This is a genomic window from Paenibacillus psychroresistens (genome assembly GCF_009728935.1).
Classification (GTDB): Bacteria; Bacillota; Bacilli; order Paenibacillales; family NBRC-103111; genus Paenibacillus_AC; species Paenibacillus_AC psychroresistens.
This window is the reverse complement of sequence record NZ_CP034235.1, coordinates 4244167-4705539: the sequence shown is the minus strand read 5'-3', so window position 1 is coordinate 4705539 and position 461373 is coordinate 4244167. Positions and strand designations below refer to the sequence as shown.

472 protein-coding genes, 1 tRNA gene, 2 pseudogenes, 1 riboswitch and 3 other annotated features (2 of these 479 cut by a window edge) are annotated in these 461373 nt (G+C 40.7%); of the genes and pseudogenes, 406 read left to right on the top strand and 69 right to left on the bottom strand.

Annotated elements, in window-relative coordinates; translation table 11 throughout:
- The 6 genes in view from zwf to glpX are tightly spaced (at most 56 nt apart) and all read left to right on the top strand, a layout consistent with a single transcriptional unit that may run on beyond the window.
- Window positions 1-121, top strand: the end of a protein-coding gene (zwf, locus tag EHS13_RS21575) for a glucose-6-phosphate dehydrogenase (protein ID WP_155702373.1). The gene continues 1406 nt to the left of window position 1, outside the view; the window shows 121 of its 1527 coding nt (coding positions 1407-1527); the start codon falls outside the window, past its left edge; it ends in the stop codon at window positions 119-121.
- Window positions 105-2117 (top strand): transketolase, encoded by a 2013-nt coding sequence (gene tkt / locus EHS13_RS21570; protein WP_155705465.1) that lies wholly within the window; start codon window positions 105-107, stop codon window positions 2115-2117. Before zwf ends, tkt begins: the two co-directional genes overlap by 17 nt.
- Before the next feature lie 2 nt (window positions 2118-2119).
- Entirely contained in the window at window positions 2120-2782 is a 663-nt protein-coding gene (gene fsa / locus EHS13_RS21565; protein WP_155702372.1) for a fructose-6-phosphate aldolase, read from the top strand.
- Window positions 2779-4125 (top strand): glucose-6-phosphate isomerase, encoded by a 1347-nt coding sequence (locus EHS13_RS21560; RefSeq protein WP_155702371.1) that lies wholly within the window; start codon window positions 2779-2781, stop codon window positions 4123-4125. Before fsa ends, EHS13_RS21560 begins: the two co-directional genes overlap by 4 nt.
- Before the next feature lie 42 nt (window positions 4126-4167).
- A complete protein-coding gene (gndA, locus tag EHS13_RS21555) occupies window positions 4168-5577 on the top strand; it encodes an NADP-dependent phosphogluconate dehydrogenase (RefSeq protein ID WP_155702370.1) in 1410 nt (469 codons plus the stop codon).
- 56 nt (window positions 5578-5633) lie between these two features.
- Window positions 5634-6611, top strand: coding sequence for a class II fructose-bisphosphatase (gene glpX, locus EHS13_RS21550; RefSeq protein WP_155702369.1), 978 nt, complete (start codon window positions 5634-5636; stop codon window positions 6609-6611).
- Window positions 6612-6721: 110 nt separating this feature from the next.
- On the opposite strand, the gene serS is transcribed toward glpX, so the two are convergent.
- Entirely contained in the window at window positions 6722-7999 is a 1278-nt protein-coding gene (gene serS, locus EHS13_RS21545; protein ID WP_155702368.1) for a serine--tRNA ligase, read from the bottom strand.
- Window positions 8000-8360: 361 nt separating this feature from the next.
- Between serS and EHS13_RS21540 the strand changes: the two genes are divergently transcribed.
- The 8 genes from EHS13_RS21540 to EHS13_RS21505 all read left to right on the top strand — a co-directional run bounded on the left by EHS13_RS21540 (window position 8361) and on the right by EHS13_RS21505 (window position 19049).
- The gene (locus EHS13_RS21540; RefSeq protein ID WP_155702367.1) at window positions 8361-10391 is read left to right on the top strand and encodes a Na+/H+ antiporter; all 2031 of its coding nucleotides are present in this window, start codon (window positions 8361-8363) and stop codon (window positions 10389-10391) included.
- 15 nt (window positions 10392-10406) lie between these two features.
- Window positions 10407-12128 (top strand): sensor histidine kinase, encoded by a 1722-nt coding sequence (locus tag EHS13_RS21535; RefSeq protein ID WP_155702366.1) that lies wholly within the window; start codon window positions 10407-10409, stop codon window positions 12126-12128.
- Window positions 12121-13155: a response regulator gene (locus EHS13_RS21530; RefSeq protein ID WP_162463191.1), complete on the top strand. Its 1035-nt coding sequence runs from the start codon at window positions 12121-12123 to the stop codon at window positions 13153-13155. Before EHS13_RS21535 ends, EHS13_RS21530 begins: the two co-directional genes overlap by 8 nt.
- 174 nt (window positions 13156-13329) lie before the next feature.
- Window positions 13330-15036, top strand: a complete 1707-nt coding sequence (locus EHS13_RS21525; protein WP_227013467.1) for an extracellular solute-binding protein — start codon at window positions 13330-13332, stop codon at window positions 15034-15036.
- Window positions 15037-15077: 41 nt separating this feature from the next.
- Complete coding sequence (locus EHS13_RS21520) at window positions 15078-15977, top strand: ABC transporter permease (protein ID WP_155702363.1); 900 nt, start codon at window positions 15078-15080, stop codon at window positions 15975-15977.
- A gap of 25 nt (window positions 15978-16002) precedes the next feature.
- On the top strand, window positions 16003-16887 hold the full coding sequence (locus tag EHS13_RS21515) for a carbohydrate ABC transporter permease (RefSeq protein WP_155702362.1): 885 nt from the start codon (window positions 16003-16005) through the stop codon (window positions 16885-16887).
- A gap of 40 nt (window positions 16888-16927) precedes the next feature.
- Entirely contained in the window at window positions 16928-18226 is a 1299-nt protein-coding gene (gene melA, locus EHS13_RS21510) for an alpha-glucosidase/alpha-galactosidase (protein WP_155702361.1), read from the top strand.
- 160 nt (window positions 18227-18386) lie between these two features.
- Window positions 18387-19049 (top strand): NAD-dependent epimerase/dehydratase family protein, encoded by a 663-nt coding sequence (locus EHS13_RS21505; RefSeq protein ID WP_155702360.1) that lies wholly within the window; start codon window positions 18387-18389, stop codon window positions 19047-19049.
- On the opposite strand, the gene EHS13_RS21500 is transcribed toward EHS13_RS21505, so the two are convergent.
- Window positions 19039-19434 (bottom strand): winged helix-turn-helix transcriptional regulator, encoded by a 396-nt coding sequence (locus tag EHS13_RS21500; protein ID WP_155702359.1) that lies wholly within the window; start codon window positions 19432-19434, stop codon window positions 19039-19041. The genes EHS13_RS21505 and EHS13_RS21500 overlap by 11 nt on opposite strands.
- 127 nt (window positions 19435-19561) lie before the next feature.
- Here EHS13_RS21500 and EHS13_RS21495 point away from each other — a divergent pair, with 127 nt between their 5' ends.
- The gene (locus EHS13_RS21495; RefSeq protein WP_405083515.1) at window positions 19562-20797 is read left to right on the top strand and encodes an MFS transporter; all 1236 of its coding nucleotides are present in this window, start codon (window positions 19562-19564) and stop codon (window positions 20795-20797) included.
- On the top strand, window positions 20794-21639 hold the full coding sequence (locus EHS13_RS21490; protein ID WP_155702357.1) for an aldo/keto reductase: 846 nt from the start codon (window positions 20794-20796) through the stop codon (window positions 21637-21639). Before EHS13_RS21495 ends, EHS13_RS21490 begins: the two co-directional genes overlap by 4 nt.
- 63 nt (window positions 21640-21702) lie before the next feature.
- On the opposite strand, the gene EHS13_RS21485 is transcribed toward EHS13_RS21490, so the two are convergent.
- Together EHS13_RS21485 and EHS13_RS21480 are read right to left on the bottom strand one after the other, a co-directional pair.
- Window positions 21703-22449, bottom strand: coding sequence for an SDR family oxidoreductase (locus EHS13_RS21485; protein WP_155702356.1), 747 nt, complete (start codon window positions 22447-22449; stop codon window positions 21703-21705).
- 32 nt (window positions 22450-22481) lie between these two features.
- Window positions 22482-23069: a TetR/AcrR family transcriptional regulator gene (locus tag EHS13_RS21480; protein ID WP_155702355.1), complete on the bottom strand. Its 588-nt coding sequence runs from the start codon at window positions 23067-23069 to the stop codon at window positions 22482-22484.
- Between the two features lie 197 nt (window positions 23070-23266).
- On the opposite strand from EHS13_RS21480, the gene EHS13_RS21475 reads away from it, so the two are divergent.
- The 19 genes from EHS13_RS21475 (at window position 23267) to EHS13_RS21385 (ending at window position 51779) form a co-directional block, all read left to right on the top strand.
- Window positions 23267-24034, top strand: coding sequence for a pirin family protein (locus EHS13_RS21475; protein WP_155702354.1), 768 nt, complete (start codon window positions 23267-23269; stop codon window positions 24032-24034).
- An 11-nt stretch (window positions 24035-24045) separates the two neighbouring features.
- Complete coding sequence (locus EHS13_RS21470) at window positions 24046-24501, top strand: MarR family winged helix-turn-helix transcriptional regulator (RefSeq protein ID WP_155702353.1); 456 nt, start codon at window positions 24046-24048, stop codon at window positions 24499-24501.
- Window positions 24502-24516: 15 nt separating this feature from the next.
- The gene (locus tag EHS13_RS21465; protein WP_155702352.1) at window positions 24517-25215 is read left to right on the top strand and encodes a pirin family protein; all 699 of its coding nucleotides are present in this window, start codon (window positions 24517-24519) and stop codon (window positions 25213-25215) included.
- Window positions 25216-25236: 21 nt separating this feature from the next.
- Window positions 25237-25560, top strand: coding sequence for a hypothetical protein (locus tag EHS13_RS21460; RefSeq protein WP_155702351.1), 324 nt, complete (start codon window positions 25237-25239; stop codon window positions 25558-25560).
- 101 nt (window positions 25561-25661) lie between these two features.
- Entirely contained in the window at window positions 25662-27968 is a 2307-nt protein-coding gene (locus EHS13_RS21455) for a helix-turn-helix domain-containing protein (protein ID WP_227013466.1), read from the top strand.
- A gap of 298 nt (window positions 27969-28266) precedes the next feature.
- The gene (locus EHS13_RS21450; RefSeq protein ID WP_155705464.1) at window positions 28267-29172 is read left to right on the top strand and encodes an ABC transporter permease; all 906 of its coding nucleotides are present in this window, start codon (window positions 28267-28269) and stop codon (window positions 29170-29172) included.
- A gap of 15 nt (window positions 29173-29187) precedes the next feature.
- Complete coding sequence (locus tag EHS13_RS21445) at window positions 29188-30093, top strand: carbohydrate ABC transporter permease (protein ID WP_155702349.1); 906 nt, start codon at window positions 29188-29190, stop codon at window positions 30091-30093.
- A gap of 123 nt (window positions 30094-30216) precedes the next feature.
- Window positions 30217-31914: an extracellular solute-binding protein gene (locus EHS13_RS21440; protein ID WP_227013465.1), complete on the top strand. Its 1698-nt coding sequence runs from the start codon at window positions 30217-30219 to the stop codon at window positions 31912-31914.
- Window positions 31915-32039: 125 nt separating this feature from the next.
- Window positions 32040-34502 (top strand): glycoside hydrolase family 27 protein, encoded by a 2463-nt coding sequence (locus tag EHS13_RS21435; RefSeq protein ID WP_227013464.1) that lies wholly within the window; start codon window positions 32040-32042, stop codon window positions 34500-34502.
- Between the two features lie 76 nt (window positions 34503-34578).
- Window positions 34579-39837: a X2-like carbohydrate binding domain-containing protein gene (locus tag EHS13_RS21430; protein WP_155702348.1), complete on the top strand. Its 5259-nt coding sequence runs from the start codon at window positions 34579-34581 to the stop codon at window positions 39835-39837.
- 115 nt (window positions 39838-39952) lie between these two features.
- Window positions 39953-40630 carry a GntR family transcriptional regulator gene (locus EHS13_RS21425; RefSeq protein WP_155702347.1) on the top strand — a complete coding sequence of 226 codons (678 nt, stop codon included), beginning with the start codon at window positions 39953-39955 and terminating at the stop codon, window positions 40628-40630.
- Window positions 40631-40633: 3 nt separating this feature from the next.
- Complete coding sequence (locus tag EHS13_RS21420) at window positions 40634-41404, top strand: SDR family NAD(P)-dependent oxidoreductase (protein ID WP_155702346.1); 771 nt, start codon at window positions 40634-40636, stop codon at window positions 41402-41404.
- A gap of 98 nt (window positions 41405-41502) precedes the next feature.
- A complete protein-coding gene (locus EHS13_RS21415) occupies window positions 41503-42600 on the top strand; it encodes a mandelate racemase/muconate lactonizing enzyme family protein (RefSeq protein WP_155702345.1) in 1098 nt (365 codons plus the stop codon).
- Window positions 42601-42644: 44 nt separating this feature from the next.
- Window positions 42645-44966 carry a glycoside hydrolase family 95 protein gene (locus tag EHS13_RS21410; protein WP_155702344.1) on the top strand — a complete coding sequence of 774 codons (2322 nt, stop codon included), beginning with the start codon at window positions 42645-42647 and terminating at the stop codon, window positions 44964-44966.
- A gap of 111 nt (window positions 44967-45077) precedes the next feature.
- Window positions 45078-46883 carry a cache domain-containing sensor histidine kinase gene (locus EHS13_RS21405; RefSeq protein WP_155702343.1) on the top strand — a complete coding sequence of 602 codons (1806 nt, stop codon included), beginning with the start codon at window positions 45078-45080 and terminating at the stop codon, window positions 46881-46883.
- Window positions 46876-48459 carry a response regulator transcription factor gene (locus EHS13_RS21400; RefSeq protein ID WP_155702342.1) on the top strand — a complete coding sequence of 528 codons (1584 nt, stop codon included), beginning with the start codon at window positions 46876-46878 and terminating at the stop codon, window positions 48457-48459. The genes EHS13_RS21405 and EHS13_RS21400 overlap by 8 nt, the downstream gene beginning before the upstream one ends.
- A 137-nt stretch (window positions 48460-48596) precedes the next feature.
- Window positions 48597-49952 carry an ABC transporter substrate-binding protein gene (locus EHS13_RS21395; protein WP_155702341.1) on the top strand — a complete coding sequence of 452 codons (1356 nt, stop codon included), beginning with the start codon at window positions 48597-48599 and terminating at the stop codon, window positions 49950-49952.
- Window positions 49953-50034: 82 nt separating this feature from the next.
- The gene (locus EHS13_RS21390) at window positions 50035-50910 is read left to right on the top strand and encodes a carbohydrate ABC transporter permease (RefSeq protein WP_155702340.1); all 876 of its coding nucleotides are present in this window, start codon (window positions 50035-50037) and stop codon (window positions 50908-50910) included.
- A 32-nt stretch (window positions 50911-50942) separates the two neighbouring features.
- The gene (locus EHS13_RS21385) at window positions 50943-51779 is read left to right on the top strand and encodes a carbohydrate ABC transporter permease (protein ID WP_155702339.1); all 837 of its coding nucleotides are present in this window, start codon (window positions 50943-50945) and stop codon (window positions 51777-51779) included.
- A gap of 70 nt (window positions 51780-51849) precedes the next feature.
- On the opposite strand, the gene EHS13_RS21380 is transcribed toward EHS13_RS21385, so the two are convergent.
- Together EHS13_RS21380 and EHS13_RS21375 are read right to left on the bottom strand one after the other, a co-directional pair.
- Complete coding sequence (locus tag EHS13_RS21380) at window positions 51850-53064, bottom strand: MFS transporter (RefSeq protein WP_155702338.1); 1215 nt, start codon at window positions 53062-53064, stop codon at window positions 51850-51852.
- Between the two features lie 164 nt (window positions 53065-53228).
- Window positions 53229-53822 carry a TetR/AcrR family transcriptional regulator gene (locus tag EHS13_RS21375; protein WP_155702337.1) on the bottom strand — a complete coding sequence of 198 codons (594 nt, stop codon included), beginning with the start codon at window positions 53820-53822 and terminating at the stop codon, window positions 53229-53231.
- Between the two features lie 393 nt (window positions 53823-54215).
- On the opposite strand from EHS13_RS21375, the gene EHS13_RS21370 reads away from it, so the two are divergent.
- The 27 genes and pseudogenes from EHS13_RS21370 (at window position 54216) to EHS13_RS21245 (ending at window position 82290) form a co-directional block, all read left to right on the top strand.
- Window positions 54216-54908: a TerC family protein gene (locus EHS13_RS21370; protein WP_155702336.1), complete on the top strand. Its 693-nt coding sequence runs from the start codon at window positions 54216-54218 to the stop codon at window positions 54906-54908.
- A gap of 86 nt (window positions 54909-54994) precedes the next feature.
- Window positions 54995-55510: a DUF1003 domain-containing protein gene (locus EHS13_RS21365; RefSeq protein WP_193571438.1), complete on the top strand. Its 516-nt coding sequence runs from the start codon at window positions 54995-54997 to the stop codon at window positions 55508-55510.
- A gap of 646 nt (window positions 55511-56156) precedes the next feature.
- Window positions 56157-56912, top strand: a complete 756-nt coding sequence (locus EHS13_RS21360) for a YveK family protein (RefSeq protein WP_155702334.1) — start codon at window positions 56157-56159, stop codon at window positions 56910-56912.
- Window positions 56896-57552: a CpsD/CapB family tyrosine-protein kinase gene (locus EHS13_RS21355; RefSeq protein ID WP_155702333.1), complete on the top strand. Its 657-nt coding sequence runs from the start codon at window positions 56896-56898 to the stop codon at window positions 57550-57552. Before EHS13_RS21360 ends, EHS13_RS21355 begins: the two co-directional genes overlap by 17 nt.
- The gene (gene galU / locus EHS13_RS21350; RefSeq protein WP_155702332.1) at window positions 57549-58439 is read left to right on the top strand and encodes a UTP--glucose-1-phosphate uridylyltransferase GalU; all 891 of its coding nucleotides are present in this window, start codon (window positions 57549-57551) and stop codon (window positions 58437-58439) included. The genes EHS13_RS21355 and galU (EHS13_RS21350) overlap by 4 nt, the downstream gene beginning before the upstream one ends.
- Before the next feature lie 65 nt (window positions 58440-58504).
- On the top strand, window positions 58505-59200 hold the full coding sequence (locus EHS13_RS21345) for a sugar transferase (RefSeq protein ID WP_155702331.1): 696 nt from the start codon (window positions 58505-58507) through the stop codon (window positions 59198-59200).
- A gap of 13 nt (window positions 59201-59213) precedes the next feature.
- Window positions 59214-60131, top strand: a complete 918-nt coding sequence (locus EHS13_RS21340; RefSeq protein ID WP_155702330.1) for a glycosyltransferase — start codon at window positions 59214-59216, stop codon at window positions 60129-60131.
- Window positions 60132-60157: 26 nt separating this feature from the next.
- Complete coding sequence (locus EHS13_RS21335; protein ID WP_155702329.1) at window positions 60158-61519, top strand: O-antigen ligase family protein; 1362 nt, start codon at window positions 60158-60160, stop codon at window positions 61517-61519.
- The gene (locus EHS13_RS21330) at window positions 61516-62289 is read left to right on the top strand and encodes a WecB/TagA/CpsF family glycosyltransferase (RefSeq protein WP_155702328.1); all 774 of its coding nucleotides are present in this window, start codon (window positions 61516-61518) and stop codon (window positions 62287-62289) included. The genes EHS13_RS21335 and EHS13_RS21330 overlap by 4 nt, the downstream gene beginning before the upstream one ends.
- Window positions 62286-63773: an O-antigen ligase family protein gene (locus EHS13_RS21325; protein WP_155702327.1), complete on the top strand. Its 1488-nt coding sequence runs from the start codon at window positions 62286-62288 to the stop codon at window positions 63771-63773. Before EHS13_RS21330 ends, EHS13_RS21325 begins: the two co-directional genes overlap by 4 nt.
- On the top strand, window positions 63733-65076 hold the full coding sequence (locus EHS13_RS21320) for a lipopolysaccharide biosynthesis protein (RefSeq protein WP_155702326.1): 1344 nt from the start codon (window positions 63733-63735) through the stop codon (window positions 65074-65076). The genes EHS13_RS21325 and EHS13_RS21320 overlap by 41 nt, the downstream gene beginning before the upstream one ends.
- Window positions 65073-65906, top strand: a complete 834-nt coding sequence (locus EHS13_RS21315) for a glycosyltransferase family 2 protein (protein ID WP_155702325.1) — start codon at window positions 65073-65075, stop codon at window positions 65904-65906. Before EHS13_RS21320 ends, EHS13_RS21315 begins: the two co-directional genes overlap by 4 nt.
- A complete protein-coding gene (locus EHS13_RS21310) occupies window positions 65893-67086 on the top strand; it encodes a glycosyltransferase family 4 protein (protein ID WP_155702324.1) in 1194 nt (397 codons plus the stop codon). Before EHS13_RS21315 ends, EHS13_RS21310 begins: the two co-directional genes overlap by 14 nt.
- Window positions 67083-68225, top strand: coding sequence for a glycosyltransferase family 4 protein (locus EHS13_RS21305; RefSeq protein WP_155702323.1), 1143 nt, complete (start codon window positions 67083-67085; stop codon window positions 68223-68225). Before EHS13_RS21310 ends, EHS13_RS21305 begins: the two co-directional genes overlap by 4 nt.
- 192 nt (window positions 68226-68417) lie before the next feature.
- Window positions 68418-69530, top strand: a complete 1113-nt coding sequence (locus tag EHS13_RS21300) for a glycosyltransferase (protein ID WP_155702322.1) — start codon at window positions 68418-68420, stop codon at window positions 69528-69530.
- Window positions 69530-70861: a UDP-glucose dehydrogenase family protein gene (locus EHS13_RS21295; protein WP_155705461.1), complete on the top strand. Its 1332-nt coding sequence runs from the start codon at window positions 69530-69532 to the stop codon at window positions 70859-70861. The genes EHS13_RS21300 and EHS13_RS21295 overlap by 1 nt, the downstream gene beginning before the upstream one ends.
- Before the next feature lie 80 nt (window positions 70862-70941).
- A complete protein-coding gene (locus EHS13_RS21290) occupies window positions 70942-72330 on the top strand; it encodes a sugar phosphate nucleotidyltransferase (protein ID WP_155702321.1) in 1389 nt (462 codons plus the stop codon).
- A gap of 11 nt (window positions 72331-72341) precedes the next feature.
- Window positions 72342-73514 (top strand): acyltransferase family protein, encoded by a 1173-nt coding sequence (locus EHS13_RS21285; protein WP_162463190.1) that lies wholly within the window; start codon window positions 72342-72344, stop codon window positions 73512-73514.
- A 200-nt stretch (window positions 73515-73714) separates the two neighbouring features.
- On the top strand, window positions 73715-74827 hold the full coding sequence (locus EHS13_RS21280; RefSeq protein WP_155702319.1) for a glycosyl hydrolase: 1113 nt from the start codon (window positions 73715-73717) through the stop codon (window positions 74825-74827).
- A gap of 83 nt (window positions 74828-74910) precedes the next feature.
- Window positions 74911-77472 (top strand): discoidin domain-containing protein, encoded by a 2562-nt coding sequence (locus EHS13_RS21275; RefSeq protein WP_227013463.1) that lies wholly within the window; start codon window positions 74911-74913, stop codon window positions 77470-77472.
- A 26-nt stretch (window positions 77473-77498) separates the two neighbouring features.
- Window positions 77499-78536, top strand: coding sequence for an acyltransferase family protein (locus EHS13_RS21270; RefSeq protein ID WP_155702317.1), 1038 nt, complete (start codon window positions 77499-77501; stop codon window positions 78534-78536).
- A gap of 40 nt (window positions 78537-78576) precedes the next feature.
- Window positions 78577-78972, top strand: coding sequence for a hypothetical protein (locus tag EHS13_RS21265; protein WP_155702316.1), 396 nt, complete (start codon window positions 78577-78579; stop codon window positions 78970-78972).
- 193 nt (window positions 78973-79165) lie between these two features.
- A complete protein-coding gene (locus EHS13_RS21260; RefSeq protein ID WP_155702315.1) occupies window positions 79166-79804 on the top strand; it encodes an HD domain-containing protein in 639 nt (212 codons plus the stop codon).
- A 52-nt stretch (window positions 79805-79856) separates the two neighbouring features.
- Entirely contained in the window at window positions 79857-80741 is an 885-nt protein-coding gene (locus EHS13_RS21255) for a LysR family transcriptional regulator (protein WP_155702314.1), read from the top strand.
- Between the two features lie 362 nt (window positions 80742-81103).
- Window positions 81104-81256, top strand: a pseudogene (locus tag EHS13_RS37575) (hypothetical protein); the annotation flags it as partial.
- Entirely contained in the window at window positions 81230-81643 is a 414-nt protein-coding gene (locus EHS13_RS37570; RefSeq protein WP_405083589.1) for a tetratricopeptide repeat protein, read from the top strand. The pseudogene EHS13_RS37575 and the gene EHS13_RS37570, both read left to right, overlap by 27 nt.
- Window positions 81640-82290: a pentapeptide repeat-containing protein gene (locus EHS13_RS21245; RefSeq protein ID WP_227013462.1), complete on the top strand. Its 651-nt coding sequence runs from the start codon at window positions 81640-81642 to the stop codon at window positions 82288-82290. The genes EHS13_RS37570 and EHS13_RS21245 overlap by 4 nt, the downstream gene beginning before the upstream one ends.
- Window positions 82291-82374: 84 nt before the next feature.
- On the opposite strand, the gene EHS13_RS21240 is transcribed toward EHS13_RS21245, so the two are convergent.
- The gene (locus EHS13_RS21240) at window positions 82375-83973 is read right to left on the bottom strand and encodes a response regulator (protein WP_155702312.1); all 1599 of its coding nucleotides are present in this window, start codon (window positions 83971-83973) and stop codon (window positions 82375-82377) included.
- Window positions 83974-85806: a sensor histidine kinase gene (locus EHS13_RS21235; RefSeq protein WP_162463187.1), complete on the bottom strand. Its 1833-nt coding sequence runs from the start codon at window positions 85804-85806 to the stop codon at window positions 83974-83976.
- A 192-nt stretch (window positions 85807-85998) separates the two neighbouring features.
- On the opposite strand from EHS13_RS21235, the gene EHS13_RS21230 reads away from it, so the two are divergent.
- The 3 genes from EHS13_RS21230 (at window position 85999) to EHS13_RS21220 (ending at window position 89171) form a co-directional block, all read left to right on the top strand.
- Complete coding sequence (locus EHS13_RS21230) at window positions 85999-87369, top strand: ABC transporter substrate-binding protein (protein WP_155702310.1); 1371 nt, start codon at window positions 85999-86001, stop codon at window positions 87367-87369.
- A gap of 76 nt (window positions 87370-87445) precedes the next feature.
- Window positions 87446-88333 (top strand): carbohydrate ABC transporter permease, encoded by an 888-nt coding sequence (locus EHS13_RS21225; protein WP_155702309.1) that lies wholly within the window; start codon window positions 87446-87448, stop codon window positions 88331-88333.
- A gap of 13 nt (window positions 88334-88346) precedes the next feature.
- Window positions 88347-89171: a carbohydrate ABC transporter permease gene (locus EHS13_RS21220; protein ID WP_155702308.1), complete on the top strand. Its 825-nt coding sequence runs from the start codon at window positions 88347-88349 to the stop codon at window positions 89169-89171.
- 128 nt (window positions 89172-89299) lie between these two features.
- Here the strand turns inward: EHS13_RS21220 and EHS13_RS21215 are convergent, their stop codons facing one another.
- The gene (locus tag EHS13_RS21215) at window positions 89300-90187 is read right to left on the bottom strand and encodes a bifunctional 5,10-methylenetetrahydrofolate dehydrogenase/5,10-methenyltetrahydrofolate cyclohydrolase (RefSeq protein ID WP_405083514.1); all 888 of its coding nucleotides are present in this window, start codon (window positions 90185-90187) and stop codon (window positions 89300-89302) included.
- Between the two features lie 61 nt (window positions 90188-90248).
- A riboswitch (ZMP/ZTP riboswitch) is annotated at window positions 90249-90326 on the bottom strand.
- Between the two features lie 179 nt (window positions 90327-90505).
- Here EHS13_RS21215 and EHS13_RS21210 point away from each other — a divergent pair.
- A complete protein-coding gene (locus tag EHS13_RS21210; protein WP_155702307.1) occupies window positions 90506-91744 on the top strand; it encodes a winged helix-turn-helix domain-containing protein in 1239 nt (412 codons plus the stop codon).
- A 131-nt stretch (window positions 91745-91875) separates the two neighbouring features.
- On the opposite strand, the gene EHS13_RS21205 is transcribed toward EHS13_RS21210, so the two are convergent.
- Window positions 91876-92448 carry a biotin transporter BioY gene (locus EHS13_RS21205; RefSeq protein WP_155702306.1) on the bottom strand — a complete coding sequence of 191 codons (573 nt, stop codon included), beginning with the start codon at window positions 92446-92448 and terminating at the stop codon, window positions 91876-91878.
- A gap of 104 nt (window positions 92449-92552) precedes the next feature.
- Between EHS13_RS21205 and EHS13_RS21200 the strand changes: the two genes are divergently transcribed.
- The gene (locus EHS13_RS21200) at window positions 92553-93398 is read left to right on the top strand and encodes an ATP-binding cassette domain-containing protein (protein ID WP_162463186.1); all 846 of its coding nucleotides are present in this window, start codon (window positions 92553-92555) and stop codon (window positions 93396-93398) included.
- Window positions 93388-95160: an ATP-binding cassette domain-containing protein gene (locus EHS13_RS21195; protein ID WP_155702304.1), complete on the top strand. Its 1773-nt coding sequence runs from the start codon at window positions 93388-93390 to the stop codon at window positions 95158-95160. The genes EHS13_RS21200 and EHS13_RS21195 overlap by 11 nt, the downstream gene beginning before the upstream one ends.
- 5 nt (window positions 95161-95165) lie before the next feature.
- Here the strand turns inward: EHS13_RS21195 and EHS13_RS21190 are convergent, their stop codons facing one another.
- Window positions 95166-96023: a helix-turn-helix domain-containing protein gene (locus EHS13_RS21190; protein WP_155702303.1), complete on the bottom strand. Its 858-nt coding sequence runs from the start codon at window positions 96021-96023 to the stop codon at window positions 95166-95168.
- Between the two features lie 172 nt (window positions 96024-96195).
- Between EHS13_RS21190 and EHS13_RS21185 the strand changes: the two genes are divergently transcribed.
- The gene (locus tag EHS13_RS21185) at window positions 96196-97062 is read left to right on the top strand and encodes a phytanoyl-CoA dioxygenase family protein (protein WP_155702302.1); all 867 of its coding nucleotides are present in this window, start codon (window positions 96196-96198) and stop codon (window positions 97060-97062) included.
- Window positions 97063-97123: 61 nt separating this feature from the next.
- Here the strand turns inward: EHS13_RS21185 and EHS13_RS21180 are convergent, their stop codons facing one another.
- Together EHS13_RS21180 and EHS13_RS21175 are read right to left on the bottom strand one after the other, a co-directional pair.
- The gene (locus EHS13_RS21180) at window positions 97124-97651 is read right to left on the bottom strand and encodes an ankyrin repeat domain-containing protein (RefSeq protein ID WP_155702301.1); all 528 of its coding nucleotides are present in this window, start codon (window positions 97649-97651) and stop codon (window positions 97124-97126) included.
- A 19-nt stretch (window positions 97652-97670) separates the two neighbouring features.
- The gene (locus EHS13_RS21175) at window positions 97671-98261 is read right to left on the bottom strand and encodes a TetR/AcrR family transcriptional regulator (RefSeq protein ID WP_155702300.1); all 591 of its coding nucleotides are present in this window, start codon (window positions 98259-98261) and stop codon (window positions 97671-97673) included.
- Window positions 98262-98417: 156 nt separating this feature from the next.
- Here EHS13_RS21175 and EHS13_RS21170 point away from each other — a divergent pair, with 156 nt between their 5' ends.
- Window positions 98418-100082, top strand: coding sequence for an MFS transporter (locus EHS13_RS21170; RefSeq protein WP_162463185.1), 1665 nt, complete (start codon window positions 98418-98420; stop codon window positions 100080-100082).
- A gap of 11 nt (window positions 100083-100093) precedes the next feature.
- Here the strand turns inward: EHS13_RS21170 and EHS13_RS21165 are convergent, their stop codons facing one another.
- Window positions 100094-100966 carry a helix-turn-helix domain-containing protein gene (locus EHS13_RS21165; protein WP_155702298.1) on the bottom strand — a complete coding sequence of 291 codons (873 nt, stop codon included), beginning with the start codon at window positions 100964-100966 and terminating at the stop codon, window positions 100094-100096.
- Between the two features lie 160 nt (window positions 100967-101126).
- Here EHS13_RS21165 and EHS13_RS21160 point away from each other — a divergent pair, with 160 nt between their 5' ends.
- On the top strand, window positions 101127-103103 hold the full coding sequence (locus EHS13_RS21160) for an alpha-amylase family protein (RefSeq protein ID WP_155702297.1): 1977 nt from the start codon (window positions 101127-101129) through the stop codon (window positions 103101-103103).
- A 57-nt stretch (window positions 103104-103160) separates the two neighbouring features.
- Here EHS13_RS21160 and EHS13_RS21155 read toward each other — a convergent pair whose 3' ends face one another.
- On the bottom strand, window positions 103161-103838 hold the full coding sequence (locus EHS13_RS21155) for a ThuA domain-containing protein (protein WP_155702296.1): 678 nt from the start codon (window positions 103836-103838) through the stop codon (window positions 103161-103163).
- A gap of 13 nt (window positions 103839-103851) precedes the next feature.
- Entirely contained in the window at window positions 103852-104889 is a 1038-nt protein-coding gene (locus EHS13_RS21150) for a Gfo/Idh/MocA family protein (RefSeq protein ID WP_155702295.1), read from the bottom strand.
- Between the two features lie 284 nt (window positions 104890-105173).
- Between EHS13_RS21150 and EHS13_RS21145 the strand changes: the two genes are divergently transcribed.
- The 3 genes from EHS13_RS21145 to EHS13_RS21135 are packed head-to-tail and all read left to right on the top strand — an operon-like array spanning window position 105174 to window position 109628.
- Window positions 105174-108446: an S-layer homology domain-containing protein gene (locus EHS13_RS21145; protein WP_155702294.1), complete on the top strand. Its 3273-nt coding sequence runs from the start codon at window positions 105174-105176 to the stop codon at window positions 108444-108446.
- Window positions 108447-108500: 54 nt separating this feature from the next.
- Window positions 108501-109400, top strand: coding sequence for an AraC family transcriptional regulator (locus tag EHS13_RS21140; RefSeq protein WP_155702293.1), 900 nt, complete (start codon window positions 108501-108503; stop codon window positions 109398-109400).
- A 27-nt stretch (window positions 109401-109427) separates the two neighbouring features.
- On the top strand, window positions 109428-109628 hold the full coding sequence (locus EHS13_RS21135) for a hypothetical protein (protein WP_227013461.1): 201 nt from the start codon (window positions 109428-109430) through the stop codon (window positions 109626-109628).
- On the opposite strand, the gene EHS13_RS21130 is transcribed toward EHS13_RS21135, so the two are convergent.
- Window positions 109625-109912, bottom strand: a complete 288-nt coding sequence (locus EHS13_RS21130) for a hypothetical protein (protein ID WP_155702291.1) — start codon at window positions 109910-109912, stop codon at window positions 109625-109627. The genes EHS13_RS21135 and EHS13_RS21130 overlap by 4 nt on opposite strands.
- A 168-nt stretch (window positions 109913-110080) precedes the next feature.
- On the opposite strand from EHS13_RS21130, the gene EHS13_RS21125 reads away from it, so the two are divergent.
- From EHS13_RS21125 to EHS13_RS21095, 7 genes are all read left to right on the top strand, one after another.
- Complete coding sequence (locus EHS13_RS21125; RefSeq protein WP_155702290.1) at window positions 110081-110416, top strand: hypothetical protein; 336 nt, start codon at window positions 110081-110083, stop codon at window positions 110414-110416.
- Window positions 110417-110832: 416 nt separating this feature from the next.
- Complete coding sequence (locus tag EHS13_RS21120; RefSeq protein WP_155702289.1) at window positions 110833-112545, top strand: efflux RND transporter periplasmic adaptor subunit; 1713 nt, start codon at window positions 110833-110835, stop codon at window positions 112543-112545.
- A 28-nt stretch (window positions 112546-112573) separates the two neighbouring features.
- Window positions 112574-113293 carry an ABC transporter ATP-binding protein gene (locus EHS13_RS21115; RefSeq protein ID WP_155705458.1) on the top strand — a complete coding sequence of 240 codons (720 nt, stop codon included), beginning with the start codon at window positions 112574-112576 and terminating at the stop codon, window positions 113291-113293.
- Complete coding sequence (locus EHS13_RS21110; RefSeq protein ID WP_155702288.1) at window positions 113290-114468, top strand: ABC transporter permease; 1179 nt, start codon at window positions 113290-113292, stop codon at window positions 114466-114468. The genes EHS13_RS21115 and EHS13_RS21110 overlap by 4 nt, the downstream gene beginning before the upstream one ends.
- 125 nt (window positions 114469-114593) lie before the next feature.
- The gene (locus EHS13_RS21105; protein WP_155702287.1) at window positions 114594-117545 is read left to right on the top strand and encodes a hypothetical protein; all 2952 of its coding nucleotides are present in this window, start codon (window positions 114594-114596) and stop codon (window positions 117543-117545) included.
- Window positions 117546-117794: 249 nt separating this feature from the next.
- Window positions 117795-118835 (top strand): S-layer homology domain-containing protein, encoded by a 1041-nt coding sequence (locus EHS13_RS21100; protein ID WP_155702286.1) that lies wholly within the window; start codon window positions 117795-117797, stop codon window positions 118833-118835.
- A 23-nt stretch (window positions 118836-118858) separates the two neighbouring features.
- Window positions 118859-122221: an Ig-like domain-containing protein gene (locus EHS13_RS21095; protein ID WP_155702285.1), complete on the top strand. Its 3363-nt coding sequence runs from the start codon at window positions 118859-118861 to the stop codon at window positions 122219-122221.
- A gap of 83 nt (window positions 122222-122304) precedes the next feature.
- Here EHS13_RS21095 and EHS13_RS21090 read toward each other — a convergent pair whose 3' ends face one another.
- Window positions 122305-123756, bottom strand: coding sequence for a sensor histidine kinase (locus EHS13_RS21090; RefSeq protein ID WP_405083513.1), 1452 nt, complete (start codon window positions 123754-123756; stop codon window positions 122305-122307).
- Window positions 123757-123854: 98 nt separating this feature from the next.
- Window positions 123855-124538 (bottom strand): response regulator transcription factor, encoded by a 684-nt coding sequence (locus tag EHS13_RS21085; protein WP_155702283.1) that lies wholly within the window; start codon window positions 124536-124538, stop codon window positions 123855-123857.
- A gap of 230 nt (window positions 124539-124768) precedes the next feature.
- Here EHS13_RS21085 and EHS13_RS21080 point away from each other — a divergent pair, with 230 nt between their 5' ends.
- The 3 genes from EHS13_RS21080 to EHS13_RS21070 are packed head-to-tail and all read left to right on the top strand — an operon-like array spanning window position 124769 to window position 126666.
- The gene (locus EHS13_RS21080; RefSeq protein WP_155702282.1) at window positions 124769-125062 is read left to right on the top strand and encodes a hypothetical protein; all 294 of its coding nucleotides are present in this window, start codon (window positions 124769-124771) and stop codon (window positions 125060-125062) included.
- Between the two features lie 28 nt (window positions 125063-125090).
- Entirely contained in the window at window positions 125091-126077 is a 987-nt protein-coding gene (locus tag EHS13_RS21075) for an FAD:protein FMN transferase (protein WP_155702281.1), read from the top strand.
- Window position 126078: 1 nt separating this feature from the next.
- Window positions 126079-126666, top strand: a complete 588-nt coding sequence (locus EHS13_RS21070) for a ferric reductase (RefSeq protein WP_193571437.1) — start codon at window positions 126079-126081, stop codon at window positions 126664-126666.
- On the opposite strand, the gene EHS13_RS21065 is transcribed toward EHS13_RS21070, so the two are convergent.
- Window positions 126663-126821 (bottom strand): hypothetical protein, encoded by a 159-nt coding sequence (locus tag EHS13_RS21065; protein WP_155702280.1) that lies wholly within the window; start codon window positions 126819-126821, stop codon window positions 126663-126665. The two genes, EHS13_RS21070 and EHS13_RS21065, sit on opposite strands and share 4 nt — an antisense overlap.
- 103 nt (window positions 126822-126924) lie before the next feature.
- Here EHS13_RS21065 and EHS13_RS21060 point away from each other — a divergent pair, with 103 nt between their 5' ends.
- Both EHS13_RS21060 and EHS13_RS21055 read left to right on the top strand, forming a co-directional pair.
- Window positions 126925-128733, top strand: coding sequence for an ABC transporter substrate-binding protein (locus tag EHS13_RS21060; protein ID WP_155702279.1), 1809 nt, complete (start codon window positions 126925-126927; stop codon window positions 128731-128733).
- Between the two features lie 95 nt (window positions 128734-128828).
- Complete coding sequence (locus EHS13_RS21055) at window positions 128829-129125, top strand: DUF6509 family protein (protein WP_155702278.1); 297 nt, start codon at window positions 128829-128831, stop codon at window positions 129123-129125.
- A gap of 116 nt (window positions 129126-129241) precedes the next feature.
- Here the strand turns inward: EHS13_RS21055 and EHS13_RS21050 are convergent, their stop codons facing one another.
- Complete coding sequence (locus EHS13_RS21050) at window positions 129242-130612, bottom strand: transposase (protein ID WP_155702277.1); 1371 nt, start codon at window positions 130610-130612, stop codon at window positions 129242-129244.
- Window positions 130613-130766: 154 nt separating this feature from the next.
- Window positions 130767-131036 (top strand) — a binding site (T-box leader).
- A gap of 51 nt (window positions 131037-131087) precedes the next feature.
- Window positions 131088-131359, top strand: a binding site (T-box leader).
- Window positions 131360-131423: 64 nt separating this feature from the next.
- Here EHS13_RS21050 and ilvB point away from each other — a divergent pair.
- Complete coding sequence (gene ilvB, locus EHS13_RS21045) at window positions 131424-133142, top strand: biosynthetic-type acetolactate synthase large subunit (RefSeq protein ID WP_155702276.1); 1719 nt, start codon at window positions 131424-131426, stop codon at window positions 133140-133142.
- Between the two features lie 15 nt (window positions 133143-133157).
- Here ilvB and EHS13_RS21040 read toward each other — a convergent pair whose 3' ends face one another.
- Window positions 133158-134000, bottom strand: coding sequence for an NAD-dependent epimerase/dehydratase family protein (locus tag EHS13_RS21040; RefSeq protein WP_155702275.1), 843 nt, complete (start codon window positions 133998-134000; stop codon window positions 133158-133160).
- A 135-nt stretch (window positions 134001-134135) separates the two neighbouring features.
- Here EHS13_RS21040 and EHS13_RS21035 point away from each other — a divergent pair, with 135 nt between their 5' ends.
- From EHS13_RS21035 to EHS13_RS20970, 15 genes are all read left to right on the top strand, one after another.
- Entirely contained in the window at window positions 134136-134960 is an 825-nt protein-coding gene (locus tag EHS13_RS21035; protein ID WP_227013460.1) for a helix-turn-helix transcriptional regulator, read from the top strand.
- A gap of 26 nt (window positions 134961-134986) precedes the next feature.
- A complete protein-coding gene (locus EHS13_RS21030) occupies window positions 134987-135601 on the top strand; it encodes a trimeric intracellular cation channel family protein (RefSeq protein ID WP_155705456.1) in 615 nt (204 codons plus the stop codon).
- Window positions 135602-135608: 7 nt separating this feature from the next.
- Window positions 135609-136856 (top strand): APC family permease, encoded by a 1248-nt coding sequence (locus EHS13_RS21025; protein WP_155702274.1) that lies wholly within the window; start codon window positions 135609-135611, stop codon window positions 136854-136856.
- A gap of 12 nt (window positions 136857-136868) precedes the next feature.
- The gene (locus EHS13_RS21020; protein ID WP_227013459.1) at window positions 136869-137372 is read left to right on the top strand and encodes an LURP-one-related family protein; all 504 of its coding nucleotides are present in this window, start codon (window positions 136869-136871) and stop codon (window positions 137370-137372) included.
- A gap of 115 nt (window positions 137373-137487) precedes the next feature.
- On the top strand, window positions 137488-141108 hold the full coding sequence (locus EHS13_RS21015) for a response regulator (protein WP_162463184.1): 3621 nt from the start codon (window positions 137488-137490) through the stop codon (window positions 141106-141108).
- Between the two features lie 5 nt (window positions 141109-141113).
- On the top strand, window positions 141114-141938 hold the full coding sequence (locus tag EHS13_RS21010; protein ID WP_193571436.1) for a CheR family methyltransferase: 825 nt from the start codon (window positions 141114-141116) through the stop codon (window positions 141936-141938).
- 8 nt (window positions 141939-141946) lie between these two features.
- On the top strand, window positions 141947-142528 hold the full coding sequence (locus EHS13_RS21005; RefSeq protein ID WP_155702271.1) for a chemotaxis protein CheB: 582 nt from the start codon (window positions 141947-141949) through the stop codon (window positions 142526-142528).
- Window positions 142525-143655 carry an ATP-binding protein gene (locus EHS13_RS21000; RefSeq protein ID WP_155702270.1) on the top strand — a complete coding sequence of 377 codons (1131 nt, stop codon included), beginning with the start codon at window positions 142525-142527 and terminating at the stop codon, window positions 143653-143655. The genes EHS13_RS21005 and EHS13_RS21000 overlap by 4 nt, the downstream gene beginning before the upstream one ends.
- Before the next feature lie 17 nt (window positions 143656-143672).
- Window positions 143673-144668: a diguanylate cyclase gene (locus EHS13_RS20995; RefSeq protein WP_162463183.1), complete on the top strand. Its 996-nt coding sequence runs from the start codon at window positions 143673-143675 to the stop codon at window positions 144666-144668.
- 206 nt (window positions 144669-144874) lie between these two features.
- Entirely contained in the window at window positions 144875-145948 is a 1074-nt protein-coding gene (locus EHS13_RS20990) for a hypothetical protein (protein WP_155702268.1), read from the top strand.
- A gap of 30 nt (window positions 145949-145978) precedes the next feature.
- Window positions 145979-147565 (top strand): hypothetical protein, encoded by a 1587-nt coding sequence (locus EHS13_RS20985; RefSeq protein WP_155702267.1) that lies wholly within the window; start codon window positions 145979-145981, stop codon window positions 147563-147565.
- A gap of 287 nt (window positions 147566-147852) precedes the next feature.
- Window positions 147853-148185, top strand: a complete 333-nt coding sequence (locus EHS13_RS20980; protein ID WP_155702266.1) for a metal-sensitive transcriptional regulator — start codon at window positions 147853-147855, stop codon at window positions 148183-148185.
- Between the two features lie 17 nt (window positions 148186-148202).
- Entirely contained in the window at window positions 148203-148406 is a 204-nt protein-coding gene (locus EHS13_RS36865; protein WP_227013458.1) for a cation transporter, read from the top strand.
- A gap of 54 nt (window positions 148407-148460) precedes the next feature.
- Window positions 148461-150665, top strand: coding sequence for a heavy metal translocating P-type ATPase (locus EHS13_RS20975; RefSeq protein ID WP_227013457.1), 2205 nt, complete (start codon window positions 148461-148463; stop codon window positions 150663-150665).
- Between the two features lie 25 nt (window positions 150666-150690).
- The gene (locus EHS13_RS20970) at window positions 150691-151614 is read left to right on the top strand and encodes an AEC family transporter (protein ID WP_155702265.1); all 924 of its coding nucleotides are present in this window, start codon (window positions 150691-150693) and stop codon (window positions 151612-151614) included.
- A 58-nt stretch (window positions 151615-151672) separates the two neighbouring features.
- Here the strand turns inward: EHS13_RS20970 and EHS13_RS20965 are convergent, their stop codons facing one another.
- Both EHS13_RS20965 and EHS13_RS20960 read right to left on the bottom strand, forming a co-directional pair.
- Complete coding sequence (locus EHS13_RS20965) at window positions 151673-152023, bottom strand: DUF4870 domain-containing protein (protein WP_319633385.1); 351 nt, start codon at window positions 152021-152023, stop codon at window positions 151673-151675.
- Window positions 152024-152131: 108 nt separating this feature from the next.
- Window positions 152132-153355 carry an MFS transporter gene (locus tag EHS13_RS20960; protein WP_162463182.1) on the bottom strand — a complete coding sequence of 408 codons (1224 nt, stop codon included), beginning with the start codon at window positions 153353-153355 and terminating at the stop codon, window positions 152132-152134.
- A gap of 157 nt (window positions 153356-153512) precedes the next feature.
- On the opposite strand from EHS13_RS20960, the gene EHS13_RS20955 reads away from it, so the two are divergent.
- The 8 genes from EHS13_RS20955 to EHS13_RS20920 all read left to right on the top strand — a co-directional run bounded on the left by EHS13_RS20955 (window position 153513) and on the right by EHS13_RS20920 (window position 165925).
- Entirely contained in the window at window positions 153513-154145 is a 633-nt protein-coding gene (locus EHS13_RS20955) for a 50S ribosomal protein L25 (protein ID WP_155702263.1), read from the top strand.
- Between the two features lie 125 nt (window positions 154146-154270).
- On the top strand, window positions 154271-155293 hold the full coding sequence (locus EHS13_RS20950) for a LacI family DNA-binding transcriptional regulator (protein WP_155702262.1): 1023 nt from the start codon (window positions 154271-154273) through the stop codon (window positions 155291-155293).
- Window positions 155290-157050: a sensor histidine kinase gene (locus tag EHS13_RS20945; RefSeq protein WP_155702261.1), complete on the top strand. Its 1761-nt coding sequence runs from the start codon at window positions 155290-155292 to the stop codon at window positions 157048-157050. The genes EHS13_RS20950 and EHS13_RS20945 overlap by 4 nt, the downstream gene beginning before the upstream one ends.
- Window positions 157043-158671: a response regulator transcription factor gene (locus tag EHS13_RS20940; RefSeq protein ID WP_155702260.1), complete on the top strand. Its 1629-nt coding sequence runs from the start codon at window positions 157043-157045 to the stop codon at window positions 158669-158671. Before EHS13_RS20945 ends, EHS13_RS20940 begins: the two co-directional genes overlap by 8 nt.
- 222 nt (window positions 158672-158893) lie before the next feature.
- Window positions 158894-159796: an ABC transporter permease gene (locus EHS13_RS20935; protein WP_227014052.1), complete on the top strand. Its 903-nt coding sequence runs from the start codon at window positions 158894-158896 to the stop codon at window positions 159794-159796.
- Between the two features lie 22 nt (window positions 159797-159818).
- Entirely contained in the window at window positions 159819-160706 is an 888-nt protein-coding gene (locus EHS13_RS20930; RefSeq protein ID WP_155702259.1) for a carbohydrate ABC transporter permease, read from the top strand.
- A 55-nt stretch (window positions 160707-160761) separates the two neighbouring features.
- Window positions 160762-162330 (top strand): ABC transporter substrate-binding protein, encoded by a 1569-nt coding sequence (locus EHS13_RS20925; protein ID WP_155702258.1) that lies wholly within the window; start codon window positions 160762-160764, stop codon window positions 162328-162330.
- Window positions 162331-162415: 85 nt separating this feature from the next.
- A complete protein-coding gene (locus EHS13_RS20920; protein ID WP_155702257.1) occupies window positions 162416-165925 on the top strand; it encodes a glycoside hydrolase family 31 protein in 3510 nt (1169 codons plus the stop codon).
- Between the two features lie 85 nt (window positions 165926-166010).
- Here EHS13_RS20920 and EHS13_RS20915 read toward each other — a convergent pair whose 3' ends face one another.
- The gene (locus tag EHS13_RS20915; protein ID WP_155702256.1) at window positions 166011-167513 is read right to left on the bottom strand and encodes an extracellular solute-binding protein; all 1503 of its coding nucleotides are present in this window, start codon (window positions 167511-167513) and stop codon (window positions 166011-166013) included.
- The gene (locus tag EHS13_RS20910; protein ID WP_227013456.1) at window positions 167510-168076 is read right to left on the bottom strand and encodes an RNA polymerase sigma factor; all 567 of its coding nucleotides are present in this window, start codon (window positions 168074-168076) and stop codon (window positions 167510-167512) included. The genes EHS13_RS20915 and EHS13_RS20910 overlap by 4 nt, the downstream gene beginning before the upstream one ends.
- 162 nt (window positions 168077-168238) lie before the next feature.
- Here EHS13_RS20910 and EHS13_RS20905 point away from each other — a divergent pair, with 162 nt between their 5' ends.
- The 25 genes from EHS13_RS20905 (at window position 168239) to EHS13_RS20785 (ending at window position 194394) form a co-directional block, all read left to right on the top strand.
- A complete protein-coding gene (locus tag EHS13_RS20905; RefSeq protein WP_155702255.1) occupies window positions 168239-169561 on the top strand; it encodes a 5'-deoxyadenosine deaminase in 1323 nt (440 codons plus the stop codon).
- An 18-nt stretch (window positions 169562-169579) separates the two neighbouring features.
- On the top strand, window positions 169580-170668 hold the full coding sequence (locus tag EHS13_RS20900; protein ID WP_162463181.1) for an XdhC family protein: 1089 nt from the start codon (window positions 169580-169582) through the stop codon (window positions 170666-170668).
- Window positions 170613-171191, top strand: coding sequence for a nucleotidyltransferase family protein (locus EHS13_RS20895; protein ID WP_162463180.1), 579 nt, complete (start codon window positions 170613-170615; stop codon window positions 171189-171191). The genes EHS13_RS20900 and EHS13_RS20895 overlap by 56 nt, the downstream gene beginning before the upstream one ends.
- 263 nt (window positions 171192-171454) lie before the next feature.
- Window positions 171455-172582 (top strand): BMP family ABC transporter substrate-binding protein, encoded by a 1128-nt coding sequence (locus tag EHS13_RS20890; protein WP_193571544.1) that lies wholly within the window; start codon window positions 171455-171457, stop codon window positions 172580-172582.
- A gap of 103 nt (window positions 172583-172685) precedes the next feature.
- Window positions 172686-174221, top strand: a complete 1536-nt coding sequence (locus EHS13_RS20885; RefSeq protein ID WP_155702251.1) for an ABC transporter ATP-binding protein — start codon at window positions 172686-172688, stop codon at window positions 174219-174221.
- On the top strand, window positions 174218-175303 hold the full coding sequence (locus EHS13_RS20880; RefSeq protein WP_155702250.1) for an ABC transporter permease: 1086 nt from the start codon (window positions 174218-174220) through the stop codon (window positions 175301-175303). The genes EHS13_RS20885 and EHS13_RS20880 overlap by 4 nt, the downstream gene beginning before the upstream one ends.
- Window positions 175304-175326: 23 nt before the next feature.
- Window positions 175327-176256: an ABC transporter permease gene (locus EHS13_RS20875; RefSeq protein WP_155702249.1), complete on the top strand. Its 930-nt coding sequence runs from the start codon at window positions 175327-175329 to the stop codon at window positions 176254-176256.
- Window positions 176257-176268: 12 nt separating this feature from the next.
- Entirely contained in the window at window positions 176269-177186 is a 918-nt protein-coding gene (locus EHS13_RS20870; RefSeq protein ID WP_155702248.1) for an FAD binding domain-containing protein, read from the top strand.
- Between the two features lie 60 nt (window positions 177187-177246).
- Window positions 177247-179544 carry a xanthine dehydrogenase subunit D gene (pucD, locus tag EHS13_RS20865; RefSeq protein WP_155702247.1) on the top strand — a complete coding sequence of 766 codons (2298 nt, stop codon included), beginning with the start codon at window positions 177247-177249 and terminating at the stop codon, window positions 179542-179544.
- A gap of 2 nt (window positions 179545-179546) precedes the next feature.
- The gene (locus tag EHS13_RS20860; RefSeq protein WP_155702246.1) at window positions 179547-180041 is read left to right on the top strand and encodes a (2Fe-2S)-binding protein; all 495 of its coding nucleotides are present in this window, start codon (window positions 179547-179549) and stop codon (window positions 180039-180041) included.
- A complete protein-coding gene (locus EHS13_RS20855; RefSeq protein WP_155702245.1) occupies window positions 180038-180517 on the top strand; it encodes a nucleoside deaminase in 480 nt (159 codons plus the stop codon). Before EHS13_RS20860 ends, EHS13_RS20855 begins: the two co-directional genes overlap by 4 nt.
- A 10-nt stretch (window positions 180518-180527) precedes the next feature.
- Window positions 180528-181031, top strand: a complete 504-nt coding sequence (uraD, locus tag EHS13_RS20850) for a 2-oxo-4-hydroxy-4-carboxy-5-ureidoimidazoline decarboxylase (RefSeq protein ID WP_155702244.1) — start codon at window positions 180528-180530, stop codon at window positions 181029-181031.
- A 23-nt stretch (window positions 181032-181054) separates the two neighbouring features.
- Complete coding sequence (gene pucL, locus EHS13_RS20845) at window positions 181055-182008, top strand: factor-independent urate hydroxylase (RefSeq protein WP_155702243.1); 954 nt, start codon at window positions 181055-181057, stop codon at window positions 182006-182008.
- Between the two features lie 9 nt (window positions 182009-182017).
- Complete coding sequence (gene uraH, locus EHS13_RS20840) at window positions 182018-182377, top strand: hydroxyisourate hydrolase (RefSeq protein ID WP_155702242.1); 360 nt, start codon at window positions 182018-182020, stop codon at window positions 182375-182377.
- 13 nt (window positions 182378-182390) lie between these two features.
- Complete coding sequence (locus tag EHS13_RS20835) at window positions 182391-183770, top strand: allantoinase (RefSeq protein ID WP_155702241.1); 1380 nt, start codon at window positions 182391-182393, stop codon at window positions 183768-183770.
- 42 nt (window positions 183771-183812) lie between these two features.
- A complete protein-coding gene (allC, locus tag EHS13_RS20830) occupies window positions 183813-185093 on the top strand; it encodes an allantoate deiminase (RefSeq protein ID WP_227013455.1) in 1281 nt (426 codons plus the stop codon).
- The gene (locus EHS13_RS20825) at window positions 185080-186315 is read left to right on the top strand and encodes a pyridoxal-phosphate-dependent aminotransferase family protein (RefSeq protein WP_155702240.1); all 1236 of its coding nucleotides are present in this window, start codon (window positions 185080-185082) and stop codon (window positions 186313-186315) included. Before allC ends, EHS13_RS20825 begins: the two co-directional genes overlap by 14 nt.
- An 11-nt stretch (window positions 186316-186326) precedes the next feature.
- On the top strand, window positions 186327-186725 hold the full coding sequence (locus EHS13_RS20820; RefSeq protein WP_155702239.1) for a hypothetical protein: 399 nt from the start codon (window positions 186327-186329) through the stop codon (window positions 186723-186725).
- 574 nt (window positions 186726-187299) lie between these two features.
- Window positions 187300-188097, top strand: a complete 798-nt coding sequence (locus EHS13_RS20815; RefSeq protein ID WP_155702238.1) for a DeoR/GlpR family DNA-binding transcription regulator — start codon at window positions 187300-187302, stop codon at window positions 188095-188097.
- Between the two features lie 27 nt (window positions 188098-188124).
- Window positions 188125-189078, top strand: coding sequence for an ROK family protein (locus EHS13_RS20810; protein WP_155702237.1), 954 nt, complete (start codon window positions 188125-188127; stop codon window positions 189076-189078).
- A gap of 13 nt (window positions 189079-189091) precedes the next feature.
- A complete protein-coding gene (fba, locus tag EHS13_RS20805; protein ID WP_193571435.1) occupies window positions 189092-189958 on the top strand; it encodes a class II fructose-1,6-bisphosphate aldolase in 867 nt (288 codons plus the stop codon).
- A 27-nt stretch (window positions 189959-189985) separates the two neighbouring features.
- Entirely contained in the window at window positions 189986-190933 is a 948-nt protein-coding gene (gene pfkB / locus EHS13_RS20800; RefSeq protein ID WP_155702236.1) for a 1-phosphofructokinase, read from the top strand.
- A gap of 109 nt (window positions 190934-191042) precedes the next feature.
- Window positions 191043-191279 (top strand): membrane protein insertion efficiency factor YidD, encoded by a 237-nt coding sequence (gene yidD, locus EHS13_RS20795; RefSeq protein ID WP_155702235.1) that lies wholly within the window; start codon window positions 191043-191045, stop codon window positions 191277-191279.
- A gap of 355 nt (window positions 191280-191634) precedes the next feature.
- The gene (gene metG, locus EHS13_RS20790) at window positions 191635-193653 is read left to right on the top strand and encodes a methionine--tRNA ligase (protein ID WP_155702234.1); all 2019 of its coding nucleotides are present in this window, start codon (window positions 191635-191637) and stop codon (window positions 193651-193653) included.
- Between the two features lie 27 nt (window positions 193654-193680).
- On the top strand, window positions 193681-194394 hold the full coding sequence (locus EHS13_RS20785) for a cytochrome c biogenesis CcdA family protein (RefSeq protein WP_155702233.1): 714 nt from the start codon (window positions 193681-193683) through the stop codon (window positions 194392-194394).
- On the opposite strand, the gene splB is transcribed toward EHS13_RS20785, so the two are convergent.
- A complete protein-coding gene (gene splB / locus EHS13_RS20780) occupies window positions 194391-195458 on the bottom strand; it encodes a spore photoproduct lyase (protein ID WP_155705449.1) in 1068 nt (355 codons plus the stop codon). The genes EHS13_RS20785 and splB overlap by 4 nt on opposite strands.
- A 176-nt stretch (window positions 195459-195634) precedes the next feature.
- On the opposite strand from splB, the gene mntR reads away from it, so the two are divergent.
- The 4 genes from mntR to EHS13_RS20760 all read left to right on the top strand — a co-directional run bounded on the left by mntR (window position 195635) and on the right by EHS13_RS20760 (window position 200091).
- A complete protein-coding gene (gene mntR, locus EHS13_RS20775) occupies window positions 195635-196057 on the top strand; it encodes a transcriptional regulator MntR (RefSeq protein ID WP_155702232.1) in 423 nt (140 codons plus the stop codon).
- Window positions 196058-196095: 38 nt separating this feature from the next.
- Complete coding sequence (locus EHS13_RS20770) at window positions 196096-196464, top strand: response regulator (protein ID WP_155702231.1); 369 nt, start codon at window positions 196096-196098, stop codon at window positions 196462-196464.
- A gap of 17 nt (window positions 196465-196481) precedes the next feature.
- Window positions 196482-198152, top strand: a complete 1671-nt coding sequence (locus EHS13_RS20765) for a diguanylate cyclase (RefSeq protein ID WP_155702230.1) — start codon at window positions 196482-196484, stop codon at window positions 198150-198152.
- Between the two features lie 139 nt (window positions 198153-198291).
- Window positions 198292-200091, top strand: coding sequence for an ATP-binding response regulator (locus tag EHS13_RS20760; protein WP_155702229.1), 1800 nt, complete (start codon window positions 198292-198294; stop codon window positions 200089-200091).
- Here the strand turns inward: EHS13_RS20760 and EHS13_RS20755 are convergent.
- Together EHS13_RS20755 and EHS13_RS20750 are read right to left on the bottom strand one after the other, a co-directional pair.
- A complete protein-coding gene (locus EHS13_RS20755) occupies window positions 200078-200368 on the bottom strand; it encodes a hypothetical protein (RefSeq protein WP_155702228.1) in 291 nt (96 codons plus the stop codon). The genes EHS13_RS20760 and EHS13_RS20755 overlap by 14 nt on opposite strands.
- 70 nt (window positions 200369-200438) lie before the next feature.
- On the bottom strand, window positions 200439-201356 hold the full coding sequence (locus EHS13_RS20750) for a DUF1385 domain-containing protein (RefSeq protein WP_405083510.1): 918 nt from the start codon (window positions 201354-201356) through the stop codon (window positions 200439-200441).
- A gap of 147 nt (window positions 201357-201503) precedes the next feature.
- Between EHS13_RS20750 and EHS13_RS20745 the strand changes: the two genes are divergently transcribed.
- The 8 genes from EHS13_RS20745 (at window position 201504) to EHS13_RS20710 (ending at window position 209303) form a co-directional block, all read left to right on the top strand.
- Window positions 201504-203036, top strand: coding sequence for a spore germination protein (locus EHS13_RS20745; RefSeq protein ID WP_227013454.1), 1533 nt, complete (start codon window positions 201504-201506; stop codon window positions 203034-203036).
- Window positions 203029-204198: a Ger(x)C family spore germination protein gene (locus EHS13_RS20740; RefSeq protein ID WP_155702226.1), complete on the top strand. Its 1170-nt coding sequence runs from the start codon at window positions 203029-203031 to the stop codon at window positions 204196-204198. The genes EHS13_RS20745 and EHS13_RS20740 overlap by 8 nt, the downstream gene beginning before the upstream one ends.
- A gap of 2 nt (window positions 204199-204200) precedes the next feature.
- Entirely contained in the window at window positions 204201-204383 is a 183-nt protein-coding gene (locus tag EHS13_RS20735) for a hypothetical protein (protein WP_155702225.1), read from the top strand.
- A gap of 39 nt (window positions 204384-204422) precedes the next feature.
- A complete protein-coding gene (locus EHS13_RS20730) occupies window positions 204423-205718 on the top strand; it encodes a GerAB/ArcD/ProY family transporter (protein WP_155702224.1) in 1296 nt (431 codons plus the stop codon).
- A 105-nt stretch (window positions 205719-205823) separates the two neighbouring features.
- Entirely contained in the window at window positions 205824-206273 is a 450-nt protein-coding gene (gene aroQ / locus EHS13_RS20725) for a type II 3-dehydroquinate dehydratase (protein ID WP_155702223.1), read from the top strand.
- A 42-nt stretch (window positions 206274-206315) separates the two neighbouring features.
- Window positions 206316-207389, top strand: coding sequence for a M24 family metallopeptidase (locus EHS13_RS20720; protein ID WP_155702222.1), 1074 nt, complete (start codon window positions 206316-206318; stop codon window positions 207387-207389).
- 28 nt (window positions 207390-207417) lie between these two features.
- The gene (gene efp / locus EHS13_RS20715; RefSeq protein ID WP_155702221.1) at window positions 207418-207975 is read left to right on the top strand and encodes an elongation factor P; all 558 of its coding nucleotides are present in this window, start codon (window positions 207418-207420) and stop codon (window positions 207973-207975) included.
- A gap of 71 nt (window positions 207976-208046) precedes the next feature.
- A complete protein-coding gene (locus EHS13_RS20710) occupies window positions 208047-209303 on the top strand; it encodes an aspartate kinase (RefSeq protein ID WP_155702220.1) in 1257 nt (418 codons plus the stop codon).
- Between the two features lie 506 nt (window positions 209304-209809).
- Here the strand turns inward: EHS13_RS20710 and EHS13_RS20705 are convergent.
- The 3 genes from EHS13_RS20705 to EHS13_RS20695 form a co-directional block, all read right to left on the bottom strand.
- Entirely contained in the window at window positions 209810-210268 is a 459-nt protein-coding gene (locus EHS13_RS20705) for a DUF441 domain-containing protein (protein ID WP_155702219.1), read from the bottom strand.
- A gap of 78 nt (window positions 210269-210346) precedes the next feature.
- Window positions 210347-211033 (bottom strand): 2-phosphosulfolactate phosphatase, encoded by a 687-nt coding sequence (locus tag EHS13_RS20700; protein WP_227013453.1) that lies wholly within the window; start codon window positions 211031-211033, stop codon window positions 210347-210349.
- 66 nt (window positions 211034-211099) lie between these two features.
- A complete protein-coding gene (locus EHS13_RS20695) occupies window positions 211100-211939 on the bottom strand; it encodes a phosphosulfolactate synthase (protein ID WP_155702217.1) in 840 nt (279 codons plus the stop codon).
- A 155-nt stretch (window positions 211940-212094) separates the two neighbouring features.
- Here EHS13_RS20695 and EHS13_RS20690 point away from each other — a divergent pair, with 155 nt between their 5' ends.
- From EHS13_RS20690 to EHS13_RS20520, 35 genes are all read left to right on the top strand, one after another.
- The gene (locus tag EHS13_RS20690) at window positions 212095-212361 is read left to right on the top strand and encodes a YqhV family protein (protein ID WP_155702216.1); all 267 of its coding nucleotides are present in this window, start codon (window positions 212095-212097) and stop codon (window positions 212359-212361) included.
- Between the two features lie 72 nt (window positions 212362-212433).
- Window positions 212434-213396 carry a stage III sporulation protein AA gene (gene spoIIIAA / locus EHS13_RS20685; protein WP_405083509.1) on the top strand — a complete coding sequence of 321 codons (963 nt, stop codon included), beginning with the start codon at window positions 212434-212436 and terminating at the stop codon, window positions 213394-213396.
- Window positions 213390-213908 (top strand): stage III sporulation protein SpoIIIAB, encoded by a 519-nt coding sequence (gene spoIIIAB / locus EHS13_RS20680; protein ID WP_155702215.1) that lies wholly within the window; start codon window positions 213390-213392, stop codon window positions 213906-213908. Before spoIIIAA ends, spoIIIAB begins: the two co-directional genes overlap by 7 nt.
- A 19-nt stretch (window positions 213909-213927) precedes the next feature.
- Window positions 213928-214131, top strand: coding sequence for a stage III sporulation protein AC (spoIIIAC, locus tag EHS13_RS20675; RefSeq protein ID WP_155702214.1), 204 nt, complete (start codon window positions 213928-213930; stop codon window positions 214129-214131).
- A 52-nt stretch (window positions 214132-214183) separates the two neighbouring features.
- Window positions 214184-214573, top strand: coding sequence for a stage III sporulation protein AD (gene spoIIIAD, locus EHS13_RS20670; protein ID WP_155702213.1), 390 nt, complete (start codon window positions 214184-214186; stop codon window positions 214571-214573).
- 11 nt (window positions 214574-214584) lie between these two features.
- Window positions 214585-215775 carry a stage III sporulation protein AE gene (gene spoIIIAE, locus EHS13_RS20665; RefSeq protein WP_155702212.1) on the top strand — a complete coding sequence of 397 codons (1191 nt, stop codon included), beginning with the start codon at window positions 214585-214587 and terminating at the stop codon, window positions 215773-215775.
- 26 nt (window positions 215776-215801) lie between these two features.
- On the top strand, window positions 215802-216533 hold the full coding sequence (gene spoIIIAF, locus EHS13_RS20660) for a stage III sporulation protein AF (RefSeq protein WP_155702211.1): 732 nt from the start codon (window positions 215802-215804) through the stop codon (window positions 216531-216533).
- A 119-nt stretch (window positions 216534-216652) separates the two neighbouring features.
- Window positions 216653-217300, top strand: coding sequence for a stage III sporulation protein AG (gene spoIIIAG / locus EHS13_RS20655; RefSeq protein WP_155702210.1), 648 nt, complete (start codon window positions 216653-216655; stop codon window positions 217298-217300).
- A 27-nt stretch (window positions 217301-217327) separates the two neighbouring features.
- The gene (locus EHS13_RS20650; protein WP_155702209.1) at window positions 217328-217996 is read left to right on the top strand and encodes a SpoIIIAH-like family protein; all 669 of its coding nucleotides are present in this window, start codon (window positions 217328-217330) and stop codon (window positions 217994-217996) included.
- 137 nt (window positions 217997-218133) lie between these two features.
- Window positions 218134-218628, top strand: a complete 495-nt coding sequence (gene accB, locus EHS13_RS20645; protein WP_155702208.1) for an acetyl-CoA carboxylase biotin carboxyl carrier protein — start codon at window positions 218134-218136, stop codon at window positions 218626-218628.
- Window positions 218629-218734: 106 nt separating this feature from the next.
- On the top strand, window positions 218735-220093 hold the full coding sequence (gene accC, locus EHS13_RS20640) for an acetyl-CoA carboxylase biotin carboxylase subunit (protein WP_155702207.1): 1359 nt from the start codon (window positions 218735-218737) through the stop codon (window positions 220091-220093).
- Between the two features lie 89 nt (window positions 220094-220182).
- The gene (locus EHS13_RS20635; protein ID WP_155702206.1) at window positions 220183-220599 is read left to right on the top strand and encodes an Asp23/Gls24 family envelope stress response protein; all 417 of its coding nucleotides are present in this window, start codon (window positions 220183-220185) and stop codon (window positions 220597-220599) included.
- A gap of 76 nt (window positions 220600-220675) precedes the next feature.
- A complete protein-coding gene (amaP, locus tag EHS13_RS20630) occupies window positions 220676-221236 on the top strand; it encodes an alkaline shock response membrane anchor protein AmaP (protein ID WP_155702205.1) in 561 nt (186 codons plus the stop codon).
- Window positions 221237-221250: 14 nt separating this feature from the next.
- The gene (locus EHS13_RS20625; RefSeq protein WP_155702204.1) at window positions 221251-221478 is read left to right on the top strand and encodes a DUF2273 domain-containing protein; all 228 of its coding nucleotides are present in this window, start codon (window positions 221251-221253) and stop codon (window positions 221476-221478) included.
- Window positions 221479-221551: 73 nt separating this feature from the next.
- Complete coding sequence (gene nusB / locus EHS13_RS20620; protein ID WP_155702203.1) at window positions 221552-222019, top strand: transcription antitermination factor NusB; 468 nt, start codon at window positions 221552-221554, stop codon at window positions 222017-222019.
- Window positions 222020-222040: 21 nt separating this feature from the next.
- On the top strand, window positions 222041-222907 hold the full coding sequence (folD, locus tag EHS13_RS20615; protein WP_155702202.1) for a bifunctional methylenetetrahydrofolate dehydrogenase/methenyltetrahydrofolate cyclohydrolase FolD: 867 nt from the start codon (window positions 222041-222043) through the stop codon (window positions 222905-222907).
- Between the two features lie 12 nt (window positions 222908-222919).
- Entirely contained in the window at window positions 222920-224281 is a 1362-nt protein-coding gene (gene xseA / locus EHS13_RS20610; RefSeq protein ID WP_155702201.1) for an exodeoxyribonuclease VII large subunit, read from the top strand.
- The gene (gene xseB / locus EHS13_RS20605; RefSeq protein ID WP_155702200.1) at window positions 224268-224519 is read left to right on the top strand and encodes an exodeoxyribonuclease VII small subunit; all 252 of its coding nucleotides are present in this window, start codon (window positions 224268-224270) and stop codon (window positions 224517-224519) included. Before xseA ends, xseB begins: the two co-directional genes overlap by 14 nt.
- 33 nt (window positions 224520-224552) lie before the next feature.
- Complete coding sequence (locus EHS13_RS20600; protein WP_155702199.1) at window positions 224553-225458, top strand: polyprenyl synthetase family protein; 906 nt, start codon at window positions 224553-224555, stop codon at window positions 225456-225458.
- An 866-nt stretch (window positions 225459-226324) separates the two neighbouring features.
- Window positions 226325-226951: a CNNM domain-containing protein gene (locus tag EHS13_RS20595; protein ID WP_155702198.1), complete on the top strand. Its 627-nt coding sequence runs from the start codon at window positions 226325-226327 to the stop codon at window positions 226949-226951.
- Window positions 226932-228824: a 1-deoxy-D-xylulose-5-phosphate synthase gene (gene dxs / locus EHS13_RS20590; protein ID WP_155705446.1), complete on the top strand. Its 1893-nt coding sequence runs from the start codon at window positions 226932-226934 to the stop codon at window positions 228822-228824. Before EHS13_RS20595 ends, dxs begins: the two co-directional genes overlap by 20 nt.
- Window positions 228825-228833: 9 nt before the next feature.
- Window positions 228834-229706, top strand: a complete 873-nt coding sequence (locus EHS13_RS20585) for a TlyA family RNA methyltransferase (protein ID WP_155702197.1) — start codon at window positions 228834-228836, stop codon at window positions 229704-229706.
- A gap of 151 nt (window positions 229707-229857) precedes the next feature.
- Window positions 229858-230739: a carbohydrate ABC transporter permease gene (locus EHS13_RS20580; RefSeq protein WP_155702196.1), complete on the top strand. Its 882-nt coding sequence runs from the start codon at window positions 229858-229860 to the stop codon at window positions 230737-230739.
- Entirely contained in the window at window positions 230739-231575 is an 837-nt protein-coding gene (locus EHS13_RS20575) for a carbohydrate ABC transporter permease (protein WP_155702195.1), read from the top strand. Before EHS13_RS20580 ends, EHS13_RS20575 begins: the two co-directional genes overlap by 1 nt.
- 172 nt (window positions 231576-231747) lie before the next feature.
- Window positions 231748-233061, top strand: coding sequence for an ABC transporter substrate-binding protein (locus EHS13_RS20570; protein WP_155702194.1), 1314 nt, complete (start codon window positions 231748-231750; stop codon window positions 233059-233061).
- Between the two features lie 65 nt (window positions 233062-233126).
- The gene (locus EHS13_RS20565) at window positions 233127-233636 is read left to right on the top strand and encodes a hypothetical protein (protein ID WP_227013452.1); all 510 of its coding nucleotides are present in this window, start codon (window positions 233127-233129) and stop codon (window positions 233634-233636) included.
- Between the two features lie 14 nt (window positions 233637-233650).
- Entirely contained in the window at window positions 233651-234100 is a 450-nt protein-coding gene (gene ahrC / locus EHS13_RS20560; protein WP_155702193.1) for a transcriptional regulator AhrC/ArgR, read from the top strand.
- Between the two features lie 12 nt (window positions 234101-234112).
- Entirely contained in the window at window positions 234113-235822 is a 1710-nt protein-coding gene (gene recN / locus EHS13_RS20555) for a DNA repair protein RecN (protein ID WP_155702192.1), read from the top strand.
- A gap of 118 nt (window positions 235823-235940) precedes the next feature.
- Window positions 235941-237269: a SpoIVB peptidase gene (gene spoIVB / locus EHS13_RS20550; RefSeq protein ID WP_155702191.1), complete on the top strand. Its 1329-nt coding sequence runs from the start codon at window positions 235941-235943 to the stop codon at window positions 237267-237269.
- A 197-nt stretch (window positions 237270-237466) separates the two neighbouring features.
- Entirely contained in the window at window positions 237467-238270 is an 804-nt protein-coding gene (gene spo0A, locus EHS13_RS20545; protein WP_155702190.1) for a sporulation transcription factor Spo0A, read from the top strand.
- A gap of 170 nt (window positions 238271-238440) precedes the next feature.
- Window positions 238441-238980, top strand: coding sequence for a hypothetical protein (locus tag EHS13_RS20540; RefSeq protein WP_155702189.1), 540 nt, complete (start codon window positions 238441-238443; stop codon window positions 238978-238980).
- 211 nt (window positions 238981-239191) lie between these two features.
- On the top strand, window positions 239192-239503 hold the full coding sequence (locus EHS13_RS20535; protein ID WP_155702188.1) for a hypothetical protein: 312 nt from the start codon (window positions 239192-239194) through the stop codon (window positions 239501-239503).
- A 162-nt stretch (window positions 239504-239665) separates the two neighbouring features.
- Entirely contained in the window at window positions 239666-239869 is a 204-nt protein-coding gene (locus EHS13_RS20530; RefSeq protein ID WP_155702187.1) for a hypothetical protein, read from the top strand.
- A gap of 33 nt (window positions 239870-239902) precedes the next feature.
- Window positions 239903-240103: a hypothetical protein gene (locus EHS13_RS20525; RefSeq protein ID WP_155702186.1), complete on the top strand. Its 201-nt coding sequence runs from the start codon at window positions 239903-239905 to the stop codon at window positions 240101-240103.
- A 54-nt stretch (window positions 240104-240157) separates the two neighbouring features.
- Complete coding sequence (locus EHS13_RS20520; protein ID WP_227013451.1) at window positions 240158-240592, top strand: DUF4395 domain-containing protein; 435 nt, start codon at window positions 240158-240160, stop codon at window positions 240590-240592.
- A gap of 351 nt (window positions 240593-240943) precedes the next feature.
- On the opposite strand, the gene EHS13_RS20515 is transcribed toward EHS13_RS20520, so the two are convergent.
- Complete coding sequence (locus tag EHS13_RS20515; protein WP_155702185.1) at window positions 240944-241114, bottom strand: hypothetical protein; 171 nt, start codon at window positions 241112-241114, stop codon at window positions 240944-240946.
- Window positions 241115-241300: 186 nt separating this feature from the next.
- Between EHS13_RS20515 and EHS13_RS20510 the strand changes: the two genes are divergently transcribed.
- The 3 genes from EHS13_RS20510 to EHS13_RS20500 all read left to right on the top strand — a co-directional run bounded on the left by EHS13_RS20510 (window position 241301) and on the right by EHS13_RS20500 (window position 242076).
- Window positions 241301-241621: a hypothetical protein gene (locus EHS13_RS20510; RefSeq protein ID WP_155702184.1), complete on the top strand. Its 321-nt coding sequence runs from the start codon at window positions 241301-241303 to the stop codon at window positions 241619-241621.
- A gap of 25 nt (window positions 241622-241646) precedes the next feature.
- Window positions 241647-241898 carry a hypothetical protein gene (locus EHS13_RS20505; protein ID WP_155702183.1) on the top strand — a complete coding sequence of 84 codons (252 nt, stop codon included), beginning with the start codon at window positions 241647-241649 and terminating at the stop codon, window positions 241896-241898.
- A gap of 85 nt (window positions 241899-241983) precedes the next feature.
- Complete coding sequence (locus tag EHS13_RS20500) at window positions 241984-242076, top strand: YjcZ family sporulation protein (RefSeq protein WP_155702182.1); 93 nt, start codon at window positions 241984-241986, stop codon at window positions 242074-242076.
- A gap of 92 nt (window positions 242077-242168) precedes the next feature.
- On the opposite strand, the gene EHS13_RS20495 is transcribed toward EHS13_RS20500, so the two are convergent.
- The 3 genes from EHS13_RS20495 to EHS13_RS20485 form a co-directional block, all read right to left on the bottom strand.
- Entirely contained in the window at window positions 242169-242360 is a 192-nt protein-coding gene (locus EHS13_RS20495; RefSeq protein ID WP_155702181.1) for a hypothetical protein, read from the bottom strand.
- 338 nt (window positions 242361-242698) lie between these two features.
- On the bottom strand, window positions 242699-243802 hold the full coding sequence (locus tag EHS13_RS20490) for a hypothetical protein (RefSeq protein WP_155702180.1): 1104 nt from the start codon (window positions 243800-243802) through the stop codon (window positions 242699-242701).
- Window positions 243803-243848: 46 nt separating this feature from the next.
- On the bottom strand, window positions 243849-245012 hold the full coding sequence (locus EHS13_RS20485; RefSeq protein WP_155702179.1) for a site-specific integrase: 1164 nt from the start codon (window positions 245010-245012) through the stop codon (window positions 243849-243851).
- 1045 nt (window positions 245013-246057) lie between these two features.
- On the opposite strand from EHS13_RS20485, the gene EHS13_RS20480 reads away from it, so the two are divergent.
- From EHS13_RS20480 to EHS13_RS37235, 3 genes are all read left to right on the top strand, one after another.
- On the top strand, window positions 246058-246516 hold the full coding sequence (locus tag EHS13_RS20480; RefSeq protein ID WP_155702178.1) for a hypothetical protein: 459 nt from the start codon (window positions 246058-246060) through the stop codon (window positions 246514-246516).
- A gap of 185 nt (window positions 246517-246701) precedes the next feature.
- Window positions 246702-246923 (top strand): hypothetical protein, encoded by a 222-nt coding sequence (locus EHS13_RS20475; protein ID WP_227013450.1) that lies wholly within the window; start codon window positions 246702-246704, stop codon window positions 246921-246923.
- A gap of 67 nt (window positions 246924-246990) precedes the next feature.
- The gene (locus tag EHS13_RS37235; RefSeq protein WP_264373538.1) at window positions 246991-247125 is read left to right on the top strand and encodes a hypothetical protein; all 135 of its coding nucleotides are present in this window, start codon (window positions 246991-246993) and stop codon (window positions 247123-247125) included.
- A gap of 98 nt (window positions 247126-247223) precedes the next feature.
- Here the strand turns inward: EHS13_RS37235 and EHS13_RS20470 are convergent, their stop codons facing one another.
- Window positions 247224-247424, bottom strand: a complete 201-nt coding sequence (locus EHS13_RS20470; protein ID WP_155702177.1) for a hypothetical protein — start codon at window positions 247422-247424, stop codon at window positions 247224-247226.
- A 77-nt stretch (window positions 247425-247501) separates the two neighbouring features.
- Entirely contained in the window at window positions 247502-247702 is a 201-nt protein-coding gene (locus EHS13_RS20465) for a hypothetical protein (protein WP_155702176.1), read from the bottom strand.
- Between the two features lie 149 nt (window positions 247703-247851).
- Here EHS13_RS20465 and EHS13_RS20460 point away from each other — a divergent pair, with 149 nt between their 5' ends.
- Window positions 247852-248184, top strand: coding sequence for a hypothetical protein (locus tag EHS13_RS20460; RefSeq protein WP_155702175.1), 333 nt, complete (start codon window positions 247852-247854; stop codon window positions 248182-248184).
- Window positions 248185-248266: 82 nt separating this feature from the next.
- Here the strand turns inward: EHS13_RS20460 and EHS13_RS20455 are convergent, their stop codons facing one another.
- The gene (locus tag EHS13_RS20455; protein WP_155702174.1) at window positions 248267-249055 is read right to left on the bottom strand and encodes a DUF4393 domain-containing protein; all 789 of its coding nucleotides are present in this window, start codon (window positions 249053-249055) and stop codon (window positions 248267-248269) included.
- A 1054-nt stretch (window positions 249056-250109) separates the two neighbouring features.
- Between EHS13_RS20455 and EHS13_RS20450 the strand changes: the two genes are divergently transcribed.
- The 35 genes from EHS13_RS20450 to ku all read left to right on the top strand — a co-directional run bounded on the left by EHS13_RS20450 (window position 250110) and on the right by ku (window position 274269).
- On the top strand, window positions 250110-250436 hold the full coding sequence (locus EHS13_RS20450) for an HNH endonuclease (protein WP_155702173.1): 327 nt from the start codon (window positions 250110-250112) through the stop codon (window positions 250434-250436).
- 17 nt (window positions 250437-250453) lie between these two features.
- Window positions 250454-250987 (top strand): hypothetical protein, encoded by a 534-nt coding sequence (locus EHS13_RS20445; protein WP_155702172.1) that lies wholly within the window; start codon window positions 250454-250456, stop codon window positions 250985-250987.
- The gene (locus EHS13_RS20440; RefSeq protein ID WP_155702171.1) at window positions 250962-252827 is read left to right on the top strand and encodes a phage terminase large subunit family protein; all 1866 of its coding nucleotides are present in this window, start codon (window positions 250962-250964) and stop codon (window positions 252825-252827) included. Before EHS13_RS20445 ends, EHS13_RS20440 begins: the two co-directional genes overlap by 26 nt.
- A gap of 21 nt (window positions 252828-252848) precedes the next feature.
- Window positions 252849-253079: a DUF6148 family protein gene (locus EHS13_RS20435; RefSeq protein ID WP_155702170.1), complete on the top strand. Its 231-nt coding sequence runs from the start codon at window positions 252849-252851 to the stop codon at window positions 253077-253079.
- The gene (locus tag EHS13_RS20430) at window positions 253076-254668 is read left to right on the top strand and encodes a phage portal protein (RefSeq protein WP_155702169.1); all 1593 of its coding nucleotides are present in this window, start codon (window positions 253076-253078) and stop codon (window positions 254666-254668) included. Before EHS13_RS20435 ends, EHS13_RS20430 begins: the two co-directional genes overlap by 4 nt.
- Complete coding sequence (locus EHS13_RS20425; protein ID WP_155702168.1) at window positions 254646-255695, top strand: head maturation protease, ClpP-related; 1050 nt, start codon at window positions 254646-254648, stop codon at window positions 255693-255695. The genes EHS13_RS20430 and EHS13_RS20425 overlap by 23 nt, the downstream gene beginning before the upstream one ends.
- Window positions 255695-256078, top strand: a complete 384-nt coding sequence (locus tag EHS13_RS20420; protein WP_155702167.1) for a head decoration protein — start codon at window positions 255695-255697, stop codon at window positions 256076-256078. The genes EHS13_RS20425 and EHS13_RS20420 overlap by 1 nt, the downstream gene beginning before the upstream one ends.
- 16 nt (window positions 256079-256094) lie before the next feature.
- Entirely contained in the window at window positions 256095-257129 is a 1035-nt protein-coding gene (locus EHS13_RS20415) for a major capsid protein (protein ID WP_155702166.1), read from the top strand.
- Between the two features lie 19 nt (window positions 257130-257148).
- Window positions 257149-257436: a hypothetical protein gene (locus tag EHS13_RS20410; protein WP_155702165.1), complete on the top strand. Its 288-nt coding sequence runs from the start codon at window positions 257149-257151 to the stop codon at window positions 257434-257436.
- A 12-nt stretch (window positions 257437-257448) separates the two neighbouring features.
- The gene (locus tag EHS13_RS20405; protein ID WP_155702164.1) at window positions 257449-257628 is read left to right on the top strand and encodes a hypothetical protein; all 180 of its coding nucleotides are present in this window, start codon (window positions 257449-257451) and stop codon (window positions 257626-257628) included.
- Complete coding sequence (locus EHS13_RS20400) at window positions 257625-257942, top strand: hypothetical protein (protein ID WP_155702163.1); 318 nt, start codon at window positions 257625-257627, stop codon at window positions 257940-257942. The genes EHS13_RS20405 and EHS13_RS20400 overlap by 4 nt, the downstream gene beginning before the upstream one ends.
- A 2-nt stretch (window positions 257943-257944) precedes the next feature.
- Window positions 257945-258514 carry a phage tail protein gene (locus EHS13_RS20395; RefSeq protein ID WP_155702162.1) on the top strand — a complete coding sequence of 190 codons (570 nt, stop codon included), beginning with the start codon at window positions 257945-257947 and terminating at the stop codon, window positions 258512-258514.
- A complete protein-coding gene (locus EHS13_RS20390; protein WP_155702161.1) occupies window positions 258511-259059 on the top strand; it encodes a hypothetical protein in 549 nt (182 codons plus the stop codon). The genes EHS13_RS20395 and EHS13_RS20390 overlap by 4 nt, the downstream gene beginning before the upstream one ends.
- Before the next feature lie 18 nt (window positions 259060-259077).
- Window positions 259078-260517: a phage tail sheath protein gene (locus tag EHS13_RS20385; protein WP_155702160.1), complete on the top strand. Its 1440-nt coding sequence runs from the start codon at window positions 259078-259080 to the stop codon at window positions 260515-260517.
- Window positions 260517-261047 carry a phage major tail tube protein gene (locus tag EHS13_RS20380; protein WP_155702159.1) on the top strand — a complete coding sequence of 177 codons (531 nt, stop codon included), beginning with the start codon at window positions 260517-260519 and terminating at the stop codon, window positions 261045-261047. Before EHS13_RS20385 ends, EHS13_RS20380 begins: the two co-directional genes overlap by 1 nt.
- Before the next feature lie 39 nt (window positions 261048-261086).
- Complete coding sequence (locus tag EHS13_RS20375) at window positions 261087-261428, top strand: hypothetical protein (RefSeq protein ID WP_155702158.1); 342 nt, start codon at window positions 261087-261089, stop codon at window positions 261426-261428.
- A 129-nt stretch (window positions 261429-261557) separates the two neighbouring features.
- Window positions 261558-263594 carry a phage tail tape measure protein gene (locus tag EHS13_RS20370; RefSeq protein WP_155702157.1) on the top strand — a complete coding sequence of 679 codons (2037 nt, stop codon included), beginning with the start codon at window positions 261558-261560 and terminating at the stop codon, window positions 263592-263594.
- Window positions 263587-263799, top strand: coding sequence for a tail protein X (locus EHS13_RS20365; protein WP_155702156.1), 213 nt, complete (start codon window positions 263587-263589; stop codon window positions 263797-263799). The genes EHS13_RS20370 and EHS13_RS20365 overlap by 8 nt, the downstream gene beginning before the upstream one ends.
- Entirely contained in the window at window positions 263796-264722 is a 927-nt protein-coding gene (locus EHS13_RS20360; protein ID WP_155702155.1) for a phage late control D family protein, read from the top strand. Before EHS13_RS20365 ends, EHS13_RS20360 begins: the two co-directional genes overlap by 4 nt.
- Entirely contained in the window at window positions 264722-264916 is a 195-nt protein-coding gene (locus EHS13_RS20355) for a hypothetical protein (RefSeq protein WP_155702154.1), read from the top strand. Before EHS13_RS20360 ends, EHS13_RS20355 begins: the two co-directional genes overlap by 1 nt.
- 11 nt (window positions 264917-264927) lie before the next feature.
- Window positions 264928-265482: a phage tail protein gene (locus EHS13_RS20350; protein ID WP_162463176.1), complete on the top strand. Its 555-nt coding sequence runs from the start codon at window positions 264928-264930 to the stop codon at window positions 265480-265482.
- 4 nt (window positions 265483-265486) lie between these two features.
- Window positions 265487-265792, top strand: coding sequence for a GPW/gp25 family protein (locus EHS13_RS20345; protein ID WP_155702152.1), 306 nt, complete (start codon window positions 265487-265489; stop codon window positions 265790-265792).
- Window positions 265789-266904 carry a baseplate assembly protein gene (locus tag EHS13_RS20340; RefSeq protein WP_155702151.1) on the top strand — a complete coding sequence of 372 codons (1116 nt, stop codon included), beginning with the start codon at window positions 265789-265791 and terminating at the stop codon, window positions 266902-266904. Before EHS13_RS20345 ends, EHS13_RS20340 begins: the two co-directional genes overlap by 4 nt.
- Window positions 266905-267465 carry a phage tail protein I gene (locus EHS13_RS20335; RefSeq protein ID WP_155702150.1) on the top strand — a complete coding sequence of 187 codons (561 nt, stop codon included), beginning with the start codon at window positions 266905-266907 and terminating at the stop codon, window positions 267463-267465.
- Window positions 267466-268992, top strand: a complete 1527-nt coding sequence (locus EHS13_RS20330; RefSeq protein WP_155702149.1) for a phage tail-collar fiber domain-containing protein — start codon at window positions 267466-267468, stop codon at window positions 268990-268992.
- A gap of 16 nt (window positions 268993-269008) precedes the next feature.
- Window positions 269009-269365, top strand: coding sequence for a hypothetical protein (locus EHS13_RS20325; RefSeq protein ID WP_155702148.1), 357 nt, complete (start codon window positions 269009-269011; stop codon window positions 269363-269365).
- 3 nt (window positions 269366-269368) lie between these two features.
- A complete protein-coding gene (locus EHS13_RS36860) occupies window positions 269369-269476 on the top strand; it encodes a CD1375 family protein (protein ID WP_227013449.1) in 108 nt (35 codons plus the stop codon).
- Window positions 269477-269532: 56 nt separating this feature from the next.
- Window positions 269533-269667 (top strand): CD1375 family protein, encoded by a 135-nt coding sequence (locus EHS13_RS37230; RefSeq protein ID WP_264373537.1) that lies wholly within the window; start codon window positions 269533-269535, stop codon window positions 269665-269667.
- Window positions 269668-269729: 62 nt separating this feature from the next.
- Window positions 269730-270125 carry a hypothetical protein gene (locus EHS13_RS20320; protein ID WP_155702147.1) on the top strand — a complete coding sequence of 132 codons (396 nt, stop codon included), beginning with the start codon at window positions 269730-269732 and terminating at the stop codon, window positions 270123-270125.
- A gap of 14 nt (window positions 270126-270139) precedes the next feature.
- Window positions 270140-270424, top strand: coding sequence for a phage holin family protein (locus EHS13_RS20315; RefSeq protein WP_155702146.1), 285 nt, complete (start codon window positions 270140-270142; stop codon window positions 270422-270424).
- Window positions 270421-271002 (top strand): M23 family metallopeptidase, encoded by a 582-nt coding sequence (locus EHS13_RS20310; protein WP_155702145.1) that lies wholly within the window; start codon window positions 270421-270423, stop codon window positions 271000-271002. The genes EHS13_RS20315 and EHS13_RS20310 overlap by 4 nt, the downstream gene beginning before the upstream one ends.
- Before the next feature lie 144 nt (window positions 271003-271146).
- A complete protein-coding gene (locus tag EHS13_RS20305; protein ID WP_155702144.1) occupies window positions 271147-272418 on the top strand; it encodes a hypothetical protein in 1272 nt (423 codons plus the stop codon).
- A gap of 4 nt (window positions 272419-272422) precedes the next feature.
- Window positions 272423-272626 carry a hypothetical protein gene (locus EHS13_RS20300; RefSeq protein WP_155702143.1) on the top strand — a complete coding sequence of 68 codons (204 nt, stop codon included), beginning with the start codon at window positions 272423-272425 and terminating at the stop codon, window positions 272624-272626.
- Window positions 272627-273074: 448 nt separating this feature from the next.
- A complete protein-coding gene (locus EHS13_RS20295; RefSeq protein WP_155702142.1) occupies window positions 273075-273221 on the top strand; it encodes a lmo0937 family membrane protein in 147 nt (48 codons plus the stop codon).
- Between the two features lie 202 nt (window positions 273222-273423).
- Window positions 273424-274269, top strand: coding sequence for a non-homologous end joining protein Ku (gene ku, locus EHS13_RS20290; RefSeq protein WP_155702141.1), 846 nt, complete (start codon window positions 273424-273426; stop codon window positions 274267-274269).
- A 392-nt stretch (window positions 274270-274661) separates the two neighbouring features.
- On the opposite strand, the gene EHS13_RS20280 is transcribed toward ku, so the two are convergent.
- Window positions 274662-275270 carry a DUF4352 domain-containing protein gene (locus EHS13_RS20280; RefSeq protein WP_155702139.1) on the bottom strand — a complete coding sequence of 203 codons (609 nt, stop codon included), beginning with the start codon at window positions 275268-275270 and terminating at the stop codon, window positions 274662-274664.
- Window positions 275271-275347: 77 nt separating this feature from the next.
- On the bottom strand, window positions 275348-276067 hold the full coding sequence (locus EHS13_RS20275; protein ID WP_155702138.1) for a CPBP family intramembrane glutamic endopeptidase: 720 nt from the start codon (window positions 276065-276067) through the stop codon (window positions 275348-275350).
- Between the two features lie 133 nt (window positions 276068-276200).
- Here EHS13_RS20275 and EHS13_RS20270 point away from each other — a divergent pair, with 133 nt between their 5' ends.
- From EHS13_RS20270 to EHS13_RS20255, 4 genes are read left to right on the top strand one after another with little or no spacing between them, the layout of a single operon-like run.
- A complete protein-coding gene (locus tag EHS13_RS20270) occupies window positions 276201-276407 on the top strand; it encodes a MerR family transcriptional regulator (RefSeq protein WP_155702137.1) in 207 nt (68 codons plus the stop codon).
- A 1-nt stretch (window position 276408) separates the two neighbouring features.
- Window positions 276409-277140: a hypothetical protein gene (locus tag EHS13_RS36855; RefSeq protein WP_155702136.1), complete on the top strand. Its 732-nt coding sequence runs from the start codon at window positions 276409-276411 to the stop codon at window positions 277138-277140.
- A gap of 7 nt (window positions 277141-277147) precedes the next feature.
- Entirely contained in the window at window positions 277148-277654 is a 507-nt protein-coding gene (locus EHS13_RS20260; protein ID WP_227013448.1) for an accessory gene regulator B family protein, read from the top strand.
- A 20-nt stretch (window positions 277655-277674) separates the two neighbouring features.
- Window positions 277675-277788 (top strand): cyclic lactone autoinducer peptide, encoded by a 114-nt coding sequence (locus EHS13_RS20255; RefSeq protein WP_227014051.1) that lies wholly within the window; start codon window positions 277675-277677, stop codon window positions 277786-277788.
- Between the two features lie 23 nt (window positions 277789-277811).
- Here the strand turns inward: EHS13_RS20255 and EHS13_RS20250 are convergent, their stop codons facing one another.
- Window positions 277812-278198 (bottom strand): hypothetical protein, encoded by a 387-nt coding sequence (locus EHS13_RS20250; RefSeq protein ID WP_155702133.1) that lies wholly within the window; start codon window positions 278196-278198, stop codon window positions 277812-277814.
- Between the two features lie 90 nt (window positions 278199-278288).
- On the opposite strand from EHS13_RS20250, the gene EHS13_RS20245 reads away from it, so the two are divergent.
- Window positions 278289-278546 (top strand): helix-turn-helix domain-containing protein, encoded by a 258-nt coding sequence (locus tag EHS13_RS20245; RefSeq protein ID WP_155702132.1) that lies wholly within the window; start codon window positions 278289-278291, stop codon window positions 278544-278546.
- 262 nt (window positions 278547-278808) lie between these two features.
- On the opposite strand, the gene EHS13_RS20240 is transcribed toward EHS13_RS20245, so the two are convergent.
- The gene (locus EHS13_RS20240; RefSeq protein ID WP_162463174.1) at window positions 278809-279183 is read right to left on the bottom strand and encodes a helix-turn-helix domain-containing protein; all 375 of its coding nucleotides are present in this window, start codon (window positions 279181-279183) and stop codon (window positions 278809-278811) included.
- A 111-nt stretch (window positions 279184-279294) separates the two neighbouring features.
- On the opposite strand from EHS13_RS20240, the gene EHS13_RS20235 reads away from it, so the two are divergent.
- The 33 genes and pseudogenes from EHS13_RS20235 (at window position 279295) to EHS13_RS20080 (ending at window position 298094) form a co-directional block, all read left to right on the top strand.
- Window positions 279295-279576, top strand: a complete 282-nt coding sequence (locus tag EHS13_RS20235; protein ID WP_155702130.1) for a helix-turn-helix transcriptional regulator — start codon at window positions 279295-279297, stop codon at window positions 279574-279576.
- A 148-nt stretch (window positions 279577-279724) separates the two neighbouring features.
- The gene (locus EHS13_RS20230) at window positions 279725-280177 is read left to right on the top strand and encodes a sporulation initiation factor Spo0A C-terminal domain-containing protein (protein ID WP_155702129.1); all 453 of its coding nucleotides are present in this window, start codon (window positions 279725-279727) and stop codon (window positions 280175-280177) included.
- 216 nt (window positions 280178-280393) lie between these two features.
- Window positions 280394-280687, top strand: a complete 294-nt coding sequence (locus EHS13_RS20225) for a hypothetical protein (protein WP_155702128.1) — start codon at window positions 280394-280396, stop codon at window positions 280685-280687.
- 148 nt (window positions 280688-280835) lie between these two features.
- Window positions 280836-281117, top strand: coding sequence for a hypothetical protein (locus tag EHS13_RS20220; protein ID WP_155702127.1), 282 nt, complete (start codon window positions 280836-280838; stop codon window positions 281115-281117).
- Complete coding sequence (locus EHS13_RS37565) at window positions 281114-281488, top strand: DUF1360 domain-containing protein (RefSeq protein ID WP_155702126.1); 375 nt, start codon at window positions 281114-281116, stop codon at window positions 281486-281488. Before EHS13_RS20220 ends, EHS13_RS37565 begins: the two co-directional genes overlap by 4 nt.
- A complete protein-coding gene (locus EHS13_RS20210) occupies window positions 281481-281921 on the top strand; it encodes a hypothetical protein (protein ID WP_155702125.1) in 441 nt (146 codons plus the stop codon). The genes EHS13_RS37565 and EHS13_RS20210 overlap by 8 nt, the downstream gene beginning before the upstream one ends.
- Window positions 281918-283513: an AAA family ATPase gene (locus EHS13_RS20205; protein WP_155702124.1), complete on the top strand. Its 1596-nt coding sequence runs from the start codon at window positions 281918-281920 to the stop codon at window positions 283511-283513. Before EHS13_RS20210 ends, EHS13_RS20205 begins: the two co-directional genes overlap by 4 nt.
- Complete coding sequence (locus EHS13_RS20200) at window positions 283510-283791, top strand: hypothetical protein (RefSeq protein WP_155702123.1); 282 nt, start codon at window positions 283510-283512, stop codon at window positions 283789-283791. The genes EHS13_RS20205 and EHS13_RS20200 overlap by 4 nt, the downstream gene beginning before the upstream one ends.
- Window positions 283784-284731: a RecT family recombinase gene (locus EHS13_RS20195; RefSeq protein WP_155702122.1), complete on the top strand. Its 948-nt coding sequence runs from the start codon at window positions 283784-283786 to the stop codon at window positions 284729-284731. The genes EHS13_RS20200 and EHS13_RS20195 overlap by 8 nt, the downstream gene beginning before the upstream one ends.
- Window positions 284731-285489 carry an MBL fold metallo-hydrolase gene (locus EHS13_RS20190; protein WP_155702121.1) on the top strand — a complete coding sequence of 253 codons (759 nt, stop codon included), beginning with the start codon at window positions 284731-284733 and terminating at the stop codon, window positions 285487-285489. Before EHS13_RS20195 ends, EHS13_RS20190 begins: the two co-directional genes overlap by 1 nt.
- Complete coding sequence (locus tag EHS13_RS20185) at window positions 285486-286268, top strand: hypothetical protein (RefSeq protein WP_155702120.1); 783 nt, start codon at window positions 285486-285488, stop codon at window positions 286266-286268. Before EHS13_RS20190 ends, EHS13_RS20185 begins: the two co-directional genes overlap by 4 nt.
- Before the next feature lie 12 nt (window positions 286269-286280).
- Window positions 286281-286703 carry an HNH endonuclease gene (locus EHS13_RS20180; RefSeq protein ID WP_155702119.1) on the top strand — a complete coding sequence of 141 codons (423 nt, stop codon included), beginning with the start codon at window positions 286281-286283 and terminating at the stop codon, window positions 286701-286703.
- Between the two features lie 4 nt (window positions 286704-286707).
- Entirely contained in the window at window positions 286708-287571 is an 864-nt protein-coding gene (locus EHS13_RS20175; RefSeq protein ID WP_155702118.1) for a replication protein, read from the top strand.
- The gene (locus EHS13_RS20170; protein ID WP_162463173.1) at window positions 287531-287857 is read left to right on the top strand and encodes a replicative helicase loader/inhibitor; all 327 of its coding nucleotides are present in this window, start codon (window positions 287531-287533) and stop codon (window positions 287855-287857) included. The genes EHS13_RS20175 and EHS13_RS20170 overlap by 41 nt, the downstream gene beginning before the upstream one ends.
- Entirely contained in the window at window positions 287826-289133 is a 1308-nt protein-coding gene (locus tag EHS13_RS20165) for a replicative DNA helicase (protein WP_155702116.1), read from the top strand. Before EHS13_RS20170 ends, EHS13_RS20165 begins: the two co-directional genes overlap by 32 nt.
- Window positions 289130-289444, top strand: a complete 315-nt coding sequence (locus EHS13_RS20160) for a hypothetical protein (protein ID WP_155702115.1) — start codon at window positions 289130-289132, stop codon at window positions 289442-289444. The genes EHS13_RS20165 and EHS13_RS20160 overlap by 4 nt, the downstream gene beginning before the upstream one ends.
- 36 nt (window positions 289445-289480) lie before the next feature.
- Entirely contained in the window at window positions 289481-289741 is a 261-nt protein-coding gene (locus EHS13_RS20155; RefSeq protein WP_155702114.1) for a hypothetical protein, read from the top strand.
- Complete coding sequence (locus tag EHS13_RS20150) at window positions 289686-291209, top strand: DNA cytosine methyltransferase (RefSeq protein WP_227013447.1); 1524 nt, start codon at window positions 289686-289688, stop codon at window positions 291207-291209. The genes EHS13_RS20155 and EHS13_RS20150 overlap by 56 nt, the downstream gene beginning before the upstream one ends.
- Before the next feature lie 161 nt (window positions 291210-291370).
- On the top strand, window positions 291371-291952 hold the full coding sequence (locus EHS13_RS20145; protein ID WP_155702112.1) for a DUF1064 domain-containing protein: 582 nt from the start codon (window positions 291371-291373) through the stop codon (window positions 291950-291952).
- The gene (locus EHS13_RS20140) at window positions 291949-292293 is read left to right on the top strand and encodes a helix-turn-helix domain-containing protein (protein ID WP_155702111.1); all 345 of its coding nucleotides are present in this window, start codon (window positions 291949-291951) and stop codon (window positions 292291-292293) included. The genes EHS13_RS20145 and EHS13_RS20140 overlap by 4 nt, the downstream gene beginning before the upstream one ends.
- Entirely contained in the window at window positions 292283-292891 is a 609-nt protein-coding gene (locus EHS13_RS20135; RefSeq protein WP_155702110.1) for a 3'-5' exonuclease, read from the top strand. Before EHS13_RS20140 ends, EHS13_RS20135 begins: the two co-directional genes overlap by 11 nt.
- Window positions 292892-292905: 14 nt before the next feature.
- Window positions 292906-293769 (top strand): hypothetical protein, encoded by an 864-nt coding sequence (locus EHS13_RS20130; RefSeq protein ID WP_155702109.1) that lies wholly within the window; start codon window positions 292906-292908, stop codon window positions 293767-293769.
- Window positions 293770-294061: 292 nt separating this feature from the next.
- Complete coding sequence (locus tag EHS13_RS20125; RefSeq protein WP_155702108.1) at window positions 294062-294376, top strand: hypothetical protein; 315 nt, start codon at window positions 294062-294064, stop codon at window positions 294374-294376.
- Between the two features lie 14 nt (window positions 294377-294390).
- Window positions 294391-294675, top strand: a complete 285-nt coding sequence (locus EHS13_RS20120) for a hypothetical protein (protein ID WP_155702107.1) — start codon at window positions 294391-294393, stop codon at window positions 294673-294675.
- A 14-nt stretch (window positions 294676-294689) separates the two neighbouring features.
- Complete coding sequence (locus EHS13_RS20115) at window positions 294690-295016, top strand: hypothetical protein (RefSeq protein ID WP_155702106.1); 327 nt, start codon at window positions 294690-294692, stop codon at window positions 295014-295016.
- A 40-nt stretch (window positions 295017-295056) separates the two neighbouring features.
- Window positions 295057-295572, top strand: coding sequence for a hypothetical protein (locus EHS13_RS20110; RefSeq protein WP_155702105.1), 516 nt, complete (start codon window positions 295057-295059; stop codon window positions 295570-295572).
- A 72-nt stretch (window positions 295573-295644) separates the two neighbouring features.
- Complete coding sequence (locus EHS13_RS37560; RefSeq protein WP_155705442.1) at window positions 295645-295845, top strand: zinc-finger domain-containing protein; 201 nt, start codon at window positions 295645-295647, stop codon at window positions 295843-295845.
- A gap of 175 nt (window positions 295846-296020) precedes the next feature.
- Window positions 296021-296335 (top strand): annotated as a pseudogene (locus EHS13_RS20100) (pyrophosphohydrolase domain-containing protein); the annotation flags it as partial.
- Window positions 296332-296562 (top strand): hypothetical protein, encoded by a 231-nt coding sequence (locus EHS13_RS20095; RefSeq protein ID WP_155702104.1) that lies wholly within the window; start codon window positions 296332-296334, stop codon window positions 296560-296562. The pseudogene EHS13_RS20100 and the gene EHS13_RS20095, both read left to right, overlap by 4 nt.
- Complete coding sequence (locus tag EHS13_RS37225) at window positions 296559-296690, top strand: hypothetical protein (protein ID WP_264373536.1); 132 nt, start codon at window positions 296559-296561, stop codon at window positions 296688-296690. Before EHS13_RS20095 ends, EHS13_RS37225 begins: the two co-directional genes overlap by 4 nt.
- Window positions 296683-297156 (top strand): BC1872 family protein, encoded by a 474-nt coding sequence (locus EHS13_RS20090; protein WP_155702103.1) that lies wholly within the window; start codon window positions 296683-296685, stop codon window positions 297154-297156. Before EHS13_RS37225 ends, EHS13_RS20090 begins: the two co-directional genes overlap by 8 nt.
- Before the next feature lie 132 nt (window positions 297157-297288).
- Window positions 297289-297861 (top strand): sigma-70 family RNA polymerase sigma factor, encoded by a 573-nt coding sequence (locus EHS13_RS20085; RefSeq protein WP_227013446.1) that lies wholly within the window; start codon window positions 297289-297291, stop codon window positions 297859-297861.
- 17 nt (window positions 297862-297878) lie between these two features.
- Entirely contained in the window at window positions 297879-298094 is a 216-nt protein-coding gene (locus EHS13_RS20080) for a DNA-binding protein (protein ID WP_155705439.1), read from the top strand.
- A gap of 180 nt (window positions 298095-298274) precedes the next feature.
- Here the strand turns inward: EHS13_RS20080 and EHS13_RS20075 are convergent.
- The 3 genes from EHS13_RS20075 to EHS13_RS20065 all read right to left on the bottom strand — a co-directional run bounded on the left by EHS13_RS20075 (window position 298275) and on the right by EHS13_RS20065 (window position 299520).
- Window positions 298275-298347, bottom strand: a tRNA-Val gene (locus EHS13_RS20075).
- A gap of 113 nt (window positions 298348-298460) precedes the next feature.
- The gene (locus tag EHS13_RS20070) at window positions 298461-298616 is read right to left on the bottom strand and encodes a hypothetical protein (RefSeq protein WP_155702102.1); all 156 of its coding nucleotides are present in this window, start codon (window positions 298614-298616) and stop codon (window positions 298461-298463) included.
- 139 nt (window positions 298617-298755) lie between these two features.
- A complete protein-coding gene (locus tag EHS13_RS20065; protein ID WP_155702101.1) occupies window positions 298756-299520 on the bottom strand; it encodes an MBL fold metallo-hydrolase in 765 nt (254 codons plus the stop codon).
- Window positions 299521-300172: 652 nt separating this feature from the next.
- Between EHS13_RS20065 and EHS13_RS20060 the strand changes: the two genes are divergently transcribed.
- The 3 genes from EHS13_RS20060 to EHS13_RS20050 all read left to right on the top strand — a co-directional run bounded on the left by EHS13_RS20060 (window position 300173) and on the right by EHS13_RS20050 (window position 301781).
- On the top strand, window positions 300173-300817 hold the full coding sequence (locus EHS13_RS20060) for a stalk domain-containing protein (protein WP_155702100.1): 645 nt from the start codon (window positions 300173-300175) through the stop codon (window positions 300815-300817).
- 88 nt (window positions 300818-300905) lie between these two features.
- The gene (locus tag EHS13_RS20055) at window positions 300906-301391 is read left to right on the top strand and encodes a hypothetical protein (RefSeq protein WP_155702099.1); all 486 of its coding nucleotides are present in this window, start codon (window positions 300906-300908) and stop codon (window positions 301389-301391) included.
- An 84-nt stretch (window positions 301392-301475) separates the two neighbouring features.
- Complete coding sequence (locus EHS13_RS20050; protein ID WP_155702098.1) at window positions 301476-301781, top strand: DUF1292 domain-containing protein; 306 nt, start codon at window positions 301476-301478, stop codon at window positions 301779-301781.
- A 53-nt stretch (window positions 301782-301834) separates the two neighbouring features.
- On the opposite strand, the gene EHS13_RS20045 is transcribed toward EHS13_RS20050, so the two are convergent.
- Together EHS13_RS20045 and EHS13_RS20040 are read right to left on the bottom strand one after the other, a co-directional pair.
- Window positions 301835-302254 (bottom strand): DUF1885 family protein, encoded by a 420-nt coding sequence (locus tag EHS13_RS20045; protein WP_155702097.1) that lies wholly within the window; start codon window positions 302252-302254, stop codon window positions 301835-301837.
- A gap of 69 nt (window positions 302255-302323) precedes the next feature.
- Entirely contained in the window at window positions 302324-303793 is a 1470-nt protein-coding gene (locus tag EHS13_RS20040) for an aminotransferase class I/II-fold pyridoxal phosphate-dependent enzyme (RefSeq protein ID WP_155702096.1), read from the bottom strand.
- 136 nt (window positions 303794-303929) lie between these two features.
- Between EHS13_RS20040 and EHS13_RS20035 the strand changes: the two genes are divergently transcribed.
- A complete protein-coding gene (locus EHS13_RS20035) occupies window positions 303930-305216 on the top strand; it encodes an MFS transporter (protein WP_155702095.1) in 1287 nt (428 codons plus the stop codon).
- Window positions 305209-306393: an MFS transporter gene (locus EHS13_RS20030; protein WP_155702094.1), complete on the top strand. Its 1185-nt coding sequence runs from the start codon at window positions 305209-305211 to the stop codon at window positions 306391-306393. The genes EHS13_RS20035 and EHS13_RS20030 overlap by 8 nt, the downstream gene beginning before the upstream one ends.
- A 62-nt stretch (window positions 306394-306455) precedes the next feature.
- On the opposite strand, the gene EHS13_RS20025 is transcribed toward EHS13_RS20030, so the two are convergent.
- The 5 genes from EHS13_RS20025 to EHS13_RS20005 form a co-directional block, all read right to left on the bottom strand.
- Window positions 306456-307118, bottom strand: coding sequence for a TetR/AcrR family transcriptional regulator (locus tag EHS13_RS20025; RefSeq protein ID WP_155702093.1), 663 nt, complete (start codon window positions 307116-307118; stop codon window positions 306456-306458).
- 46 nt (window positions 307119-307164) lie between these two features.
- On the bottom strand, window positions 307165-308190 hold the full coding sequence (locus EHS13_RS20020; protein WP_155702092.1) for an ABC transporter permease: 1026 nt from the start codon (window positions 308188-308190) through the stop codon (window positions 307165-307167).
- Window positions 308187-308915 carry an ABC transporter ATP-binding protein gene (locus EHS13_RS20015; RefSeq protein WP_155702091.1) on the bottom strand — a complete coding sequence of 243 codons (729 nt, stop codon included), beginning with the start codon at window positions 308913-308915 and terminating at the stop codon, window positions 308187-308189. The genes EHS13_RS20020 and EHS13_RS20015 overlap by 4 nt, the downstream gene beginning before the upstream one ends.
- A gap of 152 nt (window positions 308916-309067) precedes the next feature.
- On the bottom strand, window positions 309068-309748 hold the full coding sequence (locus tag EHS13_RS20010) for a hypothetical protein (protein ID WP_155702090.1): 681 nt from the start codon (window positions 309746-309748) through the stop codon (window positions 309068-309070).
- Window positions 309749-309894: 146 nt separating this feature from the next.
- Window positions 309895-310527 carry a YktB family protein gene (locus EHS13_RS20005; protein WP_155702089.1) on the bottom strand — a complete coding sequence of 211 codons (633 nt, stop codon included), beginning with the start codon at window positions 310525-310527 and terminating at the stop codon, window positions 309895-309897.
- Between the two features lie 221 nt (window positions 310528-310748).
- Here EHS13_RS20005 and EHS13_RS20000 point away from each other — a divergent pair, with 221 nt between their 5' ends.
- The 3 genes from EHS13_RS20000 to EHS13_RS19990 all read left to right on the top strand — a co-directional run bounded on the left by EHS13_RS20000 (window position 310749) and on the right by EHS13_RS19990 (window position 313622).
- Window positions 310749-311345 carry a hypothetical protein gene (locus tag EHS13_RS20000; RefSeq protein ID WP_155702088.1) on the top strand — a complete coding sequence of 199 codons (597 nt, stop codon included), beginning with the start codon at window positions 310749-310751 and terminating at the stop codon, window positions 311343-311345.
- A gap of 194 nt (window positions 311346-311539) precedes the next feature.
- On the top strand, window positions 311540-312949 hold the full coding sequence (gndA, locus tag EHS13_RS19995) for an NADP-dependent phosphogluconate dehydrogenase (protein ID WP_155702087.1): 1410 nt from the start codon (window positions 311540-311542) through the stop codon (window positions 312947-312949).
- A 154-nt stretch (window positions 312950-313103) separates the two neighbouring features.
- Complete coding sequence (locus EHS13_RS19990; protein WP_193571433.1) at window positions 313104-313622, top strand: shikimate kinase; 519 nt, start codon at window positions 313104-313106, stop codon at window positions 313620-313622.
- A 3-nt stretch (window positions 313623-313625) separates the two neighbouring features.
- Here EHS13_RS19990 and EHS13_RS19985 read toward each other — a convergent pair whose 3' ends face one another.
- The gene (locus EHS13_RS19985) at window positions 313626-313913 is read right to left on the bottom strand and encodes a rhodanese-like domain-containing protein (protein WP_155702085.1); all 288 of its coding nucleotides are present in this window, start codon (window positions 313911-313913) and stop codon (window positions 313626-313628) included.
- 160 nt (window positions 313914-314073) lie between these two features.
- On the opposite strand from EHS13_RS19985, the gene aroA reads away from it, so the two are divergent.
- The 12 genes from aroA to EHS13_RS19925 all read left to right on the top strand — a co-directional run bounded on the left by aroA (window position 314074) and on the right by EHS13_RS19925 (window position 324637).
- Complete coding sequence (aroA, locus tag EHS13_RS19980) at window positions 314074-315369, top strand: 3-phosphoshikimate 1-carboxyvinyltransferase (protein WP_155702084.1); 1296 nt, start codon at window positions 314074-314076, stop codon at window positions 315367-315369.
- A 35-nt stretch (window positions 315370-315404) separates the two neighbouring features.
- Complete coding sequence (locus EHS13_RS19975; protein WP_155702083.1) at window positions 315405-316223, top strand: C39 family peptidase; 819 nt, start codon at window positions 315405-315407, stop codon at window positions 316221-316223.
- 1 nt (window position 316224) lies between these two features.
- The gene (locus tag EHS13_RS19970; protein ID WP_155702082.1) at window positions 316225-316650 is read left to right on the top strand and encodes a CoA-binding protein; all 426 of its coding nucleotides are present in this window, start codon (window positions 316225-316227) and stop codon (window positions 316648-316650) included.
- A 93-nt stretch (window positions 316651-316743) separates the two neighbouring features.
- On the top strand, window positions 316744-317352 hold the full coding sequence (locus EHS13_RS19965; RefSeq protein ID WP_155702081.1) for a hypothetical protein: 609 nt from the start codon (window positions 316744-316746) through the stop codon (window positions 317350-317352).
- A 27-nt stretch (window positions 317353-317379) separates the two neighbouring features.
- A complete protein-coding gene (locus tag EHS13_RS19960; protein WP_227013444.1) occupies window positions 317380-317571 on the top strand; it encodes a hypothetical protein in 192 nt (63 codons plus the stop codon).
- 18 nt (window positions 317572-317589) lie between these two features.
- A complete protein-coding gene (locus EHS13_RS19955) occupies window positions 317590-317916 on the top strand; it encodes a spore coat protein (protein ID WP_155702079.1) in 327 nt (108 codons plus the stop codon).
- Between the two features lie 106 nt (window positions 317917-318022).
- Window positions 318023-319918: a glucose PTS transporter subunit IIA gene (locus EHS13_RS19950; RefSeq protein WP_155702078.1), complete on the top strand. Its 1896-nt coding sequence runs from the start codon at window positions 318023-318025 to the stop codon at window positions 319916-319918.
- Window positions 319911-321632 (top strand): phosphoenolpyruvate--protein phosphotransferase, encoded by a 1722-nt coding sequence (gene ptsP, locus EHS13_RS19945; protein ID WP_155702077.1) that lies wholly within the window; start codon window positions 319911-319913, stop codon window positions 321630-321632. Before EHS13_RS19950 ends, ptsP (EHS13_RS19945) begins: the two co-directional genes overlap by 8 nt.
- 19 nt (window positions 321633-321651) lie before the next feature.
- Window positions 321652-322182 (top strand): type 1 glutamine amidotransferase domain-containing protein, encoded by a 531-nt coding sequence (locus tag EHS13_RS19940; RefSeq protein ID WP_155702076.1) that lies wholly within the window; start codon window positions 321652-321654, stop codon window positions 322180-322182.
- A gap of 22 nt (window positions 322183-322204) precedes the next feature.
- The gene (locus EHS13_RS19935; protein WP_319633384.1) at window positions 322205-322753 is read left to right on the top strand and encodes a hypothetical protein; all 549 of its coding nucleotides are present in this window, start codon (window positions 322205-322207) and stop codon (window positions 322751-322753) included.
- Window positions 322754-322869: 116 nt separating this feature from the next.
- Window positions 322870-323877, top strand: a complete 1008-nt coding sequence (gene ccpA, locus EHS13_RS19930) for a catabolite control protein A (RefSeq protein ID WP_155702075.1) — start codon at window positions 322870-322872, stop codon at window positions 323875-323877.
- Between the two features lie 55 nt (window positions 323878-323932).
- Complete coding sequence (locus tag EHS13_RS19925) at window positions 323933-324637, top strand: 5'-methylthioadenosine/adenosylhomocysteine nucleosidase (protein ID WP_193571541.1); 705 nt, start codon at window positions 323933-323935, stop codon at window positions 324635-324637.
- Between the two features lie 5 nt (window positions 324638-324642).
- Here the strand turns inward: EHS13_RS19925 and EHS13_RS19920 are convergent, their stop codons facing one another.
- Both EHS13_RS19920 and EHS13_RS19915 read right to left on the bottom strand, forming a co-directional pair.
- Window positions 324643-325788, bottom strand: coding sequence for an acetoin utilization protein AcuC (locus tag EHS13_RS19920; RefSeq protein ID WP_155705437.1), 1146 nt, complete (start codon window positions 325786-325788; stop codon window positions 324643-324645).
- Window positions 325789-325876: 88 nt separating this feature from the next.
- Window positions 325877-326509 (bottom strand): GNAT family N-acetyltransferase, encoded by a 633-nt coding sequence (locus EHS13_RS19915; protein WP_155702073.1) that lies wholly within the window; start codon window positions 326507-326509, stop codon window positions 325877-325879.
- Window positions 326510-326781: 272 nt separating this feature from the next.
- Here EHS13_RS19915 and acsA point away from each other — a divergent pair, with 272 nt between their 5' ends.
- Window positions 326782-328506: an acetate--CoA ligase gene (gene acsA, locus EHS13_RS19910; RefSeq protein ID WP_155702072.1), complete on the top strand. Its 1725-nt coding sequence runs from the start codon at window positions 326782-326784 to the stop codon at window positions 328504-328506.
- 87 nt (window positions 328507-328593) lie between these two features.
- On the opposite strand, the gene EHS13_RS19905 is transcribed toward acsA, so the two are convergent.
- The 3 genes from EHS13_RS19905 to rpsD form a co-directional block, all read right to left on the bottom strand.
- Entirely contained in the window at window positions 328594-331680 is a 3087-nt protein-coding gene (locus EHS13_RS19905; protein WP_227014050.1) for a transglycosylase domain-containing protein, read from the bottom strand.
- A 136-nt stretch (window positions 331681-331816) separates the two neighbouring features.
- On the bottom strand, window positions 331817-333079 hold the full coding sequence (tyrS, locus tag EHS13_RS19900; RefSeq protein ID WP_155702070.1) for a tyrosine--tRNA ligase: 1263 nt from the start codon (window positions 333077-333079) through the stop codon (window positions 331817-331819).
- Between the two features lie 80 nt (window positions 333080-333159).
- Window positions 333160-333762, bottom strand: a complete 603-nt coding sequence (rpsD, locus tag EHS13_RS19895; protein WP_155702069.1) for a 30S ribosomal protein S4 — start codon at window positions 333760-333762, stop codon at window positions 333160-333162.
- 376 nt (window positions 333763-334138) lie between these two features.
- On the opposite strand from rpsD, the gene EHS13_RS19890 reads away from it, so the two are divergent.
- From EHS13_RS19890 to EHS13_RS19875, 4 genes are all read left to right on the top strand, one after another.
- The gene (locus EHS13_RS19890) at window positions 334139-336025 is read left to right on the top strand and encodes a diguanylate cyclase (RefSeq protein ID WP_155702068.1); all 1887 of its coding nucleotides are present in this window, start codon (window positions 334139-334141) and stop codon (window positions 336023-336025) included.
- Window positions 336026-336144: 119 nt separating this feature from the next.
- On the top strand, window positions 336145-336843 hold the full coding sequence (locus EHS13_RS19885; RefSeq protein WP_155702067.1) for a TVP38/TMEM64 family protein: 699 nt from the start codon (window positions 336145-336147) through the stop codon (window positions 336841-336843).
- Window positions 336844-336966: 123 nt separating this feature from the next.
- Entirely contained in the window at window positions 336967-337215 is a 249-nt protein-coding gene (locus EHS13_RS19880) for an HPr family phosphocarrier protein (protein ID WP_155702066.1), read from the top strand.
- 237 nt (window positions 337216-337452) lie between these two features.
- Window positions 337453-337740: an Fpa/YlaN family protein gene (locus EHS13_RS19875; RefSeq protein ID WP_155702065.1), complete on the top strand. Its 288-nt coding sequence runs from the start codon at window positions 337453-337455 to the stop codon at window positions 337738-337740.
- Window positions 337741-337801: 61 nt separating this feature from the next.
- On the opposite strand, the gene cax is transcribed toward EHS13_RS19875, so the two are convergent.
- Window positions 337802-338875, bottom strand: a complete 1074-nt coding sequence (gene cax, locus EHS13_RS19870; protein WP_155705436.1) for a calcium/proton exchanger — start codon at window positions 338873-338875, stop codon at window positions 337802-337804.
- Between the two features lie 150 nt (window positions 338876-339025).
- On the opposite strand from cax, the gene EHS13_RS19865 reads away from it, so the two are divergent.
- Complete coding sequence (locus EHS13_RS19865) at window positions 339026-339406, top strand: Asp23/Gls24 family envelope stress response protein (protein WP_155702064.1); 381 nt, start codon at window positions 339026-339028, stop codon at window positions 339404-339406.
- Between the two features lie 29 nt (window positions 339407-339435).
- On the opposite strand, the gene EHS13_RS19860 is transcribed toward EHS13_RS19865, so the two are convergent.
- Genes EHS13_RS19860 through EHS13_RS19850 form a run of 3 tightly spaced genes read right to left on the bottom strand, consistent with a single transcriptional unit; the run spans window position 339436 to window position 341515 of the window.
- Window positions 339436-340011 (bottom strand): GNAT family N-acetyltransferase, encoded by a 576-nt coding sequence (locus EHS13_RS19860; RefSeq protein ID WP_155702063.1) that lies wholly within the window; start codon window positions 340009-340011, stop codon window positions 339436-339438.
- Window positions 339993-341156, bottom strand: coding sequence for a putative lipid II flippase FtsW (gene ftsW / locus EHS13_RS19855; protein ID WP_155702062.1), 1164 nt, complete (start codon window positions 341154-341156; stop codon window positions 339993-339995). Before ftsW ends, EHS13_RS19860 begins: the two co-directional genes overlap by 19 nt.
- A gap of 11 nt (window positions 341157-341167) precedes the next feature.
- Window positions 341168-341515, bottom strand: a complete 348-nt coding sequence (locus EHS13_RS19850) for a YugN family protein (RefSeq protein ID WP_155702061.1) — start codon at window positions 341513-341515, stop codon at window positions 341168-341170.
- 195 nt (window positions 341516-341710) lie between these two features.
- Between EHS13_RS19850 and EHS13_RS19845 the strand changes: the two genes are divergently transcribed.
- From EHS13_RS19845 to galU (EHS13_RS19800), 10 genes are all read left to right on the top strand, one after another.
- Entirely contained in the window at window positions 341711-342889 is a 1179-nt protein-coding gene (locus EHS13_RS19845; RefSeq protein WP_155702060.1) for a M20 family metallopeptidase, read from the top strand.
- 51 nt (window positions 342890-342940) lie between these two features.
- Window positions 342941-343381: a CBS domain-containing protein gene (locus EHS13_RS19840; protein ID WP_155702059.1), complete on the top strand. Its 441-nt coding sequence runs from the start codon at window positions 342941-342943 to the stop codon at window positions 343379-343381.
- 100 nt (window positions 343382-343481) lie between these two features.
- On the top strand, window positions 343482-344213 hold the full coding sequence (locus EHS13_RS19835) for a thermonuclease family protein (RefSeq protein ID WP_155702058.1): 732 nt from the start codon (window positions 343482-343484) through the stop codon (window positions 344211-344213).
- 50 nt (window positions 344214-344263) lie between these two features.
- Complete coding sequence (locus EHS13_RS19830; protein WP_155702057.1) at window positions 344264-345982, top strand: DNA repair helicase XPB; 1719 nt, start codon at window positions 344264-344266, stop codon at window positions 345980-345982.
- Complete coding sequence (locus EHS13_RS19825; RefSeq protein WP_162463170.1) at window positions 345982-347703, top strand: helicase-associated domain-containing protein; 1722 nt, start codon at window positions 345982-345984, stop codon at window positions 347701-347703. Before EHS13_RS19830 ends, EHS13_RS19825 begins: the two co-directional genes overlap by 1 nt.
- Window positions 347704-347728: 25 nt before the next feature.
- Window positions 347729-348187, top strand: a complete 459-nt coding sequence (locus EHS13_RS19820; protein ID WP_155702055.1) for a YlbF/YmcA family competence regulator — start codon at window positions 347729-347731, stop codon at window positions 348185-348187.
- 62 nt (window positions 348188-348249) lie between these two features.
- Window positions 348250-348513, top strand: coding sequence for a YlbG family protein (locus EHS13_RS19815; protein WP_155702054.1), 264 nt, complete (start codon window positions 348250-348252; stop codon window positions 348511-348513).
- 108 nt (window positions 348514-348621) lie between these two features.
- A complete protein-coding gene (locus EHS13_RS19810) occupies window positions 348622-349059 on the top strand; it encodes a hypothetical protein (protein ID WP_155702053.1) in 438 nt (145 codons plus the stop codon).
- 150 nt (window positions 349060-349209) lie between these two features.
- On the top strand, window positions 349210-350139 hold the full coding sequence (locus tag EHS13_RS19805) for a LysR family transcriptional regulator (protein ID WP_155702052.1): 930 nt from the start codon (window positions 349210-349212) through the stop codon (window positions 350137-350139).
- Entirely contained in the window at window positions 350126-350998 is an 873-nt protein-coding gene (gene galU / locus EHS13_RS19800) for a UTP--glucose-1-phosphate uridylyltransferase GalU (protein ID WP_155702051.1), read from the top strand. Before EHS13_RS19805 ends, galU (EHS13_RS19800) begins: the two co-directional genes overlap by 14 nt.
- A gap of 75 nt (window positions 350999-351073) precedes the next feature.
- Here the strand turns inward: galU (EHS13_RS19800) and EHS13_RS19795 are convergent, their stop codons facing one another.
- Entirely contained in the window at window positions 351074-352807 is a 1734-nt protein-coding gene (locus tag EHS13_RS19795) for an Rqc2 family fibronectin-binding protein (RefSeq protein ID WP_155702050.1), read from the bottom strand.
- Window positions 352808-353031: 224 nt separating this feature from the next.
- Between EHS13_RS19795 and EHS13_RS19790 the strand changes: the two genes are divergently transcribed.
- From EHS13_RS19790 to spoVM, 18 genes are all read left to right on the top strand, one after another.
- A complete protein-coding gene (locus EHS13_RS19790; RefSeq protein ID WP_155702049.1) occupies window positions 353032-355806 on the top strand; it encodes a calcium-translocating P-type ATPase, SERCA-type in 2775 nt (924 codons plus the stop codon).
- Window positions 355807-356004: 198 nt separating this feature from the next.
- Window positions 356005-356841 (top strand): diaminopimelate epimerase, encoded by an 837-nt coding sequence (gene dapF, locus EHS13_RS19785; protein WP_155702048.1) that lies wholly within the window; start codon window positions 356005-356007, stop codon window positions 356839-356841.
- Between the two features lies 1 nt (window position 356842).
- Window positions 356843-358738, top strand: a complete 1896-nt coding sequence (locus EHS13_RS19780; RefSeq protein WP_155702047.1) for a bifunctional homocysteine S-methyltransferase/methylenetetrahydrofolate reductase — start codon at window positions 356843-356845, stop codon at window positions 358736-358738.
- 58 nt (window positions 358739-358796) lie between these two features.
- Window positions 358797-359687: a YicC/YloC family endoribonuclease gene (locus tag EHS13_RS19775; protein ID WP_227013443.1), complete on the top strand. Its 891-nt coding sequence runs from the start codon at window positions 358797-358799 to the stop codon at window positions 359685-359687.
- 113 nt (window positions 359688-359800) lie between these two features.
- Window positions 359801-360061: an extracellular matrix/biofilm regulator RemA gene (gene remA, locus EHS13_RS19770; RefSeq protein WP_009672664.1), complete on the top strand. Its 261-nt coding sequence runs from the start codon at window positions 359801-359803 to the stop codon at window positions 360059-360061.
- Complete coding sequence (gmk, locus tag EHS13_RS19765) at window positions 360051-360689, top strand: guanylate kinase (protein WP_405083508.1); 639 nt, start codon at window positions 360051-360053, stop codon at window positions 360687-360689. The genes remA and gmk overlap by 11 nt, the downstream gene beginning before the upstream one ends.
- Before the next feature lie 3 nt (window positions 360690-360692).
- Window positions 360693-360920: a DNA-directed RNA polymerase subunit omega gene (rpoZ, locus tag EHS13_RS19760; RefSeq protein ID WP_155702045.1), complete on the top strand. Its 228-nt coding sequence runs from the start codon at window positions 360693-360695 to the stop codon at window positions 360918-360920.
- Between the two features lie 112 nt (window positions 360921-361032).
- Complete coding sequence (gene coaBC, locus EHS13_RS19755; RefSeq protein ID WP_155702044.1) at window positions 361033-362247, top strand: bifunctional phosphopantothenoylcysteine decarboxylase/phosphopantothenate--cysteine ligase CoaBC; 1215 nt, start codon at window positions 361033-361035, stop codon at window positions 362245-362247.
- Window positions 362247-364751, top strand: coding sequence for a primosomal protein N' (gene priA / locus EHS13_RS19750; protein ID WP_155702043.1), 2505 nt, complete (start codon window positions 362247-362249; stop codon window positions 364749-364751). The genes coaBC and priA overlap by 1 nt, the downstream gene beginning before the upstream one ends.
- Window positions 364752-364780: 29 nt before the next feature.
- Entirely contained in the window at window positions 364781-365263 is a 483-nt protein-coding gene (def, locus tag EHS13_RS19745) for a peptide deformylase (protein WP_155702042.1), read from the top strand.
- On the top strand, window positions 365260-366249 hold the full coding sequence (gene fmt, locus EHS13_RS19740) for a methionyl-tRNA formyltransferase (protein WP_155702041.1): 990 nt from the start codon (window positions 365260-365262) through the stop codon (window positions 366247-366249). The genes def and fmt overlap by 4 nt, the downstream gene beginning before the upstream one ends.
- The gene (gene rsmB / locus EHS13_RS19735; protein WP_452445287.1) at window positions 366246-367628 is read left to right on the top strand and encodes a 16S rRNA (cytosine(967)-C(5))-methyltransferase RsmB; all 1383 of its coding nucleotides are present in this window, start codon (window positions 366246-366248) and stop codon (window positions 367626-367628) included. Before fmt ends, rsmB begins: the two co-directional genes overlap by 4 nt.
- Window positions 367629-367727: 99 nt before the next feature.
- Window positions 367728-368777, top strand: coding sequence for a dual-specificity RNA methyltransferase RlmN (rlmN, locus tag EHS13_RS19730; protein ID WP_155702040.1), 1050 nt, complete (start codon window positions 367728-367730; stop codon window positions 368775-368777).
- A gap of 6 nt (window positions 368778-368783) precedes the next feature.
- On the top strand, window positions 368784-369539 hold the full coding sequence (locus EHS13_RS19725) for a Stp1/IreP family PP2C-type Ser/Thr phosphatase (protein WP_155702039.1): 756 nt from the start codon (window positions 368784-368786) through the stop codon (window positions 369537-369539).
- A complete protein-coding gene (pknB, locus tag EHS13_RS19720) occupies window positions 369536-371653 on the top strand; it encodes a Stk1 family PASTA domain-containing Ser/Thr kinase (protein WP_155702038.1) in 2118 nt (705 codons plus the stop codon). Before EHS13_RS19725 ends, pknB begins: the two co-directional genes overlap by 4 nt.
- A 3-nt stretch (window positions 371654-371656) precedes the next feature.
- A complete protein-coding gene (gene rsgA / locus EHS13_RS19715) occupies window positions 371657-372604 on the top strand; it encodes a ribosome small subunit-dependent GTPase A (RefSeq protein WP_155702037.1) in 948 nt (315 codons plus the stop codon).
- 1 nt (window position 372605) lies between these two features.
- The gene (gene rpe / locus EHS13_RS19710; RefSeq protein ID WP_155702036.1) at window positions 372606-373280 is read left to right on the top strand and encodes a ribulose-phosphate 3-epimerase; all 675 of its coding nucleotides are present in this window, start codon (window positions 372606-372608) and stop codon (window positions 373278-373280) included.
- Window positions 373281-373483: 203 nt separating this feature from the next.
- The gene (spoVM, locus tag EHS13_RS19705; protein ID WP_155705433.1) at window positions 373484-373564 is read left to right on the top strand and encodes a stage V sporulation protein SpoVM; all 81 of its coding nucleotides are present in this window, start codon (window positions 373484-373486) and stop codon (window positions 373562-373564) included.
- A gap of 90 nt (window positions 373565-373654) precedes the next feature.
- Here spoVM and rpmB read toward each other — a convergent pair whose 3' ends face one another.
- Window positions 373655-373843: a 50S ribosomal protein L28 gene (gene rpmB, locus EHS13_RS19700; RefSeq protein WP_155702035.1), complete on the bottom strand. Its 189-nt coding sequence runs from the start codon at window positions 373841-373843 to the stop codon at window positions 373655-373657.
- A gap of 195 nt (window positions 373844-374038) precedes the next feature.
- Between rpmB and EHS13_RS19695 the strand changes: the two genes are divergently transcribed.
- The 17 genes from EHS13_RS19695 (at window position 374039) to EHS13_RS19615 (ending at window position 392550) form a co-directional block, all read left to right on the top strand.
- Window positions 374039-374398: an Asp23/Gls24 family envelope stress response protein gene (locus EHS13_RS19695; protein WP_155702034.1), complete on the top strand. Its 360-nt coding sequence runs from the start codon at window positions 374039-374041 to the stop codon at window positions 374396-374398.
- 63 nt (window positions 374399-374461) lie between these two features.
- Window positions 374462-376072 carry a DAK2 domain-containing protein gene (locus EHS13_RS19690; RefSeq protein ID WP_193571540.1) on the top strand — a complete coding sequence of 537 codons (1611 nt, stop codon included), beginning with the start codon at window positions 374462-374464 and terminating at the stop codon, window positions 376070-376072.
- Window positions 376073-376098: 26 nt separating this feature from the next.
- On the top strand, window positions 376099-376953 hold the full coding sequence (locus EHS13_RS19685) for a DegV family protein (protein WP_155702032.1): 855 nt from the start codon (window positions 376099-376101) through the stop codon (window positions 376951-376953).
- Window positions 376954-379002, top strand: a complete 2049-nt coding sequence (recG, locus tag EHS13_RS19680) for an ATP-dependent DNA helicase RecG (RefSeq protein ID WP_155702031.1) — start codon at window positions 376954-376956, stop codon at window positions 379000-379002.
- Window positions 379003-379108: 106 nt separating this feature from the next.
- The gene (locus EHS13_RS19675; protein WP_155702030.1) at window positions 379109-379396 is read left to right on the top strand and encodes a stage VI sporulation protein F; all 288 of its coding nucleotides are present in this window, start codon (window positions 379109-379111) and stop codon (window positions 379394-379396) included.
- Window positions 379397-379458: 62 nt separating this feature from the next.
- The gene (locus EHS13_RS19670; RefSeq protein ID WP_155702029.1) at window positions 379459-381306 is read left to right on the top strand and encodes an adenylate/guanylate cyclase domain-containing protein; all 1848 of its coding nucleotides are present in this window, start codon (window positions 379459-379461) and stop codon (window positions 381304-381306) included.
- Between the two features lie 70 nt (window positions 381307-381376).
- The gene (gene ytfJ, locus EHS13_RS19665) at window positions 381377-381871 is read left to right on the top strand and encodes a GerW family sporulation protein (protein WP_155702028.1); all 495 of its coding nucleotides are present in this window, start codon (window positions 381377-381379) and stop codon (window positions 381869-381871) included.
- 147 nt (window positions 381872-382018) lie between these two features.
- Window positions 382019-383107 (top strand): HD-GYP domain-containing protein, encoded by a 1089-nt coding sequence (locus EHS13_RS19660; RefSeq protein ID WP_155702027.1) that lies wholly within the window; start codon window positions 382019-382021, stop codon window positions 383105-383107.
- A gap of 125 nt (window positions 383108-383232) precedes the next feature.
- The gene (locus EHS13_RS19655) at window positions 383233-384351 is read left to right on the top strand and encodes a D-alanyl-D-alanine carboxypeptidase family protein (RefSeq protein ID WP_227013442.1); all 1119 of its coding nucleotides are present in this window, start codon (window positions 383233-383235) and stop codon (window positions 384349-384351) included.
- Between the two features lie 91 nt (window positions 384352-384442).
- Window positions 384443-385033: a nucleoside recognition domain-containing protein gene (locus EHS13_RS19650; RefSeq protein ID WP_155702025.1), complete on the top strand. Its 591-nt coding sequence runs from the start codon at window positions 384443-384445 to the stop codon at window positions 385031-385033.
- Window positions 385034-385051: 18 nt separating this feature from the next.
- Window positions 385052-385585, top strand: a complete 534-nt coding sequence (locus tag EHS13_RS19645; RefSeq protein ID WP_155702024.1) for a spore maturation protein — start codon at window positions 385052-385054, stop codon at window positions 385583-385585.
- A 68-nt stretch (window positions 385586-385653) separates the two neighbouring features.
- Complete coding sequence (locus tag EHS13_RS19640; RefSeq protein WP_155705432.1) at window positions 385654-386397, top strand: pseudouridine synthase; 744 nt, start codon at window positions 385654-385656, stop codon at window positions 386395-386397.
- Window positions 386398-386466: 69 nt separating this feature from the next.
- Window positions 386467-386988, top strand: a complete 522-nt coding sequence (gene resA / locus EHS13_RS19635; RefSeq protein WP_155702023.1) for a thiol-disulfide oxidoreductase ResA — start codon at window positions 386467-386469, stop codon at window positions 386986-386988.
- Window positions 386989-387000: 12 nt separating this feature from the next.
- Entirely contained in the window at window positions 387001-388686 is a 1686-nt protein-coding gene (gene resB, locus EHS13_RS19630; protein ID WP_155702022.1) for a cytochrome c biogenesis protein ResB, read from the top strand.
- Window positions 388683-389957 (top strand): cytochrome c biogenesis protein CcsA, encoded by a 1275-nt coding sequence (gene ccsA / locus EHS13_RS19625; protein WP_155702021.1) that lies wholly within the window; start codon window positions 388683-388685, stop codon window positions 389955-389957. Before resB ends, ccsA begins: the two co-directional genes overlap by 4 nt.
- A gap of 26 nt (window positions 389958-389983) precedes the next feature.
- Complete coding sequence (locus EHS13_RS19620; RefSeq protein WP_155702020.1) at window positions 389984-390700, top strand: response regulator transcription factor; 717 nt, start codon at window positions 389984-389986, stop codon at window positions 390698-390700.
- On the top strand, window positions 390700-392550 hold the full coding sequence (locus EHS13_RS19615; protein WP_155702019.1) for a HAMP domain-containing sensor histidine kinase: 1851 nt from the start codon (window positions 390700-390702) through the stop codon (window positions 392548-392550). Before EHS13_RS19620 ends, EHS13_RS19615 begins: the two co-directional genes overlap by 1 nt.
- A 96-nt stretch (window positions 392551-392646) precedes the next feature.
- On the opposite strand, the gene serA is transcribed toward EHS13_RS19615, so the two are convergent.
- Window positions 392647-394230, bottom strand: a complete 1584-nt coding sequence (serA, locus tag EHS13_RS19610; RefSeq protein WP_155702018.1) for a phosphoglycerate dehydrogenase — start codon at window positions 394228-394230, stop codon at window positions 392647-392649.
- A 76-nt stretch (window positions 394231-394306) separates the two neighbouring features.
- Window positions 394307-394607: a binding site (T-box leader), on the bottom strand.
- A 140-nt stretch (window positions 394608-394747) separates the two neighbouring features.
- Here serA and EHS13_RS19605 point away from each other — a divergent pair.
- Window positions 394748-395074: a rhodanese-like domain-containing protein gene (locus EHS13_RS19605; protein ID WP_155702017.1), complete on the top strand. Its 327-nt coding sequence runs from the start codon at window positions 394748-394750 to the stop codon at window positions 395072-395074.
- Window positions 395075-395145: 71 nt separating this feature from the next.
- Here the strand turns inward: EHS13_RS19605 and EHS13_RS19600 are convergent, their stop codons facing one another.
- Entirely contained in the window at window positions 395146-396075 is a 930-nt protein-coding gene (locus tag EHS13_RS19600) for a hypothetical protein (RefSeq protein WP_155702016.1), read from the bottom strand.
- 96 nt (window positions 396076-396171) lie between these two features.
- Between EHS13_RS19600 and EHS13_RS19595 the strand changes: the two genes are divergently transcribed.
- From EHS13_RS19595 to EHS13_RS19580, 4 genes are all read left to right on the top strand, one after another.
- Entirely contained in the window at window positions 396172-396768 is a 597-nt protein-coding gene (locus EHS13_RS19595; RefSeq protein ID WP_155702015.1) for a type II CAAX endopeptidase family protein, read from the top strand.
- Window positions 396769-397182: 414 nt separating this feature from the next.
- Window positions 397183-398193: a 2-oxoacid:acceptor oxidoreductase family protein gene (locus EHS13_RS19590; protein ID WP_155702014.1), complete on the top strand. Its 1011-nt coding sequence runs from the start codon at window positions 397183-397185 to the stop codon at window positions 398191-398193.
- Window positions 398194-398222: 29 nt separating this feature from the next.
- The gene (locus EHS13_RS19585; RefSeq protein ID WP_155702013.1) at window positions 398223-400532 is read left to right on the top strand and encodes a thiamine pyrophosphate-dependent enzyme; all 2310 of its coding nucleotides are present in this window, start codon (window positions 398223-398225) and stop codon (window positions 400530-400532) included.
- Between the two features lie 319 nt (window positions 400533-400851).
- Entirely contained in the window at window positions 400852-401598 is a 747-nt protein-coding gene (locus EHS13_RS19580) for an alpha/beta fold hydrolase (RefSeq protein ID WP_155702012.1), read from the top strand.
- A gap of 67 nt (window positions 401599-401665) precedes the next feature.
- Here EHS13_RS19580 and EHS13_RS19575 read toward each other — a convergent pair whose 3' ends face one another.
- Entirely contained in the window at window positions 401666-402514 is an 849-nt protein-coding gene (locus EHS13_RS19575; RefSeq protein WP_227013441.1) for a polysaccharide deacetylase family protein, read from the bottom strand.
- 156 nt (window positions 402515-402670) lie between these two features.
- Here EHS13_RS19575 and EHS13_RS19570 point away from each other — a divergent pair, with 156 nt between their 5' ends.
- The 66 genes from EHS13_RS19570 (at window position 402671) to EHS13_RS19250 (ending at window position 459254) form a co-directional block, all read left to right on the top strand.
- Window positions 402671-403015 carry a hypothetical protein gene (locus EHS13_RS19570; protein ID WP_155702011.1) on the top strand — a complete coding sequence of 115 codons (345 nt, stop codon included), beginning with the start codon at window positions 402671-402673 and terminating at the stop codon, window positions 403013-403015.
- Between the two features lie 222 nt (window positions 403016-403237).
- On the top strand, window positions 403238-403846 hold the full coding sequence (locus tag EHS13_RS19565) for a genetic competence negative regulator (protein WP_155702010.1): 609 nt from the start codon (window positions 403238-403240) through the stop codon (window positions 403844-403846).
- Window positions 403847-403979: 133 nt separating this feature from the next.
- Complete coding sequence (locus EHS13_RS19560; RefSeq protein ID WP_155702009.1) at window positions 403980-405230, top strand: Glu/Leu/Phe/Val family dehydrogenase; 1251 nt, start codon at window positions 403980-403982, stop codon at window positions 405228-405230.
- 35 nt (window positions 405231-405265) lie between these two features.
- A complete protein-coding gene (prsW, locus tag EHS13_RS19555) occupies window positions 405266-405949 on the top strand; it encodes a glutamic-type intramembrane protease PrsW (RefSeq protein ID WP_155702008.1) in 684 nt (227 codons plus the stop codon).
- A 71-nt stretch (window positions 405950-406020) separates the two neighbouring features.
- Complete coding sequence (ypeB, locus tag EHS13_RS19550; protein ID WP_155702007.1) at window positions 406021-407370, top strand: germination protein YpeB; 1350 nt, start codon at window positions 406021-406023, stop codon at window positions 407368-407370.
- A gap of 103 nt (window positions 407371-407473) precedes the next feature.
- The gene (locus EHS13_RS19545) at window positions 407474-408133 is read left to right on the top strand and encodes a flagellar brake protein (protein WP_319633383.1); all 660 of its coding nucleotides are present in this window, start codon (window positions 407474-407476) and stop codon (window positions 408131-408133) included.
- 153 nt (window positions 408134-408286) lie between these two features.
- A complete protein-coding gene (gene cmk, locus EHS13_RS19540; RefSeq protein WP_155702005.1) occupies window positions 408287-408961 on the top strand; it encodes a (d)CMP kinase in 675 nt (224 codons plus the stop codon).
- 3 nt (window positions 408962-408964) lie between these two features.
- Complete coding sequence (locus EHS13_RS19535) at window positions 408965-409543, top strand: lysophospholipid acyltransferase family protein (protein ID WP_155702004.1); 579 nt, start codon at window positions 408965-408967, stop codon at window positions 409541-409543.
- Window positions 409544-409604: 61 nt separating this feature from the next.
- On the top strand, window positions 409605-410981 hold the full coding sequence (rpsA, locus tag EHS13_RS19530; RefSeq protein ID WP_155702003.1) for a 30S ribosomal protein S1: 1377 nt from the start codon (window positions 409605-409607) through the stop codon (window positions 410979-410981).
- A 102-nt stretch (window positions 410982-411083) separates the two neighbouring features.
- Window positions 411084-411689 (top strand): hypothetical protein, encoded by a 606-nt coding sequence (locus tag EHS13_RS19525; RefSeq protein ID WP_227013440.1) that lies wholly within the window; start codon window positions 411084-411086, stop codon window positions 411687-411689.
- Between the two features lie 56 nt (window positions 411690-411745).
- Window positions 411746-412591, top strand: a complete 846-nt coding sequence (locus EHS13_RS19520; RefSeq protein WP_155705430.1) for a YIEGIA family protein — start codon at window positions 411746-411748, stop codon at window positions 412589-412591.
- Between the two features lie 23 nt (window positions 412592-412614).
- Window positions 412615-412797 (top strand): capping complex subunit for YIEGIA, encoded by a 183-nt coding sequence (locus tag EHS13_RS19515; protein ID WP_155702001.1) that lies wholly within the window; start codon window positions 412615-412617, stop codon window positions 412795-412797.
- Between the two features lie 112 nt (window positions 412798-412909).
- Window positions 412910-414232, top strand: coding sequence for a ribosome biogenesis GTPase Der (gene der / locus EHS13_RS19510; protein ID WP_155702000.1), 1323 nt, complete (start codon window positions 412910-412912; stop codon window positions 414230-414232).
- Between the two features lie 2 nt (window positions 414233-414234).
- Window positions 414235-414828, top strand: coding sequence for a glycerol-3-phosphate 1-O-acyltransferase PlsY (gene plsY / locus EHS13_RS19505; protein WP_155701999.1), 594 nt, complete (start codon window positions 414235-414237; stop codon window positions 414826-414828).
- Between the two features lie 63 nt (window positions 414829-414891).
- Complete coding sequence (locus EHS13_RS19500) at window positions 414892-415920, top strand: NAD(P)H-dependent glycerol-3-phosphate dehydrogenase (RefSeq protein ID WP_155701998.1); 1029 nt, start codon at window positions 414892-414894, stop codon at window positions 415918-415920.
- Between the two features lie 109 nt (window positions 415921-416029).
- On the top strand, window positions 416030-416311 hold the full coding sequence (locus EHS13_RS19495; protein ID WP_155701997.1) for a stage VI sporulation protein F: 282 nt from the start codon (window positions 416030-416032) through the stop codon (window positions 416309-416311).
- A gap of 101 nt (window positions 416312-416412) precedes the next feature.
- Window positions 416413-416592, top strand: a complete 180-nt coding sequence (locus EHS13_RS19490; protein ID WP_155701996.1) for a DUF2768 family protein — start codon at window positions 416413-416415, stop codon at window positions 416590-416592.
- The gene (locus EHS13_RS19485; RefSeq protein WP_155701995.1) at window positions 416589-416882 is read left to right on the top strand and encodes a 2Fe-2S iron-sulfur cluster-binding protein; all 294 of its coding nucleotides are present in this window, start codon (window positions 416589-416591) and stop codon (window positions 416880-416882) included. Before EHS13_RS19490 ends, EHS13_RS19485 begins: the two co-directional genes overlap by 4 nt.
- A gap of 36 nt (window positions 416883-416918) precedes the next feature.
- Complete coding sequence (locus EHS13_RS19480) at window positions 416919-417497, top strand: nucleotidyltransferase domain-containing protein (protein WP_155701994.1); 579 nt, start codon at window positions 416919-416921, stop codon at window positions 417495-417497.
- 20 nt (window positions 417498-417517) lie between these two features.
- A complete protein-coding gene (locus tag EHS13_RS19475; RefSeq protein WP_155701993.1) occupies window positions 417518-417859 on the top strand; it encodes a 2Fe-2S iron-sulfur cluster-binding protein in 342 nt (113 codons plus the stop codon).
- Complete coding sequence (locus EHS13_RS19470) at window positions 417856-418566, top strand: YphF family lipoprotein (RefSeq protein WP_155701992.1); 711 nt, start codon at window positions 417856-417858, stop codon at window positions 418564-418566. Before EHS13_RS19475 ends, EHS13_RS19470 begins: the two co-directional genes overlap by 4 nt.
- Window positions 418567-418707: 141 nt before the next feature.
- Window positions 418708-420186 (top strand): stage IV sporulation protein A, encoded by a 1479-nt coding sequence (spoIVA, locus tag EHS13_RS19465; protein ID WP_155701991.1) that lies wholly within the window; start codon window positions 418708-418710, stop codon window positions 420184-420186.
- A gap of 234 nt (window positions 420187-420420) precedes the next feature.
- Window positions 420421-420693 (top strand): HU family DNA-binding protein, encoded by a 273-nt coding sequence (locus EHS13_RS19460; protein ID WP_155701990.1) that lies wholly within the window; start codon window positions 420421-420423, stop codon window positions 420691-420693.
- Between the two features lie 232 nt (window positions 420694-420925).
- A complete protein-coding gene (locus EHS13_RS19455; protein ID WP_155701989.1) occupies window positions 420926-421501 on the top strand; it encodes a TetR/AcrR family transcriptional regulator in 576 nt (191 codons plus the stop codon).
- A gap of 66 nt (window positions 421502-421567) precedes the next feature.
- Complete coding sequence (locus tag EHS13_RS19450) at window positions 421568-422329, top strand: SDR family oxidoreductase (RefSeq protein ID WP_155701988.1); 762 nt, start codon at window positions 421568-421570, stop codon at window positions 422327-422329.
- A gap of 88 nt (window positions 422330-422417) precedes the next feature.
- Complete coding sequence (locus EHS13_RS19445) at window positions 422418-422942, top strand: acyl-CoA thioesterase (protein WP_155701987.1); 525 nt, start codon at window positions 422418-422420, stop codon at window positions 422940-422942.
- 163 nt (window positions 422943-423105) lie between these two features.
- Window positions 423106-423966, top strand: coding sequence for a PRD domain-containing protein (locus EHS13_RS19440; RefSeq protein ID WP_155701986.1), 861 nt, complete (start codon window positions 423106-423108; stop codon window positions 423964-423966).
- 11 nt (window positions 423967-423977) lie between these two features.
- On the top strand, window positions 423978-424445 hold the full coding sequence (locus EHS13_RS19435; protein ID WP_227013439.1) for a PTS sugar transporter subunit IIA: 468 nt from the start codon (window positions 423978-423980) through the stop codon (window positions 424443-424445).
- Window positions 424446-424478: 33 nt separating this feature from the next.
- Window positions 424479-425930 (top strand): N-acetylglucosamine-specific PTS transporter subunit IIBC, encoded by a 1452-nt coding sequence (gene nagE / locus EHS13_RS19430; RefSeq protein WP_155701984.1) that lies wholly within the window; start codon window positions 424479-424481, stop codon window positions 425928-425930.
- A gap of 15 nt (window positions 425931-425945) precedes the next feature.
- Window positions 425946-426203 (top strand): HPr family phosphocarrier protein, encoded by a 258-nt coding sequence (locus tag EHS13_RS19425; protein ID WP_155701983.1) that lies wholly within the window; start codon window positions 425946-425948, stop codon window positions 426201-426203.
- A gap of 23 nt (window positions 426204-426226) precedes the next feature.
- Window positions 426227-427948 (top strand): phosphoenolpyruvate--protein phosphotransferase, encoded by a 1722-nt coding sequence (gene ptsP / locus EHS13_RS19420; RefSeq protein WP_155701982.1) that lies wholly within the window; start codon window positions 426227-426229, stop codon window positions 427946-427948.
- Window positions 427949-428179: 231 nt separating this feature from the next.
- Window positions 428180-429526, top strand: coding sequence for an ABC transporter substrate-binding protein (locus tag EHS13_RS19415; protein WP_155701980.1), 1347 nt, complete (start codon window positions 428180-428182; stop codon window positions 429524-429526).
- Between the two features lie 111 nt (window positions 429527-429637).
- Window positions 429638-430543: a carbohydrate ABC transporter permease gene (locus tag EHS13_RS19410; RefSeq protein ID WP_155701979.1), complete on the top strand. Its 906-nt coding sequence runs from the start codon at window positions 429638-429640 to the stop codon at window positions 430541-430543.
- A gap of 34 nt (window positions 430544-430577) precedes the next feature.
- Window positions 430578-431423 carry a carbohydrate ABC transporter permease gene (locus EHS13_RS19405; RefSeq protein ID WP_155701977.1) on the top strand — a complete coding sequence of 282 codons (846 nt, stop codon included), beginning with the start codon at window positions 430578-430580 and terminating at the stop codon, window positions 431421-431423.
- Between the two features lie 207 nt (window positions 431424-431630).
- Window positions 431631-431852, top strand: coding sequence for a trp RNA-binding attenuation protein MtrB (gene mtrB / locus EHS13_RS19400; RefSeq protein ID WP_155701975.1), 222 nt, complete (start codon window positions 431631-431633; stop codon window positions 431850-431852).
- Window positions 431853-431935: 83 nt separating this feature from the next.
- The gene (locus EHS13_RS19395; RefSeq protein WP_155701974.1) at window positions 431936-432466 is read left to right on the top strand and encodes a hypothetical protein; all 531 of its coding nucleotides are present in this window, start codon (window positions 431936-431938) and stop codon (window positions 432464-432466) included.
- 49 nt (window positions 432467-432515) lie between these two features.
- Window positions 432516-433367, top strand: coding sequence for a heptaprenyl diphosphate synthase component 1 (locus tag EHS13_RS19390; protein WP_155701972.1), 852 nt, complete (start codon window positions 432516-432518; stop codon window positions 433365-433367).
- On the top strand, window positions 433368-434072 hold the full coding sequence (locus EHS13_RS19385; RefSeq protein ID WP_155701971.1) for a demethylmenaquinone methyltransferase: 705 nt from the start codon (window positions 433368-433370) through the stop codon (window positions 434070-434072).
- 23 nt (window positions 434073-434095) lie between these two features.
- On the top strand, window positions 434096-434962 hold the full coding sequence (locus EHS13_RS19380) for a UbiA-like polyprenyltransferase (protein WP_155705429.1): 867 nt from the start codon (window positions 434096-434098) through the stop codon (window positions 434960-434962).
- Window positions 434963-434964: 2 nt separating this feature from the next.
- The gene (locus EHS13_RS19375; RefSeq protein WP_155701969.1) at window positions 434965-435564 is read left to right on the top strand and encodes a UbiX family flavin prenyltransferase; all 600 of its coding nucleotides are present in this window, start codon (window positions 434965-434967) and stop codon (window positions 435562-435564) included.
- A complete protein-coding gene (locus EHS13_RS19370; protein WP_155701968.1) occupies window positions 435561-436421 on the top strand; it encodes a menaquinone biosynthetic enzyme MqnA/MqnD family protein in 861 nt (286 codons plus the stop codon). The genes EHS13_RS19375 and EHS13_RS19370 overlap by 4 nt, the downstream gene beginning before the upstream one ends.
- Window positions 436418-437392, top strand: a complete 975-nt coding sequence (locus EHS13_RS19365) for a polyprenyl synthetase family protein (protein ID WP_155701966.1) — start codon at window positions 436418-436420, stop codon at window positions 437390-437392. Before EHS13_RS19370 ends, EHS13_RS19365 begins: the two co-directional genes overlap by 4 nt.
- Window positions 437393-437426: 34 nt before the next feature.
- Window positions 437427-438209, top strand: a complete 783-nt coding sequence (locus EHS13_RS19360) for a CheR family methyltransferase (RefSeq protein WP_155701965.1) — start codon at window positions 437427-437429, stop codon at window positions 438207-438209.
- A gap of 68 nt (window positions 438210-438277) precedes the next feature.
- Window positions 438278-438439 (top strand): hypothetical protein, encoded by a 162-nt coding sequence (locus EHS13_RS36445; protein WP_193571431.1) that lies wholly within the window; start codon window positions 438278-438280, stop codon window positions 438437-438439.
- Between the two features lie 158 nt (window positions 438440-438597).
- Window positions 438598-439761: a chorismate synthase gene (gene aroC / locus EHS13_RS19355; protein ID WP_155701963.1), complete on the top strand. Its 1164-nt coding sequence runs from the start codon at window positions 438598-438600 to the stop codon at window positions 439759-439761.
- A 1-nt stretch (window position 439762) separates the two neighbouring features.
- The gene (gene aroB / locus EHS13_RS19350) at window positions 439763-440857 is read left to right on the top strand and encodes a 3-dehydroquinate synthase (RefSeq protein ID WP_155701961.1); all 1095 of its coding nucleotides are present in this window, start codon (window positions 439763-439765) and stop codon (window positions 440855-440857) included.
- Window positions 440858-440860: 3 nt separating this feature from the next.
- Entirely contained in the window at window positions 440861-441235 is a 375-nt protein-coding gene (aroH, locus tag EHS13_RS19345; RefSeq protein ID WP_155701960.1) for a chorismate mutase, read from the top strand.
- Window positions 441236-441467: 232 nt separating this feature from the next.
- Window positions 441468-443042, top strand: coding sequence for an anthranilate synthase component I (gene trpE, locus EHS13_RS19340; RefSeq protein WP_227013438.1), 1575 nt, complete (start codon window positions 441468-441470; stop codon window positions 443040-443042).
- Between the two features lie 53 nt (window positions 443043-443095).
- A complete protein-coding gene (gene trpD / locus EHS13_RS19335) occupies window positions 443096-444139 on the top strand; it encodes an anthranilate phosphoribosyltransferase (RefSeq protein WP_155701959.1) in 1044 nt (347 codons plus the stop codon).
- Window positions 444126-444929 carry an indole-3-glycerol phosphate synthase TrpC gene (trpC, locus tag EHS13_RS19330; RefSeq protein WP_155701958.1) on the top strand — a complete coding sequence of 268 codons (804 nt, stop codon included), beginning with the start codon at window positions 444126-444128 and terminating at the stop codon, window positions 444927-444929. The genes trpD and trpC overlap by 14 nt, the downstream gene beginning before the upstream one ends.
- A 3-nt stretch (window positions 444930-444932) precedes the next feature.
- On the top strand, window positions 444933-445634 hold the full coding sequence (locus EHS13_RS19325; protein ID WP_155701957.1) for a phosphoribosylanthranilate isomerase: 702 nt from the start codon (window positions 444933-444935) through the stop codon (window positions 445632-445634).
- Complete coding sequence (trpB, locus tag EHS13_RS19320; protein ID WP_155701956.1) at window positions 445631-446836, top strand: tryptophan synthase subunit beta; 1206 nt, start codon at window positions 445631-445633, stop codon at window positions 446834-446836. The genes EHS13_RS19325 and trpB overlap by 4 nt, the downstream gene beginning before the upstream one ends.
- Window positions 446823-447638, top strand: a complete 816-nt coding sequence (gene trpA / locus EHS13_RS19315) for a tryptophan synthase subunit alpha (RefSeq protein WP_155701954.1) — start codon at window positions 446823-446825, stop codon at window positions 447636-447638. Before trpB ends, trpA begins: the two co-directional genes overlap by 14 nt.
- 48 nt (window positions 447639-447686) lie before the next feature.
- Window positions 447687-448787, top strand: a complete 1101-nt coding sequence (gene hisC / locus EHS13_RS19310) for a histidinol-phosphate transaminase (protein WP_155701953.1) — start codon at window positions 447687-447689, stop codon at window positions 448785-448787.
- A gap of 23 nt (window positions 448788-448810) precedes the next feature.
- Complete coding sequence (locus tag EHS13_RS19305) at window positions 448811-449899, top strand: prephenate dehydrogenase (RefSeq protein WP_155701952.1); 1089 nt, start codon at window positions 448811-448813, stop codon at window positions 449897-449899.
- Window positions 449900-450308: 409 nt separating this feature from the next.
- The gene (locus tag EHS13_RS19300) at window positions 450309-450899 is read left to right on the top strand and encodes an RNA polymerase sigma factor (RefSeq protein ID WP_155701950.1); all 591 of its coding nucleotides are present in this window, start codon (window positions 450309-450311) and stop codon (window positions 450897-450899) included.
- Window position 450900: 1 nt separating this feature from the next.
- Window positions 450901-451527, top strand: coding sequence for an anti-sigma factor family protein (locus tag EHS13_RS19295; protein ID WP_155701949.1), 627 nt, complete (start codon window positions 450901-450903; stop codon window positions 451525-451527).
- A gap of 104 nt (window positions 451528-451631) precedes the next feature.
- Window positions 451632-452864, top strand: coding sequence for an aminopeptidase (locus EHS13_RS19290; protein WP_155701948.1), 1233 nt, complete (start codon window positions 451632-451634; stop codon window positions 452862-452864).
- Between the two features lie 154 nt (window positions 452865-453018).
- Window positions 453019-454161, top strand: a complete 1143-nt coding sequence (locus tag EHS13_RS19285) for a hypothetical protein (RefSeq protein WP_155701946.1) — start codon at window positions 453019-453021, stop codon at window positions 454159-454161.
- A 72-nt stretch (window positions 454162-454233) separates the two neighbouring features.
- Window positions 454234-454758, top strand: a complete 525-nt coding sequence (locus tag EHS13_RS19280) for a gamma carbonic anhydrase family protein (RefSeq protein WP_155701945.1) — start codon at window positions 454234-454236, stop codon at window positions 454756-454758.
- A complete protein-coding gene (locus EHS13_RS19275) occupies window positions 454748-455170 on the top strand; it encodes a DUF2487 family protein (protein ID WP_155701944.1) in 423 nt (140 codons plus the stop codon). The genes EHS13_RS19280 and EHS13_RS19275 overlap by 11 nt, the downstream gene beginning before the upstream one ends.
- Before the next feature lie 256 nt (window positions 455171-455426).
- Entirely contained in the window at window positions 455427-455975 is a 549-nt protein-coding gene (locus tag EHS13_RS19270) for a Rieske (2Fe-2S) protein (protein ID WP_155701943.1), read from the top strand.
- A gap of 20 nt (window positions 455976-455995) precedes the next feature.
- Window positions 455996-456667: a menaquinol-cytochrome c reductase cytochrome b subunit gene (gene qcrB / locus EHS13_RS19265; protein ID WP_155701941.1), complete on the top strand. Its 672-nt coding sequence runs from the start codon at window positions 455996-455998 to the stop codon at window positions 456665-456667.
- A gap of 19 nt (window positions 456668-456686) precedes the next feature.
- Complete coding sequence (locus EHS13_RS19260; RefSeq protein WP_155701940.1) at window positions 456687-457577, top strand: c-type cytochrome; 891 nt, start codon at window positions 456687-456689, stop codon at window positions 457575-457577.
- 115 nt (window positions 457578-457692) lie between these two features.
- Complete coding sequence (locus tag EHS13_RS19255; protein WP_155701938.1) at window positions 457693-458361, top strand: DUF1405 domain-containing protein; 669 nt, start codon at window positions 457693-457695, stop codon at window positions 458359-458361.
- 44 nt (window positions 458362-458405) lie between these two features.
- Window positions 458406-459254 carry a sporulation protein YpjB gene (locus tag EHS13_RS19250; RefSeq protein ID WP_155701937.1) on the top strand — a complete coding sequence of 283 codons (849 nt, stop codon included), beginning with the start codon at window positions 458406-458408 and terminating at the stop codon, window positions 459252-459254.
- A gap of 4 nt (window positions 459255-459258) precedes the next feature.
- Here the strand turns inward: EHS13_RS19250 and EHS13_RS19245 are convergent, their stop codons facing one another.
- Entirely contained in the window at window positions 459259-460140 is an 882-nt protein-coding gene (locus tag EHS13_RS19245) for a YitT family protein (protein ID WP_155701935.1), read from the bottom strand.
- Between the two features lie 161 nt (window positions 460141-460301).
- On the opposite strand from EHS13_RS19245, the gene EHS13_RS19240 reads away from it, so the two are divergent.
- Entirely contained in the window at window positions 460302-460637 is a 336-nt protein-coding gene (locus EHS13_RS19240) for a nucleotide pyrophosphohydrolase (protein ID WP_155701933.1), read from the top strand.
- A 42-nt stretch (window positions 460638-460679) separates the two neighbouring features.
- On the top strand, window positions 460680-461373 hold the 5' portion of the coding sequence (gene dapB / locus EHS13_RS19235) for a 4-hydroxy-tetrahydrodipicolinate reductase (RefSeq protein ID WP_193571430.1). 101 nt of this gene lie beyond the right edge of the window; 694 of the gene's 795 nt are visible here — the first part of the coding sequence; the start codon lies at window positions 460680-460682; the stop codon falls past the right edge of the window.

Sequence of the window (461373 nt, the reverse complement as noted above, 5' to 3'; positions counted from 1 at the left end):
ACCGGATGAAGCAGACCAGCTGTTAGCCAGAGACGGCTATCATTGGTGCACTAATTCCAACACAGATCAAAAAATAGAAACGATAAAAGGAGAACAATATGCCTATCACACAAACGATTGAACAACTAGCTATTGATACCATTCGCACCTTATCTATTGATGCCATTAATAGTGCGAATTCTGGCCATCCAGGCTTACCCATGGGCGCTGCCCCAATGGCGTATACTCTCTGGTCTAAACATTTAAATCACAATCCAGGCCATGCAAAATGGTTTAACCGTGATCGATTTGTGCTTTCAGCAGGACATGGTTCCGCCTTACTTTATAGCCTTCTGCATTTGTCAGGCTTTAAAGTAGCGATTCAAGATCTAAAAGAATTTCGCAAGCTGAATAGCTTGACACCTGGACACCCTGAATTTGGACATACGGATGGTGTCGATGCAACTACAGGACCTTTAGGGCAAGGTGTAGCAATGGCGGTTGGTATGGCCATGGCCGAAGTGCATTTGGCTGCAAAGTTCAATCGAGAAGGCTATCCAGTTATGGACCATTATACGTATGCACTTGTTGGTGACGGATGCTTAATGGAAGGGATTTCTTATGAGGCGATGTCCATGGCTGGACATATGAAGCTGGACAAATTAATCGTCTTGTATGACTCCAATGACATCTCGCTGGATGGAGATCTGAACCTTTCCTTTGGAGAAAACATGCAAAAACGTGCTGAGTCAGCTCATTGGCAATATTTAAGGGTTGAGGATGGCAACGATATCGAGCAAATTTCTAAAGCGATCGAAGCAGCCAAGCAGAATCAATCACAGCCAACGATTATTGAGATAAGAACGATTATTGGTTACGGAAGCCCTAAGGTAGCTGGGACTCACAAAGCACACGGAAATCCGCTTGGTAAAGAAGAAGCAAAAGCAACAAAAATGGCGTATGGTTGGCAACATGAAGAAGAGTTTACCGTTCCTGTCGAAGTCAAAGCTCATTTTGATCAGCTTAAAAGCAAGGGAGAAGCAAAAGAAATAGAATGGAATCGTCTAATCGATGCTTATAAAAAGAATTTCCCCCAACTGGCTGAAGAGTTTGAGCAAGCGATCGATGGTACTGTTTTGTTTGATGCCGCAGACATTCTTACTTTTGACACGTCGAAAGCTGTTTCAACTCGTGTGGCAAGTGGTGAGGCGATCAATCATTTCGTGAAAAGAGTTCCTGCGATTTTCGGGGGAAGTGCCGATTTATCCCATTCAACAATGACGGATATCAACGGGGAGCAAACATTTGCCGTTGAATCTTATTCGGGACGTAATGTATACTTCGGCGTCCGCGAGCATGCGATGGGTGCAGCAGGCAATGGTCTTGCGCTGCATGGCGGGATTAAACCATTTGTCAGCACCTTCTTCGTATTCAGTGATTATTTGCGGCCGGCAATTCGTTTAGCCGCTCTGCAAAAGCTGCCTGTGATTTATGTGTTTACCCATGATTCCATTGCTGTTGGTGAAGATGGACCAACTCATGAGCCAGTCGAGCATCTAGCTGCGCTGCGGACAATTCCTGGTCTAACCGTTATTCGGCCAAGTGATGCCAATGAAACAGCAAGTGCTTGGGCATATGCCCTGCAACAGAAATCAGGTCCAGTAGCCCTTGTGCTAAGTCGGCAAAATCTGCCCGTTTATGAAGCAACTAAAGCCAATATAGATGAGCTGGCAAAGGGAGCTTATATCCTGACGGAAACCAATGATCAGCCTGATGTCATTCTTATCGGAACTGGATCAGAAGTATCACTGGCAGTCAACGCCAAAGTGGAGCTGGAGCGAGATAACCTTTCCGTCCGCATCGTTGCTATGCCGAGCAGAGAGCTATTCGAACGTCAATCCGAAGCTTATAAGCAGTCGGTGCTTCCATCAGCTGTTACTAATCGTCTTGCTATCGAAGCAGGTATTTCGTTAGGCTGGGATCGTTATACTGGACCACTAGGCAAAGTAATATCGATTGATACCTTTGGAGCATCAGGAAATGGTAATGAAGTCATGGAGTATTTTGGTTTTTCGGTTAACAATGTGGTACGTCTAACTAAAGAAATGCTAACAACTAAAACTAATGGAGGTAATTGATTATGAAATTTTTCATTGATACAGCAAACCTGGTAGACATTAATAAAGCGTACAAAATTGGGGTATTATCCGGTGTGACAACGAATCCTTCGTTAGTTGCCAAAGAAGGCGTGAAGTTCGAAGACCGTATTGCCGAAATTCTACGTGCAGTGCCAAAGGTTGAATCTGTTTCTGCGGAAGTAACGCCAGATGCGATCACGGCTGAAGAAATGATCGCTGAAGCGAATGAGTTAATTAAAATCAACAATTATGATAAAAACATAACTATCAAGCTTCCAATGAATTTAGCCGGTTTAGAAGCTTGTCGCTATCTAACTGAAAAAGGCGTGAAAACGAATGTAACGTTGATTTTCACAGTAAACCAAGCGCTTTTAGCTGCTCGGGCCGGTGCTACTTATGTTTCACCATTCTTAGGCCGTTTGGATGATATTTCCGAAGATGGTGTCCAATTAATCGTCAAAATTGCTGAACTATTCCGCACTCATAACTTAGATGCACAGATTATTGCAGCTTCTGTACGCCATCCGGATCATGTAACACGTGTGGCTATGGCTGGTGCGCATATTGCAACGATTCCGTTTAGTGTAATTGAACAAATATCCAAGCACCCTTTGACTGATCAAGGGATGGCGAAGTTTGCTGCCGATTGGAAAAAAGTACTATGAGTATCTCATTTAATTATTCCAATGCATTACCTTTTATGCAGGAGCATGAAGTCACCTATCTGGGTGACTTTGTGAAAGCTGCTCATGAAATGCTTCACGAAAAAAAAGGACCGGGCTCTGAGTATCTTGGTTGGGTGGATTTGCCGCTTCAATATGATCAAGAAGAATTCGCAAGAATTAAAGCTGCAGCGCAAAGAATTCGCAGCAACTCCGAGGCATTAATTGTTATCGGAATTGGAGGTTCGTACTTAGGAGCAAGATCAGCCATTGAAGCACTATCGCATACGTTTCATAACCAAATGGTCGGTAAAACTCAAGTATATTTTGCCGGGCAGAATATCAGCTCAGCTTATATTACTCATTTATTGGAGCTTCTTGAGGGGAAGGACATTTCGCTTAATGTCATTTCCAAGTCGGGGACAACGACAGAGCCTGCTATAGCATTTCGTATTTTGCGTGATTACATGGAGAAGAAATATGGAAAAGCTGGAGCAAAAAGTCGGATTTTTGCTACGACGGATCAAGCAAAAGGCGCTTTAAAAACACTTGCCGATAAAGAAGGTTATGAAAGCTTTGTAATTCCTGATGATGTAGGCGGACGGTATTCCGTACTTACTGCAGTTGGTCTGCTGCCCATTGCTACTGCGGGGATCGACATTGATCAAATGATGGCTGGAGCTGCTGCCGCTGCACAGAAGTATAACAATGCCGACCTTGCAACTAACGAGAGCTATCAATATGCGGCGGTTCGTAATGCACTCTACCGTAAAGGGAAAACCATAGAATTGCTGGTTAATTATGAACCTTCGCTTCATTATGTTTCTGAATGGTGGAAGCAACTATTCGGCGAGAGTGAAGGAAAGGATCAAAAAGGGCTTTTCCCTGCTGCTGTTGATTTTACAACTGATTTGCATTCGATGGGACAATATGTGCAGGAAGGTCGCAGAGACCTGATTGAAACTGTCCTTTCCGTGAAAAAACCACAGATTGAAGTGACCATTCAAGAAGATGAAAGCAATTTGGACGGTTTAAATTTTGTAGCAGGCATGACTATGGATGAAGTGAACAAAAAGGCTGCACAGGGCACACGTCTAGCCCATGTAGATGGCGGCGTTCCGAATTTGATTGTTGAGCTGGATGAGTTAAATGCTTACACGTACGGAGAAATGGTTTACTTTTTCGAGAAGGCATGCGGAATTAGCGGGCTGCTGCTCGGGGTAAATCCATTTGATCAACCTGGTGTAGAAGCCTATAAGACCAATATGTTTGCTTTGTTAGGCAAGCCTGGCTTTGAAACACAAAGAGATGAGCTTAACAAACGTTTATCAGATTCCACACAGTAATAAATCCATAAGCTTTTGAAAACAGAAAGGTTGTTGAATAGAATGGAAAAACAGCAGGTTGGAGTAGTTGGCCTAGCCGTAATGGGTAAAAATTTGGCTTTGAATATCGAGAGCAAAGGCTTCTCAGTAGCTTTATATAATCGTTCTCCTCAGAAAACAAATGAGCTTTTGGCAGAATCGCCAGGTAAAAAATTAAAAGGTACTTTCAGTATCGAAGATTTCGTCCAATCGCTGGAAACACCGCGTAAAATATTAATTATGGTCCAAGCAGGGAATGCGACGGATGATACGATTAATCAGCTTGTGCCTTTCTTAAGCCAAGGAGATATCCTGATTGATGGCGGAAATGCTTTTTTCCCGGATACGAAGAGAAGGAATAAAGATTTACAGGCTCAAGGCTTCCGCTTTATTGGAGCAGGTGTTTCGGGCGGTGAAGAAGGTGCGCTAAACGGACCAGCGATTATGCCAGGCGGGCAAAGAGATGCTTATGAGCTTGTAGAACCAATCTTGACTGCCATATCGGCTAAAGTTAATGGAGATCCTTGCTCCACATATATTGGTCCTGACGGTGCGGGCCATTATGTGAAAATGGTGCATAACGGCATCGAATACGGCGATATGCAGCTGATTGGCGAAGCGTATCAATTATTAAAAGATGTATTGAACGTAGATACCAACCAATTGCATGACATTTTTACAGAATGGAATCGTGGGGAATTGGATAGCTATTTAATAGAAATAACAGCTGATATTTTCGCGAAAACAGATCCAGATACAGGTAAACCAATGGTGGACGTGATCCTTGATTCTGCAGGGCAAAAAGGCACTGGAAAATGGACAAGCCAAAGCTCTTTAGACTTAGGTGTTCCGCTTTCTATCATTACGGAATCCGTGTTTGCACGGTTTATCTCAGCAATGAAAGATGAGCGTGTTGCTGCGAGTAAATTGTTAAAAGGGCCAGCTCTATCAAGCTATGATGGTGATCCTAAGGAATTTATTGAAGCTGTTCGCAAAGCATTATATGCAAGCAAAATAGCTTCCTATGCACAAGGCTTTGCCCAAATGAGAGCTGCTTCTGATGAGTACAAATGGGACTTGGACTATGGCAGCATTGCAATGATATTCCGCGGGGGCTGCATTATTCGGGCAGCATTTTTACAGAATATTAAGGATGCTTACGATCGTGATCCGGAATTAAGAAATCTTCTGTTAGATCAATATTTTAGAGATGTGATTACTAACTATCAAGAAGCTTGGAGAAAAGTGCTAGCAATTGCTGTAACTAGAGGGATTCCGGTTCCTTCCTTCGCTTCCGCGTTAGCTTATTATGACAGCTACCGCACTGCAAGATTGCCGGCAAACCTGCTGCAAGCTCAAAGAGATTATTTTGGAGCCCACACATTCCAACGCGTAGATAAAGAAGGCAGTTTTCATTTTCAATGGATGGAATGATAAATAAGTGACTTTTATAGATTTTTTTAAATTGTTGTTTAAATGAGGTGCAGCATATGGAACGTGAACTAGCATTGGAGTTTGTTCGTGTAACGGAATTAGCGGCGTTGGCATCCGCACCTTGGATGGGTCGAGGAGATAAGATTAATGCAGACGACGCAGCAACTACGGCGATGCGGGCGATGTTTGATTCTGTTACCATAACGGGAACTGTTGTGATCGGTGAAGGAGAAATGGACGAAGCTCCGATGTTATACATTGGTGAAAAGCTGGGAAACGGACAGGGGCCGGAAGTAGATATTGCTGTAGATCCATTGGAAGGAACTACTTTGGTAGCAAATGGATTGAATAATGCTTTATCTGTTATTGCGATTGCAAATAAAGGGAATTTACTCCATGCACCAGATATGTATATGGAAAAGCTCGCTGTTGGACCTGTACTAGCAGGGAAGCTAAATCTACTTGATCCCGTGGAGGTAACTTTAGCTAAAGCAGCTGAAATCCTGCATAAAAGAGTTTCTGATTTATGTGTGATGGTCCTGGATCGGGAAAGACATCAATCCTTAATTCAAGCTTTACGAGACGCGAATGTGCGAATTAAATTTCTTTCAGATGGTGATGTGGCAGGTGCCATTGCGCCAGCTTTCCCAGAAACGGGGATTGATATCTATTTAGGCTCAGGCGGTGCGCCCGAAGGTGTGTTGGCTGCAGCAGCTTTGAAATGCTTAGGCGGTGAATTTCAAGGCAGATTAATTCCAGAAAATCAAACCCAATTTGAACGTTGTATTGCAATGGGGCTTCAAGATCCACTTAAAGTGCTAACGATGGAAGATTTGGTTGGTAACGATGATGTGATCTTTGCCGCAACAGGTGTGACGGATGGAGAATTTTTGGGTGGCGTGAGATATCTCTCCAATCAACAAGCAGAGACACATTCCATAGTCATGCGTGCCCAAACCAGAACAATCCGTTTTATAAAGACGATACATTATTTGCCAAGTAAAGGCTTGAAGCACGAGGTTAAAACCGGATAACTTGGATTTTTTATTACTCAGAGCTAATTAGAGTTAATTAACATAATAAAATGGCAGTCAAGAACTTAAAGTTCTGAACTGCCATTTTTCTTTTAATTACTAAATGAAATTTAAATAGTTATCCTCTCTAAACCATTCATATATTTCTGCAGCGCCTTAGGAATCCGAATAGAACCGTCCGCTTCTTGATGATTTTCTAATAAAGGAATTAGAATGCGCGGCGATGCCACTGCAGTATTGTTCAAAGTATGACAGTATTGTAGTGTGCCATCAGCTGTGCGATATCGGATATTTGAACGACGTGCTTGAAAATCATGCAGGTTGGAAGATGAGTGTGTTTCCCCGTATGCTTGGCGGCTAGGCATCCAAGTCTCGATGTCATATTGTTTGTAGGTTTTTTGCGACATATCACCTGTGCAAACAGCAACGATACGATAAGGCAGCTCCAAAAGCTGCATAATCTCTTCTGCATTTTGCGTTATTTCTTGAAGAATTCGCTCAGATACCAGAGGGTCATTTTCACATAAAATAACTTGCTCGACTTTAGCGAATTGATGGACTCGATATAAGCCGTGTACGTCTTTGCCAGCAGCGCCAATTTCACTACGGAAGCAAGCTGAGATCGCAGCAAGCTTAATGGGCTCCGTTACGTCTATAATTTCATCACTATAATAAGAAACCATCGGAACCTCAGAAGTTCCAACTAGCCATTTATCTTCTTCTGCAATTTTAAAGGTTTGATCGACTCCAAGCGGGAAGAAAGCTGTATTGGAAAGTGCTGCTCCTCGAACCATTAAAGGGACATCAAGAGCGGTAAAACCCCGATCTGCAAGCAAGTCGAGTGTTAATTGTTGAACAGCTCGGTGCAGAAACAAGCCATTTCCCTTAAGAAAATAGTTTCTTTTTCCAGCTACCTTTACTCCTCGTGGAATATCAATAATAGCATGGATTTCTCCAAGTTTTACGTGGTCTTTAGGCTCAAAATCAAAGCAAGGAATTTCTCCTACGCGTTTAATCTCTACATTATCCTCATCCGACCGACCAATTGGAGTATCTGGGGATATCACATTGGGCACTAATATCATCAGCGTATGGAATTGAGTGACAGCCTCGGTAAGAGCGGTCTCCACCTCATTCAATTGTTGATTTACTTCTTTTGCAGCTGCTTTAATCGATTCCAAATCATTGGGTTTTCCATGTTGACTCGAATTAGCAAATTGCTGAGATAGGTTGTTTCTTGTCTCTCTAAGCAGCTCTGTTTCTTTCAGCAGCAGCCGCTTTTTCTCATCCCAGACTAGCAGTTCTTTAATCGAAAGGGTTATGCCCTTTTGATCAGAAATTCTTTGCAGCATCTCTGGGTTCTGGCGAATAAACTTGATCTCTAACATAGCACCACGCTCCTCTTAATTGGAAAAACACAAAAAGCCCCCTTGTCATTTGGGACGAAGAGCGCTTTTTTCGCGGTGCCACCCAACTTGATCGCGCAGTAATTAGCTGCTTGATCCACTTGGTCCGCTATAACGGTCGGTGCCGGTTAACTTAGGGAGTACAATGAAAGCTATACTCTTGTCGAAAACACCTCGGAGTTGGAAGCTCGTCATTGGCATAATTCAGATTTGAAATTAGTTGTTACAAAGTATATCCTAAATCATATTCGGTTTCAATAATTAGTTATCAGCGCTAATTGAGTTTTTCTAGCGGCGCATTTACAATAGAGCTAGGTTTATATAGCAAAGGGGCACATGAATCATGGAAATATTTTTAGCTATCTTAGTGCTTTTATCTTTAATTGGTATATCGCATGTTATCCAACGGTTCATTCCGTTTGTTCCGATTCCGTTGATTCAAATTATGCTGGGCATTATTCTGATCATGCTGCCATTTGATATCCACGTACCGATAGATCCAGAGCTATTCCTGGTGTTATTTATCGCACCCTTGTTGTTTAATGATGGTAAAAAAACACCGCGCGAAGAATTATGGAGACTTAGAGCCCCAATTTTATTGCTTGCGGTTGGATTGGTTTTCTTAACTATTCTGATAGGCGGTTATGCGCTGCATGCTTTAATTCCGACTATGCCGTTGGCTGCAGCTTTTGGTTTAGCAGCAATTCTTTCGCCTACGGATGCAGTTGCTGTTTCAGCGATGTCAGCAAGAATTCATATGCCGAAGCAGATCCAGAGACTGCTTGAAGGTGAAGCACTGATGAATGATGCTTCGGGTCTAGTTGCCTTTAAGTTTGCGATAGCGGCAACGGTTACTGGTTTATTCTCGATTTGGGAAGCCAGCTTTAGCTTTATTATCATCGCTTTAGGCGGGCTTTTGTTTGGAGCCTTGCTCTCGATGATTTTCATTTGGGGAAGATTATTGTTACGCCGCTTTGGTATGGAAGATGTTACGGTACATATGTTAATTCTTATTCTCACACCGTTCTTACTATATATTCTGGCTGAAGAGTTTGGCCTTTCCGGTATCTTGGCTGCCGTTGCAGGCGGAATCGTGCATGCAATCGAGCAGGATAAATCGGAATCTCCAATTATGGAGCTTAAGGTTGTTTCGGATAGTACCTGGTCAGTGATTTTATTCGTCTTAAATGGGCTTGTGTTTATCCTGCTGGGGCTTCAGGTTCCGGACGTATTGAATAGTATTTTTAGTGACTCTGCTTATAATAATTATGCAGCAGTCGGTTACGTGGTGCTTCTCTACTTATTATTGATGGGTATTCGATTCCTATGGCTATTCCTTGGAAGTAAAATAACTAAACCGGTCGCATGGAACTCCAAAATTAAAGCGGAAAAACCGTCCCTGCTCAATATTATGATCATTTCTGTTTCGGGGGTACGTGGTGCATTAACACTGGCTGGTGCTTTTTCCATTCCTTTGTTTCTCCATAGTGGAGCCCCATTTCCCGAACGGAGTTTAATGATTTTTCTGGCTGCTGGTGTGATTCTGCTGTCGTTAATAGTCGCTAGCATTGCCTTACCTATCCTCACAGCTAAGAATGGTCCGCGCTCCGCTTCTCTCGAGGATGACTTGGAAAAAGCAGCACAAATCAAAGCGATTCAAGCTGCGATTCAAGCGATTAAGAACACGAAGAACAGCGAGAATAATATAGCGGCGTCTTTAGTGATTAATTCAAATGAACAACGGCTTGTTGAAATCAACACCAGTCGTTCTAGAGTGGAATATAACGCGAATAACCGACGGGAACAAATGAAATTGCATCGTTTTGCTGTGGAGAAGGAAAGAGATTATCTCGAGCAATTATTAGATAAAGGCGAGGCTAGTCACCAGGATGTGCAAAGGCTGCAAATAGTGCTCACGAAAATCGAAATGGTATTAACGAATAAGCTGCATTTCATTACCTTGTTATTCTCGCTGCTGTGGGAGAAAGTATTAATGATCCTCTCCCCTCAAAAGCATGCCTTATCTCATACAGCTTCTGATTTAACGACCATGCGGATTCTCAGAATCCGTACGTCTGAGGAAGCCGTAAGACAGGTCAGCCAATCCAAACACAAGGGAAACGAGGTTGCCGTGCTTAATGTTATAGCCTATTATAATCAAATCATGATAGGCTTGCGCAAGCAGCTATCTGCTTATAATTGTACGGATACATTTAATGAGCAGAAGAGTGAAATGGAGATTATCTCGATCCAAGCAGAACGCAATGCCCTGCAGACCATGTTCGAACAAACCATTATTTCACGCAAGGTATTGAATAAGCTGCAGCAGCAGGTGAGCATCAGAGAAGCTGATATTATTGAGGCAGGGCTGTGAGATGGGGGCTGCTAAATGAAGCTATTTAAGCGTTTTTCATTAATTAGATCATTAAAAGGCAATCTAGCTATCGTCCTTATTATCACAACGGTTATTCCAATTATTTTAACGGGCTATATTTCGTATCGCTGGATTTACATTGTACAAACAGAGAAAATTGAGAAAGATATTCAGACTAATATCACACGTGAGACTAATGAGCTTGAAAGAAGATTGGATGATACGACAAGTGTTTCACAGCTGTTGGCGATTGAAGGCGGGATTGGCCGTGATGTTGTCAAATTCATAGCCAATCAGGATGAATTAGAGAAACGTAATTTATATGCCGATATTAATGCTTCCATGCTGAATGTTAATTTTGCCAATCCCAACCTAGGCGTTATGTTTTACTATACTCCGGATTACAAGGATCCGATTATTTTCTCTAATAGCAACATTGCTCCAACCTTTCTGATTGATCAGCTCCCGTTATTTTATGAGAAAAATTTGCTGAAATACTATGGTCCTTATACCTCGTTAAATACGAATGATAATAGTCTTGTTTTCTCCTTGGTCCGGACAATGCCTGATGGTGTGGGTCATACGATTTATGCGTATATTGAAACTAAACTAACTGGAATGGAAACCATGTTTGCTCAGAATGCTAAGACATCCGATTCTTATCATGTTATTGTGAACCCAAAGGGTACAGTTACTTACAGTAATTTGGCGAAAATAAACCAAGTGGGACAAGCTTTTGCAGCTCCTAAAGGCTATAAGGTTTTTTCAGCTACGAGCATTTATGACTGGAAGGTTTATCAGCTAATTCCATTCAGCGTCTATAACCATGAGATAAATAAATGGATTGTGCAATTTATCTTGTTTTCTTGTTTATCGCTCATTGTAGGCGTAGGATTAGCTTGGTTCATCTGGAAAAAGGTTTATGGACCGATTCGTTTGATTAATAAGGAAATCACCCGATTTCGCAATGACCAAACCACAAACTCGCTGGCAATGACAGGGCTGGTTGAATTTGATCAGCTTTTGCTTAATTTTGACCAAATGAGGGGCCAGATTGTCGATTTAATTATGGATGTGGAGGAGAAGGAGAAACGGAGGGGGCAACTGGAGGTAGAAAAGCTGCTTGTGCAGATAAACCCGCATTTCTTGCATAATACACTGAATACCATTCAATGGCTGGCACGGATGCAGGGGCAGACTAACATAGCCCAGCTAGTTACGATATTTACCCGTGTTCTCCATTATAACCTTGGCAAAAAAAACATCATTGTGACTGTGGAAGAAGAAGTTGAAGCAATTCGCGATTATATCCAGCTCCAGAATATACGGTACGATCACGTATTTAAAGTTTTGTTAGATATCGATCCAACTGCATTGGATGTTTCAATCCCGCGCTTTATACTCCAGCCGCTTGTGGAGAATTCCTTATATCATGGTTTTGAGCAAGGGGAAGGCGAGATTAACGTCATTATCCAAAAGGTAGAGGAGTCGAAGCTCTTATTAATCGTCAAGGACAACGGAATTGGAATTTCCGCGGAAAGATTGGCACAGCTGTTTGAACAGGAGGATAATATCCAAAAATCAGGCTTGGGTATTGGCTTGCATTACGTGAAAAAAATGCTCGATATTTATTACGGTGCTTCTGCTCAGCTAGAAATTGCTAGTTCTAACGGTAAGGGTACAACGATTTCCATCCACCTGCCAGGCACAATGAAGGGAAGTCATGAGGATGTATAACGCATTAATCGTTGATGATGAGAGCTTGGTACGCAAAGGCTTGCGAATGATATTTCCTTGGGAAAAATACAAGATTAACATAATAGGCGAAGCTGCAAGTGGAGAAAGTGCGCTGGCTTTTTTGCGTACCCAATCTGTGCAATTAGTCATTACCGATATTACGATGCCTGGCATGTCAGGCTTGGAATTGTTAAAGCACGTTCAGGCTTTTGATTCTACGATTAAGGTGGTTATGCTAACCTGCCATCAGGATTTTGATTATATTCAAGAATCGCTGCGTTTGGGGGCAATTGATTACATCGTCAAAACACAGCTGGAGGATCATAATTTAGATGAAATATTGCAGCGAATTGTTAAGCATATCGAGATTAAACCAATCGCAGGTGTCGTGAAAACGGCAAACATGACGCAGCTAAACCAGCAAATTATTGAACGATGGAGTCAGGTTATTTGGGTGGTTGATGATCGTATTTATGAGGAATTAATTCATGATTCGGTAGCGATTTCAACAGATCATATAGTGGATTGGAGCAGCATAGTAGCTTCATCCTTCGAAAGCTGGCAGCTGTCTTTTCCAGTTTTTACAGATTGGAAGACAGATGGAGGGCTGCCAACACGTTTAGATCAGCTGCTAATTTGGGTCAAAGAATTGCGGATAGAGCTGCAGAGATGGCTGCGAAAATCACAATATTCGGAGGATGTTATTTACGCGATCGTTAAATCTATCGATATGATTCATGAGAATCCTGCAGCGCATATATCACAAACGGAGTTAAGTAAAAAAGTGAATATAAGCAAAAGCTATTTCAGTACGAGCTTTAAGGAAATTCTAGGTATTTCATTCACCCATTATTTGCAGAGAGTTGCCATTGAACGGGCGAAGGCGATGATTGAGAATACGAACCATCCGATTTATTGGATTGCAGAACAGTGCGGCTTCAGCGACCAAAGGTATTTCAGTAAATTGTTTAAGGAACAAACCGGAATATTGCCAAGTGAGCTCAGACAGAACCTCCACAATCGCTAATGTGATGGTTTTTTTCTTCATCGTGTAGTTTTTTTTCTAATCATAGTCAGCTAAGGAAATTGGAGAAAATAATCCCATTACCTTCATATAATCACCACTCACCTCTTAGGGCTAGCGCTTGATAAACTAAAGAGGTCAAAAATATGACTACACTAAGGGATGGGGATCAGCAAAATGAAGCTTAAAAAAACGATTATTGGTTGTACGATCGCGTTACTTGCATTCAGTGCAGCGGGCTGTACTACAAAAACAGCTACCGAAGAAACACCAGCAAATGAAACAGCAAGCTCAACCCCAGCAGCTACAACAGCAACTACGGATGCAACACCACAAGCAGCTATTGACCCGTTAGCCAAGTATGATCCTCCCATTGAAATTACAGCTGTAAAAAAGATTTCGGATGGCACAAAATATCTAAATGGCGACAGTTTGGAAAGCAACGTCTGGTCAAAGGCTTATGAAGAAGCACTAGGCATTAAAATCAAATATCTATGGACTGCTCCGCAAGCTCAATATGAACAAAAATCGAATATTGCCATTGCTACAGCAGATTTGCCTGATGTGATGGAGGTTAACGTAACACAATTGAAGAAAATGGCCGATGATGGCCAATTGGAAGATTTAACGGATGTTTACAAGCAATATGCAGCCCCATTTACCCAAGAAATCTTGGCATCGGATGGTGGTAATGCCATTAAATCAGCAACTTTTGATGGTAAACTACTTGCCCTTCCACAAATGGGCTCTGGATTAGGCCAGACGGACGTCCTGTGGGTACGTTCTGATTGGTTGAAGAAATTAAACCTGCCTGAGCCGAAAACAATGGCAGATGTCTTGAAAATTTCTGAAGCCTTCACAACTCAGGATCCAGATGGCAACAGTAAAGCGGATTCGTTTGGTTTAGGAATGAATAAAGATGTCGCGGATGGAGCGGGGAATTATTTTGCCGCTACGGAAGGTTTCTTTAACGGCTATCATGCTTATCCTAACATCTGGGTGAAGGATGCTGCTGGTAAATTGGTTTATGGAAGCACTCAGCCTGAAATGAAAACAGCATTAGGAAAGCTGCATGAGCTTTATGCTGCTGGCCAAATTGACAAAGAGTTTGGTACTAAGGATGCAGGCAAGGTTAAAGAAGCAGCGAATGCTGGAAAATTAGGCATGCTGTACGGCTACTTTTGGAATATTGGCGCTGGCTGGCTGCAGGATGGCAAAGTAGCTAACTCAGCAGCAGAATGGACTCCATATGCAATTCCAACAATCGATGGACAGCCTGCTAATGCCCAAGTTCCTTTTGCCATCACCACGTATTTTGTAGTTAAAAAAGGTGCGAAGAATCCAGAAGCTGCGCTTAAGATGTTAAACCTGGCGCTTGAGAAGAATTACGGTAAAACCGCAGAGCCTGAGAAATTCAATGTAGATAAAGATGGAACAGCTGTATTCTCCTACGCTTTACTTTACGGAGAAGCTCCTCGTAAAAACTTAGACGCCTATTTACATGTTACAAGCGCGCTTGAGTCTAAAGATGCCTCACAATTAAATGCCGAAGAAAAAGGTTATTACGATAACAGCTTGAAATTCTTGGCTGGAGATGTCAACTTCTACGGCAATTACAAAATGTATGGACCGCTGGGTTCACTTTCCGTAATCGATGGCTACTCGAAGAATAAAACTTTAATGGATGACCAATATTTTGGCGCACCAACTACAACGATGACTCAAAGCAATTCGACACTAAAAAAGCTGCAAATCGAAGCCTTCACCAGTATTATAATTCGCGGGAAGATGGAAGAGTTTGATCAGTATGTTACTAAATGGAAACAGCTTGGTGGAGATAAAATTACAGAAGAAGTGAATACCTGGTTTGCCACTCAGAAGTAATCTGTCAGCTTGCCAAGAATGTATGCTGATAGGAGGCCATTATGCTAAGAAAAAGAACGTTGCGGGAACTGCCTTTTCACCTCATGATCTTACCGGGCGCTATACTGGTGTTCATTTATAGCTACGTTCCTATGGCGGGTATAATTATGGCATTTGAACGGTTTTCTCCAACGAAGGGGATGTTTACATCCCCTTGGGTTGGATGGGCTAACTTCAGATTTATGCTGAATCTACCGGACATTTTCCAAGTCTTGTGGAATACCGTTTTCATTGCAATTATGAAAATAGTGCTAGGTGTTATAATACCCGTTATATTTACATTGCTATTAAATGAGATTAGAAAACGCTGGTTCAAACGAAGCTTACAAACGATTATTTATTTTCCGCATTTTTTATCATGGATTATTCTCAGCGGTATCATAATTGATATTTTATCGCCATCTTCGGGGATAGTGAATCAATTGCTCGGCTGGTTTGGGATCGAACCGATTTATTTTCTAGGCGATGTGAGCTGGTTTCCGTATACCTTGGTTTCGACTGATATTTGGAAGGAATTTGGTTATGGTACGATCATTTATCTGGCAGCATTAACAGGGATTGATCCCACGCTTTATGAAGCAGCTAAGATGGATGGGGCAGGACGTCTTAAACAAACACTTCATGTTACCTTGCCAGGCTTGCTGCCGATTATTATGGTGATGACTATCCTCAGTATGGGCAATGTGCTTAACGCTGGTTTTGAGCAAGTATTCAATTTGTATAGTCCCCAGGTATATAAAACGGGTGATATTATCGACACACTGGTTTTCAGACTCGGGATGGTTGACGCAAATTATGGTGTTGCCACAGCCGTTGGATTATTTAAGTCCGTCGTTTCATTTACGATGCTTGGCGTAGCTTATGCATTAGCTTATCGGTATACGGATCATCGTATCTTTTAAATGAAAGGAAAGGAAGGCAAACATCATGACTACGCATAAATCATGGAGCGGAACAGTTTTCTCCGTCTTTAATTATACGTTTTTAATCCTGATAGCAGCAGCTTGTCTGCTTCCAATGATCAATGTGCTGGCTATTTCTTTTAGCTCCAGTACAGCGGAAAGCGCGGGTCTGGTAAAGCTATGGCCGATTGATTTCACTTTAAAATCCTATCAATTTGTGCTGAATAAGCCTGAATTTATAACTGCATTTCTGATTTCATTAAAGCGGGTAGCTGTAGGAGTTCCAGTGAATATGCTGCTCACGATCCTTATTGCTTATCCTTTGTCTAAAGATAAACGAATTTTTAGATACCGCAATACGTATGCTTGGTATTTTGTCATTACAATATTATTCAGCGGCGGGCTAATTCCGTGGTTCATGACCATTAAAGCTACAGGTATTATGGATACTTTCTGGGCGCTGATTCTACCTGGAGCTGTACCTGTATTTAATGTCATCCTCATGCTAAATTTCTTTAAGTCATTGCCGCCAGAGCTCGATGAATCTGCCTTAATGGATGGAGCCAGCGCTTGGCAAACCTTGTGGAAAATTGCCTTGCCACTGTCTATGCCGGCTGTTGCCACACTAACTTTATTCTGTATCGTCACCCATTGGAATTCCTGGTTTGAAGGCTTAATTCTGATGAATAATCCAATCCATTATCCACTGCAAAGCTATCTGCAAACTGTTGTTGTCAATCGGGATATAAGCTTGTTATCCTCAGCAGACCAAGTAACACTTGCCACTGTCTCCGAAAGAACCTCGCGTGCAGCTCAGGTTTTTGTAGCAACCTTGCCTGTATTGCTGGTTTATCCCTTTTTACAAAAGTATTTTGCTGAGGGCATTATGTTAGGCAGTGTCAAAGGTTAACTCAACTTACAAAATAAATCACACAGAATGGAATGATCATATGCCAAAAATAACTTTTCTTGGAGCAGGAAGCTCAATATTTGCCCGTAATGTACTGGGAGACTGCATGCTCAGCCCAGCATTGGAGTCTGCCGAAATGGCCTTGTATGATATCGATCCAATTAGATTAAAGCAATCCGAATTGCTCTTAAAAACCCTCAGTGCTAATTTAGGTGGAAAAGCGAAAATAGTTGCTTATGACGATCCGCGCGCGGCGCTAGCTAACGCCAATTATGTGGTTAATGCGATTGCGGTTGGCCCTTACGATCCAACGATTCTCGCTGACTTTGAAATCCCCTTAAAATACGGCTTAACACAAACCGTCGCTGATACCCTTGGTGTGGGAGGTATTTTTCGAGCACTGCGGACAATTCCAGTAATGTTGGATTATGCCCGCATCATGGAAGAAGTATGCCCCAATGCTTGGTTATTGAATTACACCAACCCAATGGCCAGCGTTACTGGAGCGATTCTGCATGGATCGAATGTCAAAGCAGTTGGCTTATGCCATAGTGTACAGGTTTGTGCCAAGGATCTGCTTGAGCCGTTTGGGATTAACACAGATAATGTCCGCGCACGTATTGCCGGGATTAATCATCAAGCATGGCTGCTGGAATTGGAGAAGGACGGGGTAGATATTTACCCGGAGATTAAGGCAAAAGCATTAGCTAGAACGGAAAAACATGGCGATATGGTAAGATGCGAGATTATGAAAACATTTGGCTACTATGTAACGGAATCGAGTACGCATGCTGCTGAATATTTGCCTTACTTCATTAAAAGCCGCTATCCAGAGCTGATGGAAGATTTCAGAATTAACACTGGCATGTATAAAGAATGGGGACCTAATCGCGAGAAATACTGGAAGCAATACATGCAAGAGCAGCTGGAGAATAAACAGCAGACTCATGTTCGGACGTTTGAGTATGCCTCATACATTATGGAAGCGATTGAAACGAATCGGACCTATGAAATTGCAGGGAATGTATTAAATACCGGGGGGCTTATCGCTAACTTACCGAGAGAAGCTACGGTTGAAGTACCTTGTCTTGTCAACGCCAACGGGATTACGCCTTGTTATGTTGGCAGTCTTCCACCGCAATGTGCGGCTATTAATCGGACAAACATTAATACTCAGCTTCTGACGATAGAAGCCGCGTTAACGGGTAAACGCGAGCATGTTTATCATGCAGCGCTGCTAGATCCACATACATCTGCGGAGCTGTCCATTGCGGATATCACCAGCATGGTCGACGAGCTTCTTGAAGCACATAAAGAGTGGCTTCCAGTTTTCAAGTAAATCGATTTTAAAAACGGGTCTTGCCTGATCATCAGGTTAAGGCCTGTTTTTGATTTCTCAAATTGACTTTAATCGAACGATCGCTTATTATAGAGCAAAGCTCAAGCGAAAATACGGCTATTTTTACAACAATCTAAATCGGAAATGGGGAGGGTTTATCTTGAAAATAAGAGCGATTATAACAGGAGTTACAGGAATGGTAGGCGAAGGGGTCTTACATGAATGTCTGCAGCATCCTGATGTGGAGCATGTTTTAGTGATTAATCGTAGACCCTGCGGAGTTACACACTCCAAGCTAACTGAAATCATTCATAAGGATTTTCTGGATTTATCGGCAATCAAATCTCAATTAAGCAATTATAATGCCTGCTACTTTTGCTTGGGTGTAAGCTCTGTTGGTATGAAGGAGGATGAGTACTCGCGATTATCGTTTGATCTTACTATCCATATGGCAGAAATGCTCTCAAGTTTGAATCCAGATATGGTGTTCTGCTATGTATCTGGAATGGGGACGGATAGTACAGAGAAGGGAAAAAGCATGTGGGCAAGAGTGAAAGGCAGAACGGAAAATCATCTCCTACAGCTGCCTTTCAAAAAAGCTTACATGTTTCGGCCTGCCTACATTCATCCAACCAAGGGATTAAAAAATACGAATAAATATTATTACGCATTGATGTGGCTTAATCCCATTCTCAAGGCATTTTTCCCAAGCGTTACTTCATCCCTGAAGGAAATTGGCATTGCGATGATTCATACTGTCACTAAAGGGTATGACAAATCTATTCTAGAGAGCAAGGATATCGTGAAATTGGCTAAATCCTAACCGGATACATTTGACTGATCTCATAATCTAATTCATCTGAGCTTAATAATACAGCTGTTTTATCTGGGTAATTATTCTCAATATGCCGCTCGCCCCAAGCACATAATGCATCTAGTATGTGTGTAAGTGAGCGGCCATATTCCGTTAAAGAATATTCTACCTTAAGCGGGACCTGATCATAGGTTTCTCTAAGGATTATGCCATCTTTTTCTAGCTCTCTTAACTGTTGAGTAAGCATTTTTTGCGTAACACCTGGCATTAAACGCCTCAGCTCGCCCGTTCTGAGAATTCCCTCCCCTTTAGTCAGAAAACAAAGGATGACTACCTTCCATTTCCCTCCAATAACCTCTAATGCAGCTTCAACCGGAATGTTATATTTTTTCATAGCTATATCCCCCATAGGCACTTTTTAGTTTCTAGGCACTTGAAAGTGCGTACTGTTTATTTCATTGTTTTCCGTTCATAATAACATTCAAGTAGAATTTTTACTAGAAAAGAACGGAGGTTATTGTATGAACGCAGTTCAGAAACCCATATCTATTGCGCAGAAAAAAGGAGGTGCGTTTGCATTATTTGCTTTAGCGATTGCTGCTTTTGGAATTGGCACCACTGAGTTTGTTCCCATTGGTTTATTGTCGTCTCTAGCAGATGACTTGAATATATCCATTACAGTAGCTGGCTTATTAATCTCTGGTTATGCGATGGGAGTTGCATTTGGTGCACCGATTTTAACAGCATTAAGCAATAGAATGGATCGAAAAAGCTTGCTTTTGCTCCTGATGGTTACTTTTATTATCGGGAATTCAATTGCTGCTCTATCTACAAGCTTTGGCTTATTATTAGTGGCCCGGATTGTAACTGCATTTTCGCACGGGGTATTTTTCTCTATAGGATCAACGATTGCGGCCGACTTAGTACCCGAACATAAAAGAGCAAGTGCAATAGCGTTTATGTTCACAGGCCTTACCGTAGCTACTGTTACAGGAGTTCCACTTGGTACATTTATCGGACAGGCCTTTGGCTGGAGAACAACCTTCTGGGGTGTTGCTGCTTTAGGGGTAATTGCTATTATTGCCATTTCAATATTGGTTCCTAAAAGCTCAAAACAAGCTAAACCGGCAAAGATGAGTGATCAGTTAAAGGTCTTGCGCAGCGGTCCTTTGTTGTTAGCTTTTTCAATAACAGCTTTAGGTTATGGCGGGACATTCGTTGCTTTCACTTACTTGGTGCCGATTCTTGAGGATATTACCGGATATGTTCCAAGCTCAGTCAGTATCCTTTTACTAATTTACGGAATTGCCGTTGCTGTTGGGAATGTGATTGGCGGTAAAGCGGCTGATAAAAACCCGATTAAATTTTTATTTTGGATGTTTGTTGCGCAATCGATCATTATGGTTATTCTAACTTTTACAGCACCATTTAAGCTTGCCGGAACGGCGACGATCATTTTACTCGGATTGTTTGCCTTTATGAATGTACCTGGTTTACAGGTTTATGTGGTCAAGCTAGCGGAAAGGCACGTACCCTCAGCCGTAAATCTTGCTTCAGCATTGAATATCGCTGCCTTTAATTTAGGGATTGCAATTGGTGCACTAGTGGGCGGCTTAATCGTTGACTCAATCGGACTTATTCATACACCTTGGATTGGCGGCTTGATGGTTTTTGGTGCTGTGCTTTTAAGCGGCTGGAGTGGAGCTATTGAAAGAAAGCACGTTCAATTTCAATTAAAAAGGAGAGCATTCAAATGAAAATCGAATCTATAAAAGATACTGCAATTCTTGCAAATGGCGTTAAGATGCCTTGGCTAGGCTTAGGGGTATTTAAAGTTGAAGAAGGTCCGGAGCTTGTAAATGCAGTAAGGCTGGCGATTATAAATGGTTATCGCAGTATTGATACAGCTGCTATTTATGGAAATGAAGAAGGAGTTGGACAAGGAATTCGTCAAGGAATTGTAGATGCAGGAATTTCGCGAGAGGAATTATTCATAACCTCCAAGCTTTGGAATGCTGATCAAGGCTATGAGACAGCTTTGGCTGCTTTTGACAAAAGCTTGTCTAAGCTTGGACTCGATTACTTGGATTTATATCTCATTCATTGGCCAGTAAAAGGGAAGTATAAAGATTCATGGAGAGCTTTAGAAACCATTTATCAGGCTGAAAAAACTAGAGCTATTGGTGTAAGCAATTTTCATATTGGACATCTCAAGGATTTGCTGCAGGATGTGAAGGTGCGGCCGATGGTCAACCAAGTGGAGCATCATCCGAGATTAGCACAGAAGGAATTACGAGCTTTTTGTGCGGAGCAGGGAATTCAGTTCGAAGCCTGGTCACCTTTAATGCAAGGGCAATTATTAGATAATCCTGTATTGCTCCATATTGCCTTGAATCATGGGAAATCAGTCGCTCAAATAATTCTGCGTTGGAATTTGCAAAATGGAGTTGTCACCATTCCGAAATCGACTAAAGAACAGCGGATTATCGAGAATGCAGCTTTGTTTGATTTCAATCTGACTCCTGAAGATATGCAGCAAATAGACGGATTAAACGAGAATCGTCGAGTTGGACCTGACCCGGACAACTTTAATTTTTAAGGGATCATACTGAAAACCCCCAAAGCTTTGGGGGTTTTTTCTAAAACTAATTGCCTCAATAGCTTAAACTGATCCGCCATTAATACGAATGGTTTGACCTGAAATCCAACGAGAATCATTGCTTGCCAGAAATGCAACCACAGAGGAAATATCTTCAGGCTCACCTAACCGATTAAATGAATTTGTACTAGCAAGCTGGTTAATTAGTGCCTCTGATTTGCCGGTAGTAAATAGCTCAGTATTAACGGGACCTGGAGCAACTGTGTTAATTGTAATTCCTCTGGGTCCTAATTCTTTTGCTAATTGGCGTGTGAATTGTTCAACAGCACCCTTGGTTCCTGCATATACGCTATAAGTCGGAAACATGTAGCCAACGACAGAGGTGGAGAAATTAATAATTCGTCCATCTACACCCATATGTTTAACTGCCTGCTGAATAGCAAAATAAGTGCCCTTTACATTTATTGCAAATTGTCTATCGAAGTCTTCCTCTGTTACCTGATCGATCGGCTTAGTTGCCATCACACCAGCATTATTGACCAAGATATCGATTTTTCCATATGTAGCAATGGTTTGATTAAACAGCTGCTCGATGTCGGCAACCTTGCTAATATCAGCACGAATAACAATGGCTGTGCCGCCTTCGCTTTCGATCTCTTGGACAACTTTATCGGCTGCTTCTTGATCGGCAGAGTAATTGATAACTACCTTGGCTCCTTGGGAAGCTAATAATAAAGCAATAGATCTGCCTATTCCACGTGAGCTTCCAGTTATGATAGCTACTTTTTCCAATAAGGGTTGATGTTTCATTGATTATTCCTCCAATAAGTTTATTGTTTGGTTTAACTTCGCTGGGTGAGACCCTTCATTAATAAATTCCACACAACGTTAAATGAATAATGAATTTCTGGATTTAGCCAATCCTGAGCATGGGAGGGATGATGAAAGCGGCTGGTTGCTATAAGAATAGCTTGAGCCGTCTCCCTAGGTTCTATTCCGTTAAAGGTTCCAGCTGTAATTCCATGTTCAATTGTAAGAGTAAGAAGATCAACGATATGTGTGAGATGAAGCTCTAAGACTTCTCTTGCTTCTGAAGCAAGAGTTGCGTATGTCGCGAACATTTCGGGATCAGCTAAAGAGCTCTGTTGTTTGCTCTTAATTAAATGCTCAACGAGCTGGAACAGCTTAACCTCTGGAGGCAGATTCAAACTAATAATGGCATTCATTGGCTCAGTTATGCGATCAAGCCAGCGTTCGGTGACCGCATCACGAAGCGCTGTCTTACTGCTGTAATATTTATAGATTGCTGCATGGCTTACATTAAGTGCTCTAGCGACATCTAACAAATTGGCTTTTGCAGGCCCAAACCGTCGCAAAACTTCCTCTGCCTTATCTAAAATAATTTCTTTGCTTAAAGGAAAATCCGCCATAGCAACTTCATTCCTTTCTTTGATTTAAACTTATATTAGCATATGCGAATACAACTTACAAGTTACATAATATTATAATTGTAACTATAAATACTCAAACATATTAAACTTAATAAACCTCTAGTCTTTCTCTTGACAATTAATTATCCTAGTATTAGAATAAATAATAATAGTGTAACTAAATGGAGGTTATTTTTATGAACATACAAATTATGAATCCAAAGGACCAGGGTAAAGGCGAGTTTGATGAGGGGAAGATTATTGTACAAAAGCCGATTGGGTTTTCAGGGGAAGGTTCGACGATTAATAGATTAGGCCCGCTGTTTTATTGGTCATGGGCGCTTGCAGATTCTAAATCTGGCCTTGGTTTTCACCCCCATCAAGGCTTTGAAATTATGTCTTATGGATTAGCTGGTCAAGGCACACATCGAGATACATTAGGGACAGAAAGCACTATGACAGCTGGTGATATTCAATTAATGCAGGCCGGATCAGGTATTTCCCATGCTGAAAGTGTTGAAGCTGGTTACGAAGGCTTTCAAATTTGGCTGGAGCCCAACTTGAATGATGCTGTAAAACGAGTACCTACTTATGCTTTATTCAAGCATGAAGAATTTCCCATATCTACAGCTAACGGAGTCCAGATTAAGACCATATTGGGTGAAGGTTCACCTGTCGAAATGGTAACAGAGGCTCAAATGATTGATATAGAAATTGAAAAAGGAGCAAGCTTCGTACACCGCATATTGCCAAACTGGACTATTGCGGCACTGGCAATTAGAGGCGGAGGAACATTCAAGACAATTGGCCAGCAGGCTCAATCCTTCGAGCACAAAGACTTTATCGTTTTCCAATCGGATGAAGAGGATGAAGTTAAGCTTGAAGCTAGCGGAGAAAAGCTAAGAATTATTTTCATTGAAATTCCGACCAAAGTCGACTATCCTTTGTATCATAAGCGCAAGTAAGGGGGATTCAAATGTCAGATAACGAATATGCTCGTCAAGAGCTTGATTTGAGACTCATTCGTATAATTAGAAAAATGGCAGATGTCCTTTTTGAGAACCTGAGAAATGATATTAATCGATATGGGTTGGATGCGGAGACATTTCAGATTTTTGAACTGCTTTATAGTAAAGGCCCGTTGCCTATCCAGAAAATTAGTGAAAAGCTGAAAATTCCAAGTGGCAGCATTACATATGTTGTAGATAAACTTGAAAAAAAAGCTTTTGTCCAACGTGCATCAGTTCCTGGTGATCGTCGGAAAACCAATGTAATGCTTACAGAGGAAGGGCAAGTGCATTTTGCGGATATTTTTCCAAAGCACGCACAGGTCATTTCTGAGAATCTTTCTTCTGTGACGGATGAAGAGAAGCTTGTGCTTATTGCATTACTTAAAAAAATCGGTTATGGTGCAAGTGAAAGCCAAAGTTGATCAAGGAGGGATTACATGATTGAAGTGTTTCCGGCGGAGTCGCGTTACCAGAAGGATTTAGGCTGGTTGAAGGTCAAATTAAGCTTTTCATTTGGGGATTATTTTGATCCTAATAATACAGCCTTTGGAGTTATGCGAGTGTGTAACGATGATGAGGTGGCAGCTGGGCTTGGATTCGGACCACATCCACATAGTGATATGGAGATTGTGACAGTAGTCCTTGCTGGTGCTGTTAGACATGAAGATAATTTAGGCAATATTAAAGTAACCTCTGTCGGGGAAGTCCAACGGATGACAGCTGGTTCGGGGATTATCCATGCGGAATATAATGATTCTGCAACAGAAAAGCTTCATGCTTTGCAGCTATGGTTTATGCCTAATGAGTTGGGTTTGAAGCCTTCATTTGAAATCAGTGGTTATGATCTAGCAGATTTGCATAATGCCTTGCTTCCGATACTTGATCCAATTGGATCTGAACATACTGTAAAAATTCATCAAGACATGACGCTGTATTTAAGCCGTTTGGATAAAGGAAAAGAGTTAAGCTTTCAGCAAGCGGAAGGCCGGCGAATATTTATTTTTACAATTGAAGGTAGTTTAACCGTAAATGAATCAAAGCTTGATGAAGGCGATACTGCACGTATTGAATCCCAGTCTCATTTGAGCATCCGCGCTGAAGAAGCTGCGTTTCTGATGCTGATCGATCTGCCGTAAATTTGAATTGGAGGGTTGAAGATGAATGAAGTATTGTTGGTCAAGCATGCTGTTGGAGGTCGAACTTTTATTCATACAGGGAATAACCCCTTAGAGTATTTCGTTTCCAATCAAGGCGAGGGCTGGAGATTTATCATAAAAGTGGGTTTAGACGAGAATGTCCAAGAAATCCTCAAATGGAAAACAGAATTAAATGTTTTTTTATTTCAGGATTATGAAGATTTGCCGACCAAAAAGATTTGGTTCTATACCAAGGGTATAGTGGATTATAATGAACAAGCCCAAGAGCTGTCTATAGAGGCTGAATCCAAAATCGAGTATGTACCAGATGAATTTAGTAAATAAGGTCATGGAATATATTGCAAAGTATGTAAAGGCAATCCCACGCTATTAATTTGGGGGTTGTCTTTTTTCTCAGGACTGATATATTGTTAATGGCAGGGGGGATGCTTGTGCTTAAAAATTCAAGAGTATTTCGCAGATTTTTAACATCTTATTTGATTATTTTGATCATACCAAGTATTGCAGGCTATATGTCGTACCGAACTTCGATTGAAGTTACGCAGTCGGTTTCGATCGAGAATAGCGTTACACAGCTTGAAAAAGCACAAGAAATTCTAGAACAGAGAATGGCAGAAGTAGCAGGATTCACCAGACAATTGGGATTAAACAGAGAACTAAATGTGCTGATGAACGAAAATCCCGGAGCAGACAAAACCAACGTTTATGGAATATGGCAGGTCATGACCGATAATATGGCTTTTACCCAAATCAATGATTTCTTACAGAACTTCTACATTTATTTAAAAAACTACAATGTTGTGCTGACTCAGGGGACTGCCTACTTTAGGCCTGAGCACTTTTATTTGGATTCTCGCTATAATGACGTTACTTTTGAAGAGTGGAAGAAGAATATTTTAGATAAAACACATAATAGTGAAATTACTCCGCTTGGAGACTTTACTTATAAAAAAACACCGCAGTCCAAAGTGATTACTTATATGCAATCGCTTCCTTTGGGAACCTATAGCAGTACATCACCTGCAGTTGTGGTAGTTATTATTGACGAGAAAATTATCGCAAATCTGCTATCGGGTTTGATTGAACGTTATGGCGGGTGGACACATATCAGTGATGCAGAAGGGCATACGATTAGTGAGAAAGGGATCGATGATAAAGCAATTGCGAAGCTATCGGCAGATTCCCATTTCGATAAAGGGAAGGTTAGTCAATTTTATGGCGATGACTTAGTGATCACAACCCGTTCGAAAACCAACGGATGGGTCTATAGAGCTGGAATTCCTAAAGCATCGCTAATGGAAAATGCCAATAAAATTAAATATATCTCCTGGTTGGTTACTGGAGTTGCCTTACTGATTGGCCTGTTGGCTGGTCTAGTACTCTCATACCGTAACAGTGTGCCTATTAATAGGCTCCTTAGTGTGATGAAGGACCAATTTGGTAAAGAGGAAATAGTTGGACGGAATGAATATGATTTTTTACAAGGTAATATAGCTAAAATTATTACGAATAACAAACGCTTAGAAACTGAGCTGAACCGACAATTCCCCTTGATTAGAGATGCTTTTTTGAAACGATTGATTGCCGGAGAGTTTCAAACGCGTGATGAAACTACAGCGGCAGCGTCTCAAGCAGATACAGGATTAAATTTGAATACAGGTTATGTAGGCATTCTCCAGATCCAAGGTTATTCAGGTATGGATAGTGTAGAAATTCTTAATGAATTAAGCGCAGCAAGGCTAATATTGAAGCAGGTTTTGCTTGATTTTGGCAGCCATATTCAAATGACAGATTTAGGCGCTGACCGAATTGTCACATTATTTACGATAAGCGATGGTGAAGCGGGTAAAACTCTGGAACGCAATGAAATTGCTGCTATTCTCGAGAAGCTTATGCAATATATTTTCTACGAATACAAGATAACGATAACTGCAGCCTTGGGCGAACCTTTTTCATCGGTAATGGAGGTCAGCCGTTCCTTTGAACAAGCTAGACAAGCCCTAGAGTATGCCGTTTATGTAAACAAAAAAGGCATTCTTTGGTTCAGTGATTCTCAAATGGAAAGTGCAACCTACTATTACCCTATAGATATGGAGTTACGTTTAATAAGTACGATAAGAGTAGGGGATATTGACGAAGCTAAGCGAATCGTACTCTCCATAATCACTCAGAATACCGAGAATAGAGAGTTATCCGTGGAAATGAAGCACCAATTGATCGGGGAGTTAAAAGGTACCTTGCTTAAATTGCTTGATCAAAAAGCCTTTCTCGAGTCAACAATCTTTGAGAATGTTAAAAATCGGATCATTGGGATTCAAGAGAATGAGGCCATTGAGCTGATCAAACGAGAAATTGATGGGATTATGGAAGCCTTGTGCGGGATCATTACAAGTAAAAAGAACGATGTGCATCTTAAAACCGTCGAACAAATCAATCAATACATCTCTGAAATGTATGGAGATGCCGATTTAAACCTATATCGGATTGCTGAACAAGTAGAACGCCCTGAGAAATATATCTCACAGCTATTTAAAGAGGTAACAGGAACTAATTTATCCGATCATTTAGAAAAAGTAAGAATGGATCATGCTGCCGCATTATTAAGTACAAATCAATATAACGTCGATGAAATTGCATTACGGGTTGGTTACAATAGTTCGCACTCCTTCCGGAGAGCATTTAAACGTGTATGGGGTGTTTCTCCAAGCTCCTATCGGCAATCTGTAGATTAACTCAAGTCCTGGCTGCATTACAGTCAGGGCTTTTCTTTTTGAGTACCCCTTTTGTTGGAGAATTGGACGTAAGTACGGTCAATTGCCCCCTCAAAATAGGGGTATTTGTACGTAAAATGACTCAAATGTACCTATTCAAGTGCTTGCTGAATCACATACAATCAGTCGTGTAGCAGAGTAGAAAGCGCTACCAAACATTAGAAGTACTATACAGAAGCTTTAATTAGGGGGTATTGATTTGGAGAAAGAAATTCTAACTAGTATTCAGCCAGTGGTGCGAAGGAACAAACCAGGCTTTATGCATGAAGCAAGAAAAAGCTTTAAAAAACACTGGCAATTATATCTGCTTATTGTTCCGCCAGTATTGTACTTTTTTATATTTAAATATTTACCCATGACAAATGCGGTTCTAGCTTTTAAGGATTACAACGTGATGAAAGGGATTTGGGGCAGTCCTTGGGTGGGTTTCCGGTTTTTTAGACTATTTTTTGACAATCCTTTATTCTGGCAATTGATCAAAAACACTTTGTTAATTAGTGGGTATCTCCTTATTATCGGGTTTCCGATTCCCATCATGCTAGCATTGGCGCTAAATGAAATCCGAAACGGGAAGTTCAAACGCTTTGTACAACTGGTTTCCTTTGCTCCTTATTTTATCTCAACGGTAGTTATGGTATCGATTATTATGTTATTTCTCTCACCGAGACTTGGCTTCGTTAATGTAGCGATGAATCATTTTGGGATGGATTCGATTGATTTCCTGGGAAAACCCGATATGTTTCGTGCCATTTACGTAACGTCGGATATTTGGCAAAATGCAGGCTATTCCGCTGTTATCTATATGGCGGCGCTTGCAGGAGTAGATTCTTCTCTTTACGAGGCAGCCCGTGTAGATGGAGCTTCTCGCTTCCAGAAAATCCGTCATATCGACATCCCTGGGATATTACCTACCATTACGATCATTCTTATACTAAACGTTGGTAGTATCATGGCAATTGGCTTTGAGAAAATGTATTTACTGCAAAATCCGCTTAATCTGGTGAATTCACAAATAATCTCAACTTATGTCTACGACATTGGTTTAAGAAATGCTAATTATAGCTTTGCTACTGCAGTTGGTTTATTTAATTCAATCATTAATCTAATCCTATTGATTTCAGTAAACACATTATCCAAGAAATTTACTAAAAACAGTCTGTGGTGAAAAGGAAGTGCAAAGATGGCGGCTATTTCAGCTAAGAAAACTACAATAAAAGATTCTTTAGGCGATAAAATATTTTTAATTTGTATATATGTGGTACTGAGCATTATAGTAGTTGTCGTTTTATATCCTCTGATTTATGTACTAAGCAGCTCCTTTAGCAGTCCAAATGCGGTAACCTCGGGTCGAGTTTGGCTATGGCCTGTCGAGCTGTCGTTAAAGGGATATGAAACTTTACTACGGACACCTCAAGTTGTAACCGGTTATGTAAATTCTCTGATATATACGACAGCAGGAGCGGCAATCAGTGTATTTTTAACCATTATGATTGCTTATCCGATCTCACGTAGAACTTTTTATGGGCGAACCATATTGATGATGTTGATTACGTTCACGCTATTATTTAACGGTGGTTTAATTCCAACCTACATGGTTGTCAAGCAAATGCATTTAATCGATACAAGGTGGGCAGTTTTGATTCCTAGTGCCGTATATGCCTATCAGGTTATTATTGCTCGAACATTCTTCCAATCCTCAATTCCTGATGAATTAATTGATGCCAGTGATATTGATGGCTGCAGTGATTTTAGATTTATCCGCAGTGTGGTTATCCCATTATCTAAACCGGTTATTGCGGTTCTAGCCTTATTCTATGCCGTTGGTCAGTGGAATGCCTACTTTGATGCCTTGATTTACCTTAAGTCGGATAAGCTCTTCCCGCTTCAGCTAATTCTAAGAAGCATTATTATTCTTAACAACAGCTCAAATGGTCAAGATGCCTTGAAACTAGTGGAAAGACAGCAGCTATCTGAATTATTAAAGTATTCATTAATCGTTGTTTCCAGTCTTCCAGTCCTAATGATCTATCCATTCGTACAGCGTTTCTTTACCCAGGGGTTATTGGTAGGTTCTGTGAAGGGCTAGTGAAATGGCTGTTAAAAAGCTATTATGAAAGGGGCGATTTATATGTAAGCGTATAAAGGTTTAAGAAACGTAAATTTTAATGAAGTAATGAAAACCTGAAAATTGAAAAGGGAGCGGATAAAATTGAAAAAGAGTCTATTGAGTTCATTGGTTTTGGTATTAATGGTTACGATTTTCCTAGCAGCATGTTCTAAAAAAGAGGATACTACACCTGCTGCAAGTACCGCAGCTAGCTCAGGAGCAACTGAAGCACCTGCTGCTGAAACAACTGCACCTGAAGCTACAAATGCTGCACCAGTAGATATTAAAGTTTTTGCAGTTCAAGAAACGGGTACAGAATTGAATACAAACGCATTTACTAAATTGCTTGAAGAAAAATTCAACGCTAAATTTAAATTTGAAACGGTTCCTGGTGATGGTGCCAAAGAAAAAAGACAAATTTCTTTAGCAAGTGGCGATTATCCAGAAGCGTATATCTTGACGGCTTATATTGACCAATTCACACAAGCTGATGTGGTTAAGTATGGTAAGCAAGGTGTTTTCCTTCCTTTGAATGATTTGATCGCACAATATGCACCGAATATTACAGCAGCTATGGAAGCTCACCCAGATTTGAAAGCGTATAATACTTCACCAGATGGTAATATCTATGGCTTGGTTTCTTACACGCAATGCTTCCATTGCTCGTATGCTAATAAAATGTGGTTAAACACTACATGGTTGGATAAATTAAAGCTTACAATGCCTACAACAACAGAAGAGTTCAAAACAGTGCTTAAAGCTTTCAAAAACAATGATCCAAATGGCAACGGTAAAAAAGATGAAGTTCCATTAAGCGGATCAAAAGAAGATTTTGGAGTTAGATTAATTCCTTTCTTAATGAATGGCTTTATCTATGATGACGATCGCAACTACTTGAACTTAGTAAACGGTAAAGTCGACACTGCAGCTAACAAACCAGAGTGGAAAGAAGGCCTTGCTTACATTAAATCCTTATATGATGAAGGTTTAATTGATCTAGGTGCATTTACACAAAACGCAGAAGCTTTCAAAAAGATTGGTGAAAACGGCAATGCTCAAATTCTTGGAGCAGGCGCAGGTATGCATCCAGCGATTTTCGTAAATATTGATGACGGTAATAAATATTCCAAAGATTATAACGCAGTTCCTCCTTTAACAGGTCCACATGCTTCATTTGCAACTCATGATGGTGGTGGTGTTACTCCAGGAGCAAAATTCGTAATTACGAATAAAGCTAGCAAAGAAGCACAAATTGCTTTAATCAAGATGGTAGATTATATGTATACACCAGAAGGTCAAACGAATTCATCATCAGGTAAAGAAGGCGTAATTTGGAGAAAACCAACAGCAGATGAAAAAGCATTGGGTAAAGATGTAGCTGCTGCATTCGCTCCAATTCCACAAGTTGATGGAGCTGCACCACATAACACTGGCTGGAGCGGAATGGGACATTTCTACCAACCAAAAGAATATAGAGATAGCTGGGTTGCTTCAACAGAAATTTACAAATCATCCGGTTATGAACGCAGACTTTATGATGCTACATTGTTGTACCAAGGCCACGAGCCAAAAGAGCTTTTCCCACTTTGGGCAGTTTGGGTAGATCCTGCGGATGCGGATGAGTCAACAATGCTGCAAACTAACATTAAGAATTATATCGAGCAAGGCGAGCTTCAATTTATTACAGGCAACAAAGATTTGAATAAGGATTGGGATGCTTATGTAAAAGGCTTGGATAACTTAAAGCTTAGCCGTTACCTTGAAATCATGCAAAAGGCTTATGATGCAACAGCAAAATAAGCAAGGTTAGTAACTAGATTAGGTGCTTTATTGCAAAATAAAGCACCTAATTTTTACTAGAAAATGACAGCGCTCACATAATTAAAGCTTTATCAATTGAACAATAAAAAGGAGTTGTATTATAGGTGAATAGCTTAATAAATAAAACGCGGTTTTGGCTTTTGGCCATTATCTTCTTTGCTGCTGCATTCCTTGCGGTTAACCCAAATTCAAATGTAGTGAAAGCTTCTAACAACGGTCTTGCTCAAAAGCCATTAATGGGCTGGAGCAGCTATAGTATGCAGGTTTACAGCAATGCTGGATCTACATGGATCAATGAAACACAGATTAAAGCACAATCGGATGCCATGCATACGATCCTTCAATCTCACGGCTACAATTATATCAATATTGATGCGGCTTGGAATGGAGGCATTGATGGATATGGACGTCCAGTGCCAAGCACGGCCTTATATCCAAGTGGATTTACGAACTTAGTCAATTATGTTCATGCCAATGGACAAAAAATCGGGATTTATATGATTCCCGGTATGTCACCAGCAGCTTATAATGCAGATTTGCCTGTTTTCGGAGCACCAGGCTGCACAATGCAGGATTTTGTTGTCACGCCATTAAGAACAGCAGATTATTGGAATATTGGTTATAAAATGGATTTCAGTAATCCCTGTGCACAGAGCTATATTAACTCGGTAGCGAATCTTATCGCTTCATGGGGCGTCGATTTTGTTAAATTCGATAGTGTAACACCAGGATCTGGGCATAACGATACTTCTATTGATTCACGTGACGATGTTACAGCATGGGCTGCAGCATTGCTTCCACATAATATCTGGTTCGAGCTTTCCTGGGCGTTGGATCATAATTACATAGACCTCTGGAAATCGAAAGCCAACGGCTGGCGAGTTAACTGGGATGTGGAAAGTTATGACCCCGGTGTTTCCTTAACAAATTGGGCTAGTAATGTCCGGCTTTTTCCAGATGCGGAGTTATGGTGGAGAGATGCGGGTCCAGGGGGATGGAATGATTTTGATTCCTTGGATATTGGTAATGGTGCGATGGATGGGTTGACTCAGGATGAACGGCGTACGGCTATGTCATTATGGTCGATGTCTTCAGCGCAATTGTACACAGGCAATGATTTGACCAATTTGGACGCATTTGGGATTAGTTTATTGACCAATGATGAGGTTATTGCGGTAAATCAGGCAGGTCATCCGGCACATCCAGTCGGAGCAGTTACGACTACTAACCAGCAGGTTTGGTACGCCAATAATGGCGACGGCAGCTATACAGTTGGCTTGTATAATCTCGGGAGTGCCGCTGCTACGGTTACTGTGAATTGGAACGATATTGGCTTGAATGGATCGGCAACCGTTAGAGATTTGTGGACGCATACCGACTTAGGCACATTTAATTCCAGCTTCAGCTCAACCAGCTTACCTTCCCATGCCTCGCGATTGCTTAGAGTCGTGACTAATGGCGGAACTGTAACAGCCAATAATGATGATACCTTGGTAAAATACACTGGTGCTTGGCAGAGAAGCTATAACAGAGGTTTTGGTGATTATCAGAATGATGTTCAATTCACTCAGACCAACAACGATTACTTCGAATATACGTTCAAAGGCACAGGCGTTGATGTGATTACAGAAAAAGATTCCTCCCAAGGAAATGTGGATATTTATGTAGATGGTGTATTTAAACAAACGGTTAGCACCTACAATGCTACGCGATTAGTCCAGCAAACCGTGTACAGCATTACCGGCTTGTCCAATGCTTCCCATACGATTAAGGGGGTGAAAAAGACAGGAACGTATATGCTGCTTGATAAATTAGTCTTTAGTGTTGCAACTCCGATTCCTATCAATGACACAGACGCTGGGATTACCTATTCTGGTTCATGGACTTTGAACGGCAGCAGAGGTTTTGGCGATTACAAGGATGATGTGCATTACACATCCACTAACAATGATTATTTTCAATATTCGTTTACTGGAACGGGTGTTGAGGTCGTAACTGAAAAGGATTCTGCTCAAGGGAATATAGACATTTATGTAGATGGTGTATTTAAACAAACCGTTAACACCTATAACGCAACCAGATTGGCTCAACAAACCGTGTATAGTATAACAGGCTTATCCAGTGGTTCACACACTATTAAAGGAATTAAGAAAACAGGCACTTATATGCTATTGGATCGCATAAGTTTTACGGGCGGCAGTAAGATTCAGTACAACAATACCGCTGCGGGCATGACATATTCAGGGACATGGACACTTAATGGAAATAGAGGTTTCGGCGATTATAACAATGATATCCACTATACTTCGACGAATAATGACTACGTTCAATTTACATTTATAGGCACAGGAATTGAATGGATTTCGGAAAAGGAAGCAGGACAAGGCGATGTAGATATCTATATTGACAATGTGTTTAAACAAACGGTTAGTACGTATAATGCGACCCGATTAACCCAACAAAGCTTGTACAGTATTACCGGATTGACCAATGCTTCGCATACCTTTAAAGCTGTGAAAAAAACAGGAACGTTTATGCTCACGGATTCATTAAGAGTTACTCCATAGGCTTAACTCATCATAGTCCCTCCTAGCAGTAATCGGGGAGGGTAACTTAATTTAGATAATAAAGGAGAGATAATAGATGACATTATTCAATAAAAAAACAAGGCTGCTGCTTTTGGTGATCATTTTTTATATGGCACAGCTAGCTATTCTAATTCCACAAACCAATGTTGTTAAAGCAGCTGATAACGGATTAGCTCAAAAACCTTTTATGGGCTGGAGCAGTTATAGTATGCAGGTTTATAGCAATGCTGGATCTACATGGATTTCCGCGGCGCAAATTAAAGCTCAATCCGACGCGATGCATACTAAGCTGCAAGCTCATGGCTACAATGCTATACATATAGATGCAGCATGGAACGGGGGGATGGATGGCTATGGCCGTCCGATACCTAGTACTACGCTTTATCCAAATGGCTTTCAAGAAGTCATCGATTATGTGCATAATAATGGGCAAACAATCGGTATTTATGGAATTCCAGGCCTGTCGCCACAAGCCTATAATGACGACCTGCCCATTTATGGAGCACCGGGCTGTACTATGCAAGATATTGCGGCGCAGCCTTTAGTAACAGGAGATTATTGGGGCATAGGTTATAAAATGGATTTCTCAAATCCTTGTGCTCAGAAATATATCAATTCGATTGCAGATCTTTATGGCGAGTGGGGCATTGATTTCCTCAAATTTGATAGCGTTACGCCAGGATCTGGACATAACGATACGAGCATTGATTCTCGTGATGATGTGAAAGCTTGGTCTCAGGCTTTGGCTCCGCACCATATCTGGTTTGAGCTTTCATGGGCTCTAGATCACAATTACGTAGATTTCTGGAAAAAATATGCTAATGGCTGGCGTGTGGATTGGGATGTGGAAAGCTATAAACCAGGTGTTTCTTTAACAGAATGGTCGAGCATATCCCGACTTTTCCCTATTGCAGCATTGTGGTGGCGAGATGCAGGGCCAGGAGGCTGGAATGATTTTGATTCGCTGAATGTTGGTAATGGCGCTATGGATGGTTTGACACAAGACGAGCGTCAGACTGCGATGAGTTTATGGTCTATGTCATCAGCCCAATTGTATACGGGAAATGATTTAACTAACTTAGACAGCTTTGGTATTCAGCTTCTGACGAACGATGAAGTGATTGCTGTTAATCAGGCGGGTAAACCGGCACATCCTTTATCCATGGAAACAGATCAACAGGTTTGGTATGCCAATAACGGGGATGGCAGCTACACCGTCGGACTTTATAACCTAGGAAGTTCGGCTGCAACCGTTTCTGTTAATTGGCAGGATATTGGCTTGAATGGGGCTGCTTCAGTCCGCGATCTTTGGAGCCACACGAATCTAGGCACTTTTAATTCAGGATTTAGTTCAGTTAATTTAGCTTCACATGCTTCTCGACTGTTTAAAGTAGTGTCGACTGGCGGTGCGAATACGTTAAATAACGACGATACGGGTATTAAATATACGGGTGATTGGACACGCAGCAGTGGTAGAGCACCAGCGGGATCAACCCAAGATCTGGCTATTACAGTAAGTGATTCTCTGGCACAGAACAGTACAATTAGTCCTTCAACTGGCAGCTTTGATAAAAAAACAGCTGTGCAGGCAGATGTCACGACAACCATGACACTTAGTGGAAATACACTAAGCAGCATAGCGAATAATGGAGCTAGCTTAGTGGCTGGCACAGATTACACCGTATCAGGCAACCAAGTTACGATTAAAAAGGAATACCTTGCAGCACGACAATTGGGAACAGTTAGCTTGAAGTTCACTTTTAGTGCAGGCAACCCACAAACCCTTACTATTACAGTAAGTGATTCATCGCTGCAGAACAGTAAAGTCAGTCCTTCTGCAGTAAGCTTCGATCAGAAGGCAGGAGCACAGGCCGATGTAGCACTGACTTTGGCGCTAAACGGCAATACATTAGAAAGCATTAATAACGGTACAACGAATCTTATTGCTGGTACAGATTATACGATCTCGGGCACAGTAGTCACTCTTAAGAAGGAATATTTAGCGGGCTTAGCAACAGGAACTACCAATATGACCTTTAGCTTTAATGCTGGAGCCGCCCAAACTGTTGCACTTATTGTCAGAAACTCAGCGATCGGTGGATCCATTTCACTCAATGATGATAATGCATCCATCACATACACCGGCACTTGGAATCATAGCACGGGTAGAGGAGTAGGCGATTATCAGAACGATGTGCATTGGACAGAAACGAATAACGATTCCTTTGAATATGCTTTTACAGGAACTGGGATTGAAATGATTACAGAACTGGATCCTTCACAGGGTGCAATGGATATCTATGTAGATAATGTGCTCAAACAAACCATAAGCACCAACAACATAGGCAGATTGGCTCAACAAACGGTATATTCGATTACTGGTTTGTCTGCTGGATCTCATACGTTCAAGGCTGTGAAAAAATCAGGATTCTTCATGCTATTAGATAAAATCAGAGTCATTACGGCTGATTTAATCACTCCATCGACTGCTAGCTTTGATAAAAAACCAGCCAATCAAGCCGATATTACGACAACTATGACCGTATATGGAAGCGTATATGGGAATAGTCTTAGCGGCATAACAAATGGCGGAGCAACATTAATTTCTGGTACAGATTACACTGTTGCAAGTGACCTAGTTACAGTGAAAAAGGCTTACCTTGCAGCCCAGCCGCTAGGAATAAACAACCTCGATTTCTCCTTTAGTGGAGGAGCAAATCAGACGCTTATTGTCACAATAAGCGATTCTGATACGCAGCTTAGTACAGTTTCTGTTAATGACAATGATCCAGGAATTACCTATTCAGGCTCATGGGGACATAGCACAGGCAGGGGACTAGGCGATTACTTGGATGATGTTCATTATACAGAGGCCAATGATGCTTACTTCGAATATGCCTTCTCTGGAACAGGAATTGATTTGATTACGGAAAAAGATTCCTCTCAAGGGGATGTCGATATTTATGTCGATAATGTATTCAAACAAACAGTGAGCACTTATAATGACAGCAGATTAATCCAACAAACGGTTTATAGCATCTCTGGACTTTCCAATGGCGCTCATACGATCAAGGCTGTGAAAAAGTCAGGCGGATATATGTTGTTGGACAAATTCAATGTTAGTGCACCTATCGTCATCAGCACTCCTAAGGTTTCGATAAATGATAATGATCCTGGGATTACTTACTCCGGTTCATGGGGACAAAGCACAGGTAGAGGACTAGGTGATTACCTGGATGATGTCCATTACACCGAAACTAATGATGCCTATTTTGAATATGCTTTTACCGGAACGGGATTTGATCTAATAACGGAAAAGGATTCTAATCAAGGTGATGTTGATGTCTATGTCGACAACGTATTGAAGCAAACGGTGAGCACATTTAATGCAAGTAGATTAGTCCAACAAACGGTTTATAGTGTATCTGGACTAAGCGATGGTTCACATACCGTTAAGGCTGTGAAAAAATCCGGCACTTATATGCTGCTAGATAAACTAAATATTATCGCAACAGTAGCTATTAGCCCTACTTCGCGAAGCTTCGATAAGAAGGTAAGTGCTCAGGCGGATGTCAGCACGACAATGACTCTGAATGGCAATACTTTAAGCAGCATTACAAACAGTGGAACTCCTCTAGTGTTGAACACGGACTATACGGTTTCCGGAAATGAGGTAACGATTAAGAAAGCGTACCTTGCTGGTAAGTCAGTAGGAACGACTAATTTAATTCTCACCTTTAGTGGAGGTGGGACATTGACGTTTGCTGTTGCAATAAGCGATTCAACGGAGCCTGTTAACCCGACGGTACCAGCTGCTGGAGCTTCTTATTCGCTCAATAATGACGATTCCCGAATTGCTTATACAGGTGCTTGGCAGAGAAGCAGCAATCGAGGATTAGGCGATTATCGCAATGACGTACAGTTCACAGAGGCTAACGATGCTTACTTCGAATATGCTTTCTCAGGAACTGGCATTGAATTGGTCACAGAAAAAGATGTCTCGCAGGGTGATATGGATATCTATGTGGATAATGTATTTAAGCAAACGGTAAGTGCCTATAGCCCGAATAGATTAGTCCAATATACTGTTTACAGTATTACGGGACTTTCAGATGGTGCTCATACACTTAAAGCGGTTAAAAAATCAGGATCTTATATGCTGTTGGATAAATTGAAAGTAATTGTCGCAGATCTTATCGGTCCAGCTACAGGAAGCTTTGATAAAGGATCGGCGGTAAAAACGGATGTCACTACAACCATCTTACAAAGCGCAACTCTCCTTACCCGAATAGTAAATGGTGATACAGCACTCGTGCTGGGCACTGACTATACGGTATCTGGCAGTACAATAACCATCAAGAAGGGATACCTAGCCGCGCAACCAGTAGGAACAACTAAACTGACTTTCTCATTCAGTGGGGATTATCAGGACGATGTTCATTTAACAACAGCTAACAATGATTATTATGAGTATTCTTTTAAAGGAACGGGGATTCAAGTCATTACAGAAAAAGCTTCAAACTTGGGCAATATCGATATTTACGTGGATGGGGTATTTAAGCAAACGATCAATACCTTTAATTCCACTAGATTAGTCCAACAAACCGTATATAGCCTTGCCGGATTGTCTAACACCGTGCATACGATCAAAGTTGTGAAAAAATCAGGTGCGTATATGCTGGCAGATAAACTGAGCTTTACTAGTTCACTGGCACCACTTCCCAATAAAGATGCAGTGGATGCAGACAAAGCTACATTGGCGATTGGATATACCATCCCAGACAGCTCAAGCAGCGTTACCCACAATTTAAGCTTGCCTTTAACGGGAGGGAATGGGACAACGATCAGCTGGTCCTCGGATAAAATATCGACCATTAGTGATAGTGGAATCGTAACTCGTCCAACCTTTACAAAAGGAGATAAATCCGTGGTTTTAACTGCGAAGATAAATAAAGGAAATGCAAAAGAGACTAAGAAGTTTACGGTAACAGTAACCAAATTAGCTCAATCGAATGCAGAAGCAGTGGCAGCGGACAAAGATTTGCTGGCGATTGGTTACATTAATCCGGACAAAGCGAACAGTGTAACTAAGAATATTACTTTACCTTTGGTTGGAAGCAATGGCACAACCATTAGCTGGTCTTCGAATAAACCAACGACAATTAGTAATAATGGCACAGTAGTCCGTCCAGTGTTTGAAAGCGGAAATAAAGACGTAACGTTAACAGCGACGATTACTAAAGGAAGCAGCAATGAGACGAAGAAGTTTAATCTGACAGTGAAGAAGCTGGATAAAACTCACAACCATCACTAATAGGTAAGGATTTATAATGATAAGTACGAGGCCCCTCTTGAAAAAGGGGTCTTATCTTTTAGTTGAGTTTCATCCATCATACATGATATATTCGTGATTGAAGGATGGTGAGCAGATGAGTAGTAAAATTAGCCGAGTTAATATGACGGAAGAAATTTATCGGATTGTGAAAGAGGATATACTCTCGCATAAATTAAAATCGGGCGAGAAGATCAATATCGATCAGCTGGCTCGCACTTTGGAAGTAAGTAATATTCCGATTCGCGAAGCTTTGTCGCGCTTGCAGTCAGAGGGTTATTTGCACATTATTCCCTTTAAAGGCATGTTTGTTAATATGATGACGCTTAAGGATTTAAACGAATTATTCGAGATAAGATTACATTTGGAGCCTTTGGCTGTTGAGAAGGCAGCATTGATCATACCCGAGGATAAGCTGTCACGTTTAAATGAGGATATGATTGAGCTGCAGAAGAATAACTCCATGCAGGCTGCTTCTGGTCTAGACACCATAATGGTTATGAATAGCTCGATTCATGGCACGATTCTTGAGTATTGCGATAACTCTAACCTGCAAGGATTAGTTAGAGGTTATATTGAACAGATTCAACGATATTTAACCTTTATTAAATTAAATTTGGATATTGATAATAAGAATGTGGAATGGTCGGAGCATAATAATATTCTGCAGAAATTAATCAAACGAGATGCTAAAGGCGCCTCTGACGCGATGACCAAGCATATTAAGAGTTCGCAAAAAAGAACCAATGTCCATTTTATCAACACGGGAGGGTAAGCGATGCAATTGAAAGGGAAAGTGGCGATTATATCAGGAGCGGGATCAGGAATCGGTGAAGCAACTGCTAAGCTTTTTGCTAGTCTTGGAGCAAAGGTAGTCATTGCAGATTGGAATGAAGCAGAAGCAAACCGCGTGGCTAATGAAATAAATTTACTGGATAGCGTTGAAGGGAAGGCACTTGCTGTAAAAACGGATGTATCTTCAGAGCAGCAGGTGAAGCTGTTAGTCCAAGAAACTTTAACCGTTTTTGGAGCGATTGATATTTTATTTAATAATGCTGCCGTTGTATTGCCTAAGGAATTGGAAGATATCACAGAAGTAGAATGGACGCGTACGTTAGACATTAATTTGAAAAGCGTCTATTTGATGATTAAGTATTGTATCCCTGAAATTAGAAAAAGTCGAGGCAGCATCGTTAATATGTCATCTTTAAGCGGCTTGCTGGGCCAGAAGCAGAATCCGGTGTATTCTGCAACTAAAGGGGCTATTATTGCCATGACCAAGGCGCTTGCTCTTGATTATGCGAAGGATGGAGTGCGGGTAAATTGTATTTGTCCAGCAGGAGTAATGACACCTTTACTGGAGGAATGGATTCAGCAGCAGCCAGATCCTACTGAAACGGTACAAGCCTTAATAGATATGCATCCGCTCGGAAGATGCGCGACAACGGAAGAAATTGCTCAGGCCGTCTTATATTTGGCATCGGAGCAAGCCTATTTTATTACTGGTGTGGCACTTCCAGTTGATGGTGGGGCTTCACTAGGCTATTGAAATAACTGTTGATTTTGTTTGACAGTTTTGCAACTAAAGCGTATTCTAATAGTATAAATCATACACGATATACAATATACCAAAAGGAGATTAACCAGATGAAAATTATTAAAGTAGAGAGCTTTATTTTACATGTACCCTTAAATCCGCCGATTACCGACGCTATTAATTCACCGACACATTGGGGTTTGCCCGGGGTTCGTATCTATACGGATGAAGGTATTACTGGCTATGGCTACACGGGTACCTGCGCTCACGGAGATAAGATGATAACGGATACTATTGATGATTATTACGCTCCTGTGCTTTTAGGTAAAGATCCCTTTATGGTTAAGGAAATTTGGGATGAGCTGCGTTTTGGCAAAATGCATTGGGTTGGACGTGCAGGTATTACACATATGGCGCTTGCAGCAGTCGATATTGCTTTGTGGGATATCATGTCTAAAGCTTCGAACAAACCACTTTGGCAATATCTAGGTGGACACAAATCCAAACAAATTAAAGCCTATAATACAAATGGGGGCTGGTTGAACTGGTCACAAGAGCGATTGCTTAAAGATATTAGTTCTTATGTGGAAGACGGCTTTACTGGAGTGAAAATGAAGGTAGGCAAACCCAATACCCGCGAAGATTATGACCGTGTTAAAGCTGTAAGAGAAGTAATTGGCAAAGATATTATTCTAATGATTGATGTCAACCAACAGTGGAATATTAATACAGCGATGACTTGGGGTAAAAAGCTCGAGGAGTTCGATTTATTCTGGCTGGAGGAGCCGTTAAATCCGGATGACATTATGGGCCACAAAAAATTGGCTGATGCTTTAAACGTACCGATAGCATTAGGTGAGCATGTATATAGTAAGTATGCATTCCGTGATTACATTCATGCTGGAGCTGTGGAGTATGTGCAAGTGGATTGCACCCGTGTTGGCGGGATTACCGAATGGCTGCAGGTTTCAGGTCTAGCTGCATCCTATGATTTACCGATTGTTCCGCACGTTGGCGATATGGGTCAAATTCATCAGCATCTAGTTGCCTCTACGCAGAATGCTATTATGCTAGAGTACATTCCTTGGATTCGTGATATATTCGTTGAGCCTGCTACGGTTAAAGATGGCTTTTATGTTTTGCCGCAAATGCCAGGTGCTTCCACAGAGGTCATTCCGCAATATTTTGATAAGTATCGCATTAAGTAAGTAAGGGTTCGACTCATAAGCAATCATAACTAGGATGGTGTTATATGAAGGAATGGAAGCTTTGGTATTCGCAACCTGCATTGAACTGGTCACAGGGGCTGCCTCTGGGAAATGGAAGATTGGGGGCCGTCATTTCAGGTGGGGTAGAAAGTGAAACCTGGCATATGACTGAGCTGACTTACTGGTCAGGGAAAGCGGAACGCACCATAAGCCATTCAAACGGAAAAGTCGATCTGGAGCATATGAGGGAGCAGTTTTTTGCAGGCAACTACAAGCAAGGAGAAGTCCTAGCTAAACAAGCTCTAGAGCCGGAAAAAGGCAACTTTGGGACGAATTTATCGGTTTGTGAGCTCTTGCTGCAGTTTGAGCATCAAGGCGAAGATTTGGTTCGCGAATTAGATATAAGTAACGCGTTGGCAACAATGGCTTACAAAGTAAATGGGAAAAGTCATAAGCGAGAAACATTTGCTTCGCATGTTGATCGCGTAGTGGTTTCGCATTTGTCGAGTGAGGGAGCAGCGGGAGTATCGTTTACGTTAGGAATTGAGGGAAGCACAGAGCATTTTGAGAGCTGGATTGAGCACGGGGATACCCTAATGTTTAAGGGAAAAGCGATAGAGAAGATGCACAGTGATGGTGAGTGTGGGGTTTACGCTCAAGGTATGGTCAAGGTAGTTATACATGGCGGGACTATTCAGCGAAATGATGAGCAAATTGTCATTAAGAACGTCGATGAAGCTTTCATTTATTATGCAGTCAATACGGATTATGAAAAAAGTGATGCAGATTGGGTGGAGGAATCTAGTCGCCAAATAACACAAGCGGTTGCCAAAGGATATTCTCAGCTTAAAGCAGATCATATTGCCGATTATCGCCGATTATATGACCGGGTTAATTTAGATTTGGGTCATTCTGAGCGGGCAAATCTGCCGACGGATGAACGAATCAAGCTGCTGCTGAATGATCAGGAAGGGGATCCGCAATTATTTGCTTTGTTTTTTCAATTTGGGCGTTATCTGACGATAGCCGGTGCTAGAGCGGATTCGCCATTGCCGTTGAATTTACAGGGGATTTGGAATGATGGCGAAGCCAATCGGATGCAGTGGAGCTGCGATTATCACTTGGATATCAATACAGAGATGAATTACTTTCCAACTGAAGTAAGTAATTTAGCGGAGAGTCATCTGCCTTTGATGCGATATATTGAGCGATTATCAGTTGCAGGAAAATCAACGGCTTTAGATTTCTACGGTTGTGAGGGCTGGGTGGCTCACGTTTTCTCGAATGCTTGGGGGTTTACAGCTCCAGGGTGGGGATTAACATGGGGGTCGAATGTTACAGGTGGCTTATGGATTGCTACTCATTTGATTGAGCATTATAAATTCAGCTTAAATCAGGAATTTCTTGAGCAGCAAGCTTATCCAATCATGAAAGAAGCTGCTGCGTTTTTTCTGGATTACATGACGATTCATCCTAGCTTAGGCTACTTGGTAACTGGGCCATCAAATTCGCCAGAAAATAGCTTTTATATAGAGGGTCTGAAGGATACGGAGCATGAGCATCATTTATCGATGGGATCAACGTTGGATCAAGTATTAGTGCGCGATCTATTCGTTTTCTGTTTAGAAGCTGCTGAGCTGTTGCAGGTAGATAGTGAGCTGCAAACAAGGCTTAAAGGGGTGATTGCTCTGTTGCCACCATTGCTAGTTGGCAAAAAAGGGCAGCTGCAGGAATGGCTGGAGGATTATGATGAAGCGCAGCCGGATCATCGCCATCTTTCACATTTATTCAGTCTTTATCCGGGAAATCAGGTGACTCCGCAAGGAACTCCGGAGTTAAGTGCGGCGGCACGAGTAACCTTAGAAAATCGGATGCAGCGTGAAGAATTAGAGGATGTAGAGTTTACGGTAGCGATTTTTGCAGCGAGCTTTGCTAGACTGCAGGATGGAGAAAATGCGTATAAACATTTGTCTCATCTGATTGGTCAGCTATGTTTTGACAATTTATTGAGCTTTTCCAAAGCTGGAATTGCAGGGGCTGAAACTAACATATTCGTCATTGATGGTAATTTTGGCGGTACTGCCGCTGTTGCCGAAATGCTGCTGCAAAGCCATGCAGCGGAGATTCATTTGCTGCCAGCCCTTCCACAGATATGGCATAGCGGCAAATTTACAGGTTTGCGAGTCAAAGGAAATGCAGAGGTGGATGTGATCTGGGAGCAGGGAGAGCTAGTTTCCGCAACTATCCGCGCTTTCTCAACAAGCACAACGTTTCTGCGTTATCAGAATCAGGTTGTTCCAATCGAGCTTGAAGTTGACTCTATATATACAATCGACAAGCACTTGAATGTAATTTGCAATTGCTAATTGACAGTATAAATCATTTGCAATAGGATAAGACAGGGCTGGCGAAACTTAAGCTAGTCCTGTCTTATTTGTTTATTAAGCTTTTTTCAATAAAGAGCAGGAGGAGAATGGTTGAAAAAGCTGTGGAATTTAAGAAAATGGTTTCGTAATCAAAGAATTAAACGGAAAATTATTATTATTTTTATTCCCTTGATTTCAATTCCGCTTTTTGTGCTCGCTTATGTTTCCAATCACATATTTACTGAATCTGTTATTAATAAAACAACTGTGAATGTGACTGGTGAATCAAGGCTGATCATTACTCGAATTGAAGAATCGATTCTCAATGCTGAGAATTGTGCGAATATCATAACTGTAAGCCTAAATAAAATCATTCCAGCTAGCCAGGAGTTAGAACACGATGAATTCACAGAAAAGAAGCTTGTCACACAAATTGTTAATCAGTTAGGTCTTGATCTGCTCTTTTTTCCAGATGTTGAAGCTGTTGCATTTCTTGATATGGACAATCAGCTGTCTGCTTCCAATAATTTAATGGAAGATGGACTTCAAACTGCATTCCAAAGCGGAATAATCCAACAGATCAACAAAACCAGCGGAGAAAATATTTGGTTCACGATGGAAGCACGAGATTTTTTAACTACAGTTAAAGACGTTCCAGTTTTAACATTAGGTAAAAAAATCCTCAATATCAATACCGGTGATCAACTCGGGACTTTAATATTAATTATCAAGGAAAGCTCATTTACCTCGATCTACCAAAGTGTTGAACGAGAGCAAGAACGAAATTATTTTATTGTCGATTCGCAGGGGCAAGTCATCTCTTCACTGAACAAGGAAGTTCTCCTGAAAGCACCAGAGAAAAACATAATTCAGAGCATTTGGTTAAATAAGAAGCCAGTTACTGATATCATTAAATGGAAGGGGCAGCAGTTTCTTGTCAGCAGTATGCCATTTGAAAAATTAAACTGGAAGCTTGTTAGTCAGATCCCATTAAGCATTTTAACGGAAGATAATCGTAAAATTACCTGGTTTATAGTATCGCTCGGCATTTTTGGGATTGTTTTTTCCTTTTTTGGTGCAGAGATGCTTTCTAGAGTGATCGCCAAACCTCTAATCCGCTTGACTAAGACCATGTTAAAGGTTAAAGAAGGAGATTTAAAGATCTATTTTAGCTCCAATACATCTGATGAAATTGGATTTCTTGCTTCTGGATTTAATAAAATGCTTGAACAAATTCGTGAATTAATTGATCAGGTCGGTACTGAGCAGAAACAAAAACGGCATTATGAGCTTGCCTTAATCCAATCTCAAATCAAGCCGCATTTTTTGTATAATACGCTCGATCTTGTTTATGTCCTTTGTGCAATGAATCGAGTTGCTGAAGCTAAGGAGGCGACAAAGGCATTGGCAGATTTCTATCGTATTGCCTTAAGCGGCGGTAGGGAAGTGATCTCGATCGGTGAAGAACTCGATAATGTTAATGATTATCTTGCCATTCAAAAAATCCGCTATATAGATGTTTTTGATTTCTCGATTGATTTGGATGAGACAATTCTGCATGATCAAATTCTTAAATTAACGATTCAACCATTAGTAGAGAACGCTATTTATCACGGATTAAAACCAAAAGGAACGAATGGTAGACTTCATATTATGGGAAGCTGTTCGGATCACGAGATTCTGATCACTGTTACGGATAATGGCGTTGGAATCGATCCTGAAATAAGCCAAGAGCTGTTAAATACGAAAAAAAGTAATCATTCGAACAAATCGTTTGGTTTGATTAATGTTAATGAACGGATTAAATTATTTTTTGGCAATGAATATGGTATTACCATACACAGTATACCTGCTGAAGGGACCTCGATTGTTGTAAGGCTGCCCAAACACACAAAAGGGGAGGATAACTATGTTTAAGGTTCTGATTGTTGACGATGAACCCTTATTTCGTGAATATTTGCGAACCATTATGAATTGGGAAGCCTATGGGTTCATCATTTGCGGTGAGGCTAAAAATGGGCAGGAAGCTTTACATAGAGCAGAAGAAACTTTTCCCGATCTTGCTTTGATCGATATTAATATGCCGATTATGGATGGGTTGGCGCTTTCTAAAGAATTAAAGCAACGGTTTCCAGATATTTCAATTGTGATGGTAACAGGGCATGGAGAATTTGAGTATGCCCGTAATGCCTTAAAAATAGGTGTAGAAGATTACCTTTTGAAGCCTTTTGATCTTGACGAATTGTTTTTGACCTTAGTAAACATCAAGAGTCGTTTACAAAAAATAAGTGAGAATAGAAAGATTCATAGAGATCAGTCGCAATGGTTGCGGGAGCAATTTTTAAATATGCTGATTAGCCAAGATATTACTTTAAATGATGAAGAAATGGTTACACAGCTTGAACGATTTGGCAATTTCAATGGAACTGATCATTACGTAGTGATCGCTGTTGAGATTGATAATTTGTATGAAAGATGGAATGAATACAAAGAAATTCTACTCTGGAAGAATACAATCTCTAATATTTTGCATGAAATAATTACTTTGGAGAGTCATAGTCTTGTGTTTTTTGGTCCGGAGGATCGGATTGTTTCATTATGTCAGTTGCCAGCAGATACGCTTAGTTTCTTAGACGGGCCTAATAGCTTACAGCGATTATGTGATATGGTGAAAAAACATTTCAAATTCACAGTGACCATAGGTGTGGGAAGGCCTAATTATGGATCTAACGGGATTCGTGAGTCTTATATGGAAGCACTTGCCGCATTGCAAAGCAAAATAACCGATGGAAATGGTCGAATAATTAGCTATCAGCCATCGGACAAAACGACTCAAGGGTTTTACTCTAGTGAAATCAAAGAAAAAATGATGCTTGCCCTGCGATTAAATGATTATTCAGAAATTAAAAGGCATCTAGACGATGTGTTCCTCTATATTCGTGAGATGAGACTAACGGCTGAAATGGCTTATATTATTGTGATCGGCTTAGTTTCTATTTGTTTATCCCATATTGTCGCGAGTGGGCAAAATATAGCTGAGATACTTGGAGCGGGTTTTTCGCCTTATAAGGAAATAAAACGTCAGGAAAATTTGGAGAAAACCTATATTTGGCTAGAAGACATTATCCATAAAACCTTGAAATTGAATGATGACCTTGATAGACCGTCACGCTCAAAACAAATATTTGATGAGGCCAAGCAGCTGATCGATCAAAACTATCAAAATCCTGACTTAAACGTAGAGGAAATCACAAAATTAGTCTTTATCAATGGAAGTTATTTGCGGAAAATATTTAATAAGGAAGCTAATATGTCTATTTCAGATTATATTACGCAAGTTCGTATGCTGCGAGCTAAGGAATTCATTACCAAGAAAAAAGCAAATATTACGTCCATTTCAGAAATGGTAGGCTATAACGATCCAGGGTATTTTAGCAAATGCTTTAAAAAATATTATGGATTCACACCAAGCGAGTTTGAAAGTCAAAACTGATTTTGAAATGGAGCGATTATTACTATATTTAGAAGCGAATACTTCATTCAAACGGATTCATACTGGGTCTATAATGTGATTATGGTTGATATAAGCACTAAAAAAACCATAATTTATCTACTAGGGGGATTCAAGAAATGACTAAGACTACCAGATTAAGCAGTATTTTACTCGCATCAGTTATGGCTGTTTCACTTACAGCTTGTGGATCAGGTACTAAAGAGACTGAAAGCCCAGCAGCTAGCACAGATACTGCGGCAGCTACAACTAATGCACCCGCTGCTACTGCAGCAGCAACCGAAAAGCCGGCGGACGAAATTGTCAAGCTGAGAATAGGTGCACAACATTTCGATGATGATACATCCAAGCCTTATGATTATGCAGTTGCCGAGCTCAAGAAAGAAATGCCCAATGTTGAATTAATTTTGGAGCCTACCTTACAAGATAGCGGCCAAAAAATTAAAACACAAATGGCAACAGGTGACTTGCCTGATATCATTGATACATCTTGGGAAATCATGCAAATTGGTAAGAAATCGAATAATCTTCTTACACTAGATGATGAAGCAGAAACAGCAAAATTCAAACAAGATTTAAACAATGGTAACGAGCCCAAGTTAATTGCACCTGACAATCATGTCTATGGATACCCATATGCGGGGATTGAATTTATTATATTGTATTATAACAAAAAAATATTTGCTGATGCAGGGGTAACACTTCCTATTAAAACTATAGATCAAATGAAAGATGCTTCTAAAAAGTTTACAGCTAAAGGCATTATACCGCTTGCTATTTTCTCTAAAGAAAAATGGATTGGGCAAGCTTTGCTGCAAGGATTTACAACACGTGAGGAACCAAAAGGATTTGCAGCTTTGAATGATGTAACAGAAACACCGGCTTCGTTACAGCTTGCTGCTAAGCAGATCGAGGAATTACAAGCTGCAGGTCTTTTCTCGAAAAATGCAACAAATACGAACTATGATCAAGCTTCCGCATTGTTTTATCAAGGTAAAGCGGCGATGTTCATAAATGGCCAATGGGAAATTTCCAGCTCGCAAAAAAATCTCGGCGATAATGTGGATTTTATGAACTTCCCTGCCAAAGATGAAGCTACATATGAAAGCACGAAGTTTTTGATGAATGGAACGGGCGATCCGTCAGGCTTTTCAGTTTCCAGCAAAACTGCACATAAAGAAATTGCTGTTAAGGTAGCGGCGTTCATGGCACGCAAATATGCAGAATATAAATATACGATGGTAGGTACTCCGATAGTTTCTATTAAAATCGATAAACCTGTTACAGCACAAGTGCCAGCTATGCTGACGCGTTTGGCAACGGAATTTATCCCGAATGTAACTGGTTATGCGGAAGTATTAAGCAGTCCTAAAGTAACATTAGCTATTCAAGATAACGCGCAAAATTTATTAGTTTCAGGGTTTAAAACGGATCAATTTGTGACTAATATGAATAAGGCTTTAAAGGATAAATAGCATAAATGAATCGTAACAATTAGTGAGTGACTCACATCGACTTGTTAGTCGATGTGAGTTTTTTACAGAATGGAGGATAGAGATGAAACAATATTTAGGCAATAAGCGGGCTATTCTATTCTTTTTGACACCGGCACTTCTGCTTTATAGCATTATCGTATTTTATCCGATTCTCCAAACCTTTTATCGCAGCTTATTTGATTGGGATGGCCTTAGTGAGGCAACCTTCATTGGCTTTGATAATTTTATTGATCTAACTAGCGATCCGCTTATGATAACTTCATTAAAGAATGGCTTTATTTTTGCGCTCGTCATAGGTGTATTTCAAATAGGGTTAGGTACGTTCTTAGCGCTTGTTTGTGCAGATGCGACGGTAAAAGGCCGAAAAATATTAAAAACAGCTTATTTTATACCCGTTGTACTTTCGGTCTCAGTAGTTTGTCAGCTTTGGTTGGCCATGTACGATCCAGACAATGGATTAATCAATAAAATGTTTCACGCATTGGGTATGTCTTATCAACAAAATTGGTTAAATTCTACAACAGTATCCATTATAGCTATTGCATTTGTAAATGCTTGGCAGTTCATGGGATATCAATTTGCTCTATTGTACGCAGGCGTGAAGTCTGTACCAGAGCACTATCTGGAGGCGGCTCGAATCGATGGGGCGGACAAATGGAAAGCACATTGGTATATCACGCTGCCACTGATGAAAGAAACGTTTAAGTTTTGTTTTATCATTTGTATTACAGCAGGAATTGGAGCTTATGTTCAAATGGCTATTATGACCAATGGCGGACCGGGCACGACCAACTATACCATAACCTTCATGATCTTCCGGAATGCTTTTTCGGCCAATGAATATGGTTATGCTTGCGCCATTTCGGTTGTGTTGGTTTTGATCAGCTTGCTTGCGACTTTAATTATCAATAAAGCCTTTAGCCGAAATGAAATCTGAAGAAATCACCCAATAAAGGAGCATGATTCATTATGATTGGGAAGAAAAAAATAACAGATCTAGTATTACAATCGTTTCTATGGATCTATTTTGTAATTTCGATCTATCCGCTAATCTGGATGGTATTCTATTCGTTGAAGAACAACGATGAAATATTTGTTACTAATCCTTTTGGAATACCGACACATTTTAGAATTGAGAATTATGTGAATGCTTGGAATAAATTTGATTTACCGCGGTATATCTGGAATAGCTTTTTTGTATCTTCTGTTACAACTATAGGCGTTGTCATTTTTGCTGTCATGTTCGCCTATGCGATTGCCAGGCTGCAGTGGAGGTTTCGTGAAACGGTGCGAATTTACATGATTGTCGGGATGTTTATTCCACTGCAGGTAATCATTATTCCTTTGGCTATCATGGTGAAAGATTTTCACCTTACCAATACGTATGGCGCATTAATTATTCCTTACGTTGCATTTGGTTTACCCTTCGCCTCCTTAGTATTTTATGGTTTCCTTAAAGGGATTCCACATGAAATGGAAGAATCGGCTTGTATGGATGGAGCTTCCATATATCGTGCTTTCTTTCGTATTGTCTTGCCTATCCTAACACCGGCAGTAGCGACCATCATCATCCTTCAGTTTTTGGGTACGTGGAATGAGTTCTTGTTAGCTTCAATCTTAATTACAAAAGAGACATTAAGGACCTTGCCTATTGGGCTTGTCTACTTTCAAGGGCAATACGCAACGGATTGGGGCGGGATGGGAGCTGTTATGACCATTTCTAGCTTGCCCATGATTATCTTGTATTTGTTCTTTACCGATCAAGTGGAACGTGCACTAACAGTAAGCTCAGCTGTAAAAGGGTAAAGATTTTATGTTTCTTAAAACATTAAACAACCGTCCTCGAGTATTCCACGAGGACGGTTGTTTAGCTTGTTCAATTAGGTCTAACCTTAGGTATATTAGCGTAGTCCTTGGATTCAATATGGACTGAAGTAAGCTGACGATTTGGACCGAAAAGCTTTACTCTCAGACTAATAGAAACGAAAGCTAGTACTAGGAATATTATGCCGCTCCAGATGACCTGCTGAATGCCCATATGGGCAATGAATAGACCACCTAATGCAGTGCCAAGAGCAATACCTAGATTGGAGAACGAAACGAACAGACCATTAGCAAATTCGGGTGCTTCGGATGCTTCGGAGATAAGCCAGTTTTGACTGATGTTGAGCCCACTGGTAAAGAGAATTCCCCAAACCACAATGATTAGGATCATCGGTATCGTAAAAGCGCCTAAATAATAAACCAACAGATAAATAATACTTAACACGATCGGGAATAATACAGTTGTGCGGATAACACTTTTGCTTAACAATTTACCTGCGATAAGATTGCCAAGAACCCCGCTAGCCCCGAATAAAATCAACATGGCGCTAATTTCTTTCCCACTCATAAGTGTAATTTTACCCAGATATTCTGCAAAATAACTATAAACAGAACAAATCGCTGCAGGGATAAAAGCGACAGTTGCTACACTCAACCAAATCTGAGGTTTCTTTAGAATGCCAAGCTGTTTTTTATAGGATAGTTTTACTGTTACAGGCATCGATGGAAGTAACGCCACAATTCCAATAAAAGCGAGCGCATTAACCGCAGCAGAGAATAAAAATGCAGCTTCTAATGAAAATTGATTCGCAATAAAGGACGTGATCGGGATGCCTAATACCATTCCTACACTAAGTCCAATGAAGACTTTAGAGGCTGCTTTAGTGCTCTGATCTTTGGGGACTGAATTAGCAGCAGCGACGAAAGCTACTGAAAAATAAACAGGATGCAGGAAAGCAGGGATAATTCGCACAAATAGGAGAACCGTATAATTAGGTGCGAAAGCAGAAATTAAATTGGAGATAATAAAAATGGCAAGCACCCAAGCCATGATTTTTTTATGATTGAAGCCCGAGAACAATAAGGTCATGAATGGACCGAAAATGGCGATAATCAGTGCGAAAGAGCTGACTAGCATGCCTGCTTGTGCTGCGCTTATTCCGTAAAGCTCTGTAATTTGTGGTAAAATTCCAACCACGCCAAGCTCTGTATTAATGATGCCGAATATACCAAATGCAATAATGTAAATTAGATATGGTTTTTTCATTATGCTGATCAGCTCCTCTTCTATATTTGTACCGTTTGGTAAATATATAGCATGTAAGGTGAACTGTCAACCACTTTTTTACTAAATGGTACAAATATATAATAAATACTCCCAAGATCTTTAGATCTCGGGAGTGGATGTTAGTTTAGATTAGTTTTTTAGCTTCACTCTGCCTTCGGCCAAACTAACAAGGCTGTTTTCATGACCCGTTCTAAGTCTTCACGGTTACTTCCGCTAGCAGCTTGGACTGAAATTCCACGAATCACTGTAGTGAAATAACGTGCGAGATCAGCGGGGACGGTTTCAGATGGTAATTCACCATTGATTTTGGCTTGCTCCAAATATTGATGTAATTGAGCCTCACCGGCCATACGTCGCAGAATCAACTCATCGCGAATCGGTTCAGATTCTTCTCCGCAGCTAAGTGCACCCTGTACTAGTAGGCATCCAGGAGGATGGGATGGATTCGTAACCGTGTCTATAGCACCTTGCATGAGACATTCGATGACTTTGCGTGCTGTCGGAAGATTAAACGCTTCTTTAGCGTAAGCTCCAGGTCCATTGTCATAACGATCTAACACTTTTCGGAATAATTCTTCTTTATTTCCAAAGGAAGAATATAAGCTAGGCCGGTTAATGCCCATGGCTGTTGTTAAATCTGTCAATGAAGTCCCTTCATAGCCTCTACGCCAGAAAACCTGTAGAGCTTGCTCAAGGGCAGTGTCCATATCGAATTTTCGAGGGCGCCCCATAGTCATAGTGAACCAACCTCCTAATTTTGTACCTAACGATATTAAACTACATTATATAACAAAATGTCAAATCAGCTTAGTGAAATACTTAATGTGGCCGGTGAATTTAAGGCATAAGCAGCCAGCTTTTCCCGATAAACTTGACTATGGGCTTGTTTACACCCTATAATGAAGACAACTTAATAATCGTAACTCCAAAGGGGAGTAGCTAATACAGTAAAGTCGTCAATCCGGGTCCTTGTGACCCCGGCTTTATTGGCAGTGTAGAATATACGCTGTAAGCAAGACCTTTGCCATCTAGGTGGTGAAGGTCTTTTTGTTTGTTAAAAAGCCTTCATCGGGTAACCGATAGTAAGGCTTTTATTTTTTACTATAACAAACAAAGAGGAGTGGTCGTACGTGGAGTTTTTTTCAGCCGAATTTTTTACCGCATTATTAAGCATTATTCTGATTGACCTGGTTTTAGCAGGTGACAATGCAATTGTCATTGGTATGGCGGCAAGAAATTTGGACAAAAGCAATCAGAAGAAGGTTATCCTCTGGGGAACCGTTGGGGCAATTGTCATTCGTGCCTTGGCGACATTAGTTGTAGTCGTTTTATTGAAAATCCCTGGGTTACTGCTTGGTGGAGGACTATTGCTATTATGGATAGCTTATAAGCTATTGACTGAAAAGAAGGATCACGATAAAGTCACGGCTAAACAAGGTATGTGGGCTGTTGTCCGCACTATCATTATTGCAGATGCAGTAATGGGGCTGGATAATGTTATAGCAGTTGCAGGTGCAGCACATGGAGAATTCTTATTGGTCGTAATCGGTTTAATTGTTAGTATACCGATTGTTGTTTGGGGAAGTACATTGTTCATCAAGTGGATTGATAAATTTCCTTGGATCATTTATCTAGGCTCAGGTGTCCTAGCATTTACAGCGGGGAAGATGATTACGGATGAAAAGTTTCTTAAACCGTTCTTTGAAGAGAATTCTTTGATTAAATGGTTGCTTATAGCTACATTAGTCATAGTGGTAGTTGGTGCTGGTAAATGGAAGAAGGTAGAGAATAAGAAATCAGAGCTAGTGAAAATGATGGATTAGATAAGTCTGCTATTCAATTGGACAATGCTTAAGATCATGGTAAACTTGAGCTAATGCATTGTAAAGTTGGAGTAGGAGAGTGGAAAATGTCTTCAGAAAGTCTAGATGAGCGAAATTTAGTCGAAGATTTAAATGTAAAAGAGGATCAAAATTTAAGTGAAGCACATATTAAGCGTGTCACGGAAATGGTCAATGAATACAAAGGGAACATTGAAGAGCATTTGAACCATGAGCAAGAGAAAAGTACCACCTGGGCAGGACGACTCGCAGATAATATTGCTTCCTTTGGCGGCAGCTGGCCTTTTATTATTATTTTTATTTCTTTTTTATTGATTTGGATGGCTTGGAACGTGCTTAATTTCACCGTGCATTTTGATAATTCACCATTCATTCTCTTAAACCTGATTCTCTCCTGTTTGGCTGCATTACAGGCTCCCGTAATTCTAATGAGTCAGAATAGGCAAGCAGCGAGGGATAAGCAAGAAGCTATTATGGATTTCGCTATCAACTATAAAGCCGAAAGAGAGAACTTAGAAATTCAAAGGTTACTAGAAAAAATGGATGCCCGGTTGAGTCAGATTGAACATAGGCTGCAACCCTAATTAACATTAGTTAGCTGGAGACGAGAAGATTACTTTTCGTCTCTTTTTTTTGCGGAATTATTAATAAACTAGAGTATTTAAATATTAAGTTTTAGAAAAGCTAAATCACACCTTTTGAGCTAATCATCATTTTGCTGGTTAGTGAACACTTATAATAGAAGAAAGAGATAGTTATTAACCCAATGTAAAGGGGAAAGTTTGAATTCTGAAAGCATCCGTTGGGGTGGCAGTACTACCACGCTAGCAAAATTTAGTGGTATTTATGGTTCATAGCGCTATAGGTCCATCGGGTAATTCGTAACTTAGCATTAAAATGGACTAGAGAATACCCGGAAAATAAACTCGTTTTATGTGACTTATTTACTTGACTTTTATGAAAAAACGTAATTCAAGTACTTTTTATCCCGACTATTTAAAATTTAAAGGTAAAATATCCATATTTATCCTGTTAAATATTGTAAATGATCCTATTACCCCCCTCCAAAAGGTACAAAAAACGCTTACATTGTAAAAGGCCCTATAAAAGTTAGGTCAAAAGGGAATCAAATCTAGAACCTAGGTTTGATACTTTTTTTTTTCGGGGCAGTCTACAATTAGTTATGAAAACAAATATGAAAGCAAAATAATGGGAAAAACAGGAGGGGAAATGGAGAAGCCGATACTTAATAAAACCATGATAGACTATTTGCAATTCATCAGGAACAAGCTATGGCTCGTTATTGTGTTTGTCTTAATTTCTTGCATATCCACTTTCTGCGCCTACAAAGCATTGGTAACACCGATGTACACCGCATCTAGTGAGTTGGTTATCAACAGTATAACCAAATCGGACGAGGGTCAGATCTACAGCGATGTGACAATGAATCTTAACCTAGTCGAAACGTACAAGGAAATTCTCAAATCAGACAACATCATGAATGCGATGGTTGCAGCACATCCAGAGTTTAAAATGAGTGCTTCTGATTTGAAGCAAAAGCTCAAGGTAAGCTCAACGGATAAAACGCAGGTAATTAAATTGGTCGTAGAGGATTCAAGCTACGCCAAAGCGGCAAATGAAGTAAACGCCGTAGTCGAACAGTTTAATGAGTTGATTCCCACTCTAATGGAACTGGATAATGTGAAAGTCCTCAATCAAGCGGATGCTTCGCTTCATCCAGGTGCAATTAATGCGAGTGTGAAAATGAATGTAGTAATCAGCTTTTTTGTTTCCCTCATGATCGCACTGGGTACCTTGTTATTCTTAGAGAATATCAATCAAACCTTGCGCACAGAGAAGGAAGTGGAGTATTACATAGGACTCCCAGTCATTACATCCATAGCTACAATCAAAAAACAAGATCTTGAGTTTAACAAGAATAAATTGAGCAAAGTAGGTGATCAGACACATGTTACCGTTAAGTAATGTGCTCATATCCAAGCTGAACCCAGCTTCGCCGATTACAGAATCTTTTCGCTTATTGCGCACCTTTTTGAAGAATGGCCGTCCGAAGCAAGCTGAGAAGGGCAGTATCATCTTAGTCAGCTCAGCGGGCAAGCAAGAAGGGAAAACAACCGTTTTAACTAACATGGCGGTTTCCCTTGCACAAGATGGCAATCGAGTATTAATGATTGATTGCCACCTAAGAAGTCCATCGATTAATCAGGTTTTTCAGCTGCCTAATCAAAAAGGACTAACTAATTATTTGCGATCTGGCAATGACTTTGAAAAGTATATAGTTCCTGTAGGTGTGCAGAATTTATTCTTGCTGCCTGCAGGAGAAGCTACAGACAATCCATCCGAGCTATTGAGCTCTAGAGTAATGATTAAGCTTTTGGAGGACCTGAAGCTTGAGTATGACATGATTTTATTGGATTCACCCGCAGTATTAAGCTTTACAGATGCACAAGTTTTAGTCAGTCATTGTGATGGCGCTACCCTGGTTGTTAAATACGGAAAATCTAATCGAAATGCAGTGAGTAAGGCTCGTGCTTTACTAGAATCAGCTGGCGGTAAGGTGCTTGGTGTTGTAATCAATCAAACAGAGTGGAGGCGGAAAGAATGAAAAAGGTAACTAAAGCAATTATCCCTGCAGCAGGAATGGGTACACGATTTCTTCCAGCCACAAAAGCAATGCCTAAGGAAATGCTGCCGATTATTAATAAACCGACGATACAATATATCGTCGAGGAAGCCATTGAGTCGGGGATTAAAGACATTATTATTGTCACTGGTAAAGGTAAACGCGCCATTGAGGATCATTTTGACAGTGCCTTTGAGCTCGAAACTAGATTACTTGAAGCAGGAAAGCTTGAGATTCTAAGAGAGGTTCAGCAATCCTCGAAGGTCGAGCTTCACTTTATTCGCCAAAAAGAACCTTTGGGTCTTGGTCATGCCGTTTGGTGTGCTAGACGGTTTATCGGTAATGAACCTTTTGCCGTATTGCTAGGTGATGATATTGTCACTGGCGAGGTACCTTGTACTCTTCAATTAATTGAACAGTACAATCGTACTCAGAAATCAGTAATTGGCATTCAAGAGGTCCTGGAAAAAGTTACACATCGTTACGGAATTATAGATCCCGGTTTGAATTGGGACAGACTGTATGAAGTAGCTAAATTTGTGGAAAAGCCGCCGCAAGGCTTAGCACCCTCCAATCTCGCTATCATGGGCAGATACATATTTTCACCGAAAATTTTTGAATACCTGGAGCTTCACGAGAAAGGGGCAGGCGGCGAAATTCAATTAACAGATGCAATTCAGAAATTGAATGAAAGCGAGGGAGTATTCGCATTTAACTTCAAGGGCAAGCGGTATGACGTAGGAGAACGATTAGGCTTTATTCTAACTACCTTAGAGTTTGCCTTACAGAATGAAGAGCTTCATTACCCGCTAATGGATGCCATGGTCGAAATGTTAAGTGTAACTCCAATTAAAACTTTGATTGGATGATAACTTTAAATCGGATTACGCTTACGAAGAAATTTTTCTTGCGAAAAATCTAAGGAGGAATCAGTATGAGCTTGCAAAATCTAAAAGAAGAATACGATTATGTCATTTCCGGTAGGGTGTATTATCCGCATTTTAAGAAGAGCCGCGAGAAATCAAATGCGTTTCATATTGTCAAAAGGTCGATGGACATCACAGCTTCATTGTTTGCAATGATTTTCTTTATTCCTCTCTTTCTGTTAATAGGGCTGGGCATTAAACTGGAGGACTCTCAAGGGAAAGTTTTCTTCAGACAGCAAAGAGTGGGTAAAGACGGTAAAATTTTCTATATGTATAAATTCCGCTCTATGGTGGCGAATGCCGAGAAGCTTAAACAAGAGCTGCTGGCGCAGAATGAAGTAAGCGGTGCGATGTTTAAGATGAAAAATGATCCTCGAGTAACTAAGCTTGGCCGCATCTTACGCAAAACAAGCATGGATGAGCTGCCGCAATTATGGAATGTTTTCATTGGGGAAATGAGCTTGGTAGGACCCCGTCCACCTTTAAAAAGTGAGGTTGAAGAATACACCTCCTATGACAAGCTTCGCTTGACCGTTACACCAGGTTGCACAGGGCTTTGGCAGGTCAGCGGACGCAGCAACATCGGTTTCAAAGAAATGGTTGAATTGGATTTAAAATATATCCAGAATCGTTCGGTTTGGAATGATTGCCTTATCCTTGTAAAAACAGTTCGTGTTCTACTGGGATCTAAGGACGCCTTTTAAGGAGATGGATGGAATGTTGTCCGACGGAAAAGAACCGCAACTATCGATCATTATATGCACACATAATCGTGCGGATTTATTGCGAAAGACGCTGGATTCGCTTCTTCATTTAGATGACATAGAGCTTGTCGAAATCATCATTGTGGATAATCACAGTCATGATCATACCGAAGCTGTGATTGAACATTATTTACTCCAAAATGAAGACAAGCTTGCTGTCTATTCTTTATATGAGAGCACCTTAGGCTTGTCAGCTGCGAGGAATGCAGGGATACAAGCCGCTAGTGCGGCAATAGTCGCGTTTTTGGATGATGATGCAATTCCAGCTAAGCTGTGGATCCGAACCATTTTACATACCTTTCGTCAAAAGCCTGAAGTTATGGCAATGGGAGGACGAATTGCACCGCATTTTGAAACAAGCAGACCTCATTGGCTGATTAAGCCATTTGAGCTTCCGCTAACGATTGTTGATCTAGGAGCTCAAATTCGCGAATACCCAGCAAAGCTTCACCCCTGTGGAGCGAATATGGCTTTAAGGAAATCCGTATTCGAAGATACATTGTTCCCGTTAGACCTAGGACGCAAAGGTAATATCCTACTTTCCGGGGAGGAATCTTGGGTTTTCCAGAATCTGAGCAAAGCTGGACATGTGATTCTCTATCATCCTCAAATGAGCGTAGAGCATTTCATTCCAGCCAACCGCTTAACTCGCGAGTGGATGACTCAAAGGTACTTTTATCAAGGCATTTCCAATGGCCGTGCAAGTAAAGGCTGGTTGGATAAGCTAAAGCTAGTTGGCACACTTTCAGCTAAAATGCTTTATATTCTGCTAAATGCCATGCTTGCACGGAGTGAAGGCAGTAAATTACTAATCAAATGTCGGTTGGAGAGCATTCGAGGCTCTCTAACAACATTAAATGTTCGAAAATAAAGGTTTTATAGTGGGTGAGGAGTTAAATGGCGCTTTTACAATATAGGCTCAAGCGATATCCGCTCACATCGATTTTTCTTTATATCTGTACGGCATTAATCGTTGGGGTATCTGTAATTTACCAGCCCATTCTCAGTATTGCAGCTGTTTGCAGCTTAATTATCGGGGCAATCGCGGTTCGGAATCCAGATTGGATCAGTTATGGTGTCCTGCTCACGACTGCAATTTCGATTAATTATTTAATCACTGGAACGCTATTCGGAATTGAGATTCTTTCCTTATACAAGCTATGTATTCTGTTATTGCTTGTCCCAAGTATGCTGGTCAATGGCATCCGCTTTAAATTCGGTTATCCGATTGCAGCATTGCTAGTTATGGTATTTATCACTTTTTGCTTTTCAAATTGGCTGCCTTTATTCAGTGGTTCTCTTGCGATCAAAGCCTTTATCGGTCTATCACTTCCTTTTTTCTTTCTCATGATTCAATGGAAAGAAGGGGTAGCTAAGCGGCATATTTACTTGATTTGTCTACTGCCTATGGTAAGTATTGTTGTCGGATTTATGCTCCAAGCGGTTCATCTATATTCCTTTCTTGATGTGGAGTTCACGGGCGCGGTGCGCGTTCAGGGCGCCAATATCCCCCCGCATTTAGCGATGCTTGCCTGTTTGGGAGTAGCAATTCCATTGATCGAGCTGAAGCGCTCACCTGGTAAAGCCATCTATTGGTATGGCTTGATTGGAATCAATTTTATGATTCTAGTCGCAACGGGTACAAGAGGACCCATTCTATCCTTGCTCTTCATTGTCGGTTACTTCATTTACAATATGATCAAACAATTTCTTCAAGGCAAGGCGATGCTGATTATCCCGCTCTTGGGACTCGTATTATTCATCAGCGCAACCGTCTATGTTCAGCTGGATAATCTGGAGAAGCGATCCTTCGATCGTGCAACCGAATCGGGCATTGATTTATCAGGAAGAACGGAAGCTTGGACCTATTTTTTAGAACGGGTAGAGGATTACCCATGGTCGGGAAGGGGGCTCGGTTCTGTGACGATTGCTAACGACGGCAGCCTTTATAAAGGATTCGTAGTTCCGCACAACGAGTATATACGCTTTTACTTTGATACAGGTTATATCGGCTGTGGGCTGCTTTTTATTTCTTTAATTCTTGTATTTATACGGATTAATCGAGTCCTTGCTAAATCTATTAAGCCCTATTATGCAGCATTTATCTTAATGTTCCTGGTCTATTCTTTCTCAGATAATACTTTATCTACAGTGCAATTTATCATACCGTTTTGCTGGTATCTTAATTGTCTTTACCTGGTTTCCAAATCATCAGATCGCCTACAAACGGCATTTGTACAAAAAGAAGTGATGTTATGAGCAGGGTGAGGATGTTTAACGTTGATTTCGATAATTATGACTTCTTGGATTTGCTGGATTACATTGATCAAGCTATTTCTTATCAGAAGCAATCTTATATTCTGACCTGCAATGTAGATCATTTAATGAAGCTGCGCAAGGATCAGGAATTCCGCAAGGTTTATTCACAGGCGGGTGCTGTAGTAGCAGATGGCATGCCTCTTGTCTGGGCATCCAAGCTATTGAGTAAACCGCTTAAGCAAAAGGTTTCAGGTGCAGATTTGTTTAAGCTGTTAGGAAAATCCTTCGAGGAACGCGAATATCGTTTGTTTTTTCTAGGATCAGCCAAAGGGATTCCAGAGAAAGCAATTAAGAAGCTGAAGGTGCTTTATCCAAAGCTTAATATTGTCGGATGTTATTCCCCTTCTATGGGCTTCGAGCACAATGACGCAGAAAATAAATTTATTGTGGATATGCTGATTGATGCCAAACCCGATATTGTTTTTGTTGGTGTGGGAGCACCTAAGCAAGAAAAATGGATTCATAAGCATTACATCTCTTACAAAGCACCCGTTTCAATCGGGGTAGGAGCGACCTTTGATTTTATTGCCGGATCTGTCAAACGAGCACCACGCATTATGCAGACTACCGGATTTGAATGGTTTTGGCGACTGGCTCATGAACCGAAAAGACTTTGGAAGCGATATTTGGTAGAGGATTCGATGTTCTTGGTTCTATTAGCTAAAGAGCTGTTATTACAGAAAAGGATGAAAGGGAGGGAGGGCGAATGAAAACTGTTCGCTGGATACAGGGATATTCCTTTACCGATGTTATGCGAACCTATTGGTTCATTATTCCCTGTCTCTTGCTAACTTCGTTGTTTATTGGACTGGTCAGCGCCAAGATGAATTATACGATCAGTCCACAAATTGCTTTACTTACTTTGGTCGTGTTTCCTGCTTTTATTCTGGCTTTTCTGCATTCGACTTATCTTATTCCTTATAATTTATTGGTTTGGGCTGTGGCACCGGAAATTAGACGGGTAGCCGATTGGATTGAAGGAGTTTATCATCCCGTTTCCTTGCTAAGTTTAGCTCCCTTAATCTCTAGTGCCACCGTCATTATACCTGCGATTTTTTATATTCATCGAATGAATCGTCCCATCACTCAAGTCATTTGTTATTTTGCAATTGCCTTAGCTTATGGCAGTATGATCGGGTTAATGAAGAATGGGATTAGTACGGTTTATGATCTTGCAAATTATTTAATCCCTATGTTACTTATTCCTTATTGCACCGTTGCGGCTTTTAAGATGAAGGATATGGATCAAATGCTGCGCAATTTTTCCAACATATCCGTTTTAGTTGCCATATATGGGCTGATTCAATACATGGTAGTGCCTCCTTGGGATGCCTTTTGGATGAATCATGTAGAGATGATTTCGATCGGTAATCCATTACCTTTGCAAATTCGCGTATTCTCCACTATGAATTCACCTGGGCCAACCGCACAATTTTTCGCATTTTCCTTGGTGCCCATGATATTCGTACGCAAGTGGCGAGGCGCTTTAAATTGGTTGGGTGTTGTGCTAGTCATCATTTGTTTACTGACAACATTAGTTCGATCTGCTTGGTTAATTTTAATAGTAATGATTCTGAGCTTTGTTCTAACCTCAGCTTCATCGATGAAATGGAGACTGCTTTTCCAGCTTGCTGCTCTTGCTGCAGTGTTGTATATAGCTGTGCCGCATCTTCCAGGAGCGGAAGGATTAGTTATGAGGATGCAAACTCTTTCGGATATTTCCGAGGATCATTCTTATAATGAACGTTTGGATTTATTCCACACTATGCTGCCGATGGTTTTACATTCACCGCTTGGTTCAGGAATCGGTAGCTTGGGTCAAGCGACAAAGCTGGATAATGGCGGTGCCTTAGGGGAATTTGGCGTAATGGATAATGGATTTATTGCGATATTTTTCACTTTTGGGATTGTCGGCGGGATCTTATATTTTAGAGCTTTGTGGCTTTTGGCCAAAATAATTATTAAACGTGTTAGAGAGGATAGCATCTGGAATCTATACACGCGACTTTCCTTATCCGCATTTGCCGGAGCGATTGCGAGTTTGTCTACTGATAATGGATTTCCGGGATTGCGAGGGTTTCTTATCTGGTTCCTAGTGGGACTTGGATTTGGCGCAAAAGAACTGATTGATAATCGAAAGGAGGTGACTTCACATGCAGCAGCTATTGATGAAAATAAAACTACCGTCAATTAAATCGGCAACCACCACGGCAACTCTTTTAACATTTGGGTTCAGCATTCTAGTTCTAGTCATTAATATGCTGACAGGTGTTCTAACTGCCAGATATCTAGGTCCAACCGGACGTGGTGAGCAGACAGCGATGGTTATCTGGTCGCAGTTTCTAGCATTTAGTATGGCTTTTGGGATTCCGTCAGCCTTGATCTTCAATATCAAGAAGTTTACGGCCAATGCCGCGCAGCTTTACGTCACTTCCTTGCGGATGGGAGTCGCCTTTGGTTTGCTTGCCATGGGTATTGGTATAGTACTCCTTCCGATTTGGTTAAAGTCATTCAGCGATCCAGTTATTCTTTTCGCTCAATGCTCCATGGTGCTTTGTCCTTTCTTCGTTATTTCACAAATCAATAATGCTGCAATGCAGGTTCGAGGGGAATACAAGCAATACAATAAGCAGCGTTATCTAGCCCCGCTCTGCACATTAACGGGATTAGCAATCCTTATTGTAACGGGAACAATGAATGCCTATACTTCGGCGTTGGCTTATTTAATACCCTCTATCCCGTTCATTACAGCGACAACGATAAGATTGCTCAGGGCTTATAAGCCCATTGAGAAAATAAAAGGCTGGTCATCTTTTCGGAAATTAATCTCTTACGGAATGGGCTCTTACGGAAATGACTTAATGGGCAATGTTTCTTATTATGTCGATCAGATTATTATTGCCGGAATGCTAAATGCGAAGCACTTGGGACTCTATGCTGTAGCGGTTAGTTTATCACGAATGGTGAATATTTTCTCAACATCGATCATTGCCGTATTATTCCCGAAAGCTTCAGGTTTAGAGAAGGAACAAGCAGTTGTCCTTACATTCCGAGTATTTCGAATAAGCACCTTTGTTGCGCTTCTCGCATCAGGCTGCTTAATGGTTGTCGCTCCATTTGTCTTTCATGTCTTGTATGGACCGGATTTTAAAGAAGCGCTTGGAGTTTTCAGATTGCTGCTTTTGGAGGTTTCCATTGGAGGTGGGACTATGGTGCTAGCTCAGGTTTTCATGGCCATGGGCAAACCGAAAATTGTTACTTTATTGCAAGCTTTGGGATTGCTCTTAGTGATTCCGTTATTGATGGTATTGGTTCCTAAATTTGGACTTATTGGAGCAGGAGCGGCGATGCTTTCATCTGTCTTGCTGCGCTTCTGCTTCATTCTGCTTAATGTCCGCTTTATTCTTAGGATGAAAATCCCACCTTTAGTTGTGACAATGGACGACCTTAGATGGTTGAAGTCAATGCTGGATAGGAAAAGGGGGGCACCTATATGAAAACGCGAAAGAATGAAACTATAGATCAGCGGATATCCGTGGTCATTATCGCTCAAGATGATGAAACGCGAATATCCAATGCGATTAAATCCTGCCAAATCTTCGCTGATGAAATTGTGGTGATAGATGGAGGGAGCAAGGATGCCAGCATGCAGGTTTCAGCTCAGCTGGGCTGTGAGGTCTACGCCAATCCATGGCCAGGTTATGCCAAGCAGCGAATATTTGGAGTGGAGCATGCTTCGTATGATTGGATTTTCTTCATTGATACAGATGAAGTGGTGAGCAAAGAGCTTGCTGCCGAGATTCTCCAGAAAAAAGCACAATTGAAGGACGGGAACACCGCATATTCGGTTTATCGGATTGGGGATTTCCTCGGACGTTGGTTGGATCGCGGAGAGCATCTAGTCCGTTTATATAACCGAAAATACCATGCCATTAAAGACTTATTGGTGCATGAGGCGATAGATGTAGAAAGTGAGCAGATTGTAAAAATGAAAGGTGTTTTGTGGCATTACGGATTCCGCAGTATCCACGATCACATTCAACGATTTAATAAATACACCGATTTGGAAGCCCAAACGGCATATATCCATTCCAAGCCTTTTCGAATCTCTGCCTTGCTGTTTCTGCCACCTGCTCGCTTTTTACAGAAATATATCCTTCATGGGCTTTACAAAAAAGGAGTTGCCGGGTTCGCCGTTTCGATGTTCTGGGTGATGTACGAGTACCAGGTTTGCTTTAAGCATTATGAGCTTTCACATATGCAGAAGCAGGCAAAACGCACTGCCGAGAAAAATGCCAAAGGAGGAGAAACCTATGTCGCACAATAGCTTGAACATTCTGACTACTGGACTTAGCTGGCCATCTTTACAGGCTGGGGGATTGAATACTTATTTCAGCTCCATTAGCAAGAAGCTTGCGGAACGCAATCAAGTTCAAGCACTAATCTGCAGCGCGACTAAGCCGGATGTTCCTAATAGTAAATTGGTTATTCTCAATATCGGCAATAACGAAATGGCGCTCCAAAAACGGAAGCAGGTATTTCAGGAGCATGCCGATCAAATTATGAACCAACAAAAGATTGATATTTTATTTACACACTTTGCGCCTTATGGTGTAGGCCCTGCCCAGGAAGCGAAAAGTAGAGGCATTCCTGTTGTTATGGTGTTTCATGGACCTTGGAGCGAGGAAATTAAGCTGGAGGGTCAAGGCTTAAGACATAAGCTAAAGACGTTGATAGCACGAAATATTGAGCAAAAAGCTTATAGGCTTGCGGATCATTTTGTAGTACTTAGTGAAGCGTTTCGTGACATACTTCATCAGAAATATGGGGTGCCTATGAGCAAAATATCGATTATTCCCGGAGCTGCAGACACACAACGCTTTCAACCATTTGAAGTTTTTAAGGATCGAGTTGCTCTAAAAAGATCCCTGGACATACCTGAGGATCACACGATTGTGTTGACAGTGCGACGATTGGTTAATCGCATGGGTTTGCTGCAGCTACTGGATGCTTGGAAGGAAGTTATTCAAATTCATCCCAAATCCATTTTATTAATTGGCGGAAGAGGGCCTTTACTGGACGAGCTTAATGAAAGAATTAAGCTGCATGGCTTAGTGGATAAAGTGAAATTGCTGGGCTTTATTGCAGACGGCGATTTGCCTAAGTATTATCAAGCGGCAGACTTGTTCGTTGTTCCTACACAAAACCTCGAGGGATTTGGGCTAATTACCGTAGAAGCGATGGCTTCCGGATTGCCTGTTATGGCAACTCCAGTCGGTGGTAACCGTGAAATCCTCCAAGCCTTTCGTCCGAAAATGCTATTCGACAGTCCGAGAAGCGAGGATATGGCAAAAGGTCTAATTCGGTTAATGGGTCAAAAAGAGCAATGGCCAACTGCAGAGGAATGTAGAAGCCATGTTATGGAGAAATACACTTGGGAACAGGTAGTTAAGCAGGTTGAAGCTGTATTGCAGCAAGCTGTGATGAATAAGGAGGTTCGACCATGATACGGATCGCATTTCTTGATCATACTGCGAAATGGAGCGGCGGCGAGGTCGCACTCTACAATATTCTAACCAATTTAAATGATGATATTACCCCACTAGTCATTCTTGCCGAAGAGGGGGAGCTAGCTGATCGACTTCGAGTACATGGTGTTGATGTTCGAGTCATCCCACTGTCTGAAAAAGTTAGACATCGCAATCGTAATGCTCTCAATTGGGGAAGCATTGCTGCTGGTCTTTCGATGTTCACCTACGGGAGAAAGCTTGCCCGTTTGCTGAAGCAGGAGCATGTTGTTTGCATACATACCAACTCACTGAAATCAGCCTTATATGGAGCAGTAGCTGCTAAATTTTCCGGGATACCAGTTATCTGGCACATTCGAGATCACATCAATCCGCCTTATATGAAGCCAATAGTCGCTAAAGCAGTTAAGCTGCTTTCACGCTTTGTACCTAATGGAGTGATTGCCAATTCTGAATCTACGCTGCATGCCTTGAGTTTACCGGAGAAGAAGAAAACACTGGTTGTTTATTCCGCCTTTGCCAAAGAAATTGGGCGCAAAGAATCCTTGAAAAAGGATAAGGATGAATTTATTATCCTGCTGGTTGGACGGCTTGCCCATTGGAAAGGGCAGCACATTCTACTCGAGGCTGCGAAATCCTTCCTGCCTAATAAGAATGTGAAGTTCTGGCTTGCAGGTGATGCGCTTTTTGGAGAAGACGAATACAAAAAAACACTCCAGCAGCAAATCAAATCGAATGGTTTATCTAACGTTTCGATGTTAGGCCATGTGAATAATGTGCTTGAGCTGATGCATCAGGTGGATCTGCTTGTTCATACCTCCATTACACCTGAGCCTTTTGGTCAAGTTATCGTAGAAGGTATGGCAGTTGGTTTGCCTGTTATCGCCTCGAATGAAGGCGGCCCTGTTGAAATTGTTGTTCATAACAAAACAGGATTATTGATTACACCAAGAGATCCTGAGCTGCTGAGACATTCTATACAATGGATGCTCGATCACCCAGATGAACGCAAACTAATGAGCGAAAATGCCTTGAAACGTGTCGAGTCTGATTTCACAATTGACCGCACCATTAAGAAAATCACGACTTACTATAAGCGGGTCATTGTGAAAGCTTGATGTGAATTTCGAGGTAATAATTAGTATGAACATTTTTGTAAATTTGTTCAGAACCCTTTCATTGGTAACTTCTTGGGGTAGATAACCCCAAGTAATAGAAATCAAATACTTAACAAGCTAGTTTTGCTGAAGTGAAAATTAAGCAAATGCTTACGAAGAAAGTTTGCCAAGGCAAACTCTAAGGAGGTTTCCATGAAAATTGCGATTGCACATGATTACTTGATCCAAATGGGTGGAGCGGAGCGAGTTGTCGAGGTGCTGCATCACTTGTATCCGGAAGCCCCTATTTATACAACCGTTATTAATAAAAGCCGGTTGCTTGAGAATCTCAAGGATGCCGAAATTCATACGACGTGGCTGCAAAAAATACCAGGCGTGCAAAAGAATTTTAAATCGATGCTGCCGTTATACCCGCTTGCCATCCGTGATTTTAATTTTGAAGACTTTGATATTGTATTAAGCTCCAGCAGCGCATTTATGAAAAGCATTCAAGTACCTAAAAGCACTTTTCATCTCTGCTATTGCCATACTCCAATGCGGTTTGCTTGGGATTATGATACTTATATGGAGGGTCAATCGAAGTCGAACATAATGAAAAGCATGCTCAAAATGTATATGCAAAAGCTGAAAACCTGGGATAAGCGCACCTCCCAGAATGTCAATCAATTCATTGCCAATTCATCTGTGGTCAAGAAGCGAATCCAGAACTATTATCAACGGGATTCAGATATCATTTATCCACCTATCAATACAACACGTTTTACGAGCTCAACGCAAATTGGTGATTTTTATCTAGTTGTCTCCCGATTGGTTGCTTATAAGCGCATTGATCTAGCAGTCGAAACCTTTAATAAGAATGGGCTGCCGCTCTATATCGTGGGTGAGGGAACAGACAAGAAACGACTGATAGGAATGGCTAAAAGCAATATTCATTTTCTTGGTAGATTGCCTGATGAAGAAGTTACGGGATTGATGTCACAATGTCGAGCATTGCTTTTTCCTGGTGAAGAGGATTTTGGAATTACACCATTAGAAGCGAATGCTGCAGGTAGACCAGTTATTGCCTATGAAGCGGGGGGAGCTTTAGATACGATAGTGCCGAGAGTGAACGGAGTTTTTTTTCAAAAGCATGAAGTGGACAGCTTGCAGGGGGCGATTGAAGAAATTGAAAGTCACCCATGGAACGTCCAAGATATTATCGCTCATGCCCAAAAGTTTGATGAAGAGAACTTTAAAGTGAACTTTAAAGAATACGTGAAGCAATCCTATGCCAAATTCTTAGCCAATCGAGGGGAGTCATTATGATGAAATTAGCAGTGATCGGAACAGGTTATGTGGGTCTTGTCTCAGGCGTTTGTTTTGCAGAAAAAGGTAATCATGTCATATGCGTAGATTCCGATGTAGATAAAATCAATCGCTTGAACCAATATGAATCACCTATCTATGAGCCTAAAATCGAAGCGTTTATAGAACGTAATTTGAAAGCAGAACGGCTTGAGTTTACCACGGATATGAGTGATGCCATCCGACGTTCAGATATTGTTATTCTTGCTGTTGGTACACCTTCCATGGATAACGGGGCAGCTGATTTGAGCTATATCAAGGCAGCGGTCAAAGAAATTGCTGCAGCGATGGATGGCTACAAAATCATTCTTACCAAAAGCACTGTGCCCGTTGGAACCAATGAAATGCTGGCTAAGCTAGTTGCTTCCTTAACCGATCATCCTTTTGATTTTGTTTCAGCTCCTGAGTTTTTACGTGAAGGTACAGCAATTGATGATACTTTGCATCCGGATCGAATTGTCATTGGCCTAGATAAAAATGAGCTCGCAGCGACAATGATTGCCTTGCATCTTAGCTTCTCCGAACAGATTTTCATTACAGATATCCGCAGTGCTGAAATGATTAAATATGCATCCAACGCTTTTCTAGCTACCAAAATATCTTTTATCAACGAGATCGCAAATATTTGTGAAAAAGTCGGTGCAGATGTCATGGAGGTTTCCAAAGGCATGGGCTTGGATCGCCGAATTGGCAGCTCATTTCTCCAAGCAGGAATTGGTTATGGCGGCTCTTGCTTTCCTAAGGATACTAAAGCACTCATCCAAATTGCCGGCAATGTGAACTATGAATTTAAGCTGCTGCAATCTGTTGTTGAAGTCAACAAGGGACAAAGGTTTCAAATTATCTCCAAGCTTAGAGAGTCGCTTCATCAGCTAAAAGGAGCTACTATCGGGATTTGGGGGCTGTCCTTTAAACCTAATACGGATGATATTCGTGATGCGCCTTCACTTGAGATTATCGAGCTCTTGGTTCGTGAAGGAGCCAAATTAAAACTATATGACCCGATTGCCATGGATAAGTTCAAGAAGGTATTGGATCACCCATCGATTAAATGGTGTAAAGATGCTTATGCGGCTGCTGAGGGCTGCGATGCGGTTTGTTTATTAACAGACTGGAGTGAGTTTAGTCAAATCAATCTACCGAGAATGGCTGCAACCATGCAGAATCGAATTCTGATTGATGGCCGTAATGTTTTTAGCAAGGATCAGATCGAAAGCTCAGGCTTGGAATATTATTCAATCGGCAGACCCTTAATCAATCAATATCCACCTAAAACCGCAAATGTGATGTAGGAGAAAATTTTTCTAACAAAACTCGGATTATGTTTACGATGTCAGTTTTGTCAAAACAAAACTCTAGGAGGTAAAATAACATGAAATTAGTTCTTCTATCCGGCGGTTCAGGCAAGCGATTATGGCCACTATCCAATGATTCCAGATCTAAGCAGTTTCTCAAGGTACTTGAAAATCCAGAGGGTGAGCTTGAGTCCATGGTACAGCGGGTTTGGCGGCAGCTAGCGGCAGTGGATTTAACGGATTCAACTTACTTAGCGACTAATAGATCTCAAGTTGAAATGATTCATAACCAGCTTGATGCGGATGTCCCTGTTATTGTAGAACCAGAAAGAAGAGATACCTTTCCGGCCATTGCTTTGGCAGCTAGCTACTTATATTCGATGGATAGTGTGAGTTTAGATACAGTTGTTGCTATTTTGCCAGTAGATTCTTATGTGGATGAGGTGTACTTTCAAACGGTTCAGCAGCTGGAGCAAGTTTTGCATGAAACCAATGCGAACATCGCGTTGATTGGTGTTGTACCCAATTATCCTGCTGAAAAATATGGTTATATCGTACCCAATGGACCTGAGTTTAGTGTAGCGGGCAAAAGTGAAACTAAATATTTGGAAGTAAGCCATTTTCGCGAAAAACCAAATAAGGAGCAAGCAGAGCTATTAATTCAGAAAAATTCTTTGTGGAATTGCGGTGTATTTGCATTTAGGCTGCAGTATCTCATTGATTTCATGATTGCCAAAGGCTTGCCGATTCATTACGAAGAGCTGTGCAAGCAATATAAGCTGCTGACCAAAATTAGCTTCGATTATGAGGTTGTTGAAAAAGCAGATAATGTTGTAGTTGTGCCGTATGATGGAATTTGGAAGGATTTAGGTACTTGGAATACGTTGACTGAGGAAATGCGTAATCATCAGATGGGGAGTGGGATTGTTACAGAAGATTGTGACAATACCCACCTGATTAATGAGCTGGATATTCCAGTTACGGTCATTGGTGCAACCAATTTAGTGATTGTTGCCAGCCCGGATGGAATTCTTGTTTCTCATAAAGCAGAAAGCCCGCGGATCAAAGAGGTTTTGAATCATATTGATTCGAGACCGATGTATGAAGAGCGTCGCTGGGGACATTATCGTGTGATTGATTATATGAAATATATCGAAGGCAACGAAGTGCTTACTAAGCGGATATTTATCCATGCAGGGAAGAATATCAGCTATCATTATCACAATAAACGCAGCGAGATTTGGACGATGATCAATGGTGAGGCTACTGTCATTATCAACGAGAAATCTTACCAGGTTAGAGCGGGAGATGTCGTGCGAATTCCAGAAGGCACTAAGCATAGCATATTCGCAGATTCGGATGTGGAGTTTATTGAAGTACAATCGGGCATGGAATTGGTCGAAGAGGATGTCGTGCGGATTTGTCTGGAATGGAAGCAAATCGCTTTACATCAATTCATAGGCTAGGGGGAAGTTATATGCCTGAACGCTACCAGCAATTGGATGCATTGCGGGGACTTGCAGCTCTGACTGTGGTCTTGCAGCATTTTCTGAGTGTGCTGCCAAGCATGGATGCACATTCGGATAATGCTTGGGTGAATCTGTGGAAGTATTCGCCGCTGCATATAACATGGGCTGGATACGAAGCAGTAATCTTCTTCTTCATTCTCAGCGGCTTCGTGCTTTCGTTGCCTTTTTATGGAGACCGCAATACACAGTATTCTTCTTATGCTTTCAAAAGAATCTGTCGGATTTATCTGCCTTATGTTGTAGCCATTCTCATAGCTATGCTAGTTAGTATGAGCTTCTCCAAAGGAGATTTTGCCGGAGCCAGTGACTGGTTCAATGGACTGTTTAAGGATGATTTCACTTGGAAATCGATGTTTCAGCATATGTTCCTCATTGGTATTTTTGACTTTAAAGCTTTTAATCCAGTGGTATGGTCACTCATTCATGAAATGAGAATATCATTGATTTTTCCGTTTATCATGTTCTTTGTGGTAAATCGTTTGAATTGGAAAATAACATTGTCTGTAGCTGTAATATTGTCTGTTATTGGTTCCGTGTTAAATTCCAAATTCTCTACACCAGCTACAGTAACCATTCATTATTTCATAACGATTCATTATATAGCGATGTTTATCGTCGGAGCTTTGCTGGCTAAACACAGATATTCTTGGATCCACTGGTTTAAAAATGTTCAGAAAAGCTTGCGTGTAACAGGTTTGTTAATTGGAGTACTAGCTTATACCTACAGCTATTGGTTTTTCCCGGGGATATCCTTCATTCATTTAAGATTGATTGACAATTGGGTCATTAGCTTAGGTGCCGTGTTGTTCATCATGTTTTCGTTAACATCGCAAACCGTAAGCCAGCTTTTAGCAAAAAGCGCACTGCTTTTCGTTGGAAAAACCTCGTACAGTATCTATCTCTACCACTTAATTGTGCTTTATGTATTCATGCAATTTTTCAACGATAATTTACCGCTTTGGGTTATATACATTCTTACACTTGTAGTAACCTTTGTATTATCCAAATTTGCTTATTCCCATATTGAGCTGCCCTCAGTTGCGATAGGTAAATGGGGAGCGAAATATATCAAGCGTGGAGAGAAGAGTAATAAAGCACCTTCAGCTCAAACTACTACTTGAAAATAAAATAAAGAATAACGAGCCAAAGTGGGATTGTGATTAGGATGCCCCAAAGGCATCCCTTTGGTAGCTTTTGCTTGTTTATATTGTTGCTCATGAGTATCCCCCGTTAGTAAATCTGATCTCTATTTTACCGTGATTATAGCATAATTGAGCGCGGCTTAGTAGATTTGAATTTTAGTAGAAAGGAAGGATTGCCTATGCTTAGTGTTAGGATATCAATTCCTTTCAGACTTCACTTTTATAGCATTATAGTCTTACTAGTGCTTATTCTCAGTTTACTATCATCGGTTTTTCCGACCCATGTTACTAATTCGCAGCTTTCCGAAACACCGATAACCCCTGTGAATCCAGCAGCTTCAGAAAGCAGCAAGAATCTGTTGGCTTATTTATACAGTCTTTCTGGCAAAATGACGATTAGCGGTCAACACGATTATTTAGAGAGTCCGGACGAATGGAGTCACGTGGTTAAGACCATTACGGATACTTACTCTGGGATTCATGGCTATGAGCTGGGAGCAACACTCAATCAGAGTGATAAGCTCATCTCTTCTCAACGATCGGCAGTTGTGGATAGTGCCATTCAATGGTACAAAGCGGGGGGGATTGTGACGATCGCCTATCATGCTAGCCTTCCAGGAACTTGTGCATGCTGGTCAAACGTGCAAAAAACAATCAGTCAAAAAGATTTTGATAAAATAATTACCCCAGGGACAACTCAATATAAGCAATTAATCGAAGATCTGGATAAAGCAGCCGTTTATCTGAAGCAGCTTCGGGATACAGGGGTTCCAGTTTTGTGGAGACCCTATCATGAAATGAACGGCAATTGGTTTTGGTGGGGTAAGAAAAATAATTACGCATCACTGTGGAATATTATGTATGAACGTTTCGTTGGTTATCATAAATTGAATAATTTACTCTGGGTATGGAGTCCGAATGCCCCCAATGCATCAGCTGATAAATATGAGCTAACTTATCCAGGCTCTGACAAAGTGGATATTCTTGCTGCAGATGTGTATGGCAGTACGAGCGACGTCAAGTATTATACCGATTTATTAAAATTAGCTAATGGTAAGCCAATTGCCATAGGCGAAAATGGCCAACTGCCAAATCCGGCTATATTTAAAAAAGATCAAAAGAAATGGGTCTACGTGATGACCTGGGGGAAGCTGCTGACCGAGGACAATACACCAGCAACTATTCGTTCCTTCTATAATAGTGATGTGATTCTTACTAGGGATGAGCTGAATATCGACCCTATGAATGGAATATTGCCTAACACTATCCCATCAATCGAGAGTTTGCCATGAGAGCTCCCACGATCTTCAAAACTCTCGGTTTATTAATGCTGCTTGTATTCTTGATTGTAGGCTGTAGTGCTATGAAATCTGGAATGAAAAAGCAGCAGGGAGCTGGATCACAGTCATCGCTTAATTCACCTACGCAAACAGCAGCGCTACAGGTTAAGTCAGAGGAATGGCAGACTCCAACGAAGGATTGGGAGCTTTGGAGGCTGGGGCAAGCTGATGGAGAAGCTCAAAAATCGGTGTCTACGGGAATTGCAGCTCAGAATATTCTGGATGCAGGGATGAACGCAGCTCAAAACGCTGATCTTAATCTGCAATACACATTAAAGAAAATCCCGGCGAATGGGGTTTTATTTCATGTGAAAATCAATAATGCCAGCAAAGCGATTCCACAAATGGCTGTGTTCTCTAATCAGCAATTATCGGGAATTATTCAAATCGCAGGAGTAGAGGGTGCAGATGCATCATCCGCTTTTCATAAAACCTATGAGCTTTATATTCCTAAAGAAATGCTGAAATTAGGTGCAAACGAGTTAAAGCTGCAAGCGATTCGCTGCCTTTACTGTTCAGCTAGTGAAAGTAAGTATCTCTGGTGGACTTGGGATGAGCTTGGTATGACGGTATTGAATGCGCCAGCCCAAGAACCGATCCATGGCAGTTATATTCAAACGGGAACTAATGTTAATAATAATCAATATTATTATGACGATGCTGCAGTAATGCATCTTCCTTATGTAATGAAATGGTTGGGTATTGCTTATAGCGGGAATATCATGCGAACAGGCTGTGCGAGTAATATTGGAAAGTCTTGTGAAGCGATTGATTCCTATTATGAGACGTTAAAGGATTACAATATGCAGGCTGTATCCTTTCATTTATTTACAGGTAATGTCAAGCTTAAAGCCGACGGTTCACTTTCTGATGTGGCTCAGCAAACTTTAAAAAGCTACCTTGAAGAATATGGTTCTTCCTTTCAGTATTACGAAGTTGATAACGAACCAGGTCTTTTCAATCGTTCGAAAGCTGTAGATTTAGCTGTTGCAGAGTGGTTGAATAAAAATCGGGCTAAATATGCGCCTTCCTTAAAAATAGTTGCACCTGGCTGGTCATATTCATCGACCTATGCTGCTAAAAGCTGTAAAAATCAAATTGAAGGCGAGTCTCTAAAATGCGGCGATCCAGATGGTTGGGAGCGTGACCCCAAACAGCGTATGGAGCTGGAATACATAACTGACCTCACCAATGGGCATTCCTATGGTGATTCCTACTCCGATTCACAAGGCGGCAGCTTGGTGGAGAACATCAAATCGTTTAGTGGAGCGGCCGATGGCTTGCCAAAGCCAATGTTGAATACGGAATTTGGTACCTCGGACACACATAAGGATAAAGCGATTTATGGAGCTTCGCAGAAGTACTCAGCCATTTTTGATCGAATTTTCCGTGCTCATGTAGGTTTTGCCGATATGTTCGTCCAGCATGCTGCATTTTTCCCGGATTTTTCGTTATTTAAAACAGGCTATAATCTTGAAAATCACAATCCAGCTAAGACGGAAATTTACTATAATCAGCCTGATACAGACTCCCGTGTTGGAGTAATGCGCAGACTGAATTTGGCATATGCCACTCATGGAAAACCGCTGGCCTACCAGCTGGATAATAAGGCTGATTTAGCGGATAAGCTGGTTTATTTTCGAGCTGTTGATACTTCTAAGCTCCAGCCTTTACCTGTAACAAACGCAGTTTCTAATAAAATTTTGTTGAATTTCGTTAATTTTGATACGACTACACAGGTAATGGATGTTAAGGTTACCATGCCTAAAGCAGCGACCTATGAAGGAGAAAGGTTCGGTAAGGGAGACACCTACGAAGCAGCGCGAAGCTATGTGACTGGATTAAAAGCATCACCAGAAATAAACATAAAAGAAACTTTAGCTCCAGGAGAGTCTGTGCAATATATTTTACAATTATCTGAAGGTACAGTAGTTAAGCCTCCAAGCTGGGTATCCGCCTCTCCTGGGAAAAAGCAATCCATACAATTGAATTGGTTGGAGTCTGAAGGTGCTCACGGCTACAATATTAAACGAGGCTTGAGTCCAAATGGACCTTTTGAAGCTATCGCGGAGAATATTTCAACCACATCATACCTAGATAATAAAACGGAGTACAATACCCATTATTATTACGTGATCCAAGCTGTAGGTGCTGAGGGAGTTTCGGCTATTGCCGAGATAACCACCTCGGATCTCAAGCCTTTAGATCGCACCAATTGGCAAATGAGCTCAAACACGGTAGGCACTAATTACAAGGGGGCCATTGACGACAACAAACATACACGTTGGGATACAGGGGCACATCAGGTACCTGATCAATATTTTCAAATTGATTTGGGGATTGCTAAGCCTATTGAACGAATTACTATGGACTCCGCAGATTCGTTGTACGATTTTCCAAAAAGCTATGAAGTGTTTACCTCAGAGGATGACATTCATTGGACTGGGCCAATGGCGGCTGGAGAAGGAACTAGATTGGTAACTGTTGTCTCGTTTCCGCCTAAGCTAGCAAGGTATGTCAAGATCATTCAAAAAGGGTATGCTGGGAAGTTCTGGTCCATTCATGATTTGCAAATCTATGCAAAAGCCTATGAATAGTTTGTTATTAAGGAGGCTTAATTTATATGCTTAAAGAAAATAAAAGAGAGCATTGGATTGATATTGCCAAGGGAATTGGTATTATGCTTGTAGTAGCTGGCCATGAAGGGAATCCGTTCACTTACCATTATTTTTTCTGGTTCCATATGCCGCTATTTTTCCTATTAAGTGGTTATTTATTTAAGCAAATAGCATCTAAGTCAGAGCTGAAAGCTTTGATTTATAAACGAGCAAAACAGTTATTAATCCCCTATTTTATGTTTTTTTTATTAATAGCAAGCTTGAAATTTTTCTTTACTTTACCACACAATAAAACGGGGGCAGTTTTATTCATCAAAGACATTTTTCGAAGTCTCTATGGTGGAAGAGCGCTTTTTGACTATTACGCAGTGTTCTGGTTTATTACCTGTTTGTTCTTAACACAAATTGTTTTTGCAATTATTTGTTTGTTTCTGAAGTCAAACACTGCACGAATATCCATCATTAGTCTTGCCTTTATCTTAGCTCACATTGAAATTTTCTTTAAATTAACCAAGTATCCGATTCCTTGGGCTGCTGATATTGTTTTAATTACATTAGCTTATTATGGAATTGGCTATTATCTACGCCAAATAATATCAACTTACAAAAGTTTAAAATTCTCCCTACCAATCGTTTTAACTTCTATTGTAATTGTAATATTAGCTATTTTTCATAAGCTTCCTTTTAATCTGGATTTAAAGCAGCAGGTGTATACCAATTTAGCACTTGATCTAATAATTCCAATTGTTTTAGCAATTGCAATTTGTTATTTGAGTCAATTGTTGAGTATGACATTGCTGAAAAAACCATTAGCAAATTTAGGAAAACATTCCCTTACCATTATGTATCTACACATGCCACTGAACATTCTGCTTAAAATGTATTTCCCTGCGTATGGATTGATTATTTTTGTCTTAGCTGGACTACTTATTCCCTTGATATTTTCTGTTTTGATTGAAAAATCACAGTTACTTAGATTTTTATTCCATGGTCACTCTGTAAACGTGAAAAAATCCCCACTTTTAGAGATTTATACCCATTAATTGCTAAAAAAGCTGGACAACGAACGCTTGTTCCTATATAATGAAGATAGAAACGCAACAGGATTATCTTCTTCATTATATGAATGAGGTGATATTAATGGGAACACAAGCACTTTGGCTAACGAATCAGGAGAAGGTAGAAGTAGAATCTATCATTGACTCGAATCCAAGCATGAAATATGAAAGCTTAGTCTTCATGGCTAAGAAGGAAGATGGATCAGTCATTATGATTGATCGTCGTGACATCATCCTCGATGAAGAGCAGGTTCTTATTGATGAGCTTGCCGATATTCTATATAGCAGTAAGACACCTGTTCATAATGAACGTTATTCGATTATTATGAAGCAGTTCATTTTTAAAGGTGTTCCTTATGTGAAGAGGCTTTGGGACCGCAAGCCTCAGCAACAAACGTTAGAGCTTTTTGATGCGGGCTGATTAGAAGCATGAAGTTTATATAGATGAGTATTCCGTCGAGGATTCTTCGGCGGTTTTTTTGTGCAAAAGTGGAACAAAATATATGGATGATGCTCTGTATCTATGGTTATAATAGAATCAATAATATTGACTAATCATTTAAGGGATCACTATACTAAAAGAGCACGAAAATACAATATTGGAGGAGATATAAATGTTGAAAACAATTGCAAATATTAGGATTCCAGACAGTAAATTAGCTGTTGGAGCAGCGGAGCTGCTTCGTGAGCACGGTGATACTTTATTATGGAATCATTCCCACCGCGTATATTTATTCGGAGCAATTCAAGGTCAGAATAATGGGTTGAAATTTGATTTAGAGCTGCTTTATATAAGTGCATTATTTCATGATTTAGGACTTACTAAGCAATACAGCAGTCCAGATAAACGTTTTGAAGTCGATGGGGCCAACGCTGCTCGCAGCTATCTTCAACAAAATGGAGTACCGGATGAGTCTATTCGCTTGGTTTGGGATGCTATAGCTCTGCATACAACTATCGGGGTTGCCCAGTATAAAGAGTCTGAAGTAGCATTGATTTACTCAGGGGTAGGATATGATGTTATGGGTGAGAATTATGATAGCATCTCGGAGGAAGTGCGTGAACAGGTAGTAATTGCTTATCCTCGTGACAATTTCAAGAATAAGATATTACCGGCTTTTCTCGAAGGCTTTAAACATAAGCCGGAAACAACATTCGGTAATATTAAAGCAGATGTTTGTGAATTATTGCTACCTGGCTTTAAGAAAACCAACTTCTGTGATTGTGTATTACATTCGCCATGGAAGGATTAATAGGATATAGTTGTTTTGTGCGTTAAGCAGACAATAAAACCTGGAGGTTCCAATGGAAATTAGGCAGCTGGAATATTTTATGGAGATATGTAAAGAGCTTCATTTCACTCGTGCTTCCGTGAATTTAGGGGTAACCCAGCCTACTTTAAGTCATCAGATTAAAGCACTGGAGGATGAGGTAGGTACGTTGTTGTTCGACAGAATTGGCAAGAAAACAGCGATAACGGAAGCAGGGACTATTCTTTTAAAGCATTGCCGAAATGTCTTTAACAGTTTAGAAAGTGCTCGAGGAGAAATTTCAGAGCTCCAATTACTATTACAAGGCAATCTTTCCATTGGTGCTCTAACAGGCGAATTAAATCAATTGGTATCAACATTGTTAGTGGATTTTCACAAAAGCTACCCCCAAATAAAGTTAAAAGTAATTGGCTCCGATAATTTAATTGAACGTGTCATTCAGAATGAAATTGATTTTGCCGTAACAATTCTCCCGACTCATGACGAAAGAATTAGCACAGAGTTATTATATGAAGAGGAATTGTATTTAATAGTCTCTAGTCAGCATCCATTGGCTCAGACTGAAAAAGTTGATTTAGACGATATAATTCAGCTGCCGCTGATTTTATTCCCCAAAACGTATAGGTGTCGTCAACAAATTGATGATACTTGCCAGCTGAAAGGAATTATTTTGAAGCCCATTATTGAAACCGACACACCAGAAACGATTGTTAATTTGGTAGAAACTCAAGCGGGAGTTTCGATTCTATCCAAAACTTTAATTAATATATGGAATAATAAAAATATCAAAATAATAAAAATTGAAAACCCTGCAATTTGCAGACAAGTAGGGCTTATTTATCATAAAGAAAAGTATATAGGGTCTGCTGCTCGTGAATTTATGAGTTTGATAAAAAAATTAAAGGTTTCTGACTTTTAGAGGAGAGTGTATAATGAATGAGGTAACTAAATCTCTTTATTAGAGAAATGACTAATTCGCCTTGGGGGAACAGCATGAAAGCTATTATTAATGTTATTAGTATTATTATTATTGTTATTGTTGCTTTGGTTTTTGCTTTTAAAACTCATTTTTTGCTTGGAATTGCTCTAGTATTATTATTGATAGGTTTTGCGGCTTTTAGAGGACGCGCTAATTATTATGCTATTCGCGGAACTAAGCTATTCAGCAGTAACGAGTTCGAACAATCCTTAGTATGGTTCAAAAAGGCTTATGAGAGTAAACCTTGTCCAGAAGCTCATCAAATTGGCTATGGCTATATTCTAATGAGAACAGGAAATGCCAAGCAAGCCGAGCAAGTTTTTAAGCAGGTTCTACGCACAACGAAAAACAAGGACAACCGCATACAAGCTCAGTGTAACTTAGCAACCTCATATTGGCTGCAGGGTAGGAATGAGGAATGTCTGGTTTTGCTGGAAGAGGTATTTGAACAATACAAGAATTCACTGGTCTATGGCAATTTAGGCTATTTTAAATTATTGAATGGTGATTTTGAATCTGCCTTAGCATTTAATCAGGAAGCATATGCCTATAATGGGGATGACAAAACGATTGTAGATAATCTGGCGTATAATTATTATATGCTAGGACAGCTGGAGCAAGCGGAAGAGATGTTTGCGCTATTGATTCCCAAATCGCCTAAATTCGCAGATCCGCATTATTTTTATGCTTTGACGTTAGAAAAATTAGGGAAGTTAGATGAAGCTGCAGAGCAAATCCAAATTGCACAGAGTAAAGATATAGCTTTCATTACACCGATAATTCGAGCTGAGATTGATCAAGCAGCATTACGGCTGAATGTATCTAGTGAAGAGGTTGTATGAGTACGAATAAAAAAAACTATGGTTTAGAAGCACCCAAATTACCTAAGGTGCTGGAAGAGCTTCCATATAAGGATTTACAGTCGAATGATTTTTTTGAGATGGGCTTGTTTAAAGATGTATTTATCGATAATCGTAAAGCCACTAAGGTTACTTTTGATAATTTTCGTTTTGAGAATGTTACGTTCTCAGAGACAGCTTTGCAGTTTCTGGAGCTGACAGATGTTATTTTTGATAAATGTGATCTTTCTAATATTGATTTAAGCAATGCCACGATCCATAGGACGGAATTCAGAAATTGCAAGATGCTGGGAATAGATTTAACAGAAGCTACTCTGAGGAATGTTGTATTTCATAATTGTATCGGGGATTTTGCTAATTTTCGTTATGCGAATTTCAAGCAAGCTTTATTCGAGGAATGCTCGCTGAGAAGTGCTGATTTTTATAGCGCTGTATTTCAAAAAGTATATTTGCAGCATTGTAACTTAGATGCCATGCAATTATCCGCGGTGAAGCTGGAAGGCTTGGATTTAAGCAATTGTGATTTTACAGTATTAGGAGTAGGGATAGAGGATATAAAAGGCTGTACGATTTCTAAAGAGCAAGCATCGGTATTTGCTAATTTATTTGGGTTGATAGTTAAAGAGTAACGCAAAAACGTGTCAAAAAAAGCAGTTGAATTCTCTAACAGAATTCAACGCTTATGCCACTCGACCGAATATTTTTTATCTCAATCACAATAAACTATTCCTGTACTGATTAGGTGTCATGCCTGTATATTTTTTAAATACCTGAAAGAAATATTTCTCATCGTTGTAACCAACGCTATAAGCGATATCGCTAATCTTTGATCCGCTATTACTTAATAATAAGCAGGATTTTTCGATACGTGTTTTATGGAGATAATCTAGAAAGTTTATTTTCAGCTCTTGTTTGAACAATAAGCTGAGATAGCCTGGTGTAATAAAAACCTCTCTAGCAACCGTTTCGCGATCAATGTCTTTATCGTAGTTTTGGTCGATATAATCGATAATCGTTTTAAATAATTTGTTGTTATTCTTTTTAGAGTTCAGCTCTTCGTTTATTTTGATCAGCGTTTTGTAGATATTGTCCTTGATATGGTCCATACTGGACTGACTTAGCATATTGGAGAATTCAAGGAAATTAGGCCCGAAAACGTTCTGGGTATTGATATTGCGCTCCACACATAAATGATAAAGCGAGAATATGAAGGCCGATGTAGAAACAATAAAATGATCCTTAGAGCTGCTTTCTGGCTTTAGCGAATTTATAAAGTTGTTCAAAAGGTATTCATACTCCGAAATATCGCCATTAAGTAAAGCTTGAAGGATCGACTTTTCCATATTGATTGGGTAAGAAGTATCCTTGGGGTCATCGTCACTGAGCTCTGCATAAGCAACAATTTTATTCTCACCCATGAAATGATTAGCCTTAAGGGCTTTTGAAGCTTCGGTATAAGATTGCGTGATTTGATTCAAGCCTTTGTAGCAATTACTAAGTCCGATCGATACGGTAAAAGGCAGGAACCTGTTGATATTTTCCTTTAAAGATTCAACTAATGGGGAAGAGGAGGATACCTCTAGGGATGTATCCTTATTGAGTATGACTACGATTTCATTGTTATATTCAAATACAACACAATTATGCTGGGCAGATATCGTTTCTTCGGAGATGTTTTTAATGCAAAATTTATATAACTCCATATCCTCTGATGAATAATCTTCATTTAATCGATAGAAATTATCGATGCTCAAAAGCATGATGCTGGTGTAATCATAAGGGAAATGGATATTAAGCTTACTGAGAATTTCATATGTTCTTAAGTGAGAGTGGTTGTCGGATTGAACCAATTTGGTCAAATGGCGTTCTTTCAATACAGGATAGCTTTCCTGAAACTGAGATCTGAGCTGCTCATAGGATTTCTCTTGCAAGCGTTCGGCTTCAATCAGTATTTTTACTTTAAGCACCGTTTCCATGATTTCTTGCTTTTTGCATGGCTTTAATAAATAATCGGTAACGCCGAGCTTTAACGCTTTTTGAGCATAGGAAAAGTCTTCATATCCACTCATGATGATGCATTTAATCGTAGGGAATAGGAGTGAAACTTGCTCGATTAACTCCAATCCATCCATTTCAGGCATGCGAATGTCGGTTAATAATATTTCAGGTTTATGTTTTTCGATTAACTCTATAGCTTCGATGCCATCACGTGCTTCAGCACATATTTCAATCCCATGCGATTGCCAATCGATGACTTTTCGAATTCCCATTCTCGTGTGTTCTTCATCATCCACCAGGAGCAATTTCATCATTTAGTTCTCCTTCTTTATTTGATCGTTAAAGGGGATAAGGATTTCAACAAGGGTCCCTTTACCTAACTCACTATTAAATTTCAGGCTATAATTATCTTTAAAATATAATTGTAATCTTTTGTTTATGTTTTTAATGGCGTAGCCGCCAGATTCTTGGGAAGCATTAGTTTCATTCTCTGTTTCGTTCTCCGTTTCATCCTCCAATATATTTTGCAGGGTCAGTGGATCTATGCCTATGCCATCATCTTCAATTTTAAAGTAGAGATGATCCGCTTTTCTCATACCTAGGATAGATATGGTGACCTTACCCCTTTTTTTACCAAATCCATGTAGAATTGCATTTTCAACAAAAGGCTGAAGAATTAGCTTCAAAACGGTGTAATTCAGAATATTGTCTTCGATTTGTATGCTATAATTCAAATCGTCTTTGAACCTCATTTTTTGCAGGATCAGATAATTTTCAATAAACTCCTTTTCCTTAGCAAGGCTTGTATAATTATTGCCCTTATTCAACGACAGCCTGAACAATTTCGAAAGGCTAATGACCATTTCAGCAATATGGGTTTGATCTGCAGATTCAGCTTCCCAATAGATCATCTCTAAAGTGTTATAAAGAAAATGCGGATTTATTTGAGCTTGAAGCGCATTAAATTCTGCTTCTTTCTCCTTGATTTGCAGGATATAGGAATCATCAATTAATTGTTTAATATTCGCAACCATACTATTGTACCCTCTGCTTAGATCTCCAATTTCATCGCGGTTTCGAATTTCAATGCGTTCTAGGAAGTTGCCTTTTTGGAATCTTTTCATGGAGCTTAATAAATTTTTTAACGGTAATGTGAGATAGAATGATAAGAGGAACATTAAGGGAATACTCAATAATAGACAAACTATAATAATGAAAATAATTACAGTCTTGATTGAATTAATATCTTTGGTTAGAGAAAGAATAGGTACACTGTATAATACCTTCCATCCCAAATTGTTATTCGCGCTATAGGAGACAAGAGCCTGCTTCCCTTGGATAGTAAGAATAGAATATCCTTCCGCTTCATTCTTTAATACATCTTGAAATGGGGGATTTTTTGCAGCTTTTGAGTAGATATCCTCACCCATGCCAGTCATTAATGTACCTGCTTGGTCAACAATGATTACACTTTCTTCACTCTTCACCAAGTCCTTGAGATACAAATTTTGCAGATTCGTTTCATTAATCCCTGCGACAATAAATCCGATGGTTTCACCGGTATTGATATTGCGGATAATCTTAGCCATTCCTAGCTTAGGCGCAATATTATTCTGGATAAAAAGATTTGTTTTTTCAGGCAGTTTAAACCAGAGGGGGGCACCTTTTAAAGCCAATGCCTGCTGATAAAGATCACTATTTCGAATTGTAGAAAAGCTTCCAGGATCACTGCTTCCATCTGAAAAAACAGAATATAAAGGAATGTCTGTGTTGCCGTACAAGGAAATAAAGTCAAGGTTTTTAGTTGTAATAATCAAATTTACAATCAATTGGGAAGAACCATTTAAAGACTCGAAAGTAACAGAAGGAAGCTTATCTTCGGTTTCATTGCTCACAAGCAGGTTTTGGATGAAAGGATCGATACTCATAAAGGTCACTAAATCGGAAATGTTTTTTTGTAAATATTCCAGGTTATTATTAATCTGCCTCGTGACTCCAATATTAGATTCGCTTACACGGTTAATAACTTCCTTTTTCGAAATCCAATAAGAATAATAACCAAAAATTAATGTAATGGCAAAAATAAATACGTAAAATAAAATAAAAATTTTATATTTTAAGCTTAAATAAAAGCTTCGCGATTTCATATGCATCCCACCTTATCCATAAAGTATAAGCGTTAGATATGTTAAATCAAGTAGGTTGAATTTTTTAACAATAGGATTCGACAAATTTCAACCTTATGCATGATTTGTCTACTTATCTTACTTAAAGCATGCTGTATATTAGAAATATGATCTCGATTCGTAATCGAGCCAATCGAAAGGGGTAAAAAAAGAATGCAAAAGAATATTTTTAAAAAGGGATTAAGCGTATCTGTGATAGCGAGTATGACATTGATATTAGCAGCTTGTGGTGGAACGACAAAAACAGAGGAAAGTCCATCTGTTGCTCCAGCAGCTAGTAATGGAGCATCACCAGCAGCAACAGCAGTGACAGGCGCTCCTGTTACATTGAAGTTTTTCTCGAATCTACCTGACCGTAAATCCGGAATGGGCTTTGCTGAGCAAACCGTTATTGATAACTATATTAAGCTGAACCCCAATGTGAAAATTGAGGTTGAAGCACTAGCAGATGAAACATTTAAGCAAAAAATTAAAGCTTACTCTTCAAATAACGAGCCTGTGGATGTAATGATGTTACATGGTGCATCTGATTTGAAATCATTGGCTAAAGCTGGTTATGTTCAAGAATTAAATCCAGCGGATTATTCAACGAACAATTTCTTTGAGGGTTCCCTGAAAAACTTCACGATCGACGGCAAAGTTTATGGACTTCCAAGAAACTCAGATTACATGGTTATCTATTATAATAAAGCGATGTTTGAGAAGAATGCTGTGAAAGTACCGACTACAATTCAAGAATTAAAGGATGCGGCGACAGCCTTTAGAGCCAAAAAAATCATCCCAATGTCCATCAATGGTAAAGAGCTTTGGACGACTGCGTTGTTGTATCAGAATATTGTACAGAGAGTGAGCGGTAACCAAACCGCTATCCTTGATGCAATTGATTCTAAAACAACCTTTACTAAAGAAACCAGCATGCTTGAAGGAGCTAAGGTCCTAAAAGATCTTATTGATGCTAAGCTATTCCAAGATTCAGCACTTACCGCTGATTATGGCGCTTCGCAAAACTTGTTTGCACAAGAAAAAGCAGCCATGTGGTACATGGGCGCTTGGGAAGCGGGGATGGCAACAAATGCAACCTTCCCAGAAAGCTTCCGCAATAATTTAGCAGTAATTAAATTCCCAGTTCTTGATGGGGGTAAAGGTGTTGCAACAGATTTAATTGCTTGGAACGGCGGCGGTTATGGAATAAGCACTGCATCCAAGCATAAGGAAGAAGCTAAGAAATTCTTTGACTTTCTAATGTCTCCTGATCAATGGGCGAAGATAGCTTGGGAAACCGGTGCGGCTGTACCTGCTCAGAAATATGAAATGACAGGTAAAGAAACAGAAGTGCAAAAAGCGTTATCTGAAGTGTTGAATGGTGCTACATCAAGTCCTGGAGCATCCATGATTGATTATGGCGACGGACAATTTAAGAATGATGCCCAATTATTATTTGGTAAAATTTTCACAGCTGGCTATACACCAGAGAATTTAGTAGCTGATCTAGATAAAGCTGCTGCAACTTATTCAAAGAGATAGTACTAAGTATTCAATGTTAAATAAGGACGGGAATCAAATTCCCGTCCTTATTTTTAACTAACTGGAGTGATGAGCGATGCATAAGGTATTAAGTAATAAATGGGTCATATTTTCGCTGGTTTTTCCAGGTGTCTTATTGTTTGTCCTTGCTTTTTTAACGCCTGTAGCACTAAGCGTCTATTATGGCATGACGGATTCACAGGGCGGGGGAGTTCCCTTTAATTTTGTTGGATTGGATAATTTCCGTGCAATCTTATTCGATGATCCAACCTTCTGGAAGTCTCTAATGAATGCTTTGCTTTTAGGCATAGGCTATGTAGTGATTCAACATCCATTCTGTATTTTATTTGCTATTCTAATTGACCGCGTAGGCGGTAAACAAGAGAAATTGTATCGAGCACTTTTCTTTATCCCTTGTGTAATCTCTGTTGTAGTAACTTCAAGAATGTGGATTAGCATGCTGGATCCGGATTTTGGACTCGTTAATAAAGTTCTAGACAGTATTGGCTTAGGCGTACTAAAGCATGCGTGGTTATCCGATCCTAACACAGCGCTCTTAACCATCTTATTTATTGTGATTTGGCAAGGGTTTGGCTGGGGAATGTTGTTCTACTATGCAGGTATAAAAGGGATTTCAGAGGAGATATATGAAGCTGCGAAGATCGATGGAGCATCTGGATTCAAGCTGCATCTTAAAATAACAGTACCGCTGCTTAACCCGATTATTATTGTAAATGTCACACTGGCGTTAATTACAGCCTTTAAGCAGATGGAAACTATTTATTTGACCACAAATGGCGGACCAGGGGATCATACTCAGTTCTTAGCTAATTATTTATATACCAAAGCTTTTACTGCTAACCAATATGGATATGCGAATGCGATATCCGTCTTGTTTGTTCTAAGCTGCTTACTTGTAACATTTATTACTAATCGCGCAATGAGAACAAAACAGGCGGCTTAAAAGGGGTGAAACCATGGAAAAGTTCAAAAAAATTAGTATTTATATTCTCCTGCCAATTGTTGCATTAGCACAATTATTTCCGCTCATCTGGCTGGCTGACTTCTCATTATTAAAGAGTGGAGACTTCTTTTCTTCGGCAATTCTTAAATGGCCGTCAGATCCGCAATGGCATAATTATTTTGTTGCCTGGACGGATGGCAAAGTACCCCACTATTTAATGAACAGCTTAATTGTAACAGGTTCAACCATCATACTCACCGTACTGCTTTCTTTGACTTTAGGATATGCTTTTACGCGTATGAGATGGAAGCTTTCCGGATTCTTTCTTATGATCATCTTACTCGGGATGATGATTCCCATACATGCAACCTTACTGCCTAACTTTATGGTGTTTGGCAAATTAGGGATTACAGATTCCTATCTTGCGCTCATTATCCCCTATACGGCAATAAGTGTTCCATTTGGCACGTTTATCATGACGGGTTTCTTGCAATCCATCCCTGATGCATTGGAAGAATCGGCCGTTATGGACGGAGCGGGTATATACCGTATTATCTTTCAGATGATTTTTCCATTAACTAAGGCAGCGTCTGTTACAATTGTCGTTACCACTTTCTTATCTTGCTGGAATGAGTTTATTATGGCTGCTACTTATTTAAGCAGTGAATCATTTAAAACCCTGCCTTTTGCAGTCATGAATTTCGCTGGTCAGTATGCCTCCGACTATGGAGCTCAGTTTGCTGTAATGACCTTAACCTCGATTCCTGCTTTACTTATCTTCATTATATTTAGTGAGCAAATTACGAAGGGTGTTACAATTGGAGCTGTAAAAGGATAAAATTTTCGAAAAAAGCAGTCGAACTCCAAGTTATCTTGGAATTGGACTGCTTTTTTTCTGCAAGATTTAATAAATCCGATGCTTCGTACTTTATACTTTTGTTTAAGCATGTAGTCGGGATGACACCTTTAAAGTATCGAAAAGAAAGAGTTTTCAGCAGAATCCACAGTATGTTTAAGTAAAGTTGCAATGGTCACAGGTCCAACTCCAGCAGGAACTGGAGTTATTGCACTTGCTTTAATTAAGCAAGCTTCATAATCTACATCACCGATATTGCCTTCATTATATCCAGCATCCATAACAATAGCGCCAGCTTTTATCCATGAACCCTTAATGAATTTAGGCTTACCAACGGCTGCGACTACAATATTCCCTAGCTTAACTATCTCCTCTAGATTTTGGGTCTTTGAATGGCAGATCGTCACGGTTGCATTTCTGTTTAGAAGCATCAATGAGACAGGCTTGCCAAGAATCGGACTTCTACCAATAATAACCGCGTGTTTGCCTTCTATTTGAATATTATAGAAATCTAGAATTGCAATAATCGCTGCTGGGGTGCAAGAAGGAAATGCAGCAAGGGAGAAGGCATTTTGTGCAAAACCTAGGGTTGTAACACCATCCACATCTTTATGAAGCTGAATAGCTTCAAAAGCAGCGCGTTCATCAATCTGTTCAGGAACCGGATGCTGCAGCAATATTCCATGCACGGTAATATCTTCGTTTAATTGTTGAATCGTTTGAATTAACTGCTCCGTTGTAGTATCCTCTGCAAGCACAATTCGCCGGGATTCAATGCCTAGCTTCTTGCAAGCATTCACTTTCATTCGCACATAAGTAGCAGAAGCTGGATCATTTCCCACTAAAATAGTAGCCAAACATGGTGTTATTCCTCTGCCTATTAACTTCGCAATTCGTGGAACTAAATCCGCTTTGATAGAGCTAGCAACGATATTGCCATCTAAGATTAGTTTATTGGTCTCCATGCTGTTAATTCCTTTCAAATATGCCATCTTCATTTCTGGAACACTCTCCTTTTCATTATAGATAAACGAAAAAAAGCATTTGATCAGAGATCAAATACTTTGCCCAGGCGTACGGCTTATATCTGTGGGCTCCCCCATGGTTGCCCATGTTCCGCCAGTAACCTACAGTTTTGCTTGTTACGAGTAGGATACACCTAAAAGTTAATGATTTCAAGAAACATTAATCTTAATCATTCTCTACCAAATCAAAAGTGTATCTGTATTAATAGCACATCCAGAACACTTGTACGCAAATAGAAAAAAGTGTAAAATGAGTTATATGGTATGGGACGATGGGGGCTCGATTATTAAATGGAAATCACGTTAACCAAAGCACAAGCCAGAAGGTTTATTTTGGTTCATCAAGGCTTATTGACCCATCAGCGGTTTGAAGGAAAGCCAGGCATTATGGCGTTTTTGGAACGGGTAGGCTGCATACAATATGATCCTTTAAATGTAGTCGGATTTAATCAGCAGTTGGTACTGCAAGCGCGAATTCCAACTTTTCGAGTAGAAATGCTGCAGGAGCTATTGTATGAGGACCGCGTTTTAGTAGATGCTTGGGATAAGTGCATGTCGATCTACCCGCTTAAGGACTGGGCTTATTTCACGAGACTTCGCGACGCAGCAAGAATAAGGCTGCAAAACATGCCGCAAGTCAATGAAATTGTTCAGCAGGTTATCGAAAGCTTTCTGGCTCGAGGACCTTTATCATCCAGTGATCTTGAATATAAAGAAGTAGTGGACTGGTCGTGGGCGCCTACTCGGCTGTCTCGCGCTGTGTTAGAAAGCATGTATTTTTCAGGAGATTTAATCATTCATCATAAGGCAAGAACGAGAAAGGTATATGATTTGGCTAATCGTCATGTACATGAAAGTTATCTACAGGCTCCAGAGCCTAATGTGACGGAAGAGAGCTACTGGGAATGGTATGTCCTCAGAAGAATTGGTGCCATCGGTTTACTCTGGAATAAGCCGAGTGATGCATGGCTGGGTATTGCGGGAATGAAAACCAAAGAACGCAATGAGGCATTTCAGCGATTGGAGGGTAAGGGCAAAGTAATCGCTCTTAAGGTAGAAGGAATTCTTCCGCAGCTCTATATAAGGGCAGAGGACATGCCGTTCCTAGAGGAAACACTCGTTGAAGATACTATCCCAGCTAAACGAGCTTTCATCTTAGCGCCGCTCGACAATATGATTTGGGATCGCAAGCTGATTAAAGAGTTATTTCATTTTGAGTATCGCTGGGAAGTGTATAAGCCGGCTGTTGAGCGTCAATATGGTTATTATGTGCTTCCGGTCATGTATGGAGATCAATTCATAGCTCGATTTGAGCCTAGCTTGGATAGAAAGAAAAAAGAGCTAGTGATTAAAAACTGGTGGTGGGAGTCAGAGGTAGTAGCAACAGCTCCAATTATTGATGCTTTAAAGCAATGTTTAGCTGATTTCATGGAATTTACAGGAGCTATTACAATCCGGTTGGAAGACTCATTAACTAACAGTGATATAGTTAACTTATTGCCCATCACACAAGCACATAAGGGAAAATAAAAAACTCCTGAAATAAGGAGTTTTTTGGTGAATTAAATTGTAGGCTTATAGTGTGCTAGAAGCCTGAATAAGCAGCTTAGCTAGCATTTCATAGTCTAGTGTCTATCCGTCGCGAATTTCAAGCCATTTTCTTATTTAGTCGATTTTGAGGCCAGATTAGGTACATACTCTCGAACTGTAAGAACTATGCCGCTTGCTAGGATGGCTTTGAACAAATCAGGAAGTAAAAAGGGGTAACAAACAAGTGTAAGTGCTTTGGAGTATGTCATATTAGCAGTATGAGCGAACCATGGAACTCCAGACGTATAGACCAGCAATGAACCGAAGACATACATAACAATCAAAAGCTGAATATAAGCGATAATTCCTTTACCGCGTATGCGTTGGGCAAAAAAACCAATGAATAACGCTGAAATAGAGAACATTAGAATGAAACCACCTGTTTTACCTAATACATATGAAATTCCGCCTTCACCGTGTAATAAAGGAAGTCCCAAAGCCGTAAGAACCACGACAATAAGAATACTGTAAAACCCATAACGTGCTCCCAACAAACCACCAGCAAGCATAATAGCGAAGCTCTGTAATGTAAAGGGGACAGGAGTAAATCCTAGCGAAATTTTGAGGATACTAAAAACAATGAATAGTGCTGCGAATAAAGCCGTAAATACTAAACCGCGAACATTCCAATTTGAAGTTTGCATTGATATATCCCCTTTGTTTTGTTAACCTAATAATTATGGTCTGGTTGACATTAAACGATTGTAACATACTCTATTTATAAAAAAAAGCATCTGGAGCGATTATTTTGAATTTACAAATAGATTTGCAGCTTATAGATATAACGGTTGAAGTCCCTTATGAGAACGGTTCTTTAACATTGCTTAAGGATATCAGTCTGTGTATTTCACAAGGTGAATGGATCAGTATTGTTGGCAAGAACGGGAGTGGTAAATCCACTCTGGCTCAACTATTAACAGGTGTGCGCAAAGCTTCTAGTGGAATTATCCAACGAGGTTTTAGTGGTGACGAGCCAATTCCGTATGTCATGCAGCAGGAAATGCAATGGTTTGGTGAAACGCCTTGGGAGGATATGATTTTCCTGCTTGAGTCAAGAGGAGAAGATGTGAAGCTTATACCTGAAATTATTCAATCAGCCTTGGAGAGAGTGGGTATAGATTTACTCAAGGATCGGCCGTTTGCAGAGATGTCTGGCGGGCAGCAACAGCTAGCTGCAATCGCAGGATGCTTGGCTGCGCGAACACCCATTATCGTGTTTGATGAAGCCACTTCAATGCTGGATTCGACGTCGCGACAGCAAGTACTGGCAGCAGCAAAAACAATAAATCAACAAGGCACTGCTGTAGTTTGGCTGACTCATCATATAGAAGATCTCAGCTTTGGAGAACGCGTAATTGCTCTAGAGTCAGGAAAAATTAGCTATGACGATTCTACGACTGCGTTTTTTTATCGTGGATCAACGTTTGATTTAAATCATACAACGCTTATAAAAACACCTTGTGAAGAGCTTGGATTTACACTTCCATATCCTATTCAAGTAGCCCATGAATTAAAGCTAAAGGGCATTCAGCTCCCAACCTTGCCGTTAACAAGTGAGCAATTAGTTGAGGCGGTGAGTTATCTTGTCAAGTGATTTAAAAGCTGTAGATGTTTCCATTCAAGTGGATGGTAAGCTTGTGTTACAGGAGGTTAATCACGAATTTCGAGCTGGATCCGTGACTTTAATTCTTGGACGCAGCGGAAGCGGGAAGACGATGCTGCTTGAGGCATTGTCTGGATTACGTGAAATTGTTCAGGGGAATGTGTTTATCGGAGCTAGGCCTCTTTGGAAAGGCTCGCAAACAAACAGGAAATTACAACGGCAGGCTATGCTGCTGCTAGGAACAGGCTTCCAGCATCCTGAGCAGCAGCTTTTCGCTCAAACGGTTGAAGCTGAATTCAACTATAACTTGCGCCCCTATCGACTAACAACCGTACAGAAGAAGCAGCGTATTAGCGAAGCATCCTTTTTGCCCCAACAAGGTTCTGATGATTGGCTAAAGCAGGATCCATTCAAGCTTAGCGGTGGTCAGAAGCGTCGGTTGACGCTGGCTCTATTAGAAGCAACTGCACCTGAATGGTTATTGCTCGACGAGCCAACTTCGGGTGTTGATTCGGTTGGAGTAGCTCAGCTATGTCAGCAATTAGAGTTGAGAAAGGCCTCTGGTAAAGGTACGATAGTGGTCACTCATGATTTGGAAGGCTTGATTGAAACAGCTGATCATTTGGTTTTTATCCAAGCTGGGCAATTAATCTGGAGTGGATCACCCTCTGCGCTTCTTAAACAGCCAGAGCTTTTAGAGGCTTCTGGACTTGCACTTCCCGCATCCATGGAAACACAACGAATGCTCCAAGAAGCTGGGTTTAATGTACCCAATGCTTGGCCAAATGCAATTCATACAGCAGAATCAATTGCAAAACAGTTAGTAAATTCGAATAGCAATTTAAACGGAGAAAAAGCAATAAAACCTGATTCAGAAGAACGTTCGCCAAGGATTAATTACAATCTAGCGGATGAAACTAGCGAAAATCCACTCAGACAAGTAATAAAACGCAGTACGCCAATGAAGGGCTTTGATCCGCGCGCGATCTGGTTAACCTATATTCTTATTTCGAGTGGTCTGCTTTGGCAGACAAACTGGGTCGGGTGGGGGATAGCAGCAATAATTACATTAGGAATTATCCAGTTCACTAAGGTACCTTATAAGCTTTGGTCTAGACCGGCGATCGGATTAGCTATATTTACAGGAGTTGCTGCGATTTTCTCTGGTGTTATTATTGGAGATATGGTTGGGTCAGTGGCGCAATCTAATGAAGTTACGGGCTTATTGTGGCAGATAACTCCCCAAGTACACTTTGCATTCAGACCAGCGGTGGCAACGTTTTATCATTTCAGCCGTTTGGTGATGATTATGCTGATTGGATTTGTACTGCTTTCTAATATTAATCATCTACATTTAAAACGTGCACTAGAGCAAGGATTAAAGGGGCTACGTTATTTGCGCTTGCCGATTGAGCAGTTTGCTTTAACTGCTGCATTAATGATCCGATTTCTGCCTTTGCTCACGTATGAGTGGGAGAAATTTGCGCGTATAGCGGCTGCTCGCGGCAAATATGCGGTTCGTCCAGGACGAGTTCCAATTCGTGGACTGCGAATGACAGTGATTCCCTATTTAATGTCGCTAATCCGCTTAGGTGAATTGTTATCGCTTATTCTTATTATTCGTGGTATAGGACTTGCAGGTCGTAAAGAGACGCGTGTATTTCGTTTGGTTTTTCAGAAAGCTGATTATAAATTAGTTTTAGTCGCCATAACCATTTTAGTTTTTTTAATATTAATTGCTAAGTTAACTTAATTAATCTATAGTTTGCGTTTGCGGAATTCGGAGGGAGAAACTCCATAAAAAGCACTGAACTGCTTGGTGAAATGATGGATGGAGGAGTAGCCCAAATTCTCGGCAATCGAGGTGATCGATTGATTGCTCTCCCACAAAATCACAGAAGCTTGTTTCATAATAGCCTTAGTCCAATAAGCTTTAGGTGACAAGCCAGTCGCTAGCTTAAATAATTCATGGAATTGTGTTTTTCCCAAACGGCTTTCCTCCAGCCAGTCCTCATAGTGTGACCCTAAATTAGCTTCCCTATCTATCCGCTCAATAATCGGTTTAATCCGATAGTCCATATGGGAGCTTTGAGAATTAAGCTGCACCAGCTGCATGATGAAGGCTTTCAAAAGTGTGTTAGCGATTTCTGAAGCGTAATGCTCATGATTCTCATAATGACGAACAATCTGAGCGAAAAGCTCAATTATCGTAACATGATGTTGCAGCTGTATAAAGTTAGGCAGTTTTTCCAACTCCGTATCAAGTTTAACCATAGTCAACAGGGTTGGATCAAACTGCGTAGGAGCCCAAACCAAATGAATTTTGGTTATTAAAGGTTCAGCAGACCATAACTCACAATAAATGTTGTAGGATGCAAGCGGATGGGAAGGATCTGAGTAAAATGCATGAGGCAGCTCAGGTGGAATATAGAGCAAATCGCCTTTTTTAACTGGAAAGGATTGATCGGCAATCGTTACTGTTCCTTTTCCAGCATCAATCAGATGAAAGGCATAACAATAACCTATCCGATTGCTTTCACTGGCATTTTTAAAAAAGGAAAATTGATAAAAGTGAGCAACTCGGACAAAGGGATTCATAGTTAACAATGCGAGCATGGTTTACACTACTTTCTCAATCTATTTATTAGTATTAGTATATCACGAATAACATAGACAAAAGAAAAATGACCGGAGAAAATGATCAATAACTGAACATCCTTCTAAATACGGGATAGCAATCAAGTGCTAAAATAATTCTATAATCAAAAGAAATTTTGGAGGGATTAGTATGAAGGCATCCACTTTAATCGGAAGTTTGAGCAAAGAGCAGATTGATTTTTATAATGAAGAGGGTTATTTAATTATTCCTAATTTATTAAACGAAATGGATTTAGCCCCTGCCAAAGCGGCAATGAATTATAAAGTATCACTAATAGCTGACGAGCTGGTGCGTGATGGTTTAATTACAGATAAACTAGAGGATTCTCCATTTAATAAACGGTTGGCGGAGTTAGTTAAGGATTTATCTGCTGAAGATTTCTTAAACTATGGCCGCAGCTGGAGAGATCGGTTCGAGGGTTATTATCACTTAATGAGTAATCCAAAAATATTAGATGCAGTAGAGTCCTTAATCGGCAGTGAGCTTTTCTCAAATCCCGTTTATAATACAAGGCCGAAGATACCTAAAGTAGCCGCAGGTGCCGTGCCTTGGCACCAGGATAAATCTTACTGGCCGGACGCTAATGCCAATCCAGTGATTACGGTTTGGATTCCATTGGTGGATGCCAACGAGATAAATGGCTGCTTGCATATTAAACCAAAAACCCATCGTAAACGCGTATTGAAATGGCATACAGAGGAAACAACCGGAACGGGTTACACAGCCCTGCATGAAAGCCAGCTTGGTAAAACACAAACGGTTGCTATGCCAGTTTCTGCCGGTAGCGCTATTCTTTTCAATGACCGTTGCTTGCATATGTCAACACCTAATCAATCCGATGAGGTTCGTTGGAGTGTAGATCTAAGGTATCAGCCTACTGACCAAGACCCAATGGTGCAGCATGGAGCAGGGTTCTTGGCTCGCAGCGCCAAAAGCCCAGAACGAGTAGCAACACTTGAAGATTGGTTAGCTAATCGTCCGGAGCATATTGGTTAAATTTAAAAGACTAGCAACGCCTTTAATTAAGGCAGCTAGTCTTTTTTATATGTGCTGATTGCTAAAGTGAGCTTTCTGTTTCGTTCAACTGTAGGAGCTTAGCTATGTTAAAGTTCGATTGCTCCACTGCAATAACGAGAGCTGTTTTCCCGTCGTTGGTCTTGGCATCAAGTGGAGCACCATGCTCAAGCAATAAGCGGACGATCGTTTCATTATCATCGTGAAATGCTGCAACATGAAGACTTGTATAACCATTGCTGTCCAATATAGCAGGAGAAGCCTTGTAGTTTAGCAGCATTTGAATCACTTCTAAACTGCGTTTACCTGCAATGGCAGTATGCAAAGCCGTATTTGAAGGGATGTAGGTAATTGTGGAGTGAGAGAGCACATTAGGATCCGCTCCGTATTGGAGTAAAACTTTTACGGTTTCGATATGGCCATAATGGGCAGCATAACCCAATGGGGTAAGTCCATCTGCATTCTCTGTGTTGACCAAGGTGGGTTGAATTTCTAGAATTTCTCGCAGCCGTGTAGCATCTCCTAGCTGCGCTGCTTGTGAAACTTCATCGATTTTTTCATGCAGTTCCATCGATTATCCCTCCAATAAGTTATGATTTTATAATTTCAAAATCAGGCACTTGGTCTTTAATCAACAATAATACAGCTTTGTAAAAATGATCTGGATTGTAAAAGGTTTTATGGACATAAGCCATCATAACAGCTCCATTATACAGCACCTCAAGCTGGGCGGCTAGCTCATCTGGATCTACAGCTCCAGCATCTCGTGCCATTTGAATGACATCTACCCAAAGAGCCTGCCTGCAGGATATAGCCTTTATATGTCCAGGATGATCTGGATTTGGAAATTCAACAACTGTATTTAGAAACGGGCATCCGCGAAAATCGGGTTGCTTCATTCGTGCTGCCATACTTCCGAATAAATATCGCAATTGTTCACTTGGATCGTTTGGGTGAGAGTTTTTTGCATCAGCAACTCTTGCTAAGCTTCTTCCATGGCGCTGCTCTAGAAAGGCAACAACCAGATCGTCTTTAGTTGCAAAGTTCCGATAAAAGCTGGCTTTAGCAACCTCGGATTCAGCAATGATTCGATCAATACCGACAGCTCTAATACCTTCATAATAAAACAACTCGGAGGCCACCTGTAAAATCCGGTCTTTAGCCGATTCTTTTTTCTCCATAACGTTGATTCACTCCCATTATAAAAAAAATAGTTGACATGGTACAGATCTGTCTGTATCATACGGTTATGCATGAGACAGATCTGTCTACTCCAATATAATGGAATTGACCTGATGCTGTCAAATGAAATAAACGATTTCGAAGGAGAATATACCATGTCTATTAACCTCAATTCCACTATGCTGAAACAACAAGCAGTAAAAGCTGATGATCGTCCGAATTCGCTAATTTTGCTTACGGTACTTTTGCTTTCTGTGTTTATGGCTGTAGTGAATGTTTTTATAGTTAATGTGGCGACACCATCGATTCAGCGTGGACTGCAATCGAGCTTCTCCAGCCTGCAATTCGTCGTAGCAGGTTATACCTTATCCTATGCAGTTGCTCTGATAATAGGTGGAAGACTTGGAGATCGCTTCGGACGTAAAAAAATCCTATTCATCGGAATGGCTGGTTTTACGCTTACTTCGTTAATCTGTGGACTTGCTGTTGATGTTAATATGCTGATTGTTTTTCGAATTCTACAAGGCTTAAGTGCAGCGATGATTGCTCCGCAGGTATTATCACTAATCCAAGTTAACTATGCAGCGGAAAAACGTGGAGCCATATTTGGGATGTATGGAGCAGCACAGGGTATTGCAGCAACAACAGGGCAAGTCATTGGCGGCGTCTTAATGCGCTGGAACCCATGGGGACTGGAATGGAGAATGGTTTTCTTCTTTAGTGTTGCCGTTGGCATTCTAATTATGCTGCTGATCCCGTTTATAAATGAAAGTAAAAGCTCGGAGCACGCTAAACTCGATTGGATCGGTGCATTTAGTGTTGCAGGAGGCTTATTGATGCTGATCTATCCGCTTGTACAGGGGCAAAAAGAAGGCTGGCCGTTGAGCTTAAATCTAGTCTTAATCTTATCATTGCCGGTTTTAATTGGTTTTGTGTGGTATGAGAAACGGGTAACTAGAAAGGGCGGGGTTCCTTTTATGAACGTGCAGTTATTTCAGCAAAAGCTGTTTACAGTGGGTATGCTAATTGCGATTTTATTGTACTCAGCACAGGGAGCTTTTTTCCTCATTATGGCTTACTTTTTGCAAATAGGGCTGGGCTTTGCGGCGCTCAAGGCGGGGCTAGTGATACTTCCGATGGGAATTGGTTACTTTCTTGCTTCCTTATATACAGCCAAAGCCATTGCCAGATTTGGCGCCTATACACTGACCATTGGATCGATACTTACTTTCGCAGGTTATATCGCTCTAGCTTTATCTGTGAAAGCAACGGGGATTGATTTTGCAGGCTATGAATGGATTCCAGCACTCTTCTTACTGGGTGTAGGCCAAGGAATGATAGCGGCACCTTTAACGAATTCAGTGCTCTCGAAAATTCGCGGAACAGATGTTGGTTCTGCCTCGGGTATCCTAACCACAGGAATACAAACCTCTTATGCTCTTGGTATAGTATTAATCGGAGTTCTATTGCTTAATTCTATGGGGAGTCATACCGCAGCGGTCAATGGTAAAATAGCTCCAATGCTGCAGCAAAGTTTATCTGTGATCCAGGTAAAAGCAGATGAGAGCAGCTTAGTGCTGCAACAATTCAATAATTCCGATTATGTTCAAGCCAATGATCCTTCATCCTTGCCCAAAAGCTGTGCTGTGAATTACGATTCACCTGAAGTCAAAAACCTGTTTAATCAAAGCTTAAAGATGGCTAATGCAGAGAATTACGCAGATTCTTTTCAGATATGCCTTTACGCACTTGCTATTGTTACCTTAGGCATCTTCCCACTGTCTTTAATGCTAGCACGCAGGAAAAGAGCCATAGTCTGATGCTTAACTTACTAAACATAACTTTGCTTTTTTTGCCTATAGGCACCGGGCGTTAAACCCGTTTGCTTACGGAACAGGCGGATGAAATAATTGTAATCGATGATGCCTACCTGTTCAGCTATATAAGGTACGGTGTCATTGGAATACAGGAGAAGAGACTTAGCTTTCTCAACCCGTTGATATTGGAGGTACTGAGTTGGACTCATGCCGGTGTGCTTTTTTAAGCATCGGCCCAAATAATCGAAATTTAAGCCAAGCTCAGCTTCGATTTGTTGCGAGCTGTGGGATTGCAATAAATGCTCCTTTAAATAGCTTTCGATTTTTTTACTATGCTGGGAAGATCGAGTAGGTGCAGAGCTCTCAATCAATGTATTCTGCAGCAAGGTCAGTAAATGGGCCAATAATGAATTCAATGGCAGTGCACCTAATAGACTGGATTTCTCATGGAGAGCAACCATCGCTTGCAAGGTGGGGATAAAAGAACTTAGCTCAGTTTGGATAAATTTAGGGAGAAACATAGATTGCTCAGCTGGCGCAAGATCGAAATCTGTGCCTTTTTTGATGATTGTCGAGCCCGTAATTTGCTTAGTATCTATAGTAACGGTAGGTACAGGATGGATGAAATGCAACCAATAAATTTCCGTATCCTCTACACATTTTTGATGTCCCCAATGGGTTTTTCCTGCTTCAAGAATGAGAATATTCCCAGCTTTAATTTCATAGGAGATATCTTCCTCAGTCATAAATAACGTGCCCTTTTGAATGAATAATACATCGAATACTTGAAAATTCCGCTTAAAATGAATTTCCCCTGGTCGCCAGGTGGCATACCCGACTGTGATGAACTGAGGTAATGGAGGGATTGTAAGCTGCAAAGCTAGCATAGTAAAAACTCCTCGTAGAGTAGTTGGACGAATCTCACTTTCTATTTTAACATTTGGTCGGAATTATGCTATAAAAATCGTGAGGGATGCTATACAGTAGGCGGGATTTCAGGTAACTTTATCTTAGTAGTTATTAATTAAGGTAGAGGAGATTCTAAATATGCGGTTTAGACAGGTACATCTCGATTTTCATACAAGTGAGCTTATTGGTGCTATTGGTGCGGATTTTTCTAAGGAACAATTTCAAGCTAATCTGATTCAAGGTCACGTTGATTCGATAACCATTTTCTCGAAATGCCATCATGGTTGGGCTTATCATCCCTCTGTGGCGAATGAAATACATCCAAATTTAAGCTTTGATTTGCTGAGTGCAATGATTGAAGCTGCCCATGAAATAAATGTTAAGGTTCCGATTTATATTTCTGCTGGCTTGGATGAGAAAACGGCTAGATTACATACGGATTGGCTGCAGCGTAATGTGAAAGACGAAACGCGCTGGGTAAATGGATTTATGACTCCGGGTTATCATGAGTTCTGTTTCAATACACCTTATTTGGCAGTGTTATTGAAGCAAATAGAAGAGACCGTTACTAATTACGATGGCGATGGGATTTTTCTTGATATTGTTGGTGAACGCGATTGTTACTGTCAGTTTTGCATAGCAGAGCTACGCAGCAATGGTCAAGATCCGAACGATTTGAATGCGGTTAAAGCTCTAGGCAAGAAGGTCTATGCTAATTATACAGCTAAAGTTAAAGAGGTTGTTCACTCCATTAAGCCAGGCTATTCGATCTTCCATAATGGTGGACATATTCATCGTGGCCGTAGAGAATTGGCGCAGATGAATACACATTTGGAATTGGAGTCTCTGCCAACAGGCGGATGGGGTTACGATCATTTTCCGCTCTCAGCGCGTTATGCCCAAACATTGGGGATGGAATTCCTTGGGATGACGGGCAAGTTTCATACGACATGGGGCGAGTTTGGCGGATATAAGCATAAGAATGCTTTACGATATGAGGTTGCGTTAAATATTGCGAATGGAGCTAAGTGCTCAATTGGTGATCAGCTGCACCCAAGAGGTCGAATGGACGAAGCGACTTATGCCTTGATTGGGGCAGCTTATTCGGAAGTGGAACAAAAGGAAGCCTGGTGTACGAATGTGAAGAATATTGCGGACGTGGCGTTACTTTCTAATGAAGCTGCCAAAAAAGGCGAAGAACCTGAGGGGCATGGCATTGGTAGAGTAGGCAAATCGGACGTTGGTGCAGTGCGAATGCTGCTCGAAGGCAAAATTTTATTTGATGTAGTCGATTTAGAGGCTGATTTTCATACGTATAAGGTGCTTATTCTCCCTGATGATATCCTTATAACGGATGAGATTGCAGATAAGCTGCAAGGATTTTTAGCTCAGGGTGGCAAGCTTCTAGCTACTGGAAGATCAGGGCTGAATCCAGCAGGCGATCGATTTGTAGTCGATTTAGGGGTGAAATGGCTCTCGAAAAACCCATATCAACCGGATTATTTTAAACCACACTTTGAATTGCAGAGCTTGAACAGCGCGGCTTTTATTTTCTATGGTGAAGGGCAAAAGATAGCTTTAGAGGGTGGAGTGGAATTAGGCCATCGCGAGGATCCTTATTTCAACCGTGAAACCTTCTCATTCAGCTCTCATCAGCATACGCCTAATACATTTATTAGTTCAGGACCTGGGATGGTTGAGAGTAAGCAAGGGATCTATATCGCTTGGAATATATTCGATGACTATGCAACTAAAGGCAGTCTTATTCTCAAGGAAACAGTGTTATATGCATTGAATCGATTGTTGAAGGATAAGACACTGCAAACCAATTTACCTGCTCAAGGAATTACAACCTTGCAATATCAAGCTGAGGAGCAGCGTTATGTGAATCATGTGCTATATGCCTCCCCAGTAAAACGCGGTGAAGATATTGAGGTAATAGAAGATTTAATTCCTTTGCATAACATTGAAGTCATATTGAGATTGGATTCAAAAGCGAAGCGGGTTTATCTGGCTCCTCAAGGTGTGGATTTGGTTTTTGAGCAGAATGAACAAGGGCTAAGCTATACGATTCCTAGCTTTGAGTGTCACCAGATGGTAGTAGTAGACGTTTAGATAGTTGAATAAGGAGAGAAACCGATGTTGTTTGATCAACATCGGTTTTATTTTCGATTATTTACTTGCCGCTGCCCAGAAAGTCGCATTGCTAATTACCTGCAAAACCTCAGCTTGATGATAAACGGGGAATGTCTCATGACCCGGTCGGAAGTAGAAGATTCTACCACGACCACGTTCATAACAACACCCGCTTCTAAACACTTCTCCACCTTCGAACCAGCTAATGAAGATCAGCTTGTCTGGAGCAGGTATTTCAAAGCGTTCTCCATACATTTCTTCCTTAGGAATCTCGATATACTCGCCAAGTCCTTGAGCTATAGGATGGCCTTGTTCAATAACCCAGATTTTCTCGATCTCGCCAGTATCTCGCCATTTCAAGGTGCCTGTTGCAGTTCCCATCAATTTTTTGAATATTTTTGAGGCATGTCCAGAATGCAACACGATTAAGCCCATGCCATCTAAAACGCGCTGCTGTACTTTTTCAACGATATCATCGCTAACTTCGTCATGCGCCAAATGGCCCCACCACAATAATACATCCGTATTCTGTAAAACATCATCGGTTAAGCCATGCTCGGGATCATCCAGAACGGCCGTGCTCACTTGCAATTGTTCGTCGGTTTTCAAATAATTAGCGATGGCATTATGGATGCCATCTGGATAAATGGCTGCTACTTCCGCATCTGTTTTCTCATGTCGATATTCATTCCATACCGTAACTTTAATCGTCATTTCGTGAAACCTCCTATTGTAGTGAAACCCAAGTACCTGCTGTAAAAGATTCAATAATCGCATCCAATGATTTCTGATTGATTAGTCCATCCTGCATTGTTGCAGATAATCCATCACTTTTCCCATTCACAATATCAAAAAAGGACTGCATTTGATCTGATTTGAAATTATCTGGAATAGCGACTTTATTGAAACCGTTAGAATGGCCGTTTTCACCAGGCATGCATACCTCTAAAGTGTCGTCTTCATCCAAGTTGTAGATCAAGCTGCCTTCAGTTCCGAAAATCTCAATTCGTTGGTAATTCCCTCTTCCATAAGCAAAACGCGAAATAGCTGCAGTTACGGAGATATTGCCTGCATATAATGCCATCCAATGACAGAAATCATCGACATCAACTTGTCCGAGTTCTTGGCTGTCGATTATAGTCCGTTCCTTAACTAGAGTGCCTGCATGTGAAAATATTTTCTCAGCATCTCCGACCAGAAAACGTGTCAAATCAAGGATATGTGAGCCTAAATCTCCTAAAGCGCCAGATCCGGACAAGCTTTTTTGAAACCGCCATATTAAGGGAATCTGTTCATTTATCGCCCAGCCCTGCAAGTATTGCGAGTACACATGTGTGATCCTGCCTAAAGAGCCTTGTTCAACAAGCCACTTAGCATATCTAGCGGCAGCTTTATAGCGATACGAAAAACAAACCATATTCGGAAGCTTGGTTTCTTGAACTCTACGATTCAGAATATCAGCTTCGTGGGTATTAAGTGCAACGGGCTTTTCCACGGCAAATGGAATCCCATGCTCAATGGCTGCAAAGGCAATTTCAAAATGATTGAAGTTAGGCGTACAAATCGATAAGGCATCAATACCCGAATGCTTAAGCATTTCGCTATAATTTGTATAAGAGCGTGAATCAGGTATATGGTATTCTTCAGCTTTCATTTTCAATGTAACCTCATTGACATCACTAATAGCCCACAGCTCAGCATCCTGACTTTCGAGAATACCTTTAATGTGAAAATTAGCAATGCCAGCTAAACCAATGACGCCCATTTTAATTTTTCCGATACTAACTCCTCCTTAATGCAGCTGCTATTTCATGTTTATTATACTTTGCCATAGATTAATCAGGAATGTTCGAATCAGACTATTTTTGTACATTAGCTACTTTTAAAGACCGATAAATTTCGATGAATATCTTAGGGTCTTATCTTAATCTCAACTAGTTAAAATAAAATTTTATTTATAGTGATAATCAAGCCGAAATCAATATTTATTTCATAGTAAATCTGGTAAAATATATGTAATCGCTATCAATTAAACTAATAAAGGAGGCTATGATGATGAACAACCCTCGACAAAGGTTGATTTTTCCTGCCTTGATCGTACTTGGGTTACTCGGTTTTTTGTTTTTATTCTTACAGCATACATACGCGGAAATTCCCGTCTCACTTGGGAAATCTGTAGTCGCGTCTACCGTTTCCGGTGCTACTTATAGCGCTGAGAAAGCAGTAGATGGTTCCATTTATACCAAATGGTCGGCGGGAAGTCTTACACTTCCACAATCGCTAACCGTAGATCTTGGCCAGAACATAACCGTTCAACGAACGGAGACTATCTTTGACGACGCTGCAAGCAGCTATCAGTATCGAATAGACAGTTCACTAGACGGAATTAATTGGACTTCTTTTGTTGATAAAACCAGTAATGTGGCAGCTAGCTATCCAAGATATATCGATACAGGTAATGTTATGGCTAGATATATGAGAATCACAGTCTCTGGAGTTGGAACACCGGGCAACTTTGTGGTGATTAATCAGTTTGATATTTTTCAATCAGCCGCTCCACTTTATTTATTATCACAAGGAAAAACGGCAGCAGCATCAAGTGTTTTTTCTGCTTCTTGGGATGCAGGTAAAGCAGTGGACGGATTAATCAGCAGCAGCTGGGCGCCAAGCTCTAACAATTTACCGCAATGGTTGGTTGTTGATTTGGGACAAAACTTAAATGTGCTGCAAGCAGAAACCACTTATACAAACAAGAATGAGATATATAAGTACAAAATTGATTTTTCAGTGGATGGAATTAATTGGTATCCATTCAGCGATCAATCAACTAATTCCAAGCTTAGTAATCCGCGATATATAGATCTCGGTAATGTAACTGCAAGATATTTTCGAATCTCAACTGTTGGGATTGGTTCTGTTGGAGCCTTTCCTAATATTGCGGAATTCAACCTTTATGGCCCGAATGATGATGGTGGAAGTACACCAACGCCAAACCCAACAATTTCTTCGATTACGCTTAATAATTCCAGCTACAGCATCAATCAAGGTTCTACCAGCCCCTTGGTAGTCACGGCTAATAATTCCGATGGAAGCACAACAGATGTGACTTCGAGTGCAACGTTTTCAAGTTCAAATCCAGCAAGCGTTTCGATTAGTAATAGTGGTGTTATGACAGGGGTAACTTTGGGGAATTCAACAATCACAGCTTCTTACCATTCCTTAACTGCAACAGCTGCAGCTACTGTGACTTCGCCTCTTACCATAACTAGACTAGCTTTTGACTACAGCACTTACAGTATAAACACCAATGCCTATCGAACAATAACTTTAAATGCTTATATGACGGATGGAAGTTATCAGAATGTAACAAGCTCTGCAAGCTATACCACCTCGTCAGCTTCAGTTGCCACGATAAATGCCTATGGCAGCTTATATGGCAATAGTGCAGGTAGTGCAACAATTACTGCGACTTATAATGGATTTTCCGCCTCATCCAGTGTAATCGTAACCTCATTAATTAATAGTATTTCCGCAGATATTAGTGCATTTAATGTAAACGTCGGAAGTATCCATTCTATGGTTATTACTGCTCATGAATCCAATGGTACCAGCACTAATGTAACTACCAGTGCATCCTATTCCAGCTCTAATTCGTCTATGGCTTCGGTTAGCTCTAATGGTGTGACAGGCGTATCACCTGGCAGTGTAACCATCACCGTGACCTATGGAGGGTATACGGCTTACATTTATGTAACAGTGGAGAATAGCAGCTTGCCTACCTGGGGAGCAAATGCTTCTATTGTTCCCTCTGGTGTAACCCAAACTAGTGTGCTGCTTACTTGGTCTGGAGCATTGGATGATTTAGGTGTAACGGGGTATCGGATCTATCAAAATTCGAATTTGCTTACTACAGTAAGCGGTGTAACCTCATTCACCGTAGATAAGCTGTCAGCTGGGCAGAGCTATACTTTTAAGGTTGAAGCTGGAGATGCCTCACAAAAATGGTCTATTACAGGACCATCCGTTTATGTGAGCACGTTAGCTCTAGCAGATTTAGCCAGCCCAACACCAACGCCATTCTCAGCTTCTACATCCAGTGAAATTCCACTAGATATAAGCTTAGTTAGAGAGGACGCCGAAGGTGGCAAGCTAATTTCAAAGGTTCGAATCGAAGCATCGGCTTTGAACAAATCCATAAATGATGCAAGTTCAAATGGCAATAGCTTAGCTGCAATCTCATTCAAACTTGAAGATTATAAAGATACGACTGTCATTGAATTTCCTGAAAAAGCTTTTAATGACATAACGACAATCAGTCCTGGTTTAAGTGTGCTAATTAAGTTTGGAACATCATCAATACGACTACCTGTTTCTTTATTGAAAAAATACGCTCCCCCAGAAAGTGGGAAATTGACTTTCAAAATTCATAGCCTGACCGGAGATGAAGAGGGTAAAGTAAAAAAGCTGATTAGCCCAATGAAAGCCAATCAACTCTTGCCCAGCTCACTGCAATTCTCATTAAGCGCCAATGGAGTTGAGATTCCAAGCTACGAGGGAATATATGTAGAGAGTACAATTACGATTACAACGGATGAAAGTTTGAGCTTAGCTAATGCAACAGCAGTCTGGATTAACTTGAAATCGGGAAAAACAGGCTTTGTTCCCACAACTTCCACTACGGATAACAATCTAACAACCTTTACACTTAAGGTTCCTTACGGAGGTATTTTTAATCTTGTTTCTATAGAAAAGCATTTTACCGATCTTTCACAGCATTGGGCCAAAAGTGATTTGGAATTATTAGCTTCCAAATTAATTATTAATGGTGTGAGCAATACTGTTTTTGCACCTGACCAGGAGATCAGTCGAGCCCAATTCGCTGCCTTATTAATTCGCTCACTTGGCTTACAAAGCGAAGGCACTGTAAATGCCAAATCCAAATTCAAGGATGTTAAAAGCTCTGATTGGTTTGCGGCTGAGGTCCAAATTGCCTCATCAAAAGGGCTTATTGATGGGTATGAGGATGGCAGCTTTAAACCGTTAGCAGCAATTACCCGTGAACAAATGGCAACTATGATCTATCGTGCACAGAAGCTAGTGGATCATATTTCTAATCCAGCTAATCTAGATTCAGCGCTTACCAAGTATACAGATCAAGAAAAAGTTGGCGCATGGGCGCGGACCTCCTTAGCAGCTACCTTACAGGATGGATTAATCCAAGGGGTAACGGAGACTAATTTGGCTCCACAATCCAATGCTACTCGTGCACAAGCAGGAGTCATGCTTAAGAGATTACTGCAGAATATTAAATTTATTAACTAAACGGATTGGGCATATCGTTTTAAGTGCTTTTTTTCATTCAACTAGGGGGTTTGTATGTTAGCCATTTCAATAGATATTATGCCTAAAATGAGGCTGGTAGGCTATGTATCCTATAAAACCCCCTGGATGCACTTTAAACGTACGTCTGATGAATTCATGCTATATTTTATTAAAAGTGGCGAGCTTCATCTTATCGAGAACAAAGTGAAGCATATATTGAAGAAGGGCGATTTTTTTATGCTGCAGCCTTTTTTAGAGCATGAAGGCTTTCAGAAAATGAGCTGCGATTATTATTATATTCATTTCGAGCATTCTGAGATTAATGAATTATCGGAAGTAGACATTTCAGAGCTCGCGCAAAACGTGTTTTTAAGAGATAACGATCTTGCACCAACAGAGCAAGCCATCTGCTATTTACCAAAGAAATTTCAATTGCCACACGAGAATAGCTTCCAGCACATCCTGCACATTCTTAATGAACTCGTTGGTATTTATACAAAACGAGATTACAATTACCGTAGCCTCGCTGCATTTAAGTTTGCTGAGCTGCTGATTAATGCTTCGCGCGAAAATTTTTTGCTGGAGCTGCATAATCAGAGCTTAAATAACCCAAAGTCTTATTATAAAGTACACCAGCTGCTTACTTATATTCATCAGGAATACCGCCACAAAATTACTAGTGAGTTCATTGAACAGGAATTTGAATTGAATTTTGACTACTTTAATCGGATATTCAGTAAGCTTACGGGCTATACAATATTCCGTTATTTGAATATGATTCGAATTAATAATGCTAAAGAGCTGATTCAGGCTACAACCCTTAAATTTAGTGAAATTGGATATTTAGTAGGCTTAAACGATCCCTATCATTTCAGCAAATTGTTCAAAAAACAGACAGGTCTATCACCTATGCAGTATTATAAGAAGCTTAGGAATACTAGCCCCAATATTTAGCGAATCTAAAAAAAAGGACTGATGAGGTTGGAAAGTGAGCTTAAATATCCAGAGGGTAAAGTAATTCAGAACGGGGATATGTTTGAGTTTAAGGATGGGAATGTCGGATTTGTTTTCTATGATGAGCGAGTTGGATGCTGGAATGTGAAATTTCGTGCCAAAAGCAACCAAGCTTTTGAACAGCCTTTAGAAAGCATTCATCGTTGGATTAAAAGCTTTATTATTTAAGAGACTAAAGTGGGGGCTGTATAATTCAGCTTAAACCCTAGGCTAGCTCTTGCAAATTCATGATCAATAGCCAGTTCAAATAACAAATTAAACCTTGGATTCTTGTCAAACCTCGATTTCAAATAAGTGTAAAGCTTAGGCTTCTCAAATCGCATAATGGTGATTACTTCAATTAATGGACCATAGGTTAATTGTATTTTATAGAAGAGATCAATGCATTTTTCCGTGTTTTTCAAATCATCTTTAATGGCATATAATTCTTTGATAATATCATTATTGGTCATTCGTTTTCACCCTTTCTATCTGTTTGCTGCTTCTTAATTCTAATATAAACCTATTTAACAAACTGTGTTGTGGTTCACAAAATCGAAAACATGAATCAATTTAACATGATTTGAGAAGGTAAAATGTTTACTGCTGTCGAATACTTTTTGCAGGAGGTGTTACACGCAATGTCTGATTGGAAAAATGAAATTAAAAGTAGATTTGATGCCTATATTGCAAGGCAAGAAGAGATTAATGAGGTTTTGAAGGAATTATTAAAATCGCTGGAGGTCCATCCTTATAATTTTGCTACAAGCATGGTTTTCAATGATGGAGAAGAGCGGTCTTGGACGATCTCGATTGCAAATAAAGAAGTTTTGATTACAGAAAAAGAAATTACAAACTCTCAATTAAGTTATACAGAGGATCTAAACAGCACGGAACCCTTGGAAGAAAAAGGGGATCTAAGTGAATCCATAATTGAAGTGTTTCTCAAAAAATTTAAATGGACCATCGCGAAATAAGCACCTTAACCGGTGTTTATTTCATTTAGTGAGTTGTCATATAACCAGTTACAACGATAGATATTAAGACGGTTAACATAATTGCCATAAGCCCAAAAATGGTTAACAAATCCCCGGTTTCATTGTCCTCTGTTTTCATATGAATCACCTCTGTTTAATAAAATAACTTCCTCGTTAATTAGAATATACCTGAGGAAAAGGTCTGAGGCAGTGATAAATATCACTTTTGAAAATACTAATGTACAAGTGTTGGTCAATTAGACCAGCACTTTTTTTGCCCTCCACCCACATTCAGCAAACATTCAGCTAACGCTCAAATTCATCTCAGCTAAGCGCTCCATAATAAGCCTATTGAATCAAACGAGCATAAGGAGAAATGCTCGTATAGACAATCGACATTATTAGGAGGCAATTGTATGAGATGGCTAAAGAGTAAAATGATTTTGTTGATTGTAGTGGTATTGGCACTTTCAGGAGGCAGCTACTATTATTTTATGAAAGATAATACGGCTAAAAGCGCAACAACTGCAACGGAAACGACAGTAGCAGTGACGAAGGGTGAAATTAAATCCTCCGTATCAGGTACTTCACAATTCGAGGCAAAGAATATGCAGACGATTGCAGCAACCTCGGATGGAACAATTAAAACGATGAATTTGACGCGTAACCTGGCTGTTAAGAAGGGAGATTTGCTTTTTGAAATTACGAATCCCGATTATGATCTTCAGCTACAGAAGGCTAATCTGACTTTAACTCAACTGCAGAAGGATTACTCGGATCTAGCTCAGCAGCAAGCTAATTTGAACACAAAAGCCCCTATTTCCGGTCGGGTGACTTATGCGAACAATATTGAGGTAGCCTCACAGGTTCAGAAAACAACGAAAATTGCTACGATCTCCGATCCTTCCACATTGACGACTACTTTGCCTTTTCTATTAGAGGATGCTGTTCAGCTTAAGTTAGGAGACTCCATAGATTTAACGATTGAAGGCTATATGTTAAGTAAAACAGGCACGATTGCTAAGATCGCAAAGACACCAAGAGCTAACGCAACTGGAGCGAAAATAATCGATATGGAGATCAGCATTACGAATGATAATACATTAGATGCAGGTCTTAAGGTAACAGGCAGTGTAGTTTTAGCAGGAAATACTAGCGTCTCTCAAGAGCAAGGGATTCTGGCATATATTAAAACTTCAACGGTCCTAGCGAATACGTCAGGAACTATCCAAGAGCTTGCTTTTAAAACGGGAGATAGCGTCAATCAAGGCGATATTATCAATTCGGTTGCAAGTGAAAGCTTAAGTGACGATATGTTAATGAAAAAAGAAGCCATTGCCCAGCAAATGGTTAGTGTGAGTGATATGAAGGATAAAATCAAAACATTGAAGGTGGTAGCACCGTTTGATGGCGTGTTTTCAACTGATTTTGTTAATCAGAAAACGAATGTTTTGAGCAGCTATCCGGTGGGTGCAACAATAATCAATGCGACTCAATTCGGCGCTGTTTCCAGTCTTGACAGCATGCAGCTATCGCTCCAGGTGGATGAGCTGGACTTGCCCAACATTAAAGATAAGATGCAAGCTAACGTGAAGGTAGATTCGATTACTAATAAAACGTTCACTGGCGAGGTCAATCAAATTTCAACGGTAGGAACAACTACCAATGGAGTCACGTTCTATACGGTGGTATTATCCGTTCCCAATACAGACTCGCTTCTAAAATACGGCATGACCGCAACAGCAGAAATTCTCATTCAGGATAAAAAAGACATTCTTATGGTTCCTATTGAAGCCCTGCAGTCCAAGCAAGGGAAACGTTATGTCACAGTTAAAAATGCGGCTGGAGTCAATGAGTCCAAGGAAGTGACCATCGGGATTCGCAGTAAAACGATGGTTGAAATTACAGATGGTATAAAAGAAGGAGATAAAGTTGTTACGACGGCCACACGAGCTCGAGGCCAAACCTTAACACAAACCGAAATTGACGCTCTAAGAAAGCAATTCCAAGGCACAAATGGTGCTGGCGGAGGAGCGGGTGGAGCGGGCGGAGCAGGCGGTACAACAGGTGGCGGCGGCTTTGGAGGCGGAGGCGGTGACTTCGGGGGAGCACCTCCAGCGAGAGATTAATGAAGGAACAAAGAGAGGTGAGAACCAGATGGATATGATTCGACTGGAAGAAATTACGAAGATTTATCACCGCGGCGCAGAGGAATTGCAAATTCTCAAAAGCATCTCACTAAACGTAGCTATCGGCGACTTTGTTGCTATCGTTGGTCCAAGCGGTTCGGGTAAATCAACTTTAATGAATATGATTGGTTTGCTCGATGCACCAACTACGGGTAAATATACCTTGGATCAGGTTTCAACGGAAAAGCTTTCGGATAACGAGCTAGCTACTTTGCGTAATCAGAAGATTGGCTTTATTTTTCAACAGTTTAATTTGCTTCCGCGGCTGACAGCGATTGAAAACGTCGAGCTGCCCATGATTTATGCAGGAATTGGGAGTAAGGCGAGAAGAGCGAAAGCATTAGATATGCTCCAGCTTCTGGGAATGGCTGAACGTGGCCATCATAAACCAAGCGAGCTGTCCGGAGGCCAACAGCAGCGTGTTGCCATCGCTCGTGCGCTTGCCTTATCGCCTTCCTTGCTGTTGGCAGATGAACCAACTGGAGCCTTGGATTCGAAAACAGGCGAGGAAGTATTGGAGCTTATCCTCAAGCTGAATGCCCAAGGCAACACGATTGTTTTAATTACTCATGATTCGCATATTGCCGAGCATGCTAATCGCGTCGTTACCCTAAGGGATGGAGAGATCCTCACAGATGTGCGTAAAGTACCGTTGCGTGCTGAACTGCAAATGGGGGTTGTGGTATGAAGATAATTGAGCTAATTTTCATGGCGTTGCGGACAGTTGTAGCTAATCCGATGCGTACGATGTTAACGATGCTTGGCGTCATTATTGGGGTAGGCTCTGTTGTAACCTTGGTGGCGCTCGGGAATGGGACTTCGCAACAAATAGCCAAACAATATGAGGATTTAGGCACCAATTTACTTGTTGTTAGTGCGAATGGAAGCGGGCGCGGAACCTCATTGGATTATGATGAGCTCATGAAATTTGAAGGCTTTCCTGAGTTTTCAACAATAGCGCCAACTGTAACCCAAGCGAATACGAATCTTAAATATGATCGCACCCAAGCCAGCTATTCTTTAATCGGCACTAATGATCGCTATATGGAAATTACGAAATCAACGATCGCCAAAGGACGTTTCCTTTCCGAAGTGGATTTGGAATTCCGTAATAATGTAGTTGTGCTGGGAAGTGAGGTAGCGAAGAAGTTTTTTGGCTTACTTGATCCTGTTGGCGAAGAATTGAATGTTAATGGTGTAGTTTTTACGGTAATAGGAGTGTTGAACGCCAAGGGCTCTAATCTAACAGGAACCTCTGTCGATAGTACCGTAATTGTCCCGCTTGAAACGGCTAGACGAGCATTTAAGCTTGGTTTCATCCGCACTACATATATAGAAGCTCCAACCAAGGAAGACATTTATAAAGCCCAGGAAACGATGACTTCTTATTTAACTTACAAGTTTAAAAGCACTACGGCATTTACTTTAACAAATCAGGATGAACTGCTAACTGCAAAAACAGCAGCAACGAGTACTTTAACCAATCAGCTGGTTGCCGTAGCCTGTATTTCACTTTTAGTAGGTGGCATTGGGATTATGAACATCATGATGGTGACGGTAAGTGAACGTACAAGGGAAATTGGCATTCGAAAATCAATTGGTGCCAAACGACGAAATATTTTATTCCAATTTCTTGTGGAAGCTACGGTTATAAGCGGCCTTGGCGGGTTGATTGGTTTATTGGTTGGAATCGGATTTGCTCTAGCGTGGCCGCACTTCTCCCCATCCCAAACAACCAGTATCTCTTTGGATATAAGTGTTTATGCTTTTATATTCTCTGTATTAGTTGGGATTGTATTTGGCTTATATCCGGCTAATAAAGCTTCGCGATTACGGCCGATTGATGCTTTACGATTTGATTAAAATATAAAAAATATAAGTTTCACATTATACTGATCTTATATTTCCGGACAAACCCACCGTTTTCATTCTGAAATACGGCGTAACCGTTTATCCTTGATAGCTTAAACCATTGGAGGTTGATTCAATTGAAATATGCCCACATTCAGAAAAGCTTAATTAGAAAATTTACTTTATTGGCCTCAGCACTCCTCTTAATTGCAGCATCCATTTTGACAACTGGTGTAGAGGCAGCCAAACAAGGCGTTTACGCGAATGCTTCGGTTTATTTTACCCTGGATAATGCCTTATTGACCGCTGGCACAACAACTCAAACATTAAGCTTTACGCTAAATTTGATCAACCAAAGCTCAGCAGCTGTGGATTTAAATCAATATGGCATCCGTGTGATGGATAAGGCAGGTAATAAGTATTCTGCGCAGCTGATTGAGAAAGCTTCGGCTCGTGTCCTGACGAAGCAAACACAAGGCTATAAATATACCGCGCAGGTTCCTAGTAACATGACCATCGGACAATTCAGCATTAATATTTTCGCATGGGATGATACCTCAGCAACCTATATGCGTAATCTAGGCAGCTTAGATGCATCGGAGGCAACCACGACTAAGGTGGCGAGCAGTACCACAAAGGCAATAATTAATTTAGCAAACGTAAATGCAGCCTTGCCGGCTAGCTCCTCCGCCTCTTTTGAATTAGTCAGAAGCTACAAGGTGCTTAAGAATAACATTTGGTATTTATATTCAGATTTTCTAATCGAGAATTTAAGTGCCAAAGCTATTCAATTACCGGCTAATTTGCTTTTTAATTTACGAGATGCTGCAGCACAGACGACCCCAATTTCCATCCTATCTGGGGCAAATCAAACGATTCAGTCCAAGCAGCTTGGAGTGCTAACGACACAAGTATCTCTAGCTGCGGTGGATACGACGGGTAAGCTGAGCTTAGAGCTGACGAAAAAATCAGTCTCATCGACAACAATAACAACAAGCTTATTGGCCAGTTTATCCGTTGACGATTCTTATATTAATTCACAAGTAGGCAGCAGTTTGCTCTATATTACGAAAACGACGACTCAAGCATCGAGCATGGTCGCTAATCGAACGGAGTATACCTACTTGCCTTACAGCAATGAAATTGCGGTAGATTATACCTTGAAAAACGAAGGACTAACGTCACTGACTCTACCTAAGCTTTCCGCAAAATATCAAGTAGGAGACGCAACAATAGATACTCCTGCAGTAGATGCAGAAGTACATCCGTTGACTTTAGCTGCTGGAGAAAGCGAAACGTATCATTTTACAGCTAATTTTCCCAAAGCTACTGATACAAGTACCATTGAGCTTGTTGTTATGGAGAAGGCTCAGTCGGGTACAATTAAACCAATCAATCTTGTCCATTTACCAGCAAGCTATTCACTCCTCGCAGATTCTGGCTTTTCCGAAACAACCGGTTTGGATATGAAAGATTTTGATGCTTCATTAAGTAAGTATTCGATGTTCTCTTTTCAGGTGATTCGCAGCTACAATACAACGGTGGATGGCAAAGCCTTGATCAATATCGATGTCATTGCTAAGAATCAGAATGCCAGCACTTTAAAGCTGCCAACAGCATTAGCTTTCACCTTACTGGATAGCGCCAATCTGACTTATCCGACTACAGTATTAAGAGGAGGTGGTCAATTGATCCTGCCGCATCAGAGCAGTGAGTTTACTCTACAAGCCGCTATTGGTGTTGAAGATAAGAGCAAGCTCTACAGCTTACAGCTGGTTAAAAAAGCAGCAGCAAGCAATTCAAATCCAGCAGCTGCTGTTGACACAACAAGCACCTCAACAACAGCCGCGGATAAAGTATTGGATACATTAGATTTAACGAGCTCATTCGCCAATACTAAATCCAATAGCTCTGTAGCTACAACGATCGGCAAGCTTGCTGTATCGCTTAAATCAGCTTATAGACTGGCTAGTAATGGCTCAAACGATGTGCTAGTTAGTGAATTGGAAATCCAAAACGTGGATACCAAGACGATAACTCTGCCAAGCCCCATGGATACATCCCTTTATGGAGGATATATGCTCGGTGATCTTGATGCACAGGGCAAGGTTATCCAAATTCAAAGCTCGCCTTACTTATATCCTAACCAGAAAACCACCATTTACATTTATGCGAAAATCCCATATACCTCAGCTATAGTAGATGGTTATATTTACTTAGGTGACGGTACATGGAATAGCCAAGCTCAGACATGGTCTGCAACCCATGAATGGACGGAAATCCCTTATACGGCGAGCACATCTGTTATAAGCTCGGCTAACTTGAATATTCCCTGGACCTTAGATACGCCTGGAAGAGCTTCAATCGCTGAAGTAGTGGACAGCCAAATCTACGATATTAACAATCAGAAAATGCTGGCTGTTCGGATTCTACAAACCAATAAAGAAGCCCGTAATGGTAGTATAGTGCCTTACACAGGATATTTATCAGGTGTGGATGGCTCGGTTCTTCCATTAAAAACAACAGATGATTCAGCTAATACAACGGCATTAAGCAAGGAAGGTTTAGCGTTAACGACATTATGGACACTATTACCGACTGGACTTGCTGCGGATAATCAACAGTTTATTTTTGGGCAGAAAATCAATGCAGATGCCTTTGCTTCTCCACAGCAATATGCCTTTACACCCAGCACGCTTGTAAGTGGGGGGGCGTTGAATAGTGTAGCAGTATACCCGTATACGATATCGGCGCAGAATCCGGAGCTAACTCTTGTATCCAACTCTGGAGTCGCCGGTTATGAGTTCAGCTTTGATTACACGATCGCTAAAGCACTTAGCGCAGCTGGAACGGCCACAAATCGCAGCTTGGTCTATAAATTAACCGATGATAATGGCGTAGAAGTTAAATCATGGGAGGAAGCATTAGAAGGAACAGCGGCTTGGGTGACAGGGAAACAGACATTAACTTTTACTTACTCAGATGTCACAGACCCATTAACCTTTGCGCAATCCCCTAAGCATCTCAAAGTTTATGAGAAATTTGAGGGCGGAACCCGTTTGCTAGGTTCGATTTCTACTGACTTTTAAAGCGATATTCATGCAATATAAACTCCAAACAAGTAAATTTTTCGTGAAAATAGTCGAAATATGACATGTAAAAATTGACTAACTATATAATTGAAGCTATCCTTAAGTCAAGAAGTGGCTTTTTGGATAGCTTCTATATATGGTTAGAAAGACTTATAAATGATTTTTTACTAATGATATATAGTAGAGTTACCGAAAAATATAAGAGAAGGTTAAATACATAATTTATTTTGCAGAGGAGTTACAAGAATGAATGCATTAAAAAAGATCAATCTTTCATTAGTGCTGCTAATTACATTATCATCTGGAATTGTTGAAAGTCATATATCAGCTGCGGATACCACTGTAAAGGCGGATGCTGCGGTTTTTTCCGATGCCAAAAGTCATTGGGCCAAAGCTACCATAGCATGGGCAACAGAGAAGAAAATTGTTAACGGCTACCCAGATGGAACCTTTAAACCGGATCTAAAGGTAAAAGAAGCTGAATTCCTTACTATGTTTGCTAACGCATTTGGCTTCGATGCACAGTCTAGTAAATTGGCATGGCCAGAACCTACCTATAATTACTTGAGTGAGTTCAACTTTCCTATTAAAGGGGCAATAGATAAAAACCTCAGAACTGCCTATATAAACCGTCTACAGGTTGCTGAAATCATTACAGGCGCTAACGGAGTTAATTTTACTGGGAATAATGCTATTCAATATATTTTAGGCAAAAAGCTTTCGAATGGTAAAGTAAGCCCGACTATTAGCGGCTATATGGGGACAGATAATTTAACTCGTGCAGAGGCAGTTACCTTCATTAAGAATTTATTAGATCAAGGGATGTCGAAGCTATTGCCGCGTCCTCAGGAAGCTTCAGCTGCTAGCTTGCTGCCAGCATTACCGTTTGATCCGACAAATTTACCACCAGCGATTGCCACTGCTTATACCAAATTACAAGCAATAATTAAAAATTACCCCGGATTTAATGTGACAGCAACAGCGGATCACATCGGGATAGCCAAGGATGGCAATAAGTTCGATTCAGTAATCTTTAAACCAGCTAATATTAAGGGACAGGTTTCGATTACACAATTGTTTGGCGACGGCAGCAGTACGAGTATCTCGTTAGCGGTAGAGCTGCTCAAAGCACAAGGTCTCGAAATTAAAGAGGATTTTGCAGCAAAAGTTAAAAGCGCGATGAACATAGGGGAGAAAGCAACAGTCACGGTTGGGAAAATAGAAATTCTTATTGCACCTTCCCCTGATGTGAAGGATAACGTAGAGTTCTGGTATGCGATTAATTAATAATTAGGAGAGTGAAATACAACATGATTAAACGATTGTTTTTGCAAAAATCAATGCTAATAGGACTTATTCTTTTACTTTTACCAATGGGTTGGAGCGGGAAGGCATTTGCTGCCGAAACGTTCTCGCGAATGGTATTATCCACGAATGAAGTAAGTCTTGAGGTTGGAGATAGCTATGAATTAACGGCAACTGCCATCTATGTCAGCAGTAAAACAGAAGATGTAACTTTGCTGACGGATTGGACGACTCAGGATTCATCGATAGCCACCGTTTACAACGGAATTATTACTGCAAAAGCTAAGGGGAATATTATTATTACAGCCAAATATCTAGGAACATCCGTTAGTGTTAGTTTAGCGGTCGATAAAAAGGTTCGCAGTCTTACAAAAAATAAAACAAGTGTCTCCATGAGAGTCGGTAATATTGAACAAATTACTTTAATGGCGACTTATACAGATAACACGGTTTCTAATGTTACTTATCAGGTTGATCAATGGATATCTAGCAATGATTCAGTTGCTAATGTTGTAGATGGTAAAATCACAGCGCTTAATTCTGGGAGCACCATAATTACAGCGAAGTACGGCACCCAAACCGTTTCCATTCCTGTAGATGTGGATAAGGTTCTTCGACTTAATCTGGAGAATAACACCGTATCTTTAACAAATTTAACGCTTAAAGTAGGTGCTCATAAGCAAATACAGGTTATGGCACTATTCGATAATGGTGACTACGAAGATATTAGCAACAAAGCTACATGGATCTCAGATTCGGACAGCATTGCTTATGCTTACAAAGGATTAATAACGGCTTATAATTCAGGAGAAGTAACTGTAACTGCCTCATATGGAGGGAAGTCTGCTAAAATCGTCGTCGATGTTGATGTAACGAAACGTTTAGTTGCAGATCCTTTAGAAGCTTTCATGCATGTTAAGGCTACTAAATCAATTGCACTTAGTGCTTTCTATGCAGATGGGTCAAGTGAAGTGGTCACTACTAAGGCTAAATGGGAATCCAATAATGATAATGTAGCCACGGTATCCAATGGTGTTGTTACTGCATTCTCTAATGGTAACGCCTCTATCTCAGCAACTTATGGAGGTAAAACAACTACGATTGCGATTGATGTTGATGTGGCACGCAAGTTGATTTTAGATAATACAACCATGCAGCTAAGTGTAAATGGGAACAAAACGGCGATTCTAAAAGCAACCTATGCAGACGGAACTGTAGAGGACGTAACGGATCGTGCTACATGGTCATCTGATAATGAAGCAGTTGCAATTGTATCCAAAGGTAAAGTTAGTGCTATCAAATCTGGGCAAGCTGTGATTAATGCTCAATTTGGTAATAATACGGCTAAGCTAGTTGTTGATGTTGATGTTGCCAAAAGCTTATCGTTAAACAAAACAAATGTATCCTTACGAAAAGGAGCAACAGAGCCTTTAGTTCTAACAGCTACTCTTTCAGATGGAATCTCGAAGCCAGTAACGGATCAAGCTACTTGGACGTCAGACAATGATGCTATTGCTTATGTGACGAACGGAATTGTTACCGCAGTTAGCAGTGGACAAGCAGTGATAACAGCCAAATATGGCGAAAGTACAGCAACGGTCACGATACAGGTTGAAATTCCAACTCGCTTGGAAGTAAACCAAACCGATCTTTTCATGAAAGTAGCAGATTCACAGCAGTTGAGTTTAAATGGTTATTTTACCGGCAGCAGTGAACCAGTTGACATAACGACTCAAGCCATATGGACAACAAGCAATGAAGAGATTGCCAGTGTTTCCGAAGGTCTTGTTACGGGAATTGCAATGGGGCAAGCGACTTTAGTTGGGAAATATGGTGGGAAGTCAGTTTCCATTACTGTGGATGTGGCTACGCCAAGAAGACTTATTGTAGATAAATCAAGCATTGAGATGCGGGCTAACGAGGAAGTACAAACGGTTGTTACAGCTACTTATGCTTCGGGGGAAACCTATGATGTAACAGAGATAGCGGAATGGACAACGGATAATGCAGATATTGCTTCCGTTATTAAAGGAAATATTACAGCCTATAAAGTAGGCCACGCAACAATTTCTGCTGTATATGGCGGGAAAAAAGTAACGATTTCGGTAAATATTGATCAAGCTACTGTTCTAACGGCTAATAAACAAACACTACAGCTGCAATCAGGTGCTTCCGAGCAGGTCACAATTACAGCAACCTATTCAGATGGATCTTCAGAAGATATTACGGATAGAGCTGTATGGAAATCCAATTCAACTGCGATTGCAGATGTAAAAGGCGGCTTAATTACTGCAGTGGATAAAGGCGAGACGAAGATAACCGCTAGTTATGGCGATCGTACAGTTACTATCTCTGTAATGATCGGAGTGGTTGCCTCTCTGGAGTTTACCAGTCCATCCGTTTTTACAATGAAGGAAGGGGATAGTGCACCGGTATCCTTGCAAGCCAATTTTAAGGATGAAACCTCAAAGGATGTCACAGACGAAGCTGTTTGGACCTCATCCAGTGATAAGATTGCTAAAGTGAGCAATGGGGTTTTAAAAGCTTTTAGCAGTGGGAAAGCGACCATAACCGTTAAATATAGTGGATTAATAGAAACACTTACGGTGGAGGTTGATTTAGCAGTTAAATTATCAATTGATCTGAAGCAAGTGGTAATGGAGAAGAATTCTTCCGTCCAGCTTGTTCTAACTGCTACACATAACGATCGCACCAGTGAAATTGTCACTCAAGCAGCAATTTGGAAATCAAGCTCAGAGAAAGTTGCCGATGTATTGGATGGAGTGGTTACTAGCTATGGAAATGGTAAAGCAACCATTACTGCAACCTACGGTGGTAAATCAGTGACTGTTCCAGTTGAAGTAAATGTAGCTACTAAAATTTATCTCAGCAAAAAAGAAGTCTCCATTAAGTCAGGAACTCAACAATTATTAGTTCTGACAGCTGTTTACTCAGATGGTACTGAGAAGGATATTACCACAGAGGCAGAATGGACCACATCATCTTTTAAAGTAGCAGATGTTGTAAAAGGGAACATTATAGCTAGCTCTTATGGTAAAACCTCAATCACAGCCAAATATAGCGGGAAAACAGCTTCAGTGAAAGTTACTGTAGATGAGCTCAAATATTTAAAAATCACCGAAAAGAATGTAACAATGAGTATTAATAGCACGAAGCAGGTGCATGCTGTAGCCACATTTAAAGACAATACAGACGAAGATGTTTCTGTTGAAGGACTATGGTCCAGCTCTAATGATTCGATTGCTGATGTCAAGGATGGCGTGATCACAGCCTACGGAAAAGGCAAAGCCAGAATCACCTGTAAATTCGCTGGTAAAACAGTATACTTGCAGATCGTGGTAAGTTAATTTAGTACAAGCATAAAAAAGAGGCCTTCTAGAGTCGAGTGATGACTTTAGAAGGTCTCTTTTTATTTTGAACACTCCACTTATTACTTCAATAAAGGCAACCAGACATAAAATGTGCTTCCAGAGCCTTCTTTACTTTCGATTCGAATGGCGCCATTATGCACCTCAATAATGGATTTTGTAATGGAAAGTCCTAAGCCAGCTCCTCCATATTTTCGAGTTCTCGAGGAGTCACTACGATAGAATCGATCAAATAAGTAAGGCAAATGCTCTTTGTTAATGCCCGTGCCATTATCTTGGATCGATAATTGCACCCCGTCAGCTGCTTGTTTTAAGGTAATAACAATGCTTCCAGATTCAGCGTCCGTATGTTGGACGGCATTGTAATATAAGTTAAGAATGACTTGCTTCATTTTGTCTGAATTATACATGCATAGCATATTAGGGCTAATCGAGAAGCTGACTGATCTTTTACCAGCCAGAACTCGCAGCTGAGGTTCCATTTCATGGAGAACATCGTCCAAATCCCCTTCTGATAATTGAATATGCGGCGTGCGGTCAAGCTTAGCTAATAATAGCAAGTCCTCGACCAGCTTATTAACCCGTTCGGACTCTCCATACATGCTTTTAAGCGCCTTTTGCAGCTGATCTGGATTATTAGCTGCACCGCGCAGCAGAACCTCCAAGAACCCATGAATGGAGGTAAGCGGGGTACGTAGCTCATGAGAAGCATCGGCAATAAATCGCTGCATTTGCTCTCTAGCTTCTTTTTCCGCTTCAAATGAAAACTCCAAACGATCCAACATCCCATTAAAAGAAATCGAGAGCCGATCAATCTCGAGCTGACCTTGATGATCTGGAAAACGCTCGGTTAAATTCCCGCCATCAATTTGTTCTACCGTATCGACTAAGTTGGATAAGGGAACCAATGTTTTTTTCAATACAGGCAAGAAAGTAAGTAAGCCAAGGATTAGGGCAGTTATTGAGAGTGCCAAGAATGTAAAGAGCTGACGGAACAAGACATCATTTAGGGTGCTGGTGCTGGTATTAACCTGGGCTAATCCAATCAATTGCTGACCCCTGCCGACAATAGGAGTGAGTACTACCAGCTGCTCTACACCATTAGAATCGTTAATAATTTTATAATTTAAATCATTAGGGTTATTTTTTTGCTGTATAACTGCTAAATATTCTGCGGTTGACAGCTGCGGAGGAACAACATCATCTGGTCCGGTTAATGCAGTGAAGTTTCCGTTAATATCAATTAAAGCTATTGGTGAATCAAGAATAAAGGGTGGAAAGCGCTGACCTGGATTATTGTTTGGATTATTGTTTGAATTGTGATTTTGATTATTATTCTGATTGTTATTCTGATTATTATTCTGATTGTTATTAGGATTATCATCCAAGTTATTGCCTAATAATTGTTCCCAGCGTTCGCGCGGATACTGTTTTATAGCTTCTTTCATACTGGCCGCTTTACTTTTATAGATGAAGTCATGCATCAAAACGTATTGCAATAATCCGATAAGCATTAGTAAGCCCGCAAGGATAAACAAGGATCTCGATAATAGCTGGTAACGCAGGGAAAGGGGGGAGAAAAAACGTTTGATTCGACTTAGCCAATGAGTTTTCATGTCAAATCTATCCGATAACCTGCGCCACGAATGGTGCGAATTAAGCGATGTTCCTTATCATTCAGCTTTTCACGCAAGGAACGGATATAAACCTCAACAATGTTTTCTTCCCCGCCAAAATCATAGCCCCAAACCTTATCTAGAATCATCGCTTTACTGAGCACAAGCCCATGATTGATCACTAAAAATTTCAATAATCCGTATTCCGTAGTGGTCAGCTCTAAAACACGATTCTCAATAGATATTTCTTTACGGCGATCATCAATGCGGAAGGGGCCTTGAATAACCTCGCTTGCTAGGTTGGGAAATTGATTGCGTATACGTGCATGAATACGAGCCAAGAGCTCTTCAAAGCTAAATGGCTTCATCATATAATCGTCGGCTCCAAGACTCAGTCCCTTAACGCGATCTACAACTTCATCTTTAGCCGTTAGCATGATGACCGCTATGTTCTCGGTTTTCTTAAGCATGCGGCAGACCTCGAAGCCATCCATCCCGGGCATCATTACATCTAAAATAGCAAGATGCGGTTGAAAGCTTTTGGCTAAAGTAACTGCCGTCATGCCGTCCTGTGCAGTTTGAACTTCAAAGCCTTCATTGACAAGCCCAAGCTCTAGAAATTGTAAAATCGTCGCTTCATCATCTACTAATAATATTTTAATGCCTTTGATTTGGTTCATATTCAACACCTCAGCTTTATTTTACATTATTTTGTATGGATTGTACCTTTATTATGTTATCTTTTATTGAAATCTAGCTGAGTGAAAGCTGAAGGTAAGCTGAATTTCTTGTTATAATAAAATTCTAGTTATTATTCAGCATTTCTTCAGCAATCACTCATTTACATCTCAGGTTTATCAAGCATACTAGGAGAATAAAGCTTTGGTATACATACAGGAGGTCGTTTAAGATGAAAAAATCCAAATGGTTGAAATGGAAAATAGGTTTTGTGGGTGCTATTGGATTAACGATTCTCTTTCAAGAAGTAAGAACAAGTGCAGCTTTTGAAAAAGCATTTAGGAATGCTGATAATAATCAACCAACAGATACAGTGGTTCAGCAGGATCCGGTGATGGACGAATTTATTGCCAGTGTTGAGGAGCAAGACATTCAAATCGATCAGCAAGAAATTCAGTCCAGTCAATCGGAAAGTTCGACTATACCTTCCAATAGAAGATCACATACGAAAACAGGGCGCTCTTAAATGGACGAGTGAAAAGGAGGCGGGAGTTATGGTTTCTCAGCATCAAGTTACATTTAACGCAATGAATACTCAAGTAGAATTGACCTTCTGTAGTGTAGATGAAGCTGCTGCTGGAACTGAAGCCTTCGCTAAAAATTGGTTCCGTTATGTAGAAGATCGCTTCAGCAGATTTATCCCGCAAAGCGAGCTAAGTCAGCTAAATCGCTTAGCCGGGGATTGCTGCCTGGTATCAGAAACGATGCTTGAGGTCGTTCAACTTGCTGAAATGTATCGGCAATTAACCAATGGTATATTCGATCCGCTATTATTAAATAGTTTACTTAATGCAGGCTATACGGAATCCTTCGAACAGCTAATAACCGCCAATAACATTAAAACACATAGAGCAGCTAACTCTAATCAGAGACACTCCATTATAATAGATAATGGCATGAAATCGATTCAATTGCCTGAACAGGTCACAATGGATTTGGGTGGAATCGTCAAGAGCTGGGCAGTCCAACGATTGGCTAATCATTTTCAGAAGAAGCTATTGATCGATAAAGGAATCATTAATGCTGGCGGTGATCTTACTTGTTGGAATCATTCTTCTACTGCTAACGAGCTGCCTTGGGTCATAGGAATTGAAAATCCATGGCAAGCGAATGAAGAATTGGGACAGCTGGTTATGTCTAATGGTTCTATAGCAACCTCTAGTAAATTGGGTAGACAGTGGCAGAATGAGCTAGGTAGCATGCATCATATTATTGATCCGAGGACAATGCTGCCTAGTGATAATGAGGTTGTACAATGCATGGTTATGGGGAAAAATGTGATCGATTGTGAGATTTGGGCAAAGGTAATTTGCATTGTAGGCTGCTCTGAGGGGATAGAATTATTAAACGCCAAAACAGAGGATTATGAAGCAATTATTTTTACTGCACAGCAAGAAACGCATTATTATGGAGAAAAGGCATTACTGGATTCACATTGGCTTGAGCTGGAAATCGATCATTATCATGTAGGAGGTTGTTAAGATGATTGAGCTCATTACAACCTTACCGATCTGGCAGATTATTCGTTCGTCAGGCATCGCATCATATATTCTCTTAGCTGTTGGAATTTGTTTAGGAATCCTCTACAGCTTTCCTTTTTTTAAAGGTAAAAACAAGGTGAGATTGCATAAAATGCATACTTTTTCTACTATCTCAGGTACAGGTATTGGCATGTTGCACGGGATGATTACGGTTATAGATCAATATACGGCATTTAACTGGAGTGAGGTGTTAATTCCATTTACAGCTGTGCGCGCTCCAGTTCTGAATGGCCTAGGTACCTTAAGTGTTTATGGGATGCTGCTGCTTATTTTCACCTCTGATATTCGCCATAAACTCCAGAAAAAAGTTTGGCTGCTGATCCATATGCTATCTTATCCGATCTTCATAATGGCGTTTATTCATGGTTATTTCCTTGGGACAGACAGCAACTTATCTGGGATTAGATGGGTTTACTTTGGTTCGATTACATTAGTTATTTCATTGACTGCCTTGCGAGCTGCTCTAGTACCAACATCATCAAGGTTTAAGTCCTCTAAACTTAAATCTACTGTTCAACGTGACTTTTAAAGGCTTTGCAGCCAAAGCATGAAACTCTTAATAAATTGAAAATTTAAATGTTTATGCGGCACATGAGGTGTTAATTTCCAAGCCTCGCGTGCTTTTTTTTCGATTTCGGATTTAACTTGATTCATTCTGGTTTCATATTCGTAAAAGCTGTTCATATGCTTCACTCCCTTATGACTTAATTATAGCTAGATAAAGATGAATAAAAATTGTAAAATATAATTTATATATTTCACCTTTTAAAAAGGAGTTGGGCCTACGATGATTCTGGAACACTATTACTTAAAAATTAGACAATTGAACCCAACGGTGGCTAGAGGAGTTAGCTTTGAGATTACACTTCAAGAGTTAACGGATTTGTTTGAATGCTCGGGGCGTAATGTAAATTTAATTCTCCGTAAGATGGAGGAGCGGCAATGGATCGATTGGATTGCAGGGAGAGGACGCGGGAATCGCTCGCACATGACATTTCTGGTTTCAAGAGAATCACTTGTCCTGCAAATTGCCCAGGAGTATGTGGAGAAAGGCGATCTTAAACAAGCCTTTGCTTTTCTAGAAGACTATGCACAGTTACCTTTTGTTAAGGACCAGTTTATGTATTGGCTGGATACTCACTTTGGCTATCGTACAGAAACGAATAATATGAATGTCTTGGAAACTTTGCGTATTCCCTATGATAAAACGATAAAATTCATTGATCCAGCATTTATTTATTATGCCGTCGAGTCACATTTAGTCAAAAATGTTTTTGATTGCTTGGTTAAATACAATACTCAGAACGAGAGCTTCGAGCCACATCTAGCCCACTATTGGACGAAGAATGAGCAGGGTACGGAATGGAGCTTTTACCTGCGCAAAGGGGTTTATTTTCACCATGGCAGAGAGCTGACGGCACATGATGTAAAGTTTACCTTAGAAAGGCTGCTGGATAATGAGATTAAGTCACCCTTTCGCTGGTTAGTAGCTGATATTGAGCGGATAGAAGTGGTAAATAATCATGTAGTCAGTATTTATTTAAAAGCTGCTAATCATTTATTCTTGAGATTTTTAAGCTTTGACGCTACTTCCATAGTACCTCAGGATGCTGTTAAAGATTTGGGTGAGCAATTCATGCAGCTGCCGGTGGGAACAGGTCCATTTAAGCTAGTTAAAAATGATGAGAATATGATTGTGCTTGAAGCTTACCACCGTTATTTTGACAAGCGGCCTCATCTAGACAGGGTTGAAATATGGTTGACTCCAGAACGAAAGCTGGATAGTGAGAAACGAGATACAGATTCCTATCAAATGCGCAATTACCTTTGCGGGGAACGGGGGATTAACGCGCCAGATGAATGGTTGGTAATTGAAACTAGTTCAATAGCCTGTCATTTCCTCACATTCAATTTATCTCAAGATGGCCCTCAGCAGCATAAATGGTTTCGTCAAGCCTTGCATCATGGTTTGAATCGTAAGAAGCTATTAGATATCATGGTACCCGAAAATACTAAAGAGGTTGGGAGCTTTTTCCCAGATCCTGAGGTGAGCCAATTTGAGTCCAGCTATGATCTGCCATTAGCCCGCAAGCTGCTTGCAGAGAGTGGGTATAATCAAGAAAAAGTGACTATCTATGGAGCTATGACGAATGAGAGCATGCAATGGTTTGTTAAAGAATGTGAAATTTTAGGTATTCAACTGGAGATTATTCAACCACCTAAAAATGGTGCACAGCAATTAATAAAAATCAAAGAATCCGACTTAGCGATTGGTTCAATTGTAACGGAGGATGAATCTGCTTTTTCATTAATTGAGATCTTCCTTAGTGAGAATACCTGCTTTCATAAGAGTATGAGCCCACAGCATCACGAGCAGATGAAGGGGATCATCAAAAGAGTATATGAGGAGCCCATACCTGTGGAACGTTATAAAATAGCTAAAGAGCTGGAGCAGATGCTGAAGCAGGATGATGCCGTGCTTTTTTTATACCACCGTCAGCTGAAAACGCAGGTACATCCATCTTTAAAAGGGGTACATTTGAACTCTTTAGGCTGGGTTGATTTTCGGAGCGTATGGTTTGAGTCTAAGGTATGAGAATAATTCTCCCTTTCTATATTGTTTTCTGGAAACTTTTAAGATTGCGTTTTTCTTGATATACTTACAAAACGAGGAAGAGGAAGGGTGAAGTTATGTTAACAATTTCTAGCTATACAGTCGAGCTAATTAAAGATCCATTTGGTATTTTAAGCGGGAAACGATATGAATTTTTGCTGGATTTGGATGTGCCTGATGATGACGAATTATATTCCGAGAATGGCATGTACGTACGTGCGTTATATTTAATTGATGAGAATAAATCAGTATTGCTTAAGTATGAGATTTTCGAGAAAGATACCGAGATTTATCAGGACTTTGATCTCGAAGATGATGAAGTGGAAGTCCTTGCCGCTTTTTGTAAAGCGAATTATGCGGAAGCTGAGGAATAAGAAATTTATAAAAATGACTTGTAAATTAAATTGTATATGCTAGAATCAATTTCATAAATCATTTTCTTTATAGACAGGCTGACCGAATATTCATACTATGATTTTTTAAAAAAGTGCTAAGCAGTAGACTTTTTCATTTTAATGTATTGATTTAATCGGTCAGCTGTTAATTTGCATGCCGTGTAGGTCAGACAGGCGAATTCAAAATCAACCTTTGCTAATGCGCCACGATGGCGAATGTTATTTAGTTGAAAGAACTCTTTTAAGTAGGCATTTACACGTTCAACGGCTGTTCTTTTTTTGTACTGTTCCCTATATCGGTCACTACCACGTGCTGGAACCGTATATCTTCTTGGGTTATCATCGATCTTTTTCTTAAATACTTTCTGACAGTGTCCATCGTTAAAAGGGCAGGTTGAACATTCTTTGGGCTGTGTGTATTTGATCGTTTCGTACTTCGGGTCAAAACTATCGTATCGATAAGAATGACCTTCTTTACAGACGGGACGAAAGTATTTATCCATGCCATCTTCTTGATGTTCATTCCGGCGGTTGTAATCGATGAGGGCCCTTGCACCCATGCTCTCGACTTGCTTATAAATCGGTACGAGATCATAACCTGCATCCGCGATCACTTGAGAAATGGCTAGTTCAGGATGCTTTTCAGCAAGTCCTTTAAGTAAGGGAATGGCCAACTTTCCATCATTCATATTTCCTGATGTAAGTAAGGCTGTAAGGATATATTGGCTTTTGCAGTCGACGACAAGATGGGCTTTGAAACCGTACCAGAATACATTCTTGCCTTCCGAATTTTTCTTTACGCCCCAGGCTGGAGTTAACGGGATTTCCTTCACCAACTCGTCATAGCTGTAGGAGGCTTGGGTTTCTACCTTTTTCTCGAATAACGTTCGATTCTCTTCCAGTTCCAACTGTTCCTTGAGCCATTGTTCTCGCTCACCCTTGGACTTGCGTCCCCGTTTCTTCGTTGGCGTTTTCGTGTTTAGTGGTTGACTGTCTTCCTTCTTTTTCTCGGGTTGACGATCTCTGGCTTCAACATGAGTTGCATCTATAGCTACCGCGGAAGCATCGATAAAACCCTCATGAAACGCTTGCTTGACTAGGTCTTGTTGAGACTGCTGGAACACTTCCGATTGTAGTAGTTTCTGGATAAGTCGCGTGTAAGAAGCTTCACTTGGAATTCGATCAGAACCCATAAATCCACAATCCGTGCTAAATTCGATACTTCGTTTCAATCGTTTCCGCAGATCTTTAATGGTTGGAATACGTTCAACGATTCGAATGAATAAAGATTGCAGCATAGCTACGTAGTTGAGCTGAGTTGGTGCCCCTAAAAATGCCTTTTTAGATACAACGCGTAAGAATGGATTAATATCTAACGTCTCAAAAAGATAAGCAAACGTATCTTTGGGTGACATTTCTAATAAATCCTGCAAGGAAAACAGACTTTCTTGTTGAATATTGTACATTGGGAGATGCTCCTTTCTTCTCATCAGTGTCTGGTAGGGGTACTAAACACTTCGAGATTTGGGGAGGCACTCCTTTTTTTATGCTCTAAAAACTTAAGCGCAATAAGGCTTTGGAATTATGAAATTGATTCGCTAATATGTTAATAAATTAAATGAAACGGCAATGAAGAGAAAAACACACAAGTGAGTTATGTTCAGAGAGCAGAGGGATTGGTGAAACCTTTGTCTTAAAGCGTTGTGTGATGTCATCTCTGAGCCTTTGATCGAAAGTCAGTCAGCCTTCTGGGGGATGGCGAGTAGAATCAAACGGATTGGCACTCGTTATTGTGCTTGAGGGAAGGATTGTCTTTCCTCATGAGACCGGATTCGCAAGAATTCCGGTAAATCAGGGTGGTACCGCGAAATTTCTCCTTTCGTCCCTTTAAAGTCACTAAGTTTTTGTGATTTTAGAGGGGCGAGAGGTTTTTTTATTATCCAAAATGCAATGAAGAGAAAAATACACAATTGGTTTATGTCCAGAGAGCAGAGGGATTGGTGAAACCTTTGTCTTAAAACTTTGTGTAATGTCGTCTCGGAGCTTTTGATCGAAATCCGGTTTGATAGCAAGCTGAGCTGGAAAGTAGAATCAAACGGATTGGCACACGTTAAAGTGCTTGAGGTAAGGATAGTCTTACTTCATGAGGCTGGAATCGCAAGATTACCGGTAAATCAGGGTGGTACCACGAAAATTCTCCTTTCGTCCCTTTAATGTCACAGAGTCATTGTGGCATTAAAGGGGCGAAAGCTTTTTTAATTTGAAGGAGGTACTACCATGGAAACAAGCAAACAAAATCATCAAGAAACCGAACAAAAGGCTATTACAGGATCGGAGCTGCTATTGCAATGTTTACTCTCAGAAGGAGTGGAATGTGTTTTTGGCTACCCAGGTGGAAACGTACTTTATATCTATAATGCCATGTATGATAAGCCAGGTTTTAAGCATATTTTGACCCGACATGAGCAAGGGGCGATTCATGCAGCTGATGGTTATGCGCGTTCGACGGGAAAGGTTGGAGTATGCATCGCGACCTCAGGCCCAGGGGCAACTAATTTAATTACAGGAATCGCAACTGCCTACATGGATTCTACTCCATTAGTTATTATCACGGGCAATGTGCCAACAACGGTAATGGGAACAGATGCATTCCAAGAGGCGGATATCGTTAGTATGACAATGTCGATCACAAAGCATAGTTACTTGGTGCGTGATGTTAATGATCTGCAGCGTATCATCCAAGAAGCTTTTTATATAGCGAATACAGGACGCAAAGGTCCTGTATTGATTGATATCCCTAAGGATATCTCCAATCAACAAATTATGATGCAAGAGACTAAAATTTTGCTTCGTGGATATCAGCCATCCTTGGAATTTAATTATGAACAGGTAGACAAACTGTTAGAAGCAATAGCCGCAGCAGAGAAACCCGTAATCATCGCTGGAGGCGGTGTTGTTTATTCAGATGCAGCTGAAGAGCTCTTAGCATTCGTGCAAATGGCTCAAATACCTGTAACTACAACGTTGCTTGGATTAGGTGGATTTCCAAGCAAACACGAGCTTAGTATAGGGATGCCAGGGATGCATGGAAACTTCACTGCCAACACAGCTATTCAACAGGCTGATCTTATCATATCTATTGGCTCACGTTATGATGATCGGGTTACCATGAAGCTCGACGGCTTTGCGCCTAAAGCTCAAAAGTTCGCTCATATGGATATTGACCCTGCTGAGATTGGCAAGAATGTTCGAACGGAACTTCCATGCATAGGTGATATTAAAGCCATGCTAGCCTATGCTAACCAGCATGTTAAACAGGCTAATACCAAGCATTGGCTTGCAGCAATTGAACAGAATAAGCAGCAATTTCCACTGCGTTATAAGGATTCCACAGAGGTGCTGAAACCGCAGTTTGTCATAGAAATGATTAGTGAGACAACAGCTGGGGAAGCCATTATTACAACAGATGTAGGCCAGCATCAAATGTGGACGGCACAATTTTATAAATTCAAGCATTCACGCTCTTTGATTACATCAGGCGGTTTAGGCACAATGGGCTTTGGATTTCCAGCCGCAATTGGCGCTCAAACAGGCAATCCAGATCGCCTCGTAATCTCAATTAATGGTGATGGCGGAATGCAAATGTGCGCGCAAGAGCTGGCTATCTGTTCAATCAACAAGATACCTGTAAAAATAGTTGTCATTAATAATCAGGTTTTAGGCATGGTTAGACAATTGCAGGAGCTTATTCATGATAATAGATTTAGCCATATTGATTTAGCTGGCAGTCCGGATTTTGTTAAATTGGCTGCAGCCTATGGGGTTAAAGGGCTAAGGGCAACGAATAAAGCGGAAGCCGAGGAAATCTGGCGGCAGGCTTTAGAGACGGATGGTCCTGTGCTGCTGGAATTTGTTGTTGCCAAGGAAGAGAATGTTTTTCCTATGGTTGCCGCCGGCAATACACTAGATAAGATGATCATGGGTGATTTTGTATAATGTAAATAAAGTCATCTACAATACGCCTTCTTTTACAGCATGTTGAAGTGAGGGAAAGTGTGGTGCAAACCCAAGCTGCGTTTGAATCTTTTTGGTATTTACAATTTGCAGCCAAGCTGGAGCAATAGCCCGAGTCATAGCATCATCTGCAAACTTCTCATCAAACAATTCCATGATTTCAATAGCAGCAACAGGCGCATCATCAGCAACATTGTATATTTGTCCATCGATGCCATCTGTTTCAACTGCAAGAATGATGGCTTGAGCTACATCCGCGTGATGTACAATATGGATTTGTTGCTGCGGATTCCAATTGCGGAACCAGGCTAATCCTTCTTTTAGATGAGGATCATTCTCCCCATATACAAAAGCAAAACGAAGAATTCTTAAGCCTAATCCTTGGTTGCTGTGGAGCTCCATCAGCTCCGCTTCAGCAGCAGCTTTAGTCGCTGGGTATGGTGCTTGAGGATTCAGAGTATCCTGCTCATCAAATGGTACTTCACGGCCAGGTCCATACACCAGATTGGTGCTAGCCATTACGAATCGCTTAACTCCAGCCTTTAGAGCTAAGCTTGCGAGAGATTTGGTGCCTTCCAGATTAACAGCTTGTGTTTCTTCCGGGGTAGCTCCTCGAAAAAATGCAGCGAGATGAATGATTGCATCGATGTTGGCGAGCTTAGCTTCATAGCTATCTGGAATTAATAAATCGCCTGCTATTAGCTCCACACCTTGCCCTTTTAAATGAACGGCTTTCTCGGGCTGACGAACTAGCAAATGAATGTAATGGCCTCTCTCCAACAAACGGGCAATAAGCCGACTTCCAATCCGCCCTGTAGCTCCTGTTACCATAATATTCATCTTGATTTCCTCATTTCATCGATTCTTAGTATATTTGTAATACGTTGAATGGTACAATCCTATTATTACTTTTATTTTATCGTAGTACCACATGCTCTTTATCCTAGGATTAAGAGTGTTAGGATAGGAGGATGAATGATGAATGATAACGAAAGACGGCAAGCCTTGGCCGACTTTCTGCGTACAAGACGCGCACACCTTACGCCAGCAGATGTCAATCTGCCCAATGGGAGTCGGCGTCGTACTCCAGGCCTTAGACGTGAAGAGCTAGCACAGTTAGCTAATATTGGAACGTCGTGGTATGTTTCTTTGGAGCAGGGGAGAGACGTGCGTCCTTCAGAGCAGGTTTTGGAAAGCTTGGCAGTCGCACTCCGACTTTCTTATGCAGAACGCCGTCATTTATTTGTACTTGCTCAGCCCCATGAGCTGATGATTACGGCTCCACCAGAAGAAATCGTCACTGCCGCACATCTCAATTCGATTCATGCTTTGAATCCACATCCAGCTTATATTATGGGCAAGCGTTGGGATTTACTGGCTTGGAATAAAGCAGCGGAGCTCGTTTTTGCCTTTTCTGAGATTGCTCCACCGCATTCACGAAATTTTTTATGGAGATGCTTTACCAGTCCGGTTTTACGAAGCCACTCACAGTGGGATAAGCTTGCGGAGAGTTTGATTGCTCAATTTCGTGCAGACAGTGCGCGGTTTCCTGGTGATAAGTGGTTCTCAGAGCTAATTGACGATTTAAATCAATCAAGCGAGGTCTTTCGTTTAGGGTGGGCTAAACATGATGTAAAGGGCATTCCAGATGGGCATAAATCTATGAATCATCCCGAACTTGGAAATCTGGAGTTTGAACATGTTACCTTACAGATGCCAGCCGACCCAGACCAAAAAATGATTTTATATACTTGTTCACCTGATACAGCAATCAAATTAACTACACTTTTATCCAGTTAAATGAACGGAGAAGAGAAAGGATGGTCATGCAGCTATTAGACGTTTTTGTTTACTTGGGAATTGTAGCAGCAGGAATATCTGGTGCCCTAATTGGAATCAAAAAGCATATGGATTTGTTTGGCGTGATTTGCCTATGTATTGCGACTTCTTTAGGCGGGGGGATCGTTCGCGACTTATTGGTAGGTTATGTGCCTCCCGTGGCTTTCATTGAGCCAAGCTATTTTTTTGTAAGCTTAACCGCAGGGATTTTAACATGGATCTTTTACCATAAAATAGATCGGATTGGCTATCTAATCCTTATTTCAGATGCGATAGGTTTAGGTGTATTCACCGCAGTTGGCTCCAACACAGCGATCAGTCTCTATGATAATGAGCCGTTTTTAGTTGTCTCGATGGGTCTGATTACGGGGATTGGCGGTGGTGTATTAAGAGACTTATTTGCTCAGGAAATTCCTTATGTGTTTCGTAAAGAAATTTATGCTATAGCTTCCATTTTAGGCTCCATTAGTTTAATTCTAACTTACGATCTCTTTCCCCACATGATTTCCTTATACATTTGTCTTGGGGTAACTTTTAGCTTACGGATGGTTTCTGTCATTTATAAGCTCAACTTCCCTGTTCTAGCATCTGAGAAGAAGTGAGGTTCCCATGACACGTCAGCGCAGTATTACATTAACACAAGGGATTGCTTTATATATGGGAGCGGTGCTTGGTTCTGGCATTCTGATTCTACCAGGCTACACAGCGGATGTGGCAGGACCTTCGTCGATTATTTCTTGGATAATTATCACACTATTGAGTGTCCCCATTGCTTATACTTTTGCTAGATTAGCTTTAAAATATGAGAACTTTGGCGGCATTGCAACAATCGTACAGCATGCATTCGGCACTTATTGGAGTGCGATTGTTGGTTGGTTTTTCTATGCATGGGTAGCAACGGGGCAGGCAGTGGTTGGATTAACAGGTGCTGCTTATATTGTCGAAGCACTCCATTTAACAGAGCCTTATCTCTATTTGTTTGCATTCTTGTTTCTGTTGCTTGCTGTGGTATCTAATTTTTTTGGAATGAAGGTTAGTGGATTATTTTCATTGGTGTTAAGCGGGGCTGTATTAGTCCTATTAATTATTACCATAGCCTTCGCTATGCCGCAGATGGAATCGATTCATTTTACGCCTTTTGTTCCTCATGGAATTTCGGGTATCGGCAGTGCTTGTGTGTTGATCTTTTGGGCCTTTTTTGGTTGGGAGAGCATTACGCATTTGGTGCCAGAATTTAAGAATCCGCAGCGGGATGTCATGCGCAGTATGTGGTTTAGCGTTTTTATCATCGGCGGGGTTTACATCCTGCTTTCCGTGGTAACGATTGGGACACACACCTATGGTGATGCTAGTATGAAGGCTCCACTTTCCGTACTAATGAGTAAAACAATTGGAGTGAGTGCTGGTTTAGCTACTGCAATTGTTGCCTGTATTGTATGCTTGGGTACGTTAAATGTATATTTAGCGAGTTCATCTAGATTGGGATATGCTTTAGCGAAGGAACGTAAATTTCCTGGATGGTTTGCGGGGATAAGCAAGAGTGGCTTTCCTTACCGCAGCGCGCTGTTTTTGTTTTTAACAAATACAGCCACATTAGGCTTTAGCTATTATTGGCGGTTTTCCGTAGATCGGCTCATCTTAATCCCGACTACATTGGGTATTTTCGTATATATAATTGCTTCGGCCGCTTGTGTTAAATTGCTATGGCATGATCGCATTGGCCGGATTTCTGCAATACTAGCTTTAGGCTGCTGCTTATGTGTAGTACCTTTTGCCATTCATTATCTAATCGTACCGATTGTTGTTGCAATTGCTAGTATCTTATATTTGAGAATAAATCGAAAATTCGAAAAATAGAAGGGAATGATTATGATGGCGAGCACATTGTATTTCAAGGATAATTTTTTTAATTCAGGTAAAACAGATATTCTAAGTGAGAATCAGGAAGTTCTGGGCGAGGTCGATTTACGCAGTTCTTTTGGCTCGGGATTAGATATTTATAATGCAAATGGCGACTTGATGTATACAGGTACATTCCCGATGCTTTCAGGTAAATGGAATATAACTAATGCTAATGATGAAGAGGTTGGCAGGGTAAGGTCTAGATTAGCTTTTTTTGCCAAAAAATTTGAGTATGAAGCTTATGATAGAGGGATTTATGAAATAAAGTCTGAAATTTTCTCGACCCAATATGAAATGTTTGACGAGGAGGGGACATTAGCTGCAAGCTTTCAACGAGTGAGCGGATGGTTCTCGGCAGATGCGTATTGTTTAGAAAATCATTCTACTATTCTGGATAGTTATGAATTGGTAGCAGTGGTCATGGGGATGCATGAAATTCAAAAAAGACAGCGCTCCAGCTCCAATGGCTAATAAATATATTTAAATAGCATTGTCGAGATGTGTCGATTGCTTTACAATATGAATAGAGTCTATCTCTCACAAAATGACAGCTTATTCTGCAATTTAGTTAATGGAGGACCTATTCATGAAGTTTTCACAATTAAGAGTGTCGGCATTGAATATTATAATTATCATTGTGATGATCATTGTTAGTTTATTTAGTTATTACTCATTCCTATCTGTACAAAAGGATTCTGACTTTATTGTAAATGATACCATTCCGGTTATTAAAGCATCAGAGAATCTACTTCTAGATTTAATCAATCAAGAAACGGGAATAAGAGGTTATATTATAACTTCGGACATTAAATTTCTTGAGCCTTACAATCTTGGCGAGAAGAATCTGCAGCAGGACTTAGATACTATAGCTTCTTATGCGGATGCAAACTCTACTAAGCTGAGTGATATGACTAAGAATAAAGTAAGGCCGCAAATAGATAAAATAGAGAGCTTTTTCCAAGAGCAAAAATCTCGTGTGGAAAAAGGTAATGTAGATGAAGCGCGTACTCGGATAAATGAAGGCAAACAGAATATGGATTTATTCCGTGAAATTAATGCGGATCTTATCAATGAAATTGTTGGTATTGTAAGCAGCTCGCAATCTGCAGCCAATTCTTCAAGTAAAATCTCTCGCTTCATTATTGTCTTAGGTATTCTATTATCTCTCATCGCAGGGGTTGTATCGGTTTGGATGTATAAACGTTCTTCCAGAGCAGAAAAAGTCCTCAGGGAAAATGCAGAGAATCTCGAACAACAAAATGAAGAAATTATTTCGCAGCAATTGGAACAAGAAGCTATTATGCAAAAGCTGACGGAGATAGTTGCTGAAAACGAGCAGCAGTATTGGCTGAAAAATCAATTTGCAAGGATTACAGGCTTATCGCAAGGCGTTATAAATCTAGAAAAGCTGGCTAATATGCTTATAACGGAATTAGCTAAGCTGCTTGAAGCAGGTCAAGGTGTTTTTTATATCAAGGATACTAATAAGAAATCTCTGCATTATAGTGAATATGTGCTGATGGGAAGCTATGCGTTTACGGAGCGTAAAAACATTTCCAACCATTATCGCGTAGGCGAAGGTTTGGTGGGTCAGTCCGCTTTAGAGAAAAAATCTATTCTATTGACTAATGTACCTAGTGATTATATTCATATTCAATCCGGTTTAGGGGAAAGTAAGCCTCTAACAATATTCGTGCTGCCCATTGTATTTGAAGATAATGTTCTTGCTGTTATTGAGCTGGCTTCTTTTAATATGTTTAGCCAAGTCCAACAAGATCTATTAAATCAGGTATCTACCGCCTTAGGAGTCGTTATTGATAGTGTTACTAGCCGTCAACGCACAGAGCAATTGCTGAATGAGTCGCAATTATTGGCAGTCGAGCTGCAAGCTCAGCAAGAGGAGCTAAAGGCATCAAATGAAGAGCTCGAAGAACAAACCAACATGCTGAAACGATCTGAAGAGAAGCTGAAAATTCAAAGTGAAGAGCTGCAAGCCATTAATGAAGAGATGGAAGTCAAAACCAACCACCTCGAAATTCAAAAATCAGACATTGAAGTTCAGAATAAATTGATTCAAATCTCCAAACAGGAAATAGAAATTAAAGCCAGTGAGCTTGAGCTTGCCAGCAAATATAAATCAGAGTTCTTGGCTAATATGTCACATGAATTGCGCACACCGTTAAACAGTTTGTTGATTCTTTCTAAGTCACTAGCTAATAATGCTGAGGAAAATCTGACGGAGGATCAAATTGAATCTGCTAAAGTAATCTACAGCGGCGGTTTAGATTTGTTAACGTTAATTAATGATATTTTGGATTTATCGAAGGTCGAGGCAGGCAAGCTCGATATTCAACTCGAGGAGATTCAACTAGATACGATTCTGAATGATATTCGCAATCAATTTAATCATGTTGCCAAGGAAAAGAGCATACAATTCCACCTCGAAAAAGCAGATAATCTACCTGAAGCGATTCTAACGGATGGACAACGAACAGAGCAAATTCTTAAAAACCTGCTATCCAATGCTTTTAAGTTTACAAGGGAAGGCAATATCACACTTAGAATAGAGCGCCCTTCTTCAAATGTTAAGTTCTTCAATAGATCATTAACAGCAGATCATACCATTGCCTTATTAGTTAGAGATACAGGGATAGGTATTCCGTTAAATAAGCAAAAAGCTATTTTTGAAGCTTTCCAGCAAGCAGATGGTTCTACAAGCCGTAAATATGGGGGTACAGGGCTAGGCTTAACGATCTCTCGAGAGCTTGCCAAGCTTTTGGGTGGAGAAATTCAATTAGAAAGCCGTGAGGGTGAAGGCAGTAGTTTTACTTTATTCCTGCCGATTGTTGGGATTAATAAGGTGGATCAAGCTGATAGTTTGGAGCCTTTTAATGAAAATGAAGTCTTTGCCAGAGCTCAAATAAAGGCTGGAGAATCTCATATAGCAGCTGTAGATAGCTTTAATGAACCCTTGTTAATTAAGCTTTTTATTCCAGATGATCGGGATCAAATTCTAGCAAATGGTAAAGAAAAAACAAAATTTGTGCTTATCATTGAAGATGATCGGAATTTTGCTAAGGTTCTGATGGATTTGTCCCGTAAAAAAGGCTTTAAATGTCTGGTTGCTGGAGATGGCTTTAGTGGAGTTCAAATGGCTAAGCAGTATGTTCCAAGTGCAGTTTTATTGGATCTAGGACTTCCAGATATGAATGGCCTTAAAGTGCTGGATCATCTTAAATTTAATAACGAGACACGGCATATTCCGGTCCATATCATCACAGGAAATCAAGATAGTGCAAGCTCGCTTACACGAGGGGCGATCGGATTCTTATCCAAACCAATTAGCAGCGAGGACATCGATCTAGTATTTGCCAGAATTGATGATTCTCTAAGCGAACGAATCAAACAGGTCCTAGTCGTGGAAGATGATATCAATAACCAAAAAGCAATTTATGAGCTGCTGAAGCATAAAAAAATTGAAATTCATCGTGTTTATACAGGTAAAGAGGCATTGGACCAAATTCAAAGCAAATCCTATGATTGCATGATATTGGATCTTAAGCTGCCAGATATGACAGGCTTTGAGCTGCTTGAAGCTATGGTTGTACTCAAGGATGTAGTGATCCCACCCATTGTAATTAATACGGGGAAAGAATTAACTCAAGACGAATACAAGGAATTGAATCGCTTTACGGAAAGCATCGTTATAAAAGGAGTTAACTCTCCAGAACGTTTATTGGATGAAGTATCCTTATTCTTGCACAGCGTGCAGAAACAATTTCCACATGATCAAAAGCAGATGATTCGGATGATACATGATTCGGATGATACCTTAAAGGGTAGAAAGATCTTGTTAGTTGACGATGATCTGCGGAACACTTTTGCTTTATCGAAAGTCCTAAAACAGCATGGGCTTGAAGTGATTATGGCGGATAATGGAAAGCTTGCTTTGGACAAACTAGAGAGTGAAACAGGTATCGAGCTGGTTATAATGGATATTATGATGCCAATTATGGATGGATATGAAGCCATGAGGCACATTCGTGAGAATCCGGAGCATCAGAACCTGCCAATTATTGCTTTAACAGCTAAAGCAATGACCGGTGATCGTGAAAAATGTATTGAAGGGGGAGCCAATGATTATATGACAAAACCTGTGGATAGTGACAACCTTCTTTCTTTAATTCGTGTTTGGCTTTTTAAATAGAGATTATGGAAAAAGAAACGGAAAGAATTGAAGTTACCCTTCTCTTGGAAGCCATTTATCAAAAATATGGCTATGATTTTCGAAACTATGCCCGTTCATCTCTAATGCGACGGTTGGAGTTTATACGTAATAAATCCGGCTATCGTTATTTGTCCGAGATGATTCCGAAGCTGTTGTATGACGAAGCTTTTATAAATCAGCTATTACTGGATATGTCTGTAACCGTTACAGAAATGTTCCGTGATCCTGATTTTTTCAATGAGCTGCGAGTTAAAGTGATTCCATTGCTTAAAACCTATCCTTTCGTCAAAATATGGCATGCAGGCTGTGCAACAGGTGAAGAAGTTTATTCAATGGCTATTTTACTGAAAGAGGAAGGGTTCTATGATCGCGTGCAAATTTATGCAACGGATATGAATCAAGAATCTTTACAGATTGCTGAAGAAGGAATTTATCCCATAGAAAGCATTCGCAAATTCACCTCCAATTATAATAAAAGCGGTGGAACAGGCTCCTTCTCAGATTATTATTTTGCGAAGTACCAAATGGCTAAGATGAATGACGACCTCAAGAAAAACATTGTATTTACCAATCACAACCTTGTAACAGACCAAACCTTCGGTGAAATGCATTTGATAATTTGCCGTAATGTATTGATTTATTTTAACCGGGATTTACAGAATAGAGTGCTGCGTTTATTTGATCAGAGCTTAGTACATCGTGGTTTTTTATGCTTAGGCAGTAAAGAATCCTTGGAATTCACAGAAATCGTAGATGCTTATGAGAATGTTTCAGCTAAATGGCGTATTTTTCAGCAAAAACTACAATGAGGTGTTAAATGAGCGATCCACAATATGATGCTATTGTCATTGGGAGCTCTGCAGGTGGATTGCGAGTGCTCTTGGAGCTACTCGCTTTTATACCCAGTTCCTATCCAATTCCGATAATCATTGTTCAGCATTTACTAGATGGAAATGATAGTATGCTTGCTGAATTTTTGGATGAGAAATCAGCCATTAGCGTTAAAGAAGCAGCGGATAAGGAACCGATTATGAAAGGCTTTGCTTACATAGCTCCTCCAGGCTATCATTTATTGATAGAAGAGAATCATTCTTTAAGTCTATCGATGGATCCGCGAGTTAATTTTTCGAGACCATCGATCGATGTGCTGTTTGACAGCGCTGCCTATGTTTACGAGGAAAGATGTATCGGTATTGTGCTAACTGGGGCAAGTGGTGATGGCAGCCAAGGATTGAATAAAATAAAATTAAATGGTGGTCTAACATTAGTCCAGGATCCAGTGACTGCTGAATTCAGTACAATGCCAAAAGCGGCTATTCAAGCCACTGCAGTAGATCATATTATGACTATAGATGAAATGGGTCATTATTTACTATCGATTGTAGGGGGAGCATCATGATTAGCTTAGTAAACCAAGAAAAAATCGTAGCGAAAATTTTAGTAGTCGACGATCGTAATGAAAATTTATTTGCTATGGAAACGATTTTAAAGGCGCTGCATTGTGAAATTTATAAAGCGCATTCCGGGAATGAAGCTTTGTCGCTTACCTTACGCCATGATTTTGCACTGATTTTATTAGATGTGAATATGCCTGAAATGGATGGTTTTGAATTGGCCGAGCTGCTTCGTGGCAATGAAGAAACAGACAGTATTCCGATTATCTTTGTTACGGCTATTAACAAGGAAGATAAAAGTGTGTTTAAAGGCTATGAATCAGGTGCGGTTGATTATTTGTTCAAGCCTGTGGATACGGATATTCTATTGAGTAAAGTAAAGGTTTTCCTAGAATTAAACTTGAAGAAAAAAGAACTGGAAGCCTTTCAGGTTAAGCTGGAGCGAAGCAATGAGAATTTGAATGAGTTTGCCCAGGTTGTCTCCCATGATTTGAAAAATCCGCTTAATGTTATTATGGGACTCAGTGAAATGGTACTTAATAAACATGGCGAAGGCTTGAGTCCAAAAGGTAAAGAATGCATGCTGCACATTTCACGAGCGGCAGATCGCATGACTAGACTTGTTACAGATTTATTGGTTTATGCACAGGTGGACGCTCAGCCTGCTCAATATAGCTTAATTGATTTAAATTCCATTGTGGAAGACGTGATTCATGATTTACGCAATAATATTGAGGAATCTGGAGCACTCGTGGAATTAGTTGGTCAGTTAGCGATAATTGAAGCAGATCAAACACAAATGTACCAGCTGTTTCTTAATATAATTGGAAACGGAATCAAGTACCAAATCAAAGGTCGTACACCCTATGTAAAAATAACAATGAGCCCTTCCGTTGTCGAGAATTGGTGTCAAATTACCATAGAAGATCATGGTATCGGGATGAATGCAGCAGATATTGCCCATATTTTTGAACCTTTTAAAAGGTTGGAATCGGCGAAAGGCTATGAAGGTACGGGTTTAGGGCTAGCTACGGTTAAGAAGATTATGGATCAGCATCAAGGAACAATTAAAGTGGAAAGTACCCTTGGAGAAGGGTCAACCTTTCATATTCAGTTGAAACTAAAACGATGAAGAAAGAGAGCTTAATTATGCAAATTTTGATTATTGATGATGATGAATCCACACAATTTCTCTTAAGAAATTTATTGGAGCTGGAAGGCTATGAAGATATTATAGTGACGAATTCTTCCGAATCAGCCATGGAATTATTAGGAATCAGCGGGTTCAACAACGATGCAATAGAACCTAATCTGATTATTCTGGATCTGCATTTACCCGACTTGGATGGGATTCAAACCTGCATGCGTATTTTAGGTGTTGAGAAATTTCAGGATATTCCAATCATTATGCTTACCGGGAGTTCAGAAAAAGCTTCTTTGCGCAAAGCTTTTGATGCGGGTGCTGTGGATTATATTACAAAGCCGTTTGATAGTATCGAGCTGATCTCTCGAGTTCGCTCAGCGCTCAAATTGAAGCACGAAGTCGATTTAAGAAAAACGCGAGAGGCTGAACTGTTGGAAACCAACCAAATCCTAGAAGAATTTGTTGCTAGATTAAAACAAGCTAGTGACACAGATGGATTAACCTTGGTGGCCAACCGCCGTTGCTTTGACGAGAATTTAATAAAAGAATTTCAGCGGATTAAGCGAATGAATTTTCAGGCAGAAGCAAAATTAACACTGTCTTTGATCTTATTGGACGTAGATCATTTCAAAAAATACAATGACAATTATGGTCATGTTGAAGGCGACTACTGTTTGCAACGTGTGGCTAGAACACTGACTGAGGAATTAAACCGGCCAGGTGATCTTGTGGCTCGTTATGGTGGAGAGGAATTTGTTATTCTACTGCCTAACACAACCTTGGAGGAAGCCAGATCGGTTGCTGAGCGTTTGCGCAAGGCTGTGGAGGATATGCAAATTAAACATGCTTTCTCATCTACCAGTCCTCATGTAACTATTAGTCTAGGTGTCGCTTCACTAATTCCAGATGATAACGTTACCTTGAATTTATTCGTAGATTCTGCGGATAAGGCCATGTATCAAGCCAAAACAACAGGCCGCAACCGCGTTGTTACGTTTTAAATACGGTTTATCTCATTCGCCCTCATTTGAGGGTTTTTTGTTGTTTAATTTTCCTCATGTGATCCAACAGTAAGACGTATACGTATCTATAGTAATTGCTAAACATCAAAAATCAGTTGTTTCAAAAAAATCAATATGGGTTAAACAAAAAATAGTTAATAATACTAATTGCTCGGATATCTATTGTTTCTTGAAGGGAGGTGATTATGGTGAGTAATTATACTTCACACGCTCATAGATTTTTAAGCAAGCTGGGTCGTTTGAAAATTTTGCACTTAATTGTTTTTTCAATTGTTACATTGCTTGTTTTGTTGGTTTATCACCCTGATAAGGCTGATGCAAGTCTAGGGGGGTTATTACCGGTAGAAGTACCGATATTATCCCAATTAGAGCCATCGCCTACTAATACACCAACTCCACAGCAGTCAACAGCGGCACAAGCAACTCCAACACCGGCAGCTTCCCTTTTGGAAGTAGTAGTACCCCAAATTGATTTGGGACTACCCGGAATTGAGGTCAAGCTACCTGAAACACAGGTACTTGATGTGAAATTACCGGAGAGCGGGAATATTCTTCCACAAATTAAAATCGAGCTGCCTGCTGTTGAAGTACCTAAGGTGGATTTACCATTAGTAAGCCTACCTCCGATACAAATCAACCTTCCAGCAATTTTGATACCTGAAGTGGAATTATTAATTCCTGTTCAGCCTGTTGTAACGGTTGAATCTAAACCAATTGAGATTAAAGTTCCGTCTGTACAGGTTAATGTACCACAGCTGCAAGTAAAGTCGATTGATAACCAAACATCGACTCCAACACAAACTCCTTCTCCACAGCATGTTGAGCCTAGCTTGCAGCCTATTGAAACGAATGCTGCAACAGCAACTCCAACTATTAAGGAAAAAGAAGCAGTTGTGAAAAAACCAGACAAGCTAGTTAAAACAGAACCAAGGAGTCAAACTACAAACGATTCCAAAACGGATAAAGTAACTAAGGTTCCTTTACCGCATAAAGATCAAGGTCCCTATCGTCTTCCGATAGAAGCAATATGGGTTAATACGACTACCGGCACAGCTGGTAATGGCAATGGATTGGTATCAACTAACGGGCCTGTTGGATTTGCTTCACAGGTTTTCATTATTAGTGATACAGACACAATAAACTATTCCATCAGCAGTCGTGTCTATTACACAATATTTGCTAAATCGGATCAATGGGCGCAAGCCCCGCCTGGTCAACCACCTAAAAATTTCTCCGCTCAACCCAAAAAGAGTAAATAATCTTTTTAAAATGAGATGGAGGAATTTAAAATGACAAACAAACTAATAACAAACGGTAAAAGCATATTGAAGGTAGTCGTCCTGTCGGGAGCTTTATTCACTGGTTTATTTACAGCAAGTCACGTATCTCACGCATCCGGATTACTTGGTTTAGATTTAGGTGCTGCTATTAATGTAGAAGCAAATGTAAATCTCGATAGTCAACTGGATAGCAGGAATCAAACAAATGACAGCACTGTAAACGATATTCGAGCCAGCAATTCCGACACAGCGTCAGATGTAGATACTTCCCTCCAAGCAAATGTAGCTGTTGCTGCTCAAGCAGATGCAACAAGCACTACGAAAAGCGATGAAGGAAACTGGAATCACGCTAACGGCGATAGCAATACAGCTACTAACGTGGATTCAGCTCTTCAAGCAAACGTAGCTGTTGCTGCTCAAGTAGATGCAACAAGCACAAGCACTACGAAAAGCGATGAAGGAAACTGGAATCAGGCTAACAGCGATAGCAATACCGCTACTAACGTGGATTCAGCTCTTCAAGCAAACGTAGCTGTTGCTGCTCAAGTAGATGCAACAAGCACAAGCACTACGAAAAGCGATGAAGGAAACTGGAATCAGGCTAACAGTGATAGCAATACCGCTACTAACGTGGATTCAGCTCTTCAAGCAAACGTAGCTGTTGCTGCTCAAGTAGATGCAACAAGCACAAGCACTACGAAAAGCGATGAAGGAAACTGGAATCAGGCTAACAGCGATAGCAATACCGCTACTAACGTGGATTCAGCTCTTCAAGCAAACGTAGCTGTTGCTGCTCAAGTAGATGCAACAAGCACAAGCACTACGAAAAACGATGAAGGAAACTGGAATCGGGCTAATAGCGATAGCAATACCGCTACTAACGTGGATTCAGCTCTTCAAGCAAACGTAGCTGTTGCTGCACAGGCAGATGCAACGAGTACTACGAAAAGCACTCATTCTACAAAAAACAAAAAAGGTAACTGGAATCGTTCAGACAGCCGTGGGAACACAGCATCTGATCTTGATTCCTCCCTTCAAGCAAACGTAGACTTGTCGCTACAAGCAGAAGCAGACAGCAACAACTCATACAACTCGCACGAAGGTAACTGGAATCGTTCAGACAGCCGTGAAAACACAGCATCTGATCTTGATTCCTCCCTTCAAGCAAACGTAGACTTGTCGCTACAAGCAGAAGCAGTCAGCAACAACTCATACAACTCGCACGAAGGTAATTGGAATCGTTCAGACAGCCGTGGGAACACAGCATCTGATCTTGATTCCTCCCTTCAAGCAAACGTAGACTTGTCGCTACAAGCAGAAGCAGACAGCAACAACTCATACAACTCGCACGAAGGTAACTGGAATCGTTCAGACAGCCGTGGAAACACAGCAACTGATCTAGATTCTTCCCTTCAAGCAAACGTAGACTTGTCGCTACAAGCAGAAGCAGTCAGCAACAACTCATACAACTCGCACGAAGGTAACTGGAATCGTTCAGACAGCCGTGGAAACACAGCAACTGATCTAGATTCTTCCCTTCAAGCAAGGTTAGATTTATTGTTTATAACATATGCTAACAATCACTATAATGAGTAATTGCTGTTGAGGTCAAAGCTTAATTAACTAATATAAATCAAATGTCCTATAAGTGAAACTACTTATGGGACATTTGATTTTTAAAGCATATTAGTATAAGCAATATAGAAGAGATGCCATTCTAAATAATTTGCATTAACTGATTTAGTGCCCGGGAGCAAAAACTGAGCGAAAGGGATAAAGGCCAAAAGGATAGGGTAAGCATCATCTTCTCAAGCTTGAAAATGGATCATTTACATACCCCCATAGGGTATGTTAAACTAATAATTACAAAGTGAGGTGATACTGTGGTAGATGAGGATATACAAACAACTGCTGCTAGCCATTGCTCAACGGAATCGATTAGAAAAAGTCATCATTCGGATAAGACGAAAAGCAACTTAATTTCACGTTTGAACCGAATTGAAGGGCAAATACGTGGAGTTAAAGGTCTGATTGAAAAGGATACTTATTGCGATGACGTGTTGAATCAAATTGCTGCCATTCAAGCTGCGTTGAATAGTACTGGGCGGCTGCTGCTCGAAGGCCATATGCGAAGCTGCGTAGTGGAAAGAATTACGGAAGGCGATCACACTGTGCTTGATGAGCTGCTTATTACGATGAATAAATTGATGAAATAATAATTGGAGGGAATAATATGCAAAATGTAACATTAAAGGTTGAAGGAATGTCTTGTGGTCATTGTGTTAGTTCGGTTGAAGGTGCGATTAGCAAGCTAGGAGCAACAGGCAAGGTAGACTTAGCTAATAAATCGGTTTTTATTGAGTATGAGGAAGCTAAACTAACATTGAAATCGTTAGAAGAAGCGATTGAAGATCAGGGCTATGATGTCATAAAGTAAAAAAATTTATCTTCTAATATACCCTAATGGGGTATGTAGAAACGAGGTAATAAAATGGAAGAAACCAAGCAAATCAATTTTGATATCTCAGGTATGACATGTGCTGCATGTGCGACACGAATTGAAAAAGGCTTAAACAAGCTGGAAGGAGTATCCCTTGTAACTGTTAATTTAGCGCTTGAAACAGCTCATGTGGAGTACGCGCCTAAGGATATAACGCTTCAAGCAATGATGGATAAAGTTTCGCACCTAGGCTATCAGGCCAATATGAGGGAAGAACACAAAGCAACGATGGATCAAAGGGAACGAGAAATGAAAAGCCAGCGGCTCAAATTTATTGTGGCTGCGATCTTATCACTCCCCTTATTATGGGCAATGGTGGGACATTTCACTTTCACATCTTTCATTACTGTGCCAGAATTGTTAATGAATCCTTGGTTTCAGCTCGCTTTGGCTTCTCCAGTACAATTTGTGATTGGTAAGCAATTTTATATCGGTGCTTATAAAGCAGTGCGTAATCTTAGCGCAAATATGGATGTTCTGATTGTATTAGGAACCTCGGCTGCTTACTTATATAGTTTATACGGAACTTTTAAATGGGAGTTCAGCATATCGCATCATCCCGCACAGCTGTATTACGAAACCAGTGCCATTCTAATTACTTTGATCATTCTCGGTAAGTTATTCGAGACTAAAGCTCGTGGCAGAACCTCGGAAGCGATCAAGTCTTTAATGAGCTTACAGGCCAAAACGGCTTTGGTTTCTCGAGAGGGTCAAGAAGTCAATTTACCCATTGAGCAAGTACAAGTAGGAGATATAATAATCGTAAAGCCAGGCGAGAAGATTCCGGTGGATGGCCGTATAATCGATGGTTTTTCGTCTCTAGACGAATCGATGCTTACTGGAGAAAGCATTCCTGTAGAGAAAGTCATTGGAGATTCGGTAGTAGGTGCTACACTGAACAAAAATGGACGCCTCCGTATCCAAGCTACACAAGTAGGAGAGGCAACAGTATTGGCTCAAATCATCAAAGTTGTAGAGGATGCACAAGGCTCTAAGGCTCCTATCCAACGAATAGCTGATAAGATCTCAGCTGTTTTTGTACCGATTGTAATTGCGATTGCAGCTTTAACTTTTATAGTCTGGTATTTTTGGATCTCGCCTGATGAATTTGCGCAGGCGCTTGAGAATGCAATTGCTGTTCTTGTTATTGCTTGTCCATGTGCGCTTGGTTTAGCAACTCCCACTTCGATCATGGCTGGCTCTGGCAGAGCTGCGGAATATGGTATTTTGTTTAAAGGTGGAGAGCATTTGGAAGCCACACATCAGCTGAAGGTGATACTGCTTGATAAAACAGGTACAATTACCAATGGACATCCCAAGCTGACAAATGTACTGCCTAGTCGTCTGGATAGAGTTGAATTCCTGCAATTAGTAGGTTCAGCGGAGATGGGATCGGAGCATCCACTTGCTCAAGCAATCGTCCAGGGAATTAAAGCGGAGGGAATTGAGCTGCTTGAGCTGGAATTCTTTGAAGCTTTACCTGGTTTCGGTATTCATGCTAAGGTCGCGGCTAATGATATTTGGGTGGGAACACGTGAATTAATGTCCAACCATGGTATTCAGATAGCGAATGAACAGGAAATGAGGTTACTTGAAAACACGGGGAAAACAGCCATGATAGTCGCAATTAATGATGAGTTTGCCGGTATTATAGCAGTTGCAGATACTGTAAAAGATAGCTCGCGTGAAGCAATCAATCGTCTTATACACTTGGGTATTAAAGTAGTCATGATTACAGGTGATAATATTAGATCTGCTAAGGCTATTGCAGATCAGGTAGGCATACAGATTATACTGGCTGGGATTTTACCGGAAGGTAAAGCTCTGGAGGTTAAGAAGATGCAAGAAACAGGCTATAAGGTAGGCATGGTGGGAGATGGGATCAATGATGCTCCAGCTTTAGCGATTGCAGATATAGGCATCGCAATTGGTACAGGCACGGATGTAGCCATGGCTGCTGCTGATATTACATTAATTCGCGGAGATTTGAGAAGCATTGCAGACGCAATAACCATTAGCCGAATAACGATGAAGAATATTAAGCAGAATTTGTTCTGGGCGTTAGCCTTTAATACATTGGGTATCCCAATTGCTGCTTTAGGCTTATTAGCACCATGGGTTGCAGGTGCAGCTATGGCTTTAAGCTCGGTATCGGTTGTACTAAATTCACTTCGTCTACAGAAAATTAAGCTATAATCGATAAAAGAGGTGTAAGGCAGCAATGAGTTACTTCAGTCAAATTCTATTAAATAATGTAATTCCGCTTTGTATTATGATTTGCATAGGTGCTATCCTCCAAAAAATATTCCGTTTGGATATAAAAACTTTATCAAAGCTGAATTTCTATTTATTTTCACCAGTAATCGTTTTTAAAATGTTATATGAATCTACGATTTCTGGCAGTATTCTGCTACAGGTCCTGCTTTTCGTCTTTATTTCTCTCCTATTATTAGCGGGGATTGCTGAGATTATTATGCTATTTCGCAGATATAAAGCAGGAATGCGGACTGCGATGAGGAATAGTGTGATTTTCTATAATAGTGCAAATTATGCCATTCCATTGAATCAGCTGGTCTTTGTAGGTGATGCCTTTACCATGTCTATTCAAATTATCGTGATGATGGTGCAAAACCTACTTCCTAGTACTTACGGGGTTTATAGTGTGAATTCACACAAAAATGACTTGAAAGCAACTTTGCGAACGGTTTTTTCTATGCCCTCCATTTACACAATTCCGTTAGCTTTTCTGATGAAGGGCTTTTCAGTCCCCATTCCGAATACTATTTATATTCCGATAAATTATATATCTCAGGCTTTTATAGCTATTGCATTAGTGACTTTAGGTGTGCAGCTTGGCACAATGAAATGGCAGATTAAATTTTCAGATGTGATGATTTCCAATTTTTTAAGGTTGATTATGGGGCCGGCGATAGGCTTTCTAGTTGTTTACCTGCTCGATATTCATGGGGTAATGGCCAAAGCACTTATTCTATCTTCTGCAGTTCCTACTTCACTGAATAGTGTCTTGCTTGCAGTCGAGTTCGATAATGAACCGGAATTTGCCTCTCAAGCGATATTTTCATCTACTATTTTCAGTATCTTTACGGTAACGCTAGTTATCTACTTACTTCAATTTATACACTAAAAAGGACTAACTTATAAAAAGTTAATCCTCAGGTTAATTTCTATACATTCCACTTAGACTAGGGTTGAAATTTGTTTGCTTGCTCTTCTGCAAAATCGCCAATAACCGGCAGTTTAAACAGATTGCCTTGATAGGCTTGGTACAAGAGAAAAAGCCATAAAATGAAAAAGATCGGAGCAAGCAATAAAGTTAGCAGCCAGCCTATGATTGGGAGAAATCCTAATACCATATTAAGAATAATGTAGACAGCTGAAATGAGAATCGATTGAAAGGCATGGAATCTAACAAATTTACTTTCTTTTTCGATCACTAAGAATATGATGCCTGTTACCAATCCAAAAACATAAGTTACCAATGCGGCTACATTTTCATCCATTCCTGTTGATGATTTCCCTTTTACTTCGGACAAACTACTCAGCTCCTTTTATAATCTACTATTGTTTACATATGTATTCGCGATAATTTAATTTATCACCGCTTTTACTATTATTAAACAATGAAATTATAGAAACCTAAGCTACACTTTATTTTTTTTCAATAACGGTCGAACCCAAATCCAAAAGAAGCTAAAGTTAATTAAAATCACTAAGCTGGTTAATAAAAAAGGTAAAGTATAATTTTTTTGTGTCAGGATAAGTCCAGTCAAGTAAGTAGAAGCAGCAAAGCCTAAGCTGCGAAACACAGAGCGCATCCCTGCAAAGAGGTTGCGCTTTTCTTCTGTAACCGCAGACATGGATTGGCTTTCTGTCATGTTATTCAACAAGGTAAATACTCCACTCCGCATGAACAAAATTCCAATGAAAATAGGATTAGGAAGCACCATGTAGAGTGAAAAAGCCGCTAAAATATTGACCATATAAACGGCAAGAAAACTTTTAGCAATACCAAAACGTGTGAACATATAGGGCATTATTAAGGAACCTGCAAATAGGAACAATCCGTTTATTGTTAAAGCAAACGAGACCCATTCATCGCTCCAATTCATGCGGAATTTGACTATAATATTAATGAAATTTGCAATCCAGCCAAAAGCAAAGCCAGACAGCAGAATGAAAATCGATAAGATCAAGATGGAATGATTTTTTGGGGATTTGTTTATTGGAATTAACGGATCCTTAGTTTCATTTATTAAAGGAGATATCCACACAGGCTCTTTGGGTAGCCAAACTGCCCTTAGCAAAGCATTTAAAAGTAAAACACCGGCTGCAACTAGCAATGAGCTTTGATAAATAGTTGTGCTGCCGCCTAACCATTGGGGTAGAATACCGCCGATCAAGGTGCCGAAGCCTGTAAAAAGCGTGAATATAGCAAATAATAGGCTAAATGATTGCGTTTCTTCTTTCTTTGATTTGCAGTAACGAAATAATAATTGAATCTCCGAAGTGACCAATAACGTCACTCCAAAGGATTGGAGAGTTTGGGCCGTATAGAATACCCAGAGCTTAGTGCCAAGTCCAAAGCATAAATAGCTTATGCCCATCAAAACAAGCCCACATACCAGCATTCTTTTTCTGCCCCAATAATTAGCAAGAAGCCCAGAAGGAATCCCAATCAATCCCATTATTAATGCGCCAATGGATGAAAGTCGTCCAATTTCAGTTTCGTTTATACCTAAGTCTAATAAATGTAAATTTAAAACGAGCGTATAAAGCCCAATTCCTGTCCCAAGTAAGATTTCACTTATAATGAAACGACGGACGCCAGAGGATAAGCCCCGTAGTTCTTGTATATAATTATGCATGGTAGCTATATTCCTTTCCTTACATTGATTAAAGCATTTAGTAAGTATATACCAGAACCAACCTTTTGTTAATTTGAATGATTCAAAATGCATCTTTTAGGGTAAACAATAAATAGGGCAAAAACGCCGCTTAACATTAGATTCAGGAGGTGCACATATGAGTAACACTATTCATCTAAAAGAGAGATCAACAGGATCAACTAAATCATCATTAAAACAATTGAGAGCACAGGGAGATATCCCAGCGGTTGTTTATGGGCAGGAAATTGGCAGCTTACAAGTGACCGTAAATGAAAAAGAAATTGTTGCAGCTATGAAACGCAATTCTCGTGCAATCCTTGAGGTTGTATTACCTTCTAATCAGAAGCATCCTGTCTTGATTCAGGAATTTCAACGAGATTCAATAAGCGGCAAATTGCTACATATTGATTTTCATCAAATTAACATGAATAAGAATATTGAAACGCTTGTAACCATTCATTTTGCTGGAGATCCAGTTGGAGTGAAGGAAGGCGGTATTCTTCAAGTTGAGACTCATGCAGTTTTAGTTCGTTGTATGCCGAAAAAGCTTCCAGATACAATCGAAATAGACATAACTAAATTAACAATTGGAGATCACGTTCTGGTTTCTGATCTAAAGGTTGATTCAGGTGTAGAGATTCTAACAGAACCAACTACAATACTTGTAACGATTCTAGCTGTTCAAAAGCTGGATGAAACACTTGATTCATCCGTTCCTACTGAAGAAGAAGTTGCGGCAGAAGCCAAAGAAACAGCAGAAGCCAAATAATAAGTTTAGATATGATGAGCTTGGCCTAGCGGCCAAGCTCATTTTTTGGATACAAAGGAATAATGTTGTTAAAACAATAATTCCATATTATAATTGGTTAAGCGTTTAATTAAGGGTGATAACATATGAAAAGAATTACTATTAAAGATGTTGCGAGGGTAGCAGGTGTTTCAACAGCAGCCATTTCTTATGCACTAAATGGAAAAGAGTCGAAGGTTTCAACAGGTACATTAATGAAAATTCAAGAGGCGGTTGCTTTGCTAAACTACATTCCTGACTTTTCTGCAAGAAGTCTTGTGAATAAAAAATCGTATCTGATTGGAGTTGTCATTCCAGAGACAGAGGAGCATAACCAAATGATTCTTGAGAACCCTTTCTACAGCGAAATTGTAAGCGCTATCGAAAGTGAACTCCGGAAGCATAATTATCATCTTATTCTAACTGGCACCGATAAAGGAAAGGGTTATTTTGATCTCTCTATGCAAAGAAATCTGGATGGTGCCATTATTATGGGGATATATCATGAGAGTTTTTATGAAGAGCTAAAAAAGGTGAATATTCCGATTATCCTAATTGATAGCTATATAAACGATACGTATTTCAAAAAAATTGGCATTGATGATAGGTGTGGCGGTGGATTAGCTACTAGACATTTAATTGAGAACGGACACACGCAGATTGCCATTGTAACAGGGGAAATAAAAAGGAATGGCGTTGTGGAGGAGCGGTTCTTGGGATATCAAGATGCTCTTGCAGAAGCGAATTTATCCTATAGTTTGGAATATGTATTTGAGGAATCAACAAGTTATGAGCATGGTGTACTAGCAGGAAAGCGAATTGCGAGTAATCATCCGGAAATTACAGGGGTATTTGCAACAGCAGATATCGTTGCTTTTGGCATCATAAGTGGTTTAAACGAATGTGGGAAACGTGTTCCTGATGATATTTCTGTCATTGGTTTTGATGATATTACCATGTCGAGAATGTTTATCCCTCCATTAACTACCATTCATCAGGATATTAAAGCCAAAGGCATCCAAGCAGTGAATTGTTTAATACAAGCGATTCAATGTATTGCTTCGAATGATCACGAGAAAATTACTTTGCCGCTGAGTTTGATGGAAAGGCAATCGGTAAAAAAAATATGAAAGTCTCTTTGCGCGCTAAACTCATTATTGGTTTTTGTGCCGTTACGATTCCAATGTTTATCTTATTAATGTATAACAATTATTATGCAATGAAGGTTGTTCGTACCCAAGTTGGACAGTCAAATAAAAATTTGTTATCGATGTATATGAATCAAATGGATAGTACATTTGAAGCAATCGATAATTATTTATACACCTTTATTCTGAAGGATTTCGGCCTAGGGGATTATTCCGATTTGGCACTTTTTAGTCAAAACAATTCCGATAATAATGAATATTTTTTGGCAAAGGTACGGTTACAGAATAAGTTGAACATGGATCTTAATAATTTCAAGAATGCCAACATGTTTTTTGTTTATTCCTTAAAGGATCATGATTTATTAAGTACATCCTTTCTTGGTTCAGAAATTGAAAAGTTACAATCCGTTAGTAAAGATTTGATTTTGTATATGCTTGAGAATGAAGCTAAGGAGTTTAAGGATAACCGGTGGAAACTGATTCGTAGTGGTGGTGAGGCGGCGTTGATCAGACTTGTTAGAACAGAGTTCGATCAGATAATAGGGGCATGGATCGATGTTAGCAATCTGATGGTTCCACTGAATTACCTAAATCTAGGTCAGCAAGGGCAAGCAATAATTGTCTCAAACGAAGGCGTTCCATTGACTAGGGTGACTATTGAAGCGATGAACAAGCCAGACTTCAGAATGACGCTTCCTAATGAACAAGATTTATATAGTACCTTATCGATGGGAACAAATTATTTGCTTGTGGATACCAAATCCCAGCATGGGGATATTCATTTAGCCGTACTTATTCCGGAGAGCACACTTTTACAGCAGCTGCCTTACTTTCAAAGGCTTATTTTTATTATTCCATTGATGGGCTTAGTCATTTTGGCTATTTATTTAGTGTTTTTGCAAAATATATTGTTGAAGCCAATGAAGCAGCTGATCAAGGGAATGCGACGTATAAAGCAGGGGGAATTAGAAACACGGCTATCTGGAGATAAATCCAAGGAATTTATGTTAATCAATGAAACGTTTAATGATATGGTCGATCAGATCCAAGGATTAAAAATTAATGTTTATGAAGAACATATTCTCACACAGAAAGCAGAATTAAAACACTTGCAAGTGCAAATTAATCCGCATTTCTTATTGAACTCCATTAATATCATTTATAATCTGGCCGAATTAAAGAAAAACGACTTGATTAAGAAATTATCAACTCATCTTGCCGATTATTTTCGGTTTATTACACGGACTAATTTATCGAAAGTGAAAATTTTCCAAGAAATCAACCATATTGAAAGTTACTTGGAAATTCAGCAGCTTCGTTTTCCGTTATATTTACGCTATGAGACTTTTGTGGAACCAGGCTTGGAGGATGTAGAGATCCTGCCGCTTATCATTCAGCCTTTTGTAGAAAATGCTGTGATTCATGGGTTCCAGATGAGCGATGAGATTTTTTGCATACGTGTGTCGATTACAAGGTCGAAGGAGCATCCAGAAAGTTTATATGAAGTGGAAATTGGCGATAACGGTAATGGTATAGAGCCTGGGAAATTAATTGAGCTGCAGCAAGAGGATTTACAGTCGGATTATGGTGAATACCATCTTGGTATTTGGAACGTTCGCCATCGCTTGAATTTACAGTATGGTGAGATTTCTCAGCTACGATTTGAGCCAGGTAATCCAAAAGGGACTATCATTCGTCTAGTAATTCCAATTCAATTTGGAGGGGAAAACCATGTATAAGCTGCTTATTGTAGATGATGAAATGTTTGCTGTAGAAGGTATTGAAGTAGGAGTGGATTGGCTTAAGCTTGATTTTACAGAAATTCATAAAGCCTATAATGCAGCGCAGGCAAAGAAGATTATGCTTGGCAATAGGATTGATATCATTATCTGTGATATCGAAATGCCGGGTGAGAACGGTATTGAATTCATGGAATGGGTTAAAGAGCGATTTCCTGGAATTGAGGCCATTTTCTTAACCTGTCATGCTGATTTTAAATATGCTCAAAGAGCCATTCAGCTTGGGAGCTTTGAGTATCTCTTAAAGCCTGTTGAATTTGAGGTGCTGGGGAAAACAGTTGAGAAGGCGCTTGGGAAATTAATAATTGAGAGAAAAACCAAGCAGTTAATTGATGATAATTTGCAATATTTTGATTTATGGAAAACAAAAAAGCCAGTCCTCTTTGAAAGATTCTGGCAAGATTTGTTCTGGCAACGAATTATCCCAACAACGAATCATATCGAGAGTGCTCTGGCTTCGAATTTGATGCCGCTTTCTATCCATAGTAAAGTACTGCTTATCATGCTTAGTATTGAACAATGGGGAAAAAAGCTGAATTCACGAGATGAAGAAATAATGGAATATGCACTGCGAAACGCTGCTGCTGAAATGATTTTAGGTGAGCTCCCAGGGCAGGTTCTACAAGATCGAAACGGTGTTCATTTTGTTTTGTTATATGCAGATGACTCGCATAAACCCACTGTCACCTTTGAGCAAATTAAGAAGAATAGCAAATCATATATTGACGCCTGCTCAAAGTATCTTTTCTGCAGTATTTCCTGTTATATCGGCGAATGGGTTTCACTCCATACTGTGTGGCAATCCTATAATATATTACTGCAAATGGAGCATAATAACGTAACTTTGTCTAAATCCATTCTTTTCTCTAAAGAACAACCAGGGACTCAACAGGCATTGCAGCTCCCAGCTTTGTTTGAATGGTCGGAGTTAATGGAGCTGGGAAAAACCGATGAGCTGGATCGCCTTGCTATTAATATGTTTGGACAATTGCGTAAGGAATCGAATGTCAGGTCGGAAACCCTAAGCACTCTCTATCATGCCTTGCTTCAAACGATATATTATGTGCTGCACAAGCGGAGTATTTCTGTACAAGCGATATTTGCTAATGGTGAAGCTTTGGACCAGGCGTTGGCGATTAGATCATTGGATCAGCTTCAAGATTGGACTAAACGAATCTTTAGAATGGTGACGGAACATCTGATAGCCGTTGAACGAGGGTCTACAGTTGTAGATAAAGTAAAATATTATATTGCAGAGCATATATTTGATGAAATTTCACGGGATGATCTAGCCGTTTGTGTACATATCAATTCCTCATATCTGTCACGATTATTCAAGAAAGAAGCAGGCGTTAGTTTGACAGATTATATTGTTCAAGAACGTATGAAACATGCGAGAGATTTGCTCATTCATTCGGATGAGATGATCAGCAACATCGCTAAATCCTTCCATTACACAAACTTTTCTCACTTCTCCAAAATGTTTCGTAAATATTACGGAATGAATCCACAGGATTATCGCAAGCAATTTTATAAAGAGCTGCCTTCAAAGCGAAACTAAAATATTTACTTCTTAAAAGTCGGGATCTTCTCCGGCTTTTTTTATATTTTGAATGTCACAATACGTATAGCGTATGTCATTAGATGTGTAGTCCGTTGATTTGATAACGGTTATGATCTAAGTACAGCAAGCAGACAAATAGAAAAGGGGGGATGTAACTTGATACCCGCAAAAACCGTTATAAACTCGAATTCCATCGTTGTGCGTAAGAAGTCTCTCTGGATGTTGATTAAAAAATATAAAGTGCTTTTGATTATGACATTGCCAGGCTTTGTATATTTTCTTATCAATAGTTACTTACCCATGGTTGGGATCATAATCGCCTTTAAGAATGTAGATTTTATGAAGGGGATATGGGCCAGTGATTGGGTTGGATTAAAAAACTTTGAGTTCTTATTTAGTACAGAAGATGCATTCATAATCACTCGAAATACTTTATTGTATAACTTGTCATTTATCGTGCTTAACCTGGTATTTGCTGTCGGAATCGCCATATTACTAAATGAGATCCGACGCAAAATTTTAGCCAAGTTATATCAAAGTATTATTTTACTGCCCTATTTACTGTCGTGGGTTATTGTAGGTTATGTTGGATATAGCTTCCTCAGTATAGAATATGGGTTTATAAATAAGTGGATTATCGAACCACTCGGGCTTGATAGCATTTCTTGGTATAGTGAATCGAAGTACTGGCCCTATATATTGCCAATTGTAAATACATGGAAAAATGTTGGCTATTATAGCATTGTTTATTTGGCGGCAATTGTAGGCATAGACCAAGAATACTACGAGGCTGCTAAGCTGGATGGAGCAGGAAAGTGGCAAATGATCCGTACTATTACGATTCCATTAATTGCACCGATCATCATAATTATGACATTATTACAGGTTGGAAGAATTTTCTTTGCAGATGTTGGTCTTTTCTTTCAAGTGACTTTACAATCTGGGGCAATTATGTCGACAACAAATGTGTTAGATACCTATGTTTACCGGGCTCTACTTCAAATGGGGGATATTGGTATGGCGTCGGCAGCTGGGCTGTATCAGTCGATAATAGGTTTCATTCTAGTACTTACCGCAAATTATGTGGTTAGCAGATTTAGTAAGGAAAATTCCTTATTCTAGTTTGGCTGAGGAGAAAATAACAATGAAAACTTTGAAATTAAAAGGCCAATGGTTCACTCATCTTATGTTTATCATATTCTCTGCTATAACCATATTTCCACTTGTTCTTATCTTTGTGGTATCTATTACCGACGAAAAAACATTGACATTAAATGGCTATTCTTTTTTTCCTGAAAAAATTAATTTTGCTGCATACACATATTTATTTCATGATTCTAGTACGATTCTGAATGCTTATGGAGTCACGATACTCGTAACTGTTGTGGGTACCACACTTAGTCTCCTGTTTACATCTTTGTTTGCTTATCCAATATCGCGAAGTGACTTTCCATTTCGGAAATGGTTGACATTTTATGTTTTCTTCACATTGCTCTTTAATGGTGGAACTGTTCCTTGGTATTTGGTTTACTCGAAATATTTGGGGATTACGGATACAATATTTGCTTTAATTGTACCCAATTTGTTGGTCAATGCACTTTATGTTTTAATCATGCGAACCTTCTTTACAACAACAATTCCTCCAGGATTGATTGAGTCCGCACAAATCGATGGAGCAGGTGAGACGCGAATCTATGCTCAAATCATTCTACGTCTTTCCTTGCCAGTTTTGGCTACCATAGGATTATTCAATACATTAGCCTATTGGAATGACTGGTGGAACAGCTTGATCTTTATATCGGAAACAAGATTATTTAGCCTCCAATATTTATTGAATAAGATTTTAGTCGATATCCAAGTCATACTTAATAGTCCTGGAAATACAAGCCAGACTCGTCTGTTAGCGGATATCCCCACTGAAACAGTTCGTATGGCGATGGCAATGATTGGTTTGGGTCCAATCATAATCGCTTATCCATTCTTTCAAAGATTTCTTATACAAGGCTTGACGATTGGTGCTATTAAAGGCTAAACCTAGAATTCATATTCTAGTTGGCATAGATATTCATATCATAGGAGGGTTTTCAATGAAAAATGCAAGAAGACGTATTCAGATGTTGCTGTTAATGCTGATAATGATTTCCTTAGTAGCAGCAGGGTGCAGCAAGGCAAATGATAAAGTGGAGCCTAGTAGTGTATCAGTAGACAGTACTATTGCTCCAACTGTTGAACCAGCTAAAGCGACTGAGGCTCCTGCTCCAACCACAGCAAAGCTTGATCCTTATAAAATTGTCTTGGTTATGCCTGGAACTAATCCCAAAGATCAGGATCTTGTAATGGCTGAGGTCAATAAAATTTTAACTGAAAAAATAAATGCAACGCTTGAAATTCAAGGGATCGATTGGAGCGCATGGGGAGATAAAACAAACTTAATGTTTGCATCCAGCCAAGCATTTGACCTTATCTTCTCGGCAGGATGGTTCGGTTATACGAAAGATGTTGGTAAAGGGAACTATTTAGCTATTGATGACCTAGTCAATCAATATGGGCAAGATTTCCTTAAAACGATTGATCCTGCAGTTGTGAGTGCAGCGAAAGTGAATGGCAAATTATACGCTATGGTTGCTAACAAAGAATTTGCAGCAGATAAAGGTCTTACACTGCGCAAGGACATCGTTGACAAATATAAATTTGATCTTACTAAAATCAAAGATCTAGCAGATATGGAGCCCCTGTTCAAAATTGTTAAAGATAACGAAAAGGGTATGACACCGTTCTATAATAACGGAGGTTCTTCCCCATCAGCCAGTATTCTAGATTATGGCTATTATGATATCTTAGGTGATGGACCTGGGGAATTGCTGCGTACTGGTGAAGGACTTAAAGTCATTAATAAAATTGAAGATCCTAAGTATATGGAATATGCGAAACTGATGAACAAATGGATGAAGCTTGGTTATGTCAATAAAGATGCAGCAACCTTACAAGATCTTGGTAAGGCACTAGGGGCAGGAAAAGCCTTTGCAACGACGGGCTCATATAAGCCAGGTTCTGCTCTTGAGAACAGTCGGTCACAAGCTACTGAGCTAGTCGAAGTACAGTTAGCAACACCATTTACATCGACTACAGATGCGACGAGCGCCTTAATCGCTGTATCCCGTACTTCGAAGAATCCGGAAAGAGCTATGATGTTCATGAATTTGCTCTACAATGATAAAAACCTTATGAACTTGATTGTTAATGGTATCGAGGGCAAGCATTATGTTGTGAAGTCGGGTGAGATCATCGATTATCCAACTGGGCTTGATTCCGCTACAACTGGGTATCCAAACGGAAAGAACTGGATGATCGGAAACTTGCCATTGATTCATGTTTGGGCAAATGAAGATCCTAACAAATGGCAAGCTTATATTGATTACAACAAAAGTGCAGAAAAATCAAGAGCTTTAGGTTTTACCTTTAATGCAGAACCAGTAAAGAATGAAATTGCGGCTGCAAGTAATGTGGAAAAAGAATTTAAAAATGTGATTGTAAGCGGCTCCGTAGATCCTGAGGAATTCATTCCGAAATATCTTGCCAAGCTTAAAACGGCTGGTTTGGACAAAATTATCGCTGAAAAACAAAAGCAATTGGATGAATGGGCTAAAACGAAATAAATAGTGTCTATGTAATATCCTCCCTTTACCTTTGATTACAAGGGTAGAGGGAGATTTTTATTGATCATCTAGGAGGTATTGAATAATGATGGATTTCACTAACCAACCAATAGACCTTTCATTTAGAGAGGAAGCTTTTTTGTGCTTTGATGCAGTTAAACGGGATAGAAAGCAAGAGTCACAGGCAATATTGGAACGCATGGTTTTCAGGTTGAAGGCGTCGGAGGCTAATGCATTGGACTCTGCCTACTGGCTTTGGGCTGCTGGGGAATATGCCAATCAAAATGGGGACAAAGCGATTATTGAGGCATCTAATGAGCGAATTGCTACGTATATCGATTTGATCGAACGAAGCTGGAATAAGCCGGATCAGCACTGGCTGCGTGAAGGGGAAACAGGCTTATTCTTAAGCAATTTAGCTATTTATTACGGAGCATTACGTTCCATTAGTAATTTACATCGCTCAGAAAGTGCGCAGAGAATTTGTAAAGAAATTCGTGAGCTGACATTTGCAGCTTTCATGCGGGGGAATCATTTCATTAGCCGTCAGGGCTCTGAAGAGGTTTGGGAGGATATTATTGCAGCGGCAGTACCTTTTGGACTGGTGAGTGCAGGGGATTTAGCGATGCTCGACGCGATCAGTTATTTGCAGGAAGCGGATATCAAGGATGATGCAGCGGCATTGATGTCCTGGTTTTACAGTGAAAGTGGGCAGCTTGTACGAGCTAAGCAATTTTTGGATAAGGCAACTGAAGGGAGTACGAGTGATTCAGTTCTAATCACATTAGCTGCCAATCATTTGGCACAGAAAGTGGCTGGGCTATCCAATGCTCAAGGGATTCATTTTAATCATGATCCACTTGGCAGTGAGAGTCCTTATATTTTTGCTAATAATGAACGTTCACCGCGTTTGGTAACTCAGGGCGAGAAAGTGACAATTCGAACGTTTGTAGAACCATTTGATGTGGCAGTTCCGGTTAATTTGGAGGTAATAGTAAATCATGCAGAAGCGCAACTATTCTTAATGGAAGCCGTGCAAACTCCGGAGGGTGAACAATTCTGGGAAGCTGTTTTGGTGCCATTTGATGATTTTTCAGAGGTTCAGTACCGATTTGCTGTGATCCAAGACAACCAAGCTTATGACTCAGAATGGTTTAAGTTTGAGGTTTTAAGATGGTTGGATATTGATAAGGTTGTGTACGTTGCAAAAGCAGATCGTCAGGTTGCTGTCTATTTGGACTCACCACTCCAAGGCGGGTATAAATCTGTTTTGACTATAGGAGAGAATGTGGATGGGCTAGTTAACTGCCAGTTCGCGTTAGTTGATCAAGTGGCGCTTAAGAGTTTTGAAAACGCAGAAGTGGATGGCTGCTACTCCATTGGCAATGTTGATGTTCGTGTTGCCGGAGCATCGTTATCACTACATGTAATCAATGATGAAGGCGAGGATATCTCATCGACCTATCCAACAGAGCAATTGCCTTTGCTGCAGATGCTAGTGGATCAGAGCGGCAGAGTGTATAAGCTGCATTTGAACTTTAAGCTAGTGGATGAAGAACGATTATATGGGATGGGCGAACGATTTGCTCGTATGGAATTTCGTGGCTGTGAAGTGGATAACTATGTTTTTAACCAATATAAAGATCAAGGCTTCAAAACCTATATTCCCGTACCATTCGTGCTTAGTACAAATGGGTATGGCTTATTTCTCCAAAGCTCCTTGTATTCCGTATTCAAGTTTGGGACTGTACAAACGGATTTATTGCAGATAGAAGCTGATATCCATGATAAGCAGCAATCCTTGAGCTGGTTTCTGTTTACTGGGGAACCTAAAGAGCTTGTTGCAAAATTTACCTCTATATCTGGTAAGCCCAAGCTTCCTCCTAAATGGGCATTTGGACCCTGGATGTCGAGCAACAATTGGGATAGCGAAAAAGAAGTGGATTGGCAGCTTGCGCAGACGAAGAAGCATGGAATTCCTGCAACGGTCATGGTGATTGAGCAATGGAGCGATGAATCGACCTTTTATATTTTTAATGATGCTCAGTATGTAGGAAAACCAGGTGAAGAAAGGTTCTCTTATGATGATTTTACATTTCCGGAATGGGGGAGATGGCCTAATCCAAAGAAATTGGTCGAGCGTATTCATGATCAAGGGATTAAGCTATTAATGTGGCAGGCTCCCGTGATGAAATTCATGGATGGTATTGCGCATTTGCAGCGAGACGAAGACGAGAAGGTTATGATCGAAAAGGGATATGGAGTCCGCAATACGGATGGTTCACCTTATCGTATTCCGTCCTATGAGTGGTTTCGCAATAGTATGGTGCCTGATTTTACTAATCCGGCTAGTGCGGCCTGGTGGTTCAGTAAGCGCCAATATCTGTTGGATGAAATGAAGATAGACGGCTTTAAAACAGATGGTGGCGAATGTATCTACGGCTCTGATGTACAATTTCATGATGGCCGCAAAGGCGCAGAAATGCGTAACGAGTATCCGAACTCTTACATTAAAGCTTTCTATGATTATACAAACCAACATGTAGAGGGTGGGGGGATAACCTTCAGTCGTGCTGGCTATACAGGGTCACAAAACATGCCGCTTCATTGGGCGGGGGATGAGAAATCAACCTTTGATGCATTCCGTTCAAGTATCATGGCTGGTTTGAATAGCGGGTTATCAGGAATTTCTTTCTGGGGCTGGGATTTAGGTGGCTTCTCTGGTGAGATTCCTACTGCTGAATTATTCATTCGATCTGTTCAGATGGCAGCGTTCTGTCCGGTTATGCAATATCATGCGGAAAGTATAGGCGAATTCAATCTGGATCGCACACCTTGGAATATTGCAGAACGTTCAGGTGTGCCTGCAGTCTTGGAAATTTATAAGCAATATGCAGATTTGCGGATGAACCTATTGCCCTATATTTATGAACAAGCTCAGTTGAGTGCTAATACAGGATATCCTTTGATGCAAGCCATGCTGCTCGCATTTCCTCATGACCCATTATGTCTTGAACTTACCAATCAGTATATGTTTGGCCAGCATTTATTGGTCGTGCCTATTGCTGAAGAGGGTGCGACTAAAACGGAAGTATATTTACCTGCTGGCAGCTGGTTAAATCTGTTCAATTCTGAGGTGATAGCAGGGGGCAGATTGATCACGGCATCGGCGGATATTAGCCAAATTCCCGTTTTTATTAAAGAAAACAGCGTGATCCCACTGAATCTCAATCATACTTACGAGCTCTCGAGTGATGTTGGCAGTCAGGTAAATGGATATGATCAGCTAACCTTGCTGGTTTATGTGACTTCAGAGGCGGATTATCATTTTGCGGATGATCTTGGCAATTCAATTTCATTGTCTGTTGTGAAAAAATCTCTAGCATTAGAGGCTTCTATTGAAATAACGGGAGAATATCCAGTTACCCTATTATTTAGGGGTTTAGGAACAGTAGCTGGTGTGAAACTGAAAGAGGTAGCTCAAGCTAGTGTTGTGGATTTAGAGATCTTCAAGATTGGAAGCTACTTGCAGCGCTGCGAAGATATGCTTATTACAATTCAACAAGGAATGGCTTCGATACGAATTGAGTTATGATAAAAATGCTGCTCCGGGCTATTTACAGCCAGAGCAGCATTTTTAATTATAGAAATCGCGGATACTTGCACCTTTTTAATCTCAATTACTCAGCATTGGATTTATTCATATTGCTTTGTTCGCGTTTTTGAATATTTGCTTGTGCTTCTTCAATGGTTTGTTTGCCGCTCATTACTTTTGCTATTTCATCCTCGATAATGGCATCAAAGTACCGAGTGAAATCATTTTTTGGGAGCACGGGAAAATCGTATAATGAACTGGTGACGTTCTTCATTTTATAGAAAGCATCTATTCCCTCATATTTCAGGCTATGAAGTACACTTAAATGAGTGGTTAATCCGGAATTCATTTGTGTTTTAATTTTTGCAACGGCTTCGCTATTGACATATTTGATCACTTCCCAGGCGGCATCTGGATTGGCTGCCTTTGCAGGGATGGCAAAGATTTGGCCATTACTGAAGAAAGTATTCGTGTTTGGCACTTCCTTAGAAGTGGGAGGAGTAACAATCCCAACTTTAAAACCAAGAGCTTGTGTACTTTTGCGGATATAATATTCAGTTGAATCCAAAGTCATAGCCGCTTTTCCTGATGTGAATAAATCCATTGCTTTTAGATTGTGTGGCATTATTTGATTATCTTTTAGAATAATTGTTGCTGGTTTGTGGAAGAGCCCGGACTGATAACCTTCCAATGCAAGGTGGAATACATGATTCCACTCTTTGCCATCCATGGTGACTTGGGTTGCTTCAGCATTCATGAACTTCAAACCATTCGTATTGGCAATCATATTGATTAGATATACCGGGGAGTTACTTGACATATACATTTCATGAAAGCCATAAATTCGATCTTTCTCTTTATTGGCTGTAGGAAATTGTTTAGCTAAATCAAGGATCTCATCCCAGCTCATCTGATCTGTTGGATAAGGAATATGATATTGATCAAATAATGTTTTGTTATAGAGTAGGGAGCGACTGTTAAAGGTAGGGGCAAGTCCATATATGGAGCCTTTTCCTCTATCCTTCAGAGCTTGAATGGAAGAAGGTAATATTTCGCCTAGATTCAAATGATCGCGGTTAATATATTTATCTAGATTCAGAAGCTTCCCTGCGCTGACCAATCGCTTATACTCATAATCAGAACTGATGGTAATTAAATCAGGATTTTGCTCTTTTAACATGATGTCATAGGATTCTCTATAGCTTTCTTTCAAGGCTGGAGTACGTGGAGTGCTTAATGTTATAGAAAGCTTAGGAAACTGTTGGTTGATTAACTTGCCATAATCTCGTCGAAATTCTCCTTGATCTGTATAAGAAGTTTTAATTGTTCCATTCAATTCAGAAGGTGTTTGGTACAAAGCCTGCGTAGTAGGCGGTGTATCTGAGCTCCAGGGATTTGTCTGCATGGCGAATACACTGAAAGCTATTGCGACCGCGACCGCAGCGCCGCTAAAAAGCCAAGGGCGACTGTTTCTTTTATTGTTTTTCAATCCTTGAATGGCAGTTTGGACTTGCTGAGTATTGGCTGCCATTCTTTTTTCGAGATTGGGGATATCCTGTTTTAACTCGTTTTCCCATTCCATATTCATTCTAATGACTCTCCTTCTTGAATTCGTTTATTCATTTGGGCTCGAGCGCGGTGTAGTCTTGATTTTACTGTTCCTTCGGAAATATGGAGAATTGCAGCTATCTCAGCTAAGGTGAGCTCATGATGGATTTGCAGCAAAAGTATTTCCCTATGCTTGGTGGGCAGCTTCAGTACATGCCGCCAAATATTCTGCTCTTGAAGCTGGCTCATAACCTCTTGTTCTGCAGAAGGTAAAATCTCTTGAGAACGACGTGTGCCCAACAGAATAATTTTACGGCTCCAGGCAGATTTCCACTGATCCCTAACTACATTGCGGGTAATTGTGAACAACCAGGTTTTTACAGAGGCTTGTCCACGAAAACTGTACATTTTCTCATATACTTTAAGAAATACCTCTTGCATGATGTCATCAGCTGAATTCGGGTTCAAGGTTAAAAAAAGCGCATACTTCCAAACGTCCTTTCCGTGCTCTGACATTAAATCGGTTAAAACCTGATCTTTGTTCAAACCTTCTGTGATTGCTCCTAAATAACTAAAATCCACCATTTTCACCTCTTCATTCATTGGACGACATACTCTAGTTTAGGTTCCCTTTTACTGAACTCATTTTTTTGTGTTATAATACATGACATAAAAGTTTGATTATTTTTTAGTTTTGCAATTAAATGTTATGTAACATGACATTTGTAGCTTGTTGACTCTAATTGAATACAAGGAGCGTGCGAAGTGGCCAAAATATTAATCAAGCAAGCTTGTGTGGTTACTATGAATGCAGCGAATGATGTGTTCAACGGAGATGTTCTCATCGAAAATCGTCGAATTGTTAAAATGGGACAATCTCTTCAAGAAACAGCAGATAAAGTCATAAATGCAAATGGAAAAGTGTTGCTTCCTGGTTTTGTGCAAACGCATATTCATTTATGCCAAACTTTATTTCGCGGAAGGGCAGATGATTTGGAGCTAATTGATTGGTTAAAGCAAAGGATTTGGCCATTGGAAGCTGCTCACAACGAAGATTCTGTTTTTTATTCAGCATTGCTCGGGATAGGGGAGCTGATCCGCAGCGGAACTACAACTATACTCGATATGGAAACGGTCAATCATACAAATTCAGCATTCGAAGCCGTTTCGCAAAGTGGAATTCGTGCTATATCAGGTAAAGTAATGATGGATCATGGCGATGAAGTTCCGCCAGCTTTAATGGAGAAAACGGCTGAGTCCTTACAAGAAAGTGTCGATCTCTTGGAAAAATGGCACGGTTTCGATCACGGGCGCATACAATATGCATTTAGTCCACGGTTTGTGGTCTCCTGTACTGAGGAATTGTTAATTGGTGTAAGGGATTTATCTGCTCATTATAACGTTAAAGTCCATACCCATGCATCGGAAAATCGCGGCGAGATTGAAATGGTTGAAAACGAACGCGGGATGCGTAATATTGTCTATTTGGATCATATTGGATTGGCAGGACCGAATTTAGTGCTAGCGCATTGTGTTTGGTTGAATGATGAGGAGAAACGGATTATCCGCGATCGTGGAGTGAAGGTGACTCATTGTCCGGGGTCAAATTTAAAGCTTGCTTCGGGAATTGCTGAAATTCCGGATTTATTGGCTCAAGGCATTCATGTGGGAATTGGAGCTGATGGTGCTCCGTGCAATAATAATTTGGATATGTTTCAAGAAATGCGCTTAACTGCTTTGATTCAGAAGGTACATCATGGACCTACTGTGATGGATGCAAGAACGGTGCTGCGGATGGCTACAATGGGCGGGGCGGAGGTACTTGGATTGGAGAAAGACATCGGGAGTATTGAAGTAGGGAAGCTCGCGGACCTTCAATTATTGGATCTGGATGATTTTCATACATTTCCATCCTATGATGTAGATTTATTCTCGAGAATTGTTTATTCAGCAACACGTGGTGATGTTAATACAGTAATCATTGATGGCAAAATTGTGATGGAGCATAAGATGGTTAGGACGATAGATCGCACACTTGTCTTGAAAGAAGCGGATCGTTCCATCAAACAATTATTAACCCGACTTTAAAGACGAGGTGGGATGAATATGGACATATTCAACATAGTCACAGAAATTACTCGTAATCCGCAGCGCTCGGTTCTCGCTACCACCGTTTCAGTTCAAGGGCATGCTTACCGCAAGGTAGGTGCAACGATGCTCATGCTGGAAGAGGGTCTATCCATTGGCTGTATAAGCCCGGGGTGTTTGGAGCTTGATTTGCAGGAACGGGTTTCTTTAATTCTATTAGCTGATAAACCGCAATTAGTCGAATATGACATGTCGGATAAAGATGATCTTTCGTGGGGAGAGGTTATTGGTTGTGGAGGTAAGCTGCAGGTGTTATTAGAGCCTGTTTCGGGTGTTCTGCTTGAGTTTATGCTGGAGGTAAAACGAAAGCTGGATCAGAATATAGGGGTTCATTTTATTCGCTTAATTGATCCCGATGGAGTTCATGTGAAATATAAGCTGGTGCCATTTGCAGAAAGCTTAGCTGAAACCATAAGTGTGCCTGGGATGGATGGGTCAGCAAAGCTGTTTGCGCAGACTTATACTCCCAAGCCTCGTTTGATCATTTTTGGTGCAGGCCATGATTCTATTCCGATTGCAGAGCTTGGAAGGAGATCTGGCTTTCGAATCGTTATTGCGGATTGGCGGCCGTTGTTGTGTGCAAAGGAACGATATGGCAACGCGGCAGAGTTTGTCATTGGTTTTCCGCAGAAGATATTGCAGCAATTGCGCTTGGATGATAAGGACTATGTAATTGTAATGAGTCACCATTTGCGTTGGGATAGCGAATTTTTGCATGGGGTGGCGCAGTGTGATGTTAAATACGCGGGTATAATGGGATCGCAGACCCGCTGTGAGCTGCTTTTAAAAGGTATTGAAGCACCTGAGCGGTTTCATGCGCCAATTGGGATGAAAATTGGTGCGGATGGTCCGGAGGAAATAGCGATTAGTATTCTGGCTGAATTGATTCGTGTGAGGAGTTTGGGTATGAGAGTGAATGTCTTAGACAAAGGTGATTCCTATGAAGCAAAAGGTGGTTGGAATTTACCTAGCCGCGGGAAAAAGCAGTCGGATGGGGCAGCCCAAATTATCAATCAAGCTCTCGAACGAAGAGAGGCTTGGATCTAAAGCCCTTAAGGCGGCTTTTCTCTCAGAGCTCTATCACATTATTATTGTAGCGCGAGCTTCAGATAACTTGGAGTGGCTTCCCGCTGAATACGAAGAGGAGAGTTTATTGAAAAGATCGCAGGTGCTGATTTGCGAGGAAGCAGATTTTGGGATCTCTTATTCCTTGCGGTTTGGGTTAGGGACGGCGAAATTGCTTAAAGCGGATGCGATTGTTGTCATGCTCGCAGACCAGCCTTTTATCACCTCTGAAATGATTAACAAACTTATTGGTGAATTTTACAAAAATCCAGCTGTTGATTATATTGCGAGTGGAGATGCTGGGCGTAAGAAACCACCTATACTATGGAATCGGAGCTTATTTCCGAGACTTGCAATACTTGGAGGTGATGAAGGGGCGCGCTCGATTCTCTTATCAACTGATTACTATGGAATAGTGGTGGATGAGTCGTTAGGTTATCGTTTTTTGGATGCAGATACTTTAGAGGATCTTGAAAAGATTAAGTCTGTGCAAAAGCAATTGTAATGTCAAAAGGAGTGTAGTTGGATTATCAGCTATACTCCTTTTAATTATGTATATGTTATGTTATATAACATTAAATTAGAGGAATACGTTGTTTTGTGCAAAATTTTCACTGAAATTGGAGAAATAACATATTTATATGTTAAATAAATTGACACAATGCTCACTCTATTTTATAGTTTGGTTAAGTCCAAAGCACTGAGTGCTTTATTACGGTGACGATGGTGCTGTTTCAGAATAGAAAGAGGAGGAGCTGTATGAAACATATGAAGAAAAAAGCGTTGATGGGGATCGTTTTATTGCTGGCCGTATTTGTCGTATTAAGTGGTTGTTCTAAAAAGTCGGATGATGCAACTATGAGCGCTAAGCCAGAAGCTTCAGTAGCTCCTGCAGCAGGAATTAAAGCACCACGCGTGGCATTTGTTTACATTGGGCCTCCAGGAGATGGCGGCTGGACGTTCCAGCATGATGAAGGCCGTAAATTCATGGAAAAAGAAACAGGCATTAAAGCTGATACGGTTGAGAATGTTCCAGAGAGTGCGGATGCAGAACGAATAATTACAGAACTGGCTCAGAATCACGATTTGATTTTTACAACAAGCTTTGGCTATATGGATCCAACATTAAACGTAGCGAAGAATTTCCCGAAAGTAATTTTCATGCATACTGCAGGCTATAAAACAGCTCCTAATATGGGGACCTATTTTGGCAGAAATTATCAAGGCAGTTACTTAGCAGGGATGGTAGCAGGCAAGATGACTAAGAACAATTCGCTAGGTTATGTAGGAGCTTTTCCGATTCCAGAAGTCATTTATAATATAAACGCCTATACGCTTGGAGCACAGAGTGTGAATCCAGCGATTAAAGTAAATGTAGTATGGAGCAACACCTGGTTTGATCCAACTACAGAGAAACAAGCAGCAATCAGTCTTTTGGATAAAGGCGCTGACGTATTAATGGCTTATCAAGATTCGCCGGCAACGCTGCAAGCAGCGGCTGAGCGAAAAGCTTTTGCTGGAGGCAATGATTCGGATATGACGCGGTACGCACCAGATGCTTACTTAACGAATCCGACTTGGAACTGGGGACCTTATTATACGAAGGTTGTCAAAGATTTAATTGCTGGAACATGGACGAACGAGCAGTTTATGGGTGATATGAAGGAAGGTATGGTGGGTATTGCACCACTTGGCAAATCAGTACCTGATGATGTGAAAAAGCTAGTTGAGGATGCACAGGCGAAGATCATCAGTGGGGACCTGAACGTTTTCAAAGGTCCAATCACAGATGCTGCTGGAGCTGTAAAAGTAGCCGATGGCCAAGTATTGAGTGATGCTGATATTCTAAGCACTAATTGGTTCGTCAAAGGTGTAGAAGGCACGATTCCTAAATAAGATGCTTCATTCATAGCCTATAGCCTATAAACCAACAAATCTCTTGTGCTTACAAGAGGTTTGTTGTCTAAAGGGAGTTTATTAACTCTAAGGGGAAATTTATATGAATGAAAATATTGCAGTCGATATGCAGCAGATCGTTAAACGATTTGGCGCTGTTATAGCGAATGACCAAGTAGATTTTAAAGCTCGTGTCGGTGAAATTCATGCGCTGTTGGGTGAAAATGGTGCAGGCAAAAGCACGATGATGAGTATTTTATCTGGAGTATATAAGATGAATAGCGGAGAAATTATTATTCGTGGGAATGCTGTGAAAATCCGCTCGCCTAAGCATGCAATGGAATTAGGGATTGGCATGGTTTTTCAGAATTTTAGATTGGTTCCAACTCTAACGGCTACGGAAAATATTATCCTCGGTGAAAAAAGCAGCATCTGGCGTGGAAAATCGTGGATGAAGCATAAACAGCTGGAAATTGAGTTGCTTTCACAAAGCTTTGGTCTAGCATTTCCAACCGATATCCCAATCTGGCAGCTATCGGTTGGTGAACAGCAGCGCGTCGAAATTATCAAGACCTTATACCGTGGAGCACAAATTATCATTCTCGATGAACCAACCTCGGTGCTTACCCCCGGTGAGGCAGAGCAATTATTCACTACATTAGAGCACATGAAGCAAGCTGGAAAAACGGTGATTATCACAACGCATAAGCTTATGGAAGTAATGATGGTTGCAGATCGGATCTCGGTCATGCGCAAAGGTAAAATGATTCAAACCTTGGACAAAGCAGTTACGAATGAGCGCGAGCTGGCGCGGATCATGATTGGGCATGAGATTAACAATACCAAGCCGATCTTAGAAAATCTTGCTGGTGAACCCTTACTTGTTGTTAAGCATTTGGAAGCTTTGGCTGACCATGGGAGTCAGGTGTTAAATGGCATCCATCTGACGGTGAATCGCGGTGAAATCGTTGGGGTTGCAGGGGTTGCCGGCAACGGCCAGAAGGAATTAGCTGAGGTGCTTACAGGCTTGCGTCCTCGAGGCAGCGGGATTGTAATCTATAATGGCAAGGAAATGAAATCAGCTTCTGTGCGGATGGCAATTGATTTAGGGATTTCGCATATTCCAGAAAATCGTATGAAGAGTGGTTTAGCTGGAAGCTTGGGAGTTGTAGATAACTTATTATTTAAAACCTACCGGACTTCGGAACGTCTATGGCTTGGCTTTTTGCGAAAAGGCAAGAATCGGATATGGTCTCAGATGCTAGTTGATCAGTTTGATGTAAAAACACCAGATTTAGATACGCCTACTCGCCAGCTTTCCGGTGGTAATCAGCAAAAGCTGCTTTTTGCCAGAGAGATCAACCAGAAGCCGCAGCTTATGGTAGCTGTTCATCCAACCCAGGGCTTAGATGTAGGGGCAACGGATGGAGTGCATAAACTACTGTATGATTTACGCAATAAAGGTGGCGCAGTATTGCTAATTTCCGAGGATTTGGATGAGGTTTTACAGCTATCGGATCGTGTATTGGTTATCTACAATGGAAAAATCATCGGTGAAATGAGCCGTGAAGCTGCAAATAAAGAACGGATTGGCATGTGGATGGCAGGAGTCTTGGATGATGGGGGTGCCGCAGTATGAGTGAAGAGTCTGTTACGAATCGCTGGCGGTTTCCCATTCGTTTGGAGCTTGATTCGACTAAAAAAGAAAACGCCTGGTGGGTTCCCTTTCTTTCGATTTTTCTGGCATTGCTCTTTTGTGCCGTGTTTATTGGTTTAAATGGCATGAATCCATTGACGGTTTATCTCAAAATGGTTAAAGGTGCTTTTGGCTCAGGCTATGGGATTAGTGAAACTCTTGTTAAAGCCATTCCTTTGCTGTTATGTGGATTAGGTGTATCGATTGCCTATCGAATTGCGATTTGGAACATTGGTGCAGAAGGACAATTTATTGCCGGGGCTTTAGCAGCAACAGCAGTGACGATTTATTTTCCAGGATTGCCTGGATTTCTAGTTATACCGCTTATGGTTATCTTTGGAATAGTGGGAGGAGCCATTTGGGGTTTACTCACTGCAGTTCCACGAGCCTATTTTCAAGTTAATGAATTGATTACCTCATTGATGTTGAATTATGTAGCTTTGCTTTTGTTAAATTATTTTGTGTTTGGTCCTTGGAAGGATCCGAAGGGATTTAATTTTCCAGGCACACCTGAATTTGAATCTTATGCACAGATGGCAACATTAGGAGGGACTCGTCTCCATCTTGGATTGATCTTTGGATTAGTTGCTGTCGTGCTTTATGCTTTTTTTATTAAATATTCCAAATGGGGCTATGAGCTTCGCTTAATTGGAGCCAACCCAACGGCTGCTAAATATGCAGGTATTCACATTAACAGGCATATACTTATCGTAATGGCGATTAGTGGTGGACTTGCCGGCTTGGCGGGTATGAGTGAAGTCTCAGGTGTGGCGCATAAACTAATGTATGGAATTTCACCAGGATATGGATATACAGCGATTATTGTTGCTTGGTTGGCAAAATTGAACCCGATGGGCTTAATTATTTCATCTGTTTTGTTTGGCGGGTTAATCGTTGGCGGCTTTAGTGTCCAGACGATTGGTTTGCCATCTTCAACCTCTCTTATGCTGCAAGGAGCTATTTTGTTTTTCTTGATTGGCGGGGAAAAAATGAGTCGGCTTCGTTTGAAATATAAAAAAGCATAAGTTTCGGGGAGGAGGATACTAAAATGGATTTCATGACTCAGCTATTGGCTGCTGCAATATCCTCGGGCACACCATTGTTGTTTGCGACTCTAGGTGGAATTATGTGTGAGCGTGCGGGGATTATTAATCTGGGTGCTGAGGGCTTGATGCTCATTGGTGCTGTAGCCACTTGTATCACTTATCTTCATACGGAAAGCGTGCTTTTGTCTATATTGGCTGCCTTTGCTGCCAGCGGTTTATTGGGTCTCATTCATGCTTTTCTTAGTATTACTTTGCGTTCTAACCAAGTTGTCAGCGGTTTAGGGATTACGTTATTCGGGACTGGACTTAGCGCTTATCTGGGCAAATCTGTTTCTGGTACTCCGCTGCCTGTATCTGTACCGAAGCTTAATCTTGCATGGATAGAACCTATTCCTATTATCGGTAAAGTTTTTGCCCATTTGGATTTGCTGACTTGGTTTAGTATTCTTCTCGTTATTCTAATGCATTTATTCATTAATAAAACCTCATGGGGGCTTCACCTGCGAGCTATTGGCGATAGTCCAGGAACTGCGGATGTCATGGGGATTCGAGTATTCTTAAGCCGATATATTTATGTTGTTGTGGGTTCGATGATGATAGGTTTGGCGGGAGCCGATTTAATTCTCGTTTATTCTCCTAGCTGGATCGAGGGTATGACAGCAGGACGAGGCTGGATCGCTGTTGCATTAGTTATTTTTGCCAAATGGAATCCGATTCGAGCTTTAGCTGTGGCTTACTTCTTCGGGGCATTGGATACATTGGGTTTTCGGATCCAGCTCATTGGCAGCCATATTCCGTCCTATTTTTTAAAAATGCTGCCTTATATTCTGACCATCCTTGTCCTTATGTACATGGGCTGGCGTAATCGGAATAAATTAACTGGAAAACCGGAAGCCGTTGGCGAGCCTTACATCAGGGAGCAAAGATTCTAGGAGGCGATCAACATGACAGTCAGTGAAGAATTCGTTGCGAAAGCACCTTCAGTATGGGAGCCGGATTCTGTTGAAGCTGCTTGGCAGTTACTCCAAACATGGGGATCCGCTAGTCAATTAGTTGCAGGAGGCACCTGGCTGCGGACGCAGTGGGAATCAGGTGTTTCCGCAATGCCCCAGCATTTAATTAGCCTAGCTATCATTTCAGAGATGAACCAAATTCAGCAGCAAGAGAATTACTTTGTAATAGGAGCAGGAGTAACTTTATTTAATTGTAAAAAAAATGCGCTGCTACGAGATGAATATCCGCATTTAATTCAAGCTCTTCAGGATATCGCCGCTCCATCCATTCGCAATATGGCTACTTTGGGTGGGAATATTCTTACTGTTGTAGGAGATGCGATTCCTGCCTTATTAGTGATTGGGGCAGAGTTAACTTGGTTTGATGGCAATATCCGCATAACGGAATCACTTACTTCATGGCTGATCGCAAGAACGGAAGAAAGAGTTGAAACAGATAAACGTATTTTAATTTCGATTCGATTGCCGTTAGCAGCCACTAAATTTTATGAAGCTGAAAAACAAATGTCAGGCAAATGCCTAACCTTCTATCATAAAGTTGGACGAAGAGAAGCTTTTACTCCCTCCTTAATAACCGTTGCTTATCAAGGCCGAGTTATGGCGAATCGAGATTTGGTTGGTTTTCGGTTTGCAGTTGGCGGTGGAGCTGCTTCCGCAATGCGATTAACACATGCTGAGAATCTAATGAATGGCAATCGATACTCGACAGCTTTACTACAAAAGCTGCAGCATACTATTCGCGAACAAGTTATAACCTATTCAGATGCTTTTGCTTCTGCACAATATCGCAGAAATACAGCAGCAAATTTGATTAGTGCAGAGCTATGGAAGGTGTTTACCTGTCGGTAACGGGCAACAAATTACGATTCCATTCCGATAAAATGCGGACTAAGGAAAGGGGAGGTTATCATGCAGCTGAACCGCGAAAGTAGCGCGAAACGATGGCATATCCGTCCGGATGGTCCAGATAAAGTCACAGGTAGGCTTAAATATTTAACTGACCTAACCGCTCCGAACATGTTAATTGGCAAGGTGTTGCGAAGTATTCATCCACATGCCCTCATTCTTGATATTCGCACAGAGAAAGCTGCTCAAGTTAAAGGTGTCCACCGTATAATCACTCACCTAGATGTTCCGGGATTGAATCGCTTTGGCATTGTTACTCCTGATCAGCCTGTATTATGCAGTGATAAAGTGCTTTATATGGGGGATGCAATTGCTGCGCTTGCTGCGGATACAGAAGAAATTGCCGAATATGCCCTAACTTTAATAGAAGTGGATTACGAACCACTGACTATCTTAGATACTCCGGAAGCGGCATTAACTAATAAAGAGATCAAGCTGCATCCCTATGGCAATGTCCTGCATCGAACGGATCAGAAGCGGGGTGATGTTGAGAAAGGTTATGCTGATAGTGCTTTTATTGCAGAAGAAACTTATTACACTCCTAGACAAATGCATACTTATATGGAGATGGAAGGCGGTTTGTTCATTCCTGAGTCCAACGGAAATCTAACCGTTTATTCGGCAACTCAGCATGGATATATGGACCAATATCAGCTGTCGCGTATTCTGGCAATGCCTGTTTCTGCAATCCGTATTATATCCAGTCCGATTGGAGGCTCTTTTGGTGGCAAGGATGAATTAAATGTCCAGCCATATGGAGCGATACTTGCTTTGTTGCTAGATAGACCTGTGAAAATGCACAATTCTCGTTGGGAATCGGTACGTGCTGGCTTAAAAAGACATCCGATGAAAATTACAATGAAAACAGGCGTAGATGCCGAGGGGCGAATTATGGCTCATGAGGTAAGGATTATGGCGGATACAGGAGCCTATTCTACGCTAGGTGAACCTGTATTGAATTTTGCCACTGAGCATGTGACGGGTTTATATATTATGCCCAATGTAGATATAGAAGGCGTTTCGGTTTTTACTAATAACGGGGTTTCCGGTGAATTTCGTGGTTTCGGCGGCAATCAGGCTATATTCGCCTTGGAAGGGCAGATGGATCGTTTAGCAGAGCTAGCTGGATTAGACCCTTGGACTCTTAGGCGCATTAATCTACGTGAAAGTGATGATTTAGGTCCGCTGGGCCAACGGATTGTGCCGACTCAAGGTGCCTATCAGGTCTGGGACTCGATTCATCGTTCTTCGCTTTGGACTAAGCGGCTGGGAATAATGGTGAATGGCAATGGAAGCTCAGCCGCTCCTTGGTTACGCCGCGGAATAGGCGCAGCAATTACGATGCATGGAGCAGGACTTGGCTATGGCATCCCGGATCCTTCCGGTGGACGAATTTCTTTAACTAACTCTGGAAAAATCGAAGTCGCCTTTGGATTCGAAGAGTTTGGCCAAGGGTTATTAGCTACACTTGAACTACTGTTAATGGAGCAATTCGAATGTGCAGCAACAGATATTCAGATGATTATTGGAGATACGGATCATGTTCCCCAAAGCGGTTCAAGTACGGCATCTCGCTCTACAAGTATGATGTGGATGGCTATCCAAAAACTAAAGCCGCCTTTTCTGATTAAGCTGCTTGGCGCTGTTTCTAAATTTACTAATATACCTGTCGAGCAATTAACGACTGGACCTCGCGGAGTATGGTTAAAAGATCAGCTTTTGAAAGATACGGGTCAGCCCTTATTAACCTATAGCCAAATTGCAGCCATACTAATTGAACCTATTCGTTTGGAAACAGAATTTCATTATCCAACAACGCCGGATGAGATTGTAGGAGGCCATTTTTTATATACGTTTGCTGGAGTTGCTGTTGAAGTTGAAGTGAATCTGCTGACTGGCAGAGTTAAGGTAATCGATCAATTTCACACCATAGCCGCTGGTCCTGTGATGAATCCGCAAGGCTATATCGGTCAAATTGAAGGTGGAAGCAGCATGGCTTTGGGGTTTACCTTATCAGAGGATGCCTTAATGGAGAAAGGGCAGTATCTAACTAAGAATTTAGACACTTATCTAATTCCGACTATCTGCGATATTTCTAGAAACTTTACGATCGAGGCAATTGAAGAGCTGCCTAAGGATGATAAGTATGGCCCGCGTGGCGTTGGTGAAATCGGTACGGTTATCCTTGCACCTGCAATAGCATCTGCCGTTTTTAATGCGGTAGGTAAACGAATTACTAAGCTGCCCATCGAGCCCGAGTTTCTTCAAGAGGACTTTCATATACCGGAAGGAGTGATTTAGTCATGGCTGCTGCTAAGTTTCAAGTATCTTCACATTGGGAAGGTAAGGTGAACGGAACTAACGTTGCGATTAATATGGCTCCAACTAAACGGTTGTTGGATATATTGCGAGAGGATCTGGGGCTGACAGGCACCAAGGTTGCGTGTGAAATGGGGCGTTGTGGTGCTTGTATGGTTTTAGTGGATGGTCAAGCAGTTAATGCATGCTTAACCATGGCTTACCAATGCTCAGGCAAAGAAATTACAACAATCGAGGGACTGGCAGACGAAGAATTACATCCGATTCAACAAGCTTTTCTAGATGAAGGTGGATTCCAATGCGGCTATTGTACACCTGGAATGATCATTTCGATCGAAGCTTTGCTGTCAGATAACCCCCAACCGAATCGGCAAGCAGTTGAAGAAGGCTTATGTGGGAATCTATGCCGCTGTACAGGTTATGGCGGAATTGTACGTGCAGTAGAAAAACTAATTAGGAATGGGGTGGTATCACAATGATTACTAACGATCACACCTACTATTTAAGAAAAGCAATTGAGGTATCTGAGCAAGCGAGATCAGCAGGCAACACGCCTTTTGGCGCTGTTTTGGTAGATGCTGTAGGGAATATCGTTTTGGAGCAAGGCAATATTGAAATTACAACCGCTAACTGCACAGGACATGCAGAAACCTCGTTAATGGAGGCCGCATCCAATATGTTTAGCAAAAGCTTCTTGTGGGAGTGTACGTTGTATACCTCAGTTGAGCCTTGTGCGATGTGCGCAGGTGCGATTTATTGGGGGAATGTAGGGCGAGTCGTTTATGGAATTTCCGAAAAGAAATTAGCAGAATTAACTGGCGACAGCGATGTTAACCCAACACTTGATTTACCTTGTACGGATGTATTTGCCCGCGGTAATAAAGCGATTAAAGTGATCGGTCCCTTCCCGGAAGTGGAAGCCGAGGTTGTAGCTGTTCATTTGGGATATTGGTAGGAGGATTAAGATGGCAACTATTCAATTAGAAGTCTTAAATGAATCCGATTTTAATGAGTGGCAGGTTGCATTAGGCTGGGTATTCGAACATTCACCTTGGGTTGCCGAGAAAGCATGGATATTCCGTCCATTTTCTTCGATAGATCAGCTTCATCAGATTATGCTGCAAAATGTGCTGGAAGCTTCGTATGATCAGCAAATTCAGCTAATACGAGCTCATCCTAACTTAGCTACTAAGCTGCAAATTAGTGAGATTTCGCAGAAAGAGCAGCAGGGTGTGGGGTTGGATCGTCTTACTTCGGAGGAGTTTGCAGAATTTACTGAAAGTAATGATGCGTATATGCAGCGATTTGAGTTTCCTTTTATCCTGGCGGTTCGTGGTCAGACGAAGGAGTCGATTTTAGCTTCGATGCGTGAACGTATCCATCATACTGCCGAAGTGGAGCTAGCTAAGGCATTAAATGAAATTCGTAAAATCACGTTATTTCGCTTAAAGGACTTAATCATCGAATAAATCCGGCGGAGGTTGATCGAAAGATGCCTAAGAAAACTACTGAACGAACACTCTTTTATGGCAAAGATGATGTGCTGGTTTATCGGACGTATGCAAAGCGTTTAGCTGGTATTAAGCCGATTCCCGAATCGAATTTTATCGGGCATGATAATGTTATTTTTGCCTTGAAAGTGAAATTTGCTGTCTATGGCAAGCAGCTATTAAGCTCTTTTACGGAAGGGGATAATACGCTTGTTGTAGCTACAGATTCGATGAAAAATTTTATTCTGCTCCATGCGGCTTTGTATAAGGGGGAGACTATAGAAGGTTTTCTAGCCTTTGTCAGCCAAAGGTTTATGGCTAAATATTCGCATATTGAATCGATTTCAATTACGGGTGACCGTTTGCCCTTTGATCCTGTTTATGTTCCTGGCAAAGATGAATGGACGGATAGTGGCTTGGTTTTTCGCCGCTCTCATAATGATCACACCTCAGCCAGCATGGAGATTACACGTACTGAAGATGGGACTGAACCTACAGTTAGCACTCATTTGTGTGGACTTGCCGATTTGCAGCTGATTAAAGTAAGCGGCAGCTCTTTTTATGGCTTTATTCGTGATGAATATACGACCTTGCCAGAATCCTATAATCGTCCACTTTATATCTATCTGAATATTTATTGGATTTACAACGATATTACGAATGCTATATCCGATACGATTACGGACTATGTACCTGCAGAGCAGATCCGAGATATTGCCCAAACGGTATTCCATGAATATAAAACACCTTCAATTCAATTCTTAATCTATCAAATCGGTTTGCGAATTCTAAGTCGCTTTCCACAGCTGCTAGAGGTTAAATTCGAATCGAATAATCGAACCTGGGAAACAGTCGTTGAAACAATTGAAGACTCAGAAGGCAAGGTTTTCACGGAAGCCCGACCGCCATTTGGGTTTCAGGGATTTTCAATGACACGTGATGATTTGAAAGAGTAGGTGATGGTTATGGGCGGAAGATTAACGACTCATGTGCTAGATTTATCACGCGGAATACCTGCAGCAGGTATGTTAATTGAATTAAGGCGCTTTTCAGAATTAGGTGAAGCTGCATTAATCGTGAGTGTTGTAACTAATTCAGATGGACGTACGGAGTCGCCCTTATTGGCAGGTGATCTGTTGTTAGAAGGTGAATATGAGCTTTTATTTGCTGTAGGTGCCTATTATCGTAGTGATCCTATCATTCAACTAGAATCACTGTTTCTCGATCGGGTACCGGTTCGTTTTCATATTGAGAATTCGCAGATGGCTTATCATGTTCCTTTACTTGTTGCACCTGGCGGCTATAGTACTTACAGAGGGAGTTAGAGGTGAGCTATTCATGACAAAGAAGCTGGATTTAGTAATCAGGCAAGGTTTTGTTGTGCTTAAGGATGAGGTTCGTTTATTAGATATAGGTGTTAGCGAGGGCAAAATTGTAAGTTTAGCGGAATCCATAGAGTGCGAAGATTGCAGAGAAATCGATGCTGCTGGTTTATATGTGCTCCCAGGTATGGTTGATGTGCACGTTCATTTCAACGAACCTGGATTAGGGAGCTGGGAAGGGTTTGCAAGTGGATCAGCATCCTTAGCGGCAGGAGGCTGTACAACCTATGTGGATATGCCTTTGAATGGAGTTCCACCTACGGTTAATGCGGCTGCTTTCAAGCAAAAGCTTGCTGCAGCTGAATCCAATTCTTATGTGGATTATGCTTTCTGGGGTGGCTTACAGATCGGTAATTTGGATGAGCTGGAGACTTTAGCTGAATGTGGAATTGTTGGCTTTAAAGCCTTCATGTCTTCACCAGGTGGAGATGGCGAGGATATTTTTCGTGAGGTGGATGATTTAACGCTTTATGAAGGGATGCGGAAAATCGCAGCAATAGGTGGAATCTTGGCTTTGCATGCTGAAAGTGAACCGATTGTTTCTCAATTGGCGCTCAAAAGTATCACAGAGGGACGACTTACTGCTAAGGATTTTATTGAATCTCGGCCAATTCTGGCAGAATTGGAAGCTGTTAATCGTGCTTTATTTTATGCGGAGGAGACGGGCTGTAAGCTGCATTTTGTTCATATTAGCAGTCCGCAGGCTGTGGCCTTGATTCAACAAGCGAAGTTAATTGGTTTGGATGTAACTTTAGAGACCTGTCCTCACTATTTAACTTTATTAGCAGAAGACATGGAAAGCTTGGGAGCGATTGCCAAATGCGCACCGCCTTTGCGCGGACAAGCGGAGCAGGATGCACTATGGATGCTTGTTCGCAATGGACATATCGACATGATTTCATCGGACCATTCACCCTGTCCCACCAGCATGAAATCCGTGGATAATGCAAACTTCTTCGAAGCATGGGGCGGGATATCTGGCGCACAAAGCAGTATGGAATTAATGCTGCATGAAGGCTATCATCGCCGGGCTATTCCATTGCCTTTAATCTCGAGAATGCTTTCGCTTGAGCCTGCCAAACGATTTGGGCTTCATCCTCGTAAGGGAGAAATTGCTTTAATGGCGGATGCAGATTTGGTTATGGTGGATTTGAACGCGAGTTATATTTTGCAGAAAACAGATTTGTTATATAAGCACAAACACAGTCCTTATCTCGGTAAAACATTGGATTGTCGTGTGGTTCAAACCTGGAATAGAGGTAAATTAGTTTATCAGCTAGGTCAAGGTCATGGTATTCAGGAGCCAGCAGCTGGTGCTTGGTTAGGAAAGAATTGAAGAATAAAACGATTTAATTTTTATGAAGGTGGTGGGCATCTAGTGTTTACAGAAGCGCGAAAAACAGAAATCAATAATCAGCTCATACTTGAAGCTGAGACTTATATTAATTGGTTAGGCAAATTTGGTGGACAGCCAAATGGCGGTGTCACTCGATTGCTTTATACAACAGAATGGAGGCAAGCACAGCAAGCATTAGCTGAGAAAATGTCGGAGTGCGGTTTGCAGGTTTACGATGATCGGGTAGGCAATTTATTCGGCCGTTTGGAAGGAACCATTCCTCATGCGCGAACTATACTGACAGGTTCACATATCGACACGGTGAAAAATGGGGGCAAATATGACGGCGCTTATGGAATTATAGCGGGTATTATTGCTTTGGATTTCTTGAATAAAACCTATGGGAGTCCAAAAAGACCACTTGAGGTAGTTGCATTATGCGAGGAAGAAGGCAGTCGATTTCCATTGACCTTTTGGGGATCTGGTAATATTACCGGACATCATCATATCCGTAAAGTGGATGGAATTAAGGATGCAAACGACATTCGCTTCGAAGATGCGATGCTTCAAGCTGGATTTGGGCAAGTAGCTCAAAAAGATTGCATCCGCTTAGATCTTGCTGCTTTCATTGAGCTTCATATCGAGCAAGGGGTTGTACTGGAGAGACAGGGTGTTAAATTAGGTGTGGTGGAATCGATTGTTGGTCAAAAACGCTACACTTTTATCGTAGATGGGGAAGCGGGTCATGCAGGAACTACTCCGATGCACATGCGCAGAGATGCTTTGACGGGTGTAGCGGAAATGATTAAACAGCTTGAGAAATCAGCGCTGAGGTATCATGATCAGCTCGTAGCAACTGTGGGCTTTATTGAAGCTATTCCCAATGCTAGCAATGTCATTCCAGGTCGAGTTATTTTTACGGTCGATACTAGACATACCAATGAAAAGCTGTTAAATCAGTTTGCGATTGGAATGATTAGTCGTTTTCATGAAATTGCGGCTGCCCGTCAGCTTAACCTATCGGTGCAGATGTGGATGGATGAAACGCCGACCCAGTTAGATGTCAGTTTGACAGCTCGTCTTGAAAACATCTGCCAATCCCAAGGTGTTTCTTATCAGAGAATGATTAGCGGAGCTGGACATGATTCACAGATTTTTCAGGCTTTATGTCCGACAGTGATGCTATTCGTACCTAGTCGCGATGGAATTAGCCATTCGCCCTTGGAGTACACATCCCCTGAGGATTTAGCTGTTGGAATATTGGTTTTAATAGAACTGTTATATCAACTTGGTTATGAGGAGAATACAGATGAAAATCTATAAAGATTTATCCCCTTCACCCAGAATAATTATGACTCCAGGTCCAGTTGAAGTAGATCCTCGTGTGCTTCGTGCCATGTCATATCCGATTCTCGGTCAATTTGATCCCGAATTTACTGGGCTGATGAACGAATCAATGGAGATGCTGCGAGATATTTTTGAAACTAATAATCAATGGACTTATCCTGTAGATGGCACCTCGCGATCTGGAATTGAAGCGGTCTTGACGAGTTTAATCGAGCATGGGGATAAGGTGCTAATCCCTATATTTGGCCGTTTCGGATATTTGCTGCAGGAAATTGCTGAGCGCTGTTTGGCTGAAGTTGTTACACTGGAAAAAGAATGGGGCAGCGTCTTCGATCCAGAAGAAATCATCCGTGCGATTCACCGCGAGAAGCCGGCTATTGTAGCTATAGTCCATGGCGAAACATCGACAGGACGCTTGCAGCCTTTACGTGAAATAGGCAATGCCTGTCGCGAGTTGGACATCTTATTGGTCGTGGATGCTGTTGCCACATTATCTGGAATTCCGCTCAAAGTGGATAGCTGGATGCTCGATGCTGTAATTGGCGGAACCCAAAAATGCTTATCCATCCCACCAGGGATGGCACCAATTACCTACAATGAACGCGCAGAGCGCAAGATCCAACAACGCAAAAAGGTCGAGCGAGGCTTGCTAGTTAGCGGTAGTCCAGTTTCTATAGGGGGGCATAAAAGCATCCAGAGTAACTACTTGGATTTAAGCCAGCTGCAGGATTATTGGAGTCCAGCTCGCTTGAATCATCATACGGAAATGACATCTATGCTATATGCTTTGCGCGAAGGTATGCGAATTGTATTGGAGGAAGGGCTTCCAGCCAGATTTGATCGACATTTGGAACATGAGCGTGCTTTAGTGGCAGGACTGGAAGCAATGGGATTAACGTTATTCGGAGATTCAAGCTGCAAGCTTCCCGTAGTGACATGCATTAATATTCCCGACGGGATAGATGGCGAATCTGTCCGCTCCATGTTATTACAGCAATTCGGGATTGAAATTGCCAGCTCATTTGGTCCGCTTAAAGGGAAGATATGGAGAATTGGCACAATGGGTTACAGCTGCAGTAAACGAAATGTGCTGTTAACATTGGGCGCTCTCGAAGCGGTGCTTAAGCGTCATGGCTTATCTGATCTTGGCGGAGATGGTGTTCAAGCGGCTATGGACCAATATGCGATTGTGAATTAGATTTGGCTTGAATGAAAAAGCATCAAAAAAGCATGGACCTTGCGGTCTATGCTTTTTTAAGTGCGGCGGCGCGGCTGGATTTAAAGCGCGGGCGGCGCTTTAAATCCAGCCGCGCCGCCGCGAAAGAGAATGTAAAGCGTCCACGCCGCTTTAAATCCAGCCGCGCCGCCGCGAAAGAGAATGTAAAGCGTCCACGCCGCTTTAAATCCAGCCGCGCCGCCGCGAAAGAGAATGTAAAGCGTCCACGCCGCTTTAAATCCAGCCGCGGCCCCGCGAAAGCGAATGTAAAGCGTCTGCGCCGCTTTAAATCCAGCCGCGCCGCCGCGAAAGAGAATGTAAAGCGTCCACGCCGCTTTAAATCCAGCCGCGCCGCCGCGAAAGAGAATGTAAACCCGCGAAAGCGAATGTAAAGCGTCCGCGCCGCTTTAAATCCAGTCGCGGCCCCGCGAAAGCGAATGTAAAGCGTCCACGCCGCTTTAAATCCAGTCGCGGCCCCGCGAAAGCGAATGTAAAGCGTCCACGCCGCTTTAAATCCAGTCGCGGCCCCGCGAAAGCGAATGTAAAGCGTCTGCGCCGCTTTAAATCCAGTCGCGGCCCCGCGAAAGCGAATGTAAAGCGTCTGCGCCGCTTTAAATCCAGTCGCGGCCCCGCGAAAGCGAATGTAAAGCGTCTGCGCCGCTTTAAATCCAGTCGCGGCCCCGCGAAAGCGAATGTAAAGCGTCTGCGCCGCTTTAAATCCAGTCGCGGCCCCGCGAAAGCGAATGTAAAGCGTCTGCGCCGCTTTAAATCCAGTCGCGGCCCCGCGAAAGCGAATGTAAAGCGTCTGCGCCGCTTTAAATCCAGTCGCGGCCCCGCGAAAGCGAATCTAAAGTGCTAGCGGCTCTTTAAATCCAGCAATCTGAGCACAAGAGTCAAATAATGATTGAAAAAATCATTTTAATGATTTATAATTTCATTATAAGCAATTAATAAGGAGCAACAAGGATGAAAAATGTAGAGCTATCCAAAGGCGAGAAACGTCGGAACGCGATAATGAACGTTCTCAAGCGCCAAGGTAAAATTACAATTCAAGAAATGATTGAAAAGTTTGCAGTTTCCGAAGCAACGGCTCGCCGAGATCTAGATGAACTCAAGGAAGCGGGGATCATTCGCAGCTTAGGAGGTGCTCAGCTAGAAGGGTTTTTGGATAGCCGAGAGGTGCCATTTCAAGAAAAGAAGGATGTTCTGTGGCTAGAAAAGGAAGCGATAGCTGCAAAAGCTGCTTCCCTTGTTGAGGAAGGTGACATTATTGGCCTCAGCGGAGGGACAACGACCTTTCTAATTGCTAGAGCACTTAAACAGCATAAACGAATAACCGTTGTGACTAATGCTGTCAACATTGCCATGGAATTATCGGAAGGAACGGATGTTCAAGTTGTGCTTACGGGTGGTGTGATGCGTCGAAACAGCTATGAGCTCTGTGGTCCGTTAGCTGAGAAATCTGTAGAAGGCTTGAATATTGGCAAAATGTTTCTGGGTGTGGATGGTTTTACCTTACAGCATGGAATTACTACATTTTCCGAGCTAGAGGCAGATATTGCTAAGATGTTAATCCAACGTTCTTTACAAACCTATGCTGTATTTGATCATACTAAAGCAGGCAAGGCTTCGCTTTTTGGGATAGCGCCTTTAGATTGTCTACACGCCTGTATTACCAATCAGAAATTGGATGATGAGTTTGTTGCTCATTTAAAGCAGCGGCAAATTGAACTGTATATCGCGGATTCAAATGTTATGGATTAGTTGTCTGAATGATATAGGAGTTGAGTTATGGCTCGGTACATTGGAGTAGATATTGGAGGTACTAATATTGTTTTTGGCGTAGTAGATGAAGCGAGCAACTGTCTGTTATTCAAAAAAGTAGCGACAGAAGCGGACAAAGGTTCAACTCATGTTATTCAAACCATTGCTGCTCATATTCTTGATCTAGCTGAACAAACGGATGAGCCTATACTAGCAGTTGGAGTGGGTGTCCCAGGTTTCGTAGATCATGCGAATGGGATTGCCGTAAGCGCTGTGAATTTGGGCTGGGAGAATTATCCGGTTGTTGCAGAGCTAGAGAAGCTGATAACAATCCCAATTTACATTAATAATGATGTAAGGCTTTATGTATATGGTGAAGCATTAGCAGGGGCGGGGAGAAATTATAAGCACGTTCTTGGTGTGACATTGGGTACTGGAATTGCATCAGCAATGGTTAACGAAGGCCAGCTTTATTATGGAAGCGGCAATCGTGCCGGGGAATTAGGCCATATCACTATGCCAGGTAATACTTATGCCTGTAAATGTGGATTGGTTGGTTGTTTGGAAACAATTGCTTCAGCGAATGGGATTGTCCGCCAAGCCAAAGACGCTATTATCCAAGGGGGCAATAGTCTATTAAAGCTCTGGTATCCTGGAGATCAGATCGACAAGGTTACGGCATTAGATGTTTCCAATGCTTACGATCAAGGTGATATTCTGGCCATTAAGGTTATGGAGGATACAGGAGTTTATCTTGCAAAAGGTTTAGCATATGCAATTAATTTCTATAGTCCAGATCTAATTGTAATCGGAGGCGGGGCTGCTATGGCGGGTGAACGCTTGCTAGGTCCGATGAAACGACAATTACAAGCATCGATACTTCCGCTTTATTGGGAAGGGCTTTCCATTACAATAGCACAAAGAGTAGAAGACGCCGGAATCATTGGCGGCGCACTCTACGCCAAAAATCAATTATCATAAAGGGGACTTTATTATGCCATTAGTATCATCTACTCATTTATTACAAGCGGCTAGAGCAAATGGATATGGAATCGGAGCATTCAATGTACATACACTTGAAATGCTGCAGGCTGTAATTGATGCAGCAGAAGAAACGAATTCACCGGTTATCCTGCAGTCAACCGTAGGAACGGTTAAGCATTTGGGCGCTGACTATATTGCAGCCATGGCAACAACCGCTGCTAATCGTTCGCGTGTTCCTGTCGCACTGCATCTGGATCACTGCACGGATTTTGACATTATCGTACAATGCATACGTGCAGGCTATTCCTCGGTTATGATTGATGCTTCTCATGAAACCTTTGAGGAGAATGTTCGTCAGACGCTTAAAGTTACAGAAATTGCCCTTGCTGCTGGAGTGAATGTAGAAGCTGAGCTTGGGAAAGTAGGCGGAGTAGAGGATGAAATCGTTGTAGCGGAGAATGAAGCGCTAATGGCTGATCCAGATGATTGTGCTAAATTTATTGAGCTAACACGTGTGCCAACATTGGCACCGGCTATTGGGACTGCCCATGGTATCTATAAAGGTGAACCGCAAATTGATTTTGATCGTATCCAGAGAATTGCTGCATTAGTGAGTGTACCCTTAGTGCTTCATGGAGGTTCAGGAATTCCGGAAGATAAGGTTAAGCGTGCGATTTCATTGGGTATGGCCAAAATGAATATTGCCACAGAAATCCGAATTGTCTTCTCGGATGCGATTAAAGCTGTATTTGCTCAAAACCCAGATGAAAATGATCCGCGAAAATATATGATTCCTGCTAAAAAAGCAGTTAAGGAAGCAGCTATTATCAAAATGATTATGTTAGGCTCCGTTGGTAAAGCCAATGATGCCAGGTAATCCTATTAACGAAGGGATTGTGTTTAGTTGATAACCACTACTACTCTGAATGCGGCCATAGATAAAACCTATTATGTTAAACAATTCAAGCTTGGGGCTTCCCATCGTGCAACAGAGGTGTTTGCCGAAGCAGGTGGAAAAGGGATTAATGTTGCGCGAACGCTGCTAGAGCTGGGAGCAGATCCTTATGCAATGGGCTTTCTTGGCGGCAATAACGGCAGCTTTATTCAAGATGAATTGGACAAACAGGGTATCAAGCATGATTTTATCCGCGTGAGCGGTGAGTCGAGAATTAACTTGAATATAATTGACGAAAGTGATTACAGCTCAACCGAGGTTTTGGAATCGGGACCGGTAATTTCTGTGGATGAGCTGGAGCAGTTTCGAACTAAAATTGCTGCTCAATCTAAACGCACGCCTTGGATGGTATGTTCCGGCAGCTTGCCAAGGGGAGTAGCGCTATCAACTTATGCAGAGTTAATTGAAATTGCTAGAAATAATGGCACGAAGGTTTTTTTAGATACGAGTGGGGAAGCTCTGCGTTCAAGTATCCAAGCGAAACCATTCTTCATCAAACCGAATGAAAAAGAAATTGCTGAATTGACAGGACAGTCAGTTGCAGACGAAGATGGGCTTTTTGCTAATATCCACGCATTAATGAACCAAGGGATAGCCTGTGTAACGGTATCTTTGGGTGAAAAAGGATCGATCACGGGTTATCAAGGCAGGTTATATCGGGCAACTGTTCCTCGGTTGGAAATAGTCAACACGGTGGGGTGCGGAGATGCTTTTGTTGCAGGGATGGTTGTTGGATTCAGTCAATTAAAGTCAATTGAGGAATGCATTCGATTGGCAACTGCGACTGGTTCAGCCAATGCTCTAACCCAAAGTGCAGGCTATGTGCAAATGGAAGAAGTAGAACGAATTAAAAAAATAGTGAACATTGAAGAAATACAGTGGACTTCCTCTAAATGAGGAGGTCCATTTTTTTGATTGTTTTCACCTCACTATAGATTTTCCGAAAATTATTATATAATAAAACAATTAAGATATCACTATTGAAACTGGGGAATTAGCTATTAAGATGAAGAAGCTAGTTAAGGCACCTATTTATTTCTACAGAAAATTTATCTCACCCTTAACTCCACCAAGCTGTAGATTCTTTCCAACCTGTTCTGAATATGCGCTTGAAGCCATTGAAGTGCATGGACCTATTAAAGGCACGTGGTTAGCAACTAAACGCATCTGTAAGTGCCATCCCTTTCATAAGGGTGGAGTAGATTTGGTTCCACCAAGTAAACACCCCAAGTCTCAGACTTGACATTGGTCATGGATATTCGTATATTTTGATTAATTAAATGTTTCGTTTCAATGAAGGGATAAGTACATAGCTATACCCTACGACAGAGAGCCGGGATTGCTGAAATCCGGTTAGGGAGCGCTGTAGAACATGGTCCTGGAGAATTTGCTTCCAAGCGTTGGGCTTATGCTGACGTAAAGGAGTGACGTGTTCCGACGTTAAAAGGAGGGTCTGCCATAAAGCAGACCAACTGAGCTCAGTATTCGTAAGAATCTGGGGAATGTGGGTGGTACCGCGTGAGCTGCAAGCTCTCGTCCCAATTAGGATGAGGGCTTTTTGTGTTTTTTTAAAGACATTTACCTAGGAGGTTTCTGAAATGACAGCAGATAACAAAACGTTTTATATCACAACACCTATTTACTACCCCAATGACAAATTGCATATCGGACATGCTTATACAACAGTTGCTGGCGATGCCATGGCTCGGTATAAGAGACTTCGCGGTTATGAAACTTATTTTTTAACAGGCACAGATGAGCATGGCCAGAAAATTGAACGCAAAGCTGCGGAAGCAGGGGTAACACCACAGATATTGGTTGATGGAATTGTAACGGGAATTCAAGAATTATGGAAAAAATTAGATATATCGCATGATGATTTTATACGTACAACTGAACCACGACATAAGAATATTGTTCAGGCTATTTTTGAGCAATTACTTAAGCAGGGTGATATCTATAAAGGTGAGTATGAAGGCTGGTACAGTATTCCGGATGAAACCTATTATACAGAAACCCAGTTAACAGACATTCAACGAAATGAGCAGGGGGCTATTATTGGCGGTAAAAGCCCAGATAGTGGTCATCCAGTAGAACTCGTCAAGGAAGAAAGCTATTTTTTCAAAATGAGCAAATATGCAGACAGGCTTCTTACTTATTACGAGGAGAATCCAGGTTTTATTCAACCGGAATCACGGCGTAATGAGATGATTAACAACTTTATTAAACCAGGTCTAGAGGATCTGGCAGTATCGAGAACGACATTCGACTGGGGAATTCCTGTAATTGGTGATCCCAAGCATGTTATTTATGTATGGATTGACGCGCTTTCGAATTATATAACGGCACTTGGTTACGGTTCAGATAAGGATGACTTGTACCGTAAATTTTGGCCGGTAGACGTCCATTTAGTTGGCAAGGAGATTGTGCGATTCCATACGATTTATTGGCCAATTATGTTAATGGCCTTAAATTTGCCATTGCCGAAAAAAGTATTTGCCCATGGCTGGCTCTTAATGAAGGACGGTAAAATGTCCAAATCAAAGGGTAATGTTGTCGATCCAGTGACGTTGATTGATCGGTATGGCCTTGATGCGTTAAGATATTACTTATTGCGTGAAGTTCCTTTTGGAGCAGATGGTACATTTACGCCAGAAGGTTTTGTGGAACGGCTTAACTTTGATTTAGCGAATGATCTCGGTAATTTGTTGAATAGATTTGTTGCAATGAATGATAAATATTTTGCTGGTGTTCTCTCGCCATATGTTGTTAACGCAACAGCTTTTGATCAAGGCTTGGTCGATCAGGCTCAAACTACTGTCAATAAAGTAGAAGAAGCGATGGAAAGGATGGAATTTTCCGTTGCACTTAGCTCGATTTGGCAGTTAATTGGCCGGGCTAATAAATATATTGATGAAACGTTGCCTTGGAATATTGCCAAAGATGAACAGCGGAAGAACGAGCTTGGATCCGTCATGTACCATTTAGCTGAAAGTCTGCGGATTGTATCTATTCTAATTCAACCGTTTTTAACCCAAGCTCCAGCGAAGATATGGCAGCAGCTTGGAATCGTTGCTGGTGAGCTAACCAGCTGGGAGAGTGCGGCTGTTTTTGGCACATTGCCTGCTGGAATTCAACTGCATAAAGGGGATCCAATCTTTCCTCGTCTGGACGTTGAGCAAGAGGTTGCTTACATAGCAACAGCAATGAAAGGTACCGTAACGGCAGAAGCGGCAGCAAAGCCAGAAAATACTAAACCAACGGCAATAGTTACTGAGCCAACAGCTCAAGCGGAAGAAATTACAATTGATGATTTCTTTAAAGTAGAGCTTCGTGTGGCAACAGTTCTTGCGGCAGAACCATTAAAAAATGCAGATAAACTGTTAAAGCTTCAACTGGATTTAGGAACAGAGCAAAGACAGGTAGTATCGGGTATTGCTAAATTCTATACGCCAGAACAAATGGTAGGCCGTAAAGTAATTTGTGTGACCAATCTTAAACCAGTGAAGCTCCGCGGTGAATGGTCACAAGGGATGATCCTTGCAGCCTCCCACGGGGATCAGCTTACTTTAGCAACAGTTGCAGAAGATTTACCGAATGGTGCAATTGTTAAATAGACATTTAGTTTTTAAGGAGGGGATAGAATGGCAGATGTCAATGTATGGTTTGCATTTTGGGCAGGGTTAGCTTCCTTTATTTCACCATGCTGTCTGCCCTTGTATCCTTCTTTTCTTTCTTACATAACGGGAATATCCGTAAGTGAGTTAAAAAGTGGTGGTAAATCACGAGAAGTACGCAACAGCACGATGGTACATGCGCTGTTTTTCATTCTTGGATTTACGATTATTTTTATGCTGATGGGATTGACTGCTGGAGCACTAGCAGAAAGATTTCAAGATAATAAAGATCTAATTCGCCAAATAGCTGCGATATTGATCTTTATTATGGGCTTGGTAATGTTGGGGATTTTCCAACCGATGTGGTTGATGAAAGAGCGCAAGCTCCAGCTTAAATGGAAACCAGCTGGTTATCTAGGCTCTATACTGATTGGAATGGGTTTTGCGGCAGGCTGGTCTCCTTGTGTAGGGCCAATGCTGGGAGCTATTCTTGCTTTATCGACGACAGAGCCAGGAACATGGCTTTTCCTAATCTCGGCTTATTCGCTTGGCTTTGCAATTCCATTCTTTGTTTTAACCTTTTTTCTAGGTTCCACCAAATGGATTTTGCAATATTCAGCCGTACTCATGAAGATTGGGGGTGTGCTGATGATCATCATTTCTATCCTGCTTTATACAGATCAGATGGTGCGAATTACGATCTTTTTCAATCAACACACGCCTGAATGGTTGAAATTTTAAGTGAAATAATCAATGCTGGCTTGTGGAAATTTCGTGAAAATCTGTTCAGTAATAAACGTACGCAGGGCATTGGCTTGTTCATCGGGATATACATACTTTCCTTGACCGTATTTGCCCCATTTATATTTGCGCTTAGCTTCATCCATTTCTAATTTTGTTTTGGGGTAGCGTTGTTCGATTACTCGCTTTGCTGTTTTCGTAAAGCGATGCTGAATCAATTCGAAAGTTAGATCAGTAGTTGCGTCCTTAGGTAAGGTAGCTTGCAGTTTGGTCAATAACTGAGCATATCCGTCCTGCCAGCCTTCATGCCAAATGATTGGAGCAATAATGAAGCCAAGGGGATATCCGGCCTTAGCGATTCGCCCTGCAGCTTCTATACGTTCTGAAAAGCTTGAAGTACCTGGCTCAAAATTGCGGATTACATAATCGGCATTTACGCTAAACCGAATGCGCGTATGCCCGTTATGTTTCAATTGCAGCAAGGGATCGACATGGTGAAATTTAGTAACAAAACGTAAGCGGCCATAATCTTGATCAGCCATAAATTCGATAAGCTCCTTCAAGGAGCCGGAGATATGCTCAAGTCCTACAGGATCGGATGTACAGGCTGCTTCAAACCGGGTTGTTTCTGGAATACGCTCATCGATATATTTTTGGGCAGCATCCATGATGTCATCCGTATTTACATAGATCCTAAGATAAGGCTTGGCACCAAGCGTCGTCTGTAGATAACAATAATGGCAGTGAGCCATGCAGCCTGTGGCTATAGGGATTGCATATTCAGCGGAAGGCTTGGATTGCTCGAATTTCAAGGTTTTTCGGATCCCTACAACAAGCGTTCTTTTGGCGATACGGTATTTTTCAAGCTCCGTTTCCCCAGGTAAATTGGTAATTCGATTGTGTGATTTGGTTATATGAATCGGCAGTTTTTGCTCGGTAGCCCAAGCATGAATTCGTTGGCCTTTCGGGTATTCTAAAGCATCAGGTTCAAAATAAACTAGCTCAGGAATAAACAGCTGCGTGCTGGTTGGAATTCTGGTTTGAAGTTCCGTTGCGACTGAAATCACCCTCTTTATAAGTTTAGTTTATTGTGTGGAATTTAGGGTATCTCAGTCATGGAAAATTCAACGAATTGTACAGTCATGATATGGGAATTAAACTTGCTTTGTTTGCGGTAAATGGTTTATCATACATAGAGTGCTGTAGGCTTTAAAAGCATACAGATATAGGAGGGAATCGCATGGCGACGCCAAGTATGGAAGATTATCTAGAGCGCATTTATAAGCTAATTGACGAAAAAGGCTACGCGCGCGTATCTGACATTGCAGAAGGTCTTCAGGTACACCCTTCATCCGTTACAAAAATGATTCAAAAATTGGATAAAGATAACTATTTGGTATATGAAAAGTACCGTGGTTTAATTCTTACCCCTAAAGGTAAAAAGATGGGTAAACGCTTAATGGATCGCCATCGCTTGCTTGAGGAATTTTTGGGTGTTATAGGTGTGCAAGAAGGTAATATATACGGAGACGTGGAAGGAATTGAGCATCATTTAAGCTGGGATTCCATCACTTGCATTGAAACGTTATTAGAGTTTTTCCGCAGAAATCCCACACGTGTAGAAGATTTAAAGCAAATCCGTAATGAGTTGGATCAAGAATAAACTCCTTTTCTACTAATTTATGCTATAAGGAGAGTTGTATGAAATCTCAAAAAATCTTGTTAGCCGATGATGAGTTAGCATTGCGGTTTTTAATTTCCGAAACGTTAATTGACGAGGGTTATGATATTACTGAAGCATCTGATGGCCAAGAAGCTATCGATAGTTTACAAAATGAAGAATATGATTTAATTATTCTCGATTATATGATGCCTGCCAAAACAGGGATTGAAGTTTGCGCATGGCTGCGGAATTCAAACTCTGTCAATAAGCTCAAGCCAGTATTATTACTAACAGCTAAAGCGTTGGACAGAGACAAGGAACAAGCATTGGCTGCTGGTGTAACAACCTATTATCTTAAACCATTTAGTCCGTTACAGCTTATTTCCACTATCAAACAAATGATCTAATTGGATGTGAAGTGTAAATGGATCCAGTTCAAGGCAATAAAATCAAAGTAGGACGCAAAATACTTATAAATGAATTAGGTAAAAAGATAACCATCTTAGATAATCTCGAAGATGGTTCTGTCGATTTTCTCAGAGCACAGCATATATATCGTCTAGTACATAGTTTAAAAGGCAGCGCTCCTGTATTTGGCTTGATTCGAATTGGACATATTGCAGACCAGCTTGTGAAAAAGTGGGAATGGGTTAATAGAGAAGACATCAATCTTTCTGAAGAGTTAATCCCATCTGCTATTGCAAGTAGTCTGACGCTTGTTCACGAATTAATTGAAGAGTATGAAATAAGTAAAAAAATGATCGAAGTTGATCGGGATGAGCCTGTATCTACTATTCAGGTTTCCGCCCATCCGGGCAGTCGCATTCTAATTGTGGATGATGATGAAGCATTACGTTCTTATTTAGTTAAAAGCTTGCAGTCTGATGGGTATATAGCAGATGGAGTACATAATATTGACAATGCAAAAGCAAAGCTTTACCAAAATAAATATGATTTAATTACTTTGGATTTACGAATGCATCCTCAATCAGGCTATGACTTGTTTTATTTCCTCAAGGAAGATCCTACTTTGAAATGGTTGCCGTTAATTGTTTTATCCGGAGAAAATGATTTACAAGATAAAGTACGCTGTTTGCAGCTTGGTGCTGATGATTATGTCACCAAGCCTTTTCAATATGAGGAACTGGCTGCGCGGATTTTCAGCTTATTACGCAGGACGATGATTTTTTCACAGATGGCCTTTCGGGATCCGCTTACAGGGATATTCAATCGACGTTATTTCGATAACCAAATGCAGCTTGAATTGAAGCGAATAGAACGTTTCCCTGCACCTATATCATTAGCTTTTATTGATATAGATCGTTTTAAGAATATTAATGATACATACGGGCATTCCATCGGCGATCTAGTGCTTCAGGCAATGGCCCATACTCTGCAAGAATATGTTCGCTCAACAGATTTGGTAGCACGTTTTGGTGGTGAAGAATTTGTGATTATATTCCCCAATACCACTGGACAGCAAGCAGCTGCCCTTATTCAAGCTGTCTTGGATAAAATTCGCCGCTCGCCAATAACTGAGCATGAAGGACAAGCCTATAACATTACTTTTTCAGCAGGAATAGCGCAATGGCAGCCTGGCGTTGATGTGCAAAAATGGATTCAAGTGGCAGATGAAACCATGTATAAAGCTAAAGAACAAGGACGCAATCGATGTTTGCTTTATGATTATTCGCTAGAAGAAGTGTCGACTTCAGCCATTAGAAAACGGATACTTATTGTTGATGATGATCGTATGATTCGTGCTATTCTGATGTCTAAGCTAGCTCATCTTCCAGTAGATTTAATGGAAGCTACAGATGGGGAGGAAGGCTTGCAAATTCTTATCACGGAAGTAGTTGACCTTTGTTTACTCGATGCGATTATGCCTAAGATGGATGGGTTTGGCTTATTGCTTGCACTTCGAGATAATAAGAAAGCTTTAAATGAAGAAATGAAAGTTATTATGTTATCAGGACGAATCAATGACGAAGACATCGCACGAGGATTGATGCTTGGAGCGGATGATTATATTTCTAAGCCTTTTTCGATGATAGAACTAGAAGCTAAAGTGAAAAAAATTCTGCAGTTAGAATAAAGAAGTATACTGTTAACGGGCAACTTGTTGCTTTTCCATTCGAACGAAATCCGCGAGAAATCTCGCGTTCTACAGGAATGGAATCGTTAATTGTTGCCCGTTACCAGTAAAGATATCATAACGAGGTGCTTGGTAAACTATGCGCATAAAATCGATCCAAGCATCAACCCGATTAATCACCTTATTATGTATTTTGCTATTGTTTGGGGTGTCCAGCTTGTTTTTCTGGGAAATCACTATTTCAACAAGTGGATTACAGGTGATTGGTCTAGGTTTTTTTTCTTTAATTGCATATTTATTAATCAACAATTCAAAGCAAGATAAGGTTGTTCTTACACTCAAAGATGAGCTTAATCAAGAGAAAAAACGAGCTCGGCGGATTATGGAATCTACTCAAGAATCGATTCTTATAGCTGATAAAATGGGGAATATTCAGTATTCCAATTCTAATTTTAAAAGTTGCTTTAAGCTTGAGGACAAGGTTGTTACAACGCTTAAAGCATTTTGCGAGGATATGCGTATTTACTGTACAGAATCAGACAGCTTGCAAGAGTCTATTAGTAAGTACTTAACCAATGATAGCAGTGGCAGTCTGACTTTTCAGTTCAAATTTTCTTCTGCAAATGAGGAGGATCAATATTTTGAGTTAAATGCTACTAAAATTGAAGGGGAAATTATTAATTCAATTCCTGCTTATTTATTTGTTTTTCGTGATCGGAGCGAGGGAGAAAAAGTTTTACAGATGAAAAATGAATTAATCAGCATTGTTTCCCATGAATTAAAAACGCCATTATCCAGTATTTTAGGCTTTGTTGAAATCTTGTTGTATCGTGAAGTTTCTGCGGATAAGCGCAAAAAATACCACCAGACGATTTATAATGAAGCGATTCGGTTATCTGATTTAATTAATGATTTCCTTGATTTGCAGCGAATGGAGGCTGGACAACAAAAATACTATATTACACCTTTGGCCTTAGATATATTATTAGCTGAAATTGTTGAACAATGGACTGAAAAGCAAGGATGTCATATACAGCTTCAGCTGCAAGCAAAAACAATTTTGGTTCGTGCAGACGAGAATAGATTACGTCAGGTATTAAATCATCTGATTAACAATGCTCTTAAATACTCTCCTGACAATGAAAACATTCAAATAATAGTTGAGCTGGATCAAAAGAATGTTTCGATCCATATCCATGATCGTGGTATTGGGATTCCAGATGAAGCGAAAAGTAAGCTTTTTACTAAGTTTTATCGTGTAGATAACTCGGATAGAAGGCAGATGGGCGGGACAGGCTTAGGGTTGGCTATCTGTAAAGAAATCGTTGAGAAGCTTGGTGGACAGCTTAGCTTTACGTCTGTATTAGGAGAAGGAAGTATCTTCTCAGTGGAATTGCCTGCGTATGAGGTGGTTGATCTTCATCAGAAAATGGTTGTTGTTCGAGATAATGATACCATTGCGCAATTCATGTTTAACAGCTTTACGCAATTGAATTTTCCTTTTGTGCATTTAGATACTCCAGAAGAATGTATATTGGCGTTAGAACACTGTAATCCTGATAATAGGCCTGCGATGATTTTTCTTGATTTGAATTTACAAGGGTTAAATTCGGGGTGGGGGATCTTAGATAAGCTGCATGAAATTTCTGGGTTTATTGAAGTTCCTGTTATTATATTCAGGTCTTTGGAGACATTTGGAGATTCCAATGAATTTGAAATCATTGCACAGCTGATCAAAACGATCGATACACAAGCCATTGCCGGCTCCATATCCTATATGATGAATAAACCACATCAGCATACTTATCTATTCTCAGAAAGAGATGTATCGATCGTTTCGTCATTAGTACTTCGAGGGATGAATATTAAGAACGTAATTGCTAAGCCAACTTATTTAGAAATCGAGCTGGTTCCAAAAGAAACATTTAGTGAAATTTAGGGGTATCATCATCCGATGAATCCTTATTGCCTTGAATAACACGGAAGGGAGAGGGCTTTTTCTTCTCCCTTGTTTTGTTTTGATACGTGTACGATGTTTTGGAGCTGCCTTTACGAATCAATCCATTAGGTGGATATTTGTACAAAATAAAAATTGCGGCAAAAATGAATAGTGGAATTAAGTAACTGGAAGGCGAACGAATAATACTCCCCAAAAGACCAATGATGATCAATCCGATAATAACCTGAGTAGGTATCGAAAAACGTCTTCTTTTCATTTGAATTCCTCCCTTGAGTTTTCGTAAGAAAACTTTCTACGTAAGCATAGGCTGAGTTTACCTTAGTAACCTAAGCGTTACGCATATCAATTTCTCTCATGCGATTGAATGATGCAATGGAAACCTCAACCTGAGCATCTTCTGGTTGTTTGGTCGTTAATTTCTGCAGCCATAATCCAGGATAACCCAAGTAACGAAGTACAGGAATATCACGAAGTGCATTAGTAATCCGCAGTGCTTCATAGGATACCCCAATTACCACGGGTAATAAAATAAGCCTTTGGATAATTCGCTCCATAAAGGTGTCATAAGGAACAAAAGAATAAATGATAACACCGATAATGACGGTTAGAATAATAAAGCTGCTGCCGCAACGGTAATGCAGCGTATTGAATTTTTGCACGTTTCGTACGGTAAGCTCAAGGCCTGCTTCGTAAGCGCTGATTACTTTATGCTCAGCTCCATGGTACTGGAACAATCTTTTAATCAGTGGAGTTAGAGATATTACATAAATATAGCCTACAAGAAAAATAATTTTAATAAGTCCTTCTAATAGGTTATGGTAGATTCGACCTTCAAACAAATTATTGAATGCTAAATATTCGATAGCGGGTGGCATTAGGGTAAAGAATAATTTACCAACGACAAAAGAAAGCACACCTACTACTGCAACACCGAGATATAGAGATATTTTACCGAAAAATGAAGGCTCTTCCTGTTTAACCTCTCCTTCTTCCTCCGCATAAACCTCAGCAGAAAAATTAAGATGAACAGAACCTTTAGCACTAGCTTCAATAATCGCAACTAAACCGCGAAGTAAAGGAATCTTCTTTAAATTGCGCACCCAGCCTTTTTCTGTTTTAGGTACTTCCAAAAAGCTGATTTCATTGTTTTTACGACGAACTGCTGTAACGTGCACGGATCGTCCTGCAAACATGACCCCTTCAATAACAGCCTGACCACCGTATACACTATTGGTTTGTGACAAAACGCGCACCTTCTTTTCTATAGATGTTGTACTTTTCTATTGTACCGAATTTATAGGTGGATTACCACTTGTTGCTCATCAACTCGTATAATATCAAATTTATCTGGGTAATCTACACATAATTCACTCAGTTGGATGGTGTTAACAATGGACTTAACGGATAAAACAACCATTAAAGACTATAAATCCGTACCGATATTTAATACTTTAAATGACAATAAAGCGTATTTGAGCGAAATATTCAAAGATAGCTCTGATATTGTAATCAGGGAATTCGAGATTGAAAAAGGCCCCATTGCATTATTCGTATACATTGATGGTCTGATTACGACAGATGCCGTTGATAATGCCATGAAAACCTTGATGGTGCTTGAAGGAAATGAAGATATTATTAAACAAATCCAAACTCATTCCTTGCCAGTTGCTCAAGTAATGGTAATTGAAAATTATATGGATCTCTTGAATGGCATTCTTTCTGGAGATACTGCGTTTATCGTAGATGGTAATCAAACCGCCATAAATCTGGGTTTGAGGGGCGGAGAGCACCGCACAGTATCGGAACCACAAACGGAATCGGTTATTCGTGGCCCCAGAGATGGTTTTAACGAATTAATTAGAACAAATACCTCCTTAATTCGCAGAAAAATCAAGTCGCCTAGATTAAGAATGAAGCCGATGGTAGTTGGGCTGCAAACCAATACTAATGTTGTCGTATCTTATATTGATGGTCTGGCTGATCCTGAATTGGTTAAAGAGGTAGTTGCACGAATTGAAAGAATAAAAATCGATGGTGTTCTAGAAAGCGGTTATTTAGAGGAATTAATTCAAGACAGCGGTTACTCGCCTTTCCCACAGCTTCAATATACAGAACGTCCGGATACTGTTGCGGCAGCATTGCTTGAGGGTCGAGTTGCTATCATTACGGATGGCACCCCATTTGTACTGCTTGCACCGATCGTATTCTGGCAATGGATCCAAGCTAGTGAGGATTATTATGAAAAGTTTTATATAGGCTCACTGCTGCGTATCTTACGGTTAATTCTCTTGTTTATCGCACTTTTCACGCCTGCGATCTATATCGCAATTTCTACCTTTCATTCTGAAATGATCCCAACCAGTTTACTTTTAAGTATTGCAGCTTCAAGGGAATCGATTCCATTTCCTGCAGTTGTCGAAGCCTTGATTATGGAGTTTGCATTTGAAGCGCTACGAGAAGCCGGGATACGCTTGCCAAGGGCTGTAGGCCAAGCGGTGAGCATTCTTGGGGCATTGGTAGTGGGTCAAGCTGCCGTTCAAGCTGGAATTGTCTCAGCGCCAATGGTAATCGTTGTGTCAGTTACAGGGATCGCTTCTTTTTCACTTCCTAAATATAATGCTGCTATTTCTGTGAGAATTCTGCGTTTTCCCTTGATGATCATTTCGTCCATTTTCGGTCTACTCGGTCTTATAATTGGGATCATGTTCATCATGGGCCATATGGCACGGCTTCGTTCCTTTGGCGTTTCTTATTTATCGCCAATTGCTCCATTGTCGATCAGTGATTTTAAAGATATTCCAATAAGAGCTCCTTGGTGGGCTATGAAAAAACGCCCGGCATTCTTAAAGTCAGTTAATAAGGTAAGAATCGGGGATATGACTGAGAAAAAGGGCAAGATTGGAGAAGCTGAAAATAATGAATAATAGCTCTTTGTTAAAACATCTTAGATGGATATTCCCTTTTGTATTATGCCCTTTAGTATTGAGCGGTTGTTGGGACCGCAGAGAAATTAATGATGTAGCCTTCGTATTAGCATCTTCAATTGATAAAGAAAACGATTTATATCGGATTAGCATCCTTATTCCCTTACCTGGAAATATGGGAGGGGCCAGTGGAGGGGGCGGAGGTACAGGCGGTGTAGAGCCTTATACTATTGAGACTGAAGCGGCGAATACGATATGGGAAGCAGTTGATAAAATACAATCTCGGCTGCCTAGAAAAATATTTTTTGCGCATCGACGTGTTCTGTTATTTGGAGAAGATATTGCAAAAGATGGAATGACCATACCAATGAATTACTTAGCTGATAGACCAGAAAATCGGCTATCCACGTTTGTGGCCGTAACAAAAGGTAAAGCTATGGACCTTTTGGGTGCAAAGGTTAAGCTTGAACGATTCTCCGCCGAGCTGATGAGGGAGCTTCTACAATCGGATGCTACAATTAAGACTTCAGAAAAAGATATAATTACGAATATGAACTTGATTGGAAAAGATGCATTCATCCCTTATTTAGAACTTAATAAAGCAGAAACCAATGGCAATAAATCGGATGAAATTGTATCAACAGGTTTCGCTATAACTAATAACGGAAAAGAAGTAGCTGTCTTAAAGAACAATGATGCACTAGCTTTGCGTCTCCTCGCACCAAAATTTTCAATGTATTCTCAAAGGTTGAAAATTGACGGTGAAAGGTTCTCCTACCAAGTGCGTAATGTTAAAACGGTAATAAAGCCAATAATAAACGGGAATCAAATTAATTTTGAAATTTCTGTGGTCGCCATGGCGGATATCAATGAATTTTTAAGCACAAAGGATATTTTTGAAGAAATGCCTAAATTCCAAAAGATAATTGAATCACAAATGAAAAAGGATCTGCTGCAAGTATTAGATATCTTAAAAACGAAAGGCAGCGATGTTGTAGGCTTCGGCCAAATTCTTAATAGACATTATCCGGAGAGATGGTCCAAGGATTGGGAGCCGCAATGGAATACTGTATTTGCTAAAACAAATTTCAAGGTTACAACAAAAGTACATATTTATGATATTGGTGCACTTAGTGGAAATATGGTAAAGAAGGGGAATTGATTATGCGAATAAGCTTTTTACTTATCCTTTTTGCATTCTTGGTTTACACTCTCTATACAAACTGGAGAGCATTAAATACGGGTTCAGATAAGCTTCTCTTAATCCTGTTAGGCACATTTAATATGATTCTGTTGGTTATGTACTTGTTTCATCTAAAATTGCCTTTTCCAGCGGAGTGGTTTTAGCATAAAAGGCAGGGATTCAAATTTGAAAGGGGTGGGAAAGTGGCTATTAAGAAAATATATATTAGCAATTACCAGCTTGTATTATTGGTTTGTGCTCAATTATCTGTGTCAAATCTGCTTACTTTACCTAGGGGGTTGGCAGAAACTTCTAAACAAGATGCATGGATTTCCCTCTTTTTCCCAATTGTTTATAGCCTTCTAATAGCTTTAGTTTTATTTATAATTATGAAGCGTATGCCTGGACAAAACATTTTTGAAATTTCAAAAAGCCTCTGCGGTAAATTTTTAGGTGGGGTTCTAAACATTATTTTTATTGTATATCTCTTTTGTGACCTTGTAATAAACATAAGAGTATATGCTGATTATTTTAGTACAGGGATCCTTGAACGGACCCCTATTGAATTTATTATTTTAATTACTATTGGACTAATCATGTATTTCGGCAGTGGGACTATTGAAGAAGTGGCAAGAATTGCAAGCTTGTTTTACCCTATTCTCTTTATTGTATTGCTTTTATTACCGGTTTTATTGATTAACGAAATTGATATGGCTAAGCTGCAGCCAATTTTAGCTCGAGGCTCGCATGCTATCTTCAAAAGTGGGTTATTAGGCGTGGGTTCTTTTGGCGATATTGTAGTCTTTGGAGCCTTTCTCAACAATATTAAAAACGCTCGTGGATTTTATGTTTCCATGAAAACTGGAATTCTTATTTCGGGATTCATGCTTATTTTTGAGCTTTGCCAAATAATCGCAGTTTTTGGACATATAACGGCCTCAAAAATTATCTTTATTGGCTGGTTTTTGGTTCAACAAGTACATATAACTGATTTTTTGGATCGCGTAGATTTATTCATTATGTCTCTGTGGTTGCCTAATGTGTTTATTAAATACATTATTCTTTATCTTGCAATTCTAATTGGATTGGCATCCTTTACAAAATCCAAAAGCTATAAAGAATATAACGGCTTACTTGCTTGCTTGGTCATTCTGGTACCTATTTTATCGTTTGATAATATTTCTGAAGTTATTAATTCTTACACTTATGGAATAGTTCCTGTTACTCTTTTTGTTCATATTGTATTTTTTGGAGTTATTTTAGCTGCTCTTGTGATTCGGAAATCCAATGTCGCTCAGATTAAGGATCGTTGGAAACATGGACGATTTGTTTGGATATCGCTTTTCTTATGCACAGCGGCTATATATCTCAATGATGTGGTTAGTCATAAAACGGGTATGAATGGTATTATTCTAGGTATTTCATTTACTTTTTTCATCCTACTGGCTATGGTTTTATCAATTAGGGAATTCAGTAAATTAAACAGGGATCCCAACTAAAGAGTTTATAGATCTACCATAAAAATATTAAAGCTATTCAAAGCCTAGCTTCCTATGGTAAAATGTCTACGTTAAAAAGAAGTAGGATCGGTCAGGTGATTCCACATGAAAAAAGTCTTGGTTTTACATGGTCCTAATCTCAATATGTTAGGCATTCGAGAACCAGGCGTATACGGTTCCGTAACGCTTGAGGCGATAAATCTGAATCTCATACAGCTGGCTAATCAGCATGATATGGAATTAGAAATTTTTCAATCGAATCATGAAGGTGAACTCATTGATCAAATCCAGCGTGCGTTTGGGGTTAAAGATGGAATTGTGATTAATCCAGGTGCATTTACGCATTATAGCTATGCGATTCGGGATGCGCTAAGCTCAGTGAGCTTACCAACGATTGAAGTACATTTATCGAACATTCACCAAAGAGAGTCGTTTCGTCACCAATCGGTTACAGCACCGGTTGTAGTCGGTCAAATTGCCGGCTTTGGAGCTTATAGCTATGAGCTCGGGCTGCTTGCGCTTGCAAAGCATCTAACTGTTAACGGGCGATTGTAATATTTGTCCATTATCTGTATACAAGGGAATAGGTGAATAGGCATGGAGAAGGTTAGGTTGCTCAAGTTACGTGAAGCAATGGTAGAGCAGAAGCTTGACGCTGTATTTATCACAAATGCTTTTAATCGAAAATATTTAAGCGGGTTTACAGGCTCTTCGGGTTATTTAATCATTACATTAAATCAAGCCATTTTATTAACAGATTTTCGTTATATGACACAAGCGCCTGCTCAAGCACATTACTACGAAGTCATCGAGCATGGACCGAAGGCAATAGAGACTGTCAAAGAAATATTAACTAAATACGCGATAACACAGGTTGGCTTTGAACAGAATGAGGTTACCTATGGGTTGCATCAAAGCTATGCTGCGGTTCTGAATCCCATTAAACTTGTACCAACTGATCAACTTGTTGAGAAGCTGAGAATGTTTAAAGATTCGGCCGAATTGATAATCATGCAGGAAGCTGCAGATTTAGCAGATCAAACATTTTCTTACATATTGACCAAGCTTAAATCAGGTGTTTCTGAAAAAGAAATAGCCTTGGATATGGAAATTTACATGAGGAAGCATGGCGCAACATCATCCTCATTTGATACAATTGTTGCATCTGGAGAACGTTCCGCATTGCCTCATGGCGTAGCGAGTGATCGAATTCTTCAAACCAATGAATTTGTAAAGCTTGATTTTGGCGCCTATTATAACGGTTATTGTTCTGATTTAACTAGAACCGTTGTTTTAGGAAAACCAACTGACAAACATAAAGAAATTTATGATATAGTCTTGGAAGCACAGCTGCAGACATTGGATAAGCTCAAGCCGGGAATGACAGGTAGAGAAGCTGATGCAGTAGCCAGAGATATTATTCGCAAAGCAGGCTATGGCGATCATTTTGGACACGGTACAGGACATGGATTGGGTATGGAAATTCATGAAGCGCCTAGATTGTCTTTCCAGAGTGATGTTGTTCTAGAAGCAGGCATGGTTGTAACCGTAGAACCCGGCATTTATATTCCTGGCTTCGGTGGTGTTCGAATTGAAGATGACGTTGTCCTTACGGAAAACGGAATTCGCATATTGACCCATTCGTCTAAGGATTTTATTGTGATTGATTAAATAACCCATAATACAGGAGGAAACACAAGTGATTTCAGTAAACGATTTTAAAACAGGTGTAACGATTGAAGTAGATGGCGATTTATTCTCAGTAACCGATTTTCAACATGTAAAACCAGGTAAAGGAGCGGCATTTGTCCGTTCTAAATTAAAGAACATTCGTAACGGGAATGTGGTAGAAAAAACGTTTCGTGCCGGTGAGAATTTAATTCGTGCTGTTGTCGAAACTCGTGAAACTCAATACCTTTATACAAGTGGAACCGAGTATTCTTTCATGGATACAGAAACCTTTGATCAATTTACATTGTTGTCCAAGCAGCTGGAATGGGAACAAAAGTTTTTACAGGAAAATATGATCGTAAATATCGTTAGCTATCAAGGTGAGATTCTAGGAATTAATTTACCGAATACAGTTGAATTAAAGGTTGCAGAAACCGAGCCAGGTGTAAAAGGCAATACAGCACAAGGCGCTACTAAAAATGCAACACTTTCAACAGGGTTGACTCTTCAAGTTCCGATGTTTATTAATGAAGGCGATATACTGTTGATTGATACTCGTGAGGGCAGATATATTTCTCGTGCATAGGTTTAGTTAATCTGCTATCTGGTTTTAATTATTGCGGTTAGCAGTGAAAAGTAAGGTTGGGAGTGAGTGGGTTGTCTTTAATCGTAATGAAATTTGGCGGTAGCTCAGTTGGGGATGCTGAGCGGATGATACGTGTTGCGAAACGCATTATAGCTAGGAAGCAGCAAGGTCATCAGTGTGTTGTTGTCGTATCTGCAATGGGAGATTCAACCGATGAGCTCATTGATTTATCCCGAAAAATCTATGATGGCAAACCTCCTGCACGTGAAATGGATATGTTATTAAGCACGGGAGAACAAGTTTCCGTTGCTTTGCTATCCATGGCAATTCATAACCTAGGTGAGCAAGCGGTATCGTTTACAGGCTGGCAGGCTGGTATGGTGACAGAAGCCATTCATGGTAATGCGCGTATATCCGAGATCAATCCAGTGAGAGTGATGGAAGCTCTTGCTAACAACAATGTGGTCATTGTCGCAGGCTTTCAAGGCATGACAGAAATAGGCGAAATTACGACACTTGGACGCGGTGGTTCAGATACAACAGCGGTTGCAATGGCTGCTGCGATTAAAGCAGATATATGTGAAATTTACACAGATGTGGATGGTATTTATTCTACCGATCCGCGTGTAGTGAAGGTTGCGCGTAAGCTAGATGAAATCTCGTATGATGAAATGCTAGAATTAGCTAATTTAGGAGCAGCAGTTTTACATCCTAGAGCTGTGGAATATGCCAAGCACAATCAAGTAGCCTTAGTCGTTCGTTCCAGCTTTAATGAGAATGAAGGCACTCAGGTAAAGGAGGAAGTCAGTATGGAGCAAGGGATTGTCGTTCGCGGCATTGCTTCTGACAAAGATGTTGCACGCATCAGTATCATAGCTGTACCCGAAAAGCCTGGACAATTGGCTACCGTATTCACCGCATTAGCCAAAGAGCAAATTGATGTGGATATCATAGTCCAAAGCGGCGTTCAGAATGGATCGGCTGATTTCTCTTTCACTGTTTCAATAGCTGATATTGCTAAAGTTATGCAAGTGTTAGAAGGAATTCAGGAGCAGGTTGGATATCAAGAAGCGACATCTGAAGTGGATTTAGTTAAAGTTTCTATTGTTGGCGCAGGCATGGTAAGTCATCCTGGAGTAGCTGCAACTATGTTCGAGACTATTTCTGCTTTGGGAATCAGCATCAATATGGTCAGCACTTCAGAAATTAAAATGTCCTGTGTGATTAACAATGCTAGATTGCATGAGGTCATCAATGCTCTACATACCGCTTACGGCTTGGATGCTGAGCAGCAAGCATTTGTTGGCGGGCCATCTGATCGCAGATAGGGAATTTGGTAGAAGCAAGTATAAAAACATCCATTCACTTGTTACTGAAGTGAATGGATGTTTTTTTGTTTTGGTTATTCTCCTTTAGTGTCGATAATCGACACTGCAGCCTTTGACTTGGGGTTTTTTATTGCTCTAGTGTCGATAATCGACACTAAAGCCTTTGTTTTGGGGCTTTTTATTGCTCTAGTGTCGATAATCGACATTGGAGCTTTTTACTTGGGGTTTTCTATGGCTCTAGTGTCGATAATCGACATTGGAGCCTATGTCCGAAGTCATATACTCTCGAGCCGTAACCGCTCTGTAACGCCAGAAAGTGGCTTTACCCGCTATTGCACGAGCCGCAACCGCTCTGTAACGCCAGAAAGTGGCTTTACCCGCTATTGCATGAGCCGCAACCGCTCTGTAACGCCAAAAACTGGCGTTACCCGCTATCGCTCCATATGCCCAATATCAGCAAATGGGAAATCAACTACTAAAGCTTTCCATATCACTATGTACCAACCCTACATCTTAAAAAAGAAAGAAACCACCTTTAATAATAACGCTGTAATCCCAGCAGCCATAAGTGGACCAACAGGAATTCCGCGCATAAAAATGATGCCGAAGATCGAGCCCATTACCAGACCTGCGATTATTTGCGGGTCTACTTTCAGCAATTCAAGCCCTTTGCCATTCATATAAGTAGCAATGGCTCCGCCAGTTAAAGCGATAATTCCAGGCCAAGAGCTAAAGACAGAAAGTACATCACGAGCAGAGATTTTTTCACTGGCAAAAGGGACTAACACACCAATGGTTAGAAATAATAATCCAAGCTCAAGCCCCCTGCGTTCAATACTAGGCAAGTAACGGTCTAGACTTAATAGTTTCACAATGAGCAGGATACAAGCAGCCGAGGTTATTATGTTCGACCGCCCAATTAGTCCGATGATGATTAAAATAACCAACAGAATATTGCCATTCATTCCATTACCCCTTGTCCTTAACGCAAACATTCGTTAAATTGAACGAAGCTATTAAGCGGTCGTTCAATTTATACAAGTTTATGAAGGACAAACATTTTTAGAACGATGCGAAATTAGCTTCCCGTCATACAGAACAGGCACAGCATCCATTATATTTACTTTAGAACAATAAAGGATGTCTGACTCAAAGCCCAAGAGAGTTAACTTTTTTCCATTAGCGGATTCCAGTAGAGCCTGATTCAGCTTTTGTTCTACCTCCAAGTAACTGGTTAGCATACAAAGACCAAAATCATTGACTTGAAAGGACTGGCCCGTTATTTGTTGAAGCTCATGAACAATAAACCCCGCACAAAGGCCATCCTCCCAAGAGAAAGCATCATTAGTTCCCGCACATAGAATGGTTATGTCATCTTGCAGTTCCAACGCTGCTAGTGCGCAAGCATGTGCATTAATAAAAGCGCCTGCAAGGACATGCTTAGCTGAATTAGCTTGTTGAATCACACGTGTCCCATTAGTTGTTGTCATCAGAATTCGTTTATCGAAAACTTGAGGCGTCATGTATTCATAAGGTGAATTGCCTAAATCAAAATCTGGCAGCTTGAGGCAATTACGTTCGCCCCCCAATAGATCTCCTGAAACTTTCAGGCTTTTTGCTTCTTCTATGGTCTCAAGCGGAATAATTTCTATACAGCCGAACATAAGAGCAGTGATCATATTACTAGTTGCACGCAAAACATCAATAACAATCACAGTCTGATTTGTCATGGAATCTAAGCTCATATCCTTTGAGCTTTGTATAACAGTAATTTGCATCTACCTTCTGCCTTTCAATTAAATATCATAATTCAGCTCATATATTTCCTCAGCTTTAGGTTGGTTAGGAAAAATAAAAGTATCCGATCTTAGCCCTCGCCGTAATGCCTCCAATGCCAATATATCTTGAGCACCGATATTGCCAAGATTGATTTCTGGACCTAACATCCGGATTAAATGGACCTGCTGTGATTTTTGTGGTGCCTCCCATAATAATAAATTACGATTAGGAATGTTCGCTAAAACCTCGAGAATTTGTTCATCCTTACAGTCACCATTTTGATCAAAAATACCAACGCCTACACCAGATTCTCTACCTTCAATGGTAACCAATTCAGCACCGAGGCGGACATCCATGGCAACCGTTTGAATCAGTGATCTCAATTCAATCGTCGATCCCCAACACTTTTTCCCATATTCCGTATAAACCGTTAAACCCGCATCCAAGCCTTTGAGGATTAAACGACTTCGTGCGCTGCGGTCGAGCTCTATGGTTCCATCTGAAACTTCAACCCCTGTAAAACCAAGATTACGAACCGTTTGAAAATATTCATCCACTAGGTTATTAGCCACAGCAACCTCAAGAAATGTTCCACCTGGATAGACAGAAATATGCCTTGCCTTTGCTGCTTCAATTTTTTGCTTAATCACATGATGCGGGTAAAGAGGTGAAGTGCCAAAGCCTATTTTGATCATATCTACATGGGAAGCAGCAGTTTCTAGCATATCCTCAAAGGCGTTCCAACCCAATCCTTTATCCATAATCATGGTTTTACCCGATATGCGAGGCTTCGCTTCTCTTGTTCCTGTTGGGTCAAGCAGTGTAGGATGCCAATCTGTTCGCTGAATAGTTTTCATCTATGAATCTCCTCGCTCTCATTGTAGGGTAGCGTTCTGGAATCAGCATATGCATTTTGAAATGAAGCGGTGCCCAATAAGGCTAAAAAAGCCTAAATTAATACAAGCCTGCATAAAATATTAGTATTCATTTTCGTGAAAAAGGAGTGGGGCCATTGATTAATAAATTTGTGATGAGTATGGCGAGCCTAAGGCTGCTTTCGGGCAGTATTGAATTAATTGCTGCATTGCTGATGATTCGCTACAACCAAGTTGAGAAAGCGTTGTTGATTAATTCCGGTCTTGCTGTAGTAGGCCCATTTATTCTATTAGCTACAACGACAATTGGGCTGTTAGGCGTTGCAGATAAGCTATCGGTAAGCAAAATGCTCTGGATTTTAACGGGAGTTAGCTGTCTCTTTTTTGGTATTCTTAAAAAATGAACAAGCATATTTTACTCGTCCAAGCATACATATGTTGTAGAACAGTTATAGGGGTTATGGAGGAGAATGGTCATGTTTGTAGGCATTGAGGAATGGCTGCCAAAGCTTATTAGGATGGCTATTATTCAGCTTTCAGATGACATTCGCGGTTCACTGGAAGAGATCCGGATTCGTGAGGGGCGTCCGTTGGAAATTATCTACAGAAGCCAATATGGCTTCGTTACTTCTCACGGCAAGGTTAGTTTAAATCCTCAGGAGGCTATTCATCCAACAAGAGAGGATTGTGCTAAGCTCTTGGACGTATTGACGAACCATTCCGTCTACTCTTACGAGGAAGAGCTTAGAAGGGGCTACATCACCATTGCTGGTGGACATCGAGTTGGGCTAGCGGGTCGTACCGTATTGGAACAAGGGCGTGTGAAGCATATCCGTAATATAAGCAGCTTTAATATCCGGATTGCACGTGAGGTGTTGGATTGTGGTAAGAAGGTACTTCCGGCTTTAGCAGATCTGGATTCACGAACCGTACATCACACCTTAGTTATATCCCCCCCACAAAAAGGTAAAACCACCTTAATTCGTGATCTAACTCGGCTGATCAGCTATGGATTCTGGGGCGGAAATATGGATATGAGGGGACTTAAGGTTGGTGTTGTGGACGAGCGTTCTGAGCTGGCTGCCTGTGTAAGCGGGGTTCCCACATTCGATCTTGGTCCGCGAACGGATGTATTGGATGGATGCCCAAAGGCGGAGGGAATGATGATGATGATTCGTGCTATGTCGCCAGAAGTAATTGTTGTAGACGAAATTGGCCGTGAAGAAGATGCCACTGCTATTCATGAAGCTCTTCATGCGGGCATTCGTATCATTGCAAGTGCTCATGGCCATGATTTAGATGATATTCGTCAGCGTCCTGTTATGCAGCATTTAATTGCAAGCGAAGTTTTCGCTCGTTATGTGATTTTGCATAATGCCGGAGGGACTCCAGCTGTACATGAGGTTTATGACAGCCGTGGCAATAGAGTCCGATGGTAAGGCTGATAGGGGCATGTTTAATCTTGTTTGCTGGTACGATGCTCGGTTTTTACCAAGCCCTGCAGCTCTCACGTCGACCTCGACAAATCCGCCAGCTGGTTCAAGCTTTACAAAGGCTGGAAACAGAGATATCTTACGGATTTACTCCCTTACCCAGTGCCTTATTGACGATAAGCCGCCAAATTCCTCAGCCATTATCTCAGTTATTTCATCAGGTAGGGGAACAATTAGCAGGCTCTGGAGAACTTACAACAGAAGAAAGCTGGCGTTCGGCAATAGATAATTGTTGGCAGCACACAGCTATGAAATCCACAGAAAAAGAAGCTTTTCTGCAGCTTGGCTTAACTCTAGGAATTACGGACCGTGAGGATCAGATCAAACATTTGCGGCTAACAGCCAGCCAGCTACAAACCGAGGAATTGACGGCTGGGGAGGAGCAGAAGCGGTATGAGAAAATGTGGAAAAGCTTAGGCCTGCTCAGTGCGACGCTCGTCGTAATCCTAATGTATTGATTATGGTGAGGTGCCAACCATGAACGTAGATGTGAATGCGATCTTTCAAATTGCCGGCATCGGCATCATTATCGCAATGATTCATACCGTGCTTAAGCAAATGGGAAAAGAAGATATGGCACAGTGGGTGACGTTAATTGGATTTGTGGTAGTGATGTTTATGGTCATCCATATGCTGAACGATTTATTTAAAGAAATTAAAACGATCTTTCTGTTTCAATAACCTTGTTTCAATAACCCTGTTTGAATAGATAAAAGTGGATGAAGGTGATTGAGTGGAAATCATTCAGATCGTCGGACTGGGTCTCTTGTCAACCGTATTGGCTTTAATTATTAAAGAGCAAAAGCCTTTGTTTGCTTTTTTGTTAACTACATTCACCGGTATTATCATCTTCATGTTTCTAATTGGCAAAATTCATACCATCATTGAATTATTACAAAACTTAACGCTGCATTCGAGCATCAATCCGATGTATTTAAAAACAATATTAAAAATTATCGGCATTGCTTATATAGCTGAATTTGGTGCACAAATTGTGCGTGATGCAGGGCAAGAAGCTGTAGCTTCTAAGATAGAGCTTACTGGTAAAATATTAATTATGGTTATGGCGGTACCAATAATTTCTGTCATCGTAGAAAGCGTCATTCAATTAATGCCGACATAGTGGAGGGCAGAATGCGCTTTTGGCTAATATGTACACTGTTTATACTCATAGGCTTATTGTTTTGCAGTCCCGTTCAAACCATCCATGCTGCACCAACCCCGGCGCCAGTAGTAGATCCGCTTGTTGAATCGCAAGCTAACCAACTGCAGCTGGATCCAGTTGAGAAATATTGGGCAGAGCTAACGAAGGATTATGGCAGCTATTTTACAGATAATCAACCTCCAAGCTTTATGGAGCTATTAGTTCCAAAAGGCAAAGGGCTGCACCCTTCCAATATCCTCAAAGGGCTATTTCAATTCTTTTTTCGGGAAGTATTGATGAATGGAAAGCTGCTGGCGACCATTGTAATTCTGACGGTATTTAGCATGATTCTTGAAACCCTGCAGAGCTCTTTTGAGAAAAGCAGCGTTAATAAAGTGGCTTATGCCGTTTCTTATATGGTTCTAATTGTGCTTGCTATGAACAGCTTGAATACAGCGTTGGGTTATGCAAAAGATGCTATTTCCGGCATGATTCATTTCATGCTGGCGATTGTACCGCTTTTACTGACTTTATTGGCTTCAATGGGTAATTTAACTTCAGCTGCTATTTTTCATCCTTTAATTGTTTTTATGATTCATACGATTGGCACAGCTATTTATTTGGTTGTTTTTCCTTTATTGTTCCTCTCTACCTTATTGCATGTAATTAGCTCGATTTCTGAACGTTACAAAGTCACGCAGCTAGCCAATCTTATGCGTTCCATTGCCGTAGGTTTACTAGGTTTTTTTGTAACTGTTTTTCTAGGAGTTATGTCTGTACAAGGTGCAACTGGAGCCGTAACGGATGGGGTAACCATTCGTACTGCTAAATATGTGACAGGCAACTTCGTGCCAGTTGTCGGTCGAATGTTCTCTGATGCATCGGAGACTGTTGTAGGTGCCTCATTATTGGTTAAGAATGCTGTTGGCATTACCGGAGTTGTTATTCTAGTGTTGCTCTGCGCTTTTCCGGCGGTAAAAATATTGGTACTGGCTCTGATCTTTAAGGTTTCTGCAGCGATTTTACAGCCTATGGGCGATAGCCCGATCATCCAGTGCCTCCAAATCATTGGTAAAAATATGATATATGTCTTCGCTGCTTTAGCCGCTGTAGGATTTATGTTTTTTCTCGCCATCACCATAATTATTACCGCTGGAAATGTATCGGTTATGATGCGTTGATCCTATAAGGCAAACACTTCAGCTCAATGGATGGTGCAGCCTATTACCCTTTGTTGGAATCGAGGTTAGTTATGGTCTGGTTAAATGGGTGGGTCAAGGAATTGATCTTAATAATCTTGCTTGCTTCGTTCACTGACCTGTTATTACCGAGCCACGCTCTCCAACGATATGTACGAACTGTGATCGGATTATTCCTGCTGCTGGTGCTTTTATCTCCCTTATATGAGCTGTTTCATCATCGCTGGACACCGAATCAATGGATGCAGGCTGCACTCGGAGAGACTTCGGCCAAAGGAGATCAAATGCAGTCCTTATCTGAGATCGTTACACAATCCAATGAGCTCAAAACAGCTAATCAAAAGCAAGCTAAACAGCTATTGGAGTCTCAGCTTGCGGTCTCTATGAAGGAAAGTATTGAAAGTCAAAATCAGGTAATAGTTAAAACTCTGCAAGTCACCACTCAATTGGACGATAACGGAAAGCCAACTATTGATCAAGTTAAAGTGGTGCTAGGTGAAAGTGGGCAAGAAGACAAAAAAGGTGATTCGCCTCAATCCTCGCAGAAACCTTTTATCGCCGCAATGAAACCTGTTGAACCAGTCGTTATAGACTTAAAAACAACAGATAATGGGGATAACCAAACCAAGCCTGCATCTTCAATTAAGGATGAACCGCTCACAGCCATTCAGGATGAAGTCAAACAATTCATTGCCAAGGAATGGCAGTTGAAACCAAGTCAGGTTCGAATTAGCAGCTAATAAATTATTATTTTTTATTATTCCACATCTCTAGCATTTTTTTGGACTTGTTGTCATAAAAATGATAGACAAGCTTATTGAGCAGCCAGTTATTCTTTCAGAGGGAGGTGAAGCGCAGGATGGGCAGCTTTTTGAAAAAGATGGAGCAATGGTTAAGCGGCGGTCCGAATGGGACCAAAAAAGTAAAGACGTTTCGTTGGCTGTTATTAATTGGCTTAGTTGGCAGTGCCTTAATGATTTTCAATACATTTTCTTTCCCCACTGTACATGATGTTGATCCCAATACAGCAGGACGCGCTTCCCCGGAAAATGTGGATACGAAGCCGACATTAGGCAGTGGAAGCAGTAAAGATAAATCAGTTTTTAGTGAGTACGAGCGCGAATATGAGGCAGAGCTGCGAGATATTTTGCAAAAAATTGTTGGAGTTGGTGCTGTCGAGGTATTAGTGACGATTGATTCTACCGAAGAAGTTCAGCTGGATAAGAACATCCAAGATACACAGCAAGTAACAACCGAAAATGATCACAATGGAGCGACACGCCATATTACCGATGTTACTCGCAACGGTGAGTCCGTGCTTTATCAAAGCTCAGGCGATCAGAATCCGTATGTGTTGAAATATACCAAACCCAAAATAAGGGGGGTCGTTGTCGTAGCGAATGGCGTTGAGAATTTAACAGTGAAAAAGCTGCTTCTCGAAGCTGTGGAACGAGGACTGGATGTCCCTAGCAATCGTATTTCGATTCTACCGCGTAAGCAATCCTAAAAAATAAATTCCCAGGAGGAAAGAACAATGAATTCAAAACGACAAACCATATGGTTGGTATCGATGTTAAGCTTGATGGTGGTGCTATCTGCCTATTACTTATTTACAGAGGATGCAAGTAAGCTGGATTCGGCAAAAAATGCTTCAGAAACGGAACAAATCATTGTGGATACAAAAGTAACAACACCGGATACTTTAGATAATCCAGATACAGTTACACAAGCGCAAACGGATAACGAAACGAGTGTGGAATCGACTACTGATAAAATAACAGATAAAATAACAGATAAAATAACAGATGAAGCCGTATTAGAGAAGGTCGAGCAGCAAGGCAAGTCGAATGAAGATTACATTATGGCTCAACAAATGCAACGCAATGATAATCTTGCTAAACAAATGGATAGCTTAATGACCATCATCACCGATTCCAAGCAAAATACAGAAGCAGTGGGTAAGGCATATGATGATCTGCAGGTCATTCAAACTCAAACAGCTAAGATCAATGACGTCGAGGAAGCGCTAGGTAAGGACTTTCCTAATGTAATTGTTACGCAAGCAGCGAATAAATGGAAGGTTGTTCTCCAAGATAATAAATTAGAAAATAGCCAGGCGGTTAGCATAATAGATTTAGTTATGAAGGAACTAAATGTAGGGATTAAGGACATTTCCATTGAAGTTATGCCGGAACAAAACTAACTAAATAGGTTCGACTTTGAGAGTCCGGTGAAACTGGGCTCTTTCCATTTCATTGGTTTGTGTTATAATACTAACGTTAGTCTTATCCTTTTCAAAGTCTATGTATTTTTAATGTAACTTATAGGAGTGAGTTTCTGATGTTCAAATTAAGCGAAATCAAAGAATTAATTAAACTAGTGGATCAATCCACGCTTCAAGAGCTTGAGATTCAGAATGAAGGATCCAGACTGCTTATTCGCAAACCGAATAAAACAGAATCCGTTATTGTGACATCGGCACCTGCAGCACATTATCAGCAAATGGCAGCTCCAATTCAAAATCAACAAGCAGTAGATGTTCAATCCAATGGTTCAGCGAATCAAGCAACAATTTCAGCAATCGCAGACCAGTCTCACTTGCATCGCATCGTATCTCCCATGGTAGGTACTTTCTATCACGCTTCTTCACCTGAATCGGGTCCATTCGTTAAGGTCGGAGATAAAGTAAAAGAGAGAACAGTGGTTTGTATTGTTGAAGCGATGAAGTTGATGAATGATATTGTAGCAGATACAACAGGTGAAATTGTTGAGATCCTCGTTGAAAATGGTCAATTAGTTGAATACGGCCAACCGCTTTTCTTAGTAAAGATATAATAACGCCGCTGCGTAAGCTTAATTATTTAATGCTTACGAAGCCAGTTTCAAAGATCATGCTTACGAAGTGAGTTTTCTCACGAAAACTCTTAGGAGGAATACATAAATGAAATTTCATAAGGTACTCATTGCGAATCGTGGAGAAATTGCGGTTCGTATTATCCGAGCTTGCCGAGAAATGGGCATTTACACGGTTGCTGTTTATTCTGAAGCCGATCGCGATTCGCTTCATGTTAAACTCGCAAACGAAGCTTATTGCATTGGGCCCACCTTGTCACGCGACAGCTATTTGAATTTTACTAATATAATGAGTGTTGCTACTTTAACAGATACAGATGCGATTCATCCTGGCTATGGCTTTTTAGCTGAAAATGCAGACTTCGCAGAAATTTGTGGCAAATGCAATATTACCTTTATCGGTCCTTCACCAGATGCCATTCGCAAGATGGGCGATAAATCAGTTGCCAAATCGACGATGAAGGCTGCTAATGTCCCGATTATTCCTGGTTCAGATGGATTAGTGGAAGATATAGAGGATGCTCTAAGCATTGCTCGTGATATTGGCTATCCGATTATTATTAAAGCTACTGCAGGTGGCGGTGGTAAAGGAATTCGGATCGCTGAAGATGAAGAATCCTTAGTTCAACAAATCACATCGGCACAACAAGAAGCTCAAAAGGCTTTTGGTAACTCCGGTGTTTACCTAGAGAAGTTCTTAACAGGTATGAAGCATGTGGAAATTCAGATTATTGCCGATAAACATGGCAATGTGGTTCATTTAGGTGAGCGTGATTGTTCCATCCAACGTAGAAGGCAGAAACTGCTGGAAGAATCCCCATGTCCGATTATTACTCCTCAAATCCGCAAGCAAATGGGAGATGCAGCAGTTAGAGCAGCAAAAGCTGTGAACTATTCAGGAGCTGGAACCTTGGAGTTTTTATTAAGCCCTGACGGTAAATTTTATTTCATGGAAATGAACACGCGAATTCAGGTGGAGCATCCCGTTACGGAGATGGTTACTGGCGTTGATTTAATTAAAGAAATGGTTAGAGTGGCAGAAGGCGAACCGCTTTCTTTCACACAAGAGGATATTGTCTTTAATGGTTGGTCCATTGAATGCCGGATTAATGCTGAAGATGTCAATCGTAATTTCATGCCTTCACCAGGAACCATTAGTTTTTATTTGCCTCCAGGTGGCTTAGGTGTGCGAGTAGATAGCGCAGCATATCCGGGATATACGATTTCACCTCATTATGATTCTATGATTGCCAAGCTAATTGTCTGGGGAAAAACGCGTGAGGACGCTATTGCCTGTATGAAGAGAGCATTGAGCGAATTTTCAATTGAAGGTATTCATACAACAATTCCTTTCCATCAACGTTTACTAGAGCATGACACCTTTATCAAAGGGGATTTTGATATTAAATTCCTTGAAGATCATGATGTGAATGACCCGCATTCTTAAAAATAGTATAGTCATTTATCTTAACTTGATATTTGTCATATATTTTCAAGGATGGTATAGTATTTATAAGAGTTAGGAGGCGTTTATGTATGACTACTATAGCCGCAGATTATGAAAAAACAGATATGGGTAGTATTCAAATTGCACCAGAGGTTATTGAGGTTATTGCTGGTTTAGCAACTATAGAAGTTCAAGGTGTAGCAGGCATGAGCGGTGGGTTTGCCGGTGGGATTGCTGAGTTGCTTGGACGGAAGAATTTATCCAAGGGTGTTAAGGTTGAAGTAGGACAACGCCAAGCAGCGGTGGATGTTTCGATAATTATTAATTATGGCTACAAGATCCCTGAGGTAGCACACGACATTCAACGTAATGTTAAGCAGGCGATTGAATCGATGACTGGCTTGGATGTTGTTGAAGTGAATGTACATGTTCATGATGTGCATTTCAAAGCAGTCGATAAAGAAAAGACTGAGGAAGACAACGGAATTATGCTTCGTGTTAAATAATTGAAATAGGGTATGACAGGAGAACCCCCTACAGGATGCAGGGGGTTCCCTCTAATATTGGAAGGGGACAGGCATTTTGGCCAAAATCATCGACCGACTTCTTTTGTTTATACTAAGCTTAACTATTATTGGGAGCGCTTGTTTATTATTGCTGGCGGCATTTGGAGTCGTTCCTTATGATTCAACGATTAAATTTGTACGTGATGTTTATTATGAATCAAAAACGGCTGTCTGGTTTATTACGGCTAGTATGATTATTCTCTTGATTGGTATTCGTATGTTCTATATTGCTGTTCGACCAAGCAGTGTGAATTCGCCTTCGATTGATCAACGTACTGATTTTGGAGATATTCGCATTTCCGTGGACACGGTGGAGAATTTAGCGCTTAAGGCAGCTCAACGTTCGCGTGGAGTTAAGGACCTAAAAGCAAGAGTATCCATTAGCCCCAGTGGTTTGGAAATTATTATTCGGACTTTGGTTGATGGAGAGAGCTCGATTCCTAATCTAACCGAAGAAATTCAACAAACCGTGAAAACTCAAATTGAAGAGGTCACAGGAATTCCAGTTGCTTCTGTTTCTGTTTTTGTTGCGAATATTATTCAAGCAAGTCCGGCGTTTAAAAGTAGAGTGGAATAAAGGTGGGCGATTCCATGTGGAATGAATGGTTAACCAATCATAAAGGTAAATTAATCGGAGCCATTATCGGAATCTTCTTTGGATTTATTTATTTGATCTGGGGTTTCTGGGACATGCTGATTTTTGCTTTCATTGTTTTTATTGGTTATTATATTGGGAAAAGGTTAGATCACAAGGAACCTGCTGTCCGTGCGGAGCATTTATGGCATTGGTTGACGGATCGATGGAGAATGTTCAGATGAAATCCTGTGAAGGGCAACTCCTCTTAACATGAGGTTGTTCATTCATAGGTTTTTTAATTTAGGAGGATCAAGAATGAGAAGAAGACTGGCGAGAGAGATTGCATTACAAAGCTTATATCAAATGCAAATGAATGAGGTTACAGCAAGTGTTGCCATTGCTATGGCTATTGATGAGGCAGAGAACGACAATGAAAGCGAAATGGAGCTTAAGGATGAGAAAATTGATCCCAAGTATATCGAAGAGCTGGTTGTCGGAACAGAACAGAATAAAGTTCTTATTGATGAATTATTAGTTGAATATCTCAAAGGCTGGCAAATTGATCGTTTATCCAAGGTAGATAAAGAGGTGCTTCGTCTAGCAGCCTATGAAATGATTTTCCGTGATGATGTTCCACCTAAGGTTGTTGTGAATGAAGCAATTGAGCTTTCTAAGCATTTTGGGACAGAGGAATCAGGTAAATTCGTTAATGGAGTTTTGGGTAAGATGATCAAAGAATTAGACGAGATAAAAGCTAAGCATCCTATGGCAACGGGAAATTAATTAGATAAGGGGCGGTATTTAATGACGGCACACATAATTAATGGTAAAGAAATTGTTGGGCATGTCCGCGAACAAATCAAACAAGAGGTGCAAGCTTTAGCAGCTAAAGGCATTCAACCAGGTCTAGTGGTTATCTTAGTAGGCGATGATGCAGCTTCCGCTGTATATGTACGGAATAAAGCTAAATCCTGTGAAGAGGCTGGGATTTATTCCGAAGTTCATCGCTTGCCTGCAGAAACCTCACAAGCGGATTTGCTTGCGTTAATTGCACAACTGAATGCAGATAAGAAAATCAATGGGATTTTGGTGCAATTGCCGTTGCCGAAACATATTGACGAGGATCGTATCATTGATTCTATTGCTGTAGACAAGGATGTGGATTGCTTTCATCCGATTAATGTCGGCAACCTAATGATTGGTAAAGAAAGCTTCTTACCTTGTACGCCAGCAGGCATTATTGAGATCTTAAAGCATCTGAATCTTCCGATTGCAGGCAAGCATGCAGTTGTCATTGGGCGAAGCAATATAGTGGGTAAACCGATGGCTATGCTGCTGCTGCGAGAGAATGCCACTGTGACTATTTGCCATTCCAAAACAACAAACTTGGAAGAAATAACAAAGCAAGCAGACATTCTAATCGTAGCAATAGGTCGAGCAAAGATGGTAAAACGAGGCCATGTTAAACCAGGTGCTGTCGTAATAGATGCAGGCATTAATCGTTTGGATACGGGCAAGCTTGCTGGAGATGTTGATTTTGACGATGTTGTTGAGGTTGCAGGTTATATTACCCCTGTACCTGGCGTTGTTGGCCCGATGACCATTACTATGCTTTTGCGTAATACCTTGGAAGCGGCGAAGAAGGCGAATTCGGCTTCTGTGCATGCTTAGCTGTGACTCACTATGAAACGTGAAGCGATTCTCTCCATTAAGGATCTTAATAAATATATAAAAGCGGTTCTAGAGAGTGAAGATTTATTGCAGGATGTTTGGGTACGCGGGGAGATTTCTAATTTTACCCATCATTCCAGTGGGCATATGTATTTTACCTTAAAAGATACTGACAGCCGCATCAAGACGATTATGTTTGCTAAACAAAATCAACGATTGCCGTTTATGCCGCGAGAGGGAACCCGAGTTATTGCTCGAGGGAATATCTCCGTATATGAGCGGGATGGACAATATCAATTCTATGTGACTGAAATGCAGCCAGATGGCATTGGCGGCTTGTATATGGCTTATGAGCAATTAAAGCAAAAGCTGGAAGCGGAAGGATTATTCGCTGCAAGCAGTAAAAAACAGATTCCACGCTTTCCCAAAGCAATCGGCATTATTACTTCCCCTACGGGTGCAGCAGTTCGAGACATCATTATAACCTTGCAGCGCAGGTTTCCGACGATACCTATTCTACTATATCCAGTCTTGGTACAAGGCACACAAGCGGCACCTGCGATAGTTAAAGCGATTAAAGAAATGAATGCTAGAAAAGAAGTCGATCTTTTAATTGTTGGACGCGGCGGCGGATCACTAGAAGAGCTTTGGGCTTTTAATGAAGAGGCCGTTGCGCGCAGTATATTTGCATCCGTGATTCCGATTATTTCAGCGGTTGGCCATGAAACGGATTTTACGATTGCTGATTTTGCAGCGGATCTACGAGCGGCTACTCCTACAGCGGCAGCAGAATTGGCTGTACCGCATCACATGGAGCTGAGGCAGCAGATGGCTCAGCTTACGAATCGTTTGCAGCGTGGGCTATTCCAGGAGCTGCAAGCAAAGCGTGAGCGCTTAGAGCGGGTAAAGCGATCTCCATATCTGCTTAATCCACGTAAACAGTTGATTCAGCCTACAGAACGGCTCGATCGTTTGACGGAGCAGCTGCGGTATAAGATTCAGAATAAGGTGACCCGTGCAGAGCAGAAAAAGCTGAAGCTGGAACAGCGATTAAGTGGCTTCAATCCGCAAGAGCAGGTTCTATATACTAAGCGAAGAGTGGGTCAAGCGGAGCGACAATTGCTGCTTGCCATGCAAACATTGCTGAAATCACATCAATATCGCTGGAATACACAGCTGAAGCAATTGGATGCATTAAGTCCTTTGAAGGTTATGCAGCGTGGGTACAGTCTTGTATATGACGAGAATAAGAAAAACCTAATTAAATCTGTAACCCAAGTGCAATTAGGTGACATAGTGAACATTACTTTAAAAGATGGTCGAATGGATTGTCATATTTGGGCGGTGGAGGAGATTACGAATGGCCAAGATTAAAGAAGATGTGGTACTTAGCTTTGAAGAAGCGATGGATCAGCTGGAACAGCTTGTTGGGAAATTGGAAAACGGTGATGTTCCTTTAGAGAAAGCAATTGATTTATTCCAAGAGGGAATGAAACTATCCCATTTATGCAGCCAAAAGCTGGAACAGGTTGAACGTAAAATTGAAATTCTCGTTGAAGAGAATGGGGCTTTGAATAAAAAACCATTTACCAACGGTGCAGATGAAGCTTAAATAAATTAAGTATGTAATAAAGGGTGAAGTAAAGTGGGAAGCCAATTAACTATTGCACAATACGTGAGAGAGCATGCAGCAAAAGTGGAGCAAGAGCTTGGCCAAGCAATACCAGCAAGCTGGGATATTCCTGGTGCATTGCGAGATGCCATGCAATATTCACTAATGGCAGGCGGCAAGAGATTGCGGCCCATATTGGTTATTGCCGCCGCCGAGGCTTTAGGTGGTACGATTGACGCTGCAATGCCAATAGCTTGTGCAATTGAAATGATACATACTTATTCACTTATCCACGATGATTTGCCAGCAATGGATAATGATGATCTTCGCAGAGGAAAACCAACCAATCATAAAGTTTTTGGAGAAGCTATGGCGATACTTGCCGGGGATGCTTTACTGACCCAAGCCTTTTACCAAGCGACCCAAGTTTTACGAATTGCTCCTATATTACCAGAGCAAGCTTTGAAAATTATCGAAGAGCTTGCAATATTAGCAGGGGCAATGGGGATGGTAGGCGGGCAAGCTGCCGATACTTTAGGGGAACAAGGTATTACTCGAATTGAGGAGCTTGATTATATTCATCGGCATAAAACGGGGGATATAATTGTATTTTCACTTCGTGCAGGTGGAAGAGTGGCTAATGCGACGGACCAGCAGCTGCTTGCATTAGAAAATTTTGGCTACAAAATTGGGTTAGCTTTTCAAATACAAGATGATATTCTGGATATAATAGGCGATGAGTCCAAACTAGGGAAACCCGTGAAAAGCGATGAAAAACAACAAAAGGTTACCTACCCTTATTTATTGGGAATAGCTCCTTCACAAGAAAAAGTCAGACAGCTCACGGAAGAAGCAAAATCAGCTATAATAGCGGCTGGCTTCATTAATCCGGAGAGGCTGCTGCAATTAGCAGATTATTTAGTGGACAGAGACAGCTAGACTACTACTACTATACTGTTAAAGGGCAACATGCTACTTTTCCATTCGAAAGAAATCCGCGAGATGGCTCGCGTTCAGTTGGAATGGAATCGTTAATTGTTGCCCGTTACCAGCATATTCATAACCTATCATTGAGCATCTTTTATATCCTGTGCTATAATGGTCTCAGTGAATTATGTGAGTGGTGCAGTATTCTAGTCAGTCTACCATTCCTGAGGACGGGTCTAAAAATTCGTCAAAGGGCACATCGATGAAGTTCCTTGTGTTGGCTTTCGACGCCCAGTTGGGGGCTGATGCTGGGAGTTAAGGTAGTAGGGCGATCCACAATGGCATGTGGGCGTTGACCCTGCCTCCGCGGAGGCCCAAGTGCGTAGCTTTTGCGCCACCGTGCGCTCGGTTACGGCTTGGGGTATGAACCTGCAATTGCGGGTCTCACTTGTATAATGACATTATTCTTAATTAATTCGTTATGCTAAAACGACTTGTGTGCAGCGTAGCCTGCCTTGAGTGAATTCAGAGGGGATTATAGATGGTAGGAGCTCGTTTCTTAGGCCAAAGGAACTTGCTGCGGATGCTATATGAAATCTGGTTTGCAAAAGAGGCTAAGGAATGGTTAAGGGCTGCCGAGGAAAACTCCTAGACTGTTTACAATGTGAGGCTTTTTGGGGATTATAGTGTGGACTAAGTGGTAATCCAGTCTGATGAACGGCAACGCCATCAAGACGAGCATAAAGGGAAACCGCCCTTCCGGCAACGCTAGGGTGTCTTGTCTGGGAAAACCTACTGGACCTAAGCCACAGCGTTTACTCAAAAAGCTGCCACTCTCTCACTATTTTTATTCTTGCACTACAACAGGAGAAAGTTCCATGAAATTTTCAATTAAGAGCTCCATGCGTTGGAGCGTATTAATATCTATGGTCACTTTCGTTATGGCATGCATCTTCACGGTAGCTTCGTCTAGCCTTTTGGATGGAGTTAGCTGGGGCATTGGCATGCTGATTGTGATCATTTTGATTTTTATTGGTGTCGTGTTCGATATTTTGGGTTTGGCGGCAGCATCAGCCAATGAAGCCCCCTTCCATGGGATGGCTTCGGAGAAGGTGAGCGGCTCCCGACAAGCCATCTATATAGTTCGAAATGCAGATCGTTTTTCTAACTTTTGCAATGATGTTATTGGCGATATCACTAGTGTTATTAGTGGAGCGGCGGTAACTATAGTAGTGATTAAATTATTAAACACCTATGGTGATGGCGATGATTTTATGCGAACAGCAGTCACCGTTATTTTTACAGCGATTGTTTCAGCGTTAACCGTTGGTGGTAAGGCAATGGGAAAATCATTTGCGATTCATTACTCCACTTCGATCGTGCTTTTTATTGGCCAAATTTTTTATCAGCTTGAGAAACGGTTTCGAATTCGCATTTTCGGGCCTAAACGTAAAACTAAATCGTCCAATGGAAAGCGAGGGAAAAATCATGCTCGAAACAATTAATCAACCTAGTGATTTGAAACGTTTGTCCATAGGCGATTTGGAAACACTTGCAAATGAAATCAGACAATTTCTAATTGAGAAGCTTGCCGCAACTGGCGGACACTTAGCTCCAAATTTAGGTGTGGTTGAGCTAACCCTAGCCCTGCATTATTTGTTCGACAGTCCTAAGGATAAGTTTATCTTCGATGTGGGGCACCAAGCCTATGTGCACAAAATGTTAACTGGGCGTATGCATTTGTTTGATACTTTGCGCAAGTATAAAGGGCTTTGCGGCTTTCAGAAGCGCTCGGAAAGCGAGCATGACGTATGGGAAGCTGGACATAGCAGTACATCGCTTTCTGCTGCCATGGGGATGGCAATAGCACGTGATCTTAAAGGTGAACAGCATCAAGTAATCCCCATTATTGGCGATGGCTCCTTAACTGGAGGTATGGCTTTTGAAGCCTTGAATCATATCGGCCACGAGAAGAAGAATATGCTGGTGATCCTGAATGACAATGAAATGTCAATTGCCCCTAATGTGGGCGCATTACATAATTATTTAGGTAAAATCCGTACAGATAAGCATTATAAGAAAGCCAAGGAAGAGCTCGATCATCTTCTGAAAAAGATTCCTGCAATTGGTGGTACTTTAGCAAAAACAGCCGAGCGGGTTCGACATAGCTTAAAATATTTATTAGTGTCTGGTGTATTATTCGAGGAGCTGGGCTTCACTTATTTTGGACCGGTTGATGGACATAACTTACCTCAGCTTATTGATACCTTGAAGCAAGCTGAGAAAGCCAGTGGTCCTGTTATGGTTCATGTTGTGACACTTAAGGGCAAAGGTTATTCACACGCTGAAGAGAACTCAATGATCTGGCATGGCTTAGGCACTTACAAGATGGAATCAGGTGAAGTGGTTAAGTCAGCAGGGCATCCGATGTATACGGACGTTTTTGGACAAGCAATTATTGAGCTTGCTGAGAACGACGAGCGAATCATCGCGGTCACACCTGCTATGCCTAGCGGCTCTGGTTTAATTAAATTCGGGCAACGATTCCCTAAACGGATGATTGATGTAGGAATTGCTGAACAGCATGCAGCCACAATGTGCGCAGCATTGGCATCAGAAGGCATGAAGCCTATATTTGCTGTATATTCGACCTTTTTGCAACGAGCTTATGATCAGGTGGTTCATGATATATGCCGTCAAAATTTAAATGTTGTGTTTGCGATTGACCGTGCAGGTTTTGTTGGACCAGACGGAGAGACTCATCAAGGGATCTATGATATTGCTTTCTTGCGCCATATTCCAAACATGGTATTAATGATGCCTAAGGACGAGAATGAGCTGCGCCATATGCTGAAGACTGCTTTGGACTATGAGCAGGGCCCTATTGCTGTACGGTACCCTAGAATCAACGGAACAGGCGTTGTCCAAGATAAAGTCATGCAAGCCATTCCCATTGGAACCTGGGAGGTTGTACGTGAAGGTGAAGGAATCACCGTGCTTGCAGTTGGACCGATGGTGCAGATAGCGGAAGAAGCCGCTTTGACACTTGAAGCTCAAGGAATTAAGCTTCAAGTAATCAATGCACGTTTCATTAAACCGTTAGATGAGAATATGCTCTTGAAGTTATCCAAGGAACAGACCCATATTATTACTATGGAGGAAGCTGCTTTGCAAGGCGGCTTTGGCAGTGCAGTTCTAGAATTCTATGCAAGTAAAGATATTTACGGGATGCAGGTTAAATGTTTAGGAATCCCTGATTATTATGTAGAGCACGGCAGTATTAAAGAACAGCGTGCTGAGGTAGATCTAACTGTCGAAAACCTGATTCAACAAGTAAAATTGATGATGCCGCGTAAAAGACAGCGCGCTTTAATGTGAGGAGCCGCTATGTCATCGACGAAAGAACGCATTGATATCCTTTTAGTAGAACAAGGATTTTTTGAAAGTCGTGAAAAAGCTAAAGCCTCTTTGATGGCAGGACTTGTATTTGCCGACGAAGAGCGTATTGAAAAGCCAGGGACCAAGCTATCCCGTGAAGTGAAAATAACCGTAAAAGGTGCCATTCATCCATACGTTAGCCGTGGGGGATTAAAGCTGGAGAAAGCATTGCGGTTTTTTGCAATCTCTGTGCAGGATGTTATTATGTTGGATATTGGCGCTTCAACCGGTGGTTTTACGGATTGTGCCTTGCAGAATGGAGCCGCGCACGTAATCGCTATTGATGTTGGGTATAATCAATTGGATTGGTCCCTGCGCAGCGATTCACGTGTTCATGTGATGGAACGAACGAATTTCCGTTATTTGCAGCCAACTGACTTACCCGAAGGTAATGAAGCCAATTTTGCAACTATTGACGTTTCGTTTATCTCACTTAGGTTGATGCTGCCGCCGTTGAAGCATTTATTGGCCTCAGGCAGCAAGATCATTGCCTTGATCAAACCCCAGTTCGAAGCTGGACGGGATAAAGTTGGCAAATCCGGCGTTGTCCGTGATTCAGCCGTGCACCGTGAAGTGCTGAATACGGTCTTGGAGTTCGCAGCAAAACAAGGATTTCAGTTAAAAGGGCTCACTTTTTCGCCAATTACTGGCGGCGAAGGCAATATAGAATTTCTCGCTTATTGGACTTTAGACAAGAGTGTAGAAGGCTTAGATGATGAAGCTGAAAGTGTGATACCGACTTTGGAGCCTCATTGGCATAAGAAAATCGATGACACCGTGCTTGAAGCTACATCAACCTTTAAAGTAGCAAGTAAGTTCTAATTTATCTCCACTCATACAAAGGGTATCAAACCAATTTCTCATGGTTTGATACCCTTTTTTTGCATGTTTAATTATTTAAAAATGGTTAAGAATTCGGATAAACGCACATCATTATAAACAGTGCATTAAACAAATTTAGGGGTGAGTGCATATGACTAGGAGAAGATTAGGACAATGGCTGCAGCAAACCGTCTTTGTCGGGCCAGCATTGCTTGTGTTTATAGTTATCATTGTAATCCCGTTGGTTATGAGTGTTTACTATTCCTTTACAGAGTGGAATGGGATATCAACAGCCGTTAAGTGGGTAGGCCTAGACAATTACAAGCAAATCTTATTTCATGATACGTTATTTCGAGATGACTTCTATTTTACATTTCGTTTGGCCTTGGTACAGGTTGTGCTGACGAATGCAGTTGGTTTGCTGCTTGCGCTTATGCTTACTCAACCACTCAAAACTAAAAATATCCAACGTACAATATTTTTCATGCCCAATGTTATTGGAGGCTTGCTGCTAGGTTTTATCTGGCAATTTATTTTTATAAAAGGCTTTGCCTCTATTGGAGAGATCACGCACATTGGTTTTTTTCAATTACCGTGGCTAGGGGATGCGGCAACCGGTTTTTGGGGAATTATAATTGTAAGTGTTTGGCAGGGAGCGGGCTATTTAATGATTATTTATATTGCTGGCTTCGCTAATGTGCCAAGTGATCTATTGGAAGCTGCTCGAATTGATGGAGCTAGCCGTTGGCAGCTGTTTCGCAGCATAAAGCTCCCGTTGATAATGCCCTCGGTGACGGTTTGTTTCTTTTTAAGCATTTCATGGGCATTCAAAATATTTGATATCGTGCTCTCCCTTACAAAAGGAGGACCCTATAATTCTACAGAGTCGATTGCGTTAAACATTTACCAAGAAGCTTTTCGTAACAACCGCTATGGGTTAGGAACGGCTAAAGCACTGATTTTCTTTGTCATTGTTGCGCTGATTACAGTCATTCAAGTGGCGTACACGAAGAAAAAAGAGGTGGAGGTTTAATGGATTCTACAAAGCGTTACACCCTTGAAATATTTTTGCTTGAAGTTTTAGGAATCATCCTTGCGCTTTTGTTCTTGGTTCCGTTTTATTTTGTAATCGTCAATTCGCTAAAAAGCTTCTCTGAGATATTATTAAATGCTTCTAATTTGCCGCACAAGCTATATTTTGACAACTATAAGCAGGTCTGGACGATTATGAAATTTCCCAAAGCTTTTCTTAACTCCTTGATGATCACCGTATTTAGTAATATTGGATTGATTTTGATCAGTTCAATGGCTTCTTATCGCATGGTACGAATGCCAACTCGTTTCAATTTGGCTTTGTTCGCTGCTTTTGTAGCTGCGATGGTTATCCCGTTTCAGTCTATTATGATTCCATTGGTACGAGTAGCAGATAAGGCTCATTTAATGAATAGCATTTATGGTTTAGTTGTTTGTTATCTAGGCTTTGGAGTCATGTTGAATGTTTTTCTTTATCACGGATTTGTGAAGTCAATACCTCGAGAAATAGAGGAATCTGCAGTCGTAGATGGAGCCAACCCATACGGAGTTTTTGTCCGTATTGTGTTTCCGTTATTGAAGCCGATGAGCATCACAGTACTTATCCTTAATAGCTTGTGGATCTGGAATGACTTCTTATTGCCAAGCTTAATCCTCAACAATCCGAAGCTGCGAACGATTCCATTATCTACATTTTCTTTTTTTGGGCAATATACAAAGCAATGGGATTTAGCGCTTGCTGCATTGGTATTGGGAGTCACTCCGATCATCATCTTCTTCTTAGCCTTACAACGCCATATTATTGAGGGCATTACTGCTGGTTCTGTTAAAGGCTAGTCCAACTGTGTTGTAAAAGCGAGAGCTTTTCTAAATTCTAAGAAAGTAGAAGTTTTTTTGCTGCTGATCTTAGAATTCCGGACAAACGCACTGTTTTCTTTCAGAAAGAAGGCGGAGTCGTTTATCCTGGCAAAATAGCAATTCCACACATATACCGGGAGGTTATCAAGAAATGAAAAAAATAACGATATTATGTTTGATCTTTGTATTACTTGCGATGACAGCTGTAGGTTGTGGTAAAAAGGATGAAGAGGTAGTTCCATCAGCGTCTGGAGCTGCAGGTGCTTCAAGCAGTCCTGCTGGGACGAAGAATGTAACGATCAAAATATTTCAGTTTAAAGTTGAAATTGCCGAACCGTTAGGTAGAATGATTGCGGAATATGAGAAAGAAAATCCAGGCGTCAAGATTCAAATTGAAACCGTTGGTGGCGGTGCAGATTATGGTGCGGCACTAAAAGCGAAATTCAATTCTGGTGATAAGCCGGATATTTTTAACAATGGCGGATACTCGGATTTAGAGCTTTGGTTGGATCAGCTTGAGGATTTATCAGACCAGCCTTGGGTCAAGGATTTAGTTAAGGGCGCTAATGAACCAATGACTAAAGATGGCAAGCTCTATGGACAGCCGCTTAATCTCGAGGGCTATGGCTTTATTTACAACAAAGACTTGTTTATAAAGGCAGGTATTACAGCCCCACCTAAAACTCTAACTCAATTGGAGGATGCAGCCAAAAAATTGCAAGCGGCAGGAGTCACACCTTTTGAGAATGGATATGGCGAATGGTGGGTATTGGGAAATCACTTTGTAAACATTCCTTTCGCACAGCAGCCAGATCCCAATGCGTTTATTGACACTTTAAATAAGGGGACGGGCAAGATACCAGGTAATGCCATATTTAATGATTGGGTGAAGCTGTTTGATTTAACTTTAAAATACGGCAATAAAAACCCGCTCCAAACCGATTATAAGACGGAAGTGACGGATTTTGCACTTGGCAAAGCGGCCATGACCCAGCAAGGGAATTGGACTCAGCTTGATCTCACGAAAACCAATCCAGGCATCAATGTTGGCTTTCTGCCAATGCCAATCAATGACGATGCAGCTGCCAATGATAAATTGCCTGTAGGTGTTCCTAATAACTGGGTTATTAATAAAAGCTCTGCCGTTAAAGATGAAGCTAAGAGCTTCTTAAATTGGATGGTTAGCACAGATGTCGGCAAAAAATTCATTACAGATGAATTTAAATTCATTCCAGCGTTCACGACAATAAATGCAGATGAAAAAGTGTTAGGGCCGTTAGCGGCTGATATTATTAAATACGCCAAGGATGGTAAAGTCCTTACTTGGAATTGGTTCAAGTTCCCTGGAGGGGAAGCATCAAGTAAGAAATTTGGTGATTCCATGCAGGCGTATGTGGCTAAGAAGAAGACCAAGGATCAATTGCTGGCAGATTTCCAAAGTACATGGGATAGCTTGAAAAAATAGAACGGCATTAGTCGTAGAAGAGAAGGCACTCGCTCAATTGGCGGGTGTTTTTGCTTTATTTGTTTGTGGATAATAAAGGGATTTTCATAAAACGAAGCGAAGTAGTAGATTGGGGTGATTCCATGCGATCTGGAGACCAGTTGGTGCTATTGCTGATAATCGGTATAATAGGAATAGCTCTGTTTATGGGTTTACGCAGCCGTTTGAACAAAAGCGCTCAAAGCAAGTGGGTTTTAGTTCCAGATGAAGAAATTCCTGTTACTGATGCAGTAGCCTTGCTTGAAAATGCAGGTTATGAAGTAATGACAACGAAACGGAAGATACCGATTCGGATGCTTGTTGATGATCAGGAGGAGCTATTTAGCCGTTATTTTGTCGATCACTTTGCGCAGAGTGAGGATAAGTGGTATGTCGTTAAGATTGCCCGTTCGCGTAATCCATTTGAAATGAGAGGCAGCTCCATACGGGATCAGCTTCTGCCTTATCAATTGATTTATTTAGAAGCTGCTGGTGTGCTTTATGTAGACGTTTCCTTGCAAAAAATAGTAAAAATACAATTTGAGTTAGAAATTTAAAGGGGAGTTCCACAATGAAAGGTCAACGGCATCTTAAAATACGTGAAATTCTAAACAATCAAGATGTAGAAACACAGGATGATTTGGTGAATGCTTTACGTAACGCTGGATTTCAGGTTACTCAAGCTACGGTTTCTAGAGATATCAAGGATTTACATCTGATTAAAGTTCCTTTGGATAATGGCAGCTATAAATACTCTTTACCGACTGAGCAGCGCTTTAATCCGCTGCAAAGATTAAAACGAACGCTTACTGATCATTTCACTAGTATTGATTATGCAGAGAATTTAGTTGTTCTGAAATGTATGCCAGGTACAGCCAATGCCATTGGGATGCTAATGGATAATTTGGAGATGGATGAAGTGATGGGAACGATTTGTGGCGATGATACCATTTTAATTATATGTCGGACCAAAGAACATAGCAGCTTAGTGGTTAACCAAATTTTAGCGATGATAAACTAGCGGGGTGATTGGATGTTAGTGCATTTAAGTATTCGGAATTTAGCTGTTATTGAATCGGTTCAGCTTTCTTTTCGCCATGGATTTCAAGTACTGACTGGGGAAACAGGTGCAGGTAAATCAATTGTGATTGATGCCTTAACTTTAATTGCAGGTGGACGCGGTTCTTCGGAATGGGTTAGATATGGAACGGATAAAGCGGAAATCGAAGCGTTGTTTGAAATTGTCAGCGATCATCCCGTATGGGCAGTTCTTGAACGAATAGGTATCACAGCAGCCTCCGAAGAAAGCTTAATTATTAGACGGGATTTATCGGCACAAGGGAAAAGCACGAGTCGAATTAATGGACAGCTGGTTAATTTAACGATGCTGCGTGAGGTTGGCGAATGGTTAGTCAATATTCATGGCCAGCATGAGCATCAATCTTTGTTGAAAGCGGAAGAGCACATGAGTTGGTTGGATGCTTTTGGCGGTGTAGCGATAGAGGGGATGAAACAGCAATATCAAGCCTCTTATGATCGTTATATTGGTTTAAATAAACAGCTTGCTGCTCTGGAAGAAACCAGCAAGCAAGCCCTGCAAATGCGTGATTTATATTTGTTTCAGGTAGATGAAATAACAGAAGCAGATTTAAAACCAGCGGAGGATGAATTATTAGAGGAAGAAAAGCGCAAACTAAGCTATGCAGAGAAATTATTTCAGAATTCATCTGAAGCCTATGATGCTATTCATGCTAATAAAAGCGGATTAGATGCAATCAATAAATCGATTCAACGCTTGCAGGAGATCGCAGGTTTAGATCCAAGCCAATTAAAGCCGTTGCTGGATCAGGTGCAGTCTGCATTTTACCAATTGGAAGATGCAGCTTTTCAGCTGAGAGATTACCGGGATCAAATTGAATTTAACCCAAAACGAATTGATCAAATCGAAACACGCTTACATTTAATTGCTTCTTTTCGCCGCAAATATGGTGTGAATGTAATGGAGATTCTACAGTACTTACATAAGATACAAGATGAGCTTCAATTAATTGAGAATAAAGATGAGCTGCTGCTGCAGATTCAAGAAAACGCGAATGCTGAATTAAAAATCGCCACTAGCCTGGCTTATACCTTATCCAAACAACGCCAGAAAAGCGCAACAATCCTAGCATCAGAAATCGAGCGAGAATTACGTGATTTGCAGATGGAACGGACGCGATTCTCAGTACGCATTGAGCGGCTGGAGGACAAGCTGACACGTAATGGCTGCGATCAGGTAGAATTCCTTATCTCGGCTAATCCAGGAGAGCCCTTACGCCCAATGAGTAAAATTGCTTCTGGAGGAGAACTCTCACGAATCATGCTTGCGATGAAATCGATCTTTGCTAAGGTTGATCGGATACCAGTCCTTGTCTTTGATGAGGTTGATACAGGAGTCAGCGGACGCGCAGCACAAGCAATTGCCGAGAAGCTTTCTGTCTTGTCGGGCGCTTGTCAGGTTTTCTCGATTACTCATTTGCCACAGGTTGCTTGTATGGCGGATGCCCATTATTTAATTCAGAAGATTGTGGAAGGCGAGAGAACGTTTACGCAAGTAGAGGACTTAAATGTACAAGGCCAAGTGAATGAGCTTGCTAGGATGCTTGGAGGCGTTGAGATTACAGAAACTACTCTTGAGCATGCACAGGAAATGCTGCGAATGGCGAATCAAAAGAAAAAAGATATTCAGAATGTTAAGGTATGAAATTTTGCGATTTGAGGGATGATTTTCAGTAATAAAACGTATGGCGTGGGGTTAACTTAAAGGTACGCAATTGACGAAATACCTTTTCGTCAGGCAGTAGAAGGGGAGTGTAACCTGCTTGAAGCCCACACATACAAAAAGATGGATCGGACTTATGCTTGTTTTCTTACTTGGTTTACTGATTTGCTCCACGCCATTTCAGAATTTTGCATCCTTTCCGAATCAGCTGCGCTTATTCTCTGGGCAGGATAAAGAATTAAAGCTTTCGATGCCTGTTAGTGCAATGCTGACTGTGAAGGATCCGAATATTCTGCGTGTCAATGGCCACTCACAGCCCTCGTTTCGCGTTAATTTAAACGAACCCATCAACTTGCAAACCGGAGAATCTGGCGTCACAGAGCTGAAGCTGAAGCTGTTTGGGAAAATTCCTTTAAAAACGGTAAAAGTAAATGTAATGCCTGATTTAAAGGTTGTGCCAGGTGGACAAACCATTGGAGTAAAGCTTAAATCAGCAGGTATCATGATTGTAGGCCATCATTTAGTCTCCATAGCGGATAACAGAAAAATTTCACCAGGTGAAGATGCAAGGATTTTAGTTGGCGATTTGATCATGAGCATTAATGGTACGATGTTGAATGACGTTTCCAAGGTCTCGGAATTTGTTTCCGAAGCGGGCGAAGCCAAAAAGCCATTAGAGCTTGTTGTTCAACGTAACGGTATTAGAATGAAGGTCATTCTTCAACCCGCATATGACATTATTGATAAATCATATCGCTTAGGGCTCTACATTCGTGATTCCGCTGCGGGGATTGGTACATTAACCTTCTATGCACCTGATCAGCAAGTATATGGGGCACTGGGGCATGTTATAACAGACATGGATACTCAAACGCCAATCGTCGTAGGCGGTGGAGAGATTGTCCATTCTAATGTTACTTCAATCGCGAAAAGCCATCATGGTGAGCCAGGAGAAAAACGGGCTATATTCTTTAAGGATAGTAAAATTTTGGGAAATATAGAGAAGAACACAGCTTTCGGAATTTTCGGTAAAATGCGTGAGCAGCCTGAGCATAGCTTTCAGAACGAAGCTATTCCAGTCGCATTTGCTGAAGATGTGAAGGAAGGGCCTGCACAGATTTATACCGTACTGGACGGACAGAAGGTTGAGAAATTTGATGTGATGATAACCCACGTAACTCGGCAAGACTTCCCATCAACCAAAGGAATGATTGTCAAAATTACAGACCCGCGGCTATTGGATAAAACAGGTGGTATCGTTCAAGGGATGAGCGGAAGTCCAATTATCCAGAATGGTAAAATCATTGGTGCCGTGACTCATGTATTCGTTAATGATCCAACCAGTGGATATGGCTGTTTTATTGAATGGATGCTGCAGGATGCGGGAATTTTATTAAGAAAGAATGATCAAGAGCTAAAGGCGAGTTAAATGCCTTTGGCTTTCTTTTTTTCTATATTTCTTGTCGAAATTTGTTGAACTTTGAAAAATTATTTAATTATATCTTAAAATTAAAAAAAAATAAAGAAAAATAATATTCGACAGAAGGAATTTAATTATTGATGTCGAAATACTTGTATTAGGATAGACAAATAAATCCAAATAAGTTCCAAGGAGGGAGCATTAATTTGCAAAAAATTGAAGTTTTGTTAGCGGATGATAACCGTGAGTTCACCAATCTATTATCGGAGTTTATTGACGACCAGGAGGATATGACGGTTGTAGGGGTAGCTTATAACGGAAATGAAGTACTTCGCTTCATTGAACAGCAGCGTAAAGCTCCGGATGTATTGATTCTAGACATCATCATGCCTCATCTAGATGGACTGGGTGTTCTTGAAAAACTACGCGAAATGAATTTGCCCAATCCACCTAAGATTATTATGCTAACTGCATTCGGACAAGAGAACATTACGCAAAAAGCTGTCCAATTGGGAGCTGCTTATTACATATTGAAACCTTTTGATATGGAGGTTTTAACCAGTCGTATCCGTCAGTTGGTTTCAAACGGTCATTCTGTTACATCGAATGTGTCTAGCTCTTCGCATAAAGCGAATGTGGTCCCTTTATCCAAAGGTAGAAATCTCGATGCTAATATCACCAGTATCATTCATGAAATTGGTGTACCCGCACATATCAAGGGCTATCAATATTTACGTGAAGCAATCACAATGGTTTATAATAACATTGAAATTCTCGGTGGAATTACGAAGGTTTTGTATCCTTCCATCGCTGACCACTACAAAACGACACCAAGCCGCGTAGAACGCGCTATAAGGCACGCTATCGAGGTTGCGTGGACTCGTGGGAACATTGACAGCATCTCGCACCTATTCGGCTACACAATCAATATCAGCAAGTCTAAGCCGACTAATAGCGAGTTCATAGCGATGGTTGCGGATAAATTACGGATTGAGCATAAAGTATCGTAAATTGTAGGCCCTTACATTTATACTTTAGAATCATACGTCATCCTTAGCCGGGTGGCGTTTTCTATTCAAGTTTTTAGCTGGAAAAAGATTTTTGATTCAATAAATTTGATTAAGGTTAAATAAATTTGATAGAATAGGCTAATCAAAGCTGAGAAAAGAAGGTTAGAGAAATGACAAACAACAACATCGGAGAGCTGCACGAAGGAAATTGCTTAATTGTAAATTATGTACTTTCAACAGGACAAAAGGGAACATTGCCGCTTAATAAAGAGCAATGCAAATATTTTTTGGATTGTATTGATCAGAATAAAACGATGATTTTACAGGTAGGGGATGAAATTCGCACTTTAAATCCTCAGCATGTGGCATTCACTTACGTCAAGGGAATGAAAGAGAATGATATTGTAATTAAAACTCATGAAGCTATTGAAGATAAGACTGTTGAAGCGATACAGAAAACAGATCCAGCTGAAGAATTGTCTAAAGCTTATAACAAACCTAAGGAATTGTTTCGAGTGGAATGCAAGTGTGGTGAAACTTATGAAAAAGAGCTGCCTTTCTACACACAAAAAAATAGCTGTGAGAAATGTGGACAAATGGTTTTTGTCGATAGAAAACGTGGGAAGCAGCCTTCTGGCACTGAATTTGTTTGGATAATGACCAATCGATATTATGTGGAAAGGGAATTTTCTATATATAAAACTACATAGATTTACCCTGGAAATGCTGGTTTTAATGAGCAAAGTTAATTTTAAGTTGCATAAACGTTCAACATATGACACAATTTAAGATAATAATGTACAAGTGCTCGTTAAGATGAAGATTTAGATTGTAGCAACTTTTTCTTTGTCGAATAACCAAAACATCTAGATCACTGAATGAATACATGGTGGTTTTAAAAGAAAAAGGGGAAGTGTGAAAGTGAAAATCAATTTAAAATTTTCCACAAAAGGCCAAATCGCGATTAAGAATTTTGAAAACGATGAAATCCTTGAAATTTTTACGCGTTATTCGAATACGCTCAAAAAGAAGTATATGGTGAATGTTAATGTTCCGACTGATGTAAATCAGAATATTATTACTGACGGTAATCTAATTATCATCTTAGAAAATGTAGAATGCGATATCGAAACTTTCTTTAGAGAACTGGGTAGAGACATTAAAGTACCTTTGAAAAAACGTTTTGATGGCAAGCTCGATAATCTATTTAAGATGGAAGTTGTGGAAAATTAATTTAGGTGATTTTGAACATACGAATAAAACCCAAAAAGGATTGGACTCTAATAAGTCTACTCGTTTTGAGGTTTTATTTTTTTATTTATACCTATACAATTCTTTGGGGAATTTTGGTATGCTCTCTATGTAACGTTTTTCTTATAAATTGAGGTGATGCGGATGGATAAGGCTGAAATCAGAACAGAAATGGAACGATTGTATAAAGCAAGAAATCAATTGGTGGAAGAAGGTATTTATAAAAAAGCGGAAGAGATTGCCAAAATGCTATTTGTTGAGAGGAATAAACTGGATTCTGCTGGATTTGAGCAAATGCTCCGAACATTGGCTAATGATATTCTATTTGCAACAAAAGAATTACGATAGTCCGAAATTTCAATGGAAATGGGATGAGCAGGGATGGAGCTGAACAAATATCAAATTAAATTTGAGCTAATCCGCTTGCAAAAGCTGAGAAATGAGCTGGTGGAAGATGAGATTAAAACCAAAGTAAAAGCAGCTGTCCAGCAAATCCATTTGAGCAAACGTGAGATATCAGAAGATGAGCTAGAGCAATTATTGGATTTATTCGTACAAGAAATAAAATTATCACTACTTTAAAAATTCTATGTTATAGTTATACATATTGTAAATTTGATTAAGAAGGTGCTTTTCATGTCAAAGATTAAATTGCCAGATGTACCTATGCCTTATGTGAAAGCCAATCAGATGGGAATTGTAGCGTTCGTTCTTTTATCAACTTTCTTTCAATTGCCATTTTTATTTTTAGTACTCTTATGGGTTATCCAAATTTCTGGTGCTATCTTTGGCTCTAATTTATTCATTCAATTAGCTAAAGGCTTTGTAAAAGTTGAAGGTAAAGAAACTCAAGCAGCTGAGCTTCAAAGATTTAACCTGACACTGGGTATTCTATTTTTAACCGTTTCCTTGCTATGTTTTGCTAACCACTGGAATATGGCAGGATATATATTTTCCTGGATTCTTGGTATTGTAGCGTTGATCGCATTATCCGGTTATTGTTTAGGGTGTATGATTTATTATCAGTTTAAGCAGATTAAAAATAGGAGTACAATAACTAAAAATAAATAAAATTCACAAACAATTGGATTTCCTGCGGGAGATCCTTTTTGTTTGTGAATTATATATAGTGTAAATTCATCATATGATAGTTCATTAGTGGCCTTTTCAATCCTAAAAAACGATAACCATAGCTGTGTATCCTAAAACAATGAAAGCCCTACCTCTCTTTCATCCTTACGGCTCCGAAGCCGCGCCAGTGTGAATCAGTGAACACTTGTACAAATTCTTGGGTTAATTGTGAATTTGAGAAAATGGATGGAGGAAAAACTTATTCTATTAGAGGATCGAAAAGGGGAGAAGCGATTAATTTACTTCTACATCATACTACAATCATTCGAAAAACACAAGTTTTGCAAATTGTCAATAAATAAATCGTCTATTAATTATAAAGTTGTTGCCGTGTTTACGTTTCATAATAAGCATTTGTTCCTTGACAAAATCAACCATTGACTTCAATTTTTGCGTTTTAGGCATGATTGTTTCTATGACTACTCCATTAACAATAATATCAAATACGACCATGGGCTTCATTCCTCCTTTATTCATCTATATATATATTGTATGATAGAAGTATTAACGCAAGATTAAAACCATGCGTCAGTAATGTGAACTTTTGCTCATGGAATTTTCGTAGTTAATAAGTCTTAGGTATTAATTCCTATTTCACTACAATATCTGCTATACTGAGTAAATAAGCTGCTTTATTTGCGAAGGAAGGTGAATACGATTAGTGAACAAGATGATATAAGACAAAAAATGATCCTTACCTTTATCCAACACCTCCAAGCTATGAAGGACGATCGTAAAGATTTACCCAAAATCAGAGAATTCCTCAGCGACATTTTATTGCTGCGTAAAGTGACACCTCCGATAATTGAGTTCACAACGGTGCTAAAGTATAAGAGACCTAACGTTTATCGTGCACTTAAAGATTCTTGTATTGCTGGAACTGCGTTTCATCAGCTTCTGCTTTTGGAAGTTCCATTGGATATTGCCTTAGATCGGTTGGGTTTGAATGAAGATTTTCTAACTACATAATATTATTTGAAAGAGGTTATCATTCATGGTTTTAGAAAGTGAAGTACCAAAAAAACTTGTTATTGGGGTAACATACACAGCAAAAGAAATTTATTACTTCTTGGGATATAACGATACGATTATCTTATGTGAGGATACACCGATGTTTAGTGATAAGGGGAACTCTACCTATATTGTAGAGAATATGTATGAAACCTTCGTTCACCGTAATGAGAATAGCAATACTTATCATATTCCTGTCAGGAAGAAGAAAGTTTATGTGATAAGCAAGAATTAGATTAGCCTATTTTGCAGGGGACGTCCAAACACTTCAAATCCGTCTTACATACAATACCTCATGATCTGAGGAAGGGGCGATGGAAATGAGTGTACTTGCAGGAGGATTTACATCAACAGCTTCTATTTTAGTGCTTTTCATTTTATTGGTTATTATCAGTCGGACTTTTCTCATATAATTAGTTTTCGGTTGAGATTAGATGTCAGTATGAATCCTAAGAAAGCTCACTCCTTTTGGAGTGAGCTTTCTTAGGATTCAATTAAATTCTGATTATTCCGCTGATTTTGGCTTAAATCTGGCTATAAAATCTACATAACAATTAGGATGTATGGAGTATTTTTCCCGTTTACCTGTCAGGAAATAAAATTGTGCATTCTTCTCAATTAAATTCTTACATTTTCCACAATCGCATGAACGATTATAATTAGAAGTTTGTGTTTTTAGTTGTTCAGTCTCAGACATAATGATTACCTCCTGTAAAATAGTTACTTTATAAGCCCGTGTTATTATAACACAAACTTAGGGCAAGTGTGAAATAATTGGGAGATGCATAAAAGACAATAAAAAAAGCCTGAATCATCAAGGCTCGAAAGAAATAAAACGGATGACCTGAACAGGGATCGAACCTGCGACCTCTACCCTGTCAAGATTGCAGGGGAAGCATTCTGTAACAGTCAACGTTATTCCGAAGCCATATAAACAAAGGGTTTAACGACATTCAAGAAAGTATTGTTCAATCAATAACATTCGAAAATATTCACTATTAATCCCTTAATTCGTGCCAAAATTCGTGCCAATTATTATTTATGTGCTTGCGGCTCCCAATATTGTAATCTATATGATTTAGTCACCCCATCACCGGATAAAGAACTTTTTATTTCAACGCCACCATATAGTATCAAATTAGCACCATTTGATGGCAACGAAACTTCGATGTAGTTTTCATTAGTGACCAAAACTGGAACAGGCTTGTATGCTTCATCTGGAAAATAAAGGTTTGGCAAGCCTTCAACTAGCTTTGTTATTTCTAGATAATCCTTAGAATCGTTAATCACAAAACCACTAATATCAACTTGTATATTATATTTTGTTTTAATTATTTTTTCAATAACTACTTTTAGGTGGTGACAAATAAAATAAAAATTTGTTAGGTGGAACTTTAAATCTCTATTTATCGAAAAAGCAGTATCCTGATTATTAAATTGCTTATGAATTTGCCGGTCACTCCCTAAGTTTCCTTGCGAGTCCACACCCTCTATGAAGTACCCATTAATCATTCCGAATTCAGTCTTAAATCTCAACAAATTTATTTTTGCGTAATTGTGCTTAATTTTGTTGGCGATAGGAGCAACATGTTCTCTGTATTCTTTTATTTGCTCTTTAAATTCATTGATTAATTTTTTTTCTATGGTTTCTAGCCACCTATCCGCAAATGGTATGACCTTGTTTACTGAGCTTGCGGGGTAGAATGATTTGATGATATGATACGCGCCGTCTATGAAAGACATTATTGAATCAATTAATCCCTTTATTGATTCGGTATATGTTTTTACTTCTGCATTACCAGCGCTAGAAATATCACTAAGTTCTTTCTTAATTTCTAATATTAAGGCTTCGAGGGCATTCCTTTGAATTGGGTCTCCTTCAACAATTAAACTTGATTCCGCTATTTTTAATTGCTCATTTTTACCACTTATCAAGTTATCATAATCATTTAATGATTCTACTGCAATTATAACATCTTTTATACTGGTCATTACCTGACGGAATGTAACGTTATATATCCCTAAAGGATGGCGGGAGTTGTGCTCATGGTGAAATAAGATGTGTTCGGGCAACGCATTTAATAGTGCGAATAAATCAGTGTTCAAATTTCCGCTCTGTATCTTTATCTTTTTCTTCACTGAGCTAGCCTCCCAAAATGTTTAACTAAGTATAAAACGGGCTATCTTACCCAACATCTTCGGATTTGTAAAACAATTTACCAAACTCTTCAGCAGTATCCTTTTGCATACTCGGCAGGACGTGGCTATAGGTGTCCAAGGTAATCTTAACACTGGCATGACCTAACCGTTCTGAAACGATCTTAACGTTAACGCCTTGCTTCAGAAGCATTGTAGCATGGGTATGCCGAAGATCATGGAAACGTATCTTCTTTACTCTGATTTGAATTTCCTTTCCGTCTTCAACAGGATTGCATTTTGCTACGATTGCCTCGAAACTTCTGAGAAGATTTCTAGGATTAACAGGTGTTCCGATAGCAGTGCAAACTACTAATGAATTCTCTTGATATAACTGCGGACCAGCAGCGACCTTTTCCTCAACTCTAAACTTTTTCAGTTCCTTTAGAACGGCCATAGTCGCACTGTCAATCGATACAGCTCGGCTACCGCTATCTGTCTTAGCACCATCATTAAATTCCTTTCCGTCATGGCTTAACGTTTGCGTGATTGAAACTCTATTGCCGACGAAATCAACATCTTTCCAAGTTAGGCCCAATATCTCGCTTTGTCTCATTCCAGATACAAGGGCTAAGTAATAAGCAGGGTAGAATCGACTGGACTTAGCTTCTTTTAAGAATATGCGCATTTCCTCATCTTCCCAGACAACCATTTTCTTTTTTGTAGCAGTTGGCCGCGCTACAAGTGAAGCTACATTCTTGCTAACCATATCCCACGCTAAAGCTTTCTTGAGGGCTTCATTGATAAGTGAATGCACCTTTTGAATATTTTCATCACAAAGGCTTCCAGCGCTTGAAAGATCATTGTATAAATCTTGGATGTTACGAGGCGTTAATTGCTGCAACTCAATGGAGCCGAGCTTGGGCAAAATATGATTGTTTACTAAGCTTGAGTATATCCCAAGCGTTTGCTTCTTAACAGTTGTCTGTTTGTCGTTAAGGTAATCAGACATAAACTCACTAAACAGTGTCTTTGATGGTTGTATGTATGTGCCTTTGTTCATATCGTTTTTATGTTCGACCATAGCAGCTTCAGCCAACTTCTTTGTTTTGAATCCGCGAATTCTTTTTTGAACATACTTTCCGTTCACTTTTAAATTAATTGTGTAGAACCAAGCGTTACCTTTTGCGTTATCATCTTTATACGCTGGCATTCAGTTTCACTCCCTATTAATCTACTATGTAAAAATAATACAATTTAAGATAGAGGTCGTCAACAAATATTTCATTCACTAAACATTTATAGGCGTTTATAAGGTTCAGATTATTTCTATAACGCTCAGATTGACTTACGCTTGCCACCTATATATGAGAGAAGAAACAGAGTGTAGCGAAACCTAGCAGGATTATGAATAATCCAATACTTAAGTTCAGGTCAATCCTACCAGTTACTTCTCGTGGCTTTGGGATCAACAAAGCAATTGTGTAGCAATATGTAGTTTGTGCTATTGCGCTTTCGCAAGGGGATTGGTGGCGTAAGACGCCAGTCAAGGATTCAAATCAAACCAATTAGAGACAGTGCACAGAGGGGTAATAGCCCGAAGCTGTAAAGGTGCGTAACGAGGCTCATACCGAGCATGGCGGATTCGCGGTAACCGCATGATTATAAATTACCGCTTGCCAAAATGATTCGTGCCCAGTGTTGACCGTTTGGTCGAAGGTAAGCACATCATATAGCATGGGGAACAATACAGCGCCATGTCAACGTGATATGGTGGGCAGGATTGCAGTCACTTGACGGCGGGGTTAGGGTGGCATTAAATACCGCGAAGTGTTGCCAGAGCGAGAGGGTGGGTTATCATGTCGTTCCATCTTGCATAGCGAAGCCTGACAGGTGATCCAGATCAGTAGCAGAAGTAGCTATTTATACGTGGTGGCGGAATATGAGACGCTAAAGTTTAGTTTGGATGAATAACTTCCGAGGTGTTGTATCCCTAGTCAATATCGGATTAGCCAAACATACAAGGGTTTGAGTCCCTTGCCCACGTTTTAACATGCGGGATTCGTTCAATGAGGACACCAGCCTTATGGTTTGGAAATTGGGGTTGAAGTCCCTGCTCCCACTTAATCATCACATACGAACATTACGCGAACGGTTGCCCATAAGGTAGCCGTTTTTATGTTGTCTGAGTAATCTAACAGCATCAAACATTTGAAAGCCTTAAAAACGATTGTAGACGCTCAAAAGGAGTTGTAAGAATGAATCAACCTATGTTTGACTTCCCTTCATATGGAAAATGGTTGTTAACACATAAGGGTGATCGTAATTGTCGCTTGTTAGCTGATCGTCATTATAGCAGGCAGCATATAGGTCATCCAATGTTCACACGCCCCGGGCGCAATTTGGTGCTTCGTACAGCTGATGGCATGGCAACATGGGTCACATGGAAAGGCATTAGAGATGATGGATTAGATGCATTTGAATGTACGATATTCCGAAACGAATCTGCAAACCTAAGTTCCGATATGATTCGTTCAGCTGTGGCAGCAACAATTGCCGAATGGGGATTACCTCCTAAAGACGGCATAATCACATATGTAGATCAATCAAAGGTCCGGAGTTCTAACCCGGGCTTTTGTTTTATAAAAGCAGGCTTCGAAAAGATTGGATTTAGCAAAGTTCGAGGCTTGCTGTTACTGCAATATAAATTAGCCTAACCCTAACCTTCAGATAAATGCTCAACCTCTCTAAGCGTGTCCATCATGTCGCTTGCTCAAGGGTAAATGAGTAGAGCGGACACCACTCCCCAATACCCAGTGATCACAGCTGGCGATAAGGTTGATGATCGTGAAGGCTTGCCATTGAGCCTTAAAATCAATGGAACACTATTCTAGGAGGAATTATGATGGGAGAATGGTCGGATAGACTGCAAGCATTTTGGTGCGGTATAAATGGATGCGAACATATAGCTTGGAAGGGTTCTTACGAAATTGGAATATATCAAGGCGATGAATCTCCGCCATCCTCATTCATAATATCTCCTAAGAGAATTGAAACTGTTGAAGATTTTGACTATTGCATGAATCATGGCGAGAGGTGGAAAGCAACTTATGAGAGAGTTTAGACTATCTCCATTGTTGATCTCGTATTTTCGATAAATCGGAACAATATGTATTCAAGGACGGTGAGAAATGATTAAGCCAATTGAATTACACGAATTCATGTTTAACCAATTAACTCCTGAACAGAAGGCAAGCGAAGCAATCACAGAGCTGTTGCCCGTGATTGTTAGAGGGATTATAAAGGCTGTTGAATCAAAAAATTAGACCTACAACTCTTTAGGTTTGTAAGTCCAATTTTTTATATGTAAGCAAAAATTACCTACTATGCAATGTAACCACGAATAAAGATAATGAATCACAAATTAATGAACCATTGAAATAACTGTAAACTCGCAAGCGTTCTTGAAAAAGTAAGAGTCAATGGTTTCTATGGCATGGTGGCCTTGGGATAAAATATAGCCATTTCCCACTTCTTCGCCATCTTGCGTAATGGACACTAAGCATTTAAATAAAATAGCATTATGAAAGTCTACATCCGTCTTTAATTTGAAACCATGTGTCATGTGATCACTCCTAATAGTTGTTATTAGGTATGACAGCTGCATTAAAGGGAAAGTTACTAGTCCTTAAGAATTATGTATTAATGCACCATGGAGCAAACCTTAAACTCGCAGACTCCTTTGAAATAAATAGCATCAACCGTATGTATACAATGTTGGGATTGCTTAATTAATTGTCCACTGCCCATATGTTCGCCATCTTGGGTAATCGACACAATGATCTGAAACATAATGGCATTTTCGAAGTCAGCTGGGCTTTTTAACAATTGTCCATGTGACATAATTTCCCTCCTAATAGGTTTATATTAGGTAGGACAATGGTTGGGTCGCAGTTGTTACAGATAAATTTAAACTATCGATAATCACTTACAGTGCAGGGAATAATTACCTGTCCATCGAATATGTATTGATGGATGGGAGGTGAAAATATATGGCAAAAGGGTTGGATGAAGCTCAATTAAAGGATTTGAAAAGCTGGCAAGATGAATTAAAGATAGAGGAAAAGCAATTAATTACATCCTTAAAGGATTTAGGCGAGGAAACTAGGTTACTAAGAACTCGTAAACACGTATTAGATTCGATTGTTCGTAGGTTTGGAAGTGATACCAGTGGTGTCGAAGACTTTAAAAAGGATAACGTAAATGATTTATGGGATCTAATTAAGAAAAAAGAAGAACAATATAATGAATTAGAAGTTGTAACTGGAAAACGCGTCGCCCACTTGAGACACATCATTTCAGAAATTGAAGATACTTTAGCATAAAAACCTAAACACCCTAACAGGTGTTTTTTAATATAAAAAATCCACTATACGAATGAGCTCGTAGGTGGACAGAATAAGTAGATTATGTAATATCCTTAATGCAAGCATTATAAAATTTCTGCCCAAATGAAGTCCGATGGTATATGAATTTATTTATTTGATATTGCAAACCATCATCCTCTATCTGTTTTATCCTGCTGAGTATCTGAATGTGGTTTTCTAAATCGTTATAATAAGTTTTATCTGTGAGCGATGTGTTATTGATTTGAATCAACCCAAGCCTATTAATATTCTCAATATAAGAGGATCCTAATTCTGGGAATTCACAACCAATACTATATTGAATGATTGTAAAATTCTTTACAACAATTGAAAAACTTGAACCTTCAACAAGCCTATTCAAGTCTATTATAGGCATGAAATTATTTGTTTTTATTAACTTTAATATCTTTGCTTCATCTGAAGTTAACTGTTTTATTATTTCAACAAAGGATGGATGCGCCATTTTTGCAATTTCACTATTCATAGAAGTCGCCAATAGATTGGAAAACATCTCTCTCAGTTCTTCCTTGTGCCCGAGATATCTGAGTGCTTCGATAGTGGGAACTGCAACTTCTGGAGCTGGAGATATTATGTTTTCTCTTGGTACATTTTTAAGCTTATCTTCTAATGATTCCTGGATAAATCCTTTTATAGTATCGTATGACCAAACTAAGGCTGAAATTGGTGAGAGAGCAATGTTCACGGTTTTCGCTAATGTATGAATGCCTTTGCCCAATTCTTGCATAGCTGGTTGTAATAGATCTGGGTAAATAGGAACTGATTTCGTTATACCTTCAATTGCATCAGCGGCATCTTTTAGATTTCCCAACACAAATCACCCCATTAATTAATTTATCATCTATGACCGATTCTACTAAATTTTAACAAGAAATACTAGGAGTCGACATGTTCTCATATTTCCAATAATGGAAGCAAATGTTCGCGAGAACTAGCATTCGTAAGATTTTGCACAATCAATTTAATTAAATGCCCGAATATGGACGAATATAGATGTTCGACATTATGTGATATCGTGTTTCTTCATATAAGGTTTATAAGGGCTGTATTTATACTCTAGTTACTAGATACGTAAGATCTTTAAGCGAACAGCAAAGCGAGTTCGTGCTATTGAGCCGCGCCAAGCCGAGCTCCATTATCCAAGCGTTCTCTATATGAGAAACGTTTATTTTTCTGTTTAAAGCAGCTCTTTCCTATGAGTAGTGCAAGACATGGTTTAAGTAGGGCGGTTTTAAAAAATCAGAGGCGCAATAGCACCGTGTAGGGGTTTGATCTTAAACACCGCCTTAATTACACGAGTGCTCTAAAGAAGAACAAATCGAAGGGGTGTTGTATATGAATAGTCAGGAAGAGTACGAGAGTCAGCCCAAGGACAAAGAAGAGGTCACTAATGAGGATGTGGGTAGCTTAGAAGATATACTAGGTGATCCATCTGCGTGGGTATGAGTCATTGCAATTATGTAACTAAATGTATCGAAATGATCAAAAACGCCTTAAATGATACGATATGGTACGCAAAAGGTACTCCCAGCCACCTAGCCCGTTGGTGGGTTCGTGCGAGCCCGAAATACACGTAGATAAAAATTTCAAATTTCACTTTCCCTTTCTCTTTCCGAGAAGGGATTTTTGTGTTTATAAATTTTAGCTTCAACTAATGTTCTTCTAATTAGCATGCATTTTGAATTATCTTTTACGAAAGCGGGGCGGACAGAATAGCAAAACTGATTGAGCTCACACAAAATAAATTCGCGACTGTTGATGATGAAGAATATGAAAGAATCAATAGTGTAAAGTGGAGGCATAAATACGGCTATGCCATACGAACGGAATGGGATCAAACTAAAAATAAAAAAATAACTATTTATATGCATCATCGAGTTATGGGGACTTCGGTAATTAAGAATTGCGAGATGGACCATATAAATGGGGATCGCTCAGATAATAGAAAGCAAAACCTGAGATTGGCTACGCGCCAACAGAATGCGAATAACAACGGAAAAATAGCAAACGGATCATCCCGACACAAAGGGGTCTCTTGGGATAAGGAAAGAAAAAAATGGCGAGCTAAAATTACAATTAAATCTAAGAAGAAAAGTATTGGACGTTTTGAAAATGAATCAGATGCTGCACTTGCCTACAATGAATACGCTAAAGAGGTGTTCGGAGAATTCGCGCGATTGAACGTTATATAGAAAGCGAGCTGGGGAGAATGGCGAAACCTAAAACAAAGCTTGAGCAGCAGTTGGAAAAGGAAGTGTCTACCTCAGAACTGGGAGCAATCATCGGCAAAACTCCGCAATGGATTCGCCAATTAACCCGCGATCGTATCTTGTTCCAGGTAGGCCGAGGTAAGTATATATTAGTCGATGCCGTTCAAGCTTATATCCTTTATGCTTCTGGCGGTAAAGAAGAGGATAACAAGCCTCGGCTCGTCGACCATAAGACAGAACACGAGCGAATCAAGACCGAGAAGGCATCTTTAGAGCTGGCGGTTATGCGAGGTGAACTGCATGCTGCCGCTGATGTTGAGGCAGTAATGAATGACATGCTAATTTCATTACGATCTAGATTATTGGGTTTACCTAATAAGATGGGACCTAAGATTTTGAATAATTCAAGCCTGCCATCCGTTATTGATATTCTTACAGAAGAAATAAGGACATGTTTAACCACATTGGCTGACTATGACTCAGATGCATTTAAGGCAGGTGCAGCAGATGAACGAAGATCGGAAGAGGACTGAACGATTATTTCGAAATACTCTCCGTTCATTAGCTCCACCAGCCAAAATGACCGTATCAGAATGGGCAGATCGTTATCGAATTCTTTCATCGGTGTCTTCTGCTGAAGCTGGTCCGTGGAATACGAATCGAGCCCCTTACCAAAGAGGGCCGTTTGATGCAATAACGGATCCTAACATTGAGACGATCGTTTTAAAGTGGGCATCTCAGTTAGGGAAAACAGAGGGCTTACTTAATGCCATAGGATTCCACACGGACCATGAGCCGGCTCCTATGATGTTGTTGCAGCCTACACTTGAATTAGCCCAAGCATTCTCTAAGGATAGGCTTGCACCTATGTATAAGAAATCACCCAAGCTTAGAGAGGTTGTTGGTAGCGGCAAGAGTCGCGATGGAGGCAATACATTGCTACACAAGACTTTCGCAGGTGGTCATATCACAATGGCAGGGGCTAACTCTCCAGCTTCTTTGGCGTCTCGTCCAATTAGAATAGTTTTCTGTGATGAGGTTGATCGTTACCCCGCATCAGCTGGCAAGGAAGGCGACCCAGTTGCATTGGTCACAGCACGTATGGAAACATTTTGGAATCGCAAAAGGGTTCTGGTATCAACGCCAACCATTAAAGGCTCATCGCGTATTGAAAATTTCTACGAGGACAGTACCCAAGAGGAATGGTGTGTACCTTGTCCCAGTTGTGATGAGCTCCAGCCTTTTTCGTGGAAGCAAATCAAGTTTGAATACGACGATATTAAAATGAAAACAACTTCCGTTGCGCATAGCTGCCGTTATTGTGGTGTTTTACATAGCGAGCAGGAATGGAAAGCGGGGATGGAATACAAAGGTAAGTGGATTGCTCGGAAGCAGCACGCAGATACCAGAGGCTTTCATTTAAATCAACTCGCCAGCACCTTCTCGAGCTGGCCCCGTATCGTTCAGAAATTTAAAACAGCTGAGAAGTTGGTAAAAAAAGGCGACATCGAATTGATGAAGGTCTGGGTTAACACGGTGCTCGCTGAAGAGTGGGAAGAAAAAGGCGAGAAGATCGACGAAAGTGTTTTAATGAATCGCCGTGAAAAGTATCATGCGGATGTTCCAGAAGGCGTGAAGATCCTTACAGCTGCAGTTGATACACAGGACAATCGTTTCGAGGTTGAAATCATGGGATGGGGCGCTAATCATGAATCTTGGAGAATCGAGTACCACAAGATTTATGGAGATCTCAAGCAGCCTCAAGTATGGAAGGACCTTGACGAATATCTGCAGCGCGTTTGGAAAGATGAACACGGTAGGGAATTTCGTGTTGCAGTTTCTTGCATGGATTCAGGGGGTCACTTTACCAATGAGGTGTATAAGTTCTGTAAGGATCGCTTCACCCGTCGCTTATTTGCAATAAAGGGTGAAAGCCCGGGCGATGGTAAGTATCTACCGCTGGTGGCAGGCACATCTACAAGCAATCGATATAATGCAACAGTGGTTCGGCTCGGAGTTGATGAAGGAAAAGCGAAGGTTATGGCCCTGCTTCAACAAAAAGCAGATCAACCAGGCTATTGTCACTTTCCTTTAACGACTCGTGAGAAGGATCGGGGCTACAATGAAGAATACTTCGACGGATTAACTGCCGAGGAATTGCGCACACGTTATAAGATGGGAATTCCTTATACAGTTTGGGTGAAAATAAAAGCAAGGAATGAGCCGCTAGATTTAGCGGTTTACAATCGTGCTGCCATTGAGATATTAAACCCGAATTTAGATGTAGAGCTTCCGCCATTAAATATTGATGAAGACAAACCAGCAACTGTTCTGACGAGACAGAGGCGAAGAGGCACAAGCAGTAGCGTTTAGCGTGAGGGGAGGTGAAAGGGAATGGCACAATATTCATTAGAGGTTTCACAGATGCATCTAGATTCTTGGCTGGCTGCCGAATTAGCCTTATCAACCGCTCAATCTTACACGATAGGGAGTAGATCACTTACTCGCGTGGACCTGAAAGATGTAATGACTCAAATTAGATATTGGCAGAACCAAGTTAATGGAGCAACACCTGGCATGGGGAAAAAATCTAAAGTCCGCAGGTACATTCCTATTGATTTATGAGCTGGATTGATAGAGTTGTCGGCACGATAGCCCCCAATATTGCACTCAATAGGGAACGGGCACGAACAGAGATTGTCCGCAACCAAAAGATACAACAGGTTTTGAATCAAGGATACGGAGATCATGGGGCTAGCCGTAAAAGGAAGTCCTTAGCTGCTTGGAATCCTTTTGCTGGCGATGCTGAAGAAGATATCCACGAGAACTTAGATGCTCTTAGGCCGCGAGCTCGTGATTTGTATATGGGCGGTTCAATGGCAAACGGAGCTTTGAAAACAATGCGTACAAATATTATCGGCACGGGGCTACGGTTGAAACCTAGCTTTGATGCCGATTTTTTAAATCTTACAGAGGATCAAGCCGGCGAGTTAAAACGGAAGATCGAGCGCGAGTTTTTATTGTGGGCCGAATCAAAGGATTGTGATTCTACCGGGCTTCATAATTTCTATGAGCTCCAGCAACTTGCTTTTTTATCTTGGATTATGAGCGGGGATGTCTTTATATTGCTACCGCTTCTACCTCGTGACCATACGGTTTACGACTTGCGGGTGCGGTTGATAGAGGCAGATCGTTGTAATAATCCAATTGGCAAAACAGTTGTGGATACGGCTAAGATTAGCAGCGGCGTTGAAATGGACTCGGATGGAATGATTGCAGCTTATTGGTTTTCCAATAAACATCCAGGATCATCAACCGCAGTATTAGCAGACTGGAAGCGCGTCGAAGTCATTGGCAAAGAGAGCGGCAGGCGTAACGTTCTGCACCTTATGGAAGCAGAGCGCCCAGAGCAGCGCAGAGGTGTTCCAATCTTGGCTCCGATCATCGAGTCATTAAAACAATTGGAGCGCTACACCGAGGCTGAACTGATGGCTGCCGTAATCAGTGGGATGTTTACCGTTTTCGTCGAGACTCCCGATTCAGAACCGGATCAATTTGGAATTACGCAACCAGATAATCCAACTGGAGAACCATTACCAATTGGTGACCCGGGTGATTTAAAGCTTGGCAACGGAGCTATTCAGTTTTTAGAACCTGGCGAGAAGGCCACAATAGCCAATCCGCTTCGTCCTAACTCAGGGTTCGACCCGTTTGTTACATCCATATTAAGGCAAGTTGGCGCTTCTTTAGAACTACCGTATGAGTTGTTACTCAAACACTTTACTGCCTCTTATTCAGCAAGTAGAGGTGCTCTACTAGAAGCTTGGAAAATGTTTCGCATGCGCAGGGCTTGGATGTCTTCTGATTTCTGCCAGCCGATTTATGAAGAGTGGTTTGCTGAAGCTGTGATCAAAGGGCGGATTGATGCGCCTGGTATATTCGACGATCCGCTTTTATTCAAAGCCTACACCAAAGCAGAGTGGCACGGCCCAAGTAATGGTCAGCTAGATCCACTCAAAGAAGTTAATGCTGCTGTCATTCGTGTGGCGCAAGGATTTAGTACAGCTGAGCGTGAAACGGCTGAACTTACTGGCAGCGAGTGGGAAAACAATATTAGGCAGCTTGCTAGGGAAAAAGCTTTACGAGAGCAATATGGCTTAAATGTTCCGGTTGAAGGGGGTGATAACAAAAATGCCGAAGAAGATCAACCTTAAAGGGATCATAGTTTCAAATGACGATATTGAAATTTATGATTGGTTTGGGATTGAGGCGGTGAGTCCTAATAAGATTGCGGATCAACTAACTGAAGCCAATGGTGAGGATATTGAGGTTTATATCAATTCCCCTGGTGGTAGCGTTTGGGCAGGATCTGACATCTACGCATCCTTAAAAGAATACTCAGGAAATAGCGTATCTAAGATTGTGGGGATGTGCGCTAGCGCAGCTGGGGTTGCGGCAATGGGCACAAAGAAGCTCATGATAGCCCCTACGGCTCAATTCATGATTCACAATGCTGCGAATGGACAATATGGTGATTACAGGGATATGCAAAAAAATGCTGACTTCCTAAAGCAAGTAAACGATTCTATTGCCAATGCCTATATTCTCAAAACTGGACTGCCTAGGGATGAGTTGCTGAACATGATGGATCATGAGACTTTCTTCACGGCTCAACAAGCTTTGGAGAAGGGATTTGCTGATGAAATCATGTTTGATGATGCGAATCAACTTAAACTAGTCGCTAACCTAGGAGTTTCATTTACTCTACCTCAGGCAGTCATGGACAAAGCGCGGAATGAATTATTAAAGAATAAGTTACCACCAATTGAACCAGAGCCTAAAGGCGAAGAAGGAGATGATAGTTTGAAAGATTTAGATGAATTAAAAACAAAGCATCCAGAAATATATAACGCAGCTATTCAGGTTGGGTTGTCTCAAGAGCGCAACAGAATTACCGAGCTCAATTCATTAGCAGGAGCACCCGGGGCGAAGGACATTGTAGCCAAAGCAATCACAGAAGGTAGCTCTGCTGCTCAAGCTGCGATGGATATTGTCAAAGCATCTGCGGAACGCCTTACTACCGAAGGGCAAAAGAGATTGTATGACGCTAAAAACAGCGGTGCTGAAGGTGTTTTACCGGGTGATCCGGACGATACCAAGCCAACACCTGAAGCGCAATCGCAAGAGGATGCAGACGATATTCTAGAAGAAATGAAAAAACTTAGAGGAGGTCGGAACTAATGGCAGCATATGAAATCGATAATTATGATGAATTAATTGCAGGGATGGTCGAACCAATTGTAACGCAATCCATTATCATCAACGTACTCGCAGGTGCTGTATATACCCGAGGAATGGTTATGGCCAGAATATCTTTTACTGCGGACGGTACTTGGGTCTGCAAAGCAGTTGATTCAGCTGCTGCAGGTGCGCCAGATAAAGTTCCTGTTGGCATACTTGCTGATGAGAATGTGGATGCGACCGTAGCTATTCAACGCGCTACCATTTACACACAAGGTGAGTTTAACCGCGCCGCTCTAAAGTTCGGCGGTACCGATACAATCACTACTCACGAAGCAGCTTTAAATGCAGCAAAGCTTTACACAAAACGAGCAGTAGGATAAGGGAGGAATAACCAAGATGGCATTCAAAGATATTTACTCATTCCCAACGCTTATAAGAGTTGTTGGTCAATTGCCTCCACCGAGCACTTATATTCTCGATAAATTTTTTCAAGATGGTGAAAGTTTTGATACTGAGTTTGTTGAGATTCAAACTTTAAAAGGCAATAAGCCGATCGCGCCTTACGTGTCTGAATTACAACCAGGTAAGGTTATTTTACGAACTGGTTTTACTGCCAAGCAGTACAAGCCCGCTCTAATCAAGCCTGCTCGCGCTATCACTTCAATTGATTTAAAGGTTCGAAATGCAGGTGACAGCCTGATCAACCCAATCCAACCAGAAGTCAGAGCTAAAAAATTAATTGCAAAGGACCTTATTGAACTAGCCGACACTATTACACGCCGTCAGGTTCAACAGGCCGCAGAATTGATGTTTACGGGCAGGGTTACACAAATTGGCGAAGGTGTTAGCCAAGTAATCGATTATGATTTTACTAATATCGAAACACTTTCAGGCACAAACCTTTGGAGTAACTCAGCATCTGATCCAATTGCGTATCTTGCCGCTAAAAGACAAGCGATCATCGCTGCTAATGCCCCTACACCTAACATCTTGCTTTGCGAATACAATGCAGCCGTTGCTCTAATGCGTCACCCGAAAGTATTGGCACTTGCTGCTAATGTGGGCGTTGACGTTGGTAATATCGATACTACGTTGCTACCAGATGGCGTAACATACCACGGTCGTTTACGTGACGTAGGACTGGACGTGTTCAGTTATACAGGCACATACACCAATGATGCAGGCGCTGACGTTCCTTTCATTCCAGCGGGCAAGATTGCGCTTCTTAACGACAAAGAAAAGTTCACTTTTCTTTATGGGGCAAATGTCATCATGGACAAAGTTACTGAGCAATTCGCAAGAGTTGTTGGTAAAATCACACCTCAATCATGGGTAACAATCGAACCAGCTCAACGTTGGTTGCAGTTGTTATCTCGTCCATTACCAGTACCACCAAACGTTAGTGGTTGGTTTGTAGCAACTGTACTTTAATTAAAAGGAGACTAGTCAAATGGGTTATACAGCCAAAGAAACAATTATTCACAATGGTGAAAAGTATATAGCAGGTGAAGAGGTTCTAGATCTGAGAGAGAGCGACATTGCGAGGTTGATGCGTTTGGAAGTTATTGAAGGATCGGGAGAGGCCGAGGATCAGGAAGTTTATAAAACAATTGCCGAATTTAAGGCATTGAAGCCAACGGAACAAGCTGAGTATCTTGCTAGCGTGGGACTAGAACCGTCCGAAAACACTGGAGAGTACAACAAGCAGTATAAAGGTTGGTACGATTCAAACAGATAGGAGCAGTAATCCATGAAATATGAAGTAGTGCGAGGTACAGCTAGAAACGAGGGAGCCCTTTATCGCAAGGGCTCTTTTTTTGATGCTGATCATGACGATTCGGAAGTTAAAAGGCTTACCAGTAAGGGCATTATCGCTCCTGCAATGGAGAAAACGCCTGCGAAAAAACCTAAAGTTGATGATCTGGAATGAATTTCAAGGACCATGTAGCTCAAGATATCGCCAATGTTTTCTTTAATACGGACGAATTTAGCGACTTAGTGACCATCGATGGACAAGAATGCACTGTTCAAATCGATAGCGATCGGCTAATAAAGCGCTCAGAAAAAGAATACAACGGCATAACAGCGGGCATAATCCTTTACTTTATTCCTGTTTTGGATTATCCAAACAAGCCGAAAGTCGGTAATACGCAGATATTTAACAACAAACTTCACTTTATTGACTCCGTTTTAGAAAGTGACGGGGTTTATGAAATTGTGATCAACCAGAACCGAGGCGAGTAGGCGTGGCTCAAAGGATAACGATAGATGTGTCGGCACTAGATGGTGTTATGAAGAAAATGCGCGGATTTGAAAAGGAAGTTCCTGCAGCCATCCAGTCCGCGCTCAATCGTACTATTAAGCATGTTGAAACCAAAGTCGGACAAGTCGTGCCTAAGCTCTACAACATCACCAAGAAAGAAGTCATAGGCGGAACGGACACCAGATATGCAAGTCGAGGGTCGCTTAATGCATTTGTAACAGTGCGCGGCAAGAGATTTACTCTTGCTCGTTTTCTTCCCGGAGGACTTGGATCCAGTTCTAAGATCGCAAAGGTCAAGATCAAGAAGGCAGCTGGATATAAGCGGGTAGGCGGTGATCCTAAAGTGTTTGTTCAGAAAGTGACAGGAAATACACAGGTAATGCGCAGAGAAGGCAGAGGTCGCTACCCAGTCGATGTAATGCGGACAATCGCCACGGCCCAAATGGTTGAAAACAAGGATGTTGCTCCTATCATCCAAAAGAGTGCAAATGCGATGCTCGCCAAGCGGGTCGAACATGAGATTGAGCGCAGATTAAGGAGGACGATTCGATGATAGACAATACGATCTTAGAAGCGATAGAATCCTTCTGCAAAACTCATGTAAGCCCTAAGATCATGCTCATGGTACCGAATGATGATGACGTAAGTCAGTACAACCTCATGTACCCTAATGTATTTGTGGGTTGGATACCACCGCCGAACCAATTGGAGGATGTGCCTTTACAGCTTCCTGAGGGGTTAAAGAGTGCAATTCCTGCAATAGTCATTGGAATGGATGAAGCTGAGGACGATGGTAATGATGCCGGTCTTAATATCCGCATATCTTTCATCGTATATAACCCCGGGCTTTATCCCGAACCAGGCACCTTAATTCCTAACTTCAAGGGTTATAAGGATCTGCTTAATCTTATTTTTATATGTAGGCAGCAACTTTCAAGCCATTATTTGATTGAAGGCGGAAAGACTGCAGCTCAGAAGCCATTTAGATGGGGCATGTATTTGCAGCAACCTGCAGGCTATTATGTCGGGTGGCTTACATTTCGGGCAACGGCAACTATTCTACCATTTATGGATTCACCTAATTATATTATCGATTAAGAAAGGAAGTGAACCACCTTGCCATATTTACATGGTGTATATGGGCAGCAGTCACCAACAACGGATACTCTTTCTCCTTCTGGCGTGAGTACATTACCCGTTTATATTGGTACAGCCCCTGTTCAACAACTGGCAGATCCAGCAGCTGCAATCAATGTTCCAATAATTATCAACAGCTTTGCAGATGCTGTGGCTAAAATAGGATATTCGGATGATTGGGTCACATTTACCTTAAGCGAAGCTGTATATGCACATTTTAAGAATCGCATCCAACCAATTGGACCGATTGTAGTAATAAATGTAATGGATCCTGAAACGAGCGTGACTGTAGGTACCCAATCAGTGGCGATTGCAAATGGAGTAGGTTATATCACAGCCCCAGCGGTTTTAGACACGATTGCAATCACGGGTAAAGTGTTAGGGACTGACTTCAAGGCGGAATATACAACCGATGGACGCGTTAAAGTGTCTGCCTTACCCACTAAAACACTTGTTAATCCTTCACCTGCTACATTCGATAAAATGGATATTGCAGAGGTCACTAGCTCTGATGTAATCGGGGGCAACTTAGCGGGAGTTCGTACAGGAATTTCAGTAGTGGAGTTAGTTTATGTAACCCATAAACAAATCCCAACAATCCTAGCTGCTCCTGGTTGGTCACAAGTAAAACTAATCAAAGAAGCGCTTGTTACAGCTTCCCAGAACATTAATGGGCATTGGGATGCGCTTGTTGCAGCTGACTTAGACAGCGGAGCAACATCCGATACTATTGCTGAAGCTATTGCTTGGAAGGCCACAAACGGATACACAGACATTGGTGTAAAGGTTGGATGGCCTAAGGCTAAAAGCGCTGGCAGAATCTTCTGGACTTCAACACTTATGGTTGTTCGCATGCAGCAAACCGACTTTGCTTCTGACAATGTTCCATACATTTCTCCATCCAATAAACAGGTCGATATTACTGGTCCAGTTCTTGCGAGTGGAGCAGATTTCGTATTCGACGAAAATCAAGCAAACGAACTGAATCAAAAAGGGATCACAACTTTCAATTTCCGTAGTGGCATTTGGGTTTTATGGGGACCTCATTGTGCTAATTATGAATACGGCGCTTCGATTGACCCTAAGGATGTTTTCGACGCAGGCATTCGTATGATGATGTATATGACCAATACATTCCAAGACCGTTTTATGTCTGATGTAGATGGGCCACTCAATCGCAGCATGAAAGACACGATTCTAAACGATGCTGGCACTTGGATTAACAGTCTAATTGCTGACGGCAAGCTCTTGTATGGTGTAATTGAGTTTCTTGAGACAAGCAATCCAACGAGCAGCATCGTTGAAGGTAACTTCTTGTTTAATACTCAGATCACTACTACGCCAGTCGCTAAATCATTAACGTTTGTTGTGCAATATACAACCAAGGGCATTACAGCCTTATTTGGGGGTGAAAGTTAATGCCAAAGATTACAAACAAAACGATCCAATATAAACTGAAAGCATCCAATCAAGCCAATGCAATGGTATTAATCGACGATTCAAGCGATTTACAACTGCCAAGCATTGAAAAGCTTACGGACACAGTCAAGGGGTCTGGAATCATGGGGGAAATTGATTTACCATCATTCGGACAACTTGGGAGCATGACATTTGCGGTCAACAACAGAGCGGATAACGCTCAGTACGCGATAATGTCACGTCCGGGAGAAATAAAGTTTGAGATTATCTGGGTTGTTGATGTGTTTGACTCTAGCCAAGTAAAGGTTGGCATTCAGCAACACAAAGTGTTCTTGAGTGGCGTAAGTAAAAAGTATGACATGGGCAAGATCGATGTTAATTCTGGAGCGGATGGGTCAAGCGAATTCGAAATCTACTATTTACGTAAGATTGTGGATGGTAAAGAGGTTTTGTTGATTGATAAGTTCAATTTCAAATATGTCGTAAATGGCACGGATTACATGAATGACCTCAGAACAGCCCTGCAATAATAGGGCTGTTTTATTTTTTTATTCGAAGGAGAAATGACAATGTCCAATACTAAATTGAAACTGACCAAGCCTGTAGATATCAATGGTGAAACTGTCACTGAATTGCCGTACAACTTTGAAGACATGACAGCTCGCGATAAAGCGGAGGCAACAAAATCATTCAAGAAATCCGGAAATATGGTCATGGTTCAAGAATTTGATTGCGACTATCACCTTTACATTTTTGCGGCAGCAGTTAAAAAGGCTGATCCTTCAATAGAAATTGATGACGTTTTACGAATCAGTTTCAAGGATTCGGTAACAGCGGAGGCGTTGGTACGAGGTTTTTTCTTCTTGAATTTGGAGGACTCCTCACCGACGAATACCTCTCCAACTGTATAACTCAGTTAGTTTTTAATCAGTTTTCAAGCCGAAAAGAATGCATGGAGATGAGCCTTATTGATCTAATTGGGTTTTTCGAGGATCTTGCAGACGAAGCAGAGAGGCAAAGGAAGGAGGCGGATCGTAACCATGGCTAGTAAAAGTGAATTAGAGGCGGTCATAAAGTTAGCAGGTAATATTGACCCATCTCTACGCAAGGCGTTATTGGATGCTCAGAGACGCATTGGCGATGTTGGTAAAACGTCGAGTATGACTGGTAAATTGATAAGCAAAGCTTTCACGGTTGCTGCTACAGGAGTTGCGGTTGGGATTACTGCAATAGGCGCTGGATTGCTCTACGTTGCCAAACAAGGTTTGGATCTCGCTTCTGACCTAACCGAAGTGCAAAACGTTGTTGATGTAACTTTCGGCAAAGGCGCAACGCAAATTAACGCATGGTCCAAACAAGCCCTACAAGCATACGGGTTAAGCGAGTTGTCAGCAAAGAGATATAGCAGCACATTAGGTGCATTGATGAAAAGTTCAGGCGTTTCAAGCGAGAACCTTATTTCAATGTCTGAAAACTTAACAGCTTTGTCTGGTGACTTTGCATCCTTCTATAATTTAGACCCTGCTGAAGCATTTGAGAAGATCAAATCCGGTATATCTGGGGAAACAGAACCCTTGAAAGCATTGGGCATTAATATGAGCGTGGCTAATCTAGAAGCCTTTGCGCTAGCGAAAGGAATTAAAACTGCATGGAGTAAAATGGGTCAAGGTGATCAAACTATGCTGCGTTATAACTTCCTATTGGAAAAGAGCGCTGATGCACAGGGGGATTTCGCGAGGACTATAGGTAGCTATGCCAATCAAAAACGATTGTTTAGTGAAGGATTTAAACAGTTGTCTTCCACTATTATGAATGCGGCATTACCTGCATTCACTAGTCTATTTAAAAAAGGTAACGAAATGGTCAGCGCTTTTGCCAACAGTCCCGAGAAGATAAAAAAGTTACAGGATGCAATTGCAGGAGTGGCAAATAAGATTATCGTATTAATACCAATTGCACTTGGTCATATTCAAAATATCACCGGATTTCTTGGTGATCTGTATAATTCAGCAGTTCCAATATATCAATATATTTCTGACAACTGGTCATTAATCGGGCCAATAATTTTGGGTATAGTTGCAGCCATAGCCGCATGGAAGCTGGCAATGGGCATCATTTCCACTGTTAAAACACTCACAATAGGTATCAATGCTTTGAAGATAGCCTTTGACTTCTTGCGAATATCTAAGCTTAAAGATGCTGCTACAACACTATATCTAACAGGTCTTTATGCAAAGGACACGATTGTAAAAGGGTTCAACACGGCAGGCACTTGGGCAATGAACGCGGCTAATAAAGCATCGCGAATTGGACTATTGGCGGCAGCTGCTGCGCAATGGGTACTCAACGCTGCTGTTTATGCCAATCCGATTACTTGGATCGTTATAGGTATTGTTGCTGCGGTCGCTCTTTTAGTAGGAGGGATAATCCTACTCGTTAAATATTGGGACAACGTAATAAACGCAATGAAAAACGCTTGGACATGGTTTCATAATCTAATTAATAAGATTCCAGATCTAGCCCTCGTATTAACTGGACCAATTGCACCTATGCTACTACTGATTAAACACTGGGGCGCAGTTAAAGATTTTCTCACAAATTCTTGGCAGATTATCAAAATGGCCTTCGCTATGGGAGTGAATATTATCGTTGATAATATAAATTGGTTGATTGAGAAGATGAATAAGATACCTGGTGTAAACATCGATCTCATTCCAAGGATGGACACAAGTGCCTATACCGCAGCTGCTAATTCAATCCCTACTCACGGCATGATGATGCAAGAATTTGCAAAAGGCGGATTTGCTAACCAACCATCCATATTTGGCGAAGCTGGACCAGAAGCAGCAATCCCACTTAAACGAACGCCAAGAAGCTTGAGTTTGCTAAGCAAGACAGCCGAAGTGCTTGGTGTTGGCGGTGGCGGCACAACTGGTAGCGGTAGCGGACCGACATTCGTATATTCTCCAACATACGGCTCTAATACAAGTGAGAGCCAAGTGAGACAAGATTTTGAAGAATTTAAAGCAATGTGTAATAAATGGGTGAAATCCATGAGGAGGGAGAACTTTGCTTAAATATTACTTATATACAGCCTTGTCTCATGACACCTTTGATTCTATTGCATTAGATTTTTACAATGAAGAAACCCTCTCTGGAAATATCATTTCTGCCAATCCTCAATATCGAAATACAATCCTATTCAGTGGAGGAGAAGTTCTCCAGATTCCAGTTATCGAAGTAAAGGCGGCGGAGACATTGCCGCCATGGAAACGATCATGAATATAATTTATAACGGCGCTGATATTACGGGATCTGTGCAACCGACCAAATTACAGTTAACAGATAACTCTGGAGGGAAACCAGACAGTTTAGAAATATCATTCTCTGATAGCGATGGTGTCTGGTCCAAATGGAAACCTGTTAAAAACGACACAATTCAAATATTAGAAAGTGGTTTTGATTCTGGCATCATGTTTGTGGATCAGCTAAGCCAATCTGCGGGGATGTTCGGCATCATGGCACTTTCTATTCCTCAGGCTAGTAAAACGGCCCGTACGCAAGGCTGGGAGAAGGTCAGGCTACTGGAGATAGTAACGGAGATTGCCACTCGTTACGGTTTAAGCTTGCAAACCTATAATATAGCGAATCATTTATATGAGCGAATTGATCAGCAAGAAATTGCAGACTTCGTATTCTTAGCAGATCTTTGTTTGGCTGAAGGATATGCATTAAAAATCAACAACCTTTCATTGGTTATATATGATGAATATGCGCAAGAACAGATTGCGGCTGATCCGAAGCTTTCTTTGTTTGGAGAAGGAAATATTAACGATTCCTTCGAATTCTTGAACGAGTCGACTGAAATTTATCAAAAGTGCATTGTTTGCAGCAATGGTACTGAATATATCGAAGGGTCATACTCTGCTACCGATATATTAGGTCCAACCCTAAAACGAAGTGTATATGCAACCAACCAAGCGGAAGCTAACAGGTGGGCTAAGGGGCTGTTGCGGAGCTACAATAAGCATATGATAACCGGATCGCTCTCTATTAACCTAAACACCAATTACGCAGCTGGAACAAATATAAGTGTAGAGGATATCGGTTTATTTGATGGTAAATACGCCATCCACAGTCTCACACACGACCTAATTAACAATAAGACTTCATTATCCCTGCGAAAGCCACTGGAGGGCTATTAATGACGCTAAAAGGGCAAGTCAGTTCAGTGGACACTATAAACCGCAAAGCTCGGGTGATCTTTCAAGATTTTGATAATGTAGTCAGTGCCGATGTTCCTTATGCAACTCATCTCACGATTGAAGTAAACGACATGGTTGCAGTCGTTTTTTTCTCAAATAATAAATCAGACGGGCTGATAATCGCGGCCTATTAAGGGGTGTTAAGGTGCCGATTGCAACGTTTAAAAATAAAGTATTTCAAGTAAGCTCCAATATAAAATATCCCCTTGATGGGCTTGCGTGGAGTAGTGCACTTAGTTCGGAAGCTCAGGAGAAGTTAAAGAGTAAGCCCAGCACTTATATTAAAGGCGAGGCACTTATCCCGCTAAGTTTTACAATACCGCTGTTTGCCACTCTTGGGATTAACGTTAGGAAAGAGATCGAATCTTGGCAGGACATTCTTTCCAAGCAACTACCGGATTACTTCATTCTCGGAAGCAAACCGATAAGTAAGAATAAGTTTTTGCTGAAGTCGGTTGGCGTAAGCGACACCCAAATAGATGGTAAAGGAAATATGCTTAAGGCAACTCTAAAGCTGGACTTCGAAGAATATGTGAGAGCCGGCAAAGCAGAAGTTAAGAAAGAAGAGAATAAGACAGCCACAAATAATAACATTCAGCCCAGCACTTATATAACAAAACCAACTACTAAAGCTGAGGTCAAAAGGGAAAACCCTAACGCAAGTGAAGCGTTCCTTAAACTCTATTTAAAAGGAGAATGATCGTATGTTGATCGAGATAAATACTTCGGAATCAACCGACATCGATTGGGGGGCTTCAGGAGTCAGTGAAGTTGCTCAGAATGTCTACACATTGATTAATACCTTGAAATATGAAGTTGCATATGATCGGACACTCGGGCTACAACCCAACTTCATTGATATGCCCTTAACTGAGTCAGTCGCATTAGTTACAGCTCAGATCTATGCAATAGTTGATGAAAGAGAGCCTAGGGCGACCGTAGAAAGCGTTGAATTTATAGGCGTGAGCGAAGATGGGAATTTGATGTTAAGGGTGGTGATTGACGTATGAGCGAGTTTACAGAGATTCAATTTGTCGATGCGGATGCGCAGCGTATCGAAAATGAATTGATAGATGCTTATTTTCAAGAGACGGGGCAAGTGTTGTATCCGGGAGATCCGCGAAGGATATTCCTTCTGCAGTTGTTGCCGGTTCTCGTTGCTCTTAAAAATAACATTAATTTCACAGCTAATCAGAATCTATTGCCATTTGCTATTGGTGATGTATTGGATGGGCTTGGCGAACGCATAGGTGTTCCTAGGCTTGTTGCTCAAGTAGCGTATGCAACGATGAGATTTACATTGAGTGCCGTACAATTGAGTCCTGTAACAATACTACAAGGCACTCGAGTAACACCTGACGGAATACTTTATTTTGCAACAATAGCGGATTTAGTTATAGCACCAGGCGACACAACGGGCGACATGCCAGTAAAGTCAACGGTTGGCGGTAATAAATACAATTTTTTCGTTGCTGGGCAAATCAATATTATTGTTGACCCCGTTCCATTCGTAGCAAGCGCGGTAAACTTAGGCACAAGTTCAGGTGGATCGGACGATGAAACAGACGATGCTTATCGGGAACGACAGCGACTAGCTCCAGATTCGTTCAGTGTGGCTGGTCCAACAGGTGCCTATATATTTTTTGCTAAATCCGCAGATATCAACATCGCTGACGTTTCTGTGACCTCTCCAAGCGCAGGGGCTGTTAATGTATATGTATTAATGAAAAACGGCTTGCTTCCAGATGCACCTATGTTGGCTAAAGTTTTGTTAGAGGTAAATACAGACAACCGCAGACCACTTACGGACTATGTGCAAGTTCTTGCACCCACTGTTGTTAACTACAACATCACACTAACTTATTACATCGCATCTGAAAGAAGTGCAGAGGTTACAACAATTCGCGCAGCCATAGAAAATACAGGTGGTGCAATTGATCAATATGTTTCGTGGCAATATGCCAAGCTCGGAAGAACTATAAGTCCTGACACGCTTCTTTCATACTTGTATGGAGCTGGGGCTTTTCGTGTTGTCATAACTACTCCAGCATATGCAACCATAACTGCAAGTCAAGTCGGAAAGTTAGTAACGAAAACTGTCACGTATGGAGGGTTGATATAATTGCAGACTGAATCCATTGATCTCTTAGCTTTACAGACCAATAACATGCAAAATGATATTGGAGTTAGAGGTATGACGGCAGCATTAACCCCTCAATTTATGCAATTAGCTGAACAAATAATCAATGAATTGATTTATACACGAATCGATGATTTACCTGAGAGTGCCTTGGATATCTTAGCTTGGCAATTTAACGTTGATTGGTATGTGCCAGACAGCGATTTAACAACTAAAAGACAGGCAATTAATGGTGCGTTGCTTGTAAAGAAAATTCAAGGAACGCCAGCGGCGGTTCAACGTGTCGTAGAAATATATTTTGGGGATGGCGAAGTGGAAGAGTGGTTTGATTACGGCGGATCCCCTTTTTATTTCCGTGTTGTAACGAATAACCCAAGAGCAACAGGAGATCAAGCGGCTTTACTTATTAAAGCTGTAAATTCAGTTAAGAACCTACGATCTCGACTCGAATCAGTTATTATTCAATCGGTCGATAATATGGATCTTTATTTTGGTTTTGCGCTTCAAATGACCGATAATCTAACGTTAAAGCAGGTGGTATAAATGAGTAATTTCGGGGGGCTTATCCTCACGAATAAAGGCAGGGCACTTCAAGCGAAGGTACAAGCAGGGGCGGTCTTGCATTTCAACCGCATAGCCATAGGTGACGGAAATCTCGGGAGCACAACAATATCTAGCCTTAATGCGTTGGTTTCCGAAAAAAAATCACTTGCGATAACAAAGCTAAAAACTCAAGGTGTGGATAAAGCGATTGTGGGCGGAGTTCTTTCTAACAGCGCAATAGTGACGGGGTTTTACTTCAGGGAGATTGGTGTATTTGCACAAGACCCGACTGATGGAGAAATCTTGTATTGCTATGCAAACGCGGGGGCGGGCGCTGAGTACATTCCGGCTGGCGGTGGTCCTGACATTATCGAAAAGAATATCGACGTTATTACTTTAACTGCAAATGCTGCAAGTATCACCGCGACAATAGCCAGCGGTATTTATGCCTCGGTCGTTGATTTTACAACCCATCAAACCGCGACGACTCTTGATCATCCGGACTCATCGGTGATAACCGCAAAGATTGCACCAAAAGCTGTAACGGCTGCGAAAATAGCAGATAATACAATCGGAGCTGGACAAATGGCAGCGGGGGCAGCCACAGATACGGTTATTGGAAATAGAACGATTGATGATACTGTTGTTGCGGCAGCCGGGGCAGACACACCAACAAGGCTTTGGTCAAAGATCGGGTATGTATTAAAAACACTTATGGGTACAGCAAACTGGTGGACACTACCCTCTTTGACTATAACAGCAATAATAACTGCTCTGGGATTAAAAGCTCCGCTAGCGAGTCCGGCATTAACCGGAATTCCGACCGCTCCAACAGCCGCTGCGGCAACGAGTACGACGCAGTTAGGCACAACGGCGCACACACAGGCGGCAATTGATGCGAAATACACGACTGCGGATGTTTTAACGAAGCTTAAGACGGTAGATGGATCAGGCAGTGGTTTAGATGCCGATTTATTGGATGGATCACAAGGAACTGAATACGTAAGAAATAACTATGGTTATTGGGCTGGTAATAATGCCAATACAGCCATAACAGAGGGAACGTATAATTTTCAATCGGGTTCAACGAATACACCTAACGGTGATTGGTGTACACTTCATGTTTTTAGTGCAGTTGGTTCAGCTAGCGATAGGGTAATTCAAATAGCTAATGTTTGGAATTTAAGTAATGACATTTACGTCAGGAGACTCAATAGCGCTACTTGGTCGGCTTGGACAAAAATGTGGACAGATGAAAACTCACCGGCATCATTAGCGGCAAATGGCTATCAAAAACTAGCAAGCGGGATTATTATTCAAGGGGGAACTGCAAATGTAGCAAGTGGTGCTTTTATTCCTCTTAATATTACTTTAACTACTAGGATTGTGTCTGTTACCGTTACCCCAAGAAATTCCTCTATGCCTGCTACGGGAGTTGCTAATTCAGGTGGAATAACTAATTTTCAAGTATTTCATGGGTTAGGGGCAACGGCAATAGACATGCATTGGATGGCAATAGGATATTAAAAAAGGAGGTTAGACAATGACACAACTTTACGCTGATTCAGATTCAAATGGTAACATATTAGGGTTTTATGCAGATGATGTTCACACACCTGAGCAAATACCCGAAACAGCAATAGAAATAACACATGAAGAATGGCAATCCTGCTTAGAATATCCAGGTAAATGGATTGTAGTTAATGGAGCATTGGCGTTGGATTTAGTCAATTACCCGCCGCCTTATGTAGAGCCTGAACCATTGCCGCCAACTCCTGAACAATTGCGGATCGCGCAGCTTGAGGAAGAAAATGAAACTATAAAAGCCGATGGTTTGATGACGATGGAAGCCATAGCGGAAGTCTATGAAATGATATTAAACATGCAAGGGGGTGAATAACCCTTGGCTAAAATTTACTTCAATCTTATCAAAGAAGGTCGTCGTACAATAGATCAGGTGCCGGAAGCGATTAAAGAAGCGGTGCAGGCTTTACTAAACGAGGTGCAATAATGACCTCGTTTTTATTATGGTTACTTTTCCTTTTTTCGAAGGGAGGTGAAACTACTATGGTAGCAATTTATGTTGCTTTGATAATCAACGGCAGACGTACTTTTTCACAGGTTCCAGTAAGCTTACAACCAGCCGTACACGCTGATTTGTTGGCTCTTGGTTTAGATGATAACGGACAACCGTTAGTTTAGAAACACTTAAGCCCCTTCATTGGGGCTTTACTTATGTTTAAAAATAGAAAGTGGGTGGCGAATTGACTGATGAAATCAAGGCGCTGCATGAACTTATTACAAATGTTCGCCTAGACCTACGAGAACTAAATGTAAAGATGGATGGAATTAAAGATTTGACGGAGAAGGTTGAGAAAATACAGATCGTTGCAAATAAAGCTTTGCAAAGTACGGACTCAGCCCACAAAAGGTTAGATGAACGGGATACGAAAATAGAGTCCATTGTCAGGCATTATGAGGATGAAATAAGGGCTGTGAACATTAGAGTTACAGCAGAGGTCAAAGATATTAAAGAGACTAGGGAAGACGATATAAAGGACCGTAAATCGGACCGCCGCTGGTTAATTGGTACTTTGATTACAGTTGGTGGTTTGAGCATGACTGTTATCGGTTTGGTAATGAAGGTTTTTGGAAATTAATGGAGGTTTTATAAATGGAATGGTCCGCAATATTAAATTTAATTGATCCAAAATTATTCATTGTTGTTGCTGCATGTTGGGTACTTGGCTACATTTTAAAACAAACGCCAGCTGTGCCCAATTGGTCAATCGTTTTTATTGTCACCTCATTTGCGACTGGGTTCGCCGTTTGGATGATGGGTCCACAACCAGAGATTATCCTTCAGGGTATTTTGTGCGGGGCTGTCAGTGTTTATGGCTATGAGTTTATCAAAGGCATCAAGGGAGCAAAGGAAGATATTCAGGACGGTGTAAAATGAATCCATTTGAAGGTTATCGAATAACAAGCCCTTATGGAATGCGTACCGATCCATTCCCGCCATACCCGCAAAAGATGCATACCGGAATTGATCTTGTGCTAGCTGACAAAGCTCCTCTTAAAGCATTTATGCCAGGTAAAGTAGTCCACGCCAAGGAAGGTGTAACTGGCTCAGGTTTCGGAGGATTCGGTAATGTCGTAGCATTGCTAGATGATCATGGCGCTATTCAATTCTACGCACATCTAAGCAGCATTTCCGTCAAGGTCGGGGATATTGTAAAGGCTGGTCAAGTGATTGGCACACAGGGCAACACAGGACATTCAGCAGGATCTCATTTACACTTTGAAGTTAGGCTGAACGGAAAATCTTCTGGTTTTGGTTATGAAAGCAACGTAGAGCCAACGGCTTACTTGCAGAAATACATGAAGGAGGAATCTGAAATGTCTAAGGATGAGGGAATGAAAATAATCACTTCACTCGGTAAGCTCTACGCTCTAACAAAGGATAAGGCGGAAAAGGCAGAAGTGCATCGCCAAGCAAATGCTATTCGAACAATAATCGGTATACCGTTACAATAAGCTAAAGCCCTCACGCTATCTCAGGTGCGGGCTTTTTTTATTTCGACAAAATATTTCCAAAATCAAACAGATGTTTGGGAGGATTTAGAAATTAATTCTAGAATTATAACTATAAAATATATCAATATGAATGGATGAATAAATTTGACAGCTGAAATAGCCGTTTTAAACCGCTTTGGAGTTGCCTTGGCTGCAGATTCAGCAGTTACTGTTGGGTCAAATAAAATATTTAATTCAGCTGATAAACTCTTTGCACTTTCTAAAATACACCCTGTAGGTATAATGGTTTATGGTAATGCGCATTATATGAATGTTCCTTGGGAAACTGTCGTGAAAATATATCGCAAACATTTAGGAGATCAGGCTTTTCCTACCCTAAAAGGATATTGTGATCATTTTTTTGATTATATTAATACCGATGCGCGATTTACTTCACCTGAGTCAGAAAAACAAATGGTTGGTAATTTCTTCTCAGTTTGGCTAGAAGAGTTTTTAAAAAATCTTAATCTGTATATTGCCAACACGTTTACTCATGAGCCAACAGAACAAGAAGTTCAGATTGAAATGTTATCAGCAACCAATGATCTGATTCTTGAATACAATGCATTAGATTATGCAAACACGTTTGACGACAGTTTTAATACTTGGTTCAATCAAACTTATAGTGGGTATATAGCATTAATTTTCAATGACAATGTAAATATTCAAACCACCCCGCAAATGATTGATAATTTGGTGTATATTGCTGGATCGTTAGTTTGTAGAAACTACAAAAATGATGGTCGCTCAGGTATTGTTATTGCTGGTTTCGGGGAAGATGACATATTCCCATCCCTTTATGGATATCGAATAGAAGGAATTTTTAATGGAATTATGAAATATGCTGAGGAAGAAAGTTCTGAAATTGGTGCCGGTAAGAGTGCCGAGATTGTGCCTTTTGCTCAACAAGAAATGGTTCATTCTTTTTTGACTGGAATGGATCCTAAAATTGAGTCTGAGATTCACCAATTTCTTCACGAAACTGTAAATATTTATCCAGACTTTGTAGAGTCATTAATAAATCAGTTAGTTGCTACTTCAGATAACGATCAAATAAAGGCCGAAATCACACAAAAAGGTATCGATTTATTTACAGAGTTTTCCCAATCTCTCCAACAATTAAAACGGAGAAATTATTTAATTCCTGTTATACAAACGGTTGCATCCTTTCCAAAAGAAGAATTAGCTGCAATGGCAGAGGCATTGGTAAATTTAACATCTATTAAACGAAAGGTCACAAATCAAGCCGAAACTGTTGGTGGACCTACAGACGTGGCAGTTATATCAAAAGGTGATGGATTTATTTGGATTAAACGAAAGCACTATTTTAGTCCGGAATTTAATTCACAATATTTTAATAATCTAGTTAAGGGGTGAATTTATGGTGCAAAGTTCAAGTTTTGTCACATCAGTACAAGGAAGAGGTTACTTTAATCTTCCTTCAGATAAACAACCTACCAACAAATTTTTGAAGAAAAAGGATGACGATAAAACATTAACTGAGAAGGTATTAGGTAAGGTTTTTTCCGAATATACACATGAAAAAAAAGAAAAACCAACACGAGATTTAAAAAATGAGAAGTGAGTTTACTTTTTACAAATTTATATAATAATGACTTGCGTTAATATTTAGCTCTTGCCTAATCAGCAGGGGCTTTTTTACTTCTCCCACAGAAAGATAAAGCCCTTATCGCTGCAGGATAGGGGCTTTTTTCGTTTATTTAGCTTCTTCGATTAACTCCGCATTCTGATTCTTCACATTACCCACATCTTTACTCACCGGGCAAGCCCTCATTCGCTCCATTGGATACTTATGTATATTATGCTTATAATTCGAGCAATTAGGTTCATCCACATGTTTCAATATCCCTTAACATGTTTATTATTAGATAGTAGTAAAATATGATTTAAGGGGTGATTAATAATGAATACATTACTAATCATAATTGTAGTTATATTAGTGTTTGGTGGCGGCGGATTCTTTTACAGTAGAAGGAGATAAATAAACTAATATTTGAAAAGGAGGCGTCCTTATGCTTTGGGCAATTTTTGTTATCGTATTACTCATGTGGCTTTTAGGTTTTTCTTTTCATATTGCAGGTGATTTTATCCATATTCTGCTTGTCATCGCATTGATTTCACTGATCTTCAACTTAATCAGGGGAAGAAGTAGTCGTTAGACTTACTACCAACTCTTATAAATATTAGTTGTTTGATTTAATTCTTTTCTATAAGCATCCCTGATTCTTCATATTCCTATGAGCTCTCACCTAGTCAGTGGGGGCTTTTTTGCGTTCAATTCCGTTTCGGCCTCGCACCTTAGTATAAATCTATTTTCATGGGAAAGAATGAATGATAGATAGATTGAGGAGGGTGAACATAATGCATACAGTTTGGAAGGGCGCTATATCATTTGGTTTGGTACATATACCCGTGAAGATGCATTCGGCAATAGAGGATAAGGATATAACAATGAAATACATCCATAAAGAATGCGGCACCAACCTTTCTTATATAAAATCCTGTAAAGCTTGTGAAAAAGAAGTTTCAGGTGAAGATATTGTGAAAGGTTACGAATATGAAAACGGGAAGTTTGTGATTTTTAATAAGGACGAAATTGAAGAGATTCTACCTGAAAATACTAAAGAAATAAAAATTTTGGATTTCGTTGATCTTCATGAAATAGATCCGGTTTATTTTCAGAAAACATACTATTTATCCCCAGGCGATACGAGCGCAAAAGCATATTATTTACTTTACGAGGCAATTAGAACTAAGGGGAAAATAGGTATTTGCAAGGTGATTATTCGCTCGAAAAGCAGCCTAGCTGCACTTAGAATTATTGACCATTGCTTAGTTATGGAAACCATTTATTATCCGGATGAGATAAGACCTGTTCAACAAGTACCAAATTTGAAACTCAATATGGAAGTTAGTGAAATGGAATTGAAAATGGCACATATGTTGATCGACCATTTGTCAAAACCATTTGATCCGAATAATTACCAAGATGATTATCGCGAGGAATTAACCTCATTAATTCAAAAGAAAATAAATGGCGAAGAGTTCCACGTTTCTAGAGTTGAAGCAAAATCAAATATCTTGGATTTAATGTCTGCACTGCAAGCAAGCCTGAGCAGCCTTAAGCCAAAAAATGAAGTAGGTAAACCTAAACGAAAAACAACCAGAAAGAAAAAAGAGTCTGCTGTTGTAGAAGGAACAGGTTAAATTTGTTTGATATAAGAATACTTGTTCGCATATAATGTGGATGAGGTGATCGCATGAGCTTTACAATGGAACTGTACGAACTGTTAATACGATACACAAAGGATTCTGAGGACAAGGATATATCAATGGCAGAATTGCAGAGAATAGCTTGGTGGCGTTGCGTTTGGGGATGGTGGAGGGCTCTGGCATTTTACAACATGAGAGATCATTACGAGCGATTAGAGGACGTTCCAGAAGGAATGCTGGAGTTTACTATCCAAACTAAACATTTGAACACGAGGTATTATTTGTCGATGGGTAACCAGATAACCCAAGTAATTGACGTTGAGACTTGTAAGAAATTTTATGGGTAAGAAAAAAAGCCCCTGAGGGCTTTAATGGAAAAATATAAATTATTTTTTCATTCCAAACTTCCAAATTGCTTGGCCTTTGGAAAATGGTTCGGAATAAATAAATTCATAGTAAGCAGATTCAGGAGCATCAAACGCTACTTCGCCACGAACTTTTCTTCCAGCCGCCAATTCCCCATCTAAAGATCCTTTAACATCAGTGAAGAGTGCCACATCAAGTTTAAAGGATTCCGCATCATTTAATGCCATGCTCATCAAAGTAGAAATTGCCGCTGAATCCGTACCTTTATTCTCGATGGTTAAATCTAGAATTATAAACATGGCTTCTTCTGGCGTATCGAAATCTGATCCTTTGTTACCCCTGACCCCATTAAGTGTGATTTCTAAGTCATTGAACTTTACTGTGTCACCAATCGAAAATGTCTTAGCTGCAATGTCCGCTTCTTGTTGTTCTTTCATCTTCGCTAGCGCCGCTTTCTGAGCTTCGGCTTTGTCAGCATCGGGAGTAGCAGGGGCAGCGGAAGCTTCGGCGGTTTTTTCAACTTCTGCCGCTTGGGTAGCGGCGGGCTTTTCTACCTTTTCAATTTTAGCTTCCGTGCATCCAGCAAGTGCAATTACAAATAATAATGTAAGCAAATAAGCTTTTTTCATAATATCCCCTTTGAAATGAAATAATTGTCAAATATTAGCTTAACAGAACTGGGTATATTTTACTACATTTTTGTTATTCATATCTTATCAAGCAGAACAATCTCCTCATCGGATTTTTGATTTCTCTGCAAAACCCATGGGATAAACAGTATCTTTGCATCAAATATGATGTGAATCAGAATAGGCAGGATTAAGCTTCCTGTCAGCAAGTAAATCGAGCCAAGAAACAGACCTAGGAATATAGTCATAATGATTCCAGACATGCCTTGCTGGAAGTGTCCGATACCAAATAGCAGGGAAACGAGTAGCAAGCTCAGAGCTGCGCTCAAGCCGTAAGGCGATGCCTGAAAGTATTGGAAGAGGTAACCGCGAAATATAATCTCCTCACAGATTCCCACAGTAATTGGCACTATCCAAAATACCTTTTTCTCCCTAAAAGTTACTGGGTGCATTGGCACAAGACTAAAGGTTTTCGCAGTTAGTTGGCGCATTTTTCTGCTGAAAAATATTAAAACGATTGGTAGAAATTGATCGAATGTTAAGTAGACCAAAGATACAATTAAGGCAATTCGCACAATGGTTAAATTCTCACTTATGCTCGTGATGCTAAGCGTGCTGTCGAAACTTGAAAACAGTATAAATAGTAAAGTTATCGTCCAGTATAGAAAAAATATTTTGTAATAAAGCTTCTCTCTCACAAAACTCCCAACAGCATTGTTAATTCGTTTGAATTCTAAAATTGCCGTTACTGGCATCCCGATTAATACCAGTCCGACTAATATATGATTGACCAACATTAAATAACCTCCTATCGAATATAGACTATTATCTCACAAAATAGATTTACTATAAATAAATATTGACGCTCGTTATCGGGCGTGATATTGTTACATTAACAGAATATTACAACCACTTTTAGGGGGTTAGATTATGTGCGAACCTGAATCAATCATTGATTTAAAAGTGTTGATAATGGGGACCGATGAAGCAGCTGATTTATGGGGGATATCCCAAGCTCAAGTAAAAAGGCTATCACGAGAGGGGAAATGCAATGCCACGCTAATAGGCAAAACATGGGTGTTACAAAGGGGTCAGGTTAACCCCTCGAAGAAAAATAAAAAGGATGTTGATCAATAATATGGACATTTACATAAAGTTACTGATGACTTTTATCACTATTGCAGCAATGATGATCTTTGTTTATAGTATATTTAGTTTACATTTAGCTGACGCACACAAACAAATCGCCATCCTGGCTGTGTCAGTAGGATTTACAAATTACTATTTTAAATTTGTGATCGATTCACCTTACTCCTTTGTAGCTCAAACTGCTATATGGATTGTAATGATGATTATACTTAGGAAGTACTCATTTTTATTCTCTTTAATCTTTTGTGGGGTCGGGACAATCTTTGTAGCAATAGTGGATGGCGCAACGACTTACGCAGTTATCGCCCTAAACATTTCCACAATGGACAAAATGATTAGCAATCCTTTGCATTATACTATTTTACATCTCGCAGTCACTTCAATGTACCTATTAATCGCTTATGTTTTAAAGAAGTTTCGCATTGGTTTTGTATTCCTTAGACTTGGATATTCGGGCAAGACGTTATTAAAACCACACAACTTTATATTAGCGGCAGCCTTGATATTAGTTGTTTCTTTATTTCAAATTTACGCCAATTCTTTTACTACATCGTCTATTGATTTCTATTTAATAATATCTATGACTCTAGTAATCATATATGTTCTATACAGAGCCTTTATAAAAAATAGATCAGATTACAACTCCAGGTTCGTTGGGGAAGGGAGTGGTAACAATAAAATTATTAAATCAAATAAACCCAGTAAACATAATATCAAATAATTTTGCGATGTTTATTAAAAAACATTCACCTAATTCATCATCTATTCCCGTTCTTGTTTTGGGCATTTCCACAATGTTAAATCTTATAATCATGTTCTCTTTAGTTACAATCATATCTTTAGTTACAGGTGATTTTATAAAGGGATTTATTGCAACAATTGGCTTTTGCGGATTAAGGTATTTTAGCGGAGGATTGCACATAAAATCTGCAAATGTTTGCAACGTTATTTCGGCTCTAATTGTATTAATTTGCATATACTTACCTATTGGTTATTGGTATAATATTAATGTGTTAAATGCAGTTTCAATATTGTTGTTAGCTTGGAATGCGCCAAACGGAATCAAGAAAAGCAAATTACCTGTCAAATTTTATCCAGCTCTTAAATTGATCTCGATATTAATTGTTAGCTCTAATTTCTTCATTGAATCTCCAACACTATCAATGGCATTTCTGCTGCAATCTATCACCACCGTTCCTATTATTTCCGTTTTACTGAATCGAATGAAATGGTAAGGAGGCGCGTCTAATTGAAAATGTTTATTGCGAAAGTGGCTAACAATGTATTGACTTTTGTTGCAAAAAAACAAGCTCTAACTGGTTGTTACTGGCTTTGTCATGAATATGACATCCCAGAAGAATTACTTTAGTAGAATATAAAGCAAAAGCGACTTCAATTACGAAGTCGCTTTTTTTTGCCGAAAAGCCTGAGCATTGCTTTGGATACGGTTTCGAATAGTCGGATCTGATGAGCAAGCGATAATACATCTCGTTCATTGTTTCTCTTATTTAAATCTTCCAAAGATAACACATAGTCTATGTTGGGGTGGGAAACGTGCCTGGTAAGCAGGATGAAACAAATCTCTTCCTGATCCTCTGAACAAATCAATGAATTTATGCTAAAAAAAACATTATTGTCGTTCGTTATATATATCCCCGCTGCACCAACACCGTCTATATAATGGTTATAATCTATATAAATACCTTCTTTTCTCGCAGAAGAAAACACATTCTCAAAATCTAAATCAACTTTCTCAAGTTCCTCATTTTGCTTGTCCACTAATCCCACTCCTATCTAATTCTATTGATACCTTTGCAAGATTGTCTATTTTTGTTAAAATGGACAAGTATTTCGTAACGCGAAGGTGTGATGCAAAAGGTGTTTGTTGTGACCCAGATAGAAATTGGTCACTGCCTTCTGGACAAATGCCTAAGACTAGCCCGCATGAAGCGAAAAGATTTGGTCAAAAAGACAGGTATTAGTAAGCAACGTCTCTCTGAGTATTCAACTAAAAAAACCGTTATGACCGTCGAAACCATGTACACGATAGCCCTAGCTATTGGATGTGAGGAGAAAGATCTGTATGAGCGGAATGTGGTAAAGAAGCTTTGGCAGGAAGGCAATTGACGAAGAGACCATTTTATGGGTTTTCTTCTATCGGGTCTGTCATGTACATACATGACAAAATTGGTTCCCTAATTGTTTAATAATACCACTTATCATAATACCAAATTACCATTTTATGCAAGACCTAATTATTAATTAAATGCAAGGCACATGCATGATTACGCAATTCGCTTGCGTCTTATACTCTAGCTAATACATATTATTAAAAAATAAATATCCTTATGCGATTATGTGGAGCATAAGGAAAACGTATGTATAAAATCTATTTATCCTCTTTCTTAAACAAATACTCCAAGTAGTTCAATGCCTCTTTCAACTTCTGCTCATCCACTTCTTTTCCGTTTCTAAGTAAACTTTCTGACTTTTCTAGATATCCCTTAATTTTAGCATCTTTAGCAAGTGATTCTTCGGAGCTGTCAGTAAACATGTCAAAAGAGTTTTCAACCCTACCTAACAGATAATCAACGGACACTTTGAATTTATCTGCTAATTTTGTTAAAACCTCAACTGGAGGGATATTCGTGTTTGATTCATACTTAGCAACATTAGAGCGCTGCATTCCAATCTCTTCCGCCAGTTGATCTTGTGTATAATTTTTGCTAATTCTTAACTCCCGTATTCTCTCGCCTAACCCCACATCAATCAACCCCTTAATTATATATTTAGATTACATGTATTATAAATCACAATAATATTACTTGCGTGATTATTAGTCACTATGCTATAGTATGTCCCATGGAGGTGAAATATGCAGAATCAACAAAGTCGAAAAGGTCCTAAGATGCTAATTACAGATAACACGAAAAGACCGGGATTTAAAAAGCGTCGAAATTCAATAGGGTCTCAAAGCGAAGTGGCCTTAAAAGTGAGGGTGTCAACTGATTCGCTTCGCAGTGCAGAAAATGCGTTTATGAACCCGAGCCTTTATGTTGCAATTAAGTATTGTCTATGTATGGACACAACGCTTGAAGAGCTTTTCCCTGACTTGTTCGAGCAAGCCAGAACAGAATTAAACTTAATAAATATGTGATTCTTACTAACGTATTTATTATACTATGTGATCTAAAATCACGCAATTGGAACAGGTGTTCTAAATGCCTTATTTTCCCATGACTACAGTGTTCCTAATAATCACTATTTCATTAAAAACGTGACCCAATTTAAAAGGAGGCAACTATATGATCGAACAACAGATTCGTTTAATGGTTCAAACCGAAGTCGCTGCACAGCTTGAAGCAATATTCGGAACGCTGCCAGAGGTTCAAAAAGCTGAAATCGAGCCACTGGATATACACGCTATCATTTCAAGATTCCTTCAGGAGATGGGCATACCAGCTCATATCAAAGGTTACCAGTTCTTGCGAGAAGCCATTACAACTGTTTATGAGGATGGCGATGCAATCAACACTTTAACAAAGGGTCTTTATCCGGCAATTGCAACAAAGTTCAATACACTGCCTACTCGGGTCGAACGTGCTATGAGGCATGCAATTGAAATCGCTTGGACGCACAGCAACCTTGAAACCATCACTGAGCTGTTTGGGTATGTGCTTAAAACCAATAAGTTCAAACCAACCAATGGACATTTTATTGCAATGGTAGCGGACAAGCTGCGGATTGAACACAAATGAGCACCGACCCTTGCGTTGTTGGAGGCTACGTTCTTTTAGGTCTCGTGCTTCTAATGATCATTCACGGAATCGTAACTGCAAGGTCAGGTGATGGTGCATGAAGTGGTTGTTACTAGTCGGCTTTGCATTAATAGGACTGTTTTATTACGGCTTCGCCAAATATGTAAAAACCGTTCCTGAGGTAAAAGAATGACTTTATAGAAAGGATTGATCTGATTGACAAATGAACTGGATTTAAGAGAACTCATTCCTCAGGAATTGTTTGATGAAATCAAGGAGGAGCCCAAAACTACGCTTAAAGCTGTTGATGAAGTGGATGCAGGATTCTTCGTTAGCGAATCACTTCCTAATTTCACAATGACTTTGTATCACGGCGAAGATGGAAATTATTATGTTGAGATTTTGCAAAACGAGCCTATCGGAGATTACGGCAGCCATATGGTTAGCTACTGGCACAAATGCAATGACAATGAAGCGGTTGAAAAGATCGTGGAGGGAATTCTCGCTTGATAGAACCCCCTAACCAAGAATCGTACACCAGAGTAAGACACATCGATTTGCTAGATGCACCTAAAGTTGAACACGATCCTGAGCTTCAGGAGATCAAGGAATTAGCCGCTTTAAAAATAAGGAAGCCCGTTGGGGACTAGGAGGAAACATGGACCCTAAAACATTGCTTTACATGGGCCAGAGAGTTGATGCGGCTCGGGAGTTACAAAAGAAGATTGACCACTTAAAAGACCGCTTGGCTATGGTTTCTAAGGGATTTAAAGTTATCAGCATCCAATATGAGAGTACTTCGTTTTCATTAACTGATTGGGGAAAACGTATTGAAGTCATGAGTTATACCGCGCTTACTGAGGTTTATATGATCAATCTCTACTTCGATATGACAAGGGATCAGATCAAGTTGCTTGAGAAGGAGTTGGCAGAACTTTGACATCCTTAACCCTAATCATTCTAGCCCTTGCCTGTTACCGCCTCACGCACCTTATTGTGTTTGACCTAATCTTTGCACCTATCCGGGACTTATTCGTTACAAGGGATTTCGAAACAATGACCTTCACACTTCAAGGCGGTCGGATACGCAGTGTAATTGGTAGAATTTTAATTTGTCCGTGGTGCTCCAGTTTATGGGTTTCTGTTCTAATCACTATAAGCTATTACTATTTTGAATCAATTACTTATTGGATTTGTCTATTATTAACACTATCAGCTTTCACTAGTTTAATAGAAACGGCTTGGATGAAATCAGTCGGGTTCCCCGGGATGAAGCCAAGTACGAACAAGGAGGAAAACAAGAATGGGTAATCCAGCATATTCGAAAAAGCAAGAACATTTAAGCAATTGCGTTTCGCGGAGGTTCGCTAATCCTAAGCAGGAATTGAAGGTACAAACCATTGCAGGCGTTATCCGTGATGCTGTAAAGGGCAAGGGTGGTTATAACTCACCAAAAGCTGGGCATCGTCCGTATGGCGAGAAGCGAGTCAAGAAGACTCCTTACAAATGGGGAACGCTAGGTTTGTCCTCAGTATCGGAAGCCATTAAAAAGGATCAAGTAGTTATCTCAAAGCGTTCAATTCGCAGGAGAATGGTAAGCCACAACAGCCAGTTCGTCGCCTATACGATTGGCAAAGCCATAACTCAGCTTCCATTCAAAGTTATCCAGCAGGCAGCGAAAGCGCATGCCTACAAGGACAAGATCAGTTCTCGTAAGTGGAGAAAGGCGGCTGGGGATAGATGATCGTTAAATTTATCGAGCTAGTCCTTCATAATTTCAAAGCAGTTCGTGATCTGAGTTTAGATTACACTGACGTTTTGAAACTCACTGGTAAGAACGGGGAGGGCAAGACAAGCATCGGAGAAGCCCCAGTTTGGATTATGTGGGGCAAGGATTTATTCGGAGCAGATTATACCAAAGGTATTTCTAGCCCGCGTCCGACCACTTATGAATACGATAAGGTATTTGCCTCAATCCTGTTATCTATTGATGGATCGGAATATAAATTTGCTAGAGAAATAGATGGATCAAGCAATAATTTTTATGTAAATGATGTGGGCAAGACCGCTTCTGAATTTAAAGATTCTGTTTCCAAACACTTCGAGCAAGATGAATTCATGGCACTTTATTATCCGGGATACTTCTTTAATCTCCACAAGGACAAGCAACGCGAACAATTGGTCCAAGCCGTCCCAGTACCGCTTAATAAAATGGTTTTCGAGGAAATGTCTCGACTGTCTCCAGATCAAGATCGCAAAGATATTAAGTTGAATCCTCAGGCTGAGAAGTTGGCGGAGATGTTCAAAAAGCAAAGTGTTGATGATATAAAAGCAATTCATGCTGGACCTAAAAATAAGAGTGGTTTGAATGCAAAACTTAAAACCGATCATATCTCAGCTCAGAGTAAAACCAAAACTCTCAAAGAACAGTTGCAACGCCTTCCATCGGTAGTAATTGACATTGCTTCAAAACAAACCGCAGTCTCTGTATTCGATACTCAAATCACTGAAATTGAAAAGGTAATTGCGACTGCAGGCGAAACAAATTCGGTTCATACATCTTTGCAAAACAAAGCCACCGAAGCCCAACGCTTGGTTAATTTATCAAAAGACAAATGGCTGCCACTTAGAGATGAAGTGATTGAGGATACTTGCAAGACCTGTAAGCAACCTGTGCTAGCCGAATCACTTGCTGCCGTCACTTCTGATAAAGATCGTCGCAAAACGGAGTATCAAGCTAATCATAAGGCGCTCGTAGCTGCTAGGGATGAAGCGAACCAACTGCTTGCTGAAGCTAAATACATCGACGTTACTGAACAATTCCAGAATATTCGTGATCTTGAGCAAAAGCGTAATCCTCTATTAGAAGAGATTCGCAATCAACAGGAACGCGAACGCTTAACGGCAGATGTTGAAAAGGCTAAAACGGATGAGGAAAAAGTGCTTGCTGATTTGCGAGAATCAACCTTTATTCTGGACGCTGTTAAGGCTTTTAAATCCAAAGAAACCGAGATACAGGCTGAATCAATTCAGGCGATGTTTACTAGCTTATCAGTGCGATTGCACAAATACGTGAAATCAAATGATGAGTGGGAACCTGATTTCAGCGTTCAGATGAACGGTAAAGATTTTGTCAGCCTATCATTCGGGGAAAAGATTACTGCAGGTCTTGAATTAACGGAGGTTCTTTTCAAAAATTCCAACTTGATTACTCCTGTTTTCGTAGATGGAGTTGGAGAATACACCGGAGAGTACAAAGTGTTTGATCAATTAATTACGGCTCAAGCGGTATTAGGCCAAGCATTACAAATCAATGGGAAAGAGGTGGCTGCATGAAATTAACCCAAGCGCAATTAAATGAACTTTTCAAAGACGGCAAGGTCAAGGATCTAAACGTTGCCATAGTCAAGCAAGGCGATTGGACACAGGAGGGAAGATGGCAGAAAGCGGAGATCATTTTCACTGATGGTGATAAGAGTTTTAAAGCATTCGTCACCCGAGCTGCTACCCCTAAAGAGGATTGGCTGCTTGAAGATTACGGAGATGCCAAGGTCGAAGAAGTCCGCAAGATGAAGAAAACTATAGATTTTTGGGAGGTAGTTGTAGTTGGCTAATCAAATTGTTGAATACAAAAAGTTTACCTTTGGCGACCTGGACGAAACAATGATCCAGACTATTCATGAAACCATTGCTAAGGATTGCACCGAACCACAATTCAGGTTGTTTATGACCATCGCTAAATCACTTGGAGCTAATCCACTGCTTAATGAAATCTATCCAACCGTATATTCCGGTAAATTAACTCCTCAGTTCGGTATTGGCTTTTATGTCACCCAAGCTCGTAAACATAAAGATTATCGCGGTTATGATGTACAGCTGGTTCATGAGAATGACGAATTCAGCATGCATCAAGAAAAGGATGAAGGCGACGAACGCTATTATACCGTTATTGATAAGCATAGCTGGGGTTTCCCTAGAGGTAAAATTATAGGCTGCTACGCATTCGCTTATAGGGAAGGGTTCAAACCATTCTCGGTTGTAATGGGGATCGAGGAAGTGGATCATCTCCGCAATTCCAATATCGGTATGCAAAAGGCGATGTGGAATAACAACACTGGCGATATGTTCAAGAAACATATTTCCAAGCGGGCTTTAAGTGCTGGTTTCGGATTAGGGTTTGATGATGAGGAATTGTCTGGAGATACAGGCGGGAATGAGCCTTATGTTAGGAAAGAAATCAACCCAGAAGCGGATCCGGTTATTATCACTGAGCCGGTAACCAAGACCACTAAAACAAGAGCTTCAGAAGCTGCGGGCGCTGTTGAAGCGGAGGTAACGCCTATAGATGAAGTTGCCGAGCGCAAAGTAGTCAACGGCACCATTAAGGCCAAACTGAAAGAATTGGGAATTACCACAGATGCAGCCATTCTCGATTATATGAATACCAACATGAAGGCAGCAACACCAGATTCCCCGACGCTTGCTGAGCGTAAAACCTTACTAAAGTTCATTGAAAAACAAATCGCCGATAAGAGCGATGAGCTTGAACCTTGATGGAAGTAAAAATCATAGCTGGAGGATCGGGCGGCAATGTTATCGCCGTTCGGTCCAATGACACCATTATCATTATCGAGTGTGGTTTGCCCAAAACAAAAATCGAAAACCTGCTGATCCAAAACGGATTTAATCCAACCGATATTCAAGCCATTTTTATTACTCATCCACACCAAGACCATGTGCAGGGAATTGGGTTAGCAAATAAATACAGGATCCCAGTTTATGCTTCTGAAGGAACTTGGAAAAATGAAAAGTACATGCAGACGGTAGAAGAGGATTTGCGGAATGTTGCCACTGTTGCGGACGAGATCAATATCGAGAATGAGTTTTTCATTACACCATTCAGCACCCATCATAACGACTTTGATCCATTCGGGTTCGTGGTCATTGGGGATAAAGGGAACCGGCTTTCCATTTGCTTAGATAGCGGAATTGTGGATCAAACCATGATTGAAGCTATGGCGGGATCAAACATCTTTATTATTGAAGCGAATCACGATTTGGACCTGCTGATTAATGGAGAGTATCACGAACAATTGAAGGCTCGTATTTCTTCTGATTTAGGGCATTTGAGCAATGAGCAGACAGCCGAGGCGCTTGCTCAACTCATTGTAGGTAAGGGCGAGCGAATCATATTGACCCATTTATCAAAGCAGAACAACACTCCCGAGCTAGCTGAGAAGGCTGTCGAGGATGCGCTGGAAGCTAAAGGATTTGAAAGAGTGTTTGATTATCAATTGGAGGTCATTAGATGAAAGTTAAATTGTTAGTTAATAAAGGCGACATCAAGAAAGGCGAGATATTCGAAGCAAGGATAATCCCGTTTATGTTCGGGACCGCTTATCAATGCATTGAAGGCAAACTCATGGGAATTGGATTTCAGACTAACGATGTTTTCGAATTGGATGAATTGCCAATCAACCAAGAGGAATTTACCCAGTTACAACAAGAAAACCTCCAGAAGCGCGAAGAGGTGCGAATCTTAATGGGTCATCGTTCAGAGCTTCATGGCAAGGTAGTACGGCTTGAAAGTCGGGTTAAGCGTTTGGATGAACGGAATATCGATAAGCACCTTAAGGTTACGAAGTTGAATGAGGAACTTAGCAAAGCTTGGACGGCTTATAATGCGGAACACGAAGCAAGGATTCTTTTGGAAGCAACTCTCGAAGCTGCAATATTGGATCACCAGCCGGTACCATTGCCGCAAGTAATCATTGACGCTTTGGTTTACTACGACAAGCCAGATTCATCATTAACCAAGTGGGGGATATTGGAATGTATTTTAAAGGAGCCTTGCGATCTTGCCAAAAATGCCAGGATGGAAATGTTTCGATTAGATATCGATGATCTTGTTTTTAAAGCCCTTGTGGTTGGCTACATCGTCGAGCAGCCTGTAATTGATCCAGTAACCGAACTTGCTGGCATGTTGAATAATTGGGTTGATCGAGATTACTCGGAAGATGTTTCCGTCACTGAGCAGAACAAAGGATTTGCTAAGGAAATCATTGATTTTGTGGAAGGCATTAAGAAATAAGCGGGTGGCACTATGAGTTTAATGAAAGAAAAAATGTTCTTGTGTGGCGATTATGTCAATGCCTATCAATGCGACCAATGCGAAGAAGAGCGTTGCTGCTCTTTCCAACATTGGGCAGATAAAAACTTCACGCTTTGTAGTAAATGCTTGGAAGCGGCTTATAAGGAATTATTCCAGATACCATTACCTGGTACTTCTAAGAAGAAAAAGAAAATTTCAGTCAGGCTTAGACTCGCCATTTTCAAAAGGGATTCTTACAAGTGCAAATATTGTGGATATGGCGAGGATTTAGAGGCTGATCATGTCGTCCCTGAATCAAGAGGCGGTGAAACAAGCATTGATAATTTGGTCACAGCTTGTAAGGTCTGTAATCAAAAGAAGGGCGCAAGGACACCGGAAGAGGCTAACATGAAATTAATGCCACTAAGCAGGTGAAAGAATGGCAAACGTTCAACCGGATAAATACACCATGGTTGCCAACGAACTATTGGAGCAGGTACCCAAGTTTAAATTCAACGGAACCCAACTCCGCATTATCTTAATTGTCTGGAGATACACTTTTGGATTCAAAAGAAAGGACTCTGATTTTTCATTAACCTTCCTTCAAAAAGCTCTTGGATCACACAAAAATCTAATCAGCCGAGAAGTTCAGTTTTTGATCGAAAAACGAGTGTTGAAAGTGGTTTCGGAGGGTACTTTTACCGAATCTAGGACGCTTCGCTTCATTAAAGACTACGACACTTGGTTGATCGAAAGGGGGTCAACTAAAAAGGTGGGGGGCAACCAATTAGTTGATACCCAGTCAACCAATAGTGGGACTCCCCCAGTCAACCAATTAGGTGACCAAGAAAGAAAAAGATCTTTAAAGAAAATCTTTAAAGAAATATATAGTCTCGAGGAGGAAGAAATGCTTTTCTCTAAACTTAAGGAATTGGTCAAAGCCATTTATGAACATTGGAACGAATGCCGCTTAGTGAAGCATAGGGCATTAAATCCTCAAATTGAGTTGCAAGTGAAATGGGCTCTGGAGAGTTATTCGTTCGATGAACTGAAACAAAGCATTTCAACGTATTCGGATATTTTGAATAATGCCGGTTATGTGCTTACCACAAGATGGAGCTTGGATGATTTCTTGGGCAAGCGCCACTTTGAGAAATTCTTAGCTGATCGGGACCCTTATAGCTATTATCCGATGGTTAAGAAAAATGCTCAGGTCAGCCAAAACGAACAGCTTATGCGAGAGATTGGGGAGGGCATGCAACTTGAACAAAGTAGAGGTAAAGCAACTCTTCTTGATCATTAATAATTGTTATCCCAATTTTCAGTATGACGATATAAAAACGGAAATCTGGACCGATATGCTAAAAGGAGTCTCCTTTGAAACGGGTCAAAGGAACTTAAGGGATCATATCGCGGCGAGCCGTTATTCACCTACTATTTCAGATATCGTTCAGCAAACCTCCAAAGAGGACCGCGAAATCTTATTACGCAATGCCGACCTAGCTTTTGAACAATACGTGAATGAGGGAGGTGATCCCTATAAATACGTACCTGGAGATGGATCCGGATATAAGAAACTTGGAGGCTGAGCAAGCAGTCTTGGGTGCAATCTTCTTGGACCCCGCAGCATTAGATAAAATCGACTTTTTAGAAGAACGAGATTTTTCAAGAATGTCGCACGAACTTATCATGAATGCGATGCGAAAGCTGCGGGAGAGAAACGAACCTGTCGACTTGATTACAGTCACCAATAGACTCCAAAAGTTTGGAAGACTTCTAGAAGTGGGGAACGTTTCTTATCTGGCAGAACTGGAGAACAGCGCCCCTACAGCTTCCAATATCGAATCATATGCCAAAATCGTTCGAACGGCAGCTCATAAAAGGCGAATTGTCGCATTAGGTAAAAAGCTCATCGGTCTTGCTCAAGAGGAATTTGAATCGGATGAAGATTTGTTTTGCTCAGTAGATGATGAAGTCATGGAGATAAAGCCTAAGACCACTTCAAAAATGAAGAGCTTTGCAGAAATGCGGAAAGACTATTTCACCCACTTAAAAACCAAAGCAGCTAAATTGCTGAGCGGATTTAAAGACTTTGATGATTGGGCTCAATTGTGGCTCGGGTGGCTTTATATCCTAGCAGGCCGTCCAAGCGTAGGTAAAACTGCAAAGGCTTTACAGATGGCTTATGGCATATCCAAAGAAAACAAAGATGTTGGATGTGTTGCGATCTTTAGCCAAGAAATGAGCTTCACCGAAGTCATTGATCGAATGGTTTCCAATATAGCAGGCGTGAATTATACCAGGCTAATTAATAAAGGCGATGAAGGTAGATTCCGCGAGAACGAATGGACCCGAATCAATGCAGCCTATGATGAAGTGGAAAAAATGAAATTGTTTGTGCAAGATTCTGCTGGAGTAACTATTGATGAGATTGAATCCACTTCTCGGAATTTAGAGAGGGAACACGGCAAAGTATCCTGCATCCTTGTTGATTACCTTCAGATAATGGGAATTAACGAAAAGCGCGGTGAAAGTCGTTCTTCTGCAATCGGTCGTGTTACTCGGAGATCTAAGAACATCGCACGTAATCGGAAATGTGTTTTCATCATGCTTTCCCAATTGGATAGACAGGTTGATGAAGGTGAACCCAAAATGAAGCATTTGAAAGAGTCAGGCAGCATTGAGCAGGATGCGGATGTGATTGAGGCTTTATACGATACAGGCGATCGAGATAACGGTGTTAAAATCATTGACTCTATTTTCTTGAAAGGTCGTAACGTTGGGCTAAACAGATTTAGGTACCGCTTCGAATGGTGGTATCAACGCTTTGTCCCTTATAAGAAAAAGGAAGATGATGCAGCTTGATAATTAGAGATGACGTTCATTATGAAAAAGGATTGAAGTGGTTGGCAGGCGAGGCTGAGCGATTGGAAGAGTTGGAGATACATGATAAGTTAGCTCGGCCTGAATGGAAGGCAGAGTTGCTAATTAATTACAACAAAGCAGAAGGCAACCTCTTAATGTATCAACGGGCGAAAAACGTTCTTGCTTATCCAGAGCTTAAAACAGAATACAGGGAGATTGGTTGGGCATTTGAAGAACCTGCCCCTGAGATTGTACCTGAACCAATCGCCCTACCTGCTCCAATAGCTAATAATTGGCTTAACGAAGATTAAGCAATCATTCAACCCAAAATATTTTAGGAGGCAGCCATGTACAGACCATTCCTTCAAATCATTCATAGGTCTACATTAAATTTTAGTCCAGAAGCAATCGCAGCACACCAAGCAGCAAAACCATTACCTCTTGAATTGGAAAGCTGGCTTAAAATCGAGGTGCCATTATCCATTACATTCGACTCTCCGCAATGTACTCATTTTTCAGCAGGGGCATCATTAAGGAGGTTGGCTGCTAAATATGGTGCAAACCACATTCAAAATGTATGTGAAGCGCAAGAAACCACCAGTCAATAAAATTGAGTTAATCCAGTATTGGAAAGGCATTATCGACTTAGGAGCCCGAGAGTTGATCGTTGATAACTTCGCAGGAGGCGGAGGGGCCAGCACAGGAATTGAACAAGCCACTGGCTGCAGCGTAGATTATGCCATTAACCACGATCCAGATGCAATCGCAATGCACAAGGCTAATCACCCTGACACTATTCATTTTTGCGAGTCTGTTTGGGATATTGACCCGCGAGACATATCTCAAGGTCGCCCTGTTGGATTGGTTTGGCTATCTCCAGACTGCAAACACTTTTCAAAAGCGAAGGGTAGCAAGCCAGTTGAAAAAAGTATTCGCGGGTTAGCGTGGGTTGCCATTCGATGGGCGGCTACGGCCCGGCCAAGAGTTATCATGCTCGAGAACGTAGAGGAATTTAAAACATGGGGCCCAATTATCCCAGATGATGAAGGTAATTTTTATCCGGACCCTAAACAAAAAGGCAGAACATTCAAGTCATTTATAAATGCTTTAATGGCCCAAGGCTACGAAGTGGAATGGAAAGAAATGCGGGCATGTGATTACGGAGCGCCAACTATTCGCAAACGATTCTTTTTAGTGGCTCGGTGTGATGGATTGCCAATCGTTTTCCCCGAACCAGTTCTAGGAGATCCGGACGGACCACAGGTAAATGCTAATAAATTATTGCCGTGGCACGATGTATCGGAAGTTATTGATTGGACCATTCCAGCGAAGTCAATATTTGGACGAAAAAAGGATCTTGTCCCAAATACGCAACGCCGAATTGGATTAGGTACTTGGAAGTGGGTCATTAATGATTCGAACCCATTTATTGCACCAGTGCCATTCGATGCAGATAACAATAACTCTGAATTGGTTTCCGCTTTTTTAATTCAATATCACAGTTACGGCGACGGAGTAAGGGGGCAAGCATTAACTCAACCACTACTCACGATTGACACATCTAATCGATATGGCCTTGTGACGGCTCACATGATGAAGATGAAGGGGACCAACATTGGTCAGGCAATGGACACGCCACTCCATACAATTACAGCCGGCGGTATTCATTTCGGAGTTGTCCAGTGCTTTCTTATTCAATACAACGGAGCGAGTATTGGGCAGGATTTAAATAGACCGCTCGGAACGGTGCCAACGCATGACAGATTTGGGCTAGTGATGGTACACGGAACACCTTATCAAATTTATGATATCAGGCTACGAATGCTTGTCCCGCGCGAATTGTTCGGAGCTCAAGGGTTTCCAGAAGAGTATATTATCGACCAAGATCACGAAGGCAAACCTTACCCTATTTCAAAACAAGTAGCCAGGTGTGGGAATAGCGTTTCGCCTCCAATGTCTAAGGCTTTGGTTAAGGCAAATTTACCGCATATGTGTACCGGCTCAGGTAAAGTTTTAGCTTTCCATCGCTACGATCCAGCAGTTAAAGCAAATGGACAGCTGGAACTATCGATATGAAAAAGCTCAACTGGACAAAAGCCACTCTCGGACAACTTTACACAATCGCACTCTATGACCACGACTGCCATTACTCTCATAAACTAGCAGCGCGTTATGAGATTCGCAGGCGGTTTATGGCTTCAAAAGCAAAAATCAAATATGTGGAGAAGAGGTGAGACATGTTCAAACGAACAAAAAAAGCATCTGACCCTAATGCAATCGAACCGACCAAACTAAACTCTAGCAAAGTGATTGTTAACCTTAGGAGCGGAAATTCAAAGAAGGTAACGAAGGCAATGTTGGAGGGGTTTAAAACCAGACCATATGACAAGGATATCTATTTTGTATTCGGCTCGGGATTGGAAGCTAAGTATTATACAGAGGAACTGCTGCCAAAAATTAATGCAGGCAAGATTCTTGTTAGATTTCAGCCTAGGTTTGAAATACTGAAGAAGCTTGAAAAGGATGGCGTTAAGCATCTAGCGATTACGTATACTCCCGATTTTGGCATTACTCCAATCGAGCACTTTGGGCAGGTTCTGTTATATGGGACTGAATACTTTGTTGATGTGAAAGGAATGTCGAACGAAACATTCCCGCTTAAACACAAGATGTTTGATGCAGCGTATCCCGATTTTCCGGCTCTAGTTGTGATGAAGCACTGGAAAGCTCGCGGTGGGTGGATGACACTCAAGGAATTCGATGCAATTAAAAAGGCTGACAAGAAGGCTGGAAAGCTCGCGGCGGTGAAAGAGGCATGAGAATCTATAAAAAGCCACCAGAACCAAACCCAAGCAGCAACACTTTAACAACTAGACTCGTGACAGAAGAAGAGGCTGCAAAACTGGGTATTCCTTTCAAAGGAGTTAGTGTCTTTAATGGAAAACCGTTGACACCAAACTTTAATAAGAGTGGACATTACAAACCCAAGATGATGCGCAAGCAGGAATATTTGGATAAGCGTGTATCTGGAATGAGTCGCGAACAGATTGCAGAGGAATTGAACATTCAAGTGCCCAGCCTATACAAATGGTTGCGACAGTGGGATATCAAAAAGCCAGAAGATGAATTGGCAGCTATGGAGGCGTTGGATGTTAAATGAAATGGACTTAACCATCTGGGACTTCGAGACTTCGGGTCTTGATCCATTAAAAGAGCAAGTAATCGAAATGGCTGCTCTCAAGATTCACAAGGGCATCATAACAGGCTCATTCAATTGCTTCGTGAAGCACGACAAACAATTAAGCCAAAAGATAACGGAACTCACTGGAATCGTTGATGATGATCTAAAGGATGGCTTTGACGAAGACATTGCATTTAAAATGCTCAAGCAGTTCATGGGCAACAACATCATAGGTGCGCACAATGCAACTTTTGACCTTGCTTTCCTGCACCATTCTCGCATGCGGCTATTCAACCAAAGCTTCAGCAATAGTTTCATAGACACGCTGACGATTGCTAGAGATCGAGTGCCGTTCCCTCACAAACTCACTGACCTTACTACAAGGCATAACATTGAGATGGACACAGCCCACAGAGCCCTTGCTGATGTTTATGGCTGTTACAAGCTTCTGCAACATTACGATAAAGAGGAATCTGTAGAGCCTTGGATCAATCGGCTAGGGTACGTTAAAAAGTGGGGACCAGCGACTTGGTATCCCGAACATGCAAAACCATTTGAGCAAGGATATAAAAACTGAGAGGAGTTCATTCCATGGCAATGACAAAAGAGCAGTATCTAATCTTAAGGAAATCAGGAATACGGCGAAATGAAATTCAAATAGAGTATTTCGGCAACGACAGCATCACCTTTAGGACATTTCTGTCCATGGTTGGCTTGCTGCCACTCGAAACGGAATTACTCGCAATACGAGACTTTGTAAAACCCGTTGAAATCAAAGATGAGAAATTGCCATTTGAACCAACGAAACGGGTGGCCAAGGGAGAAAAGAGTGATACGAAACAAAAGGGCAGAAAGTTGACTTTCCCGCACGTAAACAAAGAATTCATCGAAGCCGCTTTTGCACAAGGCAAAACAGCCGCGCAGATTGAACGCGAGGAAGGTTTAAATTCGGGAACTATTTTCTCCCGAGTTAGCAAATGGGGCATTGTTAATCCGAACGCAAACAAGAAGGTAGCTGTGCAACAAATTGTAGAAATTAAACATGAGCCAGAGGAAATCGTACAGGAAATTGCCGAAAATGATCAAGGTGATCCAGTCATTGTGCAACCGCCAGAGTTACCACCAAATGTCCAAACGAAAGAAGTGGCAGTTGAAACAATCAAAGATGAGCAGCTAACTCAATTCATTTACTTCCAGATTCCGATTATCAAAGATTATCTGATTGCTGATAGAGGGCTTGCTGATTTGTTTGGTGCAGTACAACTTGCGGCAACAAGGAATATTGACTTGGTTCAGTCGGCAGAAGAGCTATTCGTTGTTATGCAGCGTTATACCCAATTACTACATGTGCAAATGGAAACTTTAATTGTTGAGGGTAACCCAGCAGAACACGTTCAGAAGTTTATTCAAAAGCACAATACGATTCACATCAACAAACAGACGGCGACAGAATAGGTCACGTAAGCCCCATATTTAGCCCACGACGGAAGTTTCTGACTTTCGGAGGATAGTTGCAGGGGTCAAACCAAACATACGCTCCTGCGAACAGATGGGAACGTCAAGAGAGGAGATGGGTAATCATGCAAAATTATGCTTTTTACGAATGTGAGTCTTGTAGCTTAGGATACGCAATTGAAGAATCATCCGGAATAGAAGAACCTTCATGCCCTTCGTGCATTTGTGACAACAATCGATTTGTTGGAGTAGTCGAGCTCCCTATGCCATTGCCGATCATTGAAACTAAATCATGAGTTTTTACATGAACGAAGCGCAAATCAATTTAAGTATTGAATCCAATCTTAAATGCATTGAGGATGAGCTGGCAACAATAGCCCAAATCGAAAAGCAAGTCATTGCGGATCGCAAACTTAAGAAGCCTACAAACAATGCGGATGACGTTAAATATTTTGACGATATGATCAAACGCAGTCAAGAAAACATCCTCATGGGGGAACGGGTTATCAAAGCTCGTCACAAGCAATTAGAAAAAGGTTTAAGTGTTGAAGAGGCGTTCAAGCAAGTAGATCAGGAATCGGATGGACAGTTAGGGTTATTCGATTAAAGGGAGAGATTATTGTGAGAATCGTAATTGAGAAATTTTATGACAACGAAGGCGTTGAAATTGGCGAGCTCGTTATTGAGTCAGACGGAATGCAATTCAGCATAAGAAAATATAAAAAGTCAGAAAAAGCGGAATCGGGCTTTAATCAAGAGATTCACGGACATTATCTTTCTTTGGCAGGGGCTGTAAAAGGTGTGGTTCGTATGAAGATCATGGAAAGCACAACGACGACACTGCGAGAACTGATTGAGGACTTGAAGCGGATCGAGGCTTGGATTCATGAACAGATTCAGATTTAAGAAAAGGTGATTAGATGGAAAACCGGATCTTTTCTAACCATCCAGGTAGCACACTAAGCAAACTCCTGACATTACAAGCTGAACTTGTTATCAAAGCAAAGGATCCTGAACGGGGCATGTATGAAATTGATCAATATCAGCTATATGTCCATGTGATTGACGTAATTATTAAAAATAGTACATCAGAACGGGAACTTGAAAGCCAGTACATCAATACAAAAAACAACCTCTCTACTCTTAAAATGGTTTTGAATGCCTCTAAATTGATATTTGCAGAAGAAGTGGAACTCGGAGGTTTAAGTGTTCCAAACGAGAAAGGGCAAATAAGTTTTGCTTGGTAGAATAATCGATTTGTCAATTAAACCAAAAGGAAGTGTTTGAATGAGCGCAGTTATCGTAAATATCGAATTTACTGAAATGAAAAAGAACAAAAAGGAGAGTTTGAAATTTACTCTCAAGGGTGATGATTCACAGGGAATTGGCAAAAGGCTCTACGATCTAGCGGGCAGCATTGTCCATATGGAAATAAAGGATTGCGCTGTTGGTAAATTCCCCGCTGAATTTGTGGACATTAAGAAATCTGCAAAAGGTGTTGTGGCTAACTTCTTACTCAAAGGAGATTTATCGGATGAAAAGAGCGGACAAATTTATTCACATTCAGGCGGCACAGCAGTTGAATTGACTCTGGAATCTTCGCAAATGAGTATTGAGGATTTCCACGACCCTGAGACTGAATGGGTAGAAACCGAGGGCGATGAAAAGCAGGCGGGTCTAGAGGTCAAAGTTGATGCTAGCGGAACGGTTGAGCTCGTTGCAAAGAGCGAGGATCCAATGGCAGCTTTTATCGAAGAAACCAAGGCTATTCAGGAACCATCGGATGATGACTTACCTATATAAATAATTTTTGGAATATTTTAAGCGGGAAATGACAAAGCCCCTTCGGGGGCTTCTCCTAAAGGGTGTGGGAATATCCGAAACGATGCTTTAAACCAGATTAATAAGATATTGGACACCAAATGCAATGGCTGCCCCATAAAAATTAAACTAACTGCCGGTTGCAAGGGGAATTACGCACCGCTCGAAAAACACTGTAAGACCATTTGCGAACATGGCACAAAGCTAAGGGAACTAGGCGGAAAGTTAGGGAGAGGAAGGGATAAAAATGGATAAACAATTCGTACAAATCAAAGAGTTTCATATAGCATGTGGTGAAGAAATGGCAAGCAGCCCGACAATGCTTAGCAAAGGTCCACTCATTACAAATAATTGGCTATCAGGTTCAATGTATGAGTTAACACAGGAGATCAAAGCATTATCGAAGATGCAAAGCGATGGTCAAGACTTGGGCGGCATAGTAGCAAAGCGAGTGTCTTGGATGTTGGAGGAATTAACCGAGTTTGCCGCAGCTCACACCATCGAAGATCAAGTAGATGCCTTAATAGATTTGCTCTACTTCACAATCGGTACATTTACCATAATGGGCGTTAAACCAGAAGCCATATTTGATATCGTGCATGCTGCCAATATGGGCAAGGTAACGGACGGTAAGGTGACTCGAAATGAGCAAGGGAAGATTCTTAAGCCTGAAGGCTGGAAAGAGCGCTTTGCTCCTGAGCCTAAGATAATTGCTGAGATTAATAAACAAATGGGGTTGAAATGAAACTCTCCACTCAAGCCAAAATAGCACAAAGGGTTACCGAGCTCCTTTACCCAGCAATTGTTACAGGCAAGAATTATATCTTTAGTTCCCATCATGGTCGGGTAGAGCGATTTGTTGTAAGTGTCGGAAGGTATGTCCTTTATCGTAAACCCAGCGGATTCGGGCAATGCCCGCTTGCAACCTTTCAACGGCTTTATGAACAATATGGAGTGGAGGAAAAACAATGAAGGCATTGGAGATATTAGAGAAATTAGAAAGTGATGTACAGGAAATGAGGGAGTCAGGTGATACCGATTTAAGAATGGTCATCGGCTTAATCCGAGCTGCTAAAAAGGAAGTTGAACCCCATGAGTAAATACACCCGCGAACAAATCGAAGCTATGACACCCGAACAGCTGAAGCGATCCGTAGCAACGGATGTGATGGGGCTGAGCGTCTACCATTACGACAAGGATTTCGAAGCAAATTGTTATTACATGTTGGTGGATGGAATTGATCCTGTAGCTCCATTCGATGGACTAACAACGGGTGAGCGAAAAACGGAAGAGGAAGCTTGGTCGGATTGCCCCGATTATTTAAATGATATTGCGGCAGCGTGGAAAGTTATTGAGGAAATGCAGGTTAAGGGATTTGCGACCGTCTTACAAAGACTAGGTGATTACTTTGCACCAGACGATTTATGGGAATGCCAATTTGGGCACATGCCAATGGCAAAGGATGAATCTGCACAAGTCGTGATATGTAAAGCCGCCTTACTTGCAGTGATACAAGATGAGAAGAAATCATACTTTCACGACCCAGACGATGAACTTCCCTTCTAAATGGAACAAGCGCCAACAGGGGAACTATTGGCGCTCTATCAACCAGACAAATGGAGTGAGCCAAAGGCTCCTTAGTATTGTTACCAAGTTTATCTAATTTATTCGTTTAAATAACCCTGAGGAGCTGAGGGGATGAAGGAAGAAAAGTTACCGGAATTGGACGAGCGCGGGTTTATGAAGGATTGGAATGATCTCAAATTATCATATCGAGGCACATTGCGAATGCTACAGAAAAAGGGTAAGCAGCTCGAATGTGATTTAGAAAAGGCCATAGCATTAAATGTAGATCTCGATTCAATAATGAAAGATATCGATTTTATTAAGGACATGATAACGGACGTTAACCTAGCAATTAACTGGCTACATACTGGTAAAATGCCAGGTAGCAAGAGAGGCATCGAAAGACGATCTGCATATCAAAAAAACAAACTAATGGACCCGTTAAGGATGCAAGCATTCTCTAATCAATATAATTCGCGGAGCGCATCAACTTTAACTGATTGGCAAAGGTATCAACTTGAGGATGCTTTGAGCCGGTTGAGCCCGCAGCAAAGAGAGTGTTATGAACTAGCTCATGGTGGGTGTTACCCATACGCTGAAATTGCTATTATGCTCGGCATCAGTAAAGGGACGGTCCAAGGCTACGTGGAACGAGCTCAAAAGAAAGTTACGGAAGATTTAAATAGCAGCTTGTTCTTAATATGATAAAGGATGGTGAATCGATGGGGCCAAACGAAACAATTAACGATAAAAACAATACGCTTGATGATTACCCGCCAGTGTTGGAACCAAAACATATTCAACAAATATTGTGCATCGGGCAGAAACAAACTTACGAACTTTTGAATTCAGAACCAAGACCATTCCATTATGTAAGAGTTGGCAGGATGATCAAAGTATCAAAAGATGTGTTTCTAAGGTGGTTGCAAGGCGCATGAAAATATTGGGGAGTAGGGCATACAAGCCTTACTCTTTTTTCGTGCCAATTCATGCCAAAAATTAATTCGTGCCAAATTCGTGCCAAATCAATAAAATGACTAGTGATATCTATTGAGTAATGGAAAGCGGACAAAGAAAAAACCCTTATGGGATAAGGGTTTAAGACTATAATGTATGAATGACCTGAACAGGGATCGAACCTGCGACCTCTACCCTGTCAAGATAGCGCTCTCCCAGCTGAGCTATCAGGTCAAATTAGTGCGACAAGTGTTATAATACCAAGGTTTGGTTGGGTTGTCAACAAATAGCCGCGAACGAATTGCAGAGGGGCCAATTCATTCACGGCTATTGATTCTATGGAAACATTATACAGTTTGTTCCTCTTCTTCGACTCCAGGATTAAATTGTAGGTTTGACTCAAATTCTTCTTCAATTTCACTTGGAGTAGCGTTGAAGGAGCTTTCTGTTTTGTCATGTAATTCTGGGAAATAGTTACTTAGTTCTAAATAATTTTTGCTCATAACACGTATCCTCCTTATTTGGTCCAAATTTTGAGTGGAAGAGCTTATACCTATATAAACCAATTTGGTAAAACTGAAACAACACAAATCAAAAGACCTTACAACGTAAAGTGTAAGGTCTTTAGTATATGCTATTTGCCTAATAAATAGACTTCTCTTCTAATGGAAAAGAATAAAGCTGATGCTTTTTAGCGAAGGTCATCTGTCCGATCTTATCTGTGAAATTCTCCATGTTGTCGCCATAATGCATTAAATAAATAATTTTCTGCATTTCTAGGGGAAGGGTTAATAAATCATCCAACGTAGCGTGTACCGTCTCAGGATTAAAAAGCTGACAATCGTGGAAAATCGCCGTGCAATTTCGTTGATAGAATAAGGTGTTTAGTAGCTTTAAATCAAAACATGTGTCCCCACTATAGAAAAAGTGATCATTTAATAGAACGGCATAACTAGGTTTGTCTGGTATATGTTTGGTTAGAAACGTTTCCAGTGTAAAACCTGATGCTATCTCAGTTCGGACTCCTACTGGAATTTCGTGTACATCGAAATAATCTTCAAGACTAGTAATATTCTCACCGGGATTCTCTAGGCCGCCTCTTAATGAATAATCCCAAATTGCTTGACGCAAGGTTGTTGGGATAAAAAGAACGGGTTTCTTCTTATATGTATACATCATTTGAAACGCATACTCTTCTAATCCGCCTATATGATCAGCATGTAAATGCGTAATAAAAACGCCATCAATTTGATAGGGTTTAATATTGAGCTCGTGCAAAGCTGCTGGGGCCGTAAAGCCGCAATCTAGTAATAGGTTATAGCCTTTGTATTGAACGAGAGCATTTGTGTTGTTATATTTTTTTGAAAATGCCCAGCCAGTACCTAACATTTGAACGGTCAGACTCATGTTGCTCCCCCTTAATCAATAGGTCAAAAAGGACTTTTTATTAATTTAACATTTAATAAGTAAAAACAAAAGTAATAAATGCCAATAAAAGAATATTTTTTTGGAATTTCCGGTCCTTTTGCTCATAAATCGCATAATTTGATGGCATATGGACAAAAAATGGAGGCGAGGACAACAAGATGGGGAAAAAAGTCATTAAGAAAAAAGTCATATCATCCTTAAATCGCAGTCAGTTTAATTTAAAAATGGTAACTTCAGATATATGTGATCACTGTAAGACTCCGTGCAGCAGAGGGATTAGATACAGAGAGTATATGAGAATACCAGGAAGTGTGGGACGTGGTGTTCCGTGTATCTTGACCAGAGGGATAAAGCTGCAATAAGGAATGTTATAATTTGGATCTGTTATTTATGCCCCGCTGCGGTTTCGTTGCAATGGGGCTTATTTGTTTTATTGATAAGAAATCCCTATTATTGGAACAGGTTCAAGATACTGAAAACACTTGGGGCGATTTTAAAAAAATCAAGTTTTTTTTATTATTCTTCGCAACTCTTTAACAACTGCTGAGTATATATTGATATCACAAACACAAGATGCATTTGTTAATGGCGCTAGATTACCTAGTCCAATCTATAGGAGGGAATTAATGAAATGAAAGCCAAACGATTGATTATTTTGACTTTGGTATTCTCAATGGTCTTTGGAGCAACCGTATACGCAGATTCCCTTTGGGGGACTTATAAAGACTTTCCAAAAGCTAAAGTTTTTGTGAATGATTCCGAAGTCACTTTTAAAGAGGGTGAAGTTCCAGCCCTCGTAATTGATGGAAGTACAGTATTACCTATTCGCAAGGTTGCTGAAAAGCTGCAAGCTATTGTGGAATGGAACAAAGATACTATGACAGCTAATATTTATAAACCTAATGTACACATGTTCGTTTCGGAAGAAGTGAAGATTGACAAGAACAAACAGGTTTCAGTTATTAAATCCCCGTTCAGCGTAGTAGAGACAGGGAAAACGGTTGAATTTGCTGTTGTTGTACAAGTCGATGGTCTAAAAGCCGAAGCTACAGGGTTTAAAATTTCCATCATAAAGCCGGATGGTGAAGAAATTGATAGCAAGGAAGTTACGGCAGGCATCACTTCCAATAGCTTATTGCCTTCCATTTTTGGCTATACTAGTTTACCATTTGACCTCAAATTTTCACAAAAGGGTACTTATCTTGTAAGATTCTCTTTCAAGGACAAGGACAATAATTATACGGTTATCTCACAGAAATCAATTGACTCCGTATAAAAGTAAAAAGGCCGACTCGTAATCAGGGTCGTTCTTTTTCTGTTTTATTAAATATAAAGTAAAGGTGACATGCAGGATGCTTAAACAGATGAATAGAGCTATATTTAAACAATTTCAGCTAGCCGCTTCAAATGAGGAATATAATGAATTACAGAATCTATTTGCGCATGGGGGCTATTCACTCTTCAGTCAGCTGCTTGAGGGTTTGAAGGAATATTTGGTAACCTGCGATGACAATATGATCGAACAAGCGCAACTGCTGATTTCCAAAGGCAGAGAAATCGTACCTCAGCCTGCAGTAATCAGTCCTTCTTGGGAGAAAGTCTGGGGAGAAATGGAACGTCTGATTTTTCATAAAAGCGAGGCGCTTCGCAGCATACCACTTGCAGATCGAGAAGGAGAATGGCAGGTTATCATGGACAATCCATATACCAATGAAGGGATTACTTGCTATCCTGCATTAACATTTTCCGATGCAGCCTATCTGTATGCTTATTTTCGCAAGGATTTGCGCAAAAATGAATATATTAGGCTTCAAAAAATTATTAATGTGGTTATGTCACATGGCGAATAATCACTTAATTTTTCAAATTGACCTGTTTCAGTGAAAATGTTACGATATGTAGGGAAAATATTTTGCAGGAAATGAGGTTGTACAATGAGTGAGCATATACATGATGAGAATTGTGACCACGATCATGATCATGATGAGAATGTGTTTGTAGTTACAGATGCAGAGGGTGTTGAGCATGAAATGGTAATGGTTTATACCTTTGAATCAAACCAACAAGCCTATGCAGTATTGCTAGACCGTAATGAACCTGAAGCAGATGGCGTTATCTTCCGTGTTGAAGAAGAGAATGAAGAAGCATATCTGGTAAGTATTGAAGAAGATGAAGAGTGGGATCGAGTTGTAGCCATATACAATGAAATTGCTGCAAAAGAAGCAGAAGAAGACAACTAACAAAAAAGAACCAATGACATGTTGCAAGCTGTCATTGGTTCTTTTTTTGTCTATTATTTGCGGGGGTTGAAGTACATAACCCGACCGTTGAAAAGGTGAAGCTCCGCTTTAAATTGTTTTCCGAGATGCTTGCAGAATTCATTGGCCTTGGATTTATCACCAAAGGTTGAATCATCCGGCAATACAGCTTGTACATAGTTCCTTACCAATTCTCCTTGAGTTTCGCTGCCAACTCCAAGAACAATGTGTTTGTAGCTAGCATCTTTGCCTTTTAGATAAAACCACTTGCCTTCACCTTCAGGCTTGCTTTCGACCGTATAAGGAAAACCGGCTGCATCGTATTCCCAACCCAATTGCTGTCCCGTTAAAGCTAGCTGATCTCTATATTTGGCCAAATGATCTTGTAATTCGTCCAATGTCATGGAGGAAACAGTCGAGCCTTCAACAAACTTGATAAATGCACTTTGACTCACGATTACACCTACTTCTGTTTAAGTTCAATCCATATCATAGCATTCGAAGGTGTTATTTTCAATTAGAACTTATGAAATTGCCGTCGTTTCCACAATCACTTTGACATACTCCACACTGCGATCTTCTGGCCCTTTCACAGGCAGTCCAACCTCAACGTGCTCAATGATATAATTAATATTACGTTGCGAGATAACTTCACCCGGAAGCAAGATAGGGATACCAGGTGGATATACATAAATAAATTCAGCAATAATTCGACCAGCGGATTCTTTAAACGGAATTATTTCGGTATCACCATAGAATGCATCACGTGGAGATAAGGAAAGCTGGGGAATGTCTGGGATTTTTACAATCAATTCATTAGCTTCTTTTAACTCGTAATGCTCAACGGATAAACGACGAAGCGCCGTCAATAGAATCTCGACGTTCTCAGCTACATCTCCAGTTGTGATCAAACAGAGAATATTGTACATATCGCTTAATTCCACTTCAATGTTATAAGTATCTCGCAACCAATTTTCAACATCGTAGCCAGTCAAGCCTAGCTTGCGGACTTGGATCGTTATTTTGGTTGGATCATAGCTAAAAGTGGCTTCAGTGCCTAAGATTTCAGTTCCAAAGCAGTACAAGCCAGGGATTTTGTTGATTTCATCACGGGTATATTGAGCTAGATTAATCGTTTTTTCAGCCATTGCTTGGCCATGAAGAGCCAAGTGACGACGCGATGTATCCAAGGATGCCAACAGGATGTATGAAGTTGATGTTGTGGTAAGCATGCTAATAATTGTTTGTACACGCTTGGAATTAATCAAGGGACCTCTGATGTTAAGAATGGAGCTTTGCGTCATCGAGCCACCAAGCTTATGTACGCTCGTTGCCGCCATATCGGCTCCTGCTTGCATTGCTGACATAGGCAGCTTGTCGTGAAAATGAATTAACACGCCATGCGCTTCATCGACAAGAACAGGGATATGATACGTGTGGACGAGATCTACGATTTCTTTTAAGTTTGTGCATACACCATAATAGGTTGGATTAATGACAAGCACAGCTTTGGCATCGGGATGCTTCAAAAGTGCCTTTTTAACCGAGCTTAATGTAATGCCGTGATCGATCCCAAGATTGGAATCACTTGTAGGCGAAATGAAGACAGGTTTAGCACCTGAGAAAATAATCGCAGACATAACCGATTTATGTACATTGCGCGGCACAATAATCTTGTCACCTTCCGTACACACGGACATAATCATCGTCATTATGGCTCCGCTTGTTCCTTGTACAGAAAAAAAGGTATAATCGGCTTGGAATGCATCGGCTGCCAATATTTGTGCTTCTTCAATAACACCAGTAGGCTGATGAAGATCATCCAATGGAGCAATATTAATTAAATCAATCGATAAAGCGTTATCTCCAATAAAGGCCCTGAATTCTGGGTCCATACCGACGCCTTTCTTATGACCTGGAATATGAAATTGAATAGGGTTCTGCTCTGCGTGGTGGAGTAAGGCAGAAAACAGGGGAGTGCGATGATGATCCATCTGGACATCTATCCCTTCTACAGTAGAATGAGTTTGATTAGTTCAAACACAGTTGAGTATAACAAAATAGGACAAGGATGCAAGTAAATGTTTAGTGAAATTCAATAATTAACCAAAGCAATAACGGAGGTTGGTCATGGCAACAAAGCTGTTAAAAGAAAAGCTGGTTCCCAAAACGATATTTTCAGGGTTTGTACTAAAGCTCCTTTTCATTATGTTTTTTGTGGAATTTGTTAAGGGAGCATTAATTATTACTTTTTTACCGATTTATCTAGATGATGTGCTTAAAGTGGGAGCTTTAGTCATCGGTTGGACATTAGCCGTGCAATATCTTGGAGATAATCTATTGCGAACACCCATTGGGTGGTTAATTGATCAAATAGGCTATCGTGCATGTATGCTTACAGGAGTCCTTTCTACATTTGCCTCTGTTGCTATCATTGCCACGACATCAAGCTATTTTTGGATTATTGTTGCATGTGCTTTGTTAGGTATGGGAACAGCTCCATTATGGCCATGCGTGATAACAGGAACAACGGAGATAGCAGGGGAGAAGCAACGCGGCACCATAATGGGCGTTGTTTACATGGCTTGGCTTTCAGGGGTTGGTTTAGGTCCTTTTGTGATTACTTTTTTCATTGGCAACGATCATTATCAATCCGCCTTTAGACTGCTTATTGGTATTATGATTGCCGTTGTTATTGTTGCCTTCCTACTGCCAGGGATGGAAAAGCATTTGCAGTCCAAAGAAGCAGAAAAGGCAAAAATGCAAAAAAATGCTGCACACGTTGGATTGAAGCGACCAGGCAATCGATTTCAACGAGCTCAGCAATATTTAAACGAAGTGCGCAAGTCACTCACTATGAGTCCTTTGATGTTTCCAGCTATGTTTTTCCAAACCTTTGCATTGGGGCTGCTTACTCCCGTTTTAACCTTATATGCTACTAAAATCTTGGCATTGTCCGGAGAACAATATCGTTATTTTTTGCTTGCAGGTGGTTTAGTCACCGTTTTATTCATGGTGCCTGTTGGTAAATTGGTCGATCGTTGGGGAACCAAATGGTTTTTACATATAGGTTTTTTACTAAGCTCACTGGTATTGCTTGGTTTTACTTATACCCGCTCTATGCCAATGCTGTATACGCTGGTTGTTTTACTGGGAGCAAGTTATGCACTGCTGATCCCCGCATGGAATGCTTTGATCGCTGCCGCGATTCCACCGGAGAAAAGAGGGGCTGTATGGGGCTTCTTCTTAACCATTGAAGGGTTGGGCACAACGATTGGACCTGTTGTTTCGGGGAAGATTTGGGATGATATAAGCTACCACGCGCCGTTTTTAGCTAGTGGAAGCGTATTGTTCGTATTGTTCTTTGTTCATATTTATATCTCACAGAAAAATAAGGGGGTTTTACAGCATGAATAGGCAAATGGTTACGATAATGCTGCTGTTAATGACCGTTTTTATTGGTTTTGGAATCATCATACCGATATTACCGGCAATGGTGGAGAGTACAGGCGGGGCTCAATTCCATTTGGCCTTGTTGCTTTCTTTATACTCAGCGGCTTCTTTTTTTATGTCCCCGGTTTGGGGGTCTTTATCCGATAAAATTGGCCGCAAACCAATTCTTTTAATTGGCCTATGTGGATTTGGGATTAGCTTTTTTATCTTTGGCATTTCAGGCGGTCATTTATTCTGGATGTACACTTCTCGTATCTTCGGCGGTTTTTTCTCAGGAGCGGTTACAGCTTGTGCGGTTGCATATGTCGCTGATATAACAACAGAAGAGAATCGTACAAAAGGCATGGGCTTAGTTGGGATGGCCATTGGCTTAGGCTTTATTTTTGGACCGCCGATTGGTGGATTGTTAAGTCTTGTTTCACTGGAATTGCCTTTTTATGTAGCCTCCTTTTTATCCTTTTCACTTGTTGTACTAGCAGCTCGAATGCTCGTAGAATCATTGCCTAAATCTAAACGGACTCTGGCTACCGCAGAGAAGGTTTCACGCTGGATTGCTTTCTCGGGAGCTATTAAATATTTGTATTTGCTTTCTTTCTTTGTCTCCTTTTCATTGGCAGGCTTGGAAGCTACTTTTCAATATTTTCAAATAAAGCAAATTGGTGCGACTCCATTTGAGGTTAGCATGATGTTTCTGGCAAGTGGAATTGTTGGTGCGGTTATCCAAGGCGGAGTTGTTCGCAAGCGAATTAAAAAGGGTGGTGAAATGAAAGCCATTCTGATTGGGCTAATCTTATCATCCGCAGGCTTTTTTCTAATCCTAGCTTCGAATAGTGTATTAACAGCAGCCATTTACATGTCCGTTTTCGGGGCAGGCAACGCACTCATACGTCCATGTGTAATCTCTTTAATCACACAGAGAACGACAGTAGGGCAAGGAGTAGCTACAGGACTAAATTCTTCTATGGATAGCTTAGGACGCATTTTAGGGCCTTTGGTAGGTTTGGGATTATATGGGGTTACGATTTCCTTGCCGTTTTTATTCAGCGGTCTCTTATCGTTAGCGGCGATATATCTATTAATTCGTTATATCAGCGCTGAGGCCAAACGCCGAGCCCATGAAAAAGCCGGCTTAAATTACTGAATTCTAAAAAAAGCTGTATCCTTGTTGATGAGGATGCAGCTTTTTTTGTTATTGAGTTATTCTCATTCGCGTGGAGCTAAACCATGCATAATGAAATCGATGCTATATTCGATTTCTTGCTCTTCGTCCCAATCCAATTCCGGTAACAAGAAGAAGCGTGCAAAGCAAAAGCCAATCAATACCGAAACGGATACACGTACAGCTACATGACTTGGTATAGCAATGATCTGCCCATCACTTTGAAAATGCTCAACAACTTCCTGCAAGCGATTAAATACCTTTTTGGCAATGTGTTCTTTAAATTGGGCTTGCAGCTCGCTTTGAAAAGGCAGCTCATGCAGCATTATTTTAATTATCGGTAAATTATTACGAGCAAACTCCATACGGTTCTTAATAACTGCTCTCAGGAAATCCTCATACTTGGGATAGGCAGAATGAAGTACCTTATTAAAATCCTTAAGTACGAAAGGGGCGATTAACTTTGTCATCATTGGTGCTACTATGGATAACAATAAATCTTTTTTCGTTTTATAATGACGGAAAATAGTTCCTTCGGCTACTCCAGCCTTTTGGGCAATTTCACTTGTCGATGATGCCGCATAACCTTTTTCTGAGAATGTTTCAACGGCAGCTTTAATAATTTTAATTTGTTTGTCTGTCATTTTTGCATCCAAATCGTTGATTCGCAGCATTTCAGCAACCCATTGTTCCATTTCTTCACTCATCCAACCACCCTGCAATTCTCCATATTTCTATCTGGGCAATACTTTACTATATTTTACGGTGCTTACGCAATGCAAGTACATTTGCAGCCATGAAGAATAGGGATAAAGCCAATAACACATAAACATTTAGGGCAATGGCGTCCCAGCCTTTCCCGCGAATCATGATATTTTTAAGTGCCTCAGCCCCGTAGGTCAGCGGCATAATCTTACTTAACCATTGCATCCACTGCGCCATATTATCCATATTAAACAGCCCAGAAAGGAAGATCTGCGGGACAATTACCAAGGGGATGAACTGAATCATCTGAAATTCGGTATTGGCAAATGTAGATAAGAATATTCCGAGCGTTAGGGCAGTCAGCGACATTAATAAGGTGATCAGTAAAACAAACCAGAAGGATCCTACAAGCATTAGCCCTAACACTTGCGTGGCGAACCAGGCAATAAGCGAAGCTTGCAGCATTGTAAATATACCGAATCCGAGTACATAGCCTGCAACAATTTCCCATCGCTTAAGCGGCGTTGCCAGCAATCTTTCCAAAGTTCCACTGGTACGTTCTTTCAAAAAAGAAACACCAGCAATTAAGAAAACGAAAAAGAAAGCAAAAAAGCCTACGAAAACAGGTCCTAAATTATCAAAAGCTTCAAGCTTATCTGTTCCGTATAAATAAGTAATTTGGGGAGTTACAGCATTAGGAACAGGACTAATCTGCTGTATGGCTTTTTGTAATAGCATTATAACCGTTTTACTTGATGCCGGATTGCTGCCTTCTAATTGAATCGAAGGTACTGAACCATTAAAGCTAATTACGGCATCTATTTGTGAACTTTCTATCTCTGACTTTGCTTCCTCTGCAGAATAAGAAGTAACGGAAGCCCCCTGTTTAGCAAGATTTTCACTTAAAATAGCAGGTACGTTGACTAGACCTATTTTGGCTAAGCTGGATCCACCACTGAATACCAATGACATCATGTACAAGATCAGGATAGGGGCTACAAACATGAGGGCTAGTGTTCGTTTATCATGAATAAACTGTTTAAGAATACGAACGATCAGTGCTTGAACTCTCATGATTTAACACCCTCATAATAAAGAAAAGCTTCTTCAATTGTGTTTGTTCCAGTTTGTTGCTTTAATTCGGCCGGTGAGCCTACAGCAATGAGTTTGCCTTCACGGATCATACCTAGACGATGGCATTTATCTGCTTCATCCATGACATGTGTAGTCACAATAATCGTTGTGCCTTGCTGACTTAAACGAGTGAATTCGTCCCAGATGGATTTTCTCAATACCGGATCAATTCCAACTGTTGGTTCATCCAGAATCAGAACCTTAGGTTTATGCAGCAGGGCAATGGCAAGTGATAACCTTCGCTTCATTCCTCCAGAATAGCTGGCAACTGATTTTTTCAAAAAGGCTTGCAGATCTACTAATTCCATAACTTCTTGAATTCTTATTTTGCGGGCAGCAGCGTTTAAACCGAATAATGCCGCGAAGAATTCGAGATTTTCCTGTGCACTTAGCTCCATATAAAGCGCATCGGATTGTGACATGTAACCGATTTGATTCATCATCTCGAGCTTGGGCATGGAGACATCTAACAAGCGGATATCCCCAGATGTAGCTACATCAATACCAGAGATTAGCTTCACTAATGTGGTTTTTCCAGACCCAGATGGCCCAAGCAAACCGAAAATTTGTGACTTCGGTACCTCCAGCGTGATGTCTTGGAGAACGACTTGATTGCCAAACTTTTTATAGACATGGTCTACCTTTACACAGCTGTTTGAAAGCATAGTATAATCACCCCTTAAAATAAAGTGAGTAATCACTCACTAATTAATTAAAGTATATCTTTAGGAGATAGAAATGTAAAGTGAGTAATCACTTATTTTTAACTCAAATAAAAAGCTGCCCTAGAAAGTCAGAGGCAGCTTGATATTCATTATTATTTGGCTTTATGGTCAACCGCTTTTTCAAGAAATGGAGTCATCTTGTCTTTAATTTTTATAATCAGCTGATCCTTGCTTATACCATTGGCTGCGGCAATCTCTGTGATCGATTTCCCAGCCTTAAGCTGCTCAACAAGCTTTTCTTGCGGTATGCCTATGATCGTGGCTAGCTTTTCGGGGCTCATCATTTGCCTAGCCTCATGTTGAAATGGTTTTTTGTGATCTTTGGCATGAAGCTCCAATAAATGCTTACTTCGAATCATGAAAGTGATATGCTCTTGCATTTTTGCTTTGATATGGTCGGCTTTTTCTTGGGTGATTGTACCTGATCTGACAGCTTCATCAACTTTAAGAATCCGCAATGCCAAAAGCCTGCTGGTAAAATCGGTTTCGCTCAAACCTTGCTCTACTGCTAAATCAAGTAAGCTTTTGCCTTCCTTTAGAGATTGTTTAATCTTGTCAGATTGAAGGCCAAGAATTGTAGCGGATTCCTCAATAATGGGGAAGGATCTTCTTTTAATTTCTTTTGTGGGTGCTGCCTGAGTGCGGGAAGCTCCTAAGCCCAATCCATCTGCCATTGCTGTAGAGCTTGTACCTTGGACAATAATAGTACTGCTAAGAATAATCGAAAGGGCTAAGAAGCTAGCCCATATTTTATTGCGTCGTGAACTATCCATGTTTACGAACCTCCTCAGAGTTTTTGTGAGAAAACTAGCATCGTAAGCTTAAGCTGAATATTAAGTCTCCTTACTATGTTACACAAAAAGCTTAATTTTTAGTTAAAAAGGCGTAAATTTTTTATAATTTTTGTAAATTACCTTTATTAGGAGGCCGCACAAGCCATTTTATAGAGCGGAATAAGTGACTCAACAATAGATTTAGCTTCCTGTGAGAATGCTTCTCCGTCTTGAAGAATGGGGTCATCAGCAAGAAAGTGACGCCCGATCAGCAGTTCAACCTTTTGAATGTCGCGGAATCTCTCAAGCCCATGCTTCCATTCTTTTTCCGACAGCTTGCCCGAAGTAACAGATTCCTTCTGCATATGATCAAATGAAATTACATAATCTTTAGGGATCAGTTTTTTAATTTTAGTCAGCTGGCGCAGGTAGCTTTCGGCAATAGCCTTTTTGTGGGGCAATTCATAAATCAAGGCAAACCAAACGAATACATGATCATCAAAAAGACCAACCTGGAAATGAGGATGCTGCTTATAACCACGTTTATTGTTGCTAATGGCTAGCCATGTATCTTTTGGTGCATTAACTTTTCTGCGTGCATGTCTGGCAATATGTAAATACATTTCGTTTCCTGCAAGCATTGCAGTTTCATTGCATAAGATATCTCCTAAGGCTTTAAATTTAGGCTGAATTCTTTCTTTAATAGCGATCATCCGGTTCTCAAGACCGTCGATTGTAAAAGTAGCAAAGTCGGTTGGTGCAAATCCTGTAAATGACATAGTTGATCTTCCTTTATGATTTATTTATTTGTAGAGTATAACACAGACCTAGAGATTAGCTCTAAAAAATGTAGCTTTGACACGTTGCTATTAGAGCGGTTTCATAATAAAATATGAAGTATACTGGTTAAAGAGCGACGTGTTCTTTTACCAGTAGATAACCATTACCTATACACATGAGTATTCTGTCAAAACAGGGATCGAATTTGGGAGGGATGGCAATGAGCAGAAGTCATGAAGTCGAATATTGCAATCTAGAACTAAGGTTTGACCGCCGTCTTATCCGGAATTTCATTAAAAGCTTGATTCAGGAAGGGTATTCCCTATATTGGAATGAAGGCGAGAATCAATTCACTGTCTCGATTCGAACAGGGCGTAAGCTAGTTAAGTTAATATTCCAAAGGATAGGAGACCGTTTCAAAATCGTTGGAGATTATTGCTTTAAAGATGACAAGCTAGCTGAGCTGATGGAAAAGATGATTGGCGACACTCGGGGGCATGCTGTAGTTAAGCGGTTTAGAGATCGGCAGATTCTGATTGAGAGCATTATGTTTGGCGAAATTATTCGGATGGTTGAAATTAATGGGATGGAGCACAAGATCCTCTTTCAACGAGATCCAGTTATTACTGTGCTAGAAATGAAGCAGGCGATCTTATCCCAGCGTATTGAACAGCGGATACCTGTACTGCGATTGGAGCTGGATTATGCGCTAATTGAGCTGTATGACGCTCTTGAAGCCAAGAATGCTGAGGAAATAGCCAGGATTAAATCCAAGCTGCAAGAGCTGCAAGAGGAAATGTTTAAACTCGAAGTATAAGGATGGTAGTCGATGATTAGAACCGAATATTGAAGATCTTTGTGCTTTTTAAGCCAAAGGTCTTTTTTTGTTTATGAAATCGACAATAATAAAAATTTAGCGATTTTTTGAGAAAAAATTTTTACCAAATGAGTTCCTGTGTTATTATAATTTTTAGAATAATAACGAAAATATAGAGAGGTTGTTGAATAGGAATGGGAAAACAACAAATTGGAGTGGTGGGTTTAGCCGTAATGGGCAAGAATCTCGCCTTGAACATTGAAAGCAGAGGGTTTTCGGTTTCTTTATTCAATCGTTCACCTGAAAAAACACATGAATTGGTTGCTGAAGCACCTGGGAAGAATGTTGTTGGCACATTTACTATCGAAGAATTTGTGGAGTCTTTAGAAATTCCGCGCAAGATATTGATCATGGTTAAAGCAGGACAAGCAACGGATGATACCATTAACCAATTGGTGCCTTTTTTAAGCCAAGGAGATATTCTGATTGATGGAGGAAACGCCTTTTTTCCAGATACCCAAAGACGTAATAAAGACCTTCAGGCACTGGGCTTCCGTTTTATTGGCACAGGTGTTTCTGGTGGAGAAGAAGGCGCGTTAAAAGGGCCTGCAATTATGCCAGGCGGCCAAGAAGATGCATACAAGCTGGTAGAGCCTATCTTAACAGCCATTTCGGCTAAGGTGAACGGCGAACCTTGCTGTACTTATATTGGACCTGATGGAGCCGGACATTACGTTAAAATGGTTCATAATGGCATCGAGTATGGAGATATGCAATTAATTTGTGAGGCCTATCAGCTATTGAAGGACGTACTAAACGTCGACACTACTGAATTACATGAAATCTTCTCCGAGTGGAATCGTGGAGAATTGGATAGCTATTTAATCGAAATTACAGCTGATATTTTCTCAAAGAAAGATCCTGAAACAGGCAGCCCGATGGTGGATGTGATTCTTGATTCTGCAGGACAAAAAGGAACAGGGAAATGGACAAGCCAAAGTGCTTTAGATTTGGGAGTTCCGCTTTCCATTATTACAGAATCTGTTTTTACCCGCTTCATTTCTGCAATGAAGGAAGAACGTGTTGCAGCAAGCAAGCTGCTTAGCGGTCCTACCAATAAACAGTATGATGGTGATGCTAAAGAATTCATTGAAGCAGTTCGTAAAGCTTTATATGCTAGTAAAATTTGTTCGTATGCCCAAGGTTTTGCACAGATGAGAGCAGCTTCGGATGCTTATAATTGGGATTTGAACTACGGTAAAATTTCAATGATTTTCCGCGGAGGCTGTATTATCAGAGCCGCATTCTTACAGAACATTAAAGATGCTTATGATCGCGATCCGGAATTAAGAAATTTATTATTAGATCAATATTTTAGTGATGTTATTGCCAATTATCAAGAAGCTTGGAGAGATGTAATCGCGTTAGCAGTAAAACGTGGAATCCCAGTTCCATGCTTTGCATCGGCTTTAGCTTATTATGACAGCTACCGTACAGCAAGACTGCCAGCTAACCTATTGCAAGCGCAAAGAGATTATTTCGGTGCACATACTTTCGAACGCGTAGATAAAGCAGGCAGCTTCCATTTCCAATGGATGGAATAGAGTAGCAGTACAAATCATAAGAATTGCGGCTCTACACATGGTGGTTGAAGTAGGTCCTTTATATAGGGATCTGGTTCAGCCACGTTTTTTTGTAATTAAATTTAACCGTTTCTTATGATATGATAGACCATGTTTAGAGGAAGAGGGGATTAGCATGCAGCACAATAACATCGTGCTAGTGGGTTTTATGGGCACAGGTAAATCAACGGTCGGGCGGTTTCTAGCTGAGAAACTAAGCTGGGAATTAATTGATACGGATCATTACATAGAGAAACAAGAGGAAATGAGTATTGCGGAGCTTTTTACTAAGCATGGCGAGGTTTATTTTAGAGAAATTGAAACACGTGCCATACAATCGATTATGGTTAAAAGTAATCAAGTGATTGCCACAGGTGGAGGTGCAGTTCTTGCGGAAGCGAATAGAGTGTGCCTTAAGGAAAATGGGTTTGTAGTAGCACTTACTGCATCCCTTGAAACCATCATCCAAAGGGTCGGGGGAGATCGGAATCGTCCGTTGTTGCTGGGGAAAGCTGCGGAGATAGTGCCGCAATTATTGCAAAAACGCAAGCATGCCTATGATTTTGCTGACTACACAATTTCAACGGATCGCTTGCGCATTGAATTCATTGCCCAACGTTTGTTGGTCGCTTATCGCAAACAAACAAAGGGTTAACCATTACCATTGAAGCATGCCGCCATCCATATTGAATAAGTTTTTATAGCCTTGATTTTCTAAGAATTCATAAGCTTTTTGACTTCTTTTACCACTGCGGCAAACGAGAATTATGTCACCCTGCTGCTGAATTTCTTGATAACGCGAAGGAATATCACCTAATGGGATATGGATTGCACCCGGAATCATACCTTCAGCAACCTCATCCGATTCACGTACGTCGATTATGGTTATTTGCGCGCCTTGGCTTAATCGTTCCTTTAAATCAATAGTTGAAATGCTTTGAATCATCAGTCTCAAATCCTTCCTTAATCCAGATAAGTTCACTTAATTATGATAAGTTCATTGGATTCTGTTGTCAATCGATCTAAGCTTTGCACGAGTACGTTCCTAAGCTACGTTGTTTATGTTAAACTTAAAGAATAAAGTCATCTAAAGGAGATTCAATCCCATGAAAGCAATTGTAAAACCTGCCGTTCGTTTGCAGGGGGAAATTAACGCGCTATCCTCTAAAAATTATACAACTCGTTATTTATTAATTGGTGCTTTAGCCGAAGGGACGAGTTTGATTTACTATCCAGCCCACAGTGATGATAGTGACGCTATGCGCCGCTGTATTCGTGACCTAGGAGCTATTATTGAAGAAGATGATGAGAAAATAACGATCACGGGATTTGGATCTAATCCAAGTGATATTAAAGAGTTGAATGTTGGCAACGCGGGGGCTGTACTTCGTTTTCTAATGTCAGTAGCAGCATTTTCTCCAGAAGTAACTTTTGTCAATACTTATCCTCAATCCCTAGGAAAACGCCCTCATCATGACTTGATTGATGCTTTGGAGCAAATGGGTGTAACAGTCAAGCATAATGAGGGGAAATTGCCAATTACTATTCTTGGTGGACAGCCTCGTGGTGGCAAAATTACGGTTTCAGGCAATGTCAGCTCACAGTTTTTAAGCTCTTTGCTATTCATGCTCCCATTGTTGGATGAGGATAGTGAAATTGAGGTGCTTCACGATCTTAAATCCAAAGTTATTGTCGGACAAACCTTAGAAGTATTAGAGATGGCTGGCATAGTAGTCGAAGCGAGCGATGACTTAATGTCATATCGGATTAAAGGCAAGCAGAAATATGCGCCACAGAAATATGTGGTTCAAGGTGACTATCCTGGTTCTGCCGCCATATTAGCTGCAGCGGCAGTTACACATTCAGATGTTAAGATATTCCGCTTAGCCGAGCAAAGCAAGCAAGGAGAACGCGCGGTTGTTGATGTTCTAAAGGCGATGGGTGTAAATCTAACCCACGAAAATGGGATTGTGCATGTATTAGGTAATCAACAGCTGAAAGCTGGGGAATTTGACGGAGATCACTTTACCGATGCAGTACTTGCTATGGTAGCAGCTGCTGTTTTTGCCGAAGGGACTTCCCGTTTCTATAATGTCGAGAATCTACGTTACAAAGAATGTGACCGCATTACTGATTTTGTTCGTGAGTTAGTAAAAGCTGGAGCAGATGTGGAAGAAACCCAGAGTGAAATCATTGTTCATGGAATGCCTGAAGGCGTGGCCGGCGGAGTTGATATTGATGCCCACTATGATCATCGTGTGATTATGGCTTTAACAGTTGTGGGGCTTCGATCCAAAAAAGGCTTGGTCATTCATGATGCACATCATGTTGCTAAATCGTATCCGCAATATTTTCGACATTTGCTCGCCTTGGGTGCTGAAATTGAACTAGTCGAAGATTAATTTTTCGGAAAAATATAGGGTAAGCGTGGTGTGACATGACTTCTTTTGGGCAGATGATGAAATATAGCTTAAGTGTCATGCTCATTATCGTTTTAGCTTTTTCAAGCGGTGCATTCGGTATTCTGATCTATGGAAAATTTACGGAAGATGTCGAATATCCTGTCAATCTGAGTAGTGGTTCCAATGGTGAAATAGTTGCTCCAGTAACTCCAGCTCCATCGAATAAACCAGTTGCGTTAACTAGAAAAGCTTCAGCAATGTTAAAAGCACCGATAATCTCACAATACCCGGAGCTAAGATCAGGCTGTGAGATTACTACCTTAGCGATGCTGCTGCAGTTTTATGGAATCAAAAAGGGGAAGCTAGACCTGCTAGCGGACATGCCTTATGATAAAACGCCAGTAAAAGTAGACGGTAAGAATAAGATAATTTCCTGGGGGAACCCGAATATTGGTTTTGTCGGTGATGTAACCGGCCGTAAAAAAGGCTTTGGGATTTACCATACCGCGTTAATGGAGGTACTGCAGAAATATGTGCCTACAGCCGTTGATTTGACTGGGAAATCATTCGAAGCTCTTGAGGATAAGATAGCGGAAGGTATACCCGTAGAAGTTTGGACAACAAGTAAATTCCAAGATTCCGTAAACTGGACTATTTGGGATACCTCGCTGGGACCTTTTCGTGCAACCTTTTCCGAGCATGCTGTTTTATTGGTTGGGTATGATAAGGATAATGTTTATGTCAACGATCCATTAACGGGCTTAAGCCAAGTAAAGATTAACAAAGCTTTGTTTATTCGCACATGGGAATTGATGGAAAAGCAAGCGATATCCTATAATAAAGGAGCAATTTAAAATGGCTTTTGAAAATCCAGATCGTGAAGAAATTAAACAATTGTTAGTTGAAAGCAAGATCATTGCTGTTGTTGGATTATCGGACAACCCAGATCGTACCTCCTATATGATTGCAGAAGCGATGCAGAAAAGTGGCTATCGGATTATTCCTGTCAATCCTAATGCGGAGCAAATTCTCGGGGAAAAAAGCTATGCATCTTTAACGGAAGTTCCAGAGCAGATTGATATCGTCAACGTTTTTAGACGCAGTGAGCATATTGTTCCCATTGCAGAGGAAGCTGTAAAAGTAAAAGCTAAAGTCCTTTGGCTGCAGCAGGGAGTTTATAATGAGGAAGCAGCTTCTTTGGCAAGTGAACAAGGATTAACTGTTATAATGGATCGTTGTATTAAAGTTGAACATGCGATACTTGTACCAAGAAACCATTAGTTCCCTATAATAAAATAAGGATGTTCCGACAAAGCTAAGTAAGGCTTCATGTAACCCATGAGGACTAACTTAGCTTTTTTAGGAGGATGTTACGTGAATAATCAGAATTTCTCGCAAGGACAATCCCAATATGGTAGTAATCAGAAAAGTTTTCAACCATCCGGATTTGTGCAATCTAGCTACAATCAGAGTCAATCGCCAAATTTCGGGATGAATCAACAAAACGAAAACTCACAATCTTACCGAACATCACAATATTATGGGAATCAACAAAATCAACAAAACCAACAAGGGCAATATGGAATGAATTCAAATCAATCTAGTTCACAACAAAACCAATTTCCTTCACATAGAGTCATTGGGACCTCCAATAGCACATCTTTTGGAAATAACAGCTTCTCAGGAAATAGTTCAATGGGAAGCAACAATAATTCACCACAATCCTTTCGGAAAAGCAACTATTCTGGAAATCAACAAAATCAGCAACAAAGTTCGTTGCCCTATAATACACAACAATATATGAACCACAATGTTAACGCCAACCAAAATCACAGTAATTTCCAAAATCAGCCACAAAGTTCACTACCTTACAATACACAACAATATCTTAACAATAACAATAACAATAACCAAAGCCAAAACCAAAATCAAAACCAATCACAAAATCAAAACAACACAGGATTTTATAGCCAAGGTAACTGAATGGCAGACACTCAGACTTCTACAATCATGAATCGCCAGGTGATCACAGATAAAGAATTGCATTATGTAAAAGATTTTTTGTCTTGGGAGCTCCTGGCTATGAAGAAATGCAAGGATGCGGCTAATCAATGTACAGATTCAGATCTGAAAAATTTGATTCTGCAAACAGGTGAAAAGCATAAACAGCACTATCAGAGTATTTTAGCGCAACTCCACTAAATTAAATGGGGGATATCCATGGCTGTTGAGCTCGCAATGCCTAAACCCGTTGGAGAACCTCAGGTGAAGGGTCCGGAATTTAACGATCTGGATCGGATCACAGATATTCTTACAACGGAAAAGCATCTGGCTAATAACTATAGCGTGGGCTTGAGTGAAATGCAGAAACCAGAGCTGCGTAAGGTCATTCAAGATGTCTTGAAGAATACTCAGGATACCCAAGCACAAATCTTTGATCAGATGTTTCAAAAGGGCTGGTACAAGATGAAGGTTGCAGATAAGCAAGAGATAGAAGCAGCTAAAACCCAATTCAGTAACTACAGTTCACAATTCCCTCAATTTTAATAGACTCAGACCCTGAAATTCATTCAGGGTTTTTTCTTTGACAAAAACTTGGAGAAGCTTTACCATCTAAATTAATGCAGTTAAGGGATGGAAGGAGAATCGTTTCATGAATTGGATGGGAAATTTGCAGCAGCTTGGGCGTTCTCTTATGCTTCCGACGATTGCATTACCTGTTGCCGCAATCTTTTTAAGTCTCAGTGCACTTCCATGGGACGCTTTAGGTATTGAATCGGTTGGGCATGTGCTAAATTTTGCCGGAACGACTATTTTTACGTATCTTCCGTTTATTTTTGCTGTTGGAGTAGCTATGGGTTTAACCGAAAATGCAGGGACGGCAGGGATGTCCGCTTTACTTGGTTATTTTCTTTTTAATGAAATGACATTGCGCTACATAGGTCCAGAGTTTCAGTTAGGCGTTTCTGGTGGGATCGCTATTGGTATATTAGCAGCACTCTCTTATTATGCATTTCGTAATATTAAGCTCCCCGAATATATTCATTTTTTTGGCGGTACAAGGTCCGTTCCGTTATTTATGGGAATTATTACGATATTAGTATCTGTGCTCATGATTAAGATAGGACCATTCCTCCAAAGCTCACTGATACATACAGGGGATTGGTTACTGGGGTTAGGTGGTTTTGGTACGTTTTTATACGGTGTTGGTTATCGTTTATTAGTGCCAACAGGCTTGCACCATATCCTTAATAACGTTTATTGGTTTCAAGTGGGGTCTTATGTTGAACCTAATGGGCATATCGTTTTTGGGGACCTGCCGCGTTTTTTTGCTGGAGATCCAAAAGCGGGGGGGTATATGGCCGGATTATATCCGATTATGATGTTCGCCTTGCCCGCCATTGCTTTAGCGATTATTCATGAAGCACGTGAGGATTTAAAACCAAAAATTCGCATTACATTTCTAACGGCAGCATTAGCCTCTTTTTTAACTGGTGTTACCGAGCCGATTGAATTTGCCTTTTTGTTCGTTGCGCCTTATTTATTCTTCATTCATGCGATTTTATCTGGATTAGCTATGTGGATTGCTTACTATTTTGACATACATCATGGATTTTCTTTTTCAGCGGGTGCGATAGATTTTGTGATTAATGAGCATTTGGCACATCGTGGACTCTGGCTTATCCCGATTGGGATTGTGTACGGATTAGTTTATTACTTCTTGTTCCGTTGGGCTATTGCACGTTTTCAGATTCCAACGCCAGGGAGAGAAGAAGGTTCCTCTTTAGAAGAGTGGGCAGGGGATATTCCCTATCGATCTCCATTGATTCTACAAGCTTTAGGCGGCAAGAATAATATTAAAAAAATGGAAGCCTGCATCACCCGTTTGCGGTTAACCGTTGATAATGACCGTTTAATCGATATTCCTGCGTTGAAGCATTTAGGTGCTGCAGGAGTTATTAGTTTAGGCGGTGGTAACATTCAAGTGGTTTTTGGAACTTATTCAGAGCTTATTCGCGAAGAAATTATAAAAGTAACACGTAAAGACATTGTCCCTGTGATGTTTAATTCCCCAGTACAAGGCAGAATGATTCCATTGGATGAAGTGCCTGATGCGATTTTTGCACAAGGCATTGTAGGTAGTGGGGTGGCATTTATTCCGGATCGTGGAGAATTGGTTGCACCAGTAGCTGGTAGAATCATGCTAGTTTATCCTTCCATGCATGCTTTAGGCATTATTACGGCAGAAGGTCTTGAGGTGCTGCTTCATATTGGAATTGATACGGCAAACCTCCAGGGGAAATGGTTTACAGCCCATGTGAAGGAAGGCGATCAAGTAATAGCCGGTCAATTGCTAATTAAATTCAATCTGCAAAAAGTTAAGCAATACGGAAAGTCCTTGGCTACTCCTATGATTATTACCAATCCCGATCGTGTGAAGTCTTGGAGTTTCGCCCCTTTTAAAGCTGTTAAGAAAGCTCAAAATTCAGTGATGTCTGTAGTAATGAAAGAAGACTCGCGTACTAAAGGAGGACAATCAAATGGCTAAAGGCACAGGAGCATCCTCAGGAATCGCGATAGCAAGAGCATTTGTTCTACCGACACTTGAATGGGATTTAACGGATAAAATGGTGGATGTAGCTGATTTAGCTATTGAATTCGAGAAATTATATGATGGCATACGCTCTTCCAAGGTAGAACTGCTGCATATTAAACAAGATATTTCTGATTTAATTGGGGTGGAAGAATCCAATATATTCGACGCTCATTTGGCAATTCTTGAAGATCCGATTTTCATGAATGAAGTCCAAGGCATTATGCAAAGGCAGTTTAAAGCGGCTGAAGTAGCGGTTAAAGAGACGATTGATAAGTTTGTGGGCATGTTTGAGCTGTTGGATGATTCTTACATGAAAGAACGCTCAGCAGACATTCGAGATGTAGGGAATCGGTTGCTGAAGCATCTTCTAGGTGATCTGGAGGAGCCTAAGCCACCGTCTGAAATTCCGTATATTCTGGTAGCCAAAGAGCTTTCGCCTTCTCAGCTGGCACATGTGGATAGCCAACAAATTCTTGGCATTGTTACCCTTCAAGGGGGGACAACTTCACATGCGGCGATAATGGCGCGAGCCTTAGAGATTCCTTTTGTATTAGGGATGGAAGGTAAATTAGCAAAGCCGATCTTAAATGGAGACTTGTTGATTATTGATGGTGAAGAAGGTATGGTTTATGTAAATCCCGTCCAGGAATTAGTCGAGCTGTATCTCCAACGCAAAAAGGACATTCTTGCTCATCGTGAATGGCTTCAGGCTCTGGCAAATGTTAGGCCTGTTACCTCGGATGGACAATCCATAGAGCTGAAGGCTAATATAAGCTCACTCAAGGAATTAGATTTGGCATTAAAGAATGGGGCTTCTGGAGTGGGGCTATTCCGTACGGAATTCATCTATATGGATCGAACCATGCTGCCGACAGAGGAAGAGCAATTCGATGTATATCGCAAAGCAGCTGAAAGGCTGCAGGATAAATCTTTGATCATTCGTACTTTTGATATTGGCGGAGATAAGAGTGTGGGATATATTCAATTTCCCGAAGAAGATAATCCATCACTTGGTTACCGAGCAATTCGGATTTCATTGGCGCAAACGGATATGTTTAAAACACAGCTAAAAGCGATTCTGCGAGCCAGTCATTATGGTTCTGTGAGAATCATGTATCCGATGATTTCCTCTTTGGATGAGGTTCGTAAAGCGAACCATGTTCTGGAGCAGGCCAAAAAAGAACTAAGAGAAAACAATCAGCCATTTCAAGAAAATATTGAAGTTGGAATTATGATTGAAGTGCCTGCTGCGGTAATTATTGCCGATCAATTGGCTGAAGAAGTCCAATTTTTCAGTATAGGCACCAATGATTTAATTCAATATGTACTTGCGGTTGATCGAATGAATGAAACGATTGCGCATTTATATGACCCTTACCATCCAGCCATTATACGGTTGCTTAAGATGACAGTTGATTCAGCTAAACGGCAAGGTATTCAGGTAAGTGTTTGCGGCGAGCTGGCTGGGGATGTTCTAGCAATCCCACTTTGGCTAGATCTGGGGATCGAGGAGCTTAGTATGTCCGTACAATCGTTGCTGCCTTTCAAAAATCGTCTGCTTCATACAGAAAGAGCGGCAAGTCAAGGTATCATTGAGCAAGCTTTACTTTGTAAAACAAGCTTAGAGATTCGTAATTTGTTAGAGAGAAGCAGAATTAAACATTAACGTTTTGGAAGGAGATAACATGAGCTTAACAGGGAAAAAGATTTTGATTTTTGTCGATGAGGAATTTGAGGATCTGGAAATGTGGTATCCGGTTTTAAGATTGAGAGAAGCCGGTGCGCAAGTAGATTTAATCGGACCAAAAGCTAACACAGTTTATCATGGTAAGTATGGTGTTCCAATTACCACGGATTATGCTTTCGAAGATGTGAAATCGGTTGATTATGATGGCTTGTATGTTGTGGGTGGTTGGGCGCCAGATAAATTAAGACGCTATACGGCAGTCTTGCAGCTAACTGAGCAATTTCATAGCCAGCAAAAGCCGATTGGGCACATTTGCCATGCAGGCTGGGTGCTGATTTCTGCTAAGATAGTTAAAGGTTATACCATGACATCGACTCCCGGCATTAAGGATGATCTTGAAAATGCTGGCGCCATTTGGGTGGATGAAGAGGTTGTAATTGATCGCAATATTGTCTCAGGAAGGCGTCCGCCAGACCTGCCAGCATTCATGAAACAGTTCATTCGAGTCATAGAAAAATACAGCAAATAATAGATGTCCTCTATGGTGCAAATTGGATAATAGCCGTGAGCAGGAATTTGCCTTTATCGGTAGAATTGTTCTTGTATCGATTAATGCGTTAAACGGGCAATGTCGTCCGTTTAACGGATTAGTACCTTTTGTAGATGGAGGATGGTATAAGTTGTCTAAGTTATGCAAATGTGGGCATAAAATGAATATACGCCTAAGAACGGTTATTTATAAGAACCGCATAGAAATTGATAATGTACCGATTTACACCTGTGATTCTTGTAGTAAAAGTGAAGTTTTTCAACCAGTAAAATCGGAGTTAACGGAGCTGATCAGTCAATTTGGCAGCAACCCGGAGAAGAAGCAATTCTTTTTCAACGAAACCAATGAATTGGCGTTCCTGCTAATGATTGCCTCACAGAATGAATATAAACATACTTCAGTAGACAAAATATTGGAATATCGCATAAACGAGCTGTTGGATCTTTTGCTGTTAGCCCGCTCATTGCAAGACGATCGTTGGGTAGAGGATATCCTGAAGCGTTTATCTCAAATTACACTTCAAAGTTTAAATACATATGATTTGACCTAACAAAACCACAAGAATGGATTGTTTGGCAGTTTTCGTTGCACAAAGCCAAATTTTGTCGTATCATATGCTTAACTTGTCTTGTAGGAAAATTTTATTGTGTAATGGAGAGAATGACATTGACTGTAACTATTTATGATGTGGCTCGCGAAGCAGGAGTATCCATGGCGACTGTTTCCAGGGTTGTGAATAACAATCCTAATGTTAAACCGCAAACGCGTAAGAAAGTGTTTGAAGCGATTGAAAGACTTGGATATCGCCCTAATGCTGTAGCTCGTGGTCTTGCAAGTAAGAAAACGACGACAGTTGGAGTGGTTATACCCGATATTTCTAACGCCATTTTTGCAGAGGTAGCACGTGGAATCGAAGATATTGCCAACATGTATCGTTACAACATTATCTTGTGTAATGCAGATAAGAAGAAAGATAAGGAAATTAGTGTAATCAACACATTGCTTGAGAAACAAGTGGATGGGTTATTGTTTATGGGTGGAACGGTCACTCAAGAACATATTTTAGCCTTTAAATCCTCTTCCGTTCCTATCGTGCTTTGCGCGACTACAGATGATAATAATGCAATACCGGCAGTGGATATTGATCATGAGAAGGCGGCATTCGATGCAGTCCAACTATTAATATCGAATGGTCACCGTAATATTGGAATGATCAGTGGAACCTTGCAGGATCCTGCAAATGGATATGCAAGATTTCAAGGCTACAAGAGAGCGCTAGAAGAAGCAGGTATTCCTGTTATTGATGATCATATTCGTGTAGGCAACTATCGGTATGAATCAGGAATTGAAGCTATGAAGTATTTTATCAACCTAGCGGATAAACCAACAGCGATATTTGCAGCAACAGATGAGATGGCTATCGGAGCTATTCACACGATTCAGGATGCTAATTTAAGAGTGCCAGATGATATTTCCGTTATCAGTGTAGACAATAGTCGAATGGCTTCTATGGTTAGACCTTTATTAACCACCGTTGCTCAGCCCATGTATGATATCGGTGCTGTATCGATGAGACTTCTAACGAAGCTGATGAATAAGGAAAATGTAGAAGTAACGAAGATTGTCTTACCACATGAAATAATTGTTCGCAAATCAGTGGCTCACGTAAAGTGAGCCGCGTTTTTTTTGCCATATTGTAAATTTTAACTTGAGTAGAAGGAGCATAATGATGAATTTTCGTAAAATTGGAATTATTGGAGCCATGATTGAAGAGGTAGAGTTAATTCAACAAAAAATGACCGTCAGTCGCACGGTCCAGTTAGCAGGTATTCCATTTATCGAGGGGACCTTCGGCACTAAATCAATTGTTGTTTGCAAATCTGGGGTTGGCAAAGTGAATGCAGCGATGTGTACACAAGCTTTAATTGATTTTTTTGAAGTAGATGCGGTTGTTTTTACTGGTGTAGCAGGAGCGCTTGACCCTAGCTTAAATATTGGCGATATCGTGATTTCAACGGATTGCATGCAGCATGATATGGATGTAACCGCATTGGGTTTTGCTCGTGGCATCATACCATTCCAAGAAACTTCCATATTCGTCGCAGATGCGGAATTAAGTAAGGTTGCTTTTGAGGCAAGCCTTAAATTATTCCCTGAGCAAGCCAAATTAGGCAGAATTCTATCGGGTGATCAATTTATTGCAGACCGCGATAAAGTGCATGCCTTATACTCAGAGTTGAACGGTTCATGTACGGAAATGGAAGGCGCAGCGACTGCTCAGGTCTGTGCGACGAACAAAATAGCTTTCGTTATCATCCGCTCCATGTCCGACAAAGCAAACGGTTCTGCACCGGATAACTTTACCGAGTTCATGAAGCATGCCGCTTTGCATTCTTATCAAATAGTCGAAGAAATGCTTACTCAGCTTTCCTAAGCTTATTATTTCTGGAGATACAGCATGGAAAGTTCTTTAGTTTTACGATTTTTCTCGGTTATTTCAATTCGTCTGGGCATTGCATCCCATTGTTCTGTATCATCAAGCCAGGTTTTTGGAAGCTCCTCTGGACTTTGCTGCTGCCAGCGTTCCAGCCAGTCCAGAGGGAGCTCAAGCTGTTGATTGCTTTCTAAGGCATGAACTATAGGATGCTCATTCATCACAAGCCAGAGCAGGCTCCATGCCCTTGGTACCACACGCCATATATCATAGCCTCCGCCACCTAGTGCAACCCAACGCCCCTCGCACCATTTATGGGCTGCCTCGTGAATGATCTCGGGCATGTGCCAATAGGATTGCATACTGCATTGGATGTGGGCGAGAGGATCAGAGGCATGTGCGTCACAGCCATGCTGAGAGATGATTATATCAGGTTTAAAGCTAGCAACAGCCTGATTAAAGACCTCAGTGAAACATTCCAACCACGATTCGTCTTCGGTATAAGGCTCCATTGGTAAATTCAAGCTAAAGCCAAATCCATTCTCTTCACCGCGCTCATTAACAGCTCCTGTACCTGGGAATAAATATTTGCCTGTTTCATGGATCGACAACGTTAGTACATCTGGATCTGTATAAAACATCCATTGCACACCATCACCATGATGAACATCCGTATCGACGTACATGACTCTAGCTTTATATTTCTTCTGAATAGCCGCAATGGCTACGGCTGCATCATTATAAACACAAAACCCGGAACCTTTACCAGGCATGGCATGATGCAATCCTCCTCCTAAATGAAGCGCATGCTTAGTTTCCCCGCTCATGACAGCTTCGACAGCCGCTAGAGTACCTCCAACGATTTGAGCACTGGCCTGATGCATCCCCTCAAAATAGGGAGTATCTCCTTCGAGATCCAGTCCAAAAGAGCATGCTTTTTTTAACCAATCCTCATTTATCGCTGTTTGACTTAAAGCACGCACAGCTTGGATATAAGGTAAGCTATGTACAAGAGCAAGCTCTTCGTCAGATGCCTGATCAGGTAATCGTAAAATTTCTGCTGGTATTGCTCCAACTCGCCGTAGCAGATCTTCGGTTAGTTTAAGCCGATGCTGGTTGAAGGGATGCCCCTCATAAAAATGATATTTCATTTCATTATCGGTATAGTAAAATAAGGCATTCTCAATGGCAGCCAAGCTCACTCGCCTCCTGTTGGTCTATAAATCATCATCTGCAGCTTTAGTACATAATTCTTCTTTGAAACCGAAGTCGATCAAATCGTACTATGGAGGAATGTGGAACCTCGTGGCCAATTTTGACCATAAGGCAATTGGCTGGATGTGAACAAATCTCAGGATCATCGGTTGCGAAGAGCGACATGCCAACGCTTTCCATCAAGCTTTGCATCATTTTACGATATTGCCATACGTTCAAGCCACTGCTTTGTAAATCCCAATGCCAATAGTATTCGGTAGTGAAGACAATTGTGTTGTCGAATTGCCCATTTGCAAAAGCAAGTGCAATTAATTGCTTGCCAATTCCCATGGAACGATAAGCATTAGCTACTTCAATAGCTCCGAGCTCAACTAAATCATCGAGGCTTCCTTCGGACCACCGCTCCATCTCATCAGGATAATGAAACGTAACATAACCCACTATGGTTTCCGCATCTCGAGCAATCAGAATTCTTCCTTCTGGTAGATCAGCAATTTCAAGTAAGGCAACCTGCTGGTCTTTGGGGCGACGAAATGCATCAAGCTCCGTGTGCATAGTATAAGCTCTGAAATGCTCAGAGGTGAGCGGACCTTCAAGAACGATAGACTGACTTAAGCGATGAATAGTATGGGATTGGTAAACCTTTTTATGTTCCACAGTAACAGCAGCCCCTTTGTTCATCCTATATACTACTTATAACAAATATAATATAAAATATACAGGAGAAAATATTTTTCGCAAATTTAAATCTTTTTAGGTAATTAATTTTCATAAAATGAAAAAAGGGTAGGCGACATGAGAGGGCTATGTTATAATTGGAATTGTTGTTTGGGATCTAGAAGCTTGGAAATGTTTATGTTGTCGTCGTTAGCTTAGACGTTTATATGTAAGCGTTTCATATATTATTTGCATCAAATGGAGGGTAATTTATGGAAAACATGCATGACGAGAAAATTGTTGCTACAGCAACTAAGTCCAATCTAGGTAATTATGATACTGCAAAAGAGAACTTCAGCTGGGAAGAAGTGCAACAACAGTTTTCATGGTCGCAAACAGGGAAGGTAAATATGGCTTATGAAGCCATTGATCGTCATGCTGAATCATCGCGCAGCGACAAAATCGCACTTTACTATAGTGATGCGACTCGTGATGAAAAATACACTTTCTCAGAGATCAAGAATGAATCCAATCGTTTTGGCAATGTGCTGCGATCACAGGGAATCGGCAAAGGGGATCGGGTATTTATTTTCATGCCGCGGACACCGGAGCTCTATTTTTCATTGTTGGGAGCATTAAAGGTTGGAGCTATTGTGGGCCCGATGTTTGAAGCATTCATGGAAACAGCTGTCAAGGATCGGTTGGAAGATAGTGAAGCTATAGCTATAGTGACAACTCCAGCTTTATTGCCGCGTATTGCGACTGCGGATTTACCTCATCTGAAACATATTTTTCTGGTTGGAGATGGAATTGAAACAAAACCGGGATATATTGATTATTATAAAGTCATGAAAGATGCTTCACCAGAGCTTGAGATTGAATGGTTAGGTCTAGAAGATGGACTAATCATCCATTATACTTCTGGATCAACCGGCAAGCCTAAGGGAGTCTTCCATGTTCAGAATGCAATGATTCAGCACTACTATACAGGACGGATTGTCCTTGACCTGCAAGAAGATGATATTTATTGGTGTACAGCCGATCCAGGCTGGGTAACAGGAACTTCATACGGCATTTTTGCGCCTTGGTTGAACGGGGCGACTAATGTCATTCGTGGTGGACGCTTCAGTCCCAAGGATTGGTACCAAACGATTGAACGCTACAAAGTGACAGTTTGGTATAGTGCTCCAACTGCATTCCGCATGCTAATGGGAGCAGGAGATGATACGGTAGAAGCACATGATTTATCATCACTTCGCCATGTATTAAGTGTGGGGGAACCGTTGAATCCTGAAGTGGTTCGCTGGGGAATAAAAGTATATAAACAAAGAATCCATGATACCTGGTGGATGACAGAAACTGGGGCTCAGCTAATCTGTAATTACCCGTCTATGACGATTAAACCTGGTTCTATGGGCAAACCGCTTCCTGGAGTTGAAGCTGCCATTATAGATGATTCTGGCAATGTTCTGCCTACATATCGTATGGGGAATCTAGCAATTAAAACTCCATGGCCATCAATAATGCGCAAAATATGGAATAATCCCAATAAATTTGAGGAGTATTTTAGATTGGATGGCTGGTATGTTTCGGGAGATTCCGCTTACTTGGATGATGATGGATATTTTTGGTTTCAAGGTCGAGTCGATGATGTAATTAACACTTCCGGGGAACGAGTAGGGCCATTCGAAGTGGAAAGTAAGCTAGTCGAGCATCCAGCCGTCGCAGAAGCTGGTGTAATCGGCAAACCTGATCCGTTGAGGGGTGAGGTTATCAAAGCATTTATCTCGCTTAGAGAAGGCTTTGTAGCGTCTGAGGAGCTTAAGGCTGATATCGCCAAATTTGTAAAAGAAGGCTTATCTGCACACGCAGCTCCACGTGAAATTGAATTTAAAGACAAACTCCCTAAGACGCGCAGTGGAAAGATAATGCGCCGAGTGCTTAAAGCCTGGGAATTAAATCTCCCGACAGGTGATTTATCTACGATTGAAGATTAATTAATAAGATATAACACATGAATAATAAAACCCGTATCTTGGATGATTATCCGAGATACGGGTTTTATTCATAATTATTGCTATCATTTATTGTTCGGTCGAGTAGGCAACTGGTGTTGAGGAAGAAGATTCCCCAGTATTGTTGATCGCAATAATACTGTAATACCCTTTGTAAAGGCCGGAGAAGTATTCAAATTGCGGCTGGAAGGCTGTACCAATTTTTTGATAATTTCCAGTTTCCGTCTCACTAAAGTAAACATCATATTGTGTGATTTGTTCAATGGCTGGATTTGGCGTCCAATCAATTTGGAGATTAACTCCGTTCATTTGAAACGATAGCTCAATTGGTGTTGTTGGAGCGGGAGCAATAACAATAGCTCCAGTGTCTGGATCAGGGTCGTCTGTATTCTCCGTAATTGGCCCAACCACTGTTCCTGCTGAGAGTACAGTTGAACTTGGAACGGATTCCTTACCTACTATATTTACCGAAGTTATATAATATCCTACGGCATTACCACCTGGTAGAGCCGGATCAATGAATGATGATGGCTGATCTGTTGTAATCACTTTAGCTTGCTTTTCAAAGGTTACACCATCCAGTGAACGATATATTCGATAACCGACAATATTAGGATTTAAGCTTGGTGAGAAAGTAAGCTTGTTCTCAGCTGCAGTGCTTTTGAGAATGACATTGGCTGGAGCATCGGGCACCAGATTGTCATCGATACGCGGATCAATCTCCTCTGGTGCATTGGCAGCGATATCCAATGGGATGAAAGCATCCATTGATCTGCGTTTGCTAGCAGGAGTCTTAGCCATGATTTCTTTGATTTGTTTAAGTGTAGCGGTTAAAGATTCCTTACGTTTGACAACTACCTTTTCCTGCAAGAATTCTTCAGGTGTTAATGGGTTAGGCAGGTAATTGAGTTTGTTATAAACCAAGAATTTCATCTTGACCAGAACATCATCTTCCTTGGTCGGAATTTGTTTTTTGTTGATTAAATCCGAAACAGTATGACCAGATGCTTTAGTTAGCTCACTTGGTAATAAACCGGATAAATTAGAAACGGCCATGGTAATGATATTGGCTGGCTTTTCAAATGTTTTAGTTGGGAACAGAGCCGGCTTCTTGCTAATAGCCGTATCCATTATAAGGGCCCATATATCCTTAGCACGGTTTGTTCCGCCTGGCTTGCTTAACTTATGGACAAACTGATCATATCCAGCCCAAACACCGACCGTTATATCAGGTGTATAACCCATAAACCAAGCATCTCCGTCGTCTTGAGTGGATCCCGTTTTTCCGACAATCGGGATTTTACCATAATTTTTAAACTTTTTCATTAAATCTGTTGCCGTACCAGCGGTAATAACAGTACGCATCATATCAGTCATTAAGAAGGCTGTTTCTGCCGTGAAAACATTAGTTGGCTTTTTCTGATGTTCAAAAATGACCTTGCCATTGCCATCGACAATTTTACTGATCAGATACGCATCGTTATGGACACCTTTGTTGGCAAAGGTACTATAAGCTGCTGTCATTTCCTTTACACTAACACCTTTGGATAAACCACCGATTACACCCGTTTGAGCATAGAGATAATCGTCTGGAGTAAGTGAATTAATTCCTAGTTTTTTTACGTAATCCCAGGCATTCTTCATTCCAACTTCATTAAGGAAAATACGTAGAGCAGGTATGTTATAAGACATGTTTAAGGCTTTTCTGGCTGTAATCAAGCCCTGAAACTTGGAGTTCCAGTTCATTGGAACATGGAAACCAGATGCTGAGCTTTGATCTTTAAGCACGATTGGTGAATCATCGATTATTGCTGCAGGGTATACAAGTCCCATTTCAATCCCTGGACCATATGCGGCAAGTGGCTTCATAGTGGAACCAGGCTGTCGGAACGCTTGGGTCGCATGATTCAGCTGTTCTTCATAGAAATTCCTGCCTTCAATCATACCGAGAATAGCACCATTGTTGTTGTCAATCATCAGGGCACCAATTTGTTCCGTTCCTTTAACCTTGTCATCCGGAGAAAAGTTCTTCGGGTTCTTGGCGATGACTTGCATAGAATCATAAATAGTTTTATCAATCGTTGTGTAAATTTTGTATCCGCCACGCTGCATTTGTAAATGAACATCTTTGAGAGCTTCATTGTAAGCGGCTTTTTTACTGTCTGTATCAAGAACTAAATCGGGATATTGCTGTTTTAGGATTGCATCGGCAGCATTGTTTTCAACTTCAATCATTAAGTAAGGATAGGTGGTATATGCCTTTGCTTTGGTTTTAGCAAGAGATTTCTTTAAATCGAATGCTAAGGCATCATCATATTCGGCTTGAGTAATTTTATTCTCTTCTAGCATCCGCCTTAAAACCAATTCTTCACGGTTCACGGCTTTCTCAAACGCTTCATTATCAAATTCACCTTTACCGTTAAAGGCAGAATAATTGCTTGGGGATTGCGGTAAGCCAGCAAGATAAGCACTTTGGGCAATGTTCAAATCAATGAGTTTATCTTTATCAAAAATGCCCTTTGCAGCAGCTTTAATACCAGATAAATTATAACCAGATGAACCATTTCCATAAGGGATCTTATTAAGATAGGCCAACAGAATTTCATCTTTGGACATAATCCGTGTCACACGCATAGAAAGTAAGATTTCCTTGAATTTACGGCTGTCCTCACGATCTAAGGTTAAGAAAGTTCTTCTTACCAGCTGCTGCGTAATGGTACTGCCGCCTGTTTGTATCTCTTCATGACGCAGCCTTTGTTCCACAGCACGAAGCAATCCATTCATATCTACTCCATTATTTTCGTAGAAATTCTTGTCTTCGATGGAAAGAGTGGCATCCTTGATAATCTGTGGAATTTCATCCAAAGTAGCAAGTCTGCGGTCTTCTTCCGTACGTAATTGCCCTAGCAAGGTAGTATTATCATTAAAATAAACAAAGCCAGTTGTAGAGTTCTCAGACATCAAATCGTAAATCATGTCTTTACTGCGCACCGGATCATCTTTAACTAATGCTGAAGCATAACCAAAAGCAGCGCCTGCTGCGAGCAAACCAGCAATAATGACCAAGATAAGCATCCATTTGATTGTTAGAAAAATGATTAATAAAGGCCTTGTTACTGCTGTGCTGGTTATTATTTTTATTATGTAGTGTAACACTTTTCTCAATTTCAGCATCCCCCTTGAATTCGCCCACTTATTATAACATATAATTGGTAAATAAGGCTAAATTCACAACAAAAAAGCGCCATTAAAGGCGCTTTAATTAGTAAGACCTACAAGAAAAGCAGCAGAATTACTGAATAAACTTGACCAAATAATAATTCTTTTTGCCGCGTCTAATGACAATATATTTACCGCTAAGGCGATCTTCGTGTGCTAATAATTTATCAACCTCGATAACCCTTGCTCCATTAATATAGATTGCGCCGCTTTCAATATCTTGTCTGGCTTGTCTTTTGGAGGGGCTAGCTTGAGCCGTTATTAATAGATCAACCAATCCGATAGCTTCGGAATTCGTTATCTCAACGGAAGGAACATCTTGAAATGCTTGCTCAATTTCGTCTCCGGATAATTGTTCTATCTGGCCATTGAACAGAAGCTGTGAAATATTCTCTGAGCTGGCTACAGCTTGATCTCCGTGAACTAATGCAGTAACTTCACGCGCTAGAGCTCGTTGGGCAGTTCTCAATTCGGGACTAAGCTTTAATTCACCCTCTAATTCGCGAATTTCCTCGATAGAAAGGAAGGTGAAATATTTAAGAAAGCGGATTACATCTTGATCATCGACATTCAGCCAAAACTGATAGAATTGGTAAGGGCTTGTTTTGCTGGCATCCAACCAAATGGTACCTGATTCTGTTTTGCCAAATTTAGTTCCATCACTTTTTGTAACAAGCGGGAAGGTAAGGCCAAAAGCAGAATTGCCAGTAGTTCGCCCAATCAATTCCATTCCAGCTGTAATATTACCCCACTGATCACTGCCGCCAATTTGGAGCGAGCAATTGTTTTCTTGACTCAGTTTAAGGAAATCGTAGGCTTGCAGGATCATATAACTGAATTCAGTGAAGGATATTCCTTTGCTCAGACGAGAATCAACAGAATCCTTAGCTAACATATAGTTAAGGGGAAAGTGCTTGCCAATATCTCTTAAAAACTCAATGACATTCAATTGCTTAAACCAATCGTAATTGTTTGCCATTTGCGCAGGGTTCTGATCAGCGTTAAAATCTAAAAAGCGAGATAACTGAATACGCAGCTTTTCGGTCCATTGATCGACAACCTCAGCAGTATTCAATGTACGCTCCGACGCTTTGCCGCTGGGATCACCAATTAAACCAGTGCCTCCACCAACTAGAGCAACAGGGATATGGCCCGCTTTTTGAAAACGAACCAAGCAAAGAATAGGAACAAGACTGCCAATATGCAAGCTATCAGCTGTTGGATCAAATCCTGCGTATAAGGTAATGGGACCTTCATTAAGCTTCTTATTTAATCCGTCTTGATCGGTTACCTGGTGTAATAAACCACGATCCATCAGATCTTGGAGAATATCCATTTGACTCGCTCCCTTTAACAATATAGAAACAAAAAACCCGTCCCCCAAAGAGGAACGAGTTCATCGCGGTAATACTTTTATTATCTGCTGTAGAACTCGACAATTTGTTTTTCATCAATTTCTTGCGGCAACTCTGAACGTTCAGGTAGACGAAGGTATCTGCCTTCCATAGCTGCTTCATTGAATTCAACATAAGTAGGAATGTGATGACGGTTAGTCAAAGCTTCTTTTATCGTTGATAAGTTTCTGCTTCTTTCGCGTAAACCAATAACATCAGTTGTGCTTACAGTAAAGGAAGGGATATCTACTTTTTTGCCGTTGATAAGCACGTGACCATGAGCTACCAATTGACGAGCGCCAGCACGTGAGTTTGAGAAACCAAGACGGTAAATCAAGTTGTCTAAACGGCTTTCCAAAAGAACCATAAAGTTCTCCCCAGTCATGCCTTTCATTTTATCCGCTTTATCAAATAGATTGCGGAATTGTTTTTCATTCAAACCGTACATGTGGCGTAGCTTTTGCTTTTCTTGCAATTGCATACCATATCCACTGATTTTTTTCTTTTGGCCTGGACCATGTTGACCTGGAGGGAAAGGACGTTTTGCGATTTCTTTACCAGTGCCGCTTAGGGAAATACCAAGACGACGACTTAATTTAAATTTAGGACCTGTATAACGTGACATGTATGAATTACTCCTTTAATGGTTGGTTTTAGAGTTTGAAAGGGATAATGCGTTGTGCCCGACTTTGTTTAGGTACTTTCTGACAAGAGAGTTCAGCCGCTGTCCTGTCAGCAACAAAATCAGTGAGGGTGACACAATATATTCATCCAAGAATCACTATTACTACTTCCTACTCAACATATTATATTATATGAAATTATAGAAGAAAGTCAAGGTGTAATTTTTAGGTGGATCCAAAAGCAGCAGTCAGAGCTGATTTATTAATTTTGATTGAAATGTAGTGCATGTTTGTCAATTACATAGTATTATTGAACTACATGGTTTAAGAATGAAATGTAAGAATTTAGTGCTTTCTTCGTAGAAAGGGGGTTGCTACATGACGAGTAATCTTCAGAATGATAAGCTTGAACATATTTCAATTGATCAATTGCTTGATTACAAACCAACTCAATTAGATGAAATGCTCACTGCAAGCTTTATCCATTGGATAGAGCAATTAAGTGTTTTCAGTTCTTTTACTGCGAATACATACTTTGTTTGCTCTAGTGATTATAATATGTTGCACATAAGTTCTCCGGATAATTCCTTGCCAATCAATCAAGATTTAATTATTCGAGCCACCCGTGCTGCTAATGAAGCGGGGGAGATGGAATACGCAGTTAATGAAAGAGATCAAGCTTTTAAATTAGGGGTTCTTCCTATACATGCAGTAGGTAACCAGCTTATCGGCAGTGTAGGAATAATATACAACATGGATCAGTCAAAATTTTCAACTCCGAGAATATTAAGTTCCTTCTTGCCTCATATATTGCTGCAAGCAGAGAAAATGGAAAATAAACGGTTGCTCGTTCATCAGCAGGAAGCTGAACAGAAATTCAATATTACAGAAATGCTTTTTGAAGTCGTGCAAACGCTGCATTCCTTAAATGATGTCGAATCTGTATTGACGGAAGTTATTGATCGTATTGGAAAGCTATACCCATTAGTACAGGTGAGTTTATTGTTGTCACAGGATAATCAAAGCTCCTCCTTGCCAGTTAAACCACTGAATTTCACAAGTGCAGAGAATGACATTTGTACAAGAGCTTTTATGGAAGGCGAACTGATTTATAATCCTGCTATAGGAGAAGTAGATGCTGAGGTTGCTGCACCGCTTTCTGGAAAACAAGGAGTTTATGGAGTTTTACATCTTCATGTTCTTCCGATCCATTTTGATCATAATGATATTCAATTTATTCGATTGCTTGCAAGCAGTGCTGGTGCAGCATTTGAGAACGCTAAGCTTTACGAACAATCTAACTTTCTGGTTAATGAACTACGCCTGATTAACGATATTACCATTAAATTGAACCAAAGCTTAAAATTAAGTGAAATATTCAGTTTCGCCTCTAGCGAGTTAATCAACATTTTTGGTGCTGACTTTAGCTGTGTTCTGCAAATGGACAAGACCGAGAACGAGATGGTCGTTCAAGCAAGTAATTTACCCACTATGTTTCAAGAGAAGTTCTCGGTAGATTATGGTTTTTCTGGACTTGTTTATACAACCAAAGAGCCAATTATTATATCTGATTATTGGTCTAATCCAGTTGTGCAATCTAAGCTAATGGAAGTAACCGGTTCAAGATCGATGATAGCATCACCTATACTGGTTAATAATGAAGTAATGGGTGTTATTCTTGTTACACACCGTTATCCTAATTTCTTCTCCTATGATAATTATAAATTACTGCAGGTATTATCAGGGCATATTGGTCTTACTATCGCTAATGCTTCTTTACATGCTGAAGTCAAGCGTATGGTAATTACAGATAATTTAACCGGCTTATATGCTAGACATTATTTAGATGAGCAGGTTAATTTTTACCAGAAAAAAGACTTCTGTGGTTCTTTGATTGTAGTAGATATCGATAATTTTAAAGGTGTTAATGACACTTTTGGCCATCAAATTGGCGATAAAATATTAATCCAAGTGAGTAGCATTATCAAAACCTGTATCCGGGATAGCGACATTGCAGCTCGGTGGGGCGGCGAAGAGTTGGCGATTTATTTACCTCAAGTGTCGATTGATCAAGCTGTGCGCATTGCAGAGCGAATTCGCAATCGTGTCTTTAACGAAACCCAGCCTAAGGTTACGGTATCCTGTGGAGTATCGGATTGGCATTGGGAAGATGAGAAAATAAGTGTTGAGCTTCTGTTCTATAAATCAGACATGGCTTTATATAAAGCTAAACACGATGGCAAGAATCAAATTAAAGTTGGCTAATAAGCTATCGCAATTGATTTAAACTCCCTTATCTAAGTGACGAGGGAGTTTTTTTGGCTTATTATGCATGTTTTGCTATATTAAACTAAGAATAAAGGTACGAAGTGAGGAGGGGCAGCTTGAAAACATCGACAAAGATAAGATGGAGTTTACTTAATATAGGCATTGCTGCATTGATCATTGGTTTTATTTATTTTTTATTGTTCACCCCATCCGGGTATAAATTAACTCATACAAATATAGATGAAATGTCAGCCTATTTGAGGTCATATGGATCATACGCGTTGATATTTGGAATATTAGCCATTCTGCTTCAAACCTTTATTCCATTTTCACCATTTATTTTATTAGCTGCTGCGAATGTACTCGTTTTTGGGTTTACTCGCGGTTTAATTATTAATTACATTGCTGCCTGTTTAGGGGCTTACTTGGCTTTTTTGTTCGCTCGTTACATAGGCAGAGATTGGGTAGAACGCAAAATGGCACGGTTCCCTAAGATGCATGAATTCAATAAACGTATGGAAACGGAAGGTTTTTTTTATGTGCTTTTGGGAAGATTGATTTCGTTTTTCCCCTCCTCCATTGTTAACTATGGCGGGGGTATTTCAAAAATAAAAATGCGTGATTTTGTTCTGGCAACCTTATTAGGCAAGTTTCCAATTATTTTTATTGAATGTTTAATCGCACACGATCTTCAGCATTGGAAGCAATACCGTGGAAGAGTGCTCCTCTTGATTAGTTTTCTTATTCTACTTATCATCATTGGAAACTGGATTAGAACCCGCAGCTCAAGAAGGCGAAGCAGTGAGAGAACCTAGAAAGCTAGCATTGGTTTAAACAATTGTAAAAAGGATGGTTGCATAATCAGGGTAATCCAATGTATCATTACAATAGGTTCATTTAATATCTTGTCAATTAGCAATTAATGGAGGGAAATCCAAATGTCAAACTCGAATAACGCTGCGATTGTTGAAATCTCGCAAACAGCCAACAAATTTCGTTCGTCAATTGTATTGCAGTTTGAAAACAAATTTATCGATGTAAAAAGTATTCTAGGATTATTCACAACTTTGCTGCAAGCAGGAGAATATAATCTGCATGTACATGGTCCAGATGCTGAAGAAGCGAAGCAAGCCATTAAGGACGTTTTTGTTAAACACGAAATGAAAATTCAAGTTGTAAACGATTAAATGGTCTAAAAAGGTACCCCTGTTGAAGGGGTGCCTTTTTTTTGAAATTTAAGTAAGTATAAGTTTCACCTATATACAGTTCTTATATTTCCGGACAAACGCACCACCTTCTTTCAGAAAGGCGGCGTAGCTGTTTATACTTGCGTATAATGGAAATAGGGATTCTCTTGTGTATTGCTTGGTTTTCGACTAAAATATGGGGTAAGGATTATTGTTAACGTAATGGGGGGAAGCGGAATGTCATCATCTGAATTAATGATCAATTTAAACATAAGAGCCTATAATCTTCTTCAAGAAGATGCCGATAAAATTGCCAAGCTGATCGAAGTTCAAATGGAGAATTTAACCACACGTAAATGTCCATTGTACGAAGAAGTATTGGATACGCAAATGTACGGCTTATCAAGAGAGGTAGATTTTGCAATTCGCGCAGGGTTAGTTGCAGATCAGGCAGGCAAAATGATCCTAAGTAAGCTTGAACGCAATCTTGCTCAATTATACGAAGCTTTGGACATTAAGCTGTAAAAAACGAAGTAACCGCCGAGGTTACTTCGTTTTTTTGTAGGTCTTGTAAATTATACTCGGTTTAAACCAAGTAAAAGGCAATGCCCAGTATAACATATACAACTAGCAACAGAACGCCTTCGAACCAATTCGTAGAGCCGTCTTGTGATATGGATTTAGCTATGAATACAGCTACTCCGATTGCGACAAGCTCGTAAGTTGTGAAAACCATATTCATCGTCTCACCCATGAAAAAGCTGATGATGACCAAGAGCGGGGCGACAAACAAAGCAATTTGCAGGCTGCTTCCTATGGCAATTTCCACAGCGGCTCCCATTTTGTTTTTCATGGCCATCATTATTGCCGCAGAATGCTCAGCTGCATTACCAATGATAGCAATTAAAAAGGCTCCAACAAATAATTCCGACAAACCGAATTTCGCTGAAAATTGATCGATTGTTCCAACAAGCCATTCACTAACAAAGCCGACTAACACCGTTGCAATAAATAAAAATAGCATGGACCGTTTGAGGGACCAGGGAGCCAAGCTATGTACCTCTTCGGTTGTTTCTTTATGATCCTTCAATTCTTCTTTATGTGTGACCATGGAGAAGAATATCCAGAGCAGGTAGCTGAGGATTAAGATAACTGAAACAATAATGCTCAGAGTATTCGTATGCTCCACGGTTAAGCCTTTAGCAAACACCGCAGGGATGAATAGTGCTATCACAGCTAAGATCATCAGGGAAGCGTTATGACCGGCTAGCTTGATATTAAAATGCTGGGATTTAAATTTCAAACCACCCGCCAGTACGCTTAGCCCTAAGACTAAGAGCATATTTCCAATGATGGAGCCTGTAATGCTTGCTTTAACCATGTCGAATAAGTGTGTCTCGCCGTTTACAGCTTTTTGAATCAATACAATGGCAATAATGAGTTCAGCTGCATTCCCAAACGTAGCATTTAGAAATCCGCCAATACGTTCACCCGCATAATGGGCAACACTTTCAGTAGCTTTGCCTAAGAAGCCAGCTACAAAAATAATAGCTACTCCCGCAATACAAAACTGCAGGACTGCCGACATCCCAGCATAATGGGTAATGGCACTTGCAGCTACTGCTGTAACCAATCCGTAATAAAACAATTTCTCGCGCAAATCCTTCACCGCTTTCTATGTATGGTTTCAAAATGTACTCTCATTTTACTACAAAGAATGGAAATGTCTAGTTTGTAGTTGTTCGTTGACTCTAATTGGCTGATATCATTATAATAAGCATATAAACCGATTTGCGAAGGAGTGAATCCAATGTCCGAAGATATTGAAACAGGGGTTATCCGCATCTCTGATGATGTTGTGGCGACAATTGCAGGTTTAGCCGCGTTAGAAACACCAGGAATTTCAGCTATGTCAGGCGGTATCTCAGAAGGTATAGCCAAACGATTGAGTGGACGCAATGTGCAAAAGGGAGTTTCAGTGGAAGTTGGGCAATTAGAAGCAGCGGTTGATCTGCGTGTGATCGTCCATTATGGTTCTCAAATCCAGAACGTGTGCCGAGAGCTACAATATAACGTACGTGAAGCAATTGAGAATATGACGGGCCTAAGAGTTGTTGAAGTTAATGTAAAAGTGGAAGATGTTCATTTTAAAGAAGATGAGCTGCCGGAAGACTTGCATCGAGTGAAATAATAGATTATCGAAAAAGCTGCTGTCAGAATTTATGACAGCAGCTTTTTCGATATATCTACGGTTGTAGTATGCTTATATTCTGATTTCAAAATTCCATAAAAGGAAACATCCTCGTAATCATCCCATTTTAGAATATGTTGACGGAAGATTCCTTCATACTGCATATTCATTTTGAGCAAAACCCGAATGGAATTTATATTCTTCGTCATGGATGCGGCCCATATTCGATGCAGCTGAAGGTTCTCAAAGCCAAAATGAATTATACTGCTAGCTGCCTCTGTTGCATAGCCTTGTCCCCAGTGAGCTTTTCCAAACCAATAAGACAGTTCTGCACGTTTATGTTGTTTATCGATAATTAAGCTGATGCTGCCGATTAGGCAAGCATCCATTAGACTTTCAATGGCAAAAGCATAACGAGTGCCGTTAAGGAAAGCGGCTTGGTTACTTAGAATTGACGCTTCTGCCGCATCAGTAGAGTAAGGATGTGGAATTAATAAAGTTGTCCGTGCCACTTCGATGTCATTACATAGGGTATAAATAGCATTTGCATCACTTAAGAGGAAAGGTCGTAAATGTAATCGCTTGGTTACAATTCTGTCTTCCATCTGGAAGCCTCCTGAGCGGGCTCTGCCTCGTCTTTGTTCTGTTCTCTTGATAGCCCAAGCACAATCCCTATACTAGCCATTAAAACGAGTACGGAGGACCCTCCGTAGCTTATAAAAGGTAATGTAACCCCAGTTAATGGGATTGTATTCGTTACTCCACCTAAATTGATCAATGCTTGAATTCCAATCATCCCCATAATACTCACTCCGACTAAAGAGCCAAATGAATCCTTACAGCGTAATGAGATGAGAATACCGCGCCAAAGAAATAATAGGTAAAACAATAGAAAAAGCGTGCAACCAATAAAACCAAGCTCTTCACCAATGATTGCGAAAATAAAATCATTATGAGGTGCTGGAAGGAATCCGAGCTTCTGAATGCTTTGTCCAAAACCTGCACCTCTTATTCCGCCATGGCCAAAAGCCATTAGGGATTGAGTAATATGAAATCCATAGCCTAGCTGATCTGCCCAAGGATTGATATAGGCTAATATCCGGTCTGAACGAAATGAATTGCGATCCATGAGATAAGGGACTAGAACAACTAAAGAAGCGAGTAATATTCCGCAAAAGGATAAACTGAAAAAATGCTTTAGATTGGCTCCTCCAATGAGAATAACTAAACCAGCAATTAATCCCAGAACAACAGTGGATCCGAAATCAGGCTGAAGCATTATTAATCCACAATAAAGACCAATAATAATAAGCGTTGGCAGCAGACCTTTTTTGAATTCGTAAAAGCGCTCGCCTTTTTTATGGATTAAAGCAGCAAGGTAAATAATAAGAGTAAGCTTTGCGAATTCTGCCGGCTGGAGGTTTAAAGGGCCTAAGGCAAACCAGCTTGTAGCACCTTTGTTTTCAACTCCAATGAATGGAACTAAAAAAAGCAAACCCAAAACGAGAATAAAAAGTGGAACAGCCCATTTTTTTAGCTTGCTATAGTGGAGGTTCATAAAAAACACCATAAAAATCAGGCCAAGCGCAACCGCGATAGCCTGTCTTTTGATGTAGTGTAAGGAATCTTGATAATTGATTGAAGCGGACATTGAGCTTGCGCTATATACCATTAAAAGGCCAAACGCAATCAAAGCAAATGTCATGATTAGAAGCAAGAAATCAGGCGTGCCTCTTCGCGAAGGATTCATAGGAGCGCCTGCTATACTGACAATTTAGCTTTGAGTTGATCAAGCTTTTGTTGAGCAGCATTAAGAATGGCTGGTGGAATTGGAGAGACATAATCTAAACCATGTGGGAAAGTTGTCTTACCCATATAAGCATCTTCAACATTAAGTATAGCGTAAGGGCTTTCCAATTTACCTGTTTCAACACGTGCATTCAAGCGCAAGAAATATTCAGCTTGGTTTGCCGTATCTTCAAATTTCAAATCGTATGTAGCGCGATAATATTCCCATTGCCAACGGACAAAGCCTAATTGGGTCGTTACTTCATCTAAGTGAGCAAGGTCACTTTTTAAGCCTTTTAGTCCTGTATTTTCAATAATCACGTTTTAACGCCTCCCGTGGAATTTTTAATTGTGGATGTGTCTTTATCATTTTCATGATAGTATGTTTCCATAACTTCTGCAACCCTAAACCAATTTAGTAGCCCCAATATTATGTGGCTATTTTGTGGCAAATCTATTAATGCGTGAAACCAAACCCATTATTTGATAAAATATAACAAACGGAGGTCGACGCGAATGAAATTAGCAGAGAAAATAAATCAATTATTTCCCCAAATGATTCAATGGCGTAGATACCTGCATCAACATCCAGAATTATCCTATCAGGAGAGCCAAACGGCAGCTTTTGTTGCTGGCCATTTGCAGCAGCTTGGGTTGCAGGTGCAAGCCGATGTTGGCGGACATGGAGTAATTGGCTTATTAGTAGGAGACTTACCAGGTCCTACCGTAGCTTTGCGCGCCGATATGGACGCTCTACCCATCCAAGATGAGAAAACAAATGAATATGCCTCACAAGTGCCAGGGGTGATGCATGCATGTGGCCATGATGCTCACACCTCTACATTATTGGGCTTAGCTTATATTTTTAGTGAAATGCGCAGTACACTCGCTGGCTCAATCAAATTTATTTTTCAACCGGCTGAAGAAGTTAGTCCGGGTGGAGCGCTGCCCTTAATCCAGAATGGAGTGCTGGATGATGTTGATGTTATCTTTGGCGTACATCTTTGGACTCCATTCCCAGTAGGGAAAGTGTACAGCAAAGCTGGACCGTTTATGGCTGCGGCTGATGAATTTTCGGTTGAAATCCAAGGGAAAGGTGGACATGGCGGCTTGCCTCATGAGACGATCGACAGTGTTATGATTGGTGCACAGCTAGTAACAAGCCTGCAAACCATCGTTAGCCGCAACGTTAATCCAACGGAGCCGGCAGTTGTTTCCGTAGGCTCCATCCATGCTGGTAAAAGCTTCAATGTGATTGCCGAACGCTGCTCACTTTTGGGAACCGTCCGAACTTTTAATAGCGAAGTCCGCGACCAGATCCAGAAACGAATGAAAGATATGTCCCATTCCATTTGTGAGGCTTATGGAGCTTCTTGTGAGTTTGATTATAAAGTGGGGTATCCTCCAGTAAGTAATCATGCCAAGGAAGCAGAACGATTTTTCAAAGTAGGCAAGGAGATTTTCGGGAGCGAGGCTACCTTGGAATCACCTCTAATCATGGCTGGTGAGGATTTTGCCTACTACTTACAAAAGGTTCCGGGCATCTTCATGTTTGTTGGGGCTGGGAATGCGGATAAAGGCGTTTGGGCTCCTCACCACCATCCATCCTTCGATATTGATGAAGAATCCATGCGTAATGCAGCTTTGTTGTTAGCTGGGATGGCTCTGGATTATTTTGAATCGAATGATTTTTAGCAGACAGGTTATCCTAGGGGTGTATACCCACTAAAGGAGGCTGAGCTAAAGATGAAAACCGTTAAAGAAATCATGACCAAGGATTGCATAACTGTTACTTTGCAAGATAATGTCTATGAAATTGCTGTGAAAATGAAACAACACGATATCGGATTTGTCCCAGTAGTAGATGGTAAAAAGCTGATTGGGGTCGTAACAGACCGAGATCTTGTTGTTCGGGGTTATGCGGAAAAAAGAGAAGGTTCTACAGCAGTTGAACATGTAGTAAGTAAAAAAATAACCTCAATTCCTTCAAGCACATCTGTAGACGAAGCTAGTCAAATAATGGCTAGAGAAAAAGTAAGACGTCTTCCTGTGGTAGACAATGGGGAGCTTGTTGGTATTATTGCCATCGGTGACTTGGCGGTCCGTGATAAATTTGAGAATGAGGCAGGAGAAGCCTTAGGAAAGATCTCAGAATCCAATAAGGTATTAGCGGGCAGTGCGAAGTAACAATCATTAACAACATTAATAGTTCAGGTGATTAAGTCAGTCTGGTGATCGTATGCTGGACTGACTTCTTACTTGTGCGCAACTTGAGAAGGAGTACATAATGAAACAGAGAAAAAGAGTTAAATCAATTTGGTTTTTAGTGCTCTTTATTGTATTAATAAGTTATATCGGTTATAAAAGCATACATCAGAAAGTAGATAATACGGCTTCAGTATCTGCTTCCTCTATTCTAAAAATGGACGATAAAACGCCATACATAGATGCACTTGTAACTTCAGTTGTTGACGGCGATACCCTTCATGTTTTAATTAATAATAAAAAAGAAACCGTTCGTCTGGTGCTTGTAGATACACCAGAAACTAAACATCCAACTAAGCCGATTGAGCCCTTTGGCCCGGAAGCCTCTAAATTTACTAAAGAATTATTGGAGGGAAAAGTCGTCAAGCTGGAGCAAGATGTTTCGGCAACGGATCGGTATGGCAGGCTGCTCAAATATGTCTGGTTGAACGGTCAAATGGTTAACGAAATTTTACTTGAAAAAGGACTTGCTAGAGTCGCCGTATTTCCTCCGGATGTTAAATATGTCGAAGCATTCAGAGCTGTACAGAAAAAGGCCCAGGAAGCCAAGATTGGCATATGGAGTCTAGAGAATTATGTAAAGGATAATGGGTTTGAGCCTGCAGCAACAACAAAGGCAACATCCTCAAATCAAAATGTGGAGTATGCAAGCTGCGCAGCAGTCCGTGCTGCTGGAAAGGCGCCGATTCATAAAGCTGACCCTGGATATAGCCGATTGTTGGATCGTGATGGAGATGGTGTTGGTTGTGAATGAAACATTTTGGGGAATACTAAAGAAAAAATGATCTTTGAAGGAGCATGCTTATGACTCGTCAGGAGCAAAAGCCTTTATTATTACAAAATGATTTTACCGTTTGGCTAGAAGCGGACCATCCCAGCTTTTTAACGGTGCGGCAGCAGCTGAATGAATTTGCTGATTTAGTAAAAAGTCCTTCCCATATACATACGTATCGCATCTCATCATTAAGTCTTTGGAACGCTGCAGCGCTAGGAAAACGACTGGAAGAAATCGTTGCGTTTTTGAGCCAGAACAGCAAGTGGGGTATACCCAAAATGGTTCATGAGCAGATCGTGATCTGGATGAATCGATATGGTTGTTTGAAGCTGATCAGACAAGAAGGGAAATTAATGCTTGTGTCAGCTCAACATAAGCTTTTGCCAGAGCTTTTTAAGCTTCCCTCTAGGGGGGGATTTATTAAACAATGGGTAACGGAAGACTTAGTGGAGATCCACGCGACTTATAGAGGCCTATTAAAACAAGAATTTTTAAAATCGGGTTATCCCATTGAAGATCAATTAGGTTATCATGCAGGAGAAGCATTCCCAATTCAATTAAAGCATCATTTAGCTAATGGCGATCGTTTACAGCTTCGAGATTATCAGTGGAGTGCAGTGGATGCATTCTATCGAAGAGGTTCTGAAGACCAGGGGAGCGGGGTTATTGTGCTTCCTTGCGGTTCAGGTAAAACGATTATTGGATTAGCAATAATGGAACGATTAAGCTGTGCAACCTTAATTCTCACTACGAATACGACTTCAGTAAAACAATGGAAAACTGAGATTTTGGAGAAAACAACAGTAACGGAGGAACAAATCGGGGAGTATTGCGGATCTCTGAAACAAGTGCGCCCCATTACAATAGCAACTTATCAAATTTTAACGCATCGGAAATCAAAAGAAGACTTATTTACTCATATGGAATTGTTTCAGCAACGGGACTGGGGTTTCATTATTTACGATGAAGTTCATTTACTACCGGCTCCAATATTTCGCGCAACCGCAGATATTCAAGCTACAAGAAGATTAGGATTAACAGCAACCTTAGTTCGAGAAGATGGGCGTGAAGAGGATGTCTTTTCATTAATCGGCCCTAAACGTCATGACGTGCCATGGAAGCGATTGGAAGCCCAAGGCTGGATTGCAAAAGCTACCTGTATCGAAGTGTTAATTGAGCTGTCAGATGAAGAACGAAGCTTGTATGAGAACGCAGAAAACAAAGATAAATTTCGAATTGCCTGCGAAAATTCTTCTAAGCAATCTGTAGTTAGCACGATTATTACGCAGCATCAGGAGGACTCTATTCTCATTATTGGCCAGTACGTGGATCAGCTTGAGATTTTATCTTCCTGTTTAGGTGTCCCTTTAATTTGCGGTAAAACCCCTCATGAAGAAAGAGAACGTTTATATAATTTATTTAAATCTGGGGTATTGAAGCAGCTTATTGTCTCTAAAGTGGCTAATTTTGCTGTTGATTTACCTAATGCTGCTGTAGCTATCCAAATTTCGGGGAGCTTTGGCTCCAGACAAGAGGAAGCCCAGAGATTAGGGAGAATTATGCGTCCGATGGTTGGCAGCAACGATGCTTACTTCTATTCTTTGGTCACAGAGGATTCTAAAGAGCAGGTTTTTTCGCAAAAACGCCAATTATTCTTGATTGAACAAGGGTATGAGTATTTACAAAAGGCAGTTGGGACGTTATATAACGATTTGCCAAACGAGCGTTTATTAATGGAGAAATGCTAATGAAAATCTCTCTAATCACTGAACAAATCCCACAGCAATTACTGGAATTGATTATTAAAAATGAACCTATCTCATCGCTTTTGCAGGATGGGGTTTTGTTGTCTGAAATCATGCTCTCAGAAAAGACTTACACTAGCTTATATCAAGCAATGAAACTATGGGAGAAACAAACCATCAAGCTAATTGTCTGTCATTTTGCTGCACGTCCATTTGAATTGTCGAGTCTTCAGGAAATTGCTTATGGAACTGGAATATCTGGTGCAGAAGTTACAGTTGGCTTAGCTGGTTTGCGGAAGAAAGGGATTATCTATGCGATGCGTAAACATTGGGGAGAGAGCAGCTACGCTTTACCTACAGATATGCTGCCTATCTGGCATAACATAGTTATGGAATCAACACCTCGCTGGGAAGAGACAGAGGATCAAGACGTCTTATCTGTCATGGAAGCCCCAAGCCTAGTGTTGGTCAATCTAATGCTATTTTTAAAATATATCGAATTAAACGAAGTTGTTTTGACCAAAAGGCGAGAAATACCGAAACGGCATATTAATAAAATAGTGCAGCAACTGCAGTGGAGCGATGAATTTCCATGCATATGGAAGCCTAAACCTGAATATATGGTTCTATACCCGCTGCAAATGTCATTAGTTATTGAGCTTGCTGATCGATTAAATCTGATTTACTGGGGTTTGAGTGAGCTGGGTCTTAGCAGATCTAATCTACAGCAATGGCTGCAGCTGTCGAAGCACGAAATGACGAATCGTATTTATGCTATATTTCAAGAGGTGTTTGTGCCAAACTCGGCAGCAGATGAGCACTTTTTAGCGAAATTAACTGCATTATCATTCCAAAAGTGGTATTTGCACGAAGATTTCTCTTCCTGGCTGCAAGAATATGATATAATAATGATGTTTAATAATTGGATGGATGTTCTGGAAGCATTCAGTTGGATTGAACAGGGGCTTGATCAACAAGGTAGAGCTATCTTTCGTTGGATGCTCAATCAAGAAAATTCGTTTGACGAAATTGTTCCGCAAGGCAGGTTTTATGTGCAGGCGGATTATGAAATATTGGTTCCACCAGATGTTTCATTCGCTGTTAGGTGGGAGCTAAGTTATTGGGCGGATCATATTCGCACAGATCAGGTCGGGATTTACCGTTTGAGTGAACAGAGTTTGCAGCGTGCACTATCGAATGATAGAACTTTGGAACAATGCTTGATTTTTTTAAAGGAGCATTGCTTTTATGATATTCCGGATTCGATTCAATCTGCGTTAAAGCAATGGGCGCGAACAGTGGGGCAAAGTCTATTATTACCTCGAAATCAAGCCAGTTTGGAGCCGGGCAATACGGTTACGGTTTCAACAGCTTTTCGAGGCACAATAGATTCAGGCATTTACGAGCTAGTCGTGGATATTCCATCAAGAGATCAAGTATATCCAGGGTGGCAAACTGTCCCTCCATTATGGTGGAGAGAAGGCAGAGCTTATCATCCATCGACACAGAAAGAAATCGCTTATCAAGCGATTGAATGGAAGGCTACATTAAAGCTCAGTACGGCGAACAGAACATGGACTTTCAATCCTAAAGAGGTTAAGGATTGTGAGGAAGGTTGGGTTTTATATGGATGGGCACAGTCCGATTTAATTTCATATACGGCGGATCAGTGGCAAACAATACAGCTGATCCTGCCTGGATTCGATGATTTAATTATTAATTAACTCTCTCAACTAAGGAAGTGAAGATATGGCGTTAATGGAAGCGAATGCTTTAGATATGTCAACGATTTTGTTGCAGGCTTATGAATTAGGCGATTGGATTAATGGCTCTGTTGAGGTTGCTGAGTATTTACAGGCTAAGCATGAGATGGAGCATGACAATAGTGTGAAAGAAATAATTCGTTCATTTGCTAAGAAGAAGGAATTATTCGAAGAATGCGAGCGTTTTGGCCATTTTCATCCTGATTACAACTCGGCTATGGAGCAAGTCCAAAAGGTCCAAGAGCAAATGGAGCAAAATCAAGTATGGAGTCGATTCAATCAAGCTGAGCATCAGCTGGACGATTTACTATATACCGTTTCCAAAACGATTGCACATTCTGTTTCGATGACGATTAAAGTTCCAAGCAATGTGATGCAGCCAGACAACGGTTGCAGCTCTGGGGGCTGCAGTACGGGTGGCGGATGCAGCGGTAAGTGCGGATAAAATGAATGACTTTATTAACAAAGATAAGCATAAAATGAATTAAAACCTAAAGGGAGGTTTTTATGTTTACAGAACGCTGTGGTCTTATTATTTGGGTAAATGATCTTAAAGCAACAAAAAACTTAGAACGTTATGGTACCGTGCATTATACTTCCAAAAAAATGCAATATGTTGTTATGTATGTACATGCAGAAGTGTTGGATGAAACGGTGCGAAACCTGCAAAAACTGCCTTATGTAAAAAATGTTGAAAGATCTTATCGCACAGAAATAAAAACGGAATATAGTAGTAATCCATCCGATAAAGCGAAGCTCTATTCACAATAAGGATACAAAAAAAATAATATTTGGAAATCATTCTGTTTTAGAGTAATATAGGTATATGGAATGTATATAGTCTATAAGGCCTTTTTTTATAGGAGAGGAGTTGCGATAATGAGAGACAAAATGATGAATCGTTGGAACACCTATGAACCCTTTTTTGTCGAACTTGCTGATAAAAAAATTGCTGATATTGTCATTACCAATCATGCTCGAGTGCGATGGGTCGATCGTGTTGAAACTGAAAAAACAGGATTCGAAGACATTTGTGCTTTCCTGTGGGACAAGTTGAAGAATAACAAGATTGAATCTTATTATCGCAACGAAGAAGATGTCTATTTGATTGATGATGACTTGGTTATGGTTGCAGAATTTGCCTTAATTGAGAATGAAATTGATATCGCAGGAAATCCTTTGCATAAGATGATCATTGTAACTTTTCTAGGGCGTATGTCAGAAACGATCGAATTACGCGATTTGAAATCTTATTATTCTTGGCTCCGCCATTCCCGAAGAATGACCTTAATTAAAAATAGCCGCAAGCGTAAATAATATATTCATGTGGAGCATGCAGGAGTTTCTGTATGCTTTTTTAGTTTTGTAACGAAAACTAGGTTTATGCTTACGATGTGAGTTTTCTAAAGAAAACTAGGTTTATGCTTACGATGTGAGTTTTCTGAAGAAAACTCTGAGGAGGAACATATGGCGTTTAATTTTCATCAGCTGCATATTTTTTATACGGTTGCCGAGAAAGGCAGCTTTTCTGCCGCTGCTCAGGCACTCTATATGACTCAACCAGCTGTAACTATGCAGGTGCAGGCTTTAGAGGAGCATTTTGGCAGTAAGATGTTTGCGCGGACGACAAAGAAAATTGAGTTGACTGAAGCGGGGCGGACTTTGCTGCCTTATGCGCTTAGAAGCATTGTATTGATGAAAGAAACCGAATCGTCTATGGCCAAATTTACTCATATGCTGAAAGGTAGATTACAGCTTGGAGCAAGCTTAACAATGGGTGAGTTTATTTTACCCCAGCTTTTGGGTCCTTTTGGAATTCAGCATCCACACATTTCGCTCAGTATGAAGGTCATGAACACATCTCAAATAGTCGATGAAATTATTCATAATCAATTAAATTTTGGACTCATAGAGGCCCCTATTGATCATCCTGATGTACAAACGGATGCAATCCTGAGTGATGAATTATTGCTGATTCTTCCCATAAAGCATGAGCTGGCTAGCAAAGACACAATTACTTGGTTCGATGTACTTAAATTTCCTTTTATTCTTCGTGAGCAAGGCTCAGGCACTAGAAAGGTTATGGAAGATGAGCTGGTGCGCAATGGTTTTGATTTAGCAAATTTAAAGATTATAATGGAACTAGGCAGTACTGGGGCAATCAAGTCTGCAGTCGAAGCTAATTTAGGCATTACCATTCTGTCTCAGTCATCAATCAAACATGAGCTGACGCTTGGTTTGTTAACAACGAAGAAGATTACAGGGCTTCGTTTCATACGCAGCTTTTATTCAATTTATCTGCGCTCTACCTTGCTTCCGTTATCGGCAGTAGTATTTTTAAGTTTCTTTCGTGACCATTTTGAGAAGCAAAGGAGTTTATTGGATGAAAATTCGTAAAGCAATTATACCAGCAGCTGGACTAGGGACAAGGTTTCTGCCAGCAACGAAAGCACAGCCTAAGGAAATGCTGCCAATCGTAGATAAACCAGCAATTCAATACATAGTAGAAGAGGCTATTAACTCAGGTATAGAGGATATCATTATTGTCACGGGTCGCAATAAGCGGGCGATTGAAGATCATTTTGATAAATCAATCGAGCTTGAGATGCTATTGGCTGAGAAAGGCAATCAAGAGCTATTGGAGATTGTGCAAAATGTATCGAACTTAGTCAATGTACATTATATTCGTCAAAAGCAGCCTTTAGGGTTGGGGCATGCTGTATTATGTGCAAGGAGGTTTATTGGAGATGAGCCTTTCGCTATATTGCTGGGCGATGACATCATCGATTCCGATCCTCCTTGCTTGAAGCAAATGATGGATCTATATGAAGAAGCACAAACCTCCGTGATTGCCGCACAAACGATTCCATGGGAGGATGTTAACAAATATGGGATCATTTCACCCGCTGCGCTTGAAGGCAAGCTGCAATACATAAGTGATTTAATTGAGAAGCCGGACCGTGACCAAGCTCCATCGAATATGGCTGTGATTGGACGTTATGTAATTGAACCAGAGATTTTTGCGATTCTTGAGCATTGTCAGCCTGGTAGAGGCGGCGAAATTCAGCTAACGGATGCCTTGCGTATCTTAAATCAGCAAAAAGCGATGGTAGCTTATATGCAGCAAGGTAAACGTTATGATGTCGGGGATAAATTCGGGTATATCGAAGCGACGATTGAATTTGCTTTGAAGCGCGAGGAGCTGCAGCCGCAATTGCTGGCATATTTGAGGGAATTAATGAAACGGTGGCCATAAATAACAAAAAGCGTCCTAAACTAATTAATAGTTTCGGACGCTTTTTTTGAGCTATTAAAAAGTCTTTCAATAAATTTAGCGCTTAATAATCGGTTGCATTTGTTTTATGCTCTGTTCATTTGGCGTGACGAAAAGTGTTTTTTGATGATCGTAAATGACGAACCCAGGCTTGGCCCCATTCGGTTTATGGACATGGCGAATTTGCGTATAATCTACGGGAACCTGGCTGGATTCCTTAGCTTGGCTGTAATAAGCAGAAAGCGATGCTGCTTCAAGCAAGGTTTGTTCACCAAACGTAGTAGAACGAATGACGACATGTGAGCCAGGGATATCCTTAGTATGCAGCCAAGTATCAGAGGATTGAGCAAGACGATTCGTCAGGTAATCGTTCTGAGTGTTGTTTTTACCTACATAAATTGGGATACCTTCACTTGAAGTGAAGCAAGCAATATTTGGTTTCTCGATTTTTTTCTTTTTACCCTTCTTTTTGCTGCGGTCGCGGATATAGCCTTGTTCAATAAGCTCTTCACGAATTTCGACGATATCGGCCAAAGATGCAGCGGCAATTTGCTGCAAAAGTGATTCCAGATAAGTAATTTCAGTATGAGTATTATTAATTTGTTCTTCCACTATCAGTAAGCTGTTTTTGCTTTTAGCATATTTTTTATAATAGCGCTGCGCATTCTGCGATGGTGTTAATAAAGGATCTAATGCAACTTTTACCGTTTGCTGATCTTCGTCGTAATAATTGACCGCTTCCACACTGGAATCGCCTTTTTTAAATAAATGCATCGAAGATGTCAGAAGTTCACCAAGCACACGCCATTTATCAGCATCCTTGGCTTCTTCTAAAGTCTCTGCGAGTTTATCGAGCTTTTTAACATTTTTGTTCTTCTCATTCTGTAGGAAACGAAGTAGATCTGCCATTCTTTGCTTTACAGTATCTCGTTGTGCTTTGTCCCCATAAAAAGCCTCTAAACATTCACTAATCGTATTGAAGCGCTCCACTTCTCCATTAAGATGAGTCAATTCGACAACAGAGAAATAAGCTTTCCCATTATCCTTTTTGGTTACGAGTGATGGTGTATATTTATGCTCGCGAATTTGGGTCATGACACTAGAAAAAGCATTCCAGATCAGCTCAACCTCTTGCTCGGATTGAGCACGATAGATGATTTCCTTGGCAACAAGCGGGCTTAGCCCACTGAATAATTGCACAATTCGTTGATCGCCGGTTTCTTCAAGTGGACGATTCCAGAACAGTTCTTGAAAGCCAGCCTTATCGATTGTTAAGGGGTCATGCTTGCCCTGATCGGGTGGAGCAACAAAGGTGCTTCCCGGCAGAACAATACGGTGACTGCTGATAGCGGGAGTAACATGATGAATCCCATCCAGGATCACTCCATTATCTGGATTCAACAGAATAATATTGCTATGCCGTCCCATGATTTCGATATGGATGGTTTTCAAGCTTAAATCACCCAACTCATCACGATGGCGAATATGCATTCGCAGCATACGTTCTAAGCCGATTTGCTCAACGCCTTCAATGATTCCACCCTCACAATATTTGCGGAGCAGCATGCAGAACATGGGAGCATCTGTCGGGTTTGCATAGGTATGCTGGGTGAAATGAACCCGCGGATAGGTCGGATTTGCAGATAACAATAAACGTACATTATTATTCTGTGCACGAAGCTGAAATATAATATCGTTTCCTGAAGGCATATGAATTTTGCTAATACGCCCGCCAACGCAGGCTTGAAGCTCTTGAACAATTGCATGTACGACTAAACCATCTAATGACATAACCAATCTCCATTCTTGTACAAAGCTATTCTATATAATGCCACATCTTGCAGAAAAACTTAAGCTATAGCTTTAGTATACCTATTTTTTCCCTTGAGGGATAATTTGCAGCTTGTCTGAATACATTTACGCTAAGAGTCTGTCCCTAGTTTTTGCAGAAAACTCTATAGGTTATCCGATAAAAGTTTTTATTGTTTGGCGAAATTACTCAAGGAGGCAATCAAATGGAGCAGCAGAAGCAAGAATACCAATTATCCGTAAACGAAACCTTACACGAGCAGCAAACACTGCCAACGCAGGGATTACATTGGGAAGAAGCAAATAAACGCAAGGGTCTTGTAGGGGAGAATGCACTCTCAGAAGGAAAGCGAGCATCATCAATCAAATTGCTTTTGAATCAATTTAAAGATTTTATGGTTTTGGTGCTGATGGGAGCAACTTTAATCTCAGGGTTATTAGGCGAATACTTAGATGCGATTACGATTGTCGCGATCATTGTGATGAATGGTGTCCTAGGGTTTGTGCAAGAGTTTCGTGCAGAACGTTCGTTAATTGCGTTAAAGGCGTTATCGGCTCCGACAGCAAAAGTTATTCGAGAAGGAACTATTCATCAGATTCCGGCAAAAGAGCTGGTACCCGGTGATTTAGTGGTATTGGAGAGCGGAGATCGCATACCTGCAGACATTCGATGGATGAAAGCGAATAGTGTTTATGTGGAAGAATCAGCGCTTACCGGTGAGTCGATTTCGGTTAATAAGCATACAGAACCTATTTCCGACGATCTACTGCCGCTTGGTGATCAGAAGAATTTAGGTTTTATGGGGACAATGGTGACACGCGGTACAGGAACAGGCATTGTTATTCGCACAGCAATGAAAACAGAAATGGGAAAAATCGCTGGCTTAATCCAAGGGACAGAATCGATGGAAACTCCGCTGCAGCACAGGTTGGAGCAGCTAGGTAAAATATTGATTGTGGTTGCAATTGGCCTAACTATTCTTGTCGTTGTAGCAGGGATTTTACACGGACAGCCACCTTACTCGATGTTCCTCTCAGGAGTTAGCTTAGCAGTAGCAGCCATTCCAGAAGGCTTGCCAGCGATTGTTACTATAGCGTTAGCATTAGGCGTTCAACGGATGATTAAACGCAAGGCAATTGTCCGAAAGCTGCCATCCGTAGAGACATTAGGTTGTGCTTCAGTAATATGCTCGGATAAAACAGGTACTTTGACTCAGAATAAAATGACCGTTACACATATTTGGTTAGGCGGGCAAGTGTTAGAGGTGACTGGAGATGGCTATGATCCTAATGGTGAGATAACTGGTGAAGGAAGTCCAGTCTCTATCCGCAACAATGAGATGCTGCGGAGGTTGATGCATGCATCGGTTCTCTGCAATAATGCCACTTTGAACGAAGAAGTGGTTGAAGCAAGCGGGAAAAAGGGTAAGCAAGCAGCCAATCATATTTGGAGTATTAAAGGAGATCCAACGGAAGGGGCTTTAGTAGTCCTAGGAGCCAAAGCCGGAGTTAATGAAGCTGCTCTGCAGGGGTTTCAACGTACGAAAGAATTCCCTTTTGACTCCGATCGTAAACGGATGTCAATTGCAGTGACCTATCCGGGTGGAGCTTTGATTTATACCAAAGGCGCTCCAGATGTTCTATTAGATCAATGTAATTACATTCTCTGGGATAACAAAGTCATTCCGTTTACGGCTACATTGCGCAATAAAGTGATGTCCGCTAATGAAGGCATGGCGAGGTCGGCACTACGGGTGTTAGGTATGGCTTATCGCGAAATGAAAACAGCTGAAACATTAGACCAAGCAGATCAGGCCGAGAGTAATTTAGTCTTCATCGGTCTAACGGGGATGATCGATCCACCTCGCAAAGAAGTGCGGGAAGCTATCAGTAAATGCAGAAAAGCTGGCATTCGTACCATAATGATTACAGGGGATCATCGTACAACGGCTGAAGCGATTGCTAAACAATTGGGGATGCTGCCGCCAAAGGGACTAACCTTAGAGGGCAAACAGCTAGCTTTGATGAATGAGCAGCAGCTAGATGCTGTAGTTGAGGATGTTTATGTATATGCGCGAGTATCTCCTGAGCATAAGCTTAATATTGTCAAAGCCTTGCAGCGTAAAGGACATGTTGTAGCCATGACAGGAGATGGAGTTAATGATGCACCAGCGATTAAAGCGGCGGATATTGGGATTGCCATGGGGATTAGTGGGACAGACGTGGCTAAGGAAGCGTCATCCTTAATTCTCAGCGATGATAATTTTGCAACGATTGTTGCAGCGATTGAAGAAGGTCGCGGTATTTATGAGAATATTCGTAAATTCATTCGTTATTTGCTTGCATCCAATGTTGGAGAAATTCTGACGATGTTTTTCGCGATGATGCTTGCTCTGCCTTTGCCTTTACTGCCGATTCAAATTTTGTGGGTCAATCTGGTAACCGATGGGTTGCCTGCGATGGCACTTGGTGTCGATCAAGCTGAAAAAGATTTAATGCAGCATCATCCGCGTTCGGCTAAAGAAAATATATTTGCGCGAAGATTAGGCTGGAAAATAATTAGTCGAGGATTTTTAATCGGGATATGTACACTTGGAGCTTTTTGGTTGACTCTGCATAGTCTGCCTGATAATGCAGCTAGTTTATTAAAAGCCCAATCGGTTGCTTTTGCAACTTTAGTCATGGCTCAGTTAATTCATGTATTTGATTGCCGCAGCTCGCGCTCGATTTTTCATCGCAATCCTTTTCAGAATAAATATTTGGTTGTTTCCGTATTCTCTTCAGTGGTTCTATTGCTTGGGGTCTTATATATTAGCGCGCTTCAACCGATCTTCAAAACCGTTTCACTGGACTGGGAGGATTGGATTCTTGTCTTGATTGCAGCGGGTATCCCAACATTCTTAATGGGGATTGGCAGTGTGCTCCAAACTCCTTCAAGCCGTAAGAGATTAAGCTATCGTACAAAGTCTGTAACTCGTTAGATAGTAAATGCTTGCCTAAGGCTATGCATTCCCAAGGTTTTACGATATGATAAAGTCTAAATGTCTTTAAAATATAAGATTGTATAAGTTTCACCTATATACAGATCTTATATTTTCGGACAAAAGGACCGTCTTCTTTCAGAATGACGGCGTAGTCTTTTATCCTTACACATATTATAATCAGGGGTGTATCCTACAATGAATTTTACAAAAATGCATGGATTAGGCAACGATTTTATTATAGTTACTGGCGAGCCAAAATTACCTGAACAGGCAGCTGAATTAGCTATCAAGCTGTGTGATCGTTTTTTTGGAATTGGTGCTGACGGATTGGTGTATATTCTGCCTTCAGAAAAAGCAGATTTTATGATGAGAATTATGAATTCAGATGGATCGGAAGCTGAGCAATGCGGCAATGCGATTCGTTGTGTATCTAAATATGTTTATGATCATGGAATGATTGGGCAAACGGAAATTTCGATTGAAACCATCGGCGCGGGCAAACAAAATGTGCAGCTATTTCTCAAGGATGGCAAAGTTGATACCGTTCGCGTCGATATGGGACAACCGATTCTAAAAGGTACTCAAGTACCAACGACTGTGGATCAAGACATTGTTAAGGATTATCCAATTGAAGTGGATGGGCGTGAATTTCGCTTTACAGCCGTGTCAATGGGCAATCCCCATTGTGTGATTTACGTGGATGATGCGATTAATATGGATCTGCAAACTTGGGGCCCTAAGCTTGAGACTCATCCAATGTTTCCACGTAAAATCAATGTAGAATTTGTTACCGTTAAATCTCGTGATTATGCGGATATGCGTGTATGGGAACGCGGAGCGGGTCCAACATTGGCTTGTGGAACTGGTGCTTGTGCTACTTTAGTTGCATCTGTGCTAAATGGAGTAACGGATCGTGAAGCTACGATCTCCTTAAAAGGCGGTAATTTATTTATTGAATGGAATGAAGTGGACAATCATGTTTATATGACTGGACCCGCGCAGGAAGTTTATAAAGGATCGGTGGAAATCTAGCATGAATCCTGATGAGAAGCTAGATCTGCGAGACGCCTTAAAGCAGCGAATCATCATTGGTGATGGTGCGATGGGGACCTATCTATATCAATTAGGCCATCCAATTGGTGTTTCCTATGAAGAGTTTAATTTATTAAAACCAGCTAATATTATGGAAGTGCACCGTCTCTATTATGAGGCAGGTGCACGTTTGATTGAAACGAATACCTTCTCCGCCAATCGCGAGAAGCTTTCGAGATATGGTCTGGAGAATGATGTAGTAGCCATCAACCAGGCTGGTGTCCGCTTAGCTCGACAAGCTGTGGGCGCAGATGCTTATGTGGTTGGAGCTGTGGGTTCTGTCCGTTCAGGTAGACAAACCAATATAACTACAGTCCAAGTCGACTACGATTTACAGCAGCAAATCGAAGCCTTGCTATCGGCTGAGGCGGACGGAATTCTGCTTGAAACCTTTTCAGACTTCTCGGAAATCAAGTCAGCACTTGCGATTATTCGTAAGATAAGCGACGTTCCGGTAATCTGTCAATTTGCTACAGAAGATAGCGGTCTTACAAGAGATGGCATCCCATTTGTTGAAGCTTTTCAGCAGCTGCAAGCAAATGGGGCTTCTGTTGTTGGGTTTAACTGTCATAGCGGCCCGAATGGGATTTTACGAGCCCTGGAGAAAATAACTCCATTTGTGAATGGACCTTATTCGGTATTCTCGAATGCTGGGTTACCTGGTTATGTAGATGGACGTTATATGTATCGTGCGACACCTCAATATTTTGCAGAAACTGCTTTGCAATTTGCTGATTTAGGGGCGCGGATTATTGGCGGCTGCTGCGGGACTACACCAGAGCATGTGGCTGCGATGGCTAAAGCATTAGAATTGTATATTCCTTCCACAGATACTACTCCTAAATCTCAAGTTATCGTAATTAATGAGCATAAAGTGGTTGAAGCAAAGCCAGAAGTCGAGCTTCCAGTAGCGGAGCCTTCGATTCTGGAGCTAGTCAAAAAACGTCACACCGTTATTGTGGAATGGGATTCTCCGCGCGACTTAGCAATTGAGAAGTTTATGAAGGGTTCCCAGGCCTTAAAGGATGTTGGTGCTGATGCTATCACGCTTGCTGATAATTCATTGGCTCAAACGCGAATCAGCAATATGTCGATGGGGCATTTAATTAAAGATCGGATTGGAGCAAGGCCGTTGCTGCATGTGGCTTGCAGGGACCGCAACTTAATTGGCACACAATCTCATTTAATGGGGTTACATGCGCTTGGAATCAACCATATCCTAGCGATTACTGGAGATCCGGCAAGAGTAGGGGATCTGCCTGGTTCCAGCTCTGTTTATGATCTAACTTCATTTGATTTAATCCGGATGACTAAGCAATTGAATGAAGGCATAGCCTTTTCGGGTAAGCTGTTAAAACAAAAGTCGAATTTTATTGTCGGTGCTGCTTTTGATCCCAACATTAAACATTTGGATAAAGGCATCCAGCGTATGGAGAAAAAGGTGGCTGCAGGTGCTGATTATTTCATGACTCAGCCGATATTTGATGTGACGCAGATTGAGAAATTTTATCTTGCCTCAAAGCATATTGATATCCCGATTTTTCTTGGGATTATGCCTTTGGTGAGCGGAAGAAATGCGGAATTTTTGCATAATGAGGTACCTGGCATTCGAATTTCGGATGATATACGCAAACGTATGGCTGGTTTAGAAGGCGAAGCGGGCAGACGGATGGGTGTAATCATAGCGAAAGAGCTGGTTGATGCGGCTATGCAATATTTCAATGGGATTTATCTAATGACGACGATGACTTTCTATGAAATGACGGTAGAATTAACCCAATATATTTGGAAAAAATCAAATCGTGTCGATTTGCCCTTGTACCCGCCAGCGAAATGAATTAAAATGGTAGGATATATGTTCTTAATGACGGTTTGCTTCGGCAGGCTTCTTGGATGTGAGTGAATTGATTCAGAGCATGACTGGGTTTGGACAAGCGTCATTAGCATTTAAAGAGTATCAGCTTCAGGTTGAATTGAAATCTGTGAATCATCGTTATTTGGAAATGACAATACGATTGCCAAGACAATGGTCGCGATTAGAAGATGCGGTTAAACAGCGGGTTCGTTCTAGTCTCCAACGCGGGAAATTAGATGCGTTTGTCAGCATTGTTCGTCAGACAGCAGAGAATCATGTTGTTACACTTGATTGGTCGCTTGCTGAGGCTTACTATAATGCGGCACAGCAGCTGCGAACTAAATTTGGCTTGCCAGACACATTAACGATTCAGGATCTTTTGCAAATTCCTGAGTTAATTAAGCTAGGAGAACCATCTAACGATGTCGATCCTTTACTTCAAGATCAAATGCTTTCATGTTTGGATGAAGCTTTAGTAGAATTAAATCTAATGCGACAGACCGAAGGCAAGCATTTACAAACGGACTTAGCGACGAGATTGGCTGCGCTACGTGCTTTGCATCAATCGATGCAGCTATTGGCACCTAAAGTGATTGAACAATATCGACAGAAATTACGAATTCGTTTGCAGGATGCTCTCGAAGGAATTCCTTACGACGAGCAACGACTGCTGCAGGAAGTCGCCTTACATATAGACCGAACCAATGTAGATGAAGAGTTAACTCGACTTGAGAGCCATTTTCAACAATTTAGCCAGCTGCTTCAAGCAATAGAGCCAGTAGGAAGAAAGCTTGATTTCTTATTGCAAGAGATGAATCGTGAAGTCAATACCATAGGCTCCAAAGCAAATGATAGTGACCTGATCAACGATGTAGTGGAAATGAAAGCTGAATTGGAAAAAATGCGTGAACAGGTCCAAAATATTCAGTAAGTTTTCTAGCGAAAACTCAGATTATGCTTACGATGCAAGTTTTGCTAACGCAAAACTCAGCTGGTGCTTACGAAGAAAGTTTTCTAACGAAAACTCTTAGGGGGATCTAAAGAATGGCTATCAAGCTAATTAATATTGGTTTTGGGAACATTGTTTCCGCTAATCGCATAATTTCGATTGTCAGTCCAGAATCTGCACCGATCAAAAGAATTATTCAAGAAGCCCGTGATCGTCATATGCTGATTGATGCAACATATGGTAGAAGAACGCGTGCCGTTATTATAACTGATAGTGATCATGTCATTTTATCAGCTGTGCAGCCCGAAACTGTTGCACATCGACTATCGAACAAGGACGATGATCATGACGAATAAGAAAGTGGCTGATTTGGTCAGTGACAAAGGGATCCTTATGGTCTTATCCGGTCCATCCGGCGTTGGCAAAGGAACCGTATGCGCTGCACTTCGAAAAAGCACAAATGACTTGGTATATTCCGTATCGGCAACTACACGAGAACCTCGTCAAGGTGAAGTCGATGGCGTGAACTATTTTTTTAGGACGAAGGAACAGTTCCTTCAAATGATTGCGGATGATGAATTATTGGAATGGGCTGAATATGTTGGTAATTATTACGGCACTCCGCGCTATTTTGTTGAAGAGGTCTTAGCCTCAGGCAAGGATATTATCCTTGAGATTGAAGTGCAAGGCGCTTTAAAGGTGAAGCATAAATTCCCAGAGGGTGTATTCACTTTTTTATTGCCTCCTTCGTTAGATGAGCTGCAAAACCGCATCGAAACAAGAGGGACAGAGAGTGAAGAATCGATTCGTAACCGAATGTCTGTAGCAAAAGCAGAGATGCGACTGTTAGAGCATTACGATTATGCTATAGTTAATGATGAGGTGGAGGCGGCATGCCGTCGGATCCAATCCATTCTAGTCGCCGAGCGGTGCCGGCAAGAACGAGTGCTGCACAAAATAAAAAAATGGATGGATGAGGTGTAGGTTATGTTGTATCCTTCAATCGACAAATTATTAGATAAAGTAGACAGCAAGTATTCTTTGGTTGTTGCGGCTTCCAAGCGAGCTCGCTCGTTAAGAGACGGATCTAAATCGGAGCTTCGCAACCCTAAATCATTTAAACAGGTTGGCGTGGCGTTAGAAGAATTATACGGAGATTACATTTCATACGAGAAGCTTCCTGAAAAAGAAGGCATCAAGTCCAAACAACAATAGGTGACGCTTATGTGTTGGCGGTTAACAGCAAAAAAATAACAACCCTAGCGGTTGTTATTTTTTTCTCAAATTATAAGAAATATTTAATTAAGCAAATGGGGGAGGTTTAGAGATGACACTAAAAGGCAAAACAATTGTACTGGGCGTTTGCGGTGGGATTGCTGCATATAAAGCAGCTGCACTTTGCAGTAAGTTAGTTCAAGCTGGAGCTGAGGTTCATGTTATTATGACTGCCTCTGCGATCAAGTTCATTGCCCCCTTAACGTTCCAAACCTTATCGAGAAATCATGTTACCGTGGATACTTTTGCAGAAATGGATCCTTCGGTAGTTACCCATATTCATTTGGCAGATCATGCCGATTTGATTATTATTGCGCCAGCGACGGCGAATATGATTGCGAAAATGGCTTATGGTCTGGCTGATGATATGCTGAGCACTACTTTACTTGCCGCAGAAGCACCGATCATGGTAGCTCCTGCGATGAATGTGCATATGTACGCCCATCCGGCAGTGGTGCAGAATATGGGGATTTTACGAGCACGTGGTGTAAGGTTTATTGAACCAGGAGAAGGCCAGTTAGCTTGTGGGTATGTTGGAAAAGGCAGATTGGCAGAGCCAGAAGAAATTGTAGCTATAATTGAAGCTAAATTTGCTGAGAATAAACCTTTAAAAGGCAGGAAAATACTTGTTACTGCTGGTGGAACGAAAGAACGCTTGGATCCTGTCCGTTATATGACCAACGATTCCTCTGGGAAAATGGGGTTTGCAATAGCTGAAGCTGCGAAAGAAATGGGTGCAGAGGTTACTGTCGTTTATGGAGCTACGACCGTCGAACCGCCTCAGGGAGTTGAGTTGATTTCAATTGAATCCGCTAATGATATGTTAAATGCTGTCTTGAGCAAGCTGCCTCAAATGGACATTGTCATCAAAGCAGCAGCTGTTGCTGATTATAGAGCCGAGGAAATCTCACCACATAAAATAAAGAAGACGGATGAACGGCTTACCATAACCTTCGTTAAGAATATAGATATACTTCAAACTATAGGCAAACAAAAAACTCATCAGTTTGTAGTTGGATTTGCAGCAGAAACGGAAAATTTAGAAGCCCATGCAATATCTAAGCTGAAAAGCAAAAATTGTGATTTAGTTGTTGCTAATGATGTCACACAGACTGGTGCTGGCTTTGGCACAGATACGAACATCATCCGGATTTATGATCGATCAGGGCTTGTTGTGGCATTGCCTCTAATGGATAAGAAAGCGGCCGCTAAACATTTGCTCACTCTAATTGCAGAACGTACAGCCGCTCCAGGGAGCGATGAATAATGTTCGCGAAGGTTATAGTGGATGTACCAGCCAAACAAACAAATCGTCCATTTGATTATAAGATCCCGGATGTATTGTTGGAGTGGGTTGAGGTAGGCAGCAGAGTTGCGGTTTCTTTTGGACCACGAACCTTGCAAGGCTTTGTAGTAGAAGTTTTTGAACAATCCGACTATGAAGCTTCTAAGATAAAATCAATTGAGCATGTATTGGATCTGGAGCCCCCACTAACTCCAGAGCTTGTTGAATTGGCGCACTGGATTAGTGAGACCTATCTTTGCCATGAAATCACAGCCCTGCAGGTAATGATTCCAGGTGCATTGAAAGCCAAATATGAACGGCAGCTATCTTGGAGCCCGCTTAGGGAAGAGGAAGAAGCTTTATTATCTTTTCCAGAACAAAATCAACTCATTGCTCATATAAAAAATAAAGGCAGTGTGACTTTTGAAGCGTTGTTAGCCATCTTTCCAGAGCAAGGACCTTGGATAAAACAATTGCTCCGTACAGGATTCCTTATTGAATCTCAAATTGTCAAAGACCGCATGGCTAAGAAAAAAGTTTTAACGATTTTCCCGCCAACGGATTTATCACAGCTTGCCTCCCAGATGGAGCAGTTGAGCGATAAAGCTAAACGTCAAAAAGAAATTCTGCAATTCCTGTTAGAAAATTCACAGCCTATTCCTTTAACGGAGTTGATGTTGAAGCTTGATGTTGGAGCTAGTGCGGTCAAAAGCCTGGCAGATAAAGGCTGGGTGGAGCTTAAGGAGATTGAGGTTTATCGCGATCCTTATGCTAACCGCAGCTTTCCCAGAACGCAGCCCTTGCTATTTACGGAAGAGCAGCAGCAGGTTTTTAATCCGATAAGTGAAGCTGTAAGAGCTAGTCGGCATCAGGTATTTCTCTTGCATGGCGTAACGGGCAGTGGTAAAACAGAAGTATACCTGCAATCGATTCAACAATGCTTGGATCAAGATAAAGAAGCGATTGTACTCGTTCCGGAAATCTCCTTAACTCCCCAAATGGTCGAACGCTTTAAAGGTCGGTTTGGAGATAAAGTAGCGGTATTGCATAGCCGATTGTCACAAGGCGAGAGATATGATGAATGGCGTAAAATCTCCTTGAAGCAAGTCATGGTGGTAATCGGAGCAAGATCAGCTGTATTTGCACCTTTTACAAAGCTAGGTCTGATTATTATTGATGAAGAACACGAAGCTTCTTACAAACAAGAAGAAAGCCCCAAATATCATGCCCGCGATGTCGCGATAGAACGTGCCAGAAGGCAGAATGCATCGGTTATTCTAGGCTCGGCTACTCCTTCTTTAGAAAGCTATTACCAAGCGATTGGTACAGGGATTCCTAACGAAGACAGCAATTATAAACTATTGACAATGGCCGAACGAGTACAAGGAAGACCAATGCCGCCTGTGCACATTGTTGATATGCGAGAAGAGCTGAAGGAAGGCAATCGTTCGATGTTTAGCCGCGGGTTGTATAAAGCGATCGAAGAACGGTTAAACAAGAAAGAACAAACCGTGCTTTTGTTAAATCGGCGTGGATATTCTACTTTTGTGATGTGTCGCACTTGTGGATACACGGTAGGCTGCCCGCATTGTGATATTTCATTGACTTATCATCAGAACAGCAAGCGATTGCGCTGCCATTATTGTGGGTACACCGAGCCTCAGCCTCATGAATGCCCAAGCTGCAAAAGTGAGCATATCCGTTATTTTGGGACAGGAACTCAGAAGGTAGAGGATGAATTAAGCAAGCTGTTTCCGGGTATTCGAGTCATCCGAATGGATGTGGATACAACAACGGAAAAGGGCTCGCATGAAAAATGGTTGAATTTATTCCGCGATCGAAAAGCAGATGTATTGTTAGGTACACAAATGGTCGCTAAGGGCTTGGATTTTCCTGATGTGACTTTAGTTGGCGTTATTGCTGCAGATACGGTATTAAATTTACCAGATTTCCGTGCAGGGGAACGAACATTTCAATTGTTAACTCAGGTTGCAGGTCGAGCAGGAAGACATCAGCTGCCTGGCGAAGTATTTATCCAAACCTATACTCCCGAGCATTACAGCATCCAAAGTGCCAGCCAGCATGATTACCATGCTTTTATTGATACAGAGCTTGATTTGCGTCATTCCCGTGGATATCCACCTTATTATCGTTTGATTCTTGTTACACTTTCACATGAGCAGCTTGCTTTGCTTGTTAGAACAGCAGAATCCTATGTGAGCCGAATTAAGGAATTAGCGAGAGAAGCTGGGATTATTATGTATACTGGCAATTCTAATCAGGTACCTGAGTTAGATATTATGGGACCAGTAGCTTCACCGATTCCACGAATCAAAGATAGATATCGGTTCCAATGCATGCTAAAATATCGGGGAGAGGCACATATTTCGAATCTCGTCAGAAAAGCTACAGCATTTTTCGATGACCTGTGCCGCCAGCAAAATTTACAGATTAGTGTAGATGTCGATCCGCAATTGTTACAATAAAATTATTAAAGCTAGGGAAGGTGTTAATCATGGCCATACGTATTATTGTTAAAGATCCAGATCCCGTATTACGGGAAATCGCAAAACCTGTTCCAAAAATAACGCCTAATATCATTAAATTATTGAACGATATGGCAGATACGATGTATGATGCTCCCGGTGTCGGCTTGGCTGCTCCGCAAATAGGCATCTTAAAGCGTGTCATTGTCATGGATATTGGCGATGAGAATGGCTTGATCGAGCTAATTAATCCGGAGGTTATAGCCGAAGTAGGCGAGCAGTTTGGACCTGAAGGCTGCTTGAGTATTCCTGGTTTAACAGGAGACGTTCTAAGAGCTTTAACGGTAACAGTTAAAGGCTTGGACCGCGAAGGCAAAGAACGGATTATAGAAGGCAGTGATTTATTGGCGCGTTGTATTCTCCATGAGGTCGATCACTTAAACGGAGTGCTCTATACAGATTTAGCAGAGAAAGTTTACCGTACACCGAAAGAAGATGAAGAAGAGGAATGACAAAACCAAAGCTTATATTCATGGGTACACCTGATTTTGCCGTACCCATTCTACAAATGTTAGTCGAAGAAGGTTATCCTATTCTCGCCGTTGTGACGCAGCCTGATCGTCCAAAAGGTAGAAAACGAATTATGACACCTTCTCCTGTTAAAGAAGAAGCCCTGAGGCAGCTTATCCCTGTGATTCAACCTGAAAAGCTGCGGCATCCTGATGCGGTGGCACAAATCAGCGCTTTGCAGCCTGATTTAATCGTAACAGCGGCTTATGGTCAGATTCTACCTAAGTCTATCCTTGAATTGCCTCAGTATGGTTGTTTGAATGTCCACGGTTCCTTGCTGCCTAACTATCGGGGCGGGGCACCAATTCAACGGGCTATTATGAATGGTGATCCTGTAACGGGTGTTACCTTAATGTATATGGCTGCAGGCTTGGACACAGGGGATATGATCCGCAAATCCGAGGTTATCATTACAGAAGCAGATAATACAGGCACCATGTTCTTAAAGCTAAGCCAAGCTGGAAAAGAGCTTTTGCGCTCTACACTGCCTGAGTTGCTGGCTGGACATATACAAGCCATTCCTCAAGACAACAGTCAAGCGACATTAGCGCCGAATATTTCACGTGAGGATGAGCAGATCAATTGGAGTCGTGCAGCTGCAGAATTATTCAATCAAATTCGCGGTCTCAGCCCATGGCCGGGAGCATGCACATTATGGAACGGAGAGAATTTCAAAATCTGGGCTAGCCGCAAGCAACCTTTGAAACATGAAAGTGCTGCAGCAAGCTTCCCTACAGCAACTCCAGGCACTGTCTTACAGGTGACTGAAGATGGTATTGAGATTACGACTGGTGAAGGTACCTTATGGTTAACCGAGATTCAACCGTCTGGCAAAAAAGCAATGGACGCTGCCCAGTTTAGACTTGGAGCAAGTATGCAAGCAGGTACAATTCTTGGATTGCCTTTAGAGAAAGGGGATTCGAATTGAACAACAAGTCGCCAATAAATAAGAAGCGCCCCATGTCTGCTCGGGAAATGGCTTTAGAAATTCTGACACGAGTGGAGCAGGACAAGTCTTACAGTAATTTGTTATTGAATCAAATGCTGCAGAAGCATCCGCTTGAACGAGCTGATGCGGGCTTGGTTACTGAAATTGTATATGGAACGATCCAGCATTTAAATACAATTGATTATTATCTGAATTCTTTTGTTGCAAAAGGGCTTAAGAAGCTGGAGCCTTGGGTTCGCAGCTTGCTGCGTTTAAGCCTTTACCAGGTTGTTTATTTGGAACGGATACCCGATCATGCCATTGTTAACGAGGCTGTGAATATAGCTAAGATCAAGGGGCATCAAGGGATTTCGGGCATGGTAAATGGTGTTCTGCGTAATGTCATTCGCCAAAAAGATCAATTAAAGCTCCCAACCGACCTTCCACCTGCTGGGCGTATTTCTTTGCAATATTCACATCCGAAGTGGATGGTAGCACGTTGGATTAAACAATTTGGTGAGCCAACTACGGAACTCATTTGCGCAGCTAACAACTCATCACCTTCAACAAGTGCTCGTGTTAATACTTTGAAATTTACCCCAGCTGAAATGCTTGCAGCTATGCAGCTAGAAGGTATAGAAGCAAGAGCATCAAAGCTTGCACCAGACGGAATTATTATGGAGCACGCTGGTAATTTAGCGTTTACTCGCTGGTTTGGTGAAGGAAGCATCACGGTTCAGGATGAAAGCTCGATGTTGGTTGCTGAAGCGGTGAATCCACAGCCCGGTATGCGAGTTTTGGATTGCTGTGCAGCTCCTGGCGGTAAAACAACGCATCTAGCCGAGAAGATGAAAGATACAGGAAGTATTGTCGCCTGTGACATACATGAGCATAAAATCGCCTTAATCCGTGAACAAGCTAATCGTTTGCAGTTGAAGTCGATTGAAACTGTGTTTAGTGATGCGATTGATTTATCCAAGCATTATGAAGCAGAATCCTTTGATTGTATATTGCTGGATGCGCCATGCTCGGGGTTAGGGGTGATCCGCCGTAAGCCTGATCTTAAATGGGCGAAGCAGGAGCAAGAAATAGCGGCAATTTGTATCATTCAGCGCAGTCTATTAAATGCGGTTCACAGCTTACTAAAGCCAGGTGGTATTCTGGTCTATAGTACATGCACAATGGAATACACCGAGAATCAAGGGATGGTTAAACAGTTTATCGAGCTGCAGCCGCAGTTTTCATTAGAAGCTTTTCCTAATGATCAATTAGCGGAGATTAGTGCCGATTCGGCTACAATAGGAATGCTGCAAATTCTTCCGCATCAATATAATTCAGATGGGTTTTTCATCGCTCGGATGCGCAAGAAACAAGCATAAATTTTCCCTAAAATGAGTGGAGCTTATTTATTTATCACTTTTGTGATAAACTAGACAGGTTAAGCAACAATATAAAGTAAAAAAGCAGGTTGTGAGCAGATGAAACCATTTATTTATGATTTAACGTTTGAACAATGGCAGCAATGGGTGATAGACAACGGGGAATCCGCTTTTAGAGCTGGTCAGATCTTTGATTGGCTTTATGTTAAACGCGTGGATAACTTTGAAGATATGAGCAATTTGTCCAAATCCTTGCGAGAAAAGCTAGCGGATCAATTCCAATTTGTTACGCTACATGAAATTGCACGTCATGAGTCTAAAGATGGCACAGTTAAATTCTTGTTTGAGCTATATGACAAGAATGCCATTGAGACGGTAATTATGAAGCATAGCTATGGAAACAGTGTTTGTGTAACGACTCAAGTAGGCTGTAGAGTAGGCTGCACTTTTTGTGCTTCTACCTTAGGCGGACTGAAGCGTGATTTAACCTCGGGTGAAATTATTTCACAAGTGGTGAAAGCACAAAAATTGATGGACGTTACAGAAGAGAGAGTCAGCAGTATTGTTATTATGGGTATTGGCGAGCCGTTTGAGAATTACGATGCAATGATGAAATTCTTGAAGGTTATGGTCCATGAAAAGGGATTGAATATAGGCCAACGCCATATCACCGTTTCCACAAGCGGGATAGTTCCGAATATTTATCGTTTTGCAGATGAGAATACACAAGTTAACCTGGCTATTTCGATTCATGCTCCTAATGATGCATTGCGTTCGAAGCTAATGCCAGTAAACCGCAGATTTCCGTTTGCCGATTTAATTGAAGCTTGCAAATATTACATCGAAAAGACAGGAAGACGCCTTACTTTTGAATATGCTTTGATGGGCGGAGTCAACGATCAACCCGAGCATGCGGAAGAGCTTGCTCAGGTTTTGAAAGAAATGCCGTTAAGCTATGTGAATCTAATTCCAGTAAACTTTGTAGCTGAACGTGATTTTAAACGTACGCCACGCGATGATATTTTTACGTTTCAACGTATTCTTGAACGGAATAAAGTTAATGCAACGATTCGTAGAGAACATGGTAGTGACATAGCCGCTGCATGCGGTCAATTGCGTGCACAACATATGGAGTCAAGTGCGAGGTGAATTTAAGTGAAAGTAGCCAATAAAACGGACATTGGGCGAATTCGTTTAGTAAACGAAGATCGCTCGGTAGTCCAAATGGAATTAAATGGCTTTGTGTTAGCGATTGTTGCTGATGGTATGGGTGGACATCAGGCTGGTGATATCGCAAGTCAAATGGCTATCGAAGTGATTCAAAATCAGCTGCAGACGCTTGAAAAGGACATGTCTATCGATATGTGCAAAGCCGCTTTGCAGAGTGCTATTGTGTTAGCAAATCGAACCATCTATGAATTTGCCCAGAGCAGAGAGCAATATCATGGGATGGGCACTACAGTAGTGGCGATTTTGGCTAATGAGCAGTTTCTGGCTATCGGACATATTGGCGACAGTCGTGCTTATCTTATAACTACGGATAATATGACACAGCTGACAGAGGACCATTCCTTGGTAACCGAGCTGTTAAAAAGTGGACAAATTACTGCAGAAGAAGCTGATCATCATCCACGAAGAAATGTATTAACTCGAGCACTTGGGACAGATGCTTTTGTTGAGGCTGAGGTTGGCCACTATGAATGGCAGCAGAATGATATTGTTCTGATGTGCAGTGATGGGTTAAGCGGGCAGTTGGACAGTCATGAAATATTTACTATTTTACATAAGGAAGAAGATTTAAACTGGAAAGCAGACCAGCTTGTAAAAGAAGCTTTAGGGGCTGGCGGAGACGATAATATTTCCGTTATTTTGCTTGGGAACGAACCGATATTGAGGGGTGATCATTCGTGATAGGTCGGCAGCTAGGTGGTAGATACGAGATTTTAGGTCGCATCGGCGGCGGCGGGATGGCGCTTGTATATAAAGCACATGACATTCTATTAAATCGATACGTAGCTGTTAAAGTTCTCAGACAGCAGTATGTAAACGATGAGGAATTTATTCGTAGATTTCGCCGTGAAGCTCAATCTGCAGCATCGCTTTCCCACCCTAATATTGTCAGCATCTATGATGTGGGACAAGAGCTTGAAGTCCATTATATCGTAATGGAATATGTAGAAGGTGTTACTTTAAATGATGTGATTAAAGAAAGAGCACCCTTGCAGGTAGAAGAGGCTGTTCATTTTGCAAGCCAAATTTGTGATGCGCTTGACCATGCTCATGTGAATCAAATCATACATCGAGATATTAAACCGCATAATATTCTAATTGGCAAGAATGGCAGAGTGAAAGTAACTGATTTTGGTATTGCTCGGGCTACTAGTTCATCCTCCATTACTCAGACTGGCTCTGTTGTTGGTTCTGTTCATTATTTTTCACCAGAGCATGCTAAGGGCACCACGACTGGTGCTAAATCAGATCTCTACTCATTAGGGATAGTGCTCTATCAAATGTTAACGGCTAAGCTTCCTTTTATTGGAGATAGTCCGATTAGTGTTGCACTTAAGCATCTGCAAGAGTCGATTGTAGACCCTCGTAAAGTTAATGCGTTAATTCCACAAAGTGTAGAGAATATTATCCTTAAAGCCGTCCGCAAGAATGAACAAGAGCGCTATCAGTCCGCTAAAGAAATGCTGATTGATTTGGAAACTTGTTTAACCGTTTTAAGACGTAATGAAGCTAAAGTTGTATTTCTAAATCTCGATGAGCATGATGATGAGAAGACTAGAGTCATTCCTGCCATTCGCGTTAGCAGCAATCCGAATACGGCCAAAAATGCCAGCACAAACTATACACCTATTGCGGATGCCGTAGAGGAAGCTAACAAAAAAAATTATTGGATTGGGCCATTGGTTTGGTTTATTATTTTTCTGGTAACCATAGGTGTATTATGGTACGTCGTTTTGCCAATGATTAAGGATAGTGGAGCTCCCAAGGATGTTGATGTCCCTAATGTAATAGGAATGTTAAAGGTCGATGCGGAAGACATGCTTACCAAGGCTGGATTTAAGCCGATCGAGAAATTACAAGCGAGTACTGAAATACCTCTAGATACTATAATTAACCAAGATCCAAAAGGCATGAAAGTTAAAGAAGGCGCTAATATTACGCTATTTATTAGCAGTGGAATTGAAAAGGCTAAAGTTGAGAATTACAAAGGCAGAAAAATTTCAGAGGTTGTTGCTGAATTAACTGACTTGGGACTTGATCCAGAAACTCAAATTATTACAGATCTACAATTCTTAACAGAAGAGAAAGATACGATTGTGAATCAAGACCCTCCAGAGGGGGATGAATTTGATCCAAAAAAAGTCGTTTACAAATTTACTGTAAGTCAAGGCAGTGAAAAGATCGCAATGCCAGATTTGACGGGGAAAACCAAACAAGAAGCGATCAATATACTTGCACTACAAAGCCTTTCTCTGGATAAGCGTGAAAAAGTAGGTGTTATTTACAAACCAAGCTTTCAACAGCCTAAGGATAAGATTTTTGATCAATTTCCATTAAAACCCGGAGAAGATATCGATCCTGGAATGGATAAAATTGTTATTTGGATAAGTACGGGTGATCCAGCGGATGCCGGCGATATGACTACCTCGGTTACTTTAAAGCCTGCTAAAGAAGGAACGTCCTCCACTTTCCGAATCAATCTGACTGATGCTAGAAATGATAATGTTGATTTAAAAACAATTGATGTTTCTGAAACGCAGATTGAGAATATTAAAGTAACCGTGACTAAGGATACTAAAGCGGTAGTCAATATCTATCGTGATAATGCTTTATATGACACCCAAAATTACACTTACCAGAGTTATTTAGATTATACGACATTACCAACACCAACGGCGTCACCTGCACCAACAATCGATGGCCAATCACCATCACCAACTCCTATTCCTGGAGATCCGGCTGCTTCAGCTGATCCAAGTCCAACACCAATACCTGTCATTTCAGCGGGAGGCTAATAAATGGCTCAGGGAATGATTGTGAAAGCGCTAAGTGGCTATTATTATGTGCTGCCTGAGAATTTAGTTCAAAGAGGCGAATCACAGGCCGAGATAGGTAAAGATCACAATCTCATTCAATGTCGTGGAAGAGGGATATTGCGAAAGAACAAAACATCTCCGTTAGTTGGAGATCGTGTTATTTATGAATTAACCGAGAACGGTGAAGGTATGGTTGATGAGATTATGCCTCGATCGACTGAGCTAATTCGGCCGCCAATTGCCAATGTTTCCTTAGCTGTACTTGTATTCTCACTCAATGAGCCAGCACTTAATCTCCAGCTTTTGGATAAGTTTTTGGTGCATATTGAGCATGCAGGGCTTGAAACATTAATTTGCTTTACTAAACAGGATTTAATAATGTCGGCGGAAGATAGCTCTGCAGAATTCGTTTCCGAAACATCGAAGGTATATCAATTGTACAAGTCCATGGGCTATAACGTTCTGACAACTAGTGCATTGAAGCAAGAAGGCATTGAAGCGGTGCTGGATCGCTTGCAAGGGGTTATTAGCGTATTCTCAGGACAATCTGGAGTGGGGAAATCCTCCCTATTGAATGCAATGATGCCAAGCTTGCAATTAGAGACCAATATCATTAGTCATAAGCTAGGCAGGGGAAAACATACTACTCGTCATGTGGAACTGATTCCTCTAGGTAATGGAGGCTGGGTCGCAGATACACCGGGATTCAGTCAATTGGATTTCTTACAATTGGAAGCTGAAGAGTTAAGCTCTTGCTTCATTGAATTTCAAGCATTGTCGGAAGGCTGTAAATTTCGTGGATGCTTGCATCAGAATGAACCAGACTGCCGTGTTAAGGATGCACTTGCTCTAGGCACAATCGCAGCTTCTCGGTATGAGCATTACATTCAATTTCTCGTTGAAATTAAAGAGCGTAAACGGAGGTATTAATATGAGTAATCTATATATAGCACCTTCAATCTTGTCTGCGGATTTTTCTAAGTTAGGTTCAGAAATCAAGGAAGTAGAAGCTGGAGGAGCCAATTGGCTGCATGTTGATGTAATGGACGGCCATTTTGTGCCGAATATCACAATTGGTCCACTAGTGGTTGCAAGCATTAGACCGCTTACTAAGCTTCCTTTGGATGTGCATTTAATGATCGAGCAGCCGGATTCCTATATACCTGCTTTCGCAGAAGCTGGGGCCGATTATATTAGTATTCATGCAGAGGCTTGCGTTCATTTGCACCGTTCACTAAGTTTGATCCGTGAACATGGTGTGAAAGCGGGTGTAGTATTAAATCCGGCTACCCCGTTGTCTGCCATTGAGCTTGTTTTATCACAAGTAGACTTAATCTTAATCATGACGGTAAATCCGGGTTTTGGCGGGCAGGCGTTTATACCTGAAATGCTGTCCAAAATAAAGCGGCTTAGAGAGATGTTGAACGAACGTGGACTGACTCATGTTCACCTGGAAGTGGACGGTGGAATTAATGAGAAGACAGCTCCTCTAGTAGTTGAGGCAGGGGCAAATGTATTAGTTGCCGGCCAAGCTGTATTTGGCCAGGAAAATCGAAAGCTTTCGATGGATAAGATTCGTGCAGCTGCACAAACAATAAAAGCATAAAAGAAAATATGAAATCATACAATGGGTTACAGGGGCGGACTGCTTCTGTAGCCTTTTTGTTTAAACAGTTAAACTCAATTTCGATTGGCGGCCTTGACTGAGGTTTATCCTTGTCCATGCACGTAGTGAGACTAGATGAATATACTAGGAGTATCCATTAAAGCAGAAGCCATGGCGGATGTCGATATGAAGGAGGGGTAGAGATGAAATTTTACACCATTAAGCTCCCAAAAATTTTGGGCGGCGTTGTGAAAGCAGTTCTCAACACCTTTAGTAAAAACTAAGGGTGAAACGGGGGATAGGTGCATGCAAACCGCCTTTTATAGAAATGAAAAAAAGCACCTACAATGAGGTGCTTTTTGCGTGCAAATTAATTATACACGAGTTAGTTTCCCGGATTTTAAAGCACGCGTACTAACGTAAACACGTTTAATTTTACCATCTACAAGAATGCGAACCTTTTGTACATTGATACCCCAAGTACGTTTGTTTTTATTATTAGCATGTGAAACGTTATTTCCCGATTTTGGTGATTTACCTGTAATATAACATTTGCGTGACATATATGACACCCCCTCTGTAAGCTTTCGGAGAAAAACTTAGATAATTAGCGCTCGCAAAACATACTAGAATATAATATCATAGTAAAAGAAGCTGAGTCAACCCAAAGAAAAACCAAAATTGCATTTATTTCTAGAATTGAATATAGTACAATGGGTTGTAGTCCTAAAGCTCTACATGGATGGAGGTTAAAAAGGATGTCCTATCAGATGGTGAGTGAATGGGGAAAAATCCATATTAGCAACGAGGTCATCTCTGTAATTGCAGGTTCATCAGCATTGGAATGTTACGGTTTGGTTGGAATGGCATCGAGAAAGCAGCTAAAGGATGGAATTGCCGAATTATTGGGAAAAGAAAACTTAAGTCGCGGAGTAGATGTGCGGTTAGTACAAAACGAGGTGCACATTGATTTATATATTATTGTGAGCTACGGTACCCGAATATCAGAAGTTGCCCTAAATGTACAAAACAGGGTGAAGTATGTTTTGAATGAAATTATTGGGTTAAATGTTAGGCATATACATATTATTGTTCAAGGTGTGCGAGTCATGCTTTAAGGGAAAGGGGAAATCAATTTGCGAAAGCGCTTTATTAAACTGGATGGTTCTGACTTCTATCAAATGATTGCCTCCGGAGCCCAAAAATTGCAAGAAAATATGGAGTATGTAAACGGTCTTAACGTATTTCCCGTGCCTGATGGGGATACAGGGACGAATATGAATCTTACCTTTGCCTCCGGATTAGAGGAATTAAGCAGTAAGAAGAGCTTGCACATAGGACAAGCGGCAGAAACCCTTGCCAAAGGCTTGCTGTTAGGCGCGAGAGGGAATTCAGGTGTTATTCTATCTCAGTTATTTCGTGGATTTGCTAAGGCTGTGCATGACTTCGAAGAAATTAATGCCCCGCAATTTGCTGTAGCACTCCAACAAGGGGTAGAGATGGCCTATAAGGCAGTAATTAAACCCGTTGAAGGAACTATTCTTACAGTGGCTAAAGAAGCCGCTAAAGGGGCATTGACGTCATCTCGGCGAGTGGATAACATAGAACAAGTGATGCAGGATACATTGCTGCAAGGCAGTCAAGCCTTAGCTAGGACTCCTGAGCTGCTTCCGATATTGAAAAAAGTCGGTGTAGTGGATGCAGGTGGCCAAGGTTTAATTTATATATATGAAGGTTTCATGGAAGTTCTTCTAGGAGTAAAGGCAGATTTTAATTCACCTATTATTGCTCCAATGCCAATAAAGAGCGCGCAAGCCCATTTAGCTACGGACTCCATTGAGCATGGCTATTGTACGGAGTTTTTGGTGAAATTAGATCCAAAACAACCACAAAAGACTCTATTCCAAGAATCACTGTTTCGCCAAGATCTTGCTCAATTTGGCGATTCATTATTAGTTGTTGCCGATGATGAATTAGTTAAGGTACATATCCATGCAGAATATCCAGGGCAAGTTATGGACTATGCAATGAAATATGGTGAATTAATCAAAATCAAGATTGAGAATATGCGAGAGCAGCATTCTCATATTCTTATGTCGGAATTTAATGAAGTTCAAGTATCCGCAGTTTTAAAAGAATATGGCATTGTTGCCATTGGTGCAGGTGAAGGAATTTCGGCGATTTTTAGCAGCTTAGGTGCAGATATTGTCCTTGCCGGCGGCCAGACTATGAATCCAAGTACAGAAGACATTGTGCAGGCTATTCAACAAATTGCCGCAAAAACGATTTATGTCTTACCGAACAATTCGAATATTATCTTAGCTGCCCAGCAAGCTAAGGAATTATTGGAGGGCCAACAAATTATAGTAATCCCAACTAAGACAATCCCCCAAGGAATGGCTGCGATGATTGCATTTAATTACGACAAACCGCAATTAGCCAATACAGATGGGATGCTAGCTGCTCTAAATCATGTTCAATCCGGACAAATTACTTATGCAGTTCGTGATACGGAGATGGATCAGATATCGATTAAAAAAGCCGATTTCCTCGGGATGTTAGATAATCAAATCATTATTGCTAACGCTGATTTACTAATCACATGCCAAGAGTTAATCACGCGAATGCTCATGAACCAAGGTGAAATACTTACTATCCTTACTGGACAAGATGCTCTAGAAGACGTAACGCATGCTCTACAAGCCTTTATTAAAGCAAACTATCCAGAGGTTGATATTGAAGTTCATTCCGGTGGTCAGCCTGTATATTCATATATAATTTCAGTTGAATGATTTAACAAGCTCAGGAGGCATAAAGAATGGGAATAGTTAGACTAGTTACAGACAGTACGGCAGATATCCCACGCGAGGTTTGTCTTTCTCTGGGTATTGAAGTGGTTCCTTTAAAGGTGCATTTTGGCAATGATACTTATAGAGATGGCGTTTCTCTGCAAGCAGAGCAATTTTATGAGCTATTGAAACAATCTCCAGTAATGCCAACAACCTCGCAACCGTCTCCCGTAGATTTTTTGGAAATTTATAAACGGCTGAACGAAGAGCCTGATGTGCAGATCATCTCGATCCACATTTCCTCCGAGCTCAGCGGAACCTACCAATCGGCAGTATTAGCTAAATCGCTGCTTAAGGAGAAAGCAGATATTACAACAATTGACTCTCGCACAGCTTCCTACGGGTTTGGAGGGATTGTTGTTGCTGCGGCTGTTGCTGCCGGGCAAGGCAAGAGTAAGGAAGCAATTCTGATACTCATCCAGAAACTAATGGATCAATCTAAGCTGTATTTTCTTGTAGACACATTAGAATATTTACAAAAAGGCGGGCGTATTGGCAAGGTAGCCGCGCTTCTAGGTTCTCTATTAAAAATAAAACCAATTCTAAGCGTCGAAGAGGGAGAAGCGGTTTCAGTAGAAAAAGTTAGAGGTCAAAAGGCAGCGGTTCAACGAATCATTGAGCTATTCAAGCTTAGTGAAATGGCTTCATCCAAGGTTAATGTCATGATTGCACATTCTAATACACCTGAGGCAGCGGAGCAGCTTGGTGAGCTAGTGAAGGCGAGTTTCCAGCTGACTACACTATCCTTTACGACACTCGGACCCGTTATCGGAGCTCATGTAGGGCCCGGAACTGTGGCTGTTTTCATGTTTCCGGTGGAATAGATGGATTTATATACAATTCCCGTGAAAAATGTTCGCGGAGTCGGTACACAAAAAACAGAGGAGCTGCTGCTGATTGGCATTCAAACCGTAGCGCAGCTCATTGAATATTATCCATTTCGTTATGAGGATTATCAGCTTCGTGATTTAACGGAAGTGAAGAACGGCGAGAAAATTACAGTCCAAGGCACCATTTATAGTGAACCTCTGCTGCAAATGTATGGGAAAACCAAATCGAGACTAACCTGTAAAGTGGTTGTCGAGAATTTTTTTGTCACGGCTGTATGGTTTAATCGTCATTTTCTAAAAGATAAGCTTAAGCTTGGCCAAGAAATTATACTAACTGGAAAGTGGGACCAAGGCCGACGTCATCTTTCCGTTTCGGAGTCGGAGTTCCCTGGACAAGGAACTACACGTATAGGTACACTGCAGCCTGTATACTCCGTTGCAGGACCCATCACACAGCAATGGATGCGTAAAACCATGATGCAAGCCTTTTCGCAATTCGGCGAGATGATTGAGGAGAATTTACCTCAGGATTTAAAACTGAAGCATAACTTTTTACCACGTAAACAAGCGATTTATCATATTCATCATCCAGTGGATATAACAGAGGGGAAACACGCGCGCGCTCGTGTTGTTTACGAAGAGTTCTTCTTTTTCCAGCTCAAAATCCAAGCCTACCGGGCATTATCGCGCAGTAAAGCAGAAGGGTCTGCATTTGCTGTGGATTTACCGGCTGTTCGTGCTTTCGTAAGAGCATTGCCTTTTGTACTCACAGATTCTCAGAAGCATGTTATTGGCGAAATTATGCATGATCTGCAGCAGCCTTATAGCATGAACCGTTTACTTCAGGGTGATGTGGGGTCTGGTAAGACGATAGTTGCCGCTGTAGCTTTGTTTGCTGTTATCCGCACTGGTGCACAAGGTGCCTTAATGGTGCCAACGGAAATATTGGCTGAGCAGCATTATCGTTCCTTAACACGTTTATTTGAGCCATATGGAATAAGTGTAGGATTATTAACAGGAAGTTTAACTGAAAGAATACGAAGAGGGATCATAAGCTCTTTACAAACAGGAGAATTGCAAATACTTATCGGGACACATGCTCTGATTCAGGAGGATGTTTATTTTCACAATTTAGGATTGGTTGTCATTGATGAGCAGCATCGATTTGGAGTACAACAAAGAAGTATCCTACGGCGAAAAGGTCTGCATCCTGATGTCCTCACGATGACAGCGACGCCTATACCACGTACACTTGCGATTACGGCTTATGGGGATATGGATGTATCCTCCTTGCGAGAGTTGCCCAAAGGCAGAAAGCCAATTCGCACCTACTCCGTTAACCATAACATGCTAGAACGAGTTCTAGGTTTTATTAGCCGTGAAGTGCTGGCAGGCAGACAAGCTTATCTCATATGCCCACTGATTGAAGAGTCAGAAAAGGTAGATGTTCAGAATGCAATGGATCTTCATGCTCAGCTAACACAGCATTTTCCGGATTTTCGTGTTGGTCTATTGCATGGGCGTCTGCCAACTGTTGAAAAAGATCATGTTATGCGTGAGTTTAGTGAGAATAAGATACAGGTGTTGGTGTCTACGACGGTTATTGAGGTTGGAGTCGATGTGCCAAACGCCACAATAATGGTGGTTTATGACGCACAGCGCTTCGGTTTATCTCAGCTGCATCAATTACGTGGCCGTGTAGGTCGGGGGGAGCATGCTTCCTACTGTATCTTAATTGCAGAAGCTAAAAGTGAAGTTAGTAAAGAGCGACTAAAGGTAATGACAGAAACGAATGACGGCTTTGAGATAGCAAGGCGCGATTTAGAGCTTAGGGGTCCAGGGGATTACTTTGGCACTAAACAAAGTGGTCTTCCTGAGTTTCGTTTGGCAGATCTAGTTAGTGATTTTGAAGTATTAGAGCTTGCTCGTGATGATGTAGCTGAACTGCTCATGCGAACGGATTTTTGGACCGGGCTGGAATACCTTGCTTTCCGTCAATTCCTCCAGCGCGAGCAAATATTTGGTGAGGGTTTGATTGACTAGTATCACGCATTGAAGCCCTTATTAATTAATACTCTCGATTTTTCAGTCAATATGTACAAGTCATGCCTCATATACTTACCAGAGCTATCAAGTGGAGGTGTATGTGGTGGGCTATGCAGATTATGGAATCGATCGAACCTTTGTAGAACGCATCAAAATAAAAATGAAAAACCCGCAATTAAATCAGCGTGTGAAAATGATCTTAAACGGAGTCAGCAAAGCCGATTTGCAGGACTCAGTTAAATTAAATCGCTTATTGGATCAGGTGGCTAAGGTTTTAGGAGAAAAGCTGACGGAACGAATGTCGAACAATATTGTTGCTTTTGTTATTGCTCAAAAAATTGATCCAAACAATACCTTTCATCTAATCAAGCTTTGGGGCATGTTTCGCTAAAAAGGAATCCAAATCGCAATATTTGTCGTATAATAGACAAATACTGCGAGGAGGATTCTTTGATGCGCGTTTTAAAGAAATTCAGCCAAGAAAGAATATTGCCCATACCGAGAGAAGAAGTCTGGAATATTCTAGCCGATACGAACCATTTGAACTGTGTGCTTGGCTTGTTTAAAGTGGAATATGCGGGTATATTTCCTTCCAAGTCAGGGGTTTACCGCCAAACATTCACTAAAATTATTGGATCTTATCAGTTGAAGTGGAAAGAATATCCTTTCCAATGGAACAAAGGAAATTACTATAATAATCTGCGTGAGTATGATAATGGCCCAATGAAATCGTTTCTGACACTTGTTGAGGTTTATGACGCTGTAATGGACGATGGCACCTTAGGGACACGCCTTGTACTAGGTGCTCATGTATTGTCGGCTAATTGGATTGGTGATTTATTAATTCCTCCTACAGTTGATAAATCGATTAAAAAAATGTTTGATTTCACATTGGAATATCTGAGATTGAAGACAGAAGGCAAAATCCATGCGGTACCACAGCTTAAACCGACATTTGAGATTAATACTATAGAATTAGATCGACTCTTCGACGAGCTCAAACGAACAGATGCTAATTTATCGTTTATTCCATTATTTCGTGATCATATTTTGCAGCAGGGTGATGATGAGGTTACGGATATGCGCCCTTATCATTGGGCAGATCTTTGGCATTTCGACCGCGAAGAAATCTTAAAGTTTTTCCTTTATTGCACTAAGGTTGGTATTTTCAATCTAAAATGGCACTTAATTTGTCCCAATTGCCGTGTTTCTAAATCGACTTCAGATACATTAGGAGATATTGCTGACCAGTATCATTGTGATTTTTGCGGAGTTAATTATGAAACCTCACTCGATAAATACATGGAGCTTTGTTTTTCCGTACATCCAATAATTCGTAAAGCATACAAGATGGTATTCTGTGTGGGAGGTCCACAAATTACTCCGCATATTTATAGTCAAGCTTTTATAAGAACGGGTATTCCAGTCGATTTGACTTTTCCTGATGGTGTGGAGAATTTCAGAATTCGTGTGCTTCAAGCCAACAAATCAGTAGCATTTATCCAAAATAATGAAAAAACTCCAATGAATGGAAAAAATAGTCTAAACTATGATACTGCAGGTTGGTCAGAGTCAGAAATTTACTTTACGAAGGATCAGCATAAGATTACCATACATAATCATACTGAAAATGACATTATAGTTGTATTTGAGAAGGTGGATTGGGATGATATTGTAGTAACAGCGGCCAAAGTGAGTTCTATGTTTGAATTCCGCCGTATGTTCTCATCCGAGGTTTTGGCACCTGGACATGAAGTGAGTATTGAGAACCTGACGATTCTGTTTAGTGATTTGCAAGGTTCTACATCGTTTTATGAGAATGTAGGCGATGCTCATGCTTATGGACAAGTTCGCAAGCATTTTGATTTCTTGGAAGAGTGGATTTATAAGAATAGGGGAACCATTGTAAAAACGATCGGAGATGCGGTCATGGCTGTGTTCGAAAAACCTGTGGATGGAGTAAAGGCGGCATTGGATATCCAAACACATATTAGCCAATTCAACAATTCAATGAATAGAGAAGAAGATCTTGATTTGGTTATAAAAATTGGAATTCATCAAGGAGCAACTATTGCTGTAACATCCAATAATCGAATTGATTTTTTTGGCAGAAACGTTAACATTGCCGCAAGGGTACAAGGGCTTAGTAAAGGGAACGATATCATACTAAGTGATAGCTGCATGGAGAGTCCGCAGGTAGTTCAACTCCTGGAGGAAAATAACATTACGCCGTATAAATTTGAAGCATTATTGCGAGGTATTGAAGATAAGCAGTCTGTTTACCAAATCAAATTTACATAGCTCCACCCTTTTTAGGGTATGTTAAGCTTGCTGAGAAAACATAATCTAATCCTAAAAAGGAGGCTTTTTAATGACAGAACATCCCATTCAAGGTCTAATGAAAACGGCAATGGAAAATATTAAAGAAATGGTTGATGTCAACACAATCGTTGGTGATCCTGTGCAAACGCCAGATGGCAGTGTGATTTTACCGATCTCAAAAGTCGGATTCGGCTTTGCTGCTGGCGGCAGTGAATTTTTAGGTGAATCAGAGCATGACCCAAGCAGTAAAAATGATGCTAATAACGCTTCGGTTTCTTTACCTTTTGGTGGCGGTAGTGGAGGTGGCGTTTCGATAACTCCTATTGCTTTTCTGGTGGTAAACTCAGCTGGAGTAAAGGTGGTTCCTTTGGATAATCAAACCCATCTTTATGAGCGATTAATCGATTCCGCTCCACAGGTTTTTGATAAAATTCAAAGCATGCTTAAAGGCAACAAAAACAATAATGCAGGTCTAGGAGCTAATGCAGCTTTCACTGATTCATCCTCAAAAGATTACAAAAATACGACAGGGCAGAGTCAATAATTAGTTAATTTTATAGGAAGAGGCTATCAGAAAGTGTGAAAAACTGGATGAAGCCTCTTTTTTGTGTTAATTTCTGATTCTTTTGATTGCACTTTTTGAAACTATCTTTTATAGTAAAGTTAACAAAATGAAACTGCGGGGTTATGTATGCGTTTACTTCCGACCAAACAATGCCAAGCTGGAATGCGCTTGGGAAAAGGGATATATAACGAAGAGGGAATTATTCTTCTCGGGATCAATGTGTCTTTGACCGATCATTTGATTAATCGATTACTTCAATTGGGCATTGATTATCTATATATTCAAGATCCCAACACAGATGATGTGGAGATTAAATCACCACTCAGTGAGCAAACACGATTTAAGGCAATTACAGAAATACGCAATAATTTTCGCTCGTTAATGGATCAAGCTGCCAGCAAAAGAGCAGTTAAGAATCCAACTTTAGGTAAGTCATTTAATAATGTTTTGCAGAATATTATCGATGAATTAAGTGATCACAAAGAAGCTTTGATTATGCTGACTGATATTAATGTTATGAATAACTATATTTATAACCACTCTCTGAATGTTGCTATCATTTGTATTTCACTAGGAATTACGCACGGATACTCACGAAATGATTTGTTTGCTTTGGGATTAGGCTCGATTCTGCACGATATTGGCAAAACAAAAGTCCCAAGTGAGCTGCTTACGCTGAACCGGGCTTTTACTCCTGAAGAATATAAGGAAATGCAGAAGCATACCGTGGTAGGCTACCAATTGCTTAAGGATGAACCCAATATCCCGCTATTAGCCGCACATTGCGCTTTCCAGCATCATGAACGTATTGATGGATCAGGCTACCCACGAGGAATTAAAGGCGAAGAGATCCATGATTTTGCTAAATGGATTGCGATTGCCGACAGCTATGATGCCATGACGAATCATCGTCCTTATCGGACTGCGATGTTGCCGCATGAGGCCATGGAGGTTCTATATGGCAGCGCTGGATCGCTTTATGACCGCAAGAAAGTCGCGATGTTTCGTGATAATGTTGCGATCTACCCGCTTGGACTGACAATCAAGCTGAACACAGGTGAAAAGGGAGTAGTCACCCAAATAAATCCCAACTATCCGCAACGCCCGACGGTACGTATTTTTGAAACAGCAGATGGTAAAGCAGCCCAACCAATTTATGAAATTGATCTTTCTCAAAAACACACTTTATTGATTGAAAGTGTAAATCCAGTATAAGACAAGCTCTTTTTATGGGACATGTTTCGAATCAGACAAGCATATGCTTTTACAGTAGATATGTGGTTGGATTCGGGAGGGGAACCATGAAGAGAGCTTTTTTGTTGTTTTGTTTACTAATTATAATGAGTAATTGCTTTTCTGTTGATCTTAAAAAGGCAGGGGCTGCAACGGAATCTATTCAAACCCATGCGCAAGCCGCTGCTTTAATTGATGTTACCTCAGGTGTTGTGATATACAGCAAATTGGGGGATAAACAGATGCGGATTGCCAGCTTAACCAAGGTTATGACAGCTATTGTTGCGATAGAGCAGGGGGATTTATCTGATTCCGTAACTACAAGCAAAAGAGCGGCAGGTAGAGAAGGGTCATCGATTTATCTTAAATTAGGTGAACAAATGAGTTTGCAGCATTTGCTATTTGGTCTTATGCTTCGCTCAGGAAATGATGCAGCAACAGCAATAGCGGAACATGTTGGCGGTACGGAGGAAGGCTTCGTTTATTTAATGAATCAAAAGGCAGAAATGCTAGGAATGTTAAACTCTCATTTTATGAACCCGCATGGATTGGATGTTAAAGACCACTACTCAACAGCTAATGATATGGCTATTTTAACCGCGTACGCTCTGAAAAACCCGATTTTTCAAGAAATCGTCCAAACCAAAATAAAAAAAGTGCCTAATCCCAACGAATCCTGGGGTTATATTTGGACTAATAAGAATAAAATGCTTTCTTTATATCCTGGCTCTGATGGCGTTAAAACAGGCTATACCAAGCTGTCTTTAAGATGTCTCATTTCCTCAGCTACACGTGACGGACAGCAATTAGCTGTAGTTACCCTTAATGATTCGGATGACTGGGCAGATCATAGCCGTTTATTGAATTATGGGTTTAAGAACTTCCCTATAGGTCACTTAGTAGATAAAGGTGAGCCTGTTGAGAATGGATTGGCGACGCTCCAAGCCTTCAACTATCCGTTAACCCCAGAGCAGTCGAAGCTTATAACACGTTCCGTAAAGTTAAATGATCCTGCTTCACTTTCATATCGACTAGGAACAAAAGGGATTCTCCAGCTTTCTCTATCGAATAAAATTATTGGAACAGTACCTCTAGTGACACAGGGAAGTCCATTGCTAGATAAGCAGAATGCACAGGCTTTTAGCTTTCAGCAAAGCATAGCAGCACCTGAGGCGGCATTCGTAGATAATTGGCATTTTTTTGTTCATGCTTTATTTAATCTTTAACAGCTTATGCTTACAATGCTCGCTTTCTTGCGAAAGCCCTGTCCATGCTTACGAAGCTGGTTTTCTAAAGAAAACCTCTGGAGGGATACTTATGGTCAATTTAATTTGGTTGTTTTTTATAGTTGTCGGTTTTGTTGTGGCTGCCATTCAAGGCAATATTGAATTGGTTACAGCAGCCGTATTTGATGGGGCAAAGACAGGGGTTACGGTTTGCTTTGGTTTGATAAGTATTCTTGTGTTTTGGTTAGGGATTATGCGGATTGCGGAAGATGCCGGATTATTGCAAAAGCTAGCAAAGCTATTAAATCCTTTTGTGCGGTTTTTATTTCCGAGCATACCTGCAGATCATCCCGCAATTGGTTATATCATGTCTAATATGAGCGCTAATATTCTTGGATTGGGTAATGCAGCAACACCAATGGGGATTAGAGCCATGCAGGAGCTGCAAAAGCTGAACTCGAATAAAGAGGTTGCAAGTCCTGCGATGTGTACCCTGCTAGCTTTGAATACATCGAGTATTACACTTATACCTACGACACTTATTGCCATACGAATGAATTACCATTCTTTAAACCCAGCGGAAATCGTGGGCACCACGCTGCTTGCGACCATAATCTCAACGATGGCTGCTATATTGGTGGACAGGTGGTATAGAAGGCGATATGAACGCTTGTCGTATTAGAAAGGATGAGGGTACATCGTGTATGCAATCGTTTCGACGCTTTCCACATGGGCAATTCCATTATTGATCGTATTCATTCCTTTGTATGCAGCCTATAAAAAAGTACCTACCTATGAGTCCTTTGTAGAGGGTGCAAAGGATGGATTTCAAACCGCAATCACAATTATGCCACATTTAGTTGGAATGATGGTTGCGATCACCGTTTTTCGTGCATCTGGCGCCATGGATTTATTAGCCGGCTGGATGTATCCTTTTCTTGCAAGAATCGGCATTCCGGGAGAGGTACTCCCGTTAGCTTTTTTACGGCCTATTACAGGGGCTGGATCTTTAGCGTTTACAACAGACTTGATCAAGCAATTTGGACCTGATTCATTGATCGGAAGAATTGCCTCTACAGTTCAAGGAAGTACGGATACAACCTTATATGTATTAACCGTTTATTTTGGCGCTGTAGGGATTAAAAAAGCCATGTATGCCTTGAAAGTGGGATTAATTTCAGATGCTATTGGTTTCATTGCCTCTATTGCTATCTGTTATTGGGTATTTGTCTAAGGGGACACTTGTGATTTATGACCCAAATCGGTATCATTAGGTTTGAGGTGAAGGTAAACATGGAAAACATGGAAAGATTACAAAAGGTTTTGGCGAATGCTGGCATAGCGTCACGTCGAAAATGTGAAGAAATTATTACTGCAGGCAGGGTCGAAGTAAACGATGAAATCGTCAAAACGCTAGGGGTAAAGGTTGATCCTATCAACGATATCATCAAAGTAGATGGCAAAGCCATCAATCGACAAAATAAAATTTATCTATTAATGAATAAGCCCAAAGGGGTTATAACAAGCGCATCGGATCCGGAAGGCCGCAAGGTAGTTACGGATTTTATTCATGGCATTAAAGAAAGGCTGTATCCAGTAGGACGCTTGGATTACGATACTGAAGGGCTGCTAATCCTGACTAATGACGGGGATTTCGCTCATTTGCTGACACATCCTAAGCATCATGTACCAAAAACCTATCATGCAACTGTAAAAGGTGTGCCTCATGGTTCATTATTAGAAAAACTAAAAAGTGGAGTCCAGCTTGATGACGGCTTAACAGCCCCAGCAGAGGTGGATTATTTTGACGTGAATCCGGTTAAGAATGAATCAACGGTAACAATCACTATCTACGAAGGACGGAATCGACAGGTTCGAAGAATGTTCGAAGTAATCAATTTCCCAGTCATTCGCCTAAAACGGATTAGCTTTGGATCGTTATTCCTCACAGGTGTTCCACGCGGCAAATATCGTTATTTAACACCTAAAGAAGTTCAAGGATTAATGGATTCAGCGACCCAGTCACACAATGTTCGAAATAAGTAATAAATGCTTGCATTAAAGTTAGTTATAATGAGGATAGTTAAATCTAAGGCTTACGTAGGTGAATGACTAATGAGAAATAGAAAAACCTTACAAATAATTATCCTTTCAATCGTTATTCTTGTGGGCGCATATACGCTTGTTAATGGTTTGTTTAGTGATAATGCCATCCCTCAGGTTGGCGATAAAGCTCCCAAATTTAAATTACTTGGTTTAGATGGTCAGGTGCATCAGTTATCTGATTATAAAGGGAAAACAGTTATCATTAATTTTTGGGGGACTTATTGCCCTCCCTGCAAAGCAGAGATGCCAGCGATTCAGACGCAATATGATAAATGGAAGCAATCTGATGTTGTTGTACTGGCTGTTAATATGGGAGAAAGCCCTATCACAGTACACGGTTTTTTGGATCCGCTTAAGACGACGTTTCCAGTACTTTTGGACGAAGATTTTGAGATTCGCAAAAACTATGGGGTCATTCAATATCCCACAACTTTTTTTGTGAAGCCAAATGGGCGAATAGCCAAAAAAAATGTCGGCGGTATGGATGAGAATTATATTCAACAATCGCTTTCTGCAATGTTAGGAAAGTAGGAGGTTTACCCAGTGTTTGAGAATACGAAATGCGAATGTGGTCATCAGAATCATGTGGGAACTGTATTGTGTGAATCCTGCGGTAAGCCGCTATACGAGGAAGCAGGTGGCGGCGAAGAAACCTTAGAAATGCGCTATGACGGAGTTGCACGCCGCTCACAGAAGAGTAACCCCATGCTGATTGATCGAGTCTGGAATTTTTTCTCTTCTGTAAAGATAGCGATTTACATGATTCTTGTTACATTGCTCACTTCTATGGTGGGTACTATCTACCCGCAAGAAAGTACATTTATCAATATGAATCCTGCCATATTCTATAAGCAGAATTATGGGACATTAGGCAACATTTATTATCAGCTGGGTTTGTCGCACACGTATGATTCTTGGTGGTTTAAGCTTTTGTTATTTATGATCGGTACTTCACTGGTGATCTGCAGCTTAGACCGTGTATTGCCGCTTTATCGTGCCTTGAATAAACAACAAATTCGCAAGCATCTCCAATTCATACTTCGTCAAAAGGTGACCTATACGGTTAAATTAGATTTGAAAAATGATCCAAAGGTTGAATCTACAGAGCAATGGGTTGCTGAAATGGGCAAACAGCTTCGTAAACAGAATTATCGGGTACATACAGATGGTTCTGCGCTATTGGCGGAAAAATACCGTTTTAGCCGCTGGGGACCTTATGTTCTGCATATTGGTTTAATTATATTTCTATTAGCTGTTCTAATGCGAAGCATTCCAGGCTGGCATATGGATCAATATATGGGCTTTCTAGAGGGACAAACGGTTAAGATACCAAACACATCCTATTACCTTAAAAATGAGAAATTCATCCTTGATTATTACACCAAGGAAGAAATGACGAAGCAATTTCAAGCTAAAGATCTCAATGTACCCAAGGTTTATGAAACAAAAGCAGTTTTATACCAGTGTACAGAAAAGTGTGATGATCCTGCCCAAACACCCGTTTTAAAAGAAGTGCACAGACAAGATATAATTGTAAATAAACCGCTGAATTATAAAGGCTTTATGGCCTTTCAATTTGATTTTAAAGAAACACCGCGTATCCTTACCGCGAAACCTACATTAAGTAATAAAAAAACTGGAGAAGCTTATGGTACCTTTGATCTCTCCATGACAACTCCCAAGAGCAGCTTTCAAGTAGGGGAGTACAAGCTCCAGCTGCGAGATTATTATCGGGATTTTGAGCTTGGGGAAGATGGGAAACCGAAAACGAAATCCAATGATGCGATTGTTCCAGCGTTTATATTTATTATAACAGGTCCAGGACTTGCAGCTGATGGTGAGGTTTACATGTATTTCCCACGTCAGATTGATAAAGTAACCTATCATCAGGATGAAATTAATGGAGCTATTGGAAAAGAATTAGAAATATCCGTGCCTTCGATGAACGATGTGCAAATTGCTAATTATACGAGCTTCCTTAATATCCGTGTAGATCGAGCCATGCCCTACATTTGGGTTGGAGCCGCTATTGCCATGCTTGGGCTTATAATGGGCTTCTATTGGCAGCATCGCCGCATCTGGATTAGGATTGATGATGATGTCCTATCCTTAGGTGCCCACACGAATAAGAATTGGTTTGGGATCCGTAAAGAAGCAGTAAAGGCATTAAACAAACTAGGCGTTCAAGTGGATGCTAAAGCTTTAGAAACGGGAGGGAAGCAGGCATGACAGCTTTTTTTGATAACATCAGCTCGATTAGTATGAATTACTTGATTATTGCTTTATTTGTTTACTGTCTTGGCTTTACTCTATTTGTAATATCGATTCTCGGTAAAAATTGGCGTGGACGCAAACCAGAGCAGCATATGAAACTTTGGGGAAACATTGCTTTTATAACATCGCTTGTTGGTTATGTGTTGCATATAATGTTCTTTTTTACCCGTTGGTATAGTGGTGGACATATTCCAACGGCTAATATGTTTGAGTTCATGACCTTTCTTGCCATGATGATTATGACTGCTTTTGTGATTATTTTTTTAATCTACCGCTCCTTAGTTATTGGGGTGTTCGCACTTCCAGTAGGCGTTATCATTTTATCCTATGCTTTAGTATTTCCGCATGAGGTACAACCGCTAATACCTGCACTTCAGAGTTACTGGTTAAAGATTCATGTAACTACTGCCGCAACAGGAGAAGCATTTTTTGCAGTTGGCTTTGCTGGCGGTCTAATGTATTTATTGCGTACAATTAATTTTAAATCTAAAGAACGCAAGGATGTTAAAGAACAACGCAGTCTTGAGTTTGTATTGTTTGTACTGTTAATGATTGTTGGTTTTGCAGCATCGATCTTTATCTTTCTTGCAGCAGATTATAAAGCCACTTTCACAAAGGATATAGTTACTAAAGATAAAGCCGGTACAGAAGTAACCATGAGTCAACCTGTGGAGTATGTACTGCCGCCTATTTTTAAACCTAGTGGAGCAACTTTAGTCACTATGAAACCATTTTTAGGCATTAAAAAGCCATTGCTTGAAGCTCCATCATGGATGAAGGGAGCTAATTCAGGGAAAAAACTGAATACGGTGGTTTGGTCCATTATAAGCGGTTTAATATTGTATGGTTTATTAAGGCTTATAGCACGTAAACCATTAGGTGCTGCAATTAGCCCGATTTTGAATGATATGGATCCAGAAGATTTAGATGAAATCAGTTATCGTGCGATTGCGATAGGATATCCGATCTTTACATTGGGTGCTTTAATATTTGCGATGATTTGGGCAGCTGAAGCTTGGGGCCGTTTCTGGGGCTGGGATCCGAAGGAAGTATGGGCTTTAATCACATGGCTCTACTATGCGTTCTACCTTCATTTACGTTTATCCAAAGGCTGGCAGGGCAAGAAGTCAGCATGGTTAGCTGTAATTGGATTTACTATCGTTATGTTCACACTTATTGGCGTTAATTTAGTTATCGCAGGTTTACATTCCTACTCAGGTGTTTAATAATTGATTAGAGGAGCTGGTCTACAATGACGGAATGGAAAGCGAATATTCTAATTGTTGATGATGAAGAACGCATTCGCCGCTTGCTGCGAATGTATTTGGAAAAGGAAGGCTATACGATTGCAGAAGCTGAGGATGGCGAAACGGCATTGCAGAAAGCATTGGATCAAGACTTTGATCTAATTCTGCTCGATCTCATGCTGCCTGGTATGGATGGTATTGAGGTTTGTACACGATTGCGTCAAACTAAGGCTACACCTGTTATTATGCTGACGGCCAAAGGGGAAGAAGCTAATCGCGTTCAAGGCTTTGAAGCTGGAACAGACGATTATGTAGTTAAACCGTTTAGTCCGCGAGAAGTAATCTATCGTGTGAAGGCCATTTTACGACGAGCTTCAGCAACAGCATATTTGTCTAAAGAAGATAGTCATAGTAATAATATTGTTTTTCCACATTTGTTAATCGAACATGATGCACATAGAGTGACTGCAGGCGGGCAAGAGGTAGCTTTAACCCCTAAGGAATATGAGCTCCTGCATTATTTAGCCGTTTCACCTGATAAAGTTTTCTCCCGTGAGGATTTGCTTAAGGATGTTTGGAATTATGAATTTTTTGGTGATTTACGCACCGTAGATACCCACGTTAAACGGCTTAGAGAGAAGCTAAACAAGGTCTCTCCAGATGCTGCTACCATGATTACTACAGTGTGGGGAGTCGGCTATAAGTTAGAGGTGCCTAAATAGTGTCTATTTTTAAAAATATCGTAGCCAAGCTTTGGATGACCATTATTGCACTTGTTGCCGTCGTGTTGCTCATTCTGGGCTTGTTTTTATTCCAATATATTGACACGAGCTTTCCGAAAGCGAATGATCAATCGACCAGCTTAAAAGAGCTTGCCGGCGAAGTCGCAGCACAAGCACAAAAGCATCATAATGAACCGCAATTTGTCGCCACTATGAATGATTTGTTGAGCCCTCAGGATGCCGGTTTAATCCTGCTAACACCAGATCCAGCCTCTCAACTGTTGCTGATAAACTCGGCATTGTTCCTTAGAGGAGAATCGAATTTACTAATCGATCAGGTTTTCAACCAAGCTGAAATTGATGCTGTATTTGCTGGGAAGACACTTGAACATCGCAAGGGTGACTTTTTATTTATTGCAGTACCTGTACAGAACAAGGAATCAGCGGATTTAGCGATTAAAAGCATTATTATTGTCCATCAATCGCAGAAATCAGTGGAAAGCACACAATTATATGTCAAAAAACTATTTGCACTTGTTTCCTTAATTGGTTTTCTACTGACGACATTTTTTGCTTTCTTCCTCATTACTAAGATAACAAAACCGCTGCAGCAGCTGAAAAAAGCAGCAGATTTAATCACACATGGCGAATATGGAAGTCGAGTTCCGATTGTTTCATCGGATGAATTAGGGGAGCTGGCTCAGACCTTCAATTTAATGGGAGAAAGATTGGAAGAGACGATCAAGGATTTAAATTATGAGAAAGAAAATTTATCAAGTGTATTGCGGAGTATGGCGGATGCTGTAATTTCGTTTAATGTGAAAGGGGATGTTATTTTTACAAACCCACATGGAGAAGATATTATTGCAAACTGGCGTGATATCCAATGGAACACATCAGAAAATGATACAGCTGAAAATCCAGACGACTTTAATTCTAATGCATCTGTGAACGTAATGAGGTCAAAGCAAATCCCAGAGCCGCTGCAGCAAATTTTTGCTAATGTCGTTCAAGATACCAAGGAAATCACATCAAAGCTGCATGTGCACAATGGTGTATGGTCGATTGTAATTGCACCCTTGTATTCTCGAGAGCTGGTTAGAGGCGCTGTGGCTGTTCTACGCAATGTAACGGAGGAGCATCGACTAGAGAAGCTGCGCAAGGATTTTGTGGCTAACGTATCGCATGAGCTGCGTACGCCGTTGTCTATGCTGCAAGGTTATAGTGAGGCTTTGTTGGATGATATTGCCGCATCACCGGAAGAGCGAACAGAGCTTGCTCAAGTTATTTATGATGAGTCATTAAGGATGGGGCGATTGGTTAAAGATTTGTTAGATTTGGCTCGTATGGAAACGGGGCATTTGGAGCTAAATTATCAAGCCTTTCCCTTAAATGCATTGCTTAAGCGAGTTCATCGTAAGTTTAATGCCCTCTGTAAGGAGCAGGGATTGCTGCTTGTGCTGCAATGTCCAGAGGATGACATTATACTGCCCCATGCAGATGAGGATCGACTAGAGCAGGTGTTAACTAACCTATTGGACAATGCGATACGTCATACGGCTTTAGGTGCTCAAATCACGATGCGCTTGGGGCTGCATCATAGTGGGACAGATAATAGTTCAGCACTAATCGAGATAGAAGATCAAGGACAAGGAATTCCTCCTGAGGACTTACCCTTTATATTTGAACGTTTTTACAAAGCGGATAAAGCACGAACTCGTGGAACTACGACCGGAACTGGACTAGGTCTAGCTATTGTAAAGAATATTGTGGATTCGCATCATGGTACGGTACAAGTGAAAAGCACGCTTGGCCAAGGCACCATATTCTCGATTTATCTCCCAATCTAGAAAAATAAAGAGCTTTCCTGAATGACTCAGGAAAGCTCTTTATTTGTAGAATAAAGCGGTTAATCTTGTTAATCGTGAAACAATCGACTTTAAATGCTATAAAGAAATAGCTTTCACATGAAGTAAATCTGTAAGCTGCCCTAATTCTTCTAGAACCTCGCGTGGGGCTTCTTTATCAATAGATAGAACCATAACAGCAGATCCACCGATAACCTTACGTCCTACTTGCATGGAAGCAATGTTGACTTGATTATTACCTAATAGTGTACCTACACGTCCGATAATACCAGGTTTATCACTGTGTGAAATCAACAGCATGTTTCCTTCAGGTGCAATATCGACAGGATATTGATCGATTTGTACAATACGTTCGCCATAACCGGAGAGCAGGGTTCCTGCAACCGTTCTTTCTTCATTCTTCGATTTCAAGGTTACGGACACTAAGTTTGTAAAGGTTTTGGAGGTAGTTGCTTTTTGTACAACTATATTCAATTCTCTTAGCTTAGCCATGTGCATCGCATTAACGATGTTTACTTCTTCTAGATGATTAATAAGTACACCTTTGACGATATGGCGAGTTAAAGGCGTTGTATCCACATCGCTTAAGTCCCCAGCGTAATTGACGATAATTTCTTGTACAGCACCTTCAGTCAGCTTGCCAACAAAACGTCCTAATTTCTCGCCTAGCTGGAAATAAGGCTGAAGCACGCTAAGTACATTTGCTGGAACTGGAGGCATGTTAACCGCATTCTTAAACGGCTCATTACGCAAGATATGCAGGACTTCCTCCGAAACATCGATAGCTACATTCTCTTGAGCTTCTATTGTAGAAGCGCCTAAGTGAGGGGTTACAATAATGTTAGGATTATTAAGGAAAGGATGGTCAGCAGCTGGCGGTTCTTCTTCAAATACATCAAATGCTGCGCCTGCAACAATTCCTTGATTAATTGCGTCAACTAAAGCAAGCTCATCGACAATCCCGCCACGTGCACAGTTGATAATCCGCACGCCTTTTTTCATGATGTTAAATTGGGCTTTCCCAATAATATGGCGAGTTTCAGGTGTTAATGGAGTGTGAACCGTAATAAAATCAGCTTGTGCTGCAATCTCATTCACCGTACAAAGCTTTACGCCCATTTTTTCAGCACGATCTTCTGTTAGGAAGGGGTCATACCCAAGTACTTCCATTCCAAAAACCTTAGCACGCTTGGCAACTTCACTGCCGATCCGGCCCATCCCAATGATTCCTAAAACCTTAGCGCGCAATTCTACGCCTACGAAGGTCTTACGATCCCATTCTCCGGAAACGGTTTTCTTATAAGCTTGAGGAATTTGTCTGGCGACAGACATCATCATGGCAAAAGTGAGCTCACAAGTTGCAATCGTATTACCATCTGGTGCATTAATAACAACAATGCCGCGTTTAGTAGCAGCTTCTAGATCAATGTTATCCACGCCAACTCCAGCACGACCTACTACTTTTAATTTCTTGCCTGCTTCCATAATACGTTCAGTAACCTTTGTTTGGCTGCGGACAAGCAGAGCATCGTAATCGCCAATAATGGCAATAAGCTCGTCTTCTTTTAAGCCTGTTTTCTTATCGACGATGACATCAACCGCATCGTTTAATTGTTGGATCCCTAAATCGCTGATCGGGTCAGAAACCAATACCTTATACATTTTGTTTGCCTCCTGGGTTTTGTTGAAATCGTTTGTTAACATAAAAAAAACTCCCAATCCTCATACGTATGCCGTATGAAGGGACGAAAGTTGACTTCGTGGTACCACCCTAATTCGCTGCTTGTATAATCAAGTAGCCTCAATGGTCTCAATGACCGGGAAATTAACGGATTCCTACCGATTGCACCTACATTTAATGTTAACAGATAATCTGTTAACTTACCGTTCAATGCAATAACTCCGGAATGCTCCGCATCATTCTCGCCACCGATTCTCACCCATATGTTGATAAGCAGCTAATCCTACACGCTTCTCATCAATCATATACATCGGCTCTCTGAAGGCTTCTTAATGCTTGGTTCCATCATTGTGTTTTACTGTGTAGTTTTCATTATGGTACACTTCACTACGTTGATGTGTCAAGGGCTTAAGGGCATATCCAGTTATTTGTCACAGCTTTGACAAAATATCTGTGAAACCAGCTATTTGTTTTATAATTATTTTGAGGAGGTGCAGGATGGAACCATTGGTGATTGAACCCGAAGATTTTAATCAAAAACTGCAAGCAGGAGAAATAGCGGTGAATCAAGTTATTGATGTAAGAGAAAGCGGAGAGTGGGAATTCTATCACCTGGAAGAAACCAGACATATTCCAATGAACACGATTCCAGAAAGATGGAGCGATTTTGACCAAGAGGAAACCTTATATGTAATATGTGCTCATGGTGTGCGAAGTGCTGCAGTTTGTAATTACCTGACCAAACAACACAATTTCACACGTGTGATAAATGTAGAAGGGGGTATGGCAGCTATCGCAGAGCTACGTGGCTTTCAGTATGATTGAGTGTAAACAACAAACGCGACCCGTCCTGATAGGATGGGTCGCGTTTGTGCTTGTGATATATCAATTAAACATCAATTTGTGCTAAAGAAAAACGGAAGCTGCGGTATTTTTTCGGCTCCATACCATTTCATTTTACCTTGAATAAAATCATCCTGACGTACAGCTCCAGTTCCAACAAGAATATCAGTAAGCTCCTGTACGGTACTTACATTCATTTTCTTGGCTTGTCCGGATTTAATCATGTCATCAATACCGATAAGCAAATCTTGTGGATTATATGGTTTGAAATACTTGTTCTTTAACATAATTGCTGTTATATATTGATTTTTGATATTGAAGTTCATTTGATTCCACTCCGTCAAAGGTAGTGGGTCATGACCAACGAAAAGGGCACCTTTTAAAGCATTCACTTCGACGGTTTCATTCCAGAGCACGATTGAATCATAGAATTGTTTTTGCGCTTGTAAGGCAAAGGACTTAGCTTCTATAAAATAAGCATCTTTATCGATTTCTGAAGCTAGTACATTAACCTGCATGGAGTTAGCTTTAGTTTGAAAGGATTTGGCGGCTTCACTAAAAAGCTTTAAGCTTTTTAAATAATTCTTATGAGCATCCTGAAGTAATGGAGAAGTAGATGGCATTGATTGTGTGACTACGGTGTCATATTTGGCGCTTGCAAGCTTGCTTAGTTCTTTAATTAAAGCAGCAGGATCTAAAGTATTGCCTCTTATTTCAATATCGTTCATATCTTTAAACCAGACCGTCTGAAATTCTTTAAACGGTAAATAAATCGTGTGGTAGAATGAAACCAGATAAGATTGATTATAAGAAGTCTCGCCTTTTGCTTTTTCAATATCTTTGTCAAGCAATTCCTGCTGTTTGGCCTCAACACGTTCCGTTCCCAACTGAATCCCATAAAAGAAAGCACCGACAACACCAAGAAGCATAAAAATAATGATTACTGAGAAAATATAGTCTGATCGAGAAAGCCGCTTGTTCATTGTTAAAGCTCCTTCGACTTTTTTTGCGAATGATTTTATTATAGTATAGGATAAAAGGCAGAAAAAAGGAATACTTGCGACGAGAGGAATTAATTGATGAAGAAATGGAACCTGCGTAAATTTAAATTAAAAACTTTGGACATAAATGAAATTAGTGATCGTATGCTGCTAATGAATTTATATATTACCCAAGCACTTACTGTTTTCATTGGAGTGATTATTCTTTTTTTTCAGAGAAACAATATTTTTATGGATTTAAAAGATTTTAACGTTATAAAGATCTTGGCTTGGGGAATCGGGTATGCAGGCTTGTTTTTAGCAATCAATATGATTTTATCACGGTTTGTTCCCGAAGATGTGTCAGATGATGGCGGGGTCAACGATAAACTATTTGGTAATCGACCTCTGTGGCATATATTTGTCATCTCTACGGTAGTTGCCATTTGTGAGGAAATATTATTCCGCGGAGCCATCCAGCATGCAATTGGCGCTTATTGGACAAGCATTTTATTTGCTGCCATTCATATCCGTTATTTAAAGCATTGGATTATGACCGCGCTTGTTTTTGGAGTTAGCTATGGCTTAGGTTGGATTTACATCCAGACAGGTTCTTTATGGACCCCTATTGTTGCACATTTGGTTATTGATTTAGTGATGGGCTGTATAATTCGTTTTCGTAAAGATAAGGAGTGAAGATGTTAATGATTTCTGACGACAATTCAGTTGAATCTGGATTAGGTGAATATGAGCTTCCGCCTCGGACCATTGTACATCCATCATCAAAAGGCAGGCTGTCCCGACTGTTTTATTCTAGTATTGTTATTCTATTTATTTTGTTAATATTATCGCTTATCGGGTGGTTTTTATATAGCAGTACCTGAAGAAAATATCATCTGTTATATAACTTATTTACATCTGTTATATAGGGATGATTTTTGATATAAACAGTTGATTTCGCTAAGATTAACGCTTATTTTTTCAAAAAAGGCAAACTAACTGTTGCGACTTAAAACTGTTGTTGTTATAATTTAATAATTAGTACAATGTGAATGGCCGATTTTATGTAAATTGTCTATTCCGTGATGAAAGAAGGGGGAAATCAGCATTATGTCTATTTTGCCTAAAAAAAATGATCTTGGTTTTTTTGAAATCCGCTTGGAGTCAATTGGTGGATTAGGCGCGAATCTTGCCGGTAAAATGTTAGCAGAAGCAGGCGTTGTTGGGGTTGGGTTAAACGGTTTAAGTTTCTCATCCTATGGGTCTGAGAAAAAAGGCTCGCCTGTTAAAGCTCATATTCGCTTCTGTGACATTGATACCCAAATTCGTGATACTTCACCAGTTGAAAGACCTCATGTTGTTGGTATTTTCCATGAAGCCTTGTCAAAAACAATCAATGTGAGCAGCGGGATCTACGAAGATAGCATCGTACTTGTAAATTCGGCACATTCTACGGAAGAATTAAAAGATAAGTTAAAAATGGTAGGTGGAATCATAGCCGTAGTTGATGCAACGGGTATCTCACTAGAGGAACAGAATCGCGCAAACATGGCCATGCTTGGCGGATTGTTCCGTTTATGCGAATTCCTTGATCCCCAAATTATGCGAGATGTTATTCGTAAATCACTAGAGAAGAAGTATCCGCAAGCAGTAGAACCTGCATTACGTACTTTTGATCGCGGTTACAATGAAGTGAAATTTCAAACTATTGCGTTGCCTGAGGGTCATCAAATGCCGGCGTTCATTCGTCATGATACGCCAGTTCTAGGTTATTCCACTCAATCCATGGGCGGAACTATTACGAATCCAGGAAACAGCATTCTTAAAGATATCAGCATCTCTCGTTCGGGAATGATGCCGCATTTTCATGAAGATAAATGTATTCATTGCGCCGCTTGTGATACAGCATGCCCGGATTTCTGTTTTGTGTGGGATGAGCTTCCAGACAAAAAAGGACGTCCACAAATGTTCTTGCAAGGAATTGATTATCAATATTGCAAGGGTTGCTTGAAGTGTGTTGTGGCTTGCCCAACAGAAGCACTTTCGGATGAACGAGAAACAGAAGGATATGGCGAAGCCAATCGTGTACCACATCGTTTTGACTTAGTATTGAAACAATAATCGATTCATAAATGAGGATGTGAAAAATTATGTCGATCGAAATCAAAAAGGAAGTCAGTCTAGGAACAGTTGAACAAAGAATGGTATATGAATCCGGCAACGAGATGGCCGCTTATGCAGCACATCAAATTAACTATCATATTATGGGTTACTTCCCGATTTCGCCTTCAACGGAGGTAGCACAGTTTTTAGATTTAATGAAAGCAAGTGGACAGCATGATGTGGTGCTAATCCCAGCTGATGGAGAGCATGGCTCTGCAGGTATTTGTTATGGAGCTTCAACGGCAGGCGGTCGAGTATTCAATGCGACAAGCGCCAATGGTTATCTGTACATGATTGAGCAAATGCCAGTACAATCGGGAACTCGTTTTCCAATGGTATTAAACTTAGTTTGCCGTTCAGTATCCGGACCGCTTAACATTCACGGTGACCATTCCGATTTATACTACGCTCTTAACACAGGCTGGCCTATCATCATGTGTCGTGACCCACAAGCGGTTTATGACATGAACATCATGGCAATTAAATTAGCAGAGGACCCAGAAGTACGTCTTCCAGTAATGGTTGCTTCTGATGGTTATTTCACTTCTCACCAAAAACGCCGTGTACAAACTTTTGCCCATCGTAAAGATGTTCATGCTTTTGTTGGTGAATTGCCGGCTAAGCTAGGTCAACCGGATGTTTTGGATCGCAATAATCCGATTACTGTTGGACCTTACATGAACGAACCCGATTATATTAATAACTGTTACCAACAATCTGTAGCTATGTACAATGCTGAAAAGGTATTTGAACGCATTTCCAGAGAATATTTGGAGCTTACAGGCCGCGATTATCCAATTCTTGATCTTTATCGGATGGAAGACGCCGAAGTAGCTGTTTTTATAATGAACTCATCTTCAGAAATTATTAAAGATGTAGTTGACCAATTGCGCGAAAAAGGGATCAAAGCAGGTTCATTAGCACCTAACATGATTCGTCCTTTCCCACAAAAAGCAATTGCAGAAGCTTTGAAGAATGTAAAAGCGTTGACAGTTGCTGATCGTGCAGATTCATATGGTGCATACGGCGGGAACATGACCCAAGAAGTTAAAGCTGCCTTATTCACATATAACAATAGTGAAATTATGGTTGTTAGCCGTGTATACGGTTTAGGCGGTAAAGATTTCTACGCTGAAGATGGCCACGCAATGTTTGGCTACGCTTTAGATTCTTTAGCACTAGGTCATGTAGCTGTTCCTTTTGATTACCACGGTCATACTGCTGGGGATCCGAATAAAAAAATGGAACGTGTACTTAATCCTATGAAGTTTGAGGATTTAAAAACTGGATTAATTACAGTAACGAAGAATGAAGAAACAGGCATGCTGAATGTTAAGATTCCACCACTTCGTGCCTTAACTAAGAAACCTAAGCGTATTGCACCAGGTCATGGGGCTTGTCCGGGCTGTGGGATTTTCTCAGGTCTTGAGCTGTTCTTTAAAGGCATTGAAGGCGACATTGTTTCCTTGTTCCATACAGGCTGTGCGATGGTAGTTACAACAGGATATCCTTACAGTTCACACAAAGCGACTTACATTCACAATCTATTCAATAACGGGGCTGCAACGCTTTCTGGTGTTGTTGAAATGTTCTGGGAACGTAAACGCCGCGGAGAATTAGATGAATACAACCTTAAGGATGATTTCACTTTCGTCATGATTACAGGCGATGGCGGTATGGATATCGGTATGGGACCAGCGATTGGTGCTGCACTTCGTAACCATAAAATGATCATTTTGGAATATGATAACGAAGGTTACATGAACACAGGAGCGCAACAATCTTACTCCACTCCAATGGGTCACCGGACTTCTACTTCAAATGTTGGTAAACATCAAGGTGGAAAGCTTTTCCATCATAAAGATACTGCGCAAATTATGGCTGCAACTAATATTCCTTATGTTTTCACAGGCTCAGAAGCACATCCAACCGATTTGGTTAGAAAAGCAGCTAAAGCCCAATGGTATGCACAAAATGTTGGTTTAGTTTACGGGAAGATCTTGATTACCTGCCCGCTTAACTGGCTTTCCGAAGAGAAGGAAGGCTCAACAATCATCAGTGCGGCCGTAGAATGCTGTTTCTTCCCTCTTTATGACATTGAACAAGGGGTAACTACCATTACCTATAACCCAGAAGACAAAGGCAAACGTGTCCCTGTAGCGGACTGGTTGAAGACAATGGGGAAAACGCGTCATATGATCAAACCGGAATACGCGGAGTCCATGAAGATGTTTGAGGATGAAGTGGAGCGTAGATGGGTTCGTCTCAAGGCTAAGAGTGAGCATGAGTTTCTGTAAGTGTTAAGTAGGTGGATGAGAATGTGCTGAAGTTACGGAGTTGTATGTTGGCTTCGGCCACTCTTGAAATTGCATCCTCTTTTATTGGAATAAAACAGGTGGTAAGGATGCAATATTCAAAGGCGGCACGTAAACTCTACGCTCAACACACAAATCCTCCACTTCATACTTTCTCAACAACCTTGCAATTTAAGAAATAGATAGATTCAACGTTTTAGCGTTTCGTCTTAGTAAAGTAAAAAAAGTAAGCCCAGATATCCGGGCTTACTTTTTTTAGGATAAAACATGTAATTCGTCAAAAGAAAGTAGGAAAATCAATATGATAACTAATAACGATGGTATACCCAGTGAGGATTTTAGTGATTTTAAAAAGATAGAATTTCAGTTCGAGGGACGGGACGCCATTCTGGTTTGTCCCGATGAGGAAATTAAGACGAGGAAATGGTTGCTGAAAACGGAGTATTTTGCGGCGTTTCCCGGGCTTGAGGTGGAGATGCTGAAACGCGGCTGGCATGTAGCCTATCTGAAGAATACAAACCGCTGGGGTCTTGATGAGGATATGGACGCTAAGAAGGCGTTTGCGGGTTTTCTAAATGAAAAATACGGCTTGTACGAGAAGTGCGTGCCCGTAGGGATGAGCGCTGGCGGCCTTCACGCCATCAAGCTCGCAGCTAAATATCCAGAGATGGTTAGCTCGCTTTACCTTGATGCTCCGTTGCTGAACATTCTAAGCTGTCTTAACTTAGCGGGCACAAGTATACCGAATGAAGCACTCAAGGAAGAGGTGCTAAGTGCGCTAAACTTGACTTTGTCGGAGTTAATTAGCTACAGGGAACATCCACTAGACAAGCTTCCTGCGCTCTTAGCAAGCAGGATACCTGTTGTGCTCGTATATGGCAGTAACGACAATATCGTTCCCTTCCACGAGAACGGCGCGTTGCTTGTTAAGGCATATGAGCACACTGGAATTGATCTCGAGGTTTATAGTAAGGATTGTGGTCACCATCCGCATTGTCTCGATGACCCAACGCAGATAATAGACTTTATTCTAAGGCACGCTGAATAAATGAAATAAAAAAAGCCACCTATTTTAGTTGAGAATAACTAAAAATAGGTGGCTTTAGTATGGCATGCTACAATTCCGTATCAATGGCCCGTGGGTCCAAGAAGCTATAGCCTTCATCTTCAAGTTTAGTAAGCAAATTATCAAGCGTAGCAACGGTCCAAGGGAGCTCATGCATGAGGATATTGCTGCCTTTATGAAGCAATTTGAATACATTTTCGATAACCAACTCTGATTTTTGCTCTGTTGTATAGCCTTTCTTTTCTAAATCCCAATCTAGCGAACCGTCGGACCATGTCATGAATAGCATTTTTTCTCGCTTAGCTGCTTCACGTACATAATCATTAGAAGAAGCAAAAGGCGGGCGGAAGAAAACAGGGGAGATGCCAATGGTGTCTTTGATAATTTTTTGAACATCATTTAATTGCTGATCTATTTTGGCGTTGCTTTCTTTCTTGAGCTCAATATGGTCCCAGGAATGGTTCCCGATAATTTGTCCACGATCATAAACCAATTTAAGCAATTCGGGGTGGGCTTTAATGCGATAGCCATTCATGAAAAAAATGGCTTTTGCTTTGTGTTTATCGAGCGTGTCCAGCATAGGTTCAATCATTTCTTTTTCTTTGGGTCCATCATCAAAGGTCAGCAAAACGACTTTTTTGTTGCCATTGGGATCTTTTGGCACCAGGTCGTAATTCTTATTCATTATATAGGTTTTTTCTATTTCTTCCGTGTTCGGATTGGGCGATGCAGTTGGTGTTGGAATAGGCGTGGCTATGGGTGTAGGAATTGGCGTCGCTGTTGCAATTGTAGTAGTTGGAGTAATAGTTGATTCTGTTTGTTGGGATGGCGTAGACGAGCTTCCGCAAGCTGTTAAAGGTACGGAAAGTAAGAGGGTGATAATGATTAATTTTTTCAAGTTAGATTCACCTCGTTGCAGAATATTGTCATTGTATCACATTTGATCTTGAATATCCTTGACTTCAATTTCCTATTTTTTGAATGCATAGTTCCAATGGATTAGAGGAAAATATAAAATGTACGAAGAAAAATATGATGAAAAGGAGGAGATTTTATGCGAGTGGGAACTTTTTTATTAGGTGGCATTGTTGGTGCATTGGCTGTAAATTACATTAACCGAAATAATGGTATGATGATGGCTAATTTAGCTAATGCGGGTCAATCGATGGGAAGCATGGTTAATAAAGCCAAGTCCAAATTTTCTAACATGGATATGGATATGAGCAACAATGATCATAATAATACTCATAAAAGTGTAAACCAATCAGATAATTCTAATCAGCATGCTGAATTTTCTCGAGTGAAAGAAATTTTAAATAAAGATCCTGAGTTAAAATCCAAGGTTGATGAAATTTTGGCAAATAATCAACAAAGCACCTCATCCACAAGAGTACAATAAGACAAAACTCACTTTTAAATCACATATCATAAGGACCTCTCAGGCAAGTAGCTAATGCTACTTTCTTGAAAGGTTCTTTTTTTTTCTATTGCATTACGTTTTAAAAAAATTAATAACATGATATAATAATAAAGTAGAGAGTATGGACATTGTAATTATCACATTTCCATGCAATAATCATAACCTGTAGTATACTTCAAGTGATGTTGAGGGGGATCCTATATGAAAATAGAGCGACTGACTCCAGACAAAATTAGGATTTTCCTAACCTTTGATGATCTGACTGAGCGAGGTATTCAGAAAGAAGATATGTGGCGCGAAGTGCCTAAGGTTCATGAATTATTTAGTGAGATGATGGAACAAGCCTATTCGGAGCTGGGATTTGACGCTTCTGGACCTTTAGCTGTTGAGGTTTTTGCGCTTCCTGCACAAGGAATGGTTGTCATCGTAACCAAAAGTAGAATGAATTCATCACATAATCAGAATCATACGGATGAAGAAGATGATGAAGATGTATACGAGATGGAAGTTACATTAGAAGAATCTGATTTAATCTCTTATGCATTTCATGATTTTGAAGATTTATTGAGCATGGCCAAAGTAATCAATCCGTTGTTAGTGGACGGCGGCATCTTATTCTCTTATAAGAATAAATGGATTTTACAATTAGAGCCTGTGGATATGGAAGAAAAAGAAAGTCGATATCAAGCATTAATTGCCGTTTTATCTGAATATGGTGAAGCTACATCTGTTACTCGCGCAGTTCTCGAGGAGTATGGGAAAATCATTATTGCAGATGATGCAGTAAAAGTCCTATGTTCTTATTTCTAAAAGTGGTCAAAGGAAGTAATAACCTAATAGAACCAATTAAACACTTTCAAAACTATCTGTTTTGAGAGTGTTTTTTTGCCTATAAAAGGGGATAACACAAGTGAGTTGATAAAATAAGTGAGGTGTAGGCTTCATGATTGCCATAGAAAATCTAAATGTATTGGATTCCACACAAATAATCATTGGTGAAGCAATTAAAAAGCTCGGCTATTCTACAGAGATGTATGAATTGTTAAAGGAACCGTTAAGGGTGCTTCATGTTCGTATTCCCATTCAAATGGATAACCAGAAGGTGCGCATATTCACAGGTTATCGAGCTCAGCATAATGATTCAATCGGACCTACAAAAGGCGGGATTCGGTTTCATCCGGATGTTAATGAGGATGAAGTTAAAGCTTTGTCTATCTGGATGAGCTTGAAATGTGGAATTGTCGATCTACCATTTGGTGGAGGTAAAGGTGGTGTTATTTGCGACCCGCGTGAAATGTCTTTTGGTGAGCTGGAGCGTTTAAGCCGAGGATATGTGAGGGCTATCAGCCAAATTGTCGGCCCTAACAAAGATATTCCTGCCCCAGATGTTATGACAAATTCGCAAATAATGGCCTGGATGATGGATGAGTACAGCCGTATTCGTGAATTTGATTCTCCAGGCTTTATTACAGGGAAACCTATCGTATTAGGCGGTTCCCAAGGTAGGGAGACAGCTACTGCCCAAGGTGTGATTATCATGATCAAGCAAGCTTTGAAGATACGCGGAAAGAACCTTAATGAAGCTAGCGTGGTTATTCAAGGATTTGGCAATGCCGGCAGCTACCTAGCGCAGTTTTTGCATGAATCAGGCGCAAAGGTTGTAGGGATATCAGATGTATACGGAGCGATATATGATGAGGATGGTTTAGATATTCCGAGCTTATTGGATCGCAGAGATTCTTTTGGCACGGTGACAAAGTTATTCAGCAAGACGATTACCAACCAACAAGTATTAGAGCAAAAATGTGATATTCTAGTCCCTGCTGCCATTGAAAATCAGATTACACAAGAGAATGCAGCCAAGATTCAAGCTGGCATTATTGTCGAAGCTGCTAATGGTCCCACAACAATTGAAGCGACGAATATCTTGACTGACCGCGGTGTGCTAATTGTGCCAGATATCTTGGCAAACGCAGGTGGTGTGGTGGTTTCTTATTTTGAATGGGTGCAGAATAATCAAGGATATTACTGGTCGGAAGCGGAAATTGAATCCAAGCTGCAAGATAGGATGGAAAAAGCTTTTGATAATGTCTATAATGTTCATGAGACACGTGGTGTCAATATGCGCTTGGCAGCCTACATGGTTGGTGTGCGTAAAATGGCGGAAGCCTCTCATTTACGAGGCTGGATTTGAAATGGATGAAATGATTAACTAAGGAGTGAAGACAGATGTGGTTATCCATTCTGGTAGCTGCTATTGCCCCAGGAATTGCACTTCTCTCTTATTTTTACCTTAAAGATAAATATGAGGCTGAGCCGATTTCGATGGTGGCTCGTTTATTTATATTCGGTGGGATACTTGTTTTCCCCATTATGGTCATACAAAGAGCATTTGTTTTAGCTTTTGGCGAAAATCCATTTGTATTTTCATTCGTATATTCGGCGGGGATAGAAGAGGTTGTTAAGTTTATTATTGTTTATTTTGTAATCTATAAGCACATTTATTTTGATGAGCCGTATGACGGGATTATTTATGCTGTCGCTTTATCTCTAGGCTTCGCTACAGTCGAAAATGTGATTTATGCATTTGTCGATTTCTCTTCATTCTCGCATTTGCTGTTTAGGGCATTTTTACCTGTATCTGCTCACGCTTTATTCGGGGTTTTTATGGGGTATCAGCTAGGTAAAGCCAAATTCAATCCCTCTAAAGAAAAGAAGTATTTACGCAATGCTTTATTAGTACCTTTAATATTCCATGGAATATTCGATTATATATTACTTGATTTCAGAACTACATGGCTATGGTTTATTCTTCCGTTGATGCTGCTCTTCTGGTACTTCGGTTTGAAAATGCTCAATAAAGCTAATGAACGTTCTCCATTTCGTGCTGTGCAGCGTGAGGAAAAATTTTAATTTCATGCATAATTCCACAAGCGTCAACGGATGCTAATAAAAATGACAGGAGGTAGAAAGGGGATCCAAAGATGTATAGAAGACTCAGTGCAATTCTTTTTCCCGTTGCTATAATAGCTTTAATTGGTGCTGGTATATGGGGGTATCAGGAGAATCAAGAGAAGAACGCTATACTAATCAAGGCAGAGAATCAATATCAGCGGGCATTTCATGATCTATCCTTCCATATTGACAAGCTACATAATGAGCTGGGTAGTGCGATTGCAGTAGATTCAAGCTCGCAGGATTTTTATAAAAAAGGTCTTGTGAATATTTGGAAAATTTCCAGTCAAGCCCAAAGTGAGATTAATCAACTGCCCCTAGCTTGGCTTCCGTTCAATGAAACAGAGAAATTTTTAAATCACATATCCCAATTTTCATATAACACAGCTGTTAGAGATTTGAATGAAAAGCCACTTTCCCCCGAAGAAAAAAATACATTAAATACTTTGTATAAACATTCAACAGAAATTACCGATAAGCTGCAAGGTGTACAAAATAAAGTATTAGCGAAAAATTTGCGCTGGATGGATGTAGAAATAGCTTTAGCAACCCAAAAGAATGGCACGGATAATTCGATTATTGATGGTTTCCGCACGGTGGATAAGGAAGTTAAGACAAATACCGATATGGATTGGGGACCCACAATGATGGGACTGATTCATCCGAAGAATTTATCTATGCTCTCTGGAGAAATAGTCACACCTGATCAAATTAAGCATAAAGCGGCTAAGTTTCTCGGGACTAAAGACGAGTCAGCCATGCAAGTCACGGAAAATGGCAAAGGAACAGATTCCAACTCTTACTCTGTAACTCTCAAACAACCCAATCAAACGGAGATCACGCAAATTGATTTCACCAAAAAAGGTGGAAATGTGATTTTCTATATGGAGCCTCATCTGGCAAAAAGCAAGGTGCTGGATATTGCTGGTGCCAGAGAAGCGGCCTTGGAATTTCTGGAGACACATGGATATAAAGCGATGAAAGCTGTCAATTATGACGAATATCAGAATATAGCCAATTTTACATTTGCCAAAGTGCAAGATAAGGTCACTGTTTATCCTGAAAAACTAACCGTTAAAGTAGCCTTGGATGATGGAAATGTCGTTGGGTTGCAGGCAGCAGATTATTTATTGGAGCAAAAAACGCATAAATGGCCACCGCCAAAGCTTAATTTAGAGCTAGCTAAAAAAGAACTGAATCCTAAATTTAAAATCCAAAGCCATTCGTTGGCTCTGATCAAAAATGAAATAAATGAAGAGGTTCTATGCTATGAGATCATTGGGAAAATAAATGGGAACAACTATAAAATTTATATCAATGCTCAAAACGGGTATGAAGAGAAAATTGAGTTGATTCGTCCACAAACGGCTAAGGTGTAGCCGTATTTATTAAAGAAGTCAGAAGAGAAGTCACAGACTTCTCTTTTTTTTGTTTCTATTTTCCAATGTCATGGTATAATTATAATATCAAAAATTGCTGGAGGTGCCCGTTTTGCTTCCGAAAGTTAACCAGATCTTATACATGCAAGTTAATTCCATCGATGAAGAAGAAGCTAAAGAAGAGTTGAAAGCACGTATTGCCGATGTTTTGGATGAGCATGTTTTAATTGAATTACCATTACGCGTCAAAACGGGTAAAGTGAAACGATTATATGCCGGGGATGAATTATCCGCGTATTACATAACAGAGGGCGGAGTGAAGAATTATTTTATCACTTCTGTTCTAGGTTTCAGAGAAGATGTACTAAAGCTAGTTGTACTTAAGAAACCAGAGCTTGAATCCATTACTAAAGTGCAGAGACGTAATTTCTTACGTGTGCCTGCTGAGCTTGAAATTGCCGTAAAAGTTTCTGAAATTGTGCAATTCATGGGGTATACTGATGATGTAGGCGGTGGTGGGATCTCATTCCTTTGCGAGAAGAACATTCCTATTCAAGTTAAGAATGAAGCTAGCTGTTGGTTGCTCGTCCCATTTAAGAACGGAAAAGTCGAACACGCTAATTTTAAAGCCGAACTTGTACGTGTCAAACAAACAGAAACGGAACAGCAATTGGTCATGCTTCGCTTTATTGATATCTCCGATCGAGAACGCCAAAAAATCATAAAGTATTGCTTTGAACGACAATTGGAGCTAAGAAAATAGTTAGTTTTGCATCCAACCCCAAACCTATGGTATAATTTTTCTCGTTCGCAGGCGCGTGCCTGCTTTTTTTAATATTGCTTGCAAAGCAAGTTCATCTTGGAAAGACTCTAGTATGACTTTCAATGTAGGTTTTGCAAAAGGAGGACGCAGACATTGGGCAGAATCAATGTTGCGCTGGATGGACCCGCAGGTGCAGGAAAAAGTACAGTGGCTCGTTTAGTAGCTGAAGAACTAGGCTTTGTCTACATAGATACCGGTGCAATGTATAGAGCGGTAACATGGAAGATTATCCAAGAAGGTTTAAATTCGGATCAAGTGGATCAAGTGATCGCAGTAGCTAAACAAATGCAGATTGAATTGAAACCTGGGCAACAGGGTCAAAAAGTGTTTGTGGATGGCATTGAAGTTACGGATGCGATTCGTTCCGAAGAAATCAATCAAAATGTTTCATGGATTGCAAGCATTCCCCAAATTCGTGAGTTACTGGTCCATTTACAGCAGCAAATGGCTGTATCTAAAGGGATCGTCATGGATGGAAGAGATATTGGAACTCATGTCTTACCTGATGCGGAAATCAAGGTTTTCCTAACTGCAACCGCCAAGGAAAGAGCCAAACGAAGATTTCAAGAAACCAAAGATCCGGACATAACCATAGATCAGCTTGAATTTAACATCAATCAACGTGACCGAATGGATGAACAGCGAGAAGCTTCTCCGCTCATTAGAGCAGAAGATGCCATCCTGCTTGATAGCACCGAAATGTCACTTTCGGAGGTTGTTACCCAAGTCTTGGATTTATGCAGAACTCATGTGGCCGGAGGTAGCTAGAACATGCTCTATCGCTTTGGGAGAGGCCTATTTCGAATTATGTTTCTTGTGTTATTCCGCTTGAAAGCTTATGGTAAGGAGAATATTCCCGACGAGGGCCCATTGATTTTCTGCGGCAATCATCGGAGTACGTTCGACCCGCCCATGCTCGGGTCCCCCATAAGAAGAGAGCTTTATTTTATGGCTAAGGAAGAGCTGTTTCGCATCCCGATTTTTGGTGGGCTTATCAGGCGTGTGCATGCATTTCCTGTAAAACGGGGAGGAGTAAGCAAGGACTCCATTCGTTTGTCGATTCAATTGTTGAAGGATGGAAAAGCCATGTGTATTTTTCCTGAGGGTTCCCGTAACAATGCGGGAGGCGTTGGGAAGAAAGGCGCGGCAATGCTGGCACTAAGATCTAATGCCATAGTTATTCCCGTAGCAATTATTGGAGATTATAAACCTTTTCGCCGAATGGCGGTTTATTATGGCAAGCCGGTAGATTTGAGTGAATATGCTCAAAGCACTTCAGATAATTTAGAAGCTGCAACGGATAAAATCATGAGCGAGATTCGAGCAATGGTAGCAAGATATCAAGCCTAGCTAGTTGTCATGAATGGAAAAGGGAGCTTAGAATTATACTATCACATAGGAGGTTGTAAAGATGACAGAAGAAACTAAAATTACAGAAGAAATAACTGCATCAGAAGAAGTTACAGCAACAGAGGAAACGAATGTAGAAGCAGCACAAGAGGAGCAAGCTCCAGAAGCTGCAGCAACAGAAGCAACACCAGAAGTACCAGCAGCTGCGGCTCCAGTAGCAGTAGAAGCTGAATCTGTGAATCAAGCAGATCATTTGGATGTAGCTGTAATTAAAAAGGGTGTAACCGTTAAAGGTAAAATCGTCAAAATTGATGCGGATCAAGCATTTGTTGACATTGGCTATAAATACGATGGCACTATTACATTACGCGAGTTGTCTTCTGTAACTTTAGAGAATGCAGCTGATGCTGTAACTCTAGGCCAAGAAGTCGAATTGAAAGTAGTTTCTATTAATGATGCAAAAGAACAGCTTATCCTATCCAAGCGTGTTGTAGATAGTGAAAAAGCTTGGACTGAGCTTCAAGCTAAGCTAGAAAGCAAAGAAATTTTCGAAGCTGTTGTTGCTGAAGTAGTTAAAGGCGGATTAGTGGTAGACGTTGGTCTACGTGCATTCGTACCTGCATCTATGGTTGAGCGTCACTTCGTAGAAGATTTCACGGATTATAAAGGTCGCACTTTAAAGCTTCGTGTTAAAGAATTGGATCAAGAAAAGAATAAAGTTATCCTTTCCCAAAAGGATGTATTGGATGAAGAATTCGAAGTTAACAAGAAGAGCGTAATGGAAGGCCTTAAGATTGGGCAAGAGCTTGAAGGAACTGTTCAACGTTTAACTCCATTCGGAGCGTTTGTTAACATCGGCGGTATTGATGGATTGGTGCATATTTCTGAAATGTCATGGCAGCATATTGATCACCCTAACGAAGTAGTAAGCGAAGGCGATCAAGTGAAGGTTCAGGTATTAAAGCTTGATCCTCAAAACGATCGCATCAGCCTTAGTCTTAAAGCTACTCAACCAGGTCCTTGGCAGAAGCTTGGCAGTGAATTGCAAGTGGGTTCCATTGTAACGGGTAAAGTACAACGCATTACTAATTTTGGTGCATTTGTTGAAGTAGCGCCTGGCATTGAAGGCTTGGTTCATATTTCACAAGTAGCTCACCGCCATATTGCAACTCCTCATGAAGTTTTGAAAGAAGGACAGGAAGTGCAAGTGAAAATCCTTGATATCAATCCAAGCGACAAGAGAATTAGCTTAAGCATTAAAGATACTGAAGAAGCTCCAGCTGGATCAGAAAAACAAGAAAAACCAAGATCCGACAGCAGAGGCGACCGTCCAGAGCGCAGCAGACAACCAAAGAGCGACTATGTTCAACAAGAGAACCAAAAATTAACAAGCACGCTTGGCGAATTGTTCGGCGACAAATTAAGCAAATTTAAATGAGCAGCAATCTAAAATAATAAAAAATCGGTGATCTCTTAACAGAGGTCGCCGATTTTTTTGCATGTATAGGACCCGTTTGCAACATACTAAATTCGGTAGGTGATGCAAATGAATCCTGGATATATGACGGTTGTTGTACTTTTAAGCATAGGGATATTGTTGGGGAGCGGTTGGAAGGATTACTTCTTTAAGGGATTGTCCTATAAATCGATTGTGCTCTTTGTTGCTGCTTGGCTTATAGGATCACTAATTAAACTAAGATTACATGTCCATGGATTAGACTTACAGCTTAATATGGCTTTTACTTTTCTATTATTATTTAGTGTGTTTTTACTGATTCGTTTGAAATCAGCCTTGGAACGTTTGAATCTCTTAACGATTGGTTTAATGCTGTGCATTTTAGATTTTACATTAAGAGAAGCTTCAGGGCTGCCAATGGAGTATATTGCCATTTGTCTGGCTATTGTTGTAACTGGCTTACAGAAAAGATTGGATAAACAGCTGGCTTCCTTACTTCTAGGATTCCTATGCGGGAATGTATTAAGCTTGTTGGCTCATCAGAATTCAAGATTATTAATTTTAGCGGATCAGTCTTATCAAGACTTATGGTGGTTAACCTTGTTATTTACAAGAGTTTTTGTTGTCCTATATGAGAATGGAATTGCTGGTTTTAGAAAATGGGTTAGTGTTATTTTTGAGAAAAAATAAGCTTTGGGGGTCTTCTATTGGAGTGGATAACTATACATCGTTACACTCTTGGGGTCATGATTGGCGTGATATTCGGTATGATGGCCAGAATCATTATGTTACGAACAGATTATCGGCAATACCCGACTTACCCTCATGGAAGAATTATACACCTGTCGCTAGGAGCGATAGCTGCAGCATTAGGAGCAGTCGCGGTTCCCTCCTTATTGAATAAGGAATATACAGCTGTTACCTTTTTGGCATTAGCTGCGCAGCAATTTAGGGATGTCCGTAAAATGGAGCGGGAGACACTTACTAAATTGGATGAGTATGAATTAGTCTCAAGAGGCGGCACTTATATTGAAGGGATCGCAATGGTATTTGAGGGCAGAAACTATATGGTTATTTTTACATCCTTTATTGCTGCATTATTCAGTACTGTCTTTTCCGTTTGGTATTGGGGTGTCCTTGCAGGTATTCTTGCACTCGGCTTAGCTTATAGATATAAATCGGGCAAGTCGATTGAAGGAATTGCCGATGTTCGTGAGGCACAGCTGAGATTTGAAGGACCTGATCTTTATGTGGACAATATTTATATGATGAATATCGGACTAAAGGACAGTCAGAAAAAAATCCTACAACATGGTTTAGCCTTAATAGTAACACCGAAAAACATGAATTCTCGTGTAACCTTAGCAAATCTTGGACAAAGACAAGCGATTTTGTATGATTTATCAACGATATTAGGTGTTTATCGAGATTCAGGTGAACCTTCCTTGGTTCCATTAGCTAAATTAGATTTGTCGGATGGGCGCTTGGGGGTATTCATACTTCCATTAAATCGTAACATTGAGAAAGCAAAACAAACGCTTTTACGGGCTCCCCTGCTGGAGAATGCTGTGCGAATGCCTTCAGAAACTTGATTTATTAGGAAGGAGAATGTGAGATGGCGTCATCCATATTAGCGATTATTACATTGGAGCATGGAAAGGTTGCAGGAGGTGCACCTATTTTTTTCGTTGATTCAATTGAAGAACAGCAAAGCACCTCATTATATTTAGAGAAAATATTAGACGCGACCGCTCATGATCTGAAAAATGGAGCAATGATCATTGTAAAACATAGTTAATAATGAATAATGATTGAGCTTATTTGTCAAGGCTAGCCATTTAGATGGTTTTTTGCTATGATGGAGGTTGTGCATTTGATGGTAAAGACAGGAATAACAAGGAGTGGAAGAAATGGCAAAACCAATTATCGCGATTGTCGGCCGTCCCAATGTCGGGAAATCAACAATTTTCAACCGAATTATTGGCGATAGGCTAGCAATTGTTGAAGATAAAGCAGGAAGCACACGTGATCGACTTTACGGGTCCAGTGAATGGAGTGGCAAGGCTTTTAATATTATTGATACAGGCGGTATTGAAATCAATAGTGATGATGATATTTTGCGTTCTGTACGGATGCAAGCAGAATTAGCGATTGATGAAGCAGATGTTATTATTTTTATGGTAGATGTAAAGGCTGGGATTACTCCGGCTGATCTAGAGGTCAGTCAAATTCTGTTTCGTGCCCGCAAACCAGTGATTCTTGCGGTTAATAAAGTTGATAATATGCAACTTCAGGAAGATACTTATGAATTCTATGGATTAGGTTTTGGTGAGCCTATTGCCATATCTGGTTCCCATGCGATTGGTATTGGTGATTTGCTTGAAGCGGCGGTTAACAGTTTCCCTGAAGAAGTGGAAGAGGTTATTGAAGAAGATGTGATCCGTATCGCGTTAATCGGTCGTCCAAACGTGGGCAAATCCTCTCTGGTCAATGCGATTCTAGGAGAAGAGCGTGTTATTGTTAGCGCTACTGCCGGTACAACACGCGATGCAATTGATACTCCCTTCGAGAAGGATGGTCAAAAGTATGTCTTGATCGATACAGCAGGAATGCGAAAACGCGGCAAGGTTTATGAGAATTTGGAAAAGTACAGTGTTATGCGTGCCTTGAAGGCGATAGAACGGGCTGACGTTGCCCTTGTGATCATTAATGGCGAAGAAGGCATCATTGATCAGGATAAACATATTGCAGGCTATGCGCATGACGCAGGCAAGGCGAGTATGTTTGTGATAAACAAATGGGATGTTGTCGAAAAAGACGATAAAACCATGCAGGTTTTCTCACAAGTCATTCGCGACCATTTTCTGTATATGAGTTATGCGCCGATGCTGTTCGTTTCCGCTAAAACCAAGCAAAGATTAAATAAACTGCTCCCCATTGTAAATGAAATAGCTGAACATAATTCGATCCGTGTGCAGACACATGTATTAAATGATGTCATCTCAGATGCTGTTGCGATTACACCGCCTCCTACTAGCAATGGTAAGAGATTACGTGTTAAATATGTGACTCAAGTCGCTGTTAAGCCGCCAACTATTGTTGTTTTTGTCAATGATCGCGAGCTGATGCATTTCTCTTATGAGCGATATTTGGAGAATAAGCTTCGTGCTGCTTTTGATTTCACCGGTACACCTATACGGCTTTTCACTCGGAGCAAAAGGGATGACGAATAAGCATGAACACTATCATAGCCATTATCGTAAGTTATTTACTGGGATCCATAAGCTTTAGCTTTTTGGCAGGTAAATTCCTCAAGGGAATCGACATTCGTGAGCATGGAAGCGGTAATGCAGGGGCAACTAACACCTTGCGCGTATTAGGTAAGGGACCTGGTTTAAGTGTGTTCGTGCTTGATATTTTCAAAGGTGTTTTGGCGATATGGATTGCGGCTTGGTTGGTTCCTGATACGGTAAGAGTTGAAATACTATGTGGCTTTGCAGTAGTTGCTGGCCATAATTGGCCTGTGTTTTTTAACTTTAAAGGCGGTAAAGGGATTGCAACGACGATTGGCGTCATGCTAACTTTATGCTTTTTGCCGGTTATTTACGCGGGTATTCTAGCTATTCTAGTAATTGCAATTACGAGATATGTTTCAGTTGGATCCTTGCTTTTTGCAACTGTTCTTCCTTTATTTATCCTGTGGATGGATAAGCCTCATGAAATTCTATGGCTGAGTTTAATTGTTTTTGTGTTTGCCTATGTACGTCATCGGACAAATTTGGTTAAACTATGGAATGGCAAAGAAAATAAAATTAGCTTCAAAAAATAATTCTCAATAAAATTTTATGCTTATGAAGTGAGTTTTCTAAAAAAACTCTAGGGAGGCACAACGATGAGTGTGAAAAAAGTTGCTGTTCTGGTCGCAGGGAGCTGGGGAACTGCGCTGGCTTCGCTTCTTGCAGACAGTCACTCTGAAGTAGTGGTTTGGTCACGCAACGCAGCTGAAGTAGATGATATCAACCAATCTCATATGAATCGGCGGTTTTTTAAGGAAGTAGTGCTTTCACCTAATCTAAAGGCAACCTTATCTATGGAAGAAGCCATCCGTGAAGCGGAAGCGATTATCCTAGCAGCTCCATCTGCTGCAATGCGTGGGGTGTGCGCGGCATTAAGACCGTTATTGACGCCAGTTCAATTAGCCGAATCTTTAATCGTTCATGTTGCTAAGGGATTTGAAGCCGAAACTATGAAGCGAATGACGACTGTTATCGCTGAAGAGCTGCCTGAATACGATGCCAATAAGCTTGTGGTTTTATCGGGTCCAAGCCATGCGGAAGAAGTTATTCTACAATGTCCGACCACGGTAGTTGTCGCCTCTGGCAATGTCGCAGCGGCAGAAGCTGCCCAGGATTTATTCATAAACGCTTACTTTCGTGTCTATACAAACCCTGATGTGATCGGTGTTGAAGTCGGTGGTGCGCTTAAAAACATAATTGGTTTAGGTGCTGGCTTAATTGAAGGACTAAACTTTGGAGACAATGCAAAAGCAGCTTTAATGACCAGAGGACTAGCTGAAATAACCCGGCTTGGCGTTAAAATGGGAGCGAATCCATTGACATTCGCTGGTTTAGCTGGGATAGGTGACTTGGTAGTAACTTGTACAAGCAAGCATAGTCGAAATTGGCGGGCTGGTTATATGCTTGGACAAGGTAAAGCTTTGTCAGAGGTGCTGGATAGCATGGGGATGGTTGTGGAAGGCGTGAAAACGACCAAATCAGCGCACAAGCTAGCAGAGCAATATGAAGTCTCTATGCCTATTACAGAAGCGTTATTCCAAGTGTTGTTTGCTGGGAAAGCTCCGATAGAAGCGGTTAGTGATTTAATGGGCCGAGTTAAGACACATGAAATTGAAGAGGTTTGAAGTACATATTTACGGATGCCCGGATTAAATAGTTGATTAGCCTACACTTTTATCCTCCCTCGCTCATAACATAGTTTATAAGCTGGAGATTAAAGTGGGAGGATGAGCAATGACCAATAAAGATGTTTCTAAAGATGTGCTGGGTGTCGTAAAAAAGAAAACAGGTAAAAGCGTAACTGAAAAAGATATTCAAAAGCTTGCAGTTACGGTTAAGCCTTCAACCTTAAAAAGTGAGGCTTCATTACGGCAGCTAATCAAGCAGGTATCTGGTTTAGTCAACACTCAGGTATCTGAGAGTACGGTAAATGAAATTATTAATGCAGTAAAAAACAGCAAAATCAATCCGGACAATGTTGAACAATTAATGAAAATGATGACCGGAAAGAAGTAAATGGAGGCATAAGTGGCGTTTACAACGCGCTTATGCTTTTTTTTTATGTTATAATTAGCTTTATTTTAAATGCAAATGACAGGATTGGTGAATACTAGTATATGAGTGGTTTAGATAAAATGTGGGCTTCCTTTGTGGCCATGGGATTAATGGTTTTCGCTTCATTATTGATTACGTATGCCAGACGAAGACCTCCAGGTGCGCTGAGATTGGTCCTTTCAATTATTGCTTTCCTCATTTTCATTCCGATTCTGTTGTATATGCTGGTGTCCATGACATGATAGAACTAATCGCTCGATTAAGCAGCAAAACGGTTGAAGCAGAAGCAAGTTTTTCGATTCTCGATTTGGCAATTAAGCATGACATTCCTTGGTTATTTTCCTGTACTCATGGAACTTGTGCCCGCTGCAGATGTTTGGTTACAGAGGGCTTAGAGCTGCTAAATGAGCCTACGGAAGCCGAGCTGGATCGATTAGAACCAGAGGAATTCGAACAAGGCTATCGTTTGGCCTGTCAGGCAAAGGTTGTCTCACAAGGTCATGTCAAGGTGAAGAATGTACCTTATTTTTAAGAATATAATCGTTTTTCCTTGGCTAGGATGGTACCTATGAAGATTGGTTTACCTATAGAAAACCTACATGCAATTGAACATATTTACACTGAGCTTCAATTGACGGAAGTAAATTGGCTGGTTGGCGGCAGCTGTGGATTAGTGCTGCAAGATGTTGTAATTGATAAGTCACCCAGAGATTTGGACATCTATGTGGATGCTAAGGATGCTGAGGTTGTTTATGAGGCTTTACAGGCGTATGCGACAGATCAGCTAGTAAACAGCCAGACGGGGATTTATATATCATTATTAAGTCATTTTCTAATCCATAAAGTACCTGTAGAAGTTGTCGGTGGGTTCGAAGTACACGCAGAACAATCGCATTACCGGATAGAAGTCAGCGATTTATTGAAGACTTATGAAGTAACCTATGAAGCTAATAATTGTCGATTCGGATTAATGCCTTTAGCCCATGAATTGGTTTTTAATATCCTGCGTCAGCGACCTGATCGTTATCAAGCTATTGCTGAGAAAATGCGGACTAATAAAGCCGTATATTTAATCCCATTAAATAAAATATTAGAACGTAATTCATTTAGTGTTGATTTTCACAATAGACTGAACGAGCTGCTCTAATATAGAAAGGAACTATGGTTATGCTGCCAACTGTACATTTTTATCCAGACCACCGTAAGATTCAAGTCAGATCGGGAACCACTGTTCTCGATGCTAGCTCGAAGGCAAGAGTTCAGATTCGCACGCGATGTGATGGAAAAATGGCTTGTTTAATGTGCAAGGTCATTATAGAGGACCAGACTGGGTTAAGCCCGATGAAAAATCATGAGAAATTGAAGCTCGGTGAGCTTGTCGACAGCGGTTATCGTTTGGCATGCCAAGCTTGTGTGATTGGAGATACGAATGTGACTGTGCCCGAGGATCCTTTAAAAGCTGTGATTCGTGCTTTGCTGGCGAAACAACGAGAGGAAGACGAATTTTGAAAAAATATTTAATGTTACTTTTACTTCCCTTATTGCTTACTGGCTGTGTGTATGGCAACGAGATTAAACAACAAAACGCGCCTGCTACGGGTGAATTTATCAATGTTGTACAAGGGGCTGTGGATCAATATATCAAACGCAACGGAGTTCCACCTATCCAGAATAAAGAGGAGGATACTCCTCTTTACGAGAAATATCTGGTAGATTTCGCAAAGCTGAGAAATTACAACATGATCAGTACAGTTCCAACAAATGCATTTGAGAATGGCGGAACAGCTATTTATGTATTGGTGAACGTTGAAACAAAGCCTGAAGTTAAATTGATGGATTTGCCTTCCTATCAGCAAATGCTAGAGCTGCAACGCCAGGTGAATACCTATATTAAAAAGACTAGCAAGCTGCCTAAAGGTGAAGCTGTTGCCGATCATTTCTATCGTTTAGATGTAGATAAGCTTTCATCAAAAACATCGCAAATCAAAAGTCCCTATTCCCATCAGCTTTTGGAAATTGTGATTCATGATACTGGGAGAATAGCCATCGATTATACCCCAGAGCTGCTAAAGGCAATGAATAAAGATGGTTTGCAGCCAACGGAGGATCCGAAGCTTGATTTAAGAACAGTGTTAGTGGAGCAAGCTTATTTCGTTCCTGCTTGGTCCTATCCTTATCATTGGAAGGATAATCAGCCTACCCTTAGTGAGCAATAACAGTACTCGTAAAGTCCTCAAGTTCGTAACAATTGAACCTGAGGGCTTTTTTAGTTTTCTGAAATAGACATATTCATTAAATAGAGCTCATATAATGATTACTAGTCCAAGTGTATGTACGAACTTGTAGGAGGGATCATTTTGGAGAAGGTCGATATTTTCAAGGATATTGCAGAACGAACCGGGGGTGATATATACCTGGGTGTAGTTGGTGCTGTCCGAACTGGCAAATCTACTTTTATTAAACGATTTATGGAAACGGTTGTGCTACCGAACATTCGCAATGAATCCGATCGGATTAGGGCTATTGATGAGCTGCCGCAAAGTGCAGCGGGACGTACGATTATGACGACTGAGCCTAAATTTGTACCTAATAATGCCGTGCAAATTACAGTCGCTGAAGGCCTTAATGTCAATGTAAGACTTGTTGATTGTGTAGGTTATGCCGTAGTCGGAGCAAAAGGCTATGAGGATGAGAATGGACCTCGTATGATCACAACACCTTGGTTCGATGAGCCTATTCCTTTTCAAGAGGCAGCTGAGATTGGGACACGCAAAGTCATTCAGGAGCATTCCACCTTAGGGGTTGTCATTACTACGGATGGCAGTATTTCTGAAATTCCTCGATCCTCCTATGTGGATGCAGAAGAGCGGGTAATTGCAGAACTGAAGGAAGTAGGCAAACCTTTTATTCTCATCATCAACTCTATGAAACCTTACGGTGAATCGGCAATTGAGCTGAGAAATGAATTGGCTTCCAAGTATGATATTCCTGTCATGGCCCTAAGTGCTGCTACTATGGGTGAAGAAGAAGTGACATCGGCACTAAGAGAAGTTCTTTATGAATTTCCTGTGCATGAGGTTAATGTGAATTTACCAAGCTGGGTAATGGTTTTGGACGAAAACCATTGGTTGCGCAGCCGCTTTGAGAATTCGGTTCGTGAAACCGTACAGGATATACGCAGATTACGTGATGTTGATCGTGTAGTTGGACAATTTGCCAATTATGAGTTTATTGATCGTGCTGCTTTAGCAGGGATGAATATGGGCCAAGGAATTGCCGAAATTGATTTATATGCACCTGATGAGCTCTATGATCAGATCTTAATGGAAGTGGTTGGTGTTGAGATTCGCGGCAAAGATCATCTACTGCAGCTTATGCAGGATTTCACGCACGCCAAACGAGAATACGACCAATTTGCCGAAGCGTTGGAAATGGTCAAAACAACGGGATATGGGATAGCTTCCCCAACTATAGCGGAGATGGTTTTAGATGAACCCGAGCTGATTCGTCAAGGTGCCAGATTTGGTGTACGCTTACGGGCAACGGCTCCATCTATCCATATGATTCGTGTAGACGTTGAATCCGAATTCTCACCTATTATCGGGACTGAGAAGCAAAGTGAAGAGCTTGTGCGATATCTAATGCAGGATTTTGAACAAAATCCACTGAAGATTTGGGAATCCGACATATTTGGTCGATCGCTTCATTCGATTGTACGAGAAGGCATTCAAGGCAAGCTTGCCATGATGCCGGATAATGCTCGCTACAAGCTGCAAGAGACGCTGGGACGCATCATTAATGAAGGCTCTGGCGGATTAATAGCCATTATTCTATAATACGGTAAGCAAGGTTCAGAGAGCGCTCTTCGGGGCGTTCTTTTAATTTTTATAGGAGAAAATAACCATTTTACGTGTTTATTTTGAAATAATGCCCATTAAACCTTGTAAAAGATTTCGTAGTGTATTACTATAAATTTGTCCGTTTTAGTATGCTGTACGTATATTTATCGCCTAAACGGTTAACACAAGAGAGTATAGCCAGAAATTAGTGAATATGAGGAGGTGAATGGCATGAATAAATCCGAGTTGATTTCAAAAGTAGCTGAATTGTCCGAGCTTAGCAAAAAGGATGCAACTAAAGCAGTTGAATCTGTTTTTGAAGCGATTTCCGACGCTCTAAAAGGCGGCGATAAAGTACAATTAGTAGGTTTTGGTAACTTTGAAGTTCGTGAACGTTCTGCACGTAAAGGACGCAATCCACAAACAGGTCAAGAAATCGAAATCGCAGCAAGCAAAGTACCATCGTTTAAACCGGGCAAAGCACTTAAAGACGGTATACAGTAATACTCAAAAATACTTATTTATTAGAATTAGGCTTTCATTTAAGAATCTTCTGGATTCTTGGGTGGAGGTCTTTTTCTTTATATTGGATTATAAGAGTAAGAGGGAAACATTAGCAGAGATAAGGATGTCTCTGAATACTAGTAAAAATTTAATTCTTTACTGATCGTTCCCAATATGATATTATAGCTTTTGTAGACAGAAACATTGGATTTCAAAGGGCGTGAGAAACTTCATGGCAAGAAGCAAAGAGTTTGAAGTTAATACAGTGTTAAACAAAGCCATGGATTTATTCTGGAGGCAGGGCTACGAGAAAACCTCGATGCAGGAGCTCGTCTCTCATATGGGCATTCATAGAAGAAGTCTGTATGATACGTTTGGTGACAAACATTCTTTATATATGGAGGTAATGAACCGATATAAGACAATAATGACGGCAAATATTAAAAATCGAGTGGAGCAATCCAATTCGGCAAAACAGGCGATAAGGCAAATGTTCGAAATGACGATTTATTTGGTTGGGGATCAGCCTAAAGGTTGCCTGATGGTTAATACAGCAGTCGAGTTAGCCATGCACGATACAGATACGGCAGCTTTTGTTAATGAGGATATTTTTAATTCAGAGAAGCTGTTTTACGAGCTGATAACAAGTGGGCAGCAAACAGGTGAAATTGCCGAGCATCATGATGCTGAGCTTCTGTCCTATTATTTGAACAATGCTTGGATAGGCTTGCGAGTTATGGTTAAAACTACAGATGATAAGAAAAAGCTAGAAATGATTGTTAACACAACCTTGGCAATCCTGAATTGATTTTTTTTGAAATAATTAGAATGATCATTCCCAATAATAAAAATATAAATTAGAGGAGACTTTAAAATGACAACAAACACTAACAATCTTGAGGGTAAGGTAGCTTTTATAACAGGCGGGAATCGTGGAATTGGTTTAGAAACAGCTCGTGAGCTAGGTAAGCTCGGTGCAACGGTAGTTATTGGTGCGCGCGATTCCAAAAAAGGCCAAGCAGCAGCGGAAGCACTTCGTTCAGAAGGTATTCAAGCTGAAAGTCTTCTATTCGATGTGACATCGGCTGAAGATCGTCAAGGGGCGTATGATTATTTCAACAAAAATCATGGCAAGCTTGATATTCTAATAAACAATGCAGGCGTACAAAAAGAAGTTGAACATCTCCAACCCATGAATAATACAAGTACTGTTTCGTCAGCTGTTTTACGTGAAACGTTTGATGCAAACTTCTTCAGCCTGATTGAAGCTACTCAGCTTTTGCTTCCGCTCATCCGTTTATCGTCTTCAGGAAGGATTGTAAACTTATCCAGTGTTCTTGGATCGCTTACAGTTCATGGCAATCCTGAGTCTCAAATATTCAATGTAAAGCTGCTTGCTTACGATAGCTCTAAGACAGCATTAAATGCATTCACAGTCCATCTTGCACATGAGCTTCGTGATACTGCTATAAAGGTTAATTCTGTTCACCCAGGCTGGGTAAAGACCGAAATAGGCGGGCAATATGCTGAAATGGATGTTAACGATGGCAGCAAAACTAGCGTAAAGCTCGCGACTTTGTCCAATGATGGTCCGACCGGGAAGTTTTACTTTTTAGATGATGAGCTGCCTTGGTAATAAACACCTTGTTAAAACCTGCCTATAAATGCTAAAATTTCAGAAACTCGCACTAAACCATAACGAGTTTGTGAATAGGAGCGTTTATATGCAGGCAAGATATATTAGGGATTCAAGAGTAGTCAAAACAAATCGGGTTTTCCCCACGGATGTGAATAATCACAATACCTTGTTTGGTGGAAAACTGATGTCTTATATCGACGATATTGCTTCGATTTCGGCGACTAGGCATTGTCGGCAATCTGTCGTAACAGCTTCGACAGATTCCGTCGATTTTTTACTTCCGATAAACCCCAGCGATTCCGTGTGTTTGGAATCCTTTGTCACGTATACGGGTAAAAGCTCAATGGAAGTGTTTGTGAAAATTATCGCAGAGGATTTAATGAGCGGCGAAAGAAAGATAGCAGCTACAGCTTTTTTAACCTTTGTAGCGATGGATAGTTTAAAAAATCCGATTTCTGTACCCGAAGTCATACCTGAGACAGAAGAAGAGATTGAACTTCATGAATCAGCACCGCAAAGATCGCAAATACGAAAAGCCCGCAGGACGGAAAGCAAAAAGCTTGCAGCTTTCCTGACTACAAATGATCCATGGGAGCCACGAGCATATTGACAATGCAGGCTTTTTTAAAGTATTGTTGGGGTAGACTATTCATACTGGCATGTTACTGAAGAAGGCATGAGCCGTTGAAGGATTTCTAGCAAGAATAGAAATCTTTTTTGGGCTCATTTTTATTTAGCTAATTGTAAAGCCAAGTTAAGGATGGTGAAGGTTAATGCAACAGGATCATGGTTTCAAAATTGATCGAGTAATCGGTAATAATGTTTTGTTAATTAAGGATATTAGCACCGGTGTCGAGCTTATATTGCTTGGCAAAGGAATCGGCTTTGCGTCTAAGGATGGAGGCTGGATTGATGCCAAGGATCCACGTATTGAAAAACGGTTTCGTTTGGATGATCGTGATCAGCTGAGACAATATCAATCCTTGCTTGAAGATATTGATCCTGAGGTACTGCATATTTCCGAAAAAATCATTGCATTGATGGAAGCTGATTTCAAAAAAGAGGTACATAACAAGGTGTACTTAGCACTTCCCAGTCATATTCAATTCGCTGTTTATCGTCTGAGAAATAATATGGAAATCATTAATCCATTCTTATATGAAACGAAGATGTTTTATCCCAAGGAATTTGAAATTGCCCAGAAGGCTGCCCAGATGATAAGTGAGGCTTTTAAGTTAACAGTGCCCGAAGATGAGGTTGGTTTTTTAACCTTCCACGTTTATTCTGCAGTCAGCAACGTTTCAGTAGGACAGCTAGTTAAGTTCACTAATTTAATAAATGAAATGATTGAGTTGATCGAGATACGCAAGGAGATCCAAATCCCAAGAGAAGGCGCTCATTATATTAGCTTGATTACTCATTTGCGCTTTTGCATTGAGCGAATCATTCAAGTCCAATTGGTGGCTAATCCATTCTTGGCCGAAATGAAAAAGAATTATAAGGACGAGTACCAGCTCGCTTTGGAGTTAAGTGAGTTGATGAAAGATCAGCTGCATACAGAGGTGCCTGAGGATGAGATTGGTTTTATGGTTATGCATTTATATAGATTGTTTCAAGTACTAGGGAAAAAGTAAGGGGAATGGGTATGAAACAAACAATTGCGATAGCTTCTCCATTAAGCGGGGAAGTCATCCGACTAGAGCAGGTCCCGGACCAAGCTTTTGCGCTTAAACATATGGGTGACGGTGTAGCGATTATCCCAACAAATGGCCGGCTATTGGCTCCTTTTGATGGTATCGTGCTTCACTTGGTTAGTACTAAACATGCGATTATTATTCAACATGCTTCTGGTCTCCAATTGCTAGTGCATTTTGGATTGAATACTGTAGGTTTGCAAGGTGATGGGTTCATTGCACATGTTGCAAATGGCGATCAGGTATCAGCAGGACAATTAATGATGGAGATTGATTTGGAGTACATTCAAAGCTTGGGGTATAGCACTTGGACTCCAATCGTGGTAGCTAATGAGGATTACCGGGTGGAGATTGATAGCGACTATAAAACCGTTCTTGCAGGTGATTCAGGAATGATGAATGTGGTTTTACCTGTTTAGTTGTGTCATGACTGTGGAGAGTGGTGAATTTGCATGATAGCTTTTTTGCAAAAAATCGGTAAGTCACTAATGTTACCTGTAGCAACTCTACCCGCAGCAGCACTACTACAACGCTTTGGTAAAATAGATTACATAAAAGATTTTCATTTAGGAAACTCTTTTGGCGGTTTTATTAATCAATTCGTAGCTCCTTTCTTGTTAGCGGGTGGTGAGGCGATTTTTAATAATTTGCCACTTATATTCGCGATTGGCGTTGCTATTGGCCTTGCTGGAGATGCGGTTGCGGCACTTGCGGCTGCGATTGCTTATGAGGTATTAATTACCGTATTGGATAAAGTCCCACTTGCCTTTAAGAATATTGTGCAAACCAATATGGAGCTTGATATGGGTGTGGTTGGCGGGATTATAGCTGGGATTATCTCTGCATATGTGTTCAAAAGATTCCATAAGGTCCAGCTTCCAGATTGGCTAGCATTTTTTAGTGGGAAACGAGCAGTCCCGATCATTACTTCGCTGATTATGATCATTGTAGCGATCCTATTAGGAGTGATTTGGGGACCTATTCAACAAAGCTTGGATACATTCGGAAGGTGGACAGTAGGGCTGGGTGGAGTGGGTGCTGCCATTTTTGGGATAGCTAATCGCTTATTGATCCCTTTTGGCCTCCATCATATTATTAATAATATAGCTTGGTTTCAGATCGGCAGCTTTAGGGGTCCAACGGGTTCTGAAGTTCACGGAGACCTGGCGCGCTTTTTTGCTGGAGATAAATCGGCTGGTATGTTCATGACAGGGTTTTATCCAATTATGATGTTTGCTTTGCCAGCAGGAGCTTTGGCGATAATTCATACGGCTAAACCTGAGAAACGGAAGGTTATTAAATCAGTGTTTTTCGGAGTAGCGCTTACTTCATTTCTAACTGGAGTAACGGAACCGATGGAGTTTGCATTCATGTTTGCGGCTCCCGTATTATATATCTTTCATGCTATATTAACAGGATTGTCTGGTTTCATTGTTGCATCGCTTGGGATTAAGCTTGGCTTTGGTTTTTCCGCTGGCTTTTTGGATTATTTAATTAGCTTTCAGCAAGCCACTAAGCCGTTGCTGATCATTCCAGTTGGCCTTTGCTTCGGTGTAGTCTATTATGTATTATTTCGTTTTCTGATCATTAAATTGAATTTGAAGACACCAGGCAGGGAGGATGAGCTGCAATCCAGTAATCCCGCTGCCAGTTCCCCTAAAAACACCATACGAGAAAGTGCAGCTCAAGTGCTTGCTTCGATTGGAGGGGCTGATAATATAGGAAGCATGGATGCTTGCATCACTAGGCTAAGGCTTGTTGTCAAAAATGATAAGCTAGTTGACGATAAAAGACTTAAGGAACTAGGTGCATCTGGAGTCATGAGACTTGGACAAGGTGTTGTGCAAATTATATTTGGAATGCATTCAGAAAGATTGAAAGATGAGATTGATAAAATACTTTGAGCGTGGAGGTCGAACATGCAGCATATCTTCGAAATAAAAAACGTGTTAGGCCTCCATATTAGACCTGCTCGGAAATTAGTGGAGTTATCCAAAAAGTACCGCTGTGATGTATTTATTGAAAAAGAAGGTAAACGCTATAGTGCAAAGAGCTTAATTAATGTTTTATTTGTAGGAGCTACTTATGGTGAGAAGATTATTCTGATTACAGAGGGCGAACAAGAAGTGGAAGCATTAAGCGTTATTGGTGCGTTTTTGGCATCCAAGATAGAATAATTGCAGGTAAGGAGTAAACCTATATGGAGCTTTCTGGTGTTGCAGCCTCAAATGGCTATGCAATAGGCTATGCTTATGTTATGCGATCTAGAGTCCAACATTCTAACAAAATAGTCATGGGTAGCAGAGAAGTTGATTTGGAGATTAAGCGTTTTGAAGCTGCAGTAAGTCAAACCAAAAGCGAATTAAATCAATTATCGAATCAATTAAAGCTCAGCTCTCGTGAGTCAGAAGCTGAAATGGTAGAAGCATTATTGGAATTATTGATGGATGATGAATTTTATTTGCGTATTTTACATAAGATTTCCAAAGATTATTTAGAGGTGGAAACAGCTGTCAGTGAAACGACAAATGAAATTGCAGCAAGAATTCAAAGTTTAAGTGATGAGTATTTATGTGAACGATCCGCTGATATACGGGACATATGCAAACGCTTAATGAACTGCCTTTTGGGTACGGCTGAATGGGTTATAGAGGATATCAATCAACAGAGAATACTAATAACGGAAGAATTGACGACTTCCTATTCTGCCCAGATTAACCCGCAAATTATTGTGGGTTGTGCAACAATTACTGGCGGAATAATGGCCCATTCTGCGATTATTGCACGCTCATTGGGAATTCCCTTTGTTGTAGGGCTAGGAGAGCTGCTTCATCAAATTGAGGATGGACAGCTTCTTATTCTAGATGGAGTAGAAGGTAAATTGATCGTAGAACCCAGTGAAGCTCAAATAGAATATTATACGAAATTAAAACGCCGATTTTCAGGAATAGGAGCAAGTAAACCTAATCTACCCTTATTAAAGTCTACTGCTGTTACCCTCGATCAACACTCTGTAGATTTATTAGCTAATATCAGTTCAGTTGAAGGTGCACGCGAAGCTAAGAATTTAGGGGCAGGTGGGATTGGTTTATTCCGTACTGAATTTTTATATCTAAACAGACCAGCTCCACCCTCTGAGGCAGAACAATTTGAAATTTATCGTGAGGTTGCTATGATTTTTGGCAAGGATGCGCCGATAATTATTAGAACCTTCGATCTCGGTGGAGATAAGCAGCCTGATTTTTATTCGTTTCCTCAAGAGTTAAATCCATTGCTGGGATATCGCGGAATTCGTGTGAGCTTGGATCAGATAGCTTTATTCAAAACTCAGCTGCGTGCCATTCTGAAAGCGAGTCCATATGGACAATTGAAAATCATGTTTCCGATGATTGCGGTTTTAGCTGAATGGAAAGCTGCCATGCTCATTCTTGCAGAAGTGAAAGATGAGTTGAATACAGAAGGAATTGATTTCAATGTAAATCTAGAAGTTGGGATGATGATCGAGGTGACATCTGCAGCTTTAAATGTAGAGCAATTTGCTGTAGAAGCTGATTTTTTTAGTATTGGTACCAATGATTTGATTCAATACCTGCTAGAGGTGGATCGCAGCAACACTTCAGTTGGTTATTTGGATAATGGCTATAACCCAGCTGTGCTTCAATTGATTCAGGATGTTATTCGCACTGCAAATAAACATCAGAAATGGGTCAGTCTTTGCGGTAATATGGCAGGTGATCCAACAGCAGCGTCGCTTTTTCTCGGAATGGGTTTGCAGAAATTAAGCATGAATGCCAACGAATTATCAGCAGTAGCGTTGCGAATAAGCCAAATTAAATACACAGAGCTGCAAAATTATTTAACAGAGATCTTAAAAATGAGTGAGGCTAGAGAGGTTATTTCCTTTCTTGAAAATAACAGTTGATTTCCAGAAATCTTCATAGTATATTAATATTAATTAAAAAAGCGATAACGTGTTACCGAAAGGGCATTAGTTATTGAAGCGATTTTTGCTTCATTAACTGATGCCTTTTTTTCGTTCTAAGAAGTATAAAGAGGAATGTTTATACAGATCTTAGATAACATGAAAACCGTTTTTTTTAAGAGAGAGAACGAAAGTCCAATACGAGATTTTTAAAAAAGGGAGCGAACAAGAATGAAGAGTAAAAAATGGTTAGTGTTGTCCGTGGTAGTTGCATTAGTGCTAACAATGTTAGCAGGCTGTGGCAAAAGTGATACAAAGGATGATGCAGCAAGCGCAGCACCTTCAACAGCAGCATCAGCAGCACCAGATGCTGGAGCAGGTAAGCTAACTGGCGATTTGGAAATTCAATATTTTGTTGGTGGTTATGGCGACAAATGGTGGAAACAAGTTATTGGTGAGTTTCAAGCAGCTAACCCAGATTTGAAAATCAAAGAAACTTCAGGACCTAAGATCAATGAGCAGAATAAAGCGCGTTGGATTGGCGGAACACCTCCGGATTTCGTATACATCGATGGACCTGAATTTAATGAAGTTCAAGCAGTAACAGATGGTCAGTTGGAAGATCTTTCAACCTGGATCACAGATGCTAAAAACGTGGATGGCGACAAGATCCTTGATATTCTAGCACAAAAACCAGAATTGCATGACGGTAAAACTTACTCAGTGCCATTAGTACTTGGTACATGGGGAATGTTCTGGGATAAGAAATTATTCGCAGACAAAGGAATTGCAGAACCTAAAGATTGGCCATCTTTCATAGCAGCAAGTCAAAAGCTTAAGGATGCTGGTATCACACCATTTATTCACACGGGTAAATACCCGTACTACATCCAAAGAACATTGCTTTTACCAGCATTTGTTTCAGCTAACAACAACGACTTCTCAATCTTGCGTGACATTGCTGATTTGAAGCCTGAAGTATGGGCAAATCCTGCTATCCTTGCTGGTTTGAACAAGCTAGTTGAATTACGCGATAAAGGCTTCATTGATAAAGCATCTACTTCAATCAATCACACAGATTCACAATCCTTATTCTTGCAGCATAAAGATGGTTTCATTCCTAACGGATTATGGTTGCCAGGTGAAATGGCTAAAGACGTTCCAGCTGATTTCAACTTCGGTCAAATTCCTTCTGTAACTCAAGATGCAGGCGGTAAGGTTGTAGCTAATACTTCAACTGCAACTGTTGCTATCGCTGCAAAAGGTAAAAACAAAGAAAATGCTAAAGCTTTCTTACAATTTATTTTCTCCAAGAAACAAGCAGGGCCGTTTGCAGAATTAAGCGGTGCACCTTCTAATATCAAAGCGGATATTACAAGCTCCAACGCTCTACCTTACCTTAAAGATGCTGTAGCTGCTCTAAGCTCAGATAACACAGTTGTTGTTCCTTCTATTACATTCCCTGATGATCTTGATAAAGCTATGTGGGATGCAGATGTTGCTCTTACAAGTGGTAAGATTGAACCAGCTGAATGGATCAAACGTGTTAGTGAAGCTGCTGCAAAAATTAAAAAGTAATCCATAACTTAGTTTTGATACGAATATAATAGATATGATTATCGCGGATGATGGTTAAGGTAATCACTTAATCATTATCCGCAATTTTACTGTAGGGGACGGTGAAGTCGAGTGAAGAATAAAACAAAAACCAATTGGAATCGCATTATATTTATCTCCGCTTTTATCATTCCAACTTTTCTTGTATTTTTCGTTTTTACTGTTTATCCCGTTGCACAAGCATTGCAAAAATCTCTATACGATTGGTCAGGCATGTCTGACAAAATGGAATATATTGGTTTAGGGAATTTCAAACAGCTATTTGATGATCCGATCATTCTTAAAGCGATCGGCAATGATTACTTTCTAGTAGTAGGTAAAGTGATCGGCATTATGATTCTTGCGACATTTTTTGCAGTTGCGGTTACAAGATTTGGTCTGAAACGGGCAGGTTTTTTCCGAGCTATATTCTTTATCCCTAATGTTATTTCAGTTGTGGTTATCGGTGTGTTATGGAATTTAATTTACAATACTCATATTGGTTTTCTTAATGCTTTTTTATCTTTATTTACAGCTGAGAAGGTTGATATTAACTGGTTGGGTTTTGAATCCCATACCATCTGGATGCTCTTGCCTCCAACGATTTGGGCGGGAATTGGCTTTTACATGATTCTAATGATCGCTGCAATATTGAATATTCCCGATTCATACTTTGAATCAGCCAATATAGACGGAGCCGGACAATGGAGACAATTTATTAGTATTACCGTTCCGTTAATTTGGGAGCAGATTCAGGTATCCATTCTCTCTATTGTGATATCAACACTTAATGGTTCTTTTGTTATTGTCATGCTCATGACAGAAGGTGGACCAGACAACAGTACTCAAGTTATGGGGTCATATTTATTTCAACAAGCATTTAGACAATACCATTTTGGTTATGGAGCATCGATTGGGGTAGTAATTCTGATATTGGCAATTATTACGACCGTAGTTCTACAAAGGTTGATGCGCCGCGAAACGGTTGAATTGAGTTAATGTTAATGAAAATATAATGTGAGGCAGGGGTACTATGAATCAGACACTTAAAAACCCAGTAATCAAGCTATTGATTTGGGTAATCCTCCTCTTATGGAGCATTGCCGTTTTATATCCATTATTATGGACACTTCTCGGCTCACTGAAGAATAACAAACAATTTTTTCTCAACTCGCCATGGTCTTTGCCTCACTTCCCTTTACTTTGGTCCAATTTTAGCAATGTTTGGACGACTTATCATTTAGGGACTTATTTCACAAACTCGCTCGTCGTTGCAGGTGGCAGTACACTTCTTGGATTAATTTTGTCAGCAACAACGGCTTATATCTTGGGGCGGTATCCATTTAAAGGCAGTAAATTGTTGTTTATGACTTATATCGCTTCCCTGGCTGTCCCATTGCAGCTCGCGATTATTCCATTATTTTTCTTAATGCAGGATCTTCATTTAATCAACAAACCGTTGGGTCTTATTCTGGTATATACCGCACAAACACTGCCATTTGGCATCTTTCTGTTGGTCGGATTCTACAAAGCTTTGCCTAAAGAGCTTGAGGAAGCTGCTGTTATAGATGGAGCCTCTTACTTCGGTACATTCTTTAGAATAATGCTGCCATTGTCACAGCCCGGTCTAATAGCTGTAGCAATTACGAATGTGTTAGCAAACTGGAATGAATATTTCTTCGGCTCGATCTTAATTAATGATTCCGCTCATTATACCGTGCCGGTTGGAGTAGCGATCATGCAGGCAGAGTTTCAATATCGTACGGAATGGGGACCGTTGTTTGCTGCACTTATGATTACCACGATCCCAACCTTGATCTTCTATATAATTTTTCAAAGGCAGATAGCAAGTGGGATTACGGCGGGTTCAGTAAAATGATTTAAAATTCTATGAGAAATAGATAATAAACTGGATTTCCTTGCAATAAAGGGATTCAGTTTTTTTGCTTAAACTGATCTTAGAATTCCGGACAAACGCACCGTTTTCTTTCAGAAAGAAGGCGGAGTCATATATCCTTATTGACATCCAAGCTTTTTTTTAGCATCATAAGGAAAGTGGTGTTGAAGCAATAATGGAAAGGGATGAATGGAAATGAGTCAAGACGATTATTTTGTAATAAAGGCTAAAGATAATGGAGTTCATGTCATTGGATTAACGCGTGGTCAAGATACGAAATTCCACCATACAGAGAAGCTGGATAAAGGCGAAGTGATGATTGCCCAGTTCACCGAACACACTTCAGCAATCAAAGTAAGAGGCAAAGCAATCATCATGACTAAGTTTGGAACACTGGATACGGAAGAATAATTGCTCCTTGCAGGCATAGCCTGCTTTTTTTCATTATATGATGAAAGAAAGGCATTGGCGTTGCATGCATGGGAGGCAATCAAATGAATCCATATAAAAGAATTCTTTTAACCATTATTGGCTCGGTCTGTATTTCATTTATTTTGATGTGGATCGTGCAAAGTCAACCGATTAATGATAATGATTTAGAAGCAACAGCTAACTTGAACGGCAGCCAGCTGTCAGAGCTTAATTTGGTAGATCACATGGTGAACTTGCCGCTTGAACTCCAAATTGCTAAGGTAAGCTATCAGCATTCTATCCTCTCAGTTGATTTGCTTTCCGTTCCAGGCAATACAATCGATACGATGGTGTATCATGACTTATTTGAGCTGTCACAATTTGGACTTTTCCATGTTTCCAATGTGAATCAAGTGCTTGTGCGAATTATTGAACATAAAGAAACAGTAGTAAATCGCAATGAATTACTGCTTGCCATGGATTCACGTAAAGAGAATGTGCAGAATCAAGGATTAGCTAAAAAAGATTTAAATACCGTTAACAGACTTAAGTATCTACAATCCCACTATAACCTCACTTATACACAGAAGTGGAAAGAACAATTTGTTGATTAGTTCGATGCTTCCTTTTGTGATATAATGAATAGCTATTGGAGGCATGTTTATGAACGCTTTTCGCATTGCAGAAATAACGAAACCCTATACAGACTATGACATGATTCAAAAACATACAAGCTTACCTGAGCTTGCCGAATGTCGAGCTAATCTGTTGCTGCTTTTCTTAAATACCGCACAGGAAGACACTGCACAGAATGAGCTTATTACAATAGCTACTTCTTTAGTTCAGCTTGGACTAGACACACATGATTTAGTACCCGTCAACAATGTGCAAAAAGAGGAAAAGGATGCTCGTTCCAGACAGTTAAAGGTTTTAGCTGGAGATTATTTCAGCTCGCGTTTTTATCACATTCTCGCTAAAGCTGGACAGATTGAGATGATTAAACAGCTCTCTAACGCCATCTGTGAAGTAAACCGCACTAAAATGAACTTATATCTCAAAATGAAGCAGCAGAAAATGACGACAGTAGAATTTCTCGAGCAATCCACGCAGATTAAGATCCAGCTTTTTCTAAGCTTTGAGCATTTATTGAATGATGAGCAACGGCAAATATGGTCTGAGATTCTACATATGCTTGCTGTAGGTGAGGTTCTTTGGGTTGAGATTGAACGCAGCAAAAATCTGGATGATTTCCAAGGCAGCTGGGCGTATTGGCACCTCTTGCAATCCGCAACGAAAGATGAGAAGAAACAACTGCAGCAAGGTGAGCCGGACAAGCTCCGCGAATTAAATACCAAATATCGCAGCACATTGGAACTTCAATTATTATTGGATAAGAATATAGGGCAATTAAAAAGTAGAATACAGCAGATTGAATCAGAAAGCTTAAAGCATAAAATCACTGCTATTTGCGAGCCCCATTTAGAATTCCAGACAGCAACTGAGGTGGCCAACTAGATGAAATCGAAAGAAGAGTTTGTTCATTCCGTGTTTGAGAGTATTGCTCCTAAGTATGATTTAATGAATAATGTTTTAAGCTTCCGCCAGCACAAGTATTGGCGGAGGTTTACCATGAAAAAAATGAATGTGCAGGAAGGGCAAACAGCGATTGATTTATGCTGTGGTACCTGTGATTGGACTATCAGCCTAGCTCAGAAAAGCAAAACAGGGCCAATTGTCGGGTTGGATTTCAGCCAGCATATGCTGGACTATGGAGCCATTAAAGTAAACGAGCTCAACCTGCAGAAGCAAATTACCTTGGTACAAGGAAATGCGATGAGCTTACCCTATGAGGATAATTCTTTCGACTTTGCCACGATTGGTTTTGGCCTGCGCAATGTCCCAGATTTGCAGCAAGTGATTCGCGAAATGCAGCGCGTAGTTAAACCAGGTGGTAAAATTGTTTGTTTGGAGCTGTCCAAGCCGACATGGGAGCCGTTTAAATCGCTGTATTATTTTTATTTTCAGAAGGTGCTGCCTTTATTGGGCAAACTAATAGTCAAACGATATGAGCAATATAAATGGTTACCAGAATCATTAATTCAATTTCCAGATCATAAGCAGCTGGCGGAAATCTTTCGAGTACAGGGATTAACGGAAGTGGAGGCAATTCCGCTTACAGGAGGAATCGCCGCGCTGCATGTCGGGGTTAAAGCAAAATAAGTGCGGGGAGAAGAGTGAATCCAGTGTTAAAGAAGTTTAAAGTCTTTTTAGAAATGATTAAATTTGAACATACTTTATTTGCCCTTCCTTTTGCTTACATGGGGGCAATTCTTGGATCTATGGTACTAAACGACGCGTTGCCTAATTGGGAGCAGATTGGATGGATTACCTTAGCGATGGTAGGCGCCCGCAGTGCAGCAATGGGGCTTAATCGTGTAATCGATAAGGTAATAGACGCTAAGAACCCTCGAACGGCAGGAAGAGCAATTCCAGCAGGCTTGCTTTCTTCCAAAGAAGTGCTGCTCTTTATTGTAGTATCATTAGTCATATTATTCATTGCAACGTCGCAATTAAACAAGCTCTGCATGGAATTGTTGCCGATTGCCGTATTTTTCCTTGTTATTTACTCCTATACCAAGCGATTTACTTGGGCATGCCATTTGATTTTAGGTCTTACTATTGCGCTTGCTCCCTTAGGTGGCTGGGTCGCGGTTACGGGTAAAATTGATATGGTTTCGCTTGTTTTCTATTTTACAGTAGCTTTCTGGACAGCTGGATTTGATGTAATCTATGCTTGTCAGGATATCGAGTTTGACCGCAAGGAAGGGTTATATTCGATCCCAAGCCGTTTTGGAATACCTAGAGCATTACTCCTAGCTAAATTGTTTCATGTTCTAACAGCTATTGGTTTTATGAGTTTATATTTTTTAACAGATTTGAGCTGGGTCTATTTCGCTGGTATCATTATTGCTTATCTGATCCTGATTTATGAGCACCGTTTAGTTTCTCCCAAAGATCTCTCTAAGCTCAATACGGCATTTTTTACGATGAATGGTGTGTTAAGCGTACTGATGTTTACCTTTACCTTTATTGACCTGGTGGTGCGCTAAGTATGGAAAAACCGTGGGTCATTGGGATTACGGGGGCAAGCGGAGTTGTTTATGGCATTAAGCTTTGTGAATATATGTTAGCTATAGGGAAAACCGTGCATTTACTTATTACCGATGCAGGCTGGCGTGTTTTGCATGATGAAATGGATTGGGAAGTGACACGTCGTCAAGAGACGTTGGAGAAATATTTCAAGCCTGCTGTTGGCAAACTGGTCTATCATCCTATTCAAGATATTGGAGCAAGTGTAGCCAGTGGTTCTTTTCGTACCGAAGGGATGTTGATCGTGCCTTGCTCAATGGGTACTTTATCAGCTATTGCTCACGGTTCTTCGGATAATTTATTAGAGCGGACGGCTGATGTGATGTTAAAAGAGGGCAGGAAGCTGGTTATTGTTCCGCGTGAAACCCCCTTGCATACCGTGCATTTAGAGAATATGTTAATTCTAGCTAGAATGGGTGTAAGGATTATTCCGGCTATGCCTGCCTTTTATCAAAAACCGCAATCCATAGATGAACTTGTTAATTTTCTAGTAGGTAAAGTTTTGGACAGTGTGGATATCGAACACAAGTTATTTACAAGATGGGGAGAAATACAAGCATGACTATCAAACAGCCCATAAGAATAGGTCGAATTAATTTTGCAAACGCATGGCCGATTTTTTATAATTTTCCACACGATCAGTTTAAAGATGAAGTTGAATTTATTAGTCAGGTTCCTACAAGCTTGAATCAAGCATTAGCCAGGAACGAGATTGATATGGCTGCAGTTTCATCATTCGCTTATGGACAAGACTTTTCGCAATATGTACTTTTACCAGATTTATCAGTTAGTGCATTTGGGGAAGTGCAGTCGTTATTATTATTTCATCAAAAGCCAATTGCAGAGCTGGGTCAAGGCACTATTGCGCTACCAACGACTTCAGCTACTTCGGTTAACTTATTGAAGATTCTCTTGACGAAGTTTAATGGAATTCGTCCACAATATCAGTATGCAGCACCTTCTTTGAATGATATGATGAAGCAGGCAGATGCAGCTTTGCTTATTGGTGATGATGCTATTAAAGCCAAATGGACGAATTCTGATTATAAAGTTATGGATTTAGGAGAAATGTGGCGAAGAGCAACAGGAAAATGGATGTCCTTCGCTGTATGGGCTGTGCGTAAGCAAGTCGTGGAGGAACAGCCGGAGCTGGTTGCGAGGATCTACAAGGCTTTTCTATATAGCAAGCAGATGAGTTTACTGAATTTAAAGCCTTTGATCGCAGAAGCGCAACAAACAATTGGTGGAAACGAAGCCTACTGGCAACGTTATTTTACACAGCTGAAGTATGACTTTGGGCCTGAACAATGGGAAGGCTTGCAGCTTTATTATGATTATGCTTACGATTTAGGATTGCTCCCTCATAAAGTACCAATACAAATTTGGCAAGATACTAAGTTGAACCGGGTGAAGGAATGAAAATTTTAGACATTTATGCGCGACTAAAAAGAGATATGAACTACATCGAAAAAGAACTGGAAAAAAGCATTTATTCCGACTATACGATCATGCGGGAGACGTCAGCCCACTTGCTTAAAGCGGGTGGAAAACGGATTCGTCCTGTATTTGTTTTGTTGGCGGGTCAATTCGGCAATTACCAGTTAGATCAAATCAAGCATGTTGCCGTTCCCATGGAGCTTATTCATATGGCTTCTTTGGTGCATGACGATGTCATTGATGATGCAGATACTCGGCGTGGCCAGCTTACGGTTAAATCCAAATGGGATAATCGGATAGCGATGTACACGGGGGATTATATTTTTGCTAAGGCTCTGGGTGTTGTGACGCAGCTGCCTAATCCATGGATTCATCAAATTATGTCTAAAGCAATTATGGAAATGAGTATTGGGGAAATGGAGCAAATTCGTTTCTTTTTTCATACTGGGCAAACCATACGCAACTACTTATTGCGCATTAAACGGAAAACGGCATTATTAATTGCCATTAGCTGTCAGCTTGGAGCGATTGCCGCGAATGCACCTAAATCCGTTTCACAAAAGCTGTTTCTGTTTGGCTATAATGTGGGAATGGCTTTTCAAATTCGCGATGATGTGCTTGATCTTTGTGGAACAGAGCAGCAGATCGGCAAGCCTCCGGGAAGTGATATAAAGCAAGGCAATATTACACTCCCAATGTTGCTGGCTTTGCAGGAAGAATCCCTTAGAGAGCCGCTGCTTCAGGAAATCGCCAGAATTCAAGCAGTGGATGGCCAAACCGATGTATCTGCTTTTATCCGCATGATTCGCGGCAGTAATGGAATCGTTAAAGCAGAAGCCATGGCAGCTCGTTATATTGAGAAGGCTATAGTAGCGCTCAAGGATTTGCCTGATTTACAAGCTAAGAAAGATTTAATACGCATTGCTCATTTTGTTGGGAACCGGTCTTATTGATCTGCAAAATACATAGCAAAGTGGGTATTATTGGATGAACGATGATGAGGATTTCGCGTTATTTGTCAAAAAGATTAAAGAGTTTACAACGATTGATCTTAATCAATATAAGGAAGCACAAATGAGAAGGCGATTAACTACCTTAAGAACAAAAAAGGGGTTTTCAACATTCGTTGCTTTCTACGAAGCTATATCTAAGGATAAGAATTTATTGTACGAGTTTCTAGATCGCATGACGATAAACGTTTCTGAGTTCTGGCGTAATGCGAATCGTTGGGAGATCCTTGAGAAGAAGTTCATTCCCGAGATGCTGCAGCAAAATCGTAAGATCAAATGCTGGAGTGCTGCTTGTTCTACCGGAGAAGAGCCCTATACACTAGCGATGATTATTGCTGAAACGCGCGGAGGACTGCAGGATATTCAAGTTAGCGCAACAGATATCGATGATGGTGCGTTAGAAAAAGCGCGGGCTGGAATTTATTTGGATCGTTCGATTCGAGATGTGCCGGCAAACTATCTAAAAAAATATTTTAAGCAAAATGGAATCATGTATAATATTACATCCGATCTTAAAGCTGCGGTCAAGTTTCAAAAACAAAATTTATTACTTGATAAATTTGAAATCAACCATGATCTTATTGTTTGCCGAAATGTGATGATTTATTTTACTGAGGAAGCCAAGCATTTGCTATATCAGAAATTTGCACATGCCCTTAGACCAGGCGGGATTCTCTTTGTTGGAAGCACGGAGCAAATCTTTACTCCAGGTCAATATAATTTAGAGCCTGTTGATACTTTTTTCTATCGCAAGAAATAAAGGTGTATAACGTTTTCCTAATATTCCTATACTAGGCTTATCAGGCGTGTTTAAGGGAGGCTTTCAGTTTGGATAAGCGTAAAGTCATAACTGCCTACCGAAGAGGTTTCATAACCATTCAAGAGTGCGCACAAATACTTGGGCTTGATCCTAAGCAGGTTATTTCTCTAGTAACTGAGCCCATGAAAGAAGATCTACCCGATCATCTGATCAAGCAGTCCATTCATTAAAACGCTTTGCTAAAAAGCACCTCAAGCTTCGCATTAGGCGAAATTGGATGCTTTTTTTTGTATTATATACTTGTGAACCGTCTATTTTCTTGTCAAACGGGAAGCGCTATACTATAATTATACATACTTTGAACGGTATATATTTTAGGGGGATCTATATGAGATATTTAACAGCGGGAGAGACACACGGACCACAGCTTACAGCCATTATAGAGGGAATGCCAAGCAACTTACTAATTAGTGCAGAAGCAATAAATGAACAATTGGGTCGTCGTCAAAAAGGGTATGGCCGCGGATTAAGAATGCAGATTGAAAAAGATACAGTAAATCTGGTTGGCGGAGTTCGCCATGGTAAATCAACCGGCGCTCCAATTGCTCTTGTCGTAGAGAATAATGACTGGAAGCATTGGACTAAGGTTATGGGCGCTGAGCCTGTAGATGAGGATAATGAAGGCCGTCGCCGTGTACATCGTCCGCGTCCTGGCCATGCGGATTTAAACGGGGGTCTGAAGTACAATCAAAAGGATTTACGTAATATTCTTGAACGCTCAAGTGCGCGTGAAACAACGGTACGTGTTGCTGTTGGGGCTGTTGCAAGACAATTTTTAGCCGAATTTGGGATTAAAGTGGCAGGTCAAGTATTGCGAATTGGTGATATAGAAGTGAAACGCGTGGACTTGCCTATTGATGAGTTACAGCGTTTGACGGAAGCTTCTCCTGTACGCGTTGTAGATAAAGATGCAGAGCTATTGATGATTGCAGCTATTGATGCTGCTAAAGAAGATGGCGATACGCTAGGTGGAATTGTTGAAGTTATCGTCGAAGGTGTGCCCGTTGGCCTTGGCAGTCATGTGCAATGGGATCGCAAGCTGGATGGCCGTATCGCACAAGCTGTTGTTTCCATTCAAGCTTTTAAAGGTGTGGAATTTGGCATAGGTTTCGAAGCGGCGAAACAAAGAGGCTCCAAAGTGCATGATGAGATCATGTATACAGAAGGAAATGGCTTTTACCGTGCTTCTAATCGTGCTGGAGGGTTTGAAGGCGGAATGACAACAGGTGAACCGATTGTAGTTCGTGGAGTAATGAAGCCAATCTCAACCCTATACAAAGCATTGCAAAGTGTGGATATCGATACTAAAGAACCTTTTACTGCACAAGTCGAGCGTTCAGATACCTGCGCTGTACCTGCAGCTGGTGTCATTATGGAGAATATCATAGCTTGGGAAGTAGCGCATGCCTTTTTAGAGAAGTTTGGCGGGGATTCGATTGAAGAAATTCATGCCAATTTAGCTAACTATAAAGCGCAAGTGGAGTCCTACTAAAATGATGGAATTAAAAGTAGATTTAGGAGAACGTTCTTATCCGATTTATATAGGTGAAGGAATACTGGATGATATTGTTGATTTATTCAATAAACATCGTATTAGCAAGCTTTCACCGATTTTATTAGTTACAGATGATCAGGTAGCTGAATTTCATTTAGATAAGGTCTTGGAGCTTCTATTAAAAGGCGGCTTCCAAGTTGTTTCTTCGATTATTCCAGCTGGGGAAAAGTCTAAATCAATAGCACAATTTGAGGATCTAATTACAGTAGCGATCGAATCAGGATTGGATCGTAAGTCAACAGTTGTTGCCCTAGGTGGCGGAGTTGTTGGTGATTTGGCTGGGTATGTTGCAGCGAGCTACATGCGTGGTATTGCCTTCGTGCAAATCCCGACGACGATCCTCGCACACGATAGCAGTGTCGGGGGCAAGGTTGCCGTTAATCATCCATTAGCTAAGAATATTATTGGTGCTTTTCATCAGCCTGAGCTTGTTTTGTATGATATTGCTACCCTTCGTACACTGCCAGAGAGGCAGATTAAAGCAGGATTATCCGAAGTGATTAAGCATGGGTTTATCCGCGATGCTGATTTTGTTGCTTGGATTGATCATAATGCCTATAAACTGCTAGAGTTAGATAGTGAAGCGTTGGAATTTGCGCTTTATCATGGGTGTCGGATTAAATCGATCATTGTTTCTCAAGATGAACGAGAGAACAATCTGCGAGCCATTCTCAATTTGGGACATACAATTGGACATGCATTAGAAGCCGTGGCTAAATATAATGGGTTATTGCATGGAGAAGCCATTTCTATCGGGATGGTTGGGGCGGCTAGGTTATCCGTGCTACTGGGTAATCCAGAGCATATCTATACCGAAACTAAACGGATTCTTCGTAAGCTTGGTTTACCCATTCAGCTGCCCAAGCAATTGGATATTGATGAGATAATGGTGGCTATGATGCATGACAAAAAATTTGATTCAGGCCGTATGACCTTTATTATTCCTACAGAGATTGGTGAAGTTGAAATCAGTAACCAAGTGACGCTTGAGCAAGTGAGCCAAGTCCTAGAACAACTAAAGCAGGAGGAATAAGGGATGTTTGTAAGAGGAATTCGTGGAGCCACAACGGTTAAGAACAATGAAGAGAAAGAAATTCTTGCAGCGACAACGGAATTGTTGTTACATATAATAGCGGAGAATCAAGTAGTGCCTGATGATATTTGCAGTGTGTTCGTAACCACAACAGAAGATTTAACTGCAACATTTCCAGCACGAGCTATTCGTCTAATGAATGGCTGGGAGCTAGTCCCGCTGATGTGCTCCCTTGAGATCCCGGTTAAACCTAGCTTACCGCTTTGTATCCGATTAATGGTTCATGTGAATACTACTAAGACTCAAAAACAAATCAATCATATTTATTTGAATGAAGCCAAAATTTTGCGTCCTGATATTGTCAGCAAAACAAATTGACCTAATTCCTATTATTGTTGTATAGTAAGAAAGAGTTGAGCTGAGAAAAACAGCTATACAAGTAACCTCAACAATAGTGTTGAATGTGAATTGTATAGGTGAGTTGAGTTGAGATTAGTGTAACCGATTGTTGAAGATAGGATAGCTGGATAATAGCTAGTTCTATTCTTATTGCTTCGGACAATACGCGAATATTTCACTCACACCTCTACTTTGATGTAGAGGTTTTTTAATGGAAAAATATAAAGGAGCGATGGTTATGACGTATTCATTGGAGCTTAAAGAGGTAAGTCGCTTGGCTGAGCAATACAATTTAATCCCCCTAGCTCGTGATTTAATGGCGGATACAGAAACACCAATTCGTGTCTTCCAGCATTTCTATGATGAGCCGAAAGCTTTTCTTTTGGAAAGTGTAGAGGGGGGAGTCAAATGGGCGAGATACTCTTTCATTGGTACAGATCCTTTCTTAATGATTCAAGCCAAGAATGGGCAAACCGTTATTGACACCGGTGTCGAAAAGAAAGTAACAGATGAAAAACCAATTGAAGTCTTGAAGTCCTATCTACGTTCATATAGAAGTCCATCGTTGCCGGATTTACCAAGATTTACAGGAGGAGCAGTTGGTTTTTTTGGATATGACCTGCTGCAATATTACGAAAAACTGCCTAAGCACCGAGTGGATGATTTACAGATGAATGATATTCAATTTATGTTTTGTGATCAGGTGATTGTTTTCGATCATTTTAAACAACAAATCAAAGTCATTGCCAATGTGCATATTCCGCAGCATGCTTTGCCTAATGATATTGCAGAAGCCTACCAAGTGGCTTGTGCGAAGATAGATGCAACGGTCGTAAGACTTGGGAAACCGCAGTTAAAGTCACCGCTGGCACAACAATCGATTCCGCGAGATGTTGAGTTAGGTGAGATTCAATCCAATATAACCAAAGAACAATATATCTCGAACGTGGAGCAAGCTAAGGAATATATTCGTGCAGGTGATATTTTTCAAGTGGTCTTATCACAGAGATTTGAAATTACAACGGATGTTTCACCTTTACATGTGTATCGAGTCTTGCGTTCGATGAATCCTTCCCCATATATGTATGTTTTGAAAATGGACGATGAGGTTATCGTGGGCACTTCACCAGAATTGCTTGTACGTGTTGAGGACGAGAAGGTAGAAACACGGCCTATCGCCGGTACGAGACCACGTGGAGCCACACCTGAGGAAGACGAAGCACTTGCAGCAGAATTACTGGCAGATGAAAAAGAACGCGCTGAGCATTTGATGCTAGTAGATTTGGGACGGAATGACATTGGGCGTGTATCTGAATTCGGCAGCGTAAAAGTCGATTCTTTTATGGAAATTGAACGGTATTCGCATGTGATGCATATTGTTTCCAATGTAATTGGCAAGATAAGCCCCGATAAAGACTTTTTTGATGCATTCCTCTCTTGTATGCCAGCAGGAACAGTGTCAGGTGCACCTAAATTGCGCGCTATGCAAATTATTGCTGAGCTTGAGAATGAATATAGAGGCGCTTACGCAGGAGCGATAGGTTATCTAGGCTTCACTGGTAATATGGATACCTGTATTACCATTCGGACGATTATTTTCAAGAATGGAAAAGCCTATGTACAAGCAGGAGCAGGCATTGTGTGGGATTCTATTCCAGAGAAGGAATACGAGGAAACAGTCAACAAGGCCAAAGCATTATTGAAATCGATTCGCATGGCTGAAGTGATATTTGCCGAACGGACCATTCAATCACCAATCAATCAAGATTATTACGTGAACTCTTAGATTATGCTTACGATGCCAGTTTGCCAAGGCAAACTTTTAGGGGGAATCCATATATGGAAAGTCAATTTACCATTCAGCAAGCCATATCTCAAATCGTTAGTGGTGTTCATTTAGAGCGTGCTGAAGCCAAGCTTGTGATGGCAGGTATTATGGAGGGTAACGCAACTCCAGCTCAGATTGCGAGCCTAGTAACTGCACTGCGAATGAAGGGTGAAACAAGCGAAGAAATTACGGGTTTTGCTGAATCGATGCGCAGCAAATCGGATCGTGTGATCACAGATAACACTAATTTATTAGATACCTGTGGAACGGGGGGAGATGGCTCGGATACGTTTAATATCTCAACCGCTTCAGCACTTGTTGCTGCTGCAGGTGGGATTAGAGTAGCCAAGCATGGTAATCGTGCCATGTCCAGTAAAAGTGGAAGTGCAGATGTACTTGAAGCATTAGGTGTGAATATTCAATTGAATGGTGAGCAAGCAGCTCAATGCTTGGCTCAGGTTGGAATATGTTTCATGTTCGCTCAGCAATTCCATCAGTCAATGAAGCATGCAGCTGTACCACGCCGAGAAATTGGCATTCGTACTATATTTAATTTATTAGGGCCTTTGACCAATCCTGCTGGTGCAGATCATCAGCTTTTAGGTATCTTCGATCGAACTAAGACGGAGCTAATTGCTAAAGTTATGCATGAACTGAACGTCAAACGCGGATTGGTGGTTGCCAGCTTAGATGGGTTGGATGAAATTAGTATTGCTGCAGCAACTCAAGTAACGGAGCTGAAAAATGGTGTAATCAAGACCTATCAAATTGTTCCAGATGATCTCGGACTGCGTATTTCTGATATCAGCAACCTTAAAGGCGGAGATGCCCAGACGAATGCGGAGATCATACGTGCTATTTTTCAAGGTGAGCTAGGAGCAAGGCGAGATGTGATCTTGGCCAATGCAGGCGCATGCTTTTACGTAGCTGGTCGGTGTGGAACTTTGCAGGAGGGTGTAAAGTTGGCGGGATCGATTATTGATTCTGGGAAAGCAAATACGAAATTGGCGGACTTGGTTCGCTGTACAGGGGAGCTTAGCCATGTTTCTCGATAAAATAGTTGCAACCAAATTAATTGAAGTTGAAGCACTTAAATTGAATTTTTCACTAGCTATGGCAGAAAAACAAATTCAAGAGCTGCCTCCTTGCTTAGGATTTGCTCGCGCCATATCAACAGATCGCAAGCGGATAACAGGTTTAATTGCTGAGGTGAAAAAAGCCTCACCTTCCAAAGGGCTCATTCGTGAGCATTTTAACCCTGTTGAGCTTGCTCAATCTTATGAAGCAGCGGGCGCGGACTGTATATCTGTTTTAACGGATGAGCAATATTTTCAAGGGAGTAATTCCTATTTATCGGAGATTCGGCAGCAAGTAAAAGTTCCGATCCTGCGTAAAGACTTCACCATCGATTTTCGCCAAATATTCGAAGCACGTTTAATAGGGGCGGATGCAATCTTATTGATTGCGGCCATACTTACAACAGAGCAAATGCGTGAATACTTACAGCTGAGCCGTACACTTGGTTTGGATGCGTTGGTTGAGGTGCATGACCGTGAAGAGCTTGAACGTGTGTTAGAGCTGGATGCCGATTTAATTGGAATTAATAACCGCAATTTGAAAACCTTCGTTACGGATTTAAAGACCACGGAGCAGCTTATCGGCATGATCCCAGCTGGAAAAACAATCGTTAGTGAAAGCGGGATTGTTCAAGCCGAGGAGATTGAATACCTTCGTCAAGTAGGTGCAGATGCCGTTCTGATTGGGGAAACCTTTATGCGGAATGCCAATGTGGAGCTTGCAGTTGAAGAAATGATGGGTAAGTATATACCAAAAGAGGTGCGCTAGTTAATGGAAAATGACGTGGAAATCAAGACAACAACAAGCGTTAAAATTTGCGGGATAATGAATCTAGATACGGTTCGAGCACTAGCCGAGTTGCCGATTGATCAGGTCGGGTTTATCTTCGCCCCAAGCAAACGCCAGGTTACCCCTAAACAAGCGGGTGAAATGATTGCTTTGCTGAAAAACGTTTATGCTGAGCATGACTTAACCACTCCTCAAACTGTTGGTGTTTTCGTAAACCCAACTCAAGAGCTAATTAGCGAAACCATGGCTAAAGCCAAATTGGATATTATTCAATTACACAGCCCAGAGCCTGTAGAATTCTGCCAATGGATAAAAGAAACTTTTGATGTAAAAATATATAAAGTCATCTCGGTATCCGAGTCTAGCCAAATTCAACAGCAGCTGAGGCTGTTACAGTCCTACGTAGGTGTAGTGGATGCCATATTGCTGGACACGTATGATCCTATTGTGGGTGGGGGAACAGGCAAGACCTTTGCCTGGCATTGTATTAAAGAATATTTAGCATGGACTAAACAACGCGGCTTGCAGCTGATTGTAGCTGGCGGATTAGATGAAGAGAACGTGTCACAATTGATAGCTGACTATCATCCGGATGGTGTTGATATCTCCAGTGGTGTTGAAACGGATGGCAGCAAGGATCCATTAAAAATAAAACGATTTGTAGAAAGGGTGAAAGGGTTATGAAGCAGGTTCCAGACGAGAATGGACGATTCGGTAAATTTGGTGGTAAATATGTACCAGAAACCCTAATGAATGCTCTAATTGAGCTTGAAGAAGCTTATAATAAATACAGCAAAGACCCTGAATTCATTAATGAGGTTAATTATTTACTCAAGCAATATTCGGGCAGACCTACTTCTTTATATTATGCACAGCATTTGACTGAAAAGCTGGGTGGAGCTAAGATCTATCTTAAACGTGAAGATTTAAACCATACTGGCGCTCACAAAATTAATAATACGATTGCTCAAGGCTTGCTAGCAAAGCGAATGGGGAAGACGAAAATCATTGCTGAAACCGGTGCAGGTCAACATGGTGTGGCTACTGCAACCGTAGCGGCCTTGTTAGGTATGGAATGTAAAGTGTTTATGGGGGAAGAAGATACTAAAAGGCAGCAATTGAACGTCTTCCGGATGAATTTACTAGGGGCAGAGGTTATTCCGGTCACCTCGGGCTCGCGTACTTTGAAGGATGCAGGCAATGAAACACTGCGTTATTGGGTTAGTAATGTTGAGGATACTTATTACATTCTTGGCAGCGTGGTTGGACCGCATCCATATCCGATGATGGTACGAGATTTTCAACGTATTATTGGCGATGAAGCGCGTAAACAAATTATTGAGCAAGAAGGCAGATTGCCTGATGTAGTCATTGCTTGTGTCGGTGGCGGAAGTAATGCAATGGGGATCTTCTATCCCTTCGTTCAAGATGAGTCCGTGCGTTTGATTGGGGTTGAAGCTTCTGGTAAAGGGATTGATACCGATAAACATGCAGCAACCATGACGATGGGGACACATGGTGTTTTCCAAGGCTCAATGAGTTATTTGCTGCAGGATGAATTCGGACAAGTGCAGGAAGCACACTCGATTTCTGCAGGACTTGATTATCCAGGTGTCGGACCTGAGCATGCTTATCTTAAAGATTCGAAACGAGCTGAATATGTGCCTATTACGGATCAGGAAGCGCTAGATGCCTTGCAGCTGCTTAGTCGTACGGAAGGGATTATTCCGGCTTTAGAAAGCGCACACGCGATTGCACATACCTTAAAAGTCGCGCCTACGATGAGCAAAGAAGAAATTATCATTGTCAGCCTATCTGGTAGAGGCGATAAAGATGTAGAGTCAATCATGACTTATCTAGGAGGTTTGAAGCATGAATCGCATTGATCAAACCTTTGCTAAGCTGAAGTCGATTTCAAAAGCAGCCTTGCTTCCTTTTTTAACAATAGGTGACCCCAATTTGGCAACCTCAGTTAAGATCATTCACGAATTAGAGGCAGCAGGAGCAGATATTATTGAGCTGGGTGTTCCTTATTCGGATCCATTGGCAGATGGACCTGTCATTCAAGAATCGTCACAGCGTGCTTTGTTGAATAAAATCACGATCATGGATTGCATTCAAGTTGCGAAAACCTGTCGTGAAGAGGGCAGTCAATTGCCTTTTATTCTATTTACTTACTACAATCCTGTTCTGCAGGTAGGCTTAGAGAAGTTTTTCAAAATTATTAGTGAAAATGAAATTAGTGGACTTATCATTCCAGATTTACCAGTTGAAGAAAATGGAGAAGTGCTGGCTCTTGCACAACAGCATAATATTCATTTGATACCGTTGGTAGCTCCAACCTCGAATGATAGAATCGCCAAAATCGTCAATAGTGCATCTGGCTTTATTTATTGTGTGTCCTCCTTAGGAGTAACAGGAACTCGCGCACAATTCCATACAGGTATCAACGAATTTATTGAGTTGGTTAAGCGCAGTTCATATCTGCCTGTTGTAGTCGGATTTGGAATCTCAAACAGTGAACAAGTCGCACGTTTCTCACAAATTTGTGATGGAGTTGTTGTTGGCAGCGCACTAGTTCGTAAAATTTCTGAGTGTATTCCACAGCTGCAATCAACGAATGAAGCTGAGCAAAAAGCGGGGCTCTTGCAAATTCGTGAATTTGTGAGAGAATTGAACTCGTATTAAACACAAATTTCTGCGGATATTAAATTTACCAATCGAGGTGTCGTATTCATGTTACCTAAGAAAAATATTGTTCATTTGCCAGTCTACCAGCCAGGAAAACCGATTGAAGAGGTTAAGAAGGAATTAGGTCTCAAAGAGGTTACTAAGCTTGCTTCGAACGAGAATCCATTTGGTTGCTCTCCAAAAGCCAAGGAAGCGATTCTAGCAGAAATGGACCAAATCAGCTTGTACCCAGATGGAGCAAGTCAAAGTTTGACTGCTGCAATTGCACAAGAATATAGCTTGGAGACTAACCAAATTATTTTTGGGGCTGGGTCAGATGAAATTATATTAATGCTGGCACGAGCTTTTCTAGAGCCAGGTGATGAGAATATTATGGCAACTCACACTTTTCCCCAGTACAAGCACAATGCCGAAATCGAAGGTGCGACTAGCATTGAAGTCCCTTTGAAAGAAGGTACTCATGATCTTGACGCAATGCTTGCCAAAGTAACTGCCAAGACCAAGATAATCTGGATCTGCAACCCCAATAATCCAACAGGAACTATGCTAACGCATGACGAGATACAATCTTTTATGAAACGTGTGTCGCCACAAGTGCTTGTTGTTTTGGATGAAGCTTATGCAGAATATAATGTATCAGGACTTTACCCAGACGGGCTCCAACTGTTAAAAGAACACGCGAATATTATCCTTCTGCGTACTTTCTCCAAAATATATGGATTAGCTTCCTTAAGAATTGGATACGGTATTGGGCGCGCCGAGGTAATACGTTCAGTCAACCAAGTCCGCGAGCCTTTTAATACGACGAGATTTGCCCAAGCTGCCGCACTTGCCGCTTTTAAGGATACCCAATTTATCGATGATTGCCGTAAAGCAAATGCGATTGGCATTGCCTATTTAACGGAACAATTCACGCGCTTGGGATTTTCTTATTACCCCGCTCATGGGAATTTTGTAATGGTTGATGTTCAACGTCCAGCAGCACTTGTATTCGATGGGTTATTGCGTAAAGGGATTATTATTCGCGGTGGTCATATGTTAGGCTTTCCTACATCCATTCGAGTTACGGTTGGCAGTCAGGCACAAAATGAATTATTTATCCAAATGCTAGAGCAGGTTATTGTAGATGTGACTGTACAGGCATAATTAATCGATAGAGGTTGAATTAGATGATAAAAGTAGCAATATTAGGCGTAGGTTTAATGGGCGGCTCGCTAGCCCTTTGCTTTAAAGGGAAACCGAATGTGTATGTGATCGGGCATTCGAATAATCCACTATCCATGGATAAATATATGAAAAGCAATGTTGTTGATCATGCTACAACTTCGATGCAGGAAGCGGCAGATAATGCTGATTTTATATTTCTCTGTGTGCCAGTGGGACAGCTGGAGAGCTATTTTAAGCAGCTTAGTGAGCTTAAGCTGAAGGCTGGCTGTATTGTTACTGATGTTGGAAGCACTAAAGCTTCAATTGTTGCTTACGCAGCGCAGGTGGCTTTAAAAGGTGCTTACTTCATTGGCGGCCATCCTATGGCAGGCTCTGAACGCTCTGGTGTGGAAGCTGCAACAGCTCATTTGTATGAGAATGCTTTTTATGTGCTGTCACCAGCTCCCCATACACCACCTGAGGTCTACCAACGATTGGTTGATCTATTAAGCTACACAAAAGCGAACATTATCCAATTAGATGCTGAATCTCATGATGAGATAGTTGGAGCCATCAGTCATTTGCCGCATATGATTGCAGTCGCACTTGTTAATCAGATTGCAGGTTACAATGAGTCCAATGATCTCTATCAAATCTTAGCTGCTGGCGGCTTTCGTGATATTACACGCATAGCCAACAGCGATCCGATTATTTGGCGAGATATCCTCCTGAATAATAAAAAAGTCGTGCTGAAGCTGCTTCAGGATTGGGGCTTAGCTATGGAGCAATTCAAGCTAAGTATTGAAGCGGATGATGGGGGAGCTATTGAGCAGCAATTTGAGAGTGCACGAACTTTCCGCAGTAAGCTGCCAGAACGTCGTAAAGGCATGCTGAATGCTATGTTTGATGTTTATGTGGATGTTCCAGATCACCCAGGTGTAATTGGACAAATTGCCACATTATTAGGCAGCAATCGAGTGAATCTCAGCAATATTCAAATTAACGAAAGCAGAGAAGATGTTCCAGGTATACTTCGATTGTCCTTTCATAATGAATTGGATATGGATCGTGCAATGGAGTTGCTAAAGCCAGAGTATTCCATTCATCAATAGGATGAGTGGAGACTCCCGCTTGTTCATGATAAGAAATCGCTTACAAAAAAGTATTGACAGAATGTAAACGGATACAATATAATAAAAGTACAGTATGGTTTCTCTCCACTCCTATCCTTTTTGCACAATGTGCTCCCACCAGTTGATGGTGGCTTTTTTTTGCCCAAAATCAGGTTGTCCTAAAAATAATCTTAATATGTCGAAAAGCAGGATTTAAAGTCGAACCTATAGAATTGTACAATTACAGAGTTTTTAGGTAGATAATTTCCATTTATTTGTACTATTCTCATTCTTTTGTTAACATAAGTTATTATATTTATAAATCGCCGCAACTTTTTACTCCCGTCATAGTAAAATTAGTATTAAATGACAGGGAGGAACCGAGGGATTACGAGGAGGATCGCTTGTAATGACCGATTCCCAGTTAATTAGAGAAATTAAGGATGGCAATGCCGAACTTTATGCTGAACTGATGCGCCGCTATGAGCGAAAGATTTACGCATTTATTTTTCATATGCTTAAAAGTTCAGGTATGGAAGCTGTCGCTGAGGATTTGAGCCAGGAAACTTTTTATAAAGCATATCGAAGCTTACAAACTTTTCGCGAGGTTGAAGCCTCTTTTTCGACTTGGTTATATACTATTGCACGCAACACGGTATTGAGCGAGTTAAGAAAGCAGCATAAGAACAATCCCGTATCTTTAGATCAAGGAGGGTACACTCCATACGCATCTTTTGATGCTATGCCAGAGCCTACTCTATTGAGAAATGAAAAAGTAACTATGGTTCGGGAAGCTATTAATAATCTACCAGAAAAGCAAAGATCAGCGCTCATTTTAAGAGAGTACGATCAATTGGAATATCAAGAGATTGCTAATATATTGGGGCAAACGGTCAGTGCCGTTAAATCTCTGCTATTCAGAGCGAGAGCAAGTGTCAAGCTTCAGCTAGAGCCTTATTTTGCAGATCCGTTATTCGAAGAATATGAAGGGATGAATTGATATGAAGTGTGATGACATTCAAGAATTGTTTGGGATATATTTTGATCTCCCTGATGATGATTTGCGTCGCAAAAGTGTGGATGAACATATATTGCGATGTCGTGTCTGCGCCGAAGAATTTGAAATTTGGTCGGAGAGTATGAACCTAATTCGTTCGATGCAAGATATTCCACGGATGCCAAGAAAATCGACACCAATTGCTGACAAAGTAATGAACCGGATTTATGAGGATGAATCCTGGCGAATTCCTGTAACGGATCGCATCTATCAGATTCCCTATAAGTTAAGACGAAATTTGACTGCGATTATTGCCCTATGTTTAGCTGTTTTTGTAGTTAGCTTTCTTTTCAATTTGATTTATCCCAGCCACATTACATTGAGTGCAGAAGAAGCGTCGCCATCTGGATTTAATACAATAGCTAGTGCAGCGGGAATCACAACAAGCTCAGAAATTGTTGCAGAGAAGAATGCATTTTCTCAAACGGCAGTAGCCAGCACGAGTGCATTAATAGTAGAACCGATTAAATTAATTTATATTCATACTCCTAACTATTGGTTAGCTCTTTCTTTATTAGGTCTAATCAGTGCGTTACTAACGATGAATTGGCTGTCTAGAACACGATCATAAATCAATAATCTTCGATCCAGCACTCGAATTTTGAGGACTGGATATTTTTTTGAATTAAAATTAAGGTAGATTAAATGGTTATAAACTATTTGGGGGTTATAATAATGGGCGATTTTCATGATAGCTTTGAAAAATATGCGATGTTAGCTGTAGAAGTTGGGGTGAATCTGCAATCTGGGCAAACCTTATGTATTATTTCACCTGTCATTGCCGTAGAGTTTGTAAGGAAGGTGACTGAGCACGCTTATAGGATAGGAGCTAATTACGTGCATGTTGAATGGAGTGACGAGCAAATTACTCGGACAAGATTGGAGCTCGCACCTCAAGAGGCATTAGCTGAATTTCCATTATGGCGAATCACTGGAAGAATTGAAATGGCTAAAGAGGGAGCGGCCTTTTTATGGATTGTTGCGGAGGATCCGAATTTGCTGCAGGGAATCGATTCTCAGAGAATTGCTATATCGGATAATGCCCAGCAGCATGCACTGCAACCGTTTCGTGAATTTTTACAGCAAAACAAGGTTGCATGGTCCATTGTTGCCGTTCCAACGCAAGCCTGGGCTGATACTGTATATCCAAACTTAGAAGCAGGAAGTCGCATCTCTGCCTTATGGGAGGCGATATTTATGGCGACTCGTGCAAACGTGATGCAGCCGGTAATTACATGGAGAGAGCATGCTCAAATGCTGCAAGCCAAAGCGAAATGGTTGAATGCTCAAAGATTCAAATCGCTGCATTTTAGAAGCCCAGGAACTGATTTAACGATTGGTTTGCCTGATGGGCATATCTGGGCATCTGCCGGAGCAGTGAATGAAGCTGGAACTGAGTTCATTCCCAATATGCCAACGGAAGAGGTTTTTACATCACCGATTAGAACTAGTGTGAATGGAATTGTTTCGAGCAGTAAGCCGCTTAGCTATCATGGGAAGCTAATTGATAAATTTTCGTTCACTTTTGTAGATGGCAGAATCACGGAATATCAGGCAGAGCAAGGATACGAAGCACTAAAGCAGCTTGTAGAAACTGATGAAGGTTCTCACTACCTAGGTGAGCTCGCTCTTGTTCCAATGGATTCGCCTATATCGAATACTAACCTGATCTTTAATAATACGCTCTTTGATGAGAACGCTGCTTGCCACTTAGCCATTGGTTTTGCGTTTCCTTTCTGTCTGGAAGGGGGGCTTAGTATGAGCCAAGACCAGCTTCGTGAACAGGGATTAAACGAAAGCTTAACGCACGTTGATTTCATGATTGGCCGTGCAAACCTCGATATAGATGGCTTATTGCCAGATGGTAAAAAAGTGCCTATTTTTAAGAATGGCAACTGGTTCAAATAAACAAAGCTCAGTAAATAGAAATAATAAGGTCCTGCAGTCTTCTTCCAAGAAGGCTTTTTTTCATTCCAAGGAATAGAAAACGCCAATTATACCCATTTTAATACTAGACAGTTAATTAAGTAGACGGCTTACTAAATTTCTAGGAGGGTATAACATGAATCTCACAGATATGCTAAGTTACGCGGATATTTATGATTTAAATCGGATTGCCAAAAACTATGCTTGTGAATGCAATGGAAATTCAAAAAATGAATTGATCCAATCTATTTTAGTGGCGATAAATCAGAAAGATACATTCGAACAGCAGATGAATGCATTGGCAATAGAAGATATTCGCTTGCTTAATTATCTTGTTTTCAATCAAAAGGGGGCTTATAGCCTTGAGGATTTGTTAGCCAGAGTTAAACAATCTAAGTTTGAGACAGTGGAAGATGATAAGTGGAATCCGCGCAATGTGATTACTCAGTTCAAGCAACGAGGCTGGTTATTTAATGGACATGCGCAGCAAACTAAATATCTATTCCATGTACCCGTAGATTTGAAACGAAAAATTATGGATGCACTAACAGTGCGATTTAAAGCCCGTATTTATTACATGACAGAAAATCCAAATGTTTATCGGGATGAGCAGGGGCTATTAAGTGATGATATTACGTTATTTCTTAAATTTATCGGACAAAATGAAGTTCAGCTTTCAGCAGACGGCTATTTATATAAAAGGACACTGCAGCTTATTAATGATTATTTCTCGGTATCGGAGGAAGCTGTGACTAAAACAGCATGGCGTTTTGGCTATGGGCGTAAATTTAAGGAATACCCCAGTCGGTTTTCGTTTATCTATGATTATTGTTTTTTTCATGATCTGATTGCTGAAAAAAGTGATTTATTAGTTTTAACTGCTTCAGGGGAAGCGATGATTGCGGCTAATCAGCGGGTGGATATGCTGCAGATGTATCGGTTCTGGATCAAGCTTTATAAGGGAGCGATTCCTAATATTCAATCCTTGGTCCAATGGTTTGACCGTTTGGCTAAATCTTGGGTTGCAGTATCCTCATTAGGTGAAGTATTAGAACCACTGATTAAACCCTATTATTACGATGCATCAGAGTCGATTTACAACCAAAGAATGATTATGATGCTGCTTCATCTAGGAATAATCCGTTTAGGAGAGGATGCTACACTGGGACCTGTCTTGCAGGTAAGCAAATTGGGAAGCAGCTTGATTCAAGGGGTTTATGTTGCGGAAGAAGAAGCAATTGAATTAGACAGCGAGCTAACGTCTAAATCTCTGCATTGACAATAGAGAATGGTTATTGCTACAATCACTCCAAACTTAACCCATATTATACCTAGGAATGGAGTGATCTACATGCAAATCAGTTATAAAGGAATATATCCTACAATAGAAAAAGATGTTTTTCTTGCTGAAGGCACTCAAATTATTGGAGATGTCACCATTCATCAAGATGCTTCCATTTGGTACAATACCGTACTAAGAGGAGACCTAGCACCGATCTATATAGGCCATAAAACAAATATACAAGATGGTTGTGTGGGGCATGTTAATACAAATCAACCGCTTTGGGTCGATGATGAAGTTTCAGTAGGGCATGGAGCGATTATCCACGGATGTAGTATTGCAAAAGGAAGTCTGATTGGGATGGGCGCTATTGTATTGAATGGTGCTGACATTGGTGAATATGCGCTTATTGGTGCTGGATCCATTGTTACTGAGAATTACAGAATCCCCCCGTTTACCCTTTCATTTGGCTCGCCGGCTAGAGTCATTCGTGAACTAACTGAGCAAGATCTACTAAGGATGAAGAAAACCATGGAGAGTTATGTGATCAAAGGTTTGGAATACAGGCAGGAGCTAACAAACAATGAAATTTAACGAAATTCAACAGGATGATTGGGATGAATTGAAGCCTTATTTGGATACTTGCTTGCTGCCATTGACTGGATTATCAGGAGAAGAGTCTCCATGGGCGGTAACAAGAGCACTTGAAGAACTACGAGATATAATGGACCTTGTTGAGATACCTTATAAGGGAAGGGTAGTCACCTATCCAGCAGTACAATATGGATCAGAGGATAATCTGATGATAGCTGCTGTGGCTAACCTATGTGAGAAGTTAAAGGCGGACTCATTTAAATATGTTATTCTAATCACAGCAGATGATAGGCTTGCTAAGCTTTCATTCAAAGGGCAAGATTTATTGTTTTCACCCTCGAATCTTACAGCAGATATCAACGAAGCTAGGGCAAAAGTTGTTTCGGAAGTTCAAAAGCTTTGGAATAATTAAGATCTGTAACCAAGCCATGTATGATTGGAAAAGAAAATGCGAACGCTAGTTGAGCAGGTTGTTGGATAAACCAGTGCATACATGTGACAATTTCGTTACCATTTTAACAATAGGACTTACGGTTTCAACAATAATGAGCCCTAACATTCTTGACGCTTAGGTAGCCGTGAGCTATTATTATTAGTGTCCTAGTATATTGTAATGTTATGTCGATAAGACGTGTGATATGTTCGGTTAAAGGGGGTTAAACAATAACATGAGCGATAACAAAACGCATGAAGCGCATGGTTCAGATGTCAGACAAAAAGCTAAGAAAGAAATGTCTCGTCGCCAATTTCTAACCTATACACTTGGTGGAACTGGAGGCTTCTTGGCAGCAACAATGTTGGTTCCAATGGTACGATTTGCAGTGGATCCAGTCTTGCAGCCAAAAGTCAAAGCAGATTGGGTTAAAGTTGTAGAAGAAAGCAAAATTACCGATACGCCTGCTTCATTTAAATTCCAAATTCATCAAGTTGATGGCTGGTATGAGAGCGATCCAGAATTAGAAGCTTGGATTTCCAAAGAAGCTGACGGATCTATTCTAGCACTGAATCCAACGTGCAAGCATTTAGGCTGTACGGTTAAATGGGCTGGAAATCCGGAGCATAAGGATCAATACGGATGTCCTTGTCACGGAGCGCAATATACCAAAGAAGGCAAGGCACTAAGAGTTGCTAAGCTGCCTCTTGATCAGTACAGTGTGAAATCTGAGAATGGCTTCATCTATGTGGGTCAATTGCATGCAAATGAAGTTGCTAAATAATAAGGAGGCGAAGAGATCAGATGCTAAAGAGTGTTTATAACTGGATTGATGAACGTCTTGACATCACTCCGATGTGGAGAGACGTAGCCGATCATGAGGTTCCGGAGCATGTAAACCCTGCCCATCATTTTTCCGCCTTTGTATATTGCTTTGGTGGATTAACGTTTTTTATTACAGTTATTCAAATTTTATCAGGGATGTTTCTAACGATGTATTATGTGCCTGATATTCTGAATGCTTACAAGAGCGTAGACTTTTTGACGCATAAGGTTGCTTTTGGGATTATCGTACGTGGTATGCATCATTGGGGAGCCAGTTTAGTTATCGTTATGATGTTTCTACATACGCTTCGTGTTTTCTTTACTGGATCTTATAAAGCTCCACGTGAAATGAACTGGGTTGTAGGAATGTTGATTTTCCTAGTTATGCTAGGTTTAGGTTTTACCGGTTATTTGCTTCCTTGGGATAACAAAGCTTACTTCGCTACACAGGTTGGTATGAAAATTGCTGGATCTGCTCCTTTTCTTGGAACTTATGTTAATAAGTTTTTACAAGGTGGAGATATCGTAGGTGCACAAACTTTAACTCGTTTCTTTGCTTTACACGTATTCTTTTTCCCCGGCGTACTGCTTGCATTGTTGGGTGGACATTTTTTCATGATTCGTAAACAAGGCATTTCAGGACCGCTATAAGAAGAAGGGAGGATTCAACGTGGCACATGGTAATAAACCGGATGAAAAAATAGTTTACATTGGCGACTCTCGAGTTCGCGTAAAAACAGAAAAGCTTAAGCAGCAAGATTTTTCTGCTTATCCTGGTAAATCTGAAGTTTTTATTCCTAACTTTCTTTTGAAGGAATGGATGGTTGCTGTTGTTTGTATGGTTGGGATTCTATTGTTGGTGATGTCTGATCCACCTCCACTAGGCTATCCAGCGGATCCAACTAATACCGCATTTATTCCTATGCCTGACTGGTATTTTCTTTTCATGTATCAATTGCTTAAATATCCATATACTTCTGGAGATTTTATTGTTTTTGGTACCGTAGTTATTCCAGGCTTGCTGTTTGGCGGCTTGATTATCGCCCCTTTCCTAGATACTGGCAAGGAACGCAGATTCTATCGTCGTCCTATCGCTTCGGGTATGATGTTTCTAACCTTATTTGCAGTCATTTATTTAACCGTATTTTCTTGGCACCATTATCAAGAGGAGCTAACGGCTAACGGTCAAATACCTGAGCACATTCAACGTGAGCTTGATATAGAAGAAGCTAAACAAAGTGGCAAGCCGGCTCCTGGCAGTACTAGTGCAGCACTTCCCGCTATTGTTGCTTCAGATGATCCCGGTGCAGCTATATTTCAGAAAGCTACTTGTGTAGCTTGTCATGCTACAGATCTAAAAGGTAATAAAAATATGGGTGCTCCAGCTTTATTAGGTATTGGCGACAAGCATGATAAAGCAGCCATCTTGGATATCATTAAAAACGGATATGGCAATGGTAAAATGGGTCCACAATATGACGCTAATATAGCTGGAGGCTTAACGGCTGATGATATCGACAAATTAGCTGGCTGGTTAGCCTTACAAAAAGCAGCAAAATAAAGAAAAAAACCGCCTGACCCTTGATATAAATTGGACGAAAGTAAATGTTTTTCGTTCAGCTTATACCAATAGGTCAGGTTTTTTGTCGGATTTTGACTTTTGGAGGCAATTGAGAATGAACTCTTCCGTGCAACTTGCTTTTTTTTGGAGCAAAGCATTTTTAACCTCAAGACGAATGTTATGGCTGCTTTTTTGGGTAAATTTATTGGGAACCATATACGGCTATGAATGGTATTGGAATCAAATGCAGGAAACAGTTGCGGATAAGCCATTATGGCTGGTTGTTTTTGTACCTGATAGCCCAACGGCAAGCTTCTTTTTCACTCTGACCTTGGTTTATTTACTAATCGATAGCTATATTAAACCTACTATACATAATAGGAATAAAGCTGCAGATCTCCTGCGTAGTATTGTTGAAGGGCTTGCAGTCATGGCATCCTTTAAATATGGAATTTGGGCAGTTGCGATTATTCTGCTGGCAGCTTTCAAGGGTGAGCCAATGAATTGGCAGGATTGGATGTTATCTATTTCACATGGTGGTATGGCCATCGAAGCTTTGTTATTCCTGCGATTTTTCCGTATTGGCTGGATAGGGCTTGGAATTGCAGCTTTATGGATATTTGGCAATGATTATATTGATTATTATTATGCTGTGTTTCCATGGCTTCCAGATGTGTTATACCCCATATTGGATTCTGTGCAAAATGCTACTATTGGTTTAAGCATTTGCACCTGCGTTTTGTTCGGAAGCTTATACGTTATTCATTTCAAAAATCGGGTCTAAAATAGGACATCCCCCCATATCTTTAATTGGAGGAGGGATGTCCTATGTTTTTTAGGCAGATAAGGTATGGATTCCTATTACTGTTTGTTGTATTCCTAATAACAGCGTGTACCCGCACAGAACAAGGCGTTAGTATTGGTGTTGAAGCAAGTGTAGCAACAACTCAACAAATGGAAAGATTTGGCCAATTAGGTGATGAGGTATATACCGATACAGTACAAGCAGATTTTTTAGAAGCACGTAAAAAAATCATTCAAATGAGCGAGCTGCTCCCCCAAATGCAATTGGAGGGAATTACTACACCAACAGGGGTAAAAACGCTAGCAGATACCTTACAGCAAGCTATAAAAGTCTATAATGCCGTTCAATTGAATACAGAGGAAGCACTTTTTCAATCTACGCGTATCCGATTAATGGCAGATGCCTTAACTCACGCCAGTTCGCCACTTTGGCTGCAATATAACAAAGTGGTCCAGGAGCATTTGCTACAAATGGAAAAAGCCATTAAGCAAAAAGAACAGGATAAGCTAAAAACAACCTTCATTAATCTTAAGAATCTGTACCTATCACTAAAACCGGCCTTACAAGTAAGTCTGCAAGAAAATGAGGCCAGTAAATTAGACTCTGCATTTGTTTATGTACAAAAAGAGCTTCAAACAGCTCCTATGAGCATGACTAACTTAAATCATGGCATTAAGGCGCTGCAAAAAGTGCTGGAGGATCAGTTTCAGAATAAAGCAGATGCATCGGCATACCTACCTTTTATGGAACTAAACGAGCCTTCCTACCATTGGATGATCGTTCTCGCAACCATTATTATGATAATACTGAGTTATACAGCTTGGAGAATGCGGGCAACTAAAAATGATATCATTACCATATATCGTAAATAGAACATCATTTCGAATGTTTTTCTATTCGGAAGCCTTCACCAAGCACATCATTTACATCGCTGATAATTATAAAAGCCGAGGGATCAATCCTATGAATGATTAATTTAAGGGTTCTCACTTCGGATCGAGATACGATACAATAGATAACCTCTTTGGTTTCTTTAGAAAAAGCGCCTCTCGCTGGAAAAAGCGTAACGCCACGGTCCATTTCCGTTGTGATGGTTTCCGTAATTAACTGGAACTTATCAGTAATAATGGTAAAGGCTTTTGCTGCATAAGCACCTTGTGTAATGAAATCGATCATTCTCGTGGAAATAAAAATCGAGATCAAGCTATAGAGTACTTTTTCTTGCGGTAGGTAGAATAAAGCAACTAATATGACGGCAGCATCAAAAACGAGAATCACCTGGCCAACGCTCCAGCCACGCCATCTATTGCCCAGTTGGGCAATGATATCCGTACCGCCTGTTGTCGCTCCAAAGCGAAATACAAGCCCTAAGCCGCTTCCCAAGGTTACGCCTGCATATAAGGCAGCCAATAAGTAATCATGATCGCTGGTAAAAGGGATGATCCATTCATGGCTAATCAAGGTTTCCATTACCCATAAGAAAAAAGATAAAGAGAGCGTACCCCATAATGTATAAAGCATAGAATGTCTACCCAGTGTTCTCCAGCCGAGAAAGAATAAAGGGATGTTTAAAGCTAAGGTAGTAATGGACGGCGGGATATGCACGGAATAATTGATTAGCAGGGCAATCCCAGTTACTCCACCTTCCATAAGCTCATTGGAAATAACAAAGTAGTGTAAACCAAAAGCATAAAGCGCAGTTCCTAAAGTTACAGGAATCATATTCTTAATTATTATGATCCATTTGGGCTGTGACATAAAGATTTCCTTTCTTCTAGAAGAGTGTATAATTAATTCTGTGAATGAATTCATTATACCCTTTTTTTGTTGTTCGACAGAATAGAAAATAATTTGTTTTCACATCCTCTTTGGGTTAACATAGAATTTAGTAGAATGTGGATGAAGGAAGTGAATACCTATTGAAAAAAAGCTTATTTGAATTACAGCAAGAAGTAGATGATTATATAGCTCAATTTAAAGAAGGTTACTTCAGTCCGCTTTCCTTGCTGGCTCGGATGTCTGAGGAAGTTGGCGAGCTGGCTCGCGAAGTGAATCATCAGTTTGGCGAGAAGCCTAAGAAGTCGACAGAAGAAGATAATTCAATTGAGCTCGAGCTAGGGGATATCTTATTTATTACCATATGTTTTGCTAACTCACTGGGAATTGATCTAACGGAAGCACACGATAAAGTGATGCATAAGTTTCAAACCCGCGATGCCAACCGTTGGACTAAAATAGACACGGAATTGGAATAAATTACATATGCTGTTTTTACTATAAGGGGAATAGGTGACTATATGATCAAGGTAGCTGTAACAGGGGCAACAGGCAGAATGGGTATAGAGGTTGTGAAAATGGTGCTGGATGATCCAGAGCTGCAATTAGTGGCTGCGATTGATCGGGCATCGATTGATTTGGATATTGGCAGAATTGCTGGTAAAGAAGCATGTGGTATCCGAATCCAAAGTGATCTAGAATTAGCATTAGTTGAATCCAAGCCTGATGTGATGGTTGATTTTACTACCCCGCAATCAGTAATTATCAATACAAAATTAGCGATTAAACACAAGGTCAGACCGGTAATTGGTACAACTGGGTTTACTCCAGAAGATATCGCCGAATTGGACAGGCTTTGCCAAGCTCAAGAAATCGGTGGTTTGATTGCGCCTAATTTCTCTATAGGGGCTATTCTAATGATGAAATTTGCTGCACAAGCAGCTAAATATATGCCGCATGTTGAAATTATTGAATACCATGGCGATCAAAAGCTAGATGCGCCATCAGGAACATCCATTAAGACAGCCGAAATGATTTCAGAGGCTCGCCAAGAGCTTCGTCAAGGCAATCCTAAGGAAGAAGAGACCATCGAAGGCAGTCGCGGTGGTTATTATGATGGCTTCCGGATTCATAGTGTGCGTCTGCCTGGTATTTTTGCGCAACAAGAGGTCATTTTTGGCGGCTATGGGCAAACCTTGAAAATTCGCCACGATT

Excerpts from the sequence above, each read along its gene's own strand:
- fsa (WP_155702372.1), top strand. The coding sequence starts at position 2,120 with ATGAAATTTTTCATTGATACAGCAAACCTGGTAGACATTAATAAAGCG.
- EHS13_RS21560 (WP_155702371.1), top strand. The coding sequence starts at position 2,779 with ATGAGTATCTCATTTAATTATTCCAATGCATTACCTTTTATGCAGGAG.
- gndA (WP_155702370.1), top strand. The coding sequence starts at position 4,168 with ATGGAAAAACAGCAGGTTGGAGTAGTTGGCCTAGCCGTAATGGGTAAA.
- glpX (WP_155702369.1), top strand. The coding sequence starts at position 5,634 with ATGGAACGTGAACTAGCATTGGAGTTTGTTCGTGTAACGGAATTAGCG.
- serS (WP_155702368.1), bottom strand. The coding sequence starts at position 7,999 with ATGTTAGAGATCAAGTTTATTCGCCAGAACCCAGAGATGCTGCAAAGA.
- EHS13_RS21540 (WP_155702367.1), top strand. The coding sequence starts at position 8,361 with ATGGAAATATTTTTAGCTATCTTAGTGCTTTTATCTTTAATTGGTATA.
- EHS13_RS21535 (WP_155702366.1), top strand. The coding sequence starts at position 10,407 with ATGAAGCTATTTAAGCGTTTTTCATTAATTAGATCATTAAAAGGCAAT.
- EHS13_RS21530 (WP_162463191.1), top strand. The coding sequence starts at position 12,121 with ATGTATAACGCATTAATCGTTGATGATGAGAGCTTGGTACGCAAAGGC.
- EHS13_RS21525 (WP_227013467.1), top strand. The coding sequence starts at position 13,330 with ATGAAGCTTAAAAAAACGATTATTGGTTGTACGATCGCGTTACTTGCA.
- EHS13_RS21520 (WP_155702363.1), top strand. The coding sequence starts at position 15,078 with ATGCTAAGAAAAAGAACGTTGCGGGAACTGCCTTTTCACCTCATGATC.
- EHS13_RS21515 (WP_155702362.1), top strand. The coding sequence starts at position 16,003 with ATGACTACGCATAAATCATGGAGCGGAACAGTTTTCTCCGTCTTTAAT.
- melA (WP_155702361.1), top strand. The coding sequence starts at position 16,928 with ATGCCAAAAATAACTTTTCTTGGAGCAGGAAGCTCAATATTTGCCCGT.
- EHS13_RS21500 (WP_155702359.1), bottom strand. The coding sequence starts at position 19,434 with ATGAAAAAATATAACATTCCGGTTGAAGCTGCATTAGAGGTTATTGGA.
- EHS13_RS21495 (WP_405083515.1), top strand. The coding sequence starts at position 19,562 with ATGAACGCAGTTCAGAAACCCATATCTATTGCGCAGAAAAAAGGAGGT.
- EHS13_RS21490 (WP_155702357.1), top strand. The coding sequence starts at position 20,794 with ATGAAAATCGAATCTATAAAAGATACTGCAATTCTTGCAAATGGCGTT.
- EHS13_RS21485 (WP_155702356.1), bottom strand. The coding sequence starts at position 22,449 with ATGAAACATCAACCCTTATTGGAAAAAGTAGCTATCATAACTGGAAGC.
- EHS13_RS21480 (WP_155702355.1), bottom strand. The coding sequence starts at position 23,069 with ATGGCGGATTTTCCTTTAAGCAAAGAAATTATTTTAGATAAGGCAGAG.
- EHS13_RS21475 (WP_155702354.1), top strand. The coding sequence starts at position 23,267 with ATGAACATACAAATTATGAATCCAAAGGACCAGGGTAAAGGCGAGTTT.
- EHS13_RS21470 (WP_155702353.1), top strand. The coding sequence starts at position 24,046 with ATGTCAGATAACGAATATGCTCGTCAAGAGCTTGATTTGAGACTCATT.
- EHS13_RS21465 (WP_155702352.1), top strand. The coding sequence starts at position 24,517 with ATGATTGAAGTGTTTCCGGCGGAGTCGCGTTACCAGAAGGATTTAGGC.
- EHS13_RS21460 (WP_155702351.1), top strand. The coding sequence starts at position 25,237 with ATGAATGAAGTATTGTTGGTCAAGCATGCTGTTGGAGGTCGAACTTTT.
- EHS13_RS21455 (WP_227013466.1), top strand. The coding sequence starts at position 25,662 with ATGCTTGTGCTTAAAAATTCAAGAGTATTTCGCAGATTTTTAACATCT.
- EHS13_RS21450 (WP_155705464.1), top strand. The coding sequence starts at position 28,267 with ATGCATGAAGCAAGAAAAAGCTTTAAAAAACACTGGCAATTATATCTG.
- EHS13_RS21445 (WP_155702349.1), top strand. The coding sequence starts at position 29,188 with ATGGCGGCTATTTCAGCTAAGAAAACTACAATAAAAGATTCTTTAGGC.
- EHS13_RS21430 (WP_155702348.1), top strand. The coding sequence starts at position 34,579 with ATGACATTATTCAATAAAAAAACAAGGCTGCTGCTTTTGGTGATCATT.
- EHS13_RS21425 (WP_155702347.1), top strand. The coding sequence starts at position 39,953 with ATGAGTAGTAAAATTAGCCGAGTTAATATGACGGAAGAAATTTATCGG.
- EHS13_RS21420 (WP_155702346.1), top strand. The coding sequence starts at position 40,634 with ATGCAATTGAAAGGGAAAGTGGCGATTATATCAGGAGCGGGATCAGGA.
- EHS13_RS21415 (WP_155702345.1), top strand. The coding sequence starts at position 41,503 with ATGAAAATTATTAAAGTAGAGAGCTTTATTTTACATGTACCCTTAAAT.
- EHS13_RS21410 (WP_155702344.1), top strand. The coding sequence starts at position 42,645 with ATGAAGGAATGGAAGCTTTGGTATTCGCAACCTGCATTGAACTGGTCA.
- EHS13_RS21400 (WP_155702342.1), top strand. The coding sequence starts at position 46,876 with ATGTTTAAGGTTCTGATTGTTGACGATGAACCCTTATTTCGTGAATAT.
- EHS13_RS21395 (WP_155702341.1), top strand. The coding sequence starts at position 48,597 with ATGACTAAGACTACCAGATTAAGCAGTATTTTACTCGCATCAGTTATG.
- EHS13_RS21390 (WP_155702340.1), top strand. The coding sequence starts at position 50,035 with ATGAAACAATATTTAGGCAATAAGCGGGCTATTCTATTCTTTTTGACA.
- EHS13_RS21385 (WP_155702339.1), top strand. The coding sequence starts at position 50,943 with ATGATTGGGAAGAAAAAAATAACAGATCTAGTATTACAATCGTTTCTA.
- EHS13_RS21380 (WP_155702338.1), bottom strand. The coding sequence starts at position 53,064 with ATGAAAAAACCATATCTAATTTACATTATTGCATTTGGTATATTCGGC.
- EHS13_RS21375 (WP_155702337.1), bottom strand. The coding sequence starts at position 53,822 with ATGACTATGGGGCGCCCTCGAAAATTCGATATGGACACTGCCCTTGAG.
- EHS13_RS21365 (WP_193571438.1), top strand. The coding sequence starts at position 54,995 with ATGTCTTCAGAAAGTCTAGATGAGCGAAATTTAGTCGAAGATTTAAAT.
- EHS13_RS21360 (WP_155702334.1), top strand. The coding sequence starts at position 56,157 with ATGGAGAAGCCGATACTTAATAAAACCATGATAGACTATTTGCAATTC.
- EHS13_RS21355 (WP_155702333.1), top strand. The coding sequence starts at position 56,896 with ATGTTACCGTTAAGTAATGTGCTCATATCCAAGCTGAACCCAGCTTCG.
- galU (WP_155702332.1), top strand. The coding sequence starts at position 57,549 with ATGAAAAAGGTAACTAAAGCAATTATCCCTGCAGCAGGAATGGGTACA.
- EHS13_RS21345 (WP_155702331.1), top strand. The coding sequence starts at position 58,505 with ATGAGCTTGCAAAATCTAAAAGAAGAATACGATTATGTCATTTCCGGT.
- EHS13_RS21340 (WP_155702330.1), top strand. The coding sequence starts at position 59,214 with ATGTTGTCCGACGGAAAAGAACCGCAACTATCGATCATTATATGCACA.
- EHS13_RS21335 (WP_155702329.1), top strand. The coding sequence starts at position 60,158 with ATGGCGCTTTTACAATATAGGCTCAAGCGATATCCGCTCACATCGATT.
- EHS13_RS21330 (WP_155702328.1), top strand. The coding sequence starts at position 61,516 with ATGAGCAGGGTGAGGATGTTTAACGTTGATTTCGATAATTATGACTTC.
- EHS13_RS21325 (WP_155702327.1), top strand. The coding sequence starts at position 62,286 with ATGAAAACTGTTCGCTGGATACAGGGATATTCCTTTACCGATGTTATG.
- EHS13_RS21320 (WP_155702326.1), top strand. The coding sequence starts at position 63,733 with ATGCAGCAGCTATTGATGAAAATAAAACTACCGTCAATTAAATCGGCA.
- EHS13_RS21315 (WP_155702325.1), top strand. The coding sequence starts at position 65,073 with ATGAAAACGCGAAAGAATGAAACTATAGATCAGCGGATATCCGTGGTC.
- EHS13_RS21310 (WP_155702324.1), top strand. The coding sequence starts at position 65,893 with ATGTCGCACAATAGCTTGAACATTCTGACTACTGGACTTAGCTGGCCA.
- EHS13_RS21305 (WP_155702323.1), top strand. The coding sequence starts at position 67,083 with ATGATACGGATCGCATTTCTTGATCATACTGCGAAATGGAGCGGCGGC.
- EHS13_RS21300 (WP_155702322.1), top strand. The coding sequence starts at position 68,418 with ATGAAAATTGCGATTGCACATGATTACTTGATCCAAATGGGTGGAGCG.
- EHS13_RS21295 (WP_155705461.1), top strand. The coding sequence starts at position 69,530 with ATGAAATTAGCAGTGATCGGAACAGGTTATGTGGGTCTTGTCTCAGGC.
- EHS13_RS21290 (WP_155702321.1), top strand. The coding sequence starts at position 70,942 with ATGAAATTAGTTCTTCTATCCGGCGGTTCAGGCAAGCGATTATGGCCA.
- EHS13_RS21285 (WP_162463190.1), top strand. The coding sequence starts at position 72,342 with ATGCCTGAACGCTACCAGCAATTGGATGCATTGCGGGGACTTGCAGCT.
- EHS13_RS21280 (WP_155702319.1), top strand. The coding sequence starts at position 73,715 with ATGCTTAGTGTTAGGATATCAATTCCTTTCAGACTTCACTTTTATAGC.
- EHS13_RS21275 (WP_227013463.1), top strand. The coding sequence starts at position 74,911 with ATGAAAAAGCAGCAGGGAGCTGGATCACAGTCATCGCTTAATTCACCT.
- EHS13_RS21270 (WP_155702317.1), top strand. The coding sequence starts at position 77,499 with ATGCTTAAAGAAAATAAAAGAGAGCATTGGATTGATATTGCCAAGGGA.
- EHS13_RS21265 (WP_155702316.1), top strand. The coding sequence starts at position 78,577 with ATGAAGATAGAAACGCAACAGGATTATCTTCTTCATTATATGAATGAG.
- EHS13_RS21260 (WP_155702315.1), top strand. The coding sequence starts at position 79,166 with ATGTTGAAAACAATTGCAAATATTAGGATTCCAGACAGTAAATTAGCT.
- EHS13_RS21255 (WP_155702314.1), top strand. The coding sequence starts at position 79,857 with ATGGAAATTAGGCAGCTGGAATATTTTATGGAGATATGTAAAGAGCTT.
- EHS13_RS21245 (WP_227013462.1), top strand. The coding sequence starts at position 81,640 with ATGAGTACGAATAAAAAAAACTATGGTTTAGAAGCACCCAAATTACCT.
- EHS13_RS21240 (WP_155702312.1), bottom strand. The coding sequence starts at position 83,973 with ATGATGAAATTGCTCCTGGTGGATGATGAAGAACACACGAGAATGGGA.
- EHS13_RS21235 (WP_162463187.1), bottom strand. The coding sequence starts at position 85,806 with ATGAAATCGCGAAGCTTTTATTTAAGCTTAAAATATAAAATTTTTATT.
- EHS13_RS21230 (WP_155702310.1), top strand. The coding sequence starts at position 85,999 with ATGCAAAAGAATATTTTTAAAAAGGGATTAAGCGTATCTGTGATAGCG.
- EHS13_RS21225 (WP_155702309.1), top strand. The coding sequence starts at position 87,446 with ATGCATAAGGTATTAAGTAATAAATGGGTCATATTTTCGCTGGTTTTT.
- EHS13_RS21220 (WP_155702308.1), top strand. The coding sequence starts at position 88,347 with ATGGAAAAGTTCAAAAAAATTAGTATTTATATTCTCCTGCCAATTGTT.
- EHS13_RS21215 (WP_405083514.1), bottom strand. The coding sequence starts at position 90,187 with ATGAAGATGGCATATTTGAAAGGAATTAACAGCATGGAGACCAATAAA.
- EHS13_RS21210 (WP_155702307.1), top strand. The coding sequence starts at position 90,506 with ATGGAAATCACGTTAACCAAAGCACAAGCCAGAAGGTTTATTTTGGTT.
- EHS13_RS21205 (WP_155702306.1), bottom strand. The coding sequence starts at position 92,448 with ATGCAAACTTCAAATTGGAATGTTCGCGGTTTAGTATTTACGGCTTTA.
- EHS13_RS21190 (WP_155702303.1), bottom strand. The coding sequence starts at position 96,023 with ATGCTCGCATTGTTAACTATGAATCCCTTTGTCCGAGTTGCTCACTTT.
- EHS13_RS21185 (WP_155702302.1), top strand. The coding sequence starts at position 96,196 with ATGAAGGCATCCACTTTAATCGGAAGTTTGAGCAAAGAGCAGATTGAT.
- EHS13_RS21180 (WP_155702301.1), bottom strand. The coding sequence starts at position 97,651 with ATGGAACTGCATGAAAAAATCGATGAAGTTTCACAAGCAGCGCAGCTA.
- EHS13_RS21175 (WP_155702300.1), bottom strand. The coding sequence starts at position 98,261 with ATGGAGAAAAAAGAATCGGCTAAAGACCGGATTTTACAGGTGGCCTCC.
- EHS13_RS21170 (WP_162463185.1), top strand. The coding sequence starts at position 98,418 with ATGTCTATTAACCTCAATTCCACTATGCTGAAACAACAAGCAGTAAAA.
- EHS13_RS21165 (WP_155702298.1), bottom strand. The coding sequence starts at position 100,966 with ATGCTAGCTTTGCAGCTTACAATCCCTCCATTACCTCAGTTCATCACA.
- EHS13_RS21160 (WP_155702297.1), top strand. The coding sequence starts at position 101,127 with ATGCGGTTTAGACAGGTACATCTCGATTTTCATACAAGTGAGCTTATT.
- EHS13_RS21155 (WP_155702296.1), bottom strand. The coding sequence starts at position 103,838 with ATGACGATTAAAGTTACGGTATGGAATGAATATCGACATGAGAAAACA.
- EHS13_RS21150 (WP_155702295.1), bottom strand. The coding sequence starts at position 104,889 with ATGGGCGTCATTGGTTTAGCTGGCATTGCTAATTTTCACATTAAAGGT.
- EHS13_RS21145 (WP_155702294.1), top strand. The coding sequence starts at position 105,174 with ATGATGATGAACAACCCTCGACAAAGGTTGATTTTTCCTGCCTTGATC.
- EHS13_RS21140 (WP_155702293.1), top strand. The coding sequence starts at position 108,501 with ATGTTAGCCATTTCAATAGATATTATGCCTAAAATGAGGCTGGTAGGC.
- EHS13_RS21130 (WP_155702291.1), bottom strand. The coding sequence starts at position 109,912 with ATGACCAATAATGATATTATCAAAGAATTATATGCCATTAAAGATGAT.
- EHS13_RS21125 (WP_155702290.1), top strand. The coding sequence starts at position 110,081 with ATGTCTGATTGGAAAAATGAAATTAAAAGTAGATTTGATGCCTATATT.
- EHS13_RS21120 (WP_155702289.1), top strand. The coding sequence starts at position 110,833 with ATGAGATGGCTAAAGAGTAAAATGATTTTGTTGATTGTAGTGGTATTG.
- EHS13_RS21115 (WP_155705458.1), top strand. The coding sequence starts at position 112,574 with ATGGATATGATTCGACTGGAAGAAATTACGAAGATTTATCACCGCGGC.
- EHS13_RS21110 (WP_155702288.1), top strand. The coding sequence starts at position 113,290 with ATGAAGATAATTGAGCTAATTTTCATGGCGTTGCGGACAGTTGTAGCT.
- EHS13_RS21100 (WP_155702286.1), top strand. The coding sequence starts at position 117,795 with ATGAATGCATTAAAAAAGATCAATCTTTCATTAGTGCTGCTAATTACA.
- EHS13_RS21095 (WP_155702285.1), top strand. The coding sequence starts at position 118,859 with ATGATTAAACGATTGTTTTTGCAAAAATCAATGCTAATAGGACTTATT.
- EHS13_RS21090 (WP_405083513.1), bottom strand. The coding sequence starts at position 123,756 with ATGCTTATCGGATTATTGCAATACGTTTTGATGCATGACTTCATCTAT.
- EHS13_RS21085 (WP_155702283.1), bottom strand. The coding sequence starts at position 124,538 with ATGAACCAAATCAAAGGCATTAAAATATTATTAGTAGATGATGAAGCG.
- EHS13_RS21080 (WP_155702282.1), top strand. The coding sequence starts at position 124,769 with ATGAAAAAATCCAAATGGTTGAAATGGAAAATAGGTTTTGTGGGTGCT.
- EHS13_RS21075 (WP_155702281.1), top strand. The coding sequence starts at position 125,091 with ATGGTTTCTCAGCATCAAGTTACATTTAACGCAATGAATACTCAAGTA.
- EHS13_RS21070 (WP_193571437.1), top strand. The coding sequence starts at position 126,079 with ATGATTGAGCTCATTACAACCTTACCGATCTGGCAGATTATTCGTTCG.
- EHS13_RS21065 (WP_155702280.1), bottom strand. The coding sequence starts at position 126,821 with ATGAACAGCTTTTACGAATATGAAACCAGAATGAATCAAGTTAAATCC.
- EHS13_RS21060 (WP_155702279.1), top strand. The coding sequence starts at position 126,925 with ATGATTCTGGAACACTATTACTTAAAAATTAGACAATTGAACCCAACG.
- EHS13_RS21055 (WP_155702278.1), top strand. The coding sequence starts at position 128,829 with ATGTTAACAATTTCTAGCTATACAGTCGAGCTAATTAAAGATCCATTT.
- EHS13_RS21050 (WP_155702277.1), bottom strand. The coding sequence starts at position 130,612 with ATGTACAATATTCAACAAGAAAGTCTGTTTTCCTTGCAGGATTTATTA.
- ilvB (WP_155702276.1), top strand. The coding sequence starts at position 131,424 with ATGGAAACAAGCAAACAAAATCATCAAGAAACCGAACAAAAGGCTATT.
- EHS13_RS21040 (WP_155702275.1), bottom strand. The coding sequence starts at position 134,000 with ATGAATATTATGGTAACAGGAGCTACAGGGCGGATTGGAAGTCGGCTT.
- EHS13_RS21035 (WP_227013460.1), top strand. The coding sequence starts at position 134,136 with ATGATGAATGATAACGAAAGACGGCAAGCCTTGGCCGACTTTCTGCGT.
- EHS13_RS21030 (WP_155705456.1), top strand. The coding sequence starts at position 134,987 with ATGCAGCTATTAGACGTTTTTGTTTACTTGGGAATTGTAGCAGCAGGA.
- EHS13_RS21025 (WP_155702274.1), top strand. The coding sequence starts at position 135,609 with ATGACACGTCAGCGCAGTATTACATTAACACAAGGGATTGCTTTATAT.
- EHS13_RS21020 (WP_227013459.1), top strand. The coding sequence starts at position 136,869 with ATGATGGCGAGCACATTGTATTTCAAGGATAATTTTTTTAATTCAGGT.
- EHS13_RS21015 (WP_162463184.1), top strand. The coding sequence starts at position 137,488 with ATGAAGTTTTCACAATTAAGAGTGTCGGCATTGAATATTATAATTATC.
- EHS13_RS21010 (WP_193571436.1), top strand. The coding sequence starts at position 141,114 with ATGGAAAAAGAAACGGAAAGAATTGAAGTTACCCTTCTCTTGGAAGCC.
- EHS13_RS21005 (WP_155702271.1), top strand. The coding sequence starts at position 141,947 with ATGAGCGATCCACAATATGATGCTATTGTCATTGGGAGCTCTGCAGGT.
- EHS13_RS21000 (WP_155702270.1), top strand. The coding sequence starts at position 142,525 with ATGATTAGCTTAGTAAACCAAGAAAAAATCGTAGCGAAAATTTTAGTA.
- EHS13_RS20995 (WP_162463183.1), top strand. The coding sequence starts at position 143,673 with ATGCAAATTTTGATTATTGATGATGATGAATCCACACAATTTCTCTTA.
- EHS13_RS20990 (WP_155702268.1), top strand. The coding sequence starts at position 144,875 with ATGGTGAGTAATTATACTTCACACGCTCATAGATTTTTAAGCAAGCTG.
- EHS13_RS20985 (WP_155702267.1), top strand. The coding sequence starts at position 145,979 with ATGACAAACAAACTAATAACAAACGGTAAAAGCATATTGAAGGTAGTC.
- EHS13_RS36865 (WP_227013458.1), top strand. The coding sequence starts at position 148,203 with ATGCAAAATGTAACATTAAAGGTTGAAGGAATGTCTTGTGGTCATTGT.
- EHS13_RS20975 (WP_227013457.1), top strand. The coding sequence starts at position 148,461 with ATGGAAGAAACCAAGCAAATCAATTTTGATATCTCAGGTATGACATGT.
- EHS13_RS20970 (WP_155702265.1), top strand. The coding sequence starts at position 150,691 with ATGAGTTACTTCAGTCAAATTCTATTAAATAATGTAATTCCGCTTTGT.
- EHS13_RS20960 (WP_162463182.1), bottom strand. The coding sequence starts at position 153,355 with ATGCATAATTATATACAAGAACTACGGGGCTTATCCTCTGGCGTCCGT.
- EHS13_RS20955 (WP_155702263.1), top strand. The coding sequence starts at position 153,513 with ATGAGTAACACTATTCATCTAAAAGAGAGATCAACAGGATCAACTAAA.
- EHS13_RS20950 (WP_155702262.1), top strand. The coding sequence starts at position 154,271 with ATGAAAAGAATTACTATTAAAGATGTTGCGAGGGTAGCAGGTGTTTCA.
- EHS13_RS20945 (WP_155702261.1), top strand. The coding sequence starts at position 155,290 with ATGAAAGTCTCTTTGCGCGCTAAACTCATTATTGGTTTTTGTGCCGTT.
- EHS13_RS20940 (WP_155702260.1), top strand. The coding sequence starts at position 157,043 with ATGTATAAGCTGCTTATTGTAGATGATGAAATGTTTGCTGTAGAAGGT.
- EHS13_RS20935 (WP_227014052.1), top strand. The coding sequence starts at position 158,894 with ATGTTGATTAAAAAATATAAAGTGCTTTTGATTATGACATTGCCAGGC.
- EHS13_RS20930 (WP_155702259.1), top strand. The coding sequence starts at position 159,819 with ATGAAAACTTTGAAATTAAAAGGCCAATGGTTCACTCATCTTATGTTT.
- EHS13_RS20925 (WP_155702258.1), top strand. The coding sequence starts at position 160,762 with ATGAAAAATGCAAGAAGACGTATTCAGATGTTGCTGTTAATGCTGATA.
- EHS13_RS20920 (WP_155702257.1), top strand. The coding sequence starts at position 162,416 with ATGATGGATTTCACTAACCAACCAATAGACCTTTCATTTAGAGAGGAA.
- EHS13_RS20915 (WP_155702256.1), bottom strand. The coding sequence starts at position 167,513 with ATGAATATGGAATGGGAAAACGAGTTAAAACAGGATATCCCCAATCTC.
- EHS13_RS20910 (WP_227013456.1), bottom strand. The coding sequence starts at position 168,076 with ATGAATGAAGAGGTGAAAATGGTGGATTTTAGTTATTTAGGAGCAATC.
- EHS13_RS20900 (WP_162463181.1), top strand. The coding sequence starts at position 169,580 with ATGGACATATTCAACATAGTCACAGAAATTACTCGTAATCCGCAGCGC.
- EHS13_RS20895 (WP_162463180.1), top strand. The coding sequence starts at position 170,613 with ATGGGGCAGCCCAAATTATCAATCAAGCTCTCGAACGAAGAGAGGCTT.
- EHS13_RS20890 (WP_193571544.1), top strand. The coding sequence starts at position 171,455 with ATGAAGAAAAAAGCGTTGATGGGGATCGTTTTATTGCTGGCCGTATTT.
- EHS13_RS20885 (WP_155702251.1), top strand. The coding sequence starts at position 172,686 with ATGAATGAAAATATTGCAGTCGATATGCAGCAGATCGTTAAACGATTT.
- EHS13_RS20880 (WP_155702250.1), top strand. The coding sequence starts at position 174,218 with ATGAGTGAAGAGTCTGTTACGAATCGCTGGCGGTTTCCCATTCGTTTG.
- EHS13_RS20875 (WP_155702249.1), top strand. The coding sequence starts at position 175,327 with ATGGATTTCATGACTCAGCTATTGGCTGCTGCAATATCCTCGGGCACA.
- EHS13_RS20870 (WP_155702248.1), top strand. The coding sequence starts at position 176,269 with ATGACAGTCAGTGAAGAATTCGTTGCGAAAGCACCTTCAGTATGGGAG.
- pucD (WP_155702247.1), top strand. The coding sequence starts at position 177,247 with ATGCAGCTGAACCGCGAAAGTAGCGCGAAACGATGGCATATCCGTCCG.
- EHS13_RS20860 (WP_155702246.1), top strand. The coding sequence starts at position 179,547 with ATGGCTGCTGCTAAGTTTCAAGTATCTTCACATTGGGAAGGTAAGGTG.
- EHS13_RS20855 (WP_155702245.1), top strand. The coding sequence starts at position 180,038 with ATGATTACTAACGATCACACCTACTATTTAAGAAAAGCAATTGAGGTA.
- uraD (WP_155702244.1), top strand. The coding sequence starts at position 180,528 with ATGGCAACTATTCAATTAGAAGTCTTAAATGAATCCGATTTTAATGAG.
- pucL (WP_155702243.1), top strand. The coding sequence starts at position 181,055 with ATGCCTAAGAAAACTACTGAACGAACACTCTTTTATGGCAAAGATGAT.
- uraH (WP_155702242.1), top strand. The coding sequence starts at position 182,018 with ATGGGCGGAAGATTAACGACTCATGTGCTAGATTTATCACGCGGAATA.
- EHS13_RS20835 (WP_155702241.1), top strand. The coding sequence starts at position 182,391 with ATGACAAAGAAGCTGGATTTAGTAATCAGGCAAGGTTTTGTTGTGCTT.
- EHS13_RS20825 (WP_155702240.1), top strand. The coding sequence starts at position 185,080 with ATGAAAATCTATAAAGATTTATCCCCTTCACCCAGAATAATTATGACT.
- EHS13_RS20820 (WP_155702239.1), top strand. The coding sequence starts at position 186,327 with ATGAAAAAGCATCAAAAAAGCATGGACCTTGCGGTCTATGCTTTTTTA.
- EHS13_RS20815 (WP_155702238.1), top strand. The coding sequence starts at position 187,300 with ATGAAAAATGTAGAGCTATCCAAAGGCGAGAAACGTCGGAACGCGATA.
- EHS13_RS20810 (WP_155702237.1), top strand. The coding sequence starts at position 188,125 with ATGGCTCGGTACATTGGAGTAGATATTGGAGGTACTAATATTGTTTTT.
- fba (WP_193571435.1), top strand. The coding sequence starts at position 189,092 with ATGCCATTAGTATCATCTACTCATTTATTACAAGCGGCTAGAGCAAAT.
- yidD (WP_155702235.1), top strand. The coding sequence starts at position 191,043 with ATGAAGAAGCTAGTTAAGGCACCTATTTATTTCTACAGAAAATTTATC.
- metG (WP_155702234.1), top strand. The coding sequence starts at position 191,635 with ATGACAGCAGATAACAAAACGTTTTATATCACAACACCTATTTACTAC.
- EHS13_RS20785 (WP_155702233.1), top strand. The coding sequence starts at position 193,681 with ATGGCAGATGTCAATGTATGGTTTGCATTTTGGGCAGGGTTAGCTTCC.
- mntR (WP_155702232.1), top strand. The coding sequence starts at position 195,635 with ATGGCGACGCCAAGTATGGAAGATTATCTAGAGCGCATTTATAAGCTA.
- EHS13_RS20770 (WP_155702231.1), top strand. The coding sequence starts at position 196,096 with ATGAAATCTCAAAAAATCTTGTTAGCCGATGATGAGTTAGCATTGCGG.
- EHS13_RS20765 (WP_155702230.1), top strand. The coding sequence starts at position 196,482 with ATGGATCCAGTTCAAGGCAATAAAATCAAAGTAGGACGCAAAATACTT.
- EHS13_RS20760 (WP_155702229.1), top strand. The coding sequence starts at position 198,292 with ATGCGCATAAAATCGATCCAAGCATCAACCCGATTAATCACCTTATTA.
- EHS13_RS20755 (WP_155702228.1), bottom strand. The coding sequence starts at position 200,368 with ATGAAAAGAAGACGTTTTTCGATACCTACTCAGGTTATTATCGGATTG.
- EHS13_RS20745 (WP_227013454.1), top strand. The coding sequence starts at position 201,504 with ATGGACTTAACGGATAAAACAACCATTAAAGACTATAAATCCGTACCG.
- EHS13_RS20740 (WP_155702226.1), top strand. The coding sequence starts at position 203,029 with ATGAATAATAGCTCTTTGTTAAAACATCTTAGATGGATATTCCCTTTT.
- EHS13_RS20735 (WP_155702225.1), top strand. The coding sequence starts at position 204,201 with ATGCGAATAAGCTTTTTACTTATCCTTTTTGCATTCTTGGTTTACACT.
- aroQ (WP_155702223.1), top strand. The coding sequence starts at position 205,824 with ATGAAAAAAGTCTTGGTTTTACATGGTCCTAATCTCAATATGTTAGGC.
- EHS13_RS20720 (WP_155702222.1), top strand. The coding sequence starts at position 206,316 with ATGGAGAAGGTTAGGTTGCTCAAGTTACGTGAAGCAATGGTAGAGCAG.
- EHS13_RS20705 (WP_155702219.1), bottom strand. The coding sequence starts at position 210,268 with ATGAATGGCAATATTCTGTTGGTTATTTTAATCATCATCGGACTAATT.
- EHS13_RS20700 (WP_227013453.1), bottom strand. The coding sequence starts at position 211,033 with ATGACAAATCAGACTGTGATTGTTATTGATGTTTTGCGTGCAACTAGT.
- EHS13_RS20695 (WP_155702217.1), bottom strand. The coding sequence starts at position 211,939 with ATGAAAACTATTCAGCGAACAGATTGGCATCCTACACTGCTTGACCCA.
- spoIIIAA (WP_405083509.1), top strand. The coding sequence starts at position 212,434 with ATGTTTGTAGGCATTGAGGAATGGCTGCCAAAGCTTATTAGGATGGCT.
- spoIIIAB (WP_155702215.1), top strand. The coding sequence starts at position 213,390 with ATGGTAAGGCTGATAGGGGCATGTTTAATCTTGTTTGCTGGTACGATG.
- spoIIIAC (WP_155702214.1), top strand. The coding sequence starts at position 213,928 with ATGAACGTAGATGTGAATGCGATCTTTCAAATTGCCGGCATCGGCATC.
- spoIIIAE (WP_155702212.1), top strand. The coding sequence starts at position 214,585 with ATGCGCTTTTGGCTAATATGTACACTGTTTATACTCATAGGCTTATTG.
- spoIIIAF (WP_155702211.1), top strand. The coding sequence starts at position 215,802 with ATGGATGGTGCAGCCTATTACCCTTTGTTGGAATCGAGGTTAGTTATG.
- spoIIIAG (WP_155702210.1), top strand. The coding sequence starts at position 216,653 with ATGGGCAGCTTTTTGAAAAAGATGGAGCAATGGTTAAGCGGCGGTCCG.
- EHS13_RS20650 (WP_155702209.1), top strand. The coding sequence starts at position 217,328 with ATGAATTCAAAACGACAAACCATATGGTTGGTATCGATGTTAAGCTTG.
- accB (WP_155702208.1), top strand. The coding sequence starts at position 218,134 with ATGTTCAAATTAAGCGAAATCAAAGAATTAATTAAACTAGTGGATCAA.
- accC (WP_155702207.1), top strand. The coding sequence starts at position 218,735 with ATGAAATTTCATAAGGTACTCATTGCGAATCGTGGAGAAATTGCGGTT.
- EHS13_RS20635 (WP_155702206.1), top strand. The coding sequence starts at position 220,183 with ATGACTACTATAGCCGCAGATTATGAAAAAACAGATATGGGTAGTATT.
- EHS13_RS20625 (WP_155702204.1), top strand. The coding sequence starts at position 221,251 with ATGTGGAATGAATGGTTAACCAATCATAAAGGTAAATTAATCGGAGCC.
- nusB (WP_155702203.1), top strand. The coding sequence starts at position 221,552 with ATGAGAAGAAGACTGGCGAGAGAGATTGCATTACAAAGCTTATATCAA.
- folD (WP_155702202.1), top strand. The coding sequence starts at position 222,041 with ATGACGGCACACATAATTAATGGTAAAGAAATTGTTGGGCATGTCCGC.
- xseA (WP_155702201.1), top strand. The coding sequence starts at position 222,920 with ATGAAACGTGAAGCGATTCTCTCCATTAAGGATCTTAATAAATATATA.
- xseB (WP_155702200.1), top strand. The coding sequence starts at position 224,268 with ATGGCCAAGATTAAAGAAGATGTGGTACTTAGCTTTGAAGAAGCGATG.
- EHS13_RS20595 (WP_155702198.1), top strand. The coding sequence starts at position 226,325 with ATGAAATTTTCAATTAAGAGCTCCATGCGTTGGAGCGTATTAATATCT.
- EHS13_RS20585 (WP_155702197.1), top strand. The coding sequence starts at position 228,834 with ATGTCATCGACGAAAGAACGCATTGATATCCTTTTAGTAGAACAAGGA.
- EHS13_RS20580 (WP_155702196.1), top strand. The coding sequence starts at position 229,858 with ATGACTAGGAGAAGATTAGGACAATGGCTGCAGCAAACCGTCTTTGTC.
- EHS13_RS20575 (WP_155702195.1), top strand. The coding sequence starts at position 230,739 with ATGGATTCTACAAAGCGTTACACCCTTGAAATATTTTTGCTTGAAGTT.
- EHS13_RS20570 (WP_155702194.1), top strand. The coding sequence starts at position 231,748 with ATGAAAAAAATAACGATATTATGTTTGATCTTTGTATTACTTGCGATG.
- ahrC (WP_155702193.1), top strand. The coding sequence starts at position 233,651 with ATGAAAGGTCAACGGCATCTTAAAATACGTGAAATTCTAAACAATCAA.
- recN (WP_155702192.1), top strand. The coding sequence starts at position 234,113 with ATGTTAGTGCATTTAAGTATTCGGAATTTAGCTGTTATTGAATCGGTT.
- EHS13_RS20540 (WP_155702189.1), top strand. The coding sequence starts at position 238,441 with ATGACAAACAACAACATCGGAGAGCTGCACGAAGGAAATTGCTTAATT.
- EHS13_RS20530 (WP_155702187.1), top strand. The coding sequence starts at position 239,666 with ATGGATAAGGCTGAAATCAGAACAGAAATGGAACGATTGTATAAAGCA.
- EHS13_RS20525 (WP_155702186.1), top strand. The coding sequence starts at position 239,903 with ATGGAGCTGAACAAATATCAAATTAAATTTGAGCTAATCCGCTTGCAA.
- EHS13_RS20520 (WP_227013451.1), top strand. The coding sequence starts at position 240,158 with ATGTCAAAGATTAAATTGCCAGATGTACCTATGCCTTATGTGAAAGCC.
- EHS13_RS20515 (WP_155702185.1), bottom strand. The coding sequence starts at position 241,114 with ATGAAGCCCATGGTCGTATTTGATATTATTGTTAATGGAGTAGTCATA.
- EHS13_RS20505 (WP_155702183.1), top strand. The coding sequence starts at position 241,647 with ATGGTTTTAGAAAGTGAAGTACCAAAAAAACTTGTTATTGGGGTAACA.
- EHS13_RS20500 (WP_155702182.1), top strand. The coding sequence starts at position 241,984 with ATGAGTGTACTTGCAGGAGGATTTACATCAACAGCTTCTATTTTAGTG.
- EHS13_RS20495 (WP_155702181.1), bottom strand. The coding sequence starts at position 242,360 with ATGTCTGAGACTGAACAACTAAAAACACAAACTTCTAATTATAATCGT.
- EHS13_RS20485 (WP_155702179.1), bottom strand. The coding sequence starts at position 245,012 with ATGCCAGCGTATAAAGATGATAACGCAAAAGGTAACGCTTGGTTCTAC.
- EHS13_RS20480 (WP_155702178.1), top strand. The coding sequence starts at position 246,058 with ATGAATCAACCTATGTTTGACTTCCCTTCATATGGAAAATGGTTGTTA.
- EHS13_RS20475 (WP_227013450.1), top strand. The coding sequence starts at position 246,702 with ATGATGGGAGAATGGTCGGATAGACTGCAAGCATTTTGGTGCGGTATA.
- EHS13_RS37235 (WP_264373538.1), top strand. The coding sequence starts at position 246,991 with ATGATTAAGCCAATTGAATTACACGAATTCATGTTTAACCAATTAACT.
- EHS13_RS20470 (WP_155702177.1), bottom strand. The coding sequence starts at position 247,424 with ATGACACATGGTTTCAAATTAAAGACGGATGTAGACTTTCATAATGCT.
- EHS13_RS20465 (WP_155702176.1), bottom strand. The coding sequence starts at position 247,702 with ATGTCACATGGACAATTGTTAAAAAGCCCAGCTGACTTCGAAAATGCC.
- EHS13_RS20460 (WP_155702175.1), top strand. The coding sequence starts at position 247,852 with ATGGCAAAAGGGTTGGATGAAGCTCAATTAAAGGATTTGAAAAGCTGG.
- EHS13_RS20450 (WP_155702173.1), top strand. The coding sequence starts at position 250,110 with ATGCATCATCGAGTTATGGGGACTTCGGTAATTAAGAATTGCGAGATG.
- EHS13_RS20445 (WP_155702172.1), top strand. The coding sequence starts at position 250,454 with ATGGCGAAACCTAAAACAAAGCTTGAGCAGCAGTTGGAAAAGGAAGTG.
- EHS13_RS20440 (WP_155702171.1), top strand. The coding sequence starts at position 250,962 with ATGAACGAAGATCGGAAGAGGACTGAACGATTATTTCGAAATACTCTC.
- EHS13_RS20435 (WP_155702170.1), top strand. The coding sequence starts at position 252,849 with ATGGCACAATATTCATTAGAGGTTTCACAGATGCATCTAGATTCTTGG.
- EHS13_RS20430 (WP_155702169.1), top strand. The coding sequence starts at position 253,076 with ATGAGCTGGATTGATAGAGTTGTCGGCACGATAGCCCCCAATATTGCA.
- EHS13_RS20425 (WP_155702168.1), top strand. The coding sequence starts at position 254,646 with ATGCCGAAGAAGATCAACCTTAAAGGGATCATAGTTTCAAATGACGAT.
- EHS13_RS20420 (WP_155702167.1), top strand. The coding sequence starts at position 255,695 with ATGGCAGCATATGAAATCGATAATTATGATGAATTAATTGCAGGGATG.
- EHS13_RS20415 (WP_155702166.1), top strand. The coding sequence starts at position 256,095 with ATGGCATTCAAAGATATTTACTCATTCCCAACGCTTATAAGAGTTGTT.
- EHS13_RS20410 (WP_155702165.1), top strand. The coding sequence starts at position 257,149 with ATGGGTTATACAGCCAAAGAAACAATTATTCACAATGGTGAAAAGTAT.
- EHS13_RS20405 (WP_155702164.1), top strand. The coding sequence starts at position 257,449 with ATGAAATATGAAGTAGTGCGAGGTACAGCTAGAAACGAGGGAGCCCTT.
- EHS13_RS20400 (WP_155702163.1), top strand. The coding sequence starts at position 257,625 with ATGAATTTCAAGGACCATGTAGCTCAAGATATCGCCAATGTTTTCTTT.
- EHS13_RS20390 (WP_155702161.1), top strand. The coding sequence starts at position 258,511 with ATGATAGACAATACGATCTTAGAAGCGATAGAATCCTTCTGCAAAACT.
- EHS13_RS20380 (WP_155702159.1), top strand. The coding sequence starts at position 260,517 with ATGCCAAAGATTACAAACAAAACGATCCAATATAAACTGAAAGCATCC.
- EHS13_RS20375 (WP_155702158.1), top strand. The coding sequence starts at position 261,087 with ATGTCCAATACTAAATTGAAACTGACCAAGCCTGTAGATATCAATGGT.
- EHS13_RS20370 (WP_155702157.1), top strand. The coding sequence starts at position 261,558 with ATGGCTAGTAAAAGTGAATTAGAGGCGGTCATAAAGTTAGCAGGTAAT.
- EHS13_RS20360 (WP_155702155.1), top strand. The coding sequence starts at position 263,796 with ATGAATATAATTTATAACGGCGCTGATATTACGGGATCTGTGCAACCG.
- EHS13_RS20355 (WP_155702154.1), top strand. The coding sequence starts at position 264,722 with ATGACGCTAAAAGGGCAAGTCAGTTCAGTGGACACTATAAACCGCAAA.
- EHS13_RS20345 (WP_155702152.1), top strand. The coding sequence starts at position 265,487 with ATGTTGATCGAGATAAATACTTCGGAATCAACCGACATCGATTGGGGG.
- EHS13_RS20340 (WP_155702151.1), top strand. The coding sequence starts at position 265,789 with ATGAGCGAGTTTACAGAGATTCAATTTGTCGATGCGGATGCGCAGCGT.
- EHS13_RS20330 (WP_155702149.1), top strand. The coding sequence starts at position 267,466 with ATGAGTAATTTCGGGGGGCTTATCCTCACGAATAAAGGCAGGGCACTT.
- EHS13_RS20325 (WP_155702148.1), top strand. The coding sequence starts at position 269,009 with ATGACACAACTTTACGCTGATTCAGATTCAAATGGTAACATATTAGGG.
- EHS13_RS37230 (WP_264373537.1), top strand. The coding sequence starts at position 269,533 with ATGGTAGCAATTTATGTTGCTTTGATAATCAACGGCAGACGTACTTTT.
- EHS13_RS20315 (WP_155702146.1), top strand. The coding sequence starts at position 270,140 with ATGGAATGGTCCGCAATATTAAATTTAATTGATCCAAAATTATTCATT.
- EHS13_RS20310 (WP_155702145.1), top strand. The coding sequence starts at position 270,421 with ATGAATCCATTTGAAGGTTATCGAATAACAAGCCCTTATGGAATGCGT.
- EHS13_RS20300 (WP_155702143.1), top strand. The coding sequence starts at position 272,423 with ATGGTGCAAAGTTCAAGTTTTGTCACATCAGTACAAGGAAGAGGTTAC.
- EHS13_RS20295 (WP_155702142.1), top strand. The coding sequence starts at position 273,075 with ATGCTTTGGGCAATTTTTGTTATCGTATTACTCATGTGGCTTTTAGGT.
- ku (WP_155702141.1), top strand. The coding sequence starts at position 273,424 with ATGCATACAGTTTGGAAGGGCGCTATATCATTTGGTTTGGTACATATA.
- EHS13_RS20280 (WP_155702139.1), bottom strand. The coding sequence starts at position 275,270 with ATGAAAAAAGCTTATTTGCTTACATTATTATTTGTAATTGCACTTGCT.
- EHS13_RS20275 (WP_155702138.1), bottom strand. The coding sequence starts at position 276,067 with ATGTTGGTCAATCATATATTAGTCGGACTGGTATTAATCGGGATGCCA.
- EHS13_RS20270 (WP_155702137.1), top strand. The coding sequence starts at position 276,201 with ATGTGCGAACCTGAATCAATCATTGATTTAAAAGTGTTGATAATGGGG.
- EHS13_RS36855 (WP_155702136.1), top strand. The coding sequence starts at position 276,409 with ATGGACATTTACATAAAGTTACTGATGACTTTTATCACTATTGCAGCA.
- EHS13_RS20260 (WP_227013448.1), top strand. The coding sequence starts at position 277,148 with ATGTTTATTAAAAAACATTCACCTAATTCATCATCTATTCCCGTTCTT.
- EHS13_RS20255 (WP_227014051.1), top strand. The coding sequence starts at position 277,675 with ATGTTTATTGCGAAAGTGGCTAACAATGTATTGACTTTTGTTGCAAAA.
- EHS13_RS20245 (WP_155702132.1), top strand. The coding sequence starts at position 278,289 with ATGCAAAAGGTGTTTGTTGTGACCCAGATAGAAATTGGTCACTGCCTT.
- EHS13_RS20235 (WP_155702130.1), top strand. The coding sequence starts at position 279,295 with ATGCAGAATCAACAAAGTCGAAAAGGTCCTAAGATGCTAATTACAGAT.
- EHS13_RS20230 (WP_155702129.1), top strand. The coding sequence starts at position 279,725 with ATGATCGAACAACAGATTCGTTTAATGGTTCAAACCGAAGTCGCTGCA.
- EHS13_RS20220 (WP_155702127.1), top strand. The coding sequence starts at position 280,836 with ATGGACCCTAAAACATTGCTTTACATGGGCCAGAGAGTTGATGCGGCT.
- EHS13_RS20210 (WP_155702125.1), top strand. The coding sequence starts at position 281,481 with ATGGGTAATCCAGCATATTCGAAAAAGCAAGAACATTTAAGCAATTGC.
- EHS13_RS20205 (WP_155702124.1), top strand. The coding sequence starts at position 281,918 with ATGATCGTTAAATTTATCGAGCTAGTCCTTCATAATTTCAAAGCAGTT.
- EHS13_RS20200 (WP_155702123.1), top strand. The coding sequence starts at position 283,510 with ATGAAATTAACCCAAGCGCAATTAAATGAACTTTTCAAAGACGGCAAG.
- EHS13_RS20190 (WP_155702121.1), top strand. The coding sequence starts at position 284,731 with ATGGAAGTAAAAATCATAGCTGGAGGATCGGGCGGCAATGTTATCGCC.
- EHS13_RS20185 (WP_155702120.1), top strand. The coding sequence starts at position 285,486 with ATGAAAGTTAAATTGTTAGTTAATAAAGGCGACATCAAGAAAGGCGAG.
- EHS13_RS20180 (WP_155702119.1), top strand. The coding sequence starts at position 286,281 with ATGAGTTTAATGAAAGAAAAAATGTTCTTGTGTGGCGATTATGTCAAT.
- EHS13_RS20175 (WP_155702118.1), top strand. The coding sequence starts at position 286,708 with ATGGCAAACGTTCAACCGGATAAATACACCATGGTTGCCAACGAACTA.
- EHS13_RS20165 (WP_155702116.1), top strand. The coding sequence starts at position 287,826 with ATGGATCCGGATATAAGAAACTTGGAGGCTGAGCAAGCAGTCTTGGGT.
- EHS13_RS20155 (WP_155702114.1), top strand. The coding sequence starts at position 289,481 with ATGTACAGACCATTCCTTCAAATCATTCATAGGTCTACATTAAATTTT.
- EHS13_RS20150 (WP_227013447.1), top strand. The coding sequence starts at position 289,686 with ATGGTGCAAACCACATTCAAAATGTATGTGAAGCGCAAGAAACCACCA.
- EHS13_RS20145 (WP_155702112.1), top strand. The coding sequence starts at position 291,371 with ATGTTCAAACGAACAAAAAAAGCATCTGACCCTAATGCAATCGAACCG.
- EHS13_RS20140 (WP_155702111.1), top strand. The coding sequence starts at position 291,949 with ATGAGAATCTATAAAAAGCCACCAGAACCAAACCCAAGCAGCAACACT.
- EHS13_RS20135 (WP_155702110.1), top strand. The coding sequence starts at position 292,283 with ATGTTAAATGAAATGGACTTAACCATCTGGGACTTCGAGACTTCGGGT.
- EHS13_RS20130 (WP_155702109.1), top strand. The coding sequence starts at position 292,906 with ATGGCAATGACAAAAGAGCAGTATCTAATCTTAAGGAAATCAGGAATA.
- EHS13_RS20125 (WP_155702108.1), top strand. The coding sequence starts at position 294,062 with ATGAGTTTTTACATGAACGAAGCGCAAATCAATTTAAGTATTGAATCC.
- EHS13_RS20115 (WP_155702106.1), top strand. The coding sequence starts at position 294,690 with ATGGAAAACCGGATCTTTTCTAACCATCCAGGTAGCACACTAAGCAAA.
- EHS13_RS20110 (WP_155702105.1), top strand. The coding sequence starts at position 295,057 with ATGAGCGCAGTTATCGTAAATATCGAATTTACTGAAATGAAAAAGAAC.
- EHS13_RS20095 (WP_155702104.1), top strand. The coding sequence starts at position 296,332 with ATGAAACTCTCCACTCAAGCCAAAATAGCACAAAGGGTTACCGAGCTC.
- EHS13_RS37225 (WP_264373536.1), top strand. The coding sequence starts at position 296,559 with ATGAAGGCATTGGAGATATTAGAGAAATTAGAAAGTGATGTACAGGAA.
- EHS13_RS20090 (WP_155702103.1), top strand. The coding sequence starts at position 296,683 with ATGAGTAAATACACCCGCGAACAAATCGAAGCTATGACACCCGAACAG.
- EHS13_RS20085 (WP_227013446.1), top strand. The coding sequence starts at position 297,289 with ATGAAGGAAGAAAAGTTACCGGAATTGGACGAGCGCGGGTTTATGAAG.
- EHS13_RS20080 (WP_155705439.1), top strand. The coding sequence starts at position 297,879 with ATGGGGCCAAACGAAACAATTAACGATAAAAACAATACGCTTGATGAT.
- EHS13_RS20070 (WP_155702102.1), bottom strand. The coding sequence starts at position 298,616 with ATGAGCAAAAATTATTTAGAACTAAGTAACTATTTCCCAGAATTACAT.
- EHS13_RS20065 (WP_155702101.1), bottom strand. The coding sequence starts at position 299,520 with ATGAGTCTGACCGTTCAAATGTTAGGTACTGGCTGGGCATTTTCAAAA.
- EHS13_RS20060 (WP_155702100.1), top strand. The coding sequence starts at position 300,173 with ATGAAAGCCAAACGATTGATTATTTTGACTTTGGTATTCTCAATGGTC.
- EHS13_RS20055 (WP_155702099.1), top strand. The coding sequence starts at position 300,906 with ATGAATAGAGCTATATTTAAACAATTTCAGCTAGCCGCTTCAAATGAG.
- EHS13_RS20050 (WP_155702098.1), top strand. The coding sequence starts at position 301,476 with ATGAGTGAGCATATACATGATGAGAATTGTGACCACGATCATGATCAT.
- EHS13_RS20040 (WP_155702096.1), bottom strand. The coding sequence starts at position 303,793 with ATGGATCATCATCGCACTCCCCTGTTTTCTGCCTTACTCCACCACGCA.
- EHS13_RS20035 (WP_155702095.1), top strand. The coding sequence starts at position 303,930 with ATGGCAACAAAGCTGTTAAAAGAAAAGCTGGTTCCCAAAACGATATTT.
- EHS13_RS20030 (WP_155702094.1), top strand. The coding sequence starts at position 305,209 with ATGAATAGGCAAATGGTTACGATAATGCTGCTGTTAATGACCGTTTTT.
- EHS13_RS20025 (WP_155702093.1), bottom strand. The coding sequence starts at position 307,118 with ATGAGTGAAGAAATGGAACAATGGGTTGCTGAAATGCTGCGAATCAAC.
- EHS13_RS20020 (WP_155702092.1), bottom strand. The coding sequence starts at position 308,190 with ATGAGAGTTCAAGCACTGATCGTTCGTATTCTTAAACAGTTTATTCAT.
- EHS13_RS20015 (WP_155702091.1), bottom strand. The coding sequence starts at position 308,915 with ATGCTTTCAAACAGCTGTGTAAAGGTAGACCATGTCTATAAAAAGTTT.
- EHS13_RS20010 (WP_155702090.1), bottom strand. The coding sequence starts at position 309,748 with ATGGATAGTTCACGACGCAATAAAATATGGGCTAGCTTCTTAGCCCTT.
- EHS13_RS20005 (WP_155702089.1), bottom strand. The coding sequence starts at position 310,527 with ATGTCATTTACAGGATTTGCACCAACCGACTTTGCTACTTTTACAATC.
- EHS13_RS20000 (WP_155702088.1), top strand. The coding sequence starts at position 310,749 with ATGAGCAGAAGTCATGAAGTCGAATATTGCAATCTAGAACTAAGGTTT.
- gndA (WP_155702087.1), top strand. The coding sequence starts at position 311,540 with ATGGGAAAACAACAAATTGGAGTGGTGGGTTTAGCCGTAATGGGCAAG.
- EHS13_RS19990 (WP_193571433.1), top strand. The coding sequence starts at position 313,104 with ATGCAGCACAATAACATCGTGCTAGTGGGTTTTATGGGCACAGGTAAA.
- EHS13_RS19985 (WP_155702085.1), bottom strand. The coding sequence starts at position 313,913 with ATGATTCAAAGCATTTCAACTATTGATTTAAAGGAACGATTAAGCCAA.
- aroA (WP_155702084.1), top strand. The coding sequence starts at position 314,074 with ATGAAAGCAATTGTAAAACCTGCCGTTCGTTTGCAGGGGGAAATTAAC.
- EHS13_RS19975 (WP_155702083.1), top strand. The coding sequence starts at position 315,405 with ATGACTTCTTTTGGGCAGATGATGAAATATAGCTTAAGTGTCATGCTC.
- EHS13_RS19970 (WP_155702082.1), top strand. The coding sequence starts at position 316,225 with ATGGCTTTTGAAAATCCAGATCGTGAAGAAATTAAACAATTGTTAGTT.
- EHS13_RS19960 (WP_227013444.1), top strand. The coding sequence starts at position 317,380 with ATGAATCGCCAGGTGATCACAGATAAAGAATTGCATTATGTAAAAGAT.
- EHS13_RS19955 (WP_155702079.1), top strand. The coding sequence starts at position 317,590 with ATGGCTGTTGAGCTCGCAATGCCTAAACCCGTTGGAGAACCTCAGGTG.
- EHS13_RS19950 (WP_155702078.1), top strand. The coding sequence starts at position 318,023 with ATGAATTGGATGGGAAATTTGCAGCAGCTTGGGCGTTCTCTTATGCTT.
- ptsP (WP_155702077.1), top strand. The coding sequence starts at position 319,911 with ATGGCTAAAGGCACAGGAGCATCCTCAGGAATCGCGATAGCAAGAGCA.
- EHS13_RS19940 (WP_155702076.1), top strand. The coding sequence starts at position 321,652 with ATGAGCTTAACAGGGAAAAAGATTTTGATTTTTGTCGATGAGGAATTT.
- EHS13_RS19925 (WP_193571541.1), top strand. The coding sequence starts at position 323,933 with ATGAATTTTCGTAAAATTGGAATTATTGGAGCCATGATTGAAGAGGTA.
- EHS13_RS19920 (WP_155705437.1), bottom strand. The coding sequence starts at position 325,788 with ATGAAATATCATTTTTATGAGGGGCATCCCTTCAACCAGCATCGGCTT.
- acsA (WP_155702072.1), top strand. The coding sequence starts at position 326,782 with ATGGAAAACATGCATGACGAGAAAATTGTTGCTACAGCAACTAAGTCC.
- tyrS (WP_155702070.1), bottom strand. The coding sequence starts at position 333,079 with ATGGATATTCTCCAAGATCTGATGGATCGTGGTTTATTACACCAGGTA.
- rpsD (WP_155702069.1), bottom strand. The coding sequence starts at position 333,762 with ATGTCACGTTATACAGGTCCTAAATTTAAATTAAGTCGTCGTCTTGGT.
- EHS13_RS19890 (WP_155702068.1), top strand. The coding sequence starts at position 334,139 with ATGACGAGTAATCTTCAGAATGATAAGCTTGAACATATTTCAATTGAT.
- EHS13_RS19880 (WP_155702066.1), top strand. The coding sequence starts at position 336,967 with ATGTCAAACTCGAATAACGCTGCGATTGTTGAAATCTCGCAAACAGCC.
- EHS13_RS19875 (WP_155702065.1), top strand. The coding sequence starts at position 337,453 with ATGTCATCATCTGAATTAATGATCAATTTAAACATAAGAGCCTATAAT.
- EHS13_RS19865 (WP_155702064.1), top strand. The coding sequence starts at position 339,026 with ATGTCCGAAGATATTGAAACAGGGGTTATCCGCATCTCTGATGATGTT.
- EHS13_RS19860 (WP_155702063.1), bottom strand. The coding sequence starts at position 340,011 with ATGGAAGACAGAATTGTAACCAAGCGATTACATTTACGACCTTTCCTC.
- ftsW (WP_155702062.1), bottom strand. The coding sequence starts at position 341,156 with ATGAATCCTTCGCGAAGAGGCACGCCTGATTTCTTGCTTCTAATCATG.
- EHS13_RS19845 (WP_155702060.1), top strand. The coding sequence starts at position 341,711 with ATGAAATTAGCAGAGAAAATAAATCAATTATTTCCCCAAATGATTCAA.
- EHS13_RS19840 (WP_155702059.1), top strand. The coding sequence starts at position 342,941 with ATGAAAACCGTTAAAGAAATCATGACCAAGGATTGCATAACTGTTACT.
- EHS13_RS19835 (WP_155702058.1), top strand. The coding sequence starts at position 343,482 with ATGAAACAGAGAAAAAGAGTTAAATCAATTTGGTTTTTAGTGCTCTTT.
- EHS13_RS19830 (WP_155702057.1), top strand. The coding sequence starts at position 344,264 with ATGACTCGTCAGGAGCAAAAGCCTTTATTATTACAAAATGATTTTACC.
- EHS13_RS19825 (WP_162463170.1), top strand. The coding sequence starts at position 345,982 with ATGAAAATCTCTCTAATCACTGAACAAATCCCACAGCAATTACTGGAA.
- EHS13_RS19820 (WP_155702055.1), top strand. The coding sequence starts at position 347,729 with ATGGCGTTAATGGAAGCGAATGCTTTAGATATGTCAACGATTTTGTTG.
- EHS13_RS19815 (WP_155702054.1), top strand. The coding sequence starts at position 348,250 with ATGTTTACAGAACGCTGTGGTCTTATTATTTGGGTAAATGATCTTAAA.
- EHS13_RS19810 (WP_155702053.1), top strand. The coding sequence starts at position 348,622 with ATGAGAGACAAAATGATGAATCGTTGGAACACCTATGAACCCTTTTTT.
- EHS13_RS19805 (WP_155702052.1), top strand. The coding sequence starts at position 349,210 with ATGGCGTTTAATTTTCATCAGCTGCATATTTTTTATACGGTTGCCGAG.
- galU (WP_155702051.1), top strand. The coding sequence starts at position 350,126 with ATGAAAATTCGTAAAGCAATTATACCAGCAGCTGGACTAGGGACAAGG.
- EHS13_RS19795 (WP_155702050.1), bottom strand. The coding sequence starts at position 352,807 with ATGTCATTAGATGGTTTAGTCGTACATGCAATTGTTCAAGAGCTTCAA.
- EHS13_RS19790 (WP_155702049.1), top strand. The coding sequence starts at position 353,032 with ATGGAGCAGCAGAAGCAAGAATACCAATTATCCGTAAACGAAACCTTA.
- dapF (WP_155702048.1), top strand. The coding sequence starts at position 356,005 with ATGAATTTTACAAAAATGCATGGATTAGGCAACGATTTTATTATAGTT.
- EHS13_RS19780 (WP_155702047.1), top strand. The coding sequence starts at position 356,843 with ATGAATCCTGATGAGAAGCTAGATCTGCGAGACGCCTTAAAGCAGCGA.
- remA (WP_009672664.1), top strand. The coding sequence starts at position 359,801 with ATGGCTATCAAGCTAATTAATATTGGTTTTGGGAACATTGTTTCCGCT.
- gmk (WP_405083508.1), top strand. The coding sequence starts at position 360,051 with ATGACGAATAAGAAAGTGGCTGATTTGGTCAGTGACAAAGGGATCCTT.
- rpoZ (WP_155702045.1), top strand. The coding sequence starts at position 360,693 with ATGTTGTATCCTTCAATCGACAAATTATTAGATAAAGTAGACAGCAAG.
- coaBC (WP_155702044.1), top strand. The coding sequence starts at position 361,033 with ATGACACTAAAAGGCAAAACAATTGTACTGGGCGTTTGCGGTGGGATT.
- priA (WP_155702043.1), top strand. The coding sequence starts at position 362,247 with ATGTTCGCGAAGGTTATAGTGGATGTACCAGCCAAACAAACAAATCGT.
- def (WP_155702042.1), top strand. The coding sequence starts at position 364,781 with ATGGCCATACGTATTATTGTTAAAGATCCAGATCCCGTATTACGGGAA.
- fmt (WP_155702041.1), top strand. The coding sequence starts at position 365,260 with ATGACAAAACCAAAGCTTATATTCATGGGTACACCTGATTTTGCCGTA.
- rlmN (WP_155702040.1), top strand. The coding sequence starts at position 367,728 with ATGAAACCATTTATTTATGATTTAACGTTTGAACAATGGCAGCAATGG.
- rsgA (WP_155702037.1), top strand. The coding sequence starts at position 371,657 with ATGGCTCAGGGAATGATTGTGAAAGCGCTAAGTGGCTATTATTATGTG.
- rpe (WP_155702036.1), top strand. The coding sequence starts at position 372,606 with ATGAGTAATCTATATATAGCACCTTCAATCTTGTCTGCGGATTTTTCT.
- spoVM (WP_155705433.1), top strand. The coding sequence starts at position 373,484 with ATGAAATTTTACACCATTAAGCTCCCAAAAATTTTGGGCGGCGTTGTG.
- rpmB (WP_155702035.1), bottom strand. The coding sequence starts at position 373,843 with ATGTCACGCAAATGTTATATTACAGGTAAATCACCAAAATCGGGAAAT.
- EHS13_RS19695 (WP_155702034.1), top strand. The coding sequence starts at position 374,039 with ATGTCCTATCAGATGGTGAGTGAATGGGGAAAAATCCATATTAGCAAC.
- EHS13_RS19690 (WP_193571540.1), top strand. The coding sequence starts at position 374,462 with ATGATTGCCTCCGGAGCCCAAAAATTGCAAGAAAATATGGAGTATGTA.
- EHS13_RS19685 (WP_155702032.1), top strand. The coding sequence starts at position 376,099 with ATGGGAATAGTTAGACTAGTTACAGACAGTACGGCAGATATCCCACGC.
- recG (WP_155702031.1), top strand. The coding sequence starts at position 376,954 with ATGGATTTATATACAATTCCCGTGAAAAATGTTCGCGGAGTCGGTACA.
- EHS13_RS19670 (WP_155702029.1), top strand. The coding sequence starts at position 379,459 with ATGCGCGTTTTAAAGAAATTCAGCCAAGAAAGAATATTGCCCATACCG.
- ytfJ (WP_155702028.1), top strand. The coding sequence starts at position 381,377 with ATGACAGAACATCCCATTCAAGGTCTAATGAAAACGGCAATGGAAAAT.
- EHS13_RS19660 (WP_155702027.1), top strand. The coding sequence starts at position 382,019 with ATGCGTTTACTTCCGACCAAACAATGCCAAGCTGGAATGCGCTTGGGA.
- EHS13_RS19655 (WP_227013442.1), top strand. The coding sequence starts at position 383,233 with ATGAGTAATTGCTTTTCTGTTGATCTTAAAAAGGCAGGGGCTGCAACG.
- EHS13_RS19650 (WP_155702025.1), top strand. The coding sequence starts at position 384,443 with ATGGTCAATTTAATTTGGTTGTTTTTTATAGTTGTCGGTTTTGTTGTG.
- EHS13_RS19640 (WP_155705432.1), top strand. The coding sequence starts at position 385,654 with ATGGAAAGATTACAAAAGGTTTTGGCGAATGCTGGCATAGCGTCACGT.
- resA (WP_155702023.1), top strand. The coding sequence starts at position 386,467 with ATGAGAAATAGAAAAACCTTACAAATAATTATCCTTTCAATCGTTATT.
- ccsA (WP_155702021.1), top strand. The coding sequence starts at position 388,683 with ATGACAGCTTTTTTTGATAACATCAGCTCGATTAGTATGAATTACTTG.
- EHS13_RS19620 (WP_155702020.1), top strand. The coding sequence starts at position 389,984 with ATGACGGAATGGAAAGCGAATATTCTAATTGTTGATGATGAAGAACGC.
- serA (WP_155702018.1), bottom strand. The coding sequence starts at position 394,230 with ATGTATAAGGTATTGGTTTCTGACCCGATCAGCGATTTAGGGATCCAA.
- EHS13_RS19605 (WP_155702017.1), top strand. The coding sequence starts at position 394,748 with ATGGAACCATTGGTGATTGAACCCGAAGATTTTAATCAAAAACTGCAA.
- EHS13_RS19600 (WP_155702016.1), bottom strand. The coding sequence starts at position 396,075 with ATGAACAAGCGGCTTTCTCGATCAGACTATATTTTCTCAGTAATCATT.
- EHS13_RS19595 (WP_155702015.1), top strand. The coding sequence starts at position 396,172 with ATGAAGAAATGGAACCTGCGTAAATTTAAATTAAAAACTTTGGACATA.
- EHS13_RS19590 (WP_155702014.1), top strand. The coding sequence starts at position 397,183 with ATGTCTATTTTGCCTAAAAAAAATGATCTTGGTTTTTTTGAAATCCGC.
- EHS13_RS19585 (WP_155702013.1), top strand. The coding sequence starts at position 398,223 with ATGTCGATCGAAATCAAAAAGGAAGTCAGTCTAGGAACAGTTGAACAA.
- EHS13_RS19580 (WP_155702012.1), top strand. The coding sequence starts at position 400,852 with ATGATAACTAATAACGATGGTATACCCAGTGAGGATTTTAGTGATTTT.
- EHS13_RS19570 (WP_155702011.1), top strand. The coding sequence starts at position 402,671 with ATGCGAGTGGGAACTTTTTTATTAGGTGGCATTGTTGGTGCATTGGCT.
- EHS13_RS19565 (WP_155702010.1), top strand. The coding sequence starts at position 403,238 with ATGAAAATAGAGCGACTGACTCCAGACAAAATTAGGATTTTCCTAACC.
- EHS13_RS19560 (WP_155702009.1), top strand. The coding sequence starts at position 403,980 with ATGATTGCCATAGAAAATCTAAATGTATTGGATTCCACACAAATAATC.
- prsW (WP_155702008.1), top strand. The coding sequence starts at position 405,266 with ATGTGGTTATCCATTCTGGTAGCTGCTATTGCCCCAGGAATTGCACTT.
- ypeB (WP_155702007.1), top strand. The coding sequence starts at position 406,021 with ATGTATAGAAGACTCAGTGCAATTCTTTTTCCCGTTGCTATAATAGCT.
- EHS13_RS19535 (WP_155702004.1), top strand. The coding sequence starts at position 408,965 with ATGCTCTATCGCTTTGGGAGAGGCCTATTTCGAATTATGTTTCTTGTG.
- rpsA (WP_155702003.1), top strand. The coding sequence starts at position 409,605 with ATGACAGAAGAAACTAAAATTACAGAAGAAATAACTGCATCAGAAGAA.
- EHS13_RS19525 (WP_227013440.1), top strand. The coding sequence starts at position 411,084 with ATGCAAATGAATCCTGGATATATGACGGTTGTTGTACTTTTAAGCATA.
- EHS13_RS19520 (WP_155705430.1), top strand. The coding sequence starts at position 411,746 with ATGATTGGCGTGATATTCGGTATGATGGCCAGAATCATTATGTTACGA.
- EHS13_RS19515 (WP_155702001.1), top strand. The coding sequence starts at position 412,615 with ATGGCGTCATCCATATTAGCGATTATTACATTGGAGCATGGAAAGGTT.
- der (WP_155702000.1), top strand. The coding sequence starts at position 412,910 with ATGGCAAAACCAATTATCGCGATTGTCGGCCGTCCCAATGTCGGGAAA.
- plsY (WP_155701999.1), top strand. The coding sequence starts at position 414,235 with ATGAACACTATCATAGCCATTATCGTAAGTTATTTACTGGGATCCATA.
- EHS13_RS19500 (WP_155701998.1), top strand. The coding sequence starts at position 414,892 with ATGAGTGTGAAAAAAGTTGCTGTTCTGGTCGCAGGGAGCTGGGGAACT.
- EHS13_RS19495 (WP_155701997.1), top strand. The coding sequence starts at position 416,030 with ATGACCAATAAAGATGTTTCTAAAGATGTGCTGGGTGTCGTAAAAAAG.
- EHS13_RS19490 (WP_155701996.1), top strand. The coding sequence starts at position 416,413 with ATGAGTGGTTTAGATAAAATGTGGGCTTCCTTTGTGGCCATGGGATTA.
- EHS13_RS19485 (WP_155701995.1), top strand. The coding sequence starts at position 416,589 with ATGATAGAACTAATCGCTCGATTAAGCAGCAAAACGGTTGAAGCAGAA.
- EHS13_RS19480 (WP_155701994.1), top strand. The coding sequence starts at position 416,919 with ATGAAGATTGGTTTACCTATAGAAAACCTACATGCAATTGAACATATT.
- EHS13_RS19475 (WP_155701993.1), top strand. The coding sequence starts at position 417,518 with ATGCTGCCAACTGTACATTTTTATCCAGACCACCGTAAGATTCAAGTC.
- EHS13_RS19460 (WP_155701990.1), top strand. The coding sequence starts at position 420,421 with ATGAATAAATCCGAGTTGATTTCAAAAGTAGCTGAATTGTCCGAGCTT.
- EHS13_RS19455 (WP_155701989.1), top strand. The coding sequence starts at position 420,926 with ATGGCAAGAAGCAAAGAGTTTGAAGTTAATACAGTGTTAAACAAAGCC.
- EHS13_RS19450 (WP_155701988.1), top strand. The coding sequence starts at position 421,568 with ATGACAACAAACACTAACAATCTTGAGGGTAAGGTAGCTTTTATAACA.
- EHS13_RS19445 (WP_155701987.1), top strand. The coding sequence starts at position 422,418 with ATGCAGGCAAGATATATTAGGGATTCAAGAGTAGTCAAAACAAATCGG.
- EHS13_RS19440 (WP_155701986.1), top strand. The coding sequence starts at position 423,106 with ATGCAACAGGATCATGGTTTCAAAATTGATCGAGTAATCGGTAATAAT.
- EHS13_RS19435 (WP_227013439.1), top strand. The coding sequence starts at position 423,978 with ATGAAACAAACAATTGCGATAGCTTCTCCATTAAGCGGGGAAGTCATC.
- nagE (WP_155701984.1), top strand. The coding sequence starts at position 424,479 with ATGATAGCTTTTTTGCAAAAAATCGGTAAGTCACTAATGTTACCTGTA.
- EHS13_RS19425 (WP_155701983.1), top strand. The coding sequence starts at position 425,946 with ATGCAGCATATCTTCGAAATAAAAAACGTGTTAGGCCTCCATATTAGA.
- ptsP (WP_155701982.1), top strand. The coding sequence starts at position 426,227 with ATGGAGCTTTCTGGTGTTGCAGCCTCAAATGGCTATGCAATAGGCTAT.
- EHS13_RS19415 (WP_155701980.1), top strand. The coding sequence starts at position 428,180 with ATGAAGAGTAAAAAATGGTTAGTGTTGTCCGTGGTAGTTGCATTAGTG.
- EHS13_RS19405 (WP_155701977.1), top strand. The coding sequence starts at position 430,578 with ATGAATCAGACACTTAAAAACCCAGTAATCAAGCTATTGATTTGGGTA.
- mtrB (WP_155701975.1), top strand. The coding sequence starts at position 431,631 with ATGGAAATGAGTCAAGACGATTATTTTGTAATAAAGGCTAAAGATAAT.
- EHS13_RS19395 (WP_155701974.1), top strand. The coding sequence starts at position 431,936 with ATGAATCCATATAAAAGAATTCTTTTAACCATTATTGGCTCGGTCTGT.
- EHS13_RS19390 (WP_155701972.1), top strand. The coding sequence starts at position 432,516 with ATGAACGCTTTTCGCATTGCAGAAATAACGAAACCCTATACAGACTAT.
- EHS13_RS19385 (WP_155701971.1), top strand. The coding sequence starts at position 433,368 with ATGAAATCGAAAGAAGAGTTTGTTCATTCCGTGTTTGAGAGTATTGCT.
- EHS13_RS19375 (WP_155701969.1), top strand. The coding sequence starts at position 434,965 with ATGGAAAAACCGTGGGTCATTGGGATTACGGGGGCAAGCGGAGTTGTT.
- EHS13_RS19370 (WP_155701968.1), top strand. The coding sequence starts at position 435,561 with ATGACTATCAAACAGCCCATAAGAATAGGTCGAATTAATTTTGCAAAC.
- EHS13_RS19365 (WP_155701966.1), top strand. The coding sequence starts at position 436,418 with ATGAAAATTTTAGACATTTATGCGCGACTAAAAAGAGATATGAACTAC.
- EHS13_RS19360 (WP_155701965.1), top strand. The coding sequence starts at position 437,427 with ATGAACGATGATGAGGATTTCGCGTTATTTGTCAAAAAGATTAAAGAG.
- aroC (WP_155701963.1), top strand. The coding sequence starts at position 438,598 with ATGAGATATTTAACAGCGGGAGAGACACACGGACCACAGCTTACAGCC.
- aroB (WP_155701961.1), top strand. The coding sequence starts at position 439,763 with ATGATGGAATTAAAAGTAGATTTAGGAGAACGTTCTTATCCGATTTAT.
- aroH (WP_155701960.1), top strand. The coding sequence starts at position 440,861 with ATGTTTGTAAGAGGAATTCGTGGAGCCACAACGGTTAAGAACAATGAA.
- trpE (WP_227013438.1), top strand. The coding sequence starts at position 441,468 with ATGGAAAAATATAAAGGAGCGATGGTTATGACGTATTCATTGGAGCTT.
- trpD (WP_155701959.1), top strand. The coding sequence starts at position 443,096 with ATGGAAAGTCAATTTACCATTCAGCAAGCCATATCTCAAATCGTTAGT.
- trpC (WP_155701958.1), top strand. The coding sequence starts at position 444,126 with ATGTTTCTCGATAAAATAGTTGCAACCAAATTAATTGAAGTTGAAGCA.
- EHS13_RS19325 (WP_155701957.1), top strand. The coding sequence starts at position 444,933 with ATGGAAAATGACGTGGAAATCAAGACAACAACAAGCGTTAAAATTTGC.
- trpB (WP_155701956.1), top strand. The coding sequence starts at position 445,631 with ATGAAGCAGGTTCCAGACGAGAATGGACGATTCGGTAAATTTGGTGGT.
- trpA (WP_155701954.1), top strand. The coding sequence starts at position 446,823 with ATGAATCGCATTGATCAAACCTTTGCTAAGCTGAAGTCGATTTCAAAA.
- hisC (WP_155701953.1), top strand. The coding sequence starts at position 447,687 with ATGTTACCTAAGAAAAATATTGTTCATTTGCCAGTCTACCAGCCAGGA.
- EHS13_RS19305 (WP_155701952.1), top strand. The coding sequence starts at position 448,811 with ATGATAAAAGTAGCAATATTAGGCGTAGGTTTAATGGGCGGCTCGCTA.
- EHS13_RS19300 (WP_155701950.1), top strand. The coding sequence starts at position 450,309 with ATGACCGATTCCCAGTTAATTAGAGAAATTAAGGATGGCAATGCCGAA.
- EHS13_RS19295 (WP_155701949.1), top strand. The coding sequence starts at position 450,901 with ATGAAGTGTGATGACATTCAAGAATTGTTTGGGATATATTTTGATCTC.
- EHS13_RS19290 (WP_155701948.1), top strand. The coding sequence starts at position 451,632 with ATGGGCGATTTTCATGATAGCTTTGAAAAATATGCGATGTTAGCTGTA.
- EHS13_RS19285 (WP_155701946.1), top strand. The coding sequence starts at position 453,019 with ATGAATCTCACAGATATGCTAAGTTACGCGGATATTTATGATTTAAAT.
- EHS13_RS19280 (WP_155701945.1), top strand. The coding sequence starts at position 454,234 with ATGCAAATCAGTTATAAAGGAATATATCCTACAATAGAAAAAGATGTT.
- EHS13_RS19275 (WP_155701944.1), top strand. The coding sequence starts at position 454,748 with ATGAAATTTAACGAAATTCAACAGGATGATTGGGATGAATTGAAGCCT.
- EHS13_RS19270 (WP_155701943.1), top strand. The coding sequence starts at position 455,427 with ATGAGCGATAACAAAACGCATGAAGCGCATGGTTCAGATGTCAGACAA.
- qcrB (WP_155701941.1), top strand. The coding sequence starts at position 455,996 with ATGCTAAAGAGTGTTTATAACTGGATTGATGAACGTCTTGACATCACT.
- EHS13_RS19255 (WP_155701938.1), top strand. The coding sequence starts at position 457,693 with ATGAACTCTTCCGTGCAACTTGCTTTTTTTTGGAGCAAAGCATTTTTA.
- EHS13_RS19250 (WP_155701937.1), top strand. The coding sequence starts at position 458,406 with ATGTTTTTTAGGCAGATAAGGTATGGATTCCTATTACTGTTTGTTGTA.
- EHS13_RS19245 (WP_155701935.1), bottom strand. The coding sequence starts at position 460,140 with ATGTCACAGCCCAAATGGATCATAATAATTAAGAATATGATTCCTGTA.